General features: G+C 66.8%; 430 protein-coding genes, 5 tRNA genes, 1 other RNA gene and 13 pseudogenes (1 of these 449 cut by a window edge). 244 read left to right on the top strand and 205 right to left on the bottom strand.

Going from position 1 to position 445,277, the window contains the following annotated elements; translation table 11 throughout:
* Positions 1–238: 238 nt before the first annotated feature.
* A complete protein-coding gene (locus SY26_RS06905) occupies positions 239–937 on the bottom strand; it encodes an ArdC family protein (RefSeq protein WP_084693745.1) in 699 nt (232 codons plus the stop codon).
* A gap of 635 nt (positions 938–1,572) precedes the next feature.
* On the opposite strand from SY26_RS06905, the gene SY26_RS06910 reads away from it, so the two are divergent.
* The 3 genes from SY26_RS06910 (at position 1,573) to SY26_RS06920 (ending at position 3,726) form a co-directional block, all read left to right on the top strand.
* Complete coding sequence (locus tag SY26_RS06910) at positions 1,573–2,532, top strand: transposase (protein WP_198143115.1); 960 nt, start codon at positions 1,573–1,575, stop codon at positions 2,530–2,532.
* Between the two features lie 228 nt (positions 2,533–2,760).
* Positions 2,761–3,270 carry a hypothetical protein gene (locus tag SY26_RS06915; RefSeq protein WP_045999907.1) on the top strand — a complete coding sequence of 170 codons (510 nt, stop codon included), beginning with the start codon at positions 2,761–2,763 and terminating at the stop codon, positions 3,268–3,270.
* Positions 3,271–3,279: 9 nt separating this feature from the next.
* Positions 3,280–3,726: a DUF421 domain-containing protein gene (locus tag SY26_RS06920; protein WP_045999908.1), complete on the top strand. Its 447-nt coding sequence runs from the start codon at positions 3,280–3,282 to the stop codon at positions 3,724–3,726.
* 301 nt (positions 3,727–4,027) lie between these two features.
* On the opposite strand, the pseudogene SY26_RS20395 reads toward SY26_RS06920, so the two are convergent.
* From SY26_RS20395 to SY26_RS06940, 4 genes and pseudogenes are all read right to left on the bottom strand, one after another.
* A pseudogene (locus SY26_RS20395) lies at positions 4,028–4,650 on the bottom strand (transposase); the annotation flags it as partial.
* Between the two features lie 1,170 nt (positions 4,651–5,820).
* On the bottom strand, positions 5,821–6,372 hold the full coding sequence (locus tag SY26_RS21035) for a hypothetical protein (protein ID WP_052715180.1): 552 nt from the start codon (positions 6,370–6,372) through the stop codon (positions 5,821–5,823).
* 63 nt (positions 6,373–6,435) lie between these two features.
* Positions 6,436–6,723: a hypothetical protein gene (locus tag SY26_RS21040; RefSeq protein ID WP_157020440.1), complete on the bottom strand. Its 288-nt coding sequence runs from the start codon at positions 6,721–6,723 to the stop codon at positions 6,436–6,438.
* On the bottom strand, positions 6,720–7,460 hold the full coding sequence (locus SY26_RS06940) for a recombinase family protein (RefSeq protein ID WP_084693746.1): 741 nt from the start codon (positions 7,458–7,460) through the stop codon (positions 6,720–6,722). Before SY26_RS06940 ends, SY26_RS21040 begins: the two co-directional genes overlap by 4 nt.
* Here SY26_RS06940 and SY26_RS06945 point away from each other — a divergent pair.
* From SY26_RS06945 to SY26_RS19870, 12 genes are all read left to right on the top strand, one after another.
* Complete coding sequence (locus SY26_RS06945) at positions 7,459–8,895, top strand: IS1182 family transposase (RefSeq protein ID WP_045999910.1); 1,437 nt, start codon at positions 7,459–7,461, stop codon at positions 8,893–8,895. The two genes, SY26_RS06940 and SY26_RS06945, sit on opposite strands and share 2 nt — an antisense overlap.
* Positions 8,896–9,091: 196 nt before the next feature.
* Positions 9,092–9,217, top strand: coding sequence for a hypothetical protein (locus tag SY26_RS22020; protein WP_255352857.1), 126 nt, complete (start codon positions 9,092–9,094; stop codon positions 9,215–9,217).
* A gap of 1,093 nt (positions 9,218–10,310) precedes the next feature.
* Complete coding sequence (locus SY26_RS19860) at positions 10,311–12,146, top strand: calcium-binding protein (protein ID WP_052715182.1); 1,836 nt, start codon at positions 10,311–10,313, stop codon at positions 12,144–12,146.
* A gap of 12 nt (positions 12,147–12,158) precedes the next feature.
* Positions 12,159–12,422, top strand: a complete 264-nt coding sequence (locus SY26_RS19865; RefSeq protein ID WP_157020441.1) for a M10 family metallopeptidase C-terminal domain-containing protein — start codon at positions 12,159–12,161, stop codon at positions 12,420–12,422.
* Positions 12,423–13,666: 1,244 nt separating this feature from the next.
* Positions 13,667–16,165, top strand: coding sequence for a CHASE2 domain-containing protein (locus SY26_RS06960; RefSeq protein WP_045999911.1), 2,499 nt, complete (start codon positions 13,667–13,669; stop codon positions 16,163–16,165).
* A 3-nt stretch (positions 16,166–16,168) separates the two neighbouring features.
* Positions 16,169–16,540: a response regulator transcription factor gene (locus SY26_RS06965; RefSeq protein ID WP_045999912.1), complete on the top strand. Its 372-nt coding sequence runs from the start codon at positions 16,169–16,171 to the stop codon at positions 16,538–16,540.
* 1 nt (position 16,541) lies between these two features.
* A complete protein-coding gene (locus SY26_RS06970; RefSeq protein ID WP_198143117.1) occupies positions 16,542–19,664 on the top strand; it encodes a poly-gamma-glutamate biosynthesis protein PgsC/CapC in 3,123 nt (1,040 codons plus the stop codon).
* Positions 19,661–22,111 (top strand): hypothetical protein, encoded by a 2,451-nt coding sequence (locus SY26_RS06975; RefSeq protein ID WP_045999914.1) that lies wholly within the window; start codon positions 19,661–19,663, stop codon positions 22,109–22,111. The genes SY26_RS06970 and SY26_RS06975 overlap by 4 nt, the downstream gene beginning before the upstream one ends.
* 134 nt (positions 22,112–22,245) lie before the next feature.
* Positions 22,246–23,106 (top strand): hypothetical protein, encoded by an 861-nt coding sequence (locus tag SY26_RS06980; protein WP_045999915.1) that lies wholly within the window; start codon positions 22,246–22,248, stop codon positions 23,104–23,106.
* 65 nt (positions 23,107–23,171) lie between these two features.
* A complete protein-coding gene (locus SY26_RS06985; protein ID WP_045999916.1) occupies positions 23,172–27,023 on the top strand; it encodes a lipopolysaccharide assembly protein LapB in 3,852 nt (1,283 codons plus the stop codon).
* The gene (locus SY26_RS06990; protein ID WP_045999917.1) at positions 27,023–31,201 is read left to right on the top strand and encodes a HEAT repeat domain-containing protein; all 4,179 of its coding nucleotides are present in this window, start codon (positions 27,023–27,025) and stop codon (positions 31,199–31,201) included. The genes SY26_RS06985 and SY26_RS06990 overlap by 1 nt, the downstream gene beginning before the upstream one ends.
* 60 nt (positions 31,202–31,261) lie before the next feature.
* Entirely contained in the window at positions 31,262–34,186 is a 2,925-nt protein-coding gene (locus SY26_RS19870; RefSeq protein WP_052715184.1) for a response regulator, read from the top strand.
* 49 nt (positions 34,187–34,235) lie between these two features.
* Here SY26_RS19870 and SY26_RS21050 read toward each other — a convergent pair whose 3' ends face one another.
* A complete protein-coding gene (locus SY26_RS21050) occupies positions 34,236–34,697 on the bottom strand; it encodes an IS30 family transposase (RefSeq protein WP_198143119.1) in 462 nt (153 codons plus the stop codon).
* Here SY26_RS21050 and SY26_RS07010 point away from each other — a divergent pair.
* The 3 genes and pseudogenes from SY26_RS07010 to SY26_RS07020 form a co-directional block, all read left to right on the top strand.
* Positions 34,696–35,570 (top strand): annotated as a pseudogene (locus tag SY26_RS07010) (IS3 family transposase); the annotation flags it as partial. The gene SY26_RS21050 and the pseudogene SY26_RS07010 sit on opposite strands and share 2 nt — an antisense overlap.
* Positions 35,571–35,616: 46 nt before the next feature.
* Positions 35,617–37,023, top strand: a complete 1,407-nt coding sequence (locus tag SY26_RS20410; protein ID WP_232303292.1) for an IS30 family transposase — start codon at positions 35,617–35,619, stop codon at positions 37,021–37,023.
* A 4-nt stretch (positions 37,024–37,027) separates the two neighbouring features.
* Positions 37,028–37,306: pseudogene (locus SY26_RS07020) on the top strand (IS3 family transposase); the annotation flags it as partial.
* Between the two features lie 158 nt (positions 37,307–37,464).
* Here the strand turns inward: SY26_RS07020 and SY26_RS07025 are convergent.
* The 3 genes and pseudogenes from SY26_RS07025 to SY26_RS07035 form a co-directional block, all read right to left on the bottom strand.
* Positions 37,465–37,920 (bottom strand): annotated as a pseudogene (locus SY26_RS07025) (IS3 family transposase); the annotation flags it as partial.
* Between the two features lie 322 nt (positions 37,921–38,242).
* Complete coding sequence (locus SY26_RS07030) at positions 38,243–38,668, bottom strand: VOC family protein (protein ID WP_045999921.1); 426 nt, start codon at positions 38,666–38,668, stop codon at positions 38,243–38,245.
* A 191-nt stretch (positions 38,669–38,859) separates the two neighbouring features.
* Complete coding sequence (locus SY26_RS07035) at positions 38,860–39,858, bottom strand: IS30 family transposase (RefSeq protein WP_255352858.1); 999 nt, start codon at positions 39,856–39,858, stop codon at positions 38,860–38,862.
* Between the two features lie 245 nt (positions 39,859–40,103).
* On the opposite strand from SY26_RS07035, the gene SY26_RS22155 reads away from it, so the two are divergent.
* Complete coding sequence (locus SY26_RS22155; protein WP_081403206.1) at positions 40,104–40,256, top strand: DUF4113 domain-containing protein; 153 nt, start codon at positions 40,104–40,106, stop codon at positions 40,254–40,256.
* A 22-nt stretch (positions 40,257–40,278) separates the two neighbouring features.
* Here SY26_RS22155 and aqpZ read toward each other — a convergent pair whose 3' ends face one another.
* Positions 40,279–41,013 carry an aquaporin Z gene (gene aqpZ, locus SY26_RS07040; protein WP_045999922.1) on the bottom strand — a complete coding sequence of 245 codons (735 nt, stop codon included), beginning with the start codon at positions 41,011–41,013 and terminating at the stop codon, positions 40,279–40,281.
* A gap of 157 nt (positions 41,014–41,170) precedes the next feature.
* Positions 41,171–41,459, bottom strand: a pseudogene (locus SY26_RS07045) (integrase core domain-containing protein); the annotation flags it as partial.
* A 217-nt stretch (positions 41,460–41,676) separates the two neighbouring features.
* On the opposite strand from SY26_RS07045, the gene SY26_RS07050 reads away from it, so the two are divergent.
* Complete coding sequence (locus tag SY26_RS07050) at positions 41,677–42,957, top strand: IS110 family transposase (protein WP_045999923.1); 1,281 nt, start codon at positions 41,677–41,679, stop codon at positions 42,955–42,957.
* A 216-nt stretch (positions 42,958–43,173) separates the two neighbouring features.
* Here SY26_RS07050 and SY26_RS20420 read toward each other — a convergent pair.
* Positions 43,174–43,988 (bottom strand): annotated as a pseudogene (locus SY26_RS20420) (IS3 family transposase); the annotation flags it as partial.
* 70 nt (positions 43,989–44,058) lie between these two features.
* Between SY26_RS20420 and SY26_RS07065 the strand changes: the two are divergent.
* Positions 44,059–44,400 (top strand): annotated as a pseudogene (locus SY26_RS07065) (integrase core domain-containing protein); the annotation flags it as partial.
* Positions 44,401–44,702: 302 nt separating this feature from the next.
* Here SY26_RS07065 and SY26_RS20425 read toward each other — a convergent pair.
* From SY26_RS20425 to SY26_RS07075, 3 genes are read right to left on the bottom strand one after another with little or no spacing between them, the layout of a single operon-like run.
* Positions 44,703–46,904, bottom strand: coding sequence for a bifunctional diguanylate cyclase/phosphodiesterase (locus tag SY26_RS20425; protein WP_084693749.1), 2,202 nt, complete (start codon positions 46,902–46,904; stop codon positions 44,703–44,705).
* 38 nt (positions 46,905–46,942) lie between these two features.
* Positions 46,943–47,452 carry an SET domain-containing protein gene (locus SY26_RS20430; protein ID WP_084693750.1) on the bottom strand — a complete coding sequence of 170 codons (510 nt, stop codon included), beginning with the start codon at positions 47,450–47,452 and terminating at the stop codon, positions 46,943–46,945.
* A gap of 45 nt (positions 47,453–47,497) precedes the next feature.
* Positions 47,498–47,821, bottom strand: a complete 324-nt coding sequence (locus SY26_RS07075) for a hypothetical protein (protein WP_045999925.1) — start codon at positions 47,819–47,821, stop codon at positions 47,498–47,500.
* Positions 47,822–48,295: 474 nt separating this feature from the next.
* Between SY26_RS07075 and SY26_RS07080 the strand changes: the two genes are divergently transcribed.
* Together SY26_RS07080 and SY26_RS22160 are read left to right on the top strand one after the other, a co-directional pair.
* Complete coding sequence (locus tag SY26_RS07080; RefSeq protein ID WP_139599752.1) at positions 48,296–48,514, top strand: hypothetical protein; 219 nt, start codon at positions 48,296–48,298, stop codon at positions 48,512–48,514.
* Between the two features lie 127 nt (positions 48,515–48,641).
* Positions 48,642–48,992: a BLUF domain-containing protein gene (locus tag SY26_RS22160; RefSeq protein WP_369799405.1), complete on the top strand. Its 351-nt coding sequence runs from the start codon at positions 48,642–48,644 to the stop codon at positions 48,990–48,992.
* Between the two features lie 50 nt (positions 48,993–49,042).
* Here the strand turns inward: SY26_RS22160 and SY26_RS20440 are convergent.
* Positions 49,043–50,006 (bottom strand): annotated as a pseudogene (locus SY26_RS20440) (IS481 family transposase); the annotation flags it as partial.
* A 222-nt stretch (positions 50,007–50,228) separates the two neighbouring features.
* Entirely contained in the window at positions 50,229–51,182 is a 954-nt protein-coding gene (locus SY26_RS07090) for an IS110 family transposase (protein WP_255352859.1), read from the bottom strand.
* Positions 51,183–51,330: 148 nt separating this feature from the next.
* Between SY26_RS07090 and SY26_RS20445 the strand changes: the two are divergent.
* A pseudogene (locus SY26_RS20445) lies at positions 51,331–52,084 on the top strand (IS5 family transposase).
* A gap of 65 nt (positions 52,085–52,149) precedes the next feature.
* Here SY26_RS20445 and SY26_RS19875 read toward each other — a convergent pair.
* From SY26_RS19875 to SY26_RS07120, 3 genes are all read right to left on the bottom strand, one after another.
* Entirely contained in the window at positions 52,150–54,969 is a 2,820-nt protein-coding gene (locus tag SY26_RS19875; RefSeq protein ID WP_052715186.1) for a calcium-binding protein, read from the bottom strand.
* Between the two features lie 85 nt (positions 54,970–55,054).
* Positions 55,055–56,380 (bottom strand): HlyD family type I secretion periplasmic adaptor subunit, encoded by a 1,326-nt coding sequence (locus SY26_RS07115; RefSeq protein WP_045999928.1) that lies wholly within the window; start codon positions 56,378–56,380, stop codon positions 55,055–55,057.
* Complete coding sequence (locus SY26_RS07120; protein WP_045999929.1) at positions 56,377–58,128, bottom strand: type I secretion system permease/ATPase; 1,752 nt, start codon at positions 58,126–58,128, stop codon at positions 56,377–56,379. The genes SY26_RS07115 and SY26_RS07120 overlap by 4 nt, the downstream gene beginning before the upstream one ends.
* A gap of 123 nt (positions 58,129–58,251) precedes the next feature.
* On the opposite strand from SY26_RS07120, the gene SY26_RS07125 reads away from it, so the two are divergent.
* The gene (locus SY26_RS07125) at positions 58,252–59,040 is read left to right on the top strand and encodes a VacJ family lipoprotein (protein WP_232303293.1); all 789 of its coding nucleotides are present in this window, start codon (positions 58,252–58,254) and stop codon (positions 59,038–59,040) included.
* Positions 59,015–59,632: a phospholipid-binding protein MlaC gene (locus SY26_RS07130; RefSeq protein WP_052715217.1), complete on the top strand. Its 618-nt coding sequence runs from the start codon at positions 59,015–59,017 to the stop codon at positions 59,630–59,632. The genes SY26_RS07125 and SY26_RS07130 overlap by 26 nt, the downstream gene beginning before the upstream one ends.
* 63 nt (positions 59,633–59,695) lie before the next feature.
* Here SY26_RS07130 and SY26_RS07135 read toward each other — a convergent pair whose 3' ends face one another.
* The 3 genes from SY26_RS07135 to SY26_RS07145 form a co-directional block, all read right to left on the bottom strand.
* Positions 59,696–61,975 (bottom strand): transglycosylase domain-containing protein, encoded by a 2,280-nt coding sequence (locus SY26_RS07135; RefSeq protein ID WP_045999931.1) that lies wholly within the window; start codon positions 61,973–61,975, stop codon positions 59,696–59,698.
* A 176-nt stretch (positions 61,976–62,151) separates the two neighbouring features.
* A complete protein-coding gene (locus SY26_RS07140) occupies positions 62,152–63,558 on the bottom strand; it encodes an ammonium transporter (protein WP_045983649.1) in 1,407 nt (468 codons plus the stop codon).
* A gap of 245 nt (positions 63,559–63,803) precedes the next feature.
* Positions 63,804–64,805, bottom strand: a complete 1,002-nt coding sequence (locus SY26_RS07145; RefSeq protein WP_045999932.1) for a polyprenyl synthetase family protein — start codon at positions 64,803–64,805, stop codon at positions 63,804–63,806.
* Between the two features lie 74 nt (positions 64,806–64,879).
* Between SY26_RS07145 and SY26_RS07150 the strand changes: the two genes are divergently transcribed.
* The 3 genes from SY26_RS07150 to SY26_RS20160 are packed head-to-tail and all read left to right on the top strand — an operon-like array spanning position 64,880 to position 66,064.
* Positions 64,880–65,089 carry a DUF2007 domain-containing protein gene (locus SY26_RS07150; RefSeq protein WP_045983647.1) on the top strand — a complete coding sequence of 70 codons (210 nt, stop codon included), beginning with the start codon at positions 64,880–64,882 and terminating at the stop codon, positions 65,087–65,089.
* Entirely contained in the window at positions 65,082–65,840 is a 759-nt protein-coding gene (locus SY26_RS07155; RefSeq protein WP_045999933.1) for a tRNA1(Val) (adenine(37)-N6)-methyltransferase, read from the top strand. Before SY26_RS07150 ends, SY26_RS07155 begins: the two co-directional genes overlap by 8 nt.
* 59 nt (positions 65,841–65,899) lie before the next feature.
* The gene (locus SY26_RS20160; protein WP_064503545.1) at positions 65,900–66,064 is read left to right on the top strand and encodes a YdcH family protein; all 165 of its coding nucleotides are present in this window, start codon (positions 65,900–65,902) and stop codon (positions 66,062–66,064) included.
* 81 nt (positions 66,065–66,145) lie between these two features.
* Here the strand turns inward: SY26_RS20160 and phbB are convergent, their stop codons facing one another.
* The 3 genes from phbB to SY26_RS07170 form a co-directional block, all read right to left on the bottom strand.
* Positions 66,146–66,871: an acetoacetyl-CoA reductase gene (gene phbB / locus SY26_RS07160; RefSeq protein WP_045999934.1), complete on the bottom strand. Its 726-nt coding sequence runs from the start codon at positions 66,869–66,871 to the stop codon at positions 66,146–66,148.
* 83 nt (positions 66,872–66,954) lie between these two features.
* Entirely contained in the window at positions 66,955–68,127 is a 1,173-nt protein-coding gene (locus tag SY26_RS07165; RefSeq protein ID WP_045999935.1) for an acetyl-CoA C-acetyltransferase, read from the bottom strand.
* A gap of 129 nt (positions 68,128–68,256) precedes the next feature.
* Complete coding sequence (locus tag SY26_RS07170) at positions 68,257–69,057, bottom strand: EAL domain-containing protein (RefSeq protein ID WP_045983643.1); 801 nt, start codon at positions 69,055–69,057, stop codon at positions 68,257–68,259.
* Between the two features lie 111 nt (positions 69,058–69,168).
* Between SY26_RS07170 and SY26_RS07175 the strand changes: the two genes are divergently transcribed.
* Positions 69,169–69,744 (top strand): DNA-3-methyladenine glycosylase I, encoded by a 576-nt coding sequence (locus SY26_RS07175; RefSeq protein ID WP_045999936.1) that lies wholly within the window; start codon positions 69,169–69,171, stop codon positions 69,742–69,744.
* Here SY26_RS07175 and SY26_RS07180 read toward each other — a convergent pair.
* Entirely contained in the window at positions 69,722–70,270 is a 549-nt protein-coding gene (locus tag SY26_RS07180) for a TlpA disulfide reductase family protein (RefSeq protein ID WP_045983641.1), read from the bottom strand. The two genes, SY26_RS07175 and SY26_RS07180, sit on opposite strands and share 23 nt — an antisense overlap.
* Positions 70,271–70,293: 23 nt before the next feature.
* On the opposite strand from SY26_RS07180, the gene argH reads away from it, so the two are divergent.
* Genes argH through SY26_RS07195 form a run of 4 tightly spaced genes read left to right on the top strand, consistent with a single transcriptional unit; the run spans position 70,294 to position 75,658 of the window.
* On the top strand, positions 70,294–71,694 hold the full coding sequence (gene argH, locus SY26_RS07185) for an argininosuccinate lyase (RefSeq protein WP_045999937.1): 1,401 nt from the start codon (positions 70,294–70,296) through the stop codon (positions 71,692–71,694).
* A complete protein-coding gene (locus SY26_RS21575; RefSeq protein WP_198143121.1) occupies positions 71,691–71,858 on the top strand; it encodes a hypothetical protein in 168 nt (55 codons plus the stop codon). The genes argH and SY26_RS21575 overlap by 4 nt, the downstream gene beginning before the upstream one ends.
* A complete protein-coding gene (lysA, locus tag SY26_RS07190; RefSeq protein WP_045999938.1) occupies positions 71,859–73,124 on the top strand; it encodes a diaminopimelate decarboxylase in 1,266 nt (421 codons plus the stop codon).
* A complete protein-coding gene (locus SY26_RS07195; RefSeq protein ID WP_232303294.1) occupies positions 73,115–75,658 on the top strand; it encodes a DUF4175 domain-containing protein in 2,544 nt (847 codons plus the stop codon). Before lysA ends, SY26_RS07195 begins: the two co-directional genes overlap by 10 nt.
* Positions 75,659–75,662: 4 nt before the next feature.
* On the opposite strand, the gene SY26_RS19880 is transcribed toward SY26_RS07195, so the two are convergent.
* A complete protein-coding gene (locus SY26_RS19880; protein WP_052715187.1) occupies positions 75,663–76,466 on the bottom strand; it encodes a zinc-ribbon domain-containing protein in 804 nt (267 codons plus the stop codon).
* 113 nt (positions 76,467–76,579) lie between these two features.
* On the opposite strand from SY26_RS19880, the gene SY26_RS07205 reads away from it, so the two are divergent.
* From SY26_RS07205 to SY26_RS07215, 3 genes are read left to right on the top strand one after another with little or no spacing between them, the layout of a single operon-like run.
* Entirely contained in the window at positions 76,580–77,254 is a 675-nt protein-coding gene (locus SY26_RS07205) for a cell division ATP-binding protein FtsE (protein ID WP_045982482.1), read from the top strand.
* Complete coding sequence (locus SY26_RS07210) at positions 77,254–78,165, top strand: ABC transporter permease (RefSeq protein ID WP_045999940.1); 912 nt, start codon at positions 77,254–77,256, stop codon at positions 78,163–78,165. The genes SY26_RS07205 and SY26_RS07210 overlap by 1 nt, the downstream gene beginning before the upstream one ends.
* The gene (locus tag SY26_RS07215; RefSeq protein WP_045999941.1) at positions 78,162–78,974 is read left to right on the top strand and encodes a 1-acyl-sn-glycerol-3-phosphate acyltransferase; all 813 of its coding nucleotides are present in this window, start codon (positions 78,162–78,164) and stop codon (positions 78,972–78,974) included. Before SY26_RS07210 ends, SY26_RS07215 begins: the two co-directional genes overlap by 4 nt.
* Here the strand turns inward: SY26_RS07215 and SY26_RS07220 are convergent.
* From SY26_RS07220 to SY26_RS07230, 3 genes are all read right to left on the bottom strand, one after another.
* The gene (locus SY26_RS07220; RefSeq protein ID WP_045999942.1) at positions 78,959–79,189 is read right to left on the bottom strand and encodes a hypothetical protein; all 231 of its coding nucleotides are present in this window, start codon (positions 79,187–79,189) and stop codon (positions 78,959–78,961) included. The two genes, SY26_RS07215 and SY26_RS07220, sit on opposite strands and share 16 nt — an antisense overlap.
* Positions 79,190–79,546: 357 nt before the next feature.
* A complete protein-coding gene (locus SY26_RS07225; protein ID WP_045982486.1) occupies positions 79,547–80,509 on the bottom strand; it encodes an acetyl-CoA carboxylase carboxyltransferase subunit alpha in 963 nt (320 codons plus the stop codon).
* Positions 80,510–80,616: 107 nt separating this feature from the next.
* Positions 80,617–81,801, bottom strand: a complete 1,185-nt coding sequence (locus tag SY26_RS07230) for a MalY/PatB family protein (RefSeq protein ID WP_045999943.1) — start codon at positions 81,799–81,801, stop codon at positions 80,617–80,619.
* Positions 81,802–81,878: 77 nt separating this feature from the next.
* Between SY26_RS07230 and def (SY26_RS07235) the strand changes: the two genes are divergently transcribed.
* The 4 genes from def (SY26_RS07235) (at position 81,879) to SY26_RS07250 (ending at position 84,302) form a co-directional block, all read left to right on the top strand.
* A complete protein-coding gene (gene def, locus SY26_RS07235; RefSeq protein ID WP_045999944.1) occupies positions 81,879–82,400 on the top strand; it encodes a peptide deformylase in 522 nt (173 codons plus the stop codon).
* Positions 82,393–82,908 carry a peptide deformylase gene (gene def, locus SY26_RS07240; RefSeq protein WP_148911443.1) on the top strand — a complete coding sequence of 172 codons (516 nt, stop codon included), beginning with the start codon at positions 82,393–82,395 and terminating at the stop codon, positions 82,906–82,908. The genes def (SY26_RS07235) and def (SY26_RS07240) overlap by 8 nt, the downstream gene beginning before the upstream one ends.
* Before the next feature lie 2 nt (positions 82,909–82,910).
* Positions 82,911–83,411 (top strand): peptide deformylase, encoded by a 501-nt coding sequence (gene def / locus SY26_RS07245; RefSeq protein WP_045999945.1) that lies wholly within the window; start codon positions 82,911–82,913, stop codon positions 83,409–83,411.
* Between the two features lie 144 nt (positions 83,412–83,555).
* On the top strand, positions 83,556–84,302 hold the full coding sequence (locus tag SY26_RS07250; protein WP_045999946.1) for a calcium-binding protein: 747 nt from the start codon (positions 83,556–83,558) through the stop codon (positions 84,300–84,302).
* Positions 84,303–84,340: 38 nt separating this feature from the next.
* Here SY26_RS07250 and SY26_RS07255 read toward each other — a convergent pair whose 3' ends face one another.
* Positions 84,341–85,009 (bottom strand): GntR family transcriptional regulator, encoded by a 669-nt coding sequence (locus tag SY26_RS07255; RefSeq protein WP_046000318.1) that lies wholly within the window; start codon positions 85,007–85,009, stop codon positions 84,341–84,343.
* A 171-nt stretch (positions 85,010–85,180) separates the two neighbouring features.
* Here SY26_RS07255 and SY26_RS07260 point away from each other — a divergent pair, with 171 nt between their 5' ends.
* The 8 genes from SY26_RS07260 to fmt all read left to right on the top strand — a co-directional run bounded on the left by SY26_RS07260 (position 85,181) and on the right by fmt (position 94,412).
* Entirely contained in the window at positions 85,181–86,092 is a 912-nt protein-coding gene (locus SY26_RS07260) for a sugar phosphate isomerase/epimerase (RefSeq protein WP_232303295.1), read from the top strand.
* Positions 86,089–87,795, top strand: a complete 1,707-nt coding sequence (locus tag SY26_RS07265) for a dihydroxyacetone kinase family protein (RefSeq protein WP_045999948.1) — start codon at positions 86,089–86,091, stop codon at positions 87,793–87,795. Before SY26_RS07260 ends, SY26_RS07265 begins: the two co-directional genes overlap by 4 nt.
* A 58-nt stretch (positions 87,796–87,853) precedes the next feature.
* Positions 87,854–88,912, top strand: a complete 1,059-nt coding sequence (locus tag SY26_RS07270) for a 4-hydroxythreonine-4-phosphate dehydrogenase PdxA (protein ID WP_045999949.1) — start codon at positions 87,854–87,856, stop codon at positions 88,910–88,912.
* 56 nt (positions 88,913–88,968) lie between these two features.
* Positions 88,969–89,970, top strand: a complete 1,002-nt coding sequence (locus SY26_RS07275) for a tripartite tricarboxylate transporter substrate binding protein (RefSeq protein WP_045999950.1) — start codon at positions 88,969–88,971, stop codon at positions 89,968–89,970.
* Positions 89,971–90,031: 61 nt separating this feature from the next.
* Positions 90,032–90,547 carry a tripartite tricarboxylate transporter TctB family protein gene (locus tag SY26_RS07280; protein WP_045999951.1) on the top strand — a complete coding sequence of 172 codons (516 nt, stop codon included), beginning with the start codon at positions 90,032–90,034 and terminating at the stop codon, positions 90,545–90,547.
* A gap of 12 nt (positions 90,548–90,559) precedes the next feature.
* Entirely contained in the window at positions 90,560–92,068 is a 1,509-nt protein-coding gene (locus SY26_RS07285; protein ID WP_045999952.1) for a tripartite tricarboxylate transporter permease, read from the top strand.
* A complete protein-coding gene (locus tag SY26_RS07290) occupies positions 92,065–93,465 on the top strand; it encodes an SAF domain-containing protein (protein WP_045999953.1) in 1,401 nt (466 codons plus the stop codon). The genes SY26_RS07285 and SY26_RS07290 overlap by 4 nt, the downstream gene beginning before the upstream one ends.
* Before the next feature lie 53 nt (positions 93,466–93,518).
* Positions 93,519–94,412: a methionyl-tRNA formyltransferase gene (gene fmt, locus SY26_RS07295; protein ID WP_045999954.1), complete on the top strand. Its 894-nt coding sequence runs from the start codon at positions 93,519–93,521 to the stop codon at positions 94,410–94,412.
* Between the two features lie 101 nt (positions 94,413–94,513).
* Here the strand turns inward: fmt and secA are convergent, their stop codons facing one another.
* Positions 94,514–97,225, bottom strand: coding sequence for a preprotein translocase subunit SecA (secA, locus tag SY26_RS07300; protein ID WP_045999955.1), 2,712 nt, complete (start codon positions 97,223–97,225; stop codon positions 94,514–94,516).
* A gap of 204 nt (positions 97,226–97,429) precedes the next feature.
* Here secA and SY26_RS07305 point away from each other — a divergent pair, with 204 nt between their 5' ends.
* The 4 genes from SY26_RS07305 (at position 97,430) to SY26_RS22025 (ending at position 100,155) form a co-directional block, all read left to right on the top strand.
* Complete coding sequence (locus SY26_RS07305; RefSeq protein ID WP_045981740.1) at positions 97,430–98,266, top strand: peptidylprolyl isomerase; 837 nt, start codon at positions 97,430–97,432, stop codon at positions 98,264–98,266.
* Positions 98,266–99,510, top strand: coding sequence for a bifunctional glutamate N-acetyltransferase/amino-acid acetyltransferase ArgJ (gene argJ, locus SY26_RS07310; RefSeq protein WP_045999956.1), 1,245 nt, complete (start codon positions 98,266–98,268; stop codon positions 99,508–99,510). Before SY26_RS07305 ends, argJ begins: the two co-directional genes overlap by 1 nt.
* Positions 99,507–99,905: a (deoxy)nucleoside triphosphate pyrophosphohydrolase gene (locus SY26_RS07315; RefSeq protein ID WP_045999957.1), complete on the top strand. Its 399-nt coding sequence runs from the start codon at positions 99,507–99,509 to the stop codon at positions 99,903–99,905. Before argJ ends, SY26_RS07315 begins: the two co-directional genes overlap by 4 nt.
* 121 nt (positions 99,906–100,026) lie before the next feature.
* A complete protein-coding gene (locus tag SY26_RS22025) occupies positions 100,027–100,155 on the top strand; it encodes a hypothetical protein (RefSeq protein ID WP_045981737.1) in 129 nt (42 codons plus the stop codon).
* A gap of 162 nt (positions 100,156–100,317) precedes the next feature.
* On the opposite strand, the pseudogene infB reads toward SY26_RS22025, so the two are convergent.
* From infB to pip, 7 genes and pseudogenes are all read right to left on the bottom strand, one after another.
* Positions 100,318–102,261, bottom strand: a pseudogene (gene infB / locus SY26_RS07325) (translation initiation factor IF-2); the annotation flags it as partial.
* A gap of 140 nt (positions 102,262–102,401) precedes the next feature.
* Positions 102,402–102,873 (bottom strand): annotated as a pseudogene (locus SY26_RS22165) (translation initiation factor IF-2 associated domain-containing protein); the annotation flags it as partial.
* A gap of 8 nt (positions 102,874–102,881) precedes the next feature.
* Positions 102,882–103,505: an RNA-binding protein gene (locus SY26_RS07330; protein WP_045981736.1), complete on the bottom strand. Its 624-nt coding sequence runs from the start codon at positions 103,503–103,505 to the stop codon at positions 102,882–102,884.
* Between the two features lie 22 nt (positions 103,506–103,527).
* Positions 103,528–105,153 carry a transcription termination factor NusA gene (nusA, locus tag SY26_RS07335; protein ID WP_045981735.1) on the bottom strand — a complete coding sequence of 542 codons (1,626 nt, stop codon included), beginning with the start codon at positions 105,151–105,153 and terminating at the stop codon, positions 103,528–103,530.
* A 3-nt stretch (positions 105,154–105,156) separates the two neighbouring features.
* A complete protein-coding gene (rimP, locus tag SY26_RS07340; RefSeq protein ID WP_045999958.1) occupies positions 105,157–105,789 on the bottom strand; it encodes a ribosome maturation factor RimP in 633 nt (210 codons plus the stop codon).
* Between the two features lie 130 nt (positions 105,790–105,919).
* A complete protein-coding gene (locus tag SY26_RS07345; RefSeq protein WP_369799408.1) occupies positions 105,920–106,384 on the bottom strand; it encodes a TspO/MBR family protein in 465 nt (154 codons plus the stop codon).
* Complete coding sequence (gene pip, locus SY26_RS07350; protein WP_045999959.1) at positions 106,381–107,373, bottom strand: prolyl aminopeptidase; 993 nt, start codon at positions 107,371–107,373, stop codon at positions 106,381–106,383. The genes SY26_RS07345 and pip overlap by 4 nt, the downstream gene beginning before the upstream one ends.
* A gap of 51 nt (positions 107,374–107,424) precedes the next feature.
* Between pip and ubiG the strand changes: the two genes are divergently transcribed.
* On the top strand, positions 107,425–108,165 hold the full coding sequence (ubiG, locus tag SY26_RS07355) for a bifunctional 2-polyprenyl-6-hydroxyphenol methylase/3-demethylubiquinol 3-O-methyltransferase UbiG (protein WP_045999960.1): 741 nt from the start codon (positions 107,425–107,427) through the stop codon (positions 108,163–108,165).
* A gap of 4 nt (positions 108,166–108,169) precedes the next feature.
* On the opposite strand, the gene SY26_RS07360 is transcribed toward ubiG, so the two are convergent.
* From SY26_RS07360 to SY26_RS07375, 4 genes are read right to left on the bottom strand one after another with little or no spacing between them, the layout of a single operon-like run.
* Positions 108,170–108,658, bottom strand: coding sequence for a MarR family winged helix-turn-helix transcriptional regulator (locus SY26_RS07360; protein WP_045981366.1), 489 nt, complete (start codon positions 108,656–108,658; stop codon positions 108,170–108,172).
* Positions 108,633–109,502, bottom strand: coding sequence for a carbon-nitrogen hydrolase family protein (locus SY26_RS07365; protein ID WP_139599322.1), 870 nt, complete (start codon positions 109,500–109,502; stop codon positions 108,633–108,635). The genes SY26_RS07360 and SY26_RS07365 overlap by 26 nt, the downstream gene beginning before the upstream one ends.
* An 8-nt stretch (positions 109,503–109,510) precedes the next feature.
* The gene (gene grxC, locus SY26_RS07370; protein ID WP_045981364.1) at positions 109,511–109,768 is read right to left on the bottom strand and encodes a glutaredoxin 3; all 258 of its coding nucleotides are present in this window, start codon (positions 109,766–109,768) and stop codon (positions 109,511–109,513) included.
* 29 nt (positions 109,769–109,797) lie between these two features.
* The gene (locus tag SY26_RS07375) at positions 109,798–110,532 is read right to left on the bottom strand and encodes a ComF family protein (protein WP_045999962.1); all 735 of its coding nucleotides are present in this window, start codon (positions 110,530–110,532) and stop codon (positions 109,798–109,800) included.
* A 31-nt stretch (positions 110,533–110,563) separates the two neighbouring features.
* On the opposite strand from SY26_RS07375, the gene SY26_RS07380 reads away from it, so the two are divergent.
* From SY26_RS07380 to SY26_RS07390, 3 genes are all read left to right on the top strand, one after another.
* The gene (locus SY26_RS07380) at positions 110,564–111,388 is read left to right on the top strand and encodes an SAM-dependent methyltransferase (protein WP_045999963.1); all 825 of its coding nucleotides are present in this window, start codon (positions 110,564–110,566) and stop codon (positions 111,386–111,388) included.
* The gene (gene hemH, locus SY26_RS07385) at positions 111,385–112,425 is read left to right on the top strand and encodes a ferrochelatase (protein WP_045999964.1); all 1,041 of its coding nucleotides are present in this window, start codon (positions 111,385–111,387) and stop codon (positions 112,423–112,425) included. The genes SY26_RS07380 and hemH overlap by 4 nt, the downstream gene beginning before the upstream one ends.
* Before the next feature lie 89 nt (positions 112,426–112,514).
* On the top strand, positions 112,515–113,030 hold the full coding sequence (locus tag SY26_RS07390; protein WP_045999965.1) for a CAP domain-containing protein: 516 nt from the start codon (positions 112,515–112,517) through the stop codon (positions 113,028–113,030).
* 42 nt (positions 113,031–113,072) lie between these two features.
* Here the strand turns inward: SY26_RS07390 and SY26_RS07395 are convergent, their stop codons facing one another.
* The 6 genes from SY26_RS07395 to SY26_RS07420 form a co-directional block, all read right to left on the bottom strand.
* Entirely contained in the window at positions 113,073–113,594 is a 522-nt protein-coding gene (locus SY26_RS07395; protein ID WP_045981359.1) for a murein L,D-transpeptidase family protein, read from the bottom strand.
* A gap of 64 nt (positions 113,595–113,658) precedes the next feature.
* Positions 113,659–114,882 carry a class I SAM-dependent RNA methyltransferase gene (locus tag SY26_RS07400; protein WP_045999966.1) on the bottom strand — a complete coding sequence of 408 codons (1,224 nt, stop codon included), beginning with the start codon at positions 114,880–114,882 and terminating at the stop codon, positions 113,659–113,661.
* A complete protein-coding gene (locus SY26_RS07405) occupies positions 114,879–116,723 on the bottom strand; it encodes an ABC transporter ATP-binding protein (RefSeq protein ID WP_045999967.1) in 1,845 nt (614 codons plus the stop codon). The genes SY26_RS07400 and SY26_RS07405 overlap by 4 nt, the downstream gene beginning before the upstream one ends.
* On the bottom strand, positions 116,720–117,865 hold the full coding sequence (locus tag SY26_RS07410; protein WP_052715188.1) for a CCA tRNA nucleotidyltransferase: 1,146 nt from the start codon (positions 117,863–117,865) through the stop codon (positions 116,720–116,722). The genes SY26_RS07405 and SY26_RS07410 overlap by 4 nt, the downstream gene beginning before the upstream one ends.
* Positions 117,862–118,446 carry a CoA pyrophosphatase gene (locus SY26_RS07415; RefSeq protein WP_198143122.1) on the bottom strand — a complete coding sequence of 195 codons (585 nt, stop codon included), beginning with the start codon at positions 118,444–118,446 and terminating at the stop codon, positions 117,862–117,864. The genes SY26_RS07410 and SY26_RS07415 overlap by 4 nt, the downstream gene beginning before the upstream one ends.
* Positions 118,443–119,471, bottom strand: a complete 1,029-nt coding sequence (locus SY26_RS07420) for an Hsp33 family molecular chaperone HslO (protein ID WP_045999968.1) — start codon at positions 119,469–119,471, stop codon at positions 118,443–118,445. The genes SY26_RS07415 and SY26_RS07420 overlap by 4 nt, the downstream gene beginning before the upstream one ends.
* Positions 119,472–119,624: 153 nt before the next feature.
* Here SY26_RS07420 and SY26_RS07425 point away from each other — a divergent pair, with 153 nt between their 5' ends.
* Complete coding sequence (locus tag SY26_RS07425; protein ID WP_045999969.1) at positions 119,625–120,068, top strand: NUDIX domain-containing protein; 444 nt, start codon at positions 119,625–119,627, stop codon at positions 120,066–120,068.
* On the opposite strand, the gene SY26_RS07430 is transcribed toward SY26_RS07425, so the two are convergent.
* On the bottom strand, positions 120,065–121,351 hold the full coding sequence (locus SY26_RS07430) for a PP2C family protein-serine/threonine phosphatase (protein WP_045999970.1): 1,287 nt from the start codon (positions 121,349–121,351) through the stop codon (positions 120,065–120,067). The two genes, SY26_RS07425 and SY26_RS07430, sit on opposite strands and share 4 nt — an antisense overlap.
* 122 nt (positions 121,352–121,473) lie before the next feature.
* On the opposite strand from SY26_RS07430, the gene SY26_RS07435 reads away from it, so the two are divergent.
* On the top strand, positions 121,474–121,833 hold the full coding sequence (locus tag SY26_RS07435) for a hypothetical protein (protein WP_045999971.1): 360 nt from the start codon (positions 121,474–121,476) through the stop codon (positions 121,831–121,833).
* Here SY26_RS07435 and ilvA read toward each other — a convergent pair whose 3' ends face one another.
* Complete coding sequence (gene ilvA, locus SY26_RS07440) at positions 121,834–123,075, bottom strand: threonine ammonia-lyase IlvA (protein ID WP_045983339.1); 1,242 nt, start codon at positions 123,073–123,075, stop codon at positions 121,834–121,836.
* A gap of 38 nt (positions 123,076–123,113) precedes the next feature.
* Positions 123,114–123,842, bottom strand: coding sequence for a hypothetical protein (locus SY26_RS07445; RefSeq protein WP_045999972.1), 729 nt, complete (start codon positions 123,840–123,842; stop codon positions 123,114–123,116).
* Positions 123,843–123,947: 105 nt separating this feature from the next.
* Here SY26_RS07445 and SY26_RS07450 point away from each other — a divergent pair, with 105 nt between their 5' ends.
* Both SY26_RS07450 and mog read left to right on the top strand, forming a co-directional pair.
* Complete coding sequence (locus tag SY26_RS07450) at positions 123,948–125,177, top strand: argininosuccinate synthase (RefSeq protein WP_045999973.1); 1,230 nt, start codon at positions 123,948–123,950, stop codon at positions 125,175–125,177.
* Positions 125,174–125,710, top strand: a complete 537-nt coding sequence (gene mog / locus SY26_RS07455; RefSeq protein ID WP_045999974.1) for a molybdopterin adenylyltransferase — start codon at positions 125,174–125,176, stop codon at positions 125,708–125,710. The genes SY26_RS07450 and mog overlap by 4 nt, the downstream gene beginning before the upstream one ends.
* 77 nt (positions 125,711–125,787) lie before the next feature.
* Here the strand turns inward: mog and SY26_RS07460 are convergent, their stop codons facing one another.
* Positions 125,788–126,507, bottom strand: a complete 720-nt coding sequence (locus tag SY26_RS07460) for an LrgB family protein (RefSeq protein WP_045999975.1) — start codon at positions 126,505–126,507, stop codon at positions 125,788–125,790.
* Complete coding sequence (locus SY26_RS07465; protein ID WP_045999976.1) at positions 126,500–126,880, bottom strand: CidA/LrgA family protein; 381 nt, start codon at positions 126,878–126,880, stop codon at positions 126,500–126,502. Before SY26_RS07465 ends, SY26_RS07460 begins: the two co-directional genes overlap by 8 nt.
* A gap of 156 nt (positions 126,881–127,036) precedes the next feature.
* On the opposite strand from SY26_RS07465, the gene SY26_RS07470 reads away from it, so the two are divergent.
* From SY26_RS07470 to SY26_RS07485, 4 genes are all read left to right on the top strand, one after another.
* Entirely contained in the window at positions 127,037–130,486 is a 3,450-nt protein-coding gene (locus SY26_RS07470; RefSeq protein ID WP_045999977.1) for a chromosome segregation SMC family protein, read from the top strand.
* Positions 130,487–130,529: 43 nt separating this feature from the next.
* The gene (locus SY26_RS07475; RefSeq protein WP_045981051.1) at positions 130,530–130,985 is read left to right on the top strand and encodes a RidA family protein; all 456 of its coding nucleotides are present in this window, start codon (positions 130,530–130,532) and stop codon (positions 130,983–130,985) included.
* Complete coding sequence (locus tag SY26_RS07480) at positions 130,985–131,734, top strand: glycerophosphodiester phosphodiesterase family protein (protein WP_045999978.1); 750 nt, start codon at positions 130,985–130,987, stop codon at positions 131,732–131,734. The genes SY26_RS07475 and SY26_RS07480 overlap by 1 nt, the downstream gene beginning before the upstream one ends.
* Positions 131,735–131,835: 101 nt before the next feature.
* Complete coding sequence (locus SY26_RS07485; protein WP_045999979.1) at positions 131,836–132,978, top strand: GNAT family N-acetyltransferase; 1,143 nt, start codon at positions 131,836–131,838, stop codon at positions 132,976–132,978.
* A 75-nt stretch (positions 132,979–133,053) separates the two neighbouring features.
* On the opposite strand, the gene SY26_RS07490 is transcribed toward SY26_RS07485, so the two are convergent.
* Positions 133,054–133,539, bottom strand: a complete 486-nt coding sequence (locus SY26_RS07490; RefSeq protein ID WP_045999980.1) for a peroxiredoxin — start codon at positions 133,537–133,539, stop codon at positions 133,054–133,056.
* Between the two features lie 74 nt (positions 133,540–133,613).
* On the opposite strand from SY26_RS07490, the gene SY26_RS07495 reads away from it, so the two are divergent.
* Together SY26_RS07495 and rsmD are read left to right on the top strand one after the other, a co-directional pair.
* Positions 133,614–134,816 carry an NAD(P)/FAD-dependent oxidoreductase gene (locus tag SY26_RS07495; protein WP_045999981.1) on the top strand — a complete coding sequence of 401 codons (1,203 nt, stop codon included), beginning with the start codon at positions 133,614–133,616 and terminating at the stop codon, positions 134,814–134,816.
* A 76-nt stretch (positions 134,817–134,892) separates the two neighbouring features.
* Positions 134,893–135,468, top strand: a complete 576-nt coding sequence (rsmD, locus tag SY26_RS07500; protein ID WP_045999982.1) for a 16S rRNA (guanine(966)-N(2))-methyltransferase RsmD — start codon at positions 134,893–134,895, stop codon at positions 135,466–135,468.
* Positions 135,469–135,618: 150 nt separating this feature from the next.
* On the opposite strand, the gene SY26_RS07505 is transcribed toward rsmD, so the two are convergent.
* On the bottom strand, positions 135,619–136,812 hold the full coding sequence (locus tag SY26_RS07505) for an alanine--glyoxylate aminotransferase family protein (protein ID WP_045999983.1): 1,194 nt from the start codon (positions 136,810–136,812) through the stop codon (positions 135,619–135,621).
* 297 nt (positions 136,813–137,109) lie between these two features.
* Between SY26_RS07505 and SY26_RS07510 the strand changes: the two genes are divergently transcribed.
* Genes SY26_RS07510 through dinB form a run of 3 tightly spaced genes read left to right on the top strand, consistent with a single transcriptional unit; the run spans position 137,110 to position 140,566 of the window.
* Positions 137,110–138,774, top strand: a complete 1,665-nt coding sequence (locus SY26_RS07510; RefSeq protein ID WP_084693785.1) for an ABC transporter ATP-binding protein — start codon at positions 137,110–137,112, stop codon at positions 138,772–138,774.
* Positions 138,771–139,490, top strand: a complete 720-nt coding sequence (locus SY26_RS07515) for a folate-binding protein YgfZ (RefSeq protein ID WP_045999984.1) — start codon at positions 138,771–138,773, stop codon at positions 139,488–139,490. Before SY26_RS07510 ends, SY26_RS07515 begins: the two co-directional genes overlap by 4 nt.
* Positions 139,487–140,566 (top strand): DNA polymerase IV, encoded by a 1,080-nt coding sequence (gene dinB / locus SY26_RS07520; protein WP_045999985.1) that lies wholly within the window; start codon positions 139,487–139,489, stop codon positions 140,564–140,566. Before SY26_RS07515 ends, dinB begins: the two co-directional genes overlap by 4 nt.
* Here dinB and SY26_RS07525 read toward each other — a convergent pair.
* The 3 genes from SY26_RS07525 to efp all read right to left on the bottom strand — a co-directional run bounded on the left by SY26_RS07525 (position 140,563) and on the right by efp (position 142,619).
* Entirely contained in the window at positions 140,563–140,928 is a 366-nt protein-coding gene (locus SY26_RS07525) for a DoxX family protein (protein WP_045999986.1), read from the bottom strand. The two genes, dinB and SY26_RS07525, sit on opposite strands and share 4 nt — an antisense overlap.
* On the bottom strand, positions 140,925–141,908 hold the full coding sequence (locus SY26_RS07530) for an MBL fold metallo-hydrolase (protein ID WP_232303296.1): 984 nt from the start codon (positions 141,906–141,908) through the stop codon (positions 140,925–140,927). Before SY26_RS07530 ends, SY26_RS07525 begins: the two co-directional genes overlap by 4 nt.
* Before the next feature lie 147 nt (positions 141,909–142,055).
* Positions 142,056–142,619, bottom strand: coding sequence for an elongation factor P (efp, locus tag SY26_RS07535; RefSeq protein ID WP_042251708.1), 564 nt, complete (start codon positions 142,617–142,619; stop codon positions 142,056–142,058).
* A 372-nt stretch (positions 142,620–142,991) separates the two neighbouring features.
* Between efp and SY26_RS07540 the strand changes: the two genes are divergently transcribed.
* On the top strand, positions 142,992–143,318 hold the full coding sequence (locus SY26_RS07540) for a DUF6280 family protein (RefSeq protein ID WP_042251710.1): 327 nt from the start codon (positions 142,992–142,994) through the stop codon (positions 143,316–143,318).
* Positions 143,319–143,368: 50 nt separating this feature from the next.
* Here SY26_RS07540 and SY26_RS07545 read toward each other — a convergent pair whose 3' ends face one another.
* A complete protein-coding gene (locus SY26_RS07545) occupies positions 143,369–144,322 on the bottom strand; it encodes a 1-phosphofructokinase family hexose kinase (protein WP_045999988.1) in 954 nt (317 codons plus the stop codon).
* Position 144,323: 1 nt separating this feature from the next.
* Complete coding sequence (locus tag SY26_RS07550) at positions 144,324–144,731, bottom strand: metallopeptidase family protein (protein ID WP_045981063.1); 408 nt, start codon at positions 144,729–144,731, stop codon at positions 144,324–144,326.
* An 80-nt stretch (positions 144,732–144,811) separates the two neighbouring features.
* On the opposite strand from SY26_RS07550, the gene gltX (SY26_RS07555) reads away from it, so the two are divergent.
* Positions 144,812–146,134, top strand: coding sequence for a glutamate--tRNA ligase (gene gltX, locus SY26_RS07555; protein WP_045999989.1), 1,323 nt, complete (start codon positions 144,812–144,814; stop codon positions 146,132–146,134).
* 654 nt (positions 146,135–146,788) lie between these two features.
* A complete protein-coding gene (locus SY26_RS07560; RefSeq protein ID WP_045999990.1) occupies positions 146,789–147,577 on the top strand; it encodes a Hint domain-containing protein in 789 nt (262 codons plus the stop codon).
* 81 nt (positions 147,578–147,658) lie between these two features.
* Here SY26_RS07560 and SY26_RS21585 read toward each other — a convergent pair whose 3' ends face one another.
* Complete coding sequence (locus SY26_RS21585; RefSeq protein WP_045999991.1) at positions 147,659–150,400, bottom strand: hypothetical protein; 2,742 nt, start codon at positions 150,398–150,400, stop codon at positions 147,659–147,661.
* Positions 150,401–150,673: 273 nt separating this feature from the next.
* Between SY26_RS21585 and SY26_RS07570 the strand changes: the two genes are divergently transcribed.
* From SY26_RS07570 to SY26_RS07595, 8 genes and pseudogenes are all read left to right on the top strand, one after another.
* Entirely contained in the window at positions 150,674–150,922 is a 249-nt protein-coding gene (locus SY26_RS07570) for a hypothetical protein (RefSeq protein WP_045999992.1), read from the top strand.
* A 170-nt stretch (positions 150,923–151,092) separates the two neighbouring features.
* Positions 151,093–151,263, top strand: a complete 171-nt coding sequence (locus SY26_RS21060; protein WP_157001307.1) for a hypothetical protein — start codon at positions 151,093–151,095, stop codon at positions 151,261–151,263.
* A gap of 695 nt (positions 151,264–151,958) precedes the next feature.
* Positions 151,959–152,465, top strand: a pseudogene (locus SY26_RS21865) (transposase); the annotation flags it as partial.
* A 72-nt stretch (positions 152,466–152,537) separates the two neighbouring features.
* Complete coding sequence (locus tag SY26_RS07580; RefSeq protein ID WP_046000324.1) at positions 152,538–152,777, top strand: hypothetical protein; 240 nt, start codon at positions 152,538–152,540, stop codon at positions 152,775–152,777.
* Positions 152,774–153,418 carry an HNH endonuclease signature motif containing protein gene (locus SY26_RS07585; RefSeq protein ID WP_045999993.1) on the top strand — a complete coding sequence of 215 codons (645 nt, stop codon included), beginning with the start codon at positions 152,774–152,776 and terminating at the stop codon, positions 153,416–153,418. The genes SY26_RS07580 and SY26_RS07585 overlap by 4 nt, the downstream gene beginning before the upstream one ends.
* A complete protein-coding gene (locus SY26_RS07590) occupies positions 153,415–153,990 on the top strand; it encodes an MT-A70 family methyltransferase (RefSeq protein ID WP_045999994.1) in 576 nt (191 codons plus the stop codon). The genes SY26_RS07585 and SY26_RS07590 overlap by 4 nt, the downstream gene beginning before the upstream one ends.
* Positions 153,990–154,271 (top strand): helix-turn-helix domain-containing protein, encoded by a 282-nt coding sequence (locus SY26_RS22170; RefSeq protein WP_084693757.1) that lies wholly within the window; start codon positions 153,990–153,992, stop codon positions 154,269–154,271. Before SY26_RS07590 ends, SY26_RS22170 begins: the two co-directional genes overlap by 1 nt.
* Positions 154,184–155,122, top strand: coding sequence for a tyrosine-type recombinase/integrase (locus SY26_RS07595; protein ID WP_369799412.1), 939 nt, complete (start codon positions 154,184–154,186; stop codon positions 155,120–155,122). Before SY26_RS22170 ends, SY26_RS07595 begins: the two co-directional genes overlap by 88 nt.
* 22 nt (positions 155,123–155,144) lie before the next feature.
* On the opposite strand, the gene SY26_RS20460 is transcribed toward SY26_RS07595, so the two are convergent.
* On the bottom strand, positions 155,145–156,722 hold the full coding sequence (locus SY26_RS20460) for an anti-phage dCTP deaminase (RefSeq protein ID WP_157020445.1): 1,578 nt from the start codon (positions 156,720–156,722) through the stop codon (positions 155,145–155,147).
* A gap of 440 nt (positions 156,723–157,162) precedes the next feature.
* Positions 157,163–157,239, bottom strand: a tRNA-Arg gene (locus SY26_RS07605).
* Positions 157,240–157,349: 110 nt separating this feature from the next.
* Here SY26_RS07605 and SY26_RS07610 point away from each other — a divergent pair.
* The 11 genes from SY26_RS07610 (at position 157,350) to SY26_RS07660 (ending at position 167,113) form a co-directional block, all read left to right on the top strand.
* Positions 157,350–158,375 carry a LacI family DNA-binding transcriptional regulator gene (locus SY26_RS07610; RefSeq protein ID WP_045981069.1) on the top strand — a complete coding sequence of 342 codons (1,026 nt, stop codon included), beginning with the start codon at positions 157,350–157,352 and terminating at the stop codon, positions 158,373–158,375.
* Positions 158,376–158,419: 44 nt separating this feature from the next.
* Positions 158,420–159,229, top strand: coding sequence for a S49 family peptidase (locus SY26_RS07615; RefSeq protein WP_046000325.1), 810 nt, complete (start codon positions 158,420–158,422; stop codon positions 159,227–159,229).
* A gap of 105 nt (positions 159,230–159,334) precedes the next feature.
* A complete protein-coding gene (locus tag SY26_RS07620) occupies positions 159,335–160,267 on the top strand; it encodes a calcium/sodium antiporter (protein ID WP_045999997.1) in 933 nt (310 codons plus the stop codon).
* A complete protein-coding gene (locus SY26_RS07625; protein ID WP_255352860.1) occupies positions 160,264–161,043 on the top strand; it encodes an SDR family oxidoreductase in 780 nt (259 codons plus the stop codon). The genes SY26_RS07620 and SY26_RS07625 overlap by 4 nt, the downstream gene beginning before the upstream one ends.
* 300 nt (positions 161,044–161,343) lie before the next feature.
* A complete protein-coding gene (gene uvrC / locus SY26_RS07630) occupies positions 161,344–163,194 on the top strand; it encodes an excinuclease ABC subunit UvrC (protein WP_045999998.1) in 1,851 nt (616 codons plus the stop codon).
* 74 nt (positions 163,195–163,268) lie between these two features.
* The gene (gene pgsA / locus SY26_RS07635) at positions 163,269–163,901 is read left to right on the top strand and encodes a CDP-diacylglycerol--glycerol-3-phosphate 3-phosphatidyltransferase (protein ID WP_045981072.1); all 633 of its coding nucleotides are present in this window, start codon (positions 163,269–163,271) and stop codon (positions 163,899–163,901) included.
* On the top strand, positions 163,891–164,142 hold the full coding sequence (moaD, locus tag SY26_RS07640; protein WP_045999999.1) for a molybdopterin converting factor subunit 1: 252 nt from the start codon (positions 163,891–163,893) through the stop codon (positions 164,140–164,142). The genes pgsA and moaD overlap by 11 nt, the downstream gene beginning before the upstream one ends.
* Positions 164,142–164,576 (top strand): molybdenum cofactor biosynthesis protein MoaE, encoded by a 435-nt coding sequence (locus SY26_RS07645; RefSeq protein WP_046000000.1) that lies wholly within the window; start codon positions 164,142–164,144, stop codon positions 164,574–164,576. Before moaD ends, SY26_RS07645 begins: the two co-directional genes overlap by 1 nt.
* A 40-nt stretch (positions 164,577–164,616) precedes the next feature.
* Complete coding sequence (locus SY26_RS07650; RefSeq protein WP_046000001.1) at positions 164,617–165,123, top strand: hypothetical protein; 507 nt, start codon at positions 164,617–164,619, stop codon at positions 165,121–165,123.
* 71 nt (positions 165,124–165,194) lie between these two features.
* A complete protein-coding gene (locus tag SY26_RS07655; RefSeq protein ID WP_046000002.1) occupies positions 165,195–166,565 on the top strand; it encodes a glutamate--cysteine ligase in 1,371 nt (456 codons plus the stop codon).
* Positions 166,566–166,738: 173 nt separating this feature from the next.
* Positions 166,739–167,113: a hypothetical protein gene (locus SY26_RS07660; RefSeq protein WP_045981077.1), complete on the top strand. Its 375-nt coding sequence runs from the start codon at positions 166,739–166,741 to the stop codon at positions 167,111–167,113.
* Positions 167,114–167,116: 3 nt separating this feature from the next.
* On the opposite strand, the gene plsY is transcribed toward SY26_RS07660, so the two are convergent.
* Genes plsY through SY26_RS07675 form a run of 3 tightly spaced genes read right to left on the bottom strand, consistent with a single transcriptional unit; the run spans position 167,117 to position 169,928 of the window.
* Entirely contained in the window at positions 167,117–167,692 is a 576-nt protein-coding gene (gene plsY / locus SY26_RS07665; RefSeq protein ID WP_046000003.1) for a glycerol-3-phosphate 1-O-acyltransferase PlsY, read from the bottom strand.
* On the bottom strand, positions 167,689–168,969 hold the full coding sequence (gene pyrC / locus SY26_RS07670) for a dihydroorotase (protein ID WP_046000004.1): 1,281 nt from the start codon (positions 168,967–168,969) through the stop codon (positions 167,689–167,691). The genes plsY and pyrC overlap by 4 nt, the downstream gene beginning before the upstream one ends.
* Positions 168,969–169,928, bottom strand: coding sequence for an aspartate carbamoyltransferase catalytic subunit (locus SY26_RS07675; protein ID WP_045981080.1), 960 nt, complete (start codon positions 169,926–169,928; stop codon positions 168,969–168,971). Before SY26_RS07675 ends, pyrC begins: the two co-directional genes overlap by 1 nt.
* A gap of 170 nt (positions 169,929–170,098) precedes the next feature.
* Between SY26_RS07675 and SY26_RS07680 the strand changes: the two genes are divergently transcribed.
* Genes SY26_RS07680 through SY26_RS07690 form a run of 3 tightly spaced genes read left to right on the top strand, consistent with a single transcriptional unit; the run spans position 170,099 to position 172,837 of the window.
* Positions 170,099–171,472 (top strand): MATE family efflux transporter, encoded by a 1,374-nt coding sequence (locus tag SY26_RS07680; RefSeq protein ID WP_046000005.1) that lies wholly within the window; start codon positions 170,099–170,101, stop codon positions 171,470–171,472.
* A 25-nt stretch (positions 171,473–171,497) separates the two neighbouring features.
* Positions 171,498–171,734 (top strand): Lrp/AsnC ligand binding domain-containing protein, encoded by a 237-nt coding sequence (locus SY26_RS07685; RefSeq protein ID WP_045981082.1) that lies wholly within the window; start codon positions 171,498–171,500, stop codon positions 171,732–171,734.
* The gene (locus SY26_RS07690; protein ID WP_046000006.1) at positions 171,734–172,837 is read left to right on the top strand and encodes a pyridoxal phosphate-dependent aminotransferase; all 1,104 of its coding nucleotides are present in this window, start codon (positions 171,734–171,736) and stop codon (positions 172,835–172,837) included. The genes SY26_RS07685 and SY26_RS07690 overlap by 1 nt, the downstream gene beginning before the upstream one ends.
* On the opposite strand, the gene SY26_RS07695 is transcribed toward SY26_RS07690, so the two are convergent.
* From SY26_RS07695 to SY26_RS07710, 4 genes are all read right to left on the bottom strand, one after another.
* Positions 172,824–173,147 carry a DnaJ family domain-containing protein gene (locus tag SY26_RS07695; protein ID WP_046000007.1) on the bottom strand — a complete coding sequence of 108 codons (324 nt, stop codon included), beginning with the start codon at positions 173,145–173,147 and terminating at the stop codon, positions 172,824–172,826. The genes SY26_RS07690 and SY26_RS07695 overlap by 14 nt on opposite strands.
* A 78-nt stretch (positions 173,148–173,225) precedes the next feature.
* A complete protein-coding gene (locus SY26_RS07700; protein WP_046000008.1) occupies positions 173,226–176,189 on the bottom strand; it encodes a valine--tRNA ligase in 2,964 nt (987 codons plus the stop codon).
* Positions 176,190–176,291: 102 nt separating this feature from the next.
* The gene (locus SY26_RS07705; protein ID WP_046000009.1) at positions 176,292–176,642 is read right to left on the bottom strand and encodes a DUF1428 domain-containing protein; all 351 of its coding nucleotides are present in this window, start codon (positions 176,640–176,642) and stop codon (positions 176,292–176,294) included.
* A 68-nt stretch (positions 176,643–176,710) separates the two neighbouring features.
* Positions 176,711–177,142, bottom strand: a complete 432-nt coding sequence (locus tag SY26_RS07710; RefSeq protein WP_045981087.1) for an Lrp/AsnC family transcriptional regulator — start codon at positions 177,140–177,142, stop codon at positions 176,711–176,713.
* Positions 177,143–177,307: 165 nt separating this feature from the next.
* Between SY26_RS07710 and SY26_RS07715 the strand changes: the two genes are divergently transcribed.
* Positions 177,308–178,462: a type III PLP-dependent enzyme gene (locus SY26_RS07715; RefSeq protein ID WP_046000010.1), complete on the top strand. Its 1,155-nt coding sequence runs from the start codon at positions 177,308–177,310 to the stop codon at positions 178,460–178,462.
* A 35-nt stretch (positions 178,463–178,497) separates the two neighbouring features.
* Positions 178,498–179,574 carry a DUF2235 domain-containing protein gene (locus SY26_RS07720; protein ID WP_084693759.1) on the top strand — a complete coding sequence of 359 codons (1,077 nt, stop codon included), beginning with the start codon at positions 178,498–178,500 and terminating at the stop codon, positions 179,572–179,574.
* A 7-nt stretch (positions 179,575–179,581) separates the two neighbouring features.
* Here the strand turns inward: SY26_RS07720 and metF are convergent, their stop codons facing one another.
* Positions 179,582–180,454 carry a methylenetetrahydrofolate reductase [NAD(P)H] gene (gene metF, locus SY26_RS07725; protein WP_045981089.1) on the bottom strand — a complete coding sequence of 291 codons (873 nt, stop codon included), beginning with the start codon at positions 180,452–180,454 and terminating at the stop codon, positions 179,582–179,584.
* A gap of 92 nt (positions 180,455–180,546) precedes the next feature.
* Between metF and SY26_RS07730 the strand changes: the two genes are divergently transcribed.
* From SY26_RS07730 to SY26_RS07740, 3 genes are all read left to right on the top strand, one after another.
* The gene (locus SY26_RS07730; protein WP_045981090.1) at positions 180,547–181,461 is read left to right on the top strand and encodes a LysR family transcriptional regulator; all 915 of its coding nucleotides are present in this window, start codon (positions 180,547–180,549) and stop codon (positions 181,459–181,461) included.
* A 73-nt stretch (positions 181,462–181,534) separates the two neighbouring features.
* Positions 181,535–182,323 carry an inositol monophosphatase family protein gene (locus tag SY26_RS07735; protein WP_045981091.1) on the top strand — a complete coding sequence of 263 codons (789 nt, stop codon included), beginning with the start codon at positions 181,535–181,537 and terminating at the stop codon, positions 182,321–182,323.
* A gap of 99 nt (positions 182,324–182,422) precedes the next feature.
* Positions 182,423–183,376: a DMT family transporter gene (locus tag SY26_RS07740; protein ID WP_084693760.1), complete on the top strand. Its 954-nt coding sequence runs from the start codon at positions 182,423–182,425 to the stop codon at positions 183,374–183,376.
* On the opposite strand, the gene SY26_RS07745 is transcribed toward SY26_RS07740, so the two are convergent.
* Complete coding sequence (locus SY26_RS07745) at positions 183,342–185,405, bottom strand: lytic transglycosylase domain-containing protein (protein ID WP_052715191.1); 2,064 nt, start codon at positions 185,403–185,405, stop codon at positions 183,342–183,344. The genes SY26_RS07740 and SY26_RS07745 overlap by 35 nt on opposite strands.
* A 123-nt stretch (positions 185,406–185,528) precedes the next feature.
* On the opposite strand from SY26_RS07745, the gene dapA reads away from it, so the two are divergent.
* Entirely contained in the window at positions 185,529–186,404 is an 876-nt protein-coding gene (gene dapA / locus SY26_RS07750; RefSeq protein ID WP_046000330.1) for a 4-hydroxy-tetrahydrodipicolinate synthase, read from the top strand.
* A gap of 64 nt (positions 186,405–186,468) precedes the next feature.
* Here the strand turns inward: dapA and SY26_RS07755 are convergent, their stop codons facing one another.
* A complete protein-coding gene (locus SY26_RS07755; RefSeq protein ID WP_046000011.1) occupies positions 186,469–187,668 on the bottom strand; it encodes a UbiH/UbiF family hydroxylase in 1,200 nt (399 codons plus the stop codon).
* Positions 187,669–187,739: 71 nt separating this feature from the next.
* The gene (locus tag SY26_RS07760; RefSeq protein ID WP_046000012.1) at positions 187,740–188,402 is read right to left on the bottom strand and encodes a pyrimidine 5'-nucleotidase; all 663 of its coding nucleotides are present in this window, start codon (positions 188,400–188,402) and stop codon (positions 187,740–187,742) included.
* Positions 188,403–188,466: 64 nt separating this feature from the next.
* On the opposite strand from SY26_RS07760, the gene SY26_RS07765 reads away from it, so the two are divergent.
* From SY26_RS07765 to SY26_RS07780, 4 genes are all read left to right on the top strand, one after another.
* Complete coding sequence (locus SY26_RS07765) at positions 188,467–189,090, top strand: GntR family transcriptional regulator (protein WP_045981094.1); 624 nt, start codon at positions 188,467–188,469, stop codon at positions 189,088–189,090.
* The gene (locus SY26_RS07770; RefSeq protein WP_084693761.1) at positions 189,083–189,715 is read left to right on the top strand and encodes a DNA-3-methyladenine glycosylase; all 633 of its coding nucleotides are present in this window, start codon (positions 189,083–189,085) and stop codon (positions 189,713–189,715) included. Before SY26_RS07765 ends, SY26_RS07770 begins: the two co-directional genes overlap by 8 nt.
* Complete coding sequence (locus SY26_RS07775) at positions 189,712–190,368, top strand: alpha/beta hydrolase (protein WP_046000013.1); 657 nt, start codon at positions 189,712–189,714, stop codon at positions 190,366–190,368. The genes SY26_RS07770 and SY26_RS07775 overlap by 4 nt, the downstream gene beginning before the upstream one ends.
* A 157-nt stretch (positions 190,369–190,525) precedes the next feature.
* Complete coding sequence (locus SY26_RS07780) at positions 190,526–191,125, top strand: HNH endonuclease (RefSeq protein WP_045981097.1); 600 nt, start codon at positions 190,526–190,528, stop codon at positions 191,123–191,125.
* Between the two features lie 4 nt (positions 191,126–191,129).
* On the opposite strand, the gene SY26_RS21590 is transcribed toward SY26_RS07780, so the two are convergent.
* Entirely contained in the window at positions 191,130–191,303 is a 174-nt protein-coding gene (locus SY26_RS21590) for a hypothetical protein (protein ID WP_164871395.1), read from the bottom strand.
* Between the two features lie 221 nt (positions 191,304–191,524).
* On the opposite strand from SY26_RS21590, the gene SY26_RS07785 reads away from it, so the two are divergent.
* Together SY26_RS07785 and ilvD are read left to right on the top strand one after the other, a co-directional pair.
* Positions 191,525–191,839 (top strand): multidrug efflux SMR transporter, encoded by a 315-nt coding sequence (locus SY26_RS07785; RefSeq protein ID WP_045981098.1) that lies wholly within the window; start codon positions 191,525–191,527, stop codon positions 191,837–191,839.
* A 174-nt stretch (positions 191,840–192,013) separates the two neighbouring features.
* A complete protein-coding gene (ilvD, locus tag SY26_RS07790; RefSeq protein WP_046000014.1) occupies positions 192,014–193,852 on the top strand; it encodes a dihydroxy-acid dehydratase in 1,839 nt (612 codons plus the stop codon).
* Positions 193,853–193,867: 15 nt separating this feature from the next.
* On the opposite strand, the gene SY26_RS07795 is transcribed toward ilvD, so the two are convergent.
* The 3 genes from SY26_RS07795 to SY26_RS07805 are packed head-to-tail and all read right to left on the bottom strand — an operon-like array spanning position 193,868 to position 195,285.
* On the bottom strand, positions 193,868–194,317 hold the full coding sequence (locus SY26_RS07795) for a DUF305 domain-containing protein (protein ID WP_046000332.1): 450 nt from the start codon (positions 194,315–194,317) through the stop codon (positions 193,868–193,870).
* A gap of 57 nt (positions 194,318–194,374) precedes the next feature.
* On the bottom strand, positions 194,375–194,833 hold the full coding sequence (locus SY26_RS07800; protein WP_045981100.1) for an Lrp/AsnC family transcriptional regulator: 459 nt from the start codon (positions 194,831–194,833) through the stop codon (positions 194,375–194,377).
* Entirely contained in the window at positions 194,830–195,285 is a 456-nt protein-coding gene (locus tag SY26_RS07805; RefSeq protein WP_045981117.1) for an Lrp/AsnC family transcriptional regulator, read from the bottom strand. Before SY26_RS07805 ends, SY26_RS07800 begins: the two co-directional genes overlap by 4 nt.
* Before the next feature lie 129 nt (positions 195,286–195,414).
* Here SY26_RS07805 and ilvC point away from each other — a divergent pair, with 129 nt between their 5' ends.
* A complete protein-coding gene (ilvC, locus tag SY26_RS07810; RefSeq protein WP_045981101.1) occupies positions 195,415–196,437 on the top strand; it encodes a ketol-acid reductoisomerase in 1,023 nt (340 codons plus the stop codon).
* A gap of 124 nt (positions 196,438–196,561) precedes the next feature.
* Here the strand turns inward: ilvC and yghU are convergent, their stop codons facing one another.
* Positions 196,562–197,425 carry a glutathione-dependent disulfide-bond oxidoreductase gene (yghU, locus tag SY26_RS07815; protein WP_084693762.1) on the bottom strand — a complete coding sequence of 288 codons (864 nt, stop codon included), beginning with the start codon at positions 197,423–197,425 and terminating at the stop codon, positions 196,562–196,564.
* A gap of 99 nt (positions 197,426–197,524) precedes the next feature.
* On the opposite strand from yghU, the gene SY26_RS07820 reads away from it, so the two are divergent.
* Positions 197,525–198,604 carry a PA0069 family radical SAM protein gene (locus SY26_RS07820; RefSeq protein WP_046000015.1) on the top strand — a complete coding sequence of 360 codons (1,080 nt, stop codon included), beginning with the start codon at positions 197,525–197,527 and terminating at the stop codon, positions 198,602–198,604.
* Here SY26_RS07820 and bmt read toward each other — a convergent pair.
* The 4 genes from bmt to rpsF all read right to left on the bottom strand — a co-directional run bounded on the left by bmt (position 198,601) and on the right by rpsF (position 201,024).
* The gene (bmt, locus tag SY26_RS07825; protein WP_046000334.1) at positions 198,601–199,575 is read right to left on the bottom strand and encodes a betaine--homocysteine S-methyltransferase; all 975 of its coding nucleotides are present in this window, start codon (positions 199,573–199,575) and stop codon (positions 198,601–198,603) included. The two genes, SY26_RS07820 and bmt, sit on opposite strands and share 4 nt — an antisense overlap.
* A gap of 163 nt (positions 199,576–199,738) precedes the next feature.
* Complete coding sequence (gene rplI, locus SY26_RS07830; RefSeq protein ID WP_046000016.1) at positions 199,739–200,329, bottom strand: 50S ribosomal protein L9; 591 nt, start codon at positions 200,327–200,329, stop codon at positions 199,739–199,741.
* Positions 200,330–200,342: 13 nt separating this feature from the next.
* Positions 200,343–200,570 (bottom strand): 30S ribosomal protein S18, encoded by a 228-nt coding sequence (gene rpsR / locus SY26_RS07835; protein ID WP_042247758.1) that lies wholly within the window; start codon positions 200,568–200,570, stop codon positions 200,343–200,345.
* A 13-nt stretch (positions 200,571–200,583) separates the two neighbouring features.
* On the bottom strand, positions 200,584–201,024 hold the full coding sequence (gene rpsF / locus SY26_RS07840; protein WP_045981105.1) for a 30S ribosomal protein S6: 441 nt from the start codon (positions 201,022–201,024) through the stop codon (positions 200,584–200,586).
* Between the two features lie 223 nt (positions 201,025–201,247).
* Here rpsF and speB point away from each other — a divergent pair, with 223 nt between their 5' ends.
* The 4 genes from speB (at position 201,248) to SY26_RS21870 (ending at position 205,387) form a co-directional block, all read left to right on the top strand.
* A complete protein-coding gene (speB, locus tag SY26_RS07845) occupies positions 201,248–202,207 on the top strand; it encodes an agmatinase (protein WP_046000017.1) in 960 nt (319 codons plus the stop codon).
* 110 nt (positions 202,208–202,317) lie between these two features.
* Entirely contained in the window at positions 202,318–203,373 is a 1,056-nt protein-coding gene (prfA, locus tag SY26_RS07850) for a peptide chain release factor 1 (RefSeq protein ID WP_046000018.1), read from the top strand.
* The gene (gene prmC, locus SY26_RS07855; RefSeq protein WP_046000019.1) at positions 203,370–204,206 is read left to right on the top strand and encodes a peptide chain release factor N(5)-glutamine methyltransferase; all 837 of its coding nucleotides are present in this window, start codon (positions 203,370–203,372) and stop codon (positions 204,204–204,206) included. The genes prfA and prmC overlap by 4 nt, the downstream gene beginning before the upstream one ends.
* A gap of 254 nt (positions 204,207–204,460) precedes the next feature.
* Positions 204,461–205,387 (top strand): DUF4167 domain-containing protein, encoded by a 927-nt coding sequence (locus SY26_RS21870; protein WP_046000020.1) that lies wholly within the window; start codon positions 204,461–204,463, stop codon positions 205,385–205,387.
* A 123-nt stretch (positions 205,388–205,510) separates the two neighbouring features.
* On the opposite strand, the gene rsmA is transcribed toward SY26_RS21870, so the two are convergent.
* Genes rsmA through lptF form a run of 6 tightly spaced genes read right to left on the bottom strand, consistent with a single transcriptional unit; the run spans position 205,511 to position 213,282 of the window.
* Complete coding sequence (rsmA, locus tag SY26_RS07865) at positions 205,511–206,356, bottom strand: 16S rRNA (adenine(1518)-N(6)/adenine(1519)-N(6))-dimethyltransferase RsmA (protein ID WP_046000021.1); 846 nt, start codon at positions 206,354–206,356, stop codon at positions 205,511–205,513.
* Between the two features lie 55 nt (positions 206,357–206,411).
* Entirely contained in the window at positions 206,412–207,377 is a 966-nt protein-coding gene (pdxA, locus tag SY26_RS07870) for a 4-hydroxythreonine-4-phosphate dehydrogenase PdxA (protein ID WP_046000022.1), read from the bottom strand.
* Positions 207,374–208,645 (bottom strand): peptidylprolyl isomerase, encoded by a 1,272-nt coding sequence (locus tag SY26_RS07875; protein WP_045983589.1) that lies wholly within the window; start codon positions 208,643–208,645, stop codon positions 207,374–207,376. Before SY26_RS07875 ends, pdxA begins: the two co-directional genes overlap by 4 nt.
* A gap of 31 nt (positions 208,646–208,676) precedes the next feature.
* Complete coding sequence (locus tag SY26_RS07880; RefSeq protein WP_052715192.1) at positions 208,677–211,058, bottom strand: LPS-assembly protein LptD; 2,382 nt, start codon at positions 211,056–211,058, stop codon at positions 208,677–208,679.
* Positions 211,055–212,164 (bottom strand): LPS export ABC transporter permease LptG, encoded by a 1,110-nt coding sequence (gene lptG, locus SY26_RS07885; protein WP_046000023.1) that lies wholly within the window; start codon positions 212,162–212,164, stop codon positions 211,055–211,057. Before lptG ends, SY26_RS07880 begins: the two co-directional genes overlap by 4 nt.
* Entirely contained in the window at positions 212,161–213,282 is a 1,122-nt protein-coding gene (lptF, locus tag SY26_RS07890; RefSeq protein ID WP_046000024.1) for an LPS export ABC transporter permease LptF, read from the bottom strand. Before lptF ends, lptG begins: the two co-directional genes overlap by 4 nt.
* A 110-nt stretch (positions 213,283–213,392) precedes the next feature.
* Here lptF and SY26_RS07895 point away from each other — a divergent pair, with 110 nt between their 5' ends.
* Positions 213,393–214,976 (top strand): leucyl aminopeptidase, encoded by a 1,584-nt coding sequence (locus SY26_RS07895; protein WP_046000025.1) that lies wholly within the window; start codon positions 213,393–213,395, stop codon positions 214,974–214,976.
* A gap of 132 nt (positions 214,977–215,108) precedes the next feature.
* Complete coding sequence (locus SY26_RS07900) at positions 215,109–215,558, top strand: DNA polymerase III subunit chi (protein ID WP_046000026.1); 450 nt, start codon at positions 215,109–215,111, stop codon at positions 215,556–215,558.
* Between the two features lie 85 nt (positions 215,559–215,643).
* On the opposite strand, the gene urtE is transcribed toward SY26_RS07900, so the two are convergent.
* The 15 genes from urtE to SY26_RS07975 all read right to left on the bottom strand — a co-directional run bounded on the left by urtE (position 215,644) and on the right by SY26_RS07975 (position 229,304).
* Positions 215,644–216,351: an urea ABC transporter ATP-binding subunit UrtE gene (gene urtE / locus SY26_RS07905; RefSeq protein WP_046000027.1), complete on the bottom strand. Its 708-nt coding sequence runs from the start codon at positions 216,349–216,351 to the stop codon at positions 215,644–215,646.
* 1 nt (position 216,352) lies between these two features.
* The gene (gene urtD, locus SY26_RS07910) at positions 216,353–217,093 is read right to left on the bottom strand and encodes an urea ABC transporter ATP-binding protein UrtD (RefSeq protein WP_046000028.1); all 741 of its coding nucleotides are present in this window, start codon (positions 217,091–217,093) and stop codon (positions 216,353–216,355) included.
* Positions 217,090–218,265, bottom strand: coding sequence for an urea ABC transporter permease subunit UrtC (gene urtC, locus SY26_RS07915; protein WP_046000029.1), 1,176 nt, complete (start codon positions 218,263–218,265; stop codon positions 217,090–217,092). The genes urtD and urtC overlap by 4 nt, the downstream gene beginning before the upstream one ends.
* Before the next feature lie 3 nt (positions 218,266–218,268).
* Positions 218,269–220,188 carry an urea ABC transporter permease subunit UrtB gene (gene urtB, locus SY26_RS07920; protein ID WP_369799415.1) on the bottom strand — a complete coding sequence of 640 codons (1,920 nt, stop codon included), beginning with the start codon at positions 220,186–220,188 and terminating at the stop codon, positions 218,269–218,271.
* A 54-nt stretch (positions 220,189–220,242) separates the two neighbouring features.
* The gene (urtA, locus tag SY26_RS07925; RefSeq protein WP_198143142.1) at positions 220,243–221,502 is read right to left on the bottom strand and encodes an urea ABC transporter substrate-binding protein; all 1,260 of its coding nucleotides are present in this window, start codon (positions 221,500–221,502) and stop codon (positions 220,243–220,245) included.
* Between the two features lie 216 nt (positions 221,503–221,718).
* Entirely contained in the window at positions 221,719–222,342 is a 624-nt protein-coding gene (ureG, locus tag SY26_RS07930; RefSeq protein WP_046000030.1) for an urease accessory protein UreG, read from the bottom strand.
* The gene (locus tag SY26_RS07935) at positions 222,339–222,980 is read right to left on the bottom strand and encodes an urease accessory protein UreF (RefSeq protein WP_046000031.1); all 642 of its coding nucleotides are present in this window, start codon (positions 222,978–222,980) and stop codon (positions 222,339–222,341) included. The genes ureG and SY26_RS07935 overlap by 4 nt, the downstream gene beginning before the upstream one ends.
* Positions 222,967–223,512, bottom strand: coding sequence for an urease accessory protein UreE (locus tag SY26_RS07940; RefSeq protein ID WP_045981754.1), 546 nt, complete (start codon positions 223,510–223,512; stop codon positions 222,967–222,969). The genes SY26_RS07935 and SY26_RS07940 overlap by 14 nt, the downstream gene beginning before the upstream one ends.
* A 16-nt stretch (positions 223,513–223,528) precedes the next feature.
* Positions 223,529–225,214 (bottom strand): urease subunit alpha, encoded by a 1,686-nt coding sequence (gene ureC / locus SY26_RS07945; protein WP_046000032.1) that lies wholly within the window; start codon positions 225,212–225,214, stop codon positions 223,529–223,531.
* The gene (locus SY26_RS07950) at positions 225,211–225,516 is read right to left on the bottom strand and encodes an urease subunit beta (protein ID WP_046000033.1); all 306 of its coding nucleotides are present in this window, start codon (positions 225,514–225,516) and stop codon (positions 225,211–225,213) included. Before SY26_RS07950 ends, ureC begins: the two co-directional genes overlap by 4 nt.
* Before the next feature lies 1 nt (position 225,517).
* Positions 225,518–226,075, bottom strand: a complete 558-nt coding sequence (locus SY26_RS07955; RefSeq protein ID WP_157020448.1) for a HupE/UreJ family protein — start codon at positions 226,073–226,075, stop codon at positions 225,518–225,520.
* Positions 226,076–226,083: 8 nt separating this feature from the next.
* On the bottom strand, positions 226,084–226,398 hold the full coding sequence (locus SY26_RS07960; RefSeq protein WP_046000035.1) for an urease subunit gamma: 315 nt from the start codon (positions 226,396–226,398) through the stop codon (positions 226,084–226,086).
* A gap of 2 nt (positions 226,399–226,400) precedes the next feature.
* Positions 226,401–227,216 (bottom strand): urease accessory protein UreD, encoded by an 816-nt coding sequence (locus SY26_RS07965; protein ID WP_046000036.1) that lies wholly within the window; start codon positions 227,214–227,216, stop codon positions 226,401–226,403.
* 125 nt (positions 227,217–227,341) lie between these two features.
* The gene (locus tag SY26_RS07970) at positions 227,342–228,106 is read right to left on the bottom strand and encodes a GNAT family N-acetyltransferase (protein WP_046000337.1); all 765 of its coding nucleotides are present in this window, start codon (positions 228,104–228,106) and stop codon (positions 227,342–227,344) included.
* A gap of 118 nt (positions 228,107–228,224) precedes the next feature.
* Positions 228,225–229,304, bottom strand: a complete 1,080-nt coding sequence (locus tag SY26_RS07975) for an AI-2E family transporter (RefSeq protein ID WP_046000037.1) — start codon at positions 229,302–229,304, stop codon at positions 228,225–228,227.
* Positions 229,305–229,457: 153 nt separating this feature from the next.
* On the opposite strand from SY26_RS07975, the gene ndk reads away from it, so the two are divergent.
* From ndk to SY26_RS07995, 4 genes are all read left to right on the top strand, one after another.
* Entirely contained in the window at positions 229,458–229,880 is a 423-nt protein-coding gene (ndk, locus tag SY26_RS07980; RefSeq protein WP_045981761.1) for a nucleoside-diphosphate kinase, read from the top strand.
* 110 nt (positions 229,881–229,990) lie between these two features.
* On the top strand, positions 229,991–230,917 hold the full coding sequence (gene fabD / locus SY26_RS07985; RefSeq protein ID WP_046000038.1) for an ACP S-malonyltransferase: 927 nt from the start codon (positions 229,991–229,993) through the stop codon (positions 230,915–230,917).
* 63 nt (positions 230,918–230,980) lie between these two features.
* Positions 230,981–231,718 (top strand): 3-oxoacyl-ACP reductase FabG, encoded by a 738-nt coding sequence (gene fabG / locus SY26_RS07990; RefSeq protein ID WP_046000039.1) that lies wholly within the window; start codon positions 230,981–230,983, stop codon positions 231,716–231,718.
* Positions 231,719–231,888: 170 nt separating this feature from the next.
* Positions 231,889–232,122: an acyl carrier protein gene (locus SY26_RS07995; RefSeq protein WP_042251881.1), complete on the top strand. Its 234-nt coding sequence runs from the start codon at positions 231,889–231,891 to the stop codon at positions 232,120–232,122.
* An 85-nt stretch (positions 232,123–232,207) separates the two neighbouring features.
* Here SY26_RS07995 and SY26_RS08000 read toward each other — a convergent pair whose 3' ends face one another.
* The gene (locus SY26_RS08000) at positions 232,208–233,026 is read right to left on the bottom strand and encodes a sulfotransferase family protein (protein ID WP_045981788.1); all 819 of its coding nucleotides are present in this window, start codon (positions 233,024–233,026) and stop codon (positions 232,208–232,210) included.
* A gap of 166 nt (positions 233,027–233,192) precedes the next feature.
* Between SY26_RS08000 and SY26_RS08005 the strand changes: the two genes are divergently transcribed.
* Entirely contained in the window at positions 233,193–234,770 is a 1,578-nt protein-coding gene (locus tag SY26_RS08005; RefSeq protein ID WP_045981764.1) for a DUF5928 domain-containing protein, read from the top strand.
* A 12-nt stretch (positions 234,771–234,782) separates the two neighbouring features.
* The gene (locus tag SY26_RS08010) at positions 234,783–235,157 is read left to right on the top strand and encodes an HIT domain-containing protein (protein ID WP_045981765.1); all 375 of its coding nucleotides are present in this window, start codon (positions 234,783–234,785) and stop codon (positions 235,155–235,157) included.
* A gap of 1 nt (position 235,158) precedes the next feature.
* Here SY26_RS08010 and SY26_RS08015 read toward each other — a convergent pair whose 3' ends face one another.
* On the bottom strand, positions 235,159–236,082 hold the full coding sequence (locus SY26_RS08015; protein ID WP_046000040.1) for an ABC transporter ATP-binding protein: 924 nt from the start codon (positions 236,080–236,082) through the stop codon (positions 235,159–235,161).
* A 90-nt stretch (positions 236,083–236,172) separates the two neighbouring features.
* Between SY26_RS08015 and SY26_RS08020 the strand changes: the two genes are divergently transcribed.
* A complete protein-coding gene (locus SY26_RS08020; protein WP_045981767.1) occupies positions 236,173–236,418 on the top strand; it encodes a zinc-finger domain-containing protein in 246 nt (81 codons plus the stop codon).
* 55 nt (positions 236,419–236,473) lie between these two features.
* On the opposite strand, the gene SY26_RS08025 is transcribed toward SY26_RS08020, so the two are convergent.
* A complete protein-coding gene (locus tag SY26_RS08025) occupies positions 236,474–236,656 on the bottom strand; it encodes a DUF2256 domain-containing protein (RefSeq protein WP_046000041.1) in 183 nt (60 codons plus the stop codon).
* Between the two features lie 82 nt (positions 236,657–236,738).
* On the opposite strand from SY26_RS08025, the gene polA reads away from it, so the two are divergent.
* The 5 genes from polA (at position 236,739) to queE (ending at position 242,259) form a co-directional block, all read left to right on the top strand.
* Positions 236,739–239,537, top strand: coding sequence for a DNA polymerase I (gene polA / locus SY26_RS08030; RefSeq protein WP_046000042.1), 2,799 nt, complete (start codon positions 236,739–236,741; stop codon positions 239,535–239,537).
* 98 nt (positions 239,538–239,635) lie between these two features.
* Positions 239,636–240,406: a transcriptional regulator FnrL gene (gene fnrL / locus SY26_RS08035; RefSeq protein ID WP_046000043.1), complete on the top strand. Its 771-nt coding sequence runs from the start codon at positions 239,636–239,638 to the stop codon at positions 240,404–240,406.
* Between the two features lie 88 nt (positions 240,407–240,494).
* Positions 240,495–241,202: a 7-cyano-7-deazaguanine synthase QueC gene (gene queC, locus SY26_RS08040; protein WP_046000044.1), complete on the top strand. Its 708-nt coding sequence runs from the start codon at positions 240,495–240,497 to the stop codon at positions 241,200–241,202.
* Positions 241,202–241,555, top strand: coding sequence for a 6-carboxytetrahydropterin synthase QueD (queD, locus tag SY26_RS08045; RefSeq protein ID WP_046000045.1), 354 nt, complete (start codon positions 241,202–241,204; stop codon positions 241,553–241,555). Before queC ends, queD begins: the two co-directional genes overlap by 1 nt.
* Complete coding sequence (queE, locus tag SY26_RS08050; RefSeq protein ID WP_046000046.1) at positions 241,552–242,259, top strand: 7-carboxy-7-deazaguanine synthase QueE; 708 nt, start codon at positions 241,552–241,554, stop codon at positions 242,257–242,259. Before queD ends, queE begins: the two co-directional genes overlap by 4 nt.
* A gap of 79 nt (positions 242,260–242,338) precedes the next feature.
* Here queE and SY26_RS08055 read toward each other — a convergent pair whose 3' ends face one another.
* Together SY26_RS08055 and miaB are read right to left on the bottom strand one after the other, a co-directional pair.
* Complete coding sequence (locus tag SY26_RS08055) at positions 242,339–243,178, bottom strand: universal stress protein (RefSeq protein ID WP_046000338.1); 840 nt, start codon at positions 243,176–243,178, stop codon at positions 242,339–242,341.
* A gap of 387 nt (positions 243,179–243,565) precedes the next feature.
* On the bottom strand, positions 243,566–244,879 hold the full coding sequence (gene miaB / locus SY26_RS08060) for a tRNA (N6-isopentenyl adenosine(37)-C2)-methylthiotransferase MiaB (protein WP_046000047.1): 1,314 nt from the start codon (positions 244,877–244,879) through the stop codon (positions 243,566–243,568).
* A 64-nt stretch (positions 244,880–244,943) separates the two neighbouring features.
* Here miaB and SY26_RS08065 point away from each other — a divergent pair, with 64 nt between their 5' ends.
* Positions 244,944–245,264: a TfoX/Sxy family protein gene (locus tag SY26_RS08065; RefSeq protein ID WP_046000048.1), complete on the top strand. Its 321-nt coding sequence runs from the start codon at positions 244,944–244,946 to the stop codon at positions 245,262–245,264.
* Positions 245,265–245,268: 4 nt separating this feature from the next.
* Here SY26_RS08065 and SY26_RS08070 read toward each other — a convergent pair whose 3' ends face one another.
* Positions 245,269–246,564 carry an alpha/beta fold hydrolase gene (locus tag SY26_RS08070; protein ID WP_046000049.1) on the bottom strand — a complete coding sequence of 432 codons (1,296 nt, stop codon included), beginning with the start codon at positions 246,562–246,564 and terminating at the stop codon, positions 245,269–245,271.
* Positions 246,565–246,687: 123 nt separating this feature from the next.
* Here SY26_RS08070 and SY26_RS08075 point away from each other — a divergent pair, with 123 nt between their 5' ends.
* Together SY26_RS08075 and SY26_RS08080 are read left to right on the top strand one after the other, a co-directional pair.
* Positions 246,688–248,049, top strand: a complete 1,362-nt coding sequence (locus SY26_RS08075) for an aminotransferase (RefSeq protein WP_045981777.1) — start codon at positions 246,688–246,690, stop codon at positions 248,047–248,049.
* Positions 248,050–248,085: 36 nt separating this feature from the next.
* Positions 248,086–248,310 carry a DUF2798 domain-containing protein gene (locus SY26_RS08080; RefSeq protein WP_046000050.1) on the top strand — a complete coding sequence of 75 codons (225 nt, stop codon included), beginning with the start codon at positions 248,086–248,088 and terminating at the stop codon, positions 248,308–248,310.
* Positions 248,311–248,417: 107 nt separating this feature from the next.
* Here SY26_RS08080 and SY26_RS08085 read toward each other — a convergent pair whose 3' ends face one another.
* Positions 248,418–250,559 (bottom strand): ComEC/Rec2 family competence protein, encoded by a 2,142-nt coding sequence (locus SY26_RS08085; protein ID WP_052715193.1) that lies wholly within the window; start codon positions 250,557–250,559, stop codon positions 248,418–248,420.
* A gap of 107 nt (positions 250,560–250,666) precedes the next feature.
* Between SY26_RS08085 and gltX (SY26_RS08090) the strand changes: the two genes are divergently transcribed.
* The 3 genes from gltX (SY26_RS08090) (at position 250,667) to SY26_RS08100 (ending at position 254,178) form a co-directional block, all read left to right on the top strand.
* On the top strand, positions 250,667–252,055 hold the full coding sequence (gene gltX / locus SY26_RS08090) for a glutamate--tRNA ligase (protein ID WP_046000051.1): 1,389 nt from the start codon (positions 250,667–250,669) through the stop codon (positions 252,053–252,055).
* Positions 252,056–252,134: 79 nt separating this feature from the next.
* Positions 252,135–253,424 (top strand): citrate synthase, encoded by a 1,290-nt coding sequence (locus tag SY26_RS08095; RefSeq protein ID WP_046000052.1) that lies wholly within the window; start codon positions 252,135–252,137, stop codon positions 253,422–253,424.
* Positions 253,425–253,512: 88 nt separating this feature from the next.
* On the top strand, positions 253,513–254,178 hold the full coding sequence (locus tag SY26_RS08100; RefSeq protein ID WP_046000053.1) for an SDR family oxidoreductase: 666 nt from the start codon (positions 253,513–253,515) through the stop codon (positions 254,176–254,178).
* A 55-nt stretch (positions 254,179–254,233) separates the two neighbouring features.
* Here the strand turns inward: SY26_RS08100 and SY26_RS08105 are convergent, their stop codons facing one another.
* From SY26_RS08105 to SY26_RS08125, 5 genes are all read right to left on the bottom strand, one after another.
* Positions 254,234–256,039 (bottom strand): aminopeptidase P family protein, encoded by a 1,806-nt coding sequence (locus tag SY26_RS08105; RefSeq protein WP_046000054.1) that lies wholly within the window; start codon positions 256,037–256,039, stop codon positions 254,234–254,236.
* Positions 256,036–256,728, bottom strand: coding sequence for a metal-dependent hydrolase (locus SY26_RS08110; RefSeq protein ID WP_046000055.1), 693 nt, complete (start codon positions 256,726–256,728; stop codon positions 256,036–256,038). Before SY26_RS08110 ends, SY26_RS08105 begins: the two co-directional genes overlap by 4 nt.
* Before the next feature lie 69 nt (positions 256,729–256,797).
* Entirely contained in the window at positions 256,798–258,549 is a 1,752-nt protein-coding gene (recJ, locus tag SY26_RS08115; RefSeq protein WP_046000056.1) for a single-stranded-DNA-specific exonuclease RecJ, read from the bottom strand.
* 71 nt (positions 258,550–258,620) lie between these two features.
* A complete protein-coding gene (gene glpX / locus SY26_RS08120) occupies positions 258,621–259,586 on the bottom strand; it encodes a class II fructose-bisphosphatase (RefSeq protein WP_046000057.1) in 966 nt (321 codons plus the stop codon).
* A gap of 73 nt (positions 259,587–259,659) precedes the next feature.
* Positions 259,660–259,920: a BolA family transcriptional regulator gene (locus SY26_RS08125; protein ID WP_045981785.1), complete on the bottom strand. Its 261-nt coding sequence runs from the start codon at positions 259,918–259,920 to the stop codon at positions 259,660–259,662.
* 82 nt (positions 259,921–260,002) lie between these two features.
* Between SY26_RS08125 and SY26_RS08130 the strand changes: the two genes are divergently transcribed.
* Positions 260,003–260,632, top strand: a complete 630-nt coding sequence (locus SY26_RS08130; RefSeq protein ID WP_046000058.1) for a J domain-containing protein — start codon at positions 260,003–260,005, stop codon at positions 260,630–260,632.
* Positions 260,633–260,651: 19 nt separating this feature from the next.
* Here SY26_RS08130 and lnt read toward each other — a convergent pair whose 3' ends face one another.
* Both lnt and SY26_RS08140 read right to left on the bottom strand, forming a co-directional pair.
* Positions 260,652–262,169 (bottom strand): apolipoprotein N-acyltransferase, encoded by a 1,518-nt coding sequence (gene lnt / locus SY26_RS08135; protein WP_084693763.1) that lies wholly within the window; start codon positions 262,167–262,169, stop codon positions 260,652–260,654.
* 542 nt (positions 262,170–262,711) lie between these two features.
* A pseudogene (locus SY26_RS08140) lies at positions 262,712–264,289 on the bottom strand (DEAD/DEAH box helicase); the annotation flags it as partial.
* A gap of 270 nt (positions 264,290–264,559) precedes the next feature.
* Between SY26_RS08140 and argS the strand changes: the two are divergent.
* The 7 genes from argS to SY26_RS08175 all read left to right on the top strand — a co-directional run bounded on the left by argS (position 264,560) and on the right by SY26_RS08175 (position 271,378).
* A complete protein-coding gene (gene argS / locus SY26_RS08145) occupies positions 264,560–266,302 on the top strand; it encodes an arginine--tRNA ligase (RefSeq protein WP_045981793.1) in 1,743 nt (580 codons plus the stop codon).
* Positions 266,303–266,375: 73 nt separating this feature from the next.
* A complete protein-coding gene (locus SY26_RS08150) occupies positions 266,376–267,524 on the top strand; it encodes an SPOR domain-containing protein (RefSeq protein ID WP_064503546.1) in 1,149 nt (382 codons plus the stop codon).
* Between the two features lie 4 nt (positions 267,525–267,528).
* Complete coding sequence (locus tag SY26_RS08155) at positions 267,529–268,506, top strand: glycoside hydrolase family 3 protein (RefSeq protein WP_046000343.1); 978 nt, start codon at positions 267,529–267,531, stop codon at positions 268,504–268,506.
* Positions 268,507–268,555: 49 nt separating this feature from the next.
* On the top strand, positions 268,556–269,362 hold the full coding sequence (locus SY26_RS08160; protein ID WP_046000059.1) for a ScpA family protein: 807 nt from the start codon (positions 268,556–268,558) through the stop codon (positions 269,360–269,362).
* The gene (gene scpB, locus SY26_RS08165; protein WP_046000060.1) at positions 269,346–269,984 is read left to right on the top strand and encodes an SMC-Scp complex subunit ScpB; all 639 of its coding nucleotides are present in this window, start codon (positions 269,346–269,348) and stop codon (positions 269,982–269,984) included. The genes SY26_RS08160 and scpB overlap by 17 nt, the downstream gene beginning before the upstream one ends.
* Before the next feature lie 3 nt (positions 269,985–269,987).
* A complete protein-coding gene (locus tag SY26_RS08170) occupies positions 269,988–270,221 on the top strand; it encodes a hypothetical protein (RefSeq protein ID WP_046000061.1) in 234 nt (77 codons plus the stop codon).
* A gap of 38 nt (positions 270,222–270,259) precedes the next feature.
* A complete protein-coding gene (locus tag SY26_RS08175; RefSeq protein ID WP_046000062.1) occupies positions 270,260–271,378 on the top strand; it encodes a class I SAM-dependent RNA methyltransferase in 1,119 nt (372 codons plus the stop codon).
* Here SY26_RS08175 and SY26_RS08180 read toward each other — a convergent pair.
* The 4 genes from SY26_RS08180 to ihfA form a co-directional block, all read right to left on the bottom strand.
* A complete protein-coding gene (locus SY26_RS08180) occupies positions 271,375–272,445 on the bottom strand; it encodes a 2'-deoxycytidine 5'-triphosphate deaminase (protein ID WP_046000063.1) in 1,071 nt (356 codons plus the stop codon). The genes SY26_RS08175 and SY26_RS08180 overlap by 4 nt on opposite strands.
* Positions 272,446–272,517: 72 nt before the next feature.
* Positions 272,518–272,595, bottom strand: a tRNA-Pro gene (locus tag SY26_RS08185).
* A gap of 79 nt (positions 272,596–272,674) precedes the next feature.
* Entirely contained in the window at positions 272,675–273,154 is a 480-nt protein-coding gene (locus SY26_RS19890; RefSeq protein ID WP_052715195.1) for a MerR family transcriptional regulator, read from the bottom strand.
* A gap of 15 nt (positions 273,155–273,169) precedes the next feature.
* A complete protein-coding gene (gene ihfA / locus SY26_RS08195; RefSeq protein ID WP_042251331.1) occupies positions 273,170–273,472 on the bottom strand; it encodes an integration host factor subunit alpha in 303 nt (100 codons plus the stop codon).
* A gap of 184 nt (positions 273,473–273,656) precedes the next feature.
* Here ihfA and SY26_RS08200 point away from each other — a divergent pair, with 184 nt between their 5' ends.
* Positions 273,657–273,932, top strand: coding sequence for a DksA/TraR family C4-type zinc finger protein (locus SY26_RS08200; RefSeq protein WP_046000345.1), 276 nt, complete (start codon positions 273,657–273,659; stop codon positions 273,930–273,932).
* A gap of 1 nt (position 273,933) precedes the next feature.
* Here SY26_RS08200 and SY26_RS08205 read toward each other — a convergent pair whose 3' ends face one another.
* The 4 genes from SY26_RS08205 to SY26_RS08220 form a co-directional block, all read right to left on the bottom strand.
* Positions 273,934–274,908, bottom strand: coding sequence for a beta-ketoacyl-ACP synthase III (locus SY26_RS08205; protein ID WP_045982723.1), 975 nt, complete (start codon positions 274,906–274,908; stop codon positions 273,934–273,936).
* Complete coding sequence (gene plsX / locus SY26_RS08210) at positions 274,905–276,011, bottom strand: phosphate acyltransferase PlsX (RefSeq protein WP_046000064.1); 1,107 nt, start codon at positions 276,009–276,011, stop codon at positions 274,905–274,907. Before plsX ends, SY26_RS08205 begins: the two co-directional genes overlap by 4 nt.
* A gap of 19 nt (positions 276,012–276,030) precedes the next feature.
* On the bottom strand, positions 276,031–276,237 hold the full coding sequence (rpmF, locus tag SY26_RS08215; RefSeq protein ID WP_042251337.1) for a 50S ribosomal protein L32: 207 nt from the start codon (positions 276,235–276,237) through the stop codon (positions 276,031–276,033).
* A 241-nt stretch (positions 276,238–276,478) separates the two neighbouring features.
* Complete coding sequence (locus tag SY26_RS08220; protein WP_046000065.1) at positions 276,479–277,015, bottom strand: DUF177 domain-containing protein; 537 nt, start codon at positions 277,013–277,015, stop codon at positions 276,479–276,481.
* Between the two features lie 122 nt (positions 277,016–277,137).
* On the opposite strand from SY26_RS08220, the gene SY26_RS08225 reads away from it, so the two are divergent.
* Positions 277,138–277,587, top strand: a complete 450-nt coding sequence (locus tag SY26_RS08225; protein ID WP_045982726.1) for an outer membrane protein assembly factor BamE — start codon at positions 277,138–277,140, stop codon at positions 277,585–277,587.
* Between the two features lie 23 nt (positions 277,588–277,610).
* Here SY26_RS08225 and SY26_RS08230 read toward each other — a convergent pair whose 3' ends face one another.
* The gene (locus SY26_RS08230; protein WP_046000066.1) at positions 277,611–278,621 is read right to left on the bottom strand and encodes a serine hydrolase; all 1,011 of its coding nucleotides are present in this window, start codon (positions 278,619–278,621) and stop codon (positions 277,611–277,613) included.
* Between the two features lie 100 nt (positions 278,622–278,721).
* Here SY26_RS08230 and SY26_RS08235 point away from each other — a divergent pair, with 100 nt between their 5' ends.
* Positions 278,722–279,456, top strand: a complete 735-nt coding sequence (locus SY26_RS08235) for an SseB family protein (RefSeq protein WP_046000067.1) — start codon at positions 278,722–278,724, stop codon at positions 279,454–279,456.
* A gap of 48 nt (positions 279,457–279,504) precedes the next feature.
* Complete coding sequence (locus SY26_RS08240; RefSeq protein ID WP_046000068.1) at positions 279,505–280,209, top strand: phosphatidylcholine/phosphatidylserine synthase; 705 nt, start codon at positions 279,505–279,507, stop codon at positions 280,207–280,209.
* Here SY26_RS08240 and SY26_RS08245 read toward each other — a convergent pair.
* From SY26_RS08245 to SY26_RS08260, 4 genes are all read right to left on the bottom strand, one after another.
* Positions 280,206–280,388: a hypothetical protein gene (locus tag SY26_RS08245; protein ID WP_046000069.1), complete on the bottom strand. Its 183-nt coding sequence runs from the start codon at positions 280,386–280,388 to the stop codon at positions 280,206–280,208. The two genes, SY26_RS08240 and SY26_RS08245, sit on opposite strands and share 4 nt — an antisense overlap.
* A gap of 71 nt (positions 280,389–280,459) precedes the next feature.
* Entirely contained in the window at positions 280,460–281,752 is a 1,293-nt protein-coding gene (fucP, locus tag SY26_RS08250; protein WP_046000070.1) for an L-fucose:H+ symporter permease, read from the bottom strand.
* Between the two features lie 112 nt (positions 281,753–281,864).
* A complete protein-coding gene (locus tag SY26_RS08255; RefSeq protein WP_046000071.1) occupies positions 281,865–283,397 on the bottom strand; it encodes a sodium:alanine symporter family protein in 1,533 nt (510 codons plus the stop codon).
* A 26-nt stretch (positions 283,398–283,423) separates the two neighbouring features.
* Complete coding sequence (locus SY26_RS08260; RefSeq protein ID WP_045982732.1) at positions 283,424–283,858, bottom strand: universal stress protein; 435 nt, start codon at positions 283,856–283,858, stop codon at positions 283,424–283,426.
* Positions 283,859–284,213: 355 nt separating this feature from the next.
* Between SY26_RS08260 and SY26_RS08265 the strand changes: the two genes are divergently transcribed.
* The 7 genes from SY26_RS08265 (at position 284,214) to SY26_RS08295 (ending at position 292,482) form a co-directional block, all read left to right on the top strand.
* Positions 284,214–285,776, top strand: coding sequence for a 2-isopropylmalate synthase (locus SY26_RS08265; protein ID WP_046000072.1), 1,563 nt, complete (start codon positions 284,214–284,216; stop codon positions 285,774–285,776).
* A 185-nt stretch (positions 285,777–285,961) separates the two neighbouring features.
* Complete coding sequence (locus SY26_RS08270; RefSeq protein ID WP_045982734.1) at positions 285,962–286,996, top strand: rod shape-determining protein; 1,035 nt, start codon at positions 285,962–285,964, stop codon at positions 286,994–286,996.
* 23 nt (positions 286,997–287,019) lie between these two features.
* A complete protein-coding gene (gene mreC, locus SY26_RS08275; protein WP_046000073.1) occupies positions 287,020–287,958 on the top strand; it encodes a rod shape-determining protein MreC in 939 nt (312 codons plus the stop codon).
* Complete coding sequence (locus SY26_RS08280) at positions 287,955–288,476, top strand: hypothetical protein (protein ID WP_052715196.1); 522 nt, start codon at positions 287,955–287,957, stop codon at positions 288,474–288,476. Before mreC ends, SY26_RS08280 begins: the two co-directional genes overlap by 4 nt.
* Positions 288,477–288,486: 10 nt before the next feature.
* Positions 288,487–290,433, top strand: coding sequence for a penicillin-binding protein 2 (gene mrdA, locus SY26_RS08285; protein ID WP_046000074.1), 1,947 nt, complete (start codon positions 288,487–288,489; stop codon positions 290,431–290,433).
* A 4-nt stretch (positions 290,434–290,437) separates the two neighbouring features.
* Positions 290,438–291,577 carry a rod shape-determining protein RodA gene (rodA, locus tag SY26_RS08290; protein ID WP_046000075.1) on the top strand — a complete coding sequence of 380 codons (1,140 nt, stop codon included), beginning with the start codon at positions 290,438–290,440 and terminating at the stop codon, positions 291,575–291,577.
* Positions 291,574–292,482 (top strand): glyoxylate/hydroxypyruvate reductase A, encoded by a 909-nt coding sequence (locus tag SY26_RS08295; RefSeq protein ID WP_046000076.1) that lies wholly within the window; start codon positions 291,574–291,576, stop codon positions 292,480–292,482. Before rodA ends, SY26_RS08295 begins: the two co-directional genes overlap by 4 nt.
* On the opposite strand, the gene SY26_RS08300 is transcribed toward SY26_RS08295, so the two are convergent.
* The 4 genes from SY26_RS08300 to folK all read right to left on the bottom strand — a co-directional run bounded on the left by SY26_RS08300 (position 292,476) and on the right by folK (position 296,395).
* Positions 292,476–293,135, bottom strand: coding sequence for a DUF2062 domain-containing protein (locus SY26_RS08300; protein ID WP_052715197.1), 660 nt, complete (start codon positions 293,133–293,135; stop codon positions 292,476–292,478). The two genes, SY26_RS08295 and SY26_RS08300, sit on opposite strands and share 7 nt — an antisense overlap.
* A 37-nt stretch (positions 293,136–293,172) precedes the next feature.
* Positions 293,173–295,287, bottom strand: a complete 2,115-nt coding sequence (locus SY26_RS08305) for a bifunctional (p)ppGpp synthetase/guanosine-3',5'-bis(diphosphate) 3'-pyrophosphohydrolase (protein WP_045982739.1) — start codon at positions 295,285–295,287, stop codon at positions 293,173–293,175.
* 33 nt (positions 295,288–295,320) lie between these two features.
* Complete coding sequence (gene rpoZ, locus SY26_RS08310) at positions 295,321–295,677, bottom strand: DNA-directed RNA polymerase subunit omega (protein WP_042245492.1); 357 nt, start codon at positions 295,675–295,677, stop codon at positions 295,321–295,323.
* Positions 295,678–295,747: 70 nt separating this feature from the next.
* Entirely contained in the window at positions 295,748–296,395 is a 648-nt protein-coding gene (gene folK / locus SY26_RS08315; RefSeq protein WP_369799416.1) for a 2-amino-4-hydroxy-6-hydroxymethyldihydropteridine diphosphokinase, read from the bottom strand.
* A gap of 51 nt (positions 296,396–296,446) precedes the next feature.
* On the opposite strand from folK, the gene SY26_RS08320 reads away from it, so the two are divergent.
* Positions 296,447–296,998 carry an NYN domain-containing protein gene (locus tag SY26_RS08320; RefSeq protein WP_042245486.1) on the top strand — a complete coding sequence of 184 codons (552 nt, stop codon included), beginning with the start codon at positions 296,447–296,449 and terminating at the stop codon, positions 296,996–296,998.
* 49 nt (positions 296,999–297,047) lie between these two features.
* Here the strand turns inward: SY26_RS08320 and SY26_RS21070 are convergent.
* A tRNA-Leu gene (locus tag SY26_RS21070) sits at positions 297,048–297,119 on the bottom strand.
* A 374-nt stretch (positions 297,120–297,493) separates the two neighbouring features.
* On the opposite strand from SY26_RS21070, the gene SY26_RS08325 reads away from it, so the two are divergent.
* Positions 297,494–299,518, top strand: a complete 2,025-nt coding sequence (locus SY26_RS08325; protein WP_046000078.1) for a catalase — start codon at positions 297,494–297,496, stop codon at positions 299,516–299,518.
* A 52-nt stretch (positions 299,519–299,570) separates the two neighbouring features.
* On the opposite strand, the gene rocF is transcribed toward SY26_RS08325, so the two are convergent.
* From rocF to SY26_RS08350, 5 genes are all read right to left on the bottom strand, one after another.
* Positions 299,571–300,494, bottom strand: coding sequence for an arginase (gene rocF, locus SY26_RS08330; RefSeq protein WP_046000079.1), 924 nt, complete (start codon positions 300,492–300,494; stop codon positions 299,571–299,573).
* 74 nt (positions 300,495–300,568) lie between these two features.
* Entirely contained in the window at positions 300,569–302,608 is a 2,040-nt protein-coding gene (locus SY26_RS08335; RefSeq protein ID WP_198143124.1) for a TonB-dependent receptor domain-containing protein, read from the bottom strand.
* Positions 302,609–302,759: 151 nt separating this feature from the next.
* The gene (gene metG, locus SY26_RS08340) at positions 302,760–304,478 is read right to left on the bottom strand and encodes a methionine--tRNA ligase (RefSeq protein ID WP_046000081.1); all 1,719 of its coding nucleotides are present in this window, start codon (positions 304,476–304,478) and stop codon (positions 302,760–302,762) included.
* A gap of 94 nt (positions 304,479–304,572) precedes the next feature.
* Complete coding sequence (locus SY26_RS08345) at positions 304,573–305,280, bottom strand: metal-binding protein ZinT (protein WP_046000082.1); 708 nt, start codon at positions 305,278–305,280, stop codon at positions 304,573–304,575.
* Positions 305,281–305,416: 136 nt separating this feature from the next.
* Positions 305,417–306,040, bottom strand: coding sequence for a GcrA family cell cycle regulator (locus tag SY26_RS08350; RefSeq protein WP_046000083.1), 624 nt, complete (start codon positions 306,038–306,040; stop codon positions 305,417–305,419).
* 117 nt (positions 306,041–306,157) lie between these two features.
* On the opposite strand from SY26_RS08350, the gene SY26_RS08355 reads away from it, so the two are divergent.
* From SY26_RS08355 to argF, 5 genes are all read left to right on the top strand, one after another.
* Entirely contained in the window at positions 306,158–306,994 is an 837-nt protein-coding gene (locus tag SY26_RS08355) for an ABC transporter permease (RefSeq protein ID WP_046000084.1), read from the top strand.
* A gap of 151 nt (positions 306,995–307,145) precedes the next feature.
* Positions 307,146–308,318 (top strand): aspartate aminotransferase family protein, encoded by a 1,173-nt coding sequence (locus tag SY26_RS08360; RefSeq protein ID WP_046000085.1) that lies wholly within the window; start codon positions 307,146–307,148, stop codon positions 308,316–308,318.
* A complete protein-coding gene (locus SY26_RS19895) occupies positions 308,311–308,628 on the top strand; it encodes a GNAT family N-acetyltransferase (RefSeq protein WP_255352861.1) in 318 nt (105 codons plus the stop codon). Before SY26_RS08360 ends, SY26_RS19895 begins: the two co-directional genes overlap by 8 nt.
* Positions 308,629–308,633: 5 nt before the next feature.
* Positions 308,634–308,786 (top strand): hypothetical protein, encoded by a 153-nt coding sequence (locus SY26_RS21075; RefSeq protein ID WP_157020450.1) that lies wholly within the window; start codon positions 308,634–308,636, stop codon positions 308,784–308,786.
* Between the two features lie 147 nt (positions 308,787–308,933).
* Positions 308,934–309,860 carry an ornithine carbamoyltransferase gene (gene argF, locus SY26_RS08370; RefSeq protein WP_046000086.1) on the top strand — a complete coding sequence of 309 codons (927 nt, stop codon included), beginning with the start codon at positions 308,934–308,936 and terminating at the stop codon, positions 309,858–309,860.
* Positions 309,861–310,575: 715 nt separating this feature from the next.
* On the opposite strand, the gene SY26_RS08375 is transcribed toward argF, so the two are convergent.
* Complete coding sequence (locus tag SY26_RS08375) at positions 310,576–312,171, bottom strand: phosphoenolpyruvate carboxykinase (protein ID WP_046000087.1); 1,596 nt, start codon at positions 312,169–312,171, stop codon at positions 310,576–310,578.
* A 198-nt stretch (positions 312,172–312,369) separates the two neighbouring features.
* Here SY26_RS08375 and SY26_RS08380 point away from each other — a divergent pair, with 198 nt between their 5' ends.
* The 6 genes from SY26_RS08380 to SY26_RS08405 all read left to right on the top strand — a co-directional run bounded on the left by SY26_RS08380 (position 312,370) and on the right by SY26_RS08405 (position 315,621).
* The gene (locus SY26_RS08380; protein ID WP_232303297.1) at positions 312,370–312,783 is read left to right on the top strand and encodes an HPr kinase/phosphorylase; all 414 of its coding nucleotides are present in this window, start codon (positions 312,370–312,372) and stop codon (positions 312,781–312,783) included.
* 30 nt (positions 312,784–312,813) lie between these two features.
* Positions 312,814–313,764, top strand: a complete 951-nt coding sequence (rapZ, locus tag SY26_RS08385) for an RNase adapter RapZ (RefSeq protein WP_046000088.1) — start codon at positions 312,814–312,816, stop codon at positions 313,762–313,764.
* 43 nt (positions 313,765–313,807) lie between these two features.
* Positions 313,808–314,230 carry a PTS sugar transporter subunit IIA gene (locus tag SY26_RS08390; protein WP_045982754.1) on the top strand — a complete coding sequence of 141 codons (423 nt, stop codon included), beginning with the start codon at positions 313,808–313,810 and terminating at the stop codon, positions 314,228–314,230.
* Positions 314,227–314,505 carry an HPr family phosphocarrier protein gene (locus tag SY26_RS08395; RefSeq protein WP_046000089.1) on the top strand — a complete coding sequence of 93 codons (279 nt, stop codon included), beginning with the start codon at positions 314,227–314,229 and terminating at the stop codon, positions 314,503–314,505. The genes SY26_RS08390 and SY26_RS08395 overlap by 4 nt, the downstream gene beginning before the upstream one ends.
* A complete protein-coding gene (locus tag SY26_RS08400) occupies positions 314,505–315,134 on the top strand; it encodes a TetR/AcrR family transcriptional regulator (protein WP_046000090.1) in 630 nt (209 codons plus the stop codon). Before SY26_RS08395 ends, SY26_RS08400 begins: the two co-directional genes overlap by 1 nt.
* An 85-nt stretch (positions 315,135–315,219) precedes the next feature.
* Positions 315,220–315,621 (top strand): DUF2852 domain-containing protein, encoded by a 402-nt coding sequence (locus tag SY26_RS08405; protein WP_052715199.1) that lies wholly within the window; start codon positions 315,220–315,222, stop codon positions 315,619–315,621.
* A gap of 33 nt (positions 315,622–315,654) precedes the next feature.
* On the opposite strand, the gene betC is transcribed toward SY26_RS08405, so the two are convergent.
* The 9 genes from betC to SY26_RS08450 all read right to left on the bottom strand — a co-directional run bounded on the left by betC (position 315,655) and on the right by SY26_RS08450 (position 323,073).
* Complete coding sequence (betC, locus tag SY26_RS08410; RefSeq protein ID WP_255352862.1) at positions 315,655–317,148, bottom strand: choline-sulfatase; 1,494 nt, start codon at positions 317,146–317,148, stop codon at positions 315,655–315,657.
* Between the two features lie 6 nt (positions 317,149–317,154).
* Complete coding sequence (choX, locus tag SY26_RS08415; protein WP_046000091.1) at positions 317,155–318,084, bottom strand: choline ABC transporter substrate-binding protein; 930 nt, start codon at positions 318,082–318,084, stop codon at positions 317,155–317,157.
* Between the two features lie 76 nt (positions 318,085–318,160).
* The gene (locus SY26_RS08420) at positions 318,161–319,036 is read right to left on the bottom strand and encodes a 3-hydroxybutyryl-CoA dehydrogenase (RefSeq protein ID WP_045982758.1); all 876 of its coding nucleotides are present in this window, start codon (positions 319,034–319,036) and stop codon (positions 318,161–318,163) included.
* A gap of 110 nt (positions 319,037–319,146) precedes the next feature.
* Positions 319,147–320,073, bottom strand: a complete 927-nt coding sequence (locus tag SY26_RS08425) for an electron transfer flavoprotein subunit alpha/FixB family protein (RefSeq protein WP_046000092.1) — start codon at positions 320,071–320,073, stop codon at positions 319,147–319,149.
* A complete protein-coding gene (locus SY26_RS08430) occupies positions 320,073–320,831 on the bottom strand; it encodes an electron transfer flavoprotein subunit beta/FixA family protein (protein WP_046000093.1) in 759 nt (252 codons plus the stop codon). The genes SY26_RS08425 and SY26_RS08430 overlap by 1 nt, the downstream gene beginning before the upstream one ends.
* 111 nt (positions 320,832–320,942) lie before the next feature.
* The gene (locus SY26_RS08435; RefSeq protein ID WP_046000094.1) at positions 320,943–321,515 is read right to left on the bottom strand and encodes a cob(I)yrinic acid a,c-diamide adenosyltransferase; all 573 of its coding nucleotides are present in this window, start codon (positions 321,513–321,515) and stop codon (positions 320,943–320,945) included.
* Positions 321,515–321,715 (bottom strand): twin transmembrane helix small protein, encoded by a 201-nt coding sequence (locus SY26_RS08440; RefSeq protein WP_045982762.1) that lies wholly within the window; start codon positions 321,713–321,715, stop codon positions 321,515–321,517. The genes SY26_RS08435 and SY26_RS08440 overlap by 1 nt, the downstream gene beginning before the upstream one ends.
* A gap of 27 nt (positions 321,716–321,742) precedes the next feature.
* Positions 321,743–322,561: an SDR family NAD(P)-dependent oxidoreductase gene (locus SY26_RS08445; RefSeq protein ID WP_046000095.1), complete on the bottom strand. Its 819-nt coding sequence runs from the start codon at positions 322,559–322,561 to the stop codon at positions 321,743–321,745.
* Positions 322,558–323,073: an SH3 domain-containing protein gene (locus tag SY26_RS08450; RefSeq protein WP_046000096.1), complete on the bottom strand. Its 516-nt coding sequence runs from the start codon at positions 323,071–323,073 to the stop codon at positions 322,558–322,560. Before SY26_RS08450 ends, SY26_RS08445 begins: the two co-directional genes overlap by 4 nt.
* Positions 323,074–323,198: 125 nt before the next feature.
* On the opposite strand from SY26_RS08450, the gene parC reads away from it, so the two are divergent.
* Positions 323,199–325,442 carry a DNA topoisomerase IV subunit A gene (gene parC, locus SY26_RS08455; protein WP_046000351.1) on the top strand — a complete coding sequence of 748 codons (2,244 nt, stop codon included), beginning with the start codon at positions 323,199–323,201 and terminating at the stop codon, positions 325,440–325,442.
* A 70-nt stretch (positions 325,443–325,512) separates the two neighbouring features.
* On the opposite strand, the gene SY26_RS08460 is transcribed toward parC, so the two are convergent.
* Entirely contained in the window at positions 325,513–326,421 is a 909-nt protein-coding gene (locus SY26_RS08460; RefSeq protein ID WP_046000097.1) for an SDR family oxidoreductase, read from the bottom strand.
* Positions 326,422–326,559: 138 nt separating this feature from the next.
* Positions 326,560–327,378 carry a DUF533 domain-containing protein gene (locus SY26_RS08465; protein WP_045982766.1) on the bottom strand — a complete coding sequence of 273 codons (819 nt, stop codon included), beginning with the start codon at positions 327,376–327,378 and terminating at the stop codon, positions 326,560–326,562.
* A gap of 231 nt (positions 327,379–327,609) precedes the next feature.
* On the opposite strand from SY26_RS08465, the gene tuf reads away from it, so the two are divergent.
* From tuf to rpmD, 21 genes are all read left to right on the top strand, one after another.
* Positions 327,610–328,785: an elongation factor Tu gene (gene tuf, locus SY26_RS08470; protein WP_045983513.1), complete on the top strand. Its 1,176-nt coding sequence runs from the start codon at positions 327,610–327,612 to the stop codon at positions 328,783–328,785.
* Positions 328,786–329,046: 261 nt separating this feature from the next.
* Positions 329,047–329,355 carry a 30S ribosomal protein S10 gene (gene rpsJ / locus SY26_RS08475; RefSeq protein WP_042247848.1) on the top strand — a complete coding sequence of 103 codons (309 nt, stop codon included), beginning with the start codon at positions 329,047–329,049 and terminating at the stop codon, positions 329,353–329,355.
* 11 nt (positions 329,356–329,366) lie between these two features.
* Entirely contained in the window at positions 329,367–330,257 is an 891-nt protein-coding gene (gene rplC / locus SY26_RS08480) for a 50S ribosomal protein L3 (RefSeq protein WP_045982165.1), read from the top strand.
* Positions 330,257–330,877, top strand: coding sequence for a 50S ribosomal protein L4 (rplD, locus tag SY26_RS08485; RefSeq protein WP_045982164.1), 621 nt, complete (start codon positions 330,257–330,259; stop codon positions 330,875–330,877). Before rplC ends, rplD begins: the two co-directional genes overlap by 1 nt.
* Positions 330,874–331,170 carry a 50S ribosomal protein L23 gene (locus SY26_RS08490; RefSeq protein ID WP_046000098.1) on the top strand — a complete coding sequence of 99 codons (297 nt, stop codon included), beginning with the start codon at positions 330,874–330,876 and terminating at the stop codon, positions 331,168–331,170. The genes rplD and SY26_RS08490 overlap by 4 nt, the downstream gene beginning before the upstream one ends.
* Before the next feature lie 93 nt (positions 331,171–331,263).
* Positions 331,264–332,103, top strand: a complete 840-nt coding sequence (gene rplB / locus SY26_RS08495) for a 50S ribosomal protein L2 (protein ID WP_046000099.1) — start codon at positions 331,264–331,266, stop codon at positions 332,101–332,103.
* Positions 332,104–332,106: 3 nt separating this feature from the next.
* Positions 332,107–332,385, top strand: a complete 279-nt coding sequence (rpsS, locus tag SY26_RS08500) for a 30S ribosomal protein S19 (RefSeq protein ID WP_045982161.1) — start codon at positions 332,107–332,109, stop codon at positions 332,383–332,385.
* A 5-nt stretch (positions 332,386–332,390) separates the two neighbouring features.
* On the top strand, positions 332,391–332,771 hold the full coding sequence (gene rplV, locus SY26_RS08505; RefSeq protein WP_042247864.1) for a 50S ribosomal protein L22: 381 nt from the start codon (positions 332,391–332,393) through the stop codon (positions 332,769–332,771).
* A complete protein-coding gene (gene rpsC / locus SY26_RS08510) occupies positions 332,771–333,481 on the top strand; it encodes a 30S ribosomal protein S3 (protein WP_045982160.1) in 711 nt (236 codons plus the stop codon). The genes rplV and rpsC overlap by 1 nt, the downstream gene beginning before the upstream one ends.
* A 13-nt stretch (positions 333,482–333,494) precedes the next feature.
* Positions 333,495–333,908, top strand: coding sequence for a 50S ribosomal protein L16 (rplP, locus tag SY26_RS08515; RefSeq protein ID WP_045982159.1), 414 nt, complete (start codon positions 333,495–333,497; stop codon positions 333,906–333,908).
* Between the two features lie 192 nt (positions 333,909–334,100).
* A complete protein-coding gene (rpmC, locus tag SY26_RS08520; protein WP_045982158.1) occupies positions 334,101–334,307 on the top strand; it encodes a 50S ribosomal protein L29 in 207 nt (68 codons plus the stop codon).
* Positions 334,308–334,319: 12 nt separating this feature from the next.
* Entirely contained in the window at positions 334,320–334,565 is a 246-nt protein-coding gene (rpsQ, locus tag SY26_RS08525) for a 30S ribosomal protein S17 (RefSeq protein ID WP_045982157.1), read from the top strand.
* Positions 334,566–334,642: 77 nt separating this feature from the next.
* Positions 334,643–335,011 carry a 50S ribosomal protein L14 gene (gene rplN, locus SY26_RS08530; RefSeq protein WP_022708219.1) on the top strand — a complete coding sequence of 123 codons (369 nt, stop codon included), beginning with the start codon at positions 334,643–334,645 and terminating at the stop codon, positions 335,009–335,011.
* Complete coding sequence (rplX, locus tag SY26_RS08535) at positions 335,011–335,316, top strand: 50S ribosomal protein L24 (protein WP_045982156.1); 306 nt, start codon at positions 335,011–335,013, stop codon at positions 335,314–335,316. Before rplN ends, rplX begins: the two co-directional genes overlap by 1 nt.
* Entirely contained in the window at positions 335,316–335,876 is a 561-nt protein-coding gene (rplE, locus tag SY26_RS08540; protein WP_046000100.1) for a 50S ribosomal protein L5, read from the top strand. The genes rplX and rplE overlap by 1 nt, the downstream gene beginning before the upstream one ends.
* A gap of 19 nt (positions 335,877–335,895) precedes the next feature.
* Positions 335,896–336,201, top strand: a complete 306-nt coding sequence (rpsN, locus tag SY26_RS08545; protein WP_042247889.1) for a 30S ribosomal protein S14 — start codon at positions 335,896–335,898, stop codon at positions 336,199–336,201.
* 16 nt (positions 336,202–336,217) lie between these two features.
* Positions 336,218–336,610 carry a 30S ribosomal protein S8 gene (rpsH, locus tag SY26_RS08550; RefSeq protein WP_045982167.1) on the top strand — a complete coding sequence of 131 codons (393 nt, stop codon included), beginning with the start codon at positions 336,218–336,220 and terminating at the stop codon, positions 336,608–336,610.
* A gap of 10 nt (positions 336,611–336,620) precedes the next feature.
* Positions 336,621–337,154 (top strand): 50S ribosomal protein L6, encoded by a 534-nt coding sequence (gene rplF, locus SY26_RS08555; protein WP_046000101.1) that lies wholly within the window; start codon positions 336,621–336,623, stop codon positions 337,152–337,154.
* A 12-nt stretch (positions 337,155–337,166) separates the two neighbouring features.
* A complete protein-coding gene (gene rplR, locus SY26_RS08560; protein WP_045982153.1) occupies positions 337,167–337,526 on the top strand; it encodes a 50S ribosomal protein L18 in 360 nt (119 codons plus the stop codon).
* A 113-nt stretch (positions 337,527–337,639) separates the two neighbouring features.
* Positions 337,640–338,209: a 30S ribosomal protein S5 gene (gene rpsE / locus SY26_RS08565; RefSeq protein ID WP_042247897.1), complete on the top strand. Its 570-nt coding sequence runs from the start codon at positions 337,640–337,642 to the stop codon at positions 338,207–338,209.
* A 12-nt stretch (positions 338,210–338,221) separates the two neighbouring features.
* Positions 338,222–338,407, top strand: coding sequence for a 50S ribosomal protein L30 (rpmD, locus tag SY26_RS08570; RefSeq protein ID WP_046000102.1), 186 nt, complete (start codon positions 338,222–338,224; stop codon positions 338,405–338,407).
* A gap of 58 nt (positions 338,408–338,465) precedes the next feature.
* Here the strand turns inward: rpmD and SY26_RS08575 are convergent, their stop codons facing one another.
* Complete coding sequence (locus SY26_RS08575; RefSeq protein WP_046000103.1) at positions 338,466–339,092, bottom strand: hypothetical protein; 627 nt, start codon at positions 339,090–339,092, stop codon at positions 338,466–338,468.
* Between the two features lie 233 nt (positions 339,093–339,325).
* On the opposite strand from SY26_RS08575, the gene rplO reads away from it, so the two are divergent.
* The 18 genes from rplO (at position 339,326) to SY26_RS08665 (ending at position 355,091) form a co-directional block, all read left to right on the top strand.
* The gene (gene rplO, locus SY26_RS08580; RefSeq protein WP_045982150.1) at positions 339,326–339,805 is read left to right on the top strand and encodes a 50S ribosomal protein L15; all 480 of its coding nucleotides are present in this window, start codon (positions 339,326–339,328) and stop codon (positions 339,803–339,805) included.
* 110 nt (positions 339,806–339,915) lie between these two features.
* On the top strand, positions 339,916–341,286 hold the full coding sequence (gene secY / locus SY26_RS08585; RefSeq protein WP_046000104.1) for a preprotein translocase subunit SecY: 1,371 nt from the start codon (positions 339,916–339,918) through the stop codon (positions 341,284–341,286).
* Positions 341,287–341,350: 64 nt separating this feature from the next.
* Positions 341,351–341,932: an adenylate kinase gene (locus SY26_RS08590; protein WP_046000105.1), complete on the top strand. Its 582-nt coding sequence runs from the start codon at positions 341,351–341,353 to the stop codon at positions 341,930–341,932.
* A gap of 155 nt (positions 341,933–342,087) precedes the next feature.
* Positions 342,088–342,456 (top strand): 30S ribosomal protein S13, encoded by a 369-nt coding sequence (rpsM, locus tag SY26_RS08595; protein WP_045982147.1) that lies wholly within the window; start codon positions 342,088–342,090, stop codon positions 342,454–342,456.
* Positions 342,457–342,468: 12 nt separating this feature from the next.
* Complete coding sequence (gene rpsK / locus SY26_RS08600) at positions 342,469–342,858, top strand: 30S ribosomal protein S11 (protein WP_042247912.1); 390 nt, start codon at positions 342,469–342,471, stop codon at positions 342,856–342,858.
* A gap of 114 nt (positions 342,859–342,972) precedes the next feature.
* Positions 342,973–343,989 (top strand): DNA-directed RNA polymerase subunit alpha, encoded by a 1,017-nt coding sequence (locus SY26_RS08605; protein ID WP_042247914.1) that lies wholly within the window; start codon positions 342,973–342,975, stop codon positions 343,987–343,989.
* Positions 343,990–344,097: 108 nt separating this feature from the next.
* Complete coding sequence (gene rplQ / locus SY26_RS08610) at positions 344,098–344,517, top strand: 50S ribosomal protein L17 (RefSeq protein WP_042247916.1); 420 nt, start codon at positions 344,098–344,100, stop codon at positions 344,515–344,517.
* Positions 344,518–344,815: 298 nt separating this feature from the next.
* On the top strand, positions 344,816–345,427 hold the full coding sequence (locus SY26_RS08615; RefSeq protein WP_045982146.1) for an autoinducer binding domain-containing protein: 612 nt from the start codon (positions 344,816–344,818) through the stop codon (positions 345,425–345,427).
* A gap of 61 nt (positions 345,428–345,488) precedes the next feature.
* Positions 345,489–346,079: an acyl-homoserine-lactone synthase gene (locus SY26_RS08620; RefSeq protein ID WP_045982145.1), complete on the top strand. Its 591-nt coding sequence runs from the start codon at positions 345,489–345,491 to the stop codon at positions 346,077–346,079.
* A gap of 63 nt (positions 346,080–346,142) precedes the next feature.
* Positions 346,143–347,459 (top strand): replication-associated recombination protein A, encoded by a 1,317-nt coding sequence (locus SY26_RS08625; RefSeq protein ID WP_046000106.1) that lies wholly within the window; start codon positions 346,143–346,145, stop codon positions 347,457–347,459.
* A gap of 32 nt (positions 347,460–347,491) precedes the next feature.
* Complete coding sequence (crcB, locus tag SY26_RS08630; RefSeq protein WP_046000107.1) at positions 347,492–347,851, top strand: fluoride efflux transporter CrcB; 360 nt, start codon at positions 347,492–347,494, stop codon at positions 347,849–347,851.
* On the top strand, positions 347,848–348,903 hold the full coding sequence (locus SY26_RS08635; protein WP_046000108.1) for an RluA family pseudouridine synthase: 1,056 nt from the start codon (positions 347,848–347,850) through the stop codon (positions 348,901–348,903). The genes crcB and SY26_RS08635 overlap by 4 nt, the downstream gene beginning before the upstream one ends.
* Positions 348,900–349,556: an HAD-IA family hydrolase gene (locus SY26_RS08640; protein ID WP_046000109.1), complete on the top strand. Its 657-nt coding sequence runs from the start codon at positions 348,900–348,902 to the stop codon at positions 349,554–349,556. Before SY26_RS08635 ends, SY26_RS08640 begins: the two co-directional genes overlap by 4 nt.
* Entirely contained in the window at positions 349,553–350,266 is a 714-nt protein-coding gene (locus tag SY26_RS08645; protein ID WP_045982140.1) for an ATP12 family chaperone protein, read from the top strand. The genes SY26_RS08640 and SY26_RS08645 overlap by 4 nt, the downstream gene beginning before the upstream one ends.
* Positions 350,267–350,435: 169 nt before the next feature.
* Positions 350,436–351,461, top strand: a complete 1,026-nt coding sequence (locus tag SY26_RS08650; RefSeq protein WP_045982139.1) for an amino acid ABC transporter substrate-binding protein — start codon at positions 350,436–350,438, stop codon at positions 351,459–351,461.
* Positions 351,462–351,581: 120 nt separating this feature from the next.
* Complete coding sequence (locus tag SY26_RS08655) at positions 351,582–352,838, top strand: amino acid ABC transporter permease (RefSeq protein WP_046000110.1); 1,257 nt, start codon at positions 351,582–351,584, stop codon at positions 352,836–352,838.
* A gap of 1 nt (position 352,839) precedes the next feature.
* The gene (locus SY26_RS08660; RefSeq protein ID WP_046000111.1) at positions 352,840–354,294 is read left to right on the top strand and encodes an amino acid ABC transporter permease; all 1,455 of its coding nucleotides are present in this window, start codon (positions 352,840–352,842) and stop codon (positions 354,292–354,294) included.
* Positions 354,295–354,305: 11 nt separating this feature from the next.
* Positions 354,306–355,091 (top strand): amino acid ABC transporter ATP-binding protein, encoded by a 786-nt coding sequence (locus SY26_RS08665; protein WP_045982136.1) that lies wholly within the window; start codon positions 354,306–354,308, stop codon positions 355,089–355,091.
* Between the two features lie 36 nt (positions 355,092–355,127).
* Here SY26_RS08665 and SY26_RS08670 read toward each other — a convergent pair whose 3' ends face one another.
* From SY26_RS08670 to rpmH, 10 genes are all read right to left on the bottom strand, one after another.
* Positions 355,128–355,646: a histidine phosphatase family protein gene (locus SY26_RS08670; protein WP_045982135.1), complete on the bottom strand. Its 519-nt coding sequence runs from the start codon at positions 355,644–355,646 to the stop codon at positions 355,128–355,130.
* Positions 355,647–355,736: 90 nt separating this feature from the next.
* Positions 355,737–356,636, bottom strand: a complete 900-nt coding sequence (gene argB / locus SY26_RS08675; protein WP_045982134.1) for an acetylglutamate kinase — start codon at positions 356,634–356,636, stop codon at positions 355,737–355,739.
* 63 nt (positions 356,637–356,699) lie between these two features.
* A complete protein-coding gene (gene yihA / locus SY26_RS08680) occupies positions 356,700–357,350 on the bottom strand; it encodes a ribosome biogenesis GTP-binding protein YihA/YsxC (RefSeq protein WP_046000112.1) in 651 nt (216 codons plus the stop codon).
* Positions 357,347–358,108 carry an MOSC domain-containing protein gene (locus tag SY26_RS08685; RefSeq protein ID WP_046000113.1) on the bottom strand — a complete coding sequence of 254 codons (762 nt, stop codon included), beginning with the start codon at positions 358,106–358,108 and terminating at the stop codon, positions 357,347–357,349. Before SY26_RS08685 ends, yihA begins: the two co-directional genes overlap by 4 nt.
* A complete protein-coding gene (yidC, locus tag SY26_RS08690; protein WP_046000114.1) occupies positions 358,105–359,967 on the bottom strand; it encodes a membrane protein insertase YidC in 1,863 nt (620 codons plus the stop codon). The genes SY26_RS08685 and yidC overlap by 4 nt, the downstream gene beginning before the upstream one ends.
* Before the next feature lie 152 nt (positions 359,968–360,119).
* Positions 360,120–361,415: an EAL domain-containing protein gene (locus SY26_RS08695; protein ID WP_052715200.1), complete on the bottom strand. Its 1,296-nt coding sequence runs from the start codon at positions 361,413–361,415 to the stop codon at positions 360,120–360,122.
* Positions 361,416–361,473: 58 nt separating this feature from the next.
* Positions 361,474–362,361, bottom strand: a complete 888-nt coding sequence (gene ttcA / locus SY26_RS08700; RefSeq protein ID WP_046000115.1) for a tRNA 2-thiocytidine(32) synthetase TtcA — start codon at positions 362,359–362,361, stop codon at positions 361,474–361,476.
* Positions 362,345–362,608, bottom strand: coding sequence for a membrane protein insertion efficiency factor YidD (gene yidD / locus SY26_RS08705; protein WP_045982129.1), 264 nt, complete (start codon positions 362,606–362,608; stop codon positions 362,345–362,347). The genes ttcA and yidD overlap by 17 nt, the downstream gene beginning before the upstream one ends.
* Entirely contained in the window at positions 362,605–362,997 is a 393-nt protein-coding gene (rnpA, locus tag SY26_RS08710; protein WP_046000116.1) for a ribonuclease P protein component, read from the bottom strand. Before rnpA ends, yidD begins: the two co-directional genes overlap by 4 nt.
* A gap of 50 nt (positions 362,998–363,047) precedes the next feature.
* Complete coding sequence (rpmH, locus tag SY26_RS08715) at positions 363,048–363,182, bottom strand: 50S ribosomal protein L34 (RefSeq protein ID WP_042247969.1); 135 nt, start codon at positions 363,180–363,182, stop codon at positions 363,048–363,050.
* 250 nt (positions 363,183–363,432) lie between these two features.
* Here rpmH and SY26_RS08720 point away from each other — a divergent pair, with 250 nt between their 5' ends.
* Entirely contained in the window at positions 363,433–364,854 is a 1,422-nt protein-coding gene (locus SY26_RS08720; RefSeq protein ID WP_046000117.1) for a HAMP domain-containing sensor histidine kinase, read from the top strand.
* Between the two features lie 85 nt (positions 364,855–364,939).
* Positions 364,940–365,016 (top strand) — tRNA-Arg (locus SY26_RS08725).
* 594 nt (positions 365,017–365,610) lie between these two features.
* Here SY26_RS08725 and SY26_RS08730 read toward each other — a convergent pair.
* Both SY26_RS08730 and SY26_RS08735 read right to left on the bottom strand, forming a co-directional pair.
* Complete coding sequence (locus SY26_RS08730) at positions 365,611–366,348, bottom strand: hypothetical protein (protein ID WP_157020451.1); 738 nt, start codon at positions 366,346–366,348, stop codon at positions 365,611–365,613.
* A 13-nt stretch (positions 366,349–366,361) separates the two neighbouring features.
* Positions 366,362–367,678: an amidohydrolase family protein gene (locus SY26_RS08735; protein WP_232303298.1), complete on the bottom strand. Its 1,317-nt coding sequence runs from the start codon at positions 367,676–367,678 to the stop codon at positions 366,362–366,364.
* A gap of 775 nt (positions 367,679–368,453) precedes the next feature.
* On the opposite strand from SY26_RS08735, the gene SY26_RS20165 reads away from it, so the two are divergent.
* Positions 368,454–369,218, top strand: a complete 765-nt coding sequence (locus SY26_RS20165; RefSeq protein WP_198143126.1) for an alpha/beta hydrolase — start codon at positions 368,454–368,456, stop codon at positions 369,216–369,218.
* 91 nt (positions 369,219–369,309) lie between these two features.
* Here SY26_RS20165 and SY26_RS20465 read toward each other — a convergent pair.
* Positions 369,310–370,067 (bottom strand): IS5 family transposase gene (locus SY26_RS20465; RefSeq protein WP_157020452.1). Its coding sequence is split into 2 segments (ribosomal slippage): positions 369,310–369,746 and positions 369,746–370,067, totalling 759 coding nucleotides; the frame shifts between segments, so codons are not numbered across the junction.
* Positions 370,068–370,172: 105 nt separating this feature from the next.
* A complete protein-coding gene (locus SY26_RS20470; protein WP_232303292.1) occupies positions 370,173–371,579 on the bottom strand; it encodes an IS30 family transposase in 1,407 nt (468 codons plus the stop codon).
* 78 nt (positions 371,580–371,657) lie between these two features.
* Here SY26_RS20470 and SY26_RS22175 point away from each other — a divergent pair, with 78 nt between their 5' ends.
* Together SY26_RS22175 and SY26_RS20170 are read left to right on the top strand one after the other, a co-directional pair.
* Complete coding sequence (locus tag SY26_RS22175; protein WP_369799417.1) at positions 371,658–371,879, top strand: integrase core domain-containing protein; 222 nt, start codon at positions 371,658–371,660, stop codon at positions 371,877–371,879.
* A 608-nt stretch (positions 371,880–372,487) separates the two neighbouring features.
* The gene (locus SY26_RS20170; protein ID WP_046000125.1) at positions 372,488–373,720 is read left to right on the top strand and encodes a Hint domain-containing protein; all 1,233 of its coding nucleotides are present in this window, start codon (positions 372,488–372,490) and stop codon (positions 373,718–373,720) included.
* Between the two features lie 51 nt (positions 373,721–373,771).
* Here the strand turns inward: SY26_RS20170 and opgC are convergent, their stop codons facing one another.
* The 8 genes from opgC to SY26_RS08805 form a co-directional block, all read right to left on the bottom strand.
* Positions 373,772–374,896 (bottom strand): OpgC domain-containing protein, encoded by a 1,125-nt coding sequence (gene opgC, locus SY26_RS08770; protein WP_046000353.1) that lies wholly within the window; start codon positions 374,894–374,896, stop codon positions 373,772–373,774.
* The gene (gene mdoH, locus SY26_RS08775) at positions 374,893–377,010 is read right to left on the bottom strand and encodes a glucans biosynthesis glucosyltransferase MdoH (RefSeq protein ID WP_084693768.1); all 2,118 of its coding nucleotides are present in this window, start codon (positions 377,008–377,010) and stop codon (positions 374,893–374,895) included. The genes opgC and mdoH overlap by 4 nt, the downstream gene beginning before the upstream one ends.
* Complete coding sequence (locus tag SY26_RS08780; protein WP_046000127.1) at positions 377,007–378,512, bottom strand: glucan biosynthesis protein; 1,506 nt, start codon at positions 378,510–378,512, stop codon at positions 377,007–377,009. The genes mdoH and SY26_RS08780 overlap by 4 nt, the downstream gene beginning before the upstream one ends.
* A gap of 187 nt (positions 378,513–378,699) precedes the next feature.
* Positions 378,700–380,943: a phosphoenolpyruvate--protein phosphotransferase gene (gene ptsP / locus SY26_RS08785; RefSeq protein WP_046000128.1), complete on the bottom strand. Its 2,244-nt coding sequence runs from the start codon at positions 380,941–380,943 to the stop codon at positions 378,700–378,702.
* Between the two features lie 59 nt (positions 380,944–381,002).
* On the bottom strand, positions 381,003–382,259 hold the full coding sequence (locus SY26_RS08790; RefSeq protein ID WP_045981474.1) for an aspartate kinase: 1,257 nt from the start codon (positions 382,257–382,259) through the stop codon (positions 381,003–381,005).
* Positions 382,260–382,333: 74 nt separating this feature from the next.
* Positions 382,334–382,738 carry a DUF1178 family protein gene (locus SY26_RS08795; protein ID WP_045981475.1) on the bottom strand — a complete coding sequence of 135 codons (405 nt, stop codon included), beginning with the start codon at positions 382,736–382,738 and terminating at the stop codon, positions 382,334–382,336.
* Positions 382,739–382,752: 14 nt separating this feature from the next.
* Positions 382,753–383,970, bottom strand: coding sequence for a 3-deoxy-D-manno-octulosonic acid transferase (locus tag SY26_RS08800; RefSeq protein WP_046000129.1), 1,218 nt, complete (start codon positions 383,968–383,970; stop codon positions 382,753–382,755).
* Between the two features lie 29 nt (positions 383,971–383,999).
* Positions 384,000–384,073: transfer RNA gene (locus SY26_RS08805), tRNA-Cys, on the bottom strand.
* Positions 384,074–384,211: 138 nt separating this feature from the next.
* Here SY26_RS08805 and SY26_RS08810 point away from each other — a divergent pair.
* From SY26_RS08810 to SY26_RS08820, 3 genes are read left to right on the top strand one after another with little or no spacing between them, the layout of a single operon-like run.
* Positions 384,212–384,865: a protein-L-isoaspartate O-methyltransferase gene (locus SY26_RS08810; protein WP_045981477.1), complete on the top strand. Its 654-nt coding sequence runs from the start codon at positions 384,212–384,214 to the stop codon at positions 384,863–384,865.
* Positions 384,862–386,247: a TolC family outer membrane protein gene (locus tag SY26_RS08815; protein WP_046000130.1), complete on the top strand. Its 1,386-nt coding sequence runs from the start codon at positions 384,862–384,864 to the stop codon at positions 386,245–386,247. Before SY26_RS08810 ends, SY26_RS08815 begins: the two co-directional genes overlap by 4 nt.
* Before the next feature lie 20 nt (positions 386,248–386,267).
* Positions 386,268–387,353, top strand: coding sequence for a hypothetical protein (locus tag SY26_RS08820; RefSeq protein ID WP_046000131.1), 1,086 nt, complete (start codon positions 386,268–386,270; stop codon positions 387,351–387,353).
* Between the two features lie 14 nt (positions 387,354–387,367).
* Here SY26_RS08820 and SY26_RS08825 read toward each other — a convergent pair whose 3' ends face one another.
* From SY26_RS08825 to surE, 3 genes are read right to left on the bottom strand one after another with little or no spacing between them, the layout of a single operon-like run.
* Positions 387,368–388,498 (bottom strand): LysM peptidoglycan-binding domain-containing protein, encoded by a 1,131-nt coding sequence (locus SY26_RS08825; RefSeq protein WP_198143128.1) that lies wholly within the window; start codon positions 388,496–388,498, stop codon positions 387,368–387,370.
* 36 nt (positions 388,499–388,534) lie between these two features.
* Positions 388,535–389,185, bottom strand: coding sequence for a protein-L-isoaspartate(D-aspartate) O-methyltransferase (locus SY26_RS08830; protein ID WP_045981481.1), 651 nt, complete (start codon positions 389,183–389,185; stop codon positions 388,535–388,537).
* Positions 389,182–389,991, bottom strand: coding sequence for a 5'/3'-nucleotidase SurE (gene surE, locus SY26_RS08835; RefSeq protein ID WP_046000133.1), 810 nt, complete (start codon positions 389,989–389,991; stop codon positions 389,182–389,184). The genes SY26_RS08830 and surE overlap by 4 nt, the downstream gene beginning before the upstream one ends.
* A 170-nt stretch (positions 389,992–390,161) precedes the next feature.
* On the opposite strand from surE, the gene SY26_RS08840 reads away from it, so the two are divergent.
* Entirely contained in the window at positions 390,162–391,076 is a 915-nt protein-coding gene (locus tag SY26_RS08840; protein ID WP_045981483.1) for a sulfite exporter TauE/SafE family protein, read from the top strand.
* A complete protein-coding gene (locus SY26_RS08845) occupies positions 391,073–391,975 on the top strand; it encodes a TIGR02186 family protein (RefSeq protein WP_232303299.1) in 903 nt (300 codons plus the stop codon). The genes SY26_RS08840 and SY26_RS08845 overlap by 4 nt, the downstream gene beginning before the upstream one ends.
* A gap of 829 nt (positions 391,976–392,804) precedes the next feature.
* Here SY26_RS08845 and SY26_RS08850 read toward each other — a convergent pair.
* Positions 392,805–393,761 (bottom strand): L-malyl-CoA/beta-methylmalyl-CoA lyase, encoded by a 957-nt coding sequence (locus SY26_RS08850; RefSeq protein WP_046000134.1) that lies wholly within the window; start codon positions 393,759–393,761, stop codon positions 392,805–392,807.
* A 164-nt stretch (positions 393,762–393,925) separates the two neighbouring features.
* Between SY26_RS08850 and SY26_RS08855 the strand changes: the two genes are divergently transcribed.
* The gene (locus SY26_RS08855; RefSeq protein WP_046000135.1) at positions 393,926–394,786 is read left to right on the top strand and encodes a D-amino-acid transaminase; all 861 of its coding nucleotides are present in this window, start codon (positions 393,926–393,928) and stop codon (positions 394,784–394,786) included.
* Between the two features lie 50 nt (positions 394,787–394,836).
* On the opposite strand, the gene SY26_RS08860 is transcribed toward SY26_RS08855, so the two are convergent.
* Positions 394,837–395,589 carry an N-formylglutamate amidohydrolase gene (locus SY26_RS08860; protein ID WP_045981486.1) on the bottom strand — a complete coding sequence of 251 codons (753 nt, stop codon included), beginning with the start codon at positions 395,587–395,589 and terminating at the stop codon, positions 394,837–394,839.
* A 98-nt stretch (positions 395,590–395,687) separates the two neighbouring features.
* Between SY26_RS08860 and pyk the strand changes: the two genes are divergently transcribed.
* The 5 genes from pyk to SY26_RS08885 all read left to right on the top strand — a co-directional run bounded on the left by pyk (position 395,688) and on the right by SY26_RS08885 (position 398,380).
* Positions 395,688–397,133, top strand: coding sequence for a pyruvate kinase (gene pyk / locus SY26_RS08865; protein WP_046000136.1), 1,446 nt, complete (start codon positions 395,688–395,690; stop codon positions 397,131–397,133).
* Positions 397,134–397,163: 30 nt separating this feature from the next.
* A complete protein-coding gene (locus SY26_RS08870) occupies positions 397,164–397,388 on the top strand; it encodes a hypothetical protein (protein WP_045981488.1) in 225 nt (74 codons plus the stop codon).
* Between the two features lie 108 nt (positions 397,389–397,496).
* Positions 397,497–397,697 carry a 50S ribosomal protein L35 gene (gene rpmI / locus SY26_RS08875; RefSeq protein WP_042244892.1) on the top strand — a complete coding sequence of 67 codons (201 nt, stop codon included), beginning with the start codon at positions 397,497–397,499 and terminating at the stop codon, positions 397,695–397,697.
* A gap of 15 nt (positions 397,698–397,712) precedes the next feature.
* On the top strand, positions 397,713–398,072 hold the full coding sequence (rplT, locus tag SY26_RS08880; RefSeq protein ID WP_045981489.1) for a 50S ribosomal protein L20: 360 nt from the start codon (positions 397,713–397,715) through the stop codon (positions 398,070–398,072).
* Between the two features lie 125 nt (positions 398,073–398,197).
* Positions 398,198–398,380, top strand: coding sequence for a CsbD family protein (locus SY26_RS08885; protein ID WP_046000137.1), 183 nt, complete (start codon positions 398,198–398,200; stop codon positions 398,378–398,380).
* A 57-nt stretch (positions 398,381–398,437) separates the two neighbouring features.
* On the opposite strand, the gene SY26_RS08890 is transcribed toward SY26_RS08885, so the two are convergent.
* A complete protein-coding gene (locus SY26_RS08890; protein ID WP_046000138.1) occupies positions 398,438–399,046 on the bottom strand; it encodes a LysE/ArgO family amino acid transporter in 609 nt (202 codons plus the stop codon).
* A gap of 91 nt (positions 399,047–399,137) precedes the next feature.
* On the opposite strand from SY26_RS08890, the gene SY26_RS08895 reads away from it, so the two are divergent.
* From SY26_RS08895 to pheS, 4 genes are all read left to right on the top strand, one after another.
* Complete coding sequence (locus SY26_RS08895) at positions 399,138–400,058, top strand: LysR family transcriptional regulator ArgP (protein WP_046000139.1); 921 nt, start codon at positions 399,138–399,140, stop codon at positions 400,056–400,058.
* 56 nt (positions 400,059–400,114) lie between these two features.
* Positions 400,115–401,470 carry a cytochrome P450 gene (locus SY26_RS08900; RefSeq protein ID WP_046000140.1) on the top strand — a complete coding sequence of 452 codons (1,356 nt, stop codon included), beginning with the start codon at positions 400,115–400,117 and terminating at the stop codon, positions 401,468–401,470.
* A 63-nt stretch (positions 401,471–401,533) separates the two neighbouring features.
* Positions 401,534–402,940, top strand: a complete 1,407-nt coding sequence (locus SY26_RS08905; RefSeq protein WP_046000141.1) for a sodium:alanine symporter family protein — start codon at positions 401,534–401,536, stop codon at positions 402,938–402,940.
* Positions 402,941–403,015: 75 nt separating this feature from the next.
* A complete protein-coding gene (gene pheS, locus SY26_RS08910) occupies positions 403,016–404,098 on the top strand; it encodes a phenylalanine--tRNA ligase subunit alpha (protein WP_046000142.1) in 1,083 nt (360 codons plus the stop codon).
* Positions 404,099–404,140: 42 nt separating this feature from the next.
* Here the strand turns inward: pheS and SY26_RS08915 are convergent, their stop codons facing one another.
* From SY26_RS08915 to SY26_RS08925, 3 genes are all read right to left on the bottom strand, one after another.
* Positions 404,141–404,521, bottom strand: coding sequence for a TM2 domain-containing protein (locus SY26_RS08915; RefSeq protein WP_045981496.1), 381 nt, complete (start codon positions 404,519–404,521; stop codon positions 404,141–404,143).
* A 105-nt stretch (positions 404,522–404,626) separates the two neighbouring features.
* Entirely contained in the window at positions 404,627–404,926 is a 300-nt protein-coding gene (locus SY26_RS08920; RefSeq protein WP_046000143.1) for a TM2 domain-containing protein, read from the bottom strand.
* A 204-nt stretch (positions 404,927–405,130) separates the two neighbouring features.
* Positions 405,131–406,357 carry a hypothetical protein gene (locus tag SY26_RS08925; protein WP_157020453.1) on the bottom strand — a complete coding sequence of 409 codons (1,227 nt, stop codon included), beginning with the start codon at positions 406,355–406,357 and terminating at the stop codon, positions 405,131–405,133.
* Between the two features lie 171 nt (positions 406,358–406,528).
* Here SY26_RS08925 and pheT point away from each other — a divergent pair, with 171 nt between their 5' ends.
* Positions 406,529–408,916 carry a phenylalanine--tRNA ligase subunit beta gene (pheT, locus tag SY26_RS08930; RefSeq protein ID WP_046000354.1) on the top strand — a complete coding sequence of 796 codons (2,388 nt, stop codon included), beginning with the start codon at positions 406,529–406,531 and terminating at the stop codon, positions 408,914–408,916.
* Between the two features lie 266 nt (positions 408,917–409,182).
* Here the strand turns inward: pheT and ffs are convergent.
* Both ffs and SY26_RS08935 read right to left on the bottom strand, forming a co-directional pair.
* An RNA gene (ffs, locus tag SY26_RS20175) (signal recognition particle sRNA small type) lies at positions 409,183–409,281 on the bottom strand.
* Positions 409,282–409,331: 50 nt separating this feature from the next.
* A complete protein-coding gene (locus SY26_RS08935; RefSeq protein WP_046000355.1) occupies positions 409,332–411,191 on the bottom strand; it encodes a bifunctional 2',3'-cyclic-nucleotide 2'-phosphodiesterase/3'-nucleotidase in 1,860 nt (619 codons plus the stop codon).
* A gap of 332 nt (positions 411,192–411,523) precedes the next feature.
* Between SY26_RS08935 and SY26_RS08940 the strand changes: the two genes are divergently transcribed.
* Positions 411,524–411,982, top strand: coding sequence for a hypothetical protein (locus tag SY26_RS08940; protein ID WP_046000145.1), 459 nt, complete (start codon positions 411,524–411,526; stop codon positions 411,980–411,982).
* 6 nt (positions 411,983–411,988) lie between these two features.
* Here the strand turns inward: SY26_RS08940 and SY26_RS08945 are convergent, their stop codons facing one another.
* A complete protein-coding gene (locus tag SY26_RS08945; RefSeq protein WP_045981499.1) occupies positions 411,989–412,849 on the bottom strand; it encodes a prephenate dehydratase in 861 nt (286 codons plus the stop codon).
* A 120-nt stretch (positions 412,850–412,969) separates the two neighbouring features.
* Between SY26_RS08945 and SY26_RS08950 the strand changes: the two genes are divergently transcribed.
* The 11 genes from SY26_RS08950 (at position 412,970) to SY26_RS09000 (ending at position 425,801) form a co-directional block, all read left to right on the top strand.
* Positions 412,970–413,503 carry a cytochrome c family protein gene (locus tag SY26_RS08950; protein ID WP_046000146.1) on the top strand — a complete coding sequence of 178 codons (534 nt, stop codon included), beginning with the start codon at positions 412,970–412,972 and terminating at the stop codon, positions 413,501–413,503.
* Positions 413,504–413,645: 142 nt separating this feature from the next.
* Complete coding sequence (locus tag SY26_RS08955; RefSeq protein WP_046000147.1) at positions 413,646–415,502, top strand: extracellular solute-binding protein; 1,857 nt, start codon at positions 413,646–413,648, stop codon at positions 415,500–415,502.
* 102 nt (positions 415,503–415,604) lie between these two features.
* Positions 415,605–416,687 carry a microcin C ABC transporter permease YejB gene (locus SY26_RS08960; RefSeq protein WP_046000148.1) on the top strand — a complete coding sequence of 361 codons (1,083 nt, stop codon included), beginning with the start codon at positions 415,605–415,607 and terminating at the stop codon, positions 416,685–416,687.
* Positions 416,687–417,790, top strand: a complete 1,104-nt coding sequence (locus SY26_RS08965) for an ABC transporter permease (RefSeq protein WP_046000149.1) — start codon at positions 416,687–416,689, stop codon at positions 417,788–417,790. Before SY26_RS08960 ends, SY26_RS08965 begins: the two co-directional genes overlap by 1 nt.
* Before the next feature lie 65 nt (positions 417,791–417,855).
* A complete protein-coding gene (locus tag SY26_RS08970; protein WP_046000356.1) occupies positions 417,856–419,490 on the top strand; it encodes an ABC transporter ATP-binding protein in 1,635 nt (544 codons plus the stop codon).
* On the top strand, positions 419,487–420,710 hold the full coding sequence (locus SY26_RS08975; protein WP_046000150.1) for a glycosyltransferase: 1,224 nt from the start codon (positions 419,487–419,489) through the stop codon (positions 420,708–420,710). The genes SY26_RS08970 and SY26_RS08975 overlap by 4 nt, the downstream gene beginning before the upstream one ends.
* Before the next feature lie 33 nt (positions 420,711–420,743).
* Positions 420,744–422,153: a cysteine--tRNA ligase gene (gene cysS, locus SY26_RS08980; protein WP_046000151.1), complete on the top strand. Its 1,410-nt coding sequence runs from the start codon at positions 420,744–420,746 to the stop codon at positions 422,151–422,153.
* Positions 422,150–422,920 (top strand): squalene/phytoene synthase family protein, encoded by a 771-nt coding sequence (locus SY26_RS08985; RefSeq protein WP_046000152.1) that lies wholly within the window; start codon positions 422,150–422,152, stop codon positions 422,918–422,920. The genes cysS and SY26_RS08985 overlap by 4 nt, the downstream gene beginning before the upstream one ends.
* 84 nt (positions 422,921–423,004) lie before the next feature.
* Positions 423,005–423,877, top strand: coding sequence for an ABC transporter permease (locus tag SY26_RS08990; protein ID WP_046000153.1), 873 nt, complete (start codon positions 423,005–423,007; stop codon positions 423,875–423,877).
* Entirely contained in the window at positions 423,874–424,686 is an 813-nt protein-coding gene (locus SY26_RS08995; RefSeq protein ID WP_046000154.1) for an ABC transporter permease, read from the top strand. The genes SY26_RS08990 and SY26_RS08995 overlap by 4 nt, the downstream gene beginning before the upstream one ends.
* A gap of 14 nt (positions 424,687–424,700) precedes the next feature.
* Entirely contained in the window at positions 424,701–425,801 is a 1,101-nt protein-coding gene (locus tag SY26_RS09000) for an ABC transporter ATP-binding protein (protein ID WP_046000357.1), read from the top strand.
* 13 nt (positions 425,802–425,814) lie between these two features.
* On the opposite strand, the gene SY26_RS09005 is transcribed toward SY26_RS09000, so the two are convergent.
* The 6 genes from SY26_RS09005 to SY26_RS21600 are packed head-to-tail and all read right to left on the bottom strand — an operon-like array spanning position 425,815 to position 430,975.
* A complete protein-coding gene (locus tag SY26_RS09005) occupies positions 425,815–427,143 on the bottom strand; it encodes a cytochrome P450 (protein WP_046000155.1) in 1,329 nt (442 codons plus the stop codon).
* Positions 427,140–428,303, bottom strand: a complete 1,164-nt coding sequence (locus SY26_RS09010; protein WP_046000156.1) for a hypothetical protein — start codon at positions 428,301–428,303, stop codon at positions 427,140–427,142. Before SY26_RS09010 ends, SY26_RS09005 begins: the two co-directional genes overlap by 4 nt.
* Positions 428,304–428,362: 59 nt before the next feature.
* Positions 428,363–429,046, bottom strand: a complete 684-nt coding sequence (locus tag SY26_RS09015) for a M48 family metallopeptidase (RefSeq protein ID WP_046000157.1) — start codon at positions 429,044–429,046, stop codon at positions 428,363–428,365.
* A 5-nt stretch (positions 429,047–429,051) separates the two neighbouring features.
* Positions 429,052–429,633 carry a DedA family protein gene (locus tag SY26_RS19910; protein WP_052715203.1) on the bottom strand — a complete coding sequence of 194 codons (582 nt, stop codon included), beginning with the start codon at positions 429,631–429,633 and terminating at the stop codon, positions 429,052–429,054.
* Positions 429,630–430,811, bottom strand: coding sequence for a VWA domain-containing protein (locus SY26_RS09025; RefSeq protein ID WP_046000158.1), 1,182 nt, complete (start codon positions 430,809–430,811; stop codon positions 429,630–429,632). The genes SY26_RS19910 and SY26_RS09025 overlap by 4 nt, the downstream gene beginning before the upstream one ends.
* Positions 430,811–430,975 carry a hypothetical protein gene (locus SY26_RS21600; RefSeq protein WP_164871398.1) on the bottom strand — a complete coding sequence of 55 codons (165 nt, stop codon included), beginning with the start codon at positions 430,973–430,975 and terminating at the stop codon, positions 430,811–430,813. Before SY26_RS21600 ends, SY26_RS09025 begins: the two co-directional genes overlap by 1 nt.
* Positions 430,976–431,099: 124 nt before the next feature.
* On the opposite strand from SY26_RS21600, the gene SY26_RS09030 reads away from it, so the two are divergent.
* Positions 431,100–432,698 (top strand): GMC family oxidoreductase, encoded by a 1,599-nt coding sequence (locus tag SY26_RS09030; RefSeq protein WP_046000159.1) that lies wholly within the window; start codon positions 431,100–431,102, stop codon positions 432,696–432,698.
* Here SY26_RS09030 and SY26_RS09035 read toward each other — a convergent pair.
* The 5 genes from SY26_RS09035 to SY26_RS09055 all read right to left on the bottom strand — a co-directional run bounded on the left by SY26_RS09035 (position 432,695) and on the right by SY26_RS09055 (position 437,534).
* Complete coding sequence (locus SY26_RS09035; protein ID WP_046000160.1) at positions 432,695–433,999, bottom strand: GH1 family beta-glucosidase; 1,305 nt, start codon at positions 433,997–433,999, stop codon at positions 432,695–432,697. The two genes, SY26_RS09030 and SY26_RS09035, sit on opposite strands and share 4 nt — an antisense overlap.
* A gap of 72 nt (positions 434,000–434,071) precedes the next feature.
* The gene (locus tag SY26_RS09040) at positions 434,072–434,887 is read right to left on the bottom strand and encodes a metal ABC transporter permease (RefSeq protein ID WP_369799418.1); all 816 of its coding nucleotides are present in this window, start codon (positions 434,885–434,887) and stop codon (positions 434,072–434,074) included.
* Complete coding sequence (locus SY26_RS09045; RefSeq protein WP_046000161.1) at positions 434,884–435,744, bottom strand: metal ABC transporter permease; 861 nt, start codon at positions 435,742–435,744, stop codon at positions 434,884–434,886. Before SY26_RS09045 ends, SY26_RS09040 begins: the two co-directional genes overlap by 4 nt.
* Positions 435,745–435,811: 67 nt before the next feature.
* Positions 435,812–436,666, bottom strand: coding sequence for a manganese/iron ABC transporter ATP-binding protein (locus tag SY26_RS09050; protein WP_046000162.1), 855 nt, complete (start codon positions 436,664–436,666; stop codon positions 435,812–435,814).
* The gene (locus SY26_RS09055) at positions 436,659–437,534 is read right to left on the bottom strand and encodes a metal ABC transporter solute-binding protein, Zn/Mn family (protein WP_046000163.1); all 876 of its coding nucleotides are present in this window, start codon (positions 437,532–437,534) and stop codon (positions 436,659–436,661) included. Before SY26_RS09055 ends, SY26_RS09050 begins: the two co-directional genes overlap by 8 nt.
* Before the next feature lie 97 nt (positions 437,535–437,631).
* Here SY26_RS09055 and SY26_RS09060 point away from each other — a divergent pair, with 97 nt between their 5' ends.
* Positions 437,632–438,048, top strand: a complete 417-nt coding sequence (locus tag SY26_RS09060; RefSeq protein ID WP_046000164.1) for a Fur family transcriptional regulator — start codon at positions 437,632–437,634, stop codon at positions 438,046–438,048.
* Complete coding sequence (locus SY26_RS09065; protein ID WP_046000165.1) at positions 438,048–438,404, top strand: YigZ family protein; 357 nt, start codon at positions 438,048–438,050, stop codon at positions 438,402–438,404. The genes SY26_RS09060 and SY26_RS09065 overlap by 1 nt, the downstream gene beginning before the upstream one ends.
* 24 nt (positions 438,405–438,428) lie before the next feature.
* Here the strand turns inward: SY26_RS09065 and SY26_RS09070 are convergent, their stop codons facing one another.
* From SY26_RS09070 to SY26_RS09085, 4 genes are all read right to left on the bottom strand, one after another.
* Positions 438,429–439,406, bottom strand: a complete 978-nt coding sequence (locus SY26_RS09070) for a zinc-binding dehydrogenase (RefSeq protein WP_046000166.1) — start codon at positions 439,404–439,406, stop codon at positions 438,429–438,431.
* Between the two features lie 97 nt (positions 439,407–439,503).
* Positions 439,504–439,767, bottom strand: a complete 264-nt coding sequence (locus SY26_RS09075; RefSeq protein ID WP_046000360.1) for a DUF6525 family protein — start codon at positions 439,765–439,767, stop codon at positions 439,504–439,506.
* Complete coding sequence (locus SY26_RS09080; protein ID WP_052715204.1) at positions 439,767–440,399, bottom strand: DUF1826 domain-containing protein; 633 nt, start codon at positions 440,397–440,399, stop codon at positions 439,767–439,769. The genes SY26_RS09075 and SY26_RS09080 overlap by 1 nt, the downstream gene beginning before the upstream one ends.
* Positions 440,396–441,613 carry a GTP-binding protein gene (locus SY26_RS09085; protein ID WP_046000167.1) on the bottom strand — a complete coding sequence of 406 codons (1,218 nt, stop codon included), beginning with the start codon at positions 441,611–441,613 and terminating at the stop codon, positions 440,396–440,398. The genes SY26_RS09080 and SY26_RS09085 overlap by 4 nt, the downstream gene beginning before the upstream one ends.
* Before the next feature lie 121 nt (positions 441,614–441,734).
* On the opposite strand from SY26_RS09085, the gene SY26_RS09090 reads away from it, so the two are divergent.
* The 3 genes from SY26_RS09090 to SY26_RS09100 all read left to right on the top strand — a co-directional run.
* On the top strand, positions 441,735–443,600 hold the full coding sequence (locus tag SY26_RS09090; RefSeq protein ID WP_046000362.1) for an ABC-F family ATP-binding cassette domain-containing protein: 1,866 nt from the start codon (positions 441,735–441,737) through the stop codon (positions 443,598–443,600).
* A gap of 127 nt (positions 443,601–443,727) precedes the next feature.
* On the top strand, positions 443,728–444,468 hold the full coding sequence (locus tag SY26_RS09095; protein WP_046000168.1) for a MipA/OmpV family protein: 741 nt from the start codon (positions 443,728–443,730) through the stop codon (positions 444,466–444,468).
* 176 nt (positions 444,469–444,644) lie between these two features.
* Positions 444,645–445,277, top strand: the 5' portion of a protein-coding gene (locus SY26_RS09100; RefSeq protein ID WP_046000169.1) for an ABC transporter substrate-binding protein. Its footprint extends 531 nt past the window's final position; the window shows 633 of its 1,164 coding nt (coding positions 1–633); its start codon is at positions 444,645–444,647; its stop codon lies off the right edge, out of view.

Here is a 445,277-nt window from a genome sequence, read left to right on the forward strand (position 1 = left end):
CCCCATTGGCAAGAACTGTCGGAATGTCCCGATCAATGCCTTCTACTTTGCGAGTTTCCTGAAGTCTAATATCGCGTGCCATGTGGATACCCGATCTATCATTCCAACCTATACATCTTACCGGACGGCGGTGATCAGGCCAGCCACCGCCAGCTTTATGGGGAGCGCGGCGGCTGGCCTGACCACCCCCTACGTCGCGCTAATAGCAAAGCCGCAAGCCGACAGGTGGTGCAGACTGTCAAGATAAGGCAATCAGTTCCTCGAACGCATACGCCTTGCGGTCAGTAAATCGGGAAAAGCGGTCAAGGCGGGTGCTATGGCCTGTGGCGTGGATTTCCTCGTGGGCCAGCGTCCCATAATAGCCCGCCGCATCGTGAAACGTGGCAATCGGCGGCATGTGGATGTAGTCGGCGGCGGGGCTGTAGTAGGCTCGCGGGTCATCAGTCGTGCGGATTTCCACCCCGATCCCTGCAAAGAAAGCATCAAGCGCCGGGTCGGCCTCGGTCCCAAGGTCACGCGCGGCCTCGGCGGGGCTGCCATAGTATTCCGGGGCCAGCCCCTCGATCTGCTCGGCGTTAAACACGCTGTAAGATTTCAGGTAGGGCAGGCGGCGTTCCTCGCCCGTTTCCTTGTCCTCGCGCTCAAACGTCCCGTATTTGACAACCGTGGCGGATTTCTCGCCCTTGCGGACCTGTCCGCCCGCTTCTTGCGCTTGGCGATAGGTGAACCAGAACGGGGCGCGATAGCCCTTTGCGTCGGCGGCAAGCCACAGCATCAGGACATTGATGCCGGAATAGGGTTCGCCGTTGCTGCGCAGCGGGAACGGTGCGCCACCCTTCTCGCCGGTCCAAGGCTTGCGCCATGCCGGGGTGCCCGCCTCGATGCTGGCAATGATGCTGTCGGTGACGTGCTGGTAGAGGTCGAACGATTGAGCCATTTGGCGTTCCTTCTTTTGCGACGATCCCGGCCCGGACTTCGCTCTGTGGCCGGTGCCCAAAATGGGCGAGGGGTCAGGCGAGGAAGCGCGCAGCGCGCCCCTCTCCTGAACCCTTGCCTCCCGGCGAGGGCAGGGGGGGGAACCGCCGCAATGGGAAAATCAAACGGACAAGGGGGTGGTGCGGCCCGCAGCGCGCAGCGCGAGGACACGGCCCCGCAGGACGTGCAGCATTTTCCTGTTGCGGTGGGGGACCGGCGGTCCCCTGACGGACAGGCGCGCAGCGCCTGGCCCARMAAGGGCAGGGGGCGTTTGGCTTGTCCAAATCCCCCCTGAGTCTCGATCGCCGCGCCTGCGTGGGGATCTCGCTATTCTGAAAGAGGCCGCGGTGTCTCTGTGCCGCAGCTGCCGCAAGCCGCACCCGGTTGCCCACAGGCCCTTTTTTTATGTTGGCGGGGAGACGTGACCGGCAGCAGCATGTCTCCCCGGGCAGCCTGCAATGTGGGAAGTTCGGGTGGGGATTGGACCGTCAGGCCCTGGGTTTTTCAGAGCCGCGAGCAAGTAAGGTCGGTCCCCTTCAACGGTTTTGGACCTGAACAGATAAGGGGGAGTCTTCGATGTCCCGGATAAAAGGAAAGGTGACGACCAATCAGACACCATCGGAAACGGTGGTCGTTGGCGTCGATGTCAGCAAGAAGTGGCTCGACGTCTTCTTGCACCCCATGGGTGAACGTGTCCGTGTTGCGAACGACGCAACAGGCATCGGAAAGCTTCTGACATGCTGCTTGGCCAACTCTGCCGAACTCGTGGTGATGGAGGCGACCGGCCGGTATCACCGGATGGCGCACATCGCCCTGCATGAGGCGGGTTTTCAGGTGGCGATCATCAATCCCTATCGAACCCGGCGGTTTGCGGATGTGCTTGGTCGCGTTGCCAAGACAGACGAGATCGACGCCGAAGTCCTGGCCCGGTTTGGGACCATCATGAAGCCCGTGCCGACAGAGCCAACGTCAGCAACGATGGCCCAGGTCAAAGAGATCGTCGTCGCCCGACGCCAGGTGATCACTGAACGTCTCGCGCTGGAGAACCAAAGCGAAGAGACAACGTCAGATATGGTGAAAGACCTACTCATCGAGCGGATTGCACTCTGTCGGCGCCATTGCGACGTTCTCGATGCCGAGTTGCAGGCAGTTCTGAAAGCGGACCCGCAGCTCACGCAGCGATGCGCGATCCTGACGTCAATCCCCGGCATCGGTCCGACTACAGCGGCGACACTTCTGGCGGAGATGAAAGAACTTGGCAGCGCCAATTCAGCCGAGGTTGCGGCTCTTGCCGGACTGGCGCCGATGAACCGGGATTCGGGGATGATGAGGGGAAAGAAGACGATCCGCGGCGGGCGGGTCATGGCCCGGAACATCCTCTACATGGCCAGTGTCAGCGCAGTCCGGTGGAACCTCGATCTCAAGGCATTCTACGAACGTCTGCGAAAGGCAGGCAAGCCGTTCAAGGTTGCAATCACGGCTGTCATGCGGAAACTTCTGGTTCTTGCGAACACCTTGTTGAAAGAGGGCAGGGCTTGGTCGGCTGCCCCGCCCTGAATTAACCTTTGGCTCCGCACCGCCCGACCGGCAGTAATGCGGGACCTATCAGTAATTCCGCAGCTGCAAAGTATTGTTTGGCACTACGGTATGGAAATCCATGACATGGAGCAGTCACGCCTCGGGCTGTTGAGTAGCACGACCTTTTTTATGTGGAACCTTCCTTTCCTACGCAAGGTTCAGTAAACAACCTTGCGCTCCATGATCGAAAGTAGGGCAGCGTCAGTCATGAACAACGATATTTCTCTTCCCCCTGTGCGGGATGACGGCCTGCAACTAGACGAACCACGACAGCAGCAAAGGCGTTTCTGGGTCGTCGAACGAATTTGCTGGGTGGTGTTCGCACTGATCTGCCTGATCGCGCTCTTGGGCTTTACCGGCAGCGGCGGCCCGTTTCAAAAACAGCAGGTGGATTTTTCCGTTGCGACTGCCGAGATCCCGCGCATCAGTCGGTGGGAGGCGGCAGACAGCATGTCGATCAGTTTCACGGCTGAGGACGATGCGCAGGAGATGACCGTCAGCCAACCTTTCTTCGAAACCTTCGGATTGGAGCGCATCCAGCCCCAACCCGTTGACAGTGTGCTGACGACTGGCGGGCAGCAATTCCGTTTCCTTGCTGAGGGTCCGCCTCCCCATGCCGTGACCTTTGATATACGTGCCGCCCATTTCGGCTGGCTTCGCTTCGATCTCACCATCGGCAGTGAGACGCGACCCATCAGCATGCTTGTTCTGCCTTAAGGAGTTGCCATGGACTCAGTTGTCAGAGGGGTCGCGGTCTATGCTGTCCTGTTGCTCGTCACCCGCCTTTCCGGTCGCCGGACACTTGCCCAGGTAACGCCGTTTGACTTCGTCCTTCTGCTGATCATCGCGGAGACTACGCAGCAGGCTCTCTTGGGCGATGACTTCTCAATCATGAACGCCTTCATCCTGATTGTTACCTTGTTCTCCGTGGACATATCGCTGGCCTACGTAAAAGGCCGGTCCCACAAACTCTCTCTGTGGTTGGATGGGGCGCCCACTGTTCTTATCAGTAGGGGCAAGATCGACGGAGAGGCAATGCGCCGCGCAAGGATAAGCGTGGAAGACGTTCTGGAGGCCGCCCGACAGCAGCAAGGCCTCAAGACACTGGATCAGATCGACTTTGCTGTTCTGGAGGTAAGCGGAGGCATCAGCATCATTCCGCGCTCCGAATAGGCCTTTTTTGGGGATCTGCGTCAGCAAGCAGCCGAACCAAAGCCAGGAATAGGCAGGACATGAAGCGACCACGCAGCCCCCTTGCCAGAACCCGAAGGTCAGGGGCGTTCGGAATGGCGGAACGCCCCTCGCGGCATCGCAAGAGCCGTTGAAGCCGCTGTTTCATGATATGCCGGTCAAATAAGTTCTGCTGTGGAGCCACATCTCGCTCGTCGACGCCGCCTGATCGGACCTCCGATACTCGGAGGTCTCCGGTCCGATCAGGCTCGTTGCACGATTTCTTACCTTGTGCTTCAAGACAGATGCTTTTGTGATTGACCGGTGCCAAGCTTTCTGACCGCAGCTGGCGGTTCAGGATCGCGGTGATGCGGCGGTAGCCATAAGTCGGCCGGGCCGTCACCAGCGTGGCGATCCGCGGCACCAGCTCAGCGTCTTGCGCCTTGTGGTAGCGCCGGCGCAGCTTCGTCTTGCCCTTCAGTCGATCGACCAGGTTCGAGCGGGCCACACCGAGGGTTTCTGCCACGACCTTCACCGGGAACCGCCTGTCAGCGGCGACCGCACATGCAAGGTCGGTTTTTTTGAGCGTGACTTGTCCAGGGCCTCGCGCAGGATCTCGGCCTCAAGCGTCTTGCGGCCGAGATGCCGTTCAAGTTCGCGGATGCGATCCTCGAGCTGCCGCACGACCTTGTTGCTGGTGACGTCATCATCCTCGGTCACGGCGACACTCCCCCCTTCGAGCATGAGCCTTCGCCAACGATACAGCAGGTTGGGTGCAACGCCATTGCGCCGCGCAACGATGGAAATGCTGGCGTGATCCTCYAGCGTCTCCTCGACGATCCGCAGCTTYTCGGCAGCAGTCCAGCGGCGCCGACGACCGCCATCGGTGATGATCTCAATCTCAGACATAAGCACGTGCTCAGGCATATACCTAAGCCTCCATGGCTATGCCCAAGTGTCCGGTCGAAACGGGGGCCAGTTCAACATCTTCGTGATAGACCTGAAGCACTATGGGTCAGGAAGGATATGGAAGGGGTCCGCAACCTTCGGACGGGTCTCTTCGTTCAGCCAGCCGCGGAAAGGCCAGCGGCATTTGCTTGGTTCGTAGAGCCAATCATGGCCTTCCGGGGCGACCCATAGCCGATCAGCAGCATTACACCCTCGAAATGGTCAGCCTTGCACGTCGTGCAGATCCAGTCCGCGCCAAGCGCTCCGTTGCAGACCAGACAGGGGTCATCGTCGATGTCGAAGTCCAGCGGGAATGGGACAGGGACTTGGGCAGTCGCACACATGGCCAGTCTCCATCCATAGGTACCCTCAAGATTGTAGCAGATCCTCTACGCGCGCACTGACGGGTTTGCGACACCTCCAGCGCGAAAAAGCAGCCGCTCCTGAAACAATCGCGTGTACAAGCAACGTATTGCGGTCAATTCGATCGGGGCCCTGCGTTCGGCATGCATTCACTGTATCCGGCTCTCGCGTTGCTAGAGCGATGTAACGACAAACACCGGTGGCGCTTTGTCGCATTGCGCGATATCGACAAGCTATGTTCACTATATGTTCGTGATTTCCACGTTTGGAAAGGCCGGTTCAAGCCGACTGGATAAGTTTTGTATCGACAGTTTCGGCGGCAAGAACATTCGTCCCAGAGGAACATTACTTGAAGAGATATGTCATCCGACCTTCGTCCATATCGCGACCACTGGATCGGGCCGGCGGGATTTCGATCCAGTTGGGTGCAGGACGTCTGTCGATAGGGGCAGGCCACCGGTATTCATCTGCTGCTCCTCGATCAAGAAGCGCGGTGTCCGGAGGCAAGCCGTATCCATTAGCACAGATGCGTTGTTTGCTCTTGATTTTTGGGAGTGGGAGGATAACGATAGCAGGTACAAACATGTGCTAGTTCAGGTCGGCAAAACCTGAGTTATCGACACCAAGCCCCTCGTGCGGACCCCCGCGCGGGGGGCTTTCTTTTGGGTTGGTATTTTTATCTGACTTTGCGCACCCCTCCCGTTGCAGGGATTTCAGCTTGCCGTACGACGGAAAGGCGAATGCGTGGCAATTGATATAATGCAGATATGCTGCTAGGTGTTTACATCAGTAAGTTTCCCAAATGACGTCGGAAATCTGACCGTCGTAATCCGCGGTTCGCATGGCGATACCCCGCCGCGTTCCGGTATGCTCTCCGCCGTGAAAACGAGCTAGCGTACGAACCCATGACGGTGTGTCCTGCAGACGCACACCGGTCCAATGAAATTCGCCGTTCTCATCGTAGAAACCCCGTTGCGTCGAGTCGAAGACCTCAAAGCCACCGCTGTTCCGCTGAGCACGATAGTTGACGTGATAGACCTCGATGCCGTCGCGGTAGCCTCTGATCTGATCCGTCAAACCATCCCGCCCGGTGTTGGGCAACGGGGGGCGACCACTGGCCTGCAGGGGACAATTCCAAAGCTGCAAAGACGGCTCGACGGGCCAAGGCGTCACGCGACGGATCATTTCGACCCTAGCTGCTGTGCATTCCGCTGATGCAGGGAAGCCACCGGCCAGACAGAGGAGGATTGCGCAATCGATAGAGTATGCGTTGACTTTATGCGCCGAGGCCACCGTCATAGCAGCACATGCGATAATCCCTAGAATATTCAACTTCATGATAAAGCTCCTTTGGAAGGCTGTAAATTATAACCGAAATGCCGAATAAATAAATATTGTTTGCTATTCATTACTTTCCGCTGGAAATCCTTTTTTGTAGCGATCGTACCAAACTGTGCCCCGCATGATCGTGTCAGCATGCGAGTCTTGCAGGCATATTAGGTAGGCATTTAAGTCACGAAAATATCTTTCATATTCGTCTTTTGGTGAGATACCGTACTCAGCGGCTAATCCTCCATCGACGACAGGATCTTCTGGGATTAGGCATAGATGCAGAGCTTGCGGCGTAGCAGGTAGCGCGCTTGGCCCGATCATCTGCGTCAATGCCACGACTGCGATAGCACCGATCATTCGCCAAGCTCCTTAACCGGAGAAATAGCCCGTATGAGGGTAGCGCGACTGACGCCAAAGGTCTTGGCTGCCTGAGCCTGCGTTACCCGCTTGATTGCCAACGATACCTGGGCCTGAGAAAGTTGCGTCGGTACCAGGTGGCGCCGACGTCCTACGATCCAGCCACTGGCACCGACGGCTTCTAGTCCTGCCCGCGTTCTGCGTCCGATCAGGACACGCTCGAATCGCGCGACCATCGCAAAGACAAGAACCATCATCCTGTACTGTGGTGTCGTCGTGTCGATCTGTTCATCCAAGGACCGCAAGCGAACCTTCCGTTCGGAACACTCGTTGGCGACTGCGATCAGCTCTTCGACGTTCCGCGGCACGCGGTCCAACCGTAAGCCAATGACGATATCCTCGCCAAGAGGGTCAGACAGCAGGCGTTGCAGCTTTGGCCGGGTGTTCTGATCAGTGGCGCTTCCGACCTCTGAGACAACGTCGTCGCACCCAGCCACTTGTAAAGGATCGAGCTGCAGGCGATGCCCCTGCCCGCAAGTCGACACCCTGGAATAGCCCACTATCGCTATCGCATGCCTCTCCGTTGTCGCAGAAGCCAGTCTATAATGAGCATGTTGCAAAAATCGCCTTTGCAGCGGCTTTCGCAACACGATTGACTCTGTTGCGCAGACGATCCAGACCGTGTGAAAACTCGAACCGGATTCCCAGCATTGAGCGGCCGTGGTATTCTTGGGCATGGCACATATTTCAGGCGGTGATCGGTCCCAGTTCCTGCTTTTGCCGGACTCTGTGGACGACTATGTGGGGCGGGACAACGTTGTCCGGTTTATCGATGCTTTCGTTGACGGGCTCGATCTGAAGGCTGCTGGCTTCGAGCGGGTCCAGGCGAAGAGTACCGGTCGACCGGGATATGATCCGGCCGATCTTTTGAAGCTCTACATCTATGGATACCTGAACCGGGTACGGTCCAGCCGCCGGTTGGAGGTCGAGACGCGACGCAACCTTGAAGTCATCTGGCTGCTCCGCCGTCTGACGCCCGACTTCAAGACAATCGCAGACTTCCGACGTGACAACCGGACGGCGTTCCGCCAGGTGTTCCGGGAGTTCGTGGTGCTGTGTCGCGAACTCGACTTGTTCGGACGAGAGTTGATCGCGGTCGACGGCACCCGGATCAAGGCGGTGAACAGCCGGGAGCGGAATTTCACCAAGGCCAAGCTGGCCAAAGCGATGGCGGAAAGCGATGAGCGCTTGGCGCGGTATCTCAAGCAGCTTGATGAGGCCGACAAGGACGGTGAGGACGCGCCAGAGAGGGGCACCGTCGAGAGGGTTCAGGAAAAGATTGCAGCGCTCCGGGAGCGGCGTGAACACCTTAATGATCATAACAAAACCCTTGCGGACAGCGGCGAGGACCAGATCTCGCTGACCGACCCGGACGCACGCGCGATGCAGTCCAGCAGCCGCGTCGGGGTCGGTTACAACATCCAGATCGCGGTCGATACCAAGCACAAACTGATTGCGGAGCAGCAGGTCCACAACAAGGTCAGCGACCTGGGCCTGCTGACCGAGACGGCCAAGGCTGCGCGTGAGATCCTCGATGTTGCGCAGATCGATGCCGTGGCAGACCGGGGCTACTTCAAGATCGAAGATATCGAGGCCTGCGAGATGGCAGGCATCGTGCCTTACGTTCCCAAACCGCAGCGCGGCTCTGCTGTTGCCAAGGGATTTTTTCCCAAGGACCAGTTCCGCTATGACGCCGAGGCAGATATCTACACATGCCCGGGCGGCGCGGCTTTGCGCCATGTGCATAGCCGCCCGGTTCGTGGCGAGATCCGCGTGTTCGACTATGCCAATTCGGCTGCTTGCAAGTCCTGCGCACTCAAAACACGTTGCACCGCTGCGGCCTATCGCAAGGTTGCACGCTATGAGAACGAGGCCGTGCTGGACCGGATGGCAAAACGGCTTGCCGCGCGGCCCGGTGTGCTCGATGAGCGGCGCGAGAGCGTCGAGCACCCGTTCGGCTCCGTGAAGCAATGGATGGGCCAGGGTGCATTCCTGATGCGCAGGCTGGAGAACGTGCGCGCTGAGTTCAGCCTGACGGCCATCGCCTACAATTTGCGTCGAGCGATCAGCCTTGTCGGCATTCCGGCGTTGATTGCGGCAGTCAGGCTGTAAAGGCTCCCCATTTCCTTAAGTATCAGCCCATATTCGCCTTCAGAGATCCCCACAGGACCCCAAAACCCAAAATCAAGCGTTTGATCCGGATCCCCTAAAGGGAAATCTCCGGTCCAGCCGAAACCCTGCACACCATCAGACTTCGCCAAGTTTTCACACGGTCTGGATCGTTTTTGAACATGGGGCGAGGACAGACATGGAACCAAGTGAGAACGGAAAGCTTGATCCGGGTCTTCTGACGCTGATTTCAGGCAAGATAAAGACGAAGACGGTTTTTGACCAATTGGACAGTCCTAATGGTCAAATTGACGTTTTGGCTTGACTTCAGGAGAAGCCGATTTTGGCAAGCGGTATCGAAAACTAGCAGCAATGCTGACGTGCGGGGGCATGTGCAATCGTTACAGCGCGACAATGACTCAGGAGGCCATGCGCGCCTGTTCTATGGTCTGGTCGACAATGTAGGCAATGTCGCGCGGGGCAAAATCTATCCCGACCAGGCCGAGAGCAGCTGTTTTCGTAATCATAAGGCTTCTGCTGAAGCTGCGCTGAATCTATAATCCTCCTGAAACGGGGCCTAACTATGCCAGTTGGTGGACCCCTTCAGCGGGGCAGTCCATCTGCGTACACACGCACAGGCCTTGCTACCGGTCCGCCGGACAATCAGCATGCAAAGATTAGGCGCCAGCACGTCCGCGGATAGATTTCACACGCGCTAAACTGTGTAAAAACTGATCAGGCCATAAATCTATGATCGCTAGCAACTGTGTCTAGCTGATCGGCTCTGCTCGCCGGGAAAACCAAACCCGTCCAGCCAATCGTGGGACATATCTATCCCGGCCACGGTCGTTGCTGCTATCAATTCACTCTCTCCTCTTTATGCTTCGCGGTCCCGGAAAACGGACCGCCGTCAACTGCTCGAGACGGTGAGGAGAGGCGGGATCAGCCTGCTAAAGAACGTGGTCATGCCGCAAGGTGTTTAGCGCTGAATCCCACCCCGTCGCCGATCCTGGCCGGGATCGGCGACGGGGCATCTATACCAGAGGCGAAACACATAAGGTGTTCGATCCCATGGTTTGATGGTGCTTCTGGACCGCCTGCTCCATCATGCCGTCGTGGTCTAGATCGCGGACGCTAGCTATCGGCTCCGGCATCACGCCGACCTGATCCCGGAACACACACGCGCACACGCCACGTAACCAATGGAGTGGACGCTCCGCTCTGTAGTGGTGCTTCAACACCCGCCACGATGGGCAACAATGCCGCCGGGTGCTGTCCGCCCCATCGGTGATGGATCTCCCTTGGCTGCAGACCACCCAGTTTGTGCAGCAGAGCCCGGCTACACACCGATTATTAGAATTTGGGCGTCAGAATGCAGCCTGACCACGATTCACCAAAGCGCGCTCTGTGAGGAACAGATGGTAACCATCAATGGCACGACAGGGAACGATGACCTGATTGGCAGTGACAGCGAGGATGTCCTCTACGGCGGCGGCGGTGCTGATCGTATGAACGGCGGCAAGGGCAGAGACACGCTTTATGGCGGAGTCGGCAACGACACGCTCAGGGGCGGCCAAGGGGCGGACATACTCTCCGGAGGCGACGGGGCTGATTGGGCTGATTACTCCGACCCCGATGCGACCACGGGCGTTTCGGTGAATCTTTCGGCCGCTGAGGTTACGATAGATGACCTTCGCATTGCCGCCCGGACTGCACTAGACTGCCATGGGACGCTCGATACGCTTTCTAGTATTGAACACATCATTGGATCGAATTTTAACGACAAGCTGATTGGCAGTGCCGGTGCCAACACCTTCCGTCCGCGCGGGGGCGCCGACTGGATTGCGGGCGGCGGCGGGTTTGACGCCGTGCGCTACGACGAAGACGACATCACGAGAGGTGTCACCGTGGACTTGGCCGTGGGTTTGGCCACGGACCCTTGGGGGTTTCAGGATACGCTTCAGGCTATCGATGGAGCCTACGGCACCAGCCTCGCGGACGACTTGACCGGCCACGGGGGGAGCACAAACAGCCATCTTAGAGGTCTTGCCGGCGACGATATCCTGCGCGCACCGGAAGCCGACACGCGGGTGCTGGCCGACTATCGCGAGAGCCCCAACCGGGTACTCGTGAACCTTTCAGACTCGGACATCGTCGTGGCTGGCGTGGACGTCGCAGCCTTGACAGCCAAGGACGGTTACGGGACGACCGACAGCTTTGACAAAATTCAGGGGATAATAGGCTCCCTTTTCGATGACCACATACAGGGGGGCGACCAGCCTTGGGAATATGGCGACCGCTTGTTTGGGTGGGAGGGTGACGACACGCTCATCGGCGGCGACGGCGACGATACGTTGATGGGTGGGCAGGGAGTGGATGTGTACGACGGCGGGGGAGGGATGGATTTCCTTTCCTTTGCACCCTATGCCGCATCCGAAGGCCAGCAGACGGAAGGTGCAGAGGCCAGCCTTCATACAGGGATAATCGTGAACGATGGCTGGGGCAACCGGGAAAGCCTTGGTGCGGCCAACACCATTGACGTGCTGATTGGAACTGCGCTCGATGACACGCTTGAGGGCAAGAAGATCAGTCTCTTCGATGATCCCGGCTTGTTCGACAACCAGATGATGTGCCAGCTGCGCGGGGGTGATGGCGAGGACACGATTATCGCACCGGACGTTGCTGGCTGGGGCCGATGGATTTCCGCAGACTACCTGACAGATGTGGACTTGGACGGCGACGGCTTCGGGGTGGTTGTTGACCTTGCACTGCAGACAGCCATTGACGGCTGGGGCAGCCTAGATGCCTTGGTCCGTATCGATGCCACTCGCGGCAGCGCCTTCCACGACCACTTGATTGGCAATGCTCATAACAATTGGTTCCGCGGGGAATGCGGCGACGACACAATCGAGGGCGGCGACGGCATCGACCTCGTGAGCTACTGGAGCGCCGACGCCTCCGCGGTTGTGGACCTAGAGGCCGGAACGGCGACGGACGGGCTCGGTGGAAAAGATAGTTTATCATCAATAGAAGATGCCGTGGGGAGCATGAACTGGGGCGACAGGCTTTACGGATCCTCCACCGTTAACCGCCTCAATGGCTACGCTGGAGATGATCTCCTCCATGGACGCGGCGGGAACGACATCCTACTTGGAGGCGGCGGGTCTGACACATTGGTCGGCGGCGGCGGTGCCGACCGGTTGGAGGGAGGCAAGGGCGACGGTGCGCGAGACCTGTTCGTCTTCGCCTCCTAGACCGACAGCTCGATCAGCGCAAGCCACGATGTGATCTACCACTTCGCCCTAGGTATGGATCTCATCAGCCTCCAAGGGATCAATGCCAATAGCCGGACGGCAGCTGACGACACTTTCAAGTTCAGCGGCACCAAGGTGGAGTCTAACTCGGTCTGGTACACGAAATCGGGATCTGATCTCCTCATCTTGGGTGATGTGAATGGTGACAAGGCTGCGGATTTCGAGATCCAAGTTGCGGGCGTGAGCGCTCTCACTGCGAACGACTTCTGGCTGTAAAGCAGATGCCGCCGCGCGATAAGGGTCCAGCCGCGGGCAAAGCCAATGTGGCGCACCAAGAGCCCTACCTCGGCAGCGTCGACTAACAGCGGCATTAGGATGGCGAACATGAGCCGCAACACGTGGTTTACATAGATATAGGAAGAAGTTGGTGACGCCTGATCAGGCGGTGGCTTAAATTTGAGGGGGCCGTCGCGGAACTTAACCCCATGGATGATCTCAGGTAAGCGATTCTAGCCGTAGAGTTTGCGCCACTTTCCCTGCGCCGACAACTTTCCAAGGCTGGTCAGGCTGGTCAGCCGGCGGATGCTGATCCTCGGCGCCATGACCAGGATCATGGGCCGGGCGCGGTACAAGGTTCCGGCCAAGAGCTGGATCGGACGGATACTGGCGAGGAAGCCGAGGATGCTGCTGGGGATTCCGCTGGCGAACAAGATGGCCCGGCTGATCTGGGCGATGCTGACGAAGAACGAGAACTACAGAGATCCGGCGCTGGCGACCCCGGCATGAGCACCATGTCGTAGGTCTCCGGCCCCGGTGCCAAGGGGGTGTGAGAAGCCGACGACTTGAATGGGCGTAACGATCAAATAGGTCTGGATTGGGAGAGTCAATGAGATCCCTTGAGCTTGCAAGCTCTTCTACAAGATTTGAACCTGATCTGCAGATTACCCTGTCGGCCCGCGGCTCCCCGATGTCCCGCAAATCGGGGCTTCAAAAAAGTTCGCACTCAATCACACGCCGACATGGTCAGAAGCCACTTGCTTCACAAGCGGCAACCAAAGAAGAAATCCCCCGGCACTGGAGCGATGCTGTGCTTCATCGGCCATGGCTTGATGGAGAACCGCAGTGGACTTTAAACTGGATAAAACCTTTGGAGACACTGCGGGGATCATGAGCTTGATTGGCAGTCTGCTGACTGTATATGACACCTTTTCTAAACTTGCAGTACGTGCCAATCGCACGCGATATAAGTGTATCATACAAAATTTCTCGCCATATAAGTGTATGGACACTCAGCGAGCATAATCTGACAATCACCACGTTCAAAAATGGCTGGCCATCTCGGGCAGGCAAAAGAATATGGTTTGTAGATCAGTCGATTATGAAAATAGAATGCTATTTCTCTTTAAGGACGAGACTGTACGAGGCTTCGACCTGTTTTGCACGAAATTCGCGCACTTTGCATCCATGCATGAATGTTTTTCTGTATCACGCACCAATGAATAGGGCTGGTGAGGCTACGCATGGCCTTTCGTAACCGGCTTCTGGATCAAGCAGAGGCTGCGTCACCTCTTTTGAGTGCCGCAGCCATACTTCTACTGGTGCTTGCCACTTTCGGTTCGGGCATCTGGGCACCCTTGAACGGACTGTTTTATGACGCGGCGATAGAGGTCCTCGTGCAGCCAGCGCAGGACGATGTTGTTGTAGTCGAAGTCCCGTCCAGCCTCGATACCTCCTCAGTTCGATGGCCCGATCTTGCTGAAGAACTTTTGGCCGCAAGCAGCCGCGCAGTGGCATTCACCTTCGCCACGTCCCAATCTTTTTCCTCCATCAATCCCTCGGCGCCAGTCTTTCTTCCATTTTCTCCCGAGGCGACGGTTAACCCTGCGATGTCACCACCCGTGCAGCCAAGGCGGGGTGCCATCGTCATTCCTCCCGCTCAATACGGGATCCATCGGACCCAATTAACCTTCGTTGCTGGCAGCACTGGTTCCATCCCCACGCTGGAGGCAACAGTCGCCGGAACTACCGACGATCGCCCCTTCTACGTCAGATTTCCGGGGGGACTAGAGGGAATTCCCCGCATCGCGGCCGACGATTTGTTGCAAGGGCGGGTTCCGGAAGAGCTTCTGGCTGATCGTGTGGTATTGATCGGTCAGGTGTCTGCCGAGGCGCCAGGCCTGACGACGTCGATCAACCCGAACCTGCCTGTAATGGACCCGTTGATATATCACGCTTTTGCTCTGCAAACGCTGATGTCGGGCAACGTTCCTCGCGCCCTCTCGCTTCTGCCAGCCGCATTTCTTATCGGTTTCTCGTTAGTGTTCGGTGCCGCTGCTTATCATAGAACCACTCCGCGCCAGGCCTTGGGAGTCGCAGTCGTTGTACCGTTGGTGATCGTGACAAGTGGTCTGCTCGCGCTGCTCTGGCTCGACATCGTCATACCCGCCGCCGAATTGCTGGTCTCGCATGTGCTGCTTTCGCTGCTGATATGGAGCAGACGCGAGAAGGTGCAGGACCGTGCCCTGCAACAGATGGCGCGTAGCGTCCCCTCCAAGGTCTCCGATCGCTTCTACTCCGAACCGGGAGAACAATGGCCCGCCGAAATTCTGGAGCTTGATAAGTCCGTCGTCATCAGCCTTGACGAGCGCCGGCGTTTCACGCCAGCGTCCCGCGCACAGCTTCAGAAGCTGGCGATGCCGGAAAACGTCCTGAGCGGTGCTGATCCAGCCTTCGAGAAAGCCGCACGGACCTTGGCGCCGGCCATGGTCAAAACCGCGCGCCCATCTTGGTGGGTGGCGCCGCTTTTGCGGGATGGGCTTCTGGCAGGCTACTGGCTGTTCCAACAGCAGGACCCGGAAATTAGTGCCTCGCCCTCTTCAGCCCGCGCCGTAGACGCTTTTTCCGCCGCAATCGCCGATCTTGCGCTGCCTCGGCAGAGCGAGGGCTGGCGGCCGGTGAAAGAGCGAATATTTCAGGATCTGTCCTCCGCCCTGAGCAACCAGCAGTCGCGAATAAGCGCGCTCGAGCAACTGCTTGACGAAGCCTCCGCTGGCCTGTCGGTCCGGGATCTGCTTGGCAACGAGATCCTGAGCACGGAAGGCTTCAGGAAACAGATCGAGGCGGTGCGCCTCGCAAGCGGCAGCAGAACGGGTCCGCTCGAACTGGTAGGGGCACTTACTGGGCTGGACAGGAAACGGTCGGCTGCCGCCTTGCGTTTTGCCGTGGCGGAAAGAGGCCGCATCAGCTTGCCGATGACTGCATCCGGCCAGCGGCACGCGGTGCTGAACTTGTCCCGGCTGAAGCCGCAGGACGCTCAGGGAAGCGGCTATCTGCTCTTCCAGATCGTGGACTTCAGCCAAGCCGTGCAAACCGCCGAGGTGCAGCGGACGGCAAGCGAACAACTCGGCTACATGGTCCGAAACGATCTGGAAGCGGTGGGTCTTGCCTCTGCCCTGCTTGAGCACCCCGACCTTGGCCCACAGGACCGAAGCGAAGTGCTTGCCAGGATGCGGGAGGCAATCGACCGCGCCCGGCAAAGGCTTGCGTCGATCGAACCCTTCCTGCAGTCCCAGCCCCTGATGGGCGGCGACGACATGCTTCTGCTTGATGTGCAGGACGTGCTGCGGGAGGTGGTTGCTGCGCTGCGGCAGGATGTTGAGGTCGAGCTGCATATGCCTGATTTCATGGCGGCAGTGATGGCAGAACCCGAAACCCTTCGGACGTTGCTGCGCTCTGCGCTGGAGTTTCTTGCGGATGACGCAGGTCCGGAGGCGCCTGTTACGGTTTCGGTTTCCGAAGAAATCGACAAGGCGAGGATCACGATGACGACGCCCTCAACCGGGCTGACACAGGAACGCCTTGAGGAGTTCCTGTCGGGCGCTCGCGAGCCTGCCTCTGCTTCTATGCGCACGATGGTCAATGCCGCGGGGAAAGTTTCCATCTGGGGAGGCGTTTTCGAAGCGCACTCCGACGCGCATACCAATGTGCGCTTTGTGCTGACATTAAGAAAGCTGGTGTGACAGATGGAGAAAACGCGGGTTCTCATCATTGATGACGACAAGGTTCTGCAAGACCTTCTGGCGCTGTATCTGAAGGTCGAGGGGTTCGAGGTTCTCAAGGCAGCCGACGGACGGGACGGGCTCCAACGTCTTCGGGATGAACGTGTCGATCTCGTGCTGCTCGACCTGATGATGCCAGCAATGGACGGCATGGCATTTGTACGGGCGCTGAAAGAAACAGAGTCACCTCCACGAGTTCTGGTACTTTCAGCGGCGGGATTTGGTTTGATCGACCGCGACTTGCGCGCGGCAGGGGTGCGCGGCGTCGTCCGCAAGCCCGTCGCCCCAGCCGATCTTGTCAGGCATGTGCGCGACGCGCTGGCAGGGCCGGTCTGACGTGCCCGACTGGCTATTCCCGCTACCGATCTTTCCGGTTGGAAGCCTTTCAAGTTCCGTAGTCACGACCGTCTGGGTCGGTGTCTTCATCATCGCGTTCTTCAATCTCCGTTTTGGTTGGGTTCTTTCCGGCATTGTGGTTCCGGGATATCTGGTGCCGCTCCTGATCGCCCGTCCTTTGTCGTTCTGGGTTATTCTGGTCGAGGCGTCGGTCACCTATGCGCTGGTGTGGTTCTTTTCTGAAAAACTGTCGGGCGGCCGTACCTGGAGCAGCCTGTTCGGGCGGGATCGCTTTGTCGGCCTGATCCTGGCAAGCATCCTGGTCCGGTTGACGTTCGACGGCTGGCTTCTGCCGGCATTCGTCGATCTTGCCGAGCGGGATTTTGGGCTGCAAGCCGATCTGCGCGGGAACCTCTACAGCTTCGGCCTGATCGTGATATCGCTGCTGGCGAACCAGCTTTGGAAGCCTGGCTACCTGCGCGGCATGAGCCAGACGCTGGTAATCATCGGCCTGACCTACCTTGTCGTCCGCTTCGGGCTAATGGAGCTGACCAACTTCCGCATCAGCGCTGTCAGCTACCTTTATGAAGATGTCGCAAGCTCGATCCTGGCCAGTCCCAAGGCTTACATCATCCTTGTTGTCACGGCGCTTCTCGCATCGCGGATGAACCTTCGCTACGGCTGGGATTTCAACGGCGTGCTAATCCCCGCGCTGATCGCGCTGCAATGGTATCAGCCCTTCAAGGTGGTGACGTCCTTCGTCGAGGCCTTTGTCATCTACGGCATTGCCGCTCTCCTCCTGCGACTGCCGATCTTTGCGAACACCACCATCGAGGGTGCACGCAAGATCATGCTTTTCTTCAACATCAGCTTTGCCTACCGCCTGATCATCGGCCACGTCCTGTACTGGGCGGGCTATGACGTGCACGTGACCGACTACTACGGCTTCGGCTATCTGCTTTCGACGCTGATCGCGATCAAGATGTACGAGAAGGACATCCTGCTTCGCCTGACACGCGCCACCTTGCAGATCTCGCTCCTAGGCGCCGCGGTGGGGACAGCCATCGGCTTTGCAATGGTGCTGCTTCTTCCCCCCGTGCCTGCTGCCATGATGGTTGGGGGCGCCTCCGCACCGGCGATGCTTCAGGCCAGCGACGTTGATCCTCTGGATTTCCTCGGGGAACGGTCGGTAGCGGTTTATGCGAGTGAGGCCCGACCGCTGGCGACGCGGCCAGATCCAAGGGCGTTCGAGGCGTTTCAGGGAGGAATGCGTCTGATCCTTCAGAGTGATGCGCAGGTGGAAGAAGGCGCCTCGCTACTCAGTGATGCGGGCTTTGCGGTTCAACGATTGGAAGGGAACGTGATTGCCGTCGCCGATACCCGCCTGAGGCGCGGCGGCGGCACCTATCTCATCGATCTCGACGCCCAGTCCACAATGGTGATCAGCATTCCGGATCCTCTGGCTGTGCCGAGCCTGGCGGTGGCTGGCGGGCTTGTCATGCAGCGAAGTAGTGCGCGCGCCTTGGCAATGGGAGGCCGAAGCACAGGTCTTCTGACAGAGGAAGGCCCGACACTCGAACCGGATCGCTTCTCGTTTTTCCAAGCTTTCCACGAACTGGCCTCGGGCTCGGTTCTGCGGCTTGCGGGGGATGGCGAGAGCGGTGGCGAGGCGAGATTGCGAATACCGACGCTGATGCCGGCGGGCCTTGATCCAAGCAGCCTTCAGCCGCTGGTGGGGCCAATCGCCGTCGCTTTTGGCCGCGACGGGGAACGGACGGTACAGGAAGGGATTGCGGCGGCAGGGTTTGCAACGCTGCATCTTGGGCCGCAGCATGTGTCAGCGATGCTTGCGGGTGTGATGCCAGAGGTCGCCTTGATCCGCGCGGAAGGCGGCTTTGGACGCTACGTGCTGGACCTCGCTGCCGCGACCCTCGACTATACCTCGGCGCAGCCGGTGCATGAGCTGCTGTTCTTCGACCGCGAGGTTCTGACCCCGCTCCTCGAAGAGGTCATTCCCGCGATGGGAGAGGGCGCCGAGGATCCGGCCGAACTGCTCGCGCCGGTTCGCCAAGCTGCCTCGGCCATGGGATACGAGGTCATCATCTACTCGAACCCGATCGAGGGGCAACGTCATCTCGTCGTGGCCCCCGCCGCACCCGGGCGCGGCATCTACGCCTTCCGGATCGGAGAGCGCTCCCCTTATGTTGTTCAGGTTCCGCGCCCGGGGCGCGAGGTTGCAACGCTCGAGTATGCCGTTGCGCTTTACGAAGATCTGGAGGGAACCAGCCTGATGCTGCCCGGCGGCCAGCGGCAAGACAGGCAGTCTGACGCTTCAGGGGATGGGGTAGGTTCCGTGGTTGATCCGCAGCGCGATCCGACCCTCTTTGACCTCGTTTCGCAGGTCTTGCTCCGGCAGAGCGCCGAGACCCCGCTGATGGTGGTTCAGACGCGCGGCTTTTCCGCAGAAGCGGCGGAGGCATTACCTTACGACGCCGTCATCGCATTCAACGTCATGCCGGCGGACGATGTTCTGACCGTTCTCGGCGAACGGATTTGGGCAGTCGTTTCGGCCAACAGCGGGAGCATTGGCCTCGTCCGCGGCGAGGCCGAGACCGCCGGGCTGGAAGTGGGCGGGGTCCGGCAGGCACGGTATCTGGAAGCGGTGGGAAGCGGCGAGCTGGCGGTGGTCTGGCTTTCGCCGACGTTGCGCGGCGCCTATCGGCGCGAGGTGGATCGCGCGGAGGCAGCGCTTTTCACTGCCCTTGAGATAGAGACCGTGACAACCACTCCCTCCGCGTTTCTCGCGGGGCGTGAACCCTCCGCCGAGGCGCTGACGCCCGAGGTGGTGGAGGACATCATGGCGTATCAATGGCGGCGGGATGCTGTCGCCTTGCAACGTGTCCAGCAGGCGAGGAAGTTGATCCGCATCCATGACGCTGCGCTTGGCCTGTCCTTCCTGGCTGTTCTGGATGAAGCCGGCAGCGTTCTCGCACTCGCCAACCTGTCGCCGCGCGATCCGGAGAGCGAGGTATGGGTCGATCCAAGGGAGCCCAGTCTGCAAGACGCGGTCGGGCGCTTCGTGCGCACGCGCGCAGGCTGGCTGATCCTAGGAGCGACACCATGAGATTGCTGGGACGCTTGCTGATCCTGTTCGTCGTACTCGGGCTTGGCGCTGGCGGGATCGCGGGGCTACGCCCGGTGATAGACACGCTGACCTTTGGCAAGGAGGAAGCGCAACCTGAAGAGCAGGCATCCAGAAGCGTCGTCTATCCCCTGGGAACCGAACGGTGGACTCGTTTTCCATTTTCAAACCCGCCGCGCCACGTCCGTCTGCTGGTCAATGCCAGTGTCCCTCCTGGTGCAACGGGCGATATGAACGGGGCCTGGCGTTACGCGATCGAGTACCAGATCGTTGACGCGACCGGAGCCGTGCTACGAGAAGACGTTCTTCATCTCAGCACGCGGCTGCTGGCCTATATCGATCCAGCCACGCAGGAAACGATGTCCGGCGCGCGCTATGCGGATCACGATGCGCTGCCGACGGCGGCTGATCTTGTGACTCTCGATCTCGGTCAGGTTCCGGGCGCCGCCGCCCTGCGCGCTCGGTTCGTTAGCGGCGCCCCCACTGCGGACACCGCCGTGGTGGCCGGCGCTGCGGTCCGCATTTATGAACGCCGCCCGGTCCGCGAGTCCCGGCTTCCAGCGGCATGGGCACGTCTGAGCCCTGAAGACCGTACCATGCTCGGACGCAGCAGCGTCTTCGGCGCCCCGCTCCTGACCAGTGAGGAGAGGGCATGGTTGATCAGGAACAACTGGCTCCCCATCGGGCCGAGCGGCGTCGGCGGCGTGGATTTTGAGACCCGGACGCTGATTTCTCTGGGCGGCGATCAGGCCGATGCGCGCATCCCCGTATCGGCTGGAGACGCAGGTTTTTACCTCGACGCCAGCCGCAGGGTGACCCTGCAACTGCCAGAGGACGGCGGGCGCATCCGCTTTGTTGTCGAAGCAGAAGCAGAAGCCCTTGCCAGCAGTCTCGACGTCGTCTTCCACGAACCGCTGGCAGCCCAGGGGATCCGGCGCTCCTACCCGCTGGATGGGAGCATGACCCGGTTCGAGGACGTTTTTGGTGGCGGCGTGCTGGAAGTTTCAGCCGAGGCTCCGTTGCGGCTACGCGCCTACCTTCTGAAAGAAGGCGAGGAGGCCGAGGACCTCACCGTAGAGGTCAGCCGCCTGCGGGCCTACACCCTCTTGCCAACAGATCCTCTGCGCTACGCGGTGACCACCCTTGAGGGGGAGCCGACGCCGTTCCGGTTGGTGCTGAGGTGTCAATGCGCAACGGAGCCGGACATGGAAGCAGAGCCGGCCGAAGTACATTACGTTATCTCTGCGGATGACCAGGCCATCATACAAGAGGGAACAATTCGGGTGGCCGCGGCGGCTTCGCCTTATGATCGGCTGAGAGAAAGGCCGGGCGATCCGCTCTCCGTGCCTACTGAGATCTACTTCAATCTGCCGAAGGAAGCCACCGCCGTCAGCTTTGTCTCTGATGCGCTGGTCATCGTCTACGGCTTCACCCGCCCACCCGGGGCGACCCGCCATTTCATGATTCCAGAGGACAAGGTTGCCGAAGACGCGGCCGATGAGGGAAGACGCACCTGGTTCTATCTCCGCCCGGAAGGATGGGACGTCATGAGCGCCGGCGACCGTGCGCCGATCGTTGAGGTTCCGGCGCGCCCGCCGGAACGCGACCCGGAGATCGCGGCTGGCCGATACACCTGGGAGCAGTTTGTACCGGTGGGGGACTGGCTAGCGCGCGAACTGCTCATTCCCGCCGACGGCGACACGGAGCCGCGTGTCGAGGCGCTTGGTTCCTCATATGTATCCCTGCCTCTCGGGGAGGAACTGCGCCTGGACTTTGCTTCACGCAACGATGCGGAAACGGTGACACCAGAGCTTGTTTACCTGAAACCAGACGCCGAGTCGGCCTCCATAGGCGTGCGGATTGACGGCGAAGAGGTGTTCAGCGGGCTGGGCACCGGCACGCGCGGCTCAATGTCCTTACCGGCCTTAGAGATCGGAGAGCGCCGCGTGGTCGTCGACAGCCCTGCGGATGTGTCGGTCTTTCTGAGTAATGTGCAGGGCCGCCCGGTTGCCCTGGCACGTCGGCAGGCTATTCGGCTCCCGCCCGGCGAAACGATTTTTGAGATCGAGAAACGCACAGACGGTGAGGAACTCCTGACCGCACGGGTGTTTCCATCAGGTGACGTGGGGCGGCAGAACCTGCGCGTGGTGCTGGAGAACCCGGTTCGTCCCCTGGGGCCGCTTGCCGGCTGGACGCTGGACGACCGTGAATACAGCATTGGGACATCGGCGAACGGAAGAAGCGTCGTTGTGTTGGGCTCGGATCAGATGGTCGGCCCGGAACGTCGCTTTGTGGTGCCCTTGGGGGCTGACCTTCCCGCCGGAACCTACAGGCTGCGCATGGTTCTTGAGGATGGGCCGGAGCTTTACCTCGCGCTATCGCGAACGACTGTCGAGGCATCGGCGCAGCGGGACGGGGCTCAGGAATGACGAAAAGGCAAACAGCACATCCCTCATCCTCGGCAAGAAAGAGGGCCATCACGGCAGCGGGCGCCGGCCTTGTTCTGGCACTCGTACTGGTCCTGGTTGTGGCGCCAAAGGAGCCTGACACGACACGAACTGGGATGGACGAGGCGGGGCAGGAGGCGGAGGCAAGGATGGAGGAGGAGAGTATCGAGGCCATTCTGGAGAGCACGGCCCTTCGAGATGGATATGAGCCTGCGACGCAAGAAAAGATGAACGATGCGGCCCACGCTTTTCAGCGGCTGCTGCAGGAGGGCGGGTCCCCTGAACTCGTGCGGAACCTGGAGGATCTGGGGTTTTCGGTTCCGGAAAGCCGAAAAGCGGGCGGCAGCTCGCTCCTCTTTGTGCGAGAAGCACCCGAGCGCGCAACCGGGAAGGGCTTCTACATGATCAAAGAGCAGGGCTCGCCAGTTCTCGTGCAGGCCCCGCACCGCTACAAGGACGCCGGAACAGGAACGATCCTCGCCCGGCTGATGGAGGAACACGACTTTGGGGCCGCTGCCTGGAACACGGCGCCGCGCTGGTATGAGGGAGCCTCGGGCCGCGTGGATGCCGACTTGGCGCACATTGAGGTGAGCCACTTCAACGCCTTCACGCTCGCTTTCGCTCGGGCCTATCCCGAAGGGACGGTCGTGCAGCTTCACGGCTTTGCTCGTGACAAGCGCACCACCGCGTCCGGAAGATCGGCGAGCATCATCGTGTCCAGCGGGACGGAGCGCCCGGCTGGAGTGGCGCGCGCTGTCGCGGAATGCCTGGGCTCCGCGCTGCCTGCGGAGACGGTTCTTCTTTATCCGATGCAGGTCCGCGAGCTTGGCGCGACTACTAACACCAACGCTCAGGCCCTTCGGGACATCGGCTTCGACCGCTTCGTGCATATCGAACTGTCTCGGGAACTTCGCGACAGGCTTCTTGATGATCGGGGCCTGAGAGCCCGCCTTGCCGAGAGCATCATGCCATGCTGACTTTCAGTAAATCCAGCTTGGCCGCAGCCCCTGCGTTAGCGTCTCGAAGATACTGGAAGAGCCACATGACACAGATCCGCATGGCACGTGCAATCGGGTGCCTCTCTATGCTGCTGATGCTGGAGAGTTGCACAGGTTATCGCGATCCAGCGCCAGGCTTGCCGGAAATAGGCGGCTGCCAGCCGGGCGATCTTCGGGTCCTGCCAGGGTTGATCGGCCTGTCGGGCCCGTGCTCCGCACGCTTGCATCCCGGTGAAAAGGTCGTGCTGCAACTTCCACCCGGCTCCGCCTTTGAAATTCGCGCCGGTCGCGATTTGAGCCCGGGCGATCTGAGGGTGGGGGTTTCCAACGGGACGGGCCTCATCGCCTATCCAGAGATTTTCTCCCTGGATGGCGCCCTTGTCCTGCCAGCGCAAGACAGCGCTTCCGTGCTGCATGTCGAGCGGCCCTCCGACGCGCGCGACGAGATGCGGATACGATTTCGCGTTTCCAGCACGTTCGAAGCGTCAAGCAGGCGCGCTCGCCGGCTGAGCGGCATGGACGTCCCCGGCACCGACGCCATCATCAAGCGCCCCGGCGGCAGAGATGCCGAATTCAAGCTTCTTGCTGCATCGGCGCCCACGCAGATCTCAGTTACCGGTCCTGCGACCCTGGTGCTCCAGACCCGTCTGCTGCTTGAGGGAACATCGGATTGGACAAGGAGCTACCGCGTCAATGCCGCTCTGAACGGGGTGCCTCGGGTGGTTCTGGAATACGAGTCTGGCCCTGATCTCGATGCACGGGTGGATGGGAACCCTGGGCTCGTTGTTGGCTCGCCGCAGACCGAATACATTGACATCCCGGAGGGGGATCACCTCCTGCAGATAAATCCGTCCCAGCAGTTGTTCGCCAGACTGACGGTGAGCAAGACGCCGCAGAGCGTATCGCTGTCCAGCAGCTGGGATCTGCCACAGAGCCAGGTCGGCGACCTCGGCGCCTTTGCCTGCACTTCGCAGGCGCAACTGGAGCGTGTGGCGCGGCGAACGGCGCGTGACAACGCAATGCTTGGCGGGTCGCTGACCGCGGTGGAGCAGTTGCGCAGCATCGCCTCGACACGAGCAGACCGGCGGCAGATCGAAGCCTCTGCATCGCGCTTGGAGAGCGCCTACAGCTTCTTCCGCGACCTGGTCCCGCACAGCCCAGAGGGGTTCAGCCAAGAGATTGCCTATGTCGACGAGCTGCGGATCCCGCAGGACGGAGCGGATCAGACCGCGTCCGCGATCGGGGGACTCCCGACGCCCGTTCTTCTCGATCGACTGGTAAGGGCAGTGTTCGTGCCCGTGCCTTTGGCAGGTTCGCTTTCTTACCTGCCGCCGCCGCGAGAGGCAGCATCCGAGCTGCGCTTGCTCGTTAATCAAACCGCGCTGGAAGCGCCTGCCGACATCTACATGAGCCTTGATGGCGGCACGCCAACTCGCGTTCTGGCACTGCCTGAAGCCGAAGTGCCGCGTGCCGCCGATAATCCGTCCCCCGCCTCCCAAGGTCTCTTGCGGCTGGCGGAGGCCGCCGGCGTGGCTCCGGGCGCAGTCACCGAAACCGATGTTTTTGGCACCTACCAAACTCCGGCACGATTGTTCGAGGCCGGCACAATCCGCCTGCCGCTTCCGGCAAAGAGCAGAACAATCCGTGTCTGGGCCAGTGATCCCTCGCGGGATGATGTGCGGGTCGCGCTGCAGTATCGGGCAGCCGCCACACCAACCCTTGGCGAAGCGGCATATGCCGCCGAAATCAACAGCATCGGTACCGAAGCGGCGCGCGAACTCTTTGCTGAAGCAGTGCAGTCCGCCGTGGCTTGCGCCGACTGGCTTGAGCAGCCCGGTCGCTGCTCCTTCGTGAAGTGGGTCGGTGAGGCCGGACCGGCCGCAGTCGATGAGCTTTACAACACGTGGACGCCTCTTCTCAGGTTGCTGCGGGCGCGGGAGCGGACCCTGTTCGGCTCGCTTCCGCCGGAGCGCCGCATCAGGCCGGCAGCAGAGACTGATGGTCCAGCGCGTGTCGCCGAACGGGTTGAGCAGGCGGAACAGGCGACTCAAGAACAGCGGATGCTGGATGCGCTGGAGCACTGGACCGAGGTGGCGGAGATCACGCAAGGGGACACCTGGGCCCGGAGCCAGCTTGAGCGCGCAAGGATACTGGAGGAGCTAGGGGAAGCATTCCTGGCCGAGCGCATCCTGAAGAACCTTTATCTGACGACGGAAAACGCGTCCTACCGGCGCGAAGCCTACCAGCGGCTTCTGGAAAAGTATCGAAGCGAGGGCGTGGCCGAAGCCGTGTTGGGGCTGGAGGTTGCAGAACTCAGCCGCGATTTTTCTGTTCATAGCCTTGAGCACCTTGCACGCGCGCTGGAGGCAGAGGGACAGGACGAGATGGCAGCAACAGTGGCTTTGCTGCTGCCGCGCGAACGCGCCAACAGCTTCCGGGACGCGATGCTCCGGGCCGGGTGGGCGACATCCGCATCGCTTCCTCCCGGCAGCACCACCAAGCTCCGCCCTGTCTGGGAAAGTGCTGAGCATACGGTGACCAGAAGCGCCGGTGCTGCGGACTACCTCGCAACCGCGCGTGGGACACAGGGGCGATTTTACCGGGCCACATCGCGGCAGCCGCTGACCTTGAGCATCAATGGGCCAGTGCGGCTGCGGATCAGCGCGCGGCCGCTGCATGATACGACAGGCGACGAGCCCATAGAGGGATGGTTCACCGTCGCCACCGGCGATCGACAGATCCAGATCCCGATCACCGGAAACCAGGCGGCACCGGGGATCGAACTTATCGGGATCAAGGCAAGGGCGGGGACCGCGGTTGAGGAGGTCGTTGACATTCCTGCGGGGAAGCACACGGTCACCGTCGGGACCGAAAGCATCCCCCTTCTCGTGTCCGCCGAAACCACGTCGCGTTCTGTTCCGGCGCAGACGGGCCAGCTGACCCCGGCGCAGGAACTTGCGCAGTTGTTGCATAAGTTCGAGGCTGCCCCTGACCAACGTCGTGATCTGCTTGTTTCCGCCGCGCGTCTGAGCGAACAGCATGCCAGCGACTCTGCGGTTACCAGTGTCTGGCAGCGGTTCTTGCGGCGAGCCAGCTGGGAACGCGTTACCTCTTTCGATCTCAGCGCGGGAACACGGACGGTGGACCTGCCGAGGCCACAGGTCGAGAGTCCCGCGCTTAGAACCCGGTTGGGCTTGTTGCCTGTGCTGGACCAAGGAGAACGCTTTCTTTCCAACTCCGCCGACACGGTCGTCTCGCTGGTGAATCCGGAGCCGGCGGTTGTGGAAGGCGTGCTTGCGCTTGAAACCGTTCCCACCCTGCCGTCCCGCCCCGTGACGGTGCGCTATCAGCTGGACGAGGAAGAGCCGGTGACGGTGACCCTCGTGCAGGGCGAACCCGCGCATCGCTTCGAATTGCCGGTTTCGGAGGGCGAGCATGCACTGCACCTCTCCATCCTTTCCCGCCACGCGAACCAGTTCGTCCGGTTGAGGCTGCAGATGGGGGGGGAGCCATTCATTGAGGATTCCGGTTCCCGGCGCTTTGAGGTATCAACGCCCGAAGAGCCTGCGCAGCTGACGCTGGAGGGGCCCGCATGGTTGCGGCTTCACGAATATCAGGATGGCAGAACCCAGGTAAACTACCGCGCGGTTGAACCCGGCCTACAGACGGTGACTTTTCCGCCCGAAGATGGGGAGGATCAGTTGCTCCTGCGGGTCTTCCAACTGCTTCCGGATGCCGAGGCTGTTGATGAGCCGGCGCAGGGCGCACCCGCTCCGCGTCTCGCCGCACCTGCGGAGCGGGTGCCCGCCATCACCGGCGGACAGCTGCCGGTCTGCGCGGCCGCAGGCTTGCTACCAGCTGAACAAGACGACCAGGACGACGGGTGGGAAGAGTGATGCCAGACGCCGGCTCCGATTGGCAGAAGGAGGTCCCCGCGTCGGCCCTTTTCGACCGGGAGCATCTCCGGTCGCTTCTCATGAGCGGCATTCATCCGACCCGAAGGAAGATCGAAGCCCCGCTTGTAGCCCAGATCGAAGGCGTACTGGTGGAAGCGCTTGATGATCCGGATCCGTTTGGCGCTGCCACTGCGCGGCTCTCGGTCTGGGTATCGGATTGCATAATCCAGATCGACAAGGTCAAGCAGATCAACGCAGCCTTCAACGCCAGCATTGCGCAGGCACCAGATGCAGAGGCGCGCCGCCTTCGGATACTGGATTATGCGCGCGCGCTCGGCGCCGGTGCACGGCAGCTCCGGGGGGACGCGAAGGCCTTCCGCCGCTGGTTTGGACTCGATGCAGTGGCCGAGCGCTCGCGGCGCAGGATTGCTCTGACCGAGCGGCAGGCGGCCTTCGGGCTGAACCGTCTTTCCGTTCTGGCCGTCACCCTCATGTCGGGCATGGCAGAGATGGAATTGCGCGGCGCATGGCGACGCAGCAGGATTGAGCAAGCGGTCACCGACGGGCTGAACTACATCGGCGACGCCAGGGTGCGAACCGCAGCCTTGAGTTGCCTCCGCGAGGTTCTGCGGTCGCTTCCGGCCCATCTCCGTGAGGATCTTCTAGGGGAGGCGACGCTCCGCCGGGTATACCGCGTTGCTTCACAACCAAATGCCGAGGCGGTGGAAGCGCAGATACACGCGCTTGAATTGCTCAGGCTTCTTTCCGTGGCACGCTTCCAGGAAGTTCTTTCGCGCCGCATAGCCAAGCCCTCGGCCGGGGACGATTTCTGGGTGCGTCGGCACGCAGTGGGAATGTTGTGCAAGGAGATATCGGACGCACCACGGCTGGCGGAGTTGCTGCCCTTGATCCGCAAGGATCCAAGCCCTGCGGTCCGGCAATCGCTGGCTCTGCACCTTGAATATCTTCCAGAAGGCGCCGTTCATGACTGCCTGATAGCGCTGGCTTGCGAAGATGATGCGCCAGAGGTCAGAGGCGCAGCGGTTCGGGCATTGACCGCTATTGTACGGGTTGTGGATGTCCGAATATCCAGTTCCACCTTGAAGCAGGTGTTGCAGGAGGAAACGAACGATTTCGTTCTTCGGGTCGCCCTCGACGTTGCAGCTACCGCGCTTCAAAATCTGGACGATGTGGATGCTGATGACTGGGTAGCGTTCCTTGTCCCTGAAATGGAGACGCTCCGGACAGACGCGCCATCGCTGGCGGTGCGTCGTTGGGCGGCCCAATCCCGAGAGCGTATCTGGTGCTGGCAGGAGCCTCGAGCCCGGGAGTTGAACGATTATCTTCGCGGCGCTGTTGAGGGAAAGCGCGAAGGAAGTTGGTGCAGGATCGGCAAGATCCGTCAAACAGTTCGGGAGCAGCCTCATCTCGTCGCCCGTGTGCTGTCTGTTATGGCTCAGACTGATTTCGGCTTCGACCTGCACTGTGGAGGCTTGGGTGTTTCTCCGAAGATCCGCCGTGGGGACAGGTTCGTGTTTCGTGCATGGCGGGCATGGTACGAATTTCGGCATCCGTCTCCCGACAAGCGGCAGGCGTTCCCTCATACGATCGGCCGCGTCTTTTCGGGGAGATGGCACGCGCCATCAACGGTGATGGCGGAATTGGCGCAGACCAAGGTTCCTGGAGAGCCGTTCTTCATTGGCGAAGAAGCCGGCTGGCGCCCTTATCTGCCGCTCCCCGACCATGCGCTCTCGGCCATCGACACGGGTAGCACTGTTCGCATCGTCACGAGCGAAGGCATCACCGAGATGACCCCGCCGAAAGGTTTTCTGCGCCGGGTCCGCAGCCGGATCCTTCTCAGCCTCCGGTTTTCGGAGGTGGCACATCTTCGGAACTGGACGCCGGCGCGGAGCCACGCCCCCTCCAGCTATCTCGAAGCGCTGGCGGATCTGGGTTTTTCCTTCAAACTGCTTCCGCATGAAAAAGCCGAGGAACAGGACCGGTCGGTGTTACGCTTTTTCCCGGCAGCCTCGCTTGTCCTGATACCACCGGGGTTCTGGGGCCGCTTCGAAAGCTATTCCTATTCTGTCTATCAGAACACGCTCCGCCACCTCGCAATCTTTCTGGCAGCAGTACTCTTGTGGTTCTTCGGGCGTCACATCTGGGTCAATGCTCGCATGCGCCGCACTCGAGCTGCCTTGCCGCTTGTGCTCGGCGGATGGGGAACACGAGGAAAATCCGGCACTGAACGGATCAAGGCAGCGCTGATCAATGCGCTTGGCTACTCGCTCGTGTCCAAGACCACCGGCAACGAGGCGATGTTCCTGTACGGTTTCCCCTTCGGCCCTGTGAAGGAGATGTTCCTGTTTCGCCCGTATGACAAGGCGACAATCTGGGAACAAGAGCAGCTGGCGCGCCTTGCCACGAAGCTAAAAGGCGATGTGTTCTTGTGGGAGTGCATGGGCCTGACACCGGGTTACGTCAAGGTACTCCAAAGGCACTGGATGCGTGACGATATTTCCACCATCACCAACACCTATCCTGATCATGAAGATCTCCAAGGGCCGGCGGGGCGGAATATCCCAGAGGTGATGACGAACTTCATCCCCCGCAAAGGGCGCCTACTGACGACGGAAGAACAGATGCGGCCGATACTGGCCAATGCTGCGCGTGATCTGGGCACCTCCATAGACAGCGTCGGTTGGCTGGAGGCAGGCTTGCTGCCGTCCGACGCCCTGCGCCGTTTCCCCTACGAGGAGCATCCGCTGAACATCGCGCTGGTGCTGCGCATGGCCAGAGAGATCGGCGTCGACAGCGATTTCGCCCTGCGGGAGATGGCCGATCGCGTGGTTCCAGACATCGGCGTGCTGAAGGCGTACCCCATCACCACCATGCGCCGTAGGCGGATGCAGTTCGTCATGGGGAATTCTGCGAACGAAAAATTCGGGGCCCTCGGGAACTGGAGGCGGATGGGGTTCGACCAGCAGGACGCCTATGCGGAGCCAGGCGTGCTTCTCACGGCGGTGGTCAACAACCGTGCAGACAGGGTGCCGAGATCGCGGGTGTTCGCAGATTTGGTGGTGAATGACGTCAGCCTCGATCTGATCGTGCTCATCGGCTCCAACCTAGAGGGGATGCAGGGCTATATCGACGAGGCGCTGGAGGCACGGCTTGAGGATGCAACGCTTTGGCCGGAAATGGCACAGGAAGGTTCAGAGCCGCGGGAGGTGCTGGAGGCTGTGGCCCGGCATCTGCGGATCCCTTACCGCAACCAGCATGTCGTGGATCGCCTGCGCGCGGCGCTTGAAGGGCTGGATGTCGACCTCGACGTAGAGGCTCTCCTCCCCCGGCGCGATGACCACGAGCATCTAAGGTCGGCGCTTGCGGCGGCGGATGTGGCCGAAGCCGAAGACCTCCTGCTCTACTTGGCGGAGATGCAGCGGACTGTCAGAGAATACAAGGAGATGTTGGCGCTAATCGGCGAAGGGGGCGACAGGGAACGTTTGAATCGCGCGTTCCGCAACCAGGTCAAGCAGTGGTTCCAGCGCAAGATCACTGTTGTTGAGGATTTCTATGCCTCTGGAAACAAGGTCATCGACGTGGCTTGCCAGGTGACCCCGCCGGGTATTTTCAACAGGACCATCGGCATGCAGAACATCAAGGGGACCGGACTGGACTTTGTCTATCGGTGGCAGGCCTGGGAGACGGTGCACTCGGCTTGCGAGAAGGCAGAAAGCTCCGATTCTCTGGTCTCTGCCGAAGGTCTTCAGACACTTCTGACCTTCCAGGAGTTCGGGATCGCCGCCGAAGAGCGCGTGCAGGCCACCGTTGCAAGACTGCGGGCACGGGATGGCGACCGTCTCGGCCCGCAGCTCGACCTGATAAGCGCCTCTCTTGAAGAGCAACTCGCAGAGGTGCGGCAGGAGATGAATATTTCACGCTCCGGCAGCCGGATCGACAAGATCATAGAAGCCGTAGAAGCGTTTCTCGATGCAGGTGACGCCGTTCGGCGGCGCAAGAAGGCAAACCGGATCTACCGGGACATGGTGACCGAGCGCATCAGCCACGAACGGGCAGCGCGCGAACTCAAGCATTTGAACTCGCGACAGAAGGGCGGCTGGCTATCAGAAGAAATCGCGGGTCTGATACAGCGGATACGGCAGGTTGCCAGGGCTTAAACGGCATCAGACGCCTTCCGATGTCAGCACCCTTCTTCTCACCGGCAACGGAGACAGGAAATGACAACGCCACACAACGACCACCCTTCGCTGGTGAAGGCTAGCAATTTTCCTATACCCGAAGGCGAACATGCTCGTCTCGCTGCTCTCAGGGCCTTGGAAGTCCTTGATACACCCGCTGAGCAGAGTTTCGAGAACATCGTGCACCTGGCAACCATGTTGTTCAATGTCCCTGTCGCGCTGATCTCGCTGGTGGATGCCGAGCGTCAATGGTTCAAGGCGCGGCGGGGGATCAAGTTGCAAGAAATGCCGCGAAGTGTCGCATTCTGTGCGCATGCCATCATGAAGACTGGCGTGTGTCTGATCCCGGACGCACGCGAGGACGCGCGCTTCGCTGACAATCCGCTTGTCGCGCATGAGGATGGCTTCCGCTTCTACGCCGGGGCGCCACTGACGACGCATGAAGGCTATCGGATCGGATCGCTCTGCATCCTGGACCGAAGCCCGAGGAAGAACTTCGGGCCCGAGCAGCAGGTTTGCCTCGAGAAACTTGCGGCGCTCGTGATGGACCAACTGCAGCTTCGGATGGCGCGCAAATGGCACGAGGAACAGGCGCGCGAGATTGCTGCGTCCCATGCCCTTGCAGACAGTGCAGGCAAACAGCTGCAGGATCTGGTCGAAAACCTCCCGATTGGCATTCTTCTGCTTGATGCCGAAATGCGCATTTCCGTATCCAACCTTTCCAGTTCCGAACTTCTGGGGCTTCATAGCGTCGGGGCAAGAGTACAGGGGCGTATGCTGCGCCCGGTGCTGCGACTGCTCCGCAAACGAGGCGAATTTGGCAGCACCTCACCCGCTGACAACGTGGAGACGACAGTTGCGGCGGTGCAGGTGGCTCGCCCGATGCTGCTTGAACATGTGCGGCCCGACGGAACCACCCTTGAGATCCGCGGGATCCCATTGGACAATGCGTGCTACGCAATTCTGTATATCGATGCTACGGATCAGCGGCGGCGGATGCAGCTTGAGACGGACGCTCGCCGAGCTGCGGAAAGAGCGAACCGCCTAAAGTCAGATTTCCTTGCCAACATGAGCCATGAAATCAGAACGCCGATGAACGGCATTCTGGGGATGAACTCGCTGCTTCTCGAGACAATGTTGGATGACGAGCAGACGCAGTACGCAGCTGCAGTACGTGACAGCGCCGAAGCTCTACTGATGCTGATCAACGACCTTCTGGATATATCAAAGCTGGAGGCGGGCAAGGTCGAGCTCGAGAGCATCATCTTCGAAATGGAGGATCTGGTTCAAAGTGCGCTGGAGGTGTCAGCGACCGCAGCCGCATCCAAGGATATCGCGATCGGACTATCGCTTGATGATGGTATGCCAGCCGAGTGGTTGGGAGATCCAGCGCGGCTCCGTCAGATACTCGTGAATCTTGTGGGTAACGCTGTTAAGTTTACCGATCGTGGATCAGTCGAGGTGTCAGTAGCCGTCAAGGAGACGGTTGCCACCGCAGAGGGGGAGCGCCATATTATCCGGTTCGAGATCCGGGACACCGGGATTGGCATACCGGCGGCGGCCCAGAAGCATCTCTTCGACAAGTTCTCGCAGGTCGATAGTTCAGTGACCCGACGCTCCGGAGGAACCGGCCTCGGACTGGCGATCAGCAAGTCCCTCGTCGGCCTGATGAGCGGCAACATCGGGCTAGAGAGCCAGCCTGGAGACGGCAGCAAGTTCTGGTTTACCGTCCCCCTTCAGCCAGGTGCCGCGAGGCAGGCGGGGCAGAGTAAACCGCGCGCTTCCTTGCAGGGCCTGCGGGCACTCATCATCGACGACGTCGAAATGAACAGGCGGTTGATGCGGCGCATGCTCGAACGCGAGGAGGTCGTGGTAACTGATGCCGAGGACGCTTTCGCGGGTTATGCAGCGCTTGAGCGCGCTTGGCACAGTGGCGAGACTTACGACTTCATCGTGCTCGACCAGATGATGCCAGGCATGGCTGGCGATACATTTGCAAAGCGCGTATCGGATGACGAGCGCTTTGCAAACACACGCATTATCTTGGCAACCTCGGCAGGACCCGGTCATCGTCCATTGGCAGAAAGGGCTAGCTGCATCGAGGCCGTTCTGACGAAGCCGGTCCGACGCCAAAGCATGATCGACATCCTTCAGCGGGTCTGCACTGGAAATGTCGAAGGCCGAGTGGTCAACGTCTTGGCTCCGGATCGAGCTTTGACGGGCCTCCGTATCCTGCTCTGCGACGACAACCAGATAAATCAGCGATATGCCGAAGCGATCCTCCGAAAAGAAGGTGCGCTCGTCGATACAGCCGATGATGGTGCGCAATGTGTAGCAGCGATCAAGAATAGATTATATGATCTGGTTCTGATGGATGTTCAGATGCCAGTGATGGATGGTTTTCGGGCAAGCCGCAGGATCCGCCGTCTTCCTGCGCCCAAGGGAGCGATACCAATTATTGGCCTGACTGCGCATGCGATGGCCGGCGACCGAGAACGATGTATCGCGGCGGGGATGAGCGATTATCTTTCCAAGCCCGTAGATCCTGCAAAGCTGCTATCCTCCGTTCGCCGCATTCTTGTGCAGGATCAATCGAACTGCAGTGAATCAACGCCATGCAGGAGCGGGGCTGCAGATATTATCCTAGACGATTCCCCCCTGGAGGCGCTGGCGAATGTTGTGGAGAGAGACGAACTCCTCAATCTGATACGGGCCTGGGTACAAAGTATATCGGATCGCCTCAATCAGCTCGAGGAATGCACCGACCATGTCTCCGTTGGAAAAATCGCGCACGACCTCAATGGGAATGGGGGAACATTTGGAGCGCAGTTACTTTCCACTTCTGCTTTACGCTTGGAGCAGGCTTGCAATGACACGAGCATCGATATCACCTCCATGAAGGAGGAGCTTCAGCGCGTGGGCTGGCAAAGCGTTGCCGCGATGACGCAGCGCTGGCAGGTTTAGACGAGTGGCTCCGCAACCTGTGCGAAAGTATAAGTATTCATGCAGACAATTATCCGGATACGGTAGGGCGATCATGGTTTTGCGGCCACTCAATGAACTCGGAACCACGGTCAAAGGTGATCGATCGGCAGGCATGCCGGGGCAGGGGCGTCAATGCTTGGGCGATCTGCGCCATGATCGGCTTGGTGCGCTTTTCGGTGTTCTTCAACGCGACCAGGAAGCGACTTGTGCGCTCGATCATGGTGGTGACATTGGCCGGCCCATACTTCTGCCGGAACAGCACCAGGTCAGCCTCCCAGTGACCGAACTGCTTGCGATGCGCGATGATGTCCGGGCGGAACAAGGTGCTGAGTTCAGGCGCAAATCTCGGTGGCGGGCGCTTGCGAAGCCGGTAGCCCCGACGGCGCCGGCGGCCAGAGGGCAGGTGGCGCCACAGTTCACCTCGATGAGCTGCTGCCGGTTTCGTGGACACGAAGATAAGATCGTGACCAAGGAAACGGAGATCGGACATGGTGAGACGGAAGTTCACGAAGGAGTTCAAGTTTGAGTCTGTGAAGCTGGTGACGGAGCGGGGCGTTGCGGTGGCGCAGGCAGCCCGGGATCTGGATCTGGCTGAGAGCGTGCTGCGACGTTGGATGCGGGAGGCCGCAGCGGCCCCTGTCACGGCGTTTCCCGGCAATGGCCAGCAGCGTGCCGAGCTGGCAGAGATCGCAGCCCTGAAGAAAGAGGTCGCCAAGCTCAAGGCGGAGCGTGACATCCTAAAAAAAGCCGCGGCATTCTTCGCGAGGGAAGCGACTTGAGGTTCGCCTTCATTGCCAAGCACCGGCACATTTGGCCAGTCAGTTGGCTCTGCGAGGCGCTGGAGGTGTCGCGCTCCGGCTTCCACGCCTGGCTCAACCGCCCGACAAGCACCCGCGAGATCCATGATACCAAGCTGGTCATGGCGATCGAGACGAGCTTCAAAACCAGTGATCGAACCTATGGCGCGCGGCGCGTGTGGCGCGATGTTCTAGAAGAAGGACTGGCCTGCGGCTTGCACAGGATCGAGCGACTGATGCGCTGCAACGCCTTCAAGGCTCGGCCTCGGCGCAGAGGCAAGCCCAAGGACGATGGTGAGCGCTCAATCATTGCCGACAACATCCTGGACCGGGATTTCCAGGCAGATCGGCCAAACCAGAAGTGGCTGGCCGATTTCACATACATCTGGACTGCCGAGGGCTGGCTGTATGTCGCGGTCGTTCTGGACCTGTTTTCCCGCCGCGCGGTCGGTTGGTCCATGAAGGCAGATCGCGATGCATCGCTGGTCATGGATGCTCTGATGATGGCGGTCTGGCGCCGAGGAAAAGCTGACGCTCTCCTTCATCATTCCGACCAGGGATCCCAAGGCGGTCTCAACCGGTCGTCGCAACACTCTGCTGATGGAGGTTGCGATGACGACAGGCAAACGAAGATCCGAACAGTCGACGAGGCGCAAATTGCGCTCACCAGGGCGGCCGGGAGTGGCAAGGCAGTCGGAGCGGCGCCGTTTCTGGTCCCTGATTGCATTGGGTCTTTCCAGCGAGGACGCTGCCGCCCGGACCGGCATCTCGCAGCCGGTCGGAACACGGTGGTTTCGAAAGGCTGGCGGCATGCCCCCTTCACATCTAGCTCCATCCGCGGCGGCACCGTCTCGGCGCTACCTGTGCCTGGAAGAGCGTGAAGAGATCGCTCTGCTCTTGGTGCAGAATGTCGGCTTGCGTGAGATTGCCCGCCGTCTTGGCCGCGCTGCGTCGACTATCTCGCGGGAGATCCGTCGCAATGCCGCCACACGCTCCGGCGGGTTTGAGTATCGTGCGACCACGGCCCAGTGGCATGCCGAGCGCGCGGCCGAGCGGCCAAAGGCCGCAAAGCTGGCGACGAACGCGGCTTTGCGGCAGTATGTGCAGGACAGGCTCTCCGGCCATATCTCGCACCCGGGTGGCTCGGTCGTTGTTGGCCCGCCTACAGCCTGGAAAGGCCGGCGACATGGACGGCGGCAATCGCGTCGGTGGGCCAAAGCCTGGAGTCCCGAGCAGATTGCCGGTCGGTTGCGCATCGACTTTCCAGGGGACGAGACCATGCGGATCAGTCACGAGGCCATCTACCAGGCGCTCTACATTCAGGGGCGTGGCGCTCTGCGCCGTGAGCTGACGGCGTGTTTGCGCACTGGTCGAGCGTTGCGTGTGCCCCGTGCCCGGACTGCCGGCCGAGGAAAATCCTTCGTGACATCCGAAATCATGATCAGCGAGCGCCCCGCCGAAGCTGCGGATCGTGCCGTCCCCGGCCATTGGGAAGGCGACCTCATCATCGGCCTCAACCGCTCTGCCATCGGCACGCTGGTCGAGCGGCAGACGCGCTTAACGCTGTTGCTGCACCTTCCACGGATGCCCGGGCATGGTGACGGACCACGCGTGAAGAATGGGCCGCCTCTTGCGGGTCACGGTGCCGAGGCCGTGCGCGATGCCATCGTGCGGAGCATCGTTCATCTGCCCCGCCATCTTCGGCGGTCGCTGTCTTGGGATCAGGGGTCCGAGATGGCTCGTCATGCCGAACTGACCGTCGCCGCTGATCTGCCGGTCTACTTCTGCGATCCTCACAGCCCATGGCAGCGCGGCACAAATGAAAACACCAATGGGCTGCTGCGCCAATACTTCCCCAAGGGCACCGATCTTAGCTTGCACGGTCCTGATGATCTCGAAGCTGTTGCAGCTGCGCTCAACGGACGTCCGCGCAAAACCCTCGGCTGGAGAACCCCGGCAGAGGCACTGGACGCGCTGCTCACGAACGCCGAAACTGACCATGTTGCGACGACCGGTTGAGACCGCCCAATACACAAGCGAGCAGTTCCAGCGCCTGCTGGCCGACAACGGCATCACCTGTTCCATGAGCAGGGCCGGGAATGTCTGGGACAATTCGGCCATGGAGAGCTTCTTTTCTTCGCTGAAAATCGAGAGGACCAACCGCAAGGTCTATCGCACCCGCGATGAGGCCCGCGCCGACGTCTTCGACTACATTGAACGCTTCTACAACCCGCGCAGGCGGCACTCGAAGCTGGGCTACATCAGCCCCATGGAATTCGAGGCCCGCGCTATGCTAGCTTAACTTGCTGTCCACGAAACCGGCAGCAGCTCACGACGACCGTCCTCGGAATAGATGTACTGATAGATCGTCTCTTGGCAGACCCGGCGCGGGGCACTCAGAGGTGGTCCGGGTTTTTCGACCAGTTTGCCGCCTCACTAAGCTCTGGCATGGGTTTCATGTCAGGCGGCGGCTTTCAGGTTCAAGGTGGCGGTATCATAGGCCTCAGCTGGCGTCAGCAACCCATGCGATGAGTGCGGACGTTTTTCGTTGTAATAGCTGATCCAGGCGCCGATCCCCTGGCGGGCCTCGGACCCGGTCTCGAAAGCGTTCAGGTAAACGCATTCGTATTTGAGGGAACGCCACAGCCTTTCGATCATCCGGTTGTCGATCCAGCGACCGCGGCCATCCATGGAGATCTTCACCTTGGCGTCCAGCAGCACCTGGGTGAAATCAGAGCTGGTGAATTGCGAACCCTGATCAGAATTACAGATCTCGGGCGGCCCGTATTTGGCCAGTGCCTCCTTCAGAGCCTCGACGCAAAAGCTCGCGTCCATGGAGTTCGACAGCCGCCAGCTGAGCACTTTCCGACTGTGCCAATCCATGATCGCTACCAGGTAAAGAAACCCCCGGCGCATGACAGCACCTCGATCCGTTGAAGCTCACGTTCGCTCATCAGGATAAGTCCCATGTCGAAAACCCTCGTGCCATGCTGCTCAGCGCAGCGTCAGCCTTCAGGGCAGAGGCGACAAATCAACTTTGCCAGTTCGCGACAATTCTACTTCGGTTTGCGGATTCAACTCGAAACGCGACACGGGCGCCGACTTAGCCTGACCCGGGCGGGCGGAGACATCCGCCATCGCAGCCCGTCCGGGTCAGGCGGGGATCCAGCGCCACTGACAGCGTGAACTGTAGTGTTGCCGCTGGCCTCAGGAGGGCCGGGGACTTCAATAGGGCAGCTCAATTCTCCAGCGGAAGCAGGTCCGGGTTCCAGACGATTTCCCAAAGGTGCCCGTCAGGGTCTCGGAAATAGCCAGCGTAGCCGCCGTAAAATGTGTCCTGTGCAGATTTGATCACTTCAGCACCTGCCCGCACCGCATCCTCCATGTACTGATCGACTTCTTCCGGTCGCGCTACATTATGCCCGATCGTTATGGCGGTCGGGCTAACCGGCTGTACTGGCAATCCAGTATCGTGGGCGATGTCGGCCTGCGACCAGAGGGCGAGCTTCAGCCCGCCGGACAGGTCAAAGAACGCCACCGCACCATGCTCGAACTCCTGTCCGATGATGCCCTCGGTGGGCATCCCAAGCCCATCACGGTAAAAGGAAAGCGAGCGTTCGAGGTCACTCACGCCAAGTGTTATAACGGAAATTCTCGGCTTCATGTCATACCCTACCTATCGGCTCCTGCACCGCGCAGACGCCTTGATAGTCTCGGGCCGCTGCCTTGCAACGGAAGGACCCGCAGGGTGCGGGGGCTGAGCCAACCTTCCCAAGCCTAACCTGTTTCAGACCGGTAAATGTTAGGCAGGATAACCTGTACCGTCAACGGCAGCGAACACTCGCAACTTAAACGCTATTGCAGGCCTGAGGCCTTCGCCAACTCCTCGCGGAAGACCTCGGCCGGCGTCCTGTAGCCAAGGCATTTGCGGGGCGTGGCGTTCATCCGCTGAGCCAAGCCCAGCAACTCTTTCTGCTGGATTGTCAGCAAGATCGTGTCGCGCGGAAGCCAGCGCCGGACGCGGCGGTTCGTGTTCTCAACTGTAGGCTTCTGCCAAGGCGCCTGTGGATCGCAGAACCAGGCCTGCGCCCCAAGCCCTTCCTCAAGCTCGCGCCACGACACAAACTCAAGGCCTCGGTCGAAAGTCAGGCTTTGACGGGCATGCCGGGGCAGGGGCGAGAGCAGGTTGATCAGGTTGTCCATGATTGGCCTGGACCGCCGATCGTTGTTGCGGAAGATCGCCGTGTAGCGGCTGACGCGCTCGACCACCGTGGCCAGATTGGCCGGCCCATGCTCCTTTCGGAAGATCATCAGGTCGGCCTCCCAATGGCCGAAGACCTGCCGGTCTTTGACGGCTTGAGGGCGGTTCCTGATCATGCAGCGCTCTGGGAAGACAAGGCTTCTCGGCTTGCGCGCGTAGCGCGCCTTGCGCTTGCGCCGCCGCTCGGGAAGATAACGGGCAAGCTCCTGTGCTCGGCCATCTGGAGAGTAGACGTAACGGTAGATAGTCTCGTGGCAGACGCGCCGCCGCGCGCGCTCATGCCGCATGCGCCCGGCAATCTGCTGCGGAGGCCAGCCGGCCTCCAGTGCTGCGATCACGCCGCCCCGTAAGTCATCATCCTGCAGGAGCTTAGCCTGCCTCTTGCGACGGTCGTCGGCCAGGTGCTGAGCGTTCATGTGCCAGTAGCCCGTCGCCATCGGCACCTCCGGATCGCGCCAGAAGTTGCGCCCGATCTCGCGGTGGATCGTCGAGCGGTGCCGGCCGAGTTGCACCGCAATCTGCGCCACGCTGATCTTGCGCTGCAGCATGCCCGCAATGATGCGGCGCTCGGAGAGGATGAGATGCGATGCCAAGTTGAACTCCTCGATCCACGAAAGCCCAGCAAATCATGGCTTGTCGCGTTTCAGGATAGAACCCACCCCTATCGGCGGTTTGGGAAGATCGACGCAAAGGACTTATCGCGCCGACCAAGACCCTTACAAAGCGTGCAAGCTATGCCACCAAGAGGAATGCGCTTTGGTCTGTGATCTAAAGTTTGATCGACCAGGACATGCGAGACTATGAGATACGCCCTATTCTCATCCTAGAAATCTAGGGCGTGGGTTCTGCGACAAAGGGGAAGCTAAATGCCCAAAGGTTCAACTCTGCGGCCGACCTGGAGGGCGTATCCGAATTTTGGGAGACGAAGGCAGGTCACCGATCATCGCGTTACACGACAAGGATCAGCGAACTGCCAACGATCTTCATCTAATCTCTAATCGAGACACCATCGCTTAGCCGGGGCTGCGGATACCGCCCACGACCGGCTCTTCAGGCTGCGGGCTAAGCCAGCGGTAGAGAATCCCGCCTGCCGCCCCTCCGATCAGCGGGGCAACCCAGAACATCCAGAGCTGACCCAAGGCCCAGCCTCCGGCAAAAAGCGCCGGACCTGTACTGCGTGCCGGGTTCACAGAGGTGTTGGTAATCGGAATGCTGATCAGATGGATAAGTACCAGCCCCAACCCGATGGCGATGGGGGCAAAGCCCACAGGCGCACGACCATGGGTTGCCCCCATGATGATGAAGAGGAAGAAAGCCGTCAGCACGACCTCGGCCACGAAGGCCGCACCCATGGAATAACCCCCTGGCGAATGCTCACCATAGCCGTTCGAGGCAAAGCCGCTTGCTGCGGCATCAAATCCCGGCGCACCGCTTGCGATGACATAAAGCACCAAAGCTCCAAGAATGGCGCCCAGAACTTGCGCCACGACATAGGGCAGGATCTGCGATGTTGGAAAGCGCCCGCCTGCGGCGAGGCCAACCGTCACGGCGGGGTTCAAATGACATCCCGATACGTGTCCAATGGCGTAGGCCATGGTCAACACCGTAAGGCCAAAGGCAAGAGACACGCCCATGAAGCCGATGCCTAGTTCCGGGAAGGCGGCAGCCAGAACGGCGGAGCCACAACCGCCGAATGTTAGCCAAAATGTTCCGATCAGCTCCGCCGCGTATTTCTGCGAATTCTGCATCACTTCGTTCCTGTAATATAAATCGTTGATCAGTCAGGGAAGCCCCTCAAACTTATGTCTATTCCTGTGCCTCATTTCTGACTACACGAATTTCATGGCCATCCCGTGGTCGTTTTTATTGACCGGAACATCGACGTATTGCGCAGGTTCTCTATGTCTAGGTGTTCAGTCCCGGCATCTGGTGGATCGGGTTTAGGATGAATCTGTCTGGCTCAGATGTCCAGATCTTGCAGATGTATTTATAAGGCGTGAGGCTGCCGAGGGTCTTGAGCCGCCGGGCGAAATTGTAAGCGTCCATGAAGTCGGCGAGATGGGTGCGGAGCTGGTTGTGGTCTTCGTAATAGAAGCGTTTTACCGTTGCGTCTTTGATCGTGCGGTTCATCCGCTCGACCTTGGCCATTGGTCCAAGGGTGGTTTGGCTTCGTGAGGCGGTGCTCGATACCGTTGGCCTCGCAGATCATGTCAATGCGCATGGGCCGGGAAGAGATGGTGTTGTGATTTCGCGGCTGCTCGGCGAACTGAATGCCGTAGCATGTTGGGAATGACCCACCGTTGAAGGTTATGGCCGCCTGCGCAGCCTACAAAATTGCGCAGCAGGCGGCCATAACCGGGTCTCGGGTCTCTATGGTGGCTTTGCTAACCACACCACAGAGGAGACCGGCTATGGCCAAGGTTGAGCATACTTCGGATGCCCTTGTTCTGGTAGGCATCGACATTTCCAAACACCGGCACGAGGTGTTGATTGCTGTCCCGGGCAAGACGCGTCGCAGGCGCCTGACGATCACCAACAGCACGGATGATTTCATGCGGCTCATCGCGATCTTGCGAGAATCCGGCCTGCCTGTCCGGATCGGCTTTGAAGCAACTGGCAACTATCATCGGGTGCTGATGTATCATCTGGGTGTCGCCGGGTTCGACCTGAAGCTGGTGTCTTCGGTCGCTTTGGCCCGGACGCGGGAGGCGCTGCACAACAGTTGGGACAAAAATGATCCGAAGGATGCCCAAGTTATCTTGCACATGCTGCAGATCGGGGCGGTGCAGATCTTCCAGGACCCGATGGTGGCCGGCACGAACGATATTCAGGAATTGTCCAAGACCCATGATGCGGTGTCGCGGTCCAAGACTGAGCTTTGGCACCGCATCCTGACCCACTACCTGCCGCTCTACTTTCCGGAAGCCGACCGTTTCCACCGCAGTTCGCGGACGGATTGGTTTCTGGCGTTCCTCGAGATGTTCCCTTCTCCGCACATGATCAGCGCCATGACCAAGGAGGAGTTCATTCAGACTGCTTGGGAAGTGGTTGGGCGCAAGGTCGAGAAGTCTCTCCTGTTGTCAGATATTTACGAGACAGCAAAGGTGTCGGCAGGATTGCCCGTCGCGCCAGATTCTGACGCCCTTCGTATGTTCCGCATGATGCTGGCCGAGGGAAGGAGCCTAATCCGGCAGCGCAATGCAATCGAAGATCGCGCCGTCGAACTGCTGGGCGACCGACCGGATTATCAGCTGCTTCGCACCATTCCGGGGATCGGACCCATCAATGCGCTGACCATTCTGGCCGAGACCGGCGATCTGCGGCGGTTCCACCATCACCGCCAGTTCCTGAAATTCTGCGGTATGGATCTTGCTACCGTCCAGTCCGGCATGTTTCGCGGTCGAAGCAAGATATCCAAGTATGGCAATGCCCGCCTGCGCCGCACTTTGTGGCTCGCAGGGCAGACCGCGGTTCTGAAGAAAGCGAATAGCTTCCGGGACAAATTCGAGCGTTACATTGCGCAGGATCGCCACAACCCAGATCTACGCCGCAAGGCCTACACCGCCATCGCTGCAAAGATGGCACGCACTATTCACGCCGTGATCAAATCCGGCGAACCCTATCGTCCCTTCTTCGAAGGGACGAGCCCAAGCGGAAGGACCTCTCTCTCAAAGGGCCGTGGAGGCGCATGACGCGACCTCGTAGATAATGTTCGGGCCTTCCGCTTGGGATTTAGGATCTCGTCTTAAGGACGGTGAGGGCGGCAACCAGACCGACCCTGTATTTGCTATGGAAGAGACCACTTCTTGACGGCGGAGCCCGCTTGGGCAAACATCTTAAGGGCATCCGGTCGCTCGGATGCCCCGTGATCTGATGCCCTAAACGGCGATTTGTTCCCGAGCTAGGACGTTGTCGACCCTGATGGCCATGGGCTTGCCGCGCCACTCGATGATCTGGTTCAGCGCCCGAACCACGCGCTCGGCCGGAAGCGAAAAGTCGACCTCAATGCCCAGACCCTCGCGGTTGAAGTCGTCGAGCACGTTCAGCAGCCGGAATTGGCGACCATCGGCCAGACGGTCGGCCATGAAGTCCATGGACCACACGAGGTTCGGCGCGTCTGGAACCGAGAGCACGTCCGGCTTGTGCCGCTTGATGCGCCGCCTTGGCTTGATCCGCAGGTTCAGTTCCAGTTCGCAGTAGATCCGGCGAACGCGCTTGTGGTTCCAGGCATGGCCACGGACATTGCGCAGATACAGGAAGCATAGGCCGAAGCCCCAGGTTCTGTGCGCCTTGGTCAGGCCCTCAAGAAGATCCGCGATGGTCTCGTTCTCGGCACAGCGCTTCGGGCTGTAACGAAAGCACGTCTCGCTGACCCCAAATGTGCGGCAGGCCAGCGCAATGCTGACCCCCTTCGTTGCCACCGCCCTCGCGGCCAACTCGCGGCGTTGAGCTGGCCGCGTCACTTTTTTCCCAAAGCTTCCTTGAGCAGGTCGGCCTGCATGCTCAGGTCCGCGAACATGCGCTTCAGCCGCCGGTTTTCATCCTCCAGCGCCTTCATCTGGCTCATCATGGACGCATCCATACCGCCATACTTCGCCCGCCATTTGTAAAAGCTCGCGCTGCTGATCCCATGCTCTCGGCACAGCTCCGGCACCGCAACACCGCCTTCGGCCTGGCGCAGCACAGCCATGATCTGCGGCTCGGTAAATCGGGTCTTTCTCATTCGAATCTCCTCAGCTCACGCTACGAGAAAATTCTACGAATAAACCCCCTTAACGATGGGGAGGATTACCGAACGGGTCTGTGCCCAGGTCGGCTATCCCAAGACGATCCGGGTCGACAATGGCAGCGAGTTCATCTCGCGCGACCTCGATCTGTGGGCCTACGCCAACCATATCACCCTGGACTTCTCACGCCCTGGCAAGCCCACCGACAATGGCTTCATCGAGGCGTTCAACAGCAAGCTCCGGTCCGAATGCCTGAACGCGCACTGGTTCATGAGCCTTGCGGACGCACAGGAAAAACTGGAGACTTGGCGTAGGCACTACAACGAGGACCGACCCCACAGCGCGATCGGATATAACGTCCCGATCGCCCTGCATTATCCCGGCGGCGCAGCCAGCCCGTCGCCATGACCAAGCCGGAAAACTCCAACATCCGGCGGTCCAAGGTTGGGGAGCAGAGCAAAACCGCCAGACTCTCGTTATGATCGAGGGACCCGCGGGGGGGCAGGTCAGAGCGGACATCTCAAACCGAAGGAGGATGCGGGGCTCTGGTCAACCCTATTGTACGCCTACTCCTGTACCCTCTGCTTCCAGCCGAGAGTGGCAGGATAAGATCATCGTCTCGAATTGCAAATAATACATCAAAGGTTCGCAAAATACGACAATATATTAATCAAATATTCCTCAGCTTATGAAAATTGATTCACATTAATCTAGCTAACGAGGGCTCGACGAAGCTGCTGAGCACAAGGCTCGCCCGTGAGAGAAAGACCGTTGCCAGCTGCCTTAAGGATTTGATCAAGGGGCTGAGGCCGGCTGAAAAGATAACCTTGAAGATAATGGCACCCGACATCAGCCAGAATCTCTGCCTCATAGAGCGTTTCAACGCCCTCCGCCGTGATTGATTTTCCTAAGGTGCGGCCAAGGGATACAATCGAGTGTAGTACATTTGCAAGGACCTTGTCGTCTCCAAGCCCCGATACAAAGCTTCGGTCAATTTTAAGAGTATCGAGGGGCATCTTTTGAAGATAGCCGATGGAAGAAAAGCCGGTTCCGAAATCGTCAAGTGCCGTAGTGATCCCCATCTGTCTGAGTTGCTTCAATTGAGCTTGGACCGTATCGCAATTTGAAACAAGAACGCCTTCGGTAAGCTCAATTTCAATTCGGCTTGGTGATATGGAATGCTCTCCCAACAAGCGTGTCAGCGTCGGAATGAAACCCGACGACAGAAGTTGCAAAGGAGAAATATTGATATTGAAGCGTAAATCTGGCCTGCACTGCATGTCGCAAAATATTTTCTTAAGAAGGAGCGATCCAAGTTGGACTATCAGGCCGCTTCTTTCTGCAACGGAAATGAACACGTCAGGAGCGATAGGTCCGAGGGATGCACAATTCCAGCGCGCCAGAGCTTCCACCGAGTGTAATTCCATAGTCCGCGCATTAACGATAGGCTGGTAAAGCATATAGAACTCATCCGGCGATCTGATAGCCAAGCGAAGTGCTTCCTCGATTTTCCTTCTAAAAGTGTATTCCGCATCAAGCTCCGCATCGTAAACCGTGACGTGGTTGCCATCATCCTTTTTTGACGCATACATTGCACGGTCCGCGTCTCCTAAGAGATCCTCAAAAGAGCGTGTTGCATCTTTTCTGGCGGCAATGCCATACGAAGATGTTATAGGAAATTGTAGACCTCGGTAATTAAAGCAAACACCAGTTGCCTGCATGAAGCGGTCGACAGTGCAGCGAGATAATTCGATGATATCACCCGAAGTATTGACAACCGCGATGAACTCATCACCGCCGACACGAGAGACGAAAACTTGTTTGTCTGTTGCCGCACGCAAATTGTTTCCGAAAGTCTTGATGAGTTCATCGCCACCCTGATGGCCCGCAAGATCGTTAACTTTCTTGAAGTTATTAATATCAAGAAGAATCACTGCGTAATTGTTGATACCGGTAGACTCAAGGCGTTCGATATACTCTTTAAGTGCAAGGCGATTGGGAAGGCCTGTTAATGGATCGGACCGTGCAAGTCGATTGGCATCGTCCTCCCGCAGGGCAAGAGTATTTGCGTGGTCGCGCAGGAGGCGCGCTCCGCCAATACCGACACCCCCGAGAACGATAAATATCAGCGCAATTATAGGTGCTATATGGCTTAGAAGTTCGTTTCCTGGGTGCGGCGGAATCCAGTTGAGATATGCTATTGGCCTGCCATCAACACCGATTAGTGGCGTTGAGATTGCAGGGTTTCTTAGGGATTTTGATAGTCGAAGATCTGTCACATTTGAGCTGGTCGCTATGTCGGTCAACTGCGCATTTGTAACTGTTCGTAAAATTGCTCCAATTGACGCTTCATCTCGGTTCGCCGTTGCAAGAGCCTCTTCGGTATCTGGCAGGATGCGTGACGCGCTTCCGAATTGAACCTCGCGATCTTTCAAGATAGCGAAATCGAATGTAGCCCGACCTTCGCGTGGCAACCTGTCTACGCCAAGACGGATCTGCTCCAAAGCCCAGATTGAGAGAGATGACTGGTGTGGCGCTCGGGTTCCGGTAGAGTTCCAAGCCAAAGGATCTTTCAGCAGACCATCGTAGATGACGGCGCGATCAAACATATCTCCGTTGACGGCCGTAATGCCATAGTTATTTGAAACAAACTCAAAGTCTTTGTCAATAATTGCTTGATATACATCGCCCCAATTGTTGTAGTCTCTGGCAAATTGCCTGACCTGATCGTGCAGCAGGCTGATATTGTGAACGACCTGACGGCCAGCTTCGAGTTCTGCTTGGTGGTTGATTTGCCTTCTCAATGACTCCAGTGATACTCCAATCGCCAGATAGAGCAACAATGTGCCGTAAAGCGCGACGGTGGCAATGCGATTGGATAGTCGGATTGAAGCTCCAGAAAACATCACCATCGTCAAACGTCCTGTTGGGAAAGATTCAGGCAAGAATATTAAGCACAACTTCTCATTTGCAGTTGTGCTAACTTCGACATAGGACCGAGCATGCCAACCTCCGCAGTTACTCTTTGATGGGCATCTTGCTGTAAGATCTTCGTATAGAATTCACGAATGTCCTCGGCATGTGCATGTCCTTTGTTTGGATCGAACTCTACGACGGTGACTGTGCTGTAATCGCATGTCAGCTCGTCACCGACTTCTATGTCTCGAGCGGCATACATATGCTCACCATCGTCGGTGAGATTGGGTTCGTCCGAGTGGTTCATGAAGTAGTCGCCATCTAATCCGATGACGAAGGTGCCTCGCTCCTTGACGTACCAAGCATGGCGGGCAAACATTCGAAGAACATGATCGGGCATCTTAAGCAGCTGCTCGATTGGAACTTCTCGGTCTACAACCGGGCTGAAGGTCCAGACAAGCTGCCCAGCTACAATTTTTTCATTTGAGAAAACTCCCAGGCCATGGATCGTGCTTTGGCTGATGTTGTGGTCTACAGTCAGCATGTTGCTTCGTTGCCTCGATTGTGTGGACGGTGTCGCTTGGCAGTTCTACGTTTTGTGCAGCACGAGAATTGCAGCGACGGCAAGGCCGATCCCTGTCAATTCCCTCGCCGAAACAGCTTCTTTGAAAACGAAGCATCCGAGGGCAAATAAAATTAAAACATTTGAGCAGCTATATATGATGCCAACCGTGGCCAGAGTGTGGTTTTTCATGAGGGAGAACCATCCAATTGCCGGTAGCGCATAAAGTGCTGCTCCAGCCATGAATTTCGCTGATGCAATACCCTGCGTATTCAACGATGCCGCCTTGATCAGGTAGTCACCGGCCGCCGTGGCAGCCACGATCATGAGAAGGATGACAGTTGTGGTCATGCAGGCGCCCTTTTCCCATTATTCTTGAAAGCCCAACTATCGCGGTATTTTTACTGAGTCGGCTCATGAGAAAAGAATGCCGGATATTGGTTAATTTGAAGTTAAGGTCCGGTTCGATATGACGCAACGGATGCGGCAACTGTCACGGCTGCAAGGGCAAGCCCGGTGCCATCTGCGACGTAGTACGCTGCGGGCGAACGCTCGGGCCAGCATGAGCAGACCAGAGATGCCCAATGCTCGCGAGATCATGGGCGATTAGCGGCCCTGGCGCCGTATCGGATTATGGGCTCCGGGGCGGTAATCGATGATGCTGGCGAATAGGGCAGGGGCTCAGCCGGTAAGCGCTCATTAACTTTAAGATAGATAGCGATCGCGTCAAGGTTGTGTTCTGACCCTCACTATGTGAGTTGCATCAAGTGCAGACATTTTGGCGTGATACGCTAGGGTAGAATGAGATCCGATATGACCAGGCATATGAGCGATGACCTCCTGGACGAGATCGAACAACGCGCGATGGCCGAGCGGATCCTGCTGAACATTCTGCGCGCAACGCTCGCCTTTCCGGAAGCGATGGATCGCAGTGGTGTGGCGACGATGATCTCAGCTGCTGCCACGGAGCGCCAACGGCATGGCGATTACGGTGCAGCTGATCTGCTCCGCCACTGGAGGGTAATGGTTGATGGCTGGGACTGATGGTCATGCCAGACGCAACATTCTGGCCGTCACCCGACACGTAGCCCTTTGAGGATAGGACGGTTTGGTCCGTAATTTTCTGTACCGCAGTGAGACACTGCTTCAGCCCCATGATCTCGAGTTCCGGATGATCCTGGAACACCCGCGATCCCGGAACAGCAATATGGCCGTTACAGGCTACCTGCATTGGGAGGACGGGATCTTCCATCAATGGGTCGAAGGTCCGGAAGCCGAACTTCGGATCGTTGAACGGTGTATCAATGAGAGCCGATCTCACTACGGGCAAACCATTCTGAGCAGGGATGCCGTCTCAACCAGGCAGTTTCCAGGCTGGCATATGGCACTCGGAGTTTCCGAAAAGAACTCGCTTTTCGACTTCGTCGCGATACAGGGTGTCAGGACCTTGGATCGAACGGAGTATGCTGCAGGTGTGCTTGCCTTCATGCGCGCGCAGTCCGATGCGACTTCGCCCTTCTGATGAAACAATTGTCTCCTAGAAATGGAGGCAAAGTCTGACGCGCCGCAGGTGTCACACCCCACGTGATTATACGGCCTCTTCCTGAACAGGCCCGGCCTTTGTTTCTGCCAGTCCTTGAGTGCATCGATGGGCGTTCGCTCCTTCAGCACTGATTGCGGGAGCTGACCGTTGTAGAGCCGGACGTAGCGCAGGATGGTTTGTTCGAGATCCTCGCCGCTGCGGAAGCGGTGGCTCTGCAGGACGTCCTCGATCCGGCCATTGAAGCGTTCGACCATACCATTGGTTTGCGGGTGCATCGGCGGGGCCAGGCGATGCTCGATACCGAGGTCGACGCAGAGGCGGTCGAAATCGTGGTTGCCGGTGGGCCCCCGGCGGCGAAGTCCGAACAGACGATCGGTGAATTCCTTGCCGTTGTCGGTGAGCACACGGGTGATCGTCATCGGCGCGGCGCGTTCCAGATCGCGCAGAAAACGGCGGGCGTTGGCAGCAGTCTTGGCTGGGTAAATGCGCACGAAGACCCATCGCGTGGCGCGGTCGATGGCCACGAACAGATACCGGCGGCGGCTCTCGTCGGCCATCTGCGGCAGGTATTTCACGTCGACATGCAAGTAGCCCGGCTCGTAGGTCTTGAAGGCCCCGTGTGCAGGCCGTGGCAGAGCAGGCTTCAAGGCGCGCAGGTTGCCCACGCCATGCCGGCGCAGGCAGCGGTCCAGCCCGGAACGCGAAACATGCGGGTTCAGGAACTCCCGCACCACCGACAGCAGGTCATCCAGCGGTAAGCAGCGACTTGCGCAGTGCCACTGCCACAGCTTCTTGCGCGGGCGTGAGCGTCGACTGAAGCCTGTGCGGCGTGTGGCTTCGGTCATGCACGCTGTCCCGGCTCCGTCACTTCCAGACGGTCTGCATGGAGATGCCGTAGCGCTCCGCCACCCTCCAGGCCGGCTCAGTGCTTGCCTGGATCGCAGCTCGTATCTTCGGTGTCGTCGCTGCCTGCTTGTGAAGAGAGATCAGCATCCTCGCCTCCCGTCCCGAAACTCGGCTAGGATCGATCTTGCCACGAAGAACGCGGTCCGGCGAGGGTCTATGTGATCATCCGGGATGGAACACCTTATGTGTTTCGTCTCTGCTATAAATGGCCCGTCGCCAGTCCCGGCCAGGACCAACGACGGGGTAGGATACAGCGCTGAACACCTTGTGGCCTGACCACGCGCGCTAGCTGGCTGATCCCGCCTCTCCTCACCGTCTCAGACCGTTGCTGCGGCCCATTTGCGGGACCGCGAAGCATAAGGAAGAGATAGTGACAAGCTTTCTGGTGACGGCGGTGATGATGACCTTGTGCGGTTTTCCGGCCTTGCGGAGGCGATCTGCAAAGKRTTTCARGTCCGGGTTATGATGTGCCGCGACTAAAGCCGCTTGGAATATCACGTGCCGCAKGGCACGGCGACCACCCGCGATGGCTCGTTTCCCGCGAAGGGTTCCGCTGTCATGCGCGACCGGGGCCAATCCGGTGAGCGCGGCAGCTTCTTCGCCGGTGATGGTGCGGATCTCCGGCATTTCGGCGATCAGCATCGTGCTGACAATTAGGCCGATCCCCGGGATGGAGCGAAGGACGATGGCTGTCTCCGAAAGGTGATGGTCACTGGCGATGGCCCGGGTGATCCGGTCTTTCAGCTCCTTGATCAGGCTGTCGATCCGGTGCTTCAGCTCGCTGTCGACGTCCTCGAACATCGCGGCATTGCCCAGTTTTTGATGCGCGCGGATTTGGGCCAGCAGCCGTTTGCGCATTTCAACCAGCTGCGCTCTTTTAGACGTTAAGGCTCTGAGAATGCGTATCTTCTCCGTAGGAAGACTGCGGCCTGCTTCGGGTCGGAATGCGAAGAAACGGGCGATGAGTYCCGCATCGATCCKGTCGGTYTTGGCGCGCGTRCCCCGGCTTTGCGCAAACGCTTTCACCTGAGCGGGGGGCACCTGGCGGGCTGCAACACCTTCTGCCTCCAACAACGCCCAGAGCTGCCACTCTTGGCCGCCGGTCGATTCGAAACAGACGATAGCATTCCGGTCTCGGGCAAGTTCCGCCACGGTAGCATGACCCGCCGGAGCGTTGGCACTCTGCAGCGATGCCCGTCGGGAAGGCAATGAAGGTCCAGCCAGTCGCGGCTGACATCTATGCCGATGACGCGGCCATGCCACAAGGGTCAGACGTCGCGTACCACCCCGCCATCGGTCCTGGCCGGGGCCGGTGACGGGACCAGTTTAGCAGAACGGATATACAGAAGGGTCAGGGTGCGCTGATACTTGTTTTGCTGTGTGATTCACGGCTCGGAAACGGAGCGGTGACATGAGCGACCTTTTCTGGCTGGCCGACGTGCAGATGGAACGTCTCGCTCCCTAGTTCCCAAATTCCCACGGAAAGCCATGCGTTGATGACAGGCGGGTTGTCAGCGGGATTATCTTCAGTATCCGCAATGGCTTGCGCTGGCGTGATGCACCCACCGCCTATGGCCTCACAAGACGCTTTACTGCCGTTGGAGGCGTTGGAGCGGAAAGGGCATTTTCGCTCGTATGATGGCAAGCCTCGCTGCGAACCACGGTGAGGAGAAGGCCGTGATGATCGACGCCACATACCTGAAGGCACATCGAACAGCGATCAGTATGGCCGTAAAAAAGGGGTGCGTGGACGCCTGATCGGCCGCACAAAGGGCGGCATGAATACCAAGCTGTACGCCATTTGCGACAGCCGGGGACGACCGCTCGACCTGTTCATCACCGCCGGACAGGTGAGCGACTATATCGGCGCACGGGCGCTGCTCAGCGGCTTGCCAAACGTCGAATGGCTGCTTGGCGATCGCGGTTATGATGCTGACTGGTTGAGAGAGGCGTTGCAGGACAAAGGGATACGCGCTTGCATCCCTAGTCGGAAGCAACGCAAGACGCCGGTCCAATATGATAAGCGACGCTACAAGCGGCGAAGTCGCATCGAGATCATGTTCGGCAGGCTCAAGGATTGGAGGTGCGTGGCAACTCGATACGACAGATGTCCGAAGGTCTTCCTCTCGGCCATCGCTCTCGCAGCAACCGTCATCTGTTTGTAATGAATCCTGACCCTAGTATGAAAGGGGCGTCGGTTTATAACCATTTTTCCGACGCCCAAGCCACTTTAGATAAAGTCGAAGACCCCGTTTAAGAGAACTGAGTCACCACTACCGAAATTGAGAAGCGTTCCATCACGGACCTCTGTGGCGCTGTAACTCCTTCCACCGAGGTCCAGGGTATCGCGGCTGCTCTCGAATCCGTAGACGATATCGGCACCATCACCAGCCCGGAATATAAGCACGTCGCTTGCCCCGTCGCCATTGTGCCCGTCTCCAATCCAGATGCGGTCATCTCCTTGGCCACCCTGCACAGTATCACGGCCCATTGACCCGTCCAAAGTATCGTTGCCTCGGCTGCCCACCAACCTATCGTGACCCCATCGCGTGTTGAAGTTTACGCCAGCCCCGGAACTTGAGATCACAGCGCCCGACGCGTCGATGACGTCGTTGCCTGCATGCGTCCAGCCAAGTTCGAAGTTGTCGAACCGCAGTGTCGCGGTCCCGCCGATACTGGTGCTGGCATTGCCTGAAAACGCTCCGTCAGACAGGACACGATCAACCGTGACACTGACACCCTCGATGCCAACAGTGTCATTGTTGGAATAGATGTCGCCGCGTTTGATCCAGATGTTGATTAGGTCGTTTCCTGAGCCGCCGTCGATCGTATCATTACCGGGGTTGTGGTTGGCATCACCGTTACCCCATCGGATGTTTTCGTCACCGGCGCCGCCATAAATTAGGTCATTGCCGGTACTGGAGTGGATGAAATCATTCCCGCCATCGCCGTTGATGGTATCGTTGCCCGAGCCGCCATCAATGACATCGTCAAACTGCGATCCTGAGATCCGGTCATTTCCTGCACCGGTAAAGATCGACAGACCGTGGGCGGGTACACTTCCACCGGAACTATTTACGGTCGCATTTGTCGCCACGACAACGTCGTCGCCGGTGGTACCAAAAATACGCTCAATACCCGTGAATTCCAGGCGGTCATTCCTGCTCTGAACGCTGCCACTATCTGTCGAGTGCATGTCGATGCGCAGACCGGCCGAACCGTCCAGAACCAACCTGTCGCCGCCAGGATTACCAGGTGTATAGGGGTTAGCATCGTACCGCTCTGTCCCGGTGCCGCCATGGTAGGTATCGTTGCCCACCCCCGGCTGCCAGTAGAATGTATCTAGCCCTTCAAGACCCCAGACTATGTCTGATTGTGTCGTACCCCGCATTGTATCGTCGGCATTCGAACCTCTTATTTCATTGATATCGGCTGCCGGCGGTATTGGTGTGGGAAGGGGCGCAGGCGTAACCGTGGGCGGTGTGCCGTTCAGGTCTTTCGGGACGGCGCCGTTGAAGAGGAAGTTGGCGGTCGTCAGGATCGCTTTGTCGACGCCCTGCAGGAAGATGCTGTCATTGGTCCCCAGGACGACCCGGGTGCCGCCGTTCTCGCTGATCAGCGCAGTGACGTTCGCATATCCACGGATGTCGAGGATCTCTCCGGCGCGGGCGTCGAAGTCCGTGATCGTGTCGCGACCGTCGCCTGCAGAAAAACGGAAAGTATCTTTTCCGGTCCCACCGGTAAGCGTGTCGTTTCCAGTGCCCCCGACCAACGTATCGTTGCCCTCGTTTCCAAGAAGGACGTCGTTTCCGGCCATTCCGAACAAGCCGTTGTTGCCGCTGTTGCCGGAGATCAGGTTGTCGAGGCTGTTGCCCTCACCACGGGTGTTGGCCGCAGTGCGCAGGTAGAGGTCCTCAACATTGGCGCTGAGMACCCAGTCACGGGTCGAATGGACCGTGTCATGACCCTGGCCCGCCAGTTCGATCACGCGGTCGCCGGCGTTATCGACCCAGTAGACATCATTCCCGGTGCCGCCATRCATCTCRTCCGCGCCGGCCTTGCCGTCGATGACGTCATTGCCGCCGAAGCCGTAGATCTTGTCGTTCCCGGACGTACCGTTCAGCGTGTTCGCGCTGTCATTCCCGTTGATGACGTTCTGGGCGGGAGGCGTCGGAATGGGGGTCGGATCGGGTGTAGGTGTGACCTCTGGCTCTTCGGTCTGAGGCTCGTCGACGGGCGGGACAGGGGTGGGCATTGGGGCGGGAGCGGCACTCTCATTCACGCCGTCACGATCATATTCCATCACAGTTTTCCAAGCCAGCTTCTGAAGGCTTGCTGCAATGATGGGATTGATGGTCGGGTAGGCGCCATAATCACCGAAGACGRTATTCGGCAGGCCTGAAGGGTCCTTACCGTAGAGTGTCGCCTGGTGGACCATCGTCACGTAGTAATAGCCGGCGTCTGTCGGATGGATATCGTCGGAAAAGAAGTGCCTGATGGAAGAAACGCCAGGGATCTTGCCGGCCTCGATAGCATCGTAAAGGTTGGCCATTGCTTGCCCGGCGGGAACGAGCAGCATCTCTTTCGATCCAGTCGGTCGTGCCGCATTCACTTTGTCGACCACGCCCTCCCAGATCGGGCTGAAACGGTCCAAGCTTGCCCGCCAAGCCTTCAGGTCACCGTTGAAGAAGTCGAACCCGTTCCAGGTCTCATAGAGATAGGACTGGATGCCGGGGTTGGTGGCATGGGCAAGAGTAAGGAATTTGAGGGCGTAACCCGAGGTRTCGTTCCACTGGACATTCGTTTCCAGAGGAACGGCTTCCGTGAGGATGAGTGCGTCATATTTGCCGGTGGCGAGGGCTTGATGGGAATCCACACCTTGCGCATGGACACGATCGTGGTCATTCCAACTCACACGCAACGGTGCGCCGGTAATGACCTGAAAGTCGGTCTTTCCTTCATTTCCCATGCTGTTCATCATATGGGGAATTTGCCGCCCGACGAGGCTATGACCGACGGTAAGAATATTCGATTCTGAAGAAAGCGCCATTTGTCCCTCTAGTGATCTACTCTTTGTCAGCGTCGCGCATTTTGAATGAGATTCCGTTAACGACGGATCACTTCGATGGCGCTGATCAGCTTTCGCGGAACGCGCGATTGAAGTAGTCGGCCAGCGGCTTCATCAGGTAGGCCATCGGGCTGCGGTCGCCGGTCTGGATATAGACCTCGACCGGCATGCCGGGCACCAGCGCCAGCCCGCCCAGCTTGTCCAGCTGGTCGGGCGGGATCGAGACCTCGGCCCGGTAATAGGGGGTCCGCGTCGCCTCATCSAGCAGGGCRTCGGCKGAGATGCGGTCCAGCCGCCCGTCGATTTCCGGCGTGGTGCGCGACGAGAATGCGGAAAAGCGCAGGACGACCGGCTGGCCCAGCTGGATCTCGTCGATGTTGATCGTCGCCACGCGCGCGCCGATCACCAGCGGGCGGTCCTGCGGGATGATGTAGAGCAGCGGGTCGGCGGGCCGGATCACCGACCGCGGCGTGGTGACCTGCATGTTGTAGACGACGCCCGACACGGGGGCGCGGATCTCCAGCCGGTCCAGCTGTTCGGTCAGGCTGCGGCGGCGTTCGGCCAGCTCCAGCTCGCGATAGCCCAGATCGCCCAGTTCCGTCTCGGCCATCTCGCGGCGTTCGGCGGCCAGGCGCAGGCTCTGGATCTGCAGTTCGGTCTGGCGGATCGCGGCCGAGGCGCGGCTGGCCTGCAGCGACCCCAGTTCRCCGTCGATGCGCGCGGCCTCGCGYTCCAGGGCCAGCACGCGGCTGGCYTGGGCCAGCCCCCGGTCCAGCAGGCTCTGCTGGTCGGTCAGCTCGCGCCCGATCAGGTCGCGCTGCGTGCCCAGGGCGGCGAACTGGGCGTCGATGCCGTCGACCTCGGAATCGATCTGGTCGGATTGCTTGGCCAGYTGRTCCAGCGACTGGCGCAGCGTGTCCAGCCGCGTGCGGAACAGGCTGGTCTGTCCCGCGATCAGATCCTGCAGCGCCGGCGACGCGGTCGCGGCCTGCACCAGTTCGTCGGGAAAGGTGATCGTGTCGGCATCGGCGCGTTCGGCCTCCAGCCGGCCGCGGCGGGCCAGGATCTCGAAATACTGGCCCTCGACAATAGTGTGCTCGGTGCGCAGCAGAGTGCCGTCCAGCGTCAGCAGCAGATCGCCCGCGGCGACGGTGCTGCCCTCGGATGTGGCGATGTCCTGGACCACGCCGCCATCGGGATGCTGGACGATCTGACGCTGCTGTTCGACCTCGACCTGGCCGCCCGCCACGACCGCACCCGAGATGCGCGTGGACATCGCCCAGACCGTGAAGCCGCCCACCAGCACCAGCACCGCCACCACGCCCGCGATGATCGGGCCGCGCACCGGCCAGCGCCGGTCGCCCGAGGCCGCGCGTGTCCGACCGCGGCTCATGCGACGCCCCCGCCCTGGCCCGAGGTCTGGGCCTGACGGATCTGGGCCGAATTCTGCACCATCTGTTCCAGCACCTTGTCACGCGGGCCGAAGGCGCGGCGGACGCCGCCCTCCAGCACCAGCAGGTTTTCGCATTCGTTGATCGCGGCGGGACGGTGGGCCATGATGATGACCGCGCCGCCCTGCGACTTCAGCCGCCGGATCGCGGCATTCAGCGCCTCGGACCCCAGGTTGTCCAGGTTCGAGTTCGGCTCGTCCAAAACCAGCAGCACGGGGTCGGGATAGAGCGCGCGGGCCAGGCCGATGCGCTGAATCTGGCCGCCCGACAGACGGCCCGCCGTCTGGCTGATGCGCGTGTCGTATCCCTGCGGCAGGTCCAGGATCATCTGGTGCGCGGCSGCCGCCTGTGCGGCGCGCACCACCTGGTCGGGGTCGGGGCGGTCGGACAGGCGGGCGATGTTTTCGGCRATCGTGCCGTCGAACAGCGTCACCTGCTGGGGCAGATAGCCGATCAGGCCGCCCAGCACGTCGGGGTGGTACTGGTCCAGCGTCGCGCCGCCCAGACGGATGCTGCCGCCGCCCACGCGCCACGCGCCGATCAGCGCCCGCGCCAGCGTCGACTTGCCCGCGCCCGACGGGCCGATGACCCCTAGGGCCGTGCCAGGCGCCACGCCGAAGCTGACGCCGCGCAGGGTGGCCTGCCCCTCTCCCGGCGGGGCGACCGAGAGGTTGCGCACCTCCAGCCGGGCTTCTGGGCGGGGAAGGGGGGTGCGGACCGGATCGGGCGGCTGGCGCGACAACAGGCCTGCCAGGCGGCCCCAACCGTCCTGCGCGGCCTGAACCGACGGCCAACCGCCGACCAGCTGGTCCACCGGGGCCAGCGCGCGGCCCATCACGATGGAACTGGCGATCATCGCGCCGGGCGTCAGTTCCTGGCGCAGCACCAGCCAGGCCCCCGCCGCCAGCATCGCGCTTTGCAGGAACAGCCGGAAGGTCCGCGAAAAGACGCTGAACCCCGCCGACAGGTCCCCGGCGCGAACCGCATTGTCCTGTGATTCAGACCGGGCCAGGCGCCAGCGGGCGAAGGTCGCGCCGCGCATGCCCAGGGCGCCGATCACCTCGCCCTCGTCGCGATAGAGGTCCGCCATGCGCTGCGCCTGCGCGCCGGCCTGGGCCGAACCCTGCAGCGGCGCGCGGGTCAGGACGCGGTTCAGGATCGTCGTGCCGACCAGGATCCCGCCGCCGACGGTCGCGACGATGCCCAGGACCGGGTGGAACATGAAGACCGCCGCCAGGAACAGCGGTGCCCAGGGCAGGTCGAAGAAAGCCAGCATGACCGGCGACCCGATCAGCCGCTGGACGGAATCCAGGTCGCGCATTCCGCCCGCCGTAGCGGCCGATTCGTCGCCGCGCAATGCGCCCTCGCGCAGGGCGGCGTCGAAGACGCGACCCTCCATCCGGTCCTGGAACCGGGCGGCGATCCGCTGCATCACGCGGTTGCGGATGATGTCGATGGCACCCATCAGCACGAAGAGGAAGATCACCAGCACGAACAGCGCGGTCAGCGTCTCGACGCTGCGCGAGGCCAGCACGCGGTCATAGACCTGCAGCATGAACAGCGGCCCGGTCAGCATCAGCAGGTTCACGACCGCCGAGAAGACCCCCACCGACAGGAACAGCGGCCACCCCGTGGCGCGCGCCTGGCGCAGTTCCCGGGCCCCGTCCGTCAGGTTCGCAGCCTTGGCCATACGTCTTGCCCCGAAAATGCCGCGCCGATGGCGGGGCTTGCCTCGTTACCGCGGCGACCATATCACCACGCAGGGCTTATGCCAGCCTGCCGCGACCCTCGCATCGAAAGGTTAAGGATTCCCTTGCGCCCCAACAGCCCCCCCGTCATGGTCCTGCTGCTGACGGCGCTTGTCGCCGCCGGATGCGCGCAGGCGCCCGTCCAGAAGGACGGCATCACCATCAACGACCCGTTCGAGGCGCAGAACCGCCGCGTGCATGCCTTCAACAAGGGGCTGGATGCGCGGGTGATCGGCCCCGTCGCGAACCGGCTGAAGGGCAGCGGCGACGACGCGCCTCACGACCCCGATGCGCCGATCGGGTTGTTGCAGATGGTCACCAATGCCGGGCGCAACCTGTCCTTGCCGGTCAAGGTCGTGAACGGGCTGCTGCAGGGCAAGCCCCGCGATGCGGGCGCGAACCTGACCCGGTTCGCGGTCAATTCGACGGTCGGGCTGGGCGGCGTCTTCGATCCGGCCGCCGACAGTTTCGGCGTGACGGAACGTGACACCGATTTCGGCCAGACGCTGGCGGTCTGGGGCGTCCCCGAGGGCGCCTATCTGGAACTGCCCGTGCTGGGCCCGTCGACACAGCGCGATGCGGTGGGGCAGGTCGTCGATCTGCTGATCGATCCGCTGTACCACGTCTTCGACGGTCGGGATGCCGCGACGGTATTCGCCCTGCGGGTCGCGTCAAAAGCCGGTGATCGGGCGCGCTTTGGGGATACGGTGGATGGCATTCTGCAGGGCAGTGCGGATAGCTATGCGCAGACGCGGCTGATCTGGCTGATGAACCGCCGCTTTGACCTGGGAGAGACCGGTGACGATTACGACCCCTATGACGATGCGGATGTCATCGACCCCTATTCGGACTGACCGCCGGGGGCTGCTGGGCCTGATCGGATGCGCGTCGCTGACGGCGGTGCTGCCCTGGCGTCCCGCCCATGCGCTGGACGCGGATGGGGCGCACGCGCTGATCGACCGGTCGCTGGCCGAGGTCTATCAGGTCATCAATTCGGGCCAGCCCGCCCCCCAGATGTATCAGCAGTTCGAGGCGATCTTTGCCCGCTATGCGGATGTGGATGTCATCGCGCGTTCGGCGCTTGGTCCGGCGGCGCGCCAGACCGATCCGGCGACCTTTGCCGAGTACCGGCAGGCGTTTCAGGGCTATATCGGCCGCAAGTACGGCGCCCGGTTCCGCGAGTTCATCGGATCGCGGATCGAGGTGACGGGGTCGCGGCAACTGAAAAGCTTTTATGCGGTAACGTCGGTGGCGTACCTGAACGGGCGCGCGCCGCTGGAGGTCGAATGGCACGTCTCGGACCGCTCGGGGCAGGATCTCTATTTCAACATCATCATCGAGGGCGTGAACATGCTGGCCAGCGAACGGGCCGAGATCGGCGCCATGCTGGCCCGTCGGCAGGGCGATGTCGCGGCGCTGGCCGCCGATCTGCGCCAGGCGGGCTGACCGCACCGGCCCACGAAAAAGCCGCCCGGTCGCAGGACCGGGCGGCTTTTTCATGTCCGGGGGTCAGTTTCCGCCCAGGATGCCGTTCAGGGCGCGGGACAGGGCGTCGTCCGAATCGGCGCCCACGCTGCTGCCCGGCGTGACGGGGGCCCCGCCCTGGACCTCTCCGGGGGCGGTGATCACGCGGCCGCTGTTCTGCGCCTCGATCCCGTTCATCACCCCGGCCAGCGCCGCGGCCAGCGGATCGTCGGCCGAGCCGCTGGTCACCACCTGCGGGGTGGTGCCGCCGCTGGACATGATGATCCCGCTGCCGTCGGGCGACACGGTCGACAGGGGCAGCTCGGGCAGCCCGTCATGGATCTCCAGCATCACCGCCTGCCAGATCTCGGCCGGCAGACCGCCGCCGGTGACCCCGGTCAGGGGCGTGTTGTCGTCGTTGCCCATCCAGACGCCGGTCACGTACTGTTCGGTGAAGCCCACGAACCACGCGTCGCGATAGCTGCTGGTCGTACCGGTCTTGCCCGCCACGGGACGGTCGCCCAGCTGTGCGCGCCCGCCGGTGCCGTTCGAGATCACCTGCTGCATCATGTAAATCAGCTGGCCCGCGGCGCGCTGGCTGATGACGCGTTCGCCAAAACCGCCGGTCTGGCCCATCAGCGGGCGGTCGTCGCCCTGCATCGCGACCTCGACCACGCCATAGGGCGCGACCGACGTGCCGCCGTTCCGGATGCCGGCATAGGCGCCCGTCAGCTCCATCAGCGTCGCCTCGGACGCGCCCAGGCCCAGGGACGGGCTGGTGGTCAGGTTGCTGACGATGCCGAAATCGCGCGCCACGCGGATCACCTGGTCGCGTCCGACGACCTCCTGCAGGCGGATGGTCGAGGTGTTCAGCGATTGCGCCAGGGACTGCGTCAGCGTGACCATGCCGCGATAGTTGCGGGTATAGTTCTGGGGCGACCAGTTGCGCCCGCCGGGGATGCGGATGGTCAGGGGGCCGTCCTCGATCCGGTCGCTTGGCGAATACCCGGCTTCCAGCGCGGCGGCATAGACGAAGGGCTTGAAGCTGGACCCGGTCTGGCGCTTGGCCTGGGTCGCGCGGTTGAAGACGCCGTTCACGCGCGTGTCGCGCCCGCCGATGATCGCACGCACCGCGCCGTCGGCGGACATCACCACGACCGCGGCCTCGGCGGTCGAGCCGTCCTTGACCTTCTCGTCGAACACCTTCTGCAGGGCGCGTTCGGCTGCCCGCTGGATGCGCTGGTCAAGCGTGGTCGTGATGGTCACGTCCTCGGTCGTCTCGCTGGTCAGGAAGCCGGGGCCGGATTCCATCAGCCAGTCCGCAAAGTAACCGCCCGCCCGGGCCGATGCCGCCTGCGACAGGGTCGCGGGGTTGGCGCGGGCCTGGGCCAGCTGCTGGTCGTCCAGATAGCCTTCCTGGTGCATCAGCCCCATGACGACGCTGGCACGGGCCTGGGCGCGTTCCAGGCTGGCGGTCGGGGCATAGCGGCTGGGTGCGGGCAGCAGGCCCGCCAGCATCGCGGCCTCGGACACGTTCAGATCGGCCGCGGGCTTGTTGAAATAGACCTGGCTCGCGGCCTCGAACCCACGGGCGCCGCCGCCCAGATAGGAGCGGTTCATGTAGATCGAGAGGATCTCCTCCTTGCTGTACTTCGCCTCCATGGCGAAGGCATAGGGGATCTCCTTGATCTTGCGCCAGATGCCGCCCGACCGGCATTCGGCCTCGAACTCGGCCTCGTTGGCAAAGCGGGTGGGATCGAACGTGTCGCCCAGGCACAGCAGCTTGGCGACCTGCTGGGTGATGGTGGAACCGCCGTTCCCCTCCAGCGGGCCGCGGCCCTCGGCCATGTTGATGCGGATGGCGCTGGCGATGCCGCGCGGGCTGACGCCGAAATGGCGGAAGAACCGGCGGTCCTCGGACGACAGCACGGCCTGCTGCAGCACTTCGGGGATCTGGTCGCTGGTGACGGCGCCGTATGTCTCTCCGCGCCAGGCGAAGACGCGGCCGTCGCGGTCCAGCATGGTGACGCTGCCGCGGGCGCGACCGTCGAACAGGTCCTGCGCCTCGGGAAGGCTGACATAGAAATAGGCGCTGGCGGCGCCGATGATCAGCGCGACCGTCATGGCCAGGCGCCAGATCGACCCCCAGACGATGCGCCAGGCCAGCGTCACCAGACCGGCGATCCATCCCAGGATGCCGCCGCGCCGCGGCTTTCCGTGCCGCTTGACCTTGCGGGGCGTGGCCTTGGCCGGCGCGGGTTGACTGCGCTTGTCGGCAACAGGGCTTTTGCCCGAACGGGGCGGGGTACCGGTAGGTCGTTTCATGCGTCGGGTGCCTGCGTGACTGCGTGGCCGGTTGGTCCGGCGGAATTGGCATCCAGCTTACAGCAAGTTTGCGTCGGGGGGAATTGGGCTGACCGAAGCGTGATTTTCCCCGCCTGCCGGTCATGCGAAAGGCCCGGCCGCAGGGGCCGGGCCTTTGCCGTGGGGCGGGCGCCCGATTAGTTGTAGGCGTTCTCGCCGTGGGTGGTCACGTCCAGGCCCTGGCGTTCGTCGCTGTCGCTGACGCGCAGGCCGATCAGCGCCTTCACGATATGGATCGCGATGAAGGACACGACCGCCGACCAGACGATGGCGATGATCACGCCCAGGGTCTGGTTCCAGACCTGCGCGCCCATTGCGTATTCGCCCACCGCGCCGGTGGAATAGTCGAACACGCCGCCGCCGCCCAGGGACGGGGCCGCGAAGACGCCCGTCAGGATCGCGCCGACGATGCCGCCGACGCCGTGGATGCCGAACACGTCCAGGCTGTCGTCGATGCCCATGCGGGGCTTGACCGAGATGACGAACCACATGCAGACCAGGCCGGCGATCAGGCCGATCGCGATGGCGCCCATGGGTCCGACGAAGCCCGCGGCCGGCGTCACGCCGACCAGGCCCGCGATCGCGCCCGAGATGCCGCCCAGCAGGCTGGGATGGCCGCGCATCATCCATTCGCCGAACGACCAGGCCAGCACGGCGGCGGCGGTGGCGACGGCGGTGTTGATCATCGCCAGCGCGGTCAGGCCGTTGGCCTCGAGGTTGGAGCCAGCGTTGAAGCCGAACCAGCCGACCCACAGGATGCAGCCGCCGACCAGCGTGAAGGTCAGGTTATGGGGCGCCAGCAGCTCCTTGCGATAACCCAGGCGGGGTCCTGCGACCATGGCCGCGACCAGCGCCGCGACGCCTGCGTTGATGTGGATCACCGTGCCGCCGGCAAAGTCCAGCGCGCCGTGCCCGAACAGCAGCCCGGAGGGCGCGTCATAGGCCGATGGGCCGCCCCACCACCAGACCATGTGGGCCATCGGGATGTAGGAGAAGCAGAACCAGATCACCACGAACAGGATCACCGCCGAGAACTTCAGCCGTTCGGCCGTGGCACCCACGATCAGCGCCGAGGCGATGCAGGCGAAGGCCATCTGGAAGATCACGAAGGCCAGTTCCGGGACGTACACGCCGGTCGAGAAGGTCTCGGCCAGGGCATCGGTGCCCACGCCCGCCAGGAACGCCTTGGACAGTCCGCCGATATAGGGGGTGAAGAAGGTCGCGTCCTCGGCGCTGCCGGCGCCGGTGAAGGCCAGCGAATAGCCGAAGGCGACCCACAGGATCGCGATGATCGAAAAGATGGTCAGCACCTGCATCAGCACCGACAGCATGTTCTTGGCGCGCACCAGGCCGCCATAGAAAAGCGCCAGGCCCGGAAGGGTCATGAAGATGACCAGGACGGCCGACATCATCAGCCAGGCGGCATCGCCCTTGTCGACGATGGGGGCCGCCGCCTCGACGACCGGGGCCGCGGCGTCCTGCGCGAAGGCTGGGACGGCGGACAGGGCCGCCGCCAAAAGACCATATGCGGAAAGCTTTCTCATACTTCTCTCATCCTTAACATCACCCCACGGGCCGCAGCTGCGGCGAACTTCGCCCCTTGGATTGGCAGAATGCAGCCGCTTGCACAGGCCGCAGGCACTGATTCAGGGCGTCCAGACCGGCCATGCCGGGAAAATGGGCTGTAATGCGGGGCGATGCCCGAAATTCAGGCGCGCCGCGTGCGGCCACGGCAGCCCCGAAAGGGCCGCCGAAAACGCAGGGTGGGAGAGGACGAAAAGGGGGTCGGTCAGGCCACGCGGCTGACGACGAAATCCGCGAGGTCGGCCAGCATGTCGCGAATCGGATGCGCGGGCAGCACCTGCAGCGCCGCGCGGGCCCGTGCGGCATGGGCCAGCGCATCGGCGCGCGCAGCCTCCATCGCGCCGTGACGGGCCAGCAGCGACAGCGCGTGCTCCAGGTCGCCGTCGCGCTGGTCTCCCGCCTCGATGGTGCGGGTCCAGAAGGCGCGCTCCTGGGCATCGGCCTTGGCGATGGCCTTGATGACCGGCAGGGTCAGCTTGCGTTCGCGGAAATCGTCGCCCACGTTTTTGCCGATCGTCTCGGTCGCGCCGCCGTAATCCAGCAGGTCGTCGACGATCTGGAAGCTGACGCCCAGGGCGTCGCCGTAATCGAACAGCGCCTGCACCTGATCGTCGGGCGCACCGGCGATGACGCCGCCCACCTCGGTCGCGGCGGAAAACAGCGCCGCCGTCTTGCCGCGCACCACCTGCAGATAGACGGATTCGTCGGTTGCGAGGTCCTGCGCCGCGGTCAGCTGCAGCACCTCGCCCTCGGCGATGGTGGCGCTGGCATTGGCCAGGATCTCCAGCGTGCGCAGGTTGCCGGGTTCGACCATCAGCTGAAAGCTGCGCGCGAACAGGTAATCTCCGACCAGCACGCTGGACTTGTTGTCCCACAGCAGGTTCGCCGTCGGGCGCCCGCGCCGCTGCGCGCTTTCGTCGACCACGTCGTCATGCAGCAGCGTGGCGGTATGGATGAATTCGACCGTGGCGGCCAGGTGGACATGCCACGGGCCGGGATAGCCCAGCAGCTTGGCCGCGGCCAGCGTCAGCATCGGGCGCAGGCGCTTGCCGCCGGCCTCGATCAGATGCGCCGTCACCTCGGGGATGCGGGGGGCATGGCGGCTGGCCATGCGGTCGCGGATCAGCGCGTTGACCGCCTCCATTTCGGCGGTCAGGGCTTCGCTCAGCCGATCCAGCGGTTTGCGGACGTTGTCCTGCACAGTCATGCCATACCCCGTGTCTGCGACCGTGCATTGCCACGGCATCGACAAATGCGCAACCGCCGCTTAACGTCGCGCCGATGAAAGAGCTTTTTCGCAGCAACGATCCGGTCCGCATGTCTGCCGCCACCAGCCTGCTGGAATCCGAAGGGATCGCCACCTTTCCGATGGATCAGCACATGAGCGTGCTGGAGGGATCGATCGGCGTGCTGCCCGCGCGGCTGATGGTCGCGGACCGCGACGAATTCATGGCCCGCGCCATCCTGCGCGACAACGGGCTGGATGACTGACACCCGCATCGACGGATTCCTGGACGGGCGGCTGCGCATCAGTCAGCCCGCGCGCGGCTATCGCGCGGGGGCGGATGCGGTGATGCTGGCCGCGGCCTGTCCCGCGCGGCCGGGGCAGGCGGTGCTGGAACTGGGCTGCGGGGCGGGGGTGGCCAGCCTGTGCCTGGGCTGGCGGGTGCCGGATCTGGCGATCACCGGGCTGGAGCGGCAGCAGACCTATGCGGACCTGGCCCGCGGCAATGCCTACGCGAACGGCATCGCGCTGACGGTCCTGACCGGCGATCTGACAGACCCGCCGCGGGATCTGCGCGACGCCTCCTTTGACCATGTGATGATGAACCCGCCATATTTTCTGGGCGGCACGGCCGCGCCCGACGCGGGCCGCGCCCTGGCCAGACGCGAGGAGACGCCGCTGGCGCAGTGGATCGACGCGGGCCTCAGGCGGTTGCGCCCCGGCGGCTGGCTGACGGTGATCCAGCGGGCCGACCGCCTGGACGGGGTGATGGCCGCGCTTGGCGCGCGTGCCGGGGCGGTGACGATCCTGCCCATCGCCGCGCGGGCGGGCAGCCCGGCGGGGCGCGTCCTGGTCGCGGCGCGAAAGGGCGCGCGCGGTCCGCTGCGCCTGCTGGCACCCCTGATCACCCATGCTTCCCCCCGCCACGACCGCGATGCCGAGGATCTGACCCCCCTGGCTGCCCAGGTTCTGCGCGATGGTGCGCCGATCGCAATGGGAATTGCGAAAGCCGCGTGACAGAATCAACAAGCTGTGGTGCACTGGACTGGTTCGAGACAACTATAGAGGAGTACGCGATGACGGTTGCTTCCCATGTCGAGGAGCTTCGCAAGAAGCATCAGAACCTTTCGGTTGCCGTGGAGAGGGCCCAGAGGAGCCCCAGTGCCCGCGACCACGAAATCACCGCGATGAAGCGCGAGAAACTGCGTCTCAAGGAGCAGATCAACAGACTGGGTCACTGACCCGTCGCCGACCCGACATCAAACGGAAAAAGGCCCGCGCAGATCGCGCGGGCCTTGCCGTTTCAGCAGTGCGGTCCGACGTCAGACGAAGAACTGGCCGCCATTCGCGCTGATCGTGGACCCGGTGATGAAGCCCGCATCGTCCGCGGCCAGGAACACCACGGCGCGGGCGATCTCCTCGGGTTCGCCAAGGCGGCCGACGGGGATCTGCGGGATGATGCGTTCGTTCAGCACCTTTTCGTCGATGGCGCGCACCATCTCGGTGCCGATGTAACCGGGGCAGATGGCGTTGACGGTGATGCCCGCGCGCGCGCCCTCCTGGGCCAGCGCCTTGGTGAAGCCCAGGTCACCCGCCTTGGCCGCGGAATAGTTCGCCTGGCCCGCCTGACCCTTCTGCCCGTTGATCGAGCTGATGTTGATCACGCGGCCGAACTTGGCGTTGCGCATGCCGTTCCAGACGCCATGGGTCATGTTGAAGACGCCGGTCAGGTTGGTGTCGATGACCTCTTTCCACTGCTGGGGGGTCATCTTGTGGAACATCGCGTCGCGGGTGATGCCGGCGTTGTTGACCAGCACGGCGACGGGGCCCAGTTCGGCCTCGACCTGCTTGATGCCTTCGGCGCAGGCGTCGTAATCGGCGACCGACCATTTGTAGGTCTTGATGCCGGTCTCCTCGGTGAAGGCACGCGCGGCGTCGTCGTTGCCGGCGTAATTGGCCGCGACCGTATAGCCCGCCTCCTTCAGCGCCTTCGAGATGGCGGCGCCGATGCCCCGCGATCCTCCGGTGACCAGTGCGACTTTCGACATGTTTCCCCCTCCTTCTTTAGGTTCTTGAAATATTGCTAATCAATGAAGTTTCGGCGCGCAAGATAATTGCGCGCCGAATTGGCTTAGCGTTCCAGGCACATAGCGACGCCCATGCCCCCGCCGATGCACAGCGTGGCCAGGCCCTTTTTCGCGTCGCGGCGGCGCATCTCGAACAGCAGCGTGTTCAGGACGCGCGCGCCCGAGGCGCCGATCGGGTGACCGATGGCGATGGCGCCGCCGTTGACGTTCACGATGGACGGGTCCCATCCCATGTCCTTGTTCACCGCACAGGCCTGGGCGGCAAAGGCCTCGTTCGCCTCAACCAGGTCCAGATCGCCGACCGACCAGCCGGCCTTCTCCAGCGCGCGGCGGCTGGCCGGGATCGGGCCGGTGCCCATGATCGCCGGGTCCAGGCCCGCGGTGGCATAGCTTGCGATGCGCGCCAAGGGCGTCAGGCCGCGGCGCGCAGCCTCGTCCTCGGTCATCACCATGACCGCGGCCGCGCCGTCGTTCAGGCCGGATGCATTGGCCGCGGTGACTGATCCGTCCTTGGTAAAGGCGGGGCGCAGCTTCTGCATCGCCTCGATCGTGGCGCCGTGGCGGATGTATTCGTCCTTGTCGACGACCGTCTCGCCCTTGCGGGTCTTGACGGTATAGCCGACGATCTCGTCGTCAAAGCGGCCTTCCTTCTGGGCGGCTTCGGCCTTGTTCTGAGAGGCCAGCGCGAATTCGTCCTGCTGGTCGCGGCTGATCTGCCACTTGGCGGCGACGTTCTCGGCCGTCTGACCCATGTGATAGTTGTTGAACGCGTCCCACAGCCCGTCGCGGATCATCGTGTCGATGAACTGCATGTCGCCCATCTTCTGACCGGCACGCAGATAGGCGGCATGCGCCGACAGGGACATGCTTTCCTGACCCCCGGCCAGCACCACGCGGGCGTCGCCCAGGATCACCTGCTGCGCGGCCAGCGCGACGGCGCGCAGGCCCGACCCGCAGACCTGGTTGATGCCCCAGGCCGAGGATTCCTGCGGCAGGCCGGCCTTGATATGCGCCTGGCGGGCGGGGTTCTGGCCCTGCGCGGCAGTCAGCACCTGGCCCAGGATCGTCTCGTCGACCTCGGCCGCGTCGATGCCGGCGCGGGCGACGACCTCGGCCAGGACGGCTGCGCCCAGGTCATGGGCGGGGACATTCGCAAAGGCCCCCAGGAAACTTCCGACCGGGGTGCGGGCGGCGGAAACGATTACGGCTTTGGTCACGGCAGACTCCTTCGCATCAGTGCCGGACGAACCGGCCTGGGGTCAGGATGCTGTTTCGGGACGCTACGTCAAGTCGAAGCCTTGGGACTTTCGGATGATGGCCCCCGCCCGGATGGGCGGAAGTTGCCCTCAGCGGCTGGCCAAGGACGGGGGTTTCTTCCAGGGCGGGGCGATGGTCGGGGCCCCGAAATAGTAGCCCTGCAGGCAATCGATGCCGATATCGATCAGAAAGGCGGCTTCGTCCGCGGTCTCGACCGATTCCGCTACGGTGAACATGTCGAAATGATGCGCGATGGATTGCAGCGCGCGCGTCAGGACCTGATTGTCGGGCTTGGTGGCGATCTCGCGGATGAACTGGCCATCGATCTTGATCATGTCGAAGCAGAAGTCGCGCAGATAGCGGAACGAGGTATAGCCCGCCCCGAAATCGTCCAGGGCCAGGCTGATGCCGTATCCCTGCACCTCGGCCATGAAGGTCTGGACCTCCTCGGGCATGCCCATGGCGCTGCTTTCGGTGATCTCCAGGATCAGGCGTTCGCCCAGGGTGGTGTCGTCGGACACCCCGCGGCGCAGGGTGTTGATCCATTCGGGATACAGGATCGAGCGCGCCGACATGTTGATCGACAGGCGCAGGCCCGGATCCTCGGCCAGGGTCTGCAGGCCCAGGGACAGCGACAGGCAGTCGATCTTGCGGCCCAGTTCCGTGACTTCGGCCTGGGGCATGAAATCGCGCAGGGGCACCAGGCGGCCGCTGTCGTCGATGATGCGGATCAGCCCCTCGTAAAAGGCGGGGGTCTTGGTGCGCTGCGCCTGGACGATGGGCTGGAAGGCCAGCGTCGCGCTGCCCTTTTCCACCGCCGACGTGACGGCCGCCAGGGTGATGCGGTCCTGATGGCGGATCGCGTCCTCTAGGGGCGAGCTGTTGTCCATAATTCTGTCGCTCACGGGCGGCCTCTTACCGAGTCGGGTCTGCTTGCAGTCTGCCCATATTGGCTTAACCTGCCGTGAATCGTGATCTCTTTCTCAGGTTTGGGTTAACAGATGATGGACCGTTGCGGATGGTGCGGCGATCTGCCGGTCTATGTCGCCTATCACGACACCGAATGGGGCGTGCCCGAACGCGACCCGCGCGCGCTGTGGGAAAAGCTGGTGCTGGACGGGTTCCAGGCGGGCCTGTCCTGGATCACCATCCTGAAGAAGCGCGATGCCTTTCGCGCCGAATTCGACGGGTTCGACCCCGAACGCGTGGCGGCGTGGGACGCGGCGCGGATCGATCGTGCGCTGACGAACCCCGGCATCATCCGCCACCGCGGCAAGATCGAGGCCACCGTGCGCGGCGCCCGCGCTTTTCTGGACATCGAGGCGGCCGAAGGGTTCGCCCCCTGGCTGTGGTCCTTTGTCGGCGGCGCGCCGATCCAGAACGACTGGCCGGACCTGGGTCACGTCCCCACCGACACGCCCGAATCGCACGCGATGTCCAAGGCGTTGAAGGCGCGCGGTTTCGGGTTCTGCGGTCCGGTGATCACCTATGCCTTCATGCAGGCCACGGGCATGGTGAACGACCATGTCGTGACCTGCCACAGGCATGGTCCCGTCAGGGCGCTGTCAGCTGGGTGACCAGCGTCTTGGCGGCATCCGAATCCCATTCGGCGTCGCCCAGATAGCGGGCGACCTCGCGGCCCTCGCGGTCGATCAGCACCGTCACGGGCAGGCCCACGACGCCCATCTCGCGCGCGACCTGCTGGCGCGGGTCCAACAGGACCGGCAGGTTCTCGACGCCGACCTCGGCATAGAAATCGTCGATGCGCTCGACCGCGTTGCGTCCGGTGGCGATGGTCACCACCTCAAAGTCGTCGCCGCCCAGTTCGGCCTGCAGGCGGTCCAGGGCGGGCATCTCCTCGCGGCAGGGCGCGCACCAGGTGGCCCAGAAGTTCAGCAGCACGACCTTGCCCTGCCAGTCGGCCAGGGTGTGGGTGCCGCCGTCGCGATCGGTGAACTCGGCGGCCGCCACGGGGGCGGGGTCTTCGGCCACGACCAGCTTGTCCAGCCCCCCGTCGCGCGCCGCCTGCCAGTCGGGGCCTGCGGCGAAGGCGGTGTTTGCACCGAAAACAAGGGCCGTATAAAGCAGGGCGGAACGCAGCATGTGACCTCCGAAGGACGTACTTGATGACCGACCGGCCCCAGACCACCGCCAACAGCATGTGGGGCGGGCGCTTTGCCGCCGGTCCCGACGCGATCATGGAGGCGATCAACGCCTCGATCGGGTTCGATCGGCGGCTCTACGCCCAGGATATCCGGGGCAGCCGGGCCCATGCGGCGATGCTGGCCGCCACGGGCATCATCAGCGATAGCGATGCCGAGGCCATCGGGAAAGGCCTGCTCACCGTCTTGTCAGAAATCGAGGCCGGCCAGTTCGCCTTCCGCACCGACCTGGAGGACATCCACATGAACGTGGAGGCCCGCCTGAAGGAGGTCATCGGCGAACCCGCAGGCCGCCTGCACACGGGCCGGTCCAGGAATGACCAGGTGGCGACCGATTTCCGGCTGTGGGTGCGCGACCAGTGCGACGCGGCCATCGACGGGCTGACCGCGCTGATCCGCGCGGCTTTGTCGCAGGCCGAACGCGGCGCCGATTGGGTCATGCCGGGCTTCACCCATCTGCAGACCGCGCAGCCGGTGACCTGGGGCCACCACATGATGGCCTATGTCGAGATGTTCGGCCGCGACCTGTCGCGGTTCCAGGACGCGCGCAAGCGCATGAACGAATCGCCCCTTGGGGCCGCGGCGCTGGCGGGCACGGGCTATCCGATCGATCGCGACATGACGGCCGCCGCGCTGGATTTCGACCGGCCCATGGCCAATTCGCTGGACGCGGTCAGCGACCGTGACTTTGCGCTGGAATTCCTGGCGGCCAGCAGCATCTGCGCCGTCCACATGTCGCGCCTGGCCGAGGAGCTGGTGATCTGGTCGTCGGCCCAGTTCCGCTTCGTGTCCATGTCGGACAAGTGGTCGACCGGGTCGTCGATTATGCCGCAGAAACGCAACCCCGACGCGGCCGAGCTGATCCGCGCCAAGATCGGCCGCATCCTGGGGGCGACCGTCGCGCTGTTCACGGTGATGAAGGGCCTGCCCTTGGCCTATTCCAAGGACATGCAGGAGGACAAGGAACAGGTCTTCGACGCCGCCGACACGCTGATGCTGGCGCTGGCCGCGATGACCGGCATGCTGTCGGACCTGACCGCGAACCGCGACCGGCTGGAGGCCGCGGCGGGGGCCGGGTTCTCGACCGCGACGGATCTGGCCGACTGGCTGGTGCGCGAACTGGGCCTGCCGTTCCGCGACGCCCATCACGTCACCGGATCGCTGGTGGCCCTGGCCGAACAGGGGGGCGTCGATCTGCCCGATCTGTCGCTGGCGCAGATGCAATCGGTGCATGGTCAGATCACCGCCGATGTGTTCAATGTTCTGGGCGTGCACAATTCCGTCGCCTCGCGGCAGAGCTATGGCGGGACCGCGCCCGCGCAGGTGCGCGCGCAGATCGCCCGCTGGAAGGAGAAACTGGCATGAGAAACATCACCATCATCGTCGTCGTCCTGGTCGTCGCGGTGGCGCTTCTGGCGGGCTGCGGCGTGGACGGCGCCCCGCAGCGCCCGGTCGAGAAGCCCGTCCAGCAGCAGATGGGCGTGACCGTCAGCGGCGATGCGCGGATCGGTGTGTCGGCCAATCTCTGAATGGACCACTTCCTGTACAAGAACGGCGAACTCCACGCCGAGGACGTGCCCCTGTCCTGCATCGCAAGCCAGGTCGGCACGCCCGTCTACGTCTATTCGGCGGCGACGCTGACGCGGCATTTCGGCCTGTTCCGGCAGGCGCTGGACTGGACCGACCATCTGGTCTGCTTTGCGGTCAAGTCGAACAGCAACCTGGCCGTGCTGAAGCTGATGGGCGATCTGGGCGCGGGCATGGACGTGGTGTCGGGCGGGGAATACGCCCGCGCCAAGGCCGCCGGCGTGCCGGGCGAGCGGATCGTGTTCTCGGGCGTGGGCAAGACCATCCCCGAGATGCGCATGGCCATCGAAGGCGGCATCCGCCAGTTCAACATCGAGAGCGAGCCCGAGATGCGCGCCCTGTCCGCGCTGTGCGTCAGCATGGGCGCCACGGTGCCGGTGGCGATCCGCGTGAACCCCGACGTGGACGCCAAGACGCATGAGAAGATCGCCACGGGCAAGTCCGACAACAAGTTCGGCATCCCGATTTCCCGCGCCATGGCCGTCTATGCCGAGGCCGCGTCCCTGCCGGGGCTGCGCGTGGTGGGCGTCGACGTGCATATCGGCAGCCAGCTGACCGATCTGGCACCGTTCCGCGCCGCCTATCTGAAGGTGGCCGAACTGACCCGTGCGCTGCGCGCCGAGGGGCACGACATCACCCGCCTGGACCTGGGCGGTGGCTTGGGCATCCCCTATCGCCGCGATAACAGCGCGCCGCCTTTGCCCATCGAATACGGGCAGGTGATCCGCGAGACGGTCGGCGATCTGGGCTGTCAGATCGAGATCGAGCCGGGCCGCAACATCGTCGGCAATGCCGGCGTCCTGCTGTCGCGCGTGATCTATGTGAAGAACGGCGAGGATCGCGACTTCCTGATCGTGGATGCGGCGATGAACGACCTGCTGCGCCCGGCCATGTACGGCGCGCATCATGACATCGTCCCGCTGGTCGAGCCCGCGGTGGGCGCGCCGGTCCGGCCCTATGACGTGGTCGGTCCGGTCTGCGAATCGGGGGATACCTTCCAGAAGGGGGCCGATCTGCCCGAACTGGCGGCAGGGGGGCTGGTCGCGTTCCGGTCGGCCGGGGCCTATGGTGCGGTGATGGCGTCGGAATACAATTCCCGCCCGCTGGTCCCCGAGGTGCTGGTGCAGGGCGATCACTTCGCCGTCATCCGGGCACGCCCCACGTTTGAGGAAATGCTGGCACGGGATAGCATCCCGGCATGGCTTTGATCGGGCGACAGCACGACACCGACAGCCCGGGGGCCGTCAGCCCCCGGACCCCCGAGGGTATTTTCACAACGGAGATGGGGCCGGTGGCCCGTGCCCTGCGCCTGACCCGCGCGGGCATGGCATGGGAACGCGCGGCGCGGGCTTTCTGGCCGCTGACGACGCTGCTGTTCTTCGGCATCGCGGCGCTGTGGCTGGGCGCGGTGGCGGCCTTGCCTCAGGTGCTCCTGCCATGGCTGGCGGGCCTGTGGCTGCTGGCGGTCGTGATCGCGGCGGTGCGGGGCGGATGGCGCTTTCGCCGCGTGCGCCGGGCCGAGGCGCTGGCCCGGCTGGACCGCACCCTGCCCGGGCGCCCGCTGACCGCGCTGTCCGACCGTGCAGCGATCGGCGGCGAGGGGCCGCTGTGGCAGGCGCATCTGGCGCAGATGCGCGATGCCGCGCTGGCCGCGCGCGCGGTGCGCCCCGATGCGGACCTTGCCCGGCGCGACCCGTTCGCCCTGCGGCTGGCGGGGCTGGTGGCGCTGGTGATGGCGCTGATCTTCGGGGGGGCGGGCCAGATGGGCCTGGGTCTGCGCGCCCTGGCCGCGACGATGGCCACGCCGCAGCCGGGCGCCGCGCCGCCGCAGGGCCCCGTGTGGGAGGGCTGGGCCGAACCGCCCGCCTATACCCGCCGCCCGACCCTGTACCTGAACGCGCTGGACGAAGGACAGGTGCTGGACCTGCCCCAGGGCAGCACGGTCAGCTTTCGCCTCTATGCCCAGGGGGCAGAGGTGACCCAGGACATCGGGCCTGTCACGTCGGACGATCCGACGGCGCCGGCATTCCGGGCCGACCGCTCTGGCAGCATCGACGTCCAGGGACGTCGTTTCGCCGTGACCGTGCAGCCCGATGCCGTCCCGGTGATCCGCGCGGGCGCCGCGCCCACGCGCCGCGCCGATGGGCGGATGATCCAGGATTACCAGGCCGGGGACGATCACGGCGTCATCTCGGCTCAGGCGGTCATCGCGCTGGACCTGGACGCGGTCGATCGCCGCTTTGGCCTGACCGTCGCGCCCGAGCCGCGCGACCCGGTGGCGCTGGACCTGCCCCTGCCACGGGGCGACCGCCGTGATGTGCAGGGGCAGCTGGCCGAGGATCTGTCGCGCCACCCCTGGGCCAACCTGCCCGTGACCGTCACGCTGCGCGCGGTGGACGGGATCGACCAGACGGGCCAGTCCGACCCGATGGCGCTGCCCCTGCCGGGGCGGCGGTTCTTCGATCCGTTCGCGGCCACGCTGATCGAGTTGCGCCGCGACCTGCTGTGGTCGCGCCAGAATGCCGGGCGCAGCGCCGAGATCCTGCGCGCCGTCACTTGGCAGCCCGAGGGGTTCGTCGAGGACGATCTGTATGCCGAGCTGCGCGCGGCGGTGCGGCTGCTGGACGGGGACGACCTGACCCCGGAAGCCCGCGACCGTCTGGCCGAGGCCCTGTGGGAGGCCGCGATCCTGTTGGAGGATGGCGGTTTGTCGGATGCGCTGGAACGGATGCGCGCCGCGCAGGAACGTCTGTCAGAGGCGATCCGCAATGGGGCCAGCCCCGACGAAGTCCAGCGGCTGATGGACGAGCTGCGCGAGGCGACCGACGCCTATACCGACATGCTGGCGCAGGAAAGCCAGCCGCAGGATCAGGCCGACAGCCCCGACCGGGGCGGCCAGCAGGGCCAGACCATCACCGCCGATCAGATCCAGGAGATGATGGACGAGATCCAGCGCTTGATGAACGAGGGCCGCATGGCCGAGGCCGAGGCCCTGCTGGACCAGTTCAACCGGATGATGGAGAACCTGCAGGTTCAGCAGAGCCAGGGGCAGGGCGAGGGAGAGGGCCAGCAGGGCAGCCAGCCGATGAACCGCCTTGCCGACACGCTGCGCGAGCAGCAGGAGCTGTCGGACGAGGCGTTCCGCGACATGCAGCGCCAGTTCGGCCAAGGCCAGCAGCCCGGTAACGAGGGCCAGGACGGCGGCAGCATGGCCGACCGCCAACGCGCGCTGCGCGAGGAGTTGGGCCAGCAGCAGGGGCTGATGCCGGGGCAGGGGTCACCCGAGGGCGACGCGGCGCGGCGTCAGCTGGACGAGGCCGGGCGCGCGATGGAGGACGCCGAACAGGCCCTGCGTGACGGCGACATGGCCGGCGCGATGCAGCGCCAGGCCGATGCGATCCAGTCCATGCGCGAGGGGATGCGCGCTCTGGGCGACATGATGGCCCAGGAGGGACAGGAGGGCCAGCAGGCCGGCGAGGGGCAGCAGCCCGGCCAGCAACCCGGCCAGTCGGCGCAGGGCAGCCAGGGGCAGCCCTATCAGGGTCGGCCGCAGTTGGACCCCCTGGGCCGTGAGAGCATGGGCGGCGGCAATGTCATCACCAACGGCGATCCGCTGGCCGAGGGGTTGGACCCTGCACGCCGTGCCCGCGACCTGCTGGACGAGATCCGCCGCCGCAGTGGGCAGCCGGACCGCCCGCAGGACGAACGCGATTACCTGGGTCGGTTGCTGGACCGGTTCTGACGGCTCAGCCGCCGACGCGGGTCGCCAGCCATTGCCGCAGTGCGTCCAGCCCGTCGCGCGCCGCAGCCAGCGTCCCCGACAACGGCCAGCCGCGCGTCTCGGCCACCGGGGCCAGCAGATAGACCGCCAGCACCGCCGCGGCCGCCAGCAGGGCCATCGTCATGCCCGCGCCGAAGCCGCGGCCCCGGCGCATCACCCGGATGGGCGTGGCCGTAGCACGGCGATGCACCGTGGTTTCGGCCTGCTGGCGCAATTCTGGCTGGCGCAGGTCCGGCTGGCGCCGTTCCGGTTCACGGGCGTCACGGGCGTCACGGGCGTCACGGGCGTCACGGGCGTCACGGGCGTCACGGGCGTCAGGGCCACGGGGGACCTGGGCGCGGGGCGCATCCGGAATCGCGGGGTTCGGCGCTGCGATGGCCGGGGACGGCGGGGGCAGGGCCGCGGGCATTGGGGGCAGCGTCACGGTGGTCGCGGGCCAGTCGATCTCCTCGGCGCCGGGGCGCGGGTCGTCCGGCTGTTCGGCGTCGCGCATGCGGCGTTCGTGATCGACCTCGCTTTTCAGCATGTCCAGCACGTCCGGGGACAGGCGCGCGCGGGCCGGCGGCAGGGGTCGGGGCGTCTCGTCCTGGTCGGGGCGCCTGCTGAAGAAGCGGCCCAGATCCAGTCGTCCCCCGGCGGCCGGGGGATGGGCCTGCCAGACATGGCCGCAGGCGGGGCATTCGACCTCGCGGCCGCCCTGGGGAATGGCGTCGGGGGGCAGCGCATATTCGGCGCGGCAACCCGGACAGATCAACTTGAATTCAGCCATGCCACCCTCGCATTCATCGTGCGGCTGTTCTATCAAGCGCGGGTCCGGCTTCCAAGTCGCGCCGGGCGCCAAGGGCCCGCACCAGACGGGTCGCAGCGGAAAAGAGGTGGCGCTTGATCGAGATGCGGGATGTCGGCTTCGGCTATCAGGGCCAGGACGAGCTGTTGTCGGGCATGACGCTGACCCTGCAGCCGGGCATGTTCCATTTCCTGACCGGACCGTCCGGGTCGGGCAAGACCACGCTGCTGCGGCTGTGCTTTGCGGATCTTCTGCCCAGTTCGGGCCAGATGACGGCCTTTGGCCAGGACATGCGCGGGCTGTCGCGCGACGGCATCGCCGATCTGCGCCGCCGCGTGGGCGTGGTCCACCAGGACCCGCAGTTCCTGGACCATCTGCCCCTGGCAGAGAACATCGCGCTGCCCCTCTCCATCGCCGGAGAGGAGGTGGACATGGACGCGCTGCGCGATCTTCTGGGCTGGGTCCAGCTGTCTCAGCACGCCCGCGCCCTGCCACCGTCGCTGTCGGGCGGCGAGCGCCAGCGGGCGGCGCTGGCCCGCGCGGTGATCCTGTCGCCGGACCTGGTGCTGGCGGATGAACCCACGGGCAACCTGGACTGGGACATGTCCATGCGGCTGATGCAATTGCTGATCGAGCTGAACAAGTCGGGCAAGACCGTCCTGGTGGCGACCCATGACCTGAACCTGATCCGCGCCACCAAGGCGCAGGTGACGGCGCGCGTCCTGCGGATCACCGGCGGCAGCCTGCATCTGGCGGGGGCGGATCTCTGATGGGACGGCTGAATATCGGAAGCCTGTGGCAGGGCCTGACGGGTGACAAGGACGGCGCCGGCGACCGCATCGTGCCGCCGACCGGGTTCACGGCGCAGCTGACGCTGTTTTCCGCAGGCGCCATGGCGTTCCTGGCGGTGTTCGCGTTGGCGCTGGCGCTGGCGACGGGGCGGCTGGCCGACCGCTGGTCCTCCGAACTGGCCGGCAGCGTGACGGTCCGCGTCAGCGCGCCGGTGGCGGAACAGGACGCGCTGGTGCAATCGGCGCTGTCGATCCTGCAGACCACGCCGGGCGCGGGCACACCGCGGCTGTTGCCCGAGGACAAGCTGGCCCAGCTGCTGGAGCCGTGGTTCGGGCCGGACATGCCCGTGGACGCGCTGCCCGTGCCCGCGCTGATCGACCTGCCCGTCGAGGGCGAGTTCGATGCCGAGGGCCTGCGCCTGCGCCTTGAGGCCGAGGTGCCGGGCGCGGTGCTGGATGATCACACCGAATGGCGCCGGCCGCTGGTCTCGGCCGCGAACCGGCTGCGGATGCTGGGCATCGTGTCGCTAATGCTGATCGGGGCCGCCTCGGCCGCGATGATCACGCTGGCGGCCAAGGCCGCGCTGGCCGCGAACGTCCAGGTGATCCGCGTTCTGCGCCTGATCGGCGCGCGCGACCTGACCATCGCCACGGCCTTCGTGCGCCGGTTCACCCGGCGCGCCGCGATGGGGTCCGCCGTCGGCACCGTGCTGGGCATGGGCGCGATCGCCATCCTGCCCGATGCCAGCGCCGCGGGCGGGTTCCTGACCGGGCTGGGCTTTCAGGGCGCCGACTGGCTGATGCCGCTGACCATCCCGCTGATCGCGGCCGGTGTGGGCTTCGTCGCCACGCGGTGGGCGGCGCTGAAGATGCTGGAGGCCGTGCGATGACCGACGGCGCGCGTCCCGGCGCGCTGACCCCCTGGCAGTACGTCCAGAACGTGTTGTTCTATGCCCACGTCGCCTGCGCCACTTTGATCATCGGCCTGTTCGGTCTGCCTGCGCTGCGCCACGGGCGGGCAGGCGCGAACCGCATCGCCACGCGCTGGATCGCCTACATGGTCTGGGCCGCGCGCATCCACCTGCGCCTGACCTGCGAGATCCGCGGCACGCCGCCGACCCATGACTGCATCGTCGCGGCCAAGCACCAGTCGTTCTGGGACATCATGGTCATCGCCCATGCCGTCCCCCGCCGCGCCTTCATCATGAAGCGCGAGGTGATGCGCGTCCCGGTCATGGGCTGGTACGCGTGGAAGACCGGCTGCATCCCCATCGACCGGTCGCGCGGGCGCGACGCGATGGCCGCGATCAGCAGCACCATCAACCAGCGCCTGTCGGCCGAGGGGCTGGGCCAGCTGATCATCTATCCCGAGGGTACGCGCACCCTGCCGGGCCAGCGCAAGCCCTACAAGCAGGGCGTGGCCACGATCCGCGAGGGGACCGGCCTGCCGGTCGTGCCCGTCGCGGTGAACACCGGCATGTTCTGGCCGCGCAGCGGGTGGGGCATCCGCCCCGGCCGCGCGGTGGTCGAGTTCCTGCCGCCCATCGATCCCGCCATCCCGGCGGAGGGTTTCCTGCCCCGCCTGCGGGCCGAGATCGAGACCCATTCCGATCGCCTGATGGCCGAGGCCGGGCTGGTCTTGCCGGAATCGGGCGACGCGGATGACGCCGCCCGGAACCGCTCTCACCTCAGGTCGTAGTAGCGCGGGACATGTGGCCCCTGCGGTGGCAGCCCGATGTCGCGCCGCATGTGCGGGGACATCAGGTACGGATCGGGCGGCCGCGGCCGCCTGCGCCGTGGCAGCAGCGCCGCGCGGATCGCGGCCCATAAGACCGCCGTCGCGCCGTGTCGGGCGATCAGGCGGTGCATCGCGGGACGCAGGCGGGCGCTTTGCGGATGAAGATCGGCAATCATCGTCAGTCTCCGGATAGGGGGACCGGACAGGGCGGTGCCTTGTGCGGTCGATGGGGTTCAGGGAAGGGATGACGCCATGCGGACAGGCCCGCGGATCGCGGTCGTGTCAGGTCATGATGTCAGCGGGGTCTGCCTTGCGGCGGTCAGGCGCCTTGTCGCGACGACAAGGTACGCATCGAACCGGTGCGGGTCAGGGCGGGGGCATTGGCATATGATGTCATGAGCCCCTCCTTTCGCGCATGCGTTGCGGGCAGGAGTGCAGGCTGGCCCAGCCTTGCATTTCGCGCAAGACGGCAAAACGCGACAGCCGCCCCAAGACGGGACGGCTGTTGCAGGTCGGTCACAGTATCGTGTGCGTCAGGCCGCAAGCCCCTTGGAGCCCATCGCCAGGAACTTGGCGCGGCGGTCCTTGATCAGCTGGTCGGGTTTCATGTCCGACATCTCGGCCAGCATGGCGGTGATCTCGGCCCCCACGGCGGCGATGGCCTCATCGGGTGCGCGCTGCGCCCCGCCCAGGGGTTCGGCGATGATGCGGTCGATCACTGCCAGCTTCTTCAGGTCCTGCGCGGTCAGGCGCAGCGCCTCGGCCGCGTCGCGCATCTTTTCGGCGTCCTTCCACAGGATCGACGCGCAGCCTTCCGGAGAGATGACCGAATAGATCGAATGCTCCAGCATGGCGATGCGGTTCGCGGTGGCAAAGGCCACGGCCCCGCCGGACCCGCCCTCGCCGATGATGACGCTGACCAGCGGCACGCCGATCTCAAGGCATTTCATGGTGCAGCGTGCGATCGCCTCGCTTTGTCCACGCTCCTCGGCGCCCTTGCCGGGATAGGCGCCGGGCGTGTCCACCAGCGTGATCACGGGCAGGCCGAAACGGTGCGCCATGTCCATCAGGCGGATCGCCTTGCGGTACCCCTCGGGGCGGGCCATGCCGAAATTGTGGTGGATGCGCGACTTGGTGTCGTTGCCCTTCTCATGGCCGATCACCACGCAGGGCGCGTCGTTGAAACGCGCCAGGCCGCCCATCACCGCATGGTCGTCGCCAAAGGCGCGGTCGCCCGCCAGAGGCGTGTATTCGGTGAACAGCGCTTGGATATAGTCGCTGCAATGCGGGCGGTCGGGATGGCGGGCGACCTGCGTCTTCCGCCAGGGGTCCAGGGTCTTGTAGAGGTCGCGCAGCAGGTCCGACGATTTGCGGTCCAGCGCCGCGGCCTCCTTCTCGACGTCGAGGGTGCCGTCGCCCTTGCGGGCCATGGCGCGAAGTTCCTCGGCCTTGCCCTCGATGTCGGCGAGCGGTTTTTCGAAATCCAGATAGACCATGCGGCATGCCTTTGGGGTTCGGGTTTGGCGCTATATAGGTCGGTGCGGGACGGGTTGCAACGCGGGCGCGGCGGCCGGCACCCGCGGGGCCGGGCACCGCGCCCGCGTCACTGCAGGTCGGCGAAGGCCGCGCGCAGCCGGTCCGCCGCCTCGATCACCCGCGCCCGCGGCGTCGCGATGTTGAAGCGCATGAACCCGTCGCCACCCAGCCCGAAGGTCGCGCCGTGATTGGCCGCGATCCGGGCGTCGTCCTGGATGCGGCGCGTGATCTCCGCGTCGGTCATGCCGGTGTCGCGGAAATCGACCCAGGACAGATAGGTTGCCTGCAGGGGCATCGACCGCAGGCCGGGGATCGCGTTCACCGCCTGATCAAAGATCCGCCGGTTGCCGTCCAGGTAATCGACCAGCGCATCGACCCAGGTCGCGCCCTCGGGCGAATAGGCGGCCGCGACCATGTCCTGGCCCAGCATCGCCGGAGAGATCCCCGCGGCGGCCAGCGCGCCCTGGAACCGCGCCCGCAGGTCGGGGTCGGGGATGATCGCGTTGCCGATATGGGCGCCCGCGATGTTGAAGGTCTTGGTGGCGGCGGTCAGCGTCACCAGGCGCGGCAGGATGTCGGGTGCCACGGTCGCCATCATCCGGTGACGGGGGCCGCCCGGCAGGACCAGGTCGGCATGGATGTCGTCCGAGATCAGGATCAGGTCGTGGCGGTCGCAGAAATCGGCGACCTGGCGCAGTTCGGCTTCGGACCAGACGCGGCCGCCGGGATTGTGCGGCGAACACAGGATCAGCAGGCGCTCGCGCCCGGTCAGCATCCCCTCCCACGCGTCCCAATCCATCACGTATTGGCCGTCCCGTTCGGCCAAGGGCAGCTCGACCAGGTCGCGCCCGCCCGCGCGGACGACCCGGCCGAAGGCGTGATAGACCGGTGCCATCACCACCACCCCGTCGCCCGGCTGCGTATAGGCCTGCAGCGCCATCGCCACCGCATTGACCAGACCCGCGCAGGTCAGCACCCATTCGGGCCGGATCGGCCAGCCGTGGCGGTGCTCCATCCACCAGCCGATCGCGGCCAGATAGGGCGCGTTCGCGCCGGGATAGCCATAGATGCCATGCGCGGCGGCGCGGTCCACCACGGCCTGCACGCAGGCGGGGGGCGCGAAGTCCATGTCGGCCACCCACATGGCCAGCCCGTCATCGGGGGCCACGCCATAGGCCGCCTGCATGTCGTCCCATTTGCTGCAATGCGTGCCGCGCCGGTCGATGATGCGGTCGAAGTCGGGATGGGTCATGGGGGCTCCTGGGGGCTGCGTCATCCCAGCCTAGCGGGGTTGTTGCTTATGGTGAAGGCTTGCCCTAAATCCGGGACATGAGCCTGAGACCCATCCTGATCCATCCCGATCCGCGCCTGAAGAAGGTGGCCCAGCCCGTCGCCCGCATCACGCCCGAGATCGAGACCCTGGCCGCGGACATGCTGGCCACCATGTACGAGGCGCCCGGCATCGGCCTGGCCGCGCCGCAGATCGGCGTGGGCCTGCGCGTCTTCACCATGGATGCCAACCGCGACCCCGAGGCGCCGCGCGCGCCCCTGGTGCTGGTCAACCCCGAGGTGACCTGGGCGTCGGACACGCCCAACACCTATGAGGAGGGCTGCCTGTCCATCCCCGACCAGTACGGAGAGGTCACGCGCCCCGCGCAGATCCGCATGCGCTGGCTGGGGCTGGACGGCAAGACCCATGAACGCGAGTTCGACGAGCTGTGGGCCACCTGCGCCCAGCACGAGCTGGACCACCTGGACGGCGTGCTGTTCATCGATCACCTCTCCGCCATCAAGCGGCAGATGATCACCCGCAAGATGGTCAAGCTGAAGCGGGACCTGGCCCGTGCCTGATCGCACGGGTGCCAGCGGCTGGATGCGCCCCGACCTGCCGGGGGATCTTGGCCGCGGCACCCTGCGCGACATCGTCCTGTGGCCCGACCCCCGCCTGCGTCTGCGCGCGGAACCCGCCGGCTACATGACCGGCCCCGAACTGCGCGTGTTGGCCGCCGACATGCTGGCCACCATGTATCACGCCCAGGGCCGCGGCCTGGCCGCCCCGCAGATCGGCGTGCTGCGCCGGATCTTCGTCATGGATGCCGGCTGGAAGGACGGCGCGCCCGATCCTCTGGTCCTGATCGACCCCGAGATCCTGGTCCGGTCGCCGCAGACCGAGACCGCGACTGAAGGGTGCCTGTCCATCCCCGGCCGCCCTGTCGAGGTCACGCGGCCCGCCGCCATCGGAATCGGCTGGTATGATCTGGACGGCCGCTATCAGGTGCGCGACATGCAGGGTCCCGCCGCCCGCATCGCCCAACACGAGGTCGATCACCTGGACGGCCTGTTGATCGTGAAGGACTGACCATGGCCGCGCGCGCGTTCCTGCCCTATGACGACCCCCGCCTGCATCGCGCCGCCGCGCTGGTGGCAGAGATCACCGAATCCGTCCGCATGATCTGGGACGACATGGTGGATACCATGGAGGCGATGCCCGGCGTGGGCCTGGCCGCGCCCCAGATCGGCATCATGATGGCGCTGGCCGTCGTCGATGCCTCGGGGCCGCGCGGACAGGTGGTCCGCATGGCCAACCCCCGGATCCTGCATGCCAGCGTCAAGCTGCGCGAGCACGAGGAGGCCAGCCCCAACCTGCCCGGCGTCTCGGCCCCGATCAGCCGCCCTCGGGCGGTCACGGTGCGGTTCCTCAACCAGGACGGCGTCGAGGAGGACCGCGATTTCGTCGGCCTGTGGGCCACCAGCGTCCAGCATCAGATCGACCACCTGGCCGGGCGGATGTTCGTCGATCACCTGACCCCCCTGCGCCGCAAGATGCTGGTCGCGCGGTCGGCCAAGCTGCACCGCCGCTGATTTTTTTCGTCGTTATGGAATAGAACGACCCGTCGTTCCGTTCTGCTGTCGAATGGCCCAAAAGGCCGTCCGTGCAGCGGGGACCGGCGTCGCGCCCCGTCGCAAGATCGCCGCGGCGCCGGGATTTTCAGAAGGATGCACCCCATGGCACGACTGTTCGGGAATGACGACGACAACCGCCTGACCGGCACCAACGTGGCCGACCTGATCTATGGCCGGTCGGGCGACGACGCGCTCTATGGCTTTCGCGGCAACGACACGATCGACGGAGGCGAGGGCAACGACCGCATCTGGGCCGGCGAGGGCGCGAACCGCGTGTCCGGCGGCTCGGGGAACGATCGCATCTGGGCGGGCGCGGGCAGCGACGTGATCGCCGCGGGCGAGGGCAATGACATCGTCGCCGCCGGCCACGGCAACAACCGCGTCTGGGGCGGCGATGGCGACGACATCCTGTACGCCGGCGCCGGGCGCGACACGCTGGACGGCGGTGACGGAAACGACCGCATGGCGTCGGGGGCGGGCAACGACATCCTGACCGGGGCCGAGGGCGACGACCGGATGATCGCGGGCTTCGGCGCCGACCGCCTGATCGCCGGAGAGGGCAACGACACGCTGAACGGCGGGCTGGGCAACGACACGATGACCGGCGGCGAGGGGGCGGACGTGTTCGTCTTCAACGGCGGGCGCGACCGGATCACCGACTTCGAGAACGGCGACGACGACATCGACCTGCGCGCCCTGCCCAATGTCGACAGCTATGCCCAGATCCGCGGCGCCGCCGTGCAGAGCGGGTCCGACGTCGTGCTGAATTTCGGCCCCAACCAGCTGGTCATCGAGGATTTCTGCCTGAACCAGATGAGCAGCGACGATTTTCCTGGTAAGATCTTTTGACAGTCCCCCCGCGCAGGTTCGCCCTGCGCGGGTTTTTTTCATGTCTGCGCAGGCAGGTCGTCGCGCACCCGCTCCCACGCCAGGGTCAGGTGGCGGCCCAGGATGTCCGACAGTCCGTCCGCATCCCGCGCCTCCAGCGCCGCGATCATCCGTTCGTGCTCGGCGACCGCGCTGGCCCATTTTTCCGCACCTTCGTGCCCGATGAAGCGGACGCGCTTCAACCGGGTCTGCAGGCGGGCATGCACCTCGGACAGGGCACCGTTGTCGGCAAGTGCCACGATGGCGGTATGGATCGCCTGGTTCAGCTTGTAATAGGCCATGCGGTCGCGCCGGGCATAGCAATCGAGCATCCTGTCATGCAGCGTCCGCACCCCCGCGATGCCCGCATCCGTCGCCTGCGCGCAGGCGATGATCCCGGCCTGCTGCTCCAAGATGCGGATCACCTCCAGCATGTCGCGGACCTCGCGCGCGCCGAACTGCTTGACCACCGCGCCCCGTGCCGGGACCAGTTCGACCAGCCCCTCGGATGCCAGGTACTTGATCGCCTCGCGCAGCGGCGTGCGGGACACGCCCAACTGCTGGCCGATCTGGCCCTCGTTCAGGCGGGTGCCGGGTGGCAGCTGCCCCTCGATGATCATGTCGCGCAGCCGCGACAGGATCGCGTCCAGCAGGGGCAGGCGTTCGATGCGGGCGTCTGTGTCTGACATGTCGGTCACCGGCGTCTCCGTTGGCGCGTCTCTCTCTGGCTATGACGGCGGGGGTGGCAAGTCAATATTGCCTTCTGTGTGCTGTATACAGAATTATTGATACGCTTTCGAGGCCGTGCTAGCAAGAACCCGGGACGTGATTCGGGAGGGGGATCGATGTCGGGGAACACCATGCGTTGGACGCCGCAGGACTGGCCCATCGCCTGTGCGATGATCCCGTTCGCACCCGTCCAGGATGCCGGGCCGGCCGCCTGGGCGCGCGATCTGGGGCAGGTCGCGGCGGCGGGGTTCGACGCGGTCGATCCGACAGACAGCTGGCTGCGGCTGGCCGATCTGGACGATGCTGGACGGGCGCGGTTCGTGGCGATCTGCCGTGACCTGGGACTGACCGTTCCGGCCATCTCGACCTCACGGCGCAGCGTGATCGACCCGGTGCAGGGTGACGACCATCTGGCCTATTGCCATCATGTCATCGACTGCGCCGCCGATCTTGGCGCGGGGCATGTCAGCTTTGGCCTGTTCGGCCCGCTGAGCGACGCGCAGCGCGCCGCCCTGTGGTTCTGGACCGAGCCGGGGGTGACGAACCCCGACGATCCCGCCACCCGCGCCCTGGCCGTCGCCCGCATCCGCGACCTGGGCCGCCACGCCGCCGATCGCGGCATCCACGTCGCGCTGGAGATGTACGAGGACACCTATCTGGGCACCGCCTCCGACGCGGTCGCCTTCGTCACCGACGTGGACCTCCCGTCGGTCCGGCTGAACATCGATATCGGCAACCTGATCCGCCTGCATCGGCCCGTGCAGCCCTGGGCGGAGATGATCGCGCTGTGCGCGCCCTTCGCGGGCTACTGGCACGTCAAGAACTACTACCGGATGACCGACCCGTCGGGGGTCATCCTGTCCCATCCCGCGCCCATGATGGGCGGCACCATCAACTGGCGCGCGGCGATCAACACCGCGCTGGACCTGGGCTTTTCCAGCCCCTTCCTGGTCGAGCATTACGGCGGCGACGGACTTGGGGTCTGCGCCGAGAACCGCGACTACATCCGCCGCATCCTGGCGCAGAGAAGGACCCTGCCATGACCAAGATCGTGGACCGCCCCGAGGATTTCGCCGCGACCGCGCTGGCGGGGTTCTGCGCCGCGCATGCCGACCGGGTCATTCCCATCCCGCATGGCGCCCTGCGCGCCCATGCGGGGGCGCCGGGCAAGGTGGCCTTGGTCGTGGGCGGAGGGTCGGGGCATTATCCGGCGTTCCTGGGCTATGTCGGTCCGGGCCTGGCCGACGGGGCGGTGGCGGGGGACGTGTTCGCCTCACCCTCGACCAGTGCAGTGGCCGGGGTGGCGCGGGCGGCGGACCTGGGCGGAGGCGTGATCCTGGGCTTTGGGAACTATGCGGGCGACGTGCTGAACTTTGGCGCTGCCGCCGAACGTCTGCGCGCCGAAGGGATCGATGCGCGCATCCTGGCCGTGACCGATGACGTGGCCAGCGCGCCCGCAACCGACGCGGCGCGCAGGCGGGGCGTGGCGGGCGACCTGCTGGTCTTCAAGATCGCCGGTGCCGCGGCCGAGGCGGGCCTGGAGCTGGACGCGGTGATGGATCTGGCCGGACGCGCCAATGCGCGGACCGTGTCCTTCGGGCTGGCCTTCGACGGCTGCACCCTGCCGGGACAGGCGGCACCCCTGTTCACCGTGCCCGAGGGGCAGGTCGCCCTTGGCCTGGGCATCCACGGAGAGCCGGGGATCGCCGAGCAGGCCGTTCTGCCCGCCGCCGATCTGGCCCGGATGCTGCTGAAGCCGCTGCTGGCGGAACGGCCCCACGGCCATGACGGCCGCGTGGCCGTGGTCCTGAACGGCCTTGGCCGCACGAAATACGAGGAACTGTTCGTCCTGTGGCATCACCTAACCGGGCTGATGACCGACGCTGGCCTGACCATCATCGACCCCGAGGTCGGAGAGTTCGTGACCAGCCTGGACATGGAGGGGTGCTCTCTGTCGATCCTGTGGCTGGACGATGCGCTGGCCGATCTGTGGCGTGCGCCTGCTGATGCACCCGCCTTCCGCAAGGGGACCGTGGCCGCCCAGGGCGCGCGTCAGGTGGCCCGCGAAGGGGCAGCCATCGCAGCGGTTCCGCGCGGAGAACCCGCCAGTGCGGCGCAGGCCGGCTGCGTGGCCGACATGGTGGCGCGGTTGGCCCAGGCGCTGGCCGAGGCAGAGGCAGAATTGGGCCGCATCGACGCCATCGCGGGCGACGGCGATCACGGCCAGGGCATGGCGCGCGGGTCTGCGGCAGCCGCCGTTGCGGCACGCGATGCGGCGGCGCAGGGCGCGGGCGCGGGCACCGTCCTGTCGCTGGCGGGCGACGCCTGGGCGGATCGCGCGGGCGGCACGTCGGGTGCGCTGTGGGGCGTGGCCCTGCGTGCCTGGGGGCAGGCGCTGGGCGATACGGATGTGCCCGATGCGGCCCGCGTGGCCGCAGGGGCGCGGGCGGGGATCGACGCAGTGACCCGCCTGGGCGGCGCTCGGCCCGGCGACAAGACGCTGGTCGATGCCTTTGCGCCCTTCGTCGACACGCTGCAGGGGCAGGTTGCCCAAGGTGCCGCGCTGGCCACCGCCTGGGAGGCCGCAGCAAGCGCGGCGACCGCCGCCGCTGAAGCCACCGCCGACCTGACGCCGCGCCTTGGCCGGGCACGCCCGCTGGCGGAACGCAGCATCGGGCATCCCGATGCGGGCGCGATCTCGCTTGCGCTTTGCGCGCGGGTCGTGGCCGTGGCGCTGGCCCGCTGAATTCGGGCGGCGCGACCGACGCGCCGCCCACGAACCATCATTCCAGACGGAGAGACATATGCGCATTGCTTTGGCCTTGGGGGATGCCGGGGGCGTCGGCCCGGAACTGGCGGCGAAACTGCTGGCCCATGACGACATGAAGGCCCTGGACGTGATCGTCGTGGGCGATGCGCGGGTGCTGGAGATGGGCGCGCGCCATGCGGGCGTCACGCTGGACCTGCCGCGGATCGGCGCCGATCAGGTCGGCCCCGACATGGCGCCGGGCCATGTGCTGCTGGATCTGGAAAATTGCGCGGTGGACGGCATGACCCTGGGCCAGTCCAGCGCCCATGCCGGCGCGGCCAGCCTGCAGAATTTCGGCTGCGTGCTGCAGCTGGCAGGGGCGGGGATCGCGGATGCGGCGATGTTCACGCCCTTCAACAAGCATTCGATGCGGCTGGCGCGGCCCAGCTATGTCGACGAGATCGGCTTCATCGACGCGGTGCTGAACGCCGATCGCAGCGGGCGCGAGTTCAACGTCCTGGAGGAGGTCTGGAACGCCCGCGTGACCAGCCACATCCCCCTGCGCAAGGTTGCCGAGACGCTGACCACCGAACGCATCCTGGACAGCCTGCGCCTGACGGCCGAGGTGATGGCCGGTGCGGGCAAGCCCGGCGCGCGGATCGGCGTCGCCGCGCTGAACCCCCATGCGGGCGACGGCGGCAATTTCGGCCACGAGGATGACGAAATCCTGGCCCCCGCCGTGGCGCAGGCCGTGGCCATGGGCATCGACGCCAAGGGGCCGATCCCGTCCGACACCGTCTTCGTGCGCGCCATTCGCGGCGAATTCGACGCGGTGCTGACCATGTATCACGACCAGGGCCAGATCGCGATGAAGCTGATGGGCTTTGACCGTGGCGTGACGCTGATCGCGGGTTACGGCTTTCCGATCGTGACGCCCGCGCATGGTACGGCCTTCGACATCGCGGGGCAGGGGCGCGCCGATCTTGGCGCGACGCTGACCGCCGCGCGCCTTGGCCGCGACCTGGCCGCGCTGAACCCTGCCCGCGCGCCGCGCGCGCTGCCCGCGGGCTGGGCGCAGGCGGAAGTCGCCCCGACATTGCTGGTCGCCGAATAGGCGCCCGGTCTTCTTCCCGCCGCAAGCGGGTCGCATCATCTTTGGGAGGAGAGAGAATGACCATCAAAACCGCATTGATCGCAGGCACCGCCCTGCTGGCAGCCACCGTCCCGGCGCTGGCGGAATGGACCCCCGAACGCCCGGTGGAATTCGTCGTGGCATCCGGGGCTGGCGGCGGGACCGACAATTTCGCCCGCACCATCCAGGCCGCGCTGACGCGCAACGACATCCTGGACCAGAACATGGTCGTGCTGAACAAGGGTGGCGGTTCGGGGGCCGAGGCGTTTCTGTACGCCCGCCAGAACGCCGCCGATCCGCACAAGCTGATCTTCGGGACGAACAACGTCTATCTGCTGCCCCATGTGGCCCAGCTGGCCTATTCGGCCGAGGACCTGCACCCCGTCGCAGCGCTGGCGCTGGACGAGTTCCTGATCTGGGTCAAGGCCGACGCCCCCTGGCAGACGTCGATGGAGCTGATCGAGGCAGCCAAGGCCGAACCCGGCACCATTGTCTTTGGCGGCAGCCAGTCCAAGGACACCGACGAGACGCTGGTCGCGCTGATCGAACAGACCACCGGCGCCGATTTCAAGTACGTCCCCTTCAATGGCGGCGGAGAGGTCGGCGTGCAGCTGGCCGGCGGCCATATCGCCGCGAACGTCAACAACCCGAACGAGAACATCGGCCAGTGGCAGGCGGGCGCGATCCGTCCGCTGTGCGTGTTCTCTCCGCAGCGGATGGCGGAATCCGAGCCGGTCAGCGGCGACATGGGCTGGCACGACATCCCCACCTGCGCCGAGCAGGGGCTGGAGATCGAGCGGTACCAGATGCCACGCACCGTCTGGCTGCCCGCGGGCACGGACCCCGAGGTGGTGGCCTTTTACCAGGACGCCCTGACCCGCGTGGCCGAGACCGAGGAATGGCAGGACTACCTTGCCAAGACCTCGCAGACCGCGGCGGTGCTGACCGGGGACGAGCTGACCGCCTTCATCGAGGAGAACGAGGCTGCGACCGTGACCGTCTTCGAGGCCGAGGGCTGGGTCACCGCCGCCGCGCAGTAAGCGCATCGGGGCATCCGGGATCATCCGGGTGCCCCTTTTGCCAATGGGGAAAGGGAGGGTCATGACCGTCAGACGTTTTCATGCCGAGATCGGCACGGCAATCACCACCGGCGCATTGGGCGTGGCGGCCATCATCGGCGCCGCCGAACTGGGCACCGGATGGAGCGATCATGGCCCTCAACCTGGCTATTTCCCCTTCTGGGTGGCGATCGTTCTGATCGCGGGCAGCCTGTGGAACCTGGCCGGCGCGCTGGTCGCGCACCGCAAGGCTCAGCGCACGCCCCCCGACCCCCTGGATGACCCGGAGGAGCCGTTCCTGCCGCGCCAGAACCTGATCCGCATCGCGACCTTCCTGGGGGCGATGACGGCCTTCGTCATCGGCATGCTGACGGTCGGCTTCTATGTCGCGGCGACCTTCTACATCGGGCTGACCGCCTGGCGGCAGGGCGGGTTCCGCCTGTGGAAAGGCTTGGCCATCGGCGCGGGTTTCGCCGTCAGCCTGTACCTGATCTTCGAGACGATCTTTCAGATTCCGCTGTTGAAGGGGCCGCTGGAGCCGCTTCTGGGCATCTATTAAGGGGCCGCGACAATGGGCAATTTCGATCTGCTGATGCACGGGTTTTCCGTGGCCATCACCCCGATGCACCTGATGCTGATGGTCGCGGGCGTCCTGATGGGACTGGTCGTGGGGGTGTTGCCCGGGCTGGGGGCGCCCAACGGGGTGTCGCTGCTGATCCCGCTGACCTTCGCGCTGGACCCGACATCGGCCATCATCCTGCTGACATCGATGTATTGGGGGGCGCTGTTCGGCGGGTCCACCACGTCGATCCTGTTCAACATTCCGGGGGAACCGTCATCGGTCGCCACCACCTTCGACGGCTATCCGATGGCGCGCAACGGCGAATCGACGCGCGCGCTGACGCTGGCCTTCGTGTCGGCGGGGGTGGGCGCGCTGATGGGTATTCTGGTCATCACCCTGCTGGCGGGCTGGGCGTCGCAATTCGCGCTGCGCTTCGGTGCGCCAGAATATTTCGCGGTCTATTTCCTGGCCTTCGCGGCCTTCATCGGCATGGGCAGCGCCGCCCCGATGAAGACGCTGGTGTCGCTGACGACCGGCCTGATCCTGACATCCGTGGGCATGGACAGCGTGACCGGGTCCATCCGCCTGACCTACGGGTTCTCGGACCTGCTGGGCGGGATCAGCTTCCTGGTGGTGGTGATCGGCCTCTTCGGCATCGGGGAGCTGCTGGCCACTGTGCAGGAGGGGCTGCGGTTCCGCGGCGTGTCCTCTAGGATCGACCTGCGCGATGTGCTCAAGACCCTGGCCGAGCTGCCCAAGTACTGGGCCACGACCCTGCGGTCGGGCCTGATTGGCATCTGGATGGGCATCACGCCGGGCGGGCCGACGGCGGCCAGCTTCATGTCCTATGGCGTGGCGCGCCAGACCTCGCGCAAGGGCGCGGCCTTCGGGTCGGGACGCCCCGAGGGCATCGTCGCGCCGGAAACGGCGGATCACAGCGCGGGCACCTGCGCGATGCTGCCGATGCTGGCCCTGGGCGTGCCGTCATCGGCCACTGCGGCGGTGATGATGGGTGGGCTGATGATCTGGGGCCTGACGCCGGGGCCAATGCTGTTCGCGACCCAGCCCGATTTCGTCTGGGGCCTGATCGCCAGCATGTACGTGTCGAACCTGCTGGGCGTGATCCTGGTCCTGGCCACCGTGCCGATGTTCGCGGCGCTGCTGCGCATCCCCTTCACCATCATCGGGCCGATGATCGTCGCGATCTGCTTCGTCGGTGCCTACACGGTGTCCGGGGCGACGTTCGATCTGTGGCTGGTGCTGATCTTCGGTTTCGTGGGCTTCATGTTCACCAAGCTGGACTATCCGCTGGCGCCGATGATTCTTGCCATGGTCCTGGGCCACAAGGCCGAGAACGCGTTCCACCAGTCGATGCTGCTGTCGGACGGATCGCTTGGCATCTTCTTTGCCAACCCGTTGGTGACAGGGATCATGATCGTGGCGCTGGCGCTGCTGATCCTGCCCAAGACGCTTGGCCTGGCGCTCAGCCTGCGCCGCAACCGCAAGGTGGTCGCATGAACCTGATCGGTCACTTTGCCGCGCGCCACGGGCGCACCGTCCAGACCGCGATCATCGGCACCGGCGGGTTCGGGCGCAGCTATCTGGCGCAGGCGCGCCATGTGGACGGGCTGGCCTGCCGGGTGGCGGTGGACCGCGATGCAGAGACGGCAGTGGCGGCGCTGGCATCTGTCGGCGTGGACGTGGCGCGGATCGTTTCCTGCACCGACGCGGCGGCCGCGCGGGCGGCATGGGATGCGGGTCATTTTATCGCCGCCGGCGATCTGGCCGCGGTCGCCGCCCTCCCGCTGGACGTCGTACTGGAGGCCACCGGCGACCCCGAGGCCGGCGCCCGCCATGCTGAGATGGCCATTGCGGCGGGACATCACGTCGTCATGGTCACCAAGGAGACCGACAGCGTCATCGGCCCGATCCTGTCGCGCATGGCCCGCGATAGGGGCGTGGTCGTGGCGCCGGTGGACGGCGATCAGCCAAGCCTGCTGATCGGGCTTGCGACCTGGGCGCAGGTCATCGGCCTGCGGATCGTCGCGGCGGGCAAGTCCAGCGAATACGATTTCGTCTTCGATCCCGATACGGGGCAGGTGATCAGCAATGGCACGGCTGTAGCCGCGCCGGGGCTGGCCGACTGGATGGACCCGGCGGATCGGCCTTGGGCCGATGTGGCCGCGGGCCGGGCGCACGCCCTGCGCGCGCTGCCACAGCGCGCCGTGCCGGACCTGTGCGAGCTGACGCTGGTCGCCAATGCCCTGGGGCTGATGCCGGACCGTGCGGACCTGCACGCCCCCATCGCCCGCATCCCCGAGGTCGCGGACCTGATGACCGACCAGGGCGGGCTTCTGTCGGGGCAGGGGCGGCTGGACGTGTTCCACTGCCTGCGCTTGGCCGGCGAGGTCAGCTTCGCGGGCGGCGTCTTCGTCACCGTGGCCTGCGACGACGCCGCGACGTGGGACATGCTGCGCGACAAGGGCCATGTCGTGTCCCGCGACGGGCGCACCGCGATGATCGGCCTGCCGCGCCACCTGCTGGGGCTGGAGGCCGCGACCACGGTGTTCGAGGCCGCCCTGCACGGCGTCTCCTCCGGCGCGCGCGCCCCGCGCCCGGTCGTGGACCTGACCGCCTTCGCCGATGCCGACCTGCCCGTCGGCACCGTCCTGCGGGCCGAGGGGCATCATCACAGCATCGCCCATGTCTCGGGCCGCATGACGCCCGCGCGGGCGGTCGCGGACGATGTGCCGGTGCCGTACTACCTGGCCGCCGGGCGGACGCTGCGCCGCGACGTCGCGGCAGGGCAACCGATTCTGTGTGGCGACGTGGCACTGGACGAAGGCTCGACGCTCCTGCGGCTGCGCCGGATGCAGGACGCCGTCACCGATTGGGGGCTTGCCTCAGGGGCTTGAAGCCCGTCCGCCGCGCGGGCATTGAGGGCAGGCACCAACCGGAGGCTTGCCCGATGCGCGTGATCTTCATGGGAACGCCCGATTTCTCGGTCCCCGCCCTGCGGGCCATCGCCGCGCGCCACGACGTGGTGGCGGTCTATTCCCAACCGCCCCGCGCGGCCGGGCGTGGGCAAAAGCCGCGCCCCTCTCCGGTGGCCTTGGCGGCGCAGGACCTGGGGATCCCGGTCCGCACCCCGGCCCGCCTGCGCGACCCCCAGGACCAGGCCGACTTCGCGGCGCTGGACGCGGATGTGGCGGTGGTCGTGGCCTATGGCATGATCCTGCCGCAGCCGGTGCTGGATGCGCCGCGCCTTGGCTGCCTGAACATCCATGCCTCGATCCTGCCGCGCTGGCGAGGGGCGGCGCCTATCCACCGCGCGATCCTAGCGGGGGATGCGGAAACCGGCGTCGCGATCATGCAGATGGAGGCGGGGCTGGATACCGGCCCGGTGCTGGCCCTGACCCGCACGCCCATCACCGCGGATGACACAACTGCCAGCCTGCATGACCGCCTGTCGGCGATGGGGGCGGACCTGATCTGCGACGTGCTGGACCGCCTGCCGCTGCCTGCCGTGCCTCAGGCGCAGGATGGCGTGACCTACGCCGCCAAGATCGACAAGACCGAGGCGCGTATCGACTGGACCCTGCCTGCCGAACAGGTGGACCTCCAGATCCGCGGGCTGTCACCCTTTCCGGGGGCGTGGTGCATGATCGGGGACGAACGCGTGAAGCTGCTGGCGAGCACCGTCGTCCCGGGACAGGGCGACCCCGGAACGGTCCTGCCCGATTTCACCATCGTCTGCGGCTCCGGGGCGGTGCGCATCACACTGGCACAACGTGCGGGCAAGCGGACGATGACCCCTGCCGACCTGCTGCGCGGTTGGGCGATGCCCCCCCGGTTGGGCTAGGGCCGCATCAGCGGCCCGTCGCGCCCGGGCGCGGTGGGGCTTGCCCCCACCCGGCGGGCGCGACCGCCATCGCGGGACGCAAACGGCGCCCCGCGTGATGCTCAGATCGCGCCGTGACAGTGCTTGAACTTCTTGCCCGATCCGCAGGGGCACGGATCGTTGCGCGCAGGCATCCCCCAGGTCGACGGATCGGCCTCGTCAAAGCCCGGGCGCGGCGCGGAAGGAGCCTCGGGCGCGGCGGGCGCGGGCGCTGCCGCCTCGGGTTCCGCCGATGCCTCCTCCTGGACCTGCTGCTGCTGGCGGGCCATCTGGGCCGCCATCTCGTCGCGCTCGGCCTGCGTCAGGGGACGGATCTGCGCCAGCCGCTGCGTCACGTCAAAGCGCAGGCCGTCAAGCAGCGTCTCGAACAGCTGGAAACCCTCGGTCTTGTATTCCGCCAACGGGTCGCGCTGCGCATAGCCGCGGAAGCCCACGACGGAACGCAGGTGATCCAGCGTCATCAGGTGCTCGCGCCATTTCTGGTCGATCTGCTGCAACAGGACCTGCTTCTCGATCTGCACCATGGTCTCGGGGCCGAAGGCCGCGGCCTTGTCCGCCATATAGGCGTCGCTGGCCTCGGTGATGCGTTCGCGCATCACGTCATGGTCCACGCCGTCCTCGGCCGCCCAATCCGCGACCGGCAGGTTCAGGTTCAGCCGCTCGCGGACCGATTTCTTCAGCCCCTCGGTGTCCCATTGCTCGGGATAGCTGCGGGGCGGCATGTGCTCGTCGATCAGGTCCTCGATCACCTGGTGCCGCATGTCGGCGGTGATCTCTCCGACCTCCTCGCTGTCCATGATCTCGCGGCGCTGGCCGAAGATCGCCTTGCGCTGGTCGTTCATCACGTCGTCGAACTTCAGCAGCTGCTTGCGGATGTCGAAGTTGCGACCCTCGACCTTGGCCTGTGCGCGTTCCAGCGACTTGTTCACCCAAGGGTGGATGATCGCCTCTCCCTCCTTCATGCCAAGCGTCGACAGGACCTTGTCCAGACGCTCGGAGCCGAAGATCCGCATCAGGTCGTCGTCCAGCGACAGGAAGAACAGCGACCGTCCGGGGTCGCCCTGGCGGCCCGAACGGCCGCGCAGCTGGTTGTCGATCCGCCGGCTTTCGTGGCGTTCGGTGCCCAGCACGAACAGCCCGCCCGCCGCCAGGACCTTTTCCTTCTCTCCGGCATGCTCGGCCTCGATCCGGGCGCGCAGCTCGTCGGGATGGGCGTCGGGATCGGCCTTCAGGGCCTCCATCACCTTCATCTCGACATTGCCGCCCAGCTGGATGTCGGTGCCGCGACCGGCCATGTTGGTGGCGATCGTCACCGCGCCCAGCTTGCCGGCATCGGCCACGATCTGCGCCTCGGCCTCGTGCTGGCGGGCGTTCAGGACGTTGTGGGGCACGCCGTCCTTCTTCAGCATCTCGGACAGCAGCTCGGACTTCTCGATGCTGGTGGTGCCGACCAGGATCGGCTGGCCCTTGGCATGGGCCTCCTTGATCGCCTCGACGACGGCGGCGTTCTTCTCGGTCGCGGTGCGATACACGCGGTCATGGTCGTCGATCCGCGCGATGCCGCGATTGGTCGGAACCTCGACCACGCCCAGCTTGTAGATCTCGGCGAATTCCTCGGCCTCGGTCGATGCCGTGCCGGTCATGCCTGCCAGGCGCTGGTACAGGCGGAAATAGTTCTGGAAGGTGACCGAGGCGAGGGTCACGTTTTCGGGCTGGATCTCGACGCCTTCCTTGGCCTCGATCGCCTGGTGCAGGCCGTCCGACAGGCGGCGGCCCTTCATCATCCGGCCGGTGAACTCGTCGATCAGCATCACCTCGCCGTCGCGCACCATGTAATGCTGGTCCCTCAGGAACAGCTTGTGCGCGCGCAGGGCCTGGCTGGCATGGTGGACGATGGTGGTCGATTCCGGATCATAGAGGGTCTGTCCCTCGGGCAGGACGCCGTCGGCCTGCAGACGCGTCTCCAGGAACTCGTTGCCGTCCTCGGTGAAGGTCGCATTGCGGGACTTCTCGTCCAGCTTGTAATGCTCCTCGGTCAGCAGGGGCACATAGGCATCCAGGATGCGGTACAGCTCGGACCGGTCCTGGCTGGGGCCGCTGATGATCAGCGGCGTGCGCGCCTCGTCGATCAGGATGCTGTCGACCTCGTCGACGATGGCGAAGTTGTGACCGCGCTGGACCATCTCGGCCACGCTGCCCTTCATGTTGTCGCGCAGATAGTCGAAGCCCAGCTCGTTGTTGGTGGCGTAGGTCACGTCGCAGGCATAGGCGTCGCGCTTTTCGCCCTCGGGCTGGAACGGCACGACCACGCCGCAGGACATGCCCAGCTGGGCATAGACCTTGGACATCCATTCGGCATCGCGTTTCGCCAGATAGTCGTTGACGGTGACGACATGGACGCCCTTGCCCGACAGCGCGTTCAGGTAGGCGGGAAAGGTGGCGACCAGGGTCTTGCCCTCGCCGGTCTTCATCTCGGCGATGTTGCCCTGATGCAGGAAGATCCCGCCCATCAGCTGCACATTGAAGGCCCGCAGGCCAAGCGCGCGGCGCGCACCCTCGCGGCAGTTGGCGAACGCCTCGGGCAGGATGTCGTCCAGCGATTCGCCGCCCGCCACGCGGGTCTTGAATTCGGCGGTCTTGTCGACCAGCCCCTGATCGGACAATGCCTTGAAGCTGTCCTCAAGGGCGTTGATGCGGGCGACCAGCGCGCGCGTGCCCTTGACCTTGCGGTCATTGGGCGTGCCAAAGACCATCTTCGCCAGATTACCGATCATGTTACCTTCGCCATCACGTTGTCGGGAAGGGACGTCACCTGCGGCCCACTTGCCCGCGCCGGTCGCATTGCCGTATCAGGGGCGTTGAACGAACGCGGCGGCGGCGCCTTCCACGGAGTTGGTTTGGATGTAGGCGCAGCCCACCTGACTGTCAATGTTGGCCCGGCCCCCGCGGGGGTGCGCGCCGTGAAAGGACCCATCCCCATGACCCGATCGACTTTGCTGGCCGCAGCCGTGCTTGCCGCCCTTTCCGCCCCCGCCCTGGCGCAGGACGCCGATGCCGACCAGGTGGTCGCCACCGTGAACGGCCAGGAGATCACCCTGGGCCAGATGATCGTCATGAAGCAGTCGATCCAGGACCCGGCCATGGCCGAGATGCCCGACCAGGCGCTGTGGGACGTGATGCTGGACCAGCTGATCCGCCAGACCGCCGTGGCCGAATCCGCCGAGGACACCGCCGGCGTGCGCGCCCAGCTGGAGCTGCAGCGCCGCAACACCCTGGCCTCGGCCGCGGTCAGCCAGATCGCCCAGGCCGAGCCCACCGAGGAGGAGCTGCAGGCCAGCTATGACCGCCTGTTCGCCGATGCGGGCAGCGTGACGGAATACAATGCCGCCCATATCCTGGTCGACAGCCAGGAGAAGGCCGCCGAACTGAAGGCCGAGGTCGATGGCGGCGCCGATTTCGGCACCGTGGCCGAGGCGAACTCGACCGGGCCGTCCGGTCCCAACAAGGGTGATCTGGGCTGGTTCGCCGCCGACCAGATGGTGCCGCCCTTTGCCGAGGCCGTCGCGGCGCTGGAGCCGGGCCAGGTCAGCGACCCGGTCGAGACCGAATTCGGCTGGCACGTCATCAAGCTGAACGAGACCCGCCTGCGCGAGGCGCCCCCGCTGGCCGAGGTCCGTGACCAGATCAGCCAGATGGTCCTGCGCGAGAAGGTCGAGGCCCAGATCCAGAGCCTGGTGACCGCCGCCGACGTCAAGAAGACCGAAGGGCTGGACCCCGCCCAGCTGAACGCCACCGACCTGCTGGAGGCCGAGTGATGGGAAAGGCGGGTCTGCCCGTCTCTCCTCTGGCACCCGCGCGGTTTCCTGACCTGCCGGTGATCGCGGGCGTCGATTTCGCCAGCGCCGCCGCGGGCATCAAGTACCAGGGCCGCAGCGACGTCACGCTGATCCGCATCGCGCCGGGCAGCACTGTGGCCGGGGCCTTTACCCGGTCGTCCACGCGCGCCGCCTGCATCCTGGACAACCAGGCCAAGCTGGCGCAGGGGGGCGATGCGCCCGACGGCGCCGCGATCCTGATCAATTCCGGCAACGCCAATGCCTTCACCGGCGCGCGCGGCCAGCAGTCGGTCGATGCCGTCTGCGCGGCCGTGGCGGGTGCCCTTGACCTGCCGCAGGGGCGGGTCTTCACCTCGTCGACCGGCGTGATCGGAGAGCCGCTGCCGCACGAACGGATTGTGGCCATCGTGGGCGATCTGGCACGTGATCTGGATGCGGGCGGGGTCGCCGATGCTGCGCGTGCGATCATGACCACCGACACCTTCCCCAAGGGCGCATCCACGACCCTGGCGGACGGCACCCGCATCGCGGGCATCGCCAAGGGTTCTGGGATGATCGCGCCCGACATGGCGACGATGCTGGTCTATCTGTTCACCGATGCCACGGTGCCCGCAGCCGTGCTGCAGCAGGCGCTGTCCTCCGGGCTGGACGCGACCTTCAACGCGATCACCGTGGACAGCGACACTTCCACATCCGACGCGCTGATCCTGGCCGCGACGGGGCAGGGGGCATGCGCGCCCATAACCGATCTGGACAGCGATGCGGGGCGCGACTTTGTGACCGCGCTGCTCGGCGTCATGCGCGATCTGGCCCATCAGGTCGTCCGCGACGGCGAGGGCGCCACCAAATTCGTCGAGATCGCCGTGACGGGCGCCGCGGATGCGGCGGACGCGCATCGCGTGGCCATGGCCATCGCCAATTCGCCGCTGGTCAAGACCGCCATCGCCGGACAGGACGCCAACTGGGGCCGCATCGTGGCCGCGGTGGGCAAGTCGGGCGCGCGCGCCGACCGTGACCGCCTGCGCATCGCGTTCGGGGACATGGTCGTGGCCCGCGACGGCTGGCGCGATCCCGACTATGACGAAGCCGCCGCCAGCGCCTACATGCGCAACCAGGACCTGCGGATCGCCGTCGATCTGGGCCTAGGAGACGCGGCGCGGACGGTCTGGACCTGCGATCTGACGCACGGCTATATCGACATCAACGCGGATTACCGGTCGTGAAGACCGTCCTGGTGTCCGCGGTGGCACTGATCGATCCCGACGGGCGTGTGCTTCTGGCACAGCGCCCGCCGGGCAAGTCCATGGCGGGCCTGTGGGAATTCCCCGGCGGTAAGGTCGAACCCGGAGAGACCCCCGAGGCCGCCCTGATCCGCGAGCTGGAGGAGGAGCTGGGCATTCAGACCTGGAACAGCTGCCTGGCACCGCTGACCTTCGCCAGCCACGCCTATGACACGTTCCACCTGCTGATGCCGCTCTTCGCCTGCCGCCGCTGGCAGGGAATCGTCCAGCCGCGCGAAGGGCAGCAGCTGGCTTGGGTCCGGGCACGCGATTTTCGCGATTACCCCATGCCTGCGGCAGACATTCCCCTCATCCCGGCCCTGCAGATGTGGCTATAGTGTCGCAAATTTGAGTGATCCGATTGCATTGTTGCTGAAAAAAGTCGTAGATGATCAAGTTGCGAACGATTTTTTAACCATTTCATGACTAACTTTGTTTAGGGCACAGAGGAGGCTTGACATGATTCGCACTATTTCCGTCGGCAGCTACATCTCGATCCAGGGTCTTTTCGAGGGCTCGACTGCGGATGGGAACATCCTGGTCCGCGTCGGCAACCGTACTTTCGAGGGCAAGCCGGTCGGCCACTGACCGTTCCGGCGCACGGGGGAGCGTGGCGCCAAGGGAACCGCATGAACACCAAGGGGGTGATCCGAAAGGGTCACCCCCTTTTCCGTTCCATCGTGCCGGACCCTGGAACGCAAAAAGCCGGGCGATCGTATCGCCCGGCTTTCGCATGTCGCAGACGGTCGCTTACAGCGAGCGTTCGACCTCTTCGCGTTCGAAGATCTCGATGACATCGCCGGGACGGATGTCGTCATAGTTCTCGAAGGCCATGCCGCATTCCTGACCGGACTGCACTTCCTTGACCTCGTCCTTGAAGCGCTTGAGCGTCTTCAGCGTGCCTTCGTGGATCACCACGTTGTCGCGCAGCAGGCGCACGCCGGCCGAACGACGGGCCACGCCCTCGGTCACCAGACAGCCGGCGACGTTGCCGACGCCCGTGACGCGGAACACTTCCTTGATGGTCGCGTAACCGATGAAGTTCTCGCGAATCTCGTTGGACAGCATGCCCGAAGCGGCGGCCTTGATGTCGTCCAGCAGGTTGTAGATGATCGAGTAGTAGCGGATCTCGACACCCTTCTGGTTCGCGGCGTTGCGTGCCGGAGCGTTGGCCCGGACGTTGAAGCCGATGACCGGAGCGCCCGACGCCTCGGCCAGGCCGATGTCGGATTCGGTGATCGCACCCACGCCGTAATGCAGCACGCGCACGCGGACCTCGTCGTTGCCGACCTTTTCCAGGGCCTGCACGATGGCCTCGGCCGAACCCTGCACGTCGGCCTTGAGGACGACAGCCAGTTCGGACACGTTCACGTCCGCCTTGGCCTTGGCCATCATCTGCTCCAGCGTGGTCGCGGCACCGGCTGCGGCGCGTTTGTCCTTGGTCTGCTGGGCGCGGAACTCGGCGATCTCGCGGGCCTGCGCTTCGGTCTCGACCACGTTCAGCACGTCTCCGGCCTCGGGGGTACCGTTCAGACCCAGAACCTCGACCGGGACGGACGGGCCGGCTTCCTCGACGCGGTCGCCCTTGTCGTTGATCAGGGCGCGGACCTTGCCCCACTGCTCGCCCACGACGAAGATGTCGCCGCGGCGCAGGGTGCCGTGCTGGACCAGGACGGTGGCGACAGGGCCGCGTCCGACATCCAGCTGCGCCTCGATGACCGCGCCCTGTGCGGCACGGTTCGGGTTGGCGCGCAGCTCCAGCAGTTCGGCCTGAAGCGCGATGGCCTCCAGCAGGTTGTCCAGGCCCAGGCCGGTCTTGGCCGAGACCTCGACATCCTGCACGTCGCCCGACATGGCCTCGACGACCACCTCGTGCTGCAGCAGGTCGGTACGGACCTTCTGCGGGTCAGCCTCGTGCTTGTCGATCTTGTTGATCGCCACGATCATTGGCACGTTGGCGGCCTTGGCGTGGTTGATCGCCTCGACGGTCTGGGGCATCACGGCGTCATCCGCCGCGACCACCAGCACCACGATATCCGTCACGTTCGCGCCACGGGCACGCATCGAGGTAAAGGCCGCGTGGCCCGGCGTGTCCAGGAAGGACAGGACGGCGCCACTGTCGGTCGTCACCTGATAGGCGCCGATATGCTGCGTGATGCCGCCGGCTTCGCCCGAAACGACGGAGGCCTTGCGGATCGCGTCCAGAAGCGAGGTCTTGCCGTGGTCGACATGGCCCATGATCGTGATGATCGGCGGGCGAGGCTGCATGTCCTCGTCACGATCGACCGTGGGGGCGATGACCTGCTCCACATCGCTGTCGCTGACGCGCAGGACCTTGTGGCCGAATTCCTCAATCACCAGCTCGGCGGTGTCGGCGTCGATGGGCTGGTTGGCGGTAACCATCATGCCCATCTTCATCAGCGCCTTGACCACGTCGGCGGCGCGTTCGGTCATGCGGTTGGCCAGCTCCTGGACCACGATGGTCTCGGGCAGGCGCACTTCGCGGAACTGCTTTTCGGGACGGGCGGATTGGCCCATCGCCTTCTGGCGGGTGCGTTCCTGCTTGCGCTTCATCGCGGCCATGCTGCGCTGGCGGCCGCCTTCGCCGTTCAGCGCCTGGTTCAGCGACAGCTTGCCGCCGCGACGGTTGTCGTCGGTTGTCTTGGCCTTGGCGGTCTTGTCGCGGTCCGTGCGCTCGACGCGGTCGGTCTTGCGGGCCACGCCGGTCGTGACGCCCTTGGTCTCGGCGCGCGAGGCGGCAGCCTCGATCGCGGCCTGATCGGGGGCGGTGGGCTTGGTCGCACCGGCCGAAGGCTTGGGACGCTCCTGGCGCGGCTCGGCCTTGCGGCGGGCCTCGTCGGCGGCATCCTGCGCGGCCTGGGCCTCGGCCAGGGCCTTGGCCTTGAGGGCCTCCTCGCGCTCGCGCTCCTCGCGGGCCTTGGCCTCGATCTCGGCGCGGCGGCGCTCGCGCTCCTCCTCGCGGGCCTTCTCGTCGGCCAGGCGCTTGGCGGCGTCATCGGCCTCGCGTGCCTTGGCGGCGGCAAGGGCCTTCAGGCGGCGCTCCATCTCGGCATCGGAGATGCCTGCGGGGCGCTTGGAGCTGTCGCCGGCCACGCGGGCGGTCAGCGGGTTCTTTTCTTTCTGCGCATCCGTCATCGGCGCGGCTGCCTTGGGCACCACGACGCGCTTGCGCTTGGTTTCGACGACGACGCTTTTGGTGCGACCGTGGCTGAAGCTTTGCTTGACTGCGCCGGGGCGATTACCGCCACCAAGGCCCAAGGGGGTTTTTCCGTCTTTGTCGCTCATCTGCGTCTTCATTCCTTCCCGACAGCCGTATTGCCGTCGTCATGCCCGCGCAGACCCGTTAGTCTGCCGGCTTCCAAGATCACCTTGTCCGTCAGGCCACCCTTCGCAAGCGCGCCGTGTATGACATGACTGCGCCCAAAGGACAAACCCAATTCTGATGCGGTCAGGCAGCCGAACCAGCGTCCGCCGGTGGGCGTCCACAGCTTGCCCTTGCCGCGGTCCGACCCGTCGCTGGCCTGAAGCAGCACCTTGGCGCGACCTTCGGCCAGCCAGCCCTTGACCTTTTCGAACCCCGCCACCGCGCGGCCCGATTTCCGCGTCAGCGACACCAGTTCGACCAGCCGGCGGGCGATGCCCGCCTCGACCAGGTCGGCCAGGTCGGGGGCCGCCTGGACCGGAGCCTTGGCGGCACGAGAGAACAACCCCTTGGTCACCGCCTTGTTCAGGGCCGCCTTGTCGGCGGCGACCCAGATGCCGCGACCGGGCAGCTTTTCCGCCAGGTCGGGCACGACCTGCCCGTCGGGACCGATCACGAAACGGATCAGGCCCCGCTTGGGTTGCACCTCGCCGGTGGCGATGCACCGGCGTTCCGGGTCGTCGTCCCGGTCCTTGTCATGTCCACCACGGCTCAATCTGTGCTCCGATCCGGGGCGATCAGGCCCCGGCCTCCTCGTTGTCGTCATCGTCCTGCAGGTCGTCTTCCGCATCCGTGTCGTCCAGCTCGGTCGGATCGACCCAGCCCAGCATCACGCGCGCGGTCATGACCATGGTCTGCGCATCTTCCAGCGTCACGCCATAGGGTTCCAGCAGGCCTTCGTCCTTGACGCGGGCGCCGTTGACGGTGGTCCAGCCACCGGCCAGCTCCCAGTCGGCGCAGGTCGCGAAATCTTCCAGCGTCTTGACGTCGTCCTTGGCCAGCGCCTCTACCATCTGGGGTGTCAGACCCTCGAATTCAATGAGGCTGTCCTCGGCGCCCAAGGCGCGCGCGGCATCCAGGGCGGCCTTGTTCTTGGCCTCCAGCACGTCGCGGGCGCGGGCTTGCAGCTCGGCTGCGGTGCCCTCGTCGACCCCGTCGATCGTCAGCAGCTCGTCCTGGTCGACATAGGCGACCTCCTCAAGGTTGGTGAACCCTTCGGCCACCAGCAGCTGGGCGAAGAACTCGTCCAGGTCCAGCTGTTCCATGAACAGCGCGGTGCGGGTGTTGAACTCTGCCTGACGACGCTTGGATTCCTCCTCGTCGGTCAGGATGTCGATGTCCAGGCCGGTCAGCTGGCTGGCCAGGCGCACGTTCTGGCCGCGACGGCCGATGGCCAGCGACAGCTGCTCGTCGGGAACGACGACCTCGATCTTGTTGGCCTCCTCGTCGAAGACGACCTTGCTGACCTCGGCGGGCTGCAGCGCGTTGACCAGGAAGGTCGCCTGGTCCTCGTTCCACGGGATGATGTCGATCTTTTCGCCCTGCAGTTCACCGACGACGGCCTGCACGCGGCTGCCGCGCATGCCGACGCAGGCGCCGACCGGGTCGATGCTGCCGTCATGGCTGATCACGGCGATCTTGGCGCGCGAACCGGGGTCGCGGGCGACGGCCTTGATCTCGATCACGCCGTCATAGATCTCGGGGACTTCCATCTTGAACAGTTCGGCCATGAACTGCGGGTCGGTGCGCGACAGGAAGATCTGCGGCCCGCGCGTCTCGCGGCGCACGTCCTTGATATAGGCGCGGATGCGGTCGTTCGGACGATAGCTTTCGCGGCCGATCTTCTCGTTGCGGCGCAGGATCGCCTCTCCGCGGCCGACGTCGACGATGATGTTGCCGTATTCCTCGCGCTTGACGACACCGTTGATGATGCTGCCGGCGCGATCCTTGAATTCCTCGTACTGGCGGTCGCGCTCGGCCTCGCGGACGCGCTGCAGGATCACCTGCTTGGCGGATTGCGCGGCGATGCGGCCCAGTTCGACCGGGGGGACCTGGTCGATGATCTCGTCGCCGATCTGGGGGTTGTCCAGATAGGGCTTGGCCTGCTCGACCGTCAGTTCGGCCTGATAGTTCTCGACGGCATCGTCGGCCACGACCGTGCGCACGCGCGTGAAGGTCGCGTTGCCGGTGCGGCGGTCGATCTTGACGCGGATGTCCATCTCCGCGCCGTAGCGGGACTTGGCGGCGCGGGCCAGGCTGTCTTCCATCGCTTCGATGACCAGCTCGGGCTCGATCATCTTCTCGCGGGCGACGGCTTCGGCCGTCTGCAGCAGTTCAAGCTGGTTGGCAGAGGTGATGGCCATCACTCACTCCTTGGGTTGCACGGCGGTCGCGCCGTCATCATCGGTTTCGATCTCGTCGAAGGCGGTTTCGTCCAGGTTGTCGATCTCGACCCCGGCTTCCTTCTTCTGACGCAGCATTTCCTTGATCAGCTCGTCCGTCAGGACCAGCTTGGCGTCCGACAGCAGGTCGAAGTCCAGCCCGATCGTGTGGGTCTGGCCCTTGTCCTCGATGTTGATCAGCACCTCGGTGCCCTCGACGCCCGCCAGGACGCCCTTGAACTTCTTGCGCCCGTCGATCGCCTGGTTCAGGTCCAGCCGCGCCTCATAGCCCTCGAATGTCCCAAAGTCCTTCAGGCGGGTCAGGGGACGGTCGATGCCGGGGCTGGACACCTCGAGGTGATAGTTGTCCTCGATCGGGTCCTCGACATCCAGCGTGGCGCTGACCGCGGTCGAGATCTGGGCGCAGTCGTCCACGTTGATGCCGCCCTCGGGGCGGTCGGCCATGATCTGCAGCGTGGCGGTCTTGCCGCCCTGCAGGCGGACGCGCACCAGCTCGTATCCCAGATCCTCGATCACCGGGGTGATGATCTCGGCCAGGCGGCGGTCGATCGCGGTCTTGGCGATCAGGTCGTTCGTGACGGGCAGATCGTCGGACATCAGATCCTCTTGGACAGGAAAAAGGGGCCGTCAGCGGGCCCCATGCGGAAGTTCCGGTGGGCAGGGTTTGGACGCCTGCACCGCTGTTGATCGGTCCTATAGCCGGAGACGGGTGCGAATGCAAGCGATCTTAGGCGGCGGGTCGCGGCACGGCGGGGTTGTCGCGCCAGATGCGCCAGTTCAGTCCCGACGCGACGCACAGCCACGCCAGATAGGGCAGCAGCATCGCCCCCGCGGTCCGGTCCAGCGACCAGAAAGTTACCGTCATGGCCGCGACCGTCACCAGCAGCGTGGCGATGATCGCCATGCCCAGGGCCATCCGCCGCGCCCCAAAGAAGACCGGCGTCCACAGCGTGTTCAGTGCGATCTGCGCCGCCCACAGGGCCAGCGCGGCCCCGGCGCCGGGCAGGCCCGCCACCCGCGTCGCCGCCGTGGCCGACAGCAGGTAGATGATCGTCCAGGCCACGGGAAAGGCCCACTTCGGCGGGGTAAAGCCGGGCTTGCGCAGCCCGTCATACCACGCGCCGGGCTTGAAGATGACGCCGGTCGCGGCGGCGGCGACGCTGGCCAGCAGGAAGACCGGGAACAGGATCAACGGGGCGCCCTCCGGCTGCGGTCTTCGTCGCGGATGCCGTCCATGACGGCGGCCAGCTCTGCGGTGATGCGGGGTTCGGAGAGGGCGTGGCCCGACGCCGGGACCAGACGCAGTTCGGCCCGGTCCCACCCCTGGGCCAGCCGGTGCGCGCTGACGGGGGGGCAGACCATGTCATAGCGGCCCTGGACGATGATCGCGGGCAGGTGCTCGATCCGCCCGCGGTCGCGCAGCAGCTGCCCCTCGTCCAGGAAGCAGCCGTTGCTGAAATAGTGATTCTCCAGCCGGGCAAAGGCGCGGGCGTAATCGGCGGGGGCATGGCCCGCGGCCTGCGACTGCAGCCCCGCCAGCGCGTTTTCCCACATCAGCCAGGGCTGCGCGAATCGCGCCTGACGGCCCAGGTCGTCGTCGAACAGCCGCCGGTGATAGGCGCCGATCATGTCCTGGCGTTCGGATGGGGGGATCGGCTCCTGAAAGCGCTCCCACAGGTCGGGAAAGAACCGCGCGGCGCCCCCGCCATAGAACCAGTCCAGTTCGGACCGCATCCCCAGGAACACCCCGCGCAGCACCAGCCCGGTGACATGGTCCGGATGCGCCTGCGCATAGGCCAGGGCCAGCGTCGCCCCCCAGCTGCCGCCGAACAGCAGCCAGCGGTCGATGCCAAGGCGCGCGCGGATCAGGGCGATGTCGTCGATCAGATGCGCGGTGGTGTTGGCCCGCACCGACGCGGTGGGCCGCGACCGCCCGCAGCCGCGCTGATCGAACAGCACCACGCGGTAATGCGCCGGGTCGAAAAAGCGCCGCATATAGGGGCTGCACCCACCGCCCGGCCCGCCATGCAGCACCAGAACGGGCCGGCCCTGCGGGTTGCCGCATTCCTCGGCGTACAGGATGTGGCCGTCGCCCACGTCGATCTCGTGGCGGGCAAAGGGTTCGACCGCCGGGTGAAGGCGGCCATGTGACGCGGAGATTTGTCCTGCCAATCGGTCCATCCTGCCACTATAAGCACAGACAACGCCGCCCGCCAGAAGGACCGCCCCCCAATGACCACGCCCAGCAGCATCGACCAGGCCGAGATCGCGAAATTCGAGGCGATGGCCGCCGAATGGTGGGACCCCAACGGCAAGTTCCGCCCCCTGCATCTGATGAATCCGCTGCGGCTGGACTATATCCGCGACCAGATCGCGGCCGAATACGGGCGCGACCGGCGCAGCCTGCGGCCCTTCGCGGGGCTGCGGGTCCTGGACATCGGCTGCGGCGGCGGGCTGGCCAGCGAACCGATGGCGCGCTTGGGCGCAAATGTGGTGGGCGCGGATGCGACCCAGGTGAACATCGCCGTGGCCCAGACCCATGCCGATCAGCAGGGGCTGGCGATCGATTACCGCGCCACCACGGCCGAGGCGCTGGTCGCGGCGGGCGAACGCTTTGACGCGGTCCTGGCGCTGGAGATCGTCGAACATGTCGCCGACCCCGCGGCCTTCGTCGCGACCTGCCACGACCTGCTGCGCCCCGGCGGGCTGCTGATCCTGTCGACGCTGAACCGGACCGCGCGCAGCTTCGGCGCGGCGATCATCGGGGCGGAATGGATCATGCGCTGGCTGCCGCGCGGTACGCATGACTGGGCGCGCTTCATCACCCCGGACGAATTGGCCGCCCATGCGCAGGCGGCGGGGCTGATGGTCGCGGATCGCAAGGGGATGGTGTTCAACCCGATCACCTTCGGCTGGTCGATGTCGGATCGCGACCTGGCGGTGAACTACATCATGACGGCGCGTCGGGCCTGAGGCCTCAGGGCTTGGGCGGGTCGGCCTCCAGCCGCAGGCGCAGCTCGCGCAGGACGGGCAGGGCGCCGCGCACCCGGTCCGCGCCGATGTCGCGCACCACGCCCGCGATCAGCGGCATGAAGCCCGCGATGGCCTGATCGCGCGCGGCCCGGCCCGCCGTGCTGATCGACACGAACTTGCGCCGTGCATCGTCCCAATCGGGGCGGATGTGCACATGGCCCGCCCATTCCAGCCGCGCCAGCGTGTTGGTCATCGCGCCCCGCGTGATGTGAAACGCCGCCGCCAGCTGGGCGGGGGTGCGTTCCTCGTTCACGTGGGCCAAAAGATTCAGCACCGAAAAATGCGAAATCTGCATCCCCTTGGGCAGCGCCTTGCCGATCAGGTTGCGCGACAGCTGGTCGGCGATCAGCACCTCGGCGAACAGGCTTGCGGCCAATCGGTCGGTGGACCGGGCCTCGGCGGCTTTGTCAGGGTTGGGCGCAGGTGTCGTCATGGCCTTCCGGGGCCGCAAAGGGCCTGTCGTGATACAGCGAGGGAATGCGAGACCGTGCCTCATCCACCGCCGAAAGGTCAAGGGATACAATGGTGATGCCGGGGTCGTCCCCGCCATCCGCCAGCACCCGGCCCCAGGGGTCGACGACCAGCGAATGGCCGTGGCTGCGCCGGGCGGGGCGGTCCGGGCTGTGGGGCGCGGGGTGGGTGCCGCATTGCGCGGGCGCCAGCACGAAGCACCCGGTCTCGATCGCGCGAGCGCGCAGCAGCGGCTCCCAATGGGCGACCCCCGTGACGGGGTTGAAGGCCGACGGCACCGTCAGGATGCGCGCGCCCGCCTGCGCCAGCGACCGGTACAGGTGCGGAAAGCGCAGGTCATAGCAGACCGTCATGCCCAGCACCGTCCCGGCCGCGGGTGCCGTGACCGCCCGGTCGCCGGGGCGATAGGCAGCGCTTTCGCGATAGGCTTCGGTGTCGCTGATGGTCACGTCGAACATGTGCAGCTTGTCATAGCGGGCCGCGACCGTCCCGTCGGGGGCGATCAGCAGGCTGCGGTTCGCAAACCGCCCGTCCGCGTCGCCGCTGGCCAGGGCCAGCGATCCGACCAGCAGCCAGATGTCCAGCGCCCGCGCCTCGGCCCGCAGGGCGGCCAGGGTCGCGTCCTGATCCTCGGGGCGCAGCAGGGCGGCCTGACGCGCGCGGTCGGGGGACAGCAGGTTCGTCGCCTCGGGCGTCAGGACCAGCCGCGCGCCCCGGCCCGCGGCCTTGCGGATCAGGGCGATCGTGGGGCCAAGATTCGCGACCGGGTCGTCGCCGACCGTCAGCTGGATCAGCCCGACGGTCAGCGCGCCCATCAGGCGGCGCCCTTGAGCAGCGGGTCCAGCTTGCCCGACCGCTCCAGCGCATAGAGGTCGTCGCAGCCGCCGACATGCGTGGTGCCCACGAAGATCTGCGGCACGCTGCGCTTGCCCGCGCGCTTCGTCATCTTGTCGCGAAGCGCCGGGTCGGCGCCGACGTCGATTTCCGTATAGGACGCGCCCTTCTGGTCCAGAAGCTGCTTGGCGCGGATGCAGAAGGGGCAGGTGCGGGTGGTATAGATCTCAATGCTCATGGCGGTCCTTTTTGGTGGCTGCCCCCTATCTAGTGATCCTTGACCGCGCGTGCCAGCACCGCCACCGAAACCGGTCCCGATCCCGCCGCCAGCAGCGCCAGTGCCGCTGCGTGGATCGTGGCCCCCGACGCCATCACGTCGTCGACCAGGATCACCGGCCGCCCCGCCACGCCCGCCGCGCGACGCGGATGCACGGCCAGGGCGTCCTGCTGGTTGGCATAGCGGTCGGCCACGCCGCGATGGTCCTGCGCCTGCGTGTGGCGCACCCGCACCAGCAGGTCGGCCTGGTGATCCAGCCCCAGGGCGCGCGCCACCCGGCCCGACACCTGCGCGGACTGGTTGTACTTGCGTTTTGCCAGGCGGCGCAGGTGCAGGGGCACCGGGGCCACGATCATGCCGGGCATCGCCAATGGTGCCGCCGCCCGCGCCAGCCACGCGGCCATGGGCGGGGCCAGGTCCAGCCGGTCGCCATGCTTCAGCGCCAGGATCAGCCTGCGCGCGGTGCCGCCATAGACCATCGCCGCGCGCCCCCGCGTCCAGGGCCGCACCGTGCCCAGGCAGTCGTCGCAGACCAGCACGGTGTCCACGCCCGACCCGTCATCGGGCAGCGGCGCCCCGCAGCAATCGCAGCAGGCGCCGGTGATGAAGGCAGCCTCGGGCCAGCAGTCGGCGCACAGATGCACGGCCCCCGCGCCCCCGTCGGCCACGCCCGCGCCGCAGGACAGGCATTGGGGGGGATAGAACAGCCGCAGCGCGGCTTTCATCGCCCCCGAAAGCACCTTATGTTCCCGTCCCATGAGTGACCCCAGACCCGCCCTGACCGACCGCATCGCCCTGACCCGCCAGCGCCGCCGCGCCCAACGGGACGGCATGGTCGACCTATTCCACCAGATCGCCGCCGACGAGATCCACGATAGGCTGGCCGAGGTTAACAGAACCTTTACGGCCCCCGCCCTGGTGACCGGTTTTCCCGACATCTGGGGCCCGCGCTTTCCTGATGCGCGGGTGGTGGCGGACGACCCGGTGCTGGACCTGGAACCCGGCGCGCATGACCTGGTGATCCACGCCCTGTCGCTGCATTGGGCGGACGATCCGGTCGGGCAGATGGTGCAGTGCCGCCGCGCCCTGCGCGAGGACGGGCTGTTCATCGGCGTCCTGTTCGGCGGCCAGACCCTGTCCGAAGCCCGCGCCGCCCTGGCCCAGGCCGAGGCCGAGATCACCGGTGGTTTGTCGCCCCGAATCCTGCCCATGGGAGAGATCCGCGACCTGGGCGGCCTGCTGGCCCGTGCGGGACTGGCGTTGCCGGTGGCCGACCTGCTGCCGCAGCGCGCCAGCTATCGCGACCTGTTCCACCTGGGCCGCGACCTGCGTGCGATGGGCGAGGGCAACGCGATGGCCGCGCGCCTGCGCCGGCCCACCCCGCGCACCGTGCTGGCCCGCGCCGCCGATCTGCTGGCCGCCCACAGTCCCGACCGCGACGATCCGTCCCGTGTCGCGGTCACCTTCGATCTGGTCTTTCTGACGGGCTGGGCGCCCTCGGACAGCCAGCCAAAGCCCTTGCGCCCCGGATCGGCCACCACCTCGCTGGCCGATGCGCTGACAAAACTCAGGAAGTCATGATGAGACCCACCCACGCGCCTGCCGACCATCCCGCGGTCAAGCCCGCCAAGACCGGCATCCTGATCGCCAATCTGGGCACGCCGGACGGCTATGACTACTGGTCGATGCGCCGCTATCTGAACGAGTTCCTGTCCGACCGCCGCGTCGTCGACGTGAACCGCCTGATCTGGCAGCCGCTGCTGCAGGGGGTGATCCTGACCAAGCGGCCGTTCAGTTCCGGCAAGAACTACAAGCTGATCTGGAACCACGAGGCGAACGAAAGCCCGCTGCTGACCATCACCAAGGCCCAGACCCGCGCGCTGGCGCAGATGGCGCATGACGAATGGGGCGATCAGGTGATGGTCGATTTCTGCATGCGCTATGGCAATCCGTCGACCGGGGACGTGGTGCGACGGATGGTCGATGCGGGCTGTCGGCGGATCGTGTTCCTGCCGCTTTATCCGCAATATGCGGGGCCGACCTCGGCCACGGCCAACGACCAGCTGTTCCGCGTCCTGATGAAGGAGACCTGGCAGCCCGCCGTGCGCACGGTCGAGCCCTATGTGAACCGCCCCGACTACATCAAGGCGCTGGCCGACAGCGTGCGCCGCGCGCTGGACGGCAAGGTGCCCAAGAAGCTGGTCGCCAGCTATCACGGCATGCCCAAGCGCTATCTGATGCAGGGCGATCCCTATCACTGCCAGTGCCAGAAGACGTCGCGCCTGCTGCGCGAGGAGTTGGGCTGGCCCGAGGGGATCATCGACACGACCTTCCAGTCGGTCTTCGGCCGCGAGGAGTGGCTGCGCCCCTATACGGTGGAGCATGTGGCCGAACTGGCCAAGCAGGGCCATACCGACATCGCGGTGATCTCTCCGGCGTTCTCGTCGGACTGCATCGAGACGCTGGAGGAGATCAACGGCGAGATCAAGGAGGCCTTCGAGGAGGCCGGGGGGCACGAATTCCAGTACATCCCCTGCCTGAACGACGACCCCGCCCATATCCGCGTCATGTTGGAGGTGGTGCGCGAGAACATCGGCGGCTGGGTGCAGCCGCGGTGAGCGTCGGCGCGTTCACGCCAAGTTGGGTTTGATCCGGTGCGAGGCATTGGATAGGACTAGGCCATGTGCGCGAGGAGAGTGGCCGGAACATGAAGAAAATCAACGCGCTTGCGATTCTGGGCCTGATCGTGCTTGGTGCGTGCGGCCCGCGCAATCTGGCGCCTGCGCCGATGGCCATGCCCATGGACCCGGCCGCGGCGGCGGCGCCGGTGGTCGACGACAACGCGGCCATCGCGGGGCGCGTGCTGCAGCAGATCAACACGCTGCGCGGCAACATCGGCCTGTCCCCGCTGCAGCCCAGCCCTGCGCTGGAGGCGGCGTCGCTGGTCCATTCGCGCGACATGTCGGCCCAGAACCGGGCCTGGCACTGGGGGTCGGACGGATCGTCGCCCCTAGACCGGGCGCAGCGTCAGGGGTTCGGCGGAGAGATCATCGGCGAGAATATCTCGGAGACCTACGAGAACGAGATCGAGACGCTGGCCGCATGGATGTCCACGCGCGACACCCGCGACGTGATCATGGACCCGACCGCGACGCAACTGGGCTTTGCCTGGTTCAAGGAGCCGTCGGGCAAGGTCTGGTGGACGCTGCTGACCGGACGCTAGGCCTCGGGCGGCCCCCATGCGGGGCCGCATCGGTCGCGGGGGTCAGGGATAGATGACGACCGGCGTGCCGGGCATCAGCATCGCATAGATTTCCTGGATTTCCTCGTCGGTGACGGCGATGCAGCCGGCCGTCCAGTCGCGCTGGCGGGGGAACAGGTTGTTGCCCTGAGGGCCGCGGCCGTGGATAAAGATGTCGCCGCCCGGATCCATGCCGTACTGCTCGGCGAAGGCGCGGTCGTTGGGGTTCGGATACGAGATGCCCACCGACAGGTGGAACGCGCTGCGCGGGTTGAAGCGGTCGATGTAATAGACGCCTTCGGGGGTCTTGCCGTCGCCCGAGAACTGCTTGTGCCCCACCGGCTGGTTGCCCAGGCTGATGTCATAGGACCGGACCGGCGTGCTGCCGCTGAACAGGTGCATGCGACGCTGACCCTTGTTCACCTGCACCTGGGTGATCGGCGGCCCGGAATAGCGCTGGAACTTGCTGGGTTGCTGCGGCTTTCCACAGGCAGCCAGCAGGGCCAGCATCGAAATCGTGAACGTCCGACGGGTGGTTCTGATCATCACTGCCTCTGAAGCGTTTTTGATTTTTTATGGGCCCGGAATATCACGGATACACCATGCCTGCCTAGCGGTGCGTTAACGCCGCCACCAGTTCGACATGCGGGGAAAACCGGAACTGGTCGACCACCCACAGCCGATCGATGCCATAGCCGGCATCGGCCAGAATCCGCGCATCCTTGGCAAAACTGACCGGGTCGCAGGACACGGCCGCCACCACCGGGACGCGAGCGGCGGCGATCTGACGCATCTGCGCCTCGGCCCCGGCGCGGGGCGGGTCGATCACGATCGCGTCAAACGGGGCCAGTTCATCGGGCATCAGCGGCCTGCGGGCCAGATCGCGGACCTCGGTCGTGACACGGTTCAGGCCCGGCGTGGCCCGCCACGCCGAATCAAGGGCGGACAGGGGTGCGGCCAGCCCCTCAACCGCATGGACAGAGGCCCGTTCCGCCAAAGGCAGCGTGAAGGTCCCGCAGCCCGCGAAAAGATCGGCGACCTTCGACGCGCCCGCCACGGTGTCGCGCACCGCAGCCAGCAGTGCGGCCTCGCCCTGGGCGGTGGCCTGAAGGAAGGCACCGGGCGGGGGGACGACATGCGCGCGCCCCATCGGCAGGGCGGGCGCGCGGCGGGTGATGGCCTGGCCATCCCAGTCCAGCCGCGCCAGATCGCCCTCATCCGCGAGGGCGGCCAGGGCCTGGAACAGCGCAGGGTCCATCGGCTTGCCGCCACGCACGGCGATGTCCAGCCCGGCCGGTCCATGGATGACGACCAGCGACAGTTCCGCCGCGCGCGACGCCCCGGCAATGACGATGCGGCGCAGCAGCGGCAGCGCGGCCAGGATCTGCGGGCGCAGCACGTGGCATTCGGTCAGATCGACGATCACGTCGGATGCGCGGCCATGAAACCCCACGGTCGCGCCCTTCTTCGTGCGCCGCCCCGACAGCACGGCCCTGCGGCGGCTGTTTGGCGCCGACACGTGGACCTGCGGCAAAGGCGCCGCAATCCCCTGGGCCGCCAGCGCGGTCTGCACGACCTGGGTCTTCCAGGCGGTGGTGAAGGCGTCGGTCGCGTGCATCAGCGAACAGCCCCCGCAGGCGCGGTAATGGCCGCAGACGGGGCGGATGCGGTCCGGGGACGGGGTGACGATGCGCGGGGCGGCGATGCGGCCGTCTAGGGCCTCGCCCTCGACGACCTCTCCAGGCAGGACCAGGGGGGCCAGCGCGCGGGCGTTGCCCGACAGGGCCACGCCGTCGCCCTTGCGGCCAAGCCGCTCGATCGTCCATTGGGTCATTCGGCAGCCTCTTCGGTGCCCAGGAATCCGCCCGACTGGCGGTTCCAGTAGCGGGCATAGCGGCCGTCGCGGGCCAACAGCTCGTCATGACCGCCCTGTTCGACGATGCGCCCGTCCTCGATCACCAGGATGCGGTCCAGTTCGGCGATGGTGGACAGTCGGTGCGCGATGGCCAGCACGGTCTTGCCGCGCATGGCGCGGGTCAGGGCATCCTGGACCTGGGCCTCGACCTCGCTGTCCAGCGCACTGGTCGCCTCGTCCAGGACCAGGATCGGCGCGTCCTTGAGGAAGGCGCGGGCCAGGGCGATGCGCTGGCGCTGGCCGCCCGACAGCTTGACGCCGCGTTCGCCCAGATAGGCGTCGTACCCGGTGCGGCCCGCGTAATCCTCCAGCGTCAGGATAAAGTCGTGTGCCTCGGCGGCCTTGGCGGCGGCCACGACCTCGTCCTGCGTCGCGTCGGGGCGACCGTACAGGATGTTGTCGCGGGCGGATCGGTTGAACATGGCGGTGTCCTGGGTGACCATCGCCACCTGGCGGCGCAGGCTTTCCTGGGTCACATCGCGCAGGTCGTGGCCGTCGATGCGGATGGTGCCCCGTTCAACGTCGTAGAGCCGCAGCAGCAGACCGACCAGCGTCGTCTTGCCCGCGCCGGACGCGCCGACGATGCCGATCTTCTCTCCGGCCGGGATGGTCAGGGTCAGGTCGCGGATGCCGCCCGCGTCGCGGCCATAGGCGAATTCGACATGGTCGAACTCGATCCGGCCCTGCACGCGCGACAGGGTCCGGGCACCGGGGCGGTCGGTCAGGGCATGGGGCGGGGACAGGGTCTTCATCCCGTCCTCGACCTCTCCGATGCTGCCCCACATGCCCATCAGGGCCATGCTGACCCACCCGGTCATCTGCGACAGGCGCATGGCGATGGCACCGCTGGCGGCGACATCGCCCACGGTCGCGGTGCCGTCGCGCCATAGCAGGATCGCGCCGCCGACCAAAATCACCGGCAGGATCCCCGCCACGACCATCAGCGACAGCCGGAACCAGGTAGAGACGACGCCGAAATCCAGCGCGCGTTCGCGGAACCCGGCCATCGCGCCCAGGGCGGCCTGATCCTCGTGGTCGGCATGGGCGAACAGCTTGACCGTCTTGATGTTGGTGATGGTGTCGACGACCTGTCCGGTGACATTGGCCCGCGCCGATGCGCGTGCGCCCGATTTCGCACGGATGCGCGGAAGGAAGAACCGGATCAGCGCGAAATAGGCCGCCAGCCAGACCAGCAGCGCCACCGCGCCCCAGCCATCGACGGCCAGCAGGAAGGCCGCCGATCCCAGCACGGATGCCAGGGCGAATGCGACGACGTTCACCATTTCGGATGCGACATCGGTCACCGCGCGCGCGGTCTGCATCTGCTTTTGCGCCAGCCGCCCGGCAAAGTCGTTGTCGAAGAAGGTGACCGCATGTCCCATCGTCCATCGGTGCAGGCGCGACAGCACCAACGGCAGGATGTTCGGCCCGATGATCACGTTCGAGCTGGCCGTGGACAGGCCATAGATCGCCGGCCGCACCACCAGGAAGAACCCCGCGAACAGCGCGACCAGGCCCCAGTTCTGGTCCCAGAAGACGCCGGGCGCGCTGGTCGTGACCGCATCGACGACCATCCCCAGCAGCAGCGCCGAGACGACATCCGCCACCCCGCCCAGGGCGGAGGCGATGGCGGCAAAGCCCAGCCCCGGCCAGGCGCCCGACAGGCACCAGCGGAAGAAGGCCATCAGTGTGGCGGGCGGCGCGCCCTCGGCCGGGCGAAAGGCGTCGACCATGCGGCCGAAGCGGGTGTGCAGGCTCATTCGTCGTCCTTCCCGGCCAGGCGGGCCGCGTCGATCAGGGCAGGGGCGGGCAGGGTGAAGGCCGACGCGATCCACGCCTCCTCCGCGGCCTTCAGCGCCCGTCCCAAGGCAGGCCCCTGTAGCGGGGCCAGGTCGGCGGCGGCCACGGGCAGGGGGGACCGGGTCGCCCGCGTGATGCGGGCCTGCCAGTCGGGGGGCAGCGGGTGGCCGTCGGCGGCCATCAGGGCGGCATGGTCGGTTGCGGCATCCGCGCCCAGGTGCCATGCCGCGCGGTCCAGTGACCAGCCGCGCGCCCGGTCAAGCGCCGCCAGCGCGCGCTGATCGGCGCGCGACAGGCGCAGGTCGGGCTGGACCGGGCCAAGCGCCGCCAGACGGCGCAGCCAGCCGCCGGGCGCGGGTTCGGCGTCCAGCAGCGCCTGCAGGCGCGCGGCATCGGCACCGGGCAGCAACTGATGCAGCACCCCCGTCCGGTCCATCAGCGCGACCGCCGGGCCGGGGTCGGGCGCGTCCAGCAGTTTCTTGAGTTCCGCCCCGATGCGTTCGCGGGCGATGCGCGACAGGCCGTCGCGATGCGCGCCGCAGGCGGCGACGGCGGCCGGGTCGGCATTTTGCCCATAGCGGGCCAGGAAACGGAAGAAGCGCAGAATGCGCAGGTAATCCTCGGTGATCCGCGCGTGGGCGTCGCCGACAAAGCGCAGGCGACGCGCGGCCAGATCGGGCAGGCCGCCCATCGGATCGATCACCACCCCGTCGCGGCCTGCGTAAAGCGCGTTGATCGTGAAATCGCGCCGCGCCGCGTCCTGGGCCAGATCGGTCGAGAACGCGACCACGGCATGACGACCATCGGTGGCGACGTCCCGGCGAAAGGTCGTAACCTCGAACCCGCGCCCGCCGGCGATCAACGTCACGGTGCCGTGGTCGATGCCCGTGGGCACCGCGCGCAGGCCGGCAGCCCGCGCCAGCCGGGTCACCCGGTCGGGCAATGCGTCGGTCGCGATGTCGATGTCGTCGATGGGTTGGCCCAACAGCGCATTGCGCACCGCGCCGCCCACCAGATAGGCGTGATCGCCCTCTGCCTGCAGCGCGTCCAGCACCCGGATCAGGGCGGCATCCTCCAGCACATGCGCGGGCAATTGGGTCATAGGCGCCGCGCCAGTCCCAGCAGGATGCGCGCGGTCGCGCCCCACAGGTAATAGGGCCCGAACGGCGCCGCGTGATAGCTGCGCCAGCCGCCGCGCCAGCGCCGGCGTTCGACGCGATAGCGGGCGGGGTCGGCGACATGCGCAAAGGGCAGGTCGAACGCCTCCTGCACCTCTCCGGCCTCGGGGACGGGGGCGAAGGGGCCGTCGATCACGGCCAAAACCGGGGTCACGGAAAAGCCTGTGACGGTGCGGTGCGGCGGCAGGCAGCCCAGCACGCGCACCTGGGCGGGGTCCAGGCCGATCTCCTCGCGCGCCTCGCGCAGGGCGGCGGCGACGGCATCGGCGTCGCCCGGATCGACCTTGCCGCCGGGCAGGGCGATCTGGCCGGGGTGGTGGCGCAGCCCCGACGCGCGCTTGGTCAGGACCAGGCGCCCGTCATCGGCGCGAAACGCCGCCAGCACCCCCGCCGGGCGCAGGGGCGCGTCCGGCGGGGGTGCTTCGGGGTTCAGGTCATAGTCAGAGCTGGGGTCCGCCGCGCGACGCAGGGCGTCGCGCAGGCGGGATTCGGACCACTCCGTCACTCGGCCGCCTTGTCGCTGTCGCTGTCGGGCAGGGGGTTGCCGTCGGCATCCACCGTCGCCTCGAAGCCCAGGCTTTGCGGGTCGAAGACGTAATGCGCGCCGCAGAACTGGCAATCGGCGGTCACGGTCCCCTCCGGGGTGGTCATGTGCCCGATGTCCTTGGCCGAATAGATCGACAGCGTGCCCCGCACCCGGTCGGCGTCGCAGGAACAGCCGAACTCCACGCGGTGCGCGTCAAAGACCCGCGGCGTCTCCTCGTGGAACAGGCGCAGCAGCAGGTCGGTCGGGCCGACGGTGGGGCCTATCAGCTCCAGAGTCTCGACCGTGTCCAGCAGGATGTTGGCCCGGCTCCAATCCTCGGACTCCGCGCCCTGCAAGATGTCGGCCGCCTCGATCAGCCCGCCCTCGCCGCTGCCGCCCTCGGTCGGCTGCGCCGGATTGCCGGGCAAAGTCTGCAGCATCATGCCGCCGGCGCGCCACTGCGCGTCCTGACCGGACAGGCGCGACTGGCCCGATGCCAGCTGGAACCGCGTCGGCAGCTGTTCGGATTGCGCGAAATAGGTCTGCGCGCAGGCCGACAGCGACCCGCCCGTCAGCGGCGTGATGCCCTGATAGGGGGTGCTGCCCGGTCCCTGGTCGATCAGGATGGCGAAATAGCCCTCGCCGATCTGCTCGAAGGGGGCGCGGGCATCCAGGCGATCGGGGTCGAAACTGGCCCAGGCCCGGATGCGGGCGGGCTTCCCATCGCCCTCGGGGGCGAAGTAGTCGGCGGCCAGCGTGCGGATCGCGCCGTTGCCGCGCACCTGCAGGCTCAGCTTCCAGCGCAGCTTGACGGTCGGGCCGATCAGCGCGGTCAGCAGCGCGATCTCGGCGACCATGGCGCTGACGGCGGGCGGATAGTCGTGGCGCGACAGGATATGGTCCAAGACCCCGTCCAGACGTACCACGCGGCCCCGGATGGAGCTGCGGTCAAGTTGAAAGGGCAGTACGGTGTCGTCCCAGGCGATCTGGTTGATCTTGCTCATGATTGATCCTTGAGGTGGTGTCGGCGCCGACATTGCGCGCCCGGTTGCGCCCAATATAAGGCATTTTCCGCCGATCCCAAGGGGGCCCGGGCACGCCGCTTTCCGCCGCGCCCCGGCCGGGCTATCACGGGCGGGCAATCAGACAGGTGCCCCATGATCCCGCGTTTCGGACAACCGCCGCTGACCGGACCCCGCTATCGCCGCAGGCCCGGCGCCTATGCGATCCTGTGGCGCGACGGGCGCATCCTGCTGACGCATCAGCAGGCGCCCGAACCCGAATTCCAGCTGCCCGGCGGCGGCATCGACCCCGGAGAGCATGCCCTGGCGGCCCTGCACCGCGAGGTGGCCGAGGAGACCGGCTGGACCATCGGCGCGCCGCGCTATCTGGGCAGCTATCGGCGGTTCTGCTTCATGCCCGATTACGACATGCACGCCGAAAAGCGCTGTCAGATCTGGGTGGCACGGCCGATCAGCCGCCTGTCGCCGCCGACCGAACCGGGACACAGTGCGCATTGGATGACGCCCGCGCAGGCGATGGACGCGCTGGCCGATCCAGGGTCGCGTGCGGCGCTGTCGGGGTGGCTGGCGGGACGCTAGCCGTCGTCCAGGCGGATGACCTTGCCCGTGCCACGAAACTCGACCAGCACCGCGGACATGTCGTCCTGCCGTTCGCCGCGGCAATATTCCGACACCGACCAGGCCATCGATTCCAGGAAGGAGTGGCCGTTCAGAAAGGCGTTGGTGCGCATCACCGCCTCAAGCCCGTCATTGCCCAGCTGGCGGCCGTTGGGGGTCGTGGCCTCGGTGATGCCGTCGGATGCGATCAGCAGACGGTCGCCGGGACCAAGGGTGATGTCGATCTCGTCGAAGAGCGGGCTTTCGAAGACGCCGATCGGCATGCCGCCCGCGCCCAGATGCGTCACCGTGCCGTCGGCCCGTTGCAGCGCGGGGTGGGGGTGCCCCGCCTGGACCATGCGCAGATGCCCGGTCATGTGGTTCAGCTCGGCATAGATCATGGTGAAGTAGGTGTCGGTGTTCATCTCCTCCAGCATCATCGTGTTGAAGAAATGTGCCAGCGCCGCCGGCCCCCCCGCATCCGCCCCGCCGAGCGCGCCGCGCAGCGCGATGTTCTGGTCGGACGACCCCGACAGGTGCACCGACAGCTGCGCCGTCAGCAGTGCCGCGGTCACGCCATGCCCCGATACGTCCAGCGCATAGAGGCCAAGCCTGTCGTCGCCGATGGGAAAGAACCCCACCAGGTCGCCGCCGATATGGCCCGCCGGGCGCAACAGCAGGCTGATCTCGATCTGGCCGAACCGCCCGGAGCGTTCGCGCACCAGCCCCTGCTGCAGCTTGCGCGCCTCGCGCAGGTCGCGTTCCATCGCGGCCTGGGTCTCGGACAGCTGCGACAGGGCCTGGCGCAGTTGGGTGTTGCTGGCGCGCAGCTCCTCCTCGATGCGCAGGATGCGCTCGCCGGCGGCAAGGCGCGCCAACAGTTCCTGGGGTGCCACGGGCTTGGTCAGGAAATCGTCGGCACCGGCCTGCAAGCCCTCGGTGATGGCATGGGCGTCGGCATTCGATGTCAGCAGCACGAAGTAGCCATAGTTCGGGCGCGACAACTGGCGGAACGCGGCGCAGAACTGCAGGCCGGTCATCTCGGGCATCACCCAGTCCGACAGCACAAGGTCCGGAGCCAGCCTTTCGCACAACTGCAGCGCCTCGGCCCCGTTGGCCGCCTCGATCACGTCATAGCCGCCGCGTTTCAGCAGCCGCGCCAGCAGCCGGCGTTGCGCGGCGCTGTCATCGACCAGCAGCACCAGCCGCTTCTGCTTGGGCGGTGCCGTGTCGGAGAGGGGAGAGGGGCGATTCGCGGCTGTCATGGGACCATGCATAGCGTGCCGGTCGTAAATTTCGGGTAAACCGCCCCGTTTCCCGCGGTTAAACTTTTCGCAACGCGGCCGCGCTAGACAAGGGCATGTCAGCGATTCGAAGGGTTTGGGGAATGATCGATTGGAACCGCGTGATCGAGCTGCGCGACGAGCTTGGCCCCGAGGAGCTTTTGCCCATCATCGACATGATCCTGGTCGAGATCGAGGCGCATCTGTTCGCGCTGGACAGCCGTACCCTGCACCTGGCCGAGGACCTGCACCTGCTGCGCGGCCTGGCGCTGAACATCGGCTTCACCGAGTTCTGCGCCCAGTGCCTGCGCGCCGAACAGCAGCTGGCCCGCGGCGACCAGACGGCCCTGGCCCCCGCGGCGCTGCGCGCCAGCTTCGGCCATACAAAGCAGCTGTTCCTGCGCGATCTGCCGCATGTGATGGACGGCGACCAGGGCGGCCAGGCCGCCGCCCGCGCGTCGTGATCAGACCAGCAGTTCCGACAGGATGCCGTCGTTCGTGATGTCGCGATAGGCAAAGCCTGACCGGTCCAGCCGCGCCATCAGCGTGATCAGGTTGGCCGGGTCCGACGTCTCGATCCCGATCAGCACCGAACCGAAGTTGCGGGCGGATTTCTTGAGGTATTCGAACCGCGCGATGTCGTCGTTCGGTCCCAGCAGGTCCAGGAAATCGCGCAGCGCGCCGGGGCGCTGCGGCATGCGCAGCACGAAATACTTCTTCACCCCCTGGAACCGCTGGGCCCGCTCCTTGACCTCGGGCAGGCGCTCAAAATCGAAATTGCCGCCCGAACAGACCGCGACGACGGTCTTGCCGGACAAGTCGCCCAGATCACCCAGCACGTCCAACGCCAGCGCGCCCGCGGGTTCCAGCACCACGCCTTCGGTGTTCAGCATCTCCAGCATGGTGCGGCAGATGCGGTCCTCGGGGGCCAGATAGACGTCGGCGGGGGTAAAGCGCTGCAGCGCCTCGAAGGGCAGGGCCCCGATGCGCGCGACCGCGGCACCGTCGACGAAGCTGTCCACCGCCGGCAGGGCCACGGGCGCCCCCTCCTGCAGTGCGGCCTTGAGGCTGGCGCCGCCCAGGGGTTCGGCAAAGGCAAAACGGGTGTCGGGCGCCTGGGTCGCCAGCAGCTTGGTGACGCCCGCTGACAGGCCGCCCCCACCCACGGGCAGCACGACCAGGTCGGGCGCGCGGCCAAGCTGCGCCAGCATCTCCATACCGACGGTGGCCTGCCCCTCGATCACGTCGGGGGCGTCGAAGGGCGACAGGAACTGCGCGCCCTGTTCGGCGCAGAAGGCCTGGGCCGCGGCCAGGGTCTGGTCGAAATAGTCGCCCTTCAGCACGATCTCGATCGCGTCTCCGCCGAACATGCGGGTCTTGTCGATCTTCTGTCCCGGCGTGGTGATCGGCATGAAGATCGTGCCGCGCGCGCCGAAATGGCGGCAGGCATAGGCCACGCCCTGGGCATGGTTCCCCGCACTGGCGCAGACGAAATGCCCGGGCGCGCCGGGCGTGACCTGCTTGCGCATTGCGTTGAACGCCCCGCGCAGCTTGTAGCTGCGCACGGGGGTCAGGTCCTCGCGCTTGAGCCAGATGTCGGCGCCGTATTTCGCCGACAGATGGTCGTTGCGTTGCAGGGGCGTAGGCTCGAACAGGTCGCGAAGCGCGGCCTCGGCCAGACGGACGGCGGCGACAAAGTTTTCCATGCCCCGCCCATGCCGCGAAACGGGCCTGTTGGCAAGGGTCAGCGCAGCGCGCGACCCTCGACGAAATGCCCCCAGAGCGTGGTGATGATCGACAGCGACAGCAGGGTGCCCAGCCAGGCAGCCAGAAGCGTGGCCACCAGCCCCACCAGACCGGGGATCTGCGACGCAAGGTTCAGAATGGTCTGCAGGATCTGGCTGAACACGGCCAGAAGGAGCAGGGTGCCCAGACAGGATTCCGTCCCCTTCCAGCCGGTCGTCAGCGGCTTTGCGGCGCCGATGGCCGCCCCGGCCAGCCCTGTTCCAAGGCGCAGGCCGATGATGGCCACCGCGATCCCGATGATCAGGCTGGCCAGCATGGTGACGTAGATGCTGCCGTTCAACGCCGAGGTCAGCGCCACGATGAGGATCATGGGCATGAAGACGATCAGCATGATGCCGAGGCTCATCCTGACCGCCGCCCAGAAATAGCGCGCCTCGGAACCTCCGAAGCTGCGAAAGACCTGCGGGCGTTCCCCCAGGAGGACGTGACGATGCCAGGATGCAGCCAGGCTGACGAAGGCCAGCACGAAGGTCGCGACGATCGCCACTGCCACCACTGCGACAATGATCCCGGGCGGATCGCCGACCGCTAGGGCCTGGTGCGCGGCCATCCCGATGCCGATGCCGAGGGCGGCCAGCAACAGCGGCAGAACCGACAGCGTCAGCGCCGCGCCCAGATTGCCGGTCAGCTGCAGAATGGAATGGCGGAGAAGGCGAAAGGCCAGCATCAAATCATTCGTTTGAAATGGCCCAGACCCTAATCGCCGCCGAACCCTTGTGACAACGCGCAAATCGCCGTATTCCCGCTGAAACTTCGACGAAGGGTTAACCGCATGTCCGACGCGCCGAAAAAAGTTGTCCTCGCCTATTCGGGGGGGCTTGATACCTCGATTATCCTGAAATGGCTGCAGACCGAATACGGCTGCGAGGTGGTGACCTTCACCGCCGATCTGGGCCAGGGCGAGGAGCTGGAGCCCGCGCGCGAAAAGGCGCTGATGCTGGGCATCGCGGCTGAGAACATCCACATCGTCGACGTGCGCGAGGAATTCGTGCGCGACTTCGTCTTCCCGATGTTCCGGGCCAATGCGCTGTACGAGGGGCTGTATCTGCTGGGCACGTCGATCGCGCGGCCGCTGATCTCTCAGCATCTGGTGCGGATCGCGCAGGAATCGGGCGCGGATGCGGTGGCGCATGGCGCGACGGGCAAGGGCAACGATCAGGTCCGGTTCGAGCTGTCGGCCTATGCGCTGGACCCGTCGATCAAGGTGATCGCGCCCTGGCGGGAATGGGACCTGACCAGCCGCACCAAGCTGATCGAGTTCGCCGAGAAGAACCAGATCCCCATCGCCAAGGACAAGCGCGGCGAGGCGCCCTTCAGCGTGGACGCGAACCTGCTGCACACCTCCAGCGAGGGCAAGGCGCTGGAGAACCCGGCCGAGGCCGCGCCCGATTACGTCTATCAGCGCACCGTGAACCCCGAGGACGCGCCCGATCAGCCCGAGTTCATCGAGGTGGCCTTCGAGAAGGGCGATGCGGTGGCGATCAATGGCGAGGCCATGTCGCCCGCCACGATCCTGACCAAGCTGAACGAACTGGGCGGCCGACACGGCATCGGCCGTCTGGATTTCGTCGAGAACCGCTTTGTCGGCATGAAGTCGCGCGGCATCTATGAGACGCCGGGCGGCACGGTCCTCTTGGAGGCCCATCGCGGGATCGAGCAGATCACCTTGGACAGCGGTGCGGGCCACCTAAAGGATTCGATCATGCCGCGCTATGCCGAGCTGATCTATAACGGCTTCTGGTTCAGCCCCGAGCGCGAGATGCTGCAGGCCCTGATCGACAAGTCGCAGGAGCATGTGACGGGCACGGTGCGGCTGAAGCTCTACAAGGGTCTGGCGACCTGCGTGGGCCGCTGGTCGGATCACTCGCTCTACAGCGAGGCGCATGTGACCTTCGAGGACGACGCGGGTGCCTATGACCAGAAGGACGCGGCGGGCTTCATCCGCCTGAACGCGCTGCGCCTGAAGCTGATCGCGAACCGCAACGCCCGCGTGGCGAAATGACGGACGGGGCCGCCCGCATCGCCATCGTGACCGTCAGCGACCGCGCGTCGCGAGGCGAGTACGAGGACAAGGGCGGCCCCGGCGCCGAGGCCTGGCTGCGGGGTGTCGTCACCTCGCCCATGGCCATCGAACGCCACATCATCCCCGACGGCCGCGACAGCGTCGCCAGCACCCTGCGCGATCTGGCCGACGGGGGCGCGGACCTCATCCTGGTGACCGGCGGCACCGGCCCCGCACCGCGCGACCTGACGCCCGAGGCCGTGGCCGACGTGATGGACAAGGAACTGCCCGGCTTCGGAGAGGAGATGCGCCGCGCCTCGCTGCGCGAGGTACCGACCGCCATCCTGTCGCGCCAGACCGCGGCGATCCGCGGGCGTAGCCTGATCATCACCATCCCCGGCAAGCCTTCGGCCATCGCCACCTGCCTGGATGCGGTCTTTGCCGCTGTCCCCTATTGCCTGGACCTGATGGGTGCGGCGCGCATCGAGACCGATCCTGCACGGATCCAGGCCTTTCGTCCCAAATCGGCCTGACCGCCCGTATGTGCTGGCAAAGGGGGTATTTGGACAAAGGAGACTGATTTCTTCTTTGTCCAAATACCCGAAAGCGCCTAGCCGCCGAACAGACGCAGGGCCAGCGGGGCGATGATCGCCGTCAGCACCGCGTTCAGGCCCATGCCGATGCCCGAAAACGCGCCCGCCGTGGCGTTTACCTGGAACGCCCGGGCCGTTCCGATGCCATGCGCGGCGACGCCCACCGCAAATCCGCGCGCGCGCCAGTCGCGGATCTTCATCGCGTTCAGCAGAGGCGTGACCACGATCGCGCCGAAGATGCCCGTCAGCAGAACCAGCGCCGCGGTCAGCGTGGGCTGACCGCCCAGCTGTTCGGCGATGCCAATGGCCACCGGCGCGGTGGTGGATTTCGGTGCAAGCGAGGCCAGAACCGATCCCTCGATCCCGAAGGCGCGGGCGATCAGCAGGGCCGAGACGACCGCGACGCCCGATCCGGCCAGCAACCCTGCCAGCATCGGCCACGCCGCGCGCCGCACGCGGGGCAGGTTGTCATAAAGAGGCAGCGCCAGCGCCACGGTGGCCGGCCCCAGCATGAAATGCACGAACTGCGCGCCGTCGAAATAGGTGGCGTAGTCGGTCCCCGTCATCCCCAGCAGCACCGCCAGCAGGATCACCGCGATCAGCACGGGGTTGGCCCAGCTAGCGCGGCCCAGCCTGCGCGACACTGCGTCGCCCGCGAGGTACGCGACCAGCGTGGCGGTCAGCCACAACAGCGGCCCCTGCGCCAGATAGGACCAGATCAGGACCGGATCACTCACGCCCCTGGTCCCTCAGGGCGGCGCGTTCCTCGGATCCGGTCAGGCGGGCCACCGCGGTGAAGGCCCAGGCCCCTGCGGCGATGGCCAGCACCGTCGATCCCGTCAGGGCGGCGGCCAACCCCAGCCCCTGTTCGCGCAGCAGATCCCAGTGGGCCACGATGCCGACGCCCGCAGGCACGAAAAACAGCGACAGATGCGACAAGAGTCCCGTCGCCGTGGGGCGGATCGCCTGCGCCAGGTCGGGGCGCAGGATGAAGGCCGCGACCATCGCGATCAGTCCGACCACCGGGCCGGGCAGGGGCAGGCCCAGGCCGCGCGAGGTGATCTCTCCGACCAGCTGGAACGTCAGGATGATGGCAAGGCTGCGGATCATGCCGCCAGAGTAGCGTGCGGCCCCCGGTCGCGCCAGTGGCGACGCCGCGCATCTTGTGGATAAGTGTCCCGGCGGGGCGACATCTTGCGGTCCGGTTGACTTGTCCCCCCTGCGGATGGACAATCCGCCAGCCTTTTCGAATCTGGACCCGACCCCTTGCGCTTTGACCGCCTGCGACTGAACGGCTTCAAGAGCTTCGTGGACCCGACCGATCTGGTCATCCGCGAGGGGCTGACGGGCGTGGTCGGGCCCAACGGCTGCGGCAAGTCCAACCTGCTGGAGGCCCTGCGTTGGGTCATGGGCGAAAACCGCCCCACCGCGATGCGCGGCGAGGGGATGGAGGACGTGATCTTTGCGGGCACCACGGGCCGCAATGCCCGTGCCCATGCCGAGGTTTCGCTGAGCGTCGACAACCGCGACCGTCTGGCGCCCGCGGGCTTCAACGAGGACGACCAGTTCGACATCACCCGTCGCATCACCCGCGACGCGGGCAGCGCCTACAAGATCGCCGGCAAGGACGTGCGGGCGCGCGACGTGCAGATGCTGTTTGCGGATGCCTCGACCGGGGCGCACAGCCCGGCGCTGGTGCGGCAGGGCCAGATCAGCGAGCTGATCAGCGCCAAGCCCAAGTCGCGTCGCCGCATCCTGGAGGAGGCGGCGGGGATCTCGGGGCTTTACGCGCGCCGCCACGAGGCGGAGCTGAAGCTGAACGGGGCCGAAGGCAACCTGACGCGCGTCGACGACACGCTGGACCAGCTGTCGTCCCAGGCCGCGACACTGGCCCGGCAGGCGCGTGCGGCGGCGAAGTACCGCGAGATCGGCGCCGCGCTGCGGCTGGCCGAGGGGATGCTGCTGTATCGCCGCTGGTCGGATGCCGAGGCTGCGCGCCTTGCCGCGGCGCAGGCCCTGGCCGAGGCGGTGCGGGCCGCCGGTCAGGCGGGTGCCGCCGCCGATGCCGCCGTCCTGCGGCGGACCGAGACCGAGGCCGCCCTGCCGCCGCTGCGCGAAGAGGAGCAGATCGCCGCCGCCCTGGTCCAGCGGCTGGCCGTGGAGACCGAGGCTCTGGCCGAGGCCGGGCGGCGCGCGACCCAGGCCATCACCGCGCTGTCGGGGCGTCTGGCGCAGCTGGACCGCGACATCGATCGCGAGCAGGCGCTGAACCGCGATGCCGATGAGGTCGTGCGCCGCCTGACCTGGGAGGCCGAGCAGCTGCGCGCGGGCGGCGAGGGTCATGACGCGCGGCTGGAGATGGCCTCCGCCCAGGCCGAGGCCGCCGCCGAGACGCTGCACGAGGTCGAGGCCCGGCTGGCCGAGCTGACCGACGAATCCGCCCGCCTGGCCGCCCGCCATCAATCGGCCGAGCGTCTGGCCCATGACCTGCGCACCATGTTCGACCGCGCCGACCGGGCCGCCGCCGAGGCCGCCGAGGCGCTGGCCTCCGCCGATGCCGCCGGAGAGGCCGCGGCCGCCGCGCTGGACCGGGCGGATGCCGCGCAGGATCAGGCCCGCGACCGCACCGAGGCCGCCGAGGATGCGCTGGCCGAGGCCGAGGCCGGGCGGGCCGCGCTGGAGACCCGCGAGGCCGCCGCCCGCCAGGCCCGCGCCGCCGCCGAGGGCGAGGCCGCGGCCCTTGCCGCCGAACGTACCGCCCTGCAGCGGCTGGTCGATCGCGGGCGCTCCGGGGGTGCCACGCTTCTGGATCAGGTGGCCGTCGCGCGGGGGCACGAGGCCGCATTCGGGGCGGCCTTGGGCGACGATCTGCGCGCGGGCGTGGGCGGCGACGGGTCGGGCTGGCACGACCTGCCGGGCTGGGACGATCCGCAGCCCTTGCCGGACGGCGCCGTGCCGCTGGCGCCGCATGTGCGCGGCCCGGATCTGCTGGCGCGGCGGCTGTCGCAGACGGGGCTGGTGCTGGACGCAGGCCAGGGGGCCGCGCTGCAGCCGATGCTGTCGGCGGGACAGCGGCTGGTGACGCCCGAGGGTGACCTGTTCCGATGGGACGGGCTGCGGGTGATGGCGGGGCAGGCGTTGTCCTCGGCCGCGCTGCATCTGCAGAAGGTCAACGAGCTGGCCCATGTGACCGAACAGGCCGAGCGTGCCGAGTCCCGCGCCGAGGAGGCCCGCGAGACCCATGAGGCGGCGCGCGCCGATCTGGCCCAGGCCGCCGAGGTCGAGAAGTCGGCCCGCGATGCGCGCCGCGAGGCCGAGCGCCTGCTGTCCGAGGCCGCGCGCGCCGCGACGCGGGCAGAATCCGATCTGGCCATGGCCTCCAGCCGCGCCGACGGGGCGCGGGCGGAGCTGGCGCGCCACCGCGCCGATGCCGCCGACGCCCAAGCCCGCCTGACCGAAGCCGAGGCGCAGCTTGCCGCGCTGCCCGATCGCGGCGATGCCGCCGCCGCGGTCGAACATGCCCGCACCGGCGTCGAGGGCGCGCGCATCGCCACGATGACCCGCCGCGCCGCGCTGGACGAATTGCGCCGCGAGGGGCAGGCCCGCACCAAGCGTCTGCAGGAGATCGCCAAAGAGGAATCGGGCTGGCGGCTGCGGCTGGAACAGGCCGGCACGCGCGCGGCCGAGCTGTCCGCGCGGCGCGACGCCACCGCCGATGAGTTGGCCGAGGCGCAGGATCAGCCCGCCATCCTGGCCGAGCAGGAGGAGGCGCTGGTCACGCGTGGGGTGCAGCTGGAGACGCGGCTGACGGCGGCCCGCGCCGCGCTGACCTCCGCCGAGGAGGCCGCCCGCGCCGCCGCCCTGGCCGAGCGCGAGACAGAGCGGCAGGCGGGCGAGGCACGCGAGGCCCGCGCCGCGCGCGAGGCCCGCCAGGAGGCCGCCCGCGAGGCCGAGGCCCTGGCCCGCGCCCGCATCCGCGAGGAGACCGAGCAGAGCCCCGACCAGCTGCGCGCCGCCCTGGGCGAGGTCGACCTGACCGCCCCCGTCGACCGGCTGGAACAGGAGATCGCCCGCCTGCGCGGCGCGCGCGAGGCCCTGGGCGCGGTCAACCTGCGCGCCGACGAGGACAAGCGCGCCCTGGAGGCCGAACGCGACGGGCTGGCCGCCGAGAAGACCGACCTGGAGGAGGCGATCCGCAAGCTGCGCGCCGGGATCGGCAGCCTGAACCGCGAGGGGCGCGAGCGCCTTCTGGCCGCGTTCGAGACGGTGAACGCCAATTTCGCCACCCTGTTCACGACGCTTTTCGGGGGCGGCGAGGCGCGCCTGGTGATGGTCGAATCCGACGACCCGCTGGATGCGGGGCTGGAGATCATGTGCCAGCCGCCCGGCAAGCGGCTGTCTACGCTGAGCCTTTTGTCCGGGGGCGAACAGACGCTGACCGCGATGGCGCTGATCTTTGCGGTGTTCTTGGCCAATCCCGCGCCGATCTGCGTGCTGGACGAGGTCGACGCGCCGCTGGACGATGCCAATGTCAGCCGATTCTGCGACCTTCTGGACGAGATGACCCGCCGGACCGACACGCGGTTCCTGATCATCACCCACCATGCGGTGACGATGGGCCGGATGGACCGGCTGTTCGGCGTCACCATGGTCGAGCAGGGCGTCAGCCAGCTGGTCAGCGTGGACCTGAAACGCGCCGAGGCTCTGGTCGCCTGACGCGACCCGCGCTAGGGTCCCGGCGAAACCAAGCGAGGATCCCATGAGCGTCGAACAGACCCTGGCCGAAAAAGGCATCACCCTTCCTGCAGCACCCATGCCGGCGGCGAACTATGTCCCCTTCGTGCAGACCGGCAACCTGGTCTTCATCTCGGGCCAGATCAGCGCGGACGACAATGGGCTGATCACCGGCAAGCTGGGCGACACGACCAGCCTAGAGGACGGCGCCGCCGCCGCGCGCCGCTGCGGGCTGGCGCTGATCGCGCAGCTGAAGGCCGCGATCGGCAACCTGGACCGCGTGACGCGGGTGGTCAAGCTGACCGGTTTCGTGAACTCGACCCCCGACTTCACCGATCAGCCCAAGGTCATTAACGGCTGTTCTGACCTGATGGTCGAGGTCTTCGGCGAGGCCGGGCGTCATTCGCGCGCCGCGGTGTCCGCGCCCTCGCTGCCCTTCGGCGTCGCGGTCGAGATCGAAGCCGTCTTCGAGGTCCGCTGATGCTGGACCCGCGCTTTCTGACCGTGCCGATCACCCATCGCGGCCTGCATGGCGCGGGGGTCCCCGAAAACAGCCTGGCCGCCGCCCGCGCCGCGATCGAGGCGGGCTACGGCATCGAATGCGACATCCAGCCCGGCCCGGACGGAGAGCCGCTGGTCTTTCATGATTATCGGCTGAAGCGGCTGACCGGGGCCGAGGGCGTGATCGGCGCGACCGACGCGCAGACGCTGGCCGGCCTGCGCCTCTTGGGCACGGACGAGCCGGTGCCGACGCTGGCCCGGTTCCTTGACCTGGTCGCGGGCCAGGTGCCGCTGCTGATCGAGATCAAGGACCAGGACGGCGCCTGCGGGCCAGATGTCGGCCCGCTGTCCACGCGCGTGGCCAAGGTGCTGGCAGGCTATGACGGGCCGGTGGCGGTCATGTCCTTCAACCCGCACATGATCGCGGCCTTCCGCGCCGCGGCTCCGGACGTGCCGGTGGGCTTGACCACCTGCGCCTTTCCCGAGGGCGACTGGCCGCAGGTCGCGCCCGCCCGACGCGAGGAGCTGGCGCAGATTCGCGATTTCGATGCGGTGGGGGCGTGCTTCATTTCGCATGACAAGGGCGATCTGGACAATCCGCGCGTCGATGCGCTGCGCGCACAGGGCGTTCCGGTGCTGACCTGGACCATCCGCAGCGCCGCCGAGGAGGAGGCCGCCCGCCGCGTCGCCACGAACATCACCTTCGAAGGCTATCGCGCGGCGATCTGACGCCCTTTCGCTGCACAAATACCCAAGGGGCGCCGACCTGCGGCGCCCCGCGACACCGGCGGGCCCTGACAAGCCGCGCCCCGCACCCTATCTTCCGGGGCATGACCGACATGATGACCCTGACCACCCATCCCTCGATCGCCGCCATCGACCCAGAGGACTGGGACGCTCTGGGCGACGGCAATCCCTTTACCACGCACCGCTTCCTGTCCGCGCTGGAGCAGTCCCGATCCGTGGGCACCGGCACGGGGTGGCAGCCGCTGCACCTGACGCTGGAACGCGACGGGCAGACCGTCGCCGCGGCGCCGCTTTATGCCAAGTCGCACAGCCAGGGCGAATACATCTTCGACCATGCCTGGGCGCAGGCCTATGTGCGTGCGGGCGGGCGCTATTATCCCAAGCTGCAATGCGCGGTGCCCTTCACCCCCGCCACCGGCGCGCGCCTGCTGGCCCGCGACGACGAGGCCCGCGCGGGCCTTCTGGCGGGTCTGATGCAGGTGGCCGAGCGGCTTGACGTGTCGGGGGCGCATGTCACCTTCTGCACCGAGCACGAGGCCGATCTGGGCGAGGCGGCGGGGTTCCTGCCGCGCGTGACGCAGCAGTATCATTGGCTGAACCGCGGCTATGCCAGCTATGACGATTTTCTGGGAGCACTGTCCTCGCGCAAGCGCAAGGATCTGCGCAAGGAGCGTGCCCGCGCGCAGGCGTTCGGCGGTACGATCCGGCACCTGACCGGCGACGACTTGAGGCCGCATCACTGGGACGCGTTCTGGGAATTCTATCAGGACACCGGGGCGCGCAAATGGGGGCAGCCCTATCTGACCCGCGCCTTCTTCGACCGCATCCAGGACACGATGCGCGACGACATCCTGCTGGTGCTGGCGGAGGTCGACGGCCGGCCCATCGCGGGGGCGCTGAACTTCCTGGGGCCGGACGCGATCTATGGCCGCTACTGGGGCTGCGTGGCCGACCACGCCTTTTTGCATTTCGAGCTGTGCTATCACCAGGCCATCGACCATGCGATCGCGCATGGGCTGGGCCGGGTCGAGGCGGGGGCGCAGGGGGATCACAAGCTGGCGCGGGGATACGAGCCGGTGCCGATCCATTCGCTGCACTGGGTGCGCGATCCGGGCTTCCTGCGCGCGCTGGAAAACTATCTGGATCAGGAACGCGACGCGATGGGCGCCGAGATCGAGGCGCTGGCCGAGTTCACCCCCTTCCGCAAGGGCGATCTGTCTCCGTGAGCGGGCCCTTGCGTCCCGCGAAGGGCCGGGGGGCCAGCCCCCCGGGCCCCCCGGTGTCGTGCCATGGGTCTGCGGTCAGACCTTTTCCAGCAGGGCCTCTCCGGCGCTGACGCTGCAGGTGCCGGGGCTGTCCTCGACATCCATGGATTTGACCACGCCGTCCTGGACATAGGCCGCAAAGCGCTTGCAGCGGCCGAAGAAGCCGACCGGAGGGGCGGTGAAGTCCAGGCCGAGGGCCTTGGTCATGCTGCCGTCGGCATCGGCCAGGACCTCGATCCCGGCCTCGGTCGCGCCGGTCTGATCGGCCCAGGCCTTGGCCACGAAGGGATCGTTCACGGTGATGCAGACGATGCGTGAGACGCCCTTGGCGCGGAACGCGTCGGCGCTGCGCACGAAGCTGGGCATATGCGCGTTCGTGCAGGTACCGGTGAAGGCGCCCGGCAGGCCGAACAGGGCGACCTTGCCCTGCATCAGGTCGGCGGTGTCGACGGTCTCGGGGCCGGCCTCGCCCACGCGCAGCAATTGGCCCTGGGGCAGCTTGTCCCCGGCGGTGATGGTCATCGCATTCTCCTGAATTGCAACGGATTCGCGGCGACTATAGGGTGCCTCCGGTGAACAGACCAGAGAGGCGGCAGATGCGCATCGTGATCGTGGGCGGGGGGCAGGCGGCAGCGTCGATGGCGGCGCGGCTGCGGGCCAAGGGCCACGAGGGACCGCTGACGGTGATCGGAAACGAGCCCGCCGCCCCCTATCAGCGCCCGCCCTTGTCCAAGGCCTATCTGCTGGGCCAGATGGGGCTGGACCGCCTGACGCTACGCGCGCCCGAATGGTGGCGCGACCAGGGGATCGCGCTGCACCTGTCGGAAACCGCGCTGTCCATCGACAGGGCGGGGCAGGTCCTGACGACCGATCGGGGCACGTATTCCTATGACGCGCTGGCGCTGACCACGGGCGCGGCGCCGCGGCGCCTGCCCGCGGCGATGGGCGGCGACCTGCCCGGCACGCATGTGATCCGCAGCCTGGCCGATGTCGACGCGTTGGCACCGCAGATGCGCGAGGGGCGGCGCCTGGTGGTGATCGGCGGTGGATATATTGGACTGGAGGCGGCGGCGGTGGCGCGCAAGCTGGGCCTGGAGGTCACGCTGATAGAGGCGGCACCGCGCATCCTGGGCCGGGTCGCGGCCGCCCAGACCGCGGACCTGATCCGCGCGCTGCACCGGGCGCATGGCGTCACCATCCTGGAAGGCACGGGGATCAGCCGCATCACCGGGGACGACCGGGCGACCGGGGTCGCGTTGACCGACGGCCGGCAGATCGACGCGGATCTGGTGATCATGGGCATCGGCGTGCTGCCGGAAACCGCGCTTGCCGGCGCGGCGGGGCTGGATCTGGACAACGGCATCGCGACCGACCTGCACGGCCGCACGTCGGATCCGTTAATCTGGGCCGCAGGCGATTGCGCCAGCACGCCCTGGCAGGGCGGGCGGCTGCGGTTGGAAAGCGTTGGCGGGGCGATCGACATGGCGGAGTGCGTGGCCGACAACATGCTGGGGCTGACGCGGGACTATGTGCCCAAGGCATGGTTCTGGTCGGATCAGTTCGATGCCAAGTTGCAGATCGCGGGTTTGAATACGGGTCATGATCAGGTCGTCACGCGGGTGGGGCAGGGCGATCACGCCGCATCGGTCTGGTGTTACCGGCAGGGGACCCTGATCGCGGTCGATGCGCTGAACGACGCCCGCGCCTACATGATTGGCAAGCGCCTGATCGAGGGCGGGATCAGTCCGGACCCGGCGGTGATATCGACCGTCGCGGACCTCAAGGCGCTGATGGCATGACCGGGTCCGGTTCGCAGATCGGCCCAGGGGGGAGCGGGGGGCAGGATGCCCCCCGCCGCCACCGCGGGACGCCATCATGAGGATCGTCGGCGGCACGCTGCGCGGTCTGAAGCTGGCAGACCTGGGTGCAGGCGATCCGGCGGCGCATCTCCGCCCCACGACTGATCGCGTCCGCGAGGCGATCTTCAACCTGCTGATCAATGGCACGCACGGCAATCCACTGCCGGCGGCGCGCGTGCTAGACCTGTTCGCCGGGACCGGGGCGCTGGGGCTGGAGGCGTTGTCGCGCGGCGCTGCCCACGCGACCCTAGTCGATGACGGCGCCCGCGCCCATGCCCTGATGCGGCAGAACATCACCAAGGCCAGGGTGCAGGACAAAGCCAGCCTGCTGCGCCGCGATGCGACCAGGCTGGGGCGGCACGAAGGGCCGACGTTCGACGTCGTGTTCCTTGATCCGCCCTATGGCCAGGGACGCGGAGAGATCGCACTGGCCTCTGCCATGCAGGGCGGCTGGATCGGCGCGGGGGCATGGATCATCTGGGAGGAATCGCGCCCGCCGATGCTGCCAGCAGGGGTCACGCTGCTGGACCGGCGCAACTATGGCGATACGGTGGTGACCTTGGCGCGCGTCGCAGGCAACGAAGCTGCGTAAAAGCCACCTTTTGGTGCCGTATCCAACCTGAGGCGAACGCCCGTCATCTGCACGCAGTCGCACCGGTCCGAACGGTCGACCGCCGCGCGTGGCGCCTGACGGCGCGGGGCCGTTCGGTGGCGCCGGGCCTGCCTTCGGCGGCCCGGCGCGTCAGTGCCGGCCGCTGCCGGCGGTTCCTGCCGAACGGGCGATGCTGGCCGCTGCCGCCTCCAATGCGCCGGTGCCGTGCGGGATGCCAAGGGCGGTCAGCCCGGCCTCGATCGCGCCAAGCGTGCCCAGCAGGACGCCCGCGTTGGTGTGGCCCATATGCGCGATGCGCAGCGCACCCGACGGGTCGGGCGCGCCCAGGCCCACGCCCAGTGTCACCCCGCATTCGCGCGTCACCCAAGCCCGCAGCGCGTCGGCCCCGGGCAGCGTCACCGCGGTCACCGAACAGGCGCGGGCGGCGGGATCGGCCACCGACAGGCGGATGCTGCCGCCGACCGACCAGGCGTCGACGGCGGCCCAGGTGGCGCGGGCAAGGCGGTCGTGGCGCGCCCAGGTGGCCTCCAGCCCCTCTTCGTCCAGGATCATCGTCAGCGCCTCGGACAGGGCGAAGATCTGCTGGACGGGCGGCGTGCCGCCCCACCAGCGCCACAGCGCGTCCGACCCCGCGCGCAGGTGCCAGTCCCACCACGGAGACGTCAGCGACGTCCGCCCGCGCGCCGCCGCCCGGTCGGAAAACCACACGAAGACCGTGCCGGGCGGGCACATCAACCCCTTCTGGCTGGCGGCGATCAGCACGTCGACGCCCCAGTCGTCCATCCGCATCGGCGCGCAGCCCAAAGACGCGATGGCATCCACGACCAGCAGCGCCGGGTGATCGCCCATCGCTGTCCGGATCGCGCGGATGTCGGCCAGGGTCGCGCTGGCCGTGTCGGTCTGGCACACCATCACGGCGCGGATGCGGCCCTGCGGGTCCTGGGCCAGGCGGGCCGCCAGGCGCGCGGGATCGGGGGCCAGCGCGCCGAAGTCCAGCCGCTCGACCGTGACGCCCAGACCTTCGGTCATCTCGGCCCAGGACCGGCCGAAATGGCCGCTGGTCAGCACCAGCGCCAGGTCGCCGGGGGCGAACATGTTGGCCGACGCCGCCTCCCAGCCGGCATGGCCGTTGCCGATATAGGGCGCCAGGTTTGCCCGCGTCCCCGCCAGGCGCTTCAGGTGGGCCATGACCTGCAGGTTCACCTGCGCCAGATCGTCGGCATAGATGTCCGGCGAGGCGCGGTGCGCCGCGTTCAGCACGCGGGCCGGCACCGGCGAGGGTCCGGGAATGGCAATCAGGTCGGGTCCGGGGGCAAGGCTCATCGCAAGCGTTCCTTCACATCGTGCAAGATCGGTACGGCCACACCCCGTCCGCGTCAACGGGGGGTGGCCTTGTGGCGCAAGGTCGGAAAGGGGTATGGCTGGGCGTGATCGAAAAGGGCGCCCGCGCCCGCGACCGAAAGGCCCGACAGACACGTGGACCCGCGCCAGGACAGCCCCTCCCGATTGATTGCCGCCGCGACGCGCGGCGCGACCGTGCCGCCCGCCCCGGATGCGTCCAAGGTGCCCGGTCTGCTGCGGCGGCTGTGGGACGACTATCTGCGCCAGCACTGGGGCAAGATGGCGCTGGCCTTCTTCCTGATGACGCTGGAGGGGTCCACGCTGGCGCTGATCAGCTGGATGCTGAAGCCGCTGTTCGACCTGGTCTTCATTGGCAAGCAGCCGGGCGCGATCTGGTGGGTGGGGGCGGCGATCTTCGGCATATTCCTGCTGCGGGCGGTCACGCTGGTGGCCAGCCGGGCCCTGTTGACGACGATCTCGCTGGCGGTGTCCACGACCATGCAGACGCAGTTGCTGGCGCATATCCTGACGCTGGACAGCCGCTTTTTCCGCGACAATTCGCCCGGCGCGATGATCGAGCGGATCCAGGGCGACACGATGGCGGTCCAGGGGGTCTGGGCCACGCTGATCACGGGGGCCACGCGCGACGCCATCAGCTTGGTGATGCTGTTCGGGGTGGCGCTGAGCATCGATCCGATCTGGACGCTGGGGGCGCTGGTGGGCGCGCCGATCCTGATCATGCCCGCCGCGATGGTGCAGAGATACATCCGCCGCAAGGTGCGCCAGAACCGCGTGAATGCCAGCCTGCGCGCCACCCGGCTGGACGAGGTGCTGCACGGCATCGCCTCGATCCGGCTGAACCGGGCCGAGGCGGACCAGACCGCCCGCTTTGCGGCGATCGTGTCCCGCATCCGCGCATCCGAAACCAAGGTCGCGGCGACATCCAGCGTGATCCCGGCGCTGACCGACGTGGTGACGGGCATCGGCTTCGTCGCGGTGCTGGCGCTGGGCGGCAACCAGGTGATGGACGGCGACCGCAGCGTTGGCGACTTCATGGCGTTCTTCACCGCGCTGGCGCTGGCGTTCCAGCCTATGCGCCGCCTTGGCGGGATCGCTGGCGTCTGGCAGACCGCCGCCGCCAGCCTGGAGCGCATCTATCACGTCTTCGACACCCGTCCGACGGTCGTGTCCGGCCCCCGTACCGCGCCGCCCGACACGACCGAGATCGTTCTGGACGACGTCTGGCTGTCCTATGACGGGCAGGTCGTGCTGCACGGGCTGTCCTTCACCGCCAAGGCCGGCCAGACCACCGCGCTGGTCGGCCCGTCGGGGGCGGGCAAGTCCACGGTCTTCAACCTGCTGACCCGGATGGTGGACCCGGACCGCGGCTTGGTCAGCCTGGGCGGTGCGCCGGTCAGCGACTATGACCTGGGCGTGCTGCGCGACCAGTATTCGACCGTGGCCCAGGAATCGGCCCTGTTCGACGAGAGCCTGCGCGACAACATCCTGATGGGCCGTCCCGACGCATCCGATGCCGACCTGCAGGCCGCGCTGAAGGCCGCGAATGTCAGCAACTTCCTGGACGATGGCCGCACGCTGGACAGCCCCGTGGGCCCGCGCGGGTCGGCCCTGTCGGGCGGACAGCGCCAGCGCGTGGCGATCGCCCGGGCCCTGCTGCGCGATGCGCCCGTGCTGCTGCTGGACGAGGCGACCAGCGCCCTGGACACGGCCAGCGAACGTCTGGTCCAGGATGCGCTGGACCACCTGTCGCGCGGACGCACCACACTGGTCATCGCCCACCGCCTGTCGACGATCCGCAACGCCGACAAGATCGTCGTGATGGAATCGGGACGGGTTGTCGAACAGGGCAGTCATGACCAGTTGATGGCCAGGGGTGGCGCCTATGCCCGCCTTGTCGCGCTGCAATTCGGAGACAATGAATGACCCGCCAGATCATCCGCTTGACCGGCGAGGACCGCCTGCCTTTCCTGCAGGGGATGGTGACCAACGATGTGGACCGCGCCCCGATCTGGGCCGCGATCCTGACGCCGCAGGGCAAGTACCTGGCCGATTTCCTGGTCGTGCCCGACGGCGACGCATTGCTGATCGACGTCGATGCGCGGCTGGCCGAGGACCTGCTGCGCCGCCTGTCGATGTACAAGCTGCGCAGCAAGGTCGCGCTGGACCTTGTGGACATGCCCGTCGCACGCGGCACCGGCCCCGCACCCGAGGGGGCGGTGGCCGACCCGCGGCATCCGGCCCTGGGCTGGCGGCATTACGGCGCGGCGGGGGATGACGGCACGGATTGGAACGCCATCCGCGTCGCGCATTGCATCCCCGAGACTCTGGTCGAGCTGATCCCGAACGACACCTATATCCTGGAAGCCGGGTTCGAGCGTCTGCACGGCGTGGATTTCCGTAAGGGCTGCTATGTCGGTCAAGAGGTGACCGCGCGGATGAAGCACAAGACCGAGTTGCGCAAGGGCCTGACGACGCTGCGGATCGAGGGTGCCGCCCCTGTCGGCACGCCGATCACCGCCGAGGGACGAGAGGTCGGCGCGGTCTTCACCCAGTCCGGCGGGCAGGCCATCGCCCATGTCCGCCACGACCGCGTGGCCCCCGAGATGCAGGCCGGCGAGGCGCGGCTGTTCCCGCTGTGACCGACCCCGCGCCGGGGCCGCGCAAGATCATCCATATCGACATGGATGCCTTCTTCGCCTCGGTCGAGCAGCGCGATTTTCCGGAACTGCGCGGCAAGCCGGTGGCCGTGGGCGGGTCCGCCGCGCGGGGCGTCGTGGCCGCCGCCAGCTATGAGGCGCGGGTGTTCGGGGTGCGGTCCGCCATGCCGTCAGTGACGGCGGCCCGGTTGTGCCCCGACCTGATTTTCGTGCGGCACCGGTTCGACGTCTACAAGCAGGTCAGCCACCAGATCCGCGACATCTTCCTGGACTACACCCCCCTGGTCGAGCCTTTGTCCCTGGACGAGGCCTATCTGGACGTGACCGATTACCTTGACGGGCGCACCGCGACCAAGATCGCGTCCCAGATCCGCGCCCGCATCCGCGAGACCACGGGCCTGACCGCCAGCGCGGGCGTCAGCTACAACAAGTTCCTGGCCAAGCTGGCATCCGACCAGAACAAGCCCGACGGTCTGTGCGTGATCACGCCAGAACAGGGGCCGGGCTTCGTGCTGTCCCTGCCGGTGGGCAAGTTCCACGGCGTTGGGCCCGCGACGGCGGCCAAGATGCAGGCGATGGGCATCGCCACCGGGGCCGACCTGCATGCGCAGGACCTGGATTTCCTGCTGCGGCGGTTCGGCAAGTCGGGGCGCTATTACTGGAACATCGCGCGGGGCATCGACCACCGTCGGGTCAGCCCCGACCGCATCCGCAAGTCCGTGGGGGCGGAAAACACCTATTCCGCCGACATCATGGCGCTGGACGCCGCGCAGGAGGCGCTGGAGCCTTTGGCCGCCAAGGTCTGGTCCGCCGTCGCGCGCCACGACCTGCGCGGGCGGACCGTGACGCTGAAGGTCAAGTTCAGCGATTTCCAGCAGATCACGCGCGCCCGCAGCCTGGGTCATGCGGTGGCCTCGCAGGACGAGCTGCTGTCCATCGCGCGCGACCTGGCGGCGGGCGTGCTGCCCGATCCGCGCGGCGCGCGCCTGCTGGGCGTGACGCTGTCGGGGTTCGAGGCCCCCGATGACGGCCCCGCCCAGCTGTCGCTGTTCGATTAGCGCCAGCGCACCCACCGGCCCGGACCCTGCGCCGCCAGGATCAGCAGGCCCCCCGCCACGGCCCAGTTCTTGACCACGATGGTGACTTGCCACGGGTCGGCGCGCAGCTGCCAGTGAAACCAGCTGGTCCCGATGCAATAGACCGCCAACAGCAGCGCCCAGGTCCGCACGCGCGGTCCCAGGATCAGGCAGATGCCCGCGACCAGGTTGAAGGCCGCGACCGGCCAGACCAGTACGCCGGGCAGGCCCAGGCTTTCGATCATGCGGATGACCTGCGTCGGGTCGCCGACCTTCTGAAGCGCGCCGCCGATGAACAGGACCGCGATCAGCAGGCGGCCAGTCAGGTTCAGGGCGCTGTTCATGCGCGGGTCGCGAACCAGTCCTCGGGCACCCAGACAAAGGCGTCGCCGCGCGCCTCGACATGGCCGATGCCGGGAAAGGGCAGGTGCGTGCCCGCCACCGCAATCCGGTCGGCGGTGACCATCTGCAGCAGGTTGCGCCGGGTCGTGGCCGCCTGGCCTGCGTCGGTGTCGAAGGCAACGCCGGCATCCGGGTGGCGGAACTGCAGCGCGGCCAGGGCGGCGGCATCGCCTAGGATGATCATCTGTGCGTCGCCATCCGACAGGCGCAGGCCGCTGTGGCCCGGCGTGTGGCCGGGCAGGGCCATCGTGGTGATGCCGCCGCCCAGGTCGGCCTCTCCGGCAAAGGTCTGGACGCGGTCGCCATAGGCGTCGCGGACCCCGCGGGCCAGCGCGAAGAAGGGCTGGACATCGGCGGGCGCCGCGCTGGCCGTCGCCTCGTCGGTCCAGAAGGCCAGCTCGTCCTCGTTCACGTGCAGCGCGGCATTGGCAAAGACCGCGCCCGCATCGCCCACCAGTCCGCCCGCATGGTCGGGATGCAGGTGCGTCATCACGATCCGGGTGATCTGGTCGGGCGTCACGCCCAATGCCGCAAGCGAGGCCGCCAGATGCCCGGTGGTGGGACCGAAGGCCGACCCGCCGCCCGCATCGACCAGCGTCAGCTGATCGCCCTGGCGGATCAGATGCACGCTGACCGGCACGCGGATCGGTTGTTCGGGGTCCAGATAGGCGGCACGCAGGGCCGCGCCATAGGCCGCATCGTCCAGGTTGACGACCAGATCCTTGGCAAAGTCGAAATGCCCGTCGGCGATGGTGGTGACGGTGGTGTTGCCCAGGGTGCGGGTATGGACCGTTGGCAGAAAGGCCGGGATCGCGGCGGCGGCCGGTTCCTGGGCAAAGACCAGGCCGCGGCCCAGGAACGGCATCGCGACGGCGGCGCCCGCGGCGGTCAGCATCAGGTGGCGGCGGGACAGGACGGTCACGGGCATCTCCTTTTCCGGGGGGTTGTGCGATCTTTCCCGCGAAGCGATGCCCGACACCACGCCCCATCAGCGCGTTCACGCAAAGGTGAGAACGCGACGCGCCCCGCAGGGGGCCTGCGGGGCGCGTCTGTCAGGACAGGTCTTGGATCAGGCGCGTTCGCTGTATTCGAACATCTCGGTGTTGACGACGATCGCCTCGCCCTCGCCCACGAAGGGCGGGATCATGATGCGCACGCCGTTGTCCAGGATCGCCGGCTTGTAGCTGTTGGCGGCGGTCTGGCCCTTCACGACCGGCTCGGTCTCGGCGACGGTGCAGGTGACCTTCTGCGGGATCGAGACCGACAGCGCCTCCTCGCCGTAATATTCGATGGTGGCGGTCATGCCGTCCTGCAGGAAGGGGCGGCGGTCGCCCAAGAGGTCGGCGTCCAGTTCGGTCTGCTCGAAGGTCTCGCTGTCCATGAAGACAAGCTTGCCGTCGGATTCGTACAGGAACTGCTGGTCCTTCTGGTCCAGGCGGACGCGTTCGACCTTGTCCTCTGACCGGAAACGCTCGTTCAGCTTGCGACCGTCGCGCAGGTTCTTCAGTTCGACCTGGGCAAAGGCGCCGCCCTTGCCGGGCTTGACGTGGTTCACCTTGACGGCGCCCCACAGGCCCCCGTCATGTTCCAGGATGTTGCCGGGGCGGATTTCATTGCCGTTGATCTTGGGCATGGGATGGGTCTCGTGCGTTTGCGGAAATTTCGGGCCGTCCTGGCATTGCCAGCCGTTGAACGACAATTCTGGCCCCCTATATCGAGGGCTGCGGCATCAGGCAACCAGAACGGAACTGCGGCGTTGTCAAGGTGCCAACAAGATCATCGCCACGTCACTGGCGCAGTGGGGTCACGATTTTTCCCGCAGTTTGCGCGACATGCAGTAAGGACATGGCAGACATGCGAGTGAAGGGATACCGAATCGGCGGGCCGAACGGCTAAGGCAGCAGGCACCGTCAGAGAAGCGGATTCAAGAAACAGGGGAAACGTCAAGTTTTCCCATAAGGCCCTGACTCCCGATCGGGGCCGCAAGAGAATGGACGAAAACAAGATGCGCGATTTTGTCGACGGCTCGGCCTTCAATTTCGAACAGGGCCAGCGTGCCCGCAAGCTGTTTGCAGCGGTGGTGCTGGCAGCCTTGGATGATGCCATTGCGGATGACAAGAAATACGGCAACGGCCCCGAACAGATCGCCCGTTGGGCGCGCTCGCGCGATGGGCGCGAGGTGCTGTCCTGCGCCGGGATCGACCCGAACGAGCGTGTGGTCAAGGGCCTGATGGAATTCGTGTCCAAGGGCGTGCGCACCTCGGTCGCGCTGTCGCGCGAGGAGAGTGAGCGCCGCATGGCCGCCGAGGCCGAGGAAGCCGAAGCCGCCTGAAACCTGCGCGCATCGACGATCAGGGCCGCCCGTTTGGGCGGCCTCTTTTGTTACAGCCGCGTCACCACACGCTGTGAATAGAAATGGCGGACGTCGGCGGCGTTGCACAATTCGGTCGCGGGCGTCATGACCGCCGCCGAGGCGGCCGCCGCGCCAAGGGCCAGCGCCTCCTGCATGGGCCAGTCGCGCGCCGCAGCCAGCACGAAGCCCGCGACGAAGCTGTCGCCCGCGCCCACGGCGCTGACCACGCGCACCGGCGCCGCTGCGGCATGCCAGGCGCCGTCGGGTCCGGCGATGACCGACCCGTCCGCGCCGCGCGCCACGATCACCGATTTCGCCGCCCCGTTGCGCACCAGGCCCGCCGCGAATTCGGCGCTGTCGCTGCGCAGGGGCAGGGGGCGGCCCGCCAGGCCCTCGGCCTCATGGCTGTCCATGCGCAGCACGTCGACGGGAATGGACGACCCCGCCAGGGCGCGCAACGCGTCCCCCGAGGTGTCCACCAGCAGCCGCGCCCGCCCGTCCTTGAGCCTGACGGTCAGCATCTGTTCGAACCCCGGCGCGATGCCCGGCGGGTTCGACCCCGACACGACCACCCAGCCCCCGGCCAGCGCGGCCTCGGCGATGGCGGCGATGGTGCTGGCCAGCTGGGTCATGTGCCATTCGGGGCCGGGCATGACGAACCGGTACTGCCCGCCCGTCGCGCGGTCGGTGACGGCCAGCGACTGGCGGGTTTCGCCCGGCGCCGTCAGGCGCAGCACCTTGAGCCCCGCCGCCTTCAGCATGTCGGCCATGCGCTGGCCCGTCGCGCCGCCCAGGGCCACCATCGCGGTGGATTGGCCGCCGATGATCTTGATCGCCCGGCTGACATTGATGCCGCCGCCGCCCGGATCGACGACCGGCTTGTCGCAGCGCAGCTTGAGGTCGGGCACGACGCTGTCGGCGGCGGTCGACAGGTCCAGCGCCGGGTTCAGCGTGACGGTCAGGATGGGGGCCTGACCGCTCATCTCATTCCCACCAGCGGTCTATGGTGGCGATGTCGTCGTCGGACCAGCCGAAATGATGCGCCATCTCGTGCGTGACGATATGGGTGACCAGATCGCCCAGGGTCACGTCACCGCGCGACGCCCATTCGTCCATGATCGGGCGGCGGTACAGCCAGATGATGTCCGGCCCGCCCGGCTGGTCGCTGATCGATTTCTCGGTCACGGGGATGCCGTCATAGATGCCGGTCAGGTCGAACGCATCGTCGATCTGCAGCTCGTCCAGCACGTCCTCGGGGGCGAATTCGGCGACGCGGATGGCGACCTGGGCCGCGGCTTCGCGGAATTCGGGGGGCAGGGTGGTCATGGCGTGCCGGGCCATGGCCTCGATCTCGGCCGCGTCGGGGGCCGTGCGGCCGTTCCAGTCACTCATTCCAGCGCCTCCTGCATGGTCCCCCCGATATGGACAAAAATGCCCGGCTGTGAAAGAGCAACAGCAACAGGAGACGCCCCATGACCATCACCCGTTTCGCGCCCTCGCCCACCGGCCATATCCACGTCGGCAACCTGCGCACCGCGCTGTTCAACTATCTGATCGCCCGCAAGGCCGGCGGCACCTTCATCCTGCGCCTGGACGACACAGACCAGGAACGCAGCAAGCAGGAATATGTCGACGGCATCCAGCGCGACCTGGAATGGTTGGGCCTGCACTGGGACCGGGTCGAGCGTCAGTCCCTGCGCATGGACCGCTATCGCGCCGAGGCCGATGCGCTGCGCGCCTCGGGCCGCCTCTACGAAGTCTTCGAGACCCCGGTCGAGCTGGACCTGAAGCGAAAGAAGCTTTTGAACATGGGCAAGCCGCCGGTCTATGACCGCACCGGTCTGTCGCTGTCGGAGGCCGACAAGGATCGCCTGCGGTCCGAGGGGCGCGAGGGGTACTGGCGCTTCCTGCTGGACCAGAACCGGATCGAATGGACGGACGGCATCCTGGGCGACATCTCGATCGACGCCGCATCCGTCAGCGATCCGGTGCTGATCCGGGCCGACGGCCAGGTGCTGTACACCTTTGCCAGCAGCGTGGACGACACCGACATGGGCGTGACCCATATCGTGCGCGGGTCGGACCATGTGACCAACACCGCCACCCAGATCCAGATCATCCAGTCCATCGGCGGCACGCCCCCGGCCTTTGCCCATCACAGCCTGCTGACCGGCGCCAAGGGCGAGGAGCTGTCCAAGCGCATCGGCGCCCTGTCGCTCAAGGACCTGCGCGAGGCGGGCGTGGCCCCCGAGGCGCTGATCGCGCTGATGGCGCGGTTGGGTTCGGGCGTGCCGGTCGCGCTGGCCTCGCTGGACGAGTTGGCAGAGGCCTTCGATCTGGGCCAGTTCGGCGCATCGCCCACCAAGTTCGATGCCGACGATCTGTGGCCGCTGACGCGCGAACGCAACCAGGCGCTGCCCTTCGCGGCGGTGGCCGACCGCATCGCGGCCCTGGGCGTGCCGGACGATCAGGCCGAACGCTTCTGGCGCGTGGCGTCCCAGAACATCACGCGCCTGGACGACCTGGGCGACTGGTGGCGGATCTTCAGCGAGGGTGCGGAACCCCAGATCGACCCCGAGGATGCCGACTTCATCGCGCAGGCCATGACCCTGCTGCCTGCGGGCCCCTTCACAGACGCGACCTGGGGCGAATGGACCGCCGCGGTCAAGGAGGCCACGGGCCGCAAGGGCAAGGGCCTGTTCATGCCGCTGCGCAAGGCCGTGACCGGCCAGGCGCATGGCCCGGACATGTCCGACGTCATGCCCCTGCTGCAGGTCGTCAAGGCGCGTCCCTGACCCATCCACCCTACGATCCGAACGGGTCCGGCCACGGCCGGGCCCGTTCGCGTTGACGGCATCGAATGGTGCGTCCCGCACCAATGCCAGGCGCAATGCCTGACAAGCGATGCGCGCTAAATACAATCCGAACATATTATACTGCCGATACCTGCACCGTAATTGTCGGTGAATTGCGGATCATCATCTTGGTACTGTCGTGGCTGATGCTCATTCTAAAAGGTGTGCGCTGTTCATTGGCAAATTTGAGCGTCATCCAATGTCGTTCTGATTTCATTCCTTCCGCCTGCCAGTCGCTATCGGCGCCTGCCATTGGAATAGGCGCTGACAACCACCGGACAGTCGTGGGCCAGGGGCGGTCAGCGCAGCAAGACCGCGATGTCGACTGATTCCGAAGGAAATTGCCGCGCAGTATCGTGCTTTGGCTGAATGTGGGGCGCCTCGGCATAAACACCCGAACGCGTGCGTTTCCGGGAAACGGAAACACCTGTATAATTGGACAGGCATCTGAATATTCAACCCACTGTAATAAAACTTAACTAAACCCTGAATTGCGTTACCGCCCAATTCTCGCCTCAATTTGCCGCTTTTATCGGCAGCAGAGGGCGTTCATCTTGCGCGACAATCAGTCACAAGTGAATTGGATCGCACAGTATGCGTATCAGCGATAAGCGCACCGCGCCGGCCAAAGGCAACCGCTTCGGCCGTGACGACCGCATTTCCCAGGGCTCTGCAAAATCGTCCCGTCGCCTGCTTCAGGCGCTGACGGCCGGTGTCGCGGCCTTCGGCAGTTCCGTTGCGGCCTATGCAGGCGGTTACGTGGCGCCCATCGTGGAATTCACCCCCGCCGCCACGCCCGTCGCGGCCGTTGGCAATGCGCCCAATTACTGGCTGGCGCTGATCCCGCTTGCGCTGCTGTATCTGGGGACGCGCGGCGGCGACGATGTTGGGTCCAACCCGCCGCAGAACATCGGCGGTCCGTGCTTTTGCGAAGGCACGCTGATCCTGGCGGACAACGCATGGGTCAAGGTCGAGACCATCCAGGCCGGCGACATCGTCACCACCTCCAAGGGGCCGCAGCGCGTCCTGTCGGTCGGATCATGGCAGCCGACGCAGTTCCGCGACCGGCCCAGCATCGTCGCCGGCGTCCGTCTTTCGGCCAATCATGGCGTGCAGGTCGACGGCTTCAACGTCGAGGCCGGCGCGATCAGCAGCAAACGCGGTCTGATCGACGGCCGCAGCTATTTCCATATCCTGGTCGAGGATCACAGCTGGCTCTCGGTCAAGGCCGATGATGCCGGGACCGTGCTGGTCGCGGAAAGTCTGCAGATGACCAAGGATCTGAAGCTGGCCAAGGACTTTCCGCATCTGGTCGATCACCATGCCGCGAACCCGGTCGCCCCGCGCCTGTCGCGGGCGGACGCCCTGCCTGCGGCGGCCTGACACCGGATTCGGACCCATCCCATGCAATAGACCATGCCCCGCACGATGGCGGGGCATGGTTCATTCCTTGGCGTCTGACCGTCAGGGCATCGTGGGCAGGGCAAAGCCGTGGATGGTCATCCGGCTTTCGCGGGCATAGTCCTCGGTGGTCCAGCCGGCCCAGGCGGCATGACGTTCGATCGTCGTCAGCGTCGCCATTCTCGTCGTGAGGTCCCAGATGAAGCCGGACGCCATGTCGGCATGGCGCACCGTCTCGAACACCTTGCCGTCGATCGAGAACACGCAGCGGTCGGCGAACAGCTCGAACTCCAGGCGCTGAGGCACGCCCGGCTTGAACTCGCCCAGTGCCAGCGTGCGGCGGTCGGACGATGCACGGCCCCCCCCGGTGCGGGGCATGTGGACTGCCGGCGCCCATCCGATCACGCCGTTGCGCTTGACCAGTTCAAAATCAAGCTCCTTGCCGTTGTCCGCGTGGGTGAAGAAGGCATTGACGGCGCTGCTGGTATGGCTGGTGACCACCGCGCCCCACTTGCCGATGGCAGCGGACGGGCGGTTCAGTTGCATCGCACCGTTCCGCCACTGGCCACCCTCCATCGCTGCGCTGATCGAGACGGATTTGTCGGTGTTGTAGGTGACGCGGGCCGGCGTGCCCAGGCTGCCGCCCACGCCGTTGCCCCGGTCGCCCCCGGCCCAGTTCGGCAGGAAGATGTTGATGCCCCCCGCGCTGCTCCAGTCAAAGGACAGCGAGCGGTCGATGGTAAAGTCCTGTACGGCGCGATAGCCCGTGGGCAGCAGCGGCGCGACCGGCGCGGGCTGGACAGGTGCCGGCTGCACGGGTGCAGGCTGGACCGGCTCAGGAGCCGGGGTGACGGGCGCGGGTTGTGCTGGGGTCGGCGCGGGGGTGGGCGTCGGCGTGACCGGTGCGGGCGTAACCGGTGCCGGCTGAACGGGCGCGGGCGTCACGGCCGGCTGCGCAGCCAGATAGGCTTGCAGGTCCGTGGTCGTGGCCTGCAGGGCCGCCAAGACGTCGGTCAGTTTCTTGCGATCGCTCATGTTCGGTTCCTGGGGCGTCGGAGTCGGGGTGGGATTAGGCGTCGGGGTCGGCGTTGGCGTTGGAGTAGGAGTTGGCGTTGGTGTCGGCGTCGGGGTTGGAGTGGGTGTAGGCGCCGGGGTCGGCGTAGGAGTAGGAGTAGGAGTAGGAGTAGGAGTCGGCGTGGGTGTCGGTGCCGGAGTGGGAGTAGGAGTAGGAGTGGGCGTCGGGACCACCACTGGTTCCATCAGCGCCGCGACCGCGGTCCAGGCCGGGTTGCGGTCGCCCAGCCAGCGCTGCAGGCCGTGGCAGACATTCGCGTCCGGCAACCGGCATTCGACCGACATCGCCATCGGCCCGTCGAACCCTTGGGTCCGCAGCGCGGTGATGGTGGCGGCATAGACCGCGCCCATCTGTGCACTGACCGAGAACGCATGCAGGAACGCCCGCGTGGCGGTGGTGCCTCCGACGCCGTTCAGATGGTTGCCGACCTCGTAGGCGCCCAGTTCCATGCCATACTTCGTCGCCTCGGTGCGGTAATGCCGCCACTTGGGGGTCAGCGCCCTGACGGTACGATCGGCCGCCCAGTTCGCGCCCGTCAGCATCTGGTCGCGCATCCGGTCGAACGCCGCGCTTTGCGACAGGGTCGTGCGCCAGCCGTCGATCTGGGCCACGCGCGCGCCATAGGCCATGCCGCCGTCGACCTGGGCATGCACGGTCAGCATGTCGATCACCGAATGCGGCGCGACATAGGTCGGCAGCCCCCGTGTCCCGCTGCGGTCCCGCCACAGCGGGGCGACCAGGATGTCGGCCTCGCCGCCGACCCAATCGGCCTGGTGCTGGACCACGGTGTGCAGCCGGGTGTCGTTGCCCCAGACGGCGCGCCAGGCCTGCGCCATCTGGGTGGCGCGCATGCCGTACCAGTTGCGGAACTCGGATCCCGTGGCGGTGCCAAAGGCCAAGCGGCCCTGCTCGGCGCAGTAATGCGCTTGGGGCGTGCCAGAAAAGTCCCAGGTCTTGGTGCTGTATTCGACATAGACGTGCCGCGGCGCGGGCATCAGCGTCCGGATCAGCGTGGCACACTGGCGGAAATGATCATCGGTGGCCGCGGTCGGAAGGCACAGCCACATGTCCGCGCCGACTTGGTTGCACAGCGCGGCCATCCACTCGTAGGGCACGAAGCGGTGGAAGATCTCGTCGGTCGGCAGGGCGCGGCTGGCCCAGTTGGTGATCCGCAGACCACCCTGGTCCGCGCTGGTCAGGATGCCGACCCATTCGTCGAACCGCAGCGCGCCAAAGCCGCGCACCGTGTCCAGATACTGGCTGCGAAAGATCGCGCCGCGGTCGGCGTCGGGCCAGTCGTCCCGGTGGTTCAGGCGGATGTTGCGGATCTGCCCGCCGGCAGGGTCAATGGTCCGGACGATGATGTCGACCCAACTGGACCCGTTCGCGGTGAAGTCGAAATAGATTTCGTTCGGCAGGGACCGGTTGATGTTCGTGCCGCCGATGACGTCGATCGTGCAGGTCCCCTGCCAGCGCAGGCGCCAGCGACCGGTCCCGCCGGCCTGGGCCGGCATGTTGTGGAAGACGCGGGTCCGGAAGCCCCCCGAGTTCGGCGGGATCGAGATCAGCCGCCCACCGGCAGTCATGTGCCCGGCGGCCACCAGCGCGTCCCATTGCAGGCCGCCCCGGTCCGACTGCCACGACCAGGCCTGCTTGAACGCGTTGACGAATGGGCGGGAGCTTTCGCTGTTGATGACCCCGAGGCGGGCCGCGATCTTTCCGGTCGGCATGGTGACGTCTCCGATCTGCGCTGTTTGCAGGGCTCGTTACACAGCCTTTGCGGTAATACTTCCTTAACCATGCGGGCGTTGCATGTGCCGGTTTGCCGGCAACGGATCCGCAGCGGTCAAGGCGAGGACCGGGCGCTGTACGGTCGCGCGTCGCGCCAGCCTCCGCACGGCCAAGCGAACGTTGCGGTACCTGCCGGGCGGATCGCGGACCCATTCCCGCCATCGCGCGTTCGGATGAGGGCTGCACATAAGCAGGCCGACAAGGAGTTAACGATGACCCATGCAACACTGACCCTGGAAGACGGCCCCGAACTTTCGGGAGAGATCGTCGATACCGGTGGCGATTATATCCGGATCCGCACCACGACCAAGATGACGCAGGATCAGCTGGCACAATATGCCGAAGGCCTGATCGAGATCGGCGGCAAGATGCAGAAGGTGATGCTGGAAAGCGCGATCCCGCTTCCCGATGACGAGGAGGTCATCGAACTGACAATGCGCCGCTTCACGCCGTCCGCCTGACGCCGCAGGGGGAAGCGCCTTTTCGTGTGATGCGCAAGATGTTGCAGGGTCACAGATACCTTACTTGCCGGCATCCGTCGAAGCGTGGTGAATGCATTCCGTGCAAATTGTTAATGATCGATCCTTTACACCCCGCCACGTAATTTGACGCAGCAGCTGGAGAGATATCGTTGGCCCGACTGTTTACCGAGGATGAATTGCGCCTGATCGATGACGCGCTGTCGTCCTATCAGCACAACAGCGCCTATCGCACGGTCCGCGCAAAGGTTGCAGCGCTTGTAGCGGAGGATCAGCGCGACCGGATAGTCGTGATCCCCCTACCCAAGGTTCGGCATCCCTGATCATGCTATGCCGGCGTACATTAAGCCCTGCTAAAATATACTGTGCAATACATTCAAAGGGAACTTGTGTGTAAGGTAATTGTATGACGGCAACAGGCCAGGCGATAGGATCAAAAATAACAGTTTTTAAATGGTAAACGGGACTCACTAAATTTTTTTGGTTCTTACTTATATGTTCAGCTGTAAAAAGGGCTGGCGCCAGTCTAGGTATATTTTTATAGAATTTCTGATCATTGCGGCTTTGCTTGTCAATAAATTTTTAGAAATATTGATCTCATTTTAAGTAATTAATAATTATTCCTGGTGCGATTTTCTTTTTAAGCATCTTGAATTTAAAAGCCATGCTTATCTAACTGAGCGACGCAATGTTTAATATCTGAGTTGGCGCTGCTAATCTATCTAAGTATAATGATTTATGCATGGTTTTGTCATGGATTATGTTGGTGCGTGCTACTTAAGGGGTTCCTCAGCTTGATGGTAATGTGTGGCGCCATGTCGACCGTTAGACTTACGTTTCCTCCTTGTCGCTGTGGATTGGAAATCAGGCTTTGCTTTCGTGCGTATACTGCATAATAAAGATTTCTGTTTTATTTATTGTATCTTGAGCCGCGGTGAAATGTGTCGCTTCCGCCGGCTCTGCTACACAAATTCTGCAAGGGATTTATCTTATGAACCCAGCTTGGTAACTGGGCTACATGAGCAATCCGACACCCCCAGTTTACAGGACCAGGAACTGGCCGGCCTGCAATGAAGCGCCCAAGCGCCCTAGTTCGCGACGATCTGGTTCGACCCCGAGGTGAACCGGAATGCCGCGCCATCAGGCAAGTGTGACCGCCAATAGGTCTACGACGATACCGTCATCCATACTTGTCTGATGATGAAGGATCTGTTCGGCATGGCATTACGGCAGATCGAGCCATCGAAACGACACTGGTCCGAGTGATCTTGGCGAGTGGCTTCTTCTAGAGCCTGTTGCATCTCATGGGTTCTAATTGAGCTATGCCGGAGTTCGGCACGCTATTGCGCAGCCAGAGGACGCTGGCCGTGAATAGCCCATATCGTGGCCCCAACGGCCCGCTACACCTGATGATCGATAGCACGGCGTCAAGGTCGAGGGTGAGGGCGAGTGGAACCCACGCAAGCATGGGGAGGATTACCGGACGGCGCGGCAGTGGCACCCCGGTCATGCAGGGCACACCGAAGACATTCAGCATGGACGAAGAGTTGGCCGCTATGGACGGCGGGCGCGGCTACGATGGCGAGGAGCTGGTGGCATGAAGAACAAGCTTGGAGATCTCAACAATCACCTGTTTGCCGCCCTAGAGCGTCTGTCCGATGAGGATATGACGGCCGAGCAGATCGAGCAGGAGGCCAAGCGGGCGTCGGCGATCGTTGCGGTGGCCGACACCATCATCAGCAATGCGGACACGCAGTTGAAGGCAGCCAAGCTATGGGCGGAACATGGTCAGCAGATCATGCCCATGCTGCCGCAGATTGGGCGGGCCGAAACATGAAAGGTCGAGCTATTGTTTATCTACCCAAGGAGCTGGCATGGATAGAGGCCCGCAAGGATATGCCGCGCGCCGAACTGCATGCCCTGTTCTGTGCCTATTGGCAGCGGAACGATGTGCTCCTCGGCGCCTTCAAGAACCTGTGCAAGCGCAAGCGCTGGATGACCGGCCGCACCGGATGCTTCAGCAAGGGACAGGTGCCGTTCAACAAGGGCAAACCGATGTCGCCGGAGGTGCGCGCCAAGTGTCTGGCTACGACGTTCAAGGCCGGACAGCTCCCGCACAATTATCGTGGCCCTGGTCACGAACGCGTCGACAGCAAGGAGGGCTACGTCATCATGATCGTGGCCGAGAAAAACCCTTGGACGGGCGCCGATACCCGCCCGGTGCACAAACACCGCTATCTTTGGGAGCAGATTAATGGCCCGGTCCCGGAGGGGCACGTTCTGAAATGCCTGGACGGCGATAAGAAGAACTGCGCCCCGGAAAATTGGGAAGCCATACCGCAGGCCTTGTTGCCACGGCTGAACGCCCGCTGGTCAGGCGTCAAATACGACGATGCTGCGCCTGAACTGAAACCCGCAGTGATGACCGTGGCAAAGTTGGACCATGCAGCACGGCTGGCACGGGCCAGCAGGAAATGACCACCGTCCTGCACCAGTTCAACAACTTGAGGCCCTTCGGCGGCTTCGACCTAATCATGGCCGACCCGCCTTGGCGGTATGAGATGCGGTCGGAGAAAGGCGAGACGCGGTCGCCTCAGGCCAAGTACGCCTGCATGTCGATCGACGAGATCGCCGCACTGCCCGTCGCGGCATTGGCCGCGCCAAACTGCCTGCTGTGGCTATGGGGCCTGAACACGATGCTGCCTCAGGCCCTGGCAGTGATCGAGGCCTGGGGCTTCGAGTATAAGACGTCGGGCCACTGGGTGAAGACGACCGTGAACGGCAAGCTGAACATGGGTATGGGCTACATCCTGCGCGGTGCTGGCGAGCCGTTCCTGATCGGCACGCGCGGCGCGCCGAAGACGACCAGCTCGACCAGTTCCGTCATCATGGGCCAGATCCGCGAGCATAGCCGCAAGCCGGAGGAGGCCTTCGCCGCGGCCGAAAAGCTGATGCCCGACGCGCGGCGTATCGAGGTGTTCAGCCGGCAGAGGCGGGCAGGGTGGTCGAACTGGGGACACGAGTCCGAGAAATTCGAGGAGGCCAGCTGATGGCGAGACCATACACCCCCGAGCTGCTGGCGGAGCGTTGGGATTGCAGCGCCGAGACTGTCCGGGCCATGGTGCGCAGCGGGACGTTGCCAGCGTTCCGAGTCGGAAAAATGATGCGCATCACGGCCAGGGCGGTAGAGGACTACGAATGCGGGATTACAGGATCGGACGACTCAAGGGCCGGTTCGTCGTCATGTGGAACGACGACGGAGGAAGCCGGCGACGTTATCGCCTTGAGGCACACACGCAGAAAGATGCTGAGCGCGAAGCGCGCGACCTAATCCTGCGGCAGACGGCACCCGCTAAGGGCCTCCTCGTTTCACAGCTATGGGCCGCTTATCAGGAAGAGGTCGCAGGCCGCCGCCAAGAATCAAAGTTGGCCCAGACAGGCAAGAACGTCCTTCCAGTATTCGGGCACCTCAGTCCTGACCAGATCAGCATCGAGGACTGCCGGCGCTTCATCGCGAACCGCCGCCAGGCAGGGCGCAAGGATGCGACGATCCGGACGGAGCTTGGCTGCCTCCGGACAGCTCTGACATGGGCCGTTAAGGCGAAGCTAATCCGCAATGCGCCACGGATCGAAATGCCGCAGACGCCGCCACCGCGTGAGCGGTATCTGGACCGCGACGAGGTCGCACGGCTATTGACCGCTTGCGGGGATCCCCACATTCGTCTTGTGGTGCTGCTGATGCTGACGACGGCGGGCCGGATCGGCGCGCTTCTGGAACTGACATGGGATCGTGTGGATCTGGATCGCCGACTGATCAAGCTGGCAACGAATGACATCGGACCGCGCAAGGGCAGGGCCACGGTACCGATCAACGACACCCTTATGGCGGCCCTTCAGACTGCAGACAAGGCGGCAATTTCTGCCTATGTGATCGAATGGGGCGGGCGGAAGGTTAGCTCGATCAAGACGGGCTTCAATGCGGCAGTAAAGCGGGCAGGGATCGACCACTGCACCCCTCATGATCTGCGACGGACTGCTGGTCGTTTCATGGCCGAGGCAGGGGTGCCTATGGAGGAGATCGCGCAGTACTTGGGTCACACAAATCCGGCAATTACCCGGTCAACCTACGCCCGATTCTCGCCTGAGTACCTCCGTTCAGCTGCGAGCGCCTTGGAGATGTGACTTTCGGGGCGCGACCAGCTTGTTAAGTGCGGGAAGCGCTCAAGCCATCGCTAACCTTATTAAGAGTTAATTTGAATTCCTTCAGTGCGCCGGGCTCAATCATTATATGGGTGCTAATTAGCTGATTTACCATCGGCTTCGGCTTGTCGAAGTGCCATGGCTTTATGTTGTTGTTTTCGTCTCGCCTCTTTCTGGGTTTGTCGAAGATTTCTCTGTACCGCGCAGGGGAAATTCCATGAAAATGTTCAAGGATTACACGGTCACTTGATTTAGTGTATGTTGTAAGGGCGTCGCCATTTAATTCAATTGCTTTACTCTTCGCATACGGCTCGATGTATACGATCCGTTTGATGCCAGACGCGATGATATGCTTTGCGCAGTTGTGGCACGGAAAAGTGGTAACATAGATCGTTGCACCTTTCACGGAGCGCCCAATTCTTGCTGCGTCCATCAGTGCTGACATTTCGGCGTGTGTCATCCGGCCAAATTCGGTCAAGTCCGAAATTGGAGATGCTTTAAGAAGTTGAGATAACTCAGAGGTGCCAAGGATCTTTTCGGGATCACATTGGACCATAGAGTGTTTCGACAGGGCATGGATAAAATCGTGAATTATCCGGTTGGTTTCCAGCTTGTTTGATTCGAACCGGCGCTCAATGTCGCGCTGCGGGTTTTCGTCTTCTCCCCAATAATTCCCTCCGTTGGCCTTAGGAACTTCGTTACACCCTAAGGTGATCACGTCTCCATCCGAGGAAACGATCGCAGCGCCAACTTGGCGAGACAGATCTAGCGTTCGAAGAGATGCCGCTTTTGCAAGATAAGCGCCGAATTCGTCCTTCGTCGGGCTTATGTAGTTTGACCCGAAGAAGGCATCGATGAACCGCCCGACCTGAGAATGTATCTTGGTCGCACTTCCCCCGACGAACACGTCGCCGGAGTGATATGTATCGAGCATGCGCTGGCCAAAGGTCTCTTGCGCCTCGTTCTTGTCCTTGTGAATTAGGCTACGGGCTTTTCGTTCGCGCTCGTCTTGAGGGAGATATGGATCTTCTTTCCCGATTATGCCTTGCACTGCGGTTAGTTGCTCAGCTTCATCGGCAGAGACGGAGACTTGTATAAATTTCTCCCCGTAGACTTTTCGCAGCAGCTCGATTTCTTGCGATCGCTTCAGTTGTCTAATAACAAATGCCGTTCCATTTGCTGGAGTATCCGCGATCAATGACGGATCCAATCCGGTTTCTTTATTCCGCTCCAGCCTGTGCCGACCAATAAATAGAACTGCAATCTTTGCCAGAAAATCTTTTTCACCTGAAAGAGAAACAATGTTGTTAAGTTCGGTGATTTTCTGCTCGTATCGTCCCTGCGAAACTTCGGCTGCTTGAGGGATAACTTCTCCTACAGCTTTCGTAATATGCACTAGCTTTGTTTGATAGCCAAAGCGCGTAAGGTGGGTGTCAAGGGCATCTTGCGCCGCATCTATATTGCACCCGATCGGGCCGACCAGACCAAAAATTAATTCGGGTTTATAGGCTAGTTCTTCGTCGGGCAAAGGATGCATGGGAGGGAACTTTTTGATTGGAGAATTCTTGGTAAGAACGGTCACAAGATCTTTGTGCGCCACGACGTACGAGCTTGCTCAGAATGCTTGTCAACGTCAACAGTGCAGGCTACGCTCAATGCTGATACTTCGAGGTGGGACTCCAGATAATGGCAAATGAAAACAACGCTTCTGGCGATCATAGGAACGACTCTGTAGTACTGGACCAGATGCTCGAGCAGATCCTTGAGCGCTCAGAGAGAGTGACGGCTGGACAGGCGCTCCAGACGCGTAATACCTTCAATGTCTTCCTGACGCCTGATCGAGATGAACGCGGTGGATGGCCAATGTTTGGCTGACCCCGTACCACTTTGACATGTCGGAAGAGGCGCTTGGCACATAGCTCGGCGCCTCTTCTTTTGCTTGATCACACGGTGCGCAAGCAGCTACTTGGTTCAAGAAACCAAAGAGCAACCCCCAACGCGCTTAGAAGGCCTATTGATTGTTGGTGACCCCGACAGGAATCGAACCTGTAACCTGCCCCTTAGGAGGGGGCTGCTCTATCCAGTTGAGCCACGGGGCCTGCCGGGCATGCATACTCAAACCGGGGGGCGCTTGGCAAGCGGCGGCAGGGGCGGTTGTGGGCCGGTCTGTCCTTCGCTAACATCGGCCATCCACAGATCGGAACGCCCCATGCTGCCCATTCGACCGCGCCGCCCCCTGACCCTCAGAGACGTCTCCGAGGCGTCGGGCGTCTCGGAGATGACCGTCAGCCGGGTCCTGCGCAACCGGGGCGACGTGTCGGCGGCCACGCGTGAAAAGGTGCTGACCGCGGCCAAGACGCTTGGCTATGTTCCCAACAAGATCGCGGGCGGACTGGCCAGCCAGCGGGTCAACCTGGTCGCCGTGGTCATCCCGTCGCTGTCGAACCTGGTCTTTCCCGACGTGCTGGGCGGCATTTCGGCGGAACTGGACGATACCGGCCTGCAGCCGGTGATCGGTGTCACCAACTATTCCCCCGCGCGCGAGGAGATGGTGCTGTACGACATGCTGTCCTGGCGGCCCTCGGGCGTGATCCTGGCGGGGCTGGAGCACAGCAAAGCCGCGCGCGCGATGCTGCAGAACTCAGGCCTGCCGGTGGTCGAGATCATGGATGTCGACGGCGAAGGGATCGACACGCTGGTCGGCATCTCTCATATCCGCGCCGGGCGCGAGATGGCGGACCGTATCCTGGCGGCGGGCTATCGCCGCATCGGTTTCGTGGGCACCCACATGCCCGAGGATCACCGCGCCCGCAAACGTCTGCTGGGCTTCGAGGAGGGGCTGGCCGCCGCCGGCGTCCAGCTGGAGGCGCGCGAGTACTATCAGGGCGGATCGTCCCTGCTTAAGGGGCGTGAGCTGACCGAGCGCATCCTGACGCGCGCGCCGGACCTGGATTTCCTGTATTTCTCGAACGACATGATCGGGGCAGGGGGGCTGCTGCACTGCATCGACCGCGGCTATGACGTGCCCGGCAGGCTGGGGCTGGCGGGGTTCAACGGGGTCGACCTGCTAGACGGGCTGCCGATGCGCCTGGCCACCACGGATGCGCGGCGCGTCGATGTCGGGCGGCGCGCCGCGCGGCTGGTGTCGGGCAAGGACGCGGCGCCCGACAACCGCATCATCGCGCTGACCCCGACCTTTCTGCCCGGCGACACGATCCGCGACATCCCCGCCTGACGTCCCGCCTTGTGGGCCGCCCCCGCGCGGCCTATCTGTGGGCGATGCGTGTTCCCGTCGTCTCCCGCCTGCTGTCCCGCAAGCCCCGCGTCGCGGTCATCCGCCTGTCCGGCACCATCGGTGGTGCGGGGCGCGGCGGCGGACTGAACGATGCGGCCCTTGCCCCCGTGATCGAACGCGCGTTCCGGCGCGGCAAGCCCCTGGCCGTTGCGTTGATCATCAATTCGCCGGGCGGGTCGCCCGTGCAGTCGTCGCTGATCGCGGCGCGCATCCGCAGGCTGGCGGATGAGACCGACATTCCCGTTCATGCCTTCGTCGAGGACGTGGCCGCATCGGGCGGCTATTGGCTGGCCTGCGCGGCCGACGACATCTGGGCGGACGAAAGTTCGATCCTGGGGTCGATCGGGGTGATTTCGGCCGGGTTCGGGTTCGACCAGCTGATCCAGCGATGGGGCATCGAACGCCGCGTCCACACGGCCGGCACGTCGAAATCGACGTTGGACCCGTTCCGCCCGCAGGATCCCGACGACGTGGCCCGCCTGCACGCGATTCTTGAACCGATCCACCAAGCGTTCAAGGACCATGTCCGCGCCCGTCGCGGCACCCGCCTGAACGCCGAACGCGACCTGTTCACCGGAGAGTTCTGGGCGGGGCTGGAATCCGTGCGCCTGGGGCTGGCCGACGGCATCGCCCATCCGGTCCCGCGGCTCAAGGCGCTGTACGGCGACAAGATCCGCTTCGAGGTGCACGGCATGCGCCGGCCGCTGCTGCGCCGCCTGGGCCTGTCCGCCGACCTTCTGATGGACGCGGCCGAGGATCGCGCCGCCTTCCAGCGGTTCGGCACCCGCGGATGATGCTGCGCATCGTCCTCCTGTTCCTGCTGGTCATGGTCGTCGTCGCCCTGCTGCGCGGACCGGGCCTGCGCCGTTTTCTGAAAAAATTCCTGGGGATCGACCATCGTGATCGTTGAACTGCTTCTGGTGCTGGGCGGACTGGCCCTTCTGGTTCTGGGGGGCGACCTGCTGGTCAAGGGCGCCGTCGGGCTGTCGCTGAAACTGGGCATGACGCCCTTGGTCGTGGGCCTGACCGTCGTGGCCTTCGGCACATCGGCGCCCGAGCTGCTGGTGTCGCTGTCGGCGGCGCTGAAGGGGTCCAGCGGCATCGCCATGGGCAATGTCGTGGGTTCTAACATCGCCAACGTGCTGGTGATCCTGGGCGTGACCGCGCTGGTGTCGGTGATCGTCACCAAGGGGCACGACCTGCGCGAAAGCTGGGGGATGATGATTGCGGCCTCGCTGCTGCTGATCGGCATCGCCCTGACCGGAGAGATCGGGCGCTTTGAGGGCGTGATCCTGCTGCTGGCGCTGGCCGCGGTCCTGTGGCGGCAGCTGTCCACCGGCCGCGCCGAGGAGACGCAGGCCGACGGCGTGGACGGCGCTACCCTGGGCGCGGGCTGGGGGCGCATCGCGGTCTGGCTGGGCCTGGGCCTGGTGCTGCTGCCGGTCGGGGCGAACCTGCTGGTCAATGGCGCGACCGACATCGCCCGCGCCTTCGGCATCAGCGAGACCGTGATCGGGTTGACGCTGGTCGCGATCGGCACGTCATTGCCGGAACTGGCGGCCTCGGTCGCATCCGCGCTGAAGGGTCGGGCGGACATGGCGCTTGGCAATGTGGTCGGCTCGAACATCTTCAACATCCTGGCCATCCTGGGGATCACCGCGGTCATCTCTCCGCTGCCCATCCCGCCCGAAATGCTGCGGCTGGACCTGTGGGTGATGCTGGGCGCGGCCCTGCTGCTGTTCCCGTTCCTTTTCCGCGGCATCAGCCTGACGCGGCCGGTGGGCGCGTTGTTCGTGGCGGGCTATGCCGCCTATGCTTGGGTGCTGCTGTGACGGGCGTCGCGCTGGTCACGGGGGCGGCCCGCCGCCTTGGCCGCGCGATGACGCTGGAACTGGCGCGGCGCGGCCATGACGTGGCGATCCACTATGCCGGCTCGGCCGACGATGCCGAGCGCACGGCCACTGACGCACGCGCCCTGGGCGTGCGGGCGCAGACCTTCCGGGTCGACCTGCTGGACGCAGATGCGACCGCCGCGCTGGTCCCGGACGTCGCATCGGCGATGGGGCCGCTGACCGTGCTGGTCAACAACGCCTCGATCTTCGAATACGACACGATGCGCAGCGCGACGATGCAGGGTTGGGACCGGCACCTGGGGTCGAACCTTCGCGCGCCCTTCCAGCTGATGCAGGCCTTTGCCGCGCAATGCCCCAAGGCGCGCCCCGACGAGAACGGCGAGCCCCAGGCCGCGGGCCTGGTGGTGAACATGGTCGATCAGCGGGTGCTGAAGCCCACGCCAGAGTTCATGACCTATTCCATCGCCAAGGCCGCGCTGTGGTCGCTGACGCGCACCGCGGCACAGGCCCTTGCGCCCGACATCCGCGTGAACGCTATCGGTCCCGGTCCGACCCTGCAGGGCGCCCGTCAGAGCGACCGCCATTTCGCCGCCCAGAGGGCTGCGACGGTGCTGGGCAGGGGGGCTGATGCGCAGGGGATCACCGACGCCCTGAGGTACTTCCTGGACGCGCGTGCGGTCACCGGACAGCTGATCTGCGTCGATGGCGGACAGCATCTGGGGTGGCGCACGCCCGACGTCCTGGGGCCGGAATAGGCCCGATCCGGAACGATCGGATCATTTTGTCCACGGCACCCCGGCAGACCCCTGCAAGATGCGGATTCTGCAAGATTTTTCTGTCCACAACTGGCCCGAATAAAAATTATCAAGCAATAACAATGCCATTGTGATCTGCCTAAAATAAGGGCAACTTCACGGAACTGTAACGATTGCTGGCCCTGCGGGGTCATCCTCACAGCCCACCCACAGAATTATCCACAGATTCCGTGGAAAGCTTCCTTCTTGCCTTCGGTCCCCGGAACTTGCAGCGGGGCCGAGAATCACCAAGTTCACTTCATGACCCAGAAAACCGGCCACGCCCTCATCCAGGATTACCTTCGCACGCTGGACAGCAGTCCCGGCGTCTATCGCATGCTGGATGCCCAGCAGGCGGTTCTTTACGTGGGCAAGGCGCGCGACTTGCGGGCGCGGGTGTCGAACTATGCCCGGCCGTCGGGCCATTCGGGGCGCATCGCGCGGATGATCCGCGAGACGGCCTCGATGATGTTCCTGACCACGAACACCGAGACCGAGGCGCTGCTCCTGGAGCAGAACCTGATCAAGCAGCTCAAGCCGCGTTACAACGTGCTTCTACGCGACGACAAGTCGTTCCCGAACATCCTGGTGGCCAAGTCCCACGACTATCCCCAGATCAAGAAGCACCGCGGCGCGAAGTCGGAAAAGGGCGACTATTACGGCCCCTTTGCCAGCGCGGGGGCGGTCAACCGCACGCTGACCCAGTTGCAGCGCGTGTTCCTGCTGAGGAACTGCACCGACAGCGTGTTCGAGAGCCGCACACGCCCCTGCCTGCTGTTCCAGATCAAGCGGTGCAGCGCGCCCTGCGTGGGCCGCATCAGCGCGCCCGACTACAACGCGCTGGTCAATGACGCGGAACGGTTCCTGCAGGGCAAGACCACGACCATCCAGTCCGATCTGGCGACCGAGATGGCCCGCGCGGCCGAGAACATGGAGTATGAGCGCGCGGCCGCCCTGCGTGATCGCATCAAGGCGCTGACCGCGGTGCAGTCGGTGCAGGCGATCAACCCCAAGGGCGTGGCCGAGGCCGACATCGTGGCCCTGCACATGGAGGGGGGGCAGGCCTGCGTGCAGGTATTCTTCATCCGCGGCAATCAAAGCTGGGGGAACCGCGATTTCTATCCGCGCCTTGGCGGGGCCGAGAGCCCGGACGAGGTGATGCAGGCCTTCCTGATGCAGTTCTATGACAACACCCCGCCGCCGCGCCAGATCCTGCTGTCCCACCCGCCCGAGGATCCGGACCTGACCGCGGATGTCCTGTCCGAGCGCGCCCGCCGCAAGGTCGAGGTGGCCGTTCCGCTGCGCGGCGAGAAGTCCGACCTGGTGACCAACGCGCTGCGCAACGCGCGCGAAAGCCTGGCCCGCCGCATGTCCGAAAGCGCGACCCAGCTGCGCCTGCTGGAGGGGCTGGCCGACGCGTTCGAGCTGCCCAGCCCGCCGCGCCGGATCGAGGTCTATGACAACAGCCACATCATGGGCACGAACGCGGTCGGTGGCATGATCGTCGCCGGGCCGGACGGCTGGATCAAGAACCAGTACCGCAAGTTCAACATCAAGGGCACCGAGATCACTCCCGGCGACGACTTCGGCATGATGAAGGAGGTGCTGACGCGCCGCTTCACCCGTCTGCTGAAGGACGATCCCGACCGCCAGACCGAGGCCTGGCCGGACCTGCTGCTGATCGACGGCGGCGCGGGGCAGGTTTCGGCCGTCCACGAGATCATGGCAGAACTAGGCGTCGAGGACATCCCGATGATCGGCGTCGCCAAGGGCCAGGACCGCGACCACGGCAAGGAGGAGTTCCACCGCCACGGCCAGCGCCCCTTCGCGCTGCGCATGAACGACCCGGTCCTGTACTTCGTCCAGCGCCTGCGCGACGAGGCGCACCGCTGGGCCATCGGCACCCACCGTGCCAAACGTGCGAAATCGCAGATGGCAAACCCCCTGGACGAGATCGCGGGCATCGGCGCGTCGCGCAAGCGCGCCCTGCTGCAGCATTTCGGCAGCGCCAAGGCCGTGGGCCGCGCCGGGCTGACCGATCTGCAGGCGGCGCCGGGCATTTCCGCGGCGATGGCGCAAAAGGTCTATGACCACTTCAACGCCAAGGGATGACAGGTCCGGATCACAGCTTCGCCAGCGGCGCGTTGGCCCTTTCCAACGCCCGCGGCAGGGACTAGCGTGCGGCCATGCGTTGGAACCTTCCGAATATCCTGACCCTTCTGCGTCTGCTGGCGGCCCCCGGGGTCCCGCTGATGTTTCTGTACTTCCACAGGCCCTGGGCCGACTGGGCGGCGCTGGCGCTGTTCATGGGCGCGGCGATCACCGACTGGATCGACGGCTATCTGGCCCGCGCCTGGAAACAGGAAAGCCGCTTTGGCGCCGCGATGGACCCGATCGCGGACAAGGCCATGGTGGTCATCGCGCTGGTGGTCATCACCGGGTATTCCGGGATGAACCCCTGGCTGATCCTGCCGGTGACGATCATCCTGTTCCGCGAGGTCTTCGTGTCCGGCCTGCGCGAATACCTGGGCGACAAGTCGCGCCTGCTGGCGGTGACCAAGCTGGCGAAATGGAAGACGACCCTGCAGATGGTCGCCATCTCGATCCTGTTCCTGGCCACGGGCCTGGCCTATGTCGAACACGGCCTGGCCCCCCGCGTGGGCGAGGTCGGGCTGATCTGGTCGGGCAGCTGGGCGGCGCTTGCCACCTATGCCGGCCTGACGCTGATCTGGATCGCCGCGGCGCTGACGGCCTGGACGGGCTGGGACTATTTCATCAAGGCGCTGCCCTATCTGAAGGATTCCCGTCGTGACGGTTGAGGTCCTGTATTTCGCCTGGCTGCGCGAACGCATCGGCCACCCCCGCGAATCCGTGCAGACGGAGGCCGCGACCCCGCGCGCGCTGATCGCCGAACTGGTCGCGCAGTCTGACGGGCATGCCGCGGCCTTTGGCGACATCGCGGCCCTGCGCTGCGCCGTGGATCAGCAGCTGACCGATCTGGACGCGCCCCTGGCCGGCGCCCGAGAGGTCGCGTTCTTTCCGCCGATGACGGGCGGCTGATGAGCGCCCGCGTCCAGTCCGACCCCTTCGATCTGGCGTCCGAACTTGCGGGCTTTGGCGCGGGGGCCGGGGCGGTCGTCACCTTCACCGGCATCGTGCGCGACGACGGCGGCCTTCTGGACGCGCTTGAGATCGAGCATTACCCCGGCATGACCGAACGCGCGCTGACCGATCACGGCCTGGCCGCCGCATCGCGCTTTGGGCTGGCCGACTGGCGCATCGTCCATCGCCACGGCCGCATCTCGGTGGGGGGACAGATCATGATGGTCGCCACCGCCGCCCGCCATCGCCGTGCGGCATTCGACGCGGCCGATTTCCTGATGGACTGGCTGAAATCCCGCGCCCCCTTCTGGAAACGCGAGATCGCGCGCGACGGCACCACAGGCTGGGTCGCCGCCCGCCCCGAGGACGAGGACGCGCTGACCCGGTGGTGAACGTCTTTGTCGTCCGAATACCCATGCCCGGCCGCCGCCCGTGATCCGGCCTGACCTGCGCGGCATGCTGCGCACCCACTCCGAACTGCTGATCTTTGCGGCGCTGGCGCTGGCCGCGCTGTGGGTGGCGTTTTGGGGGGGCTGGTTCTTTGCGGTCCTGGGCGGGGCTGGGGCATTGGTTGCGGGCAGCTTGGCCCTGGGGGCGCTGCGCCGCACGCCGTTTCGCCGCCCCGTCGCCGCCCCCGGCGTGGTCGAGATCGTCGAAGGGGCGATCCGCTATTACGGCGCGACCGACATGGGCGGAGAGATCCCCCTGCGCGACTTGGTCGAGATCCGCCTGCTGCGGCTGGACGGCCATGCGCATTGGCGCCTGCGCAGCCAGTCGGGCGAGGCGTTGCTGATCCCCGCCGACGCGGCGGGGGCCGGGGCGCTGGCCGATGCCTTCACCGCGCTGCCCGGTCTGGACATGGGCGCGGTGTCGGCAGCACTGGCGCAGGTGGCCCGACAGCAGGACGCGATGCGCACCGTTTGGCGGAGGCCGGGCTGAGGCGGCTTGACTTGGCCCGTCCGCGTTGCCACCTGTGACCGACCGGAAACCCTTGAAAGGCCTCATCGTCCATGTCCATTCCCCAGCAGGGCGGAGGCCCCATCGAACATCGTGACCAGCTGGCCGCCTATATCGCCAGCGGCGAGAAGCCGAAGGACGCCTGGCGCATCGGCGTCGAGCACGAGAAATTCGGCTATGACGACGCGCGCAAGATGCCGCTGCCCTATGAGGGTCCCGTATCGATCACGGCCATGCTGGAGGGGCTGCGCGACCGCTTCAACTGGACCCCGGTTCTCGAGGCCGGCAAGCTGATCGGGCTGGAGCGCGACGGCGCCAATGTCAGCCTGGAGCCCGGCGGCCAGCTGGAACTGTCCGGTGCACCGCTGGAGACGATCCACCAGACCTGCGACGAGGTGAACGGCCACTTGGCCGAGGTCGAGGCCGTCGCCGCAGATATCGGCGCGGGCTTCATCGGCCTGGGTGCAGCGCCGATCTGGGGCCAGGATGACATGCCGATGATGCCCAAGGGGCGGTATCGGCTGATGACCGACTATATGGGTCGGGTAGGTACGCTTGGCACGCAGATGATGTACCGGACCTGCACGGTGCAGGTGAACCTGGATTTCGCGTCCGAGGCCGACATGGTCCGGAAGATGCGCGTGGCCCTGGCGCTGCAGCCGGTGGCCACGGCGCTGTTCGCCAATTCGCCCTTCCTGGACGGCAAGCCCAACGGGATGAAATCCTGGCGCGCGCATATCTGGCAGAACCTGGATGCGGCGCGGACCGGCATGCTGCCCTTCGTCTTCGAGGAGGGGTTCGGCTATGAGGCCTGGGTGGACTACGTCTTGGACGTGCCCATGTATTTCGTCTATCGCGACGGAAAGTACATCGACGCCCTGGGCCAGAGTTTCCGCGATTTCCTGAAGGGCCGGCTGCCGGCCCTGCCGGGCGAGGTGCCGACCCTGTCGGACTGGGCCGATCACATGACCACCGTGTTCCCCGAGGCGCGCGTCAAGAAGTACATCGAGATGCGCGGGGCCGATGGCGGCCCGTGGCGCAGGCTCTGCGCGCTGCCTGCGCTGTGGGTCGGGCTGACCTATGACCAAGGGGCGCTGGATGCGGCATGGGACGTGGTCAAGGGATGGGACGCCGAGACCCGCGAGGCGCTGCGCCGGTCGGCGGGTCGTGACGGCCTGCAGGCGCAGGCGGGAGGCGTGAAGATGCACGACCTGGCCCGCGAGGTCCTGACCATTGCCGAGGGCGGGCTGAAGGCCCGCGCCCGGTCGGGCAACGACGGCCTGGTCCCCGACGAGACGCATTTTCTGAACGCGCTGAAGGAAAGCGTCGACAGCGGCAAGGTCCCCGCCGACGAGTTGCTGGAGAAGTATCGCGGCGCCTGGAGCGGCGACCTGACGCGGATCTACGACGAATATTCCTACTGATCGCCGATTGCGTCCCGCGACGTGCCGGGGGGACGTCCCGTCCCCCCGGACCCCCCTTGGGCGTCCCGCATGACGGATGCCGACGCACGCGAGTGTGAGCCGCGCCTGTCCGCGATGTCTTGATCTGCGGCGCCGGTGGTGGCACCCCGGCGAAAAAGATGCGGGGGCATGCGATGCGCGGTGATGTGATGCAATGGGTCGGCCGGTTGGTGGCCGCGGTCTTTGGGCTGGGGGTGCTGGCGCTGCTGGCGGCGGTCGTGCTGCTGATCCGGCAGGCCGAGGGGGTGCCGCCCTGGCCGATCCTTCTGGGGCTGGTGGGTCTGGTCGCACTGATCCTGCTGGCGGGGGCCTGCCTTGCACTGATCTCGATCGCGGTGTCGGCGCGGCGGGGTGTCGATGCGCTGCAGCGGTTGGGCGGCACGCTGCCCGTCGCCGCCGTCGAACCCGAGGCCGCCCCGCCGATGCAGGGGCCGTTCACCCCAACCGGTCTGGCCGCCGCGCCCGTGCGCGCCGTGCGTCCGGGACGCGGCCTGGTCGCCAAGCGCTGAGCGTTACTTGCGGCCGATCCGGGGTTCGGTACCGGCCAGAAGGCGGCTGATATTGGCATGGTGCCGGATGAAGATCAGCACCGCCATGAAGGCCGCGACCGCCGCGATGTCGGTCCGCCCCAGGCCCCAGGCAAAGACCGGGGCCAGCGCGGCCGCCAGAAGCGCGCTGAGGCTGCTGATCCGGGTGATTGCGGCGGTCAGCGCCCAGGTCGCGCAGGCGATCAGGCCCAAAGGCCAGTTCAGCGCGATCACCGTCCCGAGGAACGTGGCGACGCCCTTGCCGCCCTTGAAGCGCAGCCAGATGGGGAAGCAATGGCCTAGGAAGGCCGCGCCGCCGGCCAGGATCGCGGCGGTTTCTCCGGCGAAATGGCGGGCCAGCATGACCGCGATGGCGCCCTTGCCCGAATCCAGCAGCAGCGTGGCCAGCGCGGCGCCCTTGTTGCCCGTCCGCAGCACGTTGGTCGCGCCGATGTTGCCGGAGCCGATCTGGCGCAGATCGCCCAGGCCCAGGGCGCGCGTGATGACCAGGCCGAAGGGGACAGAGCCCAGAAGATAGCCGAAGATCGCCCAGAGGATCATGCGTGTTCTCCGAAGACGGGGGTGCCCGCGACCCAGGTGCCCAGGACGCGGCCCTGCATGCGTGCGCCGTCGAAGGGAGTGTTCTTCGATTTGGACAAAAGCGCGAAGCGGTCCAGAACGAAGGGCGCGTCGGGGTCAAACAGCACCAGATCGGCGGGGGCGCCGTCGGACAGGCGACCCGCCGAGAGGCCCAGCCTGCGCGCCGGGTTCAGCGCCATGGCGCGGAACAGCTGGGGCAGGGTCAGGCCGCCCTGGTGATACAGGCGCAGGGCCGCGGGCAGCAGGGTCTGCAGGCCCACGGCGCCGGGGGCCGCGGCCTCGAAGGGCAGGCGTTTCGATTCCTCGTCCTGGGGCGTGTGAAAGCTGGCGATGGTGTCGATCAGGCCCTGGGCCACGGCATCGACCATGGACAGACGGTCATCCTCGGACCGCAGGGGGGGCGTGAAGCGGAAGAAGGTCCGGTAATCGCCCACGTCGAACTCGTTCAGAGTCAGGTGGTGAATCGAGATCCCCGCCGTCACGTCCAGCCCTGCATCGCGTGCCCGCGCCAGGGCCGGCAGGCTGGCGGCCACGGTGATCTGGTCGGCGTGATAGCGCCCGCGCGTCATCGCGACCAGGGCCAGGTCGCGGTCCAAGCCCATCACCTCGGCCATGGGGGACACGGCGGGGATGCCATAGAGGGAGGCGAACTTGCCGCTGGTGGCCGCAGCCCCCGCCGACAGGGACGGGTCCTGCGGATGGCCCACGATCAGCGCGTCCAAACCGCGCGCATAGGTCATGCAGCGGCCCAAGAGCTTGGTGTCGCGCACCACCCGCACGCCGTCGGTGAAGGCCACCGCGCCCAGATCGGTCAGGAACCCGATTTCGGTCATCTCGCGGCCTTCGCGGGCCTTGGTCAGGGCGGCCATGTGGCGGATGTGGACGGGCGCATCGCTGGCGCGGCGGGCGACGAATTCCAGCGCCTCGGGCGTGTCGATGGGGGGCGTGGTGTCGGGGCGCGCGATGATCGTGGTGACGCCGCCCGCCGCAGCGGCACGGCCCGCGCTGCGGAAGCTTTCCTTGTGGCGTTCGCCCGGCTCGCCGATCTTGACGCCCCAGTCGATCAGGCCGGGCGCCAGCGCGCGGCCGCGACAGTCGATGACGGAGGCGCCTTCGGGAGCGGCTTCCTCGGGCGCGCCGCGTCCGGCGATGCGACCGTCGGTGACGCGCAGGCTGCCGATGTCGTCGGTCTGGGCCTCGGGGTCGATCAGGCGGGCGTTGCGGAAGATCAGGTCCATCACGATTCTCCGGCGGCGGCGCGGCCACGGCTGGCGCGCAGGTTGCGGGCCAGCAGGTCCAGGGCGGCCATGCGGACGGCGACGCCCATCTCGACCTGGTCCTGGATGACGCTGCGGTTGATGTCGTCGGCGATGGTGCCGTCGATCTCGACGCCCCGGTTCATGGGACCCGGATGCATGACGATCGCGTCGGGCGCGGCCAGGGCCAGCTTTTCCGCATCCAGCCCGAAGCGGTGGAAATATTCGCGCTCGGACGGGATGAAGCCGCCATCCATCCGCTCCTTCTGCAGGCGCAGCATCATGACGACGTCGGCGCCGCGCAGCCCCTCGCGCATGTCCTCGTACAGTTCGACCCCCATGTCCGCGACGCCCGCGGGCATCAGGGTCGCGGGGCCGATCAGGCGGATGCGGTTCTCCATCTTGCCCAGCAGGATCAGGTTCGACCGGGCCACCCGGCTGTGGGCGATGTCGCCGCAGATGGCGATGGTCAGGCGCTGCAGCCGCCCCTTGGCGCGGCGGATGGTCAGCGCGTCCAGCAGGGCCTGGGTCGGATGTTCGTGCCGCCCGTCGCCCGCGTTGATGACCGCGCAGTTGACCTTCTCCGCCAGCAGGTTCACCGCCCCGGAATGCGGGTGGCGCACCACCAGCAGGTCGGGCTGCATCGCGTTCAGCGTCAGCGCCGTGTCGATCAGCGTCTCGCCCTTCTTCACCGACGACTGCGCCACGGCCATGTTCATCACGTCCGCGCCCAACCGCTTGCCTGCCAGTTCAAAGCTGGCCTGGGTGCGGGTCGAGTTCTCGAAGAACATGTTGATCTGGGTCATGCCGGCCAGCGCATCGGAATGCTTGACCGTGCGACGGTTCAGGCTGACGTAATCCTCGGACAGATCCAACAGCGACACGATCTCGTCGGGCTTGAGATGGTCGATGCCCAGAAGATGGCGGGCGCGAAAGCTCATCGGGGGCCTCCTGGGGTCGGTGTTCGCGCGATCTATCGCAGATGGGGGCAGGGGCGGCAAGCCGCGCGGACCCGCCCCGCCGCCGCCTTTCCGCCGATGCGGCGCGAAATGTTGCAGGGCGTGCAATGCCGCCCCTTGCCGCATTTTGCGGCTGCGGATATGGCAGGACGATGCACAGCCGATACCGCCCCCATGTTCTTGCGACCCTGTCGTTGGGCCTGCCGCTGATCGGCAGCCACCTGGCGCGCATGGCCATCGGCGTGGGCGACACGGTCATGGTCGGCTGGTACGGGGTCGAGCCGCTTGCCGCCCTGGTCATCGCGACCAGCTTCTTCCACATCCTGTTCTTTCTGGGCATGGGCTTCGGCATCGGCGTGCTGGGTCTGATCGCCGCCCATGTCGCCGCCGGCCGAGAGACCGAGGTCCGCCGCGGGGCCCGGATGGCGCTGTGGCTGTCGGCCGGCTATGCCCTGGCCGTGATGCCGCTGATGTGGTGGTCCGAACCGATCCTGCAGGCCCTGGGCCAGACCGACACGGTCAGCGCGCTGGCGCAGGATTACCTGCGCATCGCGGGCTGGGGCCTGGCGGTGGTCCTGGGCCAGCTGACCCTGTCGTCCTATCTGGCCGCGCTGGAGCGGACGCAGGTCGTCATGTGGGTCACCCTGGCCGGGCTGCCGTTGAACCTTGCGCTGAACTGGGTGCTAATCTTCGGCAACCTGGGCGCGCCCGAACTGGGCGTGCGCGGCGCCGCCATCGCCAGCGTCACCGTCCAGGTGGTCCAGCTGCTGGCCCTGATCGCCTATGCGGGCTGGGTGCCCGTCGCGCGCAAGTACAACCTGTTCCAGCGCTTCTGGCGCCCCGACTGGCAGGCCATGCGCCAGATCGCGCGGATCGGCTGGCCCATCGGCCTGACCATGGTGGCCGAGGGCGGGCTGTTCGTCGCCTCGAACATCATGATGGGCTGGATCGGGACGCCGCAGCTGGCCGCCCACGGCATCGCGCTGCAGATCACCTCGATCACCTTCATGGCGCATCTGGGGCTGTCCAACGCCGCGACCGTCCGGGTGGGCCAGGCCAAGGGCCGCGGCGATCGCGCCTGGATGCGCGATGCGGCGGTGACGGTCGTGTGGATGTCGCTGGCCTTTGCCGCCGTGGCCATCATGCTGTACCTGCTGTTCGCCGAACAGCTGGTGCGGCTGTATCTGGACCCGACCGATCCGCAGGCCCCGCAGATCGTGGCGCTTGGTGCGATGCTGCTGATGTATGCCGCGCTGTTCCAGCTGACCGATGCGTTCCAGGTGATCGCCCTGGGCTTCCTGCGCGGGGTCCAGGACACGCAGGTGCCGATGTGGATCGCGGGCTTCAGCTATTGGGTCGTGGGCATGCCGGTGGCCTGGGCGCTGGCCTTTCCCCTGGGCTTTGGCCCCGCAGGCCTGTGGCTGGGCCTGTGCGTCGGGCTGACCTTTGCCGCGGTGCTGCTGATGCGGCGGTTCTGGCGCGGCCACGCGCGCGGGGACTGGACCCGCGCCGCGGCCACGGTCTAACCTGCCCCCAAACAGGAGCTTTTTCATGCGCGCCGTCTTCGTCCAGTTCCGCTGCGAGCCCGGCAGGACCTATCAGGTCGCCGAGGCCATCTACGACCGCGAGGTCGTCAGCGAGCTTTATTCCACCTCCGGCGATTTCGACCTGATCGCCAAGGTCTACATCCCCGAGGATCAGGATGTCGGCCGCTTCCTGTCGGACCGGCTGTTCGACATTCCGCATATCAGCCGCACCCTGACCACCATGACCTTTCGCGCGTTCTGATGCCGCCCTTCGCGCCCCTGGTGGCGGGCCTGCCCGCGACCGTGCCCTTTGTCGGCCCCGAAACCCTGGAACGCCGCCGCGGCGTGCCCTTCGCCGCCCGCCTTGGCGCGAACGAGAGCGCGTTCGGACCCAGCCCGCTGGCCGCCCGCGCCATGCGCGAGGCCGTGGGCCAGGTCTGGAAATACGGCGACGCGCCCAGCTTTGATCTGTCCCACGCGCTGGCGGCCCATCACCGCACCACCCCGGACAGCATCATGGTCGGAGAGGGCATCGACGGCCTGCTGGGCAACCTGGTGCGGATGATGGTCGCGCCGGGCGATGCGGTGGTCACCTCGGACGGGGCCTATCCAACCTTCAACTATCACGTCGTGGGCTTTGGCGGGGTGCTGCACAAGGTCCCCTATCGCGACGACGCCGAAGATCCCGACGCCCTGGTCGCGCGCGCGCATGCCACCGGCGCGCGGCTGCTTTATCTGGCCAATCCCGACAATCCGATGGGCACCTGGCACGACGGCACGGTGATCGCGGCGATGCTGGACCGGCTGCCGGCCGACTGCCTGTTGGTGCTGGACCAGGCCTATGCGGAATTCGCGCCGGCCTCGGCCATTCCCGACATCGCGGCGGACGATCCGCGGGTGATCCGCATGCGGACTTTCTCCAAGGCCTATGGCCTGGCCGGGGCGCGCATCGGCTATGCGATCGGCGCGCCGGACCTGATCGCGGGCTTTGACCGGGTGCGCAACCATTTCGGGGTGAACCGCATCGCCCAGGCCGGGGCGCTGGCCGCACTGGCCGACCAGGGCTGGCTGGCCCATGTCGTGGCCGAGGTTCAGGCCGCCCGGCTGCGCATCGCCGATATCGGCGCCGCCAGCGGCCTGACCGCGCTGCCCTCGGCCACGAATTTCGTGGCGCTGGACACCCATCGCGATGGCGACTTTGCCCGCGCCCTGATCGCCGCGCTGGAGCGCGAGGGCGTGTTCGCCCGCATGCCGGGTGTCGCCCCCCTGGACCGCTGCATCCGCATCAGCGCCGCACCGATCCACGAACTGGACGTGTTCGAGGACGCGCTGCCCCGCGCGCTGGCCGCCCTCAGTCCCGCATGAAGCGGCGGCGGGCCTCCTCGGCGATGGCCTGACGCATCTGCAGCCGGGCGATGTCGGCCAGCAGGGCCGCGCGTTCGGGGCCCTCGGGCATGTCGGACAGGCGGGCCCGCGCGGCGATCACCTGCTTCTTCAGCACGATCTCGGGCGGCAGCACCCCGGCCTGCGCCATGATCCGGAACCCCGCCGCCGTCGAATCTGTCTCGATGGGCCGGTCGGGCAGGGGCCTGCCCTCGCCCTCAATCCCCGTCAGCTTGCCCTCGGCGCGGGCCTTCAGCATCATCCGTTCGGCGATCCGCTCCAGCCAGCCCATCTGCGCCTCCCTTGCGCCGCTCTCTTGCCGTAAGACCCTTGGCCCGGCCAGCCCGACGGGGCAGGCCGGGCCGCAGGCTTACATCGCCGCCAACTGCGCCAGCGCGGCCTGCAGGCGGGCGATGTCGTCCTCCAGCGCGGCCAGCTTGCCGGTGGTCTCCTCGATCACCTCGGCATCGGCATTCTCGACGAACTTGGGGTTCGACAGGCGCTTGGACAGACCGTCGGCATCCTTGCGCAGCTTGGCCTCAGCCTTCTGCAGGCGCGCGGTCTCGGCCGCCACGTCGATCACGTCGCCGATGGGCAGCGCGAAACTGGCCCCCTGCACCGACACGGCGATCATCCCCTTGCCGGCGACCCCGTCGGCGGCCGGGTTCACCCGCGCCAGCCGCTCGATCAGCGGACCGTTGGCGGCCAGCGCCGCGCGGGCGGCCGCGTCCGCCTCGGTCACGACCAGGTCCAGCTTGGCGCCCGCCGGCACGCCCATCTGCGCCCGCGCGGACCGCACGCCTTCGATCAGCGCGATGACCCAGTTCATCTGCCGGTCGGCCTCTGCGTCGATCAGGTCGGCGCCCAGTTCCGGCCAGTCGCCATGGACCAGCATGCGGTCGCGGTCCCCGGTCAGCGCCCACAGCTCCTCGGTGACGAAGGGCATGATCGGGTGCAGCATGGCAAAGCACTGGTCCAGCACCCAGCCCATCGTGGCCCGCGTTTCCTCGGCGTGATCGCCATCGAACAGCGGCTTGGCGAATTCCACGTACCAGTCGCAGACCTTGCCCCAGACGAAGGCGTAAAGCCCCGTCGCCGCATCGTTGAAGCGATAAGCGGCCAGCGCCTCGTCGACAGCCATCAGGATGCGCGCGGTCTCTCCGATGATCCAGCGGTTCACGGTATGGCTGGGCTGCGGACGCGCCCCGCCGCCGCGCACGCCGTTCATTTCCGCGAACCGGGTGGCGTTCCAGATCTTGGTGACGAAGTTGCGGTTCACCTCGACATGCTTCGGCCCCAGCTTGGGGTCGCGGCCCATCGCCGCCATGCTGGTCAGCGTGAAGCGCAGCGCATCCGCGCCATAGGCGTCCACCAGCGTTAGCGGGTCGATGACGTTGCCCTTGGACTTGGACATCTTGGCGCCCTTCTCGTCGCGCACCAGCCCGTGGACATAGACGGTCTTGAACGGCACATCGCCCACGACCTCCAGCTGCATCATCATCATCCGGGCGACCCAGAAGAAGATGATGTCAAAGCCCGTGACCAGCACGTCGGTCGGGAAATACTTCTTCAGCTCCTCGGTCGGCTCGGGCCAGCCAAGCGTCCCGATGGGCCACAGGCCCGAACTGAACCAGGTGTCCAGCACGTCCGGGTCGCGATGCAACTCCACAACAACGGAGTTAGGATCATGTTTAGTCCCACCCTCGTCCCAGAAGCCAATGCTAACCTGATCGCCATAATGCGCTTGCGCCAAATTCCTGACATCTTGCTCGGTCGCCGCACAGAACTGAACCGTTTCGGAGTAGTCGAAAGACCCGTCTTTCTGTGACGGCCCGTACCAAACCGGGATCTGGTGGCCCCACCACAGCTGGCGGCTGATGGTCCAGGGTTCGATGTTCTCGAGCCAGTTGAAATAGACCTTCTTGTGCTGCTCGGGCAGGATCTCGGTTCGGCCCGTCCGCACGGCCTCCAGCGCGGGTTCGACGATGCGCTTGGTGTCCACGAACCACTGGTCGGTCAGCATCGGCTCGATCACGACGCCGGACCGGTCGCCAAAGGGCTGCATGATCGGCTTGGCGTCGATCACGGGACGGCGTTCCAGATGCTCGGCGCCGGTTTCGGGCTCGATCTCGCGGTGCAGATAGGTGACGGCCAGGCCTTCGGCGGTGATCGCATCGATCACGCGCTTGCGGGCGTCGAACCGGTCCAGGCCGCGCAGGTCGTCGGGCACCAGGTTCACGGCGGTGACGTCGCCCACATCCTCGCCCGCGGCGGCGCGGGAGGCGATGGCGGCGCTGTCGGCATAGGACAGCCCGTCGGCGCGCATCGCGCCCTTGCCGTCCATCAGCGCATAGAGCGGGATGCCGTTGCGCATCGCCACGCCATAGTCGTTGAAATCATGCGCGCCGGTGATCTTGACTGCGCCGGACCCGAAATCGGGGTCGGGGTATTCGTCGGTGATGATCGGGATCAGGCGGCGGTGTTCCTTGGGGCCGACCGGGATCTCGACCAGCTTGCCGACGATGGGGGCATAGCGCGCGTCCGACGGATGCACGGCAACCGCGCCGTCGCCCAGCATGGTCTCGGGGCGGGTCGTGGCGATGCTGATGTAATCGCGCGTCTCGCGCAGGGTCACGCGGCCGTCTTCGTCGCGTTCCACGTATTCATAGGTCTCGCCACCGGCCAGCGGGTACTTGAAGTGCCACATATGGCCCGGAACCTCGCGGTTCTCGACCTCAAGGTCGCTGATCGCGGTCTCGAAATGCGGGTCCCAGTTCACCAGCCGCTTGCCGCGATAGATGATGCCCTTGTTGTAGAGATCCACGAAGACCCGGATCACCGCGTCATGGAAATTGCCCTCCTCGCCCGCGGGGGCACCGGGGGCCCCGGACATGGTGAAGGCATTGCGGCTCCAGTCCGCGCTGGCACCAAGGCGCTTCAGCTGGTTGATGATCGTGTCGCCGGATTCGCGCTTCCAGTCCCAGATCTTGGCGGTGAAGGCGTCGCGCCCGATCTCGCGCCGGCCGGGTTCGCCCCGTTCGGCCATGCGGCGTTCGACGACCATCTGGGTGGCGATGCCCGCATGGTCCTGACCCGGCTGCCACAGCGTGTCAAAGCCCCGCATCCGGTGCCAGCGGACCAGGATGTCCTGCAGCGTGTTGTTCAGCGCGTGGCCGATATGCAGGCTGCCGGTGACGTTGGGGGGCGGGATCATCACGGTGAAGGTTTCCGACCGCCGGGCATTGGCCCCGGCGGCAAAGGCGTTCCGGCGTTCCCATTCGGCCGCGATCCGGGCCTCGGCATCCGCCGCGTCAAAGCTTTTGTCCATCGTCATCGCATCACCCCATCTGTTGCAGCGGGATTAGCGAATGCGGGGCCAAAGGCCAAGCCCGTCGGCACCGGGCATGTCATCCGGGGCGGTTCGCGGCCGGGCCCGTCAGCGCAGGTCCACGATGGGGGCAAAGCCGCCCCAGAACATGCGCGCGCCGTCAAAGGGCATGTCGGCCATGTCTGGGTGGTCCTCGGTCATCATCGCGGCCCATGCGGCATCCGCGGTGGCCCGGTCGGGCCATTCGATCCAGGACAGCACCGGGACCTCGTCGCCGGTGGCCTCGGTCGCGCGATAGAAATCGGTGCGCTTGCCGTGGGGCACGTCCTCGCCCCAGCATTCGACCAGCCGCAGCGCGCCGTGACGCTTGAACGCCGGCCAGGCCCTGGTCGCATGATCGGCATATTCGTCGCGCTTGTCCACGGGCACGGCCAGCACGAAGCCGGAATAATAGCTCATCGCATCCTCCCTTGCGTCGGTGGGCACAGTGTCCGCCCGCAGGGGATTCGAGGCAACAGGCGTCGCGCCTAGACGGCGCGATCCAGCTTGGTCGCCAGGTGGATCAGGCTTTCGGACGACCGCACGCCCTCGATCCCGCCGATGCGGTCCAGCGTCTCGTCCAGTTCGGTCGTCGAGGATGTGGCCAGCTGCAGCAGCAGGTCGACCCGGCCGCTGGTGGTGTGCACACGCTCGACCTGGGGCAGGGACTTGAGCCGCGACAGCACGCCGGGCTGGGCGCGGGGCTCGATGCCCAGCAGGACGGTGGCGCGGATGCGGGCGCCGCGCGCGGCCTCTCCCAGGCGCAGCGTGTATCCGGCGATGGCGCCGGTGCTCTCCAGCCGCTCCAGCCGGGCCTGCACGGTCGAGCGCGCGACGCGCAGGCGGCGGGCCAGCACCGCCACCGACATGCGCGCGTCGCCCGACAGCTGTGCCAGAATGTTGCGATCCAGATCGTCCAAAGCCGCGCCTGCCTGCCTGTTTCGTCAAAATGACATGAACTGCGTCATAATAACCGGGATGACATGCGATTCTAGCCTTTTCATCGGTGAAATCGGAACTCAAAAGCGCCATTCCGGGTTGCAGGACCGCAACCCATCATCCAGCCTCGTGCGAAAGGAACCGCAATGGGACAACAGAAGACCGTCTGGGAAAATCCGGCCGAGGTCATCCGACATCTGGCCCCGGAACATCCGGTCATGGTCTTCGCGCCGACAGTCTTGCAGGACCGTGCGCGGCAATTCATCGACGGCTTTCCGGGGCTGGTGACCTATGCGGTCAAGTCCAACCCCGACGAGGCCGTGATCCAGAACCTTGTCGCCGCTGGCATCCGCGGTTTCGACGTGGCCTCGCCCTTCGAGATCGACCTGATCGGCCGCATGGCGCCGCATGCCGCGCGCCATTACCACAATCCCGTCCGCGCCCGGTCCGAGATCGCGCACGGCGTGTCCCAGAACATCCGCGCCTGGTCCGTGGACAGCCGGTCCGAACTGGACAAGCTGTTCGATCAGGTGCCGACCCAGGTCGATGGCAAGGGGGTCGAGATATCGCCCCGCTTCAAGCTGCCGGTGCTGGGCGCGGCCTATGACTTCGGCTCCAAGTTCGGTGCATCGCCCGAACTGGCGGCCGAGCTGCTGGCAGAGGTCGCGCGCCGTGGATACGTCCCGTCGCTGACCTTCCATCCGGGCACGCAATGCACCGACCCGATCGCATGGGAAAGCTATATCCGCGTATCCAAGGACATCTGCGACATGGCGGGCGTGCGCGCGGTGCGCCTGAACGTGGGCGGCGGTTTCCCATCGCACCGCGTCGTGGGCGTCGAGCCCGACCTGACCTCGATCTTCCAGGAGATCGCCGACACCGTGACCGAGATGTTCGGCACCGACGCGCCCGACCTGGTCTGCGAACCGGGACGCGGCATCGTGGCCGACGCCTATGCGCTGATCACCCGGGTCAAGGGCGTACGCGACGGCGGCCACGTGTTCCTGAACGACGGCGTCTATGGCGGCCTGGCCGAGCTGCCGATCATCGGCAATATCGACCGCATCGAGGTCCTGACCCCCAAGGGCACACCGCGCGAGGGCGAGGCCGGCGGCCGCGTCATCTTTGGCCCGACCTGCGATTCGGTTGACCGCCTGCCGGGCGAACTGGCGCTGCCCGACACGATCCAGGAAGGCGATTTCGTGATCTTCCACGGCGCGGGCGCCTATTCCACGGTCACGAACACGCGATTCAACGGTTTCGGCGCGATGACCAACGCGACCGTGATGCGGCTGTCGTAACGGTTTGCTCATGCCCCCATGCTAGGCTTGGGGGCATGAGCGTGACCAGACCACCCACCATCCATGTCGTGCTGATGGACGGCACCTTCGCGTCGCTGGCCGATGGCAGGCGCAGTTCCATCGGCCGCATCCACCGCCTGCTGACGGGCCAGCTGGGTGCCCTGCCACCCGGACGCATCCGCGTCCATTACGGCATGGGACAGCAATGGACCCGCTGGCGCACGCTGCCCGACCTGGTCATGGGCCGTATCCTGGAAACCCGCATCACCGATGCCTATGGCTGGTTGGCCAGCGGCTATCGCCCCGGCGACCGGATCTTCATGCTGGGTTATTCCCGCGGGGCCTTCGCGATCCGCAGCCTGGCGGGGATGATCAGCCGCGTGGGCCTGCTGCAGGCGCAGGCGGCGACCGAACGCCACATCCGGCTGGCTTGGCGCTATTATCACCAAGGGGGCACGCCGCAGGCGATGGCCGCCTTCCGGCGCAGGCGCTGTCATGCGCAGGCGCCGATCCGCATGGTCGGCTGTTTCGACACGGTGATGGCCCTGGGCCTGCGCCTGCCGGTGCTGTGGATGCTGACGGAGCCGCGCTTCCGCTTTCACGACGCGCATCTGGGGCAGGGGATCGAGCACGGGTTCCAGGCCCTGGCCCTGGACGAGACCCGCGCCGCCTTTGCGCCGCTGCTGTGGGATGATGCCCATGCGGCGGGCCGGATCGAACAGATGTGGTTTCGCGGCGCGCATTCCGACATCGGCGGACAGCTGTCCGGGTTCGAGATGTCGCGGCCCCTGGCGAACATCCCGCTGGTCTGGATGCTGGACCGGGCCGAACAGGTCGGCCTGCCGTTGCCGCCCGGATGGCGGGGGTTGTTTCCGGGCGATCCCGCGGCGCCGTCGATCGGGTCATGGCGCAACTGGGGCAAGGCGTTCCTGGCGCGCACGCCCCGCCTTGCCGGCCGCTACATGACCGAGGCGCTGCATCCGACGGTGCCAAGACCCGTTGCCGGCCCGGCCCGCCTGACCGGACACCTGACTGCGCACCGCCCGCCGCGTCGCAGATCGCCCGCCACCATCGCCGCGCGCTGGCGCCGCCCGCCCGTCGATCCCGCCTGAGGGGTGGTCAGGCCACGGCCTCCAGCCCGGCCTTGGGGCGCACGCCCAAGGCGGCGCAGACGTCGCGGGTCAGCTCGGGACGGTTCAGCGTATAGAAATGCAGCTGGTCCACGCCGCCCGCGATCAGCTTTTCGCACAGGTCCACCGACAGGTCGGTCGCAAGCGCGCGCTGTGCGTCGGGGCCGTCCAGGGCCGCAAGCTGGAACGCCTCCTCGGCCCAGTCCGGGACGGTGGTGTTGCAGGTCGCGGCGAACCGCTTGGTCCCGGCCCAGCTTTGGACCGGCAGCAGGCCGGGGATGATCGGCGCGTCGATGCCGGCCGCGACGCATTTGTCGCGAAAGCGGAAAAAGGTTTCGGGCTCGAAGAAGAACTGCGTGATGGCGCTGGTGGCCCCGGCCTCGATCTTGCGCTTCAGCCAGGTCACGTCGGCATCGCCATCGGCGCTGTCCGGGTGCGGTTCGGGATAGGCGCCGCAGCGGATCGTCATGTCGCCGCGCGCGGCGATCGCCTCGATCAGTTCGACCGAATTGGCGAAGCCGTCGTCATGCGGGGTGAAGCGGTCGGCCCCCTTGGGCGCATCGCCGCGCAGCGCCACGATCTGGGTGATCCCGGCATCGGCATAGGACTGCACGATCTCCATCGTCTCGGCGCGGGTGGCCTCGACGCAGGTTAGATGCGCCGCGACCTGCAACCCGAATTGGCGGTTGATCGTGGTCACGGCCTCATGGGTCAGCTTGCGGGTCGTGCCGCCGGCGCCATAGGTGACAGACACGAAATCGGGGGCCAGCGGGGCCAGCACCTTGGCGGTCTCCCACAGCTTGAACGAGGCTTCCAGCGTCTTGGGCGGGAAGAACTCAAAGCTGACGTTCGGCGTGGTCATGGCGAATCCCTTCGTGTTGGCGGCTCTTGTGCCATGAGGCGCGGCGTGAGACAAATTCATAATCTTCAACATCAACGTGAGGGCGTTTCATCATGCATCTGGAACTGCGCCATCTGCGCACCGTGCATGCGATCCACGAACAGGGCGGCCTGGCCCGCGCCGCCGAGGTGCTGAACATCACGCAGAGCGCGCTGTCCCACCAGGTCAAGGCGCTGGAGGAACAGTCAGGCGCCCAGCTGTTCGTGCGTCGCGCCAAGCCCATGCGCCTGTCTGCCGCGGGCATGCGCCTGCTGCGCCTGGCCGAACAGGTCCTGCCCCTGGTCGAGGCGACCGAGGCAGAGTTCAAGGGCGTCGAGGCCGGGCGCATCGGCCGGCTGCACATCGCGATGGAATGCCACGCCTGCTTTGACTGGCTGCTGCCGGTCTTGGACATCTTTCGCCGCGCCTGGCCCGACGTGGACGTGGACATCCGCCAGCGCCTGGCCTTTGGCGCGCTGCCCGCGCTGGTGCGCGAGGAGGTGGACCTGGTGATCTCCTCGGACCCCGAGGATCTGGCGGGCGTCACCTTTCAGCCGCTGTTCGACTATGCGCCGACCCTGGTCGTGCCGGCGGGCCATCCGCTGGCGGCCAAGGGCCATGCCGATCCCGCCGATCTGGCCGCCGAGACGCTGATCACCTATCCCATGGACCGCGCACGGCTGGACGTGTTCAGCCAGTTCCTGACGCCCGCGAACATCGAACCCGCGCGCCAGCGCACGGTCGAACTGACCGCGGTGGCGCTGATGCTGGTGGCATCCGGGCGGGGCGTCGCGGTCATGCCGGACTGGGTCCTGCGGCGCGAGGCCGCGAACCCGGAACTGGTGCTGCTGCCGCTGGGGCCGCAGGGGATCCGCCGCCGTCTGTACGCGGCCGTGCGGTCGGACGACCTGTCGCAGCCCTACATGGCGCATGTGCTGCGCCTGTCGCGCACCGAACCCCTGCGGATGCTACGCGGCCCGTCCAGCTAGGCCGGCGCGTGATGCTTGGCTTTCCGCCGCGTCTGCCCTATGACGCGGCCAACCCCAATTCCCGGAGCACCCGATGGCAAGCGCCAATCTGAACGTGATGATCAAGGCCGCCCGCAAGGCGGGTCGCGCCCTCGTCAAGGATTTCCGCGAGGTCGAGAACCTTCAGGTCAGCGTCAAGGGCGCCGGCGATTTCGTCACCCGCGCCGACCGCGAGGCCGAACGCCTGATCAAGGAAGAGCTGATGACCGCCCGCCCCAGCTATGGCTGGCTGGGCGAGGAGACCGGCAAGACCGAGGGCGACGACCCCACCCGCCGCTGGATCGTGGACCCGCTGGACGGGACGACGAACTTCCTGCACGGCCTGCCGCACTGGGCCGTCTCCATCGCGCTGGAGCACAAGAAGGAGATCGTCGCCGCGGTCATCTTCGACGCCGCCAAGGACGAGATGTTCGTGGCCGAAAAGGGCACCGGCGCCTATATGAACGACCAGCGCCTGCGCGTGTCGGGCCGCACCAAGCTGTCCGAATCGGTGTTCTCGACCGGGATCCCGCATGCCGGGACCGGCCCGCTGCCCGCGATGATCCAGGATCTGGCCCAGCTGATGCCCGTCTGTGCGGGCGTGCGCGGTTTCGGGTCCGCGGCGCTGAACCTGGCCTATGTCGCCGGCGGCCGGTTCGACGGCTATTGGGAACGCGGCACGAAATCCTGGGACGTGGCCGCGGGCATCCTGATGGTGCGCGAGGCCGGCGGCTTCGTCCACGGCATCCGCGAGGGCGACGATCCGCTGGAATCGGGTCGTCTCATCGCGGCGAACCCCACCCTGCTGGACCCCTTCGCCAAGATCATCCGCGCCCGCGACTAGGCTGCAACAGGTCAGGGTTGCAGACCGTGCAACCCTGACCCTCGCTTGACCTTGCGGAATGGCGGGCGCAACAGGGGGCAACCCTGAAGGCGCCCGCTTATGTCCGACGACCGACCGACCCAGCCCTATGCCGCATCCGCCGCCGTCGCGGCGCCGCCCCCGGTTCCGCCGCAGGGGCAGGCCCCCGTGCGCGACCGCACCGGCCTTGCCATCGCCATGATGTGCGCGGTCAGCCTGATCTTCGCCTTCCAGGACGTGTTCTCTCGCATCCTGGGCGGGGGCTATCCGCCGGTGCTGATCGTGATGATCCGGTACTGGGTCTTTGCGCTGTTCGTGATCGCGTTGGTCGCACGCCAGCCGGGCGGGTTGAAACGCGCCATCCGCACGAAACGCCCCCTGACCCAGATCGCCCGCGGCGTGATCCTGGCGCTGGAGGTGCTGATCATGGTCGAGGCCTTCGTCCGCCTGGGCCTGATCGAGACGCATGCGGTCTTTTCCGTCTATCCGCTGCTGGTCGCGGCCCTGTCCGGGCCGGTCCTGGGCGAGGCGGTCGGATGGCGGCGCTGGACGGCCATCGCGGTGGGCTTTGCCGGGATCATCGTGATCCTGAACCCCGGCGGCGGGGTTATCAGCATGGCGGCGCTGCTGCCCTTTGCGGCGGCGCTGATGTTCGCGCTGTACGGCCTGCTGACGCGACACGTGTCGCGCGACGATCCGGCGATGGTCAGCTTTTTCTGGACCGGGGTGTCGGGGGCGGTGGCCATGACGCTGGTGGGCATCTGGGACTGGCAGTGGCTGGCACCGATGGACTGGGTCTGGATGGCCTGCCTGTGCGTCTGCGGCATGACCTCGCATTACCTGATGATCCGCAGCTATGAACTGGCCGAGGCGTCGGCCCTGCAGCCCTTCGGCTATACGCAGCTGGTCTGGGTCAGCATCCTGGGCGTGGTCCTGTTCAACGAGACCCTGCGCGCCAACGTCGTGATCGGGGCCGCGATCGTGGTCGCGGCCAGCCTGTTCACTCTGTGGCGACAGCGGATGCGGTCGCGCTGAGCCAGCCTTCGGGCAGGCGCGGACCGATGAAGGGCTTGGGCCGCGGCTTGGCCGACAGGGCCAGCGTCAGGCGCGCCGGCGGGGGCGGCACCGCGCCGCCGCCCGACAGGTCCCACCGGGTGACGACCGGCGCGGGCGTGCCATGGATGCGCGCACGATAGATCGGCAGCGCCTCGGTCACGCGCATGACGTAATTGCGCGTCTCGTCGAAGGGGATCAGCTCGACCCAGTCCACGGGATCGGCATCGCGGCGCAGGTCGCCGAAATCGTTCAGCCAACGCGCGGACCGCCCCGGGCCGGCATTGTAGCCCGCCGCGATCAGCGCCACGGACGGGCCGAACCGGTCGGCCAGGTCGATCAGGTATTGCGACCCGATCCGCGCGTTGTAGCTGGCATCGCTGGACAGGCGCGCCAGATCATAGGGCATGCCGATCTGGCGCGTGACCTGTTCGGCGGTGCCGGGCATCACCTGCATCAGCCCCTGCGCGCCGACCGGGCTGGAGGCCGTGTGGTTGAATTCGGATTCCTGCCGCGCGATGGCCATGACCAGTTCCGCCGGCGGGCCCAGATCCTCGCGCTCCAGCCCGGTCAGGGGAAAATGCGCGACGGGCCAGATGACGCCCTGGTTCGCCGACTGCTTGGCCAGGCGCAGCCCGTGCCAGGGGGTCCCGGCCTCATACATCAGGCGCGACATGCGGGCGATGTCATCGGGGGCCGCGGTTTCCGCCAAATGCAGCAGAAAGCGCTGCGCGTCGTCGCGTCGGCCGCTGGCGACCAGCCACAGGCCTGCGCGAAAGACTGGATTCTCGCGCAGCGCGCTGCCGCGCCAGTCGGGCAGGGTGTCGATGGCCGCGTCGGCCACGGCGTAATCGGCGGGCAGGCTGCGGCCGACCTTCTCCATCGCCAGCTGACCGTAATAGGTGCCGGGCAGGTCGGCCGCGGCACCAAAGGCCGTGCGGGCGGCGGTATCGTCGCCCAGGGCCTCATGCGCGCGACCCTGCCAGTAGAAGGCGCGCGACTTGCTGATCGCGGCGCCGACGACGGTTTCCAGATGGTCGAAATGCGTCAGCGCGCGGGCCGCATCGCCGGTCTTCAGCGCGGCAAAGCCCGCCAGCCATTCGAGGTCGGCGTAATGGCGGTTGTCGGGCGTCAGGAAATGCGGCGTGGCCAGGCGCAGCGCGCGGTCCCAGTCGCCGTTCCGCATGGCCAGCCGCGTGTAATCCACCCGCATCGACGCCCATCGCGCGGGGTCGCGCAGCGCCTCCGCGCTGGTCGAGGATTCCAGCAGCAGGGTCTGGGCGCCCTCATGCTGCTTTGCGCCCACGCGCCAGTCGAAGCGGTCCATCGCCAGGCCCGGATCGGCGCGCAGGTCGGCGTGCAGCGCCAGGATCAGGTCGTCGACGCCGGCACGGCCCGCCTGCACGGCGATCCGGGCGCGGGGCAGGGGGCGGTCGGCCTCGGGCAGGCGGGCCAGCAGGCGTTCGGCCTGTGCCCATTCCCCCGCATCCAGCATCGCGGTGATGCGCACGGGGATCAGCGGCAGCAGTTCGGGAAAGGCGGCCAGCAGGGCGGCCTCGTCCTCGGCCGGCAGGGGTTGCGTGGTGAAGAAGGCCTGTCGGGTCCGGGCGGCATCGGCGTCGGGCAGGATCGCGGTCAGCGCGTTCAGGCCGGCCCGCGTGGTGGGGCTGCGGCCGTCGAACCACAGGCGGATGTCGTCGGGATCGGCGCCGGGACGCAGCCGCGCCTCTCCGCGCTGGATCAGCAGGTCGAGGCCGGGCCAGTCGGGATGGTTGCGCAGAAAGCCCGCGTAATCGGCGAAATCGCCGTGGCCTGCGCGCAGGGCGTGCCAGCCGACCAGCGCCTCGCCCAGGGGGCCTGCGGCGCGGGCGGCGTCACGGGCGGTCACCCAGTCCTGGACCTGGGTCGCGGCCAGGGCCAGCGCCATCGCGCCCGGATCCTCGGCCCGTGCGGGCAGGGCCAGGGACAGGGCCAGAAGGCCCGCCATCGTCATGTCACGCAGAAGTCGCATCACCACCCTGTGTCACCGTCAAACGCCCCGCGTGCAATTCACAACCTTGGCAAGTTCGCGGCCCTTGGTTAGGGATGGCCGCGCAATTGCCTGCTTTCACCAAGGATCATCATGGAGCGTGTCATGTTCAAAGGGTCGATGCCAGCCCTGGTCACGCCGTTCACCCCGGACGGCGAGCTGGATCTGGACACGCTGAAGAAGCTGGTCGAATGGCATGTCGAGCAGGGCAGCCACGCCATCGTGCCCGTGGGCACCACCGGCGAAAGTCCCACCCTGACCCATGACGAGCATCGCACCGTCATCGAGGAGGTGGTGCGTGCGGTGAACGGTCGCATCCCGGTCATCGCGGGCGCCGGGTCGAACTCCACGCGCGAGGGTATCGGCCTGCTGCAGCACGCGGCCAGCGTGGGCGCGGATGCGGGTCTGGTCGTCACGCCCTATTACAACAAGCCGACGCAGGCGGGGCTCATCGCGCATTACACCGCGCTGACCGAGGCCTGCGACCTGCCGATCATCATCTACAACATCCCCGGGCGGTCGGTCGTCGACATGATGCCCGAGACGATGGGCGTCCTGGCGAAGATCCCGTCAATCATCGGGGTCAAGGACGCGACCGGCAAGCTGGAGCGCGTGAGCTGCCAGCGCATGACCTGCGGGGCGGATTTCATCCAGCTGTCCGGAGAGGATGCGACGGCCCTGGGCTTCAACGCGCATGGCGGGGTGGGCTGCATCAGCGTGACCGCGAACGTCGCCCCGCGCCTGTGCGCGCAGTTCCAGGAGGCCACGCTGCGCGGCGATTACGCAGCGGCGTTGGAGATCCAGGACCGGCTGATGCCGCTGCATCTGGCGATCTTCGTCGAGCCGGGGCTGGTGGGCGCGAAATACGCGATGTCGCGCCTGGGCCTGTGCCACGAGCGGGTGCGCCTGCCGCTGACGCCGCTGACCGAACCGACGCGCCATCTGATCGACGCGGCGCTGGAGCATGCGGGCCTGATCTGAGTGCGTCCCGCGACGGCGGGGGGCCAGCCCCCCGCACCCCCCGGTGTCGAGCGGTGCCGGTGTCTTAGCTGAGACCCAGGCCGGCCCGCATCATCAGCCGACGCACGGGTGCGATTCCGTACAACCCGCCCAGAGCCGCGGCGCGCAGGTCGCGCAGCGGGCGCAGTTGCGCCTGGCTGGCACGGTTCAGGGCGTCGATGGCAAGGATGCGTGCATAGGCGTCCGGACGGCGCGTGCGGTTGTAGCGGGCAAGGCCGTCGGCGCTGCCCGGGTCGGCGCGGCTGAGCTCCAGTAGCGCCGAGAGGTCGGCCAGGCTCATGTTCAGGCCCTGCGCGCCGATGGGGGGCAGGACATGCGCGGCCTCGGCGATCAGCGCGGTGCGGGGGCCGGCGAAGCGGTCGGCGATTTGGCTGATGATTGGCCAGGCGGTCAGGGGGGTCGCCTGGCGCAGATGGCCCAGCACCCCGGCGGAACGGTCGTTCAGTGCGGCCTCAAACTCTGGGGCGGGAAGGGCCGTCAGCGCGTCGATGGCGGCGGCATCGTCCATCCAGACCACGGCCGAACCAGGCTGTCCGTCGCGGTCGGGCAGGGGGACCAGCGTGAAGGGCCCGCCGGAGCGGTGCACCTCGGTCGAGACGTTGTGGTGGGGCTGTTCATGCGTGACGGCGAAGGCCAGCGCCTTCTGGCGATAGCGCCAGGTGCGCACCCCGATGCCCAAGGCGCGCCGGACCGCCGAATCGCGGCCGTCCGCGCCGATCAGCAGGCGGGCGCGCAGGCGACGGCCGTCGGTCAGGGTCACCACCGCGCCTTCGGAGCGGGGCAGGACCGTCGCCGTGCCGGTGCCGTGGATCACCCGGACCGAGAGCAGGGCGCGGGTGCGCGCCATCAATTCGCGCCGCATCAGCCAGTTGGGCAGGTTCCAGCCGAATGGCTGGTCGCCGATCTCGGCCGCGTCGAAGTCGCGGGTCAGGCGCGGTGTGGCGGTGGCGCCCCCGGCATCGACGATGCGCATCACCTGCAACGCGGTGGCGTGGGGGGCGAGGCGCTCCCACAGCCCGATGCGTTCGAAAAGCGCGACGGACGGCATCAGGAAGGCGGTGGAGCGCAGGTCGGCGCCCGCCGCGTCCTCCTCCGTCACCGGCGGGGCGGGATCGACGCAGAGGACCGAGAACCCCTCGGCTCCGAAGGCGCAGGCGGCGATCAGACCGGCCAGCCCGCCGCCCGAGATCAGGATGTCGATGTCGTCGATGCGCGTGTCGGTCATGGCAGGCCCCTTCGGTTCCGGGTCAGACTGCCCCGCCGCGCGGGCGGGGGAAAGGGGCGGCGCTGTCGCAGTCAGACCAGCGCGCAAAGAAATCCGGTCAGGTCATGGGTGCGGTGCTGGACATGCGGGCCGACCCCGCCGGTTAGCGCGTCGGGCCCGTGGCGACCGTCGCCCACAAGCACGGTGCGCATGCCCAGGTCGTGCGGGACGATCAGGTTGCGCGGGTCATCCTCGAAGAACGCGGCCCGCGTGGGGTCGATGCCGGACGCGGCCAGGATCGGCGCATAGGCGCGGGGGTCGGGCTTGGGGTGAAAGCCCGCCTCCTCGATGCCATAGACGGCGTCGAACAGGTCCTCGGGCAGGGCGCGGGCGGCCAGCACGCGGCGGGCATAACCCGCGTCGCCATTGGTGTGGATGATCCGCCGCCCCGGCAGGGCCGCGATGGCCGCGGCCAGGTCTGGGTCTGGCTCCAGCACCGAAAAGTCGATGTCGTGCACGTCGGCCAGATAGGCCGCGGGATCGACCTGATGTTCGGCCATCAGCCCGGCCAGCGTGGTGCCGTGCAGCCGCCAGTAATCCGCGCGCAGGCGGTTCGCGTGATCCTGCGGCACGTCCAGCGCGCGCATCATCCAGGCGGTCATCCGGACCTCGATCTGCGCGAAAAGCTGCGCCTCGGGCGGGTAGAGGGTGTTGTCCAGATCGAAGATCCAGGCGGTGACATGCGAAAAATCCATGGCAGAGGCATAGCTTGCGCGCTGGCCGCTTGCAATTCGGCGCGCGCGGGCCAATCGTTCGCGGATGAAAGACGCCTATTCCCTGATCCTGACCGCCATCGAGGGCGGCACATACCGCCCCGGCGACCGGCTGGTCGAATCCGAGCTGGCCGAGCGGTTCGGCGTCAGCCGCACCCCCGTACGCGAGGCGCTGCAGCGGCTGGAGACCCAGGCCATGCTGGTGCGCGACGGGCGCAGCCTGATCGTGGCATCACTGGACCACAACCAGCTGGCCGAGCTCTATACCGTGCGGGCCGAGCTGGAGGCGCTGGCCGCCCGCCTGGCTGCCCGCCACGCGACGCCCGAGGAGGTGCGCGTGCTGGCCCAGATGGTCGAGGAGGACCGCCGCACCAAGGGCGACCCCGAGGCGCTGGCGCGGGCCAACAAACGATTCCACCGGCAGATCCATCTGGCATCGCACAACCGCTATCTGGTGCAGCAGCTGGACCTGGTGCATCGGACCATGGCGCTGATGGCGCGGACCTCGCTGGCCGCCGAGGGGCGGGGCGAGACCGCGCTGGCCGAACATGCCCGCATCGTCGAGGCGATCGCGGCAGGGGACGGGGCGGCGGCGGATCGTGCGCTGCGCCAGCATATCTCGATGGCGTGGGAGACGCGGCTGAAGCTGGAGGCGCAGGCGGGTGGCTGAGCCGCGCCTGATCCTGACCCAGGCCGACATCGACGAAGGGGCCGCGCATCTGGCGGCCGTCTGCCCGGTCTGGGCGCGGGTGCTGCCCCAGCTTGGGCCGCTGCCACTGCGCCGCCAGCCGGACGGGTTCGCGGCGATCGCGCAGGCCATCGTGGGCCAGCAGGTCTCGGTCGCGGCGGCGGCGGCGATCTGGGGGCGGCTGCAGGCCGCTGGGCTGGACCGGGAGGCGACGCTGCGCGAGGCCGATGACGACAGCCTGCGTGCCGCGGGCCTGTCGCGTCCCAAGGCGCGCTATCTGAGGGGGATCGCCGCGGCGGGGCTGGATTGGCAGGGCCTGCGCGATCTGCCCGATGATGAGGCCATGGCGCGACTGGTGGCCCTGCCGGGCATCGGGGTCTGGACGGCCGAGATCTATCTGAAGTTCGCGCTGGGTCGCAGGGACGTCTTCGCGGCGGGCGACCTGGCACTGCAGGAGGCGGCGCGCGGCATGTTCGGCTTGTCCGAACGGCCCGGGCCCAAGGCCCTGCGCGCGCTGGCCGAGCCTTGGGCGCCGTGGCGCGCGGTTGCGGCGCGGGGGCTCTGGGCCTATTACCGCTGGGCCAAAGGACGCGAGGGAATATCATGACCGAACCGCTGCAATCCGCCCGCCGGGGCCCCGAGAAGGCCGGATCGGTCGTCGTCTTCCTGCACGGCTATGGCGCCGACGGGACAGACCTTCTGGGCCTGTCCGAGCCTCTGGCGCCGCATCTGCCTACGACGGCCTTCTATGCGCCCGACGCGCCCGAGCCGTCGCGCAACAATCCGATGGGGTTCCAGTGGTTCCCGATTCCCTGGCTGGACGGATCGTCCGAGGTCGATGCCCGCATCAGCATGGGCCAGTCGGTGACCGCGCTGAACGAATTCCTGGACACCGTGCTGGCCGCCGAAGAGCTGACCCCCGACCGGATGGTGCTGGTGGGCTTTTCCCAAGGCACGATGATGGCGCTGCACGTGGCCCCGCGCCGTGACGTTGCCGTGGCGGGGGTCGTCGGATTTTCGGGCCGCCTGCTGACCCCCGAGGTCCTGGCGGAGGAGGCGCAGGTCAAGCCGCCGGTCCTGCTGATCCATGGCGACCAGGACGAGGTGGTGCCCTTCGACGACATGTCCCTGGCTGGCCAGACCCTGCAGGAGGCGGGATTCACCGTCTATGGCCACGTGATGCAGGGGACCGGGCACGGCATCTCTCCGGACGGGTTGTCGGTCGCGCTGGCCTTTCTGAAGGAGCATCTGCCCGACTGATCGCGGGGTCGTCACGCTGCTGTCATCCTGGGCGTCTATGGGATGGTCCGTCGGGAATAGATGCGGGGGCTTGCCAGATCACCGCCGCCAGATATAGTCGACGCAACGGATCTGACGGGCGCCCCGGTCAACCCCACGGGGCAGACGGGAAGGCGCTATGCTGGACGACCATCTTCATTCCGATTTCCGAACGCAGTTCGTGCGCGAGCCGGCCAACCTGCGCCATTTCCCGGCGCTGGTCCTGAATGCCGATTACCGGCCGCTGTCCTATTATCCGCTGTCGCTGTGGCCGTGGCAGGAGGCGATCAAGGCGGTGTTCCTGGACAGGGTGACCATCATCGCCGAATACGACCATGAGGTGCGAAGCCAGCGACAGGCGTTCCGCATCCCCTCGGTGGTGGTGCTGAAGGATTTCGTCCGGCCCCAGAAGCGCGTGGCATTCACGCGCTTCAATCTTTTTCTGCGGGACGAATTCTGCTGCCAGTATTGCGGGGCCAAGGGCGATCTGACCTTCGACCATGTCGTGCCGCGGTCGCGCGGCGGGATCACCAGCTGGGAGAACGTGGTCGCAGCCTGTTCGCCCTGCAACCTGAAGAAGGCCAACCGCAGCCTGCGCCATTCCGGCATGCAGCTGCGCAAGCCCGCGCGCCGACCGTCGGCGGACGAGATGCATGCGATAGGGCGGCGCTTTCCGCCGAACCATCTGCACGACAGCTGGATGGACTTCCTGTACTGGGACGCCGAACTGGATAGCTGAGCGATCAGCCGTCGTGATCGTGGCGGTCGCGGTTGTTCAGATGCACCAGCACCGCACCGCTGAGCGCCAGCAGCAGGAAGGCGATCGGGGGAACGCCCGCCGACAGACCCGCCCACAGCGTCACCGCGGCGGCCAGGATCGTCACGGCGATCAACGCGAGGAAATGGGTCAGCGGCATGGGACACTCCTTCTCCTGACATTCAATATGGGCCGCATGGGTCGGGTTGGGAAGGCCATGCAGAGAATGCGCGACGTTTTGACGGGGACGGGGCGGGATCGCGCCGAGATCCGGCGTCTTGACCGGGGGAATCAGGCGTCCTAGATGGGGCGGCAGAGGACGACCTCCCCCTGACGGGCTGACACTTCCGGGACGGCCCGGATCATTCGGAGGGTTCAGCCATGCCATGGCTTCTTCTGTTCACGGCCGGTCTTCTGGAAATCGTCTGGGCGACGGCGATGAAATATTCGGCCGGGTTCACGCGCCCCATCCCCACCATCGTGATGGTCGTCGGCATGATCGCGTCGTTCTGGCTGCTGGCGACGGCGATGCGGTCGCTGCCCCTGGGGACGGCCTACATGGTCTGGACGGGCATCGGCGCGGTGGGCAGCTTTGTCGTGGGTGTGGTGTTTCTGGCAGAGCCCGTCACCGCGATGCGAATGGCGGCGGCGGGGATGATCGTCGCAGGCATCGTCACGATGAAGCTGGCCTCCTGACAGGCCCGAGGGCGGGGCGCGCTTGCGTCCCGCGACGGCCGGGGACGCTGCGCCCCCCGGACCCCCCGCCGCGTCGCGCCCTGCCGACAGAAAACCGCTAAATTCCCGCGTCGGGGGTAATTTCCTTCCGCGCCGAGGGGTGATAGACGCAATGCCAGCCAAAGGAGATCCGCCATGCCCGCCTATCGTTCCCGCACCACCACCCATGGCCGCAACATGGCCGGCGCACGGGGCCTGTGGCGCGCGACAGGCGTGAAGGACAGCGATTTCGGCAAGCCGATCATCGCCATCGTCAACAGCTTCACCCAGTTCGTGCCCGGCCATGTCCACCTGAAGGACCTGGGCCAGCTGGTCGCCCGCGAGGTCGAGGCAGCCGGGGGCATCGCCAAGGAATTCAACACCATCGCGGTCGATGATGGCATCGCCATGGGCCATGACGGCATGCTGTACTCGCTGCCCTCGCGCGAGGTCATTGCCGATTCGGTGGAATACATGGTCAATGCGCATTGCGCCGACGCGATGGTGTGCATCAGCAACTGCGACAAGATCACGCCCGGCATGCTGATGGCGTCGCTGCGCCTGAACATCCCCACCGTCTTCGTGTCGGGCGGGCCGATGGAGGCCGGCAAGGTCGTGCTGCAGGACGGTCGCGTCAAGGCGCTGGACCTGGTCGATGCCATGGTCGCGGCGGCCGATGATTCGGTCAGCGACGAGGATGTGCAGGCGATCGAACGGTCGGCCTGCCCGACCTGCGGGTCCTGTTCGGGGATGTTCACGGCCAATTCGATGAACTGCCTGACCGAGGCCTTGGGCCTGTCCCTGCCGGGCAACGGATCGACCCTGGCGACCCACGCCGACCGCAAGCGGCTGTTCGTCGAGGCGGGCCACCTGATCGTCGACCTGGCCAAGCGCCATTACGAGGGTGACGACTTCAGCGTCCTGCCCCGCAACGTGGCCAGCTTTGCCGCCTTCGAGAATGCGATGACGCTGGACATCGCGATGGGCGGGTCGACCAACACCGTCCTGCACCTGCTGGCCGCGGCGCACGAGGCCGAGATCGATTTCACCATGTCCGACATCGACCGCCTGTCGCGCAAGGTGCCGGTGCTGTGCAAGGTCGCGCCCGCGAAATCGGACGTGCACATGGAGGACGTCCATCGCGCCGGCGGCATCATGGCCATCCTGGGCCAGCTGGACCGCGCCGGGCTGCTGGACACCTCGGTGGGCAGCGTCCATTGCGGCACGCTGGCGCAGGCGCTGGACCGGTGGGACGTGTCGCGCACGACCGCGGCGTCGGTGCACGATTTCTTCCGCGCGGCACCGGGCGGGGTGCCGACGCAGACCGCGTTCTCTCAGGCGAACCGCTATGACGATGTGGACCTGGACCGCGAGGCGGGCGTGATCCGGTCGTCGGAGCACGCGTTCTCGCGCGATGGCGGGCTGGCGGTGCTTTACGGCAACTTGGCCGAGGACGGCTGCATCGTGAAGACCGCGGGGGTGGACGATTCGAACCTGACCTTCGAGGGGCCCGCGCATATCTTCGAAAGCCAGGACGACAGCGTCAGCGCCATCCTGACCGGCAAGGTCAAGGCCGGAGAGGTCGTGCTGATCCGCTACGAAGGACCGCGCGGCGGGCCGGGGATGCAGGAGATGCTGTATCCGACCAGCTATCTGAAATCCAAGGGCCTGGGCAAGGAATGCGCGCTGGTGACCGACGGGCGGTTCTCGGGCGGGTCGTCGGGGCTGTCGATCGGCCACGTGTCTCCCGAGGCGGCCGAGGGTGGCACGATCGGCCTGGTCGAGCAGGGCGACCTGATCCGCATCGACATCCCGAACCGCAAGATCGAGCTGGTGGTCGACGACGCGACCCTGGCCGCCCGCCGCGCCACCCGCGATGCGGAAGGCTGGAAGCCCGCCAAGCCGCGCAAGCGCAAGATCACCACCGCCCTGCGCGCCTATGCGGCGATGACCACCAGCGCGGCCAAGGGCGCCGTCCGGGTGATCCCGGAGTAAGTGGCGGGGCGCCGGTCACCTGGCGCCCTCCAATGCGCCGATCAGCGCCTCCATCTCGGCGATCTCGCGGCGCTGCGTCTCGATGATGCCATCGGCCAGCGCGCGGACACGGGGATCGGTGATCTTTGCCCGGGTGCTGGTCAGGATGGCGATGGAGTGATGCGGGATCATCGCCTTCATCCAGGACACCTGGTCCACCGTCGCCTGACTGCGCACCATCGCGACGCCCAGGCCAAGGACGACGACCGCCCCCGCCAGGACCGCGACATTGGCGCGGCAGTTCGCGAACATCCCCCACATCGCGACCAGCATCACGATCGCCATCCCGCCCCCCATATACAGGGCCACCCAGGCGCGGGTCTGACTGAACCGGACATGCGACAGATCCCAGGTGTTCAGATACATCATCGCGAACATCGCAACGGTCGAGACGGCGATGGTCGTCAGAAAGCGGGCATGGGTCATGGCATGGCCTTTCATAAGAAGTGCCTGCCCCAACAGGGGACCCACGTCGATGTTCCCTCAGCCCAAGGGACCGGGGCGGCGTTCCTCGGACAGCATCACGTTCGCCTCGACCTGGCCCACGCCGGGCAGGGTCATGATGCGGCGGCGCAGGATGCGCTCGAAATCACTGATGTCGCGGGCGGTGATTCGCAGCCGGTAGTCGAACTGGCCCAGGACGTGCTGGACCAGCTGCACTTCGGGGATGGCGGTGACGGCGCGTTCGAAATCCTCAAGTCCGGTGCGGCCCTTGGCGGCCAGCTTGATCCCCAGGAACACGGTCACGCCAAAGCCGAGCGCGGCCGGGTCCAGCACCACGCGCCGGCCGGCGATCACGCCCTGATCCGTCAGCCGCCGGATGCGCCGCCACGCGGCAGGCTGGCCGATGCCGACCGCGCGCCCGATATCGGCGGCGCTGGTGGTCGCGTCGCGTGCCAGCGCCCGCAGGATGGCCAGATCGGTCGCGTCCAGGTCGGTCACAGGGCCAGATCCTCGCTGTCCTTGATGGTCGCGACCAGCATCAGCGCGTCCAGTTCGGCGATATGCGGCAGGGTCAGGATGCGGTCGCGATAGACCTGCTGCCAATGCGCCATGTCGCGGGCGATGACCGAGGCTCGCCAGTCGACGCTGCCCAGGAAGGACTGGATCTCGATCACCTCGGGGACCTGGCGCAGGGCTGCGACGAACTCGTCGAAGGCGCGCGGGTTGGTCTTGTCCAGCGTGAAGCGCAGGCTGACCTCGACCGCCCAGCCCATCGCGCGCCAGTCGATGCGGGCCTGCACGCCGCGCAGGACGCCGGCCTCGCGCATACGCTCCATCCGTCGCCACAGGCTGGCCGCGGTGACGCCCGCGCGTTCGGCCAGCGTCGCATTGGCGGCGGCGGGATCGGCCAAAAGCTGGCGCAGGATGCGGCGATCGGTGGGGTCAGGCATGAAAGTCATGGAAATTGCATTATCATGGCATGATCTTTTCGCAAGGTGCCTGAATCCCTGATCGAATGTGGAGGTTCGAACCCTGTCCACGGGCTAGAACGGTGTCAGCAAATCGAAAGGACTTCCCCCATGCGCGTTTACTATGACCGCGATTGCGATGTGAACCTGATCAAGGACGCCAAGGTCGCGATCCTGGGCTATGGCAGCCAGGGCCATGCCCACGCCCTGAACCTGCGTGACAGCGGTGCCAAGAACGTCGTCGTCGCCCTGCGCGAGGGCAGCCCGTCCGCCAAGAAGGCCGAGGGCGAGGGCCTGAAGGTCATGGGCATCGCCGAGGCCGCCGCCTGGTGCGACGTCATCATGTTCACCATGCCCGACGAACTGCAGGCCGAGACCTACAAGAAGTACGTCCATGACAACCTGCGCGAAGGCGCGGCGATCGCCTTTGCCCACGGCCTGAACGTGCATTTCGGCCTGATCGAGCCCAAGCCCGGCGTCGATGTCATCATGATGGCGCCCAAGGGCCCCGGCCACACGGTGCGCGGCGAATACACCAAGGGCGGCGGCGTGCCCTGCCTGGTCGCGGTGCATCAGAACGCGTCGGGCAAGGCGATGGATATCGGCCTGTCCTACTGCTCGGCCATCGGTGGCGGCCGGTCGGGCATCATCGAGACCAACTTCCGCGAGGAATGCGAGACGGACCTGTTCGGCGAACAGGCGGTCCTGTGCGGCGGCCTGGTCGAACTGATCCGCATGGGCTTCGAGACGCTGGTCGAGGCCGGCTACGAGCCCGAAATGGCCTATTTCGAGTGCCTGCACGAGGTCAAGCTGATCGTCGACCTGATCTACGAGGGCGGCATCGCGAATATGAACTACTCGATCTCGAACACGGCCGAATACGGCGAGTACGTGTCCGGCCCGCGCATCCTGCCCTATGACGAGACGAAAGCCCGCATGAAGGCCGTCCTGCGCGACATCCAGACCGGCAAGTTCGTGCGCGATTTCATGCAGGAGAACGCCGTCGGCCAGCCGTCATTCAAGGCGACGCGCCGCATCAACGACGAACACCAGATCGAACAGGTCGGAGCCAAGCTGCGCGAGATGATGCCTTGGATCTCCAAGGGCAAGATGGTCGACCGCGCGCGCAACTGATCGGTCGAAGCCGGGGGTTTCACACCCCGGGCCCCCGTGGGGTATTTGGGCAAAGAAGATGTCATTCTCCTTTGTCAAATACCCTGGGGGGAGTCCGAAGGACGGGGGGCAACGCCCCCCGTCCTCATGCCTGCAGCTTGTCCTGCGTCTTCGTCTGGAAATCCGACGCGTCATGGCGTTCATGCAGCTGTTTCGCGGGATCACCGGACACGTTGTTCACCATGATGCCACGCTGAACCGCCGGGCGCGCCGCGATCTCGGCCTGCCAGCGATGCAGGTTGCGATAGCTTTCGGCATCCAAGAAGGTCGCCGCATCGCCGTAGGCGCCCCCCGTGATCAGTCGCCCGTACCAGGGCCAGATCGCCATGTCGGCGATGGTGTAGTCATCGCCCGCGATGAAGCGGCTGTCGGCCAGGCGCTTGTCCAGCAGGTCAAGCTGACGCTTGACCTCCATCGTAAATCGGTCGATCGCGTATTCGATCTTGGTGGGTGCATAGGCGTAGAAATGCCCGAAGCCGCCGCCCAGATAGGGGCCCGCGCCCATCTGCCAGAACAGCCAGTTCAATGTCTCGGTTCGTGCGGCGGAATCCGTGGGCAGGAAGGCCCCGTATTTCTCGGCCAGGTACAGCAGGATGGATCCTGATTCGAAGACCCTCTGCGGGGGGCTGACCGAATGGTCCATCAGTGCGGGGATCTTGCTGTTCGGGTTCGCCTCGACGAAGCCGCTTCCGAACTGATCGCCGTCACCGATCTTGATCAGCCACGCGTCATATTCGGCGTCATGGCCGGCCTCCAGCAGTTCCTCCAGCAGGATCGTGACCTTCTGCCCGTTGGGCGTTGCCAGCGAATAAAGCTGCAGCGGATGCTGGCCCACGGGCAGGTCGCGGTCATATTGGGCCCCGGCGGTGGGCTTGTTGATGCTGGCAAACTGGCCGCCATTCTCCTTGCCCGGGGTCCAGACCTTGGGCGGGGTATAGTCGTCGCTCATCGGGATGTCCTGTGATTGCATGGGATCAGAGATGTGGGCGGGCTTGCGGAACATCAACCGGGGGCTTGCGATGTTCTTATTACGTTCTATAATTGCAGGATGCTTCCGCCCCGTGATCCCGACCAGCGCCTCAAGGCCCGTGGGGCCGACACCCGCCCCGCGGGGCGGTACGAACAGCAGGTCAGGACCCGCGAATCCGACGACTGGGACATCGCCGAGGATCAGTCCCTGCTGCGGACCGAGGTGACGGTCGAGCGCCCGCGCAGCATCATCACCCGCAACACCTCTCCGGACATCAGCTTCGACCGGTCGATCAATCCCTATCGGGGGTGCGAACATGGCTGCATCTACTGCTATGCGCGGCCGACGCATGCCTGGCTGGGCCTGTCGCCGGGCCTGGATTTCGAGACGCGGATCACCGCAAAGCCCGATGCGGCCGACCTGCTGGCGCGCGAACTGGCGCGGCCCAGCTATCGCCCCGCGCCGATCGCCCTGGGCACGAACACCGATCCCTATCAGCCGGTCGAAAAGCGGCTTGCGATCATGCCCGGCATCCTGCGGGTGCTGCGCGATTGGAACCACCCGGTGACACTGGTGACGCGAGGCCAGACCGTCCTGCGCGATCTGGACCTCTGGGCGGAACTGGCGGCGCGCGATCAGGCCTCGGTGGGTGTCAGCATCACCACGCTGGACGCGGATCTGGCCCGCACGCTGGAACCGCGCGCGCCGGCACCCGCGACCCGTCTGCGGATGATCCGCGATCTGTCGCGCGCAGGCGTGCCCGTCCGCGTGATGGTCGCCCCGGTCATCCCCGTCCTGACCGAGCCCGAGATCGAGGCGATCCTGACCGCCGCGCGCGAGGCCGGGGCCACCACCGCCACGATGATCCCCCTGCGCCTGCCGCATGAGGTGGCGCCGCTGTTTCGCGACTGGCTGGAACGGCACCGGCCGGGGATGGCCGCGCATGTGATGAACCGCGTGCAGGACATGCGCGGCGGGCGCGACAACGACCCGCGTTTCGGCCACCGGTTTCGCGGAGAGGGCCTGCACGCGCAACTGGCCCAGCAGCGGTTCCGGCTGGCGCGAACCAGGTTGGGGTACCGCACGGGCGGGCCGGCGCTGGACTGTTCGCGGTTCGGGCCGCCGCCCAAGGCCGGGGACCAGCTGTCGCTGTTCTAGTGGCGGCGGTCGTCCTCGCCGCAGCTGCTGAAGGCGCCCAGCTGTGCGGTGATCCGGTCCAGCGCGGGGCGGGGGCCGCGGGGGCGGGTCTCCAGCGCCTCGTGCATCGCGCGCAGATGCGCGGACATGGTCCCGCAGCAGCCGCCGATGATCCGCACGCCCAGGTCGCGCGCAAGGCAGGCGTAATCGGCCATCAGCTCGGGCGTGCCGTCGTAATGGATATGGCCGTCCTGCAGATGCGGCACGCCCGCATTGCCCTTGGCGATGGTCGGGCGTTCATTGCCCGATGCGGCAAGACCGGTGACCGACCGCAGCAGGTCGGACGCGCCGACGCCGCAATTGGCGCCATAGGCCACGGGCGGATTGGGCAAACGTTCCACCGCGGCGGCCAGCTGTCCGGGCGTGACGCCCATGATCGTGCGGCCCGCGGTGTCAAAGCTGAGGCTGCCGCACCAGGCCATGCCGACCAGGCGCGCGGCCTCGGCCGCGGCGCGCAGCTCCTCCAGCGAGGAGAGCGTCTCGACCCACAGGATGTCGGCGCCGCCGTCGCGCAGCGCCTCGGCCTGTTCGTGGAACATCTGGACGGCACGCGCATGGGTCAGGCTGCCCATCGGGGCCATGAATTCGCCGCTGGGGCCCATGCTGCCCGCGACGATGACGGTGCGGCCCGCGCGGTCGGCCTGATCGCGGGCGATCTGGGCGGCGCGGCGGTTCAATTCGGTGACGCGGGCAGCTGCGCCGTGGCGCGCCAGGCGGCTGGCATTCGCGCCAAAGCTGTTGGTCAGGAACAGATCGGACCCGGCCTCGATCGCGCTGCGGTGCAGGGCGGCGATGCGGTCGGGATGGGTGGCGTTCCAGATCTCGGCCGGGGTGTCGGCGTCCAGGCCCATGTTGAACAGGGCGGTCCCCGTCGCGCCGTCGGCCAGCACATGCGGGCGGGTCTGCAGCATCAGGGACAGCGCGTCGGTCATCACCACTTCCTTGGCCACGGCCAAGGGGGCCGGGGCGATGTCGGGTCCAGTCATCAGGTCCATGTCGGGATGTGTCACAGCAAGGAGAATTTTGACAGGAACGAATGAAAAACCGCGCCGGTTTCCCGGCGCGGCAAAAAAGTCTGCGCTTGATCCGGTGTGATCAGTTGCGGTCGCGGTCGTCGCCTTCGCCGTCATCGGCACCGCCGATGTCGTCGAACAGTTCGGCGATCTCGAACTCGGCCTCGGCGTCGGCTTCGGCGGCCATGTCCTGGATGGACTTGCCCTGCGCCTGCAGCTCTGCCTCTTCGGCCGAGCGGGCGACGTTCATGGTGATCGTCGCCTCGACTTCCGGGTGCAGCACGACGGTGACGTCATGCAGGCCCAGGTCCTTGATCGGCTCGCGCAGGACGACCGACTTGCGGTCGACGGTGAAGCCGGCCTTGGTCGCGGCCTCGGCCGCGTCACGCGTGGTGACCGAGCCGTACAGCGCGCCCGAATCGGATGCGGAACGGATGACCACGAAGGTCTGGCCGTCCAGCTTGTCCGCGATCTTCTGGGCTTCGGCCTTCGACTCCGCGTTGCGGGTCTCCAGCTGCGCCTTCTGACCTTCGAACGCCTTGATGTTGGCTTCCGACGCGCGCATCGCCTTGCCCTGGGGCAGGAGATAGTTGCGTGCGAAGCCTTGCTTGACGTTCACGACTTCGCCCATCTGGCCCAGCTTGGCCACACGTTCCAGCAGGATGACTTGCATCGTTCAGGTCTCCTTACTTGACGACATAGGGCAGCAGGGCCAGGAAACGCGCGCGCTTGATGGCACGGGCCAGCTCGCGCTGTTTCTTGGCCGAGACGGCGGTGATGCGCGAGGGCACGATCTTGCCGCGTTCGCTGATGTAGCGCTGCAGCAGGCGGGTGTCCTTGTAGTCGATCGCAGGTGCGTTATCGCCCGAGAACGGGCAGACCTTGCGACGACGGAAGAAGGGTTTGTTGGCCATTCGTCAGATCCTCTCAGTTCCGCTCGCGGCGTTCGCCGCGGTCGCCGCCACGATCACCACGGTCGCCGCGATCGCGGTCGCCACGGTCGCCCCGGGGACGGTCGCCACGGTCACCGCGCTCGCCACGCTCTTCGCGCTTCTGCATCTGGACCGAGGGGCCTTCCTGATGCTCGTCCACGCGGATGGTCATCACGCGCATCACGTCATCATGCAGGCGGGCCAGGCGTTCCATTTCCAGCACGGCGCCCGAGGGGGCGTCGGTGCGCAGGAAGGCATAGTGGCCCTTGCGGTTCTTGTTGATCTTGTAGGCCAGGGTGCGCACACCCCAGTATTCGTGCTCGACGACCTTGCCGCCATTGTCGGCGAGAACGGTCGAGAAGTGTTCGATCAGCCCTTCGGCCTGCGTGTTCGACAGGTCCTGGCGGGCGATCAGCACATGCTCGTACAGAGGCATGGCGATCCTTTCGGTTTCAATGCGCATTTCATCGACGGGCCGTCCCTTCCGCACCCGTCACGAGAGGCTGCGCCGTTACAGTCAAGCTCAGGCGGAAGGATGGCGTGTCATAGCAGCGAACCGCGCGGATGCAAGGGTTTTCGCCCCCGGCCGCGTCCGGCGCCCCTTGCGCCCGTCCATGCGCGCGGCCAATCTGGCCGCCGGCACGACAGGGGGAGCGGCGATGGCGCTGGAAGATGCGAAGACCCAGGTGGATCAGGCCTTCACGCGCGACAGCCTGCGCGGGCTGTCCTTCGAGAATGCCTTTGGCGGGGCCACCAGCTTTCTGCGCCGCCGCTATACCAAAGACCTGGGCGGCGTCGACGTCGCGGTGACGGGCATCCCCTTCGACCAGGCGGTGACCCACCGGCCCGGCACACGCTTTGGACCGCGCGCGATCCGCGAGGCGTCCAGCCTGCAGGCCTTCGATCCGCCCTATGGCTGGGGCTATGATCCGATGGCGGTGCTGGATGTGGTCGATTACGGCGACATGGCGTTCGATTACGCAAATGTCCGCGAGGTGCCGGCCCGGATCGAGGCGCATGTCGGCGCGATCCTGGATGCGGGTGCGGCGCCGATCACCCTGGGGGGCGATCATTTCATCACGCTGCCGATCCTGCGCGCGGTCGCGGCGCGGCGGGGGCCCGTGGCACTGATCCAGTTCGATGCGCATTCCGACACATGGGTCGACGACGACCCGGACCGGATCGACCACGGCACGTTCCTGTACAAGGCGATCAAGGCGGGGATCGTGGACCCGGCGGCCAGCGTGTCGATCGGCATCCGCACCGACAATCCCGACACGCTGGGCGTGACCATCCTGGATGCGCCGTCGGTGCATCGGGACGGGATCGAGGCGACGCTGTCGCGGGTGCGGGCGGTGGTCGGCGACCGGCCCTGCTATGTGACCTTCGACATCGACGCACTGGACCCGGCCTTTGCGCCGGGCACCGGCACCCCGGTCTGGGGCGGGCTGGCCAGCTGGCAGGCGGCGGCGCTGCTGCGCGGGCTGGCGGGGATCGACCTGATCGGCGGCGACGTGGTCGAGGTCTCTCCGCCCTATGACACGACCGGGGCCACGGCGATCGCGGGCGCGCATGTCGCGCTGGAGCTGATCGCGCTGTTCGGCTGGTCGCGGCGATGAGTTGCGTCCCGCGCCGCGCCGGGGGGCTGCGCGCCCCCCGGACCCCCCCGGCGTCGTGCCGGGATGCAAGGGCGCTTGTACGGTCCGGGGCCGGGGGGTAAGCCGCATCCATGTTGCCCCAGGACCGCCTTGACCAGATCGCCGCCCGCTTCGAGTTTCTCGAGGCGCAGCTGAATGCCGGCCCCGCCGCCGACCAGATCGCCAGGATCAGCCGTGAATATGCCGAGCTGAAGCCCGTCGTGGCCCAGATCGACCGCTGGCGCGCTGCCCAGGACGGGCTGGTCGAGGCCCGCGCCCTGCTGGCCGATCCCGAGATGCGCGACCTGGCCGAGGACGAGCTGCGCCGCCTGGGCGCATTGCTGCCCGCGCTGGAGCAGGACCTGCGGCTGGCGCTGCTGCCGCGCGATGCCGCGGACGCGCGCCCCGCGATCCTGGAGATCCGCCCCGGAACCGGGGGCGACGAGGCCGCGCTGTTCGCGGGCGACCTGCTGGAGATGTACCGCCGCCACGCCGAGGCCCAGGGCTGGCAGTTCCAGACGCTGGAACTGACCCGGACCGAGCTGGGCGGCATCAAGGAGGCCATCGCCCGGATCGAGGGCGAGGGCGTCTTTGCCCGCCTGAAATACGAATCCGGCGTGCACAGGGTGCAGCGGATCCCCTCGACCGAATCGGGCGGGCGGATCCATACCAGCGCGGCCACCGTGGCCGTCCTGCCCGAGGCCGCCGAGGACGTCGAGATCGACATTCCCGCGACCGACATCCGCATCGACACGATGCGCGCGTCCGGCGCGGGCGGCCAACATGTCAACACGACCGATTCGGCCGTGCGCATCACCCACCTGCCCACCGGCATCGTCGTCACCAGCAGCGAGAAGTCGCAGCACCAGAACCGCGCCAACGCGATGGCCGTGCTGCGCGCCCGTCTCTATGACATGCAGCGCGCCGCCGCCGATGCCGAACGATCCGCCGACCGGCGCGCGCAGGTCGGCAGCGGCGACCGCAGCGAGCGCATCCGCACCTATAACTTTCCGCAGGGCCGCATGACCGACCACCGCATCAACCTGACGCTTTATGCCCTGGACCGGGTCATGGCCGGCGACCTGGCCGAGATCATCGACGCGCTGACCGCCCATGACCAGGCCGCCCGCCTGGCCGAGGCGCAGTGAGGCTGTCGGACGCCCAGGCCCAGGGCACGGCGCTGCTGCGCGCGGCGGGCATCGCGGGCGCGTCGCGCGACGCCGACCGCATCCTGGCCGCGGTGCTGGAGATCGAGCCGGGCCAGCTGCGCATCACCGACGACCGCGCGCTGACCGACGATCAGGCGACGCAGTTCAACCGCGGCATCGCGGCCCGCGCCCTGCGCCAGCCCGTGGCCCAGATCACCGGTTTCCGCGATTTCTGGGCGCATCGCTTCAAGGTCACGCGCGACACGCTGGACCCGCGCCCCGAGACCGAGGCGCTGGTCGAGGCGGCGCTGGCGCGGCCCTGGCGGCGGGTGCTGGACCTGGGGACGGGGACGGGGGCGATCCTGATCTCGCTTCTGGCGGCGCGTCCGGGGACGACGGGGCTGGGCACCGACATATCCGAGGCCGCGCTGCAGGTGGCGCGTCACAATGCCCGGCGGATCGGCGTCGACGCGCGGTTCCGCCAGGCCGACTGGCTGGACGGGGTCGAGGGGCCGTTCGACCTGGTCGTGTCGAACCCGCCCTATATCGCGGCGATCGAGATGGCGCTGCTGGACCCCGACGTGCGCGACTGGGAACCCCGCCATGCGCTGACGGACGAAGGCGACGGGCTGGGTGCCTATCGCACCATCGCGGCGGGCGTGCGTGGCCTGCTGTCGCCAAAGGGCGCCGCCCTGGTCGAGATCGGACCGACCCAGGGCGCGGCGGTCGCGGCGCTGTTCCGGGCGCAGGGCGCGCAGGTCCGCGTGCTGCCCGATCTGGATGGGCGCGACCGGGTGGTGCTGGCGGATTTCGCGCCCGCTGCGGCGGTTTGACGCCCATTTCGGCGTGATTTTCGCAGTTTTCCCTTGTCTGGCCCGTCATTGCATGGTTAGTCGGCAGCGTGCGACAGGCCCTAGCCGTCGCATGGGTCAGCCTGGCAACTGCCGATACCGAAGGGGTGCATCTGGTGCGCCGCGGTTGGGCAAGGCAGGGCTGAACGGAGTGGTCACAGCCCCCGTATCCGTCCGACACCGCCGTCCAGTTCACGCTGGCATCCCGACGCCCGGAAACATTACAGACAAGACTGATGAGATCATCAAAATCCCGCTCGCGTAGCAAATCGAACCGCCAGCGCACGCTGGGGAACATCACCAATCGCGTCTTTGACAGCTCGGGGCCCGAGGGCAAGGTGCGTGGCACCCCCCAGCAGATCATCGAGAAATACCTGACGCTGGCGCGCGACGCGCAGCTGTCCCATGACCGCGTCGCGGAGCAGAGCTTTCTGCAGCACGCCGAGCATTACACCCGCATGCTGGGCGAGGCGAACCGCGAGATGGCCGAACGCCAGGGCCGCCCTGACGATGACGGCTATCAGAGCAACATCGGCAGCCATGGTTATCACCAGGGCGGCCAGAACGGCGGTCAGAACAACGGTGGCCAGAACAACGGTGGCCAGAACAGCGGCGATCGGAACAATGGTGGCCAGAACGGCAACCAGGGCGAGGGCAACCAGCGCCGCGACCATCAGCAGCGCGACGGCGGACAACAGCGGGACCAGCAGCGCGATGGCGGACACCAGCCCCGCGACGGTCAGCCCCGTGACAACCAGGGTCGCGACAGCCAACCCCGCGACAATCAGAATCGTGACAATCAGGGTCGTGACAGCCAGCGCGACAACCAGCCGCGTGAGCAGCGCCCGCGGTCCGAGCCGCGCCAGGACGCGCGCGTCGAGCCGCGTCAGGACCCGCGTCCCGACCTGTCCGAGGAGAACGCGCCGCAGTTCCTGCAGCAGCCCAGCCTGCCCGAGGTGATGCCTGCCACTGAGGACGACGGCGGCGCCGCTGTCCGCACGCCCGAGGCGGAAGCCCCGGCCAAGCCCGCACGGACCCGCGTCTCGCGTCCCCGCGCGCCGCGTGCCGTGTCCGAGGACGGGACGCCCGCGCCGACCCGCAGCCGCCGCAAGCCCGTGGCCGAGCGTCCGGCCCCTGTCCGCCCCGAGGGCGATCAGGACTGATCCGGGCCGATCATCGGAAAGATGGGAAAGGGCGCGCCAGATCGGCGCGCCCTTTGTCGTAAAGATCCCATGAGGGGCGTCATTTTGGGCGTCCGCCGTCGATGCGGGGCCGATGGCGCGGGATCAGCCCTGCCGGGCCGCCTGAAGCGCGCGGGCCAGGGCGCAGAAGCGTTCCAGCTCGATTTCCTCGGCGCGGGCGGTGGGGGGGATGCCAACGCTGTCCAGCAGCGCCTCGATCTGGGGGTGCAGGCCTTTCAGGCTGGCGCGCAGCATCTTGCGGCGCTGGTTGAAGCCGGCCCCTATTATCTGTGACAGGATCGCCGCATCAGCGGGGAAGCGCGGCTGGGGCAGGGCGGTCAGGTGGACGACCGCGGAATGGACCTTGGGCGCGGGCACGAAGGCCTCGGGCGGCAGGGACATCACGATCTGCGCGTCCGCCCGCCACTGCGCCAGCAGCGCCAGCCGGCCATAGGCCTTGGAGCCGGGGCGGGCCACGATGCGTTCGGCCACCTCGCGCTGGAACATCAGCGTCAGCGACTGCCAGAAGGGTGGCCAGTCCCGGGGCGTCAGCCAGCGGATCAGCAGTTCGGTTCCTACGTTGTAGGGCAGGTTCGCGGCCACGCGGATCGGCGGCGTCAGGTGCGCCAGCGGGTCGATCTGCAGCGCATCGCCGGTGATGACCGTCAGGCGGCCGGGATAGGCGTCGGCGATCTGTTCCAGCGCGGGCAGGGCGCGGGGGTCCTTTTCGATGGCCAGCACGTGGCGCGCGCCGCAGGCCAGCAGGCCGCGGGTCAGACCGCCGGGGCCGGGACCGACCTCGAGGACGTCGCATCCGGTCAGGTCGCCCGCCTGCCGCGCGATCTTGTGCGTCAGGTTCAGGTCCAGGAGGAAGTTCTGGCCCAGCTGCTTTTTCGCGCGCAGGTCATGGGTCGCGATCACCTCGCGCAGGGGGGGCAGGTTGTCGATCATCGCGAGGTCCTGGGGGCGGGGGCGCGCCAATGGGTATTTGGGCAAAGGAGAAACCTCATGCCCGGCTGTCCGCCATGGAGCGCGCCAGACGCAGCGCGGCGATGGTCGAGGAAGGATCGGCCAGCCCCTTGCCCGCGATGTCGAAGGCGGTGCCGTGATCGGGCGAGGTGCGGATGAAGGGCAGGCCGAGCGTCACGTTCACGCCGCCGTCGAAATCCAGCGTCTTGATGGGGATCAGGCCCTGGTCGTGATAGCAGGCGACGGCCGCGTCATAGCGCGCCCGCGCGGGGGCGTGGAACAGGGTGTCCGCCGGATGGGGGCCGGTGACGTGTAGGCCCTGATCGCGCAGACGGGCGATCAGGGGGGCGATCATGTCGCGGTCCTGGGTGCCCATCATGCCGCCTTCGCCCGCATGGGGGTTCAGCCCCGCAACCGCGATGCGCGGGGTGGGCAGGCCGAAATCGCGGATCATCGCGGCATGGGTCAGGCGGATCGCCTGTTCCAGTGCCTGTTCGGTCAGGGCTGTGGGCACGTCGGCCAGGGGGATGTGGATCGTCGCGGGCACCACCCGGCAGGGTGGCGTCACCGTGGTCGAGGCCAGCATCATCGCCACCGGCACGTCGCCCGCCAGATGCGCCAGGAATTCGGTATGGCCCGGGAAGGCGAAGCCCGCGCCGCGGATCAGGGCCTCCTTGCTGATGGGGGCGGTGCAGATCGCGGCGACGCGACCCGCCATCGCCAGATCGACCGCGCGGGCGATGACCGCAACGACATCGGCCGCATGGGCGGGGTCGGGGCGGCCGGGCGTGGCGGGGCCTGCGAAGTCATGGCGCAGCACCGGCAGGTGGCCGGGCGGGACGGCATCGTCGGGGTCCGCGACCGGGGTCCAGGCGGCGGTCGGAGGCAGATGGCGCGGATCGCCCATCCAGACCAGGTCCACGCCCGCGGCCAGCGCCAGCGGCGCCAGTTCGGGGCCGATTCCCGCGGGTTCGCCGCAGGTCAGCAGGATGCGCGCCATCAGGGCCGCCGGATGATCGCGTCGGCCCGCAGATCGGCCAGCAGCCCCTCGGCGGCGGTGTTGATCTTGGCGTTGAACAGCCGGTCGCGGACGGCCTCGCGCGAGGGGATGCCCTGGACTTCGGGCTGGGGGATCGCGGCCTCGACCCCGTCATCGGGCAGGGCGGTGGTGGCCACCTGGGCCTGGGCGGCCAGCGCGGGCTGGCGCGAGCACAGCATCACCAGATCGGCCCCCGCGCCCGACGGGACCACCCCGGCCTCGTTGGCGTCCAATGAGGCCAGGCGCGCGCCGATCATCTGCGGGATCGCGCCTTGGGACACGGTCTGGCGCTGGATCTGGGCGGCGGCCTCGGGGCCCGCTTGGACGTAAAGGTCGTCGCAGCTGGTGGCCCGCGCGGCCAGGCTGGCCGCATCGGTGACCGAGGCCAGCCGCAGGGTCATGTAGTCCAGCACCTGTTCCCGCGCGCCCGGGCGCAGCGTGCCTTGGGCGTCGCGCAGGAAGAACAGAACCACCGCGCCTTCGACCGGCAGGGGCGGCGTGGTCTGGCCGGGCTGCAGGCCGGCGATGATCGGACGCAGGCTGGGCGGCAGGTTGTCCAGCGCCAGCAGTTCCAGCCGCCCGCCCGCCTCGGCCGAGGGGGTGGCCGAATACTGCCGCGCGGCTTCGGCGAACTGGGCCTCGGTCGGGCGCGAGGCGGCGATGCGTTCGGCCAGCTGCAGGGCCTGCGCCTCCTGTCCCGGAGGGGCGGGGATGATCAGTTCCGACAGCAGGACGCGGTCGATGATCGGCGTCTCGATCACGCGCTGCAGTTCCTGGTCGACCTCCGCGTCGGTGACGTTGACGCGGGGCAGCAGGCGGGCGCGCACGACGTCGCGCCAGACGGTGCCGGCCTCGACGAAATCGCGGAACACGCCTTCCTCGATGCCGGCGCGTTCCAGCTGGGCGATGAAGCCCGCCGCGTCCAGTCCCGCGCGGCCTGCGAATTCCTCCAGACCGGCCTGCAGCCCCTCGGGGGTGATCTCGACGCCGATCTGGCGGGCGGCCTGGATGCGCAGGCGGTCGTCGACCAGTGCCCGTTCGGCAGCGGCGGCACTGGCGTCGGGGGCGCCGATCACCTGCATGAACCGCATCCGCTGATCGACCTCATAGCGGGTGACAGCGCTGTCGTTCACATAGACGACGGGCGCGAACAGGTTCTGCGCCGCCGCCGGCGCCACCGCGCCTGTGGCGATCATCGCCGCCAGGGCGATACCCGAAAGAAATTGCCGCATGTCTGCCCTCATCTGGTCCTTGGCCCGCAGGTTAGCGCATGCAGTTGCGGCGCGCCACCGTGCCGGGGCCGTCTTCTTGTGCGCCGAACCCGCCAAGGCGGACCGACAGGTCGAAGCTGGTTTCCGCGCGCAGCAGGTCGCTGCTGCTGAAGCGCCGCGACAGGCCGCTTTCCAGCGTGATGCATTCGTTGCGATAGGCCACGCGCAAGGCCGCGCGCTGTGCCCGGTCGGCGGCGAAATCATACCGCGTCTCGGCCTCGCCCCACCAGCCGTCCGCGATCTGCCATCCGACATTGGCGGCCAGTTCGCTGGCGTTGACGACGCGGCCCTCGTCCTCGTCGCGGTCGATCCAGATATAGCCGGCCGACAGGTTCAGGTCCGGGCGCAGCCAGCCCACCCGCAATTCGTTGCGCGAGATGCGCGCCGAATCGTCGAACAGCGCGCGGTTGGCCACGGCCAGCCCGCCGCCATTGTCGAAGTTCGCGGCCAGCAGCCAATCCGAGCTGCGCCCGCCCAGGGGGCTGTCGGCGGCAAAGTTGTCGGCATCGCGCGCGCGCAGCACGCGCCCGCCGGTCACCCCGATCGACCAGCCGGTCGGATCGATCCGCGTCCAGGTGGCGCCGATATTGGCGCGCAGCCCTGTCTCGCGCACGTCCCAGCCCGGAAAGCGGTTGTCCGAGAACAGGTTGCCTTCGTCGAACTCGATCAGGCGGCTGTCCTCGTTCGGGATGTCCTGGTCGCGGCCGCGCGGCGAATAGAGAACCTGGACCACCGGCTCGACGATATGGGTGGCGCCGCCCGTGCCGCCGGCCAGGGGCCAGCGCAGTTCGACCCCGACCTGCGGATCGACGCGGGTCACGACGTCGTCGAACTGGTCGTCCTGCGCGATGCGGTACAGATCCGCGTCCAGCCCGGCCAGAGCGGCCGCGACGATCCCGCCGGGCAGGATCTGGTTGCGCCGCCAGTCCAGGCCCACGGATGCGCGCGCCACGTCGCGACCGACCAGGTCGCTGTCCGACGGGCGGCGATGGGCATGGGCCGACCATTCCAGCAGCGCCTCGCCGCCGATCAGGCGTGGCGTCAGGCGGCGCATCCAGATGGCGTCGGCCACCTGCGCCGGAGAGGTCGCGTTGTCCTCGTCCTCGCGCAGGGTCTCATAGTTGCCGACGCGGCCCCAGAACAGCTTGTCGCGCCGCACGCGTTCGACGCTGACGCCGCTCCACAGGCGGTCGGCATCGGTGACGCCGTAATCCAGCAGATAGGCGCGGTCGCTAGCATGCTGGACCTGCAGCGCCAGGCGATAGTCGCGCGGCAGCAGGAACTGGGCCGCGCCGAACAGATAGCCGCGCGTCTCGCCCGGGCGCAGGTCGTCGCGGCTGATCGCGCCGTTCCATTCCGTGGCCCCGGTGGTGAAGGCCTGGCGATAGCGCAGCTCCAGCGTGCGGGTGCGGCTTTCGCTGACATAGGGGGTGACGGTCAGGTCGGTGCTGTCGCCCAGGGTCTGGAAATAGGGCAGCTTGACCCCGAACCCCAGGCCCGAGGTCGTACGGATCTCGGGGCGCAGAAAGCCCGAGCGGCGTTCCACCGACGGGTCGGGCGCGGTGACGGGGAAGGGCACATAGGCCAGCGGCACGCCGAAGGCCCGCAGCTGCGGGCGATCGAAGGTGATCAGCCGCGTGTCGGCGTCGTGGATGATGCTGCGGGCGCGGATCTCCCACAGGGGCGTCGGATCGGTCGCGCAGATCTGGCAGCTGGAAGCCACGACATTGTCCAGCTGGCTGATCCGTCCGTCCTCGCGCCGCTCCAGCCGGGTCGAGGCCAGCTGCAGTTCGCGGGCCAGCACCAGCCGCGCGCCCAGGACGATGCCGTCCTGCAGTTCGCTGTCCAGCTGGGCGCTGTCGGCGATCAGGATGGCGTCGGTCTCGGGGTCTGCGGCGCCGGGGCGGGTCAGGTGGATCGGCCCCTCGATGGTCAGATCGCCGCTGTCGCCGTCGACGACGATCCGGTCGGCGACCAGCCGGGCGCCCTGGTGCCAGACCACGACGCCGCCGGACGCGGTCAGGGTCTGGTCGCCCGCGACGTCGATCCGGTCGGCCAGCAGCGTGGCGGCCCCGGACTGCGGATCGCGCGGCCCGCCGCCGGGCAGGGTCACGTCGGCATCGGGTCCCACCACCATCGGGTTCTGGGGCGAGGGGGTGCGGTCGGCCACGGGCGCGCTGCCCAGGGCCACCGATTCGGGCGCCAGGGCCGTCACGCCGCTGTCGGCGGACATGCTGCCCGGCATGCCCGTCAGCGGCTGCACGCCCATGCCGTCATCGGCATCGAACATCGACTGGGCGGCCAGCGGACCGGACAGCGCGATCAGCGCCACCCCCGCCCGCAGCAGGCCCCGGCTTACCATGCGCGCGCTCATCCGTCCTCCCGTCTCAGGATCAGCCCCAGGGCCAGCATCGCGCCGACCAGGGGCGGCGTCCAGGCCGCCATCGCGGGCGGGATCTGCCCGTTATCCCCCAGAACCTGCGCCAGGTTGCGCAGAAAGAACAGCGCGATCCCCGCGCCGAATGCCATCAGCACGGCACCGCCGGTGTTGCGGCCCCGCACATGCTGCATGGTGAAGGCCGCGGCGATCAGCACCATCGCGGCCATCAGGAACGGGCGTGCCAGTTCGGTCTGGAACCAGACCTTGTGCCGGGCGGCGGAAAAGCCCGCGCGTTCCAGCCCGGCGATGAACTGCGGCAGCTGCCAGACCGGCACCGATTCGGGACGACCGAACCCCTCGCGGATGCGCTGGGCGGTCAGGTCCGACGCCAGGGTCATCGCGGCGCTGCGGGTCACGGCCGCCTGCGGATTGGGCTGATCCAGGGGAAAGTCGCTGACATCGCGCAGGTCCCAGGCCCCGGGGGTCAGCCGCGCCTCTCGGGCCTCGATGCGGCGGATCGGACCGGCCTCGGCGCCGAAGACCAGGAAGCTGGCGTCATACAGGGTCACGGCATCGGGGCTGGCGCGGCTGGCGCGGATCACGATCTGGCCGGCCTCCTCTCCGCCCTGCTGGACGGCCTGGCGCAGCCATACGGCGCTGTCGCCCAGGCTGACGGTCTGGCTGCCGGCGCGGTCGATCTCGGCCACGGCGTCGTCGTAAAGCGAGCCGGTGGCGGCGACCAGCGGGTTCAGCAGGCCAACGGTCAGCGCCCCCAGCACGATCGCGGTGGCCACCGGCGCGCGCACCACGCGCAGTGCCGACCGGCCCGATGCGCGGATCGCCACCATTTCGGAACTGCGGGCCAGGCCCAGGAACAGCGTGATCCCGGCCAGCACCGTCATCAGCGGCAGGATGGAATAGAAGCTGCCGGCGATGTTCAGCCCGGCCAGCCGCGCCGCCCCGCCCAGGCCGATGTCGCGGCCCGAAAAGCGGCGGATGATCTCGATCATGTCGATCAGGAACAGGATCAGCAGGAACACCCCCGCGATCATCAGGAAGGCGCGCAGGAAGCGGCGCGCGACGTAAAGGGCCAGGATCATCGGGCGACCTCGCGTGGTCCGCGCGGTCGGGCGGCCAGCCACAGGAAGGCCAGGCACAGCCCCATGCCCAAGACGGCGGGCAGATACAGGAGCGGCCACAGCGCGGCATCGCGGCCGACCTGGTTCGCGGCCGCGTTGGTCAGGAACTGCACCGCGATCAGCGACAGGGTGGCCCAGCCCACCTGCCGCCACACCCCGAACCGCGAGAACCCGCCGATCAGCAGCGTGGCAAAGCCCAGCATGGCCGCGATCGGCGACAGCAGCGGCTGGGCCAGCCGCTCATGCGCCTCGCGCTGCGCGTCGGCGGCGGTCGCGCCGGTGGCCTCCAGAACGGCCGGGTCGGCCTGCAGCAGCGCCAGCGTGCCGAAATCGCGCAGGTCGCGGCCCCGGCTGCCGCCGCCCGCGAACATCGCCCCCACGTCATAGCTGAATTCGTCGAAACGGGTCACCGACAGGACCGGGCCGTCGGGGCCGGGGCGCAGGTTCTGCGCCATGCCCTCCAGCAGGATCAGCACCGGGCCGGTATCGTTCCGGACCACCAGCGCCTCCTGCGCGGTATAGGTGACCTGGTCGGCGGGATCGCGCGAATCCTCGATGAACAGGTCCAGCAGGCGACCGTCGCCTGCCACGTCGCGGATGAACAGCGTGACCCCGCGCGCCGGGTACTGGAAGCTGCCGGGGCGCAGGAACTGCGCGGTCACGTTTTCGGCAATCTCGGCGCTGCGGTCGGCCAGGCGGGCGCGGGCCATGGGCACCAGCCCGTGAACCAGCACCGCCACCATCACGCCGACGAAGATGCCAAAGATCAGCACCGGCCGCGCGAGCCGCCACGGCCCCAGGCCCGCCGACTGCATCGCGACCAGTTCGGATTCGCCGGCCAGGCGGTTGGTGCCATAGGCGGTCGCCGCGAATGCCGCCACCGGCAGCACGACCGAGATGACCAGCGGCAGCGTCAGCGCCGTGAACTCCAGCACCACCAGGGCGGTCTGGCCGTCGTTCAGCAGATCGTCGAACAGGCTGACCGCCCGGTTGATCCAGTAGACGGAGACCAGCACCAGGGCAAAGAACCCGAACAGCGTCAGCAGCTGTCCCAGGATGTATCGGTCGATGCGCGGCATGGATGGTCCTTGGCGTGACGTTCCGTCCTGCTTAGCGGCAAGGGCGGCTCTGGAAAAGGGCCGGGCGGGGGTCTAGGGTCGGCGCAACCAGACGTGAGGACCGTTTTGCAATGACCCAACCTGTCGAAATCAACTTCACCGAGGTCGCGCTTGACAAGCTGGCCGATCACAAGGGCCGCGTGGCCCTGATCATGACCGACGCGTCCAAGCTGCCGGGCAAGCTGCCCCGCGTGATCCGCGATGCAGCGACCCGGGCCCTGGCCTCCAAGGCAGGGCGCGCGCTCAAGTCCGGGCAGGCGCTGGAGCTGGCCTTTCCCGCGGGCATGGCCGCCGACGCGCTGATCCTGGTCATGCTGCCCAATTCCGCCACCCAGGCCGAGGCACGCCGCGCCGGGGCCGCCCTGGGCGCCAAGCTGGGCACCGGGCACACGCTGGTTCTGGCGGGCAGCCACAAGCAGGCCGGACAGATCGCGTTCGGGCTGGCGCTGCGCGGCTATGATTTCTCGGTCTACAAGACCAAGCCCGCGACGCCGGACGCCGCCCCGGCCCAGGCCGAGGGGCTGATCCCCGAACAGCAGGCCGGACAGGACGACGCCGTCCTGGGCGATGCGCAGGCGACCGAGACCCCCGACAGCGCCGATGCGCCCATCGGCGACAAGGCCCGCGTCACCGTGATGGTCAAGGACCCCGAGGCATTGGCGAAATCCGCCCAGGACGCCGCCGCGGTGGCCGAGGGCGTGTTCTTCACCCGCGACCTGGTCAACGAACCCGCCAACGTCCTGACCACCACCGACTTCGCCGACCGCCTGCTGGCCATGCAGGAGATCGGCCTGGAGGTCGAGGTCCTGGACGAGGACCAGCTGGCCAAGCTGGGCATGCGCGCCCTGCTGGCCGTGGGCCAGGGCAGCGAATCGCCCTCCAAGGTCGTGGTGATGCGCTGGAACGGCGGCGGCGACGAGGCGCCGCTGGCGCTGGTCGGCAAGGGCGTCGTCTTCGACACCGGCGGCATCTCGATCAAGCCGGGCGCCGGCATGGAGGAGATGACCATGGACATGGGCGGCGCGGGCGTCGTCGCGGGCACCATGCGCGCCCTGGCGCTGCGCCGCGCCAAGGCCAATGTGGTGGGCCTGGTGGGTCTGGTCGAGAACATGCCCGACGGGCGCGCCTATCGTCCCGGCGACATCCTGAAGTCGATGAAGGGCGACACGATCGAGGTCGTGAACACCGACGCCGAGGGCCGCCTGGTCCTGGCCGACGTCCTCTGGTACGCGCAGGAAACCTATCGTCCCCGCGCCATGATCGACCTGGCGACCCTGACCGGCGCGGTCATCATCGCGCTTGGCCATGACAATGCGGGCGTCTTCTCGAACGACGACATGCTGGCGGGCCAGATCCTGTCGGCTGCCAAGGCGGAGGGAGAGGGCGCATGGCGCCTGCCCCTGGGCGCGGCCTATGACGGGCTGATCAACTGCCGCCTGGCGGACATGAAGAACTCGGGCGGGCGCGCGGCAGGCTCGATCACCGCGGCGCAGTTCCTGCAGCGGTTCGTCAAGGAGGGCCAGCCCTGGGCGCATATCGACATCGCGGGCGTGGCCCTGCCGCCGGGCGGCACCGACCTGGCGCCCAAGGGCGCGTCGGGCTGGGGCGTGATGACGCTGGATCGCCTGGTGCGCGACGGCTTCGAGGACGCGTGAGCCCCGCGGCGTCTGCGGTGCACGCCTCGTGCACCGCCTGCGCACGCCCCGGACGCCCGCGATCGTCGGCGTCCGGGGCGACGCTGCCCCTTGCCGGCGGGCGCGCCGCCATCGCCGCGGTGCTGCGCTGACATGGGCAAGGCGCTGTTCTATCACCTGACCCGGTCCCCGGCCGAGGCGCTGCTGCCGGTCCTGTTGACCAAGGCTCTGTCCGCGGGTTGGCGGGTCGAACTGTCGGCCCCCGACCCGGATCGCCTGGACCGTCTGGACCAGCAGCTGTGGCACGGCGACGGCTTCCTGCCGCATGGCCTGTCCGGCGGACCCCATGACGCGCGACAGCCGATCCTGCTGACCCTGCCCGATCAGCCCGCCGCCAACGACCCGTCCTGCCTGATGGCGCTGGACGGCGCCCCGGTTGCGCCCGATCGCGCGCAGGCCGTGCAGCGGACCTGCATCCTGTTCGACGGGGGCGACGCGCAGGCGCTGGAACGCGCCCGCGCACAATGGCGCGAGCTGACCGCCGCGGGCGTCGAGGCGGAATACTGGTCCGAAGAATCGGGCAAGTGGGAACGCAAGCGCTAGTCTAGGACGGTCATGTCCGGATGCCGGCCTTCCGGGGGGGAGGGGGGGCTGGCAGCCCCCCCTCCCCCGTCCGCGACGACGTCCTTCAGGCGCTGGCATGTCCCGCCAGGCGGGCGTGCAGGTCCGACCGCGCCAGATCGGATTTCGGCCCCTGCAGCACCGCGCGCCCGCGTTCCATGACCAGGAACCGGTCGCCCAGATCCCAGGCAAAGTCAAAGAACTGCTCGACCAGCACGATCGCCATGTCGCCCCGGTCGCGCAGCCCGGCGATCACCCGGCCGATCTGGGCGATGATGTTGGGCTGGATCCCCTCGGTCGGCTCGTCCAGCAGCAGCACGCGGGGCCGGGTGATCAGCGCGCGGGCGATGGCAAGCTGCTGCTGCTGGCCGCCCGACAGATCGCCGCCTCGCCGATGCGCCATCTCGGCCAGCACCGGAAAGCTGTCGAAGATCGCGTCCGGGATGCGCCTGTCGCCGCGGGGCAGGCAGGCGAACCCGGTCTCCAGGTTCTCGCGCACCGTCAGCATCGGAAAGATCGCGCGGCCCTGCGGGACATAGCCCACGCCCATCCGCGCCATCCGCTGCGCCGACAGCCGGCCCAGGGGCTTGCCGTCCCAGGTGATGTCCCCGCCCGACCGGGGGTGCCTGCCGGCCAGCAGGTTCATCAGGCTGGTCTTGCCCACGCCGTTGTTGCCCATCACGCAGGTGACCTCTCCGGGGCGCGCCACCAGGTCGATCCCGTGCAGGATCTGGCTGCCGCCGTAATGCAGGGTCAGGTTCTTGGCCTCGATCATCTCATCGCCCCAGATAGACGTCGATGACGTCGGGATTGCGGGTCACGTGGTCCAGGCTGCCCTCGGCCAGCACGGACCCCTGGTGCAGCACGGTCACCTTGCAGTTCAGGCGGCGCACGAAATCCATGTCGTGTTCGACCACCACCACGGCACGCGTTTCCGCCAGCCGGCACAGCAGCGTCGTGGTCTGTTCGCGTTCCGCCAGGGTCATGCCGGCCGCGGGTTCGTCGACCAGCAGCAGCCGCGGGTCGGATGCCAGCAGCATCCCGATCTCCAGCCACTGCTTCTGGCCGTGGCTCAGCTCTCCGGCAAGGCGGGACAGCTGGTCGGCCAGCCCGACCTCGGTGGCCAGCTCGCCCACGCGGTCCCGCGACGCGGCCGTGGGCCGCCAGCCCAGCACCGCGAACGGGCTGCGGTCGGCCTTCAGCGCCATCACCAGGTTGTCGGCGACCGACTGGTCCTCGAACACGGTGGGGCGCTGGAACTTGCGACCGATGCCCTCGCGGGCGATCTGCGCTTCGGACAGCTTCAGCAGCGATTTCGACGTGGCCCCCCACAGCACCTCGCCCGTGTCGGGGCGCGTCTTGCCGGTCACGATGTCCATGAACGTCGTCTTGCCCGCGCCGTTCGGCCCGATCACCGCGCGCAGTTCGGCCGCGTTGATGGAAAAGGACAGGTTGTTGATCGCCTTGAACCCGTCGAAGGACTTGCTGATCCCGCTGACCTCCAGAAGCGCGCTCATGCCCGGTCTCCCTTGCGGCCGAACAGGTCGAACACCCCGGCGATGCCCTTGGGCGCGAACAGCGTGACCAGCACGAAGGACAGGCCCAGCAGCACCTGCCACCAGTCGACCCAGTTCACCACGTATCCCGGCAGGTGGATCGACGGCGCCCGCCCGCCGGTGAACCAGCTGGACAGAAGCGACACGACCACCGCGCCGATGACCGCGCCGTAGAGCCGCCCGCGCCCGCCGATCGCCACCCAGACCGCCAGGTAGATCGAGGCGATGGGCATCATCTCGGCCGGGTTGATGATCCCGGCCTGGGGATAGTACAGCGCCCCGGCGATGGCGGTGATCATCGCGGCCAGGGTGAAGACGACCAGCTTGAACCCTTCGACCGGATAGCCCAGGAAGCGCACGCGCGTCTCGTCGTCGCGGATGGCGCGGACCACGCTGCCGAACTTGCCGCCGACCAACCAGGCCGCCAGGACGTAGAACAGCGCCAGCGCCGCGGCCGAGGCCCACAGGAACCAGACCGACAGCGTCGCCTGATCGACATGGTCCAGGCCGGGCAGGTTCTGCAGGCCCGACAGCCCGTTGTTGCCCCGGAACCCGCTGTCGTTCTGGAACAGCCACAGCGCCAGGGCCAGGGTCATGGCTTGGGTCAGGATCGACAGATAGACGCCGTTGACGCGGGACCGGAAGGCCAGCCAGCCGAAGACCAGCGCCAGAAGCCCCGGCACCGCCACGACCAGCAGCAGCTGCAGCCACAGCGAATGCGCGAAGGACCAGACCAGCGGCAGGTCGGACGACCCGACCACGCCGAAGATCTGGTTTGTGACCGCGTCGCGGACCTCCTGCGGGGTGGGGGGGATGGGCGATTGCGCCAGCTGCGGCGCGACGATGGCTTCGGTGCGCGCATACATCAGCCATTGCCCGATCATGTAGCCGCCAAGCGCAAAGAACGCCATCTGGCCCAGGGACAGGATGCCCAGGTATCCCCAGACCAGGTCCATCGCGACAGCCGCCAGCGCCAGGCACAGCGTCATGCCCAGGATCTTGACCGTCGATGTCGGCAGCGCGCCGGTGCCATAGGCATGGCTGGTCAGCGTGACGGCCAGCGTCAGCACCGCCAGCACGGCCAGCATCGCCAGGACCGACGGATTCTTCAGAATGAAGGGGGTTCGGGTCATGTCTTACGCCTCGGCCGCGCGACCGCGCTGCGGGATGATCCCGCGCGGCCGGAACTGGATGAAGATGATGATGAACAGGATCATGAAGGTCTGGGCGGCCAGCGTATTGGCGGGGTTCATGAACTCGATCACCTTGGACAGTCCGCCGATCAGGGTGGCCCCCGCCAGCGTGCCCCAGATGTTGCCCACGCCGCCCACGACCACGGTCATGAAGCTTTGGACGATGTATTGCTGGCCGATTTCCGACGTGACCTGCGCGAACAGACCGATCGCCACGCCCGCGATCCCCGCGATGCCGGACCCCAGACCGAAGGTCATCATGGCGATGCGGTCGGGGTTGATGCCCATGGATGCCGCCATGCCGGGGTTCTGGGTGACGGCGCGGACCTCAAGGCCCAACCGGGTGCGCTTCATGATGAACAGGAACAGCCCCAGGAACAGCAGCGCCAGCACGAAGATCGCCACCCGGATCGCGCTGATGCCGATGACGTCGTTCACGGTGATCGACCCCTCCAGCCAGGCGGGCGCGGTCAGCGGGCGGGCCTGGGTGCCGAAGATGTTCTTGGCCAGCTGCTGCAACGCGATGGACACGCCGAACGTCGCCAGCAGCGTCTCCAGCGGGCGGTTGGCCAGGTGCCGGATCACCAGACGGTACAGAACCACCCCCGCCAGCGCGGTCACCGCGAAGGCCAGGGGCAGCGCCACCACCAGCGACAGCGTGCGGTCCGCGATGACGGTCTGGACCGTGTAGGCGGTATAGGCGCCCATCATGATGAATTCGCCATGCGCCATGTTGATGACCCGCATGACGCCGAAGGTGACGGCCAGCCCGATGGCCGCCAGGAAATAGATCGAGGCCAGCGACAGCGCGTCCAGCCCCAGGTCGATCCCGGTCATCGCGCCAAGGCGCACCTGGGCGCGGATCTGGGCGGCCTTGGCCGCATCCGTCACGGCCGGGTCGGGTTCGGCATAGACCTCGAAGAAGCGGCTGGCATCCAGGGCGGCCTGGATCTCGGTTTCCGTCGCGGCGAGGGGGACGGCGCCTGCCGCCTCCAGCGCCTGATAGGCACGGTCGCGGGCGGCCTGGTCGGACAGCTGGTCGACGGGCACGCCCGCCACCGCCCCGTCGGTGATGTTGGCGGCCAGCGCGGCGCGCTGATCGGCACCCGACAGGGGCGGCTGCAGCAGGTCCTGCTGGACCAGCTGGGCCAAGGCCGCCTCGCGCGACAGGCCCGCGTCGCCGGGGGTCAGTTCGCGCGCGACATTGGCGCCGGGCGGCGTGTCGGGGGCCACCACCGCGCGGGTCACCAGAAGCGGGTTCAGCGCGGCCCGGAAATCCAGGCCGACGTCGCCCGCCATCTCCTCGATCGCGGCCACACGGGCGGCGCTGTCGGGGTCGTGCTGGATGGTCAGCAGGCGTTCCAGCCGCGCCTTGCGCGCCGCCAGCACGGGGTCCGGATCGTCCAGCGCCGCGCGCAGCAGCGGCAGCTGGTCGGGCGCCGCGCCGCGTTCCAGCGACTGCAGCGCGGCCGCCCGGCGCGCGGGGTCTGGGTCGCTCAGCGCGCCCGCGGCCAGCGCCGCCTCGATCACGCCGCGCACGCCGGAATTGGGGCGCAGCATCCGCGGATCGGCCCCCGCGACCGCATCGCCGGTCACAGCGTCCGTGGCCGTGTCGTCGTCCATGATCAGAACCTGGCCGGTTTCCGTCAGGCCCAGGCTGCGGTCGGCCCAGGCCTGCAGCATCGCCAGGCCCTCGGGGCCGGTCGCCGCGATCTGGTCGACCAGCGGCCCGACCGTCTGGCGCGAGGGACGTTCGATCTGGTCCAGATTCGCGTCGATGACGGCTTGCAGGGCCGGGTTGGCCTGGGCCGACCACGGCAGGATCAGCGCAAGCGCGCAGGCAAGAAGACGATGGCGGATCACGGGGGCTTCCTTCGCACGAAGGGCCGGGCGGCGCGGCGCCGCCCGACCGTCACGTCAGTAGTTCGACTGGACCTGGACGCAGCTGTCCGTTTCCGTGTTGAACATGCCGCAGTCCTTGCCCGGCCAGTCGGCGTCCAGCACCGCCGATTCTGGCAGGAAGTCGGTCCAGGCATCGCCCGGCACGGGGTCGGTCTGGCTGACGATGTCGAACTGGCCATCCTCGCGGATCTCTCCGATCAGGACGGGCTTGGTGATGTGGTGGTTGGGCAGGACGGTGGCCGTGCCGCCGGTCAGGTTCGGCACCTCGACGCCGACGATCGCGTCAAGAACCGGGTCCACGTCGGTGGTGCCCGCAGCCTCGACCGCCGCGACCCAGGCGTTGAAGCCGATGACGGTGGCCTCCATCGGGTCGTTGGTCACGCGGTCCGCATCGCCGGTGAAGGCCTTCCACTCCTCGATGAAGGCGGTGTTGGCGTCCGATTCGGCGGTCTGGAAATAGTTCCAGGCCGCCAGGTGGCCGACCAAGTTGGCGGTATCCAGGCCCGACAGCTCCTCCTCGCCCACGGAAAACGCCATGACCGGGATGTCGTCCGCCGACACGCCCGCCGCGGCCAGCTCCTTGTAGAAGCCCACATTCGCGTCGCCGTTGATGGTGGACACGACGCCCACCTTCTTGCCGCCCGCGCCAAGCGCCACGACATCGGCCACGATCTTGGACCAGTCGGAATGCCCGAAGGGGGTGTAATTGACGAAGATGTCCTCGGGTGCGGTGCCGTTGTCCTTCAGATAGGCATCCAGGATGTTGTTCGTGGTGCGCGGATAGACATAGTCGGTGCCCAAGAGCGCCCAGCTTTCCACGCCCAGCTCGTCGCGCATGTAGTCGACGGCGGGGATCGCCTGCTGGTTCGGGGCGGCGCCGGTATAGATGACGTTCTTGGACGATTCCTCGCCCTCGTACTGGACGGGATAGAACAGAAGGCCGTTCAGCTCCTCGATCACGGGCAGGACCGACTTGCGGCTGACGCTGGTCCAGCAGCCGAAGATCGCGTCCACGTCGCTGACGGTCAGCAACTCGCGCGCCTTTTCCGCGAACAGCGGCCAGTCGGATGCCGGATCGACGACCACCGCCTCCAGCGGGCGGCCCAGCACGCCGCCCTTGGCGTTCTGCTGTTCGACCAGCATCAGGACGGTGTCCTTCAGCGTGGTCTCCGAGATCGCCATGGTGCCCGACAGCGAATGCAGCACGCCGATCTTGATCGGCTCGCCCTCCTGGGCATGGGCGGCGTGGGCCAGCGTCAGGGCGCTGGTCAGCATCAGGATCTTGGTCAGCTTGGTCATCGTTACCCTTTTCCCCCCGGCGCGTCGGCCGGTGTCCCTGTTGTCCTTGGGAAGGCGCGCGGCCTTCGCATGTGCAGAAAGAGGGGAAAATCGGGCAGTTGGACAGGATTTCAGCAGTCCCTGCGCGCCCCGCGCAGGCAGTGGCGCGGACTTTGGCAGCGGGCGGGGCAAATGCCCGCCCGCCGGGCAAAGTTACGCCGCGCGAGGCGTCAGGCCACCCTGTTCGACCAGGAAATCGACGATCTGCTGCACGCCGCGGCCGTGACGCAGCTGGGCCATGACCACGGGACGGGGTCCCCGTGCCTCATGTGCATCCTTTTCCAGCAGTGCGGCATCGACGCCGACATGCGGCGCCAAGTCTGTCTTGTTCACCACCAGCAGGTCGGACCGCGCAAGGCCCGGGCCGCGCTTGCGGGGAATGTCCTGCCCTGCGGCTGTGTCGATCACATAGATCGTCAGGTCGGCCAGTTCCGGGCTGAAGGTCGCGGCCAGGTTGTCGCCACCCGATTCGATCAGGATCAGCTCCAGATCCGGGAAGGCCGCGTTCAGATCGGCGATGGCGGCGAGGTTGATGCTGGCATCCTCGCGGATGGCGGTGTGGGGGCAGCCGCCGGTTTCCACGCCGCGGATGCGTTCGACAGGCAGGACCTGAGCGCGCATCAGCGCCTCGGCATCCTCGCGGGTATAGATGTCGTTGGTGACGACGGCCATCGACAGGCGGGGGGCCAGCGCGCGGGCCAGCTGTTCGGTCAGCGTCGTCTTGCCGGCGCCGACGGGGCCGCCGATGCCGACGCGGAGAGGGCCGTAATGGCTCATGAGCGGAAGATCCTCGTGGTCATGGTTTCGTGGGCCATCGCGGCGATGTCGGCGCCCCAGGTGGCGGTGGTCAGATCCTCGGGCGTGGCCGTGACGGCGCGCGCGGCGCGGTCCAGGATGCGCGGCTGCAGCGCGGACAGAATCTGCTGTCCCTGTATGGGACCCAAGGGGAGGAACCGCACCGCCGCGCTGATCAGCGCCGCCGCCTGCGCCTGCAGGAAGGCCGCGATGATCTCTGCCGGAGGCAGGGGCAGGGCGGCGCAGGCGCGGCCCATGGCGACGGGCAGGGCCACGGGCGGCTGCGGCGACCCGGTCAGCGCGGCCATGTTGGCGGCGAAGGCCGCGCCCTGCTCAGTGGTCTCGGCCAGGCGCTGGCTGCTCATGCAGGCCGCGCGGGCAAGGTCGTCCAGATCGGCGTGGTCGGCATCAGGCCGCAGGGCCAGCGACAGCAGCACCGCATCGGACCAGCCCGCGCCGTGATCCAGCCAGTCGGCCAGCCATTGCGACAGCGTCGGGCGCGTCACCCAAGCTTCGTCCATCGCGTATTCCAAGCCCTGCGACCAAGCAAAGCCGCCTACCGGAAAGGCGGGCGACAGCAGTTGCGACAGCTGCAGGCGGGCGGCCTCAGGCGTGGTCATGCGCGTGGCTGTGGCTTTCGGCATGCGCATGGCTGTGGCTTTCCGCGTGGGAATGCGTGTGTTCGCCCGCGCCATGGGGGTGGTTCGTTGCGGGGCCGTGGTCATGGCCGAAGGTGCGGCCGTGGCCATAGGCGCCGCCTTCGGGACGGAAGGGCATGTCCTTGCGGCACATGTCCGCGCCCAGCTGCTTCAGCATCGCCTCCAGCACGTGATCCTGGCGGATGACCAGGCGGTCGGCCTCGATCCGGCAGGGGGTGTGGCGGTTGCCGATGTGCCAGGCCAGCCGGGGCAGGTTGCCGCGGATGACCAGCACCGGTTCCGGCGCGGCGCGCACGACGACCTGGCGGCCGTCGGACAGCTCGAACGCGTCGCCGTCGTCCAGGCTGGTGACCTCGGGCAGGTCGACCATGAAGTCGCCCCCCTCGCAGGACAGGCGCTTGCGGCGCAGCAGGCGGCCTTCATAGTCCAGGCTGACCTCTGCGTCGAAGGGCGCGGGGGCGTTGCGGATGATGGAATGTGCGGTTGCGATCATGGTGGGGTCCTCCCTCTCAGAAGAGGAAATAGCGCTGTGCCAGCGGCAGTTCCGTCGCGGGCTCGCAGGTTAACAATTGTCCATCGGCCCGGACCTCGTAGGTCTCGGGATCGACCTCGATCGCGGGCATGGCGTCGTTCATCGCCATGTCGCGCTTGCCGATGTCGCGGGTGTGCTCGACGGCGATCAGGGTCTTGGACAGCGCCTCTCCGGCGCCTGCCTCCAGCCCCGCGCGCGACAGGAACAGCGCCGAAGCGCGGCGGTTGTGCCCCCACATGGGTCGCGAGAAGATCGGCTGCACCGGGATTGAGCCGTTCGGGTCGCCCATCTGCGCCACGCTGATCTGCCCGCCGACCAGCACCATCTCGGGCTTGGCCGCAAAGAAGGCGGGCGACCACAGGACCAGATCGGCGCGCTTGCCCGGGGTGATCGAGCCGATATGCGCGCTGACCCCATGCGCGATGGCGGGGTTGATCGTGTATTTCGCGATATAGCGGCGGGCGCGGATGTTGTCGTTCTGACCCTGTTCGTCAGGCAGCCGTCCACGCTGCTGGCGCATCTTGGACGCGGTCTGCCAGGTGCGGATGATCACCTCTCCGATCCGGCCCATCGCCTGGCTGTCGGATGAGATCACGCTGAACGCGCCCAGGTCGTGCAGGATATCCTCGGCCGCGATGGTCTCCTTTCGGATGCGGCTTTCGGCAAAGGCCACGTCCTCGGGCACCCGGCGATCCAGGTGGTGACACACCATCAGCATGTCCAGATGCTCCTCCACCGTATTGGCGGTGTAGGGGCGCGTGGGGTTGGTCGATGACGGCAGCACGTTCGCCATGCCGACCATGCGGATGATGTCGGGGGCATGCCCGCCGCCCGCGCCTTCGGTGTGATAGGCATGGATGGTGCGCCCACCGATGGCGGCCATCGTGTCCTCGACAAAGCCCGATTCGTTTAGCGTGTCGGTGTGGATCATCACCTGCACGTCCATCGCGTCGGCGACGCTCAGGCAGGTGTCGATGGCCTTGGGCGTGGTGCCCCAATCCTCGTGCAGCTTGAGCGCGCAGGCGCCCGCGCGGATCTGCTCCTCCAGCGGCGCCGCGATCGACGCATTGCCCTTGCCCGCGATGCCGATGTTCACCGGCAGGTCGGCGCAGGCCTCCAGCATGCGGGCGATGTGCCACGGGCCCGGCGTGCAGGTCGTGGCCAGCGTGCCATGCGCGGGGCCGGTGCCGCCGCCCAGAAGCGTCGTGACGCCGGAATGCAGCGCGTGGTCCACCTGCTGAGGGCAGATGTAGTGGATGTGGCAGTCGAAGCCGCCGGGCGTCAGGATGCGTCCCTCTCCGGCGATGATCTCGGTCCCGGGGCCGATGATCAGCGACACGCCGGGCTGGATGTCGGGGTTGCCGGCCTTGCCGATGCCCGCGATCATGCCGTCGCGGATGCCCACGTCGGCCTTGACGATGCCCTGATGGTCAAAGACCACGACGCCGGTGATGACCGTGTCCATCGCGCCGCCCGCGCGGGTGATCTGGCTTTGGCCCATGCCGTCGCGGACGACCTTGCCGCCGCCGAACTTGACCTCCTCTCCGGGGATGGTCAGGTCGCGCTCAACCTCGATGATGATCTCCGTGTCCGCCAACCGGATGCGGTCGCCTTTCGTGGGGCCGTAAAGCGCCGCGTAATCGGCGCGGGACAGGGTGGTCACAGCGCACCCCCGATCTGGCCGCGAAAGCCGTGCACGATGCGGTCGCCCGCATAGCCCACCAACGTGACCTGACGCGACTGGCCCGGCTCGAACCGCACGGCAGTGCCTGCGGGGATGGCCAGCCGCATGCCACGCGCCGCTTTGCGATCAAAGTCCAGCGCGGCGTTGGTTTCCGCGAAATGGTAATGGCTGCCGACCTGGATCGGCCGGTCGCCGGTATTGGCGATCATCAGCGTGATCGTGGCGCGTCCGTCGTTCAGAGCGATGGTGCCCTCGGCGGGAAAGACCTCTCCGGGAATCATGTCACGCCACCGTCAGCGCCAGGCCCGCCAGCGCGGTGCCGCCGCCCAGGACGCGCAGCTCCAGCCCGCGCGACAGCAGGCGGCCAAAGGCGATGCCGCCCAGATGCAGCGCCATGGTCGCCAGAGCAAAGCCCGCCGCATAGAGGGGCAGGCCGGTCGCCGGCCCCTCGGCCCCATGCGCCCAGCCATGGGCCGCGCCGAAGACCGCGACCATCGGGACCAGCGCCGCCATCGGCAGGCGCGCGGCCATCGCGACCAGCACGCCCAGGATCACGACAGAGGCCAGGATCATCGGCTCGACCGCCGGAAAGCCCATGCCGCCCGCGCCCATCGCGCCGCCCGCCAGCATCGCGCCCACGAAGGTCACGGGCAGCGCCCAGACCGCGCGCCCGCCCAGCTGCGCGGCCAGAAGGCCAAGCGCCACCATCGCCAGCAGGTGATCGGCCCCGCCGACCGGGTGGGCCAGGCCGTGCACGAACTGCGCCTCATCGTGGACATGGCCGGGATGGGCCAACGCGGCCGAGGGCAGCAGGGTGGCGGCAAGGGACAGGCGTTTCATCAGGGCGTTCATTCTGCGGCCTCGCGGATGGGGTGATGGACGGTGACCAGCTTGGTTCCGTCGGGAAAGGTCGCCTCGACCTGGACGGATTCGATCATGGCGGGGATGCCGGGCATGCACTGATCGGCGGTGATCACATGCGCGCCCGCCTGCATCAGGTCGGCGACGGATCGTCCGTCGCGCGCGCCTTCGACCACGTAATCGGTGATCAGCGCGATCGCCTCGGGGTGGTTCAGCTTGACGCCGCGCGACAGGCGGCCGCGTGCCACCATGGCGGCGACCGAGACCAGCAGTTTCTCGCGTTCGCGGGGGGAAAGGTTCATCGTCAGACCTGCCAGATGCGGGGAAGGGGATCGGGGCGCAGGACGCGCAGCACTCGGTTGATCTGCCGCCGCAGCGGCCAGCCATCGGCGGCCAGCAGGCGGATGACCAGGCGGCCGGGGGGCGCGCTGGCGGCGGCCGTCACGCCGGGCTCGTCCAGAACGGCGCGGGCGGCGGCCAGCCGGTCGGGCGCGTCATCCGCGATCAGCGCCAGCGTAGCCAGCGCCGGGGCACCCGCGGTCATGGCCGGGTTCGCCAGCCGCGCAAGCGCGTCACCGTCCAGCGACAGCGCATCGTGGTGGATCACGCGGCCCGCGCGGCGCACCACGCGGCGGTCGCGCAGATGCAGCCGCGTCGGGCGTTCGCCCATGGCCAGGCGGCCCAGGACCAGCATCTCCAGCAGCAGGCAGCCCGCACCGGGGGCCAGATCGACGGTCGTGTCCCGCTCCAGCCGAGCGTCGTCATAGAGGATCGTCTCCTGCGGCAGCCAGTCCAGCCAGCCGCCAGCGCCGACCGTCAGTGCGACCGAGGCCCGCGCAGGCGCGCCCGTCGCGCGATAGGCGCGTTCGGCGGTCTGGGTCGTGGCCAGGGCGCGCGTACCCGCCCGCAGGTCCACGCCAAAGGACAGCCTGTCGCCCGATGCCAACCCGCCCGCGGTGTTCAGGAACACGATCTCGGGCAGGCCCGCGGTCATGCGGGGCAGCATCGCCTTGGCCGACCCGCGCTGGGCCAAATCGATCAGGCCGCGCGGCCCCATGACCACATGCGCCGCCCCGTGGCTGCGCTGCATGCGGATGGATGGGGCACCGGTGTCGAACATGGGGGCAAGGGGCGCCGGACATCGGGCAAGGTCAATCACCGCCGCCGGCCATCCTGCACCCGCCAAGGGCAGATCCCCCGCATTTGCCCACGGTTTGGGCAGCGTGCCCGTTTTCGGGGCGGATGTCAGGCGGGCTGCTGGGCCAGCGCGTGCAGCAGGCGGCGGCGGGCGGGAGGGATGGCACGGATCTCGACCCCGGTGAAGACATGCATGGTCATCAGCGCCGGATCGACGACGGCATGGTCGCTGACCCAGCCCCCCATCGCCAGATAGCTGCGCAGCAAGGGCGGCATCGTCTCCGCCGCGCGACGGGGGTCGGGCTGGCGCAGGCGCAGGGCGCGGGCAAAGCGGAACACGGTCGGCGCCTTGACGCGCGGCCACCAGCGGCGTGGCGCCAGGTGGCGGTCCTTGAGCATGGCAAAGGCCTCGGCATGGGTCTCGGGGTCGAGACCGCTGAAGCTGGAACAGCCGAACAGCATCTCGACGCCGGTCTCCTCGATGAAACGGGTCAGCGCGCCCCAGGCCAGGCGGATCACGTCCGGGTCGTGGCAGTCGGGATGCAGGCAGAACCGCCCCATCTCGACCATCGGACCGTCGAATCGGCCAAGCGCCGCCAGGTCGTAGAACTGCGCCGAATAGCTGCGCGCGATCTGGGAACCGTCGGCCAGTGGCAGAAAACGGAAGCTGCAGACCAGCCGGTCGTCCCGCAGATCGTGGATCAGCATGTGGCGGCAGTCGTCGTCCAGGTGGTCCGCGTCGAGCGACTGTCCGTCGTCGGACCGGCCCGTGCGCGCGACGAAGGCCAGCCAGCGCAGCCGCTGTGATTCGCGCAGATCGCCCGGCGTTTCGGCCAGGCGGGCACGATAGCGGCCCTTGCAGAACGGTTGCATCGCGCGACCCCCGGTCAATGTCACCCGCAGCATAGGCCCATCATGTGTCGAAATCACGACCGGGCGTGCATCCGCGCACGCAAAAGTTGCATGCCCTGCCGCGCGATGCGGCAGGGGGTCAGTCCATGCGGTCGCCCAGCACGTCCTCGACATAGATGCGGCGGACAAGATGCATGACCACGATCAGCAGCGGCGTGGCCAGGATCACCGCGACCAGCCCGAACAGCGCACCGACCGCGACGATGGCCAGCACGGTCAGGGCCGGGGGCAGCTGGACCGCGTATTTCTGGATCATCGGCATCAGCACCTCGCCCTCGAAGACCTGGATAACGGTGAACAGCAACGCGACGTAGATGGCCGTATCCAGCCCCTGCGGCGCCGCCACGACCACCGCGATCGCGCCCGAAAAGAACGGCCCGATGATCGGCACGATGTTGGTCAGGCCCGCGATAACCGCCAGGATGAAGGCCAGCGGCACGTCCAGCAGGTAAAGGCCGATCCCGGCCAGCACGGCGACGATGCCCATGTCCAGCGCCTGGCCCGCCATCCAGCGGCCCAGCTGTTCGCCCAGCTCATCCATGATCTGCGCCGCACGCGCGCGGCGGGGCAAGGGCACCAGGCGCAGGGCGCCGCCGCGATACAGGTCCGCCTCCATCGCGATGTAGAGCGACAGGATCAGCAGCAGGAAGGCCGAGGACAGGCTGCCCAGGACCGAATTCAGGCCGCCCAGGACCATGCCGAACACGTCGGGCAGGCGCTGCGCCAGCTGCATGGCGTTGTCCTCTCCGGCGGCAGCCTCTCCGCGCTGGATCACCGTGTCGGCGACGGGCCACGATGACGCCCAGTCCTGGATGGCCTGCCACGAGCCGGGCAGGGCATCGGCCAGCTGACCGAACTGGTCCCCGACGGACGGTCCGGCCAGCCGCACCAGCAGGGCCAGCACCGCCACCACCCCCAGCAGCACGACCAGCACGCCCAGCTTGACGTTCAGGCCCAGAAGCCGGTTCAGCCCCCGTGCGCCGGCGCGCAGCGCGATGGCGATCAGGATCGCCGCAAAGGACATCAGCAGCAGGTTCGACCAGAACCAGGCCGCCGCCAGCAGCACGGCCAGCGCCAGCGTGGCCACGATGGTGCCGGTGGTCAGGGATCGCCGGGCCGTCGGCGGGGCGGGCGCGGGGGCCGGGGAAAGCTGCGTCATGGGGTCTCCTGCAGGGTGCACCGGGACAAGGCGCCGATGCGGCCGGGGGTTCCGCCCTGCGCGCGCGCCTTGCCGGGGGCGGACAAGCCTGCTAACCGGGCGCGGATTTCCTTTCATGCGGGCCCGGCCCGCGCATCAGACAAGGTGAAGACCATGGCCATCGAACGCACCCTCTCGATCATCAAGCCCGACGCGACCCGCCGCAACCTGACCGGCAAGATCGCCGCCAAGTTCGAGGAGGCCGGCCTGCGCATCGTCGCGTCCAAGCGCATCCACCTGTCGCCCGCCCAGGCCGGCAAGTTCTACGAGGTCCACAAGGACCGTCCCTTCTATGGCGAGCTGGTCGAGTTCATGGCATCCGAGCCGGTCGTCGTGCAGGTCCTGGAAGGCGAGAACGCCATTGCCAAGAACCGCGAAGTGATGGGCGCCACCAACCCGGCCAACGCCGACGAGGGCACCATCCGCAAGGAATTCGCGCTGTCCATGGGCGAGAACTCGGTCCACGGTTCGGACGCCGCCGACACCGCCAAGGAAGAGATCGCGTTCTTCTTCTCGGGCCTGGAACTGGTCGGCTGATTGGGTCCACCGACCCTGACGTTTGAAAAGGGGCCCCCGGTGGCCCCTTTTTCTTTGCGCCGCCAACGGCTATGCCCATCTGCAACGCAATGATCACAGGGGGGACCGCCATGCGGGCATTCGTGTTTCCGGGGCAAGGCGCCCAGACCATCGGCATGGGCCGCGAACTGGCCGAGGCCTATCCGGCGGCGCGCGCCGTCTTCGACGAGGTGGACGAGGCCCTGGGCGAGAGCCTGTCCGCACTGATCTGGGAGGGGGACGCCGACACGCTGACCCTGACGCAGAACGCGCAGCCCGCCCTGATGGCCACGTCGATCGCGGCCTTTCGCGCGATGGAGGCCGAGGGCCTGAGCATCGCGAATGCCGATTTCGTCGCGGGCCATTCACTGGGCGAATATGCGGCGCTGTGCGCGGCCGGGTCGCTGACGCTGGCCGACACCGCGCATCTGCTGCGCCTGCGCGGTCAGGCCATGCAGGAGGCCGTGCCGGTGGGCGTCGGCGCGATGGCCGCGATCCTGGGCCTGGACTTCGAGACCGTCGACCGCATCTGCCGCGAGATCGGGGGCGACGAGGTCGTGCAGGCCGCCAATGACAACGACCCTGCGCAGGTCGTGATCTCGGGGCACAAGGGGGCGGTCGAGGCCGCGGCCGAAGCGATGAAGGCCGCGGGCGCCAAGCGGGCGCTGATGCTGCCGGTGTCGGCGCCGTTCCATTCGGTGCTGATGCAGCCCGCCGCGGCGGTCATGGCCGATGCGCTGGCGGGCGTGGACATCCAGCCCCCCGCCGTGCCGTTGATCGCCAACGTGCGCGCCGAGGCCGTGACCGAGCCCGGCGCCATCCGTCGCCTGCTGGTCGAGCAGGTGACCGGGACCGTGCGCTGGCGCGAGTCGATCGCGACGATGGCCGAGGGCGGCGTCACCGAGTTCTGGGAGATCGGCGCGGGCAAGGCCCTGTCGGGAATGATCAAGCGGATCGCCAAGGACGTGACGGTGCGCAACGTGGGCACTCCTGCCGATGTGGCGGCGCTGAAGGGCTGACCGGCGGACCGGGGCGCCGCCCCGGACCCCGGGGGTATTTGGACAAAGAAGAAGAGGCTTGGGATGTTCGATCTGACGGGAAAGACCGCGCTGGTGACGGGCGCGTCGGGCGGGATCGGCGGCGCGATCGCCGAGGCGCTGCATGGGGCGGGGGCCACGGTGGCGCTGTCCGGGACGCGCGAGGCGCCGCTGCGCGCGCTGGCCGACAGGCTGGGCGAGCGGGCGCATGTCGTGACCGCGAACCTGGGCGATGCGGAATCGGTCCTGGCGCTGCCGAAGGCGGCGGCCGAGGCGATGGGGTCGATCGACATCCTGGTCAACAATGCCGGCATCACCCGCGACAACCTGTTCATGCGCATGTCGGATGACGAATGGGCGCAGGTGCTGGACGTGAACCTGACCAGCGCCTTCATCATGTCGCGCGCGGTGCTGCGCGGCATGATGAAGGCGCGGTGGGGGCGGATCGTCAACATCACCTCGGTCGTGGGGGCCACGGGCAATCCGGGGCAGGGCAACTATGCCGCCGCCAAGGCGGGCGTGGTCGGCATGTCGAAATCGCTGGCCTACGAGGTCGCCAGCCGCGGGATCACGGTGAACTGCGTGGCGCCCGGCTTTATCGAGACGCCGATGACCGACAAGCTGACCGACGACCAGAAGGGCAAGATCCTGACGCAGATCCCCGCCGGCCGCATGGGCAGCGCCGAGGAGATCGCCGCCGCGGTCCTGTACCTGTCCAGCCCCGAGGCCAGCTATGTCACCGGGGCCACGCTGCACGTCAACGGCGGCATGGCGATGGTCTGACCCGGCGTCCGCGGCCGGGATTGCGCGCACGAAACCGTGCGAAATCGGTTGCATGAGGGTTCATGGGTGCTATATCCCCGCCTTTAGCAGCAGGGGAACCGCCCTGTGCTGAACCGGACCGCGTGTCCGTGCAAAACTTGGGCGGATGCCCGCGAGAATGAGGATATGACATGAGCGATATCGCTGATCGCGTGAAGAAGATCGTGGTCGAGCATCTGGGTGTCGACGAGGACAAGGTGGTCGAATCCGCTTCGTTCATCGACGACCTGGGTGCCGACAGCCTCGACACCGTCGAGCTGGTCATGGCGTTCGAGGAAGAGTTCGGGATCGAGATCCCCGACGATGCCGCCGAAACCATCCAGACCGTCGGCGACGCGGTGACCTTCATCAAGGGCGCGGTCTGATCCACGCTTTTGGCCGCGCCCTGGTGCGGCAGGATTTGCGGCGCCCCCGAAAGGGAGGCGCCGTTTTTCATGGCTGGGTGGCGGATCAGCGGCCCAGCTTGGCGTGCACCTCGTCCAGGTCGACCTCGCCCAGGGGCATCTTGTTGTCCGGATCGTCGAAGTCGTAGCGGAACAGCCGGAAGTCGTCCTTGTAGATCTCCCAGATCAGGTGCCGCGACAGGTCGTCGAAATAGTCGCTGACCTTGTGCGCGCGCTTGGGGCCGTGGCCTTCGGATTCGTTGAACCGGGGCACCTGATCCAGGTCGATCGCGACCTTGGTGTCGGCGGCGGCCAGCACCTTTGCCATGCCCTCGTTGAACGCCTCGGTGAAGAAGATCTGGTCGTAGCGCCCGCCATTCACGATGAAGGTCGAGATGTGGCCTGACATGGCCGACCAGTGGATGTCGGGCTCCATCGGCTTGCGGAACCGGACGGTGTCGCGCGCGAACAGCAGAAAGCGGCGGAAACTGGCGATCTGGTCGAATTCGAAGCCGTTGTCGGGGCTGCCCACGTCGATGCCGTAACGTTGCACCAGCTGCGGGACCAGATTGCCGCGATAGCGGCGGCCGTTGCGCTGGATGCCCGCGATCTTGTCGAAGAACGACGACAGCAGCCGGGCATAGGGGTTGCGCACGCAGGTGAAGGTCACGCCCGAACGCGCCCGGACCGCCCGTTCGATCGGATCGTGGCTGTGGTCCTGGGCCCATTTGTGCAGCCCGTCGGTCGAATCGTGGATGTCCCCGTCGAAGAAGCGGCCATGGTCGGAGTGGAACATGATCTGGCCGATCGTCGAGCAGGCGCATTTCGGCACCACCCGATAGATCAGGCTTTCGCTTTCCGTCATCCAGACACCGGGGAAACCCATCGTGACATCCACTTCGCTTGCGATCAACGGGTCAGAGGCCCTGGCGTCGGGCCGTCCTGCTTGTCCCACCGACAAAAAAGGTTACACATTCAAACCAAAACCCGCAGACATATTCAACGCCTTACGTCAAACTGCACCTATTTGGCCCCGGGGGACCGTCCAGCGCATGGCACGCATCGCCTTCATCCTGCTGATGCACAAGGACCCGCAGGGTGTGATCGATCAGGCGCGGCGTCTGACGGCGACGGGGGATTACGTGTCGATCCATTTCGACAAGCGTGCCCCGCGGGCGATGTTCCAGCAGATCCGCGATGCGCTGGACGACCATCCCCGCGTGACCTTTGCGGCGCGTCGGCGCAGATGCGGATGGGGGGAATGGTCGCTGGTCGCCGCCACCCTGGAGGCTCTGCGCGCGGCCGAGACGGCGTTTCCGCAGGCCACGCATTTCTACATGCTGTCGGGCGACTGCATGCCGATCAAGTCGGCGGAATTCGCGTACAATTATCTGGATGCCGAAGATTGCGACTACATCGAAAGCTTTGACTTCTTCAACAGCGACTGGATCAAGACCGGCCTGCGCAAGGAGCGGTTGATCTATCGCCACTGGTTCAACGAACGCAGCCACAAGGCGCTGTTCTATGCCAGCCTGCAGCTGCAGCAGCGGCTTGGGCTGACGCGGCGGGTGCCCGACGATCTGCAGGTGATGATCGGGTCGCAATGGTGGTGCCTGCGCCGCCAGACGGTCGAGGCGATCCTGGACCTGATCCGCGCGCGCCCCGAGATCGTGCGCTTTTTCAGCACCACCTGGATCCCGGACGAGACGTTCTTTCAGACCCTGGTGGCCCATGTCGTGCCGCGCCAGCAGATCCGCACCCGCACGCTGACCTTCCTGATCTTCAGCGATTACGGGATGCCGATCAATTTCCACAACGACCATTACGACCTGCTGCTTCGCCAGGATTACCTGTTCGCCCGCAAGATCAGCCCCGAGGCGCAGGAGCTGCGCGCCCGGCTTGGCGCGCTGTGGCAGGCCACGGGGCAGGATTTCACTATCTCGGCCGAGGGGCGGCGGCTGTTCAGCTTTCTGACCGGCCGCGGGCGCATCGGGCGCCGCTTTGCCCCGCGGTTCTGGGAGACGGACGGCAGCCTGGGCGCCGAACGCGTCGTCCAGATCGTGGTGGCCAAGAAATGGCACGTCGCCAAGCGGCTGACGGCGGCCATCCGCGCCGCCACGGACATTCCTGCGGTCGATTACGTGTTCAACGAACAGGACGCGCACCTGCCGGACATGGGCGGCGTGGCATCGACCGTGGACAAGCGCGAGCGTCACCGCCGCGCGCTGGTCAAGCTGATGTTCGAGCAGTTCGGCAGCGACCGGCTGGTGTTCTGCGTCGATCCGTCGGCGGTCAGCCTGATCGCCGATTTCGACGCCGACCGGGCGCAGACGCGGGTTCTGTTCGTGGACAGCCGGTTCGACGACGATTACGTCCGCGGCCATATGGGCAGGGTCGGCCTGGTCAGCCCGGACGCCCCGTCCGACATCGTCCACCGCCTGCTGCCCATCGTGCGCAACGACCTGCAGCACGAGGCGGACCGCCTCAGGGAGGCGGGGTTCCGCCATCTGGCGACCATTTCGGAATCCGCGGGGCCCGATCGCAACGCCGCGGCGCTGGCCGCGTTCCTTGGGGTGCCCGAGCCGCAGGCCCGCGCCCTGGCGGAGACGCCGCATCTTTTTGCCGACTGAAGGAAGACATTCATGGCCTATGACGACAGCAACATCTTTGCCCGCATCCTGCGCGGAGAGATCCCCAACGACACCGTGGCCGAGAATGATCACGCCCTGGCGTTCCGTGACATCGCGCCCAAGGCGCCCAGCCATGTCCTGGTGATCCCCAAGGGCCGCTACGTCGCCTTCGACGATTTCGCGGCCAACGCGTCCGAGGCCGAGATCGCGGGCTTCATGCGGCTGTGCGCCCAGGTCTGCGCGCTGGAGGGGGTGGGCCTGGATCGGGGCAACGGGTTCCGCGCCATCACCAATGCAGGCCATGACGGCGTGCAGGAGGTGCCCCATTTCCACCTGCACATCATGGGCGGGTCGATCATGGGGCCGATGATCGGGGCGCGCGGCTGATCTAGTCGCGGGTCAGTTCGACGAAGACGTCCTCCAGGTCGGGCTGTTCGGCGGCGACGTCCAGGATGGGCACGCCCGCGGCGCGCACCGCGTCCAGGATCTGGTCGGCGCGCAGCCGCGACGGAGGATAGGTGATCGCCAGCCACCCGTCGGGCCGCGTCTCGGGGCGCGCGCCCGCGGGCAGGGGCGGGTGCGGGACCGCGCCGCCCGTGTCCAGCACCAGCGTCTTGCCATCGGTGCGCGACAGCAGGTCCTGGGTCGATTGGCGCACCACCACCTGGCCGTGGTTGATGATGGCGATTTCGTCGCACATCTGTTCGGCCTCCTCCAGGTAATGGGTGGTCAGGATGATGGTCATGCCCTGTTCGTTCAGGCGGCGGACATTCTTCCACAGCATCTCGCGCAGGGTGATGTCGACGCCCGCGGTGGGTTCGTCCAGAACCAGGATGTGCGGGCGATGGACCAGCGCCTTGGCCAGCAGCAGCCGCCGCTTCATCCCGCCCGACAGGTTCCTGGCATAGGCGTTGGCCTGGTCGGTCAGGCCCACCAAAGCCAGCAGCTCATCGGTCCAGCGTTCGGATTTCGGCACGCCGTAAAGGCCCGCCTGGACCTCCAGGCTGGCGCGAGGGGAAAAGAACGGGTCCATGTTCAGTTCTTGGGGCATGACCCCGATGGCGGCGCGCGACTGGCGCGGGTTCACGTCCTGGTCGAACCCCCAGATGGAAACCTTTCCGGCGGTCTTGTTCACCAGCCCCGCCAGGATGTTGATCATCGTCGACTTGCCCGCGCCGTTGGGGCCCAGAAGGCCGAAGATGCTGCCGGCGCGGATGGTCAGGTCGACGCCCTTAAGCGCGTCCTTGGCCGGGGCGTTGCCTTGGGCGGCATAGGTCTTGCGAAGACCGGTGATCTGGATGGCGTCGGGCATGGGGTGATCCTTGCAGAGCTTGCGAAGGCAGGCGGCGCTGCGCTAATGGGGTTAGACCAGATGATGCACGCCGCCACAAGAAGGCCAGCCATGACGCAGCACGTGACGCCCGAGACCCCCCTGTCGACCGAAACCGGGCCAGAGGCCACGACCCGCCCCGCCCCCGTGACCGAGGTGGTGACCCGCTGGCGCGTCAGCTGCGACGGCGATGATGCGGCGGGCCTGGGCCATCCGCGCGTCTGGCTGGCGATCAGCCCGGACATGGGGTTTGTCGATTGCGGCTATTGCGACAAGCGCTTCGTGATCGACCGCGATCACGCCCACGACGACCACTGACCCGCTGAGGATCGTCCCGACCCGCGTCGGTTTGCCGCCCCCATCGAGGGGGTCGTCAAACCGAGGCGGCCTTGCCGCCCGGCGCCTCTCCGCGGGCGTTGCCCTTGCCCCGGCAGCGGTCCGAGCAGTAGCGGACATTGTCCCAATCGCGTTCCCATTTCTTGCGCCACGCGAAGGGCAGGCCGCAGGCCGCGCAGATCTTGGTCGGCAGGTCGGATTTGCGGCGCATCTTGGGCATGACGGTTTCCTGGGGGCATCGCGCTGGAAGATCGGTCCCGGTCGTGGCACAAGGCGGCCCTGACCAGCAAGGATAGGTGATCATGGGCGAGCGTTTCGGCAAGGGCTGTCATCTGCATCTGATCGACGGATCGGCCTTCATCTTCCGCGCCTATCACGCGCTGCCGCCGCTGACGCGCAAGTCGGACGGGCTGCCGGTGGGCGCGGTCGCGGGGTTCTGCAACATGCTGTGGCGCTATGTGCAGACCGATGACGGGCATACCGCGCCGACCCACGCGGCGGTGATCTTCGATCATTCCTCCAAGACCTTCCGCAACGAGATCTATCCCGCCTACAAGGCGCAGCGCCCCGAACCGCCCGAGGATCTGCGCCCGCAATTCCCGCTGACCCGCGACGCGACGCGGGCCTTCAACATCGCCTGCATCGAGACCGAGGGCTATGAGGCCGACGACATCATCGCCGCCATGGCCTGCGCGGCGCGCAATGCCGGCGGCACGGCCACGATCATCAGCAGCGACAAGGACCTGATGCAGCTGATCGGCGACGGCGTCGACATGCTGGACCCGATCAAGAACAAGCTGATCGGCCCCGACGAGGTCTTCGAGAAGTTCGGCGTCGGCCCCGACCGCGTCGTGGACGTGCAGGCGCTGGCGGGCGACGCGGTCGACAACGTGCCGGGCGCGCCGGGCATCGGCATCAAGACTGCGGCCCTCTTGATCCAGGAATACGGCGATCTGGAGACGCTGCTGTCGCGCGCCGAGGAGATCAAGCAGCCCAAGCGCCGCCAGACCCTGATCGAGCATGCAGACCAGATCCGCGTCAGCAAGCGTCTGGTGCAGCTGGATTGCGACACGCCGCTGGACGTGACGCTGGAGTCCCTTGAGGTGAAGGCCCCCGATGCCGACCGCCTGCTGGCCTTCCTGTCCGAGATGGAGTTCCGCACGCTGACGAACCGCGTGGCGGAATCCCTGGGCGCCGAGGCCCCGGCCGTGCAGGCGGCCCCCGCCAGCGAGGCGCCCGCGGCCCCCGATCAACCCGCCATCGACATGGGCCTCTATGAGACCGTGACCACGCCCGAGGCGCTGGACGCCTGGATCGCCGCGATCGGCGAGGCGGGGCAGGTCGCCATCGACACGGAAACCACGAGCCTGGACGAGATGCAGGCCGATCTGGTCGGCATCAGCCTGGCGGTCGCGCCGGGGCGGGCGTGTTACATCCCCCTGGGCCATGTCGCGGGGGGCGACGATCTGTTCGGCCAGTCCGCGCGGGTGGCGGGGCAGCTGGACCCCGCCGCCGTGCTGGCCGCGCTGAAGCCGGTGCTGGAGGATGCCGCGATCCTGAAGATCGGGCAGAACCTGAAATACGACTGGAAGATGCTGGCCCGACATGGCATCCAAATGGCCCCGGTCGCCGACACGATGCTGATGTCCTATGCGCTGAACGCGGGCACGCATAATCACGGCATGGACGAGCTGGCCGAGCGCTATCTGGGCCACAAATGCATTCCCATCAAGGAGCTGATCGGGTCGGGCAAGGCGCAGCTGCATTTCGGCCAGGTCGCCATCGACAAGGCCGCGCCCTATGCGGCCGAGGATGCCGATGTCACGCTGCGCCTCTATCAGCATTTCCTGCCGATGCTGCCGGTCGAGAAGGTGTCCACCGTCTATCACACGCTGGAACGGCCGATGATTCCGGTCCTGGCCCAGATGGAGATGGCGGGCATCCGCATCGACACCGATGTGCTCAAGCGCATGTCGAACGCCTTCGCGCAGAAGATGGCCGGGCTGGAGGATGAGATCCACGGGCTGGCGGGGCAGAGCTTTAACATCGGCAGCCCCAAGCAGCTGGGCGAGATCCTGTTCGACAAGATGGGACTGAGCGGCGGCAAGCAGGGCAAGACCGGGGCGTTTTCCACCAGCGCCGACGTGCTGGAGGATCTGGCCGCCGAAGGCCACGACCTGCCCGCGCGGGTGCTGGACTGGCGTCAGATCAGCAAGCTGAAATCGACCTATACCGACGCGCTGCCCACCTATGTGAATGCGGAAACGGGGCGGGTCCATACCAGCTATTCGATCACCGGCGCGCAGACGGGGCGGCTGTCCTCGACCGAGCCGAACCTGCAGAACATCCCGATCCGGACCGAGGAGGGCCGCCGCATCCGCCAGGCCTTCATCGCGCCCGAGGGGTTCAAGCTGGTGGCCCTGGACTATAGCCAGATCGAGCTGCGGATCCTTGCGCATGTGGCCGACATCCCGGCGCTGAAGCAGGCCTTCCGCGAGGGGATCGACATTCACGCCATGACCGCCAGCCAGATGTTCGGCGTCCCCGTCGAAGGGATGGACCCGATGATCCGCCGTCGCGCCAAGGCGATCAACTTCGGCGTGATCTACGGCATCTCGGGGTTCGGGCTGTCCCGGAACCTGCGCATCCCGCGGGCCGAGGCGCAGAGCTTCATCGACACCTATTTCGAACGCTTCCCCGAGATCCGCGCCTATATGGACAAGACCGTCGCCGACGCGAAGCAGGACGGTTACGTCACCACGCTGTTCGGGCGGCGCATCAACACGCCGGGCATCAACACCTCGGGGCCTGCCGCCGGGGGCGCGCGTCGCGCGGCGATCAACGCGCCGATCCAGGGGGCTGCGGCCGACATCATCCGCCGCGCGATGATCCGCATGCCCGACGCCATCGCCGACCTGCCCGCGCGCATGCTGCTGCAGGTGCATGACGAACTGGTCTTCGAGGTGCGCGAGGATGCGGTGGACGACCTGATCGCCCGCGCCCGGACCATCATGGAGGCCGCGCCCGAACCGTCGGTGCGGCTGTCGGTGCCCCTGGTCGTGGATGCGGGTCAAGGGATGAACTGGGCCGAGGCGCACTGACCCCAAGGGTCGCTCCGGCCGGCGCTTCGTGACAGGCGAACGATTCGGTTCGCCTGTCGTTGCGCCGCGCACCCCATGGGCCTATCCTTGGGATCACCATGCGCGCCCCCGTTCCGACCCAGGTTCAACCGTCAAGCCCCCTGCAAGCCGGCGCGCGCTGCGGCGACTGCCCCATCCGCTATCGCGCCGTCTGTGCGCAATGCGAGGGCGACGAGCTGGCCCTGCTGGAACGGATGAAGTTCTATCGCAGCTTCGAGGCCGGCCAGCCGATCGTCTGGGAGGGCGACCGGATGGATTTCGTGGCCTCGGTCGTCAGCGGGGTGGCGACGCTGACCCGGACGCTGGAGGACGGGCGCGCCCAGATGGTGGGCCTGCTGCTGCCCAGCGATTTCCTTGGCCGGCCGGGGCGCGACACGGCCGCCTACAATGCCACCGCCGCGACGGGGGTGGTGCTGTGCTGTATCCGGCGTGGGCCGTTCGACCAGCTGATGCAGCGCATCCCGCACCTGGCGCATCGCCTGCTGGAGATGACCCTGGACGAGCTGGACGCGGCGCGCGAATGGATGCTGCTTCTGGGCCGCAAGACGGCACGCGAGAAGATCGCCTCGTTCATCGCCATCATCGCGCGGCGGCAGGCGGCCTTGCAGAAGCGCCGCCCGGCGGGCCGCATCGTGCTGGAGCTGCCTTTGACGCGCGAGGCGATGGCCGCCTATCTGGGCCTGACAATCGAGACGGTCAGCCGCCAGATGACCGCCCTGCGCCGCGACGGCATCATCGAGATCGTGGGCAAGCGCGGCGTCACCCTGACCGATTACGCCCGCCTGATCGCCGAATCGGGCGGGACGGGCGACGACGGGGCGACCGCCTGAGGGCGGCGCTTTTCATCGTGTGCTCGCTCTGCTAAGCGGCAGCTTCCCGGTCGCAGCCTACCCGGGTCACAAAAACAAGGGTTCAAACATGCACACTGCACTTGTCTGCTCGGGCGGGCTGGATTCCGTCTCGCTTGCCCATGTCCTTGCGTCCCAGGGGCGCCTGTCGCGCATCGTCAGCTTTGATTACGGCCAGCGGCATCGCAAGGAGCTGGATTTTGCCCGCGCCTGCGCCCTGCGGCTGGGCGTGCCGTTCCACCTGGTCGACCTGTCGGGACTGGGCGCGGCGCTGTCGGGATCGGCGCTGACCGACGATCTGGCCGTGCCCGACGGCCATTATGCCGAAGAGACGATGCGCGTGACGGTGGTCCCCAACCGCAACGCGATCATGCTGACCATGGCCTTTGGCATCGCTGCCGCCAATGGCGATTCGGCGGTGGCGGCCGCGGTCCACGGGGGCGATCACTTCATCTATCCCGATTGCCGGCCCGGTTTCACGGACGCCTTCGCCGCCATGCAGCGCGCGGCGCTGGAGGGGTATGCCGATGTCGTGCTGGACGTGCCCTTCGTTCACCGCACCAAGGCCGACATCGTGACGGCGGGCGCGGCCGCGGGCACGCCCTTTGCGCAGACCTGGTCCTGCTACAAGGGCGGGGCGCGCCATTGCGGACGCTGCGGCACCTGCGTGGAGCGGCGCGAGGCGTTCCACTTGGCGCGCGTGGCCGATCCGACCGAATACGACGATGCCGATTTCTGGCAGGCGGCGGTGGCCGCCCATGCCGTGGGGGGTGCGTGATGTTCCGCATCAGCAAGGAGTTCCATTTCAGCGCGTCGCACCGCCTGGACCATCTGGCGCCCGATCATCAATGCGCGCGGCTGCACGGGCACAACTATATCGTCGTGGTCGAATTGGCGGCGCCGGATCTGAATGCCGACGGCTTCGTGCGCGATTATCACGAACTGGCGGCGCTGAAGGCCTATGTCGACGGGACGTTCGACCACCGGCACCTGAACGACGTGCTGGACGTGCCCTCGACCGCCGAGAACCTGGCGCGGCATTTCTTTGACTGGTGCCGGGCACGCTGGCCCGAGACTAGCGCCGTCAAAGTCAGCGAGACGCCCAAGACCTGGGCCGAGTACCGGCCATGAAACCCCTGCGCATCGCGGAAATCTTTGGCCCCACCATCCAGGGAGAGGGCGCCCTGATCGGACAGCCCACGGTCTTCGTCCGGGCAGGGGGGTGCGATTACCGCTGTTCGTGGTGTGATTCGATGCATGCGGTGGACAGCGCCTTTCGCGACAGCTGGGCGGCGATGCAGACCGCCGAGGTCTGGGCGCAGGTGCGCGCGCTGTCGGGCGGGCGGCCGCTGACGGTATCCATTTCCGGCGGCAATCCGGCGATCCAGGATTTTGGGCCGCTGATCGCGACGGGCCGGGCCGAGGGCTACGGCTTCGCGCTGGAGACGCAGGGATCTGTGGCGCGCGACTGGTTCGCGGACCTGACGCTGCTGGTGCTGAGCCCCAAGCCGCCCTCCAGCGGCGAGACGCCCGACCCGGCGGCCTTCGAGGCCTGTCTGGCGGCGGCGCAGGGCACGCGGACGGTGCTGAAGATCGTCGTCTTCGACGATGCCGATTATGTCTGGGCGCGCGATTGGGCGGGGCGGTATCCGGACTTGGATTTGGTCCTGCAGCCGGGGAACCCGGAGGTGGACCCGGACGTGCCCGTCGCGGCGCAGGATGTCGCGGACCGGCTGCTGTGGCTGGTCGACAAGGTGATGGCGGACGGCTGGTTCCGGCCCCGTCTGCTGCCGCAGCTGCATGTCCTGTTGTGGGGCAACCGGCGCGGCGTCTGAGTTGCGTCCCGCGACGACGGGGGGACTGGCCGTCCCCCCGCACCCCCCTGCGCGCATCCCCGCAAGGCGGCGTACGTCTTCAACGCGCCAGGAAGACCGGCACGCGCGCCTGTTCCAGCATGTTGCGCGTCGCACCGCCCAGGATCGCCTCGCGCAGGCGGGAATGGCCATAGGCGCCCATCACCACCATGTCGGCATCGACCTCTATCGCGCGGCGGTTGATCTCGTCGCTGATGCGGGGGGCGGTGCGGGCCAGCACCGCGATCTGGGCGTGGACGCCGTGCCGCGTCAGCATCTGCGTCAGCGCCCCCCCCGGATCGGAGCGTTCCGGCCCGCTGCTGCGCGGATCGATGCAGGTCACCTCGACCATCTCGGCGGCGCGCAGCAGGGGCAGGGCGCGGCGGATGGCGGCTAGAGCCTCGGCCGACTGGTTCCAGGCGACCAGGATGCGGCGCGGCGCGGCAACCGGCTCGCAGCCCTGCGGCAGGACCAGGACGGGGCAGGCCCCCTCGAACAGCGCGGCCTCGGTGATCAGTTCGGCGTCGCCGGGCTGGCCCTTGGCATAGGGGCTGGCCAGGATCGCCAAGTCCGAGAACCGCGCCCGCAGGCCGACCAGCGATGCGATGCCCAGGGACTGGGTCACCGCGGCCTCGCAGGACCAGCGCAGGTCGTGGGACGCGGCCATGCGGTCGCGCACCTTGCGGTCCAGCGCATTGGCATCGGTCAGCGCGCTGTCGATCGCCTCCTGCCATCCATAGGACGTGCCGCCGGGAAAGAAGTACCCGGCCTGGCTGTGGTCGATGCCCAGGCAGAGGATGTCCAGATGCGCGTCATGCGCCGCGGCAAGCGCCGCGGCATCGTCCAGCTGCGGCATTTGGGACGGGTGGCTGAGGACTGTCAGGATCGTCTTGTAGGCCATGATCGCCTCCTGTTGCGGATAAGCCATCGTAGCGGTGCGGAGCGGGCGGCGCCTTGATCCTGATCAAACCCCGCGCGATGCGGAGCAGCAGAGGGACGCCGTCAATCGTGCCGCGGGGATCCATCAGGGCCCTTGTCACGGCCGCGCGTTGGCCCTGGTCGCGGGCAATGCGGGGCGCAGCGCTGGCAGCAATTAAGGAGCGATGCAGGAGTGCCGCGTCATCACGGATCCTGCCGTTCCGACGACGGTGGCGGCATGGGCACAGACCTGCCGCCTGGTTCACGACCTTGGTCCAGGGCCGTTCCGCATGTCGCATGTGGCGGCAGGCCGGTCCGGACCCGGCGGATGACCCGATCACAGACCCGAACGGGCCGCCCCGTCGCCGGGCTATGCGACCAGTTCTCCGTGCAGCGAGTTGCGCTGGCTGCCGATGATGCGCACGGGGCGCAGGTCACCGACCTGGGCGCGGTCGGTGTCGACGAAGACGGAATGCAGATAGTCGGACTTGCCGATCATCTGGCCCGCCTCGCGGCCCGCCTTCTCGAACAGCACGTTGACCGTGCGACCGATCATGCCGTCCTGGACCGCATGCTGCTGACGGGTCAGCAGGGCCTGCAACTCCTGCAGGCGGGCGTCGGCTACGGCGGCGTCGACCTCGGGGCGGTCATAGGCGGGGGTGCCCGGACGCGGCGAGTACTTGAAGCTGTAGGCCATGCCGAAGCCCACCTGTTCTATCAGGCTCAGGGTGTCGGCGTGATCCTGGTCCGTCTCTCCGGGAAAGCCGACGATGAAGTCGCTGGTCAGCAGGATGTCGGGACGCGCCGCGCGGATGCGGTCGATCAGGCGCAGGTACTGGTCCGCGGTGTGCTTGCGGTTCATCGCCTTGAGGATGCGGTCGCTGCCCGACTGCACGGGCAGGTGCAGATAGGGCATTAGCTGGGGCACGTCGCGATGCGCCTCGATCAGGTCATCGGCCATGTCGTTGGGATGGCTGGTGGTATAGCGGATCCGCAGAAGCCCGTCGATCTCGCCCAGGGCGCGGATTAGGGCGCCGAAACCGCCCGGGCCCCCATGCCAGCCGTTGACGTTCTGGCCCAGCAGGGTGATCTCGCGCACGCCGCGTCCGACCAGGTCGCGGGCCTCGGCCAAGATGCGTTCGGCGGGGCGGCTGACCTCGGCGCCGCGGGTATAGGGCACCACGCAGAAGGCGCAGAACTTGTCGCAGCCCTCCTGCACGGTCAGGAAGGCCGCCGGCGCGCGACGGGTCGCGCGGGGGGCGGGCAGGTGGTCGAACTTGTCTTCCTCGGGGAAATCGGTGTCGATGGCGGGCGCCTCGCCGCGCACCATGGCGGGCAGGCGGTGATAGGTCTGCGGCCCGACGACCAGATCGACCAGCGGCATCCGGCGGATGATCTCGGCCCCCTCGGCCTGGGCCACGCATCCAGCGACGCCGACCTTCAGGTCGGGGCGCGCGGCCTTCAGCGGCTTCAGCCGGCCGAGGTCGCTGTACAGCTTTTCGGCCGCCTTCTCGCGGATGTGGCAGGTGTTCAGCAGGACCATGTCGGCGTCCCCCTGATCCTCGGTCAGGACATAGCCCTCGGCGCCCATCGCCTCGGCCATGCGCTGGCTGTCATAGACGTTCATCTGGCACCCGTAGGTCTTGATGAACAGTTTCTTCGCGGCCGGGTTATGGGCGGTCATGTCATGCCTGTTCCTGAAGGTCGCGCAGCGATACAGGAAATGCAGGCTTTTGGAAAGGCACGGGATGGAGAGCGACCTGACCACCATCCGCAACATCGGCCCCGCCACCGCGCAGGCGCTGATCGCGGCCGGCGTGCCGGACGCGGCGGCGCTGCGGGCGATGGGGGCGGACGCGGCCTATCGCGCCCTGATGGACGCCGGAGAGCGTCCGCATTTCATCGGATATTACGTGCTGCACATGGCGCTGCAGGGGCGGCCCTGGAACGACTGCAAGGGCGCCGAAAAGGCCGCCCTGCGCGCGCGGTTCGACGCGCTGGTGGGCGATCGCCGCCCGATGACGGCGCTGGAGGCGGCGCTGGACCAGATCGGCCTGCGCCGCCCCTGACGGCCTACTGACCGGCGTTCTTGGTTTCGAACATCAGGCCCTTGGCGCTGCGATCGGGAAAGCCTGGCCAATAGCTGTGGGTCGCGTCCGGCGTGCCCGCGTCATCGACCGACCAGACCCCGTCCTCGGCATCGGGCACCAGGTCCAGGAAGGCGCCGCGATCCTCTCCCTTCAGGTGCTGGTCCAGGAAGGCCGTGGTGAAATGCTGCAGGACGTTGTTCATCCGCACGCTGTCCCAGACCGGATCGGCATAATGGTCGAAGGGCGCGCGGCCCAGGGATTCCGAGAAGGCCCAGGCCTCGACCGGGGCGGGGATCGGGGCGGCGGCATTGTGGTTGGCATGATCGAAGGTCAGAAGGTGCCGTGTCGCCGCGGTCGTCTGATCGAAGATCTGCCGGATCGCGTCATAGATCGACACGTCGTCATCGCTGCCCGCGACCAGCAGCAGCGGCTTGGTCATGCCGGCCAGCCCGTCCGCGTCCCAGAACTCGTGCTGGCGGCCCCAGGGGGCGATGGCCACGATGGCCTTGACGCGCGGATCGACCAGGGCGGCGTGATCCTCGCTGCCCGCGGCCAGCCGGGACAGCAGCTTCTGCGGCGGGATGAAGCGTTCGGGCTCGGTCCGGTCGATGGCGGTCTGCGACAGGCCCGCGCCGCCAAAGATCATCGCGCCGTATCCGCCCATGGAATAGCCCACGACGGCCGCCGTGTCGGCATCGGTGATCGCGCCGATCTCGTCCTCCAGCCCGGCCATGCTGTCCAGCAGGAACCGCTGGTCCACCGCCCGGTTCACCAGGGTCGAGGCAAACGCCCCCATGTCGTCGTAGGTGCTGTCGGGATGGTCTGCGGCGACCACGACATAGCCCTTGGAGGCCAGGTTCTCGGCCAGGTGGCTCATCAGATAGCGGTTGCCGGGATAGCCGTGCGACAGGATGACCAGCGGGAAGGACCCCTCGGCCGGTGCCGCGTCGCGGGCGGCGCTGCCGGTCAGGGTGGTGGGCGTGACCCCGTCGCGCAGGATCGTGTCATAGGTGGTGCCGGGTTCGGTGCCGTCGGCCGCGGGATACCAGATCTCTGCCTGCAGGGTGCGTTCCGCGGTGGGGGGCGTGCCCGTGGCGGTGGTCGCGATCACGTCGATGCGGTCCGGGTCGGTGAAGCTGGCGGCGCGCACGCCGACCGGATGCGGGCCGCGCGCGGCCAGTTCCGGCGCGTCGGGGCGGATCAGGTCGATGCGGTTTTCGGACAGGGCGGGGGCGGCGCAGGCCAGGGTGGCGGCAGCGGCCAGCATCAGGTGTCTCATGGGGGCTCCTCCGGCGGTTCGGGCGAACTGTGCCCCGGTTGCACGATCTGCACAAGCGTCCCCCATTGAACGCCGCCCGGCGCCCGGCTAGCCTGCCCCCAAGATCCGGCAAGGAGACCGACCATGACCACCCCGCAAAGCTGGGAAGCACGCGCCGACGAATACTCGCTGTACGGCTTCACCGACCTGCCAAGCGTCCACAAGCGCGGCGCCGTCGTCCTGACCCATGGCGAGGGCCCCTATGTCGTCGACGTGAACGGCAATCGCTATCTGGATGCCAATTCGGGCCTGTGGAACATGGTCGCGGGCTTTGACCACAAGGGCCTGGCCCAGGCCGCCAAGGATCAGTACGACCGCTTTCCGGGCTATCACGCGTTCTTCGGGCGGATGTCCGACCAGACCGTGATGCTGTCCGAGAAGCTGGTCGAGGTGTCGCCGTTTTCGCGTGGCAAGGTGTTCTACACGAACTCGGGCTCCGAGGCGAACGACACCATGGTCAAGATGCTGTGGTTCATGCATGCCAGCGAGGGCAATCCGCAAAAGCGCAAGATCCTGACGCGCTGGAACGCCTATCACGGCGTGACTGCCGTATCGGCCAGCATGACGGGCAAGCCCTATAACGAGGTGTTCGGCCTGCCTCTGCCGGGCTTCATCCATCTGACCTGCCCGCATTACTGGCGGTTCGGAGAGGAGGGAGAGACCGAGGCGGCGTTCACGCAGCGCCTGGCGCGCGAGCTGGACGAGACGATCCAGCGCGAGGGCGCGGACACCATCGCGGGCTTTTTCGCGGAACCCGTGCAGGGTGCGGGTGGGGTTATTCCGCCGTCCGAGGGGTATTTCCAGGCAATCCTGCCGGTGCTGAAAAAGCACGGCATCCCGATGATCGCGGACGAGGTGATCACCGGGTTCGGACGGACGGGCAACACCTGGGGGTCTGTGACCTATGATTTCGTCCCCGACGCGATCATCAGCTCCAAGAACCTGACGGCGGGGCTGTTCCCGATGGGCGCGGTGATCCTGGGGCCGGAACTGACCGACCGCCTGCAGGCCGCCATCGACAAGATCGAGGAGTTCCCGCACGGCTTCACCGCGTCGGGCCACCCGGTCGGCTGCGCGATCGCGTTGAAGGCCATCGACGTGGTGATGAACGAGGGGCTGGCGCAGAACGTCATCGACTTGGCCCCGCGCTTCGAGGACGGGCTGCGGCAGCTGGCGCAGAACCCGAACATCGGCGAATATCGCGGCGTGGGCTTCATGTGGGCGCTGGAGGCGGTGCGCGACAAGGCGACCAAGACGCCCTTCGAGGGGCATCTGTCGGTCAGCGAGCGGATTGCCAACACCTGCACCGACATGGGTCTGATCTGTCGCCCCCTGGGGCAGTCGATCGTGCTGTGCCCGCCCTTCATCCTGACGCCCGCGCAGATGGACGAGATGTTCGAGAAGCTGGACAAGGCCTTGGGCAAGGTCTTTGCCGAGCTGGCCTGAGCGAGGGGCGGGGATGGGTTTCGGAAAGATCGCCGGATGATACCCGCACGCTATGCCCCGATCCTATTCGGCTTCTTCCTGTCGGGGCTGATGTCGTCGCTGGTGTCGGGGATCGCAACGGTCCGGGCGGTGGGTCTGTCCGACGGGGTCGCGGGGCTGTGGCTGGGGAACTGGCTGTCCAGCTGGGCGGTGGCCTTTCCGGCGGTGCTGGTGGTGGCCCCGGTGACGCGGCATCTGGTCGCGCGGCTGACGCGGGCCTGACGACGACCCTGTCGGCGGTTGCGCATGGCGCGGGGGTCGCCTGCGGGTCGTAAGAGCCTGTCTGGCCGACCGTGCGCCGCGATCGCGCCCCGGGCCGCGGGCCCGTGCTATCGCGACAGCCGCATCGGTTGACCCGTGGTGACCTGCGGTCCATCCGCGGTCATGCGGATCGCGACGGCGCCGCTGCGGCGGAGGCGTTTCGGGTCCAGCAGCAGGCAGCGCGGCTTGCCGTCGACGTCGACGGGTTCGGTCGCGACCACGATGCGGTCGGGACGACAGGCGGCGGCGGCGCGGGCCCCCGACCCCTTTCCGGTCAGGTGCCAGACCTGCCAGCCGCCGGAAAGGGTCGCCTGCCGGTCGCGGCGGTCGCCGGTCCAGGCCGGGCGGGCGGCGGCGGTTTCCTGGTCGGCCATGTCGCCGTCCTCCTGCAGCCAGGTCGAGACGACGAAGGCGCCGCCCGAGGGTTTCGAGATGGCGCGGCCCTCGGGGGTCATCAGGCCCACGGCCTCGCCCTCCGGCGCGATCAGCAGCAGCGGGCGGCGGGCATTCATCCACAGCGCGGCGGCGGCGATCAGCAGCGTCATCGCCAGCACGAAGCCTGCCTGCGTCAGCACCCCACGCCGCGCCGCGGGGCGCCAGCAGAGGATGCCCAGCACCGCGCCAAAGCCCATCAGCGGCACCACGGCGGCGGGCGGCTTGGCCACACCGGTCACCGCCCCGCCCAGATCGGCCACGAATCGCGCGACCCACAGCATCCATTCCGTACCGATACCCATGACCCACAGGGCCGGCGCCTCCAGCCCGACCAGGGCCAGGAGGGCGCCGATGACGCCCGCGGGCATCACCAGCGTGCCCATGACCGGCACCGCCAGCAGGTTCGCCAGCAGACCGTATTGCGCCATGCGGTTGAAATGCGCCGCGGCGATGGGCGATGTCGCCACGGCGGCGATCAGCGACGACACGATCAGCATCGCCACCGGGCGCAGCCACCATGGCAGGCGCGGGGACACCCGCGCCCAGGGGCCATAGACCAGGATCAAGGCCACGGTGGCGGCAAAGCTCATCTGGAAGCCGGCGCTGACGACGGCCTCGGGCGAATAGATCAGCACGATGGTCGCGGCCAGGGCGACCGTGCGCAGGGAAATCGCCCGCCTGTCGGCGATGATCGCGCCCAGCATGACGGCGACCATGATGAACGACCGTTCGGTCGCGACCCCGCCGCCGGACAGCCACAGATAGGCCGCCGCCGCCGCCAGCGCGATGCCGGCCGCCCATTTGTGCATCGGTCGCGCCAGGCCGATCCCCACGCCCTGCACCCCCACCAGGACCATGCGCACCGCGCCATAGACGAAGGCCGCCAGCATCCCCATGTGCAGCCCCGAGATCGAGATGATGTGGTAGAGGTTCGAGGCACGCATCACCTCGTTCGTCTCCTCGGCGATGCCGGAGCGGTCGCCGGTCATCAGGGCCGAGGCCACCGCGCCGGCCTGTCCGCCGATGCGGTCCTGGATCGCGGCGCTGATCGACATGCGCGCCCGGTGTGCCCACCATACGCCCCCCTGCGGCGGCGCCACGGCCATGATCGGCGTGCGCGAATAGCCGACGGCGCCCAGGCCGTCGAACCATGCGAACATCCGGAAATCGAAGCTGCCCGGAGACGACGGCGCCGGGGGCGGGCCCAGATGCCCGGTCAGCATCACCCGCTGGCCCAGGGGCGGCAATGCGTCGTCGCCCATCAGCGACAGGCGCACCCGCGCGGGCGTGCGGTCGGGCGACAGGTCATGCAGCACGACCCCGTCCAGCGTCAGGCGCATCCGGTCGCGCCCCGACCGGTCGATCTGGATCACCCGCCCCTCGACCGGGCCGTAATAGCGCCATTCCAAGACCGGGGCCGCGACATGCGCGGCGCGGAACGCGACCAGGCCGGTGCCGGCGATCACGAAGGACAGCGCCAGTGCGGCCAGATGGACGGCATCGGCCTGCGGCCAGCCGATCCGGCCTCGGTCGGCCCAAAGGGGCGCGTGGCGTGCGATGGTCAGCGACAGCGCCAGCAGGCAGGCCATCACCGTCCAATGGGCCGCGCCGAACAGCGTCGGATGCAGGAACCACAGCCCGATCCCGGCCGACAGGCAGACCGGCACCCAGGGAAACAGTCCCGCGCGCAGCGCCGCGGCGGGGCGCGGGGCGGCCACAGGGCGGGTTGCGGTCTGAGGCAGGGGGGGCGCGACCGCCCCCGATTGGGGCAACATCCTTGTCCTTTCGCGACCCGGTGACTATCACTTGGCCGCAAGATGGCACGGGGATGCTTACCAAAGCGTTAACGCCGTGCCGCGCCAGACCCTGCCCGAAGGCCGCCATGACCCAGATCGTTACCCGTTTCGCCCCCTCTCCCACCGGATATCTGCATGTGGGCGGCGCCCGGACGGCGCTGTTCAACTGGCTGTTCGCGCGGGGGCGGGGCGGCAAGTTCCTGTTGCGGATCGAGGATACCGACCGCGCCCGCTCGACCCCCGAGGCCACCGCGGCAATCCTGAAGGGCCTGACCTGGCTGGGCCTGGACTGGGACGGCGAACCCGTCAGCCAGTTCGAACGCAAGGACCGCCACGCCGAGGTCGCCCGCCAGATGCTGGACCAGGGCACGGCCTACAAGTGCTTCTCCACCACCGACGAGATCGCGGCCTGGCGCGAGGCGAACCCGCGCCAGCCCTTCCTCAGCCCGTGGCGCGATGCGACCGACCTGCCCGACGCGCCCTATGCGATCCGCCTGAAGGCGCCGCGCGACGGAGAGACGGTGATCGACGATCAGGTGCAGGGCGCGGTGCGCGTGGTCAACGACCAGCTGGACGACATGGTGCTGCTGCGCAGCGACGGGACGCCCACCTATATGCTGGCCGTGGTGGTGGACGATCACGACATGGGCGTGACCCACGTGATCCGGGGCGACGACCACCTGACCAACACCGCGCGCCAGATCCAGATCATCGACGCGATGGGCTGGCCGCGCCCGACCTATGCCCATATCCCGCTGATCCACGGAGAGGACGGCAAGAAGCTGTCCAAGCGTCACGGCGCGGTGGGGCTGCACGAATTCGCGGCGCTTGGTTATCCGCCGGCGGCCATGCGCAACTATCTGGCGCGGCTTGGCTGGAGCCATGGCGACGACGAGCTGTTCGACGATGCCCAGGCCCGCGAGTGGTTCGGGCTGGAGGGGATCGGACGTGCGCCCGCGCGCCTGGACTTCAAGAAGCTGGAACATGTCAGCGGCCACCATATCGGGCGGATGCCCGACGATCAGGTGCTGGCCGCGCTGCAGGATTACCTGTCGGAAACCGGCGCGCCTGCACTGACCGACACGCAGCGCAGCCGCATCCTGACAGCGATGGGCGCATTGAAGGAAAAGGCGAAAACGCTGCCCGGACTGCTGGACCAGGCGCGGTTCGCGATGATCGAACGCCCCATCGCGGTCGAGGAGAAGGCGGCGCGCAACCTGGATACGGTATCCCGTGGTATGCTGAAATCATTGACTGCTGCGGTGCAGAATGCTAGCTGGACCCGAGACGATCTGGAGGAGGCGGCCCAGCAGGTTGCCACGGAAAACGGTGTCGGACTGGGCAAGATCGCGGCACCGCTGCGCGCCGCCCTGGCCGGAACGAGCGCCACCCCCAGTGTGTTCGACATGATGACTGCGCTTGGCCGCGACGAAACGCTGGCCCGGCTGCAGGACCAGACCGATTTGGCAGGCTGAAGCCTGCCCTCACATGCCAGGGCTGTCTGACGGGTTTACGCGACGGACCGCCCGGCCTTAGCCGGAAGGACGCCTTTGCATGGCCGACAAGACCGCTAAACTGCACCTGAACGGGCAGGACTATGACCTGCCCATCCTGTCGCCCACCAAGGGCCCGGACGTTCTGGACATCCGCAAGCTGTATGGCCAGGCGGACGTCTTCACCTATGACCCCGGCTTCACCTCGACCGCCAGCTGCGATTCGACGATCACCTTCATCGACGGCGACAAGGGCGAGCTGTGGTACCGCGGCTATCCGATCGAGCAGCTGGCCGAGAAATCCTGCTATCTGGAGGTCTGCTATCTGCTGCTGTACGGCGAGCTGCCCTCGCCCACGCAGATGGAGGATTTCCGCGCCCGCGTCACGCGCCACACGATGGTGCATGAGCAGATGCACAACTTCTTCCGCGGCTTCCGTCGCGACGCGCATCCGATGGCGACCATGGTCGGCGTCGTGGGCGCCATGTCCGCCTTCTATCACGATTCGACCGACGTGAACGACGAATGGCAGCGCGAGGTCGCGGCGATCCGCCTGATCGCCAAGCTGCCCACGATCGCGGCGATGGCCTATAAATACTCGATCGGCCAGCCCTTCGTCTATCCGCAGAACGACCTGGATTACGCGTCGAACTTCCTGAACATGTGCTTCTCGGTCCCGGCCGAGAAATACGAGGTGAACCCGGCCCTGGCCCGCGCCATGGATCGCATCTTCACCCTGCATGCGGATCACGAGCAGAACGCGTCCACCTCGACCGTCCGCCTGGCGGGATCGTCGGGGGCGAACCCCTTCGCCTGCATCGCGGCGGGCATCGCCTGCCTGTGGGGTCCCGCCCATGGCGGCGCCAACCAGGCCTGCCTGGAGATGCTGCGCGAGATCGGCACCGTCGACCGGATCCCGGAATACATCGCCAAGGCCAAGGACAAGTCCGACCCGTTCAAGCTGATGGGGTTCGGCCATCGGGTCTACAAGAACTTCGACCCGCGCGCGACGGTCATGAAGGAATCGGCCGACGAGGTCCTGGACCTGCTGGGCGTGGGCGACAACCCGACGCTGCAGGTCGCCAAGGAGCTGGAGAAGATCGCGCTGGAGGACGAGTACTTCATCGAGAAGAAGCTGTACCCCAACGTCGATTTCTATTCGGGCATCATTCTGGAGGCGATGGGCTTCCCTACCTCGATGTTCACGCCGATCTTCGCGCTGTCGCGCACGGTGGGCTGGATCGCGCAGTGGAAAGAGATGATCGGCGATCCGCAGAACAAGATCGGTCGTCCGCGCCAGCTGTATGTCGGCAGCGACCGCCGCGACTATGTGGACCTGAAGGCGCGCTGAGCGTCCTGACAGATCAGGCATGGGGGTCCCTTCGGGGGCCCCTTTTTCGTGGTTGCGCGGGGGGACGCGCGGTGGCAAGGGACCGGACATGAGCGAGATCGAACAGACAGGCGCCACCCGGCTGGCGCTGGTGACGGGGGCCTCTCGGGGGCTTGGGGCGGCGCTGGCCGAGGGGCTGGCGGCGCAGGGCTATCACGTGCTGGCGGTTGCGCGGACCGTGGGCGCGCTGGAGGAACTGGACGACCGCATCCGTGCGGCCGGTGGCCAGGCGACACTGGCGCCGATGGACGTGACCGAACCCGAGGCGATGAAGCAGATGACCCAGGCCATCGCCGGCCGGTGGGGCGGGCTGGACCTGTGGGCGCATTGCGCGGTTCATGCGGCGCCGATGTCGCCGGCGCCTCATATCGAGGGGCGCGACTGGTCCAAGTCGATGCTGGTCAATGTCGAGGTCACCCGCGGCCTGATCGCCATGCTGGAGCCGCTGCTGCGCCAGCGCCGGGGAACGGCGCTGTTCTTTGACGATGCGCGGGGCGGGCAGAAATTCTTTGGCGCCTACGGCGCGTCCAAGGCCGCGCAGATCGCGTTGGCGCGCAGCTGGCAGGCCGAGACGGTGCAGACCGGCCCGCGGGTGCTGATCGATTCGCCGGCGCCCATGCCGACCGCCGTCCGCGCGCGGTTCCATCCGGGCGAGGATCGCGGCGCGCTGGCACCCTGCAGGGACGAGGCGGCGCGCATCCTGTCGCTGTTGTGAGGTTTGCGTCCCGCGGCGGCGCGGGGGGCTGCCTGCCCCCCGCACCCCCCGGATGTCACACCTGGCCGAGCGGTTCGGTCGCCGCCGTCAGCCAGTCCAGATCCTGCCCTTGAAGATCGGGCGACAGGCTGATCCGAACCTGGGCGTGATAGGCGTCCAGCCAGGCGACATCGTCGGCCGACAGCGCGGCGCGGTCGATCAGGCGGCGGTCGATGGGGCACAGCGTCAGCGTGTCGAAGCCCAGCATCTGGCGGCCCGGTTCCGCATCGGCCTGGGTCACGACGATCAGATTCTCGATCCGGATGCCGAAGCTGCCTTCGCGATAGTAGCCGGGCTCGTTCGACAGGATCATGCCGGGTTCCAGCGGCACGTCGCTGACGCGGCTGATCCGCGCCGGGCCTTCATGCACGCAAAGTGCCGCGCCGACGCCGTGGCCGGTGCCGTGATCGTAGTCCAGACCCTGCGACCACAGGAACTGACGCGCCAGGGCGTCCAGATGCCCCCCGGTCACGCCGGTCGGAAAGCGCGCCCGCGACAGGGCGATCATGCCGCGCAGCACCGCGGTGAAGGGCCTCATCGCGTCCGGGCGCGGATCGCCCAAGGGCACGGTGCGGGTGATGTCGGTGGTGCCGTCGGCGTATTGGCCGCCGGAATCGATCAGCAGCAGGTCGCCCGCGGCCAAGCGACGGTTGGTCGCCTCGGTCACGCGGTAATGGACGATGGCGCCGTTCGGACCGGCGCCCATGATCGTGTCGAAGCTGATGTCGAGGATGCCCTGATCACGGCGCAGCCCCTCCAGTTGGCGGACCACGTCGATCTCGGACAGGGCGGCGGAGTCCTGACGGTCTAGCCATGCCAACAGGCGCACCATGGCCACCCCGTCGCGGTGATGGGCGCTGCGCATGCCCGAAAGCTCTGCCGCGTTCTTGCGGGCCTTGGGCAGGACGGCGGGGTCGGGGCCTGCGACGACGGTGGTGCCCGCGGCCTCCAGGATGCGGAACGCGGCCTCGGGCGCGGAGCCGGGATCGAGGCGCACGGGGCCTTCGAGGTCGGTCAGCGCCGCAGCCAGCGCGTCATGCGGCAGGATGTGGACATGATTGCCCAGATGCGCGCGCAGGTCGGCGTCGAACTTGGCTGGGTCCGCGAACAGCGCCAGATCGCCGCTGTCCGACAGCACCGCAAACGATTGCACCACCGGGTTCTTGGGCAGGTCGCTGCCGCGGATGTTCAGCAGCCAGGATATCGAGTCGGGCAGCGTCAGCAGCGCCGCTGCCTGCCCCTGCGCCTTGAGATCGGTGGCCAGGCGGGCGCGTTTCTGCGCCGCGCTCTCTCCGGCGATGGCGTCGGGGTGGATGCGGGCAGGGCCCACGGGCGGGGCTGGGCGGTCGGGCCAGATCGCGTCGACCGGATTGTGGTCCAGCGCGATCAGGGCGATCCCGGTGTCAGTCAGCGCGCCCTCCATCCCGGCGATCTCCTTGCGGGTGTGCAGCCAGGGGTCGAAACCCACGCGACCGCCCTGGGGCAGGGCCTCGGCCAGCCAGGCAGAGGGGCGCGTCTCGGGCCAGGGCACCGGGGTGAAATGACCAAGGTCGATCTGGCTGCGCACCTGCACGCGATAGCGGCCGTCGATGAAGACGCCCGCCTGGTCAGCCGTCACGATCGCGAATCCCGCGCTGCCGGTGAACCCGGTCAGCCAGGCCAGCCGGGCGTCGGCATCGGCCACGTATTCGCCCTGATGCACGTCAGCGCGCGGCACGATGACCGCGTCCAGCTGTTCGCGTGCCATCAACTGGCGGAGGGCGGTCAGGCGGGCGGCATGATCGCCACCGCCCGCCGGGTCGTCGAAGGTCTGAAAGCTCACAGCGCGATGGCCTCCATCACCTTGGGTTCGATCACGTCGACGCCGGACAGGGCGTCAATCAGCACCTGCGCCGACTGTTCCAGCAGGGGGAAGGTCTTGTAATGGCAGGGGATCACGGTCTTAAAGTCGAAATAGCGCTTGGCCGCATAGGCCGCGCGCGACATGTCCATGGTGAAATGCCCGCCCGCGCACAGGATGCCGATGTCTGGCTTGTGCAGGTCGCCCATCCATTCCATGTCGGCCATGATGTCGGTGTCGCCCGAGACATAGATCACATGCCCGTCGCCCGCGATCATGTAACCCGATTCGTGGCCCGCATAGACAGGACCGTCCGGCCCGCTGATCGAGCTGGAATGCGTCGCGTTCACCATCGTCACCTGCGCGCCGCCCAGATCGACCGTGCCGCCCTTGTTGAAGCCGATGCCCTCGATCTTGTCGGTCTTTTCCCAATGGCCGATCAGGTCGAAGATGCCCACGACGGGGATCTTCAGCTCCTTGGCCAAGGCCAGCGTGTCGCCGGTATGATCGCCATGGCCGTGGGTGATCAGGATATGCGTGGCGCCGTCGATGGCCTCGGCGCGCCGGTCGTCGGGAAAGACGGGGTTTCCGCTGAACCAGGGGTCGATCAGGATCACGGCCTGTTCGATCTGCAGACGAAAGCCGGAATGGCCAAGCCAAGTCAGTTTCATGGGGTCTCCTTCGCGCTGTCGCGGCAGGTTAGCGGCCGCGTCCGGTCGTGACCAGAACCCCCGGTGGGGTCAAAGGTTGCCGGTCGCGGGTGCCGCATCGTCCAGGCGCAGGCGCAGGCGTTCCCGCCCGCCCCAGGTCGACAGCTCCAGCTTGCCGGCCAGGTGGAACCGCCGCCCCTTAGCGCCGATCAGGCCGGGACCAAGCGGGCCGTCCATCGCGCCCCAGGCCACGGCCTCCATCGGGGGGCTGCCGGGGCTGCGGAACTGCAGGCGCAGGTGGCGGTCGCCCATGGTCGCGGCGCTGTCGATCAGCTGGTCGGAAAACGCAAAGCGCGGCGCGGGGGCGGCCTGCCCGAAGGGACCGGCATCCTCCAGCATGCGGTACATGGGCGCGGTGGCACCCGACGGCTCCAGGAGGCCCGAAATGCGCAGGTCGCCCGACCCGGTGCGGCCCGCCAGATCGCGGGCGATCAGCTCGGCCAGCCGGTCCATCGCGGCGGGGATCTTTGCCTCCTCGACGGTCAGGCCTGCGGCCATGGTATGCCCGCCGCCCTTTTGCAGCAGACCCTCATGCGCCAGACGCTGGATCGCGCGGCCCAGATCGACGCCGGGAACCGACCGGGCGCTGCCCTTGCCGATGCCGTGATCGACCCCGATCACCACGGATGGCAGATCGGTCGCCTCCTTGACGCGGGCGGCGACGATGCCCACCACGCCCGGATGCCAGCCCGCGCCCGCGGCCCAGGACAGGCGCGCATCACCCCGCGCCTCGACCTGGGACAGGGCCTCCAGGCGGACGGCGGCCTCAATCGCGCGGCGGTCGCTGTTCAGCGCGTCCAGCTGGCGCGCCAGCTGATCGGCCTGCGACGCGTCGCGGCAGGACAGGCACAGCGCGCCCAGATCGGCGCGACCCACGCGCCCACCCGCATTGATGCGCGGACCCAGCAGGAAGCCCAGGTGGAACGCGCTTGGCGCGCCGTCCAGCCGGGCGATGTCGGACAGCGCGACCAGACCCGCCCGCTGCCTGCGCGCCATCACGGCCAGACCCTGGCGGACAAACGCGCGGTTGACGCCGACCAGCGGCGCGACATCGGCGACCGTGGCCAGCGCGACCAGATCCAGCATCGCCATCAGGTCCGGTTGCGGCAGGCCCCGCTGGCGCAGCACGCGACCTGCCTGAACCAGCGTAAGGAACACCACGCCCGCGGCGCACAGATGGCCCAGCGCGCCGTCCTCGTCCATGCGGTTCGGGTTCACGACGGCCAGCGCGGGGGGCAGGGTCTCTCCGCCCAGGTGGTGGTCCAGGACGATCACGTCGCAGCCCGCGGCGACGGCCAGCGCGTCATGCGACAGCGTCCCGCAGTCGACGCAGACGATCAGGTCGTGCGCCGCCGCCAGCGCGGTCATGGCGGGGACGTTGGGGCCGTACCCCTCGTCGATCCGGTCGGGGATATAAAGCGTCGCCTGGCGCCCGTGCTGGTGCAGCCAGTCGATCAGCAGGGCGGCCGACGATCCGCCGTCGACATCGTAATCGGCAAAGATCGCGATGCGCTGGCCGTTGACGGCGGCATCGACCAGCCGTTCGGCGGCGACGTCCATGTCGCGCAGGGTCAGCGGGTCCGGCAGCAGGTCGCGCAGCTTGGGTGCCAGGAACCCGGCCGCCTCGGAAGGCGGCACGCCGCGTTCGGCCAGCACGCGGGCCACCGGCAGGGGCAGGGCCGCCTGCTGGGCCAGTCCTTCGGCCAGCCGTTCCAGATCGGCGGGCGGTCCGATCCACCGCCGCCCGGTCAACGAGCTGTCGATGCCCAGAAATGCCGTCATGTGTCTTCTTTGTCCAAAGGCCCCGGGGTCGTCCCGGGACGGGACAGGGGGGCGCGAGGCCCCCCCTTACCTCACTTCACCGGGTTGCGATAGGTCATGCGCCGCACCGATCCGGTCTTGGACCGCATCAGGATGGTCTCGGTCGTCAGGTATCCCGGCTCGCGCTTGACGCCGGCGACGATCGAGCCGTCGGTGACGCCGGTCGCGGCAAAGATCACGTCGTCGGTGACCAGGTCGTCGCGGGCATAGATGCGGTCCAGGTCGGTGATCCCGGCCTTCTTCGCGCGTCCGCGTTCGTCGTCGTTGCGGAACATCAGCCGGCCCCACATCTGCCCGCCCATGCATTTCAGCGCGGCCGCGGCCAGGACGCCCTCGGGCGCGCCGCCCGAACCCATGTACATGTCGATGCCGGTCAGCTCGGCCTCGGCGCAGTGGATCACGCCGGCCACGTCGCCGTCGGTGATCAGGCGGATCGCGGCGCCGGTCTGGCGAACCTCGGCGATCATCTCCTCATGGCGCGGACGCTCCAGGATACAGACGGTGATGTCGCCGTCCTCGCAGCCGCGGGCGCGGGCCAGGGCGCGCACGCGTTCGGCCGGGCTCATGTCCAGGCTGACGACATCCTTGGGATAGCCCGGCCCCACGGCCAGCTTGTCCATATAGACGTCGGGCGCGTGCAGCAGCGTGCCGCGCGGCGCCATCGCGATGACGGTCAGCGCGTTCGGCATGTCCTTGGCGGTCAGGGTGGTGCCCTCCAGCGGGTCCAGCGCGATGTCCACCTCGGGGCCCTCGCCGGTGCCGACCTCCTCGCCGATGAACAGCATCGGCGCCTCGTCGCGCTCGCCCTCGCCGATGACGACGACGCCCTTGATGTCCAGCATGTTCAGCTGGTCGCGCATCGCGTTCACCGCGGCCTGATCGGCGGCCTTCTCGTCGCCGCGGCCGATCAGCCGGGCCGAGGCATGGGCTGCCGCCTCGCTGACGCGGGCCAGCCCCAGGGACAGCATCCTGTCGTTGAAATCCTTCGGCGCGGTCATGTCCCTCATCCCTTCGTGCTGCAGGTTGGGGGCTTTCTAGGGGGCGGGACAGGGGGCAGCAAGCCTGACGGCGCTAACGGTCCGGGCTTTCCGACAGTTCCAGCGCCAGCGCGTGGATCCGCGGCACGATGTCGCCCAGGGTCGCATGGACCAGGCGGTGCTGCTGGATCCGCGTCAGCCCGGCAAAGGCAGGGCTGGCCATGCGGATGCGGAAATGGCTTTCGCCCCCGTCGCGAAAGCCTGCATGGCCGCGATGATCCTCGCTTTCGTCCAGCACCTGCAGGGTAGTGGGCTGCAGGGCTGCCAGCCGTTCGGTCATCTGGTCCGCGATCATCCGCATATCCTTTCCGTCAAGGGGTTTCATGTCCCGTCAGATAGCCTAAACTGCCCGCCTTGAGTCGCAAAGGTGCCCCAGGATGAGCAAGAACGACCCGTTCGGTTTCGACATTTCCGCCGCCAAGGACAAGAAGCGCAAGACCAAAGGGCGGCGCGGCATGTCGGGGGCGTTCGAGACCTCGACCCGCACCTGCGAGCGCGAGGGATGCGACGAGCCGGGCCAGTATCGCGCACCCAAGAACCCGCGCAACCTCGACGACTACTTCTGGTTCTGCAAAGAGCACGTCCGCGATTACAACGCGAACTGGAACTACTTCCAGGGCCAGTCCGAGGAGGAGTTCCAGCAGTTCATCGACAATGCGACGGTCTGGGAACGCCCCACCAAGCCCTTCGGTCGCGCCGCGGCCGAGGACAAGTGGGCCCGCCACGGCGTCAGCGACCCGCTGGAGATCCTGGGCGCGAACGGCACCGCGCCGGAATCGCGCGCGCAGTCCAGCGCGCGCAAGCTGCCGCCCACCGAACGCCGCGCCCTGGACATCCTGGAGGCCAAGGATCACTGGACCCGCGCCGAGATCCGCAAGCAGTACAAATCGCTGGTCAAGGACCTGCACCCCGACATGAACGGCGGCGACCGTTCCGACGAGGATCGCCTGTCCGAGGTGGTCTGGGCCTGGGATCAGATCAAGGAAAGCCGGTTCATCCGCGACTAGGGTCGCCAGGCGGACAGCGTCAGGCCGCGCGCCCCCGGCGCCGCGGCCGCAGGGCTAGGCCCAGAACCAGCAGCAGCAGCGTTACGACCGGCACGTTCCCGACCGCCAGCCACGGCGTCGCGGGCAGCGCGCCGGGCAGCGCCGCGTCGATCTTGCCGGGCTGGTTCAGGGGCAGGCTGGCCAGGATGCGCCCGCGCGCGTCGATCACCGCGCTGACCCCCGTATTCGCGGCGCGCACCAGCGGCAGCCCCGTCTCGATCGCGCGCAGGCGGGCTTGGTCCAGATGCTGGTACGGGCCCGACAGGGTGCCGAACCATGCGTCGTTGGTGGCCTGCAGCAGCCAGCCGGGGCGCTGGTCCAGATGGCGCAGATGCTGGGGAAAGATCGCCTCATAGCAGATCAGCGGCTGAAAGTCGGGGACGCCCGGCGCCGACATGATCTGTGGTCCGGGACCGGCGGAATAGCCGTTGCCCTGCCGCGCGGCAAAGGCGCCGATGCCCAGATGGGCCAGCGCGTCGCCCCAGGGGACGTATTCGCCAAACGGCACCAGATGGAATTTGTCATAGACCTGGGTGATCTGTCCGCCCGGCACGACGGTCGCAAGGCTGTTGAAGAAGCGGCTGCCCTCGCGGCGCTGGATGCCCATGACCAGAGGCGCGCCCGCGGCCTGGGACATCATCGGCAGGACCGCGTCGGCATCCTCCAGTAGGAAGTTCACGGCTGTCTCGGGCCAGATGACCAGATCGCGGGGGCCGGGTTCGGCGGACAGGTCCAGCAGGCGCTGGAAGAAGACCGTGGACCATTCGGGGTCCCACTTCAGGTGCTGCGCTGCATCGGGCTGCACGATCCGCAGGGTCACGGGCCGGTCGGCGGGCATCGGTGCGGCCAGCCGCATCGTCCCCGCGATCCACGGACCTGCCAGCAGGGCCGCGGCCAGGGCTATCGCCATCACCGCGCGCCCGCGCAACAGGACCGGCAGTGCGGCCAGCGCCATCGTCAGCGTGCCAAGGCCCAGGGCCCCGGTCCACGCGGCCATCTGGGCGACGGGCGTGTCGATCCATGCATGGCCGATCTGGGCCCAGGGAAAGCCGGTGAAGATCCAGCCGCGCAGCCAGTCCGACAGGACCAGTGCCGCAGCGATCGCCGTGGCCTGCGCAGCGGGACCGCGGGCCAGACGGGCGGCCGCGCCGGCCGGGACCGCCCAGAACAGGGCACCCCCAAGCGCCATCAGGATCAGCGCAAAGGGCGCCATCCAGCCGTGGCGGGCAATGTCGACCAGGAAGGGTTCGGTGATCCAGGACAGCGACAGGGCGAACCAGCCAAAGCCCGCGGCCAGAACGTGCCAGAACACGGCGGCGGCGGGCAGGGGCGACAGCCGCCAGATCAGCGCGGCCATCGCCAGCGGCGTCGCGGCCCAGATGCCCAGGGGCGCAAGGCCCAGGGCGGCGATCAGGCCCAGGGCCAGATCGGGCAGAAGACTGCGCAGGGGCGGACGGCCCCCGCGCAGTCGGGATAGCGGGCGACGCGTGCGGCGCATCAGGCCTGCGCGTCAGCGTCCTTGGGCTGCGCGTCGGCGTCGGCCTTCTTGCGGCGGGTACGCTTGGGCTTTTCCGGCGCGTCCGTCGCGGCATCGGCGGTCGCGGCCTTGCGACGACGGGTGGGCTTGGGCGCATCGACCGAAGCTTCGGCGGGGGCCTCTGCCGCATCGGTGGCGGGCTTGCGGCTGCGCGTCCGCTTGGGCTTGGGCGCTGTCTCCTCGACCGGCTCGGCGGCGGGGGCGTCGGTTTCGGCCGTCTCGACCTTCTTGCGGCCTCGGGTGCGCTTGGGCTTGGGTTCCGCGGCGGGTTCGACCGCCGGTGCCTCTGCCTGAACGGGCGCTTCGGCCACGGGCTGCGCGTCCTGAACGGCGTCGGCCGGCACGCTCTCGGGCTGCGTGGCCTCGGGTTGGGCTTCGATGGGGGCTTCGGTCGCCGTCTCGGCCTGCGCCTTGCCGCGACCGCGGCCGCGCGACCGGCGTGCGGGCTTGGGGGCGGGATCGGCGGCGGGGGCCTCTGCCCCGGTCTCGGTCGGGGCGTCGTCCGACAGGCCGACGCTGCGCAGTTCGACCAGCATGAACTGGGGGATGTGATCGCCCATGCCCATCACCTGCGACCCGCGGTTGTCCTGATCGCGACCACGGCGTCCGTCGCGACGGTCATCCCGGCGGTCGCCGCGGCGGTCGTCACGACGATCCTCGCGGCGTTCGTCCTTGCGGGTCTCCTCGCGGCGCGGCTGCTCGGCGCGTGCTTCGGGCTCGGGGCGGGGTTCAGGCTGCGCTTTGGGCTCCATGCGGGCCTCCGGTTCGGCTGCGGTCGCGACGGGTGCGGGGGGCGCTGCGGCTTCCGCCTCGGGGCGGGGTTCGTCGCGACGGCGGCGACGGCCGCGTTCGCGCGATCCGCCCTTGCGATCCTCCGTGGCGTTGCCTTCGGCCTTGCGGTCGTCGCGCGCAGGTGCGTCGCCACCGGCAAATCCTGCCGGCGCCTCGACCCGCGGCAGCGAGGATTTCAGCAACTGCTCGATCGCGGCCAGATACTTGTCGTCGGACGGCACGGCGATGCTGATCGAGGTGCCAAGACGGCCCGCGCGGCCGGTGCGCCCGATGCGGTGGACATAGTCCTCGGCATGGCTGGGCAGGTCGTAGTTGAAGACGTGGCTGACCGCCGGGATGTCCAGGCCGCGCGCCGCGACGTCGGATGCGATCAGCAGGCGCAGCTTGCCGTCGCGGAACGATTCCAGCGTGCGGGTCCGCTGGCTCTGGTCCAGGTCGCCGTGGATCGGGGCCGCGTCGTATCCGTATTTCGCCAGCGACTTGGCGACGATGTCGACGTCCGTCTTGCGGTTGCAGAAGACGATGGCGTTGGTCAGCCCCTCGCCCTCGGCGTCGATCAGGGCGCGCAGCAGGTCGCGCTTCTGCTTGGCGGCCATGTCGCGGCGGGTGGGGGTCAGCTGGATCAGGCGCTGCGTGATCGTCTCGCTGGCCGAGGCCTGACGCGCGACCTCGACCCGTTCGGGCGAGTGCAGGAAGGTGTTGGTGATCCGCTCGATCTCGGGGGCCATGGTGGCGCTGAAGAACAGCGTCTGGCGGGTGAAGGGCGTCAGCTGGAAGATGCGCTCGATATCGGGGATGAAGCCCATGTCCAGCATGCGGTCGGCCTCGTCCACGACCATGATCTGAACGCCGGTCAGCAGCAGCTTGCCACGCTCGACATGGTCCAGCAGGCGGCCCGGGGTGGCGATCAGCACGTCCACGCCGCGATCGATCAGCTTGTCCTGTTCGCCGAAGCTGACGCCGCCGATCAGCAGCGCCTTGGTCAGGCGGGTGTGCTTGGCATAGGTGTCGAAATTCTCGGCCACCTGGGCGGCCAGCTCACGCGTGGGGCACAGCACCAGGCTGCGCGGCATGCGCGCGCGGGCCCGGCCGCGGCCCAGCAGCGTGATCATCGGCAGGGTGAAGCTGGCGGTCTTGCCGGTTCCGGTCTGCGCGATCCCCAGCACGTCGCGGCCTTCCAGGGCGGGCGGGATCGCCCCCTGCTGGATGGGCGTCGGCGTCTCGTAGCCGGCTTCCAGCACGGCCTGCAGCACTTTGGGGTCCAGCTTCAGATCAGAGAACTTGGTCATTCGGGGCTTTCCATTAAGCCGCGCCCGTTCTGGCGCGATGCGTTCCAAGCCGCGCGCCCGTCTGGCGCAGTGGCGGCTAAGTTGGGACGCAAACACGGACGCCCCGCCTTGATGCCTGCCGGATGCAGGCCCGCATCGCGTAGACCAAAGGCGCTGCCGCGTCAATCTTTTGCGTGGTCCGTCCCGCCGGCGGTGCGGTGGCGCGGGGCTTTCGGTTGACCTCTCCCCGTCCGAAAGGGTAACCCCCGGGGGTCAATCAGGAAGCCCATGATGAACCTTTTCACCGATTTGCGCGGCGTCGTCGTCGAGGCGCTGGACCAGATGGCCGCCGCAGGAGAGCTGCCCGCAGGCCTGGATACCGCCAATGTCACGGTCGAACCGCCCCGCGACCCGGCGCATGGCGACATGGCCACCAATGCCGCGATGGTGCTGGCCAAGCCCGCCGGCATGAAGCCGCGCGAGATCGCCGACCGCCTGGCCGCGCGCCTGACCGACCCCCGCATCAGCGCGGCCGAGGTCGCGGGCCCCGGTTTCCTGAACCTGCGCCTGTCTCCGGTGGTCTGGCAGGGCGTGATCCGGTCGGCCCTGCAGGCGGGCACCGAATTCGGGCGGTCCGACCTTGGGGCGAACGCCAAGGTCAACGTCGAGTTCGTCAGCGCCAACCCCACCGGTCCGATGCATGTGGGCCATGTCCGCGGCGCGGTCTTCGGTGATGCGCTGGCGCGGCTGCTGGCGTTCTCCGGCCATGACGTCACGCGCGAATACTATATCAATGACGGCGGTGCGCAGGTCGACGTGCTGGCCCGCTCGGCATACGAGCGCTATCGCGAGGCGAACGGGCTGGAGCCCGAGATCCGCGAGGGGCTGTATCCCGGCGACTATCTGATCCCCGTCGGAGAGGCGCTGAAGGCCAAGTACGGCGACAGCCTGCTGGACCGCCCCGAGGCCGAATGGCTGGAGGAGATCCGCGAATTCGCGACGCAGGCGATGATGGAGCAGATCCGCGGCGACCTGGCGATCCTGGGCGTCGAGATGGACGTCTATTCCAGCGAGAAGGCGCTGTACGGCACCGGCCGGATCGAGGATGCGATCGCGCGCCTGGACACGCAGGGCCTGATCTATCGCGGCGTGCTGGAGCCGCCGAAAGGCAAGCTGCCCGAGGACTGGGAGGCGCGCGAGCAGCTGCTGTTCCGGTCCAGCGCGCATGGCGACGACGTGGACCGGCCGATCCAGAAGTCGGACGGCGCCTGGACCTATTTCGCGCCCGACATCGCCTATCACTGGGACAAGATCGACCGCGGCTTCGATCAGCTGATCGACGTCTTCGGCGCCGATCACGGCGGCTATGTCAAGCGGATGAACGCGGCGGTCAAGGCGCTGTCGAACGGCCGCGTGCCGCTGGACGTCAAGCTGATCCAGCTGGTCAAGCTGTACAAGAACGGCGAGCCGTTCAAGATGTCCAAGCGCGCCGGCACCTTCGTGACCCTGCGCGACGTGGTCGAGGAGGCGGGGGCCGACGTCACGCGCTTCATCATGCTGACACGCAAGAACGACGCGGCGCTGGATTTCGACTTTGCCCGCGTGCTGGAACAGTCCAAGGACAACCCGGTCTGGTACGTCCAGTATGCCAGCGCCCGGGTCCATTCCGTGCTGCGCCGCGCGACCGAGGCCGGGATCGCGGTCGACGATTCGACCCTGGCGGATGCCGATCTGTCCGTCCTGTCCCACCCGGCCGAGCTGGAACTGGCCCGCAAGGTCGCCGAATGGCCGCGCCTGGTCGAGAACGCGGCCCGCGCGCACGAGCCCCATCGTGTGGCGTTCTTCCTGTATGAACTGGCATCCGACCTGCATTCGCTGTGGAATCGCGGCAATGACGACATGTCGCTGCGATTCATCCAGGATGGCGACGCGGTCACAAGCCAAGGAAAAATTGCGCTGGTCCGGGCGGTTGGCGTTGTTATTTCATCTGGTCTCGCTATTCTTGGCGTCACTCCGGCGGAAGAAATGCGCTGACCGAATGCGTCGCCGCCGGGGAAGGCTGAGAGCAGGCAAAAGTTAATCCGGGACAACCGGCGGGCAGGCGAACATGGCAGTGATGGACTTCCGCGAAGGCGGCTACGTTTTCTCGCGTCACAAGGTGAAGCGCGAATTCTCTTACGATCAGAACGGACAGCCGGCAGCGGCTGCCGGTCAGGCACAGCACCCCGGGCAGGCCGACGGCCTGCCGGCGCGGCTGGCGCGGGTGACCCATTACATGGGCGCGGTCGCATCGGTGGCGCTGATGGTCGGGTTGATGGCCTGGGGCTGGCAGCTGGTGTCGCGCGACGTGTCGGGCGTGCCCGTCATCCGCGCCGTCCAGGGCGAGGCCCGCACCACCGCCGAGGATCCGGGCGGTCAGCTGACCAACCATACCGGACTGGCCGTGAATTCGGTCGCCGGTGGGCAGGTCCTGTCGCCGACCGAGCAGGTCGCGATCGCGCCGGCGCCGGTGGACCTGTCCGCCGATGACGTCGCCATGGGAGAATTGGGCGCCACCGCCCGCGAACCCTCGAACCCGTCGGAGACGCCGTTGACTTTCGCGGGCGAGCCCATCGTGCCGCTGTCCGACAGCGAGGCCCGCGCCCTGGCTGAGGCCGAGGCGGCCGCCGCCGCCGAACGCGCCCTGGCCGATCACGCCGTCAATCAAGCCGCGATCATCGACGCCCCCGCCAGCGAGGGTGCGGTGACCGAGGTCGTCACCGACGAGAACGGTCTTCCGGCACAGTCCGCAGCCATCGCCGAGGCGCTGGCCCAGGCCCAGGCCGAGGCGAACCCCGCCGTGGTCGTCGCATCGGCCCGCCCCACGCCGCGCCCCCGTGTGACGCAGGTTGCCGCGGCACCCGCGCCCGTCGCCGCGCAGACCGCCCTGGCCCAGGCCCCGGCGCCGGCCCCCGACCGTCCCGCGGCAGCACCCACGCCGGCCCCGGCACCCGCCGCAGCGCGCAGCGCCAGCGGTCCCGTCGTGCAGGTCGGCGCGTTCGACAGCGACTCCATCGCCAATGGCGAATGGCAGCGGCTGGCGGGGCGCAATGGCGGCCTGTTCTCGGGCAAGTCGCCGGTCATCCAGGAACATCAGTCGAACGGCCGCACCTTCTGGCGGCTGCGGGTCGCGGGCTTTGATTCGCTGTCCGAGGCGCGGCAGTTCTGTTCCGCGCTGCAATCCTCGGGGACCGACTGCCTGGCGCTTGGCGGCTGAGGCCGTGCAGAACGCAACCATTCTGGGTGGCGTCGGCGGTCTGTCCCTGACGCCGGACGAGGCCGCGTTCTTTCGCGAGGCCGACCCCTGGGGCTTCATCCTGTTCGGACGCAATGTCGACTCGCCCGATCAGCTGCGCCGCCTGACCGCGCAGCTGCGCGAGGCCGTGGGCCGCGACTGCGTGATCACCATCGACCAGGAGGGCGGCCGCGTGCAGCGCATGCGCGCGCCCCATTGGACCGACTGGCCGGCGCCGCTGGACCAAGCGCGGGCGGGACCGCAGGCGATGTGGCTGTACTATCACCTGATCGGTCAGGAATTGCGGGCCGTGGGCATCGATTCGAACTGCGCCCCCACGTTGGACGTGGCGCAGGACGGCACACATCCCTTCCTGCGCAACCGCTGCCTGGGCACCGACCCTGACCGCGTGGCCGAACTAGGCCGCGCGGCGGCGGACGGGTTGCTGGCCGCGGGCGTTCTGCCGGTGGTCAAGCACATGCCCGGCCATGGCCGCGCACAGGTCGACAGCCATCACGGCCTGCCCGTGGTCGACGCGACCGAGGCCGAACTGGACGCGGTCGATTTCGCGCCGTTCCGGGCGCTGAACGATCTGCCGATGGGCATGACCGCGCATATCCGCTTTCCGGCGCTGGATGACGGGCCCGCCACGGCTTCGCGCCGGATGATCGGGCTGATCCGCGACCGGATCGGATTCGACGGCCTGCTGATGACGGACGACATCACGATGAACGCGTTGTCGGGGACGCAGGCCGAACGCGCGGCCGCATCCATCGCGGCGGGCTGCGATCTGGTGCTGCATTGCAACGGCACGATCGACCAGATGGCGCCTGTGGTCGAGGCCGCCGGTCCGATGACGCGCGACGCCATGCGCCGCGCCGATGCCGCCTTGGCCCGCAGACAGACGCCGGCACAGGCCGACATCGCCGCCCTGACCGATCAGTGGCGGGTGCTGAGCGCTTGACAGGCAGGCGCGGGGGCATGACCCTTTGCGCCCGTGCCAAGGAGGCTTTGTGGCCAGACAGGTTCCCTATCTTCAGCCCGTCGCCGATGCCGATGTCGCGCAGCGGCGCGCGGACGAGGCGCTGATCGTCGATGTCGACGGCTATGAGGGGCCGCTGGACCTGCTGCTGACGCTGGCGCGCACGCAAAAGGTGGATCTGCTCAAGATCCGGGTGCTGGACCTGGCCGAACAGTACCTGGCCTTTGTCGAGAAGGCCCGCGCCCTGCGGATCGAGCTTGCGGCCGACTACCTGGTCATGGCCGCCTGGCTGGCCTTCCTGAAATCCCGCCTGCTGCTGCCCCCCGACCCCGAAGCCGAAGGTCCCTCGGCCCAGGACATGGCCGCCCATCTGGCCTTCCAGCTGGAGCGTCTGGCCGCGATGCGGCAGGCGGCGGCGCAGCTGATGGGCCGCGACCGGCTTGGCCTGTCGCGCTTCGCCCGCGGCGCCCCCGAAACCGTCGCGCGCACCCGCCGCACCCAATGGCAGGCAGGGCTGATCGACCTGATGCGCGCCTATGCCCGGCTCAAGACGCGCGACGAGTTCCGCCCCTATGCGTTCGACCGGCATGACATCTTCACCATGGAACAGGCGCTGGACCGGTTGCGGCGGATGATCGGGTTCACCGGCCAGTGGACCGACCTGTCGGTGTTCCTGCCCGACGGCTGGTCGGACGACCCAAAGCGGCGGCGCAGCGCCACCGCCGCGACCTTTGCCGCCTCGCTGGAGCTTGCGCGCCAGGGCCGGCTGGAGATACGGCAGGCGCAGACCTTCGCGCCCATCCATTACCGGCAAAAGTCCCATGACAACCACAGCTGACCCCACCTCTCCGGCGCTGGACGAACAGGCCCGCATGGTCGAGGCGATCCTGTTCGCAGCCGTGCAGCCGATGAGCCTGCGCGATCTGGCCGCGCGGATGCCGCAGGGCTGCGACCCGGCCGCGGCGGTGGCCCGGCTGCGCGCGACCTATCAGGGGCGCGGCGTGGTCTTGGAACGCATCGGCGACGCCTATGCCTTTCGGACCGCGCCCGACCTGTCGTTCCTGATGCAGACCGAGACGGTGGACACCCGCCGCCTGTCGCGCGCCGCCATCGAGACCTTGGCGATCATCGCCTATCATCAGCCGGTCACCCGGACCGAGATCGAGGAGGTGCGCGGCGTTGCCCTCAGCCGTGGCACGCTGGACCAGCTGATCGAGATGGAATGGGTGCGTGTCGGCCGCCGCCGCATGACGCCCGGCCGTCCCGCGACCTATATCGTGACCGAGGGTTTCCTGGACCATTTCGGCCTGGAATCGGCGCGCGATCTGCCCGGGCTTGCGGAACTGCGCGCGGCGGGGTTGCTGGAATCGCGCCCGCCCGCCGATGGTCTGGGCCTGCCCCTTGTCGGCGGGGATGCGGACCCCGATATCGACCCCGAAGAGTTGTTCGAGGACGAGTAAGCGATGAACGCCAACCAGCTGATCAGCATGTTCACCCGCCTTGTCGCGCGCCGTGCAATGACCTGGGGCATCAACAGGGGGCTGGGCACCCTGTCGCGTGGAAAGACCGGGTCCGGCAAGACGGGTTTCGGCAAGGCAGGGTTCGGCAAGGCGGGGTTGGGCAAGCGCCGCAGCGATGCGCAGATGCAGGACCTGGCGCGCAAGATGCGGACCCTGTCGCGGCTGACGCGTCGCTGAGGCTGGGCTTTCCCCGCGACGCGCGCTAGGGCTGCGCGATGGACAACACCCCTTTCGAGATCTTTCTGGTGGCCACCCCCGGCCTCGAGGCGCCGCTGGCGGCCGAGGCAAAAACTCTTGGCTGGACCGGCGTGATCCAGCCCGGCGGCGTCACCATCACGGGCGGCTGGACCGATGTCTGGCGCGCCAACCTGATGCTGCGCGGTGCTACGCGCGTGCTGGCCCGCATCGGCGGGTTCCGCGCCATGCACCTGGCCCAGCTGGACAAGCGCGCCCGAAAGTTCCCTTGGGCGGACCTGCTGCCCCGCGACCTGCCCGTGCGGGTCGAGAGCATCTGCCGCGCCTCCCGGATCTATCATGCCGGCGCTGCGACGCAGCGCATCGAACGCGCCATTACCGAGGAGCTGGGCGCCCCCCTGGCCACGCCGGAGGATCGCGGCCCGTCGATCACCGTCAAGGCGCGGATCGAGGACGACCTGGTGACCTTCAGCCTGGATACGACCGGCGAATCGCTGCACAAGCGCGGCCATAAGGAGGCCGTCGCCAAGGCCCCCATGCGCGAGACCATGGCCGCGATGTTCCTGGCCGAGATGGGCTTTGACGGCAGCCAGCCGGTGCTGGACCCGATGTGCGGATCAGGCACATTCGTGCTGGAGGCTGCCGAGATCGCCCTGGGCCTGCTGCCCGGCCGCAGCCGCGGCTTCGCATTCCAGCGATTTGCGAATTACGACGCAGCTGCATTCGCCACGATGAACGCTGCGCCCGCGTTGCGCGACCTGTCCCTCCGGTTCCTGGGTTTCGACCGTGATCCCGGCGCGATCCGGATGAGCGAGGCGAATGCCGCCCGTGCGGGCGTGACCGCGGTGACGCGGTTCCAGGCCGGGCAGGTGACCGACCTGCAGCGCCCCGACGGCCCGCCGGGCATCGTGATCGTGAACCCGCCCTATGGCACCCGGATCGGCAACAAGGGTCCGCTGTTCGGCCTGCACGGCCAGATGGGCACGGTGTTCCGCGACCGGTTCCAGGGATGGCGCATCGGCATGATCACGTCCGAGGCCGGACTGGCCAAGGCCACCGCCCTGCCGTGGAAGGCACCGGGTCCGATCGTGGCACACGGCGGGTTGAAGGTCCGCCTGTGGCAGACCGGGCCGCTTTAGCGGAACTGCTTGGCCAGCTTCAGGCCCTGACCCTGATAGTTCGACCGGATCCCCTCGCCGTAAAGGCGCTGCGGGCGGGCGCCCATGCGTTCATAGACCAGGCGGCCGACGGTCTGGCCGTGCTCCAGCACGAAGGGCGCCTCGTGGCAGCGCACCTCGAGGACGCCGCGTGCCCCGTGCCCCTCATCCCCGATACCGAAGCCGGGATCGAAGAAGCCCGCGTAATGGACCCGGAATTCCCCCACCATCGCCAGATAGGGCGCCATCTCGGCCGCGTAGTCGGCAGGGATCGCCACCGATTCGCGGCTGACCAGGATATAGAAGGCGCCGGGGTCCAGGATCAGGCGGCCCTCGGTCGTGCGCAGCTCGTCCCAGAACTCGGCCACGGGATAGGCGCCGATGCGGTCCAGATCGATCACCCCGCTATGCGGGCGGGCGCGATAGCCGACCAGATCGCCCTGCGCAGGACGCAGATCGACCGAGAAGCCCAGGCCGTGATCGATCAGCACCGGCGCACCGCCCACCAGCGGCTGATCCGCATGCAGCGCGGTCAGATCGGCGTCCGACAGGACGGCCTGACCCCGGCGCAGACGCAGCTGGTTCAGGCGCATGCCGGGCCGCACCAGCACCGAAAAGCTGCGCGGGCAGATCTCGGCGTAAAGCGGTCCGTCGTAACCCTCGGGCAGGCGGTCGAATTCGGTGCCGTCATCGGTCACCAACCGTGTCAGCAGGTCCAGCCGCCCGGTCGATGACTTGGCGTTGGCGACCGCCGACATGCCCGCGGGCAGTGCGATCCGCTCCTGCAGCGGGATCAGGTAGACGCAGCCGCGTTCCAGCACGGCGCCGTCGGACAGGTCCATCTGGTGCATCTGGAAATCGGCCAGCCGCTCTGCGATGCGCCGCCCGCGCCCGGCCAGAAAGCTGGCACGCAGGCGATAGGCGGTGCGGCCAAGCCGCAGGTCAAGGCTGGCGGGCTGGATCTGTTCGGACGTGACGGGGGCATCGGCGCGGATGACGCCCTGGTCGATCAGATCGCGGATATCGCTGTCAGGCAGAACGCCATTCATGTCGCAAGCCCCTGATGCGGGTGGGGGATAAGGGAAACGCCCACCCTTGGAAAAGGATGGGCGTTTTCGGAATGGTCGGGCCGGAGAGATTCGAACTCTCGGCCTTCCGCCCCCCAGACGGACGCGCTAACCAGGCTGCGCCACGGCCCGACGCGCATGCTATAAAGCGATCCGGCAGGCCAGCACAAGGGCCTGGGCGCGGAAAACTTTGACAAATCGCATGCGGGGATCAGGACAGGCTCAACATGGCCTGAGCCAGCCGCATGACGGCAGGCTTGGCCCGCGGCCAGCGGCGATCGGCGGGTGAAATCTGCTGCAGATGACGCGCCATATCGCTGAGGCGTGCCAGCCAGACGGGCGGTTGCGACGGAGGGCTGACAGCGGCGATGCGCGCGGGTGCGGGGGCAGGGGGTGCCGTGTCCCGCGGCGGAGAGAGCTGCTGTGCGCCCCGCCTGCGGACGGATTGTCCGCGGTCGGTGGCGATCTGGCGAATCGCTCCGCGAATCGTCAGCCCGTCGTCGCGCAGCAGGGCACAGATGCCCGCTGCCATCTCGACATCGGCGGGGCGATAGTAGCGTCTGCCGTCGGGGCGCTTCATCGGCTTCAGCGCCGAGAACTGGGTTTCCCAATAGCGCAGGACATGCGGCGCGACGCCGATCAGGGTCGCCACCTCTCCGATCGACCGGAATGCCTCTGCGCCTTTCGCCATGGGGTCGGGCCGGGGCTATCGCTTGTTTCCGGCTGCCACGCGATCCTTCATCAGGTGCGAGGGCCGGAAGGACAGCACGCGGCGGGGCGTGATGGGCACCTCCTCGCCGGTCTTGGGATTGCGGCCGATCCGCTCGTTCTTGTCGCGCACCGAAAAGGTGCCGAAGGACGAGATCTTGACCTGCTCTCCCTGCACCAGCGCGTCCGAGATGTGGTCCAGCACGCTTTCGACCAGCTGTGCCGATTCGTGACGGGACAGGCCGACGTCACGGAATACCGCTTCGGCCAAGTCCATCCGGGTCAAGGTCTTGTCGCCCATGATTGATCCTCTTGAATGCGGGAAGGATGGTTCGAATTCCCATGGCTGTCAACGAGGCCCGCGGGGAAATCGTTCCCCGCCCGATACTTGTCACGCGCCGGCACGCCCTTGACAGGGTAGGGCGATTGATTCCGGCGCTATGCTTCCCATCTGTTGAGGACGCAGGATAGCGATGGAGGACAGGATGGCAGGCGGATGGGCCCGCGACGACGCGGTGAACGACCAGATCGATGTCAGCACGGCCGAAGCGATCGCCCGCGCCCGGCTGGCCGCGTCGCGCCGTCAGGTGGGCGACAGCGCACGGGTGTGCGCGGAATGCGACGAACCGATCCCCGAGGCACGCCGCGCCGCGCAGCCCGGGGTGCAGCTGTGCGTGGCCTGTCAGTCGGACCATGATCGCGCGAAACGGCCCGCGGGCGGGATGAACCGCCGCGCCAGCAAGGATGCGTTGTTGAAATAGCCTACCAGCGCAGGACGACGGCGCCCCAGCTGAGACCGCCGCCGATCGCCTCGGTCACCAGAACCTGACCCGGCGCGAACCGTCCCTGGCCGTCGGCGACGGACAGGGCCAGCGGAATCGACGCGGCCGAGGTGTTGCCGTGATCGGCCACGGTCAGCACGACCTTGTCCAGCGGCAGCTGCATCTTCTGCGCGGTGGCGGTGATGATGCGCATGTTCGCCTGGTGCGGGACCAGCCAGTCAACGTCGGCAGGCGTCAGCCCGGCACGGTCCAGCGCGGTATGCGCCGTCTTGGCCAGCTTTTCGACCGCGTGGCGGAAGACGAGGTTGCCCTGCATCCGCAGCTGGCCTGCCGTTCCGGTGGAGGACACGCCGCCATCGACATACAGAAGCTCGCGATAGGTGCCGTCGCTGTTCAGGTCGCTGGCCAGGATGCCTCGGTCATCGCTGGTGCCCGCACCGTCCTCGGCCTGCAGGACGACCGCGCCGGCGCCGTCGCCGAACAGCACGCAGGTGCCGCGGTCGGTCCAGTCCATGATCCGCGAGAAGGTCTCGGCCCCGATCACCAGGATGCGGTCGGCCTGGCCCGCGCGAATCATCGCGTCCGCATTGGCCAGCGCAAAGACGAAGCCCGCGCAGACGGCCTGCACGTCATAGGCAAAGCCGCGCTTCATCCCCAGACCGGCCTGGACCATGGTCGCGACGGCCGGAAAGGTGAAGTCGGGGGTCGAGGTCGCCAGCACGACACCGTCGATGTCGTCAGCGGTCATGCCTGCGCGGTCCAGCGCGGCCTTGGCGGCGCGGATGGCCAGGTCGCTGGTGGTCTGGCCCTCGGCCGCGAAGTGGCGACGCTCGATCCCGGTGCGAGAGCGGATCCATTCGTCGGTGGTGTCCAGCTTGTCCTCGAACCAGCTGTTCTCGACGATGCGTTCGGGCAGGTAATGCCCGGTGCCGCAGATGACCGAACGACGCGTCACGACGATGCTCCTGTATCGGTGGCGCTGGCGGATGCCGCGGCACCTTGGGCCACACGGGCGGCCAGGCGGTCCTGGAAACCCGATTTGGCCAGGGTGAAGGCCAGCTTGATGGCTGCGGACACGCCGGTCGCATCGGCGGAGCCGTGCGATTTCACGACCGTGCCGTTTAGGCCCAGGAAGATGCCGCCGTTCACGCGGCGCGGGTCGATCCGCTTCTGCAGGCGCTTGAGCGAGCTCATGGCCAGGACGGCCGCAAATTTTGACATGATCGAATTCGAGAAGGCGTCCTTGAGGAAGTCGCCGACCAGCTTGGCCGTGCCTTCCCCGGTCTTCAAGGCGACATTGCCGGTGAATCCGTCGGTGACGATCACATCCACGCGGTCGGACGGCAGATCGCCACCCTCGACGAAGCCGACATAGGTATAGCTGCCGGCGGCGGCCTGCTCGATCATCTCGTGGGCCTGCTTCAGTTCGGCGCGGCCCTTGTGTTCCTCGGTGCCCACGTTCAGCAGGCCGACGCGCGGCATGGGCAGGCCCAGGCCGTTGCGCGCATAGGATGCCCCCATCAGGGCATATTGCAGCAGGTCATGCGCATCGGCGCGGATGTCCGCGCCCACGTCCAGCATGATGTTGAACCCTTGGGGGTTGCGCGACGGCCACAGGCAGGCGATGGCCGGCCGGTTCACGCCCGGCAGCTTGCGCAGACGCAGCATCGACAGCGCCATCAGCGCGCCGGTGTTCCCGCAGGACACGGCGACCTGCGCCTCTCCGGCCTTGACCGATTCCAGCGTGGACCACATCGACGTGCCCTCGCCCTTGCGCAGGACTTGGCTGGGCTTGTCATGCATCGTCACCACGCCCGCGGCATGGCGGATGTCGCAGCGACCCGCCAGCACCTTGCGGCGCGCGATCAGACCCGCAAGCTCTGCCTCGTCGCCATGGACGATGAAGCGGATCTCGGGGTTCTTCTCGGCGCTTTCGGCCATGCCTGCGACGACGACGGCGGGGCCGCGGTCGCCACCCATGGCGTCAACCGATATCACCACGCTGCCCCCGGAATCGGGGACGCGCGGTGTCGGCGTGCTCGCGGAGGGGACGGACATCAGGACGGGCGCGCCGGAATTAGGCCGCGTCGTCGTCCAGGTCGATCTCGTTCGCCTTCGCGATCACTTCGCGGTCGGCGTAGTGGCCGCAGGACGGGCAGACGTGATGCGGGCGCTTCAGCTCGCCGCAGTTGGAGCATTCGTTCGGGTTGCCCGCGACCAGCGCATCATGCGCACGGCGCATGTTGCGCTTGGACCGGGTTACGCGATTCTGAGGGACAGCCATGTCACCACCTCGGTTGTCAGGGTGCGGCGCCAGAACGCGATCACACCAGATTTGAATTCGTAAATGAACCGCGCAGATACGCCATGACGGCCGCGCCCGCAAGCCCCGAAGGCCAGGGGACGGCCGCAAACGCACCGCACATGGCCCCCCTTTGCCGCGAACGGGCCGCGATTGCGCCCCCCGGCGGCGGGTTCGGGCGCATTTCGCGCCCGCCTGTGGCCCGATGGCCACGCAGCCCGGGTCAGGATTCGTCGTCCTTGCCGCCCAGCAGCTTGTCCAGCCCGGCAAAGGGACGCCGTGTGTCGCCGGCGGCATCGTCGTCGGCCGCCGCGACCTGCGGCAGGCTTGCCCCCTCGGCCCGCGGATACGCAGGCAGGGCCAGCGACAGGGCCTCGACCATGATCGCGGTCAGATCGATGAAGTTGCCCAGGGGTTCCAGCGTCTCGTCCGGCATCTCGATCTCGTCGCCCTCGGGGGCGGCGACATGCGGAGAGAACTGGATGCGGACCGGTTCCGAGATGTCGGTGCGCACGGGCTTCAGCGTGATGACGCAGGGTTGCGTCACCCGCGCGGCCAGCGTCGCCGTCAGCAGCCAGCTGTCGGTGCCATGCGCGCGCAGCGTGCCGCGAAAGTCCAGGCGCGTCAGTGCGTCCAGTCCCAGCTCGGCCGCCAGGGCCTCCCGCACGCCTTCGTCAGGGCGCAGGTGAAAGGTCGTCGGCGCGTTCGGGTTCAGATGCGCGACGCGCAGCCGCTGCGGATGCGATTCGGGGGTGATCATGTCGGGCCTTTGTCGATGCGGCGCGGGGCGCGTGACCCCGAGGATTGATATTCTTGAGCAGGGTGGCCGAGTTTGCTAGGCAGGGCGGGCCGCGTCAACCGCCCCAAGGAGGGAACCCGCCCATGTCCGCCATCAGAAGCCTGATGACACTGGCGTTTCTGGCTGTCCTCGGGCTTGCCGCCTGTGCACCCATCGAACGGAACCACGGATACGTCCCCCCCGATCTGGAGCTGGCGCAGGTCGTGCCGGGGCAGACCACGATGGAGGAACTGCCCGGACTGATCGGTCGCCCGTCGGCCCAGGGCCTGCTGACGGGGTCCGGCTGGTACTATGTCGGATCGCGCTGGCGCCGCCTCGGCCCAGCCGCCCCGCGCGAGATCGACCGCAAGGTCGTCGCCATCTCGTTCGCGCCGACCGGCGTGGTCAGCAACGTCGAAACCTTTGGCCTGGAACGCGGCCGCGTGGTCAGCCTGTCGCGCCGCGTGACCGACGGCAGCGTGACCGATATTTCGTTCATCGGACAGCTTCTGGGCAACCTGGGCAACTTCCAGGCCGGCGATTTCGTCGACTGACGGCGCGGGCCGCGTGCGGTCGCCTAGACCGCGCCGGCCAGCTGCTCCGCCAGACGGTGCAGGTCGTCGCGGTGCCCGGTGCGCCCCGACGGCAGGTCCGGGTCCGACGTCATCGCGATGGACAGCGCCGGCTGGCGTCGCGTCGCGGGGAACACATAGACCATCTGCCCGCCATAGCCCCAGCCATAGCGCACGTCCCGCCCGGCCATCCGCCCCAGGAACCAGCCATAGCCGTATCCCTGACCGCTGAAGATGCTGGAGGTGCGGCGCCGCCAGCTTTCGTCGATCCAGGCCGCGGGGACGACCTGTCGCCCGCCCGCCCGACCGCCCCGCGCGTATGTCGCACCGAAGGCCAGCAGCGACCGGGTGCTCATCGCCATCTGGTTGCCGCCCAGATAGATGCCCTGCGGATCGCGGTCCCATCCGGTGATGCGAAATCCGGAAATGGGCGACAGCCAGTCGCGTGCGACGTCCAGCAGCGGGCGGCCGGTGACGCGGGTCAGGATCGCCGCGACCAGATGCGTCGATGCGGTCGAATACTGCATCCGCGTGCCGGGATCCTGGACGAAGGGCGCGGCCAGCGCGCTGCGCACCCAGTTCGGGCTGCTGACCCATCGGCCGTAATTCTGTCCCGACTGGCGTTCCAGCCCGGCCTGCATCGACAGCAGGTTGCCTAGGGTGACACGCGCCAGCCGCGGGTCGGCCGATGCGGGCAGGTCGCTGCGCAGCAGCGGCGCGATGGGCTGATCCGCGCTCTCCAGCAGGCCGCGGCCGATGGCGATGCCCGCCAGCGCCGATACCACCGATTTCGACGCCGACTTGATGTTCGTCGGGCTGTCCGGCGTGAAGCCGTGATAGCCTTGGGCCGCCAGTTCCACCCCCTGTGCGCCGTCGTCCTGCCACAGGGCGATGGCGCGCAGGGGCGGCATCGATCCGGCTTGCGACAGCAGGGGGGCCAGGCTGGCGCGGGCGATGCGGGGGGCTGCCAGCAGGGGCAGGGCGGCGGCGGTCAGGATCAGGGCGCGTCTTTTCATGCGCACAATATGGGGCGGGGGGCCGGGCATGGGCAATCACGCTTGCGTGGGCACGGCGCGGGCTTTACCGCTTGGCCAGCCAATTCGGAAAGGCCCGACCATGAGCGCGCTGGATGATCTTGCCCCCGTCCCGTTCCACGACGCGGATGCGCCGCAGCGGGCGCGGATGCTGTCGCGACTGGCGGATACCGAGCTGACCGTAGCCCTGCTGCGCGAGCCTGTCCATGACCAGGTCGAATTGCAGATCTTCGATCTGGATGGGGCGCGCGTCGCTCTGGCCTGCGATGCCGAGGATCGGCTGGCGGATTTCTTCGGCCATCCCGTGGCTTACGCGGCGCTGCCGGGGCGGGTGCTGGCGGGACTGCTAAACGCAGACGGCGCGGGGTTGCTGGTCAATCCCGGCCACCCGTCCGAGATGCTGCTGGACAGCGGCATGCTGGATTGGCTGACCGGTGCGCTGGACGCCGCCCCTCAGGAGGGCCAGGCCCGGCTGCGCCTGACCGCGCCCGACCCGCAGGTGGCGCAGGCCTTGGCGGATCCGCTGGCCGAACGGCTGGCCGACCTGCGCGGACTGGTCGCAGGCGCGGCGCTGGTCGGCGCGTCGGGGGACGGTGCCGGGCATCTCCTGGTCATCACCGGCGCGCCCGTCGACCGCCAGCCGGCCATCGCCAAGGCCCTGGCCGAGGCGCTGGCGTTCCTTCCCGCCCAGCCCGGCGGCGTCGACATCAGCTTTTCGGACGCGCCGCCCCCGGCCGGTGCACTGCTGTTCGACCTGACGCCCCCCGCGCCCGAGGAACCGGCACCGCGCCCGAAAGGCCCCCCGATCCTGCGCTGACCGGGCAAGTGCGGTTGCGTTGGGGGGTTCAACCTGCGATTAAACCGCATGCAGATGCGTCACAAAGCCCTTTCCGTCCATCTTTTGACCGCCACCGGGGCCGTTCTGGCCATGCTGGCCATGCTGGCCGCCGTGCAGGCGGACTGGGCGCTGATGTTCCTGTGGCTGGTGGTGGCCTTCGTCGTCGACGGCATCGACGGCCCGCTGGCGCGACGTTACGACGTCAAGAAGAACTGGCCCGCCTATGACGGCGTGCTGATGGACCTGATCATCGACTATCTGACCTATGTGTTCATCCCGGCCTTTGCGCTGTTCCAGTCGGGGCTGCTGTCGGGCTGGACGGGCTGGTTCGCGATCATCGTGATCGTGTTCACCAGCGTCGTCTATTTCGCGGACACGCGGATGAAGACGCGGGACAATTCCTTCGCGGGCTTTCCCGGCTGCTGGAACATGGTCATCCTGATCCTGTTCGCGGTCAAGCCGCACTGGACCATCATCCTGCTGATCGTCACGGCGTTGAGCGCCGCGATGTTCACCAACATCAAGTTCATCCACCCCGTCCGGACCAAGCGCTGGCAGGCGATCTCGTTGCCGGTGGCGCTGGCTTGGGTGCTGTTCGCGGGCTGGGCCGCGGTGGTCGACTTCCACCCGGAAAGCTGGGCGAACTGGGGTCTTGTCCTGACCTCGGCCTGGCTGCTGGTGGCCGGTGGCGCGCAGCAGATGATCCCGGTACGTCGCCGCCGCCGCCCTTAGGCCGCGCGCAGCCGTCCGGTCAGCCGCCGCAGCAGCGCACGCAGGGTTCCGCCGTGGCGCGTGGCGTTCAATGCGCCGATCTGATGGGGCAGCAGGAACAGCCCGGCAGTGGGACGCGGCGCACGGCGCGCCATCGCCCGGCCGGCGTCGTCAAGATACAGTCCGTAATAGGCAAGCATGGGGGTGGTCCTTTCGCAGATCCTGACCCCTATGTTGGCGCTATCAGCCCGGCAGGCAACCGCCTGGCTGGTCAATGCTGCGTTGCAGCATCCGCATGGCGGGTCGAGCGCAGGTCGAACAGCCCGAAGGCCGCGACGACCAGGAAGCACAGTCCCGGCACCACATAGGACAGCGCCGCGCCGTGGGAATCCATGACCGCGCCATGGATCAGCGGCACGGTCGCACCGCCCAGGATTGCCATGACCAGACCCGCCGCACCGAACTTGGTGTCATCGCCCAGGCCGTGCAGCGCGATGCCGTAGATGGTGGGAAACATCAGCGACAGGCAGGCCGATACGGCGACCACCGCCCAGACGCCCGCCAGCCCCGGCCCGGTCGCCGCGAACAGGCACAGGCCCGTCCCCGCCACGGCCATCACCGTCAGCAGCGCCGCGGGGCGGATCACGCCCATCACGCCAACCATCACGAAACGGGCGATCAGGAACACGATCAGGCTGGCCTGCAGGTACCATCCGGCCTGTGCCTCGGTTCCGCCGATGGCGGCGATCACGTACTGGATGGTGAAGGTCCAGACGCAGGTCTGGGCAGCCACGTTGAAGAACTGCGCCACCACGCCGAACACGTAATGCCGGTTCGACAGCAGCCGCCGCAGCGTCGGTGCGAACTGAACGCGGGCGGCGTCGGGGGCGATGGATTCGCGGTCGGTCGGGATGCGCAGGAAGGCGATGGCGATCCAGATGACCAGCAGCACGAAGGCCAGCCCGACATAGGGCGTCATGACCGCGGACAGTTCGGCGCGCTGGATCTGCTCCAGCGTCGCGGCGGGCATGGCGGCGCGTTCGGCGTCGGTTGCCGGGTTTAGACGCGGCAGGATCAGCGTCGCGGCCAGGAACACGCCGATGTTCGTGCCGACCGGGTTGAAGGCTTGGGCCAGGTTCAGGCGGCGCGTGGCATTGCCCTCGGGGCCCATCGCGATGACGAAGGGGTTGGCCGAGGTCTCTAGGATCGACAGCCCCCCCGCAAGCAGGAATAGCGCGGCCAGAAAGTACCCGAAGGTCATGGCCTGCGCCGCCGGATAGAACAGGAAGGCGCCCGCCACCGCGCAGCCCAGGCCCGTCAGGATGCCGGTCTTGTAGGAGAAGCGCCGGTTGATGAAGGCCGCGGGCAGGGCCAGCAGGAAATAGGCCCCGTAATAAGCGAACTGGACGAAGGACGCCTGCAGCGTCGACATCGAGAAGATGCGCGAAAAGACCTGGACCAGCGGGTCGGTCATGTTCGCCGCGATCCCCCAGGCCGCGAAGCAGGTCACCAGCAGCGCGAAGGGCAACCGCATTCCGGGATGGACGAAGGGGGGCTTTGGCATCGGGGTTCTCCTGCGCGGACCGGCGCCGTTTGGCACAGATCGTCCGCGCGGACCACCGCGAATGAAAAGGGGGGCGGTTCCCCGCCCCCTGGTCGCGTCGCTGTCGCGGGCGTTATTCGTACTTGCGGATGTCGCCGGATTTCAGGCGGCCCAGATAGCGGTTCATCTCGGCCTTGACGACGGGCATCAGCAGGTACAGCGCGATGATGTTGGGGATCGCCATCGCAAAGATCATCGCGTCCGAGAAGTCGATGACCGGGCCCAGGCTGGCCGAGGCGCCGATGACCACGAACAGGCAGAAGATGATCTTGAAGATCAGCTCCTTGGTCTGGCCCTCTCCGAAGAGGAAGGTCCAGGCCTTCAGCCCGTAATAGCTCCACGAGATCATGGTCGAGAAGGCGAACAGCACCACCGCCAGCACCAGCACATAGCGGAACCAGCCGAACGCGCTGCTGAAGGCATCCGACGTCAGGGCAACGCCCGTGTTGCCGGTCACGGTGCGGATCTGGTCGCCCGCCTCGTTCAGGACGAACATGCCGGTCGTGGGGTCGGCGATCAGCTGCCCGGTGATGATGATCACCAGCGCGGTCATGGTGCAGATGACGACGGTGTCGATGAACGGCTCCAGCAGCGACACGAAACCCTCGGTCACCGGCTCCTTGGTGCGCACGGCGCTGTGGGCGATCGCGGCGGAACCGATGCCGGCCTCGTTCGAGAAGGCGGCCCGGCGGAAGCCCTGGATCAGGGCACCGATGGCCCCGCCCACGACGCCGTCATTGGTGAAGGCGCCCGCGAAGATCTGATAGAACGCCTGGCCGATCATGTCATAGTTCATGGCAATGATGATCAGCGCCGTCCCGACGTAGAGCGCGGCCATGAAGGGCACGATCTTCTCGGTCACGCTGGCGATGGATTTCAGACCGCCGACGATGACCAGGAACACGATGATCGCCATCACCACGCCGGTGATCCAGCCGGGATAGTCGCCCACCACGTTGATCAGCTGGGCATGGGCCTGGTTGGCCTGGAACATGTTCCCGCCGCCAAAGCTGCCCAGGATGCAGAAAATCGCGAACAGCACGGCCAGGATGCGCCCGCCGGGCAGGCCGCGTTCGGCGAATCCCTTGACCATGTAGTACATCGGGCCGCCCGACACGGTGCCGTCCGCATATTCATTGCGGTATTTGACGCCAAGCGTGCATTCGGTGAACTTGGCCGCCATGCCCAGAAGACCCGCCAGGATCATCCAGAACGTGGCGCCCGGCCCGCCGATGCTGACGGCCACCGCGACGCCCGCGATGTTGCCCAGGCCCACGGTGCCCGACAGGGCGGTGGTCAGCGCCTGAAAGTGGCTGACCTCTCCGGCGTCGTTCGGGTCGGAATAGTCGCCCCTGACCAGCGCAATGGCATGGCCGAAGGCGCGCAGCTGGATCACGCCGAAATAGATGGTGAAGGTCGTCGCCGCGATCACCAGCCAGGCGACGATCCAGGGAAAGCTGGTGCCGGGAAAGTTGGAAAAGATCAGGCTGACGAACCAGCCCGTGGAATTGGCAAAGACCTGGTTCACGGTCTCGTCGATGCCCTGGGCCGCGGCGGGGCCTGCGGCCAGTGCCGCGAGGGCCGCGGCTGTGATGCGTGTTCTCATTGCTCTTGTCCCTGTTGGTTGGCCGGTCACGGCACGATGACCACGGGCACCGGCGCGACCTGCGCCAGCGTCGCCGCGACCGATCCGAAGATGCGCGAGGCAAAGCCCGAATCGCCCATCCGGCCGATGAAGATCATCGCCGCGCCCTCATCCTTGGCGATGCGGCACAGCGTTTCGGCGATGTGGCCGTATCGCAGCGTGGTCGCGCAGGGGATGCCCGCGTCCTCGACCCGCTTGACCATGGGGGTCAGGATGGCGGCTTCGGCGCGCTGCAGCTCCTCCTTGCGGCGGCGGTGTCGTTCCTCGACCTCGCTTGGCGTCAGGAAGCTGTAGGGCGACCATTCCAGAACATGCGCGATCAGGATGTGGTCGCCCTGCGCCTGCGCGCGCGAGATGGCAAAGTCCAAGGCGCGGATCGAGGCATCGCTGCCGTCGAAACCGACGACGATCTTGCGTGACATTCGTTGCCCTCATCTGTTGGTTGTCGTTTTTCGTTGTCGTGATCAAAGGATAGGCAGGCTTGACGGGCGGGGCCAGACATAAATGTGTCGCTACAATGGCAAAGGTCGGAACTGCCTTGCGGACGGGCGGTGTCGATCAGGGGTTTTCAAGATGCGCGCGGGGGGGCATATTCGCGGCCATGACCCGGATGCGCCACATCGCCACCGCCCGCACCGCGCCCCACGGCGCGCGTCTGGCCGTGCAGCTTCGCGGTCTGCTGCTTCTTACGCTGCGCTGAGCGGGTCTTCCGGGCCGCCGCTCAGACAGGTCAGCGCCCGGGAAACCCCACAGGACCACGTAAGAAGGACCAAGCCAATGACCGAACAGAACCGCGTCGTGATCTTTGACACCACGCTGCGCGACGGCGAACAGTCGCCCGGCGCCACCATGTCCCATGCCGAAAAGATGGAAATCGCCGCCATGCTGGACGAGATGGGCGTGGACGTGATCGAGGCGGGCTTTCCCATCGCCTCGGAAGGCGATTTCGCCGCCGTGTCCGAGATCGCGAAACAGTCCAGGAACAGCGTGATCTGCGGCTTGGCCCGCGCCCAGCTGCCCGATATCGACCGCTGCTGGGAGGCCGTGAAGCATGCCCGCCAGCCGAGGATCCACACCTTCATCGGCACCTCGCCGCTGCATCGGGCGATCCCGAACCTGGACATGGACCAGATGGCGGACCGCATCCACCAGACGGTGACCCATGCGCGCAACCTGTGCGACAACGTGCAATGGTCGCCCATGGACGCCACCCGGACCGAGCATGATTACCTGTGCCGGGTGGTGGAGATCGCCATCAAGGCCGGCGCCACCACGATCAACATCCCCGATACGGTGGGCTATACCGCGCCGCGCGAAAGCGCCGCCCTGATCGCAATGCTGCTGGAGCGCGTGCCCGGCGCGGACCAGATCATCTTTGCCACGCATTGCCACAACGACCTGGGCATGGCGACCGCCAACGCCCTGGCCGCGGTCGAGGCCGGTGCCCGCCAGATCGAATGCACGATCAACGGTCTTGGCGAACGCGCCGGCAACACCGCGCTGGAGGAGGTGGTGATGGCGATGCGGGTCCGCAACGACATCATGCCGTTCCGCACGGGCATCGACACGACCAAGATCATGGGCATCTCGCGTCGCGTGGCGGCCGTGTCGGGCTTTCCGGTGCAGTTCAACAAGGCCATCGTCGGCAAGAACGCCTTCCTGCACGAATCTGGCATCCACCAGGACGGCGTGCTGAAGAACGTCGAGACCTTCGAGATCATGCGCCCTGCCGATATTGGCCTGACCGAGAACAACATCGCCATGGGCAAGCATTCGGGCCGCGCCGCACTGCGCGCCAAGCTGGCCGATCTGGGATACGAGGTCGGGGACAACCAGCTGAAGGACATCTTCGTGCGGTTCAAGGCCTTGGCCGACCGCAAGAAGGAGGTCTATGACGACGACATCGTGGCCCTGGTCCTGGACGCTGCCGCCAACACGGCCGAGGATCACCTGCAGGTCAAGCACCTGCGCGTCGTCTGCGGCAGCGACGGCCAGTCCGCCGCCCTGACCATGATCGTGGACGGGGTCGAGAAGCGGGCCGAGACGACCGGCGACGGGCCGGTCGATGCGTGCTTCAATGCGGTGCGGGAAATCTTTCCGCACGACGCGCGGCTGCAGCTGTACCAGGTCCATGCCGTGACAGAGGGCACCGATGCGCAGGCCACCGTCAGCGTCCGCATGGAGGAGGAGGGCCGCATCGTCACCGGCCAGGCCGCCGATACGGACACGATCCTGGCCTCGGTCAAGGCCTATGTGGGGGCGCTGAACCGGTTGATCCTGCGCCGCGCCATGACCGGCCGCGACACTGACGCCAAGCAGATCAGCATGTATTCGCACTGACGCGCGCGGGGGGCATCGTGTCCCCCCGGCACCACCCCGGCGAGAAATGCCGCTGTCGGCCCAATGCGCGCATCGGGGCTTTTCCGGTGCGGCGCACGGCTCTATACGGGGCCACGTCCGTCAGGGCGATCACGCACCATCAAAACAGGGCAGGCCGGGCCAACCGGCGGGAAAAGGATACGGGCATGGCATTCGGCGGTTTGTTTTCGACCGACATCGCAATCGACCTGGGGACGGCGAACACGCTGATCTATGTCAAGGGCAAGGGCATCATCCTGAACGAGCCCTCGGTCGTGGCCTATCACGTCAAGGACGGCAAGCGCGTCGTCCTGGCGGTCGGAGAGGACGCCAAGCTGATGCTGGGCCGCACCCCCGGCTCGATCGAGGCCATCCGCCCGATGCGCGAGGGCGTCATCGCCGATTTCGACAGCGCCGAGCAGATGATCAAGCATTTCATCAAGAAGGTGTTCAAGCGCACGACCTTCTCCAAGCCCAAGATCATCGTCTGCGTCCCGCACGGCGCGACCCCGGTCGAGAAACGCGCCATCCGCCAGTCGGTCCTGTCCGCGGGCGCGCGCAAGGCGGGCCTGATCGCCGAACCGATCGCGGCGGCCATCGGCGCGGGCATGCCCATCACCGAACCCACCGGCAGCATGGTCGTGGACATCGGTGGCGGCACGACCGAGGTCGCGGTCCTGTCCCTGGGCGACGTGGTCTATGCGCGCTCGGTGCGCATCGGCGGCGACCGCATGGACGAGGCGATCATCAACTATCTGCGCCGCAACCAGAACATGCTGATCGGGGAATCGACCGCCGAACGCATCAAGACCAGCATCGGCACCGCCCGCATGCCCGATGACGGGCGCGGGGCGACCCTGATGGTGCGCGGCCGCGACCTGCTGAACGGCATCCCCAAGGAGATCGAGATCAGCCAGGCCATGGTCGCCGAGGCGCTGTCCGAGCCCGTCCAGGCCATCTGCGAGGCCGTGATGGTCGCGCTGGAGGCGACGCCCCCGGATCTGGCCGCCGACATCGTCGACCGCGGCGTGATGCTGACCGGCGGCGGCGCCATGCTGGGCGAGCTGGACCTGGCGCTGCGCGAGCAGACCGGCCTGTCGATCAGCCTGGCCGACCAGCCGATGAGCTGCGTGGCCCTGGGCACCGGCAAGGCGCTGGAGTTCGAAAAGCAGCTGCGTCACGTCATCGACTACGACAGCTGATCGCGCAGGCAGGGAGCGCCTGAATGGCGCAGAAGAGCACCGATTTCGCCACACCCGTGCGCCGCGTCCTGATCGCGGTGCTGGCGCTTGCGCTGCTGGCGGTGTTCCTGTTCTGGCGCATCGACAGCCCGCGGGCCGAGATGATGCGCACGGCGATGATCGACCGCATCGTGCCGCGGTTCGAATGGGCCGTGGCCCCGGTGACCAAGGTCACCCAGATGGTCGCGGGCTTTCAAAGCTATGTGCGCATTTATGAGCAGAACCAGGAATTGCGCCGCGAATTGCAGCGCATGTCCGCCTGGCGCGAGGCCGCCGTCCAGCTGGAGCAGGAGAACTCCAAGCTGATGGCGCAGAACAACGTCCGCATCGACCCGGCCCTGACCAGCGTCACGGGCGTGGTGATGGTCGATAGCGGTTCGGCCTTCCGCCAGTCAGTGCTGCTGAACGTCGGCGCCCAGGACGGCATCATCGAGGGATGGGCCACAATGGACGGGCTGGGGCTGGTCGGGCGCATTTCCGGCGTCGGGAACCGGACCAGCCGCGTCGTACTGTTGACGGACCCGTCGTCGCGGTTGCCGGTGACGGTCCAGCCGACCGGCGAACGGGCGCTGCTGACGGGCGACAATACGCCGCTGCCGCTGCTGGAATTCGTCGAGCAGGCCGACAACGTCCGTCCCGGCGACCGGGTCGTGACCTCGGGCGACGGGGGCGTCTTTCCCGCCGGGGTGCTGGTGGGCCAGGTCGCGCAGGGCAGCGACGGGCGGCTGCGCCTGCGCATGGCGGCCGATTACGAACGCCTGGAGTTCCTGCGCGTGCTGCGGTCGCATCCGGCCGAGGCGGTGGTCGACAGCGCCGCCATCATCCTGGGCCAGGACAGCGGGCTGATCGGGCCGCAGCTGCCGGTCTCTCCGGTCGACGCGGCGGCGGCCAGCGATCCGCTGGACCCGGGTTCCACGCCATGATCCAGCTGCCCAGCCGCAGCTTCGTCGTGGGAACGCTGGTGTTTCTGGCCTCGGTCTGGGCGCTGCTGTTCGTGCGGCTGCTGCCCCTGTCGGCGGGCATCATGGGCTGGCCCGGTCCCGACCTGGCGCTGGCGCTGATCCTGGCCTGGGTGCTGCGCCGCCCCGACCAGCTGGCCGCGCCGGTCATCGTGCTGGCCATCCTGGTCGAGGACGTGCTGCTGATGCGCCCCCTGGGCCTGTGGACCGCGATCGTGCTGCTGGGGTCCGAGGCCGCACGTCTGCGAGAGCCCCGTTGGCGCGATCAGCCATTCATGGTTGAATGGTTTCGCGTGGGCGTGCTGATCGGGCTGATGATGCTGGGCTATCGCCTGGTGCAGGTCGTGTTCGTGCTGGAGGTGCCGGCCCTGGGGCAGGTGATCCTGCAGTTCCTGGCGACGGTGGCGGCCTATCCGCTGGTCGTCTTCGGGGCACGCTGGCTGATCGGGCTGCGCCGCCTTGGCCGCGGCGATCCGACATGAGGACAAGGACATGAAGAAGTCCCAACGCGAGATCCTGGACAGCTCCCGTCAGATCACCCGGCGCGGGCTGATGCTGGCCGGCATCCAGGTGGCCACCGTCACCACGCTGGCGCTGAAGATGCGGTCGATGCAGCTGGACCATGCCGAGGAATACCGCACTCTGGCGGACGGCAACTCGATCAAGATCCGGCTGCTGCCGCCGTCGCGCGGGCTGATCCTGGACCGCAACGGGATCATCATCGCGGGGAACGAACAGAACTATCGCGTCACCCTGACGCGCGAGGAGGCGGGCGGCGACGTCCAGGCCGTGCTGCGCCGCCTGTCGCGGCTGGTGCCCATGACCGACGCCCGCATGACCGAGCTGATGGACGAGTTTTCCCGCCGCAGCGCCATCACCCCCATCGTGCTGGCCGACCGCCTGACCTGGGAGCAGTTCAGCGCCATCGCGGTCAACGCCCCGTCGCTGCCCGGCGTCACGCCCGAATCGGCGCTGTCGCGCGCCTATCCGCGGGCGGGCGATTTCGCGCATGTCATGGGCTATGTCGGCCCCGTCAGCGATTACGACCTGTCGCGGATCGAGGACCCTGACCCGGTCCTGCTGCTGCCGGACTTTCAGCTGGGCAAGATCGGGGTCGAGGGCCGCATGGAGGAGATCCTGCGCGGCAAGGCGGGCGCCCGCCGCGTCGAGGTCAACGCCCAGGGCCGCGAGATGCGCCAGCTGTCGCGCCAGCAGGGCGAACAGGGGGCCACGCTGCAGCTGACGCTGGATGCCGCCTTGCAGAACTATGCCGCGCAGCGGATGGGCACCGAAAGCGCCGCCGCCGTCATCACCGACTGCCAGACCGGAGAGTTGCTGACGATCTGTTCGTCGCCCAGCTTCGATCCCAACAAGTTCGTGCGCGGCATCAGCAGCCCCGAATACCGCGCGCTGATGGATCACGACCACCGCCCCCTGGCCGACAAGACGGTGCAGGGCGTCTATCCGCCCGGATCGACCTTCAAGATGGTCACGCTGATGGCCGGGTTGGAGGCCGGGGTGATCGACGCGGGCACCCGGTTCTATTGTCCGGGCCACACCGAACTGGGCGGCCGGCGGTTCCACTGCTGGCGGCGCGGCGGGCATGGCACCGTCGATGCGATCAAGAGCCTCGAGGAAAGCTGCGACGTCTACTACTACGAACTGGCGCAGCGGGTGGGCATCGACCGGATCGCGATCATGGCGCGCAAGCTTGGCCTGGGCCAGCGCCACGACCTGCCCATGTCGGCGGTGGCCGAAGGGATCGCCCCCAACCGCGAATGGAAGATGGCCCGCCACGGCCAGGCCTGGCAGATCGGCGACAGCCTGAACGCCTCGATCGGGCAGGGCTTCGTGCTGGCGTCGCCGCTGCAGCTGGCGGTGATGACCGCCCGCATCGCGTCGGGCCGCGAGGTTCGGCCCCAGCTGATCCGGTCCGTCGACGGCGTGCGGCAGGCGCCGCCCGAATACCCGCCGCTGGACATCAGCCCGGAATCGCTGCGCGTCGCGCGGCTTGGCATGGACGCGGTGATGAACAGCGCCCGCGGCACCGCCCGCGGCGCCCGCATCACCCGCGAGGAATGGCGCATGGCCGGCAAGACCGGCACCAGCCAGGTCCGCAACATCACCGCCGCCGAACGCGCCCGCGGCGTCATCTCGAACGATCAGCTGCCCTGGGCGCGGCGCGACCATGCGCTGTTCGTGGCCTATGCCCCCTATGACGCGCCGAAATACGCGATCTCGGTGGTGGTCGAACATGGCGGCGGCGGATCGGCCGTGGCCGCGCCCATTGCGCGCGACATCCTGCTGTTCGCCCTGAACGGCGGGCTGCCGCCCCTGGACGCCGTGCCCTCGGATCAGCGGGCCGCGCTGGAGGAGCGTCACAACGCCATGCACCTTTACCAGCCCGAGGCCCCGCGCCCCGGCCGCAGCAGGGCGTAAGGCGATGTCCTATCTCGACTATCAGGTGGCGCAGGTTCCGACGGGGTTCCGCAAGGTCCTGTACATCAACTGGCCGCTGGTCCTGCTGATCACCGCCGTGTGCTGCATCGGGTTCCTGATGCTGTATTCGGTCGCGGGCGGCCGCATGGACACCTGGGCGGAACCGCAGATGATCCGGTTTGCCGTGGGCATGGTGATCATGCTGGGGCTGGCCTTCGTGCCCATGTGGTTCTGGCGCGGCATCTCTGTCGCGGCCTATGTGACGTGCTTCCTGATGCTGGTCGCGGTCGACCTGTTCGGGGTCATCGGCATGGGCGCGCAGCGATGGATCGACATCGGCCCGATCCGAATCCAGCCGTCCGAACTGATGAAGATCGCGCTGGTCCTGCTGCTCGCGGCCTACTACGACTGGCTGCCGTTGAACCGCGTGTCGCGTCCCTTGTGGGTGATCGTGCCGGTGGTGCTGATCCTGGCGCCGACCGCGCTGGTCCTGATGCAGCCGGATCTTGGCACGTCGATCATGCTGATCGCGGGGGGCGGGATCGTGATGTTCGCGGCGGGTGTGTCGCTGTGGTATTTCGGGGCGGTGATCGGAGCCGCGGTGGGCCTGGTCGTGGCCGTCATGCGCAGCCGCGGAACAGACTGGCAGCTGCTTCGTGACTATCAGTTCCGCCGGATCGACACCTTCCTGGACCCGACCTCCGATCCGTTGGGGGCTGGCTACAACATCATCCAGAGCCAGATCGCGCTTGGTTCGGGCGGGTTGTCGGGGCGCGGCTTCATGCAGGGCACGCAGTCGCGGCTGAACTTCCTGCCCGAAAAGCACACCGACTTCATCTTCACCGTCCTGTCCGAGGAGTTCGGCTTTATCGGCGCGTCCTCGCTTTTGGTGCTGTACATGCTGATCCTGGGCTTCTGCCTGTATTCCGCACTCAGCAACCGCGACCGCTTTGCCAGTCTGATCACCATCGGCATCAGCGCGACCTTCTTTCTGTACTTTTCGATCAACATGGCGACGGTGATGGGCCTGCTGCCCGCCAAGGGGTCGCCGCTGCCGCTGGTCAGCTATGGGGGGACGTCGCTGATGATCCTGATGCTGGGATTTGGTCTGGTGCAATCCGCCCATGTCCACAGGCCCCGATGAGGGTCCGGTTCTCTGCCCGCGACGATGCGTGGTCCGAATGGGCACCGGCCCTGCGCGCGGCCTGTCCCGAGATGCATCTGGACCGCGACGGCGATCCGGCCACGTTCGATGCGATCATCTATGCCCCGGGCGGCGACATCACCGATTTCGCGCCCTACGCCAATGTCCGGCTGGTGCAGAGCCTGTGGGCCGGGGTCGAACGCATCGTGGGCAACGCCACGCTGACCCAGCCCTTGGCGCGGATGGTCGATCCTGGATTGCGCCAGGGGATGGCGGAATATTGCGCCGGATGGGCCATGCGCGCCCATCTGGGCATGGACCGCTATGCCCAGGACGGCATCTGGCGCAATGGGCAGATCCCGCCGCTGGCTGCCGAACGCCCGGTGACCGTCCTGGGCATGGGCGAACTGGGACAAGCCGCCGCCGCCATGCTGACCGGCCTGGGCTTTCCGGTCACCGGGGTCAGCGCCTCGGGGCGGGCGGTGCCGGGGGTTTCGGTGCTGCCCATCGCGCAGCTGGACCAGGCCCTGGCCCGCGCGCAGATCCTGGTCTGCCTGCTGCCCGACACGCCCGCCACCCGCGGGCTGCTGGATGCGGACCACCTGTCGCGCCTGCCTGACGGCGCCTGGCTGATCAATCCGGGACGCGGCACGCTGATCGATGACGAGGCGCTGTTGCAGGGGCTGGACCGGGGGCGGCCGGGGCACGCGGTGCTGGACGTGTTCCGCACCGAACCGTTGCCCCAGGACCACCCGTTCTGGGCCCATCCCGCGGTCACCGTCACGCCCCATATCGCCGCCGAGACCCGCCCTGCGACCGCCGCCCCCGTCGTCGCCCAGAACCTGCGTCGCGCGATGGCGGGACGGCGGCTGCTGCATCTGGTGGACCGCGACCGCGGTTACTGACCCGGACCGCCCCTGGCCCGATCCGCCTTCAGCTGTGCCGCGCGGGCCGAGGCGCGGGCGATGCGCTCTGCCATCTTCTTCTCGCGGCGGCGCTGATAGGCGATGAAGATCGGGACGGTCAGGTAATGCGTGATGACCCCCGCGATGGACCCCAGGATGACGCCGCCGACCATGTAGGGCCAGAATACCTGCGCCAGAAAGTCGCTGAGGTTGTACCAGTGCATCTCGGACGGGCCGAACAGGGCGCTGAGGTTGTGCCACAGCTCTCCGGTGGCCTTCGAGAATTCGTGGAAGATGAACTGGGGCGTCAGCTCGCCCTCTTGGCCCAGGATCTCGCGGCCCAGCTTGACCGACATCAGCGCGATGAAGGGCAGGGTCACCGGATTGCCCACGAAGGTCGCCAACAGCGCAGCCAGCACGTTGCCGCGGATGATCCAGGCCACCGCTGCCGCCGACAGGAAGTGGAACCCGAACAGCGGCGTGAAATTCACCATGATCCCCGCCGCGACCCCGCGCGCGATGCGATGCGGCTGGTCGGGCAGGCGGCGCAGCCTGTGGGCCACATAGGCGCTGGCCCGCCGCCAGCCGCCCGGCGGATAGATCATCTGGCTGGCCAGTTGGCCGTAGCTGCGCGGTTTGCGGCGTTTGAACAAGGCGAACCCGATCCGTGACGGGCAGGGGGCGCCTGCCTCAGGGTTTCAGCGCCGGGTCCCGCACGCGCGAGACCTGCGCGACATCGCTTTCCGCCTCGAGGGCGGTCAGCAGGTTGTGCAGATGTTCATGGTCGCGCAGCTCGACCTCGACCTCGATGCGATAGAAGTCGGGCTTGCGGGCGATGAACTCCAGGTTCGAGATATTCGCCCCCTGCGCCCCGATCAAGGTGCAGATGCGTCCCAGCACGCCGGCGTCGTGGCGGATCGTCAAATTGAGCACGGTCGAATAGGCGGCGGGGTGGCGCCCCTCGCGCCATTGCAGGTCGACCCACCGGTCGGGGCTGTCCTCGAACTCGGCCAGCACGGGGCAGTCAATGGCGTGGATGACCACGCCGGCGCCGCGATAGGTGATGCCCACGATCCGCTCGCCGGGCAGGGGGGCGCAGCAGGGCGCGCGCTTGAAGTTCGCGTCGGCCTCCAGCCCCGCGAAGGGGCGCTTGCCGTCGATCTCGTCCTGGTGGTCGGCCAGTTCCGGATAGAGGACGCCCAGGACCTCCTTGGCGGAGTTCTCGGCGCTGCCGATGCGGGCCAGCAGATCCTCGGCCGAGGGCAGACCCATCTGCTTGGCCGCCGTCCGCAGCGCCTTGTCGGTGACCTTGCGGCCCACATGCTCGAAGCTGACGCGCACCAGTTCGCGCCCCAGGCGCATGAAGCGGTCGCGATCCTCCTCGCGCAAGCTGCGCCGGATCGCGGCCTTGGCGCGGCCGGTGACCACGATGTCCAGCCAGGTCGCCTGCGGGCGCTGCCCCGAGGCAGAGATGATGTCGACCGACTGGCCGTTCTTCAGCCGCGTCCACAGGGGCACGCGGATGCCGTCGATCTTGGCGCCCACGCAGGAATTGCCCAACCGTGTATGGATCGCATAGGCGAAATCGATCGGCGTCGCGCCCCGCGGCAGCTGCATCACGTCGCCCTTGGGGGTGAAGCAGAACACCTGGTCCTGGTACATCTCCATCTTGACGTGTTCCAGGAACTCGTTGTGGTCCTCGGTGTCGAACCGGTCGGTCAGCTGGGCGATCCATTCGGCCGGATCGACCGCAAAGGGGTTCCGGGTGCGCACGCCGTCGCGATAGGCCCAATGCGCCGCGACGCCGGCCTCGGCGACCTCGTGCATCTGGCGCGTGCGGATCTGCACCTCGACCCGCTTGCCGTCGCGACCCGATACCGTGGTGTGGATCGAGCGGTAGCCGTTCGATTTCGGCTGGCTGATGTAATCCTTGAACCGCCCCGGAACCGCGCGCCAGCGATGGTGAATCACGCCAAGCGCGCGATAGCAGTCCATCTCGGTCCGCGTGATGATCCGAAAGCCGTAGATGTCGGACAGGCGCGAAAAGGCCAGCTGCTTTTCCTGCATCTTGCGCCAGACGCTGAAGGGCTTCTTGGCGCGGCCGAACACGTCGGCCTCGATGCCTTCCTTCTCCATCTCGGTGCGGATGTCGGCGGTGATCTGGCCGATGATGTCGCCGCTGTCGCGCTGCAGACTGACAAAGCGGCGGATGATCGAACTGCGCGCCTCGGGATTGATGACCTTGAAGGCCAGGTCCTCCAGCTCCTCGCGCATCCACTGCATGCCCATCCGGCCCGCCAGGGGGGCATAGATGTCCATCGTCTCGCGCGCCTTCTTGACCTGCTTGTCGGGACGCATGGACCGGATGGTGCGCATGTTGTGCAGCCGGTCGGCCAGCTTGACCAGGATCACCCGCATGTCGCGGGACATGGCCATGAACAGCTTGCGAAAGTTCTCGGCCTGCTTGGACTGGGTGCTGGACAGTTCCAGGTTGGTCAGCTTGGTGACCCCGTCGACCAGTTCGGCGATTTCCGCGCCGAACATGCCGACGACCTCGTCCTTGGTCGATCGCGTGTCCTCGATCGTGTCGTGCAGCAGCGCGGTCACGATGGTCGCGTCGTCCAGGCGCATCTCGGTCAGGATGGCGGCGACGGCGATGGGATGGGTGAAGTACGGCTCGCCGGAATGGCGGAACTGGCCCTCGTGCATGCGCATGCCGTATTCATAGGCATCGCGGATCAAGGTGCAGTTGCTGCGCGGGTTGTAGTTGCGGACAAGGGCCAGCAGGTCTTCGACGTCGATCATGATGGTGTCGAAGACCTCTGCAGTGTGACCGTGTCAGGCGCGCTGATTGGCTTCCAGCATCATGCGCAGCATCCGTTCCTCGGATTCCTCGTCGGACGGCTTGGGGCGATCGACCTCGGCGCCCAGCAGCAGGGCCATGGCGTCCTCCTCGGGCTCGTCGACCTCGATCTGGGTCTGGGTCGATTCGATCATCCGCTCGCGCAGATCGTCGACGGGCTGGGTCTCTTCGGCGATTTCGCGCAGGGCGACCACCGGGTTCTTGTCGTTGTCGCGATCGACGGTGGGGGCGCTGCCAGCCGCGATCTCTCGGGCGCGATGCGAGGCGAGCATCACCAGATCAAAGCGGTTGGGAACCTTGTCGACGCAGTCTTCGACCGTTACGCGGGCCATGGATCACCTGTGCAGTTGCGAATCGGACATTCGGGGCGAACCGGACTGATGGTCGCCACAGCGCCGATTGTCAAGGAAAACCTGGGGATTCGACCGGCGTCATTCCGTCCAGCGCGCGGGGTCCAAGCGCCTCCAGCATCGCCGCGACGCTGAGCCCGGTCAGCGGATGACGCCAGTCCGGCGCGATCTCGGCCAGGGGGGCCAGGACGAACGCGCGGTCCTGCATCCGCGGATGGGGCAGGATCAGCCGATCGGGCGTCTGCACCCCCTGGCGGTCGGGGGACAGATCCATCCAGTCGCGCAGATGGCCCGCATCGGGTTCGATCCGGTCGTCCAGCGCGATCAGGTCCAGGTCCAGGACGCGTGCCGACCAACGGCCGGTGCTTCGGTCGCGGCCATGCTCTGCCTCGATCGCGTGCAGCGTCTCCAGGACCTGCGGCGCGTCCAGGGACGTGGCGAGCAGCGCCACCGCATTGGCGAAATCGGGCCCCGATCCCGCAGGCATGGCGGGAGTCCGCCAGATGCGACTGATCGCGGTGATTGAAATGCCCGGGGCGCTGTGCAGAATGCCCATCGTCGTGCACAGGGTCGTTACGGGGTCCTGATCCGACAGGGGAAGGTTGGCCCCAAAAGCAACGATACCAAAAGACAGGTTAACCACGCTTTCCTCTTTCCTTACAGGTCCATGGCATGGGCCCGCGCATCTCAGGTCCCTCACCCTGGCCCGCGCTTGTGCCGTGAAGGACCGGGTTCATCAAAGGCAACATCCATGTTTTACAAAGACGACCGATTGGCAATCTTCATAGACGGGGCCAATCTTTATGCTGCCGCGAAGGCACTGGGCTTTGATATCGACTACAAGCTGCTGCGCCAGGAATTCGATCGCCGCGGCAAGCTGATGCGTGCCTATTACTATACCGCCCTGATCGAGGGCGAGGAATATTCCCCGATCCGTCCGCTGGTGGATTGGCTGCATTACAACGGGTTCTGCGTCGTGACCAAGCCGGCGCGCGAATACACCGACGCCCTGGGCCGCCGCAAGGTCAAGGGCAACATGGACATCGAACTGACCGTCGATGCGATGGAACTGGCCCCGCGGATGGATCACGCGGTCCTGTTCTCCGGCGACGGCGATTTCCGGCCGCTGGTCGAATCGCTTCAGCGTCAGGGGGTCCGGGTGTCGGTCGTGTCCACGATCCGCAGCCAGCCACCGATGATCGCCGACGACCTGCGGCGCCAGGCCGACAACTTCATCGAGTTGGACGCGCTGCGCGACATCATCGGCCGCCCGCCGCGCGAGCCGGCCCAAGTCGAGACGTGATCCCGCGTGCACCGGGGCCTGACGGCGCCGGTGCCGCATGACGCGATGATGGTGCGGACGGCGGGACTTGAACCCGCACTTCCGTTCGGAAAACAGATTTTCGTACCACTTCGACTTTCGCCGCCGGGGATGCGATGCCCCGTTCGTGGTCTGGACTATCCCTTCGCCATGGTCCGCAAGGACGTTAGGCGCCGCCCGTCTAGTCTCTACACCTTCCCCGTGGCCGGGGCTTGGCTCGGGATTGGCACGGGGCCGGGGCCCCACAGCTTTCCCCGAATTTGAGCGGTTCTGCACCGGCGGTTTCCCGACCGGGCACTCCAATTGTCAAAGTCTGCTGCGTCTACCGATTTCGCCACGTCCGCATCATCATCACTCCTGCGTATCGCAGGCTGCGCGGCGCAGGGCAAGCGGGTGAACAAAACATAACCCCCCGAATCAGGAACCGTTTTTATCGGCCTTGGTTGGATAGGCAACGCGCCAGCACAGGAGGACGTCATGTCCAGCATCAGCGAGACACGCGGCAACGGTGGAGAGACCCACCAGACCGGCGGCGAGGCCCTGACCACCAATCACGGGGTCCCGATTTCCGACAACCAGAACAGCCTGAAGGCCGGGGCCCGCGGTCCCACCCTCCTGGAGGATTTCGTCCTTCGCGAAAAGATCTTCCATTTCGACCATGAACGCATTCCGGAGCGGATCGTCCACGCCCGCGGTTCGGGCGCGCACGGCTATTTCGAATGCACCAACCCCATCCCGGAACTGACCCGCGCGGGCGTTCTGGCCAATCCGGGCAAGACGCCGGTCTTCGTGCGCTTCTCGACCGTGGCCGGCGGCGCCGGCAGCGTCGACACGCCGCGCGACGTGCGGGGCTTTGCGGTCAAGTTCTATACCCAGGAAGGCAATTGGGACCTAGTCGGCAACAACATCCCGGTGTTCTTCATTCAGGACGCGATCAAGTTTCCCGACCTGATCCATTCGGTCAAGATGGAGGCCGACAAGGGCTATCCGCAGGCCGCCAGCGCCCATGACACCTTCTGGGATTTCGTGTCGCTGATGCCGGAATCCATGCACATGATCATGTGGGCGATGTCCGACCGCGCGATCCCGCGCAGCCTGCGCATGATCGAGGGGTTCGGCGTCCACACGTTCCGCCTGGTCAACGCCCAGGGCAAGTCGACCTTCGTCAAGTTCCACTGGAAGCCCAAGCTGGGCCTGCAGAGCCAGGTCTGGAACGAGGCCGTCAAGACCGCCGGCGCGAACCAGGACTATCACCGCCAGGACCTGTGGGAGGCCATCGATTCGGGCGACTTCCCGGAATGGGAACTGGGCATCCAGACCTTTGACGCGGAATGGGCCGCCAAGCAGCCCTATGACGTCCTGGACGCGACCAAGCTGATCCCCGAGGAGGACATTCCCGTCCGCATCGTCGGCCGCATGGTGCTGGACCGGAACCCCGACAACTTCTTTGCCGAAACCGAGCAGGTGGCCTTCCTGCCGACGAACGTCGTGCCCGGCATCGACTTTTCCGACGACCCGCTGCTGCAGGGACGGCTGTTCAGCTATATGGACACCCAGAAGTCGCGGCTTGGCACCACGAACTTCCACCAGATCCCGGTCAATGCGCCGAAATGCCCGATGCACAACTTTCAGCGCGACGGCATGATGCAGATGGCGGTGCCCAAAGGTCGCGCCAATTATGAGCCGAACAGCCTGGATCAGGCCGGAGAGGAGCCGGGACCCCGCGCCACCGACCAGGGCTTCGCGACCTACAAGGACATGACCGACCTGGGCAACCAGCCGGACGAAAAGCTGCGCGTGCGGGCGGACCTGTTCGGTGACCATTACAGCCAGGCACGGCTGTTCTATCGCAGCCAGACCGAGGTCGAGCAGACTCACATCGCCGATGCGATCACGTTCGAACTGTCGAAGGTCGGCCTTGGCCACGTGATCCAGCGTGTTCTGGGTCATTTGCGGGTCATCGACGAGGATCTGGCCGAAACCGTGGCCGAAGGTCTGGCCGAGGATCTGCCCGATGCCGCAACGCCCATGCGCGAGCCGATCGACATGGCGCCTTCGGATGCGCTGTCGATCATGAAGCAGGCCAAGCACAGCCTGAAGGGTCGCAAGGTCGGCATCCTGATCGGCGATGGCGGGGATCAAGCCAAGGTCGATGCGCTGCGCGACGCGGTCGAGGCCCAGGGCGGCAGCGTCATGCTGATCGCCAAGGAGCGTGGCAAGGCCGAGGCGCAGTTGGCGGGATCGCCGTCGGTCCTGTTCGACGCGGTGGCGCTGGTCATCGGCGCCGATGACGCGGCCAAGCTGGCCAAGTTCAAGCCCGCGGTCGACTTCGTGTCGGATGCCTTTGCGCATCTGAAGGCGATCGGCGCCGACGATGCCAGCGCCAAGCTGCTGGCGGCGGCCGGGGTGCAGCCCGACAAGGGCGTGACCAAGCTGGACCCGGCGGCGTTCGTCGAGGCGGCGGCGCAGCGGTTCTATGACCGCGAAGCCAAGGTCTGGTAGGCCTCAGCCGTTCGGGATCGGAATGAAAGGGGGCGGGCCGGTGGTCCGCCCCTTATCCATAGCTGCGGGTCGGGCGGTCAAAGACCTTCCGGCCCATCAGGCTGCCGACCAGATCGACCATCAGCTTTGCGGTCCGGCCCCGTTCGTCCAGGAACGGGTTCAACTCGACCAGGTCCAGCGATGTGACCAGCCCCGATTCGTGCAGCAGCTCCATCACCAGATGCGCCTCGCGGAAGGTCGCGCCGCCGGGCACCGTGGTTCCCACCGCGGGCGCGATCGAGGGGTCAAGGAAATCCACGTCCAGGCTGACATGCAACAGGCCGTCCGCCGCGCGCACGCGGTCCAGAAAGGCCCGAAGCGGGGCCACGATGCCCTGTTCGTCCAGCACCCGCATGTCGTTCACGGTGATGTCCGTGGGCTGCATCAGGGCCAGTTCTGCGGGGTCCACACTGCGGATGCCAAACATGCAGATGTTTTCGCCCGGGATGGGGGCGGGGAAGGGCGGGAAGGGGTCGAAACCGTCCAACCCGTTGGCATAGGCCATCGGCGTGCCATGCAGGTTCCCCGATGTGGTGGTGGCGACGGTGTGAAAATCGCTGTGCGCGTCCAGCCAGATCACGAACTGCGCGCGGCCCTGCGCGGCGGCATGCGCAGCGACCCCTGCGACGGTGCCCAGGGCCAGCGAATGATCGCCCCCCATGATGATCGGCATGCCATGCGGCAGGGCGTCCTGGGTGGCCTGGCGCAGGGCGCCAGTCCAGGCGATCGTTTCAGGCAGGTGATGGACGGCGGGGTTGGCGCAGCGGTGGTCGCCCAACGGGTCCGGCGTGACATCGCCGCGATCCTCGACCGTGTGGCCTAGGGTCGCCAGGGTCGCGGCCAGGCCCGCGGTGCGATAGGCGGCGGGGCCCATCAGGCAGCCGGGGCGGCGCTGGCCCTCGTCCACGGGGGCTCCGATCAGGATGCAATGGGTCATGGGGCTCTCCGGCTGGATGGTGCCCCGTTTGAACACGCCCGACCGGGGAAAGTCCACCGGCCGGGCGCATCCCCCTAGAAGTTCGAGGTCAGGCCCAGCCACAGGCGGCGGCCCTCGCCCTCGGTGTTGTTGGCGGCCATGGTGACGTCGCGGTCCAGAAGGTTGTAGATCGCGCCGTTCAGGCTGACTCGGTCGGTCAGTTGATAATCCGCCCCCAGGTCCACCGTCAGGTAGGACCCGTATTCATAGGCGATGGCTGTCCCGTCCGCGTCGAAGGCCACCGGTCGGCCGTTGGTGCCGATGCGGGCACCTGCGGCTGTTTCCCGGCCGTGATAGATCACCGACCCCCAGGCCCCCAGGCCCGCGATGGGGGTGACCCAATCGGCGGTCACGCTGGCCTGATGGCGCGGCGTACGGTCCAGCGGCAGGCCCGCGAAATCGCCGGTCCGCTGTTCGCTGTCGGTGAAGCTGTAGCTGGCGCGCAGCATCAGGTCGGGGGTGGCGTCCCAGTCCGCGGTCAGCTCGACCCCCTGCAGGCGGGCGCGCCCGACATTGTACCATTCCCATCGGTTGAAGCTGGCGCCGCCGATCACGACCTGGTCGTCGGTCCGGGCGCTTTCGATCTTGTCGTCGAAATCGGTGCGGAACAGCGTCGCACCCACCTGCCACGTCGGCGCATCGTAAAGTGCCGCCAGCTCATAGCTGGTGCTTTCCTCGGGCTGCAGGCCGGGATTCGAGACGATCGCGCCTGCGCCTCGTTCGGTGGTGTAGAAATAGCCTGGCACGACGGAGCGCAGATCCGGCGCGCGGAACCCCGTCGACACACCCCCCTTGAGGGTCAGGCCCTGCGTCGCGTTCCACACCGCATAGGCGCGCGGGGTCAGGTTGCTGCCGTATTCGGCATGATCGTTCAGCCGCGCCCCAAGAGTCAGGGCAAGATCGTCGCGCAGGCGCCATTCGTCCTCCAGGAACACCGCGCGCTGCGAGGTCGCAAAGGAATAGGTCCGCCCATCGCCCAGGCCGGGGTTCTGGTCGCGCAGCCCCGTGCGGTTCACCTGCCCGCCAAAGACCAGCGTATGGCTGCCCTGCCATTCCAGCGGCGCGGTGAATTTCGCGTCATAGACGGTGTTCGTGACCTCTGGCGCGCGGTCGCCTGCGACCAGCGCGCCATTGCCCGATGCGGTCTTGCGCTGGCCCACCTCGCGCAGGACCGACAGGTCGGCCGCGACATTGCCCCACTGCCCGGCATAGGACAGGGCGGCGCGGTCGCGGGTGTTGTCCTGAAGGCTGTCGTTCTGTGGCGTGCCGCGGAAATCGACGGGCGCGATGGTGCGGCCGACGCGTCCCAGATCCTCGATTGTGGTGCGCCCGCCCTCCAGGTGGACGGTGTGATCGGGGTCGGGCGTCCAGCTGAGCCGCGCCGACAGGTCGGTCAGTTCGCGGTCGCGCAGCCCGTCGACGACCCGCGATTCCGACCGGTCGAGGCGGCGTCCCCAGACCTGCAGGCCCAGCCGGTCCGCAACGACCGGCCCGCTGCCATAGAAGGACAGCTGGCGCGAGGACGCGTCGTCGCCGTCCTGGGGCAGGGTGGCCTCGGCCGTGACCGACCCGGTCCAGCGGTCGGCGACCGGCTTGGTGATGACGTTGACCACGCCGCCCATCGCGTCCGATCCGTACAGCGACGACATCGGCCCGCGAACGATCTCGATCCGGTCGATGGCGGCGACGGGGGGAATCCAGTTCTGCTCGATCCCGGCGCTGCCGTTGGTGCGCGATTCGCGCGTGCCCTGACGTTTGCCGTCGACCAGGATCAGCGTGTACTGGCCCGACAGGCCGCGGATGGTGATGTCCTGTTCGTTGGCGACGCCCGTCGTGGCCACGCCCTGCACCCCGCGCAGCGCGTCCGACAGGCTGGTGATGTTGCGCCGCGCCAGCTCCTCTCCGGAAATGACCGAGATGCTGGCAGGGGCGTCGGCGATGTTCTGTTCAAACCCGGACGCGGTGATCACGATCTCGTCCAGCAGGATGGGGGCCGTGTCCTGGGCCAATGCCGGCGCGGTCAGGGCGGTCAGCGACAGGAATGTCGCGCGAAGGGAGAGGGTCTTGGGCATCATGGGCCTCGGGGTCGGAGGGGACATGCTGCCTGGGGTCGTGGCCAGAGGGAAAAGCCGATTACCTGGGTAATTCAGTCGCCTTTACGGCGGGTGGGCGCGGGGGACAAGGCCTGCGCCCGCCCCCTGCGCCCCTGTGGCACGAATGCGACAGTCAGGCGCGGACACCCTGGAAGCGGGCGGCCCAGGCCTCTCGGTCCTCGTCGCTGATCTTGGCGAACATCACCTCGGGGACGGTGAAGGCATGGCCGGGGGCCAGCGCCTGCAGGGCCTGCGCCACGTCGTCGGGCCAGCCCGCATCCTGCGCGTCCATCGCCTGCAGCATCGCGGCCGATGCAAAGGGGATGAAGGGCTGCGACAGGACCGCATAAAGGCGGATCAGGTTCAGGCCCATCCGCACCTGCATCGCCGCCTGGTCGGGGTCGGTCTTGAACACCGTCCAAGGCGCGGCCGATTGCAGGTATTCATTGCCCGACACCCAGATGGCGCGCAGCTCGGCGGCGGCCTTGCGGACCTCCATCGCCTCCATGTTCGCCTCATAGGCACGGACGCGGGCGGTCAGCGTGTCGATCAGGGCCAGTTCGGCAGGGCCCCAGGCCGGGCCTTCGGGAACGGCCTCGCCGAACTTGGCGCGGCAGAACTTGGTGATGCGGCTGACGAAGTTGCCCAGCACGTCGGCCAGGTCCTTGTTCACGGATTGCTGGAAATTCTCCCAGGTGAACTCGCTGTCGCCGGATTCGGGGGCGTGCGACAACAGCCACCAGCGCCAGTAGTCCGCCGGCAGGATCTCCAGCGCGTGGTCCATGAATACGCCGCGCCCCTGCGAGGTGCTGAACTGTCCGCCCTGATAGGTCAGGTAATTGAAGGACTTGATATAGTCGACCATCTTCCACGGCTCGCCCGAACCGATCAGGGTCGCGGGGAAGGACAGGGTATGGAAGGGCACGTTGTCCTTGCCCATGAACTGGGTATAGGTCACGTCCTCGGCGCCCTGGTCCAGGCGCCACCAGCGGCGCCATGCGGCATCGTCGGCGCCCGCCGCATCGGCCCATTCGGCGGTCGCGCCGATGTATTCGATGGGCGCGTCGAACCAGACATAGAAGACCTTGCCCTCCATCCCCGGCCAGTCCTGGTCGCCCCGCTTCACCGGCACGCCCCAGTCAAGGTCGCGGGTGATGCCGCGGTCCTGCAGCCCGTCGCCGTCGTTCAGCCATTTGCGCGCGATCGAGGTCGTCAGGATCGGCCAGTCGGTCTTGGCGTCGATCCAGGCGGCGATGTCGCCCTTCAGCGCGGACTGGCGCAGGTACAGGTGCTTGGTCTCGCGTACCTCCAGGTCGGTGCTGCCCGAGATCGCGCTGCGCGGGTTGATCAGGTCTGTCGGGTCCAGCTGCTTGGTGCAGTTTTCGCACTGATCGCCGCGCGCCTTGTCATAGCCGCAGTTGGGGCAGGTGCCCTCGATGTAGCGGTCCGGCAGGAAACGGTTGTCGGCATGGGAGAAGACCTGCTTCTCGACGACCTCGCGGATATAGCCCTGGTCGGCCAGGCGGCCCGCGAAATGCTGGGTCAGGGCGCGGTTGCGGTCGCTGGAGGAGCGGCCGTAATGATCGAAGGACAGCCCGAACCCGTCGGCCAGCGCGGTCTGGACGCCATGCATCCGGGCGCAATAGTCGGCCACGGCCTCTCCGGTCTTGGCGGCGGCCAGTTCGGCGGGGGTGCCGTGTTCGTCCGTGGCGCAGATGAACATGACCTCATGGCCCCGCGCCCGCAGATAGCGGGCATAGAGGTCGGCGGGCAGCTGTGAACCGACGAGGTTCCCCAGATGCTTGATGCCGTTGATGTAGGGCAGGGCAGATGTGATCAGGTGGCGGGCCATGGCATGCGTCCTTTCGGGGTCGCGCATCTCTAGCCCTGTTGCGCCGTGATGAAAAGCGGTGCGCACGCCCGGCGCACCGCGCGTGCGCAGGTCGTCAATGGGCCAGCATCTCGTCCACGATCTGGGCGGGGGTCATGTCGGCGGGATAGTAGGTAGGCCAGTTCGTCACCTCCTCCAGCAGGGCGGCGCGGTCGTCGCCCCAATACAGGTGAAAGTGGTCGGCGCGGGCCGGGGCGATCCCATGGTCGCTGAACTGGATGAAGGCGGGTGCGCCCGCGTCGCCGGCAGTCTTGGCAAAGATGAAACGGACGCCGCGGTTGCCGCGGGCATAGGTCAGGATCTCGTGCCCGTCATCGGCATAGGTGCCCGACACCTGCGTGCCGTCGCTGTAGAACGTCACCACGTCACCCTCGATGGTGATACGGTCCGTGTCGGTGGCATAGCCGGTCTGGTAATAGGCGGTGTATTCCTCGGCGGTCTGGTCGCCCTTCTGGGCCTTGCGGTCCATGACCGGCGCCAGGGTGCCGTCCTGCAGCAGGGGATAGACCGACTGCCAGTCGCCCGCATAGTCGGACAGAGGGCGGTCCTTGACCTGATCGTCGTCGAAATAGCCGTCATAGATGGCCTGCGCCTCGGGGCTGCGGGCATGGCCGTGATCGTGATCATGATCGTGGTCGTGGTCGTGGTCGTGGGAGTGGTCATGCGCGGCTGGGGCGGCACTGTCCTGGGCCAGCGCAGGCCCGGTCAGGATAAGCGTCGCGGCGATCAGCAGGCTGGCGGGGAGGGGCGAGCGGAGGGGCATGGGGCGGTCCTTCTATAGATATGACGAATCATGGAATGATATATCATCACATAACGGGACCGCAGTAAGGCGCGCGTACGGGGATGGCAAGGGCGGGTCGGGACCGGGCGGACCTTTGCGGCCCGCCCGAAAGCGATCAGCGGCGACGGTCGCGGCGCGAGGACATCGGCTGGAACGCGACGCCGACATGCGCCTCGCAATAGGGTTTTCCCGCGACCGACGGCAGGCCGCAGAACCAGAACTTGTCGGTTGCCGGATCGCCGATGGGCCATTTGCAGGTCCGCTCGGTCAGTTCCATCAGGGTCAGTTTCTTGGCGCGCTTCTCGACCTCGCGGACCGATGCCAAGGCTTCGGGAGATATCTCGTTGGCCGAGGGCTGGGGCGGCAAAGGCTGTCCCGCCGGCACGATCGGGCGGCGGGGAACCGGCACGAAGGCCGGCTGTGTGCTGGGTTCGGGTTCCGGCTCGGGCTGGACCGCGACGGGTTCAGGCGCGGGTTCGGGACGCAGGGGAGCCGCCGCTGGCTGCGGGACCGCGCGGGGTGCCGCGGGCTTTTCGCGCGCGACCGGTTCCGGCGCGGGGGCGGGGGCCGGGGCTGCGGCCTCCGGCTCCTCGGTGCGGTTCGACAGCCCCAGGCGATGGACCTTGCCGATCACCGCGTTGCGGGTCACGCCGCCCAGTTCCTTGGCGATGGCGCTGGCCGACTGGCCCTCGGACCACATGCGTTTCAGTGTCTCGACGCGATCATCCGTCCAGGACATGGCAGCCTTTCCGGGCGGGTCTGACCTGCCGCCCCATCTTGTAACCTGCGATTGGTCCCGTCACATACGGGATGCCGAGATTTAGCCGCCGAAGCGCAGAAATTCAAGGACCGCCAGATGACCCCGCCCACAATGCCCGGCCTGCCCCCGCTTTCCGACAGCCCCGCCATGGGCGTGCGCCGATTTGGCCGCGTCAACTGGCTGGGCCTGCGTACGCTGGCGCGGCGCGAGGTCATGCGCTTCATGGCCGTCTGGCAGCAGACGATATTCGCGCCGCTGATGACGGCGGGCCTGTTCGTGGTCGTGTTCGCGATGGCCCTGGGCCAGGGACGCGGAGAGATCATGGGCCTGCCCTACCTGGTCTTTCTGGGGCCGGGCATCCTGATGATGACGGTCATCCAGAACGCCTTCGCGAACACCTCCAGCTCGATCACCGCGGCCAAGGTGCAGGGCAACATCGTCGACACGCTGATGCCGCCCCTGTCCGCCGGAGAGCTGCTGGCCGGCTATCTGGCCGGGTCCGTGGTGCGCGCCGGGCTGGTGGCCACGGTCATCGGGACTGGCATTGTGCTGGTCACCGGGCGCGGCATCGCACATCCGGGCTGGGCGGCGATGTTCGTGCTGCTGGCCGCGCTGATGCTGGGCGGCCTGGGCATCCTGGCGGGGATCATGGCGCAGAAGTTCGACCAGATGGCGGCGATCACCAATTTCATCATCACGCCGCTGTCGTTCCTGTCGGGCACCTTCTATTCGGTGCAGGCGCTGCCGCAGCCGTTCAGCACGCTGTCGCACTGGAACCCGATCTTCTACCTGATCGACGGCGCGCGCTATGGCGTGACCGGGGTCAGCGACGCGCCCGTCTGGCGCGGCGCGCTGATCTGCGCGGGCGTCGTCGCGGGCGTGCTGTATCTGGCGTGGCGGTGGCTGCGGTCGGGCTATCGCATGAAGGCCTGATTAGCGCTTGCCTTGACAGGCAAAGCTGCGCATCCTTCGCGCCATGACGAAACGACGCACCACCCGTTCGCGACGCTGACGCCGGCCCCTTCGCGGGCTCGCGTCCCTGTTGCCGTTTCCGCCATTCCCCTTCCATCGCCGGAGCCTTGCCATGATCCCGCACGTCCTGCCGACCTATAATCGCGCCCCCCTGGCGTTCGAACGCGGCGAAGGCGCCTGGGCCGTCACCGCCGACGGGACGCGATACCTGGACCTGGGCGCGGGCATCGCGGTGAACGTGCTGGGCCATGCCAATCCCGATCTGGTCGCCGCGCTGACCGAACAGGCGGGCCGGATCTGGCACGTGTCGAACCTGTACCAGATCCCCGAGCAGGAGCGTCTGGCCGACCTGCTGGTCGAACACACCTTCGCGGACACGGTGTTCTTCACCAATTCCGGGACCGAGGCGGCCGAACTGGCCATCAAGATGGTGCGCAAGCACTGGGACCACGCGGGTGATCCGGATCGGACCGAGATCCTGACCTTTTCCGGCGCGTTCCACGGACGCTCGACCGGCGCCATCGCGGCGGCAGGGTCGGAGAAGATGGTCAAGGGCTTTGGCCCGCTGATGCCGGGGTTCCGCACGCTGCCCTTCGGCGATCACGAGGCACTCAAGGCCGCAGTCACCGACCGCACCGCCGCGATCATGGTCGAGCCCGTGCAGGGCGAGGGTGGCATCCGTCCGCTGCCCGACGCCTGTCTTCAGGGGCTGCGCGAGCTGTGCGACCGGACCGGCGCGCTGCTGGTCCTGGACGAGGTGCAATGCGGCATGGGCCGGACAGGGCGTCTGTTCGCGCATGAATATGCCGGGATCACCCCCGACATCATGATGGTCGCCAAGGGCATCGGCGGGGGCTTTCCCCTGGGCGCGGTGCTGGCGACGGAAGGCGCGGCCGCGGGCATGGTCGCAGGGACGCACGGCTCCACCTATGGCGGCAACCCGCTGGCCTGCGCGGTCGGCGCGCGCGTGATGCAGATCGTGGCCGATCCGGCCTTCCTGGCCGAGGTCAACCGCAAGGCCGCCCTGTTCCGCCAGAAGCTGGAGGGGCTGGTCGCCGCCCATCCGCAGATCTTCGAGGGCGTGCGGGGGCAGGGGCTGATGCTGGGCCTGAAATGCCGCGTCGCGCCGACCGATCTGGTCCGTGCGGCCTATGATCAGCATCTGCTGACCGTGCCCGCCGCAGATGACACCCTGCGCCTGCTGCCGCCGCTGAACATCACTGAAGATGAGATCGCCGAGGCAGTGGCGCGCCTGGACAGGGCCGCCGCCAGCCTGGATGGCTGACTACGCCTTCAGGCCGGTCACTAGGGACGACCTACCCGTGCTGGTCCGATGGCTGGCCCAGCCGGAGGTCGCTGCCTGGTGGCCCGGCCCCGATCGCCAGATCGCCCTGATCCGCGACGATCTGGGGCACCGGGTGATGCGGCAGATGATCGTGGTGCGGGACGGCGCTGCCCTGGCCTATGCGCAATCCTATCCGGCCCATCACTGGCCCGCGCCGCATTTCGCGGGGCTGCCGGCGGATGCCGTGGCGCTGGACGTGTTTTCCGGGCCTGACGGGGGGGGCAGGGCGGCGCATGGCTGCGCGCCCTAGGCGATATGCTGCTGCTGGACTTTTCGACCCTGGCGATCGATCCCGCCCCCGGAAATCAGCGCGCCATCGCCGCCTACCGCAAGGCGGGCTTTGCGGGCGACGATCACCGCCTAGACGCGCAAGGCCGGCCCGTCCGCGTGATGACCCGCCTCCGATGAGGCGAACGCGCCCTTCTTCTTTGCCCAAATACCCATCTTCTCCGGCCCGGTCGGGCGCGACCCCCGCGAGGGCGCAGAAAGCCCGATCCGCCCTTGACCCGGCCCGTCCGGCGGGGCTTGCTGGAGAAAAGCCGAAAGACCAAGACGATGACCCATTTCCTGGATATCCACACCACCGACCGCACCGCCCTGCGCAGCATCATCGACAGCGCCCACGCGATGAAGGCCGCTCGCAACGGCCGCCCCAAGGGCAGTCCCGATGACGAACAGCCGCTGGCCGGCCGCATGGTCGCGCTGATCTTCGAAAAGCCTTCGACTCGCACGCGGGTCAGCTTCGATGTCGGCGTGCGCCAGCTGGGCGGCCAGACGATGATCCTGTCGGGCTCGGAGATGCAGCTGGGTCATGGCGAAACCATCGCGGACACCGCGCGCGTGCTGTCCCGCTATGTCGACCTGATCATGATCCGGACCTTCGAGGAGGCGACGCTGCTGGAGATGGCCGAGCATGCGACCGTTCCGGTGATCAACGGGCTGACGAACCGCACGCATCCATGCCAGATCATGGCCGACGTGATGACCTTCGAGGAACATCGCGGCCCCATCGCCGACAAGAAGGTCGTCTGGTCTGGCGACGGCAACAACGTGTTCGCAAGCTTTGCCCACGCGGCGGGGCAGTTCGGCTTCGATCTGACCTTCACCGGCCCGCCGCCGCTGGATCCCGAAGCGGCCTGCCTCGACTATGCGGCATCCCAAGGGCGTCCCGTCACCATCGAGCGCGATCCGGCGCGGGCCGTCATCGGTGCCGACCTGGTCGTGACGGACACCTGGGTCAGCATGCACGACCCGCAATCGGCCAAGGAGCGGCGCCACAATCAGCTGCGCGGCTATCAGATCAACGAGGCGCTGATGGCGCAGGCGCGGCCGGATGCGCTGTTCATGCATTGCCTGCCCGCGCACCGCGAGGACGAAGTGACCAGTGCCGTCATGGACGGCCCCGCCTCCGTCATCTGGGACGAAGCCGAAAACCGGCTGCACGCGCAGAAGGCGATCATGCGCCACTGCCTGGGACTGTGACCTGATTGACGGGCGGCCAAGGGCCGCCCGACGACACTTGAACCTGCCCTGCGAGGGCGGGGCAGGTGCGGTCCGGTGCTCTGCGTCGGCATCCGAATACAAAGGAAGCCTGATGCTAACTTTTGCGCCTTAGACATGGTTCTTTGCTTAGGGTAAGTGGGGCGAACGGGGAAACAGCGCTATTCATTGCGAAGGGCGCCCAAATTCGCTCTCAACTACAAGGACCAGTCGGCGGTGCCTCAACCGCTGTAATGACGATCAGCGAAGCATGCCGCGTACGGGCTATTCCATTTGTCAAAAGTGAGTGCGGCAAGCCTATTCACCCGTCCGCTTTCCGCGATATCGTGTTCCATCAATAGGATGCAGGGGCTGCGACTAGTCTGGCCGCGCGCTTCCTACGTCAAAGATGTCGCTGCTGATGCGCGGGTGGAAGGCGCGCCCGCCAAAATGGATGCCATGTCACGTGGCTGGGACCGGACGTGGCTCCTGCTGTCTTACCGTTACAATCACCGCGTCAATCGATCGGGTCGGGTTGGACCCAATTTGTTGAGACCAAAGATAACAGCACGATTGCAAGGGCCGAGGTGTCTCTGGGCTAGCGGTCGTCTGAATAAGGTTAAGGACAAGTCCTGCCGGATATGAGTACCGAAGCCGAGGCCTGTCGAACGCTGCGATCGAATAGAGCGACGGCCCCGCGTGGGGGCCGTCATGTCGTTCAGCCGATGGCTGCAGCGCGGATCTCATCGTCGATCGCGTCAAGATACTGGGCGAAGTTGTCGCAGAACATCTGCACCAGCTTCTTGGCCTGGGCGTCATAGGCGGTCGGGTCGGCCCAGGTCTGGCGCGGGTCCAGAAGGACAGGGCTGACGCCGGGGACGCTGACCGGCACGTCGAAGCCGAAGTTCGGATCGCGACGGAACTGCACCGTGTTCAGGCTGCCGTCTAGGGCGGCGGCCAGCAGGGCGCGGGTGGCGGCGATGGGCATGCGCTTGCCCGTGCCGAAGGCGCCCCCGGTCCAGCCGGTGTTCACCAGCCAGCAGGATGCGCCGTGCTGGGCGATCTTTTCCTGCAGCAGCTTGCCATAGACCTCGGGGCGGCGGGGCATGAACGGCGCACCGAAGCAGGTCGAGAAGGTCGGGATCGGCTCGGTCACGCCGACCTCGGTGCCCGGCGTCTTGGAGGTGAAGCCCGACAGGAAGTGATACATCGCCTGTGCAGGCGTCAGCCGCGCGATCGGGGGCAGGACGCCATAGGCGTCGCAGGTCAGCATGATGACGTTCTTGGGATGCCCGCCAAGGCTGGTCTGGGACGCGTTGCTGATCGCCTCCAGCGGATAGGCGCAGCGCATGTTGTCGGTGATAGAGTTGTCCTCGAAGTCCAACTCCAGCGTCTCGGGGTCGAAGACCATGTTCTCGATCACGGTCGCGAAGCGGCTGGTGGTCGCGTGGATCTCAGGTTCGGCTTGGACCGAAAGGTTGATCGTCTTGGCGTAGCAGCCACCCTCGAAGTTGAAGATGCCGGTATCGGACCAGCCATGTTCGTCGTCGCCGATCAGGACGCGCGACGGATCGGCCGACAGGGTAGTCTTGCCGGTGCCCGACAGACCAAAGAAGACCGCGCTGTCATCGGGATTTCCCGGCGCGTGGTTGGCGCTGCAGTGCATCGGCATGATGCCCTTTTCCGGCAGCAGGTAGTTCAGCAGCGTGAAGACCGATTTCTTGTTCTCGCCCGCATAGGCGGTGTTGGCGATTAGGATCAACTTCTTGTCGAAGTTCATCGCGATCACCGTCTCGGACCGGCAACCGTGACGCGCGGGATCGGCCTTGAAGCCGGGGCAGTTGATGATGGTGAATTCGGGCGTGAAGGTTGCCAGCTCGTCGGCCTGGGGCCGGCGCAGAAGGTGGCGGATGAACAGCCCGTGCCAGGCAAGCTCGGTCACCACGCGCACATCCAGGCGGTTATCGGCATCCGCGCCGCCGAACAGGTCCTGCACGAAATAGTCGCGACCCTTCATGTGCTGAAGCATGTCGGCATGCAGCAGATCGAACGCTGCCGGGTCCATCGGCTTGTTGTTGTCCCACCAGATGCTGTTCTCGACCAACGGGGTGCGGACGACGAACTTGTCCTTGGGCGAGCGGCCGGTATGCGCGCCGGTCGAGACCAGGAACGCCCCGCCCAGGCCCAGCTTGCCCTCTCCGCGGGCGACGGCCTGTGTCATCAGGGCGGGTTCCAGCAGGTTGTAGTGCACCTGGCCCAGCCCCGTGATGCCTTGGTCTTCCAGTCGGCAGGTCGGGTTTACGCGCGTGGTCATTTGGGGGGCTCCGTGGCTTGGGGTGCGGCGTTTCATCGGGCTATAGCACGGCGGATTCGGCCCGAAACAAGTCAGCGCAAACAGTTAGCGGAAACATCAAATGTTATCGCCATCAGGACCGTTTAGCTGGCGCGACGCCGTGCCACAGGCGGAAAATTAACCTGTTTTCGGGCAGGATCGGATCAGGAGGTGATTCGCATGATGCAGGTTCACGCGACCACGGTCGCGCTTGACGGGGGTGGTCTTGTCATCCTGGGACCGTCCGGATCCGGCAAGTCCACCTTGGCGCTGCAGCTGATGGCAGTGGGCGCGACACTGGTCGCCGATGACCGCACCGACCTGCGCCTGTCCGCAGGCCGGCTGATGGCGCAGGCGCCATTGCCGCTGCTGGGACGCATCGAGGCGCGGGGCGTGGGCATCCTTCAGGCAGAGCCGTCGGCGCCGGTCCCGGTGGCCTTGGCCTGCAACCTTGGACGCGACGAAGAGGACCGGTTGCCACAGGTGCGCCATCAAGATTGGCTGGGGGTCCGGGTTTCGCTTGTGCTGGGCCCCTATCGCCCCCATCTTTACGCTGCATTGCGGCAGCTGATGCTGGGCCGACGGCTGGCATGACCGCGCGCGCAACGCCATAGGGAAGGACGCATGGACCACGACGCCATCGAACCCGAGGCCCAACGGCTGGTGCTGGTCACCGGGCCGTCCGGGGCAGGGCGATCGACCGCCATCAACGTGCTGGAGGATCTTGGCTTCGAGGCGATCGACAACTTGCCCTTGTCGCTGATCCCGCGCCTGCTGGACGGACCCGCGCGTCCGACGCCGCTGGCCTTGGGGCTGGACGTGCGCAACCGCGACTTTTCTGCATTCAATGTCATCGAGCTGATTGATCGACTGACGCGCCTTCCCGGCTATGCGCCCGAGGTGCTGTATCTTGACTGCGACGCCGATACCCTGGTCCGCCGCTACAGCGAGACGCGCCGCCGCCATCCCTTGGCCCCCGATGAGGCGCCGATGGCCGGGGTCCTGGCCGAGATCGACCTGCTTGCGCCGATCCGCGTGCGGGCCGATGTGCTGGTCGATACGACCGAACTGTCGCCCCATGACCTCAAGGCCGAGCTGACGCGGTGGTTCGACGTGCGTCCCGACCGGCGGCTCAGCGTGTCGCTGCACTCCTTCAGCTACAAGCGTGGCGTGCCGCGGGGCCTGGACCTGATGTTCGACTGTCGGTTTCTGGCCAACCCGCACTGGAACCCGGACCTGCGGCCGCTGGACGGTCGTGACGACCGCGTGCAGGCGCATGTCGCCGCTGATCCACGATTCGCCGAATTCTTTCAGCGGACCCGGGGTCTGGTCGAATTTCTTCTGCCCGCCCATATGGACGAGGGCAAATCGCACCTGGCGGTCGGTTTCGGCTGTACTGGGGGACAGCATCGTTCCGTCACTTTGGTGGAAAAGATGGCCCTGGCGCTTGCAGATGCGGGCTGGCCGGTGTCAATAAGGCACAGGGAACTGGAGCGTCGGGGCATGACGCTGCAGTCTGGTGCGGACGCATCGCCTGCGGGCGAGGCTCGCGCGTCGCAAAGGCAGGCGTCATGAGGTTTGGGGTGTTTTGGAAGTCTTCTGGGCTTGGTGAGGCGCGTTGATCGGTATTGTCATAGTGGCGCATGGGGGATTGGCCCGAGAGTATCTCTCGGCCGTCGAACATGTCGTGGGTCCGCAGGTTGGTATCGCCGCCGTCGCGATCGAGGATGATCACGACCGCGCGGCCAAGACCGCCGAGATCAAGGCGGCCGCGGATGCGGTCGATCTGGGCGACGGCGTCGTCCTGGTGACCGATCTGTTCGGTGGTTCTCCCTCGAACCTGTCCCTGCCGGCCTGCGCGGTGCAGGACCGCACCATCCTCTACGGCGCGAACCTGCCCATGCTGGTCAAGCTGGCCAAGTCGCGGCACCTCAGCGTGCCGGTCGCGGTGGGCTTCGCCAAGGACGCGGGGCGCAAGTACATCAATTCCTACAACGTCCCGCCCGAGGCCGCGCTGGACAGCGGACGGTATCCGCGATGACCGATGCGATCACCCGCGACCTGTCGATCATCAACGTCAAGGGCCTGCACGCCCGGGCCAGCGCCAGGTTCGTGGACGTGGTCGAACGCCATGACGCGCAGGCAAGGGTCGAAAAGGACGGCATGGCCGTCTCTGGGGACAGCATCATGGGTCTGCTGATGCTGACCGCCCCGCGCGGCAGCCAGATCCGCGTGACCACCTCCGGCCCCGAGGCGCAGGCCCTGGCGGACGCGCTGGAAGCGCTTGTGGGGGACTATTTCGGCGAAGGCATGTAGTGCCCGCGCCCGTCACCCCCGACCGCAAGTCCTATCACCACGGCAACCTGCGCCAGGCCCTGGTCGAGGCGACCGCCGATCTGGTCCAGGAGCAGGGCCCGCAGGCCTTCACGCTGACCGAGGCCGCGCGCCGCGCCGGCGTGTCCCCTGCCGCCCCCTATCGCCACTTCAAGGGTCGCGACGACCTGCTGGAGGAGGTCGCGCGCCAAGGCTTCATCGAATTCGCCGCCCGGCTGGAGGCCGCATTCGACGGCGGTCGTCCGCGGCCGCTGACCGCGTTCCTGCGCATGGGCCAGACCTATCTGGACTTTGCCGCCGAACGGCCCGGTTACTACATGGCGATGTTCGAAAGCGGCATCTCTGTCGTGGGCAATGTCGATCTGGCGGCCGCCTCTGCGCGGGCGCAGGGCGTGCTTGTGACCGCGGCCGAGGCGATGGCCGCCCGACTGCCCGAAGATCGCCGCCCGCCCGCCCGCATGGTGGCCAACCACATCTGGGCGCTGAGCCACGGCGTGGTCGAGCTGTTCGGCCGCGGCAAGCCCGGCTGCCGCAGCCCGGTCGAGCCGTCCGAAATGCTGGAAAGCGGGGCGCTGATCTATCTGCGCGGGCTTGGACTGATCCAGAACTGAATTGTTGGACGACGATCTTGACGGAACCCTCCGCGCCGCCCATCTATGTAAATGTAATTCACATTAACATAGGGAGATACCACAGATGACCATCGCAACCCCCGTGCTTCGCCCGGCGACGACCCAGCAGCGCATCACCGATGTGCTGGTCCGTGGTCGCGACTGGCTGGATGCGCGCGGTCGCCCCGCCTGGCTTGTCGCCATGGTGCTGGGTTTCATCTTTGTCTGGCCCGTGGGCCTGGCCATTCTGGGCTACATGATCTGGAGCAAACGCATGTTCGGATGCGGCAAACGCACCGCTGCCCCCCGCTATTCCGCGCCGTCGACCGGCAACAGCGCCTTCGATGCCTATCGCGCCGAGACGCTGAAGCGGCTGGAGGATGAGCATCGCGAATTCATCGACTTCCTGGCCAAGCTGCGCGAGGCCAAGGACAAGGCGGAATTCGATCAGTTCATGGAAAAGCGCGACGCCAAGACCGACGCGTAAGCAGATCGGGGGCCGGGTGACCGGCCCCCGATCCTATTCACCACGGGGAAACCGCTGGTTTTCCTCAAGTACGTTCAGGTCCATGTGATTGCGCATGTAGCGTTCGGACGCACGCTGCAGCGGCTGGTGGTCCCATGGATAATAGGCCCCGTTGCGCAACGCCTCGTACACGATCCAGCGGCGGGCCTGCGAATGACGCACCTGCGCGTCATAGGCCGACAGATCCCACCGCTGCGCCGCCTGTGCACGCAGATCGGACAGCACCGCCGCATGGGCCGGATCGCCGGCCAGGTTCACGCGCTCTGCCGGGTCGCTGTCCAGATCGAACAGCATCTCGGGATCGGCGTCGCAGGCAATGTATTTCCAGCGCCCGTCGCGCAGGGCGACCATGGGTGCGATGCTGCCTTCGGCTGCATACTCCATCGGCACCGGTCCGCGCGGCGCCCCTCGCGCCAGCGACCGGCCATCGGTCCAGGGTGCGATCTCGTCCATCGGCAGGCCCGCTAGGTCGCACAGCGTCGGCAGCACGTCGATGGTGCTGACCGGCTGGTCGACACGTCCCGGCGCCATGCCCGGCGCGGCGATCATCAGCGGCACCCGGGCCGAGCCTTCGAAGAAGTTCATCTTGAACCACAGCCCGCGTTCGCCCAGCATCTCGCCGTGGTCGGACAGGAACAGGATGATCGTGTCATGCTGGCGCGTCGCCTCCAGCACGTCCAGGATCTGGCCGATCTTGTCATCGACATAGCTGATATTGGCGAAATAGCCCTGCCGCGCGCGGCGGATATGATCGTTGGTGATCTCCAGCCCGCGCCAATCACACGCATCCATCAGGCGCTGCGAATGCGGGTCCTGCTGGTCATAGGGGATCGGCCGCGGCGGCTCCAGTTCCGGGATGCCGTAATACAGGTCCCAGTACTTGCGCCGCGCCACGAACGGGTCGTGGGGGTGGGTAAAGCTGACGGTCAGGCACCACGGCCGATCGTCGGCCCCGCGTGCCAGATCGTACAGCTTGCGCGTCGCGTGATGGGCGACCTCGTCATCATATTCCAGCTGATTGGTGATCTCGGCCACGCCCGCGCCCGTGACGGATCCAAGATTGTGGTACCACCAGTCGATCCGTTCCCCCGGCTTGCGGTAGTCCGGGGTCCAGCCGAAATCGGCGGGATAGATGTCGGTGGTCAGACGCTCCTCGAAGCCGTGCAGCTGGTCAGGGCCGACGAAATGCATCTTGCCCGATAGGCAGGTGTTGTACCCCGCCCGGCGCAGGTGATGCGCATAGGTCGGGATGTCGGACGCGAATTCCGCCGCGTTGTCATAGACCCGCGTGCGGCTTGGCAACTGGCCCGACATGAAGCTGGCCCGCCCCGGCGCGCAAAGCGGGCTGCCGGTATAAGTGTTCGCGAACCGGGTCGACCGTTCGGCCAGTCGCCGCAGGTTCGGGGTGTGCAGGAAACCGGCGGGGCCGTCGGGGAAAAGAACCCCCGACAGCTGATCCGCCATGAGGATCAGGATATTGGGTTTCACGGGCTGTTATCCGGCGACGGCGGCCTGCACGGCATCCAGGCCGGGCTGCCCGTCCAGCGTGGTGACGCCGTCCAGCCAGGGGCCCATCGCATCGGGATTGGCGGCCAGCCACTCGCGCGCCGCGTCCTGCGCATCGGCGCCGTCGTCCAGGATCGCGCCCATCAGCTGGTTCTCCATCGACACGTCGAAGACCAGCTGGCTGAACAGCCGCGCGGCATTGGGGCACATTTCGGCCCATTCGCTGCGGGCAAGGGTGTGGACGGTCGCACCGCCGAAATCGGGGCCGAACTGTTCGTCGCCGCCCGACAGATAGGTGATCTCGATCGCCTCGTTCATCGGGTGGGGCGCCCAGGCCAGAAAGACGGTGGGCGTGTCGGCATTGCGGGTGACCTGCGCCAGCATCGCCTGTTCACCGCTTTCGACCAGCTTCCAATCGCCCAGGCCGAACAGGTCGGCGTCGATCATGCCCTGGATGTTCTGGTTCGCGGGGGCGCCGGGTTCGATGCCATAGATCTTGCCTTCGAACGCGTCGCGATGGGCGTCCAGATCGGCGAAATCCGCGACACCAAGCGCCGCGGCGGCGGGGTTCACGGCCAGGGTGAACTTGGCGCCCTCCAGGTTCTGCGCCAGCTCGGTCACGCCGCCATCGGCGTCCAGATCCTCGCGGAACGCGGCCTGCGCCGGCATCCAGTTGCCCAGGAACACGTCAGTCTGCGCGCCCTTCAGCGCCTCATAGCCGACAGGAACGGACAGGGTCGCGATGTTCGGGGCATAGCCCAGGGCCTCCAGCACGACCGCCGCGACGCCGTTCGTCGCAGTGATGTCCGTCCAGCCCGGATCGGACAGGCGCACGGTGCCGCATTCGGCAGGATCGGCGGCATGGGCAGGCAGGGCGGCCACGCCCAGAAGCAGGGCGGCAAGGATCGGCTTGGTCATGGGTCTCTCCTGTCGGTGTGAAGATCTGCCCTCATGCTGGGCAGATTCTCAGGGCGCGCCCGCCTGAATGCGACAGTCAGCGCGTCGGAACTGGTGTATCGCCACGGTAATCATAAAAGCCGCGGCCCGTCTTGCGGCCCAGCCAACCGGCCTCGACGTATTTCGTCAACAGCGGGCAGGGGCGGTATTTCGTGTCGGCCAAGCCGTCATGCAGCACGTTCATGATCGCCAGGCAGGTGTCCAGGCCGATGAAATCGGCCAGCTCCAGCGGGCCCATCGGGTGGTTGGTGCCCAGCTTCATCGCGCTGTCGATGCTGCTCACCGATCCCACGCCCTCGTAAAGCGTATAGACGGCCTCGTTGATCATCGGCATCAGGATGCGGTTCACGATGAAGGCGGGGAAATCCTCGGCGGTGGCCGATGTCTTGCCCAGCTTCTCGACGACGGCGTGCAGTTCGCGATAGGTCGCCTCGTCCGTGGCGATGCCGCGGATCAGCTCGACCAGCTGCATCACGGGAACGGGGTTCATGAAGTGGAACCCCATGAATTTCTCGGGCCGGTCGGTGCGCGAGGCCAGCCGCGTGATCGAGATCGACGATGTGTTCGACGTCAGGATCGTCTCGGGCTTCAGGTGCGGGACCAGGTCCTCGAAGATCGCCTGCTTCACCGTCTCGCGTTCGGTCGCGGCCTCGATCACCAGGTCGCATTGGCCCAGGTCCGACAGCTTCAGCGTCGTGCGGATATGGCCCATGGCGGTCGCCTTGACCTCGGCGGTGATCTTGTCGCGGGCGACCTGGCGTTCCAGGTTGCGGTCGATCAGGGCGATGGCCTTGTTCAGCGCATCCTGGCTGATGTCGGTCAGCAGCACGTCATAGCCCGCCACCGCAAAGACATGCGCGATGCCGTTGCCCATCTGACCTGCGCCGATCACGCCAACCGATTGAACCGTCATGCCTGCATCCCCTGTTCCGACGCCGGGACGATAGGGCGGGGCGGGGCATGCTGCAATGCAAAACCGCCCCCCGTCGCCGGGGGGCGGTCCGTGGCAATCCTTGTGCGGGATTACAGCTTTTCGGTCAGTTCCGGGACGATGGTGAACAGATCGCCCACCAGGCCGTAATCGGCGACCTGGAAGATCGGTGCTTCCTCGTCCTTGTTGATGGCCACGATGACCTTGCTGTCCTTCATGCCGGCCAGGTGCTGGATCGCACCGGAAATGCCGACCGCGACGTAGAGCGCGGGCGCCACGACCTTGCCGGTCTGGCCCACCTGCCAGTCGTTCGGGGCATAGCCCGAATCGACCGCCGCGCGCGATGCGCCGACGGCGGCGCCCAGCTTGTCGGCCAGCTGTTCGATCATCACGAACTGCTCCTTGGAGCCCAGGGCGCGCCCGCCCGACACGACACGTCCGGCCGAGGTCAGCTCGGGGCGGTCGCTCTGGGCGACCTCGTCGTTCAGCCATTTTGACAGGGCCGGATCGTCCGCCAGCGCGGCGTCGGACACGGGCGCCGCGGGACCTTCGCCGGCCGCGTCAAAGCTTGCCACGCGGATGGTCATGACCTTCTTGCTGTCGGCCGAGGTGATCGTCTGGATAGCGTTGCCGGCATAGACCGGACGCTCGAACGTGTCGGCGTCGATCACGGCGGAGACGTCGGACATCACCATCACGTCCAGCAGGGCCGCGACACGCGGCATGACGTTCTTGGCATCCGTGGTGGCGGGGGCCGCGATGTGGCTGTAATCGCCCGCCAGCGCCACGATCAGCGCGGCGGTCGGTTCGGCCAAGCGGTGGCCGTAACGCGCATCCTCGGCGACCAGCACCTTGGAGACGCCGGCGATGGTCGCGGCCTGATCGGCCGCCGCACGCGCCTGCGCGCCGGCGCACAGCACGGTCACGTCGCCCAGGGCGGCGACGGCATGGACGGCCTTGGCGGTCGCATCGCGGTTCAGTTCGCCGCCGGTGACTTCGGCCAGAAGAAGAACAGCCATCACACGATCCCCGCTTCTTTGAGTTTCGACACAAGCTCGTCGACCGAGCCGACCTTGATCCCGGCCTTGCGGCCCTCGGGTTCGCGGGTCTTGACCACGGTCAGGCGCGGGGTGACGTCGACGCCGTAATCGGCGGCGGTCTTCTCCTCCAGCGGCTTCTTCTTGGCCTTCATGATGTTGGGCAGCGACGCATAGCGCGGCTCGTTCAGGCGCAGGTCGGCGGTCACGATGGCGGGCAGCTTGACCTCGATGGTCTGCAGGCCGCCGTCGACCTCGCGAGTGACATGGGCCGCGTCGCCCGCGATCTCCAGCTTGCTGGCAAAGGTCGCCTGGCTCCAGCCCAGCAGGGCCGACAGCATCTGGCCGGTCGCGTTCATGTCGTTGTCGATCGCCTGCTTGCCGGCGATGACCAGCTGCGGCTGTTCGGCATCGACGATGGCCTTGAGGATCTTGGCGACGGCCAGCGGTTCGATGTCCTGATGCACGTCATCGGCGGCGACGACCAGGATGGCGCGGTCCGCCCCCATGGCCAGCGCGGTGCGCAGGGTTTCGGCGGCCTGCTTGACGCCGATGCTGACGGCCACGATCTCGGTGGCCGCGCCCTTTTCCTTCAGGCGGATGGCTTCTTCGACGGCGATCTCGTCGAAGGGGTTCATCGACATCTTCACGTTGGCCAGATCGACACCCGATCCGTCCGCCTTCACGCGGGCCTTCACGTTATAGTCGATCACGCGCTTGACTGGCACGAGGACTTTCATCGGCCTCTCTCCCTTTGTTTGCGTCATCTGTCGCAGGATTGTTAGACAGGGAAATCCGGCAAGGACAGGGCAAAAGCGTCACAGGACGCAGCGTTTGCGGCGACGCCCCCGTCAGCGGCTGGCGCCCGGCACCCACAGGATATCATCAGCGCCGTCGTTGTTGGCCACGCGGCCCGCGACGAACAGCCAGTCCGACAGCCGGTTCAGATAGCGGATCGCACTGGCGTTCACGTCGCCTCCCGCCAGCAGTTCGGTGGCGCGGCGTTCCGCCCGGCGCGCGACCGTCCGCGACAGGTGCAGATGCGCGGCCAGCGCGCTGCCACCGGGCAGGATGAAGCTGCGCAGCGGCGCGATGTTGGCGTTCATCGCGTCGATCTCGGCCTCGAGGCGGTCGATCTGGGCGTCGATGATGCGCAGGACCGGATAGCCCGCCTGATCGTCCGCGGCCATGTTCGGGCGCGACAGGTCGGCGCCCAGGTCGAACAGGTCGTTCTGGATCACGGCGATGCGTTCGGCCAGATCGCCCGTCGCATGCTGGCGGCACAGGCCCAGGGTCGCGTTCAGTTCGTCGACGGTGCCGTACGCTTCGACGCGGGGGTCGTGCTTGGCCACGCGGCTGCCGTCGGACAGGGCGGTGTCGCCCTTGTCGCCGGTGCGGGTATAGATCTTGTTCAGAACGACCATCAAATCGACCTCAGCCACAAAAACAGCATCAGGATGACCAGCGCGGCGGCCTGGGCATACAGCCGCCAGCGCATCATGCGGTTGCCATGCTTGCGGTTGAAATCGCCGCCTTTGGCAAAGCCGCCGATCCCCGTCAGCAGGATCGCGATGACGACCCCGACGGACAGGATCGTGACAAGGAACAGGGATTGATCGGGCATGGGGGACACCGCCTTTCGGCCGCCAACCTAGTTGCGCCGCGCAAACCAGTCCAGAGCGCGGGTCGGCAGAACCCGCCGCGCGACCCCGGAAATGCGCGTCGGCGCCGTGACATAGTAGCGCGGGGCGGGGTTCGCCGCCGTCAGCGCGGTCAGGATGCGGTCGCTGACCGCGCGCGGCGGCAGCTCGAACCGGTCCTTGCCCGAGGGCTCATAGAGCCGCTTGAGCAGGCTGGCGCGGTACTGGTCGGCGCGCGGGCTGGCCTGCCAGTTCACCCACCGCTCGAAATGCGGGATGGCGTTTTCGCGGATGCGGCTGGTGATGGGCCCCGGCTCGATCAGGGTGACGTGGATGCCGGTGCCGTGCATCTCGAGGCGCAGCACGTCGGTCAGCCCCTCCAGCGCGAATTTCGTGGCCACATAGGGGCCGCGCCACGGGATGCCGACCAGCCCCAGGACCGAACTGATGGTGACGATCCGCCCCGCACCGCGGTCGCGGAAATGCGGGATCAGCCGGGTGGTCAGGTCATGCGTGCCCAGCAAATTGACCTCGAAGATGGCGCGCAGGGCGCCGCGGGGCATGTCCTCGACCGCGCCGGGCAGGGCGAACGCCGCGTTGTTGACCAGCGCGTCGATCGGACCGCCAGCCAGCGCGGCCTCGGCGCAGGCGGCGACGCTGTCCTCGGACGCAAGGTCCAGGGGCAGGCACTCCATCCCTTCGGCCTGCCGGGCGGCGATGTCCGCCGGGGTGCGGCAGGTGGCCACGACCTGCCAGCCCTGCGCCTGCAGGTGGCGCGCGGCGTCCAGGCCGATGCCCGACGAACAGCCGGTGATCAGCGCGCGCCTCATGGGGCGTCGGACGTCAGGAACTGGGCCGAGACGAATCCCTGCCGGCCTTCGGCCGTCTGCACCTGCACCCACTCGCCGCCCGTCGGACCCAAGGCCTGCACCGCCGATCCGCCGGTCAGGCTGGCCACGACCGGATTGTCGGTGCCCGCGCCTGCGCGCATGTTCACCCGGTCGGCCGTGACATACAGCACCGGCCCGTCGGCAGGCACCACCTGCGCGGCCTCCGGTGTGGCCCCCGCATATTCGGGCGACGGCTCCAACGGCGGACCCGGAAAACGCTGCGTGCGTTCCGGGGTCTGGCTGGCGGCGGGGACGATGTCGACCGGCGGCGTCGCGGGCAGGGTGCCGGCCGCCGGAGCGGTCAGCGACGGTGCGCCTGCATCGGTCGCGGCGCTGGCCCGCGCTGCCGGTTCCGGCCTGCGTTCGGTCCGCAGGTCGCCCTGGCCGAACCGGTCCAGCGTCATGAACACGCCCAGCAGCGTCACCAGCATCAGCAGTCCCAGCCTGATCATCGCGCCCGTCCCCCGTTGCGGCCATCGGATTAACCGATTTGATCGTCCAACGCCACGCGGACGGCAGCGTTCCCGGCCAGCTTTTCGATCTGGACCGGGCGGGCCATGGGGCCTATCCAAGGCGCATGGCCGACGATCTGATCCCCCAGCCCGAACAGGGCACCTCTTCCGAACCCCTCAGCCGTGCGATCGGCGAGCGGTACCTGACCTATGCGCTGTCCACGATCATGCACCGCGCGCTGCCCGATGCCCGCGACGGGCTGAAGCCGGTGCACCGCCGCATCCTCTATGCGATGCGCGAACTGCGCCTGGCGCCCAACGGGGCGTTCCGAAAGTCGGCCAAGATCACCGGCGACGTGATGGGCAACTATCACCCGCATGGCGACGCCGCGATCTATGACGCGATGGCCCGCCTGGCCCAGGATTTCGCCATGCGCTATCCGCTGGTGGACGGGCAGGGGAACTTTGGCAACATCGACGGCGACAACCCTGCCGCTGCGCGATACACCGAGGCCCGCCTGGCCGCGACGTCCGAGGCGCTGATGGATGGCCTGGCCGAGGATTCGGTCGATTTCCGCCCCAACTATGACGGCACGCTGAGTGAGCCGGTCGTGCTGCCCTCGGCCTTTCCGAACCTGCTGGCCAACGGTGCGTCGGGGATCGCGGTCGGCATGGCAACCAACATCCCCCCCCACAACCTGCACGAGGTCGTGGACGCCTGCCTGCATCTGATCAAGACGCCCGACGCGCGCGACGACACGCTGGCGACCCTGATCAAGGGGCCCGATTTCCCGACCGGCGGCGTGCTGGTCGAATCGGCGGACAGCATCGCCGAGACCTATCGCACCGGGCGCGGCGCGTTCCGCCTGCGCGCGCGCTGGACGCAGGAGGATCTGGGCCGCGGGTTGTGGCAGATCGTCGTCACCGAGATTCCCTATCAGGTGCAGAAATCCAAGCTGATCGAACGGCTGGCAGAGCTGATCCAGACGCGCAAGATCCCGATCTTTGCCGATGTGCGCGACGAATCCGCCGAGGACGTGCGCATCGTCATCGAACCGCGTGCCCGCACCGTCGACCCCGAACAGCTGATGGGCGCGCTGTTCCGCGCCAGCGATCTGGAGATCCGGTTCAACCTGAACATGAACGTGCTGATCGACGGCCGCGTGCCCAAGGTCTGCTCGCTCAAGGAGGTCCTGCGCGCGTTCCTGGACCACCGCCGCGACGTGCTGGTGCGCCGCGCGGCCTATCGCCTGGACAAGATCGCGTCGCGCCTGGAGGTGCTGGAAGGCTATCTGGTTGCCTATCTGAACCTGGACCGCGTGATCGAGATCATCCGGACCGAGGACGAGCCCAAGGCCGTGATGATGGCAGAGTTCGGCCTGAACGACGTGCAGGTCGAGGCGATCCTGAACATGCGCCTGCGCGCCTTGCGCAAGCTTGAGGAGATCGAGCTGCGCGCCGAACGCGACTCCCTGTTAACCGAACGCGAGGGGCTTCAGGCGATGCTGGACAACGAGGCCGCGCAATGGGCGCGCATCGCGGACCAGCTGAAGGAAGTGCGGAACCTGTTCGGCAAGTCGCGCCCCGAGGGTCAGCGCCGCACCACGATCAGCGAGGCGACCGAGATGCCCGTGATCGACCTGGAGGCCATGATCGAGCGTGAGCCGGTGACCGTGGTCCTGTCGAAGATGGGCTGGATCCGCACCCTGAAGGGCCATCAGCCGCTGGACGCTGAACTGAAGTTCAAGGACGGCGACGGCCCCGGCCAGGCCCTGCATGCCGAGACGACCGACAAGCTGATGATATTCGCGTCGAACGGGCGGTTCTACACCCTTCCGGTCAATACGCTGCCCGGCGGGCGCGGGATGGGAGAGCCCTTGCGCCTGATGGTCGATCTGCCCAACGAGGCGCAGGTCATCGCCATGTTCCCGTGGCGCGAAGGGGCAAAGTATCTGGTCGCATCACGGGCGGGCGACGGGTTCATCGTGGGCGCGGGGGACATCCTGGCCCAGACCAAGACCGGCAAGCAGGTCCTGAACGGCGACGCGCTGCTGTGTCGTCCGGTATCGGGCGACCACGTCGCTGTCGTCGGCGAAAACCGAAAGATGCTGGTCTTTCCCTTGGCCGAACTGCCCGAGATGGCGCGCGGCAAGGGCGTGCGGCTGCAGCGCTCTGGCAAGGGCGGTGGGCTGGTCAAGGCGGATGAGCTGGTCGATGCGATCTGCCTGACGCTGGCGCAGGGCCTGTCCTGGCCCATGACCGGCGGCAAGACCCGGACCGAACCGGACCTGACCGAATGGCTGGGCAAGCGGGGCAGCGCCGGTCGAATGGCACCGCGCGGTTTCCCGCGCGACAACCGCTTTGCCTGAGGCGGCACCCCTCGCGACGCCAAGGCGCGCCGCGAGGGCCCGGCGCGGTTGAGCCGCCCGGAAGGGTCGCTCAGAGCCCGCCGCCGCCGACGGACCCGAAATATTCGCCGGTAATGTAGCTGGCCTCGTCCGAGGCCAGCAGCACATAGATCGGCGCGATCTCGACCGGCTGCCCGGGGCGACCCAGGGGTTGGCTTGCACCATGTTCCTTTGCCTTGTCGGTCGGCTGGCCGCCGCTGATCTGCAGCGCGGTCCAGTAGGGGCCGGGACAGACCGCATTCACGCGGATGCCGCGCGGGGCCAGCTGTTTCGCCAGCGACTGCGCGAATGCCACGTTCGCGGCCTTGGACTGCGCATAGTCGAACAGGTGCGCCGACCCCGAGAACGCCTGCACCGACGAGGTGATGATGATCGATGCGCCCGCATCCATGTGGGGCAGCGCGGCCCGCGTCACCCAGAAGGGCGCATAGATGTTGGTCTTCATCGTGGCGTCGAAATCCTCGGTCGTCAGGTCCTCCAGCTTTTCGCAGAACTGCTGGCGACCGGCATTGTTGACCAGGATGTCCAGCCCGCCCAGCTGGGACACGGCGCTCTCGACCATCTCCTTGCAGAAGCCCTCGTCGCGCAGGTCGCCCGGAACGGCGACGGCCACGCGGCCCTCCGCCTCGATCAGCGACATGACCGCGTCGGCATCGGCCTGTTCGTCGGGCAGATAGCAGATGGCGACGTCCGCACCCTCGCGGGCAAAGGCGATGGCTGCTGCGGCGCCGATGCCGCTGTCGCCGCCGGTGATCAGGGCGCGCTTGCCCAACAGGCGGCCTGCGCCGCGATAGCTGGTCTCGCCATGGTCGGGCAGGGGGTCCATCTTCTGGGCCAGGCCGGGAAAGGGCTGTTCCTGCGCCGGGAAATCGGGGACGGGAAGGCGCGGCTCGGCGATGGCGCCACTGCGGAACGGGGGACGGGCGGGGGTGTCGGACATCTGTGGCCTCATGCGTTTGCGGTTCGCAGGCCAACCGCACAGCACGGCGAATGTTCCGGTCCGTCCGGGGCAAGAAAGATCAACCGCGCATGAAAAAGCCGCCGCCCCGATGGGACGGCGGCGATGGCCGGCGCGGTCTCAGGCGCCGTTGTAAAGCGGCATCACGCCCGCCTCGGCATGGACGGCGTTGACGGTGGCGCGGTCCAGCTTCATCGCGGTTGCCAGGTCATTCAGGTACCGGGCCTCGGCCTCGCTGTCGAAGTCGATCGCCAGCAGCGACATCAGATAGACCTGACGCTCCATCCCTTCGGGGACCTCGCGGGCAAGGCCCGCCGCATCGACGGGCGCGGCCATCTGGTCACGGATGAACTGGCGTTCGTCATCGTCCAGATCATCGCCCAGATGACCCAGCAGGCGCTGGCGTTCGGTGTCGTCGACATGGCCGTCGGACTTGGCCGCCTGGATCATCGCGCGCAGCATCAGCCCGGCGATGGCATTCTGTTCCGGCGTGGGCGCGACCTGCGGCTCGCCGTCATGGGCCAGCGCATCGTCGAACAGCGCACCAAAGGTGGCATTGTTCTTTTCCTGCGATCCCTTGGTGGCCAGATGGCCCGCCGCACCGCCCGCGGCCGCGCCGCCCAGAAGGCCGCCCAGCATTCCGCCCAGGCTGCCGCCGCCCATGCTGCCGCCGCCGCGCTGGCCGCCCAGCTTGTCCAGCAGGCCGCCAAGCGAACCGCTGCCCGTCCCGGTGCCGCCGCCAAGGGCACGGCCCAGCATCTGGTTCAGGCTGCCGCCCGACGTACCGCCGGTGTTGTTGCCCAGCAGGTTGTCCAGCAGGCCGCCGCTGGCCTTGCGCTGGCCGGGACGCCCGCCATGCTGGTTGTTCATCATCGTGCCGATCCCCTTGGCCAGCATCACGCCGGCGGCGACCTTGGTCAGGCTTCTCATCAGGCTCATGCGAATCCCCCTTGTGGATGGGCGCGGACCTGATGGCCCGGCGCCTTGCGCTGCCAAACGATATGGGTCGCCCGGCGGTTCCTGCAAAGGGGCGGGCAGACGCCCCGACCCCGACATGATTAGCCACGGCACGCAAGCCCGCCCTTGATTTCCCCGCGCGCGCCTTATACATCGCGGCGCACGTCAATCCGGGGCCCTTTCAGCCATGCCCCGCGGATCCAGGAGGCCCACATGGCAAAGGCAAAGTTTGAACGGAACAAACCGCACGTCAACATCGGCACGATCGGCCACGTTGACCACGGCAAGACGACGCTGACGGCGGCCATCACGAAGTACTTCGGCGAATTCCGCGCCTATGACCAGATCGACGGCGCGCCCGAAGAGAAGGCCCGCGGGATCACGATCTCGACCGCGCACGTGGAATACGAATCCGAGACGCGCCACTATGCGCATGTCGACTGCCCGGGCCACGCCGACTACGTCAAGAACATGATCACCGGTGCCGCCCAGATGGACGGCGCGATCCTGGTCGTGAACGCCGCCGACGGCCCGATGCCGCAGACGCGCGAGCACATCCTGCTGGGTCGCCAGGTGGGCATCCCCTACATGGTCGTCTACCTGAACAAGGTCGACCAGGTGGATGACGAGGAACTGCTGGAACTGGTCGAGATGGAAGTCCGCGAGCTGCTGAGCTCGTACGACTATCCGGGCGACGACATCCCGATCATCAAGGGTTCGGCGCTGGCAGCCATGGAAGGCCGCGACAACGCCATCGGCGAGGATTCGATCCGCGCGCTGATCGCCGCCGTCGACGAGTACATCCCGACCCCCGAGCGTGCGATCGACCAGCCGTTCCTGCTGCCGATCGAGGACGTGTTCTCGATCTCGGGCCGCGGCACCGTGGTCACCGGCCGCATCGAGCGCGGCGCGGTCAACGTGGGCGACGAACTGGAGATCGTGGGCATCCGCGACACCAAGAAGACCACCTGCACGGGCGTCGAGATGTTCCGCAAGCTGCTGGACCGCGGTGAGGCCGGCGACAACGTGGGCGTCCTGCTGCGCGGCATCGACCGTGACGGCGTCGAGCGCGGCCAGGTCCTGGTCAAGCCGAAGTCGGTCACCCCACACACCCAGTTCGAGGCCGAGGCCTACATCCTGACCAAGGAAGAAGGCGGCCGCCACACGCCGTTCTTCGCGAACTACCGCCCGCAGTTCTACTTCCGGACCACGGACGTCACCGGCACCGTCAAGCTGCCCGAGGGCACCGAGATGGTGATGCCCGGCGACAACCTGAAGTTCGAGGTCGAGCTGATCGCCCCGATCGCGATGGAAGAGAAGCTGCGCTTCGCCATCCGCGAAGGCGGCCGCACCGTCGGCGCAGGCGTCGTCTCCAAGATCATCAAGTGATCCAGGGCCCGAATGGGCCAAGGAATGCTGCGGGAAAGGCCACCCTTCGGGGTGGCCTTTTTCATGCGGCCCGCGGCGCTTGACGGGCAGGCCGATTTGCGGCATAGGACCGCAACGCTGCCGGTTCGCGAAGAATCGTCGGTTTTGCGCGTGGCCGCCTCATCGTGGGCGGCCTGCGTTTTTTTCGTACGGTCCGATGCTGGCGCCGCGTGGTGCGCCGTCAGCCTCTCGACTGGAACTCCCCGCAAGAGGGATGTCTTTATGCAAAGCCAGAATATCCGGATCCGGCTGAAGGCCTTTGATTACCGCGTGCTGGATGCCAGCACCCAGGAAATCGTCAACACGGCCAAGCGCACCGGCGCGACCGTCCGCGGCCCGATCCCGCTGCCGAACAAGATTGAGAAATTCACCGTCCTGCGCGGTCCGCACATCGACAAGAAGTCGCGCGACCAGTGGGAAATCCGCACGCACAAGCGTCTGCTGGACATCGTCGATCCGACACCGCAGACCGTTGACGCCCTCATGAAGCTCGACCTCGCCGCCGGCGTGGACGTCGAGATCAAAGTCTGAGGAGGCAGATCATGTTGCGTACTGGTATCATCGCCAAGAAACTGGGCATGACCCGTCTGTTCCTCGAGGACGGCCGTCAGGTTCCCGTCACCGTCCTGCAACTGGACGGCCTGCAGGTCATCGCGCAGCGCACCGCCGCGACCGATGGCTATACCGCCGTCCAGCTGGGCGCCGGCGAAGCGAAAGCAAAGCGCACGACCGCAGCGATGCGCGGTCACTTTGCCAAGGCTTCGGTCGCGCCCAAGCGCAAGATCGTGGAATTCCGCGTTGCGGAAGAGAACCTGATCAACGTCGGTGAGGAGATCACGGCTGACCACTACTTCTCGGGTCAGTATGTGGACATCGCCGGCATCTCGATCGGTAAGGGCTTTGCGGGCGCCATGAAGCGCCACAACTTCGGCGGTCTGCGCGCGTCGCACGGCGTGTCCGTCAGCCACCGTTCGCACGGTTCGACCGGCCAGTGCCAGGACCCCGGCAAGGTGTTCAAGGGCAAGAAGATGGCAGGTCACCTGGGTGCCGTCCGCGTTACCACGCAGAACCTGCAGGTCGTCCGCACGGATTCCGAGCGCGGCCTGATCATGGTCAAGGGCTCGGTTCCGGGCTCGAAGGGTGGCTGGGTCACCGTCAAGGACGCCGTCAAGAAGGCGACGCCCGAGAACCTGATCTATCCGGCCGCCCTGCGGTCCGCCGCCCGCGAAGCCGCGCGTCTGGCTGAAGAAGCCGCCGCCGCCGCCGCCGCCGAGGAAGAAGCCGCCCGCGAGGAGGCCGCCCGTCTGGCCGCCGAGCAGGAAGCCGCCGCCCTGGCCGAGGCCGAAGCCTCGATCAAGTCCGACAAGGACGCTGCCGATCCCAACGCGGAAGAGCCGGCATCCAATGACGACGCGCCGGAAGGAGACAAGTGATGAAACTTGATGTGATCAAGCTGGATTCCGGCGCAGCCGGGTCGATCGATCTGGCCGACGACATCTTCGGGCTGGAGCCGCGCGGCGACATCCTGCAGCGCGTCGTGCGTTGGCAGCGCGCCAAGGCACAGGCCGGCACCCACTCGGTGCTGGGCAAGTCGGACGTCAGCTACTCGACCAAGAAGATCTATCGCCAGAAGGGCACCGGCGGCGCACGCCACGGCTCCCGCAAGGCGCCGACCTTCCGTCACGGCGGCGTCTACAAGGGTCCGACCCCGCGGTCGCACGCCTTCGATCTGCCCAAGAAGGTCCGTGCCCTGGGTCTGCGTCACGCGCTGTCGGCTAAGGCCACCGCGGGTGAACTGGTCATCATCGAGGATCTGAACCTCGCCGATGCCAAGACCGCAGCCGTCGCCAAGGCCGTCCGTGAGAACGGCTGGAAGCGCGTGCTGGTGATCGACGGTGCCGAAGTGAACGAGAACTTCGCCCGTGCCGCCCGCAACATCGAAGGCGTGGACATCCTGCCGTCGATGGGTGCCAACGTGTATGACATCCTCAAGCGTGATACCCTGGTCATCACGCGCGCCGGTGTCGAAGCTCTGGAGGCTCGTCTGAAATGAGCGCGAAAGCAGAACATTACGACGTGATCGTCAAGCCGATCATCACCGAGAAGGCCACCATGACGTCCGAGAACAACGGCGTCGTGTTCCAGGTCGCCAAGGACTCGAACAAGCCGCAGATCAAGCAGGCCGTCGAGGCCCTGTTCGGCGTCAAGGTGAAGGCGGTCAACACCACCATCACCAAGGGCAAGCAGAAGCGCTTCCGCGGCCAGCTGGGTCGTCGCAGCGACGTCAAGAAGGCCTATGTGACGCTGGAAGCCGGCAGCACCATCGACGTTTCGACCGGTCTCTGATAACCGGACGCAATCTGGCGGCCCCGGCATTCCGGGGCCGCCGCAATTGACTGAAACGGACCACCCTGGTCCAAAGCAACGGAAGACAGAAAGATGGCATTGAAGTCGTACAAACCGACGACGCCTGGCCAGCGTGGGCTGGTTCTGATCGACCGTTCGGAGCTTTGGAAAGGTCGCCCGGTCAAGAGCCTCACCGAGGGTCTGACCAAGAAAGGCGGCCGGAACAACACCGGACGGATCACCATGCGGCGCCAAGGCGGCGGCGCGAAACGCCTGTATCGCATCGTCGATTTCAAGCGCACCAAGTTCGACATGGCCGGCACGGTCGAGCGGATCGAGTACGATCCCAACCGCACCGCCTTCATCGCGCTGATCAAGTACGAAGACGGCGAGCAGGCCTATATCCTGGCACCGCAGCGTCTGGCCATCGGCGACAAGGTCGTCGCGGGTTCCAAGGTCGACGTGAAGCCGGGCAACGCCATGCCCTTCAGCGGCATGCCCATCGGCACGATCGTCCACAACGTCGAGCTGAAGCCCGGCAAGGGCGGCCAGATCGCGCGTTCGGCGGGCACCTATGCCCAGTTCGTCGGTCGTGACGGCGGCTATGCCCAGATCCGCCTGTCCTCGGGCGAACTGCGCCTGGTCCGTCAGGAATGCATGGCGACCATCGGCGCCGTGTCGAATGCCGACCATTCGAACCAGAACCTCGGCAAGGCCGGCCGCAACCGCCACAAGGGCATCCGCCCGAGCGTCCGCGGTGTCGCCATGAACCCGATCGACCACCCGCATGGTGGTGGTGAGGGCCGCACCTCGGGTGGCCGCACGCCGGTCACGCCCTGGGGTAAGGACACCAAGGGCAAGAAGACCCGCAGCAACAAGGCGACCGACAAGTACATCTTGCGTTCGCGTCACGCGAAGAAGAAGGGGCGCTGACCTATGGCACGTTCTGTTTGGAAAGGCCCCTTTGTTGACGCCTATGTGCTCAAGAAAGCCGAGAAGGCCCGTGAGTCGGGGAAATCCGACGTCATCAAGATCTGGTCGCGTCGCTCGACCATCCTGCCGCAATTCGTCGGCCTGACCTTTGCCGTCTACAACGGGCACAAGCACATCCCCGTGAACGTCAGCGAAGAGATGATCGGTCAGAAATTCGGTGAATATTCGCCCACGCGCACCTATTACGGGCACGCCGCGGACAAGAAAGCCAAGAGGAAGTAATCGTCATGGGTAAGGAAAACAATCCGCGCCGCGTGGCGGAGAACGAGGCCTTCGCCAAGACGAAGATGCTTCGCACCTCGCCGCAGAAGCTGAACCTGGTGGCTCAGCTGATCCGCGGCAAGAAGGTCGACAAGGCTCTGGCCGACCTGACCTTCTCGCACAAGCGCATCGCCGGCGACGTGAAGAAGTGCCTTCAGTCCGCCATCGCGAACGCCGAGAACAACCACGGTCTGGACGTCGACAACCTGGTCGTCGCCGAGGCCTGGGTCGGCAAGAACCTGGTGATGAAGCGTGGCCGTCCGCGGGCACGTGGCCGCTTCGGCAAGATCATGAAGCCGTTTTCGGAAATCACCATCAAGGTGCGCCAAGTCGAGGAGCAAGCGTAATGGGTCAGAAGGTCAATCCGATCGGCATGCGCCTCCAGGTCAACCGCACCTGGGACAGCCGCTGGTACGCCGACGACAAGGACTATGGCAATCTGCTGCTTGAAGACCTGAAGATCCGGGACTTCATCCGCACCGAAGCCAAGCAGGCCGGCATCAGCCGCGTCATCATCGAGCGCCCCCACAAGAAGTGCCGCGTGACCATTCACGCAGCGCGTCCCGGTGTCATCATTGGCAAGAAGGGTGCGGACATCGAGACCCTGCGCAAGAAGCTGGCGAACTTCACCGACAGCGAACTGCACTTGAACATCGTCGAAGTGCGCAAGCCCGACGTCGATGCGCAGCTTGTCGCCGAGTCGATCGCTCAGCAGCTGGAGCGTCGCGTGTCGTTCCGCCGTGCGATGAAGCGTTCGGTCCAGAACGCGATGCGCATGGGTGCCCTGGGCATCCGCGTGAACGTCGCCGGCCGTCTGGGCGGTGCCGAGATCGCACGGACCGAATGGTATCGCGAGGGCCGCGTGCCCCTGCATACCCTGCGGGCCGACATCGACTATGCACTCTGCGAAGCCACGACCCCGTACGGGATCATCGGCGTGAAGGTGTGGATTTTCAAGGGCGAGATCATGGAACATGATCCCCAGGCCCATGATCGCCGCGCTGCCGAGGCCCAGGAAGGTCCGGCCCCCCGTGGTCCGCGCCGCGACGCCCGGTAAGGAGTAGAAAACAATGCTGCAACCGAAACGGACCAAGTTCCGCAAACAGCACAAGGGCCGTATCCACGGCGAGGCAAAGGGCGGTTTCGACCTGAACTTTGGCTCGTTCGCCCTGAAGGCAACCGAACCAGAGCGCGTCACCGCGCGCCAGATCGAGGCGGCCCGCCGCGCGATCACCCGTCACATGAAGCGTCAGGGCCGGGTCTGGATCCGGATTTTCCCGGACGTTCCGGTGTCGTCCAAGCCCACCGAGGTCCGGATGGGTAAGGGTAAGGGTTCCGTCGACTTTTGGGCGGCCCGGGTGCATCCCGGCCGGATCATGTTCGAGATCGACGGCGTGAACGACACCATCGCCCGCGAGGCCCTGCGCCTCGGCGCGATGAAGCTGCCGGTCCTGACCCGCATCGTCGCACGCGAAGACTGGTAAGCGTCGGCCCGCCGGGCCAGCGCGAAAGGGGGCCCCGCCGAGCGATCGGCGGGGCCCCTGCCTTTTCCCGCAAACGGGCTTGCCAAACGGGCGTTCAGCCTGTATGCGCAGGCCTTCATCACGAAACTCCACCGGAATCAGGGTGGCCCTGGCGACAGGGGCTCTCCGGTGATGTTGAAAGGAAGACGCGTCATGGACGCCACCGAACTGAAGTCGAAGACGCCCGACCAGCTGAAGGATCAGCTGGTTGCGCTGAAGAAAGAGGCCTTCAACCTGCGCTTTCAGCAGGCGACCGGTCAGCTGGAAAGCACCGCACGCATGCGCACCGTCCGTCGCGACGTGGCCCGCGTGAAGACGATTCTGAACCAGAAAGCGGCCGAAGCCGCGGCCTCGAACTAAGGAGCCCGGCCCATGCCCAAACGTATCCTGCAAGGCCGCGTCACCAGCGACAAGAACGAACAGACGATCACCGTCTTGGTCGAGCGCCGCTTCAAGCATCCCGTGCTGCACAAGATCGTGCGCTCGTCGAAAAAATACCGCGCGCATGACGCGCAGAACCAGTTCAAGATCGGGGACACCGTTCGCATCGTCGAATGCGCCCCGATCTCGAAGACGAAACGCTGGACTGTCCTGACGGACGAAGCGGTCAACGCCTGAAGTCCATCATTACAGATCAGAAATGATCGAAACCCTGGGGCCGCAGTCGGCGGTCCCCAAAGGTCGGGAGAAACCAAATGATCCAGATGCAGACCAATCTGGATGTTGCTGATAACTCGGGCGCTCGCCGGGTTCAGTGCATCAAGGTCCTGGGTGGTTCGCACCGTCGCTATGCGTCGGTGGGCGACATCATTGTCGTGTCCGTGAAGGAAGCCATCCCCCGGGGCCGGGTGAAGAAGGGTGACGTCCGCAAGGCCGTCGTCGTTCGCACCGCCAAGGAAGTGAATCGCGAGGACGGAACCTCGATCCGCTTCGACCGCAACGCCGCCGTCATCCTGAACAACCAGGGCGAACCGGTCGGCACCCGTATCTTCGGGCCGGTCGTGCGCGAGCTGCGTGCGAAGAACTTCATGAAGATCATCTCGCTTGCACCGGAGGTGCTGTGATGGCTGCCAAGCTGAAGAAGGGCGACAAGGTCGTCGTGCTGGCCGGCAAGGACAAGGGCAAGCAGGGTGAGATCACCGCTGTCATGCCCAAGGACAACAAGGCCATCGTGGACGGCGTGAACGTCGCCATCCGCCACACCAAGCAGTCCCAGAACAGCCAGGGCGGCCGCGTGTCGAAGGCCATGCCGATCGACCTGTCGAACCTGTCGCTGATGGACAAGAACGGCAAGGCAACCCGCGTCGGCTTCCGCATGGAAGACGGCGGCAAGGTCCGCTTTGCCAAGACCACGGGAGACGTGATCTGATGCTGGACAACGCCAAGTACACGCCCCGCCTGCGCGCGGTGTTCACCGACACCATCAAGGCCGCGCTGAAGGAAGAGTTCAGCTACAAGAACGACATGCAGATCCCGCGTCTGGACAAGATCGTCCTGAACATGGGTGTCGGCGAAGCCGTCAAGGACACCAAGAAGGTCAAGCAGGCGGCCGACGAGCTGTCGCTGATCGCCGGTCAGAAGGCCATCATCACCTATGCCAAGAAGTCGATCGCCGGCTTCCGCGTGCGTGAGGAGATGCCGCTTGGCTGCAAGGTGACCCTGCGCGGCGACCGCATGTACGAATTCCTGGACCGCCTGATCAACATCGCGCTGCCCCGCGTCCGCGACTTCCGCGGCGTGAAGCCGACGTCGTTCGACGGCCGCGGCAACTATGCGATGGGCCTGAAAGAGCACATCGTTTTCCCGGAAATCAACTTCGACAAGGTCGACGAAGTTCTGGGGATGGACATCATCATCTGCACCACCGCGACGACCGACGCGGAAGCGAAGTCGCTGTTGAAGCATTTCAACATGCCGTTCACCAGCTGATCGCGGAGGGAAAGAAGATATGGCAAAGAAATCCATGATCGAGCGCGAGAACAAGCGCGCACGTCTGGTCAAGCAATACGCTGCAAAGCGTGCTGAACTGAACGAGGTCATCAAGGACCAGTCCCGCCCGATGGAAGAGCGGTTCAAGGCCACGCTGAAGCTGGCCGAACTGCCGCGCAACTCGTCGGCGACGCGCCTGCACAACCGGTGCCAACTGACCGGTCGTCCGCATGCGTATTACCGCAAACTGAAACTGTCGCGGATCATGCTGCGCGAGCTCGGCTCGCACGGTCAGATCCCCGGCCTGGTCAAGTCCAGCTGGTAAGGGGGCACATACCATGATGAACGATCCTCTCGGCGATATGCTGACCCGCATCCGCAATGCGCAGATGCGCGGCAAATCGACCGTCCGCACCCCCGCCTCCAAGCTGCGTGCCTGGGTTCTGGACGTGCTGAAGAACGAAGGTTACATCCGCGGCTACGAGGAAGTGACCACCACCGAGGGCCACAAAGAGCTGGAAATCGGGCTGAAATACCACGACGGAACCCCGGTCATCCGGGAACTGTCGCGCGTGTCGAAGCCGGGTCGCCGGGTCTATGCCGGGTCCAAGGAAATCCCGCAGGTCCGTCAGGGTCTGGGCGTCTCGATCGTCTCGACTCCCAAGGGCGTCATGTCGGATGCAGCGGCTCGCAATGCCAATGTTGGCGGCGAAGTCCTCTGCACCGTGTTCTAAGGAGGGCAGAATGTCTCGTATTGGTAAGAAGCCGGTCGAACTGCCCAAGGGCGTGACGGCCGAGATCAAAGGTCAGACCATCGAAGTGAAGGGGCCGAAGGGCACCCGTCATTTCACGGCGACCGATGATGTGGATCTGGTGCTGGAAGATGGCTCCGTCGCGGTCAAGCCGCGCGGAACGTCCAAGCGTGCGCGCCAGCAGTGGGGGATGACCCGCTCGATGATCGAGAACCTGACCGTGGGCGTGTCCACCGGGTTCAAGAAGGAGCTGGAGATCCAGGGTGTGGGTTACCGCGCCAACATGCAGGGCAAGGACCTGAAGTTGGCTCTGGGCTACTCGCATGACGTGATCTTCGAGGTGCCGGAGGGCGTCACGGTGTCGTCTCCGAAGCAGACCGAAATCGTTGTGGAAGGCATTGACCAGCAGCGTGTTGGCCAGGTCGCAGCGAACATCCGCGAGTGGCGCAAGCCCGAGCCCTACAAGGGCAAGGGTATCCGCTACAAGGGCGAGTTCGTGTTCCGCAAGGAAGGCAAGAAGAAGTAAGGGGCGCATGAAATGGCACTGAAAAAGCAAGAGCTGTTCCAGAAGCGCCGCCTGCGCGTTCGGAACAAGCTGCGGGCGATGTCGAACGGCCGTCCGCGGATGTCGATCCACCGGTCCTCGAAGAACATCTTCGTGCAGGTGATCGACGACCTGAAGGGCGTGACCCTGGCTTCGGCCAGCACGCTGGAGAAGGACCTGGGCCTGATCGGCAAGAACAACGTCGAGGCTGCGGCCAAGATCGGTTCGACCATCGCCGAGCGTGCGAAAGCCGCTGGCGTGGAAGAAGTCGTGTTCGACCGCGGCGGCTTCATCTTCCACGGCAAGGTCAAGGCTCTGGCCGACGCCGCCCGTGAAGGTGGTCTGAAGTTCTGATCCTGCGGACGGCGCACGCCCCAGTGGCGGCGCCGTCCCGATGATCCGGGAACATCCGTTCACCGGGATCGACACAACCGGCGCCGCGCGCGCCCGCGTACAAGGAATGCCTCATGGCAGAACGTGACAACAACCGCCGGGGCGGTCGCAACGATCGCGAAGAGAACCCGGAATTCCAGGACCGCCTGGTTGCCATCAACCGCGTGTCCAAGACGGTCAAGGGCGGCAAGCGCTTTGGCTTTGCGGCACTCGTCGTCGTCGGTGACCAGCGCGGCCGCGTCGGTTTCGGCAAGGGCAAGGCCAAAGAGGTCCCCGAGGCGATCCGCAAGGCGACTGAGCAGGCCAAGCGCGGCCTGATCCGCGTGCCTCTGCGTGACGGCCGTACCCTGCACCACGACATCGAAGGTCGTCATGGCGCCGGCAAGGTCATCATGCGCACGGCCGTCGCCGGTACCGGCATCATCGCAGGCGGCCCGATGCGCGCCGTGTTCGAGATGCTGGGCGTGCAGGACGTCGTGGCCAAGTCGCAGGGGTCGCAGAACCCCTACAACATGATCCGCGCCACCCTGGACGGTCTGAAGAAAGAGTCGAGCCCCCGCAGCGTCGCGACCCGTCGCGGCAAGAAAGTGGCTGACATCCTGCCCTCGAACGACAAGCCGGCTGACGCCGCTGTCGAAGCGTAAGGAGCGAGACGCATGGCAACAATCGTCGTCAAGCAGATCGGATCGCCGATCCGCCGCCCCAAGGACCAGCTGGCCACCCTGAAGGGCCTGGGCCTGAACAAGATGAACCGCACCCGCGAGCTGGAGGATACCCCCTCCGTGCGCGGCATGGTCAACAAGATCCCGCACCTGGTGGCGATCATCGAAGAAAAGGCCTGATCCCCGCGGTCGGGTCAGTGAAACGCCCCGCAATTGCGGGGCGTTTTGCGTTCCAGCGCTATTCGCGGCAGGCATAGAGCGTGCCGCCCACCGCCACGACCGATACCGCAGCCCCGGTCAGCAGCACCGGAGAAGCCGCGACCGCCGCCGCCGCACCGCCAAGCGAGGCCAGTGCCCCGGACACCGCCGTGCCCGCGCCGCTGAGGATCACGGCCCCGGACGCATCGGGCAGCGCCTGCAGCCCCTGCACGGACCGTCGGGCCGCGGCACCCGACAGCGCCCCTGCGGCGGCGGTCGTCTGGTTCACGCGGCGGCAGACGGCGCGGGTCTGGCTGCGGCACACGCCCCAGGCATCCCGCGCCCCCAGGTCATAGCCCATCACCGATTCGCTGGCCTTGTCGAAGCGGAGGCAGAAGGGCAGGCGTTCCTCGTCCGTCAGTTCGGGCGTCAGGCTGCGCAGGACGACATAGCTGGGGCAGTCGTGGCGCCCGATGCGGGTGGCCAGCTGTTCGCGGCGCGAATAGGTGTCCGACAGCCGCGCCTCGGCCTTGTCATAGCCCATGACGACATCGCGGTCATTGATACGGGCGGTGCAGAAGGTCGGCTCTGCCTCCTGCGCGGCGACAGGCGCGGACGGCAGGGCGGAGAGCAGGGCAAGGATGGGGATCAGGGCAAGGCGGCGCATGGCAACTTCCGGTAGTATCGAGGATGGCCCATGCGTGGGGCAGGGGGGCGCGCCACTCAAGACACAAGATGGTGTCGGGCGTGATTGGCAACGCCCCTGTGGCGGGATCGCTTGAAAGATGCGGGCATTGCGCGTATAGGGCCCCGGTGCTCAATGGCACAGTGATTCAACAAGCAAGAAAAGCCGTGGCCCCCTGTTTCGCTTCGAGGGAGTGTCCGGCAAGGAGAAGCGACATGAAACTGCATGAAATCCGCGACAATGATGGCGCGAACCGCTCGAAGAAGCGCGTTGCGCGTGGTCCGGGCTCGGGCAAGGGCAAGACCGCCGGCCGGGGTATCAAGGGCCAGAAGTCGCGTTCGGGCGTCGCCCTGGGCGGATACGAAGGCGGCCAGATGCCGCTGTACCGCCGCCTGCCTAAGCGCGGCTTCAGCAAGCCGAACGCAAAGTCGTTCGCCGTCGTGAACCTGGGCCAGATCCAGGGCTTCATCGATGCGGGCAAGATCGACGGCAAGGCAGAGCTGACCGAAGACGCGCTGGTCGCATCGGGTCTGGTCCGCCGCAAGCTGGACGGCATCCGTCTGTTGGCCACCGGCGAGCTGAAGTCGGGCATGACCATCACCGTCACCGGTGCCTCGAAAGCCGCGATCGACGCGGTCGAGAAGGCGGGCGGCAAGGTCAACCTGCCGGCAGCGCGCGACGCGGCGGCCGAATAAGCTGTTGAAGGGGGCTTTCCTGCCCCATAGATAGCATCTAGGTTTTCAGGCGCCGCCGGTCCCCGCGAAAACGGGTCGGCGGCGCTGTCATGACACGGGACATAAACAGCATGGCGTCAGCCGCAGAACAGATGGCCGCGAACCTCTCCTGGGGGCAGCTCGGCAAGGCCACGGAACTTCGCCAGCGGATATGGTTCACGATCGGCGTGCTGATCATGTACCGCATCGGCACCTATATTCCGGTGCCCGGCATCGACGGCGCGGCGCTGCGCAACTTCATGGAGCAGGCCTCGACGGGCATCGGCGGCATGCTGTCCATGTTCACCGGCGGCGCGCTTGGCCGGATGGGTGTCTTTGCCCTGGGCATCATGCCCTACATCTCGGCCTCGATCATCGTGCAGCTGCTGACCTCGATGGTCCCGTCGCTGGAGCAGCTGAAGAAGGAAGGCGAGACCGGCCGCAAGAAGATCAACCAGTACACCCGCTACGGCACCGTGGCGCTGGCGCTGTTCCAGGCATACGGCCTGGCACGCAGCCTGGAGGCCGGCGGCCTGGCGCATGAACCCGGCCTGTTCTTCCAAGCATCGGTGGTCATCACCCTGGTCGGCGGAACCATGTTCCTGATGTGGCTGGGCGAACAGATCACCGCACGCGGCGTCGGCAACGGCATCTCGCTGATCATCTTCGTGGGCATCCTGGCTGAAATCCCGGCCGCGCTGGCCACCTTCTTCCAGCAGGGCCGCACGGGCGCCATTTCGACACCGGTGATCCTGTTCGTGATCGTGATGCTGGTGGCGATCATCGCCTTCGTCGTGTTCATGGAACGCGCGCTGCGCAAGATCCGCATCCAGTATCCCCGGCGCCAGGTCAGCATGAAGGTCTATGACGGCCAGACCAGCCACCTGCCGGTCAAGGTCAATCCCGCGGGCGTGATCCCGGCGATCTTCGCCAGCTCGCTGCTGCTGCTGCCGATCACCATCTCGACCTTTTCCGGAAACGAGACCGGTCCGATCATGTCGGTGATCCTGGCCTATTTCGGGCCCGGCCAGCCGCTGTACCTGCTGTTCTTCGCGGCGATGATCGTGTTCTTCACGTATTTCTACACGCAGAACGTCTCGTTCAAGACCGATGACGTGGCCGAGAACCTGAAGAACCAGGGCGGCTTCATTCCGGGCATCCGTCCGGGCAAGCGGACCCAGGACTATCTGGATTACGTGGTGAACCGCCTGCTGGTGATCGGCTCTGCCTATCTGGCGCTAGTCTGCCTGATGCCAGAGATCCTGCGCGACCAGTTCTCGATCCCGGTCTATCTGGGCGGAACCTCGGTCCTGATCGTGGTGTCGGTGACGATGGACACGATCAACCAGGTTCAGAGCCACCTGCTGGCGCACCAGTACGAGGGGCTGATCGAGAAATCCCAGCTGCGCGGCAAGCGCAAGCCGGGTACCGCCAAGCCGCGCCGCCTGCCGTCGCGCCGCTGAGGGCGCGACCGTACCGACGATACGACAAGGCCGCATCAATGGCCACCTGAGGGGGACAGACGCCATGACCATCAACATCATCCTGTTGGGGCCGCCGGGTGCCGGCAAGGGAACCCAAGCCGGCCGCCTTGTGGCCGACAAGGGCCTTGTCCAGCTGTCCACCGGGGACATGCTGCGTGCCGCCCGGTCGTCGGGGACCGAGATGGGCCGTCGCGTCGCCGAGGTCATGGACCGGGGCGAACTGGTCACGGACGAGATCGTCATCGGCCTGATCCGCGAGCAGCTTGAGAAGGGCGGCAAGGGCTTCATCTTCGACGGCTTCCCCCGGACGCTGGCGCAGGCGGATGCCTTGGGGCGCCTTCTGGCCGAATCCGGCATGGCGCTGGACGCGGTGATCGAGCTGCAGGTCGACGACGAGGCCCTGGTCGGACGGATCGTCAAGCGCGCCGAGGAATCGCGCGCCGCCGGTCAGCCGGTGCGCCGCGACGACACCCCCGAGGTCTTTGCGGACCGCCTGCGCGAATACTACAAGAAGACCGCGCCGCTCTTGGGCTACTACTACGCGAAGGGCAACCTGCACGCCGTCGACGGCATGGCGCCGATGGAGCAGGTCGCCGCCCAGATCGCGGCAAAGCTGCCTGCTTGACGACGCGGCGATCTGCCGCTAGTTCACGTCATCTCGCAAGAGAATCACCCGGATCGCGGGTGGACCATCGATTTGGCCCGGAGGCACAGCTTTCGGGCCTTGCGTTGTGAAAAAAGGTTCCGGCATTACGGAACCGCAACTGAAAAGGAAAACGCGTGGCTCGTATTGCTGGCGTCAACATTCCGACGGGGAAACGCGTCCCCATCGCTCTGACCTATATCCACGGCATCGGCGACCTGTACGCCGCTCAGATCTGCGAAGCGACCGGCATCGACACGTCGCGCCGCATCAACGATCTGTCGGACGCAGAAGTCCTGGCCATCCGCGAATACATCGATGCCAACCTGACCGTCGAGGGCGACCTGCGCCGCGAAGTCCAGATGAACATCAAGCGCATGATGGACCTGGGCTCGTATCGCGGTCTTCGCCACCGTCGCGGCCTTCCGGTCCGCGGTCAGCGCACGCATACCAATGCGCGCACCCGCAAGGGCCCGGCCAAGCCGATCGCCGGCAAGAAGAAATAAGGGGCAAGCGACATGGCACGTGACAAGACCCGCATGAAGCGCAAGGAACGCAAGAACATCGCCACCGGCGTTGCGCATGTGAACTCCAGCTTCAACAACACCAAGATCCTGATCTCGGACGTCCAAGGCAACGCCATCGCCTGGTCCTCGGCCGGCACGATGGGCTTCAAGGGTTCGCGCAAATCGACCCCTTACGCCGCCCAGATGGCTGCCGAAGATGCCGGCCGCAAGGCGCAGGAACATGGCGTCCGCACGTTGGACGTCGAAGTCCAGGGCCCCGGTTCGGGCCGCGAATCGGCTCTGCGCGCGCTGGCCGCTGCCGGCTTCAACATCACGGCCATCCGTGACGTGACGCCGATCGCGCATAACGGCTGCCGCCCGCCCAAGCGCCGTCGCGTCTGATCCTGGATCATCATTGACCGGCCCGTGCGTCCGCGCATGGGCCGGACTTTCGCATTTCACCTCGGGCGTTTCCGGCCACGGTCATGGGCAGGAAGCAAGTATGGAGGAAAATCCATGATCCACAAGAATTGGGCCGAACTGATCAAGCCGACCCAGCTGGTCGTCAAGCCGGGCGCCGACGCGACCCGCACGGCCACCCTGGTCGCCGAGCCGCTGGAGCGGGGCTTCGGCCTGACGCTTGGCAACGCGCTGCGCCGGGTGCTGATGTCATCGCTGCAGGGCGGTGCCATCACGGCCGTGCAGATCGACAACGTCCTGCACGAGTTCAGCAGCGTCGCCGGCGTCCGCGAGGACGTGACCGACATCGTGCTGAACCTGAAGGGCGTCACGCTGAAGATGGACGTCGAAGGTCCCAAGCGCCTGACGCTGTCCGCCAAGGGGCCGGGCGAGGTCAAGGCCAGCGACATCCAGGAGACGGCCGGCATCACCGTTCTGAACCGCGACCATGTCATCTGCCATCTGGATGACGGCGCCGAGCTGAACATGGAACTGACGGTGCAGACGGGCAAGGGCTATGTCGCCGCCGACAAGAACCGCCCCGAGGATGCTCCCATCGGCCTGATCCCGATCGACGCGATCTTTTCTCCGGTCAAGCGCGTCAGCTATGAGGTGCAGCCCACCCGTGAGGGGCAGGTGCTGGACTATGACAAGCTGACCATGAAGATTGAGACCGACGGGTCGCTGACGCCGGAAGACGCCGTGGCCTATGCCGCGCGCATCGTGCAGGACCAGCTGTCCGTGTTCGTCAACTTCGACGAGCCGGAAGCCGCGAACCGCCAGGACAGCGACGATGGCCTGGAATTCGATCCGCGCCTGCTGAAGAAGGTCGACGAGCTGGAGCTGTCGGTCCGTTCGGCGAACTGCCTGAAGAACGACAACATCGTCTATATCGGCGACCTGATCCAGAAGACCGAGGCAGAGATGCTGCGGACCCCGAACTTCGGCCGCAAGTCCTTGAACGAGATCAAGGAAGTGCTGTCGGGCATGGGCCTGCATCTGGGCATGGACGTGGTCGACTGGCCGCCGGAAAACATCGAGGACCTGGCCAAGCGTTTCGACGACCAGTTCTGAGATCACGGCGGGGGGTGACCCCCGCTGACCACCGGGCATCCGCCCCAAGGAGAGCGGCCCGCACGCATGGGCCGCCGGACAAAGCAAAACACGCTGTAGGAGATCATCATGCGTCACGCCCGTGGCTATCGCCGCCTCAACCGTACCCACGAACACCGCAAGGCGCTGTTCGCCAACATGTCCGGCTCGCTGATCGAGCACGAGCAGATCAAGACCACCTTGCCGAAAGCCAAGGAACTGCGTCCGATCGTCGAGAAGCTGATCACGCTGGCCAAGCGCGGCGATCTGCACGCCCGCCGCCAGGCGAACGCCCAGCTGAAGCAGGACATGCATGTCGCCAAGCTGTTCGACGTTCTGGGTGAGCGTTACAAGGACCGTCAGGGTGGCTATGTCCGCATCATGAAGGCCGGCTTCCGCTATGGCGACATGGCGCCGATGGCGATCATCGAACTGGTCGACCGCGACACCAGCGCCAAGGGTGCCGCCGACCGTGCGCGCCTGGAATCGGAATTCACTGCCGAAGACTGATTGCGCAGCCCGGATGGGCCAGTGATTTAGACCCCGTCGCAAAAGATTGCGGCGGGGTTTGCTAATTTAGCACAGCCAAAACGCGTTGACGTAGAGGAACGAAAAATTCTTCACCTTCCGCGAGTGGCTTCGCGTATGTATCATCCACGGACGGAATGTTGGTGAGCGTAGCGCCGATTCCGCGAGGGAGGGTGATGTATTTTATCGCGAAGCCGAGGACGTTAACCAAATCGAAACTTCGATGGGTCACAATTTGTTTGAACCTTGACGTCAATCATTTCAACATATCCAAAAAGCCATGTCATCTCGTGCAGACATAAATGCAGATCTCCGAAAGCTGGGCAAGCATGCCCTGTCCGGCTATTTCGTGGGGCTGCATATCCGTTTCGCTGCACCGCTGATGCAGTTTCAGACCTATGACGAAAAATGGTCGGAATTCTATTCCCAGAACGGCTATGCCCTGCGCGATCCGACAATCGCCTGGGGGTTCTCGACGACCGGCGCCTGCCGGTGGTCCGCGCTGCCGATCCCAGACCCGTTCAACATCCTCAAGGATGCCGCAGATCACGGGCTGATCTTCGGTCTGACCGTCTCCCACGGTCCGATCGCATCGCGCACCATCGCGTCCTTCGCGCGCGCTGATCGCGAACTTTCCGATGCCGAGATCGAGGAGATCTCGACCACGGTACGGCGGCTTCACGACATGACCGAGCCGCCTGCGAGCCTGACAAAGGCTCAGAAAGAAGCCCTTCGATGCATTGCGGAGGGGGATCGTCATGCAGCAGCGGCTGCCAAGCTTGGCATTACCGAAAGCGCGTTCAAGGCAAGGTTGATTTCTGTCCGGGAACGCCTGAAGGCGCGGACGACCGCCGAGGCGCTGCAGAGGGCCAAGGAATACCGTTTGCTGTAGATGTGTCGCCCAAGGGGTCCGCGAGGCGAGGAAGGGTGCCCTCACACCCCAGGAGTATCAGATGCAGACGACAACACTTTCTTTTTCAAATCTTCACAACCACGGCGAATTGTTTGCCAACCTGTTTCGCGCCCGCAAGCAGAGCTTCATTATCCAGAAGAACTGGGATTTGCCCGAATCCGAGGATATGGAGTTCGACCAGTACGACACCCCGCAAAGCCGCTGGATCGCCATCCATGACCGGACCGAGGTTCTGGCCGGAATCCGCCTGACCCCGACGACCGCGCGCTGCGGCATCTATTCCTACATGATCCGGGACGCGCAGGAGGGGATCCTGGGCGGCAGCATTCCCCAGGACCTGCTGTTCGAGAAGGCGCCCGTCGACCCGCATGTGTGGGAATGTTCGCGCGTGTTCGTCAGCCACTCCATCCCACAGATGTACCGGCGCAAGGTGCACTTCAAGATGGTCGAGGCGATGACCGGATCGGCCCGTGACATGGGCGCGACCAAGCTGATCGCGCTGACCGGGTCGAACTGGCCGCGCTGGTACGGCCGCTGCGGCCTGTCCGCCGTCGCCCTGGGGCGTCCGCTGTTCATCGACGACGGCGAGTTCCAGTGCGTGGCGATCGACCTGGCCACCAAGATGCACTGACCGTCGATGGCCCTGCGAACAGGGCTGTCGCGCCGGCCCGGACATGCCTAGAATGGGCGCGTCATGGCAGATCTGTTCGATACCGCACCGCAGGCAGACCCCCCGTCCGGGACGGGGGCAAGGCCACTGGCCGACCGCATCCGACCCGCCCGCCTGTCCGAGGTCATCGGTCAGGCGAAGGTGCTAAGCCCCGACGGGCCGCTTGGCAGCATGCTGGCATCGGGCAGCCTGTCGTCGCTGATCCTGTGGGGCCCGCCGGGCGTCGGCAAGACGACCATCGCCCGCCTGCTGGCGGACGAGACCGATCTGGCATTCGTGCAGATCAGCGCCATCTTTACCGGTGTGCCAGACCTGCGGAAGGTCTTTGACGCCGCCCGCCTGCGGCGCAGCCAGGGTCGCGCCACGCTGCTGTTCGTCGACGAGATCCACCGGTTCAACAAGGCGCAGCAGGACAGCTTTCTGCCGCATATGGAGGACGGCACGATCCTTCTGGTCGGCGCCACGACAGAGAACCCGTCCTTTGAGCTGAACGCCGCGGTCATGTCGCGGGCCCAGGTCGTCGTGCTGGAGCGTCTGACGCTGGCGGATCTGGAACTGCTGGCGCAACGCGCGGAACGCGAGCTGGGACGCAAGCTGCCCCTGACGGCGCAGGCGCGCGACACCCTGCTGGAGATGGCCGATGGCGACGGTCGTGCCGCGCTGAACCTGATCGAGCAGGTGGCCGCCTGGAAGGTCGAGGGCAAGGTCGATCCCGACGCCCTGGCGAAACGTCTGAACAAGCGAGCGCCCAAGTACGACAAGTCGGGCGAGGAGCATTTCAACCTGATCTCGGCCCTGCACAAGTCGGTGCGGGGCAGTGACCCGGACGCCGCGCTGTATTGGCTGGCGCGCATGCTGGAGGGTGGAGAGGACCCGCGCTATCTGGCGCGGCGTATCACGCGCATGGCGATCGAGGATATCGGCCTGGCCGATCCTGCCGCCGCCCGGCACTGCCTGGATGCCTGGGCGCTGTACGAGCGGCTTGGTTCGCCCGAGGGGGAACTGGCCCTTGGCCAGGCGGTCATCTATCTGGCGCTGGCGCCGAAATCGAATGCTGGATACGCGGCCTACAAGAACGCGCGGGCCGAGGCCCGGCGCACCGGCAGCTTGATGCCCCCCGCCCATATCCTGAACGCGCCCACCAAGATGATGAAGGAGCAGGGATACGGCGGGGGCTATGCCTATGACCACGATGCCGAGGACGGGTTCAGCGGCCAGAACTATTTCCCCGACGGGCTGAAGCGCCCGGTCCTCTACACGCCCGTCGAACGCGGGTTCGAACGCGAGCTGAAACGCCGCCTGGACTGGTTCGTCAGCCAGCGCCTGAAGCGCGGCGGTTGACTTTGCGCGCGCGGGGCCACACAGACGCGCGCATGAACCCCTTTCTGCAAGTCGCCATTGGCGGGGCCCTCGGGGCGACCTGCCGCTATGCCATCTATCGCGTCATGCCGCTGGCATGGTCGGCGACGCTGCTGGTCAACGTGGCGGGCAGCTTTGCGATGGGTCTGCTGGCCGCATTGCTGGCGCACAGGCTGGGCAATGCCTGGGCGCCGTTCCTGCTGACCGGCGTGCTGGGGGGATTCACGACGTTTTCGGCCTTTTCGCTGGATGTGCTGACGTTGTGGGAACGGGGTCAGGGCGTCATGGCGCTGGCCTATGTGGGGCTTTCGGTCCTGCTGTCGCTGGCGGCCGTGATGGCCGGACTGGCCTTGGGACGGGGGATTTGGGCATGAGTGCCGTGCAGACCATCATTGTCGGCGAAGACGACGCAGAGATGCGGCTGGATCGTTGGCTGAAGAAGCGCTTTCCGCAGCTGTCGCAGGTGGCCATCGAGAAGATGTGCCGCAAGGGAGAGCTGCGCATCGACGGGGGGCGCGTCAAGGCCGCCACCCGCATCGCGCCGGGCCAGGAGGTCCGCGTGCCGCCGCTGCCCGAACCCGGCCCCGCGGCCGAACGGTCCGAACGCCCGCTTGGGCCGCGCGTGACCGACAGCGATGCCGAGATGATCCAGGCCGCCGTCCTGTGGAAGGACGAGCATATCATCGCGCTGAACAAGCCGCCGGGTCTGCCCAGCCAGGGCGGCAGCGGGCTGGGGGGGCGTCATGTCGACGGCCTGACCACCGCGCTGCTGTTCGGGTTCAAGGAGCGTCCCAAGCTGGTGCACCGGCTGGACAAGGACACGTCGGGCGTCCTGCTGTTGGCGCGGACCGACCGCGTGGCGCGGGCCCTGTCCGAGGCGTTCCGGTCGCGCACCACGCGCAAGATCTATTGGGCGGCGGTCGCGGGCGTGCCGCATCCGCGGATGGGCACGATCCGCTATGGCCTGGTCAAGGGCGGGCAGGGCCGGGGCGGCGACAACGAGAAGATGATCGCTGTCCACCCCCGCGACATCGACACGACCGAGGGCGCGAAACGTGCCACGACCGATTACGCCGTGCTGGACGCGCTGGCCACGCGGGCCAGCTGGTGCGCGCTGGTGCCGATCACGGGCCGCACCCATCAGCTGCGCGCGCATATGGCCGAACTGGGCCATCCCATCGTGGGCGACGGCAAGTACGGCGGATCGGGCCAGGAGAACCTGGGCGATGGCTGGGGTGCCCAGCTGGGCGGAGAGATCAGCAAGAAGCTGCACCTGCACGCGCGCTCGATCACCTTCGACCATCCGATCACCAAGAAACGCATGACCATCACCGCGCCCTTGCCCGACCATATGGGCAGGACCTGGAAATCCGTCGGCTGGCACGAGAACGACGTGCCCGACGATCCGTTTGCGGATGACGCATGAGGCTGGTCGTCTTTGACGTCGACGGCACGCTGGTCGACAGCCAGAACCACATCACCCACGCGATGGGCTTTGCCTTCGACCAGGTCGGCCTGACGCCGCTGCCGAAATCGCAGGTCCTGTCCATCGTCGGGCTGTCGCTGCCCGTGGCGGTCGCCCAGCTGGCGCCCGACGTTGATGCGGACATGCAGGCGCGGATCGTGGCGGGCTACAAGGAAAGCTTCATGCGCGCGCGGCTGGACAGTGCCGCGCCGCTGTATCCGGGCGCGATGGAATGCCTTGACCGGCTGGCCGACCGCGACGACCTGCTGCTGGCGGTGGCGACGGGCAAGTCGCGCCGGGGCCTGGATGCGATGATCGCGGCGCACGGTCTGCAGGGGCGGTTCCTCAGCCTGCAGACGGCGGACGGGCATCCCTCCAAGCCGCATCCCTCGATGCTGCACGCGGCCCTGGCCGAGACGGGGACCGAGGCCGGGCGCGCCGTCATGGTCGGCGATACCAGCTTTGACATGGAGATGGCGCGGGCGGCCGGGCTGGCCGGTTTCGGCGTCAGCTGGGGCTATCACCCCGCGCATGCGCTGCAGGATGCCGGGGCGATCCGGATCCTGGACGATTTCACCGGACTGACAACGGCCATCGAGGAGTGGGCGGCATGAGCGAATGGAAGGCGCGCAGGTTCTGGACCGATGCGGACCTGCGACCCGCGGATGGCGGGTTCGAGATCATGCTGGACAGCCGCGTCCTGCGGACGCCCGGCAAGCATGCGCTGGTCCTGCCGACCGAGGCGCTGGCCCGCGCCGTGGCCGACGAATGGCTGGCCCAGGGCGAGGTGATCGCGCCGCAGACCATGCCGCTGACCCGCGCCGTGAACTCTGCCGTCGAGAAGGTGGCCCCGCAATTCGATGCGGTCGCGGCCATGCTTGCCAATTATGGCGGCACCGATCTGCTGTCCTATCGGGCAACCGATCCGCAGTCGCTGATCGACCTGCAGGCGCGCGAATGGGATCCGCTGATCGACTGGTCTGCCCGGCATCTGGACGCGCCGCTGCGGGTCACGCAGGGGGTGATTCCCATCGATCAGGACCAGGGCGCGCTGGACCGCCTGCATGCGCGGGTACGCGCGCAGGACCAATGGGGGCTGACCGCGCTGCACGATCTGGTGACGATTCCAGGATCGCTGATCCTGGGCCTGGCGGTGATCGAGGGTCGCATCGACGGTGCCGAGGCGCACCGCCTGTCCCGCATCGACGAGGATTTCCAGGCCGAACGATGGGGCGCGGACGAAGAGGCGGCCGAGGCGGCCGAGGGCCGGCGCCTGTCCATACTTTCGGCAGAACGGCTGTGGAGCCTGTCCCGTCGGGGTTGAAAGCGCTTGCGCGACCGGACGGGGTTCTTGACGCGGCAACTTGTATCGGCACAATACCGCCTAATAGGACGGCAGCCGCTGTCGTGCTATGCCGACAAGGACCCCCCGAAGGGTCCGCATCAGCGTTCGCGGACCGATCGGCCGCGGGCGCTCCAACACAGAGGTAACTATGAAAAAATCGGTTTTCCTGGGGACGGCGGCCGCGGCGACCCTGCTGGCAGGCATGGGCATGGCCCAGGAGGGGTCGACGCTGGCCCAGGTCAAGGAGCGCGGCGAGCTGAACTGCGGCGTCAACACCGGCCTGGTCGGATTCGCGGCGCCCGACGCCAGTGGCAACTGGACGGGCTTTGACGTCGCGTTCTGCCGCGCGCTGGCTGCAGCCGTCCTGGGCGATCCCGCCAAGGTCAAGTTCGTGCCGACCACCGGCCAGACGCGCTTTACTGCGCTGTCGTCGGGCGAGGTGGACGTCCTGGCCCGCAACTCGACCTGGACCTATTCGCGCGACACCGACCTGAAGCTGGATTTCATCGGGGTGAACTATTACGACGGCCAGGGCTTCATGGTCCGGTCCGATCTGGGCGTGACCTCGGCCAAGGAACTGGACGGCGCGACGATCTGCATCCAGACCGGCACCACGACCGAGCTGAACCTGGCCGACTATTTCCGCGCCAACAACATGACCTATACGCCGGTCAACATCGACAGCAATGCCGAGGGCGAGCAGCAGTACATGGCCGGCGCCTGCGACGCCTATACCACCGACGCGTCGGGCCTTGCGGCCACCCGTGCGGCCTTTGCCGACCCGGAAACCCACATCATCCTGCCCGAGATCATCTCCAAGGAACCGCTTGGGCCGGCCGTGCGCCATGGCGACAGCAACTGGGGCGATATCGCCCGCTGGACCTTGAACGCGCTGATCGCAGCCGAGGAATACGGCGTGACCTCGCGCAACATCGAGGAGCTGGTCCGGTCGTCCGAGAACCCCGAAGTCCAGCGCCTTCTGGGCACCACGGACGAGCTGGGCGCGATGATGGGCCTGGACGCCGAATGGGCGCGTCGCGCCATCCTGGCGGGCGGCAACTATGGCGAGATCTTTGCCGCCAACATCGGCGAGCAGACCCCGATCGGCCTGGCCCGCGGCCTGAACGCGCAATGGACCCAGGGCGGCCTGCTCTACGCACCGCCGTTCCGCTGATCGGCTGACACGACCGGGGGTCGGACCCATGACGGGCCCGGCCCCGACCCTCCATCAACGATAATCCTGCCCAAGTGAAAAACGGCGCAAAGCCGATGGCAGGCGACAGGGGTAAGAAAGATGACGGACATCCGGGCAACGGCGACGCCGCCGTTCCGGCTGAGCATGCTGGTCAACGACCAGCGGTATCGGTCCCTGACATTTCAGGTCATCGTGTTCATTCTGGTCATGGCCGCCGCCTGGTGGCTGGTCGACAACACGATCCGCAACCTGGCCCTGATGGGCAAAAGCTTCGATTTCGGGTTCCTGTTCCAGCGCGCGGGCTATGACATCCCGCAGACGCCGATCCCCTATACCGCCGACGATTCGCACCTGCGCGCATCGGTCGTGGGCCTGCTGAACACGCTGATCGTGGCGGTGCTGGGCTGCATCGCGGCGACGGTCCTGGGCGTGATCGTGGGCGTGGCGCGGCTGTCCAAGAACTGGCTGTTCGCCCGGCTGATGACCGTCTTCGTTGAGATCTTCCGCAACATGCCGCTGCTGCTGTGGATCCTGATCGTCTATGCGATCTTCACCGAGATCCTGCCGCCGCCCAACGCCTTCCGGGGCGAGGCCGCGACATCGGGGATGATCCTCTTTGACCACGTAGCGCTGACCAATCGCTATACCGCGCTGCCCACGCTGGCGATGACGAACGATCCGGGCAGCCTGGACCTGGGCGCGCGCATCACCTTCAACTGGGCCACTATCGCCTTTGTCGTGGTGCTGGTCGGGGGGTGGTTCGCACGCCGCATGATCGCGTCCTGGGCGCAGGACGTGCAGGACCGCACCGGCAGCCGGCCCACCACCTGGTGGATGTCGCTGGCGGTGATGATCGTGCCGTCGCTGCTGCTGATCTGGTATTTCGGCCTGCATCTGGAGCCGCCCACGCTGCAGGGCTTCAACTTCACCGGTGGGCTGAACGTGTCGAACTCGCTGGTCGCGCTGTGGCTGGCGCTGACGCTGTACACCGCCGCCTTCATCGCCGAGATCGTGCGCGCCGGCATCCTAGCCGTCAGCCGCGGCCAGTCCGAGGCGGCATTCGCCCTGGGCCTGCGCCCGAACCGCACCATGAGCCTGGTGATCCTGCCGCAGGCGCTGCGCGTGATCATTCCGCCGCTGATCTCTCAGTACCTGAACCTGACCAAGAACAGTTCGCTGGCGATTGCCGTGGGCTACATGGACCTGCGTGGCACACTGGGGGGGACGACGCTGAACCAGACCGGCCGCGAGCTGGAGGCCATCGTGCTGATGATGCTGACCTATCTGGTCCTCAGCCTGATCATTTCCGCGGGGATGAACGTCTTCAACGCCCGCGTCAAACTGAAGGAGCGGTGAGATGAGCGACACCCACGCCCAGACCGTGCCCTTCGTGCGGGATACCATGCTGCCCTCGGCCACGCCGCCGGTCCGTGAATCGGGGGCGATCCGCTGGCTGCGGACGAACCTCTTCTCGGGGCCGGTCAACACGCTGCTGACCCTTCTGGGGGCGCTGATCATCTGGTTCCTGGTCTCGACCTTCTGGGACTGGTTCGCCCATTCGGTCTGGAACGCCTCCAGCCTGAACGAATGCCGCGCGATCATCGCGGCCACCTGGGGCGAGGGCGCCCGCGGCGCCTGTTTCGCGGTGATCCGCGAACGCTGGAACCAGTACGTCTTCGGCTTCTATCCGGTCGAGCTGTACTGGCGGCCCACGATGACCTTCGGCCTGCTGATGGTCGCGCTGGCGCCGGTGCTGTTCTCGGCCTCGCTGTCGATCCGCCGCGTGGTGCTGGGCATCACCGCCGTCGTCACGCTGTGGGCGATGGTCGTGCTGGGCGCACCGGCGGGCTGGCTGATCTTTGCGGCCGTGGTGCTTGTCGCGGGACTGGTCGCATCAGAGCGCAACATCAGCTGGATGCTGCCCTTCTCGCTGGTCTATCCGCTGCTGGGCGTATGGTTCCTGTGGGGCGGCACGCTGTGGGGGCCGATCTTCGTGCTGGTCGGGCCGCTGCTGGGCTGGCTTGCCTGGCGGGCGCTGTCGCGCGTCTCTCCGATGCTGGCGACGGTCGTGGCGATCCTGGTGACGGTATTGTTCTGGCTGGTGCTGGCAGGCGACGCGGCCCGCGATGCCGAGGGGCTGCTGCCGCTGTCGATCGACGCGGTGCGGTCGGACCGTTTTGGCGGCTTCCTGCTGTCGCTGACCATCGGCGTGGCGGGCATCGCGCTGTCACTGCCCCTGGGCATCGTTCTGGCGCTGGCGCGTCAGTCGGACATGTTCCTGATCAAGTCGCTGGCGGTGATCTTCATCGAGTTCATCCGCGGCGTGCCACTGATCACGCTGCTGTTCGTGGCCTCGCTGCTGCTGAACTACTTCCTGCCCCCGGGCACCAATTTCGACATCATCCTGCGCGTCATCATCATGGTGACGATCTTCGCGGCCGCCTACATGGCCGAGGTGATCCGCGGCGGTCTGGCCGCGCTGCCCAAGGGGCAGTACGAGGCCGCCGATGCCCTGGGCCTGGACTACTGGAAGGCGCAGCGCCTGATCGTGCTGCCGCAGGCGCTGAAAATCTCGATCCCGGGGATCGTGTCGACCTTCATCGGCATGTTCAAGGACACGACGCTGGTGACCTTCGTGGGGCTCTATGATCCGCTGAAATCCATGTCGGACGCGGTGCGCGCCAATGTCGAATGGAAGGGCATCTACTGGGAGCCGTTCATCTTCGTCGGCGCCATCTTCTTTCTCATCTGCTTCGGCATGTCGCGATACTCGATGTATCTGGAACGCCGCCTGCAACGCGACCACAGGTAAGGACCCTGGTTATGGAACACATCGAACGCCGCATTGACCGCAGCCAGATGACCGTCAGCGACGAGGTCGCCATCGACATCCGCAACATGAACAAGTGGTACGGCACGTTCCACGTCCTGCGCGATATTGACCTGACCGTGCACAAGGGGGAACGGATCGTCATTGCCGGTCCGTCGGGGTCGGGGAAATCGACCCTGATCCGCTGCATCAACCGGCTGGAGGAGCATCAGGCGGGCCATATCGTCGTCGACGGGGTCGAACTGACCAGCGACATCAAGAACATCGACAAGGTCCGTTCCGAAGTCGGCATGGTTTTTCAGCACTTCAACCTGTTTCCGCACCTGACCGTGCTGGAGAACTGCACCCTGGCGCCCATCTGGGTGCGCAAGGTGCCGCGCAAGCAGGCCGAGGCGACCGCGATGCGGTTCCTGGAAAAGGTCAAGATCCCCGAACAGGCCGGGAAATATCCGGGCCAGTTGTCGGGCGGCCAGCAGCAGCGCGTGGCCATCGCCCGGTCGCTGTGCATGCAGCCCAAGATCATGCTGTTCGACGAGCCGACCAGCGCCCTGGACCCCGAGATGATCAAGGAGGTCCTGGACACCATGATCGAGCTGGCCGAGGAGGGGATGACCATGATCTGCGTCACCCACGAAATGGGCTTTGCGCAGGCCGTGGCGAACCGGGTGATCTTCATGGATCAGGGTCAGATCGTCGAGCAGAACAATCCCACCGACTTCTTCAACAACCCGAAATCCGAGCGGACCAAGCTGTTTCTCAGCCAGATCCTGGGTCACTGATGTCCGGCGGGGGCGCGGCGCCCCCGCCGGACATCCTCAGATGCGCCCGTCCAAGCGCACGAAATCCATCACGCTGCCCTGACCCTTCTGCAGGTCGGCCCAGCTGTCGATCTGGAAATCCACCACCAGCGTTGCGCCGGTCGGATAGCGGCGGAAATCCGGGTCCATCGGCAGGCGCGCGGGCAGCATCGATGCGAATTCCGAAATGCCCGGGTTGTGGCCCAGCATCATCACCGTCGGCATCGTCGCCGTCTTCAGCACCGCCATCATCTTTTCCGCGCCCGCCTGATACAGGCCCGGCTCGATCCGCATCAGCGGCCGTACCTCGAGGGGGGCACCGGCGATGACGGCCCAGGTTTCCTGCGTGCGGGCCGAGGACGAACACAGGACCTCCTCAGGTTCATACCCGCGGCTGGCCAGCCAGTCGCCCAAGGCGCGCGCGGACCGGCGACCGCGGTCGTTCAGCGGCCGGTCGTGATCGTCCAAGGTGGGATCGTCCCAGGCCGATTTCGCATGACGCGTCAGGATCAGGCGTCTGTGTCCAAGTGGGGTCATGAAAATGCTGCCTCTTTGTGCCATGCTGTCGGTTTCGGCAGCCTGCCACAGGCGCTGGCGAAGGGGCAAGCGCCCTTCGCCATGCCTCGATCACAGGCTGCTGGCGACCTGACGCAGGCCGCGCGGGGTCACGCGCGGTTCGGTGGTCCGGATCAGCGATCCGGCGCCGTGTTCGGTGAACAGCTCCAGCAGGCAGGCGTTGGGCACGCGTCCGTCCAGGATCACCACCGCACGCACCCCGTCGTCCAACGCCTTCAGCGCGGTCTCGGTCTTAGGGATCATGCCGCCGGCGATCTGGCCGTCGGCGATCATCGCGCGGACCTGGTCGGGATGCAGCTGCGTGACCACCTGGCCGGTCGCGTCCTTGACGCCCGCGACATCGGTCAAAAGCAGCAGGCGGTCGGCCTTGAGCGCGCCGGCGATGGCCCCCGCCGCGGTGTCGCCGTTGACGTTGAAGGTCTCGTTATCCTCCATGCCGGTGGCGACGGGGGCGATGACCGGGATCATCCCGGCGGTATACAGGTCGCGAATGATCTGGACGTTCATCTCGACCGGGCGACCGACGAAACCCAGTTCCGGGTCGTCGGCCTCGCACACCATCATGTCGTCGTCCTTGCCCGAGATGCCGACCGCGCGGCCCCCTGCGTCGTTGATCGCCTGGACGATGCGCTTGTTGACCAGGCCGGACAGCACCATCTCGACCACCTCGACGGTCTCCTTGGTGGTGACGCGCTTGCCGCGGACAAAGCGGCTCTCGATGCCAAGGCGACCCAGCAGATCGTTGATCATCGGCCCGCCACCATGGCAGACGACCGGGTTCATGCCGACCTGCTTCATCAGCACGACGTCGCGGGCGAATTCGGCCATCGCCTCGTCGTCGCCCATGGCGTTTCCGCCGAACTTGACCACGACGACCGCCCCGGAATAGCGCTGCAGATAGGGCAGGGCTTCGGATAGGGTGCGTGCGGTGGCGATCCAGTCACGGTTCATGTTCTGTGTTCTCATCCTTGGGGCCCCGATCTGACGGGGCGGACCCTAGGACGCATGCGCCGATCAGTCCAGCCCGGCGATGATCGCGCGCAGCGTGGCGATGCCCTGGTTCTTTTCGGAGCTGGTGACGACCAGTTCCGGATAGGCGGCAGGGTGTTTCTGCAACGCCTCGCGCACCTGATCCAGGATCGGGGCCAGGGCGTTCGGGCCCAGCTTGTCGGTCTTGGTCATCACCACCTGGAACGGCACCGCGGACCGGTCCAGCAGGGTCATGATCTCGTGGTCGACATCCTTCACGCCATGGCGCGAATCGATCAGGCAGAACGCGCGGCGCAGGGTCTGACGCCCGGCCAGGTAGGATTTCAGCAGCGCCTGCCATTTCGCGACGACGGCGACGGGGGCCTTGGCAAAGCCATAGCCCGGAAGGTCGACCAGATAGGAGTGCTCGCCCAGGGCGAAGTAGTTGATCTCTTGCGTGCGGCCCGGCGTGTTCGACGCGCGGGCCAGCCCCTTGCGGCCGGTCAGCGCGTTGATCAGGCTGGACTTGCCTACGTTCGATCGGCCCGCAAAGCAGACTTCGGGGCGGTTCGGTGGCGGCAGGCCGTCCATGTGGACGACGCCCTTGACGAAATCGACCGGCCCCGCGAACAGCAGGCGAGCCTGCTCTGCCTTGGAGGCTTCGGGATCGGGGGCGGTGGGAAAGGCGACTTTCATGCGTGGACCTGATCTTGCAGGCGGACCGGACCGCCGGTGACAACCTCGGCGAAGATGCCGAAATCGGTGTGGCCGTAAAGCCGGTCCAGCGTCTGGACCATGTCGATGTCGCGCGTCCCGCTGTCGGTATCCGCGCTGGTGGCGTCGCAGCGGCCGACATGGTCGGTAACCCGCAGTTCTGCCGCGCCGATGCGGATGGTGCGGCCGATCAGGTCGCGTTCCGCAAAGGGCGCCCAGCCATCGACCCACAGGTTGCCGCGCCACCGATGCGTGCCGAGGGCCTGGCCGCATTGGGCTTCCAGATGGGCCAGGCTGGACAGGGACAGGATGGACACAAGGGGCCGCTTCTGGTCGGTCCAGACGGCCGCACCATGCACCAGCCGGGTGGGGGCAGGGGCATCGGTCGGCCAAAGCGGGCGCAACCAGTCGATCAACTGCTGTCCCTGCGTGGCAGGGTCCAGCACCAGCGTGCCGGCCCGCGGGTGGGACAGGTGCAGCATGCCGTCCCGCCACCCGCCGACAATGGCCTGCAGATCGGCCGAGACGACGCCGCGCAGGAAGCAGGATTTGGGCAGCCAGCGATCCGGCTGCCCGTCGGTCTGGTGGGCCAAGGCGTGGCGTTCACCGGCCTCCGTCAGCACCGCCCATTCACGATCGCCGGGCAGGCGACGGCCGGCCTGCAGGGTGACCTGCTCCAGCCCCTCTCCGCCGACCGACTTGATCGGATGGCGGCGGATCAGGGCCAGATGCGCGGTCACTTTCCTGCGCCGGGCTTGTTGCCGGGACGCTTGCGCGTGGGCATCGACGACTTGATGTTGCCGAACAGGTCCGGACGGTGCCCGTGCATCGACATGATCGTGTACTGCTGCAGGATCGTGATCACGTTGTTGGTGATCCAGTACAGCACCAGACCCGAGGCGAAGCCGCCCAGCATGAACATGAAGATCCACGGCATCCAGGCAAAGATCATCTTCTGCGCGGCGTCCGTGGGGGCCGGGTTCAGACGCTGTTGCATCCACATGCTGATGCCCAGGGCGATCGCCAGCGCGGGCAGCGTGACCGAGTGCAGCAAGGTCCCCTGCGCCGGCACGCCGTAGGGCAGCAGGCCATAGAGGTTCAGCAGGCTGGACGGGTCGGGCGCGGACAGATCCTGGATCCAGCCGAACCACGGTGCATGGCGCAGTTCGATGGTGACGAAGATCACCTTGTAGAGCGAGAAGAAGATCGGGATCTGCAGCAGGATCGGCAGGCAGCCCGCGGCCGGATTCACCTTTTCCCGCTTGTAGAGCTCCATCACTTCCTTCTGGAACTTCATCCGGTCGTCGCCGGTGCGGTTCTTGATCTCCTCCATCTGCGGCTGCAGTTCCTTCATCTTCGCCATCGAGATGTAGGACTTGCGGGCCAGCGGGAAGACCAGCGTCTTCAGCACGAAGGTCAGCGCGATGATCGCCCAGCCCATGTTGCCGATGATGCCGTGCAGCCAGTGCAGCAGCTGGAAGATCGGCTTGGTCAGGAAGTAGAACCAGCCCCAGTCGATCGAATCCACGAAGCGCTGGATGCCGGGGGTCTCCTCATAGCCGCGGATGACCTCCCAGACCTTGGCGCCGGCGAACAAATAGCTGTCCGCACTCAGCTGGGTGCCGGGCTCCACGGTCTGCATCGGGAAGCGGGCCTCGGTCTGATAGATGTCGGCGCCGTCGGCGTATTTCACGACCGCGGTGAAGGCCTGGCCGGGCGCGGGGGCCAGCGAGGACATCCAGTACTTGTCGGTGAAACCGATCCAGCCGTTGCCGGTGACGTTATAGACCTCGGCCCGGCCTTCGCGGTCGATCGGGTCCAGTTCGGCGACGTCGTCGTATTTCATCTCGACCAGGGTGCCGTCGACCATGCCGACTACGCCCTCGTGCAGGATGAAGTTGTTCTGGGTGTCGGGGCGACCATGGCGCGCGATGATGCCGTAGGGCGCGGCCGAGAACGCGGCATCGCCGTTGTTCTGCAGGCTCTGGCCGACGGTGAACAGGTAGTTGTCGTCCAGCGCGAAGGTCCGGCGGAAGATCTGGCCCGCGCCGTTGTCCCATGCCAGCGTCACCGGCTGACCAGGGGACAGCGTCTCGCCCGATTCCAGCGTCCAGACGGTCGCGGGGTTCGGAACCAAGCTTGCATCCACGCCCGGACCGGGGGTCCAGCCATAGACGGCATAATAGGGTTTGTACTGGGCGCTGTCGACGGGGATGCTGTCATCGGCCGTCGCGCTGGACGGCGTCAGCAGCCGCACGTCCGGAGACCCCTCGTCGCGGGTTTCCTGATAGCGGGTCAGCAGAAGGTCGTCGATGCGACCGCCGGCCAGCGAGATGGACCCCGACAGCGCCGACGACTGGATCGCGACCCGGCCGGCGGGTTCTGCGGCATCCGGCTCGGCCGCCAGGTCGGCGGGGGCCGTCGTGGCCGCTTCCGTTCCAGGGGTGGCCAGCGGCTGGTCGCCCACAACCTGTTCCGTCAGCGGCTGCCCCGAGGGCTGGTCGGAGACGGGTTCGGGGGCGAAGACCGTATACCATACCAGGATCACCAGAAACGACAGGACCGTTGCCAGGATCAAATTGCGGTTGTTGTCTTCCATTCCGTCACCACCGTCATCGCGTCAGTCTGGGCGGTTCAACAGAACGCACCCCCAAAGGTCAAGCGGATTTGCCATTTGACGCAGGAATGCAAGGGAATTCGCCGAAACGCCCCCCGCGTGCGACCGCGGGGGGCGGGTCCATGGGGCGGGTGTCAGCCGCGCAGGCCGATCGTGGGAAGGCGCGCCGCGGCGTCCGCGTGGCTGGCCAGGAAGTCGAGGCTTTTCGTCAGCGGCATGGGCCGGGCGATGGCATAGCCCTGGACTTCGTCGCAGCCCATCTGCGCCAGGAACGCATATTCCTCGCGGGTTTCAACCCCTTCGGCCAGGGCCGCGATGCCCAACCGCTCGGCCAGGGCCAGGATCGCCAGGATCATCCGCTGCTGGCCGTTGTCGATGTCGCAGGCAGTGACGAAGCTGCGGTCGATCTTGATACGGTTGATCCCGAACTGTCGGATGGCGTCCAGGCTGGCATAGCCGGTGCCGAAATCGTCCAGGTCGATCTGGCAGCCGGCCTCGGCCAGCTTGCGCAGGTTCTCGCGGGTCTCTCCGCTGCTGGTGACGGGGCCGACGCTTTCTAGTACCTCGACCACCAGGCGGCGTGGAGAGATCTCGTGGCGATCCAGCTCCCACAGCAGGCAGTCGGCAAAACCGCGGTCCGACAGTTCGCAGTTCGAGATGTTGATCGACACGGTCGGCACGTCGAACCCGGCCTTGTCCCAGGTTTTCAGCGCGGCCATGGACTGCGCCAGCATGAACAGTGTCAGGGTGTTGTGATCGGCAGCCGACATGTGCGGCAGGAACACCCCCGGGGCGAGGATGCCGCGGGTCGGGTGGTTCCAGCGGGCCAGCGCCTCGAACCCGGTGATCTGGCCGGAATTGCAGCACACCTGCGGCTGGAACCATGCCTCCATCTGCGCCGCGACCACAGCGTCGCTGACGGTCGCGATAAGGCCCGGCCCGGACAGCGCAGGGTCGTAGGGATAGAGACGCAGCTGGCCCAGGGCGCAATCCTCGACCAGGTTCATGCGCTGGCGGGCATTGTCGACCAGCGCGGTGATCGAGGGCAGGTCGGGGGTCGTGGCGTGGATCAGAACGCCGGTCATCACCGGGGTGACCTGCTGGCCCGACAGGGCGACGGGCGTCTGTCCCTGCTGGTGCAGCCTGCGCGCGACCTGCAGCGCGTCGCGGTCGGTCCGGTCGCGCAGCACGAAGGCAAACAGGCCCGGCGCCAGCACCTGCACCGGATCATAGGGACGCACCGCGCCACCCAGGGTCATCGACAGCTGCACCATCAGGTGCCCCATCGCGGCCTTGTCCAGGATGTTGCCCAGGGCTTCGGTGTTCTCCAGCCGCATCAGCAGCAGGCTGCGGGACAGGTCCTGACCCCGCTTGGCGCCGCCAAGCAGCCTGCGGAGGGGCGAGAACAAGCGGTTCGCATTCTTTGACATACCGGACCTTTCACGGAATCACCGGGGTCAGGAATAGATCAAATTGCTTGTCGTACCGTTAATGTTCCCCGGCCGGATCGCGCAGGATAGGGGGAAGGGCGGGCTTATCACCCTGTTCGGGCGGGAAAATCGCGGAAAAATCGAATAGTTCAGTATCCAGCAGGTGCGACGGCCGGACATTCATCAGCGACCGGAACATCACCTGCCGTCGCCCGGGCGTCCGCGCCTCCCATTCGTCCAGCATGCGTTTCACCTGGACGCGCTGCAGCCCTTCCTGGCTTCCGCACAGATCGCAGGGGATGATGGGATAGTTCATCGCCCGCGAAAAGCGGTCGCAATCGTCCTCGGCCACATAGGCCAGCGGGCGCAGGACGGTCAGGTCGCCATCCTCGTTCAGCAGCTTCGGCGGCATGGTGGCCAGGCGACCGCCATGGAACAGGTTCATGAAGAACGTTTCCAGCATGTCGTCGCGGTGATGGCCCAGCACGACGGCGGAACAGCCCTCCTCGCGCGCGATGCGGTACAGGTTGCCGCGGCGCAGACGCGAACACAGCGCGCAATAGGTGCGGCCGGCCGGGACCTTCTCCTTCACGATGGAATAGGTATCCTGGTATTCGATCCGGTGCGGCACGCCGCGCGCCTTGAGGAACTCGGGCAGCACCGTGGCCGGAAAGTTGGGCTGCCCCTGGTCCAGGTTGCAGGCCAGCAGCTCGACCGGCAGCAGCCCGCGCCACTGCAGCTCGTGCAGGATCGCCAGCAGGGTATAGCTGTCCTTGCCGCCCGACAGGCACACCAGCCAACGGTCGCCGGGGCGGACCATCGCGTAATCCTCGATCGCGGCGCGGGTCTCGCGGACCAGCCGCTTGCGCAGCTTGCGGAACTCGGTCCCCTGGGGGGCGCCCGCGAACAGGGGGTGGATCTCGGTGGTGTCAGCGTCGTCCAGCATCGCGGGCCCTTTCATGGTCGGGATCGGCGCCGGGCACCGGGTCATAGCCGTGCCCGCCCCAGGGATGACAGCGCCCGATGCGCCGCAGGGCCAGCCAGCTGCCGCGCAGGGCGCCGTGGCGGGCCAGCGCATCCAGCGCATAGGCCGAACAGGTCGGCTGGAACCGGCAGCCATGCCCGACCCAAGGAGAGGCCAGCAGCCGATAGCCGCGCACCGGCAGCGCGACAAGGCGCGCCAGCGGGCTCATGCGTGGATCTTGGCCATGGCGCGGGCGAAATCGCCCTGCAGATCGGCAAAGGGTCGGCCGATGGTCGCTTCGGGGCGACCGACCAGGACATAGTCCCATCCGGCCTGGCCCAGATCGCCCAGCCCAAGGCGGGCGACCTCGCGCAGGCGCCGCTTGGCGCGGTTGCGGGCCACGGCATTGCCGATCTTCTTGGAGCAGGTGAATCCGATCCGTGCCGGGCCGTCATCGTCCCGCCTGCGGGCCTGCAGCAGGAAGCCCGGCATTCCCTGACGCCGCGCACGGGCGGCGGCCAGGAAATCGGCGCGTTTCTGCAGGACGGGCGGCATGCGAAATGCCGCCGTGCCGACATCCCTTGGCTGAACTTCAGCAGGATGGGGCAGAGGCGGCATGTCGAAAGCCTTTACGTGGCGGTCGTGACCGCCGGCAGGATCACGAATGATCAGGCCGACAGACGCTTGCGGCCCTTGGCGCGGCGGCGGTTCAGCACCAGACGGCCGCCTTTGGTGGCCATGCGGGCGCGGAAGCCGTGACGGCGCGCACGAACGAGGTTCGACGGTTGGAAGGTGCGCTTCATGATCAGTCTCCGGGTCGGTTCTTGCGGGGCGGATCGGGACGGGGCAGATTGCAGAAGACTGCCCTGCGCCACGACGCCGGTTGTTCGAAGCCCGCTGGATAGTGGACCCGCAGGCCCACGTCAACCATCCAAACCGGTAAATCACGGGCCAATCGGTCCGGGAACCGGGTCACGATCACATTCGTTTGATGTGCAAACCCGCAATCGCTTGGCTGACAAGTCCGGCCCGCGACACCATAACCCGGACACGATGCGACTGAACACGATCTCTGGCCGATTCGCCGCGCTGACAACCATGTTCGTCATCCTGGCAGAGCTGTTCATCCTGCTGCCATCCTTGGCGGGCTTTCGGCTGGACTATCTGGAGAGCCGGCTGGAACGGGCGCAGATCGCCAGTCTGGCCCTGCTCGCCACCGACGAATCGATCGCTCTGGATCTGGAGGCCGAGCTGCTGCAGACGGCCGGCGTGTTCAACGTCGTGCTGCGGCGCAACGACGTGCGCCAGCTGGTCCTGTCGTCGCCCATCCCGGGCCCGATCGCCGCGACGTATGATCTGCGGTCCGAAGGCGTGCTACACACGATCGGCGATTCGCTGCGGGCGCTGGCCGACCGACAGAATCGTGTGATCCGCGTCATCGGCGCACCGGTGAACCAGGCAGGCCAGCTGATTGAGATCACCATGGAAACCGCGCCGCTGCGTCAGGCGATGATCGACTACGGCCTGCGCCTGCTGGCGGTGTCGGCCGCGTTCTCGATCCTGACGGCAGTGCTGCTGTTCACAGCCGCCCAACGGATGATCCTGGTGCCGATTCGTCGCGTGATCACCCACATGTCCGCCTATGCCAGCGCGCCCGAGGACAGCCGTCACATCATCATCCCAGACGCGCGCCTAGCGGAACTGCGCGAGGCCGAGACCGCCCTGCAGTCGATGCAGCAGACCGTGACGTCCTCCCTCAAGCAGAAGGAGCGCATGGCACAGCTGGGTCAAGCGATCGCAAAGATCAGCCACGACCTGCGCAACATCCTGACCACGGCGCAGATCTTTGCCGACCGTCTGGAGGACAGCGCCGACCCCAAGGTTCGTCGCGCCGCGCCCAAGCTGGTCAATTCGATCACCCGCGCCGTGAACCTGTGCGAGACGACGCTGGCCTTCGGCAAGGCCGAGGAGCCTGCGCCGACGCTGTCACGCTTCAACCTGGCGCAGCTGGCTGCCGAGGTGATCGAGGCCGAGACCCTGGCAGGGGAGGCGGCAGGGCGGGTCGAGTTCCTGACCGACATTCCCCCCAGCTTGGTGATCCGCGCCGATCGCGACCAGCTGTACCGGGTGCTGGCCAACCTGGCCCGCAATGCCCGCCAGGCGATCGAGGCGACCGGCGGCCCTGGCACGGTCGAGATCGGCGCCGGCGAGGCAGAGAGCGATTGGTGGATCAAGGTCTGCGATTCGGGACCGGGCCTGCCGGACAAGGCCCGCGAGTACCTGTTCAAGCCCTTCACGGGCAGCACGCGCCGCGGCGGCACGGGCTTGGGCCTGACGATCGCGGCCGATCTGGTGCGTGGGCACGGGGGCCGGCTGATCCTGCTGCGCAGCGATGCCGAGGGCAGCCAGTTCTGCATCCACATCCCCCGCGGGATGGCCGATCTGTCTGCCCGCGCCGATGCTGCGGCACGATAACGGACGATTTGCCAAAAAGGAGTCATCTTTTTGTCTTTTCGCCCTTGCATCCCCCCGGCGTGGCCGCTAATTCCCACCGCATGTTGCACCCGTAGCTCAGCTGGATAGAGCACCAGACTACGAATCTGGGGGTCGGGCGTTCGAATCGCTCCGGGTGCACCATTTTTCCTTTCGTGAATACCAAGCAAAATTGCCGTTTGTATCACGGCTATGCCTTTTTGGTGGGCCAGCTTCCCCGCCCGCTCCTTCCTGTTCCGCCAGTGGCGAAGCCATCCCTACGTTTCACTTTGGATGACCTGATGTCATTCGAAGGGCAAAGCAGGGTGGGCGCAGCCCGACCTGCGGCCGGACGGTGATCTGACACACGGGGCCGGAGCGGTGAAATTGGGAGGGACCCGCGCGCCCCGCGGGTGGGAGGAACCGGATTTCTCCGTGGAGGCTGACGCGCAGCGGCACCAGAGCCCGTGTTCGGATTGCCGGCCGGATGGCAGGCGGAAAAAAAATGAAAGATCGCCAGCAGTGCCAGAGCGAAGCGGAGGCGCGGCTGTCCGTTAAATCAGCGATCGCGGTGCCCGCGATCACCATATCTCTGAAAAGCAGCTTCTCGACTGCCAGGCAGCATCAACGCGAAGAGCCTATAGACGACACTCATGCCACCTGCAGCTAATGCAGTCGCAGCATGAGCGCTCGGCCTATCGCAGCAACTCAGCCTCCGTCGCTAACCGCGCAACATCAGACGCTAGCGGTCGCGGGAACCTAGAACCGCAAGGTTGCTCCAATGATCGGCCCCGCCATCGTCATGTCGATCCGGGTACCGCCATCACGATAATCCACATTCAGCTGCCGATAGCCGCCGGAAAGATAAAGCTGATCGGTTACTTGATAGTTGGCAGTAGCGACGATCTGGCTGGTGTCATGTGAGCCTCCGACGTCAAATCCACCATAATCGGCATAAAATAGGGCGCTCCAGCGCGGCGACAGGGTGTAGTTCACACGAACGGCCACGACCGGGTCAGCAAAGGACTTGTCGCCGCTGCGCGTGACCGCGCCACCAAAGACGTCGGCTGTCCCTTCGATCTGCCACAGTCGTGCGCCCGCCAGGACGTCCATGTGCATTTCCTGCAGATCGACTGCCCTGTAGCCACCCAGCAGGGTCAGCGAGCTTTGGCGGATCTTGGCGTGCGCCGGAATGCCTGGCGGCACCATCCCCTCTTCGCTGGCCGACGCGATACTGAGGTCACCCATCAGCACAAAGCGGTCGCGGCGGGCATAGCCAGACAGGAAGAAGGCGCCGTCCAGATTGTCGAGGACGTCCGACAGGGACTTGTCGACCTCGACGGTGGGCGCGCCTGTGAAGGGCGTGACATCACCGCCAAGGCCCGCGCCCCAGACATAGGCCGTGGCCTGGCCCTGCCATGCGCCGTCCTGCGCAACAGCGGGCAGGACAGGCAGAACGATCGCGGCTGTCGCCGCCAACAGCTTGGTCAAACGCATTGTCATCTTCCTTTCACAGGCTGTTCTTGTGGATGCGGCCGTTCTTGACGATCAGCCGCAGATTGCCGGTGTCCTCCAGCCAGTCGAGACCGGCTTCCGGATCGCCCTCGACGACCAGCAGGTCGGCAAAGGCGCCGGGCGCGATCACGCCAAGCGGCCCGTCATAAGGCGCCCGCGGTCCCGACATGGCCAGCAGCTGCCCCGCCGCCCCGGTCGCACGATGCAGCGCCTCCAGCGGCGACATGAAGCGCGCCAGCTTGGTCAGATGCCGGCCCTGCTTTTCGGCGCCGCCGAACAGCACGTCACTGCCAAAGGCCCAGTTCACGCTGTGCGTCCGCGCAAGATCAAAGGCGCGCATGGTGCCTTCGGCAACCATCTTCTGCGCGGCGATGGCGGCAGGATCGGAATACTGGTTCGAATCCTCGTCGGCCAGGAAGGGCTGCAGCGACCACCAGACGCCGTTATCGGCCATCATTCGGACTGTCTCCTCGTCAGCCAGCTGACCGTGTTCGATGGACTTCACGCCGGCGCGGATGCAGCGCTGAATTCCGCGCGAGGTATAGACATGGGCGCAGACATATGTGTTCCAGTCGTCCGCCGCCTGGACGGCCGCGCGCATCTCCTCTTCCAGGAACTGCGTGGAGTCGATTGGATCAGAGGGAGATGCGACCCCGCCGCCCGCCATGATCTTGATCTGGCTAGCACCTTTCATCAGCTGTTCGCGCGTCCGGCGCAGCACATCGGCGGGCCCGTCGGCGATGGCCGTCATGCCGTTCTGCATGGCGTAATCCGCCTTGTCCGACGGCATCAGCGGCAGTTGGTTGGGAAAGCGGAAATCGCCATGCCCTGAGGTCTGAGAAATCATTGCGCCCGACGGGAAGATGCGGGGGCCTTCGACCACACCCCGGTCAATCGCGGCCTTCAGGCCAAAGGCAGGTCCGCCCACATCACGCACGGTGGTGAAACCGCGCTGTAGCGTGGCACCGGCCTGCTGGCCGGCCAGCAGATGGACCAGCCCGATATCCTGCGTCAAGGCAACGACCTGACTGACCGATGCCAGCGTGGCATGCCAATGCGCATCGATCAGTCCGGGGATCACACTGCGCCCGCCGCAATCAATGCGTTCGGCGTCCTCAGGGCCCTGACCGGCCGCCGGAAGCCCGGCGATGCGCCCGCCTTCGATCAGGATGTCGACACCCTGGCGCATCGACAAGGTCTCTCCATCGAACAACCTGAGGTTGGTCAGTAGCAGAGGGCGGGCCGGGGTCTGGGCGCGAAGCTCCCGCGGTGCAAGGCCGAAACCCGCGAACATCCCAACCACGGCCGCCATGCCGCCGATCATCTGTCGACGAGATATGTCGGCCTCGATCCGGCGCATCGCCGTCTGCGTCTCTGGTCGTCCGCAGTGACAAAAACTCTGTGTTCCCGGCTCGTTGACACCCTCAAAACAGGCAAAGCACATCGCGCACCCTTTGTCGTTGTGACCGCAAGCCCGGCGAGATCATCGAGCCCTCTTCACGAAAAGGTAACCTTAGGTTGCGTCAGTTTCATACAAGAAAAATCTCGTATTTCTGCCGCCGTCGTGCGTCATCATGACACGCGGATGTCCCCGCCAGAATTTATCGAGGATGTTAGGGTTTAGGCAGAAAGCACTTAGCGCGAAGGGAGACATCTCGTTGAGTGTTCCTGTCAATAAGCACGGGTAGCAGGGGTGTCGACAGCCGTCGCAATGCCAAAGAGGAGTTGCCAGAATGATAGGATGGTCCAATAGACCTTTTCGTTCTGTTCCCGGACATCAGATGCGATCCGTCGCTGTTGCACTGTTAATTCTGACAGTTTCCGCCTGCGGCGCACGTCCAACGAACGAGGTGCTTCGCCCGACCTCGGCGATAGTTGAAGATGCAAAGATCACGCAGGTCTACGTCGCAACCACGCGTGCCCCCCGTACGGCAGGCAGTACAGACTTTGGATATGTCCCATCACTTGGTGCCAGCTATGCCGCCTTCTCGGTCTCGACACCCCCCGGACATAAAACGGGGCGGATAGAGTGGCCACGAGATCAGACTGACCCGGCCACCAGTTTTGCCACGGTGGACAGCACTATCATGAGGGAAGACGAATTCCGAACAGCGGTGTCCAATGACCCGCGCAAGGGATCAGGTGTTGTCGTCTTTGTTCACGGCTTCAATCACAACTTCCCCGAGGCACTCTATCGATTGGTGCAGCTTTCCGTCGATTCCCGGGCTGATGGAGTGCCGGTGCTGTTTTCGTGGCCGTCTGCGGGGTCCCCTTTTGCTTATCTGGCTGACAAAGATGCGGTGGCTTTCTCGCGTGACGGGCTGGCGCGAACGCTGACCGCGCTGGTCGACGACGCCGAGGGCGCCCCAGTCCAGGTCGTTGCCCATTCGATGGGGGGGCTACTGACCATGGAGGCTCTGCGACAATTAAAGCTGGAAGGACAAGATGATGTTCTGGACCAGTTGTCTGTCGTCATGGCGGCCCCGGACATTGACCCCGATGTTTTCCGGGCGCAGATCGCCGTGATCGGTCCGATGGCCCGAACGATGACCCTTCTGGTCTCGCAGGACGATCGAGCCTTGGATTTGTCATCTCGGCTCTCCAGCCACCGGGCCCGGGTTGGCGCGCTGGACGTCGCCGATCCCAGGGTGGAAAGAGCCGCCCGCGCTGCCAACATCGCGATTGTGGACATATCGGCTCTGCCAGCGTCGAACCGGATCAACCATGACCGCTATGTCGAATTGTCCGCAATCTACGGGGAGCTGAACTCGGAGCAGTCACCATATCGCACAAGCGCCACTGCATTGAGCGAGGCAGGGGTGTATGTGCTCGATGCGTTTCTGAGGAACTAGGGGTAGTCTCGACGGGGTCCGACGTCTTTGCTGCGTATTGTCGGATTGCGAATGACTTAGCGGAGCAAGTGTCCGCTCTTAGGGTCAGGATTCATAACCAATAGATGACGGTTGCTGCGAGAGCGATGGCCGAGAGGAAGACCTTCGGACATCTGTCGTATCGCGTTGCCACGCGCCTCCAATCCTTGAGCCTGCCGAACATGATCTCGATGCGACTTCGCCGCTTGTAACGACGCTTGTCATATTTGACAGGCATCTTGCGTTGCTTCCGACCGGGGATGCAGGCGCGTATCCCCTTGTCCTGCAACGCGTCTCTCAACCAGTCAGCATCATAACCGCGATCGCCAAGCAGCCATTCGACGTTTGGCAAGCCGCTGAGCAGCGCCCGTGCGCCGATATAATCGCTCACTTGACCGGCGGTGATGAACAGGTCGAGCGGTCGTCCCTGGCTGTCGCAAATGGCGTGCAATTTGGTGTTCATGCCGCCTTTGGTGCGGCCGATCAGGCGTCCACGCCCCCCTTTTTGACGGCCATACTGGTCGCTGTGCGATGTGCCTTCAGGTATGTCGCGTCGATCATCACGGTCTTCTCTTCACCGTGTTTGGCAGCAAGTCCGGTCATCATCCGAGCGAAAATGCCCTTCCCGCTCCAACGCCTCCAACGGCTGTAAAGCGTCTTGTGGGGTCCGTAGGCGGTCGGTGCATCACGCCAGCGCAAGCCATTGCGGACAATGAAGATAATCCCACTGAGAACACGCCTGTCATCAACGCGTGGCTTGCCGTGTGACTTCGGGAAAAAGGGGGCAATGCGTGCCATCTGCGCGTCAGTCAGCCAGAAAAGGTCGCTCATGTCACCGCTCCGTTTCCGGGCCGTGAATCACGCAGCGCAACGAAAATCAATGCATCCTGGCCCTAGGGCATGTTCATCATTCGGATCGTGGATCACAAGGCGGTCTCAACCGGTCGTCGCAACATGGTCAGTTTCGGCGTTCGTGAGCAGCGCGTCCAGTGCCTCTGCCGGGGTTCTCCAGCCGAGGGTTTTGCGCGGACGTCCGTTGAGCGCAGCTGCAACAGCTTCGAGATCATCAGGACCGTGCAAGCTAAGATCGGTGCCCTTGGGGAAGTATTGGCGCAGCAGCCCATTGGTGTTTTCATTTGTGCCGCGCTGCCATGGGCTGTGAGGATCGCAGAAGTAGACCGGCAGATCAGCGGCGACGGTCAGTTCGGCATGACGAGCCATCTCGGACCCCTGATCCCAAGACAGCGACCGCCGAAGATGGCGGGGCAGATGAACGATGCTCCGCACGATGGCATCGCGCACGGCCTCGGCACCGTGACCCGCAAGAGGCGGCCCATTCTTCACGCGTGGTCCGTCACCATGCCCGGGCATCCGTGGAAGGTGCAGCAACAGCGTTAAGCGCGTCTGCCGCTCGACCAGCGTGCCGATGGCAGAGCGGTTGAGGCCGATGATGAGGTCGCCTTCCCAATGGCCGGGGACGGCACGATCCGCAGCTTCGGCGGGGCGCTCGCTGATCATGATTTCGGATGTCACGAAGGATTTTCCTCGGCCGGCAGTCCGGGCACGGGGCACACGCAACGCTCGACCAGTGCGCAAACACGCCGTCAGCTCACGGCGCAGAGCGCCACGCCCCTGAATGTAGAGCGCCTGGTAGATGGCCTCGTGACTGATCCGCATGGTCTCGTCCCCTGGAAAGTCGATGCGCAACCGACCGGCAATCTGCTCGGGACTCCAGGCTTTGGCCCACCGACGCGATTGCCGCCGTCCATGTCGCCGGCCTTTCCAGGCTGTAGGCGGGCCAACAACGACCGAGCCACCCGGGTGCGAGATATGGCCGGAGAGCCTGTCCTGCACATACTGCCGCAAAGCCGCGTTCGTCGCCAGCTTTGCGGCCTTTGGCCGCTCGGCCGCGCGCTCGGCATGCCACTGGGCCGTGGTCGCACGATACTCAAACCCGCCGGAGCGTGTGGCGGCATTGCGACGGATCTCCCGCGAGATAGTCGACGCAGCGCGGCCAAGACGGCGGGCAATCTCACGCAAGCCGACATTCTGCACCAAGAGCAGAGCGATCTCTTCACGCTCTTCCAGGCACAGGTAGCGCCGAGACGGTGCCGCCGCGGATGGAGCTAGATGTGAAGGGGGCATGCCGCCAGCCTTTCGAAACCACCGTGTTCCGACCGGCTGCGAGATGCCGGTCCGGGCGGCAGCGTCCTCGCTGGAAAGACCCAATGCAATCAGGGACCAGAAACGGCGCCGCTCCGACTGCCTTGCCACTCCCGGCCGCCCTGGTGAGCGCAATTTGCGCCTCGTCGACTGTTCGGATCTTCGTTTGCCTGTCGTCATCGCAACCTCCATCAGCAGAGTGTTGCGACGACCGGTTGAGACCGCCCAATACTCCTCTGTCGACTACCAGTCGCTGCAATGAGCGGGCGCAGGAACCGTTACGACAACGCAATGATCAAGATGTTCTTCGAGACTCTCAAGTCTAAGCGGGTTTGGCTGGTCGACTGGCAATCCCACCAGCAGGCTGAAAAAGCCGTCACCAGATACATCGACGGGTTCTGTAACCCCGTCAGGCGACATTCATCGCTTGGCTTCCAAAGCCCCACCGCCTTCGGGCGAAAGACCTCGGACGTGAGCTAAGCGCTCTTTACAAAAGCCGGGCAAGTCCGATGATCTGATGTGCTGCTTCAGTAGGTAATCACGATAAAGTGATGCTCAGCGTCTTACGGGGATTCCAGGTCTTACAACCTGAGGGTTTCTAGAGCCTAAATTGCTCAGCTTTAAGAATTTCTGCACTGTCTGCATTTATTTTATCTAAACATTTCGGTACGTTTCACCTCCGTTTCAGCGATAATTCACGTTGCTGAGAGGCGACGTGTCCTTAGCAGATTTCGTTCGCTCGGAACGTATCACTGCTAGAGTTGCAGCCCATCTCGACTGGAACCGTACCGTTCGGTTCTTTCTTGGTCATGCATCTTCGCGTACATAATGTGGTAATGAAGGTTAACAGGGTCGCCGTCGCGGTCCTGCACTTGGCCCCTGCAGTATTTGCGCACGGGCCCCGATCGGAGCGAGGCCAGACCATGCGACACGGCATCCGACCCCATCCCCCGTGCCCGCACTGGCCGATCGCTTACTGACTCCTGAAGGGTGCCTTCGGGCGCCCTGGCAATTCCGATTACCTGATTGGCCCCCAGAGCTGTTCTGCGGGGACGGACCTCTTACGCCCCTGTTCCAAGGAGACGCCCATGCCCGTCCTTACCCAACTTGAAGGCACGACCATTACCGGAACCGTCGACTCTCCCGTGGTGACGCTGCCGCCCACATCCGTGCTGAATGATTTCGGCGCCGGCCAGTCCTTTGACGGCTATCGCGTCCAGGACGATGAGACAGGTCCTGCAACCGTCGCCGCAGGCGAGTTCCTGACCCCCGTGATCGACGAAGAGCCGTTGCCGGGGACGTATCTTGGCTCCGGCATCCTGTCGACGGCGGGGCTGCGCGTCGGAAATCCGGCTGGCGGGCTCTTGAGTCCGAACCTCGGACTGTCTGCCCAGATCAATCCGGTAGGGGTCGACTACTTCCGTGACGGCGAGGGTAACGTTTACTTCATCAGCGATGCCCCACTTACGGCCGATCGTCTCCTGGTCACGGTGACTGTGAAGCTAACCGGGCTTCCGTCGGAGACGCTGACCGTTCCGCTTTCGGAGCTGAACGATACGATCGCCGACTTGGACCCAACGGGCCTGCTTGTCCCTTTGCTTCCGGGCGTCGACGATTTGGCGCAGTCGCTTCTGGACACGGCCGTCATTTCGACGACCATCGACGCCGACGGCACGCTTGAGCTGCCAGACGGTGATTTCGAAGTCGTGTGCTTTGCCGCTGGCACCCTGATCGACACGCCGGATGGGCCGGTGGCTGTCCAGACCCTTCGCCCGGGCGATCTGGTCATGACGCGCGACAACGGGGCGCAGCCGCTGCGCTGGACGGGATCGCAGCGCCTGTCCGCGGTGGCGCTGGCGCGCAATCCGCGACTGACGCCGGTCCGCATCACGGCAGGTGCCCTGGGCATCAACACACCGTCCCGGGATCTGATTGTCTCTCCCCAGCATCGGGTGCTGGTGCGGTCCCGGATCGCGCAGCGCATGTTCGGTACGTTCGAGGTGCTGGTCGCGGCCAAGCAACTGCTGTCGCTGGACGGGTTCGAACTGGCCACCGATCTGGCCGAGGTCGAATATTTCCACATCATGTTCGACCGCCACGAGGTCATCCGGTCCAACGGGGCGGATACCGAATCGCTCTATACCGGCGTGCAGGCCCTGCGCATGGTCGGCCCGGCCGCACGGCAGGAGCTGCTGACGCTGTTTCCGGATCTGGTCGATGCGGGTCGCGCGACCCTTCCCGCACGCGATCTTCCGCAGAACAGGATGGTGCGCAAGATGGCCGAACGCCATCAGCGCAACGCCTGCGCACTGGTGGGCTGAACCGCCGGCGCGACAGCAAGAAGGCCGCCCGTCACGGGCGGCCTTTTCGATTCAGGCCCGTCGTGCCTTGCGGGCACGTTGCCAGGGGGCGCCGTGCTCCAGCCACAGGGCCGACACCCACCACAGCGCCACGCAGGCCCACAGATCGACCGCAAGACGCCGCCACGTGGGCTGGTCCGCGGGGGTCATCTGGAACGCGTCGCCCAGCACCGACAACAGCACGCAGGCCACGAAGGCGAACAGTCCGCCCTTGCCGATCTGCTGCAATGCGACGCCGGGGCGGGTGGCCGCCAGCCATTCCATCGGCCGTGCCAAGGGGACAGAGACCAGCCACGCGGCGGCGACGATCGCCAGATAGCGGGTGCCGTCCAGGCTCCATTTGTCGATGGTGCCATAGACCTGCATCAGCGCCTGGCGAAAAGCCAGCGCGGGCTCTCCGATCCGGGCGCCGATGACGATGGCGCTGCCGAAGGCGAACATGCCGATCGCCAGCACCGTCAGCACGTGCCGCCACGGCCACAGCACCGCCATGATCGTCTGGCGATAGAGGCCGATCGCCGTGCCGGTATAGAACAGCATCTGCCAGCCGAACGGGTTGAACAGGAAGCCGTTCTCGGTCCGGTGGTTCGGGATCATCGCGTTCAGTTCGGGCGCGTGCCACCACAGCAGGACCGACCCCAACGCCACGATCAGCGGCCAGCGCAGCATCAGCGGCACCACAACCACCGAAAGGGTGATCAGGATCACGTAGACGGCCAGCACATCGATGATGTTGGGCTGGACCCAGAAGGTGGCGACCGTGCCGAGGAAGCCCAACGGGTTCTCCAGGATCCAGATCGCGTACTGATTCCAGATCGCCGTGTGCGGACGATCCAGCGCCAGCAGGGCCGCCGACAGCAGCGCCATCAGCACTGCGCCGATCAGCATGGCGCGCCAGACCTCGAACGCGCGGCGGGCGAACCGGCGCTGGGCCATGCGGCGTCCCTCGCGAGTTTCGACGCTGCGCCAGACAAGGCCCACCAGAAAGCCGGACAGCAGCACGAACATCTCGGACGCATCGAAGATCGAGAAGTTCGGCAGCGTCGTCCCCCGCAGGACCGAGATCGGCATGTGGTTGATCATGATGCTGACCAGCGCGTAGCCGCGCAGCATATCCAGCGCAATCAGACGGTTCATGCGGGCAACCGGCTCCACCGGGTCAGGAGGGCCGGATCCAGCAGCATGGCGTCCGTTTCGGTGCGATCCATGTCGTCAAGGGCGGTGACCTGTCCGCTGGCATGCTCGATCTTGGCGCCGGCGGTGATCCGGGCCAGGCGGACCGCGCGGGGCAGGTCGTCGGGCAGGGGGGCCAGCATCGCGACATGGCGCGCCAGCAGGTCCGCGTCGGACCCAAGCCGCAGCAGGCTGTCGCGCCCGGTCATGGCCTGGGGCAGGGACCGGCTGATGGCCGCGGCCTCGGTCAGGATGGCGGGGGGATCGCGTTCCTCGGGGGTGACCAGCAGGCCGCGTAGACGTGCCCACCGGCCGAAGACCGGGCTGGCCGACAGGCGCGAGGTCAGAGGCGACAGGATCAGCCCCGCCAGGATCGGCGACAGCCAGATCAGCTGTGCAGGAGAGAAGGTCGCCAGCACGATCAGCGTGCCCAGGCCCAGGACGACATGCGCCCAGTGATGGCGCAGCACCACGCCCCAGGAGGGCATCGACCCGGCGCGCGTCTGCGCGTTCCAACCGCTGTCGCGGCCCGACAGGATCTCGAAGATCTGGCGGGTCTGGACCAGCATCTGCACGGGCGCGATCAGCGCGGACAGGACCGTCTCGAAGATGGCGCTGGCAAAGATGCGCACGCGGCCGCCGGAATTGCGCGCCAGGGGACGCGCCCAGGCCCGGAAGGTCGCGATGAACTTGGGCAGAAGCAGCAGGCCCATGGCGATGGCGAACAGCCACAGCATCCGGCGGCTGTCGAAGACCGGCCATTCGGGGAACAGCTGATAGGCGTTGGGAAAATATTCCGGCGTCGACAGCAGCACGGTGGCCGACAGCACCAGACCCACCAGGATCAGGGCCAGCCACAGCGGGCTCATCAGAAAGCCCATGATGCCGATGATCATGTGCGCCCGGCTGACACCGCGCAGGCCCTTGACCCCCAGCAGGCGGGAATGCTGCAGGTTGCCCTGCGCCCAACGGCGTTCGCGCACGGCCATGTCCAGCAGCGTGGGCGGGCATCCCTCATAGCTGCCGCGCAGGTCGTGATCCAAGCGCACGGCCCATCCGGCCCGGCACAGGGCGGCGGCCTCCACGAAGTCGTGGCTGAGGATGGTGCCGCCGAAGGGCGGATTGCCGGGCAGGCGGGGCAGGCCGCAGGCCTGGGCAAAGGCGCTGACGCGGATGATCGCGTTGTGACCCCAGTAGTTGCCGGTATCGCCCGACCACGCGGCCACGCCGCGCGCGATCATCGGGCCATAGACGCGGCCCGCGAACTGGGTCAGGCGGGCAAAGATCGTCTCTCCGCCGACCAGCATGGGCATGGTCTGGATTAGGCCCGCCTGGGGGTCGGCCGACATGCGCGCCGACAATGCGCGGATGGTGGCGCCCGACATCACGCTGTCGGCGTCCAGCACGACCATCTGGTCATAGCGTCCGCCCCATTGGCGCACGAATTCCGCCAGGTTGCCCGACTTGCGATCGTCGTTGGACAGGCGGCGGCGATACCACAGGGGCAGTGGCGACAGGGTGCGGGCGCGGTCGATCACCAGCGTCTCGTTGACGGCGATGGCGGGGTCGCGGGTGTCCGACAGCACGAAGATCTCGGTCCGGTCGGCCATGCCCTCGGCCTCCAGCTCTCGGGCGAGGGCGACCAGAAGGCCCGTGCTGGTCGCGACATCCTCGTGATAGATCGGCATGACGACGACGACGCGGGCATCGTTCGGCCCATCCGGCGTGGTCAGGCGCGGGGCCAGGAACCCGGCCAGCGTCCCGCAGAACGAAAAGCCCACCCAGGCAAAGGTCGGCACGAACAGCACCAGCAGCGCGATCTGCATCGGCGTGGGATCGGCGCCAAAGGCCGCCAGCATCTGCGAAAAGCCCACGACGGCCAGGACTGCGGTGCCGCCAAAGGCGATCAGCCGCGCAAGCCAGACGCGAAGGCTGTTCATGCGCCGCGCGGGCCCCGCCTGCGGGTGGCGCGCGAAATCCTGCACGGGCATCGTCAGCGGCGCCAGAGGCGGCACAACGGGTGCCACGGCCGGCGCGTCGGAACGACCGGCCGTCGTCATGTCATGGTCCATGGTCATGCCGTCCAGCGCGTCAGCCAGGTCTCGCTGAGGGCGAGGCCGTCGGGATCGGTCAGCAGCGCGCTGAGTTCGGACAGCTGCGTCCGCCCCGGTTCGAATTCGAATGCCAGGCGCAGCACGCCCTGTTCCGGCAGCGGTTTCAGATAGGCATGCGCGATCCGGCCCTCGGACGTGCTGACCTGATAGTTGGGCAGCGTCTCGCGGAACATGCCAAGATCGAAATCGATGATATAGCTGCGCGTCGTCTCGACATTGATCGACCGGCCGGACCGCACCTGCCGGACCTTGGCCAACGGCAGGTTGCTAGGCGGCAGACCCGCAAAGCTGAGGCGATAGCGGAACTCGGTCCGCTCTCCGCCGGGGATCGTGTCGGAGGGCAGCCAGTAGCTGACGATGTTGTCGTTGAACTCGTTCTCGACCGGGATCTCGATCAGGCGTACTTCGCCCGCCCCCCAATCGCCCTCGGGCTCGATCCAGGCGGAGGGACGCAGATGGTACATCGCCTCGGCATCCTGATAGGTCTCGAAGTCGCGGGGCCGCTGGACCAGGCCAAATCCGCGCGGATCGGTGTCGACGAAACTGCTGATCTGCAGGTTGCGCGGCGACATCAGCCCGCGCCACAGCGACTGGCCCGCACCGGTCTGCATCTGCAGCCCGTCGCTGTCGTGGCAGGCGGGGCGATAGTCGTCGACGACCCGGCGGCTGGCCGGGCTGAACCAGAACATCGACGTTAGCGGCGCCAGGCCCGTCTCGCGCAGATCGACGCGCGGGAACAGCGCGACGCGGGTCCGCACCATGGTCACCGCGCCGGGCGTCACGTCGAACTGGAACGCCGCCGCGACCGACTTGCTGTCCAGGATCGCATAAATGCGGACGCTTTCCGCGCCGGGCTTGGGCTCGACGATCCAGAAATCGGTGAACAGCGGGAATTCCTCGCCGTCGGGGCTGCCGGTCTTGATGGCCAGGCCGCGCGCGGACAGGCCGTACAGCGTGCCGCGCGCCACCGCGCGGAAATAGCTGGCGCCCTGAAAGACGATGAACTCGTCCATGACGCCGGGGCGGTTCAGCGGCGTGCGCATCCGAAACCCGGACCAGCCCATGTTGCCGATCGTGTTCAGGTCCGGGCCGTCGGGGAAATAGCGTTCGTCGAATTCCAGCAGCGCCGGGTCGAACGGGATCGGCCGGGTGACGCCGTCGCGAACCAGGTTGATCTGCACCGGTTCATAAAAGATCGAGCCGGGCGACAGCAGGTCCACCCGAAAGGTCGCGTTGCCCGCCAGCGGGTCCTGGTCGCGGCGGAAACGGATGCCGCGATACTGGTCATAGTCCAGGTTGGCAAAGCTGCCGACCAGTTCCGCGACCGGCTGGACGTACAGGCGCGCGGACCGTTCCTGCGCCAGCGTCGCGACCTGTTCAAAGTCGAAGGGCTGCGGGGCAGGGGGCCCGAAGGCTGCGGGGTCCACGCCTTCGGCAGGCGCCTGGGCCTGTGCCGGGACCGCCATCAGCGATCCACCGGCAGCCAGGGCGGTGGCAGCATTGAGAAATTGACGACGTTTCATATCCGGGGATGTCTCGACAAGGATAAGCGAATATACGCGGCACGCCGCAGTGCAGCAAGCGTGCCGGGCGGTTTGCTCGCTTATCGGCCGATATGGGCCTGCCGGGCAAGCAGGAATCGGCCTTGTCGGTTCATTGTCGTGCCAGCCAGGCCGTCACGGGGCCGCGTACGCTGGTCAGGCCCTCGGCCTCGGCCTCCTCGATGACGCGGGCCAGCTCGACGATGCTGATGCGCCGGATGAGGTGCTTGACCGGTCCGATCGACGCCGGCCGCATCGACAGGCGGTGAATGCCCAGGGCCGCAAAGACCAGCGCCTCGACCGGCCGCCCGGCATCCTCGCCGCAAAAGGACAGCGGCACGCGGGCATTGGCGCAGCGCGCGATGATCTGGCGCAGCATCGACAGGAACGACACGTTCAGCGTGTCATAGCGACGGCGGACCCGCTCGTTCTCGCGGTCGGCGGCAAAGAAGAACTGCTTCAGGTCGTTGCCGCCGATCGAGATGAAGTCGCACATCTCGAAGAACCGCTTGGGTGCGAAGGCCAGCGACGGTGTCTCCAGCATGGCGCCGACGCGGATGTCGCTGGGCATGGAATGCCCCAGGCGCTGTTCGCGCGCCATCTCCTGCATCAGGATGCGGTGCGCGGCCTCGTATTCCGTGATGTCCGCGATGAAGGGGAACATGACGTGCAGGGGCCGGCCCACGCTGGCGCGGATCAGGGCCTGCAGCTGCATCCGCAGCACGCCGCGCTTGTCCAGCCCCACGCGGATCGCGCGCCACCCCATCGCGGGGTTCGGTTCGTCCTGCGGCTTCATGTAGGGCAGAACCTTGTCCGACCCGATGTCCAGCGTGCGGAACATCACCGGCTTGCCCTGGGCGTTGTCCATGACGCGCGCATACAGACCGGCCAGCTCGGCGCGCCGGGGGACATGGCTGCGGACCAGGAACTGCAGTTCGGTCCGGAACAGGCCCACCCCCTCGGCGCCCGACCCCTCAAGTGAAGGCAGGTCGGCCATCAGGCCCGCGTTCATGAACATCTGGATGGTGGTGCCGCAGGTGCCCGTGGCGGGCTGGTCGCGCAGGTCGGCATAGCGGTCCTGCGCCTCGGCCTGCATGGCGATCTTGTCTAGGAACGCCTTGTGGACGGTCTCCTCGGGGCGCAGGTGGACGACGCCCTGATCGCCGTCGACCAGGATCGGGTCGCCGTTCAGCGCCTCGGTGGTGATGCGGGTGGCGTGGATGACCAGCGGAATAGCCAGCGCGCGGGCGACGATGGCCGCGTGGCTGCCGACCGATCCCTCCTCCAGCACGACGCCCTTCAGCCGACGCCCGTATTCCAGCAGCTCGGCCGGGCCGATGTTTCGGGCGACCAGGATCGGGCGTTCGGGCATCTCGGCGCCGGTGTCGTGGCCCTGTCCGGTCAGGATGCGCAGCAGGCGGTTGGACAGGTCGTCCAGATCGTGCAGGCGATCGCGCAGATAGGGGTCGGCGGCCATCTCCAGCCGGGCGCGGGCGCCGGACTGCTCCTTCTCCACCGCGGCCTCGGCCGAAAGGCCAAGGCGGATGTCCTCCTCCATGCGCTTCAGCCAGCTGCGCGAATGGGCAAACATCCGATAGGTCTCCAGGACCGCGGCATGATCGCCGTCGCCCATGTCGACCGCGCCCAGCATCCTGTCGACCGTCTCGCGCAGGGTCTCCACGCCCTCGTGCAGGCGGGCCAGTTCCTTGTCGGGGTCGTCGCCGACCGGGTTGGCGATGACCACGCGCGCCTCGTGCAGCCAGACACGCCCCTCGGCCACGCCCTCCTGCCCGGTGGCGCCGCGCACCAGAAGCGGAAAGCGGTGCGCCAGCGGCAGGCTGTCGGACTGGCTGCCCTGGAACGCGCCCAGTTCGGTCATCTCGGCCAGGACCATGGCCACGACCTCCAGGCCATAGACCTCGTCCTCGGAGAACTGCCGGGCGGTCGCGCATTGCACGACCAGGACGCCAAGCCGTTCCCCGACCCGCTGGATCGGCACGCCCAGGAAGGCGGGAAAGACCTCCTCCCCGGTCTCGGGCATGAAGCGGAAGCCGGGCTGGGCGGGGGCGTTCGCGGTGTTCACGTTGCGCCCGGTACGGGCGACGCGGCCGACCAGACCCTCGCCCAGGCGCAGCCGGGTCTGGTGGACGGCCTCCGGGCGCAGCCCTTCGGTGGCGCACAGTTCCAGCGTGTCGGCATCGCGAAACAGATAGATCGAGCAGACCTCGGTGCCCATCGAATCGGCGATGTGATGGGTGATCTGATCAAGTCGATCCTGCCCACCGCCCGCCGCGGCCAAGATTTCCTTGAGCCGCTTCAGCAGCTTGCGAGAGTCGCTGTCGGTGCGATCCTGCATCGCCTGCCCCGCCTTCTGCCGTTACGCGTGTCCCCGACCGGGGAACCAACCAGAGGGCGTTATGCCTTCTCCAGTTCGAAGGCATCATGCAGCGCCTGCACGGCCAGTTCCATGTATTTCCGATCGATTAGCACCGAAATCTTGATCTCGGAGGTGGAGATGACCTTGATGTTGACGTTTTCATCGGCCAGCGCCTTGAACATGCGGGCGGCGACGCCCGCATGGCTGCGCATGCCGATGCCCACGACGGACACCTTGGCGACCTCGGTGTCGACGACCAGTTCGTCATAGGCGATGTGGCCGGCCTGGCGGGCCTCCTCCATCGCACGCTTGGCGCGCTCGACCTGGTTGATCGGCACGGAAAAGGTCATGTCGGTCACCGAACCCGGGTGATCGTCATAGTCCTTTTCCGAGATGTTCTGAACGATCATGTCGACGTTCACGCCCGCATCGGCCAGCGGCGCGAAGATCGCGGCCGAGATGCCGGGACGGTCCTCGACCGTGACCAGGGTGATCTTGGCCTCGTCGCGCGACGAGGCGACACCGTTGACGACTTTCGATTCCATGATTTCATCCTCATCGCAGATCAGCGTGCCGGAATTTTCGTCGGTATCCTCGAACGAGGACAGCACCCGCAGGCGCACCTTGTAGCGCATCGCAAGCTCGACCGACCGCGTCTGCAGCACCTTGGCGCCGAGGGATGCCAGCTCCAGCATCTCCTCGAAGGCGATGCGGGGCAGCTTGCGCGCGCGCGAGGTGATGCGCGGATCGGTGGTATAGACCCCGTCCACGTCGGTATAGATGTCGCAGCGTTCCGCATCGAAGGCGGCGGCGAACGCCACCGCGGTCGTGTCCGATCCGCCGCGGCCAAGCGTGGTGATGCGGCCTTCGGGCGACAGGCCCTGAAATCCCGCGACCACGGCGACCTTGAAGCCTTCGGCGAACTTCTGGTCCAGGTTCTTGCGCGGGATGTCCACGAAGCGCGCGGCCGAATAGGCGGCGGTCGTGTTGATCGGCACCTGCCAGCCCTGCCAGCTGCGTGCAGGCACGCCCATCTCCTGCAGGGTCAGGGACATCAGGCCCGCGGTCACGTTCTCTCCGGAACTGACCACCGCGTCGTATTCGCGCGCGTCGAACAGCGGAGAGGTCTGTTCGACCCATCCGACCAGTTCGTTCGTCTTGCCGGACATGGCGCTGACGATGACGATCACGTCATAGCCCCGCTCGACCTCGCGCTGCACCTTGCGGGCGGCGTTCTTGATCCGGTCCAGATCGGCCACCGAGGTGCCGCCGAATTTCATTACCAGAAGCGGCATCAAGGGCCTCCAGCCAAAGGATGTGCGTCGGCGGGGCTTTTAGGGGCGGTGCGCGCGAACCGCAAGGGGCGGTGCTAGTTCGTCTTGGGACGCGGGACGAAGGGCAGGGGGGCCACGGGAACGCCGTCCTCGATCAGCTTGCGTGCATCCTCGGGGCGGGCCTCTCCATGGATGGCGCGGGCGGGCCGCGTGCCTTCGTGCATCGCGCGGGCCTCCTCGGCGAAGGACAGGCCGACATAGTCGCTGCTGGTCTCGATCTTGCGGCGCAGCGCCTGCAGGGCGGCCTCGGCGGGGTTGCGGGGGGCGGTCAGGGTCTTGTCGCTGACCGCCGGGGCCATCAGCGCCCGGTCGACCTTGGTGGCGCCGCAGACCGCGCAGCCGACCTGACCCGCATCGCGCATCGCCTCGAACCCGTCCGAGGACCGGAACCAGCCGTCGAAATCATGCCCCTGGTCGCAGCGCAAGGCATAGCGGATCATCGCAACAACTCCTGTCAGATGATTCCTATATCGGGTCCGCCGGGGGCGCGTGCAAGATCGTCCAGCCGCGCGATCAGCGCCGCAGGATCGCCCGCCCGGTCCACCAGCACGGCCCGCGCCGCGCGGCCCATCGCACGGGCCTCGTTGGGCGTGTCGGTCAGCCGCGACAGGGTCGCCGCCAGATCGCCTGCGGGTCGCGCCGCGCCGTGCCCGTCCAGCGCATCGAAGGCCTCGACGAAGTTGCCGACATGGGGGCCGTGGATCAGCGCGCAGCCATGGGCCGCCGGCTCCCACGGGGTGTGGCCGCCATGGTCCTGCAGGCTGCCGCCGATGATGCAGATCCCGGCGCGCGCGTACCAGCGCGCCATCTCTCCCAGGGTGTCGGCCAACAGCACGCCGCCCGCCGGCGCATCGTCCGCGCCTGCGCTGCGGCGCGCGAAGGACAGGCCGCGCGCCGCGATCAGTGCCGCGATGGCATCCCCCCGGTCGGGATGGCGCGGCGCCAGGATCAGGCGCAGGTCGGGCCGGGCATCACGCAGCGCGGCAAAGGCGTCCAGCACCGGCCCGTCCTCGCCCTCATGCGTCGATGCCGCCAGGATAACCCGGTCGCGGGCCGCGCTGTCCGGGGGCACGGGCTGCGCCGCAGGGGCCAGCAGCTTGAGGTCCAGCCGCGGCAGCAGCGCGCGGTGCGGCAGGCCCAGGTTCAAAAGGCGCGCCTCGCTGCCCTGATCCTGCGCCGACAGGGCCGCGACGCGTCCCAGCATCGGCCCGATGATGCGCGGAAACCGCGCCCAGGTGCCCGCCGACCGTTCCGACATGCGCGCGCCGATCATCGCCTGGCGGATGCCGCGTTCGGCCAGCAGGCGCGACCGCAGCGGCCAGAACTCTCCCTCGACGGTGATCGCCAGCGCGGGGCGCGCGGCATCCAGGAACCGGGCCAGTGCGCCGGGCAGATCCAGAGGCGCCAGCCGCGCGGGCAGGCCCCAGTCCTGCGCCAGTGCGCGGCCCGTCTCGCTGTTGGTGGTGACCGTCAGGGGGTGGCGCGCGGCCAATGCCTCGATCACCACGCGGGCCGAGGTCAGCTCTCCGACGGATGCGGCATGCAGCCAGATCGCGGCGGGGCCGGGCGCGCCCGTGCAGACCAGACGCTCGCGCAGCGCCCGCGATCCGCCCAACCGCGCGCGCAGGCACAGCGCGGCCTCGGCGATGCGGGTCGTGGCGTCATAGATCATGCAGGAAGGTCCCCTCGGTCAGGATGAGGTGGAGGCGGGTACCGGAATCGAACCGGTCTTCACGGATTTGCAATCCGGTGCGTAACCTCTCCGCCAACCCGCCGCCGTCGAGAGTGGCCGTGTCCTAGCGGATTGCCGCGACCCATGCAAGACGCGAAGCGCGGGGCCGATGTCCTGCGTTGCCCAACTGCGGGAAACATGGCAATAGTCGGCCAAACAGGTCCAGCAGAGGTTCCCCGACATGAGCGATTTCGCCGCGCGCCGCACGACGATGGTGGATACGCAGGTGCGCACCAGTGACGTCACCAAGTTCCCGGTGATCGACGCGATGCTGACCATTCCGCGCGAGGAGTTCGTTCCCGCCAGCCGCCGCTCGGTCGCCTATTCCGGCGAGAACCTGGACATCGGCCACGGCCGCGTCCTTCTGGAGCCGCGGACCCTGGCCAAGATGGTCGACGCGCTGGACATCCAGCCCGACGAGCTGGTCCTGGACCTGGCCTGCGGCTATGGCTACTCCGCCGCCGTCATGGCCCGCATGGCCGAGGCCGTCGTCGCGATCGAGGACGACGCGGAACTGGCCTCCGAGGCCGAACAGCGCCTGTCGGAGGCGGGCATCGACAACGTCGCCGTCCTGCACGCCCCCCTGACCGAAGGCGCGCCCAAGCAGGGGCCCTATGACGTGATCCTGATCGAGGGCGCGGTCCAGGACATTCCCGCCGCCATCGTCGAGCAGCTGCGCGAGGGCGGCCGCGTCGCCGCCCTGTTCGTCGAGGGCGCGCTGGGCGTCGCCCGGATCGGCACCCGGCAGAACGGCCAGCTCAGCTGGCGCTATTCGTTCAACGCCAAGGCGCCGATGCTGCCAGGGTTCGGCCTGCAACGCGGGTTCGCACTGTGACCCCGCTTGCGCGGTTCGCGGGGGGTGCGCTTCTGGCCTTGGCCGCGGCACTGCCCGCCCGCGCCGAATCGCTGGCCGACACCATGGTGGCGGCCTATCGCCATTCGGCGCTGATCGAACAGAACCGCGCCGTCCTGCGCGCCGCCGACGAGGATGTCGCGGCCTCCGTCGCGGCCCTGCGCCCGGTCGTCGAATGGGTCGCGCGCCAGTCCGCCTCGCGGACCGAGGGGGGTACGACCGTGCGGTCGACCTCGCTGTCCCTTGGCGCGCAGCTGACGCTTTATGATTTCGGGCGCTCGCAGCTGGCCATCGACGGGGCCAAGGAACAGGTCCTGGCCACGCGACAGGCGCTGGTGGGGGTCGAACAGGACATCCTGCTGGCCGCGACCGTCGCCTATTTCGACGTGCGCGAGGCCATCCAGCAGGTCGGGCTGCAGGAAAACTCGGTCGACGTCCTGTCCAGCGAGCGCCAGGCCGCGCAGGACCGATTCGACGTGGGCGAGATCACCGTGACCGACGTGGCGCTGGCCGATGCGCAGCTGGCGGCGACCCGTGCCGCGCTGGCTGCCGCCAACGGCCAGCTGGAGATCGCGCGCGAGGCCTATCTGGCCGTGACCGGCCGCCAGCCGGGTCGCCTGGACGCGCCGCCGCCGCTGCCCAACCTGCCCGCCACCCTGGACGAGGCACGCCAGATCGCGCAGCGCACCCACCCCGCCATCGGTCAGTCGCAACGCCAGGCCGCCGCGGCCGAGATCGGCGTGGCCGCCGCCGCCGCCGAACGAAACCCGACCCTGTCGGGCACGGCCAGCGTCGGCGTGACCCGTGCGCCCGAAGCCAGCCTGGGCGGCCGCTATGGCAGCCGCAATTCGTCGTCTGTGGGGCTGGAACTAAGCCAGACCCTGTATTCTGGCGGGCGCCTGTCTGCCGCGCATCGCCGCGCGATGGCGCAGCGCGACCAGGCACGTTCGGCGCTGCTGAACACCGCGCGCCAGATCAGCCAGCAGGTCGGAGAGACCTGGGCGAACATCGCCGTCGCCCGCGCGCAGATCACCGCGATCAACCAGCAGATCTCGGCCGCGCAGCAGGCCTATGACGGCGTCCGCGAGGAGGCGCTGCTGGGTGCGCGGACCACGCTGGACGTGCTGGACGCCGAACAATCGCTGCTGGAGGCGCGGGCCGACCGGATTTCCGCGGAATCGAATCTGCAGTTAGCTCATTATCAACTTCTGGCTGCTATGGGTCTGTTGACGGTAGAAAACCTGCAACTGGGGATACCCACCTATGACCCATCGCAATATTACAATGCTGTGCGGGACGCGCCCGCAACCAGCAAGCAGGGCGAAAGCCTGGACCGCGTGCTGCGCGCCATCGGCCGGAACTGATCCGGCCCCGGCGGTGCGCCATGACTGAGGCGCGCCGCATGACCCCCGTCGAGGATTCGGCGACCGACACCCCCGCACCGCGGCGCAGCGCCGCCAAGGCCGCTGTGGCGCCCAAGGCACCGCGCCGCCGCAGCGCCAAGGCCGATGCGGCCCCCCCCGCCACCAAGCCTGCCCGTGCCAAGGCCCCCCGCGCCAAGGCCGACCCGGAGGCCAAGCCCGCCCGCGCGCGCACCCGCAAGGTCGCGCCGGCGCAGCCTGCGCAGGTCGTCACCCTGCCGGTCCTGACCCAGGATCAGCCGATCGGACAGGCCGCCCAGGAAATCGCGCGCATCCGTGCCGAAATGCAAAGCATCCGGCACATGATCGACGGCCAGCCCGTGACTCACAGCGACGCGCGCACGATGCTGCACCGCCTGTCTCAGGATCCGACCCCGCGGGGCATGCTGGCGGGCAGCACGGCCTCGGTCATCCAGCTGGCCCCGCATCTGCGCAGGGCGGTCGCGGATCTGCCGGACGACGGCGTCCCGCCGTCGCGGCCCCGGCGCGCGACAGGCAAGGCCCGCGGCAGGACGGCAGCGGCGCTGGCCCTGCCTGACGCAATCGTCGAGGCGCCCATCGCCGATGCCCCGACCGAGGAGGTCGTGGCGCCTGCCGTCGCACCGGCGGTCATCCCAGCCGCAGCGGCGCCCCGGTCCCGCATCGCACGGCTACTCTCTGCCTGGGGCGACTGGCTGCTGTGGCGCCTGCTGCCGCCGGCGATGCCCGCCCAGGCATCCGCACAGGATGCGGCTGTCGGTCCTGCGCAGGTCCGCGGATCAGCGGCCGCCGATGTCGTCCCTGCGCCGCAGGCCCATGCGCCCGCGGGCGACGGTCCCGACCGTCCGCAGGCAGACGATGCCGCCGCGCTGTCGCATCTGCCGGTCGCGCAGATCGTTGCCCAGACCGTTGCGCAGATGATGGACGACAAGACCATGCGCGCCCACCTGCAGGAGATGATCCGCGAGGAGCTGGAGGGAGAGATGGGCGCCCGCTTTTCGGGCAACCTGCGTGCCGTGGTGCGACGCGAGATCGCCACGGCGCTGGATGAACGGCTGACGCATCTCTGATCCCCGTCCGGGGATCAGTTCAGGTACCGCTCGGGGTCGACGCTTTCGAACCCCCGGCGGATCTCGAAATGGACGAAGCCCGCGTCGCCCGCCTGGCCCAGGGATTGTCCCGCGCTGACGCTGTCGCCCTTGGCGACGGCGACATCGCCCAGGTTGGTATAGACGCTCATCAGATCGCCCTCGTGGCGGACCACGATGATCGGCGTGCCCGCGCTGTCGCGGGTGATCGCGGCCACCTGGCCGCTGCCTGCCGCGGTGACCGCCGTGCCGCCCGAGGCCGCGATGTCGATCCCGTCGTTCTGGCCCTTTTCATAGACCCGGATGATTGACCCCTGGACCGGCATGCGGAACTGGCCGCCGCCCGATGCCGCGGTCCGCGTGGATCCCATGTCGGTCTGGGGCGTGTCGGGGGCGGGCGCGCCCGCGGGTGGGGTCTCCTCGGCGGGCAGGGGACGCGTGGCCGATGGCGGGGTCGGGGTCGGGCTGCCCGCGCCGGGGGCGGTCGTGGCCAGCCTGTCGGGTTTCTGGCCGGGCTGCGGCACCAGAAGACGCTGGCCGGTCCGCAGGCTCATGTCGGCCGGCAGGCCGTTCCAGCTGGCCAGATCCTGGACGCTGACGTCATAGCGGCGCGCGATGGCCCAGGCCGTCTCTCCGGCGGCGACGACATGCTCGCCCGGGTTTGCAGCGGCGGCAGGGGCCGGGGCGGCGCGTCGCGCCGTGGGGCTGGCCGGGGCGCTGCCGGCAAAGGGGTCGGTCACGATCGCCGTGCCGCCACCGGTCGCGGCCCCCGCGGGCGCACCGGCGGCGACCTGCGTCGGCAGGACCAGAACCGCACCCGCCAGCAGGGGCGCGTCGGCGGGCAGGGCATTGTGGCCGGCCAAAGCCGCCGCATCCAGCCCAAGCCGGGCGGCGATCGATGCAGGCGTGTCGCCCGCCTGCGCGACCGCGACCTGGCCGCTGGAAAAGCTGATGACGCCGCGCGCGTCGGGCGCCGGACGGGGTGCCGCGGCTGCGGCCGCGGGGGCGGTGTCCATGCCCCCGATCAGCCCGCGCAGGTCGGGGTCGAAACTGCCGTCCGACCCGCAGGCCGTCAGCGCCAGCACGGCCAGCATGGCGCAGCCGGTCCGAATATCACGTCTTGTCATGGTCCTGTCCTCGGCCTGCCTGGTGGTGGCCGGGGGTCATGTCTGGCCCAACCCCTCGACCAGCGGAACGAACCGCACCTGCCGCAACTCGTCGTAATCGAAACCCTCTTGGGTCCGCGTCACGCGGATCAGGGTCTGGACCGCGTCCGACTGTCCGACAGGCACCACCATGATACCGCCGATCTTCAGCTGTGCCAACAGGGGCCCGGGCGGATCCTCGGCCGCGGCGGTCACAAGTATGCGGTCGAAGGGGGCCTGGTCGGGCAGGCCCCGCGATCCGTCGGCCACCTGCGCGATGATGTTGTAGAGGCCCAGTTCGCGAAAGATCGCCTCGGCCTCGTGGACCAGGCGGCGGTGGCGGTCGACGGTGTAGACGCGCCGGCACAGTCCCGACAGGACCGCGGCCTGGTATCCCGAACCGGTGCCGACCTCCAGCACGGTGTCGCGGGGACCGACGTCCAGGGCCTGGGTCATCAGGCCGACGACCGAGGGCTGGCTGATCGTCTGGCCGCAGGGGATGGGCAGGGGGGTGTCCTCATAGGCGCGGTCGGCGAACTGGCCGCGCACGAACAGGCCGCGGTCGATCCCCTCCATCGCGGCCATGACCCGCGGATCGGTGACCCCGCGGGACCGCAGCTGAAAGACGAACCGCATCTTGCGTTCCGCGTCGTCGTCCTCGTCGCTCATTCGGCGGCCCGTGCCAGCGGATTGTCCAGCGCCGCCGCCAGTCGGTCCAGGGACGCGTGGCAGGTCAGGTCCGCCCGCATCGGCGTGACCGAGACGAACCCCTCCATGTTGGCGGCCACATCGGTCCCGTCGCGCGCCGGCGCCTGCTGCGACCCGCCCGCGATCCACATGAACCGGCGCCCGTTCGGCGCGCTGTAGGGCTGGGCGGCAAAGCGCGATCCCTGGCGCTGGCCCTGGGGTGCGACGCGCAGGCCCCGGACCTCCGCGGCCGGGACCGGCGGAAAGTTCACGTTGTAGAACAGGCGGAAGTCGGCATCCGTCGACCAGTCGCCGTGATCCAGAAGGCGGCGGATCACCGCGGCGCCATGCGTGCGCGCGCCTTCGAAGGGGTCGGCAAGGTCCGCGGTGCGCGGGCCCAGGTACTGCGACAGCGCGATCGCGGGAAGGCCCTGCAGCGCGGCTTCCATCGCGCCGCCGATGGTGCCCGAATACATGGCATTCTCTCCGGCATTGTTGCCGCGGTTGACGCCCGACAGCACCAGGTCGGGGGCCGCGCCCACGATGTCGCCCAGTGCCGCCAGCACGCAGTCGGCGGGGCTGCCCTCGGCGGCATAGCGGCGTTCGGCCAGGCGGGCGACCATGGTGGGGTGGGTATAGCTGATGCAATGGCCCACGCCCGACTGCTCGAACGCGGGCGCGACGGTCCAGACCTCGCCATGCGGGCCGGCCAGTTCGGTGGCGATCTGGTGCAGCACCTCAAGGCCCGGGGCGTTGATCCCGTCGTCATTGGTGATGAGAATGCGCATCCTGTCCCCTGTTCCGGCTGACCGCGCCCCTGCGCACGCGGATGTGACCCGATCTGCTTAGCGGGGGCGGCTTTCTGCTTCAACCCGTTCCTGCGCCGCAGGGCGGAAGCGGTTTGACGTCGGGCGCGCCGCGTTGCATCGTGGGACGGTGCGCAACGGGCCGGGATGCGATGCAGATCTTTCTTCCCATCGCCGAAGTCTCGGTCAACGCCTTCACCCTGATGGGGTTGGGCGGGCTGGTGGGCGTCATGTCCGGCCTGTTCGGCGTCGGTGGCGGCTTCCTGATCACGCCCCTGCTGTTCTTCATCGGCATCCCGCCCGCCATCGCGGTGGCGACCGGCGCGAACCAGGTGGTCGCATCGTCGGTGTCGGGCGTGCTGGCGCACATGAAGCGCAAGACCGTCGATTTCCGCATGGGGGGCGTCCTGCTGGCCGGCGGCATGGTCGGATCGGGCCTGGGGGTCGTGGTCTTCAACATCCTGCAGCAGCTGGGCCAGGTCGAGCTGGTCGTCCAGCTGTGCTATGTCGTCTTCCTGGGCCTGATCGGCGCGATGATGCTGCAGGAGAGCTTGCGGGCCTTGTTGCGTGCGCGCCATCCCACGGGGCGGCGGCGCCTGCACCAGCACATGTGGGTCCACCGCTGGCCGCTGAAGGTCAAGTTCCGTGCCTCGGGCCTCTATATCAGCGTCATTCCGCCCCTTCTGGTCGGGGTCGCGGTGGGGGTTCTTGCCGCGATCATGGGCGTCGGCGGCGGCTTCATCATGGTGCCCGCGATGATCTATCTGCTGGGCATGCCCACCAAGGTCGTGGTGGGAACGTCGCTGTTCCAGATCACCTTCGTGACCGCCTTCACCACGCTGATGCACGCGGTCAGCTACAACACGGTCGATGTGATGCTGGCGGTGCTGCTGATCGTGGGCGGTGTCATCGGCGCGCAGATCGGCACCACGCTGGGCGCGCGCCTGCGGGCCGAACAGCTGCGCATCCTGCTGGCGCTTCTGGTGCTGGCGGTCTGCGGCAAGCTGGCGCTGGACCTGTTCCTGACACCTGACGACCTGTTCGTCATTACCACGCGGGGGCAATGATGCGGGGGGTCGTCCTGGCGATGATGCTGGCGCTGCTGCCGGGCGCGCTGATGGCGCAGGGGGCGGGATCGACCATGCCCGCCGACCCGGATGCGGGCCTGATCCCCCCGGTGGACGCCCCCCAGGTCTGGCCGCTGTTCCCCGATCCGGGATCGCCGCGCGGCGATCCGGTCGCCCCCGCCGACCAGGGGGGGGAGCAGGTGGTGGCGGGCCTGTCGAACAGCGCCGTGGCGATCACGACCAGCTTCGATGGCAGCGACATCCTGATCTATGGGGCCGTGCGGCGCGAGACGCCGATTCCCGACGGCCCCCTGGACGTGATCGTGACGATCGAGGCCCCGTCCGAACCGCTGACCATCTGGCAGAAGGCCCGCCGTTTCGGCATCTGGGTCAACACCGAACGCGTCGATGTGGGGGCCGCGCCCAGCTTCTATGCGGTGGCGACGACGCGGCCCCTGGACGACATCCTGGCGCCGGACTGGGACAACCGGTACCGCATCTCGCTGCCGCTTGTGCTGCGCGCCTTTGCCGGCGCCCCCGAGGTCGAGGATACGCTGCCCTATACCCAGGCCCTGCTGCGCCTGCGCCAGCAGAACGGCCATTACCGGATGGAGGAGGGGGCCGTGACCCTGGTCGAGGACACGCTGTTCCGCACAGACATCCGCCTGCCCGCCAACCTGATCGAGGGCGATTACCGCGCCCGCATCTTCCTGCTGCGCGAGGGGGCGGTGATCGACGCCTATGGCGCCGCGATCGAGGTGCGCAAGGTGGGTCTGGAACGCTGGCTGTACCGTTTGGCCTTCGACCAGCCGCTGCTCTATGGCCTAATGTCGCTGGCGGTGGCAGTGATCGCCGGCTGGGGCGCCTCGGCCGCGTTCAGGAAGCTGCGGCGCGCGTGATCGCCGATCATCTTGGCTGCGGGGCAGCGGCGTAGGGTCTCCCTGCAATGTTAATCCCGCGTCCGCACGTCGTCATTGGGCTTACGCTGCAATTGTCCGGGGGCACTGCATGATACAGCTTGCAGCCTTTCTGGCTGTCGAGCCGTCCGGGTATGCCATCCGCGGGATCGATCAGTCGGCCTGACCGGCGGGCCGGCGCATGTGGTCAATGCATCCTATGGCCCAACGTCGTTGATCGTCGAGGCGGAACTGGAGGCTTGGAGCCCGCTCGAATGCACGGCAACGGGCGGTGCAAGATTCAATGTTGGACGACAGACCGCAGACGGCGGCAGCGGAGGGCGGTGCTCGATATTTCAGGGTGACCGACGGCGGGCTCGTCGGATGACTGGAACTGTTCTGGCGTTTGATCGGTGGGAGCAACCCAGAGGGTCATTTTGTCCCTGGCAAGCCGACTTTGGACCTGCATCGGCCGGATGGCGGTAGGAACAGCAATGCTTGCGAATGAGGAACCGCGCTGCGCTTGCGCTTCCGCCGCCACGCGGTAACGCCCGCTAAGGCGACGCACGGGCCGGTGCGCCAGTTGACGGCGCGCGTCGCGTCACCCTTCGGACATACCGGGATGCGCGGTGGGCGGTGCTGCTGGAGTTCGAGGGAAGCAAGGTTCAGGGCGGCTGACCGGGATGGCTGTAGTGGCCGGGACCGTCCATGGTCCGGCCATCGGCAGGCCTCACCCGCGGTCATGCGATAAGGCCCCGCGATCGCGCGCGGGGCCTCTCCTCCCTCGTGGTGCGGGCCGTCCCCCTCCACTGGTCCGGCCCGCGGGGGGTCTTCAGGCGCCGATCAGGTCGGACTGGCGCAGGGTCACCTCGGCCTGCTTGATCGACGCGATGTCGACCAGACGGCCCTTGTAGACGGTGGCGCCGGCGCCTTCGGCCTTGGCCTTCTCCATTGCGGCCAGGATCTCGCGCGCCTCGGTGACGGCAGCCTCGCTGGGCGAGAACACCTCGTTGGCCAGCGCGATCTGGCTGGGATGGATGGCCCATTTGCCGACCATGCCCAATGTGGCGCTGCGCAGGGCTTGGGCGCGGAATCCCTCGGGGTCGCTGAAGTCGCCGAAGGGGCCGTCCACGGGCAGCAGCCCGTGCGTGCGGCACGCCGCGACGATGGCGGTCTGGGCCCAGTGCCACGGATCGGGCCAGTATTTCTGGCCGTCCCGGATCATATAGTAATTCTCCTGCGTGCCGCCGATGCCGGTGGTGGCCATGCCCATGGACGCCGCGAAATCGGCAGCCCCCAGGCTGATCGCCTGCAGGCGCGGGGACGCGGCCGCGATCTCCTCGACATGGCAGATGCCGGCGGCGGATTCGATGATGACCTCGAAGGCGATCGGCTTGGTGCGGCCCTTTGCGCGTTCGATGGCGGTGACCAGCGCATCGACGGCATAGATGTCGGCCGCGCATCCCGCCTTGGGGATCATGATCTGGTCCAGCCGATCACCCGCCTGTTCCAGCAGATCGACCACGTCGCGGTACCAGAAGGGCGTGTCCAGCCCGTTGATGCGCACCGAAAGCGTCTTGGTGCCCCAGTCGACATCATTGATCGCCGCGATGATGTTGGCGCGGGCCTGGTCCTTGTCGGCGGGCGCGACCGAATCCTCAAGGTCCAGATTGATGACGTCGGCGGCAGAGGCGGCCATCTTGGCGAACAGCGCGGGGCGCGATCCGGGGCCGAACAGCTGACAGCGGTTCAAGCGCGCGGGGGGCAGGGGCTGTTGGCGAAAGCTCATGGCAGGGTCCTGTTCGACAAGATTCGGGCCTGCCATCGGTAATAATGTTGCGCTGCGGTTGCAGCAAGCCCTATTTCCGCAATGCGGCATCGGGCGCGGTTCTTGACGCAGCGGGGCTTTGGGCGCAGGACCGGGCCCGAACACGCGACGGCACGGAGGCAGCAATGACGCGGACGGTCTATGTGAATGGCGATTACACCCCTGAGGATCAGGCCATGGTGTCGGTCTTTGACCGGGGGTTCCTGATGGCCGACGGCGTCTATGAGGTGGTCAGCGTGCTGGGCGGCAAGCTGATCGATTTCGAGGGGCACATGGTGCGGCTGAAGCGGTCGCTGTCGGAACTGGCCATCGCCAATCCGCTGTCGGACGACGCGTATCTGGCCGCGCATCGCGACCTTGTGGCGCGGAACGACATCACCGACGGGCTGGTCTATCTGCAGGTGACCCGCGGCAATCCGGGCGACCGCGATTTCGCCTATCCGTCCGCGGATACGGTGCCGACGGTGGTGATGTTCACGCAATCGAAGCCCGGCCTGGCCGACGCCCCCGCGGCCAAGACCGGGTGGAGCGTCGTCAGCGTTGATGACCTGCGCTGGGGTCGGCGCGACATCAAGACGGTGCAGCTGCTGTACCCGTCGATGGCCAAGATGGAGGCCAAGGCGCGCGGTGCGGACGATGCCTGGATGGTCGAGGACGGGCGCGTGACCGAGGGAACCTCGAACAACGCCTATATCGTCAAGGGCAACACGATCGTGACGCGGGAGCTGAGCCACGACATCCTGCACGGGATCACCCGCGCGGCGGTGCTGCGCTTTGCCCGCGAGGCGCAGATGCAGGTCGAGGAGCGCGCCTTCACCATTGCCGAGGCGCAGGAGGCGGACGAGGCCTTCATCACCTCGGCCTCGGCCTTCGTCATGCCGGTCGTGTCGATCGACGGGGCGCGGGTGGGCGCGGGCACGGTCGGCCCGGTGGCCACGCGCCTGCGCGAGATCTATCTGGAAGAGAGCCTGAAGACCGGGGTCTGAGTTGCGTCCTGCGACGGCGGGGGGCCAGCCCCCCGCACCCCCCGGCGTCGTTACAACCCGCTGTCGGCCAGCACCTTCGTGATCACCGGCGCCAGCCTGTCGGCCCAGATCTGCTGGCCTTCGGGGGTGGCGATCAGGTCGTTCCGGACCTCGATCAGCATGTTCGGGCGGCCGTGGCGCAAGGCGTGGCGATCGACGCTGTCGCCGTCCAGATGCCCGTCATAGGGCTGGTTCTCTCCGGTGATCCAGCCCTGATCGCGGCAGGCGGCGACCATCGCGGGGCCAAGGCGCGGATCGGCATGGGAATAGAGGATGCCCACCTGCCACGGCCGCGGCGGGCGCCCCCGCAGCTGCGGCGTGAAGCTGTGGACCGCGCAGATGCAGCGGTCCGGGTGCAGCGCCGCGACCCGGGCCAGCGCGGCATGATAGGGGCGATGCAGCCGGTCCAGCCGGCGCTGGCGTTCGGCCGCGTCCGCCAGGCGGTTCGTCGGGATCACCGTCCCGTCATAGAGCCGCATCAGCAGGGTGGGGTCGTCCTCTCCGCGGTTCGGGTCGATCACCAGGCGCGAGAAATCGGACAGGATCGCCGGCGCGTCCAGCCGTTCGGCCAGCCGTTCGGTCAGCCCGGCCGCGCCGACGTCGTAGGCGATGTGGCGGGCCATGTCGGCGGGCGCGATGCCCAGAGTGCCGCCGCCGACCCAATCGGGCACGCGGTTCGTGGCGTGATCGCAGGTGATCAGCCACCGCGAGGGGCGGTCCTGACCCAGGATGCGGAAGGGCGTCGCTGTCGTGTCATCGGTCATGATGCAGGCTGTCTACGACGGATGGCGGACAGACGCCAGTTGCCGACCATCGGCATTTGCGGCATAGATAGCGCTAAACCTGAGACAAGGGCGGGATGATGAGACGACATCGCAACGTGAAGATCGTGGCAACCCTGGGACCGGCATCATCGTCGAAAGAGATGATCCGCGCCCTGTTCGATGCCGGGGCCGACGTGTTCCGCCTGAACATGAGCCATGGCAGCCATGACGATCACCGGGCACGCCACGACACGATCCGCGAGATCGAGGCCGAGACGGGCCGTCCCATCGCGATCCTGGCCGACCTGCAGGGCCCCAAGCTGCGCGTGGGTCCCTTTGCCGCCGGGCCGCACGAATTGGCCGTGGGCGATCATTTCCGCTTTGACTTGTCGCCCGATCTGGGCGACGCGACCCGCGTCTCGTTGCCGCACCCCGAGATCTTCGCGGCCCTGATCGAGGGGTCGGAACTGCTGGTCAACGACGGCAAGATCCGCCTGACGGTGCAGAAATGCGGCCCCGATTTCGCCGATTGCGTGGTCACGGTCGCAGGTGCGATCAGCGACCGCAAGGGCGTGAACGTCCCGGACGTGGTGCTGCCGCTGGCCGCGCTGTCGGACAAGGACCGCGCCGACCTGGAATTCGCCTGCGAGTTGGGCGTGGACTGGCTGGCCCTGTCCTTTGTTCAGCGCGCCGAGGACGTCGAGGAGGCCAAGACCCTGGCCAAGGGTCGCGCCGCGATCCTGTCGAAGATCGAGAAGCCCGCGGCCGTGCGCGCCTTTGACGAGATCCTGCAGGCGTCCGACGGGATCATGGTCGCGCGCGGCGACCTGGGCGTCGAGCTGCCGGTCCATTCGGTGCCGCCGATCCAGAAGCGTCTGGTCCGCCTGTGCCGCAGCGCCGCCAAGCCGGTGATCGTGGCCACGCAGATGCTGGAATCGATGATCGACAGCCCGATGCCAACCCGCGCCGAGGTCAGCGACGTCGCCAACGCCATCTATGAAGGCACCGACGCCGTCATGCTGTCCGCCGAGAGCGCCGCCGGCAGCTTCCCGGTCGAGGCGGTGCGCACGATGGACAACGTCGCCCGGTCGGTCGAGGCCGACCCGAACTATCGCTCGATCATCGAGGCGGCGCGCAAGGCCAGCCTGTCGTCGGTCCCCGACGCCATCGTGACCGCCGCGCGCGAGATCGCAGAGACAACCGACGTGGCCGCCATCTGCGCCTTCAGCCAGTCGGGCAAGACGATCAGCCTGATCGCCCGGGAACGGCCCCGCGTGCCGATCCTGGCGCTGTCGCCGATCCTGACGGTCACGCGCCGCATGGTGCTGACCTGGGGGACGCATTGCGTGACGACCCCGCGCATGTCGCGCTTCAAGGAGGCCGTGATCATCGGCACCCGCGCCGCCCGCGAATACGGCTTTGCGGATGAGACGCGGCAGGTCGTGGTGATGGCGGGCGTGCCCTTCAACGTGCCGGGCACGACGAACATCCTGCGCATCGCCCCCTGCGATGACCGCTTGATCTTCGCCACCGACCCGGAATAACGCTGGGGCCTTGAAACCCGGGGGGTGGTGATGTCCGATCTTCTTTTGCTGGCAGGGGTTGCCCTGTGCCTTCTGTCCGTGGTGCTGGCGGTGGTCCAGCTGCTGCAGACGCAGCCGCCGCGCGCGGCGATCCTGGCGCTTCTGGGCGGGATCGTGCTGCTGTTCGCGGGTGCCTGGATGGATCCCGAACCCTTCAGCCCGGCCGACATCCCGGCCGCGCTGGACACGGTCACTGGCGGCGCGCCCGCGTCCTGACCCCTTGCGCATTCCCGCGCGCCTGTGTAAGGCGACGCTTCCGTTCCCGTGCGGCCGGCCGACATGGCATTGCCGAGCCGCGCGTTCACTCTGATGAAGGAGATGAAAATGCCGAAGATGAAGACCAAATCCGCTGCCAAGAAGCGGTTCTCGATGACGGCCTCGGGCAAGGTCAAGGCAGGTCAGGCCGGCAAGCGCCACGGCATGATCAAGCGCACGACCAAGTTCATTCGCGACGCGCGCGGCACCACCATCCTGTCGGATGCGGATGCCAAGATCGTCAAGAAATACATGCCCTACGCTCGCTGATCAGGAGAACCACACATGTCCCGCGTTAAATCCGGCAAGGTGACCCACGCCCGTCACAAGAAAGTCCTTGATCAAGCCAAGGGCTACTATGGCGCGCGCTCGCGCAACTTCCGCACCGCCACCCAGGCCGTCGACAAGGCCAACCAGTACGCGACCCGCGACCGCAAGAACCGCAAGCGCAACTTCCGCGCGCTGTGGATCCAGCGGATCAACGCCGCCGTCCGCGCCGTCGATGCCGAGATGACCTATTCGCGCTTCATCAACCTGCTGTCGAAAGCCGGCATCGAGGTTGACCGCAAGGTCCTGGCCGACCTGGCCGTGAACGAACCCGATGCGTTCGGCGCGATCGTGGCACAGGCCAAAGCCGCCGCCTGATCGCGGTCTCAGGATTGCCGCAAAGGCCCGTTCCCGATCCGGGGGCGGGCCTTTGTCATGCGCGGAACCCGCATGCGTGTCGGGCGTTCATTCCCCACAGAGACACACCCATCAAGGAGATCCCCATGGGCGAGATGACCGACAAGGCGAAAGCCGCAGGGAACAAGCTGGCAGGCAACGTCAAGGAGGGCATCGGCAAGATGACCGACAACAAGCGTCTGGAAGCCGAAGGCAAGGCCCAGCAGGCCAAGGGGACCGCACAGAACGTGTCGGGCACCGTCAAGGGCAAGCTGGGCGACGACATCTGATCGTCACCCATTGTCTGGAAAGGCCCCGCGATTGCGGGGCCTTTTTCATGTGGTGCGTCACCTCAGCAGCAGCTTGGCGGCGATGGACCACATGACGACGGCGATCACCGCCTCCAGGATGCGCCAGGCGGTGGGGTTGGCAAAGACCGGCCGCAGCCAAGCGGCGCCATAGCCCAGGGCGAAGAAGAACAGGAACGACCCGGTCACCGCGCCCGCCGCGAACGCGTCGCGGTCCTCTGTGAACCGGGTCGAGATCGTGCCCAGCAACACGACCGTGTCCAGATAGACATGCGGGTTCAGCCATGTCAGCGCCAGGCAGGCCAGCACCGTTCGCCGCAGCCCGCCCGGTCCGCGCCCGCCGCCTGCCTCCAGCGCCCCGGTCGCGCTGATCGCCGCGCGCAGGCTGCGCGCCCCGTACCAGATCAGGAACGCCGCCCCCGCCATGCGCATCACCGGGTCGATCCAGGGCAGCAGCTGGGCGATGCGGCCAAAGCTGGTGACGCCCAGCACGATCAGCACCGCATCCGACAGCGCGCAGGTCAGGCAGACCGCCAGCACGTGATCCCCGCGCAGGCCCTGGCGCAGCACGAAGGCGTTCTGCGCACCGATCGCCACGATCAGGCTGAGGCCCGTCATCAGGCCGGTCAGAAAGATCGCAGGGCTCATGGGGCGTCTCCGGTCATGGGGTCGCGGTTGATCTAGCCGTCCGTGGCGGATTAGACAAACTCATGCTGCTAAGGGCGGGTAAGGAAAACTGATGCTGGATTATGCCGCTGCCCGTGCCGTGGCGACGATCGTGCGGACCGGCAGCTTCGAGGCCGCGGCGCGGGCCCTTGGGGTGACGCCTTCGGCGATCTCGCAGCGGGTCCGCAATCTGGAGGAGCGGTTGGGCACCGTCCTGATCCGTCGCGGACAGCCCTGTACCGCGACCGAGGCCGGAGCGCGCCTGTGCCGCCACATGGACCATGTGGGCATGCTGGAACAGACCTTGGCGCAGCACCTGCCGGGGATGGCCGACGGGGATGCCGCGCGGGTCACGGTGACGATCGCGACGAATGCCGACAGCCTGGGCACCTGGCTGATGCCCGCCCTGGCCGCCCATGCGCGCGACAGCGGGCACCTGTTCCAGATCGCCATCGACGACGAACAGCACACCGCCGATGGGCTGCGGCAGGGCAGGGTGCTGGCCGCCGTGACATCGCTGGACAGCCCGGTGCAGGGCTGCGCGGTGCGGCCCCTGGGGCGGCTGCGCTATCACGCGACGGCCAGCCCCGATTTCATGCGGCGGCATTTCCCTGACGGGGTGACGGCGGCGGCGCTGGCAGGTACGCCGGCGCTGGCCTTTGATCGCAAGGACGGGCTGCAGCTGGCTTGGGTCCGACAGGTCACGGGGCAATCGCCGGTGCTGCCCGCGCATGGCCTGGCCTCGACCCAGGGTTTCGTGGATGCGTGCCGCGCGGGGCTGGGCTGGGGGCTGAACCCGGAGATGCTGGTCGCCGATGATCTTGCCTCGGGTCGGCTGGTGCAGATGGTGCCGGGCACGCCGCTGGATGTGTCGCTGTACTGGCAGATAGGGCGGCTGGCTGCGGATCGGCTGTCCGGGCTGACGCGCGCGGTGCAGGCGGCGGCGGTCGCGGCCCTGCTGCCCGCGACATCTGGGCCGCTGTCCAACGGTTGACCCGCAGCCCCCGCGGCCCCAGCTTTGTAGGACAGCCCCAGCCAGAGGCCGCCGCCATGTTCGACCTGCCCCAAGCCGATCCCGCCAAGGTGCCGTTGGCGACCGTCCCCCTTGGCCTGTGGGGCACGGCCATGACCGCGCGCCGCAATGTGCTGGAACTGATCCCTGCCATTGCCACGCGCCAGCCCATCGTGTCGGGCAAGACCGGCGTCAGCTGGCACATGGTGATGGACCCGACTGCCCTGCGCCGGATCCTCAAGGAGAAGCTGGACGACTATCCGAAATCGGTGACGACCAAGCTGATCCTGAACCCGGCCATCGGTGACAGCCTGTTCGTGGCCGAGGGTGCGCATTGGCGCTGGCAGCGCCGCGCCGCCGCCCCGGCCTTTGCACAACGCCATGTCGAGGCGCTTGGCCCAGTGATGACCGCCGCCGCCGAGGCGTCCTGCCGCCGTCTGGCGGGCGCGCGCGGCCCGGTCGATCTGTTCGAGGAGACGGTGGCCGCCACCTTCGACGTGATTTCCGATGTGACCTTTTCCGGCGACGGGATGTTCGATCGCGATGCAGTGCATCAGTCGATCGACGCCTATATTGCGCAGACGGCCAAACTGTCGCTGATGGACGTGCTGGGCATGCCCGCCTGGCTGCCGCGGCCGGGGCGGCTGTTTTCCGGTCCGGGGCTCAAGCGGATGAAGGCCATCGCCGACCAGTCCATCGCCACCCGCGCGCAAGCCGCCGAAAAGCACGGGCCGCCCGACTTGCTGGACCTGTTGCTGGTCGCGCAGGACCCCGAGACCGGGCGCACGATGACCCGCGACGAGTTGCGCGACAACCTGCTGACGTTCATCGTGGCGGGGCACGAGACGACCGCCCTGACGCTGGCATGGGCGCTGTATCTGATGGCCTTCGCCCCCGACATCCAGGAGGCCGCCGCCGAGGAGGCGCGCCGTGCCTTGGGCGACCGCGCCGCCACCGCCGCCGATCTGGGCGCGCTTCCCCTGACCATGCGCATCGTGAACGAGACGTTGCGCCTGTACCCGCCCGCGGCCTTCCTGTCGCGCACCGCCCAGGCCCGCGACACGCTGTGCGGGCGCCAGATCAATCCCGGCGATACGGTCATGATGCCGATCTATGCGCTGCACCGGCATCACCTGCTGTGGGACCGGCCCGACGCCTTCGACCCCGACCGCTTTCTGACCGCGCCCGACCGCTATGCGTTCCTGCCCTTCGGGGCGGGGCCGCGCATTTGCATCGGCGCCAGCTTTGCCCTGCAGGAGGCGGTGATCATCCTGTCGACGCTGCTGGCGCGGTTCCGCTTTGCCCGCGTGCCGGGGCGAGAGCCGCGGCCGCGCATGATCCTGACGCTGCGCCCCGAAGGCGGGGTCTGGCTGACCGTGACGCCCCGCGACTAAGCGGCTTGCGATTGCTCACATGGCTGTTACAGACTGCCCCTTGAAAAGGCAGCGGAGAACGCCATGACCGCCATCATCGATTTTCTCAACACCATCTTCTGGGGCTATGTGCTGATCTACGGCCTGCTGGCCGTGGGCATCTACTTTACCCTGCGCCTGGGCTTCCTGCAGTTCGTCCATTTCGCCGAGATGTGGCGCTGCGTGCGCGGATCGGGAGAGACGGACAAGGACAGCATCACCCCGTTCCAGGCACTGTCGGTGTCGCTGGCCAGCCGCGTGGGCACCGGCAACATTGCCGGGGTCGCGGTGGCCCTGACGCTGGGCGGGCCGGGCGCGATCTTCTGGATGTGGATGGTGGCGCTGGTCGGTATGGCCACGGCCTATGCGGAATCGACGCTGGCGCAGCTTTACAAGGTGCATGGTTCGGACGGGATGTATCGCGGCGGACCGGCGCAATACATCGCCCGCGGCCTGGGCCTGCCCTGGCTGGCCGCGCTGTTCGCGGTCGCGCTGATCGTCGCCTTCGGCCTGGTGTTCAACGCGGTCCAGGCCAACTCGATCGCGCAGGCGGTCGAGGGCGCCTTCGGCATCGGCGCGGGCATGGTCGGCATCGGCGTGGCGATCCTGTCGGGCATCATCATCTTCGGCGGCATCCCCCAGATCGCGCGGGCGGCCCAGTTCATCGTGCCGATCATGGCGGGTCTGTACCTGCTGGCGGCGGTCGTCATCCTGGTGATGAACATCACCGAGGTGCCGGGCATCCTGGGCGGCATCGTGCGTTCGGCCTTCGGCCTGCAGGAGACCGTTGGCGGGGTCGCGGGCGGCGTCGCGGCGGCGATGCTGAACGGGGTCAAGCGCGGCCTCTTCTCGAACGAGGCCGGCATGGGCTCGGCTCCCAACATCGCGGCGGTGGCAGTGCCCAACCCGCATCACCCCTCCAGCCAGGGCTTCGTGCAGGCCCTGGGCGTCTTCATCGACACCATCCTGGTCTGCACGGCGACCGCGGTGATGATCCTGCTGGCCGATGTCATGCCCTCGGATCAGCTGACCGGGGTGAACCTGACCCAGGCCGCGCTGACCGACCATTTCGGCGGCTTCGGCCAGATCTTCGTGGCGGTGGCGATCTTCTTCTTCGCCTTCACCTCGATCATCGGCAACTATTCCTATGCCGAGAACGCCATCGTCTATCTGGGCGCGGGCAAGCCGGGCATCATGGTCCTGCGGCTGGCGGCGCTGGGCATGGTGGTCTGGGGCTCGCTGCAGGCGGTCACGACCGTCTTCAACTTCGCCGATGCCAGCATGGGGCTGATGGCCACGATCAACCTGATCGCCATCGTCGCGCTGTCGGGGACCGTCGCGGTCGTCACCCGCGACTATCTGCGCCAGCGCAAGGCAGGGCACGAGCCGACCTTCCGCATCGGCGATCACCCCGGCATCGCGCCGGGCGTGAACCGCGACATCTGGAAATAAGGCGGCACGGGCGCGCGGTCTTTACCCCGCGCGCCCGGCCATGCTAACGCGGGCGCAACCAGGAAAGGCCCCGCGATGGACGATCTGACCCCCCTGCGCCAGCAATGGCTGGACCGCATTTCTGCCGCCTCCGACCCTCAGGCCATCGAGGACGTGCGCCTGTCCGCGCTTGGCAAGAAAGGCGAGCTGAGCCTGATGATGCGCGAGCTGGGCCGCATGTCCCCCGAGGAGCGCCAGACCACCGGCAAGGCGCTGAACCAGATCCGCGACGAGATCGACGCCGCCCTGCGCGCGCGCAAGCTGGCGCTTGAGGATGCGGCGCTGGACGCGCGTCTGCGCGACGAATGGCTGGACGTGACCCTGCCGGGCCGCCCGCGCCGTCAGGGGTCGATCCACCCGATCAGCCAGGTCACCGACGAGGTCACGGCGATCTTTGCCGACATGGGCTTTGCGGTCGCCGAAGGGCCGCAGGTTGAAAGCGACTGGTACAATTTCGACGCCCTGAACATCGCCCCCGAACATCCCGCGCGGCAGGAGCACGACACCTTCTTCATGCACCGCGCGCCGGGCGACGACCGTCCGCCCCACGTGTTGCGCACCCACACGTCGCCGGTGCAGATCCGCGCCATGCAGGATCACGGCGCCCCGGTCCGCGTGATCGCGCCGGGCCGCGTCTATCGCATGGACATGGACCAGACGCACACGCCGATGTTCCACCAGATCGAGGGCGTGGCCATCGACCGCGACATCAGCATGGCGCATCTGAAATGGACGCTGGAGGAGTTCTGTCGGGCCTTCTTCGAGGTGCCAGCGGTCGAGCTGCGCTTTCGCGCGTCGCATTTCCCCTTCACCGAACCTTCGGCCGAGGTGGACATCCGCTGTTCCTGGGAGGGCGGCCAGCTGAAGATCGGCGAGGGCAATTCCTGGTTGGAGATCCTGGGTTCGGGGATGATGCATCCGCATGTCCTGCGCTCTGGCGGGATCGACCCGGATCAATGGCAGGGCTTTGCCTTTGGCATGGGCATCGACCGGATCGCGATGCTGAAATACGGCATCCCCGATCTACGCGCCTTTTTCGAAAGCGACCTGCGCTGGCTGCGCCACTATGGCTTTGCAGCAGGCGACGTGCCGAGCGTCAGCGGCGGGCTGTCGCGCTGAAGGCGGCGCGCCCTTGCGATCGAGGGGCGCGCGCCGTGAACGTCAGGCGGTGAATGGAACGCCCGGTGCGGATGCGGGGAAGGCGGTTGGGTGCGGTCCGGAATGACCCCCGAACTCTACGGCCAGCCTTTGCCGCAGGGCGTCCTGATCGGCCCTGATGATCCCGGGGATCAGGAACAGATCGACGAACGCCCAGATCCCGACTGCGGCCAGCATGATCAGCCCGACCCCGAGGATCAGCGTCATCCAGCCCAGCACCCACAGGATCAGCATGGCGACTGCCGTGCCGGTCTTGCCCAGATAGAAACGGTGCGCCCCGAATCCACCCAGAAAAACCAGCAGAAGATAGGCGATCACGGGCGACCTGGTGTCGTTCGTAACACGCTGTTCGATAAGGATTCGCTGTTGGGTATCAAGGGGCACGTCGAAATCTCCGGATCTGAAAAGGGAATGTCTATAGTTGACCGCCCTAGCACGGGCCGCTTTTACAGATCACGGAAACTTCAACCTCAGGTTAACGGCGCGCCATCACCGCAGCCGGCGACGGATGTCCTCGCGATCCGCGCGGACCATTCCGGGGATCAGGAACAGATCGATGATGCACCAAAGCACCACGAAGCCCACTGCCGGCCAGCCGATCAGGATCGGCACCGTCAACCAGCCCACGCCCCAAATGGCCAGCATGATGAACCCGCTGATCCAGCGGTCCAGATACATGCGGTGCACGCCGAACCCCCAGAGGAAGATCAGCAGCAGATAGGCGATCAGCGGCGATTTCGCCTCGTTGGCCACCCGCTGCTCGATCAGCAATTCGCGCTGCACATCCATCCGCAAGGCTCTCCTGTTCCATGTCGCGCCCGCCATCCGGGCGCATTGCAAAGATAGGAACGCCCCGCCGCCACGCAAGATCCGCACCGCAGAACCCGGCGGACCCTGTGCGCGGTCAGTGACCCCCCGATGCCTGAGACGATCCGGCAGCACCCCCAACCACCTCAATGTGCCCCAGGCCGATGGGTTCGACAGCGTCCAGGGTCAGTCGACGCGCTCGAACCGCTCGAACACCAGGCCTACGGGGCGGATCGGCGCGCCGGGCTGGTCGGGGCGGTTCACGTCGGTCAGCGCCATCCGGTACTCTCCGGGTTCCAGCACCACCGGCCCCAACCGGGCGTCCACGCTGCCGTCCCTGTCGTCGGCCTGCGCCACGACCGCCCCGTCCCGCGAAAACAGCGCCAGCTTGGCATCGACGCCGACCAGTTCGCCATAGGCGCTGACAATCAGCGCGGTCTCCCGGTCCAGGGTGAAGATCAGCCATTGCGCGGTGCCGTCCTGCAGGACGACCGTCTCGCGGTCGGCGGCCAGATCGATGGCCTGCATCGGATAGTCGCCATCCGTGGGCGGCGCCAGCTCGCCCTTGCGCCAGGCGGTGCGCAGATAGCTGTCGCGGTCCAGCGCCTCGACGCTGACGGTGATCGTGCCCTCGCCCGAGGAGATCGGCGCGACACCCAGGCAATAGTCGCCTCCGGCCAGACCGCTTGGGTAATCGAGGCGCGCGTTCAACCCGTCGGCATCGTCGTTGGCGGCGATCTGCGTGCCCGACCCGTCGAACAGGATCATGTTCGGGTCCAACCCGTCGCTGACCGCGCGCAGGGTCACGGAGGCGCTGCCGTCCAGCGCGAATCGCAGATAGCGGACAGTGCCGTCCGTCTGCGCCTCAACGGGCAGGGCGGCGTTCAGCGGCCCCTGGCCCAGGGTCTCGGCAGGCGTTTCAGGGGTGCAGGCAGCGATGGTCGTGTCCACGGGATCGACCAGCAGGGCCGGCATGTCGGGACGCGTCAGCTGGACGGTCGCGGTCATGTCCGCGTCCCCGACGGGGATCAGCCGCACGCAATAGTCGCCCGGTCCGACGGACTGTTCGATCCGTGAATTCAGCCCGACGGCATCGTCATTCTCGGCCAGCAGGTCGCCGTCGGGGGTTTCCAGCCTGATCGACGGGTCGCCGTCCGACATCGCCTCCAGCCTCAGGGGCTGCATGTCGCCCGTCACCCGGAACATCGCATAGGGGTTGGTGCCGGCGGTCGTGGTCATCTGCCGCGACAGCGCGGCCCCCGCCGCGGTGATGTCGCTGGCATCGGGATCGTCGCCCAGCCAGGTGGCGGGCTGACCGGAACACTGCGGCTGGGCCGGGGCGTCCTGCGCCTGCGCAGGCAGGGCTGCCAGCAGCAGGAGGGGCAGGGGGGCAAGACGGGACATGAGACTCATGATGACACCTTCGGTTTGCTTCGCGCTACAGTTGCACCCTGCGCAGGGCCCGGCAAGCGTGGTGACGGGCCGGGGATTCGGGGAAATCCGCTGATCCGGCTTGACCCAGGACGCATGGCACGGTTCAAGGCGGCAAAGTCCCCGCGCGGGCCGACCCGGAAGGCAGACGCCATGAAGTTCACCCTCTCCTGGCTCAAGGAGCACCTGGATACCACCGCGACCATCGACCAGATCGCCGAAGCGCTGACCGATCTTGGCCTGGAGGTCGAGGAGATCGCGGACCCTGCCGCCAAGCTGGGGACCTTTACCCTGGCGCGGATCGATCATGCCGAACAGCATCCCGATGCCGACCGCCTGCGCGTCTGCCGGGTGATGACGGACGAGGGCGAAAAGCAGATCGTCTGCGGCGCGCCCAATGCGCGGGCGGGCATCACGGTCGTGCTGGCCAAGCCCGGCGATTACGTCCCCGGCATCGACACGACGCTTGGCGTGGGCAAGATCCGCGGCGTCGAAAGCCACGGCATGATGGCCTCCGAACGCGAGCTGGAGCTGTCCGAAGAGCATGACGGCATCATCGAGCTGCCCTCGGGCGAGGTCGGCCAGCGCTTCGTCGACTGGCTGGCGCAGAACGCGCCCGAGAAGGTCGACCCGATGATCCACATCAAGATCACCCCGAACCGCCCCGACGCCCTGGGTGTCCACGGCATCGCCCGCGACCTGGCGGCGCGCGGCCTGGGCACGTTGAAGGCCGTGACGATCGATGCGGTGCCCGGCGCCTTTCCCTGCCCGGTGGGGGTGACGATCGACGCGGGCGTGGCCGCCAAGGCGCCGTTCTTTGCGGGCCGCGTGGTGCGGGGCGTGACGAACGGCCCGTCACCCGCCTGGCTGCAGAAGCGCCTGCGTGCGATCGGCCTGCGCCCGATCAATGCGCTGGTGGACATCACCAACTTCTTCACCTTCGACCTGAACCGGCCGCTGCATGTCTTCGACGCGGCCAAGGTCGCGGGCGACCTGACGCTGCGCGCCGCGCGCGCGGGCGAGGAACTGGTGGCGCTGGACGACAAGACCTATGCCCTGCCCGAAGGCGCGGTGGTGATCTGCGACGACAACGGCATCGAGAGCATCGCGGGCATCATGGGCGGCGCGGCATCGGGCGCGTCCGAGGAGACGCGCGACGTCTTCATCGAGGCCGCCTATTTCGATCCGATCAGCACCGCCGCCACCGGCCGCGCGCTGAAGATCAACAGCGATGCGCGCTATCGCTTTGAACGCGGCATCGATCCGGCCTTCACCCTGCCGGGGCTAGAGCTGGCCACGCGCATGGTGCTGGACCTCTGCGGCGGCGAGGCCTCCGAGGTGGTCACCGCCGGCGCGCTGCCCGACACGGGTCGCGCCTATCGCATGGACCCCGCGCGCACCAGCCGCCTGGTCGGCATGGATATCGAAGAGGCTGATCAGCGCGCCACGCTGGAAGCCCTGGGCTTCCGGCTGGAGGGCGAGATGGTGCATGTCCCCTCCTGGCGTCCCGACGTGCTGGGCGAGGCCGATCTGGTCGAGGAGATCGCCCGCATCGCCAGCCTGACCAAGCTGCAGGGCAAGCCCCTGCCGCGGGCCCAGGCCGGGGTGCCAAAGCCCGTGCTGACGCCCCTGCAGGTCCGCGAGAAGACGGCGCGGCGCATGGCGGCAGCCTTGGGCTACAACGAATGCGTGACCTACAGCTTCATCGACCAGGGGTCGGCGGCGCTGTTCGGCGGCGGGGACGATGCGGTGCGCGTCGAGAACCCGATCAGCAGCGAGATGAGCCATCTGCGCCCCGACCTGCTGCCCGGCCTGCTGCAGGCCGCGGCGCGCAACCAGGCGCGCGGTTTCGCCGATCTGGCGCTGTTCGAGCTGGGCCCGGTCTTTTCGGGCGGAGAGCCGGGCGAGCAGGCGGTCCGCATCAGCGGGCTGCTGGTCGGCCAGACCGCGCCGCGCGATCCCTTCGGCAGCCGCCGCAAGGTGGACCTGTACGACGCCAAGGCCGACGCCGAGGCGATCCTGACCGCCATCGGCGCGCCTGCGCGTGCGCAGATCAACCGCAAGCTGGATGGCTGGTGGCATCCGGGGCGTGCGGGCAACATCGCGTTGGGTCCGAACGTGCTGGCAACCTTCGGCGAGATCCACCCCAAGGTCCTGCGCCAGATGGACGTCAAGGGGCCGGCCGTGGGCTTCACGATCCAGCTGGCCGCGGTGCCCTTCCCCAAGGTCAGGACGCCCACGCGCCCCGCGCTGGAGCTGTCCGAACTGCAGGCCGTCGATCGCGATTTCGCCTTCGTCGTGGATGTGGGGGTCGAGGCGCTGACCCTGGTCAACGCCGCCGCCGGGGCCGACAAGGCGCTGATCGCGGGCGTGTCCGTCTTTGACCAGTTCCAGGGGCTGGAGGGCGGCCAGAAGTCGCTGGCCATCACCGTGCGCCTGCAGCCGCGCGACAAGACGCTGACCGATGCCGATATCGAGGCGGTCAGCCGCAAGATCGTCGAGAAGGTCGAGAAGGCCACGGGCGGCCGCCTGCGCGCCTGATCCGTCCGGTCACGGACATGAAAAGACCCCGCCCGGTGGTCCGGGCGGGGTCTTTTCATGTCGGCCGTCTGGCGCGTCTCAGAAGATCAGCGACAGGATGCCGATCACGACCAGCAGGCCGATGATGAAGATGATGCCGGCGGCGCCGCCGATGAACTTGAGCATGTCGGTCTCCTGTTTGTTACGCAGGACAACCGGAAAGGCGCGCTGTTGTTCCCCGGCACGGGCCGCGCGGTGCAGGAAAACCGGATGATGATGCGGGGAAACGGTGAGAGGCTGGACAACGACCCATGCGGGACTCGTTACGGCTGCTTCCTTCCGGACCTGACCGATTTGGCGAGGCGCTTGCCCGCGCCAACCTCTCGGGCGCACAGATAGGATGGTCACGCGGCGGATGCAAGCCCATGCGCATGTCTTACAGCGACAGGCGCATCACCGCGAAACCGTCCTCGTTCAGTCCCACGCCCTGCAGGCGGTCTGGTTCGGGCAGGGGACGGTCCAGCGCGGCGGGCGCTGTCTCGAACAGGACGGTGGTGCCGGGCTGGGGCGCGAAGGCCCAGCTGGGCCGGGCCGGAATGCGGACCCGCCGCAGCTGTCGGACATAGCGGCGCAGAACGTCCAAAGTCAGCGCGTCGCGGTCCAGGATCACCCGGTTGCACGAGACCAGCGGACTGAACAGCCCGCAGCTTGCCAGCCGATACGAGTTCGTGGCCAGCACGAAGGCCTGGTCGTCCGCGACGGGCCGGGTCTGCCAGGTGAGGTCGCGGATGCGGTGGGCATTCGGGTCCGCAAGCCGCCCATCGGGGTGAAACCGCGCCGGGGCGGACAGGTCGATCCGCCAGCTGACCCCGTCGATGACGTCGAAGTTGTAGGCCGGAAACTCGGGGTTCAGCAGCGGCGCGTCGCGCGTGCCGGGTTGGACGCGGTGAAACAGGCTGGCGGAACGTTCCAGCCATCCCCGCAGCTGCGCGCCCGTCAGACGGATGGCGGTGATCCGGTTCGGGAAGGAGTAGAGGTCGGCCAGGTGCCGCAGGCTCAGCGTGCCCGCCGGGACGTCGGTGTAATGCTGCGGCCCGCCCCGCCCCCCGGCCCGATAGGGCGCCGAGGCCGACAGCACCGGCAGGTCCGCATCCGGGGTGCCCGCCAGCCGCTGCCGGACATGCCAGCGCTGTGCGAGGTTCACCAGACGCAGGCCGCAATCATGGCCGATCACCGCGAAATGGCTGTTCAGGGGTTGCGCCGTGCGGCCGATGCGCGTGGACAGCTGCCGCAGGGTGGCCTTGTGCGCGGTCGCCACCTGGCGCGCCACCAGCACCGCGGTCGGCATGGCCGGCGTGACCGATTCGGCGCGCACGGCAAAGCGGTCGACCGCCAGCCCGCCATCCGCCCGCGGGGCAAAGCGCAGGTCGATCACCCCCAGATGCGATCCGCCAAAGCCGGGCATGACCGCAGGCTTGCCCGCCAGCGTTCCCCGATCGGCGTCGATGCCGGGGCGGCCGCGCCAGCGGGGGCCGGGAAAGACCTCGTGCGTGTGGCCGGCGATCAGCACGTCGATGCCAGGCAGGGCGGCCAGCGCATGGGCGGCATGCTCCATCCGGGGCAGGGGCTCGGGGCCGCCGATGCCGCTGTGGGCCAGCGCCACGACCAGATCGACCCCCTGGGCACGCAGCCGCGGCACCAGGCGGCGGGCACAGTCGAGGATGTCGTCGCTGCGCATGACGGCGCGCAGGTCCTGGTCCCACTCCTCCGTTTGGGGCGGCAGAAAGCCGATCACGCCGATGCGCAGCGGCAGGCGGTTGCCCTGCGGGTCGGTCAGCTCACGCTTGATCACGCAGGTGGCGGCGAAATCGGCGCCGCGGCGCACGGTCAGGTTCGCGGCCAGCATCGGAAAGCGCGCCCGTGCCACCGCGCGCCGCAGGAAGGGCAGGCCGAAATTGAAATCGTGGTTCCCCAACGCCGCCGCGTCATAGCCAAGCGCGTTCATCGCCGCGATGGCCGGGTGGGTGCCGGCGAAGGGTCCGCTGCGCCGCGCGACTAGGTCGCCCATCGGACCGCCCTGCAGAAAATCGCCGTTGTCCAAGAGGATGCTGGCATGCGGCCCGGTCCGCCGCGCCTCGATCAGCGATGCGGTGCGCGCCAGCCCGATCCGGTCCGACGGACGATCCGCCAGGTAATCGTAAGGCAGCAGGTGCATGTGCAGGTCGCTGGTGGCCAGGATGCGCAGCGTCATGCCGTCCGGGGGCGGATCATCCGCGGCCGTTGCGGGCATTTGCATCGTCTTCCTGTCAAACATGTGATCGCCCGACGCCGCGTTGCGCATGCCGTCATGTCCTTTCCGGGCACGGACGACATACCGATACCATGCTTACTGTATACAATTCGAACCACACAACCAAAGATTGAAGAACGCACGCTTTATCAGGTCATTGTGGCACAGAATTTCACAAATCCGAAACGTTGCGATGAATTCGGGCGCGCCTCGGTTTTCGGGTGCCATGATCGCGGTTTGGTAATCCCCCGGTTGAACCTGCCGCGCGATCCGGATTATCTGCCAAGGGAGGGGTCGGCGGTCCTGGCCGCCCCGGATGGGTCATTGGGTCGTTTCAGATGAAGTTCTCCACGCGGATCGACACCGACCTTCCCGCGGAACGCCTGTTCGAGGTGGTCGGGAATTTCGACGCGCTGGAACGGATGGTGATCGGCCGCGGCGCAACCGTAGCGCGCATCGATCCGTCGAACGAACCGGGGATCGGCATGGGCTGGAACATCGGTTTCGACTGGCGGGGCAAGGCGCGGCAGCTGCGGCTGGCCGTCACGCGGTTCGACCGCCCCGAACAGATGATGATGGCCGGTCATTCCGATGCGCTGGATCTGACGGTGGTGGCCACCGTCGTCGCGCTGAGCCGCGTCAAGTCGCGCCTGATCTTCGAGACCGAGGTCCGCCCACGCAATATGAAGGCCCGGCTGATGCTGCAGACCGCCAAGCTGGGCAAGGCGCAGCTTGATCGCCGCTATCAGCGCCGGATCGAGGATTTCGTCCACCAGATGCGCAACTTTGCCCGCTAGGCGGGATCAGTCCGCCATGCTTGCCTGTCGCTGCGTCTCGCGCAGCGGATCGGCCGGATAGACGCCCAGGATGTCCAGGCTGGAGGTGAAGTAGCGCAGCTCGTCCAGCGCGCGGGCGACGTTCGCGTCTTCGGGGTGACCCTCGATGTCGGCATAGAACTGGGTCGCGGTGAACACGCCGTCGACCATGTAGCTTTCCAGCTTGGTCATGTTCACGCCGTTCGTCGCGAACCCGCCCATCGCCTTGTAGAGCGCTGCCGGGATGTTGCGGACCCGGAAGACAAAGCTGGTCAGCATCCGCTCGGCGCGCCGGCTGTCGTCGGCCTGGCGCGACATGATCAGGAACCGCGTCGTGTTGTTCTGCCGGTCCTCGATCCGGTCGGCCAGGCGGTCCAGACCATAGATCTCGCCCGCCAGGGGCGCGGCCAGCGCGGCCAGCGACGGATTGCCGCGCGCGGCGACCTCCTTGGCGGAACCGGCCGTGTCGGCCCCGGTGATCGCGTGGATGGCGTTCCGGCGCAGGAACCCGCGGCACTGGCCCAGCAGGACGGTATGGCTCATCGCCTCGCGAACCTGATCCAGGGTCGTTCCGGGCACGGCCAGCAGGCTGATATGGACGCGCACGAAGGCCTCGTCGATGATGCGCAGGCCGGATTCGGGCAGCAAGTGATGGATGTCGGCCACCCGGCCATAGGTCGAATTCTCGACCGGCAGCATGGCCAGATCGGCGTCGCCCGCGCGCACGGCCTCGATCACGTCCTCGAAGGTGCGGCAGGGCAGGGCCTCCATTCCCGGGCGCGCGCTGCGGCAGGCCTCGTGGCTGTAGGCACCTGGTTCTCCCTGGAACGCGATGCGATTCGTGGTCATGGCCGGGCCCCCGCTGTTCTAAATTTGAGCGTGCCGGGGTAACTATACCTTGATCCTTGAAAGCGAAAGCGGATACATACCGCACGACCTGACGAGCTTACCAAGGCGGGACCGCACGCGATGTTCAATACGATGACCCTGACCAAGGCAGCCGGCGCCTTCATTGGCGCGCTGCTGTTTTTGATGCTGGCCAATTGGGCGGCCAGCGGCCTGTTCACTGTCGGACATGGCGGCGGTCATCACGGCGACGAGGAAATTGCGCAGGCCTATACCATCCCGGTCCCGGAAACCGTCCCCGCGGGCGAAGAGGAAGCGCCGCTGGACTTTGCCGCGCTGATGGCCTCGGCCGACGCGGCCGCGGGCGAGCGTGAATGGGCCAAGTGCCGGTCGTGCCACGCCCTGGACGGCAGCGACGGCGTCGGCCCGCACCTCAACGGCGTCGTCGGACGCCCGACCGCCAGCATCGACGGGTTCAGCTATTCCAGCGCGATGACCGAACATGCGGCTGAATACCCTACCTGGGATCCCGACCACCTGCAGGCGTTCCTGGAGAACCCGCGCGGCTTCGTCTCGGGCACCGCGATGAGCTTTGCGGGCATCCGCGATCCGCAGGCCCGCGCCAACCTGATCGCCTATCTGGAAACCAATCCCTGATCGGTCCCGCCCGACCGTGCGCCATCCAGAAAACCCCGGCCCGGCGCCGGGGTTTTTTCATGGCCCGCGTTCACGAAATCGCGGCTTGAAGCCCGGCCCCCCACTGGCCTAGCCTCTCGCTGGTCCAGACCGGAGAGACGACATGCGCCACGCCGCCCGCCTTGCCACGCTGCTTCTTGGGATCGCCGTGGTCCCAGCCTGGGCGCAGGACGCGGCCGGCGATCCGACGGTCGTCAAGACGCATGGCATCGCCACCTTCGGCGAGCCCGCACTGCCCGCGGACTTTCCGCATCTACCCTACGTGAACCCGGACGCGCCCAAGGGCGGTGAGATGTCCCAGCACGGCATCGGCACCTTTGACAGCTACAATCCCTACACGTTCCGGGGGCGGGCCACGGCGCCGTCGGTGATGATGCTGGAACCGCTGATGGAGTCGGTCCTGGACGATCCGTATTCGATGTACTGCCTGCTGTGCGAGACGGTCGAATATCCCGAAAGCCGCGACTGGATCATCTTCAACCTGCGCCCCGAAGCGCGTTTCAGCGACGGCAGCCCGCTGACGGCAGACGACGTCCTGTTCACGTTCGAACTGCTGCGCGACAAGGGCTTTCCGTCCTACAGCGAGGCGCTGAAGACACGCGTCGCCAGTGCCACGGTGCTGGACACGCACCGCATCCGGTTCGATTTCATGCCCGACATCGAACGCCGCGACGTGCTTGGGCTGATGGGCAACCAGTCGATCTTCTCGCGCGCCGAGTTCGAAGCGACTGGCCGTGACATCCAGCAGACCAGCACGACGCCGTTCCTGGGGTCCGGCCCCTATGTCTTCGACAGCGCGGATTTCGGGCGGTCGATCACGATGCGGCGCAACCCGGACTATTGGGGCAAGGACCTGCCCATCAACAAGGGCCGGCACAATTTCGACACCTTGCGGTTCGAGTATTTCGGCGATTTCGACGCGGCCTTCGAGGCGTTCAAGGCCGGCATCTATACCTTCCGGGTCGAGCCGTCCGAACAGCTGTGGTCGACCGGCTATGACTTTCCGGCGGTGGCAGCGGGCGCCGTCATCAAGGAGGAGATCCCCGACGGCGTGATCGCATCGGGCGATGCCTGGGTCTTCAACCTGCGGCGCGATAAGTTCAAAGACATCCGCGTGCGCGAGGCGATCGGGCTGATGTTCAACTTCGAATGGTCGAACCAGGCTTTGTTCTATGGCATGAATACCCGGCTGGACAGCTTCTGGGACAACAGCGACCTGCAGGCCGAAGGCCCGCCCACGCCTGAGGAGCTGGCCCTGCTGGAACCCGTCGCGGCCGATCTGCCGCCGGGCATCCTGACCGACGATCCGGTCTCGGCCCCGGTCAGCGGCGAACGCCAGCTGGACCGCGGCAATGCGCGCCGCGCGGCGGCGCTGCTGGACGAGGCGGGCTGGACGACCGGCACGGACGGCATGCGCCGCAACGCCGCAGGCCAGACGCTGCGGGTCGAGTTCCTGGACTTCAACCAGAGCTATGACCGCATCGTGAACCCCTATGTCGAGAACCTGCGTGCGATCGGCGTGGACGCGGTCCTGTCGCGGGTCGATCCGTCGGAACTGACCACCCGCACCCGCAGTCATGATTTCGACATCGTGCGCGACAGCCTGGGCAACGGTTACGGTATCGGCGGCGGCACGGCGCAAGCCTTTGGGTCCGAGCACAGCGACGACGTGTTCAACCCGATGGGCCTGGCCAACCCCGCCATCGACCGCCTGATCGAGATCGGCAGCGCCGCCACGACGGACGCCGAGAACCGCGTCGCCATCCGCGCGCTGGACCGGGCGCTGCGCAGCCTGCGCTTCTGGATCCCGCAATGGTACAAGCCGGTGACCACGGTCGCCTATTGGGACGTCTATGACCGGCCCGAGACCCTGCCCGCCCTTGGGTTGGGGGTCACGGACTTCTGGTGGTACGACCAGACCCGCGCGGACGAGCTGCGGGCGGCGGGCCAGCTGCGCTGAGACGGCGATGCGCTTGATTTCCCGGCGCGGATTGCCGACAAGCCCAGATAACGACAAGGCCCCGCCAAGGGGCACGGACCCAACGGGGAAGGGCATGCGCTGATGGGCGCCTACATCTTGCGGCGACTGCTGCTGATCATCCCGACCCTGATCGGGATCATGGTGGTGAACTTTACCCTGACGCAGTTCGTCCCCGGCGGCCCGATCGAACAGATCGCGGCCCAGGTCCGGGGCGAGGGCGACGTGCTGGGCAACCTGGCCGGCGCCACGGCCGACAGCGCCGAACAGCTGGGCGGCGACGCGGGATACGAGGGTGCGCGCGGCCTGCCCCCCGAATTCATCGCCCAGCTTGAAAAGGAGTTCGGCTTCGACAAGCCCCCGGTCGAGCGGTTCTTCTCCATGATGTGGAACTACATCCGCTTCGATTTCGGGACCAGCTGGTTCCGGTCGATCAGCGTGATGGACCTGGTCGTCGAGAAGATGCCGGTCTCGATCACGCTGGGGCTGTGGTCGACGCTGATCGCCTATGTCATCTCGATCCCGCTGGGCATCCGCAAGGCGGTGCGCGACGGATCGCGCTTCGACACCTGGACGTCGGGCGTGATCATCATGGCCTATGCGATCCCGGCCTTCCTGTTCGCGGTCATCCTGATGGTGCTGTTCGCGGGCGGCAGCTATTGGCAGATCTTTCCGCTGCGCGGCCTGACATCGGACAATTTCGCGGACCTGTCGGTCTGGGGCAAGGTCAAGGACTATGCCTGGCACGCGGCCCTGCCGGTGATCGCGGCCACGATCAGCAGCTTTGCGACGCTGACGCTGCTGACCAAGAACAGCTTCCTGGACGAGATCAACAAGCAGTACGTGATGACCGCGCGGGCCAAGGGGCTGACCGAACGCCGCGTCCTGTACGGCCACGTCTTCCGCAACGCGATGCTGATCGTGATCGCGGGCTTTCCGGCGATGTTCCTGGGCGTGTTCTTCGGATCAAGCATCCTGATCGAGACGATCTTCTCGCTGGACGGGCTGGGGCGCCTGGGCTTCGAGGCTGCGGTGCAGCGCGACTATCCGGTGATCTTCGGCACGCTGTATGTCTTCGGCCTGATGAGCCTGGTGGTCGGCATCCTGTCGGACCTGATGTACGTCTTTGTCGATCCGCGCATCGACTTTGAGAAGAGGGCGGGCTGATGGCGATGTCGGAACTGAACCGCCGCCGCTGGCGCAACTTCCGCCGGAACGGACGCGCCTTCTGGTCGCTGGTGATCTTTGCGGTCCTGTTCGTGACCGCGATGTTCGCCGAGATCGTGGCCAACGACAAACCCATCGTCGTCCGCTATCAGGGCGAACTGTACTGGCCCGCCTACAACTTCTATCCCGAGACCGCGTTCGGCGGCGATTTCGGGACCGAGGCGATCTATCGCGACGAGGCGGTGCAATGCCTTATCGTGTCGGGCGGCCGCGAGGAGTGCTGGGACGAGCCGGAGGGCTTCATGGCGGCGGTGCGGTCGGGTTCGACCGATGTGCCCAAGGCCGAACAGGGCTGGATGATCTGGCCGCCGATCCCCTATCACTACCGCACCATCAACAACGTTGGCACCGCGCCCTCCGCGCCCGACGGCAACCACCTGCTGGGCACGGACGACACCGCGCGGGACGTGCTGGCGCGGGTGATCTACGGGTTCCGCACCTCGATCCTGTTCACGCTGATCGTGACGGTGGTGGCCTCGACCATCGGCATCACGGCGGGCGCGATCCAGGGCTATTTCGGCGGCCGCACCGACCTGGTGTTCCAGCGCGTGCTGGAGATCTGGGCCTCGACACCCAACCTTTACGTCATCATCATCCTGTTCGCGATCCTGGGGCGCAGCTTCTGGCTTCTGGTCTTCGTCACCATCCTGTTCGGCTGGCCCGCGCTGGTGGGCGTGGTGCGGGCGGAATTCCTGCGGGCGCGGAACTTTGAATATGTCCGCGCGGCGCGCGCCTTGGGCGTCAGCGACCGCAAGATCATGTTCCGCCACATCCTGCCCAACGCGATGGTCGCCACGCTGACCATGATGCCCTTCGTCGTCACCGGCACGATCAGCGGCCTGGCTGCGCTGGACTATCTTGGCTATGGCCTGCCTGCCGGATCGGCATCTTTGGGAGAGATGGCGCTGCAGGCGAAACAGAACCTGCAGGCGCCCTGGCTGGCCTTCACGTCCTTCTTCACCTTCGCGATCATGCTGTCGCTTCTGGTGTTCATCTTCGAGGGCATCCGCGACGCCTTCGACCCCAGAAAGACCTTCCGATGAGCGATCAGCCCGTCCGCCCCGCCCCCGGCGCCCCCGCGGCCGTGGCCGAGAGCCATGGCGGCTCGATGCCCGGCGCATCGCAGGCGCGTCCCGTGCCCGCCCCGTCCAGCGATGCCGTGCTGGCGGTCAGCGACCTGCGCATCGGGTTCCGGTCCGAAGGTGTCCTGACCGCGGCCGTCAAGGGCGTCAGCTTTCACATCGACCGTGGCGAGACCGTGGCCCTGGTAGGCGAATCCGGGTCGGGCAAGTCGATCACGGCGCTGTCCACCGTGCAGCTGCTGGGCGCCTCGGCCGAGGTCCAGGGGTCGGTGAAATACGCGGGCCGCGAGATGGTCGGCGCATCGGACCGCACCCTGCGCGACATCCGCGGCAACGACATCAGCTTCATCTTCCAAGAGCCGATGACCTCGCTGAACCCGCTGCACACGCTGGAAAAGCAGCTGTCGGAAAGCCTGGCGCTGCACCAGGGGCTGTCGGGCGCAAAGGCGCGGGCGCGGATCATCGAACTGCTGACCCGCGTCGGCATCCGCGACCCGGAAACCCGCCTGGCCGACTATCCGCACCAGCTGTCGGGTGGTCAGCGTCAGCGCGTGATGATCGCGATGGCCCTGGCCAACGGTCCCGACCTGCTGATCGCGGACGAACCCACCACGGCGCTGGACGTGACCATCCAGGCCCAGATCCTGGCCCTGCTGGCCGAGCTGAAGGCCGACGAAGGCCTGTCGATGCTGTTCATCAGCCACGATCTGGGCATCGTGCGCCGCATCGCGGACCGCGTCTGCGTGATGAAGGACGGAGAGATCGTCGAACAGGGCGCGGTCGAGGACATCTTTGCCCGGCCCCAGCACCCCTATACCCGCAAGCTGCTGGCCGCCGAGCCGACCGGGCAGGCCGATCCCATAGCCCCCGATGCGCCGGTTCTGGTCGAGACGCGCGACCTGAAGGTCTGGTTTCCCATCAAGCGCGGCCTGCTGCGCCGCGTGACGGGGCACGTCAAGGCGGTGAACGGCGCGACCCTGTCGCTGCGCGCGGGAGAGACCCTGGGCATCGTCGGCGAATCGGGATCGGGCAAGACCACGCTGGCCCTGGGTATCATGCGCCTGATCGAAAGCGACGGCCCGATCCTGTATCTGGGCCAGGACATCCAGGCCTGGACCAGCGGCCAGCTGCGCCGCCTGCGCCGCGACATGCAGATCGTGTTCCAGGACCCCTATGGCAGCCTGTCGCCCCGCATGACGATCGAGCAGATCATCACCGAGGGCCTGGGCGTGCACGGGGTCGAACCCGGCCGCGACCGCCGCCAGCTGGTCACCGAGATCATGACCGAGGTCGGGCTGAACCCCCAGATGATGCACCGCTATCCCCACGAATTCAGCGGCGGTCAGCGCCAGCGCATCGCCATCGCCCGCGCGATGATCCTGCGCCCCAAGGTCGTCGTCCTGGACGAGCCGACCAGCGCGCTGGACATGACCGTGCAGGTGCAGATCGTGGATCTGCTGCGCGACCTGCAGCGGAAATACGGTCTGGCCTACCTGTTCATCAGCCACGACCTGCGCGTGGTGCGCGCGATGGCGCATCACATCATGGTCATGCGCGCCGGAGAGGTCGTCGAACATGGCAGCGTCGCGCAGATCTTTGACGCGCCCCGGCAGGATTACACCCGCGCCTTGCTGCGCGCGGCTTTTCCGATCCACGAATGAAGATCCTGTTCGTCCACCAGAACTTTCCGGGCCAGTTTCCGCATTTGGCCCCGGCCCTGGCCGCGCGCGGCCACCAGGTCCTGGCCCTGACGGATGAGAACAACCAGCGGCCCAGCCCGATCCGGACCCTGCGCTACAAGGCGCCGGCGGCGGTGCAGACCGACAGCGCCCTGGGCCGGACCTATGCGGACCATGCGGAACGCGGCCTGCTGGCGGCGCGGGGCGCACGTGCGCTGCGCGACCGGCACGGGTTTCACCCCGACATCGTCATCGGCCATCCGGGCTGGGGAGAGACGCTGTTCCTGAAGGAGATCTGGCCCCACGCGCGCCTGCTGGTCTATGCCGAGCTGATGTACCGCACCCGCGGCCAAGATGTGGGCTTCGACCCCGAGATCAGCCCCGACCGGGACGAGGTGCGCTTCATGACGGTCGCGCGGTCGGCGCATCTGGTCCAGGCGATGGTGCAGGCCGATGCGGCCATCGCGCCCACCCGTTATCAGGCCGACAGCTTTCCGCCCGAGCTGCGCGGCAAGATCACCGTCATCCATGACGGCATCGACACCGCCCGCGTGGCCCCCGATCCCGCGGCCCGCCTGACCCTTCCGGGCGGCACGATCCTGCGCGCGGGGGACGAGGTGCTGTCCTTCGTGTCCCGCTCGCTGGAGCCTTACCGCGGGTTTCATGTGCTGATGCGGGCATTGCCCGACGTGCTGGCGTCGCGCCCCGACGCGCAGGTGGTCCTGGTCGGCGCCGAGGGCACCAGCTATGGTGCCAAGCCGCGCGATGCGAACAGCTGGAAGGACAAGCTGCTGGCAGAGGTCGGCGCCCGCCTGGACCTGTCGCGGGTGCATTTCCTGGGCCGCGTGCCCTATGGCGACTATCTGTCGCTGATGCAGGTGGCGCGGGTGCATTGCTATCTGACCTATCCATTCGTGCTGTCCTGGTCGCTGACCGAGGCGATGGCGGCGGGGGGGTATGTCGTGGCGTCCGATACCGAACCGGTGCGCGAGCTGATCACCGCCGGGGTGAACGGGCGGTTGGTGCCGTTCTTTGACGGGGCGGCCCTGTCGGCGGCCCTGATCCGCGGCTTGGCGGGCGATCCGCAGGCGGCGGCAATCCGCAAGGCGGCGCGGGCCACGATCCTGGGGGGCTATGATCTGGCGTCGCAATCGCTGCCGCGCCAGATTGCCTGGGTGGAAAGCCAGGGCGCGATGCGATAGACCCTTGGCCACGCTTGCCAAAAGGGCCGCATCATGACGCAGATCAGGCTGACCAACACCCGCACCCGCCGCAAGGAGGAGTTCGTCCCCATCGACCCGGCCAACGTGCGTCTGTATCTGTGTGGACCCACCGTCTATGACCGCGCCCATCTGGGCAATGCCCGGCCGGTCCTGGTGTTCGACCTGCTGGTGCGGCTGCTGCGGCATGAATACGGCGACCGTGCGGTCACCTATGTGCGCAATTTCACCGATGTCGACGACAAGATCAACGCCGAGGCGCAGCGCCGCCGTGCGGCCGGGTCCGACCTGTCCCTGGAGGCGCTGATCGCCGAGCGGACCGAGGAGACGATCGGCTGGTATCACGCCGACATGGACGCGCTTGGCGCGGCTCGTCCGGACCACGAGCCGCGGGCGACCGCCTATGTCGGCCAGATGATCGCGATGACCGCCGACCTGATCGCCAAGGGCCATGCCTATGAGGCCGAGGGGCATGTGCTGTTCGACGTGCGGTCCTTTCCCGACTACGGCACGCTGTCGGGCCGTTCGGTCGACGACATGATCGCGGGCGCGCGGGTCGAGGTGGCGCCCTTCAAGCGCGACCCGATGGATTTCGTGCTGTGGAAGCCGTCCTCGGACGACCTGCCGGGCTGGGACAGCCCCTGGGGCCGGGGGCGTCCGGGTTGGCACATCGAATGTTCGGCCATGTCGGCGGCGCTCTTGGGGCCGCATTTCGACATCCATGGCGGCGGCATCGACCTGCAGTTCCCGCACCACGAGAACGAGATCGCGCAGAGTTGCTGCGCCCATCCCGGCGCGGGTTTCGCCAATGTCTGGCTGCACAACGAGATGCTGCAGGTCGAAGGCAAGAAGATGTCCAAGTCCCTGGGCAACTTCTTCACCGTGCGCGACCTGCTGGACCGGGGCGTGCCCGGCGAGGTGATCCGCTTCGTCATGCTGTCTACGCATTACCGCAAGCCGATGGATTGGACCGAGGCCAAGGCGCAGGAGGCCGAAGCGGTGCTTCGGCGGTGGCATGGGCTTGTTGCCGGCATCGAACCCGCAACAAGCCCGGCACCCGCGCTGATCGAGGCGCTTGCCGATGACCTGAACGCTGCGGGTGCCATCGCCGCGTTGCACGACCTGGCGGGTCGGGGGGACGCGGAGACGCTGTTGGCATCGGCCCGGATGCTGGGCCTGCTGCTGCCGGGCATGGGCGATTGGACCCAGGCCGATGCCGGTGCGGCGGGCCAGATCGAGGCGTTGCTGGCGGCGCGACTGGCGGCGCGCCAGGCCCGTGATTTCGCCCGCGCGGATGCGATCCGCGACGGGTTCGCGGCGGCGGGCGTCGAGGTCAAGGACACGGCCAAGGGGCCCGAATGGTCGCTGGCCGCGGGGTTCGATCCGGCACGACTGGCCGATCTGGCGCGGACCCACGGCACATGACCCTGGAGGCCTGCACCGAGGCGCTGCGCCAGCATGACCCCGACCGGTTCGGCGCGGTGCTGGTGGCCGACGCGGCGGACCGTTCGGCGCTGGTCACGCTCTATGCGCTGAACCTGGAGATCGCCCGCGCGCCGTTCCAGTCGGCCGAGCCGATGCTGGCCGAGATGCGGCTGCAATGGTGGATCGACCGCCTGGACGAGATGGGGCAGGGCACCGCGCCCCCGCTGCACGACGTGCTGACGCCCCTGTGGGAGGCCTGGGGGACCGATGCAGGTGCCCTGTCGCCCTTGGCAGAGGCCCGGCGCAGGGATTGCGAACGCCAGCCCTTTGACGGGCCGCAGGCGGTGCTGGCCTATGTCGATGCGACGGCGGGCGCGCTGATGTGGACCGCCGCGCGCCGCTGCGGCGCGCCCGAAGGCACGCGAGAGATCGTGGCCCATCAGGCCCGCGGTGCCGGTCTGGCCGCGTGGCTGCGCGCGCTGCCGCAATTGCAGGCAGTCCGGCTGGGGCTGGAACCGGCCCGCCCCGAAGACGCGCGGGCCTTGGCGGAACAGGCGCGCGACGGGCTGCGCATGGCCGCACGGATGCACCGCAAGCTGCCGCGCCGGGCGGCGGCTGCGCTGTATCCCGGCCCCCGCGTGCCGCGCCTGCTGTCCGAGATCATGGCCGGGCGCACCGATCCGTTCGAGGCCACCACCGCGATCACGCCGTTTCAGCGGCGCGCATCGCTGGCGCGGCTGGCGCTGACCGGGCATTGGTGGCGCTAGGCGGGCCAGAAACCTCTTTTCCTTGCGCGCGGCCTGTGACAGCAATTGCGAAAGGCCCGGCGGGGCGGACGGAAGGGGATCGCCATGGCAAAGGCCAAGTTCGACGACCAGGCACGGGCCGGGCTGTCGCTGATCGCGCCGCCGTTCCTGTATGCGCTGGTGATCCTGGCGGCGCCGCTGCTGACCATCCTGGCCTACAGCTTCCTGACCGACGGCTATCTTGAGATCATCCGCGACTTCACGCTGGACAATTACACCCAGGTGCTGACCGACCCGATCGTGCGGACGGTGATGCTGCGGTCGCTGGTCGTGGCGGCCATCGTGACGCTGGCGACCGTGGTGATGGCCTTTCCGGTCGCCTATTACGTCAGCTTCTGCGTGCGGCCCGAAAAGAAGGCCATGTGGCTGTTCCTGATCACGATCCCTTTCTGGACCAGCTATCTGATCCGGGTGTTCCTGTGGAAGGTGATCCTGGGATACAACGGCGTCATCAACTCGTCCCTGACGGGGCTTGGCATCATCGACGAGCCGCTGACCTTCATTCTCTACAACACCAACGCGATCGTGCTGACGCTGGCCCATGCCTATGCGCCCTTCGCGATCCTGCCGATCTTCGTCGCGCTGGAGAAGATCGACCGCTCCCTGCTGGAGGCCGGGCGCGATCTGGGCGAAAGCCGGCTGATGACCTTCTGGCGGGTGACGCTGCCCCTGGCGATGCCGGGCGTCATCGCGGCGGTGCTGATCGTCTTCATCCCCACCATCGGCGACTATGTCACGCCCGAGGTCATCGGCGGCGGCAAGATCCCGATGATCGCCAACCTGATCCAGGTCCAGATGCTGGCGCTGGACAACCGGCCCCTGGGATCGGCGCTGGCGGTGACGGCCATGGCCATCGTGGCGGTGGTCAGCCTGGTCTTCCTGTTCCTCAACCGCCGCTTCCTCAAGGTGCGCCAATGAACCGCCAGGGACGCGGCCTGCAGGCCTATGCCATCTTCTATCTGCTGTTCCTGTACGCGCCGATCATCCTGCTGCCGATGTTCGCGTTCAACTCGGGGACGATCATCGCCTTTCCGCTGCAGGGGGTGACGACCGACTGGTTCCGGCAGATGTGGGCCGACGCGACGCTGCGCCGGGCGCTGACCAATTCGCTGACGGTGGCGGTGGCCTCGTCCATCCTGGCCACCTGCTTTGGCATCTTCGCGGCGCGCGCCTCGACCCGCTTCGTGTTTCCGGGCAAGGGCGGGATGATGGGGTTCATCATGCTGCCCATGGTCCTGCCCGAGATCATCGTGGCCATGTCGCTGCTGGTCGTGCTGCTGGGCATGGGGGTGCAGCTGTCGCTGATAACCGTCATCGCGGGACATACGCTGATCTGCATGCCCTATGCCATCGCGGTGCTGACCACCGCCTTCTCGTCGCTGGACCGCAGCCTAGAGGAGGCGGCCTATGACCTGGGCGAGAGCAAGTGGGGCGCGTTCCGTCTGGTCACGCTGCCCCTGGTCATGCCGGGCATCATCAGCGCGCTGCTGATCAGCTTCACCATCAGCCTGGACGAGTTCATCCTTGCCTTCTTCCTGGCGGGGAACGAACCGACGCTGCCCACCTACATCTTCAGCCAGCTGCGCTTTCCGCGCGCGATCCCCGTCATCATGGCGTTGGGCACGGTGCTGGTGATCCTGTCGATCGTCCTTCTGGCGATCGGCGAATATTTCCGCCGCCGGGGCAATGCCCGCATCGGCGGCAAGCCCACCGGAGGGTTGATGTGACCGAAGCCAAGCCGATGATCGAATGTCAGGGCGTCCACAAGTATTACGGCGACTATCACGCGCTGCGCGGGATCGACCTGACCATCCGGGCCGGAGAGTTCTTCTCCCTGCTGGGCCCGTCGGGCTGCGGCAAGACCACGCTTCTGCGCACCATCGCGGGCTTCGAGGACATCAGCGACGGCGCCATCCTGATCGGCGGCAAGCGCATGGAGGAGGTGCCCGCGAACAAGCGGCCCACCAACATGGTGTTCCAGTCCTATGCCATCTTCCCGCATCTGACCGTCGCCGAGAACGTGGCCTTCGGCCTGCGCCGCGATCCGCGCAGCAAGGCCGAAAAGGCCGCCGCGGTCGAGGAGGCGCTGGCCATGGTCGGCCTCAAGGGATACGGCGCGCGGTCCGCGCATGCCCTGTCGGGCGGCCAGCGGCAGCGGGTGGCACTGGCCCGCGCGCTGATCCTCAAGCCCAAGGTGCTGCTTCTGGACGAGCCACTGTCCGCGCTGGACCGCAAGATGCGAGAGCAGATGCAGGTCGAGCTGATCAAGCTGCAGCGTCAGGTCGGCATCACCTTCGTCCTGGTCACCCATGACCAGGAGGAGGCGCTGGTCATGTCCGACCGCATCGCCGTGATGTTCGAGGGAGAGATCGCGCAGCTGGACGGCCCCGAGGCGCTGTATGCCCGCCCGGCCACGCGGCGGGTCGCGGATTTCATCGGGGTGATGAATTTCCTGCCCGCCACGATCCTGTCCGAGGCGGGCGGCACGGTCACCGTCGATGTCGCGGGCCTGGGTACGGTCGAGCTGCCCGAACGCCAGGTCAGCCGCGCCAATCCCGACGATGCGGGTGCCGTGATCGGTTTCCGCCCCGAGACGATGACCCTGGTCGGTCCGGGCGCGACCCACACGCAGCCACGCGAGACCAACGCCACCATCGACGAGGTCGTCTATTACGGCGACATGACCTATTACGACCTGCGCCTGGACGGCGTGGCGCGGGGCGACGGCAAGTCGCGCACGGTCCGCATTTCGATGCGCAACGTCTTCGGCCGCGACGTGCAGGAGGTCGGGACGCGGACCCGGTTGGCCTGGTCGCCCGGATCGCTGGTGCTGTTCCGCTGAGGCGCGCGGCGCCTTAGCGCGGCGTCAGCCTGACCCAGATCCCGTCGCGCGCCCGGATCGTCAGCCGCGCGATCGGCATCGGCTGGCGGTCGGTCACCTCCAGCCGCCACCGCGCGGTGATTGCGGCCAGCATCACCACCCCCTCAATCATCGCCAGCCCCGCGCCGGGGCAGGCGCGCGGCCCGGCCGAGAACGGCAGGAAGGCCGCGCGGGCGCTGGCCTTGCCCTCCGGCGTGTCCCACCGGGCGGGGTCGAAATCGTCGGGCCGGTCCCACAGCCGGTTGTGCCGGTGCATATGCCACGGAGAGATGACCAGCTTTGCCCCGCGCGGCACGGGCCGCTCGCGGAACGTCTCTGGGGCGGTGGCCTCGCGCACGAACATCGCGACGGCCGGATACAGGCGCAGCGCCTCGCGGAACACGGCACGCGTGGCGCGCAGCCCGCCGACGCTGGCGAAATCGTCGAGGGTCGCGGCCTCCGCCGCCACGCGCTCCTGCCAGTCGGGATGGGCGGCCAGCAACCACAGCGCCCAGGCCAGGACCGAGGCGCTGGTCTCATGCCCGGCCAGGAACATGACCGCGACCTGGTCGATCATCTCGGCCTCCGAGAAGGGCGTGCCGGTCTCGGGGTCGGGAGTGGTCATGATCCGCGTGGCCAGATCGTCGGGCGCCGTGCCCGCCGCGATGGCCCGGCGACGTTCGCGCACCAGATCGCCGATCAGCCCGCGAATGCGCGCGGCGGTGGCGCGGGTGCGGCGCGAATGGGGCCGCGGCATCCAGGCGGGCAGGGGCAGCAGGGCCGCTAGGTTCACCAGGGGTTGAGCGGCCTGATGGTCGCGGAACGCCTCGAACACGTCGGACGCAATGCGGTGTTCGACGGGCATCGAGAACAGCGTGCGAAAGATCACGTCGGCGGCGGCATGGGCGGCCTGCGGCTCGATGTCCTGCACCCCCGGCGCCAGCCGCTGGCTGGCCGCGCGTGCGGCGGCCAGCACGGCGGGAAAGCTGTCGCGCAGGCGACCGCCGTCAAAGGCCGGGTCAATGATGCGCCGCTGGCGCGCCCAATCCGCGCCGTTCGCGATGAAGACGCCGTTGCCCAACAACGGCGCCAGACCCTCGCGCATGCGGTTCGATTTCGGAAAATCGCCCGGCCGATCCTGCAGGATCAGCCCGATCAGCGCCGGGTCGTTGCAGAAGAAGCTGTGGATGACCGGACTGCGGAATTCCGCCATCCACGCGCCGTACAGGCGTTCCGGCAGCGCGCCCAGCAGGTCGCGCCTGAACCCGCGGATCAGCCCGCGCAGCGTCCCGCGCCCCTCTGCGCCTTGGGGGCGGGGCGTCACCGCGCGCCCACGGGCCGGGTGATCCGCCCCGGCGACGGCTTGCGCCCGGCGAACCGCTGCGCCAGCGTCTGCGGCCCGGCGGTGATCGCGAAATAGTCGTAATCGCCCGGCCGATCAAAGGCGCACAGATACTGGAAATGCAGCTTGAACCATCGGTTCTTCAACGCGGCCTGCCGGTCCGGCGACAGCGTGTGCGTGAACGCCGCCGAAATCACCAGCGGCCAGCGCTGGTCCGGGCCGGCCTGTCCGCAGACCGCCACCGGATCGCACAGCGCGAAACAGCAGGCATCGCCCGGCGCCGTCACGTCCAGCCAGAACAACCCGTCGCTGCGCGCAAGCCAGCCCAGATCGTCGCGCAGTCGCCCTGCATCGGGCAGGAACGCCGCCATTGGCACCACGTGCCCAAGCGTCAGCAGCGACAGCGCCGGGCCGGGGTCGGCACGTTCGCGCAGCAGATCGGCCATCAGCGACACCGCCAGATAGGCGCCTGAGGAATGGCCGACGACCAGCACCTCGTCCGGTCCGTCGTCCAGGATCGCCGTCAGGCGGGCGCGGAACTGGGCCAGCCGGTCCTCCAGCGCGGGGGGATAGGCGCCGCGATGGCGCGCGGTGAAGGCGTAATCGTGCATCAGGTAATAGGCGAACAGCCGATGATCCAGCCGCCGCCCCAGGACCAGCACGCCCCAGGCCACCGCCAGCCCCACAGGCAGGCCCGGCCAGCCGCCGACCAGCCACGCCGCCAGCCCCCCAGCCAGCAAAGCCAGCGCCAGCTGTGCCAGCAGCACTGCGATGGGATAAAGCGCCGCGATGACCGGCCCGCGCCGCAGACGCATCAGCCGCGACAGGGTGCCCGTCGCGATATAGGTCCAGGACGTCCGCGCCAGCTGTGCGAACGTCCCCGCGATGCCCTGCCGCATCGAGGCCTGCACGATGTCGGACCACAGCGCGACCTCGATCACGGTGGTGGTGTCGCGACCCTCGACCCGGCCGTGGACGGCCCAGGCAAAGCCCTGCGCCTGCGCCTTGGTGATGCGCAGCCGGTGGCCTGAAATCCGCGCCTGATCCGCGGCCTCGCGCCGATACAGCTCGCGATAGCGGCGCGGCGGGATGGGGTCGAAACCCGGCAGGTACAGGATGTGGCGGCGGAACGGTGCGGTCATGGGGGCCCTTGACTGTCCGGCACCACCTTAGGTGGAAATGCCGCCGCGGCAAGACCCGGTCAGCCGCGCCAGCGCGCCTCGTGCGCCTCGATCGCGGCGATGCGGCGGGCGGCGGGGGGGTGGGACAGGAACCATGCGGGGGCGCCTGCGCCGCCGCTGCCGGTCAGGCGGTCCAGCTTGCGGAACAGCGATTTCTGCGGGGCGGTGCCAAGGCCCGCCTTGATCATCAGGGCGCTGGCGAAGCGGTCGGCCTCGAACTCGTCCTGGCGCGACAGGCGGGCGGCGACGGCGGTCGCGATCAGGTTGGCGATCCAGGCGCCGATGCCCGGCAGGATGCGCCCCAACACCCCCGCCAGCGCCATGCGGATCGCGTTCTGGCCCGCGAAATCGATCATCCGGCGGCGCGAATGGCCCAGGCTGACATGGCCCAGTTCGTGCGCGATGACGCTGGCCAGTTCCTCGGGCGTGACCTCTTCGGCGTCCAGCTTGCGCAGAAAGCCGCGGGTCAGGAAGATGCGCCCGTCGGAGGCGGCAAGGCCGTTCACCGGCTCGATCTCATAGACATGGGCGCGGATCGGGGGCAGGTCCATCGCGCGGCCAAGCCGGTCCAGCATGGGCGTCAGGCGCGGATGGGTCAGTGGCGTGGCCTTCTGGTTCAGCTCCTGCCGCATGCGCCATGCGGAAAAGAACCACATCGCGACCAGATACAGCGCCAGCAGGATGAAGGGCAGGTAACGCATCATGGTTCTTATATGGCGGCGCCGGACCGGCGATGCCAGAGCCTGCGCCCCGCCCAGATTGCCGCAGCGAGCACCGCGGCCGCCGCCAGCGCCTTGAGCGCCGCGGCCTCGTCCCCGCGAAAGCCGCGCCCGGCCAGACGCCCTGCGCCCAGATGCAGCGCGGCCCAGATCGCCTCTCCGGGGACCGAGGCGGCCATGAACCGCGCCAGCGACAGCCCCGCGGCCCCCGCGACGTAATTGGTGGCCGGACCAAGCGGCGTAACCAGCCAGCGCGACAGGAACACCGCTCCCGCGCCGCGCCGGGCGATCAGCGCCTGCGCCCGCGCCAGGATCGCCCCCCGCCTGCCGCGCATCAGCCACGGCCGCATCCGGCGCGCCAGCAGGAACGCCGCCGCGTCGCCTGCGCTGGCGCCCAGGACCGCCCCCACCCAGATCAGCCCCAGGTCCAGGTGCCCGGTCCCCGTCAGCGCCCCCGCCGCCACCAGCACCGCCGAGGTCGGCACCGGGACCATCATGCAGGACAAAAACGCCATCGCCCCCACCAGCCACGGCCCCCAGACCGGCAGCAGGGCCGTCAGCTGGGCGATCATCCCAGCACCCGCATGGCGCGCGTCAGCCCGTCCAGCGTCAGGGGCAGCATCCGGTCGGGAAAGACCTGCTGCACCATGCCGATGGACTGGGTGTATCCCCAATGCGCCTCGGGGACGGGGTTCAGCCAGACATGGTCGGGCCAGGCCCCGGCAAGGCGCTGCAGCCAGACCTGCCCGGATTCGGGATTCCAGTGTTCGTTGGCCCCGCCCGGTACCGCGATCTCGTAGGGCGACATCGACGCGTCCCCCACCACGATGCATTTGTAGTCGCGGCCATAGCGGTGCAGCACGTCCCAGGTGGGCGTCTGCGTGTCCCACCGGCGGCGGTTGTCGGTCCAGACGCCTTCGTACAGGCAGTTGTGGAAATAGAAATGCTGCATGTGCTTGAATTCGGCGCGGGTGGCGCTGAACAGCTCGTCCACGACGCGGATATGGTCATCCATGCTGCCGCCCACGTCCAGGAACAGCAACACCTTGACCGCGTTGCGCCGTTCGGGCCGCGTCTGCACGTCGATATAGCCGTGATCGGCGGTGGCGCGGATCGTGCCGGGCAGGTCCAGCTCGTCCGCGGCGCCGTGGCGGGCCCATTGGCGCAACCGCTTCAGCGCGACCTTGATGTTGCGGGTGCCCAGTTCGGCGGTGTCGTCGAAGTCGCGGAACTCGCGCTTGTCCCAGACCTTGACGGCGCGGCGGTGGCGGCTGCCGTCCTGGCCGATGCGCACGCCTTCGGGGTTGTAGCCATAGGCACCAAAGGGCGAGGTGCCCGCGGTGCCGACCCACTTGTTGCCGCCCTGATGGCGCCCCTGCTGCTCGGCCAGCCGCTTGCGCAGCGTGTCCATCAGCGCCTGCAGGCTGCCCAGGCCCTGGACCTGCGCCTTTTCGTCGTCCGACAGCAGCTTTTCAGCCAGCTTCTCCAGCCACCCTTCGGGCAGGGCGCGGGGGTCCAGCAGGTCGCCGACATCGACCTGTTCAAGCCCCGAGAACGTGTCCGAGAACGCGCGGTCGAAGCGGTCGATATGGCGTTCGTCCTTGACCAGCACCAGCCGGGCCAGGCCGTGGAACCCCTCGACCGTCATGCCGTCCAGGCCGGCGCCCATGCCCTCCATCAGATCCAGCCATTCCCGCAGCGAGACGGGAACCCCGTGCCTGCGCAGATTGTCCAGGAAGGGCAGGAACATCAGCTCATCCGATGAACGATGATCGTGGCGACCACGCCGATCATGGCCAGGCCAAGCGCAAAGGCCACCGCATACTGGATGCGGTCGGCGCGCGTGCCGCCCAGCTGGCCGGCGCGACGCCAGCCCAGGATGGCACCGATGATGACGGCTGCGATGACGATCATGACGGTCCTTCCCGTGGCACCAAAGGCCCCCAGCAGATACCGCGCCCGGCCCCCGCCCGCAACCGCGACCGCTTGTCCCCGCGCGGCCGTGCCACTAGCGTCGCCACCGGGACGGAGGATCGGCATGCAGGATTTCGGGGATTACGACTATATCATCGTGGGCGCGGGCTCGGGCGGGTGCGTGCTGGCGAACCGGCTGTCGGCCGATCCCGCGAACCGGGTCCTGCTGCTGGAGGCGGGGGGGGATGACAACCGCTTCTGGGTGCATGTGCCGGTGGGCTATCTCTATGCGATGGGCAACCCGACGCTGGACTGGTGCTATCAGACAGAACCGGAACCCGGTCTGAACGGGCGGCGCCTGAACTATCCGCGCGGGCGCGTTCTGGGCGGGTGTTCGTCGATCAACGGCATGATCTACATGCGCGGGCAGGCGGCCGATTACGACCGCTGGCGGCAGATGGGCAACGCGGGCTGGTCCTGGTCCGACGTGCTGCCGCATTTCCGCGCGACGGAGCGCCATTACGAACCGGCCTGCGACATCCACGGCGACCAGGGCGAATTGCGGGTCGAACAGCAGCGGCTGCGCTGGCCGATCCTGGACGCGGTGGCCCAGGCCGCGCAGGAGCTGGGCCTGCCCGCCAACCCGGACTTCAACCGCGGCGACAACCTAGGCGTCGGCTATTTTCCGGTCACGCAGCGCAAGGGCATCCGCTGGAACGCAAGGAAGGCCTTCCTGAACCCCGCCCGCGGCCGCCCCAACCTGCGGATCGAGACGGATGCCCAGGTCCTGCGCCTGCAGATGGACGGCCGCCGCGTCACGGGCGTCCTGTTCGACCAGCACGGCCAGCGCCGGCTGGCGCGCGCGCGGGGCGAGGTGATCCTGGCCGCGGGCGCGATCAATTCGCCCGCGTTGCTGGAGCTGTCGGGCATCGGTCAGCCGGACCGCCTGGCGGCCCTGGGCATCGCGCCGGTCCATGCCCTGCCGGGGGTGGGCGAGAACCTGCAGGATCACCTGCAGCTGCGCACCGTGTTCCGCATCCGCGGCGCGCGGACGCTGAACGACCGGGCGCGGACGATCTGGGGCAAGGCCGGCATCGCGCTGGAATACGCATTGCGTCGGACGGGGCCGATGGCGATGGCGCCCAGCCAGCTGGGGATATTCGCGAAATCGTCCGATGCGTTCGACACGCCCAACATCGAATATCACGTGCAGCCGTTGTCCCTGGGCAAGTTCGGCGACCCGCTGGACGATTTTTCGGGGCTGACGGTGTCGGTCTGCAATCTGCGGCCCGAAAGCACGGGGTCCGTGCACATCACCGCGCCCGATCCCCGGACGGCGCCCGCCATCGCCCCGCGCTATCTGACGACCGAGGGCGACCGACAGGTGGCCATCGACAGCCTGCGCCATGCGCGCCGCCTGATGGCGACCGCCCGCATGGCCGAGTTCGCGCCCGAGGAGCACAAGCCGGGCGCGCATCTGCAAAGCGATGCCGATCTGGCGCAGGCGGCGGGAGAGGTCGGCACGACCATCTTCCACCCGGTCGGCACGACGCGGATGGGGTCGGACCCGATGGCCGTGGTCGATGCGCAGCTGCGCGTGCACGGGCTGTCGGGCCTGCGCATCGCCGATGCCGGGGTGATGCCCGCAATCGTGTCGGGCAACACCCATGCACCGGTCACGATGATCGCGGACAAGGCGGCGGGGATGATCCTGGCGCGTTAGGTCAGCATTTCGCGGAACGCGTGCCAGCTGGCCTTGGGGGTCCGCACCATCGTGTCATAGTCCACATGGACCAGGCCGAAGCGCGGGCCGTATCCCCAGCCCCATTCGTAATTGTCCAGCAGCGACCAGTAGAAGAACCCGCGCACGTCCACGCCCTGATCCATCGCCGCCTTGGTCGCGCGCAGGTGATCGCCGATGAACCGGATGCGGGCCTGATCGTCGGTCGGCACCTCGGAGGCCATGCCGTTCTCGGTGACATACAGCGGCAGGTTGCCGGTGTGGTCGCGCGCCAGGCGGGTCAGGAATTCGGTCAGGCCCTCGGGGCGGATCTCCCAGTCCATCTGGGTCTTGGGCAGGGGGCCGGGCACCTCGGAGGCGTGGGGCCACAGCCCGTCGTTCAGGGTGTACAGGCGCCGGGTGTAGTAGTTGACCCCCAGCCAGTCCAGCGGCTGCGCGATCAGGTCCATGTCATCCTGCCAGCGGTCTGGCAGATGCGGCCCGATCCCGGCCAGCGCGGCGTCCGGGTATCCCTGGCCCATCAGCGCGCGGATGAACCACTGGTTATAGATTGCGTCCTGCGTCTCTGCCGCCTGTTCCGCCTGTTCCGCCTCGGCGGAGTTGTCGGCGGGGTGGCTGGTCTCGAAGTTCAGCACGATGCCCAGGTTCGTGGCGCCATCGGCGCGCAGCGCCTGCATCGCGGTGCCATGTGCCAGCAGGACATGGTGCATGGCGCGGCTGGCGGCACGGATGTCACGCAGGCCGGGGGCGTGGTGGCCGAGGAAATGCGACAGCCAGGCGATGCACCACGGCTCGTTCAGGGTGGCGGCCGATGCCACGCGGTCCCCGATGCGGGCGTTGATCGTGGTGCACAGGTCCGCGAAACGCTGCGCGATGTCGCGGTTCTGCCAGCCGCCCTGCGACGACAGCGCCGCGGGCAGGTCCCAGTGGTGATAGGTCAGGAAGGGTTTCAGGCCGCGTTCCAGCATGCCGTCGACCAGCTTGTCGTAGAAATCCAGACCATCGGGGTTCACCGTCACCCCGTCCGGCATCACCCGCGCCCAGGAGGTCGAAAAGCGGTAGCCGTCAAATCCTGCGTCGCGGATCAGGTCCAGGTCCTGCGGCCACAGCCGCAGGTGATCGCAGGCGCGACTGCCGTCGCTGTCATCCATGATGTTGCCGGGCGTGGCGGCAAAGGTGTCCCAATGCGACGGGCCCGCGCCGGCCGTGCCCTCGATCTGATAGGCCGAGGTGGCGGCGCCGAAGGTGAAACCTGCGGGAAAGTCGGTGCGGGGCGGCAGCATGGGGGATCCTCCTGATGGCGCAACCATGCTGGCATGTCCGCGCGGGGCGGGAAAGGGGTCAGGCGCCGCCGTTCACGCGCGCGGCGCCATCTGCCGCCAGGCAAAGGCCAGAACGAAGACCGCGGTCAGGATCACGATGATCGTGGGGGCGGGCGCGCTGTCCAGCCAGAAGCTGGCCCAGATGCCTGCCAGGCTGGCCGCGACCGCGATGACTGTGGCCAGCGCCATCATCACGGCCAGCCGGCGGGTCAGCAGGAAGGCGATGGCGCCGGGCGCGATCAGCAGCCCCACGGCCAGGATGATCCCAACCGCCGACAGCATCGCCACGACCGAGGCCGCGATCATCGCCAGCATCCCGTAATGCAGCCAGCCCACCCGCAGCCCCGACACCCGCGCCTGCACCGGATCGAAGGCCAGCAGCGCGAAGTCCCGCCATTTCAGCAGGAGCGCCAGCGTCACGGCGGCGGCGATGGGCAGGGCCTGGGCGAAATCGCCCGGCCCGATGCCCAGGATGTTGCCGAACAGGATATGGTCCAGATGCACGCCGGGCGGAAAGACCGTGAAGAGGATCAGCCCGACCGCGAACATGCCCGCCATGACGACGCCAAGCGCGGTGTCGGACTTGATGCGGCTGTTGGCGTCCAGCCAGCCCGAGGACAGCGCGCAGACCATGCCCGCCGCGAAGGCCCCGACCAGCAGGGGCAGGCCCAGGGCATAGGCCAGCACGATGCCTGGCAGGACCGCGTGGCTGATCCCGTCGCCCATCAGCGCCCAGCTCTTGAGGACCAGGAAGCAGGACAGCAGCGCGGCGGGGACCGCGACGATCACCGCGATCAGCGCCGCGTCCGCCATGACGGGAAAGGTGAAGGGCAGGATCAGCGCGTTCACGGCTGCGCCCTGACGGCATCGCGGGCGCGGCGGCGCGTGGCGCACAGCCCGTGTGTGGGGGCGAAGACGAAGGCCGCCAGGAAGATCAGCGTCTGCAGCGTCACGATGATACCGCCCGTGGCCCCATCCAGGAAGAAGCTGGCATAGGCGCCGATTGCCGAGGTCGTCGTGCCGATCACGACCGAGATTACGATCAGCCGCGGAAAGCGGTCGGTCAGCAGATAGGCCGTGGCCCCCGGCGTCACCACCAGGGCGATGACCAGGAAGGCGCCGACGGTCTGCATCGCCGCCACGGTCGAGGCCGCCAGCAGGGTGAAGAACAGCGCCTTCATGCGGTTCGGATGCAGGCCGATGGTGCGGGCGTGGACCTCATCGAAGAAGACCACCATCAGGTCGCGCCACTTCATCAAAAGGATCGCCAGCGAGACGCCCGAGATCAGCACCAGTTGGATCACGTCGCCCGGCGCGATGGCCAGGATGTTGCCCATGGTGATCGCCTGAAGGTCCACCGCGACCGGGTTCAGAGACACCATGAACAGCCCGATGCCGAAGAAGCCCGTGAAGATCAGCCCGATGATCGCGTCCTGTTTCAGCCCCGTGCGGGTGTTCAGGAACAGCATGGTCAGCGCTGCAAGCCCTCCCGACAGGAACGCGCCAAGCGCGAAGGGCAGGCCCAGCATATAGGCCCCCGCCACGCCCGGCACGATGGAATGGGACAGCGCGTCGCCGATCAGGCTCCAGCCCTTGAGCATCAGATAGGCTGACAGGAACGCGCAGACGCCGCCGATCAGGGCCGAGACCCAGATCGCGGTCGTCATGTAGCCATAGGTGAAGGGGGTCAGGGCCAGCTCGATCATCGGGCGTCGCGCGCGGGGGTTTTGCACCCCCGCACCCCCGCAGGGTATTGGGGCAAAGGAGAAACGCTCATGCGCCGCCCCCTGTCCGGTGACGGTCGTCGTAGAAGATCAGCGGGCGTTCGTCGTCGGTGAAGACGTCCACGTTGCGCGCGTCGGCGTCGTCATGCAGGTCGGTGCCGCCCAGCATGAAGTGGCGCAGCGTGCCGCCAAAGGCCTGGCGCAGGTTGGCGGGTGTGAAGGTCGTCTCGGTCGGGCCGAAGGCTAGCACCGTGCCTTTGACCAGCACAACGCGGTCGCAATATTCGGGGACCGAGCCCAGGTCATGGGTCGAGACCAGCATCACCCTGCCTTCGTCGCGCATCTGGCGCAGAAGCGTGATGATCGTCTGTTCGGTCTGCACGTCGACGCCGGTGAAGGGTTCGTCCAGCAGGATCACCCGCGCCTCCTGCGCCAGCGCGCGTGCCAGGAAGACGCGCTTCTTCTGGCCGCCGGACAGTTCGCCGATCTGGCGGGTGGCGTAATCGGTCAGTCCGACGCGGGCCAGTGCGTCGGTCACCGCCTGTCGGTCGGCAGGGCGGGCGCGGCGCAGGAAGCCCATATGGCCGTAGCGGCCCATCATCACCACGTCGCGCACCAGCACGGGGAAGGTCCAGTCGACCTCCTCCGCCTGTGGGACATAGGCGACCAGGTTGCGCGACAGGGCCTGGCGCACGGTCAGGCCCAGGATGCGCACCTGACCCGTGGCGTGGGGCAGCAGGTCCATCAGCGCCTTGAACAGCGTCGATTTTCCCGCGCCGTTCACGCCCACCAGCGCGGTGACCGAGCCCTGCGGCACGGTGAAGCTGGCTTGCGCCAGGGCGCGGTGGCCGTTGCGATAGGCGACGGTCAGGTCGGCCACCTCGATGCCCAGGGGATCAGCCATCGGCCAGCGCGTCCACGATGGTCTGCGACGTGACGCGCAGGAGGTCCAGATAGGTCGGCACCGGCCCGTCCGTCTCCGACAGGCTGTCCACATAGAGGACGCCGCCATAGTCGGCCCCGGTCTCGGCCGCGATGCTGCGGGCGGGACGGTCCGAGATGGTGCTTTCGGAGAAGATCACCGGGGCGCCCGTTTCGCGCATTCGGTCGATCAGGGCGCGGACCTGCTGGGGCGTGCCCTGGCCTTCGGCGTTGATGGGCCAGAGATACATCTCGGTCAGGCCGAAATCGCGGGCCAGATAGCTGAAGGCGCCTTCGGAGGTGACCAGATAGCGACGATCCTGGGGCAGGGCGCGGGCGGCGTCGCGCAGCGGGCCCACGACATCGGCGATCTGCTGCTTGTAGTCGTCCGCATTCGCGGCATAGGCGGCGGCGTTGTCGGGGTCGGCCTGGGCCATCGCGGCGGCGATGTTGTCGACATAGATCTGTGCCGAATCCAGCGCCATCCAGGCATGGGGGTTGGGCTTGCCTTCGTAATCTCCGCTGCGGATCGGCAGGGGGTCGATGCCCTGCGTCACCGTGACGATGGGCACGTCGCCCGCACGGTCCAGGTATTGCTGCGCCCATCCGTCCAGATTCAGCCCGTTGACCAGCACCAGGTCCGCATCGGCGATGCCGATGATGTCGCGCGGGCTGGGTTGATAGTCGTGGATCTCGGCCCCCGGCGGGGTGATCGAGCGGACCTCGGCCAAGTGGCCGCCAACGTTGCGGGCCATGTCGGCGATGATGGTGAAACTGGTGGCGACCTGCAGCTGGTCGGCGGTCGCATGGGTCGGGATCAGGAACAGGAACGGCGTTAGGAATCGATACATCGCATCCTCCAATGCCCCTGTTATCTGCGAACGGTTCGCAACTGTCAACAGTTGAGAACCAGTTGCAACTGGACCCCGGCTGCGGCAGAATGCGCGCATGACCAGACGACGTGCGGACAGGTTGGAGCAGGCGTTGCGGGATGCGGGGGTCCGCGTCACGCGTCAGCGCGCGGCGCTGCTGCAGGTGATCGCCGCGGCCGACGATCATCCGGACGCGGCCGAGCTGCATGCCCGGGCGGTCACCGCCGGGGCGGGGGTGTCGCTGGCCACGGTCTATCGCACGCTGACGACGCTGCAGGCGCAGGGCGTGATCGAGAAGCTGGAATTCCAAGGAGAGCCCGCCCGCTGGGAGGCCGCCGATCAGCGCCACCACGACCACATGATCGACGTGGACAGCGGCGAGGTCATGGAGTTCACCAACGAACGGATCGAGCGGCTGCAGGCCGAGATCGCCGCCGAGATGGGATATGACATCGTCCATCACCGGCTGGAGCTGTATGTGCGGCGGCGCTGATGCAGGTATTCGACAAGATCATCAGCGATCGAGGGTCGCGCTATGCGGTGTCGGGCGGGCCGGCCGCCGACCGGGCGGCGGTCGCCGCGATGCTGGCCGAGCTGACGCGGGTCAAGCGGTTCCAAAAGGCCACCCATCACAGCTGGGCCGCCATCCTGGGCGACGAGGGCGTCAAGGATGATGATGGGGAAAGCGGCGCGGGGCAGCTGATCCTGCAGATGCTGGAGCGCGCCGGCCTGCAGGATCATGTGGTCATCGTCACGCGCTGGTACGGCGGCAAGCATCTGGGCGGGGACCGGTTCCGGCATGTCGCCGATGCGGTGCGCCATTACCTGCGCGAGACGGGGGCGGGCTGACCCGGCAACGGGTCACCCCCTTGGTCAGGGCCGGAACATCACCTTGCCGGTGCGGCCCGGCGTCAGGGCGGCGGTCACGGCCTGGGTCGGTTCGTCCAGCCCGAAGGTGCCGCCCGCGGTCAAGTCCAGCTTGCCGTCCATGACCAGCCCGATCAGTTCGCCGAACATGCGCTGGCGATCCTCTGCCGGGGTGGCGGGCATCACCTTGGCACCCCAGAAGCCCTTGACGGACAGGTGCTTGAAGATGATCGGCCCGGCAGGCAGCTGCAGGTCCTCTCCGGTGGTCGAACCGAAGGTGACCAGCAGCCCCTCGGTCCCCAGCAGGTCGACCAGCCCGGCCGCGACCGCGCCGCCCACGGAATCGACCGCCGCGCGGGCGCCGTCCTTGCCCACGATCGCGCGCGCCTTGGCCACCCAGTCCGGGTCGCTGGTCGAGATGACGTCGGTCATGCCCATCGCGGTCAGCTCCTCGACCGCTTCGGGGCGGCGGACCAGGTTCAGCAGGCGCACGCCGCGCGACTGCGCCAGCACGGCCATGATCTTGCCCACCGCGCCGTTGGCGGCGGTCTGGATCACCCAGTCACCGCGCGACACGTGCAGGAATTCCAGCAGCGTGATGGCGCTGAAGGGCATGGCGATCAGCTGGGCCGCGGCCGCGTCTGGCATCTCGTCGGGGACGGGGATGGCGCCGGCGGCCTGGGCCACGGCGTATTCGGCCCAGGACCCCTTGAGGCCCGCGACGGCGACGCGGCGGCCCTTCAGGGCGGGGTCGACGCCGGGGCCGGTCTCCTCGACGATGCCCACGGCCTCGCTGCCGGCGGTGGCGGGCAGGTCGGGACGCACGCCGTAATTGCCGCGGATGGTCCACAGGTCGTGATTGTGGATGGGCGACAAAAGCACGCGGACCAGCAGCTCGCCGTCCTGCGGGGCGGGACGGTCGGTGTCGGTCGACTGCAGCACATCGGCGGGTTCGCCGAAGCGGTCATGGGTGACGCTGCGCATAAGATATCCTTTCGGTCCTGTTCGTTGCAGCTGACCTAGGCATTGCCCCCTGCCGTTGCCAGTGCCGGCGCGCGGGCGGTGACAGGATGACTCCGCGTCAAGCGGCCCGTTCGGCGGGAACCTCGCGGGCCAGCGCCCGCGCCTCGGCCCGGTCCAGGGCGGCCAGGATCTGATCGATCGTGGCCCCCCGCGCCCGCTGTCGCTGCCAGATCCGCAGGCAGGATGCGGGCGACCAGGGGAGGGCGGCGCGGCTCAGCCAGGCGCGCAGCGGCGCAGGCAGTGCGTCGAAGGCCGCCATGGGGTCGCGCGTGCGCCGCCGCTGGCGCTGCGCGGTCCGGCCCAGATTGGCAGAGCGGCGCATCAGCACGATGCGGCCTCCTCCACCGAATCGACCACCACCAGCAGCCGCGTCTGGCCGGGGATGGCGGGCGGCGACCGGTGCAGGATGCCCGTCGGCTGGACCCCCCAAGTCCGGCCGCGGAACAGTGCGGCGGTGCCCGTGGGCATCTGCTGGATGCGGTCGACCTGGGCCGGACCACTGACGGGACCGAACTGCGTGCCCGCCCCGCGCAGCGTGCAAAGCAGCCGTGCGCGCACTGCATCCAGATGCCATTTCGGACAGGACTGGCCATCCGTGACCTCGACCCGCAAGGTGACCATCAACGCGCCCAGGGAAAGCGCCGCGTGCTGCGCCAACTCGGCGATCTGGTCGATCAGCGCCGTGCGGTGATCGCAATCCGCCAGCGCGGCCGCGTCGCAGGCATGGCGCAGGGCCGTCGCGGCGTCCTGCGGGCGCAGGGTCTGGCGCAGACGCGGCAACCGGTCCGGCGGCAACGCGTCCAGCCAGGCCTGCCATGCAGGATCGGTGATCCGCTGCCACAGCGCGACCGCGACGCCGGGCAGCGCGATGGTCCCCAGCACGCGCGGATCGTGGCCGCTGTTCATCGCCGTCGCGGGGGCGGGGGTCGGGCGCAGGGCGACGCGCTGGTTCATGCCGCGACATCCGCCGCGCGGCGCCAGGCGGGGAAGGGGTCGGGCAGGGCGGTCCAGCCGGCCGGGTTGTCGCCCCATTCCTCGCCCAGAAGGCAGGCGTCCAGGCGGGCGCGGATGCGGTCCTCGTCCATGCCGGTGCCGATGAAGACCAGCTCCTGCCGCCGGTCGCCGAAGGGGTCGGACCAATGCGCGTCCAGATAGGCGCGCCCCTCGGGGTGGGTCGGCCAGCGGTCGCGCGGGACCGAGGCCCACCACTGCCCCAGGGGCCGGACCGAGGACAGCGCCCCCGCCAGAGAGAATTCGGCCACCCAGTCGGGCCGCGTGGCGACCCAGAAATGCCCCTTGGCGCGGATCACGCCGGGCAGGGGGCCGTTCAGCAGCTCGTGGATCTTGCGCGGCTCGAACGGCTGGCGGGCGCGATAGACGAAGCTGGCGACGCCGTATTCCTCGGTCTCGGGGGTGTGGTCGGCATGGCCATACAGCTCCTTCGCCCACATCGGATGGGTATGGGCACGGTCGAAATCAAACAGGCCGGTGTTCAGGATGTCGCGGGGCGCGACGCGGCTGTGATCCGTCTCGATGATGCGCGCGTCGGCGTTCAGCGCGCGGATGATCTTGCACGCCGCATCCACGCGGGCGGGACCGGCATCGCTGCATTTGTTCAGCACGATCACGTCGGCGAATTCCATCTGGTCGGTCAGCAGATCGACCAGCGTGCGCGCATCGGCGTCGCCCATCACCTCTCCGCGGTCGGACAGGAAATCGTGGCTGGAGAAGTCGGCCGTCAGGTTCACCGCATCGACCACCGTCACCATCGTGTCCAGCCGCGCCACGTCGGACAGGCTGGCGCCGCTGTCATCCGCGAACTCGAAGGTGGTGGCGACGGGCAGGGGTTCGCTGATGCCGGTCGATTCGATCAGCAGGTAGTCGAACCGCCCCGCCTGGGCCAGACGGCGCACCTCCAGCAGCAGGTCCTCGCGCAGCGTGCAGCAGATGCAGCCGTTCGACATCTCGACCAGGGTCTCCTGGGTCTGCGACATGCCGCCCTCGGCGCGGACCAGGTCGGCGTCGATGTTCACCTCGGACATGTCGTTGACGATGACGGCGACGCGCAGCCCGTCGCGATTGTTCAGGACGGCGTTCAGCAGGGTCGTCTTGCCGGCGCCCAGAAAGCCGGACAGGACGGTGACGGGCAGGCGGGGATCGTGGGTCATGGCAGGTCCTCGGTGCTGTGGCTGGTCAAATTAGTTATAGTATAACATTACTGATGACAATCCTGCAGCCTGCCTTGCCCGCCCCATTGACGACCCGCCCCCGATGGGCCATGCCGCGCGGATGCTGCACATCGATGACATCTCCTATTCCATCCAGGGCCGCCCGCTGTTCGCCGGCGCCTCGGCATCCGTGCCCGAAGGGCACAAGGTCGGCCTTGTGGGTCCGAACGGCGCGGGCAAGACGACGCTGTTCAAGCTGATCCGCGGCGAACTGGGCCTGGACGGCGGCGCCATCAGCCTGCCGACGCGCGCCCGCATCGGCGGCGTGGCCCAGGAATCGGCCGCGACCGCGTTGTCCGTGCTGGAGACCGTCCTGGAGGCAGACCAGGAACGCACCGCCCTGATGGCGGAATCGCTGACCGCGACGGACGCGCACCGCATCGCGGACATCCAGACCCGCCTGACCGACATCGACGCTTGGTCGGCCGAGGCTCGCGCCGCGACGATCCTGGACGGGCTGGGCTTCGACACCACAGACCAGCAGCGACCGACCAGCGACTTCAGCGGCGGCTGGCGGATGCGCGTGGCGCTGGCGGGGGTGCTGTTCGCGCAGCCCGACCTGCTGCTTCTGGACGAACCGACCAACTATCTGGACCTGGAAGGCGCGCTGTGGCTGGAAACCTATCTGGCCCGCTATCCGCACACGGTCATCATCATCAGCCACGACCGCGGCCTGCTGAACCGCGCCGTCGGCCATATCCTGCATGTCGAGGACAAGAAGCTGACGCTGTATACCGGCGGCTATGACAGCTTCACCCGCATCCGCGCCGAAAAGCGTGCATTGCAGGCCGCCGAGGCCAAGAAGCAGACCGAACGCCGCGCCCATCTGCAAAGCTTCGTCGACCGCTTTGGTGCCAAGGCCAGCAAGGCCCGCCAGGCCCAGGCCCGCGTCAAGGCACTGGCCAAGATGGAGCCGATCACCGCGCCCGAAGAGGCCAAGTTCTTCCGTTTCAGCTTTCCTCAGCCCGAGGAGCTGTCGCCCCCCATCGTCGCGATGGAGGGGGTCAATGTCGGCTATGGCGACCGCACCGTGCTGTCGCGCCTGGGGCTGCGCATCGATCAGGACGACCGCATCGCGCTGCTGGGCCGCAACGGCCAGGGCAAGTCGACGCTGTCCAAGCTGCTGGCCGGGCGCCTGACGCCGATGGCCGGCAAGGTGGTGCAGTCGAACAAGCTGCGCGTCGGCTATTTCGCCCAGCACCAGGTCGACGAGCTGTCGCTGGACGACACGCCGCTGGACCACATCCGCGCCGTGCGCCCGAACGAGGCGCAGGCGCGCCAGCGCGCCCGCCTTGCCGGTTTCGGCCTGATGGAGGCGCAGGTCGAGACCAAGGTCCGCGCCCTGTCCGGCGGCCAGAAGGCGCGCCTGTCGCTGCTGCTGGCCACGATCGACGCGCCGCATCTGCTGATCCTGGACGAACCGACCAACCACCTGGACATCGAAAGCCGCGAGGCCCTGTCCGAGGCGCTGAACGATTACACCGGCGCGGTCGTGCTGGTCAGCCACGACATGCACCTGCTGGGACTGGTCGCGGACCGGCTGTGGCTGGTCAAGGACGGCGCTGTCGCCCCCTACGAGGGCGATCTGGATGATTACCGCAAGTTCCTGCTGTCTGGCGACGCGCCCGCCGAGAAGTCCGGCGAGAAGACTCCCGAGGCGCCAAAGCCCGCCGCCCCGAAAAAGCCGAACCGCGATGCGGTGCTGGCCCTGCGGTCGGACGTGCGCAAGTCCGAGGAGCGGGTCCAGAAGCTGACCGAGATGATGGGAAAGCTGGACGTCAAGCTGGCCGATCCGGGCCTCTACAACGATCCCTACGAGGCCGAGAAATGGGGCAAGAAGCGGGCCGAGGCCGTGCGCGCCCTGGCCTTCGCCGAGGAGCTGTGGATGGCCGCGCTGGAAAAGCTGGACGCGGCCGAAAAGGGCTGACGGCGGGGTGATCATCGCGCTGTTGCGAAAATGCGGCGCATGGCCCAGGATGAGAAGCGGACAGGTTGTGCCTTGCGGGGGACGGCCATAGATACCCGGAAAGCCCTTTTTGCGCGGAATCGCCCCCATGAAATATGCCTTGGCCCTTGCCGTCCTGTTCGCCGTTCCCGCCCATGCGCAGGATTTCGGGGCAACCGGGGGGCGCACGTTCTCGGTCGATCTGGGCGTCGGTGCGGCCCTGCGCCCGGCCTATCCCGGTGCCGACGATGCCGAAGTCGCGCCGTGGATCATCTGGCGCGACGCGGGCTTCGGTCCGGTCGGTACGGCCCCTGCGCAGGGATTCTCGATCGCGCCGTCCTTTGGCACCGTGGGCAAGCGTGAAAGCAGCGACGACGCGGCTCTGACGGGGCTGGACGACATCGACCGCGCCTATGAGCTGGGCCTGCGGGTCAGCTATGGCGCGGGGCCGGTGACGGCCTATGGCAGCGTGCGCCGCGGGTTCGAGGGCCATGAGGGCATCACCGGAGAGGTCGGCGCGAAGTACCGCACCGAGCTGAGCGACCGCGTGACCCTGTGGTCCGGGGCCGAGGTCGTCTATGGCAATGACGACTTCAACAACACTTATTTCGGCGTGACGCCCGCCGAAAGCGTGACCAGCGGCCTGCCCGCCAGCGCCCCCGGCGGCGGTCTGAACGAGGCCGCGATCACCTTCGAGGCGCGCTATGCCATCAACGACACGACCGCCCTGCTGGGCGAGGTGCGCTATGGCAAGCTGATCGGCGACGCTGCCGATTCGCCGGTGGTCCAGGACGAATACCAACCCTCGCTGCGCCTCGGCGTGACGCGCCGCTTCTCCTTCGGTTTCTGATCGCCGCAGGGCCATCGGATCGGGGTCGCGCGGGGCGCGGCCCCTTTTTTTGGCGAAATGTTTTAAGCCTGAAATAATTTCTTGACAGGTCGCGCCCGCCTGTTGCGTTCTGGTGTCAAGGCATCCGAACCGGGCCGCGACCAACGCGGTCCCCGCCAACAGGGAAAGACCGCACCATGACCCAGACCCGTTCGCTGATCGCGGCGCTTGCCGCAACGACCGCCCTGGCCGCCCCGGCCATGGCGCAGGACGACACGCTGACCGTGGGCGTGCTGCTGACGCTTTCCGGCCCCGGCGCCGTTCTGGGAGAGATGGCGCGCGACGGCTTCCTGCTGGCAGCAGAGGAGATCGGCGATCTGGGCGGCATCCCGACCGAGATCATCGTGGTCGATGACGAACAGAAACCCGACGTCGCCGCCAACAAGGCCCGCGAACTGGTCGAACGGAACGGCGCGGACATCGTGGTCGGGCCGATCTTCTCGAACGTCGCGGGCGCCATCGTGCAGCCGGTGACCCAGGGCGGCGGCATCCTGATCAGCCCGAATGCAGGTCCGTCGAACCTGGCCGGAGCGGAATGCAACAAGGCCTTCTTCGCGACCTCCTATCAGAACGACCAGATGCACGAGGTGATGGGCGCCCATGCGCAGGCGCAGGGGTTCCAGAACGTCTTCCTGCTGGCCCCGAACTATCAGGCCGGGCAGGATGCGCTGGCGGGTTTCAAGAAGAGCTATACCGGCGGCGTCGCCGGAGAGATCTTCACCCAGATGGGCCAGCTGGACTATTCCGCCGAACTGGCCCAGATCGCCGCG

The sequence above is a fragment of the Paracoccus sp. 228 genome (genome assembly GCF_000967825.1).
Taxonomy (GTDB): domain Bacteria; phylum Pseudomonadota; class Alphaproteobacteria; order Rhodobacterales; family Rhodobacteraceae; genus Paracoccus; species Paracoccus marcusii.

What these genes read in the sequence shown, in the direction of transcription:
- SY26_RS07645 (WP_046000000.1), top strand. Translation starts at nt 164,142, where the DNA reads ATGAGCGCCCGCGTCCAGTCCGACCCCTTCGATCTGGCGTCCGAACTT.
- nusA (WP_045981735.1), bottom strand. Translation starts at nt 105,153, where the DNA reads ATGGCCATCACCTCTGCCAACCAGCTTGAACTGCTGCAGACGGCCGAA.
- SY26_RS22020 (WP_255352857.1), top strand. Translation starts at nt 9,092, where the DNA reads ATGGAACCAAGTGAGAACGGAAAGCTTGATCCGGGTCTTCTGACGCTG.
- SY26_RS20470 (WP_232303292.1), bottom strand. Translation starts at nt 371,579, where the DNA reads ATGACGACAGGCAAACGAAGATCCGAACAGTCGACGAGGCGCAAATTG.
- SY26_RS08970 (WP_046000356.1), top strand. Translation starts at nt 417,856, where the DNA reads ATGCCCGGCGCATCGCAGGCGCGTCCCGTGCCCGCCCCGTCCAGCGAT.
- SY26_RS07550 (WP_045981063.1), bottom strand. Translation starts at nt 144,731, where the DNA reads ATGAGTGACTGGAACGGCCGCACGGCCCCCGACGCGGCCGAGATCGAG.
- SY26_RS07485 (WP_045999979.1), top strand. Translation starts at nt 131,836, where the DNA reads ATGACCGACATGATGACCCTGACCACCCATCCCTCGATCGCCGCCATC.
- gltX (WP_045999989.1), top strand. Translation starts at nt 144,812, where the DNA reads ATGACCATCACCCGTTTCGCGCCCTCGCCCACCGGCCATATCCACGTC.
- efp (WP_042251708.1), bottom strand. Translation starts at nt 142,619, where the DNA reads ATGCCCAAGATCAACGGCAATGAAATCCGCCCCGGCAACATCCTGGAA.
- SY26_RS08265 (WP_046000072.1), top strand. Translation starts at nt 284,214, where the DNA reads ATGACCGAACAGAACCGCGTCGTGATCTTTGACACCACGCTGCGCGAC.
- SY26_RS20430 (WP_084693750.1), bottom strand. Translation starts at nt 47,452, where the DNA reads ATGCTGACTGTAGACCACAACATCAGCCAAAGCACGATCCATGGCCTG.
- rplB (WP_046000099.1), top strand. Translation starts at nt 331,264, where the DNA reads ATGGCATTGAAGTCGTACAAACCGACGACGCCTGGCCAGCGTGGGCTG.
- SY26_RS07475 (WP_045981051.1), top strand. Translation starts at nt 130,530, where the DNA reads ATGAGCGTCGAACAGACCCTGGCCGAAAAAGGCATCACCCTTCCTGCA.
- SY26_RS08975 (WP_046000150.1), top strand. Translation starts at nt 419,487, where the DNA reads ATGAAGATCCTGTTCGTCCACCAGAACTTTCCGGGCCAGTTTCCGCAT.
- speB (WP_046000017.1), top strand. Translation starts at nt 201,248, where the DNA reads ATGGCGCTGGAAGATGCGAAGACCCAGGTGGATCAGGCCTTCACGCGC.
- rsmA (WP_046000021.1), bottom strand. Translation starts at nt 206,356, where the DNA reads ATGATCGACAACCTGCCCCCCCTGCGCGAGGTGATCGCGACCCATGAC.
- SY26_RS08225 (WP_045982726.1), top strand. Translation starts at nt 277,138, where the DNA reads ATGTCCGCCATCAGAAGCCTGATGACACTGGCGTTTCTGGCTGTCCTC.
- rplF (WP_046000101.1), top strand. Translation starts at nt 336,621, where the DNA reads ATGTCTCGTATTGGTAAGAAGCCGGTCGAACTGCCCAAGGGCGTGACG.
- SY26_RS08245 (WP_046000069.1), bottom strand. Translation starts at nt 280,388, where the DNA reads ATGCTTGCCTATTACGGACTGTATCTTGACGACGCCGGCCGGGCGATG.
- SY26_RS08590 (WP_046000105.1), top strand. Translation starts at nt 341,351, where the DNA reads ATGACCATCAACATCATCCTGTTGGGGCCGCCGGGTGCCGGCAAGGGA.
- SY26_RS06945 (WP_045999910.1), top strand. Translation starts at nt 7,459, where the DNA reads ATGGCACATATTTCAGGCGGTGATCGGTCCCAGTTCCTGCTTTTGCCG.
- rpsS (WP_045982161.1), top strand. Translation starts at nt 332,107, where the DNA reads ATGGCACGTTCTGTTTGGAAAGGCCCCTTTGTTGACGCCTATGTGCTC.
- SY26_RS08855 (WP_046000135.1), top strand. Translation starts at nt 393,926, where the DNA reads ATGACGCGGACGGTCTATGTGAATGGCGATTACACCCCTGAGGATCAG.
- SY26_RS08990 (WP_046000153.1), top strand. Translation starts at nt 423,005, where the DNA reads ATGGCAAAGGCCAAGTTCGACGACCAGGCACGGGCCGGGCTGTCGCTG.
- SY26_RS08270 (WP_045982734.1), top strand. Translation starts at nt 285,962, where the DNA reads ATGGCATTCGGCGGTTTGTTTTCGACCGACATCGCAATCGACCTGGGG.
- SY26_RS09055 (WP_046000163.1), bottom strand. Translation starts at nt 437,534, where the DNA reads ATGTATCGATTCCTAACGCCGTTCCTGTTCCTGATCCCGACCCATGCG.
- SY26_RS07515 (WP_045999984.1), top strand. Translation starts at nt 138,771, where the DNA reads ATGACCCGCCAGATCATCCGCTTGACCGGCGAGGACCGCCTGCCTTTC.
- queD (WP_046000045.1), top strand. Translation starts at nt 241,202, where the DNA reads ATGTTCCGCATCAGCAAGGAGTTCCATTTCAGCGCGTCGCACCGCCTG.
- polA (WP_046000042.1), top strand. Translation starts at nt 236,739, where the DNA reads ATGGGCGAGCGTTTCGGCAAGGGCTGTCATCTGCATCTGATCGACGGA.
- SY26_RS08850 (WP_046000134.1), bottom strand. Translation starts at nt 393,761, where the DNA reads ATGAGCTTTCGCCAACAGCCCCTGCCCCCCGCGCGCTTGAACCGCTGT.
- SY26_RS08995 (WP_046000154.1), top strand. Translation starts at nt 423,874, where the DNA reads ATGAACCGCCAGGGACGCGGCCTGCAGGCCTATGCCATCTTCTATCTG.
- SY26_RS07430 (WP_045999970.1), bottom strand. Translation starts at nt 121,351, where the DNA reads ATGACAGCCGCGAATCGCCCCTCTCCCCTCTCCGACACGGCACCGCCC.
- def (WP_045999945.1), top strand. Translation starts at nt 82,911, where the DNA reads ATGGCCGCGCGCGCGTTCCTGCCCTATGACGACCCCCGCCTGCATCGC.
- urtA (WP_198143142.1), bottom strand. Translation starts at nt 221,502, where the DNA reads ATGCTGACCAGCGCCCTGACGCTGGCCCACGCCGCCCATGCCCAGGAG.
- plsX (WP_046000064.1), bottom strand. Translation starts at nt 276,011, where the DNA reads ATGTCCGTCCCCTCCGCGAGCACGCCGACACCGCGCGTCCCCGATTCC.
- SY26_RS08625 (WP_046000106.1), top strand. Translation starts at nt 346,143, where the DNA reads ATGGCAGATCTGTTCGATACCGCACCGCAGGCAGACCCCCCGTCCGGG.
- SY26_RS08695 (WP_052715200.1), bottom strand. Translation starts at nt 361,415, where the DNA reads ATGTCAAAGAATGCGAACCGCTTGTTCTCGCCCCTCCGCAGGCTGCTT.
- SY26_RS08830 (WP_045981481.1), bottom strand. Translation starts at nt 389,185, where the DNA reads ATGAGCGACGAGGACGACGACGCGGAACGCAAGATGCGGTTCGTCTTT.
- SY26_RS07895 (WP_046000025.1), top strand. Translation starts at nt 213,393, where the DNA reads ATGACCCAACCTGTCGAAATCAACTTCACCGAGGTCGCGCTTGACAAG.
- SY26_RS06960 (WP_045999911.1), top strand. Translation starts at nt 13,667, where the DNA reads ATGGCCTTTCGTAACCGGCTTCTGGATCAAGCAGAGGCTGCGTCACCT.
- SY26_RS09090 (WP_046000362.1), top strand. Translation starts at nt 441,735, where the DNA reads ATGCTGCACATCGATGACATCTCCTATTCCATCCAGGGCCGCCCGCTG.
- SY26_RS07080 (WP_139599752.1), top strand. Translation starts at nt 48,296, where the DNA reads ATGAGCGATGACCTCCTGGACGAGATCGAACAACGCGCGATGGCCGAG.
- SY26_RS21575 (WP_198143121.1), top strand. Translation starts at nt 71,691, where the DNA reads ATGAGAAACATCACCATCATCGTCGTCGTCCTGGTCGTCGCGGTGGCG.
- SY26_RS08380 (WP_232303297.1), top strand. Translation starts at nt 312,370, where the DNA reads ATGATGCAGGTTCACGCGACCACGGTCGCGCTTGACGGGGGTGGTCTT.
- miaB (WP_046000047.1), bottom strand. Translation starts at nt 244,879, where the DNA reads ATGACCGCCCATAACCCGGCCGCGAAGAAACTGTTCATCAAGACCTAC.
- SY26_RS08255 (WP_046000071.1), bottom strand. Translation starts at nt 283,397, where the DNA reads ATGAGAACACGCATCACAGCCGCGGCCCTCGCGGCACTGGCCGCAGGC.
- SY26_RS20170 (WP_046000125.1), top strand. Translation starts at nt 372,488, where the DNA reads ATGCCCGTCCTTACCCAACTTGAAGGCACGACCATTACCGGAACCGTC.
- metG (WP_046000081.1), bottom strand. Translation starts at nt 304,478, where the DNA reads ATGGCCCGCCACCTGATCACATCTGCCCTGCCCTACATCAACGGCATC.
- SY26_RS06915 (WP_045999907.1), top strand. Translation starts at nt 2,761, where the DNA reads ATGAACAACGATATTTCTCTTCCCCCTGTGCGGGATGACGGCCTGCAA.
- SY26_RS08020 (WP_045981767.1), top strand. Translation starts at nt 236,173, where the DNA reads ATGACGCAGCACGTGACGCCCGAGACCCCCCTGTCGACCGAAACCGGG.
- SY26_RS07135 (WP_045999931.1), bottom strand. Translation starts at nt 61,975, where the DNA reads ATGAAACGACCTACCGGTACCCCGCCCCGTTCGGGCAAAAGCCCTGTT.
- rplI (WP_046000016.1), bottom strand. Translation starts at nt 200,329, where the DNA reads ATGCAAGTCATCCTGCTGGAACGTGTGGCCAAGCTGGGCCAGATGGGC.
- SY26_RS07675 (WP_045981080.1), bottom strand. Translation starts at nt 169,928, where the DNA reads ATGAGCTTTCGCGCCCGCCATCTTCTGGGCATCGACCATCTCAAGCCC.
- rpsR (WP_042247758.1), bottom strand. Translation starts at nt 200,570, where the DNA reads ATGGCCAACAAACCCTTCTTCCGTCGTCGCAAGGTCTGCCCGTTCTCG.
- SY26_RS07220 (WP_045999942.1), bottom strand. Translation starts at nt 79,189, where the DNA reads ATGATTGCCGATCTTCATCCGCAAAGCGCCCGCCTGCGTCCCGCGATG.
- opgC (WP_046000353.1), bottom strand. Translation starts at nt 374,896, where the DNA reads ATGAACCGTCTGATTGCGCTGGATATGCTGCGCGGCTACGCGCTGGTC.
- SY26_RS08010 (WP_045981765.1), top strand. Translation starts at nt 234,783, where the DNA reads ATGGCCTATGACGACAGCAACATCTTTGCCCGCATCCTGCGCGGAGAG.
- SY26_RS07525 (WP_045999986.1), bottom strand. Translation starts at nt 140,928, where the DNA reads ATGAACAGCGCCCTGAACCTGACTGGCCGCCTGCTGATCGCGGTCCTG.
- rpsK (WP_042247912.1), top strand. Translation starts at nt 342,469, where the DNA reads ATGGCACGTGACAAGACCCGCATGAAGCGCAAGGAACGCAAGAACATC.
- rplN (WP_022708219.1), top strand. Translation starts at nt 334,643, where the DNA reads ATGATCCAGATGCAGACCAATCTGGATGTTGCTGATAACTCGGGCGCT.
- SY26_RS20425 (WP_084693749.1), bottom strand. Translation starts at nt 46,904, where the DNA reads ATGGTGATGTTTTCTGGAGCTTCAATCCGACTATCCAATCGCATTGCC.
- SY26_RS21040 (WP_157020440.1), bottom strand. Translation starts at nt 6,723, where the DNA reads ATGATCGGTGCTATCGCAGTCGTGGCATTGACGCAGATGATCGGGCCA.
- SY26_RS08650 (WP_045982139.1), top strand. Translation starts at nt 350,436, where the DNA reads ATGAAAAAATCGGTTTTCCTGGGGACGGCGGCCGCGGCGACCCTGCTG.
- bmt (WP_046000334.1), bottom strand. Translation starts at nt 199,575, where the DNA reads ATGACCGACGCGCTGTCCCTGATGCTGCAGACCCGCCCGCATGTGCTG.
- SY26_RS08870 (WP_045981488.1), top strand. Translation starts at nt 397,164, where the DNA reads ATGTCCGATCTTCTTTTGCTGGCAGGGGTTGCCCTGTGCCTTCTGTCC.
- SY26_RS22025 (WP_045981737.1), top strand. Translation starts at nt 100,027, where the DNA reads ATGATTCGCACTATTTCCGTCGGCAGCTACATCTCGATCCAGGGTCTT.
- yghU (WP_084693762.1), bottom strand. Translation starts at nt 197,425, where the DNA reads ATGAGCGACGACTATACCCCGCCCAAGGTCTGGACCCCGGGCAAGGAG.
- SY26_RS07465 (WP_045999976.1), bottom strand. Translation starts at nt 126,880, where the DNA reads ATGATCCGCAGCCTTGCCATCATCCTGACGTTCCAGCTGGTCGGAGAG.
- gltX (WP_046000051.1), top strand. Translation starts at nt 250,667, where the DNA reads ATGACCCAGATCGTTACCCGTTTCGCCCCCTCTCCCACCGGATATCTG.
- yidD (WP_045982129.1), bottom strand. Translation starts at nt 362,608, where the DNA reads ATGAGCCCGCTGGCGCGCCTTGTCGCGCTGCCGGTGCGCGGCTATCGG.
- SY26_RS08375 (WP_046000087.1), bottom strand. Translation starts at nt 312,171, where the DNA reads ATGACCACGCGCGTAAACCCGACCTGCCGACTGGAAGACCAAGGCATC.
- SY26_RS08170 (WP_046000061.1), top strand. Translation starts at nt 269,988, where the DNA reads ATGAACGCCAACCAGCTGATCAGCATGTTCACCCGCCTTGTCGCGCGC.
- SY26_RS08420 (WP_045982758.1), bottom strand. Translation starts at nt 319,036, where the DNA reads ATGACGGTTCAATCGGTTGGCGTGATCGGCGCAGGTCAGATGGGCAAC.
- mdoH (WP_084693768.1), bottom strand. Translation starts at nt 377,010, where the DNA reads ATGACCATGGACCATGACATGACGACGGCCGGTCGTTCCGACGCGCCG.
- SY26_RS07730 (WP_045981090.1), top strand. Translation starts at nt 180,547, where the DNA reads ATGCATCTGGAACTGCGCCATCTGCGCACCGTGCATGCGATCCACGAA.
- SY26_RS07225 (WP_045982486.1), bottom strand. Translation starts at nt 80,509, where the DNA reads ATGGTCTATCTGGATTTCGAAAAACCGCTCGCCGACATCGAGGGCAAG.
- rpmI (WP_042244892.1), top strand. Translation starts at nt 397,497, where the DNA reads ATGCCGAAGATGAAGACCAAATCCGCTGCCAAGAAGCGGTTCTCGATG.
- SY26_RS07450 (WP_045999973.1), top strand. Translation starts at nt 123,948, where the DNA reads ATGTCCGACGCGCCGAAAAAAGTTGTCCTCGCCTATTCGGGGGGGCTT.
- SY26_RS08945 (WP_045981499.1), bottom strand. Translation starts at nt 412,849, where the DNA reads ATGACCACGAATCGCATCGCGTTCCAGGGAGAACCAGGTGCCTACAGC.
- SY26_RS08960 (WP_046000148.1), top strand. Translation starts at nt 415,605, where the DNA reads ATGGGCGCCTACATCTTGCGGCGACTGCTGCTGATCATCCCGACCCTG.
- surE (WP_046000133.1), bottom strand. Translation starts at nt 389,991, where the DNA reads ATGCGCATTCTCATCACCAATGACGACGGGATCAACGCCCCGGGCCTT.
- SY26_RS08575 (WP_046000103.1), bottom strand. Translation starts at nt 339,092, where the DNA reads ATGCGCCGCCTTGCCCTGATCCCCATCCTTGCCCTGCTCTCCGCCCTG.
- SY26_RS08360 (WP_046000085.1), top strand. Translation starts at nt 307,146, where the DNA reads ATGATCCCGCACGTCCTGCCGACCTATAATCGCGCCCCCCTGGCGTTC.
- SY26_RS08355 (WP_046000084.1), top strand. Translation starts at nt 306,158, where the DNA reads ATGACCCCGCCCACAATGCCCGGCCTGCCCCCGCTTTCCGACAGCCCC.
- SY26_RS07170 (WP_045983643.1), bottom strand. Translation starts at nt 69,057, where the DNA reads ATGGACAACAGCTCGCCCCTAGAGGACGCGATCCGCCATCAGGACCGC.
- SY26_RS08015 (WP_046000040.1), bottom strand. Translation starts at nt 236,082, where the DNA reads ATGCCCGACGCCATCCAGATCACCGGTCTTCGCAAGACCTATGCCGCC.
- glpX (WP_046000057.1), bottom strand. Translation starts at nt 259,586, where the DNA reads ATGACCGCGCCGAAGGATTTCAACGACAGGATGCTGTCCCTGGGGCTG.
- SY26_RS08985 (WP_046000152.1), top strand. Translation starts at nt 422,150, where the DNA reads ATGACCCTGGAGGCCTGCACCGAGGCGCTGCGCCAGCATGACCCCGAC.
- rpsC (WP_045982160.1), top strand. Translation starts at nt 332,771, where the DNA reads ATGGGTCAGAAGGTCAATCCGATCGGCATGCGCCTCCAGGTCAACCGC.
- yidC (WP_046000114.1), bottom strand. Translation starts at nt 359,967, where the DNA reads ATGGAAGACAACAACCGCAATTTGATCCTGGCAACGGTCCTGTCGTTT.
- mrdA (WP_046000074.1), top strand. Translation starts at nt 288,487, where the DNA reads ATGAAGAAGTCCCAACGCGAGATCCTGGACAGCTCCCGTCAGATCACC.
- phbB (WP_045999934.1), bottom strand. Translation starts at nt 66,871, where the DNA reads ATGTCGAAAGTCGCACTGGTCACCGGAGGATCGCGGGGCATCGGCGCC.
- mog (WP_045999974.1), top strand. Translation starts at nt 125,174, where the DNA reads ATGACGGACGGGGCCGCCCGCATCGCCATCGTGACCGTCAGCGACCGC.
- rplO (WP_045982150.1), top strand. Translation starts at nt 339,326, where the DNA reads ATGAAACTGCATGAAATCCGCGACAATGATGGCGCGAACCGCTCGAAG.
- rplC (WP_045982165.1), top strand. Translation starts at nt 329,367, where the DNA reads ATGTTGCGTACTGGTATCATCGCCAAGAAACTGGGCATGACCCGTCTG.
- rimP (WP_045999958.1), bottom strand. Translation starts at nt 105,789, where the DNA reads ATGTCCGACGATCTGCCCGTCACGAACGACCTGATCGCCAAGACCGCG.
- SY26_RS07610 (WP_045981069.1), top strand. Translation starts at nt 157,350, where the DNA reads ATGCTGCCCATTCGACCGCGCCGCCCCCTGACCCTCAGAGACGTCTCC.
- SY26_RS07410 (WP_052715188.1), bottom strand. Translation starts at nt 117,865, where the DNA reads ATGACCCAATTGCCCGCGCATGTGCTGGAGGATGCCGCCCTGATCCGG.
- SY26_RS22160 (WP_369799405.1), top strand. Translation starts at nt 48,642, where the DNA reads ATGATCCTGGAACACCCGCGATCCCGGAACAGCAATATGGCCGTTACA.
- SY26_RS08620 (WP_045982145.1), top strand. Translation starts at nt 345,489, where the DNA reads ATGCAGACGACAACACTTTCTTTTTCAAATCTTCACAACCACGGCGAA.
- SY26_RS08345 (WP_046000082.1), bottom strand. Translation starts at nt 305,280, where the DNA reads ATGCCCCTCCGCTCGCCCCTCCCCGCCAGCCTGCTGATCGCCGCGACG.
- SY26_RS08460 (WP_046000097.1), bottom strand. Translation starts at nt 326,421, where the DNA reads ATGTCCGACACCCCCGCCCGTCCCCCGTTCCGCAGTGGCGCCATCGCC.
- SY26_RS08065 (WP_046000048.1), top strand. Translation starts at nt 244,944, where the DNA reads ATGGAGAGCGACCTGACCACCATCCGCAACATCGGCCCCGCCACCGCG.
- SY26_RS06920 (WP_045999908.1), top strand. Translation starts at nt 3,280, where the DNA reads ATGGACTCAGTTGTCAGAGGGGTCGCGGTCTATGCTGTCCTGTTGCTC.
- SY26_RS19910 (WP_052715203.1), bottom strand. Translation starts at nt 429,633, where the DNA reads ATGATCGCCCAGCTGACGGCCCTGCTGCCGGTCTGGGGGCCGTGGCTG.
- SY26_RS07995 (WP_042251881.1), top strand. Translation starts at nt 231,889, where the DNA reads ATGAGCGATATCGCTGATCGCGTGAAGAAGATCGTGGTCGAGCATCTG.
- SY26_RS08440 (WP_045982762.1), bottom strand. Translation starts at nt 321,715, where the DNA reads ATGCCCGATCAATCCCTGTTCCTTGTCACGATCCTGTCCGTCGGGGTC.
- scpB (WP_046000060.1), top strand. Translation starts at nt 269,346, where the DNA reads ATGACAACCACAGCTGACCCCACCTCTCCGGCGCTGGACGAACAGGCC.
- SY26_RS09095 (WP_046000168.1), top strand. Translation starts at nt 443,728, where the DNA reads ATGAAATATGCCTTGGCCCTTGCCGTCCTGTTCGCCGTTCCCGCCCAT.
- SY26_RS09085 (WP_046000167.1), bottom strand. Translation starts at nt 441,613, where the DNA reads ATGACCCACGATCCCCGCCTGCCCGTCACCGTCCTGTCCGGCTTTCTG.
- lnt (WP_084693763.1), bottom strand. Translation starts at nt 262,169, where the DNA reads ATGCGCCGCACGCGTCGCCCGCTATCCCGACTGCGCGGGGGCCGTCCG.
- SY26_RS09045 (WP_046000161.1), bottom strand. Translation starts at nt 435,744, where the DNA reads ATGATCGAGCTGGCCCTGACCCCCTTCACCTATGGCTACATGACGACC.
- SY26_RS20160 (WP_064503545.1), top strand. Translation starts at nt 65,900, where the DNA reads ATGACGGTTGCTTCCCATGTCGAGGAGCTTCGCAAGAAGCATCAGAAC.
- SY26_RS08795 (WP_045981475.1), bottom strand. Translation starts at nt 382,738, where the DNA reads ATGATCCGCTATGCCTTGCGCTGCGACCAGGGGCATGATTTCGACGGC.
- SY26_RS07660 (WP_045981077.1), top strand. Translation starts at nt 166,739, where the DNA reads ATGCGCGGTGATGTGATGCAATGGGTCGGCCGGTTGGTGGCCGCGGTC.
- SY26_RS09060 (WP_046000164.1), top strand. Translation starts at nt 437,632, where the DNA reads ATGACCAGACGACGTGCGGACAGGTTGGAGCAGGCGTTGCGGGATGCG.
- dapA (WP_046000330.1), top strand. Translation starts at nt 185,529, where the DNA reads ATGTTCAAAGGGTCGATGCCAGCCCTGGTCACGCCGTTCACCCCGGAC.
- SY26_RS07510 (WP_084693785.1), top strand. Translation starts at nt 137,110, where the DNA reads ATGGCGCTGGCCTTCTTCCTGATGACGCTGGAGGGGTCCACGCTGGCG.
- pheT (WP_046000354.1), top strand. Translation starts at nt 406,529, where the DNA reads ATGAAGTTCACCCTCTCCTGGCTCAAGGAGCACCTGGATACCACCGCG.
- SY26_RS06990 (WP_045999917.1), top strand. Translation starts at nt 27,023, where the DNA reads ATGCCAGACGCCGGCTCCGATTGGCAGAAGGAGGTCCCCGCGTCGGCC.
- SY26_RS07260 (WP_232303295.1), top strand. Translation starts at nt 85,181, where the DNA reads ATGCGTTGGACGCCGCAGGACTGGCCCATCGCCTGTGCGATGATCCCG.
- SY26_RS07975 (WP_046000037.1), bottom strand. Translation starts at nt 229,304, where the DNA reads ATGACGCAGCTTTCCCCGGCCCCCGCGCCCGCCCCGCCGACGGCCCGG.
- SY26_RS07285 (WP_045999952.1), top strand. Translation starts at nt 90,560, where the DNA reads ATGGGCAATTTCGATCTGCTGATGCACGGGTTTTCCGTGGCCATCACC.
- rpsJ (WP_042247848.1), top strand. Translation starts at nt 329,047, where the DNA reads ATGCAAAGCCAGAATATCCGGATCCGGCTGAAGGCCTTTGATTACCGC.
- SY26_RS07785 (WP_045981098.1), top strand. Translation starts at nt 191,525, where the DNA reads ATGCCATGGCTTCTTCTGTTCACGGCCGGTCTTCTGGAAATCGTCTGG.
- ndk (WP_045981761.1), top strand. Translation starts at nt 229,458, where the DNA reads ATGGCCATCGAACGCACCCTCTCGATCATCAAGCCCGACGCGACCCGC.
- SY26_RS07195 (WP_232303294.1), top strand. Translation starts at nt 73,115, where the DNA reads ATGGCTTTGATCGGGCGACAGCACGACACCGACAGCCCGGGGGCCGTC.
- SY26_RS08200 (WP_046000345.1), top strand. Translation starts at nt 273,657, where the DNA reads ATGGCAGGCGGATGGGCCCGCGACGACGCGGTGAACGACCAGATCGAT.
- SY26_RS19870 (WP_052715184.1), top strand. Translation starts at nt 31,262, where the DNA reads ATGACAACGCCACACAACGACCACCCTTCGCTGGTGAAGGCTAGCAAT.
- SY26_RS08280 (WP_052715196.1), top strand. Translation starts at nt 287,955, where the DNA reads ATGATCCAGCTGCCCAGCCGCAGCTTCGTCGTGGGAACGCTGGTGTTT.
- SY26_RS08615 (WP_045982146.1), top strand. Translation starts at nt 344,816, where the DNA reads ATGTCATCTCGTGCAGACATAAATGCAGATCTCCGAAAGCTGGGCAAG.
- SY26_RS07960 (WP_046000035.1), bottom strand. Translation starts at nt 226,398, where the DNA reads ATGAACCTTTCCCCCCGCGAACGCGAGAAACTGCTGGTCTCGGTCGCC.
- SY26_RS07420 (WP_045999968.1), bottom strand. Translation starts at nt 119,471, where the DNA reads ATGAGCAAGATCAACCAGATCGCCTGGGACGACACCGTACTGCCCTTT.
- rplX (WP_045982156.1), top strand. Translation starts at nt 335,011, where the DNA reads ATGGCTGCCAAGCTGAAGAAGGGCGACAAGGTCGTCGTGCTGGCCGGC.
- SY26_RS08085 (WP_052715193.1), bottom strand. Translation starts at nt 250,559, where the DNA reads ATGTTGCCCCAATCGGGGGCGGTCGCGCCCCCCCTGCCTCAGACCGCA.
- SY26_RS08955 (WP_046000147.1), top strand. Translation starts at nt 413,646, where the DNA reads ATGCGCCACGCCGCCCGCCTTGCCACGCTGCTTCTTGGGATCGCCGTG.
- metF (WP_045981089.1), bottom strand. Translation starts at nt 180,454, where the DNA reads ATGACCACGCCGAACGTCAGCTTTGAGTTCTTCCCGCCCAAGACGCTG.
- SY26_RS08025 (WP_046000041.1), bottom strand. Translation starts at nt 236,656, where the DNA reads ATGCCCAAGATGCGCCGCAAATCCGACCTGCCGACCAAGATCTGCGCG.
- SY26_RS07210 (WP_045999940.1), top strand. Translation starts at nt 77,254, where the DNA reads ATGGGACGGCTGAATATCGGAAGCCTGTGGCAGGGCCTGACGGGTGAC.
- SY26_RS08950 (WP_046000146.1), top strand. Translation starts at nt 412,970, where the DNA reads ATGTTCAATACGATGACCCTGACCAAGGCAGCCGGCGCCTTCATTGGC.
- hemH (WP_045999964.1), top strand. Translation starts at nt 111,385, where the DNA reads ATGATGAGACCCACCCACGCGCCTGCCGACCATCCCGCGGTCAAGCCC.
- parC (WP_046000351.1), top strand. Translation starts at nt 323,199, where the DNA reads ATGGCCGACGATCTGATCCCCCAGCCCGAACAGGGCACCTCTTCCGAA.
- SY26_RS09080 (WP_052715204.1), bottom strand. Translation starts at nt 440,399, where the DNA reads ATGAACCAGCGCGTCGCCCTGCGCCCGACCCCCGCCCCCGCGACGGCG.
- SY26_RS06905 (WP_084693745.1), bottom strand. Translation starts at nt 937, where the DNA reads ATGGCTCAATCGTTCGACCTCTACCAGCACGTCACCGACAGCATCATT.
- SY26_RS07570 (WP_045999992.1), top strand. Translation starts at nt 150,674, where the DNA reads ATGACCCATGCAACACTGACCCTGGAAGACGGCCCCGAACTTTCGGGA.
- SY26_RS08820 (WP_046000131.1), top strand. Translation starts at nt 386,268, where the DNA reads ATGACTGAGGCGCGCCGCATGACCCCCGTCGAGGATTCGGCGACCGAC.
- SY26_RS07805 (WP_045981117.1), bottom strand. Translation starts at nt 195,285, where the DNA reads ATGCCTGACCCCACCGATCGCCGCATCCTGCGCCAGCTTTTGGCCGAT.
- SY26_RS21075 (WP_157020450.1), top strand. Translation starts at nt 308,634, where the DNA reads ATGCTGCTGCTGGACTTTTCGACCCTGGCGATCGATCCCGCCCCCGGA.
- SY26_RS07215 (WP_045999941.1), top strand. Translation starts at nt 78,162, where the DNA reads ATGACCGACGGCGCGCGTCCCGGCGCGCTGACCCCCTGGCAGTACGTC.
- mreC (WP_046000073.1), top strand. Translation starts at nt 287,020, where the DNA reads ATGGCGCAGAAGAGCACCGATTTCGCCACACCCGTGCGCCGCGTCCTG.
- pyrC (WP_046000004.1), bottom strand. Translation starts at nt 168,969, where the DNA reads ATGGACCTGATCTTCCGCAACGCCCGCCTGATCGACCCCGAGGCCCAG.
- SY26_RS06940 (WP_084693746.1), bottom strand. Translation starts at nt 7,460, where the DNA reads ATGCCCAAGAATACCACGGCCGCTCAATGCTGGGAATCCGGTTCGAGT.
- SY26_RS07155 (WP_045999933.1), top strand. Translation starts at nt 65,082, where the DNA reads ATGACTGACACCCGCATCGACGGATTCCTGGACGGGCGGCTGCGCATC.
- SY26_RS08735 (WP_232303298.1), bottom strand. Translation starts at nt 367,678, where the DNA reads ATGGCGGCCGTGGTTGGGATGTTCGCGGGTTTCGGCCTTGCACCGCGG.
- SY26_RS08430 (WP_046000093.1), bottom strand. Translation starts at nt 320,831, where the DNA reads ATGAAAGTCCTCGTGCCAGTCAAGCGCGTGATCGACTATAACGTGAAG.
- SY26_RS07700 (WP_046000008.1), bottom strand. Translation starts at nt 176,189, where the DNA reads ATGACGATGGACAAAAGCTTTGACGCGGCGGATGCCGAGGCCCGGATC.
- SY26_RS07305 (WP_045981740.1), top strand. Translation starts at nt 97,430, where the DNA reads ATGACCCGATCGACTTTGCTGGCCGCAGCCGTGCTTGCCGCCCTTTCC.
- SY26_RS07275 (WP_045999950.1), top strand. Translation starts at nt 88,969, where the DNA reads ATGACCATCAAAACCGCATTGATCGCAGGCACCGCCCTGCTGGCAGCC.
- SY26_RS07425 (WP_045999969.1), top strand. Translation starts at nt 119,625, where the DNA reads ATGATCCCGCGTTTCGGACAACCGCCGCTGACCGGACCCCGCTATCGC.
- fabG (WP_046000039.1), top strand. Translation starts at nt 230,981, where the DNA reads ATGTTCGATCTGACGGGAAAGACCGCGCTGGTGACGGGCGCGTCGGGC.
- SY26_RS08425 (WP_046000092.1), bottom strand. Translation starts at nt 320,073, where the DNA reads ATGGCTGTTCTTCTTCTGGCCGAAGTCACCGGCGGCGAACTGAACCGC.
- yihA (WP_046000112.1), bottom strand. Translation starts at nt 357,350, where the DNA reads ATGAAAGTCGCCTTTCCCACCGCCCCCGATCCCGAAGCCTCCAAGGCA.
- rodA (WP_046000075.1), top strand. Translation starts at nt 290,438, where the DNA reads ATGTCCTATCTCGACTATCAGGTGGCGCAGGTTCCGACGGGGTTCCGC.
- SY26_RS08890 (WP_046000138.1), bottom strand. Translation starts at nt 399,046, where the DNA reads ATGAGCCCTGCGATCTTTCTGACCGGCCTGATGACGGGCCTCAGCCTG.
- SY26_RS08780 (WP_046000127.1), bottom strand. Translation starts at nt 378,512, where the DNA reads ATGGCGGTCCCGGCACAGGCCCAGGCGCCTGCCGAAGGCGTGGACCCC.
- SY26_RS08490 (WP_046000098.1), top strand. Translation starts at nt 330,874, where the DNA reads ATGAGCGCGAAAGCAGAACATTACGACGTGATCGTCAAGCCGATCATC.
- urtE (WP_046000027.1), bottom strand. Translation starts at nt 216,351, where the DNA reads ATGATCGAGGCCAAGAACCTGACCCTGCATTACGGCGGCAGCCAGATC.
- cysS (WP_046000151.1), top strand. Translation starts at nt 420,744, where the DNA reads ATGACGCAGATCAGGCTGACCAACACCCGCACCCGCCGCAAGGAGGAG.
- lysA (WP_045999938.1), top strand. Translation starts at nt 71,859, where the DNA reads ATGGACCACTTCCTGTACAAGAACGGCGAACTCCACGCCGAGGACGTG.
- SY26_RS08845 (WP_232303299.1), top strand. Translation starts at nt 391,073, where the DNA reads ATGATGCGGGGGGTCGTCCTGGCGATGATGCTGGCGCTGCTGCCGGGC.
- SY26_RS07935 (WP_046000031.1), bottom strand. Translation starts at nt 222,980, where the DNA reads ATGACCACGCCTGAGGCCGCCCGCCTGCAGCTGTCGCAACTGCTGTCG.
- SY26_RS08000 (WP_045981788.1), bottom strand. Translation starts at nt 233,026, where the DNA reads ATGGGTTTCCCCGGTGTCTGGATGACGGAAAGCGAAAGCCTGATCTAT.
- SY26_RS08235 (WP_046000067.1), top strand. Translation starts at nt 278,722, where the DNA reads ATGAGCGCGCTGGATGATCTTGCCCCCGTCCCGTTCCACGACGCGGAT.
- rpsF (WP_045981105.1), bottom strand. Translation starts at nt 201,024, where the DNA reads ATGCCTCTGTACGAGCATGTGCTGATCGCCCGCCAGGACCTGTCGAAC.
- urtD (WP_046000028.1), bottom strand. Translation starts at nt 217,093, where the DNA reads ATGAGCGCGCTTCTGGAGGTCAGCGGGATCAGCAAGTCCTTCGACGGG.
- SY26_RS08885 (WP_046000137.1), top strand. Translation starts at nt 398,198, where the DNA reads ATGGGCGAGATGACCGACAAGGCGAAAGCCGCAGGGAACAAGCTGGCA.
- SY26_RS08125 (WP_045981785.1), bottom strand. Translation starts at nt 259,920, where the DNA reads ATGATCGCGGACCAGATGACCGAACGGCTGGCAGCCCTGCAGCCCACT.
- SY26_RS09000 (WP_046000357.1), top strand. Translation starts at nt 424,701, where the DNA reads ATGATCGAATGTCAGGGCGTCCACAAGTATTACGGCGACTATCACGCG.
- rplV (WP_042247864.1), top strand. Translation starts at nt 332,391, where the DNA reads ATGGGTAAGGAAAACAATCCGCGCCGCGTGGCGGAGAACGAGGCCTTC.
- SY26_RS08240 (WP_046000068.1), top strand. Translation starts at nt 279,505, where the DNA reads ATGCAGATGCGTCACAAAGCCCTTTCCGTCCATCTTTTGACCGCCACC.
- SY26_RS07615 (WP_046000325.1), top strand. Translation starts at nt 158,420, where the DNA reads ATGCGTGTTCCCGTCGTCTCCCGCCTGCTGTCCCGCAAGCCCCGCGTC.
- SY26_RS08130 (WP_046000058.1), top strand. Translation starts at nt 260,003, where the DNA reads ATGAGCAAGAACGACCCGTTCGGTTTCGACATTTCCGCCGCCAAGGAC.
- SY26_RS08110 (WP_046000055.1), bottom strand. Translation starts at nt 256,728, where the DNA reads ATGAAACTGACTTGGCTTGGCCATTCCGGCTTTCGTCTGCAGATCGAA.
- plsY (WP_046000003.1), bottom strand. Translation starts at nt 167,692, where the DNA reads ATGATCCTCTGGGCGATCTTCGGCTATCTTCTGGGCTCTGTCCCCTTC.
- SY26_RS07145 (WP_045999932.1), bottom strand. Translation starts at nt 64,805, where the DNA reads ATGACTGTGCAGGACAACGTCCGCAAACCGCTGGATCGGCTGAGCGAA.
- def (WP_045999944.1), top strand. Translation starts at nt 81,879, where the DNA reads ATGAGCCTGAGACCCATCCTGATCCATCCCGATCCGCGCCTGAAGAAG.
- lptF (WP_046000024.1), bottom strand. Translation starts at nt 213,282, where the DNA reads ATGCCGCGCATCGACCGATACATCCTGGGACAGCTGCTGACGCTGTTC.
- SY26_RS07480 (WP_045999978.1), top strand. Translation starts at nt 130,985, where the DNA reads ATGCTGGACCCGCGCTTTCTGACCGTGCCGATCACCCATCGCGGCCTG.
- SY26_RS08435 (WP_046000094.1), bottom strand. Translation starts at nt 321,515, where the DNA reads ATGGTCGTTCTGAACAAGATCTATACCCGCACCGGCGACAAGGGCGAC.
- SY26_RS07740 (WP_084693760.1), top strand. Translation starts at nt 182,423, where the DNA reads ATGTCCGACGACCGACCGACCCAGCCCTATGCCGCATCCGCCGCCGTC.
- SY26_RS07400 (WP_045999966.1), bottom strand. Translation starts at nt 114,882, where the DNA reads ATGACCCAATGGACGATCGAGCGGCTTGGCCGCAAGGGCGACGGCGTG.
- SY26_RS08905 (WP_046000141.1), top strand. Translation starts at nt 401,534, where the DNA reads ATGACCGCCATCATCGATTTTCTCAACACCATCTTCTGGGGCTATGTG.
- tuf (WP_045983513.1), top strand. Translation starts at nt 327,610, where the DNA reads ATGGCAAAGGCAAAGTTTGAACGGAACAAACCGCACGTCAACATCGGC.
- SY26_RS07375 (WP_045999962.1), bottom strand. Translation starts at nt 110,532, where the DNA reads ATGAAAGCCGCGCTGCGGCTGTTCTATCCCCCCCAATGCCTGTCCTGC.
- SY26_RS21870 (WP_046000020.1), top strand. Translation starts at nt 204,461, where the DNA reads ATGAGATCATCAAAATCCCGCTCGCGTAGCAAATCGAACCGCCAGCGC.
- SY26_RS08070 (WP_046000049.1), bottom strand. Translation starts at nt 246,564, where the DNA reads ATGAGACACCTGATGCTGGCCGCTGCCGCCACCCTGGCCTGCGCCGCC.
- rpmF (WP_042251337.1), bottom strand. Translation starts at nt 276,237, where the DNA reads ATGGCTGTCCCTCAGAATCGCGTAACCCGGTCCAAGCGCAACATGCGC.
- SY26_RS07900 (WP_046000026.1), top strand. Translation starts at nt 215,109, where the DNA reads ATGGGCAAGGCGCTGTTCTATCACCTGACCCGGTCCCCGGCCGAGGCG.
- rplR (WP_045982153.1), top strand. Translation starts at nt 337,167, where the DNA reads ATGGCACTGAAAAAGCAAGAGCTGTTCCAGAAGCGCCGCCTGCGCGTT.
- SY26_RS06965 (WP_045999912.1), top strand. Translation starts at nt 16,169, where the DNA reads ATGGAGAAAACGCGGGTTCTCATCATTGATGACGACAAGGTTCTGCAA.
- SY26_RS09065 (WP_046000165.1), top strand. Translation starts at nt 438,048, where the DNA reads ATGCAGGTATTCGACAAGATCATCAGCGATCGAGGGTCGCGCTATGCG.
- SY26_RS07395 (WP_045981359.1), bottom strand. Translation starts at nt 113,594, where the DNA reads ATGATCAGAACCACCCGTCGGACGTTCACGATTTCGATGCTGGCCCTG.
- SY26_RS07780 (WP_045981097.1), top strand. Translation starts at nt 190,526, where the DNA reads ATGCTGGACGACCATCTTCATTCCGATTTCCGAACGCAGTTCGTGCGC.
- SY26_RS08080 (WP_046000050.1), top strand. Translation starts at nt 248,086, where the DNA reads ATGATACCCGCACGCTATGCCCCGATCCTATTCGGCTTCTTCCTGTCG.
- SY26_RS08720 (WP_046000117.1), top strand. Translation starts at nt 363,433, where the DNA reads ATGCGACTGAACACGATCTCTGGCCGATTCGCCGCGCTGACAACCATG.
- SY26_RS08640 (WP_046000109.1), top strand. Translation starts at nt 348,900, where the DNA reads ATGAGGCTGGTCGTCTTTGACGTCGACGGCACGCTGGTCGACAGCCAG.
- SY26_RS07585 (WP_045999993.1), top strand. Translation starts at nt 152,774, where the DNA reads ATGAAAGGTCGAGCTATTGTTTATCTACCCAAGGAGCTGGCATGGATA.
- SY26_RS08940 (WP_046000145.1), top strand. Translation starts at nt 411,524, where the DNA reads ATGAAGTTCTCCACGCGGATCGACACCGACCTTCCCGCGGAACGCCTG.
- crcB (WP_046000107.1), top strand. Translation starts at nt 347,492, where the DNA reads ATGAACCCCTTTCTGCAAGTCGCCATTGGCGGGGCCCTCGGGGCGACC.
- SY26_RS07755 (WP_046000011.1), bottom strand. Translation starts at nt 187,668, where the DNA reads ATGACCGACACGCGCATCGACGACATCGACATCCTGATCTCGGGCGGC.
- SY26_RS08605 (WP_042247914.1), top strand. Translation starts at nt 342,973, where the DNA reads ATGATCCACAAGAATTGGGCCGAACTGATCAAGCCGACCCAGCTGGTC.
- SY26_RS08405 (WP_052715199.1), top strand. Translation starts at nt 315,220, where the DNA reads ATGACCATCGCAACCCCCGTGCTTCGCCCGGCGACGACCCAGCAGCGC.
- recJ (WP_046000056.1), bottom strand. Translation starts at nt 258,549, where the DNA reads ATGACGGCATTTCTGGGCATCGACAGCTCGTTGACCGGGCGGCGGTGG.
- SY26_RS08645 (WP_045982140.1), top strand. Translation starts at nt 349,553, where the DNA reads ATGAGCGAATGGAAGGCGCGCAGGTTCTGGACCGATGCGGACCTGCGA.
- SY26_RS07595 (WP_369799412.1), top strand. Translation starts at nt 154,184, where the DNA reads ATGTGGAACGACGACGGAGGAAGCCGGCGACGTTATCGCCTTGAGGCA.
- SY26_RS08925 (WP_157020453.1), bottom strand. Translation starts at nt 406,357, where the DNA reads ATGAGTCTCATGTCCCGTCTTGCCCCCCTGCCCCTCCTGCTGCTGGCA.
- SY26_RS07655 (WP_046000002.1), top strand. Translation starts at nt 165,195, where the DNA reads ATGTCCATTCCCCAGCAGGGCGGAGGCCCCATCGAACATCGTGACCAG.
- SY26_RS08860 (WP_045981486.1), bottom strand. Translation starts at nt 395,589, where the DNA reads ATGACCGATGACACGACAGCGACGCCCTTCCGCATCCTGGGTCAGGAC.
- rocF (WP_046000079.1), bottom strand. Translation starts at nt 300,494, where the DNA reads ATGACCCATTGCATCCTGATCGGAGCCCCCGTGGACGAGGGCCAGCGC.
- SY26_RS07715 (WP_046000010.1), top strand. Translation starts at nt 177,308, where the DNA reads ATGGGACAACAGAAGACCGTCTGGGAAAATCCGGCCGAGGTCATCCGA.
- SY26_RS08005 (WP_045981764.1), top strand. Translation starts at nt 233,193, where the DNA reads ATGGCACGCATCGCCTTCATCCTGCTGATGCACAAGGACCCGCAGGGT.
- SY26_RS07140 (WP_045983649.1), bottom strand. Translation starts at nt 63,558, where the DNA reads ATGAGAAAGCTTTCCGCATATGGTCTTTTGGCGGCGGCCCTGTCCGCC.
- rpsN (WP_042247889.1), top strand. Translation starts at nt 335,896, where the DNA reads ATGGCAAAGAAATCCATGATCGAGCGCGAGAACAAGCGCGCACGTCTG.
- SY26_RS07695 (WP_046000007.1), bottom strand. Translation starts at nt 173,147, where the DNA reads ATGGGCTGGCTGGAGCGGATCGCCGAACGGATGATGCTGAAGGCCCGC.
- SY26_RS07875 (WP_045983589.1), bottom strand. Translation starts at nt 208,645, where the DNA reads ATGCGGCAATTTCTTTCGGGTATCGCCCTGGCGGCGATGATCGCCACA.
- SY26_RS07280 (WP_045999951.1), top strand. Translation starts at nt 90,032, where the DNA reads ATGACCGTCAGACGTTTTCATGCCGAGATCGGCACGGCAATCACCACC.
- SY26_RS22170 (WP_084693757.1), top strand. Translation starts at nt 153,990, where the DNA reads ATGGCGAGACCATACACCCCCGAGCTGCTGGCGGAGCGTTGGGATTGC.
- SY26_RS08095 (WP_046000052.1), top strand. Translation starts at nt 252,135, where the DNA reads ATGGCCGACAAGACCGCTAAACTGCACCTGAACGGGCAGGACTATGAC.
- SY26_RS07820 (WP_046000015.1), top strand. Translation starts at nt 197,525, where the DNA reads ATGCTTCCGCCCCGTGATCCCGACCAGCGCCTCAAGGCCCGTGGGGCC.
- ptsP (WP_046000128.1), bottom strand. Translation starts at nt 380,943, where the DNA reads ATGCAGGATCGCACCGACAGCGACTCTCGCAAGCTGCTGAAGCGGCTC.
- SY26_RS08655 (WP_046000110.1), top strand. Translation starts at nt 351,582, where the DNA reads ATGACGGACATCCGGGCAACGGCGACGCCGCCGTTCCGGCTGAGCATG.
- SY26_RS07230 (WP_045999943.1), bottom strand. Translation starts at nt 81,801, where the DNA reads ATGACCCATCCCGACTTCGACCGCATCATCGACCGGCGCGGCACGCAT.
- SY26_RS08295 (WP_046000076.1), top strand. Translation starts at nt 291,574, where the DNA reads ATGAGGGTCCGGTTCTCTGCCCGCGACGATGCGTGGTCCGAATGGGCA.
- SY26_RS07720 (WP_084693759.1), top strand. Translation starts at nt 178,498, where the DNA reads ATGAGCGTGACCAGACCACCCACCATCCATGTCGTGCTGATGGACGGC.
- SY26_RS07270 (WP_045999949.1), top strand. Translation starts at nt 87,854, where the DNA reads ATGCGCATTGCTTTGGCCTTGGGGGATGCCGGGGGCGTCGGCCCGGAA.
- SY26_RS07130 (WP_052715217.1), top strand. Translation starts at nt 59,015, where the DNA reads ATGTCATCGACCCCTATTCGGACTGACCGCCGGGGGCTGCTGGGCCTG.
- SY26_RS09010 (WP_046000156.1), bottom strand. Translation starts at nt 428,303, where the DNA reads ATGACCGCACCGTTCCGCCGCCACATCCTGTACCTGCCGGGTTTCGAC.
- SY26_RS08450 (WP_046000096.1), bottom strand. Translation starts at nt 323,073, where the DNA reads ATGATCAGGCTGGGACTGCTGATGCTGGTGACGCTGCTGGGCGTGTTC.
- SY26_RS07955 (WP_157020448.1), bottom strand. Translation starts at nt 226,075, where the DNA reads ATGAAACGCCTGTCCCTTGCCGCCACCCTGCTGCCCTCGGCCGCGTTG.
- SY26_RS07950 (WP_046000033.1), bottom strand. Translation starts at nt 225,516, where the DNA reads ATGATTCCCGGAGAGGTCTTTCCCGCCGAGGGCACCATCGCTCTGAAC.
- SY26_RS08305 (WP_045982739.1), bottom strand. Translation starts at nt 295,287, where the DNA reads ATGATCGACGTCGAAGACCTGCTGGCCCTTGTCCGCAACTACAACCCG.
- choX (WP_046000091.1), bottom strand. Translation starts at nt 318,084, where the DNA reads ATGACCAAGCCGATCCTTGCCGCCCTGCTTCTGGGCGTGGCCGCCCTG.
- SY26_RS08810 (WP_045981477.1), top strand. Translation starts at nt 384,212, where the DNA reads ATGAGCGATTTCGCCGCGCGCCGCACGACGATGGTGGATACGCAGGTG.
- ihfA (WP_042251331.1), bottom strand. Translation starts at nt 273,472, where the DNA reads ATGGGCGACAAGACCTTGACCCGGATGGACTTGGCCGAAGCGGTATTC.
- uvrC (WP_045999998.1), top strand. Translation starts at nt 161,344, where the DNA reads ATGACCCAGAAAACCGGCCACGCCCTCATCCAGGATTACCTTCGCACG.
- SY26_RS08665 (WP_045982136.1), top strand. Translation starts at nt 354,306, where the DNA reads ATGGAACACATCGAACGCCGCATTGACCGCAGCCAGATGACCGTCAGC.
- SY26_RS19895 (WP_255352861.1), top strand. Translation starts at nt 308,311, where the DNA reads ATGGCTGACTACGCCTTCAGGCCGGTCACTAGGGACGACCTACCCGTG.
- SY26_RS08350 (WP_046000083.1), bottom strand. Translation starts at nt 306,040, where the DNA reads ATGTCCTGGACGGATGATCGCGTCGAGACACTGAAACGCATGTGGTCC.
- SY26_RS07580 (WP_046000324.1), top strand. Translation starts at nt 152,538, where the DNA reads ATGAAGAACAAGCTTGGAGATCTCAACAATCACCTGTTTGCCGCCCTA.
- SY26_RS09035 (WP_046000160.1), bottom strand. Translation starts at nt 433,999, where the DNA reads ATGCTGCCGCCCCGCACCGACTTTCCCGCAGGTTTCACCTTCGGCGCC.
- pyk (WP_046000136.1), top strand. Translation starts at nt 395,688, where the DNA reads ATGAGACGACATCGCAACGTGAAGATCGTGGCAACCCTGGGACCGGCA.
- SY26_RS08230 (WP_046000066.1), bottom strand. Translation starts at nt 278,621, where the DNA reads ATGAAAAGACGCGCCCTGATCCTGACCGCCGCCGCCCTGCCCCTGCTG.
- SY26_RS07735 (WP_045981091.1), top strand. Translation starts at nt 181,535, where the DNA reads ATGGCAAGCGCCAATCTGAACGTGATGATCAAGGCCGCCCGCAAGGCG.
- SY26_RS08180 (WP_046000063.1), bottom strand. Translation starts at nt 272,445, where the DNA reads ATGAATGGCGTTCTGCCTGACAGCGATATCCGCGATCTGATCGACCAG.
- SY26_RS06980 (WP_045999915.1), top strand. Translation starts at nt 22,246, where the DNA reads ATGGACGAGGCGGGGCAGGAGGCGGAGGCAAGGATGGAGGAGGAGAGT.
- SY26_RS08100 (WP_046000053.1), top strand. Translation starts at nt 253,513, where the DNA reads ATGAGCGAGATCGAACAGACAGGCGCCACCCGGCTGGCGCTGGTGACG.
- SY26_RS07540 (WP_042251710.1), top strand. Translation starts at nt 142,992, where the DNA reads ATGCGCGATTTTGTCGACGGCTCGGCCTTCAATTTCGAACAGGGCCAG.
- rpmD (WP_046000102.1), top strand. Translation starts at nt 338,222, where the DNA reads ATGGCAACAATCGTCGTCAAGCAGATCGGATCGCCGATCCGCCGCCCC.
- SY26_RS21050 (WP_198143119.1), bottom strand. Translation starts at nt 34,697, where the DNA reads ATGTCCGATCTCCGTTTCCTTGGTCACGATCTTATCTTCGTGTCCACG.
- rplD (WP_045982164.1), top strand. Translation starts at nt 330,257, where the DNA reads ATGAAACTTGATGTGATCAAGCTGGATTCCGGCGCAGCCGGGTCGATC.
- fmt (WP_045999954.1), top strand. Translation starts at nt 93,519, where the DNA reads ATGCGCGTGATCTTCATGGGAACGCCCGATTTCTCGGTCCCCGCCCTG.
- SY26_RS07075 (WP_045999925.1), bottom strand. Translation starts at nt 47,821, where the DNA reads ATGACCACAACTGTCATCCTTCTCATGATCGTGGCTGCCACGGCGGCC.
- SY26_RS21585 (WP_045999991.1), bottom strand. Translation starts at nt 150,400, where the DNA reads ATGCCGACCGGAAAGATCGCGGCCCGCCTCGGGGTCATCAACAGCGAA.
- SY26_RS08840 (WP_045981483.1), top strand. Translation starts at nt 390,162, where the DNA reads ATGCAGATCTTTCTTCCCATCGCCGAAGTCTCGGTCAACGCCTTCACC.
- SY26_RS21590 (WP_164871395.1), bottom strand. Translation starts at nt 191,303, where the DNA reads ATGCCGCTGACCCATTTCCTCGCGTTGATCGCCGTGACGATCCTGGCC.
- ilvC (WP_045981101.1), top strand. Translation starts at nt 195,415, where the DNA reads ATGCGCGTTTACTATGACCGCGATTGCGATGTGAACCTGATCAAGGAC.
- pheS (WP_046000142.1), top strand. Translation starts at nt 403,016, where the DNA reads ATGGACGATCTGACCCCCCTGCGCCAGCAATGGCTGGACCGCATTTCT.
- SY26_RS06975 (WP_045999914.1), top strand. Translation starts at nt 19,661, where the DNA reads ATGAGATTGCTGGGACGCTTGCTGATCCTGTTCGTCGTACTCGGGCTT.
- rpsE (WP_042247897.1), top strand. Translation starts at nt 337,640, where the DNA reads ATGGCAGAACGTGACAACAACCGCCGGGGCGGTCGCAACGATCGCGAA.
- argS (WP_045981793.1), top strand. Translation starts at nt 264,560, where the DNA reads ATGAACCTTTTCACCGATTTGCGCGGCGTCGTCGTCGAGGCGCTGGAC.
- SY26_RS07390 (WP_045999965.1), top strand. Translation starts at nt 112,515, where the DNA reads ATGAAGAAAATCAACGCGCTTGCGATTCTGGGCCTGATCGTGCTTGGT.
- SY26_RS07175 (WP_045999936.1), top strand. Translation starts at nt 69,169, where the DNA reads ATGATGGACCGTTGCGGATGGTGCGGCGATCTGCCGGTCTATGTCGCC.
- SY26_RS20165 (WP_198143126.1), top strand. Translation starts at nt 368,454, where the DNA reads ATGAGGGAAGACGAATTCCGAACAGCGGTGTCCAATGACCCGCGCAAG.
- lptG (WP_046000023.1), bottom strand. Translation starts at nt 212,164, where the DNA reads ATGATCCTGGCCCTTTACGTCGCGCGCCGCTTCCTGCGCGCCTTCCTG.
- ttcA (WP_046000115.1), bottom strand. Translation starts at nt 362,361, where the DNA reads ATGCTGGACGACGCTGACACCACCGAGATCCACCCCCTGTTCGCGGGC.
- SY26_RS07795 (WP_046000332.1), bottom strand. Translation starts at nt 194,317, where the DNA reads ATGACCCATGCCCGCTTTCTGACGACCATCGCCGTCTCGACCGTTGCG.
- SY26_RS07765 (WP_045981094.1), top strand. Translation starts at nt 188,467, where the DNA reads ATGAAAGACGCCTATTCCCTGATCCTGACCGCCATCGAGGGCGGCACA.
- SY26_RS08790 (WP_045981474.1), bottom strand. Translation starts at nt 382,259, where the DNA reads ATGCCGCTTCTGGTAATGAAATTCGGCGGCACCTCGGTGGCCGATCTG.
- SY26_RS07505 (WP_045999983.1), bottom strand. Translation starts at nt 136,812, where the DNA reads ATGAGCCTTGCCCCCGGACCCGACCTGATTGCCATTCCCGGACCCTCG.
- rpmH (WP_042247969.1), bottom strand. Translation starts at nt 363,182, where the DNA reads ATGAAGCGCACCTTCCAACCGTCGAACCTCGTTCGTGCGCGCCGTCAC.
- SY26_RS09025 (WP_046000158.1), bottom strand. Translation starts at nt 430,811, where the DNA reads ATGTTCCTGCCCTTCCTGGACAATCTGCGCAGGCACGGGGTTCCCGTC.
- SY26_RS20410 (WP_232303292.1), top strand. Translation starts at nt 35,617, where the DNA reads ATGACGACAGGCAAACGAAGATCCGAACAGTCGACGAGGCGCAAATTG.
- SY26_RS08075 (WP_045981777.1), top strand. Translation starts at nt 246,688, where the DNA reads ATGACCACCCCGCAAAGCTGGGAAGCACGCGCCGACGAATACTCGCTG.
- SY26_RS08150 (WP_064503546.1), top strand. Translation starts at nt 266,376, where the DNA reads ATGGCAGTGATGGACTTCCGCGAAGGCGGCTACGTTTTCTCGCGTCAC.
- SY26_RS08965 (WP_046000149.1), top strand. Translation starts at nt 416,687, where the DNA reads ATGGCGATGTCGGAACTGAACCGCCGCCGCTGGCGCAACTTCCGCCGG.
- SY26_RS07545 (WP_045999988.1), bottom strand. Translation starts at nt 144,322, where the DNA reads ATGAGCGGTCAGGCCCCCATCCTGACCGTCACGCTGAACCCGGCGCTG.
- SY26_RS07445 (WP_045999972.1), bottom strand. Translation starts at nt 123,842, where the DNA reads ATGCTGGCCTTTCGCCTTCTCCGCCATTCCATTCTGCAGCTGACCGGC.
- rpsH (WP_045982167.1), top strand. Translation starts at nt 336,218, where the DNA reads ATGAACGATCCTCTCGGCGATATGCTGACCCGCATCCGCAATGCGCAG.
- SY26_RS09075 (WP_046000360.1), bottom strand. Translation starts at nt 439,767, where the DNA reads ATGCGCCGCTCTGCCAATCTGGGCCGGACCGCGCAGCGCCAGCGGCGG.
- SY26_RS07690 (WP_046000006.1), top strand. Translation starts at nt 171,734, where the DNA reads ATGCCGCCCTTCGCGCCCCTGGTGGCGGGCCTGCCCGCGACCGTGCCC.
- argJ (WP_045999956.1), top strand. Translation starts at nt 98,266, where the DNA reads ATGGGAAAGGCGGGTCTGCCCGTCTCTCCTCTGGCACCCGCGCGGTTT.
- SY26_RS08325 (WP_046000078.1), top strand. Translation starts at nt 297,494, where the DNA reads ATGTCCAGCATCAGCGAGACACGCGGCAACGGTGGAGAGACCCACCAG.
- queE (WP_046000046.1), top strand. Translation starts at nt 241,552, where the DNA reads ATGAAACCCCTGCGCATCGCGGAAATCTTTGGCCCCACCATCCAGGGA.
- argB (WP_045982134.1), bottom strand. Translation starts at nt 356,636, where the DNA reads ATGAACCGTGACTGGATCGCCACCGCACGCACCCTATCCGAAGCCCTG.
- SY26_RS07250 (WP_045999946.1), top strand. Translation starts at nt 83,556, where the DNA reads ATGGCACGACTGTTCGGGAATGACGACGACAACCGCCTGACCGGCACC.
- SY26_RS07490 (WP_045999980.1), bottom strand. Translation starts at nt 133,539, where the DNA reads ATGACCATCACCGCCGGGGACAAGCTGCCCCAGGGCCAATTGCTGCGC.
- aqpZ (WP_045999922.1), bottom strand. Translation starts at nt 41,013, where the DNA reads ATGCAGAATTCGCAGAAATACGCGGCGGAGCTGATCGGAACATTTTGG.
- argH (WP_045999937.1), top strand. Translation starts at nt 70,294, where the DNA reads ATGACCGACCGGCCCCAGACCACCGCCAACAGCATGTGGGGCGGGCGC.
- SY26_RS09015 (WP_046000157.1), bottom strand. Translation starts at nt 429,046, where the DNA reads ATGATGCGTTACCTGCCCTTCATCCTGCTGGCGCTGTATCTGGTCGCG.
- SY26_RS08935 (WP_046000355.1), bottom strand. Translation starts at nt 411,191, where the DNA reads ATGCAAATGCCCGCAACGGCCGCGGATGATCCGCCCCCGGACGGCATG.
- fucP (WP_046000070.1), bottom strand. Translation starts at nt 281,752, where the DNA reads ATGCCAAAGCCCCCCTTCGTCCATCCCGGAATGCGGTTGCCCTTCGCG.
- SY26_RS07495 (WP_045999981.1), top strand. Translation starts at nt 133,614, where the DNA reads ATGCGCATCGTGATCGTGGGCGGGGGGCAGGCGGCAGCGTCGATGGCG.
- fnrL (WP_046000043.1), top strand. Translation starts at nt 239,636, where the DNA reads ATGCGCGCCCCCGTTCCGACCCAGGTTCAACCGTCAAGCCCCCTGCAA.
- SY26_RS07405 (WP_045999967.1), bottom strand. Translation starts at nt 116,723, where the DNA reads ATGAGCCTGCACACCCGCTTCGGCCGCATGGTCGACGCCTTTCGCCCG.
- pgsA (WP_045981072.1), top strand. Translation starts at nt 163,269, where the DNA reads ATGCGTTGGAACCTTCCGAATATCCTGACCCTTCTGCGTCTGCTGGCG.
- SY26_RS06985 (WP_045999916.1), top strand. Translation starts at nt 23,172, where the DNA reads ATGACACAGATCCGCATGGCACGTGCAATCGGGTGCCTCTCTATGCTG.
- SY26_RS07180 (WP_045983641.1), bottom strand. Translation starts at nt 70,270, where the DNA reads ATGCTGCGTTCCGCCCTGCTTTATACGGCCCTTGTTTTCGGTGCAAAC.
- SY26_RS08320 (WP_042245486.1), top strand. Translation starts at nt 296,447, where the DNA reads ATGTTTTACAAAGACGACCGATTGGCAATCTTCATAGACGGGGCCAAT.
- SY26_RS09070 (WP_046000166.1), bottom strand. Translation starts at nt 439,406, where the DNA reads ATGCGCAGCGTCACCCATGACCGCTTCGGCGAACCCGCCGATGTGCTG.
- SY26_RS07680 (WP_046000005.1), top strand. Translation starts at nt 170,099, where the DNA reads ATGCACAGCCGATACCGCCCCCATGTTCTTGCGACCCTGTCGTTGGGC.
- SY26_RS07745 (WP_052715191.1), bottom strand. Translation starts at nt 185,405, where the DNA reads ATGCGACTTCTGCGTGACATGACGATGGCGGGCCTTCTGGCCCTGTCC.
- SY26_RS08465 (WP_045982766.1), bottom strand. Translation starts at nt 327,378, where the DNA reads ATGAGCCTGATGAGAAGCCTGACCAAGGTCGCCGCCGGCGTGATGCTG.
- SY26_RS09050 (WP_046000162.1), bottom strand. Translation starts at nt 436,666, where the DNA reads ATGGCTGATCCCCTGGGCATCGAGGTGGCCGACCTGACCGTCGCCTAT.
- SY26_RS08055 (WP_046000338.1), bottom strand. Translation starts at nt 243,178, where the DNA reads ATGGCCTACAAGACGATCCTGACAGTCCTCAGCCACCCGTCCCAAATG.
- ubiG (WP_045999960.1), top strand. Translation starts at nt 107,425, where the DNA reads ATGACCACGCCCAGCAGCATCGACCAGGCCGAGATCGCGAAATTCGAG.
- SY26_RS07150 (WP_045983647.1), top strand. Translation starts at nt 64,880, where the DNA reads ATGAAAGAGCTTTTTCGCAGCAACGATCCGGTCCGCATGTCTGCCGCC.
- SY26_RS08920 (WP_046000143.1), bottom strand. Translation starts at nt 404,926, where the DNA reads ATGGATGTGCAGCGCGAATTGCTGATCGAGCAGCGGGTGGCCAACGAG.
- rplT (WP_045981489.1), top strand. Translation starts at nt 397,713, where the DNA reads ATGTCCCGCGTTAAATCCGGCAAGGTGACCCACGCCCGTCACAAGAAA.
- ilvD (WP_046000014.1), top strand. Translation starts at nt 192,014, where the DNA reads ATGCCCGCCTATCGTTCCCGCACCACCACCCATGGCCGCAACATGGCC.
- SY26_RS07590 (WP_045999994.1), top strand. Translation starts at nt 153,415, where the DNA reads ATGACCACCGTCCTGCACCAGTTCAACAACTTGAGGCCCTTCGGCGGC.
- SY26_RS08635 (WP_046000108.1), top strand. Translation starts at nt 347,848, where the DNA reads ATGAGTGCCGTGCAGACCATCATTGTCGGCGAAGACGACGCAGAGATG.
- rpmC (WP_045982158.1), top strand. Translation starts at nt 334,101, where the DNA reads ATGGACGCCACCGAACTGAAGTCGAAGACGCCCGACCAGCTGAAGGAT.
- fabD (WP_046000038.1), top strand. Translation starts at nt 229,991, where the DNA reads ATGCGGGCATTCGTGTTTCCGGGGCAAGGCGCCCAGACCATCGGCATG.
- rpoZ (WP_042245492.1), bottom strand. Translation starts at nt 295,677, where the DNA reads ATGGCCCGCGTAACGGTCGAAGACTGCGTCGACAAGGTTCCCAACCGC.
- grxC (WP_045981364.1), bottom strand. Translation starts at nt 109,768, where the DNA reads ATGAGCATTGAGATCTATACCACCCGCACCTGCCCCTTCTGCATCCGC.
- rplQ (WP_042247916.1), top strand. Translation starts at nt 344,098, where the DNA reads ATGCGTCACGCCCGTGGCTATCGCCGCCTCAACCGTACCCACGAACAC.
- rapZ (WP_046000088.1), top strand. Translation starts at nt 312,814, where the DNA reads ATGGACCACGACGCCATCGAACCCGAGGCCCAACGGCTGGTGCTGGTC.
- argF (WP_046000086.1), top strand. Translation starts at nt 308,934, where the DNA reads ATGACCCATTTCCTGGATATCCACACCACCGACCGCACCGCCCTGCGC.
- SY26_RS19860 (WP_052715182.1), top strand. Translation starts at nt 10,311, where the DNA reads ATGGTAACCATCAATGGCACGACAGGGAACGATGACCTGATTGGCAGT.
- SY26_RS07255 (WP_046000318.1), bottom strand. Translation starts at nt 85,009, where the DNA reads ATGTCAGACACAGACGCCCGCATCGAACGCCTGCCCCTGCTGGACGCG.
- SY26_RS07965 (WP_046000036.1), bottom strand. Translation starts at nt 227,216, where the DNA reads ATGTTCGACACCGGTGCCCCATCCATCCGCATGCAGCGCAGCCACGGG.
- SY26_RS08335 (WP_198143124.1), bottom strand. Translation starts at nt 302,608, where the DNA reads ATGATGCCCAAGACCCTCTCCCTTCGCGCGACATTCCTGTCGCTGACC.
- SY26_RS09030 (WP_046000159.1), top strand. Translation starts at nt 431,100, where the DNA reads ATGCAGGATTTCGGGGATTACGACTATATCATCGTGGGCGCGGGCTCG.
- SY26_RS08395 (WP_046000089.1), top strand. Translation starts at nt 314,227, where the DNA reads ATGACCGATGCGATCACCCGCGACCTGTCGATCATCAACGTCAAGGGC.
- SY26_RS07050 (WP_045999923.1), top strand. Translation starts at nt 41,677, where the DNA reads ATGGCCAAGGTTGAGCATACTTCGGATGCCCTTGTTCTGGTAGGCATC.
- SY26_RS08260 (WP_045982732.1), bottom strand. Translation starts at nt 283,858, where the DNA reads ATGTCACGCAAGATCGTCGTCGGTTTCGACGGCAGCGATGCCTCGATC.
- SY26_RS08670 (WP_045982135.1), bottom strand. Translation starts at nt 355,646, where the DNA reads ATGACCCCACTTGGACACAGACGCCTGATCCTGACGCGTCATGCGAAA.
- SY26_RS19890 (WP_052715195.1), bottom strand. Translation starts at nt 273,154, where the DNA reads ATGGCGAAAGGCGCAGAGGCATTCCGGTCGATCGGAGAGGTGGCGACC.
- SY26_RS08900 (WP_046000140.1), top strand. Translation starts at nt 400,115, where the DNA reads ATGTTCGACCTGCCCCAAGCCGATCCCGCCAAGGTGCCGTTGGCGACC.
- SY26_RS08175 (WP_046000062.1), top strand. Translation starts at nt 270,260, where the DNA reads ATGGACAACACCCCTTTCGAGATCTTTCTGGTGGCCACCCCCGGCCTC.
- SY26_RS08895 (WP_046000139.1), top strand. Translation starts at nt 399,138, where the DNA reads ATGCTGGATTATGCCGCTGCCCGTGCCGTGGCGACGATCGTGCGGACC.
- SY26_RS08800 (WP_046000129.1), bottom strand. Translation starts at nt 383,970, where the DNA reads ATGATCTATGACGCCACGACCCGCATCGCCGAGGCCGCGCTGTGCCTG.
- rplE (WP_046000100.1), top strand. Translation starts at nt 335,316, where the DNA reads ATGCTGGACAACGCCAAGTACACGCCCCGCCTGCGCGCGGTGTTCACC.
- rnpA (WP_046000116.1), bottom strand. Translation starts at nt 362,997, where the DNA reads ATGCCGCCTCTGCCCCATCCTGCTGAAGTTCAGCCAAGGGATGTCGGC.
- ilvA (WP_045983339.1), bottom strand. Translation starts at nt 123,075, where the DNA reads ATGGAAAACTTTGTCGCCGCCGTCCGTCTGGCCGAGGCCGCGCTTCGC.
- SY26_RS08220 (WP_046000065.1), bottom strand. Translation starts at nt 277,015, where the DNA reads ATGATCACCCCCGAATCGCATCCGCAGCGGCTGCGCGTCGCGCATCTG.
- SY26_RS07970 (WP_046000337.1), bottom strand. Translation starts at nt 228,106, where the DNA reads ATGCAACCGTTCTGCAAGGGCCGCTATCGTGCCCGCCTGGCCGAAACG.
- secY (WP_046000104.1), top strand. Translation starts at nt 339,916, where the DNA reads ATGGCGTCAGCCGCAGAACAGATGGCCGCGAACCTCTCCTGGGGGCAG.
- queC (WP_046000044.1), top strand. Translation starts at nt 240,495, where the DNA reads ATGCACACTGCACTTGTCTGCTCGGGCGGGCTGGATTCCGTCTCGCTT.
- SY26_RS07030 (WP_045999921.1), bottom strand. Translation starts at nt 38,668, where the DNA reads ATGAAGCCGAGAATTTCCGTTATAACACTTGGCGTGAGTGACCTCGAA.
- prfA (WP_046000018.1), top strand. Translation starts at nt 202,318, where the DNA reads ATGTTGCCCCAGGACCGCCTTGACCAGATCGCCGCCCGCTTCGAGTTT.
- SY26_RS21035 (WP_052715180.1), bottom strand. Translation starts at nt 6,372, where the DNA reads ATGAAGTTGAATATTCTAGGGATTATCGCATGTGCTGCTATGACGGTG.
- rsmD (WP_045999982.1), top strand. Translation starts at nt 134,893, where the DNA reads ATGAGGATCGTCGGCGGCACGCTGCGCGGTCTGAAGCTGGCAGACCTG.
- SY26_RS07940 (WP_045981754.1), bottom strand. Translation starts at nt 223,512, where the DNA reads ATGATCGCAACCGCACATTCCATCATCCGCAACGCCCCCGCGCCCTTC.
- secA (WP_045999955.1), bottom strand. Translation starts at nt 97,225, where the DNA reads ATGATCGGTAATCTGGCGAAGATGGTCTTTGGCACGCCCAATGACCGC.
- pip (WP_045999959.1), bottom strand. Translation starts at nt 107,373, where the DNA reads ATGGACCGATTGGCAGGACAAATCTCCGCGTCACATGGCCGCCTTCAC.
- SY26_RS08660 (WP_046000111.1), top strand. Translation starts at nt 352,840, where the DNA reads ATGAGCGACACCCACGCCCAGACCGTGCCCTTCGTGCGGGATACCATG.
- rplP (WP_045982159.1), top strand. Translation starts at nt 333,495, where the DNA reads ATGCTGCAACCGAAACGGACCAAGTTCCGCAAACAGCACAAGGGCCGT.
- SY26_RS21600 (WP_164871398.1), bottom strand. Translation starts at nt 430,975, where the DNA reads ATGATCGTCATCGCAGCCGTCATCATCGGTGCCATCCTGGGCTGGCGT.
- SY26_RS07360 (WP_045981366.1), bottom strand. Translation starts at nt 108,658, where the DNA reads ATGACGACACCTGCGCCCAACCCTGACAAAGCCGCCGAGGCCCGGTCC.
- SY26_RS07880 (WP_052715192.1), bottom strand. Translation starts at nt 211,058, where the DNA reads ATGAGCGCGCGCATGGTAAGCCGGGGCCTGCTGCGGGCGGGGGTGGCG.
- SY26_RS07290 (WP_045999953.1), top strand. Translation starts at nt 92,065, where the DNA reads ATGAACCTGATCGGTCACTTTGCCGCGCGCCACGGGCGCACCGTCCAG.
- SY26_RS22175 (WP_369799417.1), top strand. Translation starts at nt 371,658, where the DNA reads ATGAGCGGGCGCAGGAACCGTTACGACAACGCAATGATCAAGATGTTC.
- SY26_RS07760 (WP_046000012.1), bottom strand. Translation starts at nt 188,402, where the DNA reads ATGGATTTTTCGCATGTCACCGCCTGGATCTTCGATCTGGACAACACC.
- SY26_RS07265 (WP_045999948.1), top strand. Translation starts at nt 86,089, where the DNA reads ATGACCAAGATCGTGGACCGCCCCGAGGATTTCGCCGCGACCGCGCTG.
- SY26_RS07705 (WP_046000009.1), bottom strand. Translation starts at nt 176,642, where the DNA reads ATGAGCTATTATTCCGGCTTCGTGCTGGCCGTGCCCGTGGACAAGCGC.
- SY26_RS07560 (WP_045999990.1), top strand. Translation starts at nt 146,789, where the DNA reads ATGCGTATCAGCGATAAGCGCACCGCGCCGGCCAAAGGCAACCGCTTC.
- SY26_RS07685 (WP_045981082.1), top strand. Translation starts at nt 171,498, where the DNA reads ATGCGCGCCGTCTTCGTCCAGTTCCGCTGCGAGCCCGGCAGGACCTAT.
- SY26_RS07775 (WP_046000013.1), top strand. Translation starts at nt 189,712, where the DNA reads ATGACCGAACCGCTGCAATCCGCCCGCCGGGGCCCCGAGAAGGCCGGA.
- SY26_RS08730 (WP_157020451.1), bottom strand. Translation starts at nt 366,348, where the DNA reads ATGCGTTTGACCAAGCTGTTGGCGGCGACAGCCGCGATCGTTCTGCCT.
- SY26_RS08445 (WP_046000095.1), bottom strand. Translation starts at nt 322,561, where the DNA reads ATGAGGCGCGCGCTGATCACCGGCTGTTCGTCGGGCATCGGCCTGGAC.
- rpsQ (WP_045982157.1), top strand. Translation starts at nt 334,320, where the DNA reads ATGCCCAAACGTATCCTGCAAGGCCGCGTCACCAGCGACAAGAACGAA.
- SY26_RS08825 (WP_198143128.1), bottom strand. Translation starts at nt 388,498, where the DNA reads ATGACAAGACGTGATATTCGGACCGGCTGCGCCATGCTGGCCGTGCTG.
- SY26_RS07380 (WP_045999963.1), top strand. Translation starts at nt 110,564, where the DNA reads ATGAGTGACCCCAGACCCGCCCTGACCGACCGCATCGCCCTGACCCGC.
- ureG (WP_046000030.1), bottom strand. Translation starts at nt 222,342, where the DNA reads ATGAGCCATTACGGCCCTCTCCGCGTCGGCATCGGCGGCCCCGTCGGC.
- SY26_RS07435 (WP_045999971.1), top strand. Translation starts at nt 121,474, where the DNA reads ATGATCGATTGGAACCGCGTGATCGAGCTGCGCGACGAGCTTGGCCCC.
- urtC (WP_046000029.1), bottom strand. Translation starts at nt 218,265, where the DNA reads ATGACCCGAACCCCCTTCATTCTGAAGAATCCGTCGGTCCTGGCGATG.
- SY26_RS19880 (WP_052715187.1), bottom strand. Translation starts at nt 76,466, where the DNA reads ATGGCTGAATTCAAGTTGATCTGTCCGGGTTGCCGCGCCGAATATGCG.